Origin of the sequence: Pseudoalteromonas sp. CuT4-3, from assembly GCF_035666335.1 — a bacterium.
Taxonomy (GTDB): Bacteria; Pseudomonadota; Gammaproteobacteria; order Enterobacterales; family Alteromonadaceae; genus Pseudoalteromonas; species Pseudoalteromonas atlantica.
Genome location: NZ_CP142030.1, coordinates 1,382,672 through 1,844,044 on the forward strand (window position 1 = coordinate 1,382,672; position 461,373 = coordinate 1,844,044).

The following is a 461,373-nucleotide window of genomic DNA, read 5'->3' on the forward strand; positions in this document are numbered from 1 at the left end:
ATTGAGAATTACTACAACTCAGTGCGAATGCATGGGACGATTGGAAATGTTAGCCCCAAACAATATGAATCAATGAATTAAAACCCCGTGTCTACTTTATCGGGGTCAGATCACTAACCCGTTTCCAACTCGCTCATTAATTGGTGCCGATTTAACAAACCAAAATGAGTCAACTTGGCAGGCTCGCTTAGGTGTTGACCTAAAAGCAGTGGCACCCGGTTTAACCACAAAGTTTTATTACACCAGCGGCAGCGATGCAGAAAATTCAAGCTTAGGTAAAGCAGGTGGCACAGCCGATGAAAAATATTGGGCCATTGATACACGCTACAAAGTAGCGGCTGTAAAAGGCTTAAGCCTACGTTGGTTATTTTTAGATTACACCACAGATGAAACTGGCAGTGTTGATGGTGTAAAAGGAGATAGAGCAGATCACCGTGTATATGTAGATTACACCATCAAATTTTAAGAACTACACCTTATTAAAATTTCAAAAGTAGAGATAAAGTTACACTATTAAAAATGCGGCTAAGTTGTATTCGTTTAAGCCGCATTTAAAACTGCCCCTAAATTAATACTTTCTCTTTTTAGGAATTTTTAACTGGCTTTCAAATTCATCAGGAAAAAGCACCGTGCCGTCGTCCTCTTCGGTAGGGAACACCGCAATCAGTAGGTCGTCTTCTTCAAGGCCGGGTGTCCAGCGGCTAAACCAATCTTTTGTCGGAATGGCTTTTGGTGTACAGCCTTCCCATTCGCCCGTGGCCCAAGCTTGTGCAAAATCGCGGGTTGGCCACACAGGTACACAGTCGTCATCTTCGTTGGCAAGCATTACGCAGCCATCATCGTCGTTTAAAATCCATACTTGTTTGTACTGTTGTACGGTTTCAAACATAAAAGCGAGTCGTTTTTTTGCCCCTAGCCCTAAAATTACGGTTTGTTCTTCAGTCGCATTTGCAGTTGTCATAATTGGCTCACTCTTTATTGCTTCAAATTTGAATTTTACTGTTACAAGTATATCGAGTTATGTGACAGTGTGTTGAAAAATTATTATTTAACCTGAACTTTGGGTAATAAATCTATCTCTAGCAGCTATTTTAAGCGCTAACTGTGTTGAATTTACTGAAAATCTCTGGCTAGAGAAAATAAGCTTAACTATCATCATGATAAAATATGTTAGTAAATCTCTTAACCGAGTTCAGGTTATTTAATTTTGTAATTCAGATCTGTTTTGGTACTCCCTAAGTATATTTTGAGCGAGCATTCTAAACTGCCCTTGAATGTTGTTAAAAAGGCCGCATCTCATATGTATACTCTTACTGAAGGATTTAACAATGACCACAGATTTACTGGCCCCGTATAAATTAAACGACTCACTTGAACTTAAAAATCGCGTTTTTATGGCGCCTTTAACCCGTTGTATGGCTGATGATAATTTAGTACCTACGCAAGATATGGTCGAATATTATGCGCGCCGTGCCGATGCCGGTTTAATTATTAGCGAAGCCACTATTATTCGCCCAGATGCTCAGGGCTACCCAAATACACCGGGGTTATTTACCAGCGAGCAAATTCAAGGTTGGAAAAAAGTAACTGACGCCGTACACGCCAACGGCGGTAAAATGTTTGCACAGCTTTGGCATGTTGGCCGTGTTGCTCACCCTCACTTTTTTGACGGCGAAGTATTAGCGCCATCGGCAATTGGTGTTGAAGGCTCTGTACCACGTATGCGCGAGCTGACGTACATTACGCCAAAAGCGGCCACTAAAGAGGATATTAATTCACTGATAGCCGACTTTGCTAAAGCGGCCGAAAACGCCATTGAAGCTGGTTTTGATGGTGTAGAAATTCATGGCGCAAATGGTTATTTAATTGATCAGTTTTTACATTACGCTGCAAATGAGCGCACAGATGAATATGGCCAAACACCTGAAAATATGGCGCGTTTTGCAATAGAAGTGACCGATGCGGTTGTTAATGCAGTAGGTAATGAGCGTACGGCAATTAGGTTATCGCCAGGTGCTTATTTTAATATGGAAGAAGATAAGCGTGATAAAGCGGTATTTGATTATTTATTAGCGCAGCTAGATGACAAAAAACTGGCTTACATTCATGGCGGTATTTTTGATGACAGCACTCAATTTGACTCTTTAGAAGGTAAGACAACCTCGCAGTATTTGCGCGCTAACACTAAAACCAGCCTTGTAGGGGTAGGTAGCTATAGTTTTTATGATGCAAAACAAGCAATAAACAATGACCAGTTTGATTTAATTGCGATTGGTCGTCCATTTATTGCTAATCCAGATTACATTAGTAAAGTGGCTAATAATGAAGAGCTTGTTGCTTATAGTGACGAGGTGTTAGCTAAACTATTCTAATGAATTAGTATTCATATATAAATCAGCCTAGGTTTTTGTACTTAGGCTGACTTACAAATGACATAACAAAGCCATAAAAACCCCACATTTTTTTAACACCCCTGTAAATAAACTTCATTTTTGTTGTCATAATTCGAAATCATACTGTGCCCGCTTTCATAATTACTTTAGATAATTAAAACCAAACGGGATCACAATGTACGCTTTAACTAATAAATCGATTTTGAGCATGGCAATTGCTATGGTTGTATCAACGTCAGCTTATGCAAATGGCAACGAAATAGAAGAAATAACCGTTACTGCAAAACCAACCAGTTACGCAAATAATGTGATTGAGCCTGCAATGCTTGATCAACAAACAACGGTTTCGAGTGTGTTATCGGTTATCGACAACTTACCTGGCATTAGCATAAACGAAGGCGATGCATTTGGTGGCGATGACTGGTCTACCACAATTACTATGCGTGGTTTTAGTATTGACTCAAACCAGCAGCAATTAGGGATGACCGTTGATGGTATTCCTAACGGTGGCTCAAACTATGGTGGGGGCGCTAAAGCAAACCGTTACCTAGACACTGAAAATTTAGCCACTGTAGAAGTAGGCCAAGGCACCTCAGATATTAAATCGGCATCGCTTGAGGCACTAGGCGGTACATTTAACTTTGTAAGTAAAGCGCCAAGTCTTGATAGCAGCACCACTTTTGCTTACACCTCGGGTAGTCACGATGCGACCCGCTTTTACGTTAAGCACGAAACGGGTACTTTATTTGATAATACACAAGCGTATGTAAGTTACTCGCAAACTGATACTAGCCGCTGGATTGGCTCGGGTAGCAATGGTGGAAAAGATAACCAACACGCAGAGCTTAAATTTGTAACAACGCTTGCTGATTTAACAATTACAGGGCGTTTATCTTACGATGATGTAAGCGAGACTAACTACAACAGTGTAAGTCTTGCGCAATTTGAACAAACGCCAGAGTGGGATCAGTTAACGTGGAACTGGACAGGCGTTCCACATTACGACCAAATGTTTGCTGAGGGCTGGGGTACACTGCGTGAAAATACACTAGCGTATTTAAAGTTTGAGTATGCGCTTTCGCCAACATCGCTTATTACAGTGAGCCCTTATTATCATAAAAACTCGGGCCGTGGCGATTGGATCCCACCGTATTTAACAACTCCAGTAGATGAAAACGGCAACCCAACCACAGAGGGCGGCACTAACGCAGGCTCTTACGGTTTTGTAGATAGCGCAGGTAACGCACTGGCACCAAACGAAGGTTGTACGGCAAGTTTAAGCTGGCCGTGGGAGTCGGGTCCTGGTTTAAACCCAGCATGTTACGATGATACGGCAATACCTGTAATGTCGTATCGTCATACGCATTACAAAAAAGACCGCTTAGGGGTTACTGCCAACTACCAAGCTACGTTTGGCATGCACGATATAGAAGCCGGTTTTTGGTATGAGCAAAGCGACCGTGACGAGTCTCGCGATTGGCACAAAGTAATTAATGCCAGCATTTACCACCACTTTGATAGCACGCCATACTGGACCCAGTATAAAAACACCTTTGAGACCGATACACTTAAATGGTATGCGCAGGATTCAATGGCACTTGGCGATTTCACGCTTAACGTAGGTGTTAAAAAGTACCTTGTTGATATTGAAAAGTACGACTATTATCAAAATGCCACAACTGCTAAAGTTAATAGCGACTCTGATGTGTTATTTAGTGGTGGTATTTTGTATCAGCTAAATAACTCAACCGAGCTATTTACCAGCTATAGCGAAAACTTTGCAGCCATAAAAGACGGTGTACTTGAGCGCGACAGCTCTGATTTATCAGCCATTGAAGCTGAAACCGCTGAAAACATCGATTTAGGTGTACGTTATCAAAATGACGCGTTAAACCTGACCGCAACAGCGTATTCAATTGAATTTGATAACCGTATTACGTTCATTGCCCCAGGTAGTGACACTGGCGGTATTGATTACACCATAGGTACTAATGGCTCTTACTTAAATGTAGGGGGTATTGAATCGCAAGGTTTAGAGCTGTCGGCAAGTTACATGCTAAGCCCACAATGGAGTGTATATAGCTCGTACACGAATAATGACTCAGAGTACAAAGGCGATGCACCCGGGTTTGAAGCCGGTGAAAAAGTAATAGACTCAGTAGATGACTTATTTGTCCTATCGACCGATTACTTTAGCGGTGATTTCCGCTTTGGTTTATCGGCTAAATACACCGGTGAGCGTGGCGAAGTTGATGGCTATACCGTGGTTGATTTAAACGCAGGTTACGCAACCGATATAAACGCAGGACCATTTAAAGCTATTGATGTTGCCTTTGTTGTTTATAACGTTACCGATAAAAGCTATTTAGCGGGTGGTACGGGCAATGGCAGCACTTACTTTATTGGTGCACCACGTACAGCAGCACTGACGTTATCGGCTACGTTTTAATAGCCATAATGTACAGTAAATAATTAAAAGCCCATCTTTGATGGGCTTTTAATTAAAGGTACACAGTTATTAGGTACACAGTAATTATGAACTCAATTATAAAAGCCACGGTATTTAGTATCATTGCATTAATCAGCAATACCGCAAGCGCAGCGCAAAATGTAGTGCTAGTGACCCTTGATGGTGTGCGCTGGCAAGAGGTGTTTAGCGGGGCAGATAAAAACCTCATTAATAATGCCGATTTTGTTAAAAACCCAACGCAATTAAATAAGCAATTTTGGGCGCCTACCGCCAATAAGCGCCAGCAATTACTCATGCCATTTTTAACTCAGCATGTGGCTAAAAAGGGCGTAATTGTAGGTGATAGAGCAAAGGGCTCTAATATGTCGGTGAGCAACCCTTGGTATTTTTCATACCCTGGGTATAACGAAATTCTCACCGGCGAAGTAGATGAAAAAATTAATAGCAACAATAAAGTATTAAACGCCAATAAAACCATTTTAGAGCGCCTAGATGAGCGTGCAGACTTTAAAGGTAAAACCGCTTTGTTTGGGAGCTGGGATGTATTTCCTTACATTGTGAATACTCAGCGTAGTAACGTGTATGTGAATGCGGGTTTTATGCCCATAGAAAACGATTTATTTGCCGATGCTAAGCTTTTAAACGCATTGCAAAATGAAATTCCAAGCCCATGGGAAAAAGTACGCTTAGACAGTTTTACTTACCGATTTGCCAAAGCGTATATGCTGGCAAAAACGCCGCGCTTATTAGTCATTAGCTTAGGTGAAACCGACGACTTTGCGCACGATGGCCATTACGACCAGTATTTAAAATCTGCAAGGCAAAGCGATGCGTTTTTAAAAGACTTATGGAACACAATTCAAACTACACCGGGCTATAAAAACAATACAACGCTTATTGTTACCACCGACCACGGCCGCGGGAGCAGTGCAAGCGACTGGCAACACCATAGCTCTAAACGTGCGTTGGCTGAGCTGCATTTAGCGGGTAATAAATTTCCTGAGGGCATTGTCGGCTCTGAGCATATTTGGCTTGCTGCCATTGGCCCTGCAATAAAAGGGCACGGCTTAATTAAAACACAAAATGAGCTTAAACAAGCGCAGGTTGCAGCCACTGTTTTAAGCGCATTGGGTATAAACCCAAAACACCTAAATTCAAACATGGCACCGCCAATAAGTGAGATTTTAAAATGAAGCAGTTAGTAAAACCTATTACACACGCCGTATTAGCATTAGGGTTAGCGTTTAGCGCAAATACTATGGCAGCAGCCCCTTCAAAAATTTTATTTGGCTCGTGTGGGCATCAAGATAAAGACATGCCAATATTTGACACCATTAATAAAGAGCAGGGCGATTTATTTATATTTTTAGGTGACAATATTTACGGCGACACCAACGATATGGCGGTACTTGCCAATAAATACCAAAAGTTAGGTGCTAAACCAGGCTTTAAAACACTAAAAGCGAATACGCCAATCATTGCGATGTGGGACGATCACGACTTTGGTCAAAACGATATTGGTAAAGACTACCCACATAAAGAGCAGTCTCGCCAAATTATGCTCGATTTTTGGGGCGAGCCTAAAAGCTCTCCTAGGCGCACCCGCACGGATGGCATTTACACGTCGTATATGTATGGTGAGGATGAGCAAGCTGTACACGTAATAATGCCCGATTTACGCTGGAACCGTGATGCACTTAACCACGTAAGCGAGCTTGAATATTACACTAAGCGTAAGCTTAATAACCAAGGCCCGTATAGCCCAACAGAAGTGAAAGGCGCCTCTATGCTAGGTGAGGCGCAGTGGCAATGGCTTGAGCAAGAGCTTAAAAAGCCTGCGGCTATAAAGCTAATTGCCTCAAGCTTGCAGTTATTACCCGATTTTACAGGGTGGGAGTCGTGGGCTAATTTCCTAGAGGATCGTAACCGTTTATTTGCGTTAATTAAAAAGCATCAAGTGAATGGGGTTATTATCATCAGTGGCGATACACACTGGGGCGAAATATCAAAGTATCAACAAAACCTTGATTACCCTTTAATAGAAATGACCAGCTCAGGCCTCACTGAAAAGTGGAAAGACGTAAGCCCAAATAAACACCGTGTAGGTGATTACACTCACAATGTGAATTACGGCGATTTAAGCATAGATTGGCAACAAGCAGATCCATCCATCTCACTTAAGCTTAAAGGGATAGATGCTAAAGTGATTATGCAAAGCGCATTTAGCTTATCAAGCATTAGCCCTTATAAATAAAATGGCCTGACCAATAAAACGCACAGTGATTAAAATTAACGCTGTGCGTTTAAACTCCCTGCTAACCCGCTGATTTATTAGTGCCAATTTGCTGATTGCGCTACCCCTATAAATGAAAATATCTTAAACTGGTTTTACTTCAAGTAAGGACTCCAGTTGTATGCTCAATATTATTCAATCAAACCGTATGGAAGCGCTGCAGGCTCAGTTTAATCAGCTATTAAAAGTAAACCCGCTGCAAAGCCCATTCGATAAAGAAGTGGTATTAGTGCAGTCGCCGGGTATGTCGCAGTGGCTTAAAATTGGTTTAAGCGAAAACCTAGGATTAGCCGCGCAGGTCGATTTTCCGCTGCCATCGAGCTTTATATGGCAGTTGTATCAGCAGTTACTGCCCAATGTGCCTAAAGAGTCGGCATTTAATAAGCCTAACCTTGCTTGGAAATTATTTGCAATACTGCCCAGCTGTATTGATGAACCGCTTTATTTGCCCTTAAAAACCTATTTAGAGGGCGACCTAGACGGGCAAAAAACCTTTGCCCTGTGTGAAAAAATTGCCGATGTGTACGACCAATATTTAATGTACCGCCCGCATTGGATTGCCACTTGGGATAGCGGCAAAGACGAACTTGACGATGTTGATGTAAGCATTGCCCCGTGGCAAAGCTATTTATGGCGAAAGCTGGTGGCGCACAGTAAAGCGCTTGGGCAAAGCCAATTTCATCGTGCCAATATGCAAGGGCAGCTACTCGGTGCGCTTGAGAATATGGATAATAGCTTACTACCTAAGCGCATTAGTTTATTTGGTATATCGGCGATTGCGAGCTCGCAGCTTGAGGTGTTTGAAGCGCTGAGCAAAAAAACAGAGGTGTTTTTATTCTTTTTTAATCCTAGCGAGCATTATTGGGGCGATGTGGTTGATGAAAAAACAGCAGCCAAAATAAATGCCAAATACGCCAAAATGCCGCTTTTAGAAGCGCAGCAAAAAAAACAAACTAACCCTGATGAAGAATACTACTTTATAGGTAACCCGCTTTTATCGTCATGGGGAAAACTAGGACGCGACTACTTTGAGCAACTCGTACAACTTGATGCGCGTTGGATTGATGGCTTTATAGATGCGTTTGACGATAGCTTGCTGGGTCAAATTCAAAGCGAGATTTACCAACTGGCATTTAAAGGTGAGTCGCTTACCGATAATAAGCAATGGTTTATAAATGATGAGGGCAAATTGCCCATTAGCGACACCGATACCAGTATTACCCTAAGCGATTGCCACACACCGCTTAGAGAAGTTGAGCGCTTGCACGACTATTTACTTACTTTGTTTAATCAAAACCCGTCGCTCACTCCTAAAGACATTATTGTAATGATGCCTGATGTAGGTACGTACAGCCCGTATATTGAAGCGGTATTTGGCGGCGCGCAAAACACCAGTCGCTTTATTCCTTATGCATTGGCCGATTTAGCCATAGAGCAAGAAAAACCGGTGCTGAGCTCGTTTGCCAGCTTAGCCAATTTGCCGTTTTCGCGTTTTGGTGTTTCGGATATTCTTGATTTATTGCAAGTAACACAAATTGCCGAAAAATTTGCGCTAGAGGCGCACGAGTACGAACAAATTCAATATTGGCTTGAGCGTGTAGGGGTTAAATGGGGTATAAATGCTGAGCACAAAAGTAGCTTTGATTTACCCGCAATAGATTTAAATACCTGGCAGCATGGTTTAAACCGTTTACTGCTAGGCATAGCCCAGCGCGATGAGCAATGCCCGTTTAACGGCATTTATAGTGCCGATGAAGTAGAGGGCATGGCGCTTGATACCCTTAATAAACTGGTGCATTTTATTGATGTACTGCAGCGCTTTAAAGATGAGCTAACCCCTGATGATACCCTTAGCAATAAAGCGGATATTTTATCTGAGCTAATAAATGCTATTTATTTCAATGAAGGCGAAGACAGCTGGGATTTACTGGTACTGCAAAATGTTTTAGAGGAGCTTAAAAAGCACCACGATAATGGTGATTACGATAAACATGTATCGCAACGAATTGTAAGCTACCTGATAAAACAAGGCATTCAAGAAAAAGGCGTAGGGCAGCGCTTTTTAGTGGGGCAAGTTAACTTTTGTACACTAATGCCTATGCGCGCCGTGCCGTTTAAAGTGGTGTGTATGCTTGGCTTAAACGATGCCGATTACCCACGTACGGTGCAGCCAATAGGATTTGACTTAGTGCCGTATTCTAAAAAACAAAAAGGTGACCGTTCACGTAAATTAGATGACCGTTACTTATTTTTAGAAGCCCTCCTGAGTGCCCGCGAAAATTTATACATAAGTTACATTGGCCGCTCGTGTTTTGACAATCAACCGCGTATGCCCTCGACCTTAGTAAGTGAGCTTTTAGAGTACATAGGCCGCAGCTTTACGTTAGCAAATAACAGCGAAAAAACGCTGCCTGAGTGTTTAATTAATCAACAGCACTTACAGCCTTTTAATAGTGCGTATTACACAGCAGACACTGAAGCGGATGAACAGTTGAGTAATCACAGTTTTAATCCTATTTGGCTGCCAAGCGAGCGTATAGACGCGCAGCCGCTAACAGCCATTGATGTAACAGCGCCCGCGCAATTAGAGCTTGATGTATTTATTCGCAGTGTGTGCAACGCACAAGAGAGCTTTTACCAGCAAACATTAGGTTTACGCCTACCTGAATTTAACGAAGTCGCAAAAGATGAAGAGCCTTTTAGCCTAGATGCGCTGCGCCGCTACTTTTATTTAGACGAAATACTGCAAGCCAACATTAATGAGCAACCTTTAAGTACAGAGCAAATATTGCAACGGGGAGAGCTGCCACAAGCCAATGTGGGCAATTTAGTGTATGAGAGCATGGCACACCGAGTAGATGCACTAGCCGGGCAAGTAAAAGAGCATATTAAAAGCGGCAAAACCGACCCGCTTGAGGTGTCTTTGCGCATAGAAAACACCACCATTGAGGGCTGGCTTAATCATATTTACCTTCAAAAACAAGTGTTTTACCGAAGTGCCAGTATAAAGGCCAAAGATTTAATTAAGGGCTTTATATATCATCTTGTTGCACAAAGTATGGAGCAAAATGTAGAAACCCTATTACTGGGGCTTGATAAGCAAATTAGCTTTGCACCACTGAGTAAAAATGAGGCCGATGCCTTACTCAGTGATTGGTTTTCGCTATACCAAGCCTTGCGCAAAGAGCCTGTGGCATTTTATCCGGTAAGTGGCTATGAATACGTTAAAAGTGGTGGCGATATTGGTAAAGCCATTAGCAAGTTTAACCCACAATACATAGGGCGCGGCGAGGGCGAAAACCCGTATATTCGTTTAACGGTGCAATCGCTCAATGACTGCCAAGAAGAGTTTATTAAGTGGAGCGAAAAATTACTCTCCCCATTACATGCACATGCAAAGGAGAGTGACCATGCAAGCGCTTAATCCGCTAACAATGCCGTTAAAAGGGCAAAGTTTAATAGAAGCCAGTGCGGGTACAGGTAAAACCTACACCATTACCGGGCTTTATTTACGTTATTTATTAGGCTTGCAAATACCAGGGGAGATAAACACCCCGTTAAGCGTTGAGCAAATACTTGTGGTTACCTTTACCGATGCCGCTACGCAAGAAATTAAAGACCGCGTACGCAGCCGTATTATTGCTGCGCGCGATGCATTACTTGGCCAAAACCCAAATGATGAATTAATAGAAGGTGTAATAGCCGCAGTAGATGATAAACACCGCGCCTTTGATTTACTCGATGCCGCCGCTAAATCTATGGACGAAGCCGCTATATTTACCATTCATGGTTTTTGCCAACGCATGTTAAAGCAGCATGCGTTTGAATCGGGCGTTGCTTTTAACCTTGAATTTATTTTAGATGAGCGCGACATACTGCTCGACACAATTAAGGATTTTTGGCGCGCCTTTGTATACCCACTTAATAAAGAACGCACTGATGCTATTTTAGAGGTGTTTGCAGCCCCTGAATCGCTATTTAGCCAAGTCAGTAGTGTGCTAAATAAAGCCAATGCGAACATAGTGCCGCAAATAAACTTAGATGACGTATTTAAAGCTCGCGATGAGTACATTGCTAAAGTACCCGCTTTTAAAAAAGCAGTGCTGGAGCAAGAGTTTATAGCTGCAATAAAGGGCTCGGGTTTAAGTGGCTCTAAAACACCTGGCCGAAAAGGCAGTTTAACGGCCCTTGAAGGATTTTGTTTAGGTGATGAGTTATTTTTTGAATTTGGCACCAATAAATACTCGTTTGAGGTGTGGAGCAGCGAAAACTTAAGTGATGCCAGTAATTATAAAAAAAATCAGCCATTATTTAGCCACCCTCTGCTTAGCTTGTTTGATGAGCTCAGTGCACTTAATACTAAAATTAATCAGGGCCTTAAAATTGCCGTTGTACAAACCGCAGCTCGGTGGGTTAAACAGGCAATTGTAAAACGCAAGCAAGAGCAAAGTGTGATCACCCCTGATGATTTACTGACTAATTTACACAGTGCTTTAAATGCCGAGCAGGGCGAGGCTTTATCGCAAAAAATAGCGCAGCTATTTCCTGTTGCCATGATTGATGAGTTTCAAGATACCGATCCGATTCAGTACGGCATTTTTAGCAAAATATACGGCCAAGAAAAAACGACGCTTGCCATGATAGGCGACCCAAAACAGGCTATTTATGGCTTTAGGGGCGCTGATATTTTTACCTATATTGGCGCAAAAGAGTCGGTAGAGCCTGAGCAGCAATTTACTTTAGGTACTAATTTTCGCTCAAGCACCGATATAGTAAGCAGTGTAAACAGCTTGTTTTCTAAACATGCCAATAGCTTTATTTATAACGATGCCATACCGTTTAACGCAGTAGCAGCAAAAGGCAAAAAAGCCGATGAAACATTTACAATAGATGGCAAACCTGCCACCGCGTTTGAATTTAATGTATTTGTAGATGAAGCTGCAGATGAAAAAAACAAACCCACCAGCAAAGGCGTTGGGCAAGGGCATTTGGCCAGTTATTTTGCCAATAAAATAGTGACATTGCTTGAGCAAGCCGAGCAAGGGCGAGCGTGCATTGGTAAGCATAAGGTGACCGCTGCCGATATTTGTATATTGGTGCGCGACCGTGTAGAAGCGCAAATAATGAAAAAAGCACTGAGCAATGCCAATATTGCTAGCGTGTATTTATCGCGCGACAGTGTTTTTAGCCAAGAGCTTAGCCACCATTTACTTAATTTTTTAACGGCATTGCATGGGCAATACAACGAGTCGTTACTGCGCGGCGTATTAGCCGGGCCATTATTTTGTTTAAGCTACAACGAAATTTACGCCCTTGCTGATGATGAAAATAAATGGCAAGAGCATTTAAACTTTTTTGCTCAACTTAGCCATATTTGGAACAAGCAAGGTGCAATGGCGATGCTTGAGCGTTTGTTAAGCCATAATCAGCTGAGCGCTAAGTGGCAAGGACTTGGCTATAACGTTGAGCGCTGGTTAACCGACTTTAGACACTTAGGTGAAATACTGCAGCAAAAGCAAATAGAGCTAGAAGGCACTTTGCGCTTGCTACGTTGGTTTGCACAAAAAGTAAGCCAGCAAGATGGCGAAACCGTGCAAGTACGCCTAGAGAGTGACGCCAACTTAGTTAAAATTGTGACTATGCATGCCTCAAAAGGGCTCGAGTATCCGCTGGTATTTATGCCTTTTGCCAGTGGCTATCGCGAAACTAAAGAAGCGCTTTATCATCAAAACGGCCAGCTAGTTTACGATTTAAGTAAAAACGAAGACGCCTTAGCACAAGCTGAGCAAGAACGCCTAGCTGAAGACTTACGCTTACTTTATGTTGCCCTTACCCGTGCGGTACATTTTTGTGCACTTGGGGTGTATAACATAGGGCAGGGGCAAAGTAGCCGTTTGGCTATACAAAGTAGTGCATTAGGGCATGTGTTATTTGCAGGGCTTGAGCTTACAAGTAGCCAAACGTGGCGCACCCACTTAAGTGAATTTTGCGACGATCACACCGAAATGCATTATCAGCAATTTACGGCTGAGCAATTGGCCGAACAAGGCCAATTAACACTTAATAGCGCAGTGCAGCAAAGCCAAGCGTTAAGAGTTAATACGGTTACAGCCAACATAGAGCGAGATTGGCGAGCAACCAGCTTTAGCGCGCTGAGCTTTAAAAAGCACACCGATCATATTGAGCCTGGGCGCAGTGATGAAGATCATGAAAAAGATGAATTTGCTAACAGCCAAGATGAAATACCATCGCCTTACAGTTTTCCCAAGGGGGCGAAGCCTGGAAGCTGTTTGCATGAAATATTTGAGCAAATAGACTTTACCAGTGCGCAAGTACACCCTACAAATCCAGAGCAAAATTTAGCAGAGGTAGTAAAACATACGCTGGATAAATACCATATTAGCGAAAGCTGGCAACACGTGACCGAGCAGTGGGTGCTTGATTCGTTAACCTGCCCCTTAAACAATGAGGGATTAAGCTTAAGCCAATTAGCCCCGACAGACTGCCTAGTCGAAATGGAATTTAATTTACCTTTAGATAGTTTGAGCGCGCCTCAATTAAACGAAATACTGGTTAAGCATTTTGGTTTTACCCAAAGCAAACTCGAGTTTGCTCATGTAAAAGGCCTGTTAAAGGGATTTATAGATTTAATTTTTTGCTATCAAGGGAAGTATTATATTTTAGATTATAAGTCTAATTACTTAGGTAATACGCCCGCTGACTATGAAAGCGACCTGCTAGAGCAAGCCATGAATAGCCATCAGTATCATTTACAGTATTTAATTTATAGCGTTGCGCTGCACCGATTACTCAAACAACGCATCAGTGATTATGCAATAGAAACCCATTTAGGCGGGGTTTATTATACTTTTTTACGTGGCATGCCGGCGGGCAAAGGGGTGTATTTTAATAAGCTTAGCGCAGAGCAAATCACACTATTAGATGGCTTATTTAGCCAAGGAGCCATGTTATGAGTGACTACCCTATGCAGCAAAGCTTGTTTGATGAGCCGCCAGCACCTGCCCAACCGTTAAATGCGGTGGAGCTGCTTGACTACTTATTAGATGAAAAACGCATAAGAATGGTAGATGTAAAGCTTGCCTTAATGCTGTGCGATAACCAGCAAAACGACGTGTTTTATATAGTGTTATTGCTGTGTTTAGCACAGCAAAGCCAGCATAGCTGTTTAACATTAAAAGAAGTCGACTGGCAAAACCCGTTTAATTTACGCCAAAGCGACTTTACTAAAACCGAGGGCAATGTACCAAATATTACATCGCCTTTTAACGAAGCCTTTAACTACCTCGATGCGCTTAGCTGTTTAAGTGCCCATAACAGTGTGGGCGAAGCCAAACCCTTACAGTTATTTAACGAACGGCTTTATTTTGCGCGCCTTGCTGATTATGAGCACACCTTAGCTACACGTTTACTTGCGATGAGTGAGCGCCATTTAAATATAAATACCCAGTTACTCAGCCAATTATTAAATGACTACTTTGTTGATAATTCAGCGCTTGCGATTGATTGGCAAAAAGTAGCCTGCGCTATTGCCGCAACAAAAGGCTTTAGCGTTATTACGGGCGGGCCAGGAACTGGTAAAACCACCACCGTGACTAAGCTATTAGCTATTTTACAGTCGCTTTATAAAAGTGCACCTTTAAGCATTAAACTGGTGGCGCCTACAGGTAAAGCCGCAGCCCGTTTAAGTGAATCAATTTTAGGGGCAAAAGAGCAACTTAAAAATATTCCTGAGGATATAAAGGCCTTAATTCCCGATAGCGCGCAAACTATTCACCGGCTTTTAGGGGTTAAACCCTTTACTAATAAATTTAAGCATAACAGCACCAACCCGCTGCATTTAGATGTACTTATTATTGATGAAGCCAGCATGGTTGATTTATCGCTCATGGCTAAATTAATAGAAGCACTGCCTGCGCATGCGCGTTTAATATTGCTTGGCGATAAAGACCAACTTGCCTCGGTAGATACCGGCAGTGTAATGAGTGATTTATGCCAAGGGTTAGCATTGGGTGAAACGCCTAATTACTCGCAAGCACGATGTGATGAGCTCAATACTTTATGTTTTAAAGGAGAGGCTAAATTAGCGGCGCCTGGGCATAGCGAATTTAAACTAGCTGATTGCATTGCGTTTTTACAACACAGCTACCGGTTTGATGCACAAAGTGGCATTGGCCAGCTTGCGCTGGCGGTTAATACTAACCATAACGGTATTTTAAAATACGTAGAGCAGCAAAGCACACAAGGGAAATTTAACGATGTTATTTTAGATTATGACTTTGTTGCAAAACCCATAGAAAAATTAATAAACAGTGCTGCTAAGCATTACGCTCAATATTTAAATTTAATCGCACAGGGGGCAAGTGTTGCAGATGTTCACGCGGCGTTTTCTCAATATCAACTATTAGCGGCCGTGCGTGAGGGGGATTACGGCGTAAATAGCTTAAACAGCCGCATTGAGCGCGCACTTGTGCAACAAGGGTTAATATCGGTAAGCCCAAACCAGCGCCATTACAGTGGTATGCCCATTATGGTGAGCCAAAACGATTATCAACTTAAGTTGTTTAATGGTGATATTGGTATTTTAATGCCCGATGAAAGCGGGCAGTTAAAAGCGTTATTTATTGATGAGCAAAACACGGTTCGGGCGTTTTCACCTGCGCGCCTGCCTGCTCACGATAAAGTGTATGTAATGACCATACATAAATCGCAGGGCTCGGAGTTTAGTTATACAGCTATGGTTTTACCGCCGCTTAAACACGCCAGTATGGGCGTAAATAGGCAGCTGGTGTACACAGGCATAACACGTGCTAAAAACACCTTTGAGCTGGTGGCCGATAAAAAAGTACTGCAATTGGCCATGAGCAAAAGCGTATCAAGAGCCTCAGGATTGTATGAGCGTTTAAAATACTAATACCTGTTTATATTTAAAGGTTGAACTAATTACTAAAAACCTAACGTATTTTTATGCGTTAGGTTTTTAGCTTTAGTACTGCCGACTACTAGGTGTGTGTAAATAATACTAAATATTGCAATTATTTGAATTTAAATAATTGAATATACAGTCAATATAGATTTAGCAGAATTTAAATGATAATAAATTGTTGCATTTTTGAGCGTTGTTCCTAATGCTGGTCAATGCATGTGCGCCTGCACATGTGTAAATGAATACCTTAAGTACATAGGCATAAAAATAAAACACTGAACACATTAAGGATTTATATGAACAACTCAAAACGAACACACACACTTAAATATCTACTTTTTGCCAGCGCTGCGTTTTTAATGAGCTTTTCTGCACTGAGTAAAGATCACAAAATTATACTGATCCACGGCTTGCAGGTATCGCAAATAACCAATAAGTCGGGCAGCGATGTAATACACGACGGTGAAACCTATTGGCAAACCTATTGGAATAACCGTGCTGATGAACGTATTGATTGGCCTGCCTATGAGCGCATTGAAGGTAAAATTGCGACCGATTGGGTATGGCCTAAATTAAAGCAAATATCGCGTTCTAACTTATGTGCTGATGGCTGTGTGTTAGTGACGCATTCAACAGGCGATTTAGTTGCTCGCCATATTATTGATAACCAAGCTAATTGGCTTGAAAATGCAGGCTTTACGCCACTTAATATTGTGGCGACCTTTGATTTAGCGGGAGCAGGGGGCGGCAGCGAGCTTGCCGATATTGCCGTAAGTGCTTTAAATGGCGCAGCATGGAACTTTGCAGTGGATGCAGCACTCAAATGGTGGTTAGGCAGCGATCTAACAGAAGCGGTGGGCGTATTACACGATTTAAAAGTAAATAACGCACGCAAAATTTCGCCGTTTCCAGATGCGCGTACGCCGCGTTTACGTTTTGTAGCCGATGGTAATGAGTACCTAGGTTTAACGGGCGGGTTTTTAAAAGGGAATGATGATTCGGTGGTGGCATCGCATTCATCGTGTGGAGCAAGCGCGGCTAAATCGTTTGGTAGTTGTAGTAGCAGTATTGATACTAATGGCCAGTTAAAATCACAAGACGATGCCGTTAATAGCTTTATGCCGCACCATTATCCAATGATGATGAGCGACAGTTACAGCCACAACGAGATCCATAATGCGCAGCGCAAAGGGAATGTCACAATTGCCATGAACAACATAAATGTAGATGGTCAAAATGTCGGCTTTAACACATTTGATAAAACAACGGGTACTTGGTTTTGGAAAAAACACTACCGCTATATTAAGGATTCAAACACGCAAAGCGCCTCGGCACTTATTTATAACGTGATCCCTTAATAAGTACCTAAATTTTATAAACGCGTTAGGTATTAAACGCTAGAGCGTGTAGTTATTTGCTGCACGCTTTTAAAGGATTGATGCAACATGAAAAAGTTTTACATTGGTGCCGCTGTAGTCAGTATTGCGATGTTTTTACTGTGGTTTACAAATAAAAATGAAGTTAAAACGCTTGAGCCTCCCGCTGCACTGGCAATAAAAAACAAGACAGATCCAGCAAGCCCAGATAAAAACACAGTAATAACCATTGATGTGCCAAAACAAAAACAGGCAAAAAGCCCTCCCAAAATACATTATGATCAGCACTTGGCCAGTGCTGCAGAGCATGTGGCAATGCAATACCAAAGCGCACTAAAATACCCACCTTATTCGCAGCCCTTAAGCGCACTTGATGAAGACCGTTTAAAGCCCAATCAGTTTTACCCAGTTACAAGCCCCATTGACGATGCGGGTAATGCCCTCGTTGTTAGTTTAGATAAATATCGGTTTGTATATCCGCAAGAAATAACTATTAATATTGCTGCGCAAAACCTAGCAGAGGTAAATGTAGCGCTAAGCAATACCGATACCAAAGCGTCAATCAGTTCAAAAACCAGCACAGCTCAGCAGGGTGAAGCCACGGTGCGCTTTAAAGCCAGTGAAGACTACCCGCGAAATTTACAGCTATTTGTAGAGGCAAATGTTGCAGGTAAAAAGGTACCTGCAGTTGCGCAAATACAGTATATGCCGCCCAGTGCGACGCTTATTGATTTTGATAATGCCTATGCACAAAACGAAAACATGATAGCCACAGCCCATTTAAAGGTGCTTAAAAACGGCTTATATAGAATTAGAGCTAATTTATACAGTATACGACCCCACTTGCACATTTGGTGACTAAAAAGAAACTTTCAAAAGGCAGTTAAACGGTGGATTTAAAGGCGCATTGGTCGGTATTACCACAAGGGGTGGTTAACATGCGTTTAAGTGACTTTGTGATAGAGCGCATGTCGCCAAGCCCAGGTGAGCGTAATAGTTTTGGTAGCAGTGACATTACTGAGTTTGAAATTACAGATTTTGCCTACGATAGTTTGCAACAGTTGCCTTATCAAGCAAACGAGCAAGAACGAATGAGCTTAGAGTTTTTAAAAGGGTTAGCTGATAAAGGTGCTTAGGAGGATTAATGAGTATAAAAAAAGGGGCGAGTAGCCCCCTTAACTGTATTTTTAAAACCGTTAGCTTAGGTTAATAGTAACCACATCAGCTTGCTGCTGTTGGTTTTCATCTTCATCGCTTACAGGCGCGTTAGGTATATCTGGTTTATCGAGTGCTATATCGCCGCCATCAATAACGTCGCCGGTTTTTAGGTTTTCAAAGTCAAATAGTTCTGTATCGGCTAAATGCGAAGGCACCACATTTTGCATTGCAGTAAAAATACTCTCAATACGCCCAGGGTGGTCTTTATTCCACTGCGCTAGCATGTTTTTAGTGTGTTTACGTTGCAGGTTTTCTTGTGAGCCACATAAGTTACACGGAATAATAGGGTAGCCTTGGCTAAATGCGTATTTACTTATATCGGCTTCTTTACAATAAGTGAGGGGACGAATAACCATATGCTCGCCGTTATCGCTCATTAATTTAGCCGGCATGCTTTTAAGTTTACCGCCGTAAAACATGTTTAAAAAGAGTGTTTCGATCATGTCATCGCGGTGATGGCCAAGGGCAATTTTAGTTGCGCCCATTTCTTTGGCTGTACGGTACAAAATACCACGACGTAGGCGAGAGCAAAGCGAACACGTGGTTTTGCCCTCAGGAATGATATCGGTAACAATGCTGTAGGTGTCTTCTTCTACAATTTTGTATTCAATATCTTGTTTATCAAGGTACTCAGGTAAAACGTGTTCAGGAAACCCGGGTTGTTTTTGATCGAGATTAACAACAAATAAATCAAATTTAATAGGCGCCACACGCTTTAAATGTTTAAGCATATCAAGCATGGTGTAACTGTCTTTACCACCCGATAGGCATACCATTATACGGTCGCCTTCTTCTATCATGTTAAAGTCCATGACGGCTTGGCCAGTAAGACGGCGTAAACGCTTTTGTAGCTTATTTAAGTTGTATTGAGCTTTGGCTTGAGCTGAGTGAGACACTACGCCCCCTTATAAAACAATGCGGCAAATTATTTGCTGAAAATAAAGGGGCGTATTATATACCCAAGTACTATGGGTATTAAAGCGCTAGTTAAGGCTTTGTTTAACTTTTGGCAAGCGGGCTTACATAGCCATCAGGTTTTAATGCCAAGACATCGCAATCTAGGCTATCAATTACGTGCTCGGCAGTGTTGCCAACCAATGCGGCACTTAGCCCCGTACGCCCTACGGTGCCAATCACCACCAGTTCGCTATTTAAGCGGTTTGCTACATCGGGGATCACATCCTCCGGTAGGCCTTCTTCTATAAAGCATTGCTCATTAGTTAAACTAAAGGTTTTAGCAAGCTCGTTGGTAGATTCTATGTGGTGTTTTTTTACAGATTCGTTATAAAGGCCTGGGTTAAATTCAGGTATCTCTATGGCAATATTAATGGGTGTAGCAGGGTAGGCATTAACTAAATTAAGTTTAGCGTTGGCAAGTTCACATAAAAATTGTGCATCTTTAATAATGCGTTTATTAAGGGCTACATGCTCATCGTTTTCACTAACCGCATTGACCGCGGCTAAAATATTACCTTGCTCAGGCCAGGCCATTTCTTTTACAAATAACACAGGTGTGGGACATTTACGTACTAAGTGCCAGTCGGTAGGGGTAAAAATAACCGATTTTAGCGCACCATGCTGATGGGTACTTTTAACCACTAAATCGTATTCTTGTTCAATCACGGTATTAATAATGGCTTCAAAAGGGCGGTTATGCCAGACCACTTGGGTGGTGATATTTACATCTGGGTAGGTAGAAATTATATCCTTAAGCCATAATTCTCTATCGTTTATAACGGCTTTTCGCATTGCTTCGCGCTCTTCAAACGACAGCATAGTTGTCATTTCGTAAGAAAAGTCGTAAACAGTCATAAAGGCGGTAATACTGGCGCCTGACTTTTTGGCTAAATCAATCGAGCGAGCTAAACCGTGATGGTCATCCTTAGTGGGATCAATAACGGCTAAAATACGTTTAATAGTGTTCATATGCTACTCCCTTTTTAACTTACTTTCAGTGTAACGTAAATACACAGCAGTTAAAGGGGTAGCACACAAATTGTTGTTCTAAATCAAAGTTACAACATCTGTTAGCCTAGCAAGGCTTAATTATTGCTGCCGTTTTGGCAAGTGCGTCACTGTCTAAAATAGTAATAAATTTACCTTCTACCTTTATTAAGTCCGCTTTTTGAAAACGACTTAATAAGCGGCTGATGGTCTCAACGGTTAGGCCTAAGTAGTTACCTATTTCACCACGAGTCATGGTAAATCTAAACTCTTTACGCGAGAATCCGCGCTCGCCAAAGCGCTCCGAAAGGTTATAAATAAAGCTCGCTAGGCGCTCTTCTGCCGATTTTTTATTAAGAAGTAGCAGCATTTCTTGATCGTAGGTAATTTCGCTACTCATTAAACGCATAATTTGTTGGCGAAGTTTGGGTAATTTACCTGCTAACTCATCGAGTGTATCAAACGGGATTTCGCATACCATTGATGTTTCAAGTGCTTGCGAAAAGCTCTGATGAGCCATTTTACTAATAGCATCAAAGCCGATTAAATCGCCGGCTAAGTGAAAACCGGTAATTTGCTCATCACCTTGTTCAGACAATGTGTACGATTTAAATGAGCCTGAGCGTACTGCATAAATTGCATTAAGCGCAGCACCGGATTCAAACAAGTAGTCGCCTTTGTGCAGAGGCTTTTTGCGTTCAATGATTTCGTCAAGTTTATCCATTTCTTGGCCATTTAACGAAAACGGCAAACACAATTGGCTGATGCTGCAGTTGTTACAGCTAATTGCACAATTACTTTTAGCGCGACTTTGAGAGAAATCCATAATTTAATCCGTTTTAATTTTTATACACAGCAATGAAAATAAGCCGAGAGGCTTAATACAGCTGACGATTAATGTACTAGTTTGTCGGTGGCAATGATCAACAAGTACATACCATACCAAATTATAATACTGCCTAACACAATTCGCGTCCATGGGTGGTTAATAACACTATTAAGTTTTTGGGCGGCTAGGCCTAAGGTGATCATAGCTGGAAAGGTGCCAAGCGCAAAGCAAAGCATCACTAGGGCACCATCAAATGCGCTAGGGCTGGTCATTGCCCATGTGAGCGCTGAATAAACCAAACCACAGGGTAGCCACCCCCACAACGCGCCGTAACCCAATGCTTTAGCCGTTGAATCTACCGGCATTAAATATTTATTAAGCTTAACAATATGCTGCCAAATAAGTGTTTTGCCTATTTTTTCAAGCCATTGCAAAGTGGGGCCTAAGCGCATTATATACACGCCTACCAGCAGCATAAAAATAGCCGCAATGAATGAAAGGGTTATAGAAAAAAACGTATTTTGCTTTGCAAATTGGCTACTTATACCCGCAACGAGTGCGCCAGCCAGCATGTAACTACACGCTCGGCCAAGGTTATAAGCAAATGAATAAATAACAGATTGGCGCTTGTTACTGGCCAATTGCAATGAGCTGGCAATACCACCGCACATGGCAAGGCAATGCCCGCTACCAATTAAGCCCATTAAAAAGGCGCTGGTGTAAAGTGGGTCAATCATTACTTTTGTTGTGTTGTTCTTTATCATCTTCAAACAAAATACTATGACCTTGTTTGTTTAAGTCAGAGAATTGCTCGCTTTTAACGGCCCAAAAAAACACGCCAATGGCAATAATCACAAATAATATGGCAATCGGGATTAAAATATAAATTATGCTCATAACTTTAAAAGCCTTAGTGAATTACTAATCACAATAATTGAGCTGGCAGACATACCAATAACGGCCATCCACGGGGCAACAAGCCCAAGCGCTGCAAGCGGTAAAATAGAGGCATTATACAACAAAGACAGCGCCAGGTTTTGCTTAATGATTCGCCTAGTTTGCTTAGCAACATTGAGTAGGTGCGCAATTGAGGCTAAATCACTGTTTAACAGCACTACATCGGCACTGTTTTTAGAAATGTCGGCACCGGTTTCCATTGCAATGGATAAATGGGCACTGGCAAATACTGGGCTGTCGTTAATGCCATCGCCTACCATGGCAACCACTTCGTTTTGAGATGACCATTGCTCTACGGCGGTTTGTTTATCTTTAGGGGATAGGGCGCTTTGGCTGCTGTTGAGCTTTAATTGTTTTGCTATTTTTTGTCCGGCGTCTGATGCATCGCCTGTGAGCATATGACAGCTCAAGTTTTGTGCTTGTAAGGTACTTATAAGCTCACTGGCACCGGGTTTTACTTTATCTATAAAGTAAAAACGAGCAACTACGCGTTTATTTATAAATAGGCTTGCTTGGGCATTTGTTTTTTTACTGTCAAACCAGCCGCTTTTACCAATAGCGTAATGTTCATCCGCGCTTTGTGCACTAATGCCCATACCTGGGTGTACAGTAATGTTTGTAAGGGCAAGCTCGGTGGTGGCGTATTTATTAAATGCACTGGCTATGGGGTGCTCAGAATAACGCTCTAACTGGGCTGCAATATTAAGCGCTTGCTCTTTAGAGATTGTGTCATCGAGTATATCAATGGCATCTAAGCTAAATTTACCCTGTGTGAGGGTGCCTGTTTTATCAAAGGCAAACAGCGTTAATTGCGAGAGGGTTTCGAGCACATGTGCTTGTTTAATTAGCACCCCTTTGCGGGTGAGCGTGGCTACAGCGCACGTTAATGCGGTAGGTATAGCAAGGCTAAGCGCGCAAGGGCAAGTGGCAACCAATACAGAAATAGTGATCCAAAAAGCGTGCTCTGGGTCAATTTGGTACCAGCCAATGGCCGTTATAGAGGCAAAAACTAGCAAGCAGGCAATAAACCACTGGGCAACTTTATCGGTAATTTCTACCAGTTTAGGGCGCTTGGTAAGCGCTGTGTGTTGTAAGTGTATAATTTGGTTTAGTAGGGTGTTTTGGCCAATTTTATTTATTTTTATTTCTATTACGCCATCGTGATTAACACACCCGGCATACACATTATGGCCAATAAACTTATTAACGGGCTGATGCTCACCGGTCATCATCGACTCATCAACGCTTGTTTGCCCCTTGATAAGCTCTCCGTCAGCGGGAATAGTTTCGCCAGCTTTTATGAGTACAACATCATTAAGCTTAAGCTTTTTAGCAGCAATAATATGCTCTTGGCCGTTATCATCAAGGGTGCGGGCGGTTAAAGGCAGCAGCTTTTGTAAGTTGGCAGTAAACTCGCTGGCTTTTAATCGGGCCCTAAATTCTAGGTATTTCCCTAATAATAATAAAAAGGTAAACATACATACCGATTCAAAATACACTTCGCCTACTTGCATAAATGTGGCATAACAGCTGGCGCTATAAGCCCCAAAAATAGCCAGCGAAACGGGTAAGTCCATATTTAACTGTTTTGCTTTTAAGCCATTAATAGCGTTAGTTAAAAAGGGTAATGCGCTGTATAAAATAACGGGGGAAGCAAGCACTAGGCTTATCCACCTAAAGTATTGCTCAAAGTTATTATCCATACCCGAGAACATGCCAAAGTACATGGCAAAGGCAAACATCATCACTTGCATGGTCATCAGCCCTGCAACACCTAAGCGGCGTACATAGGCTTTTGCTGTTTGTTGCTTTTGTTGGGCTTCGTCATCGGCTTGAAACGGGTAAGCTTTATAGCCAATTTTGGCTAAGGAAGTAATAATTTCGCTCAGCGGGGTTTGGGTTTTATCCCATTGGATCATGGCACGGTTAGTTGAGGTATTAACATCAACGCGCTTTACCGTTTTTAAGCTAAGTAATTGCTTTTCGATAAGCCATGCACACGCGGCGCAGGTAATGCCTTCAACACTTAAAAGTACTTGGGATAAGTTATCGGTTGTGGCTATAAACTCATCTTGTATGTCTTCATTGTCGTAGCTTTTAATAAACGCGAGTTGCTCAGGGACTAACTGCTCTACTTTACCAGCGCGTACGGTGCGGTATTTGTAATAGTCGGTCATGCCTTGGTCAACAATGTTTTTCGCAACCGCTTGGCAGCCAATACAGCACATAGGCTGTGGCGTGTTATCTATTGTTACGGTTGCGCGAAATCCATTTGGCACACTTTCAAGGCAATGAAAGCAAGAAACGCTCATAGTGGTGGCTACTTATAATTTGGGGTAACTAACAAAGGCTGCTCTGTAGGAAGAGTAATGTTTTCTTTTAACTTCCAACTACCATCCACCGGCTCTATAAATACAGAGTAAGCACCTGGTGTGTAGTTATCTAAAAGGGCAGTAAATTCTTTATTTGCATTAGGGGTAAGCGTTGCTTCAAAGTCATGCGCTTTGATGGTGCGATGATAAAAAGACAGCTTTAAAGCGTGTACGTTACTATAATCGCCTTTAGTAAAGGCAAAACTGGCACGCTCGTTTGTAACATTAAGCTTGCCATGTAAAAACAGTGCTTTGGCTTTTTCAAACTTAGTAAGCTCTAAGTTTATTGCTTTGCCTTTTTTATAGTAATCATCAACCACCATATCTGGGCCGTTGCCCACAGCAGTAATAATTAAGGTTATGCACCCAATAATGGCCGCTAGCGGAAAAAAGATTAAAAACCAAGGCCAAAAATTTTTATACCACGGAGTAGGTTGCATAGTTGCTCTAAAATTAGTTTAGGTAGGGCTATTTTATAGCAAATATTTGTAAAAGACTAAAAAAAAGCCTCCGACTGGAGGCTTTTTTGATCTGGATTAATCTGTTGAAATAAAAAGATTAATTAATAGTTAACTCGGTGTTTATTTATCTTGCGATAAACTGTAAACATAAGCAGTTAACAGGTGAATTTTATCTTCACCTAAAATGTCTTTCCATGCTGGCATTACACCGGCGCGGCCATGGTTAAGGGTTTCTTCAACAGCGCGTTGAGAGCCACCGTATAACCAAATGTTATCTGTAAGATTTGGTGCACCAAACGGTAAGTTATGTGCAACAGAGCCTTTACCATCTGCACCGTGACACGCGGCACACATCGCAAACTTAGCGGCACCCGCAGCGGCATCTTTTTGGTTAACTGTACGACCAGACAAGCTAAGTACGTGCGCTGTCATTTCTTTAACGCCTTGCTCACCAAGTGCTGCACTCCAAGAAGGCATTGCTGCTACACGACCATAAAGAAGCGTTTCTTTAATTTTGTCTGGTGAACCACCGTATAACCAATCTTTATCAGTTAGGTTAGGGAAGCCAGTTGCACCACGTGCATCTGAACCATGACATTGCGCACAGTTTTGCGAGAATAAACGCTGACCAATTTCAAGTGCTAACTGGCCGTCTGTTTGTTCATGCTTTTCGCCATTTTCAAGGGCTACTTGCTGCGCTGCATCACCTTCAAATTTAGAGTTAACTAACTCTAATACTGGTACTTGTGCAAGCTTGTTAAAAATAGGACCAAAGCGCTCTTGTGCTGCTTCGTATTCTTTATCAAGCTTTACATAGCGGCCTTCTTCTTTTGCTTTAGCCGTGGCTTCTTTAGATTCCGCTAAAGAGGTAATACCTTGGTTAGAGCTTGTCCATTTACCTAAACCTTCCCAGTTACCTAAACCTGGATAAGCTGCTAAGTAATATACCGACCAAATAAATGTTGCGAAGAACATGTACGTCCACCATTTTGGTAGTGGATTATTTAGTTCGGTAATGCCGTCATATTCATGTCCGCAGTCTTCACCTTCTTTTACGCCAGCATAGTTTTTAAGGTTCCAAACTAATAAGCTAAAAATGATGATTAAGCAGGCTAGGGTTAATACAATAACCCAAATACTCCAAAAGCTAGTCATTTTTCAGACTCCTTTTCCTCGTTAGAGAGTGTGTTGTTATGTTTTTTTTCATCTTCGAAAATGGCATTAGCAGCGTCATCAAAACGATTTTTGCTACGCTTGCTGTATGCCCATACAACAATCACAATAAACAATACTAAAATTACCAGAGTCAAAATGCCTCTGTATGTTCCGTAATCCATAATAATTACTTCAAGTGGGTGCCAAGTTGCTGTAAATACGCGATTAGGGCTTGCATTTCTGTTGCGCCTTCGCCGTTATTCATAGCGTTAACTTTATCAACATCTGCTTGTAGCTCTTCGTCGCTGCCATAACCTAAACCCGGGTGTTTAGGGTTTTCTGGGTTAATAGCAAAAGTATCACGGAAAATTTGTAGTTTTTTCAGAGTCAGGCTGGTATCAACCTTTGTCTCTGCTAACCAAGGAAAACCTGGCATGTTCGACTCAGGAACCACGGCGCGTGGGTCAACTAAGTGTGCATAATGCCAATCGTCCGAGTAACGGTTACCTACACGTGCAAGGTCAGGACCAGTACGTTTAGAACCCCATTGGAAAGGGTGATCCCATACTGATTCGCCCGCTACAGAGTAGTGACCGTAACGCTCAACTTCATCGCGAAAAGGACGAATCATTTGTGAGTGACAGTTATAACAACCTTCACGTACATAAATGTCACGACCTTCCATTTCAAGCGCGTTAAGTGGGCGCAAACCTTCTACAGGTTTTGTTGTATCGTCTTGGAACATTAGCGGAGTAATTTCAACTAATGCACCAAAACTAATAGCAAAAACAGTCAGAATAGCCATTAGGCCAACGTTCTTTTCTACTATTTCATGTTTGTTTTGTGAATTTTTATTGCTCATCATCTCACTCCGTTATGCTAATTGTGCTTGCGCGTCTAACTTCAGTGATTCTTTCTCAGCTGAAATTGTACGCAGAACGTTGTAAGCCATAACTAACATACCTGTAACGATGAATACACCGCCTACAAAGCGCATAATATAGAAAGGATGTGATGCTTCTAAAGACTGAACAAAGCTGTACATTAATGTACCGTCAGAGTTAACTGCGCGCCACATTAGACCTTGCATAACACCTGAGATCCACATTGCAACAATGTAAAGTACAACACCTACTGTGTGTAACCAAAAGTGCGTGTTAACCAATTTAACGCTGTACATACGACCTTGTGCGAATAACGCAGGAATAAGGTGGTAAATAGCACCAATTGAAATCATCGCAACCCAACCTAGTGCACCTGAGTGTACGTGGCCGATAGTCCAATCTGTGTAGTGAGATAATGCATTTACAGATTTAATTGCCATCATTGGGCCTTCAAACGTAGACATACCGTAGAAAGACAATGAAACAACTAAGAAACGCAGTACTGGGTCGGTACGTAGCTTATGCCAAGCGCCAGAAAGCGTCATTATACCGTTAATCATACCACCCCAAGACGGTACAAATAGGATAATAGACATAACCATACCTAAACTTTGCGTCCAATCAGGAAGCGCAGTGTAGTGAAGGTGGTGAGGACCAGCCCAAATGTAAAGTGAAATAAGTGCCCAAAAGTGAACTACCGATAAACGGTAAGAGTAAACTGGGCGACCTGCTTGCTTTGGTACAAAGTAGTACATCATACCTAAGAAACCAGCCGTTAGTAGGAAACCTACAGCGTTGTGACCGTACCACCACTGAACCATGGCATCTACCGCACCTGCGTAGATTGAGTATGATTTAGTTAACGACACAGGCACTGCCATGCTGTTTACAATGTGTAGCACTGCAACAGTAATAATAAAGCCAGCGTAAAACCAGTTAGCAACGTAGATGTGCGATACTTTACGTTTGATCAGCGTACCAAAAAATACCACTGCGTAAACTATCCATACTACCGCGATTAAAATATCGATTGGCCACTCAAGCTCTGCATATTCTTTAGAGCTAGTAATACCCAGTGGTAATGTAATTACGGCTAATACAATAACAAGCTGCCAACCCCAAAAAGAGAAAGCGGCGAGTTTGTCTGAGAAAAGGCGCGTTTGACAAGTACGTTGAACGACGTAATAAGACGTCGCAAAAAGTGCACTGGTACCAAATGCGAAAATTACTGCGTTCGTGTGTAACGGACGTAGTCGAGAGTATGTTAACCATGGTGTATCAAAGTTAAGTGCTGGCCAAGCTAATTGGGCAGCAATCAGAACCCCAATACTCATGCCAACGATGCCCCAAATCACTGTCATAATAGCGAATTGGCGTACAACTTTATAGTTATACTCAGTTTGTGATGCTACTGTTTGGCTCATTTTCTGGCTTCCGCTGCAATAAATGCGTTTAGAAATGAATTACCCACCGTTTAAAGTGGGGCCTACTATTTTCCCCAAGCGTATTACCTAAAACGTTCAAAGCCTGAATGCTTCAGAAAACAAACTCGAGAAACCCTTATTTTTTGCGGGTGAAATGATAAATTTTTTGGCCTAAAAAAGATAGGTCAATTACATAAAATTATGACATCAATCAAAGTTTGTGAGTTTGTTGTTTATTTTTTGATATAGATTGTACCTATATTAACCAAACATCACACTGGCTATTGTTATTTCAAAGCATGCTAATTAAGATTTGTTTTTATTTAGCGCGGATTTGTTATGCATATATATAGATTATCTTTGTTTTTAATGCTGTTTTTTGTATTAACAGGCTGTGACAATGCCAACCTAAAAGATCAAAAAGCACTGTTAAAAACAAATTGCGACACGAATCAGCGCTGTATTTATAATACCGGTGTTAAAGTATGGTTAAGTGATAAAAACATTACCCCCGAAACCCCCTTTAGTATTTACCTTGATTTACCCGCCCACCTAAAAATAGATAACGCTAAGCTTGAAAGTATAACCATGTATATGGGTTTTATTCCGCAAAAGTTCACTAAAGAAGCAACTATTTATAAAAGTGACACTATGGTGGGCATATGCTCTGAGAAAAATATGCTATGGCAACTGATGCTTAATTTAAGCAATGTTCAAACTGGTGATCAAATCACTCACTTTTATAATTTTTACGTAACGTATTAAGAAACCTTTTCATGCCAATCATTTTTTTAGCTGGCGCATAACAAAAGTCAGCTATTAATTAGGTATTACTATAATAAGCTATTCCTATAATAAGGCATTACTATTTAGCGGTACGTCTTATATATGTAGCGCTGCAATAGCAAGTGTATAAAATTGTATTTAAAGCACTAACACATTTAAACCTCTTTGCTGCCTTGTATGCTGTAACCTTTTTGTATTCTCATCTGTTTTATGTTGGTGTGCTTACTCGTTCTTGTTATGGAGTGAATTGCCTTACGGTAATAGGGGGGCTTCGTAATGTTTATAGTAAAAGCGTATTACTTGCATTACTGGGCATGTAAAAAAGTAAATCCTGCTTACTTTAATGATAACTATTTTAATAAAGCTAAACGCCCTCAACTTAAGACCCTCTAATGATTTGCTAAATCAAATAACTCCTCCCGTTCCGAGCAAACGTTGAAGTCTCGCTGAACAAAAAATATTACCAAAAAAACTAAATAAATAGCTTAATAAGACTATTTAAGCGGTAAATCTGCATATTTATGGTTATTAATTTTATTACAGCTTTACGGTTTTACTAATGCGCTGTGATTAATATGTTAATTTTTCTAAAAAGGGTATATTTATCCATTAATTACATTTGATTACAATCTGCATAACTTTGATTTCAGGTGTGTTTTAATTGCTTTGTATTGGTTTTATATCAATGATTTTTAATTGTTTTTTTTAGTTAACACTGCAACAAGTTATAACCTTTGTACCTTTTTTGGTTATTCTTTTTTGATGTTGTATATATAACGATCTTCCATTAAGTTTTTGTTCAGTTAACTCAGCCTAAGTTGCCCCCCTGACTCACAATTCTTATAAAAAGTGAGCATTACCAATCAAGGTAAATTTCCAACAAGTAGGGTTTATTCATGAAAAAATCAACTCTTGGTTTAGCTGTAATCGCAGCAATCCCAATGTTCTCAAGTATGCAAGTAGTAGCGGCCGAAGATGGCGCAAACGCTATTGAAAAAATTCAAGTAACGGGTTCTCGCATTAAGCGTTCGGATATGGAAAACGCCAGTCCAGTTACATTAATTGGTGCAGACGATATTAAAGCAATGGGTGCAACAAGCATCGATAGCGTATTACAAAAGATGACTGCTACTGGCGGTGCAATGACCAACCCAGGTATTAACAATGGTTCGGGTGGTAATGCTTCTATCGATTTACGTGGTTTAGGTTCACAACGTACATTAGTACTTGTAAATGGCCGTCGTATGATCAACTCGGGCACAGGCGCTGCTTCTACTGTCGATTTAAATACTATCCCTGTTTCTATGATTAAATCGGTTGAAGTACTTAAAGATGGGGCATCTGCTGTTTATGGTACTGATGCGGTTGCTGGTGTTGTGAATATCATTTTAAAAGATGATTTCGAAGGCCTAGACATGAATGCTAACACAGCAATCACTGGCGAAGGCGATGCTACAGAAAATTCAGTTGACTTCACTGTAGGTACTTCATTCGATAAAGGTAATATTGTTATCGGTATGCAGTACACTGACCGTGGTAAAGCATCGCAGGCAGATCGTAGCTTTTCTAACTGCCCACTTGCTGAAGGCTCTAACGGACTTTACTGTACAGGGTCTTCATATAACGAAGGCGGTCACATTTGGAACGGTAATGGTGAAAAAGGTACCACCGTTGATGCTAGCGGTAAAGATATTAGTGTTTCATTAATTGATGACTCTGGTGTTACTGGTCGTGGTGGCGATTATCATCGTTACACTAATGAAGATGCTTACAACTATTCTCCTTCAAGCTATCTTTACACGCCAATGGAGCGCTTAAACTTAACTGGTCTTGCTACTTATGAGCTATCTGATGACACAAGTTTATTTGCTGAGTTTACTTATACTAAACGTTGGTCAGAGCAGCAAATGGCGCCTCAGCCAGTATGGTTTGATTTTGAATATACAGAAGATATGGGTGATTCACTTCTAAGTCAAAGCTATGATAATCGTGTTGACTTAGATGGCGATGGCTACTTAGATAAAGATGCAAATGGAAATTACGTCACGCAAGAAACTAACTACCAATACGGTGATAAAATTTCTTACGGACGTCGCATGTCTGATACAGGTGCACGTTATTTTGAACAGTCAGTTGATACAGTAAGAGCTGTTGTTGGTGCTCAGGGTTTCATTAGTGATTACTCTTGGGACATATCAGCTAACTTTGGTCGTAACGATTCAGTTGATAAGCTAAGTAATCTTCATAATATGGGTGCCATTCAAGATCAGATCTTAGAGGGAACTTTTAACCCACTTGATCAAAATGCATGGACATCTGAAGATTTCCGTAAAAATGTTTACACTGAAGTAAACAATGGTGGTAGTCAGTTATTTATCTTAGCAGCATCTGTTTCAGGTGAAATGTTTGAAATGCCAGCTGGTTATGCAGCGTTTGCAGCAGGTGTTGAACGTCGCCAAGAAAAGGCGTGGTATACGCCTGACTCGCTTACAGCTCAAGGCTTAGCTAATGATCCTATGGTAGAACCAACATCAGGTGGTTTTGATGTAAATGAAGCTTATGTGGAATTTGCTATCCCATTACTTGCAGATGCACCTTTTGCTCAAAATGTAGAGCTAAGTGCTGCAATTCGTGCTTTCGATTACAGTACTTTTGGTTCTGATGAAACATGGAAACTAGGTCTTACATGGAAAGTAAATGAAGAATTAATGTTGCGTAGTGTTGTTTCTACAGCTTTCCGTGCTCCAACAGTATCTGAACTTTACTCTGGTAATTCACCTTCTTTCGAGCAAATTAGTTACCCTGGCGCTCAGGAGCAGGCAGAAGTAACTGTAGGTGGTAATGACCAATTAACACCTGAAGAAGCAGATACACTAACGGCAGGTATTGTTTATGAGCCGCAGTGGCTTGATGGCTTCTCAATGACATTGGATTATTACAAAATCGAAATTGAGAATGCAATTGCGTCTGTTGATAATCAATACATTGTTGATCAATGTTTAAATAATGCTGGTAATTCAAGCTCTGCTTTATGCCAATCTTCTAATGTGTCAATGGATGCGACTGGTCGAGTTAAGTTTAATAACCAGCTACAAAATATTGGTGCAGAGGAAACATCTGGTATCGATTTAAACTTAGCGTATAGCTTCGAAGCAGCTGGCTTAAATTGGAAAGCCGGTTTAGATACAACTTATTTAGATGAATATGTAGTAACTGTACTTGATGAGACAGTAGATTATGCGGGTCTTATTACATCAGGGTCTGGTGGGTATGCAGATATTAAATCTAATTTAACACTAAATGTATCAGGCGATCGTTGGGATGCCCAGTACCAAGCGCGTTACATTGCTGGTATGGATAGCTACTCTTGTTTAGATGATGCTGACAGCTGTTATGCACCTACGACTCCTTCTGTCGTTTATCACGATATTAGCGGTAGCTTCTTAGTTAATGATAGCCTGTCTCTATCTGCGGGTATCAACAATTTATTTGATAAGCAACCTCCTTACTACACAGGTAACAACGATTCTAACACTGACCCGTACACATACGATGTACTAGGCCGTCGTTTCTTTGCTGGTGTAAACGTTAAGTTTTAATTAGCACTGTCCCGTCCTGAAATAGGTTGACGGTTTTAATGAAAGACTTGGTGCGAAAGCGCCAGGTCTTTTTTATGCACTTGATTTGGTGTTTTCATATCCAAACTTAAGTGCGGTCGCATTTCATTGTATATAAATATCGATTCTTCAACGAGCTGTTTTAACTCTGCCATATTGCGACATTTATACAGTAAAAACTCTTGCTTTAATATCCCGTTAATACGCTCTGCTAATGCGTTTTGATAACAGTCATACCCATCGGTCATCGATGGTCTAATGCCCTCTTTTAATAGCGCATTTTGATATACTTCAGAGCAATATTGTAAACCTCTATCTGAATGATGAATGGCATCACGTTTATATACGCGTTGCTTAATTGTCATTTCTAATGCTTTGGCTACATCGGTTGCTTTCATTTCATCACTCAGCTCATAACCCATTATTTTTCGACTGTAAGCATCAGTGACTAACGATAGGTAATGCACGCCTTGCGCTGACTTTACGTATGTAATGTCACTAACGAAGACTTCCTCGGCCGCAGTAGGCATGTATTCCTTTAGTAAATTGGGATGCTTGCGCATCCAATGGTTACTGTTTGTCGTTTTAGTGTAATTTTTCTTTGGTTTTACAAGAAAGTCATGCTCTCTCAAATAATCAAAAAAACAATCACGACCTAGTTTAATGCCACGCTCTTGCAGGTCTGGCTTTATCATCAGATAAAGTTTCTTCCCACCAATACGAGGCATGAATTGCCGCCAGTACATCACTAATTCTTTGACTGGCTCCAATTCTTTATTCCGAGCATCTATTCTGCGCATAGCTTGATAGTAACCTTGTCGCGTTATGCCATATGCACGGCATAACGGAGTAAGCTTTATTTGATGGTTTTCTTTTGCGCGCGTGATAGCTCGGATATGTACTTTTTTCGCAAGCCCGCTCCATATTCTTCATCCATAATATTAATCATTTCATCTTTGATTAAATCTTTTAGGCGTAACTCTTCTATCTCGCGCTCTAAACGTTTAATTTTTTGTGCTGGGGTTTCTTTCGATTTAGGCATGTTGGCTATATAAGTTGGTTTAGACCAATCTAATTTACCATGTTTTCGCAGCCATACCAGAACGGTACTGCGGCCTTGAATGCCGTAATGACTTTGCGCTTGTTTATAGGTGAAGTCGCCTTTTTCTACTTGCTCAACAATAGATAATTTAAAGCCTAATGTATAATCTCGCTGAGTACGCTTAACGTCTTTAGTTTTAGTGGTTTTCATAAAATAAGTCCTAAATGTGTAAACACATTTCAGGACAAGACACACATTAATCGTATTAAGGCTCAGTGTTTACTGGGCCTTTTTTATTGAACAAAATTAAGGAGACCAGTACACTTATACACTCAATAAAAGGAGAGTTGTTTGATAAAACAAGACGAAAATTTATCTTTTGTCATAGAACCAGAGTTATCCCCTCGCTCTGAGCAGCGTATCGACCTGTATTTTTCTATACCCAATGAAATGGGTATAAACGTGCAAACCCTCAGTGAAGAGTCTTATTTTAATAACCACTTGAAATCGCACTTAGCTTATAACGCTAAAAACATACACTTACCCTTAGTGCGTAGCCGCTTTGTTAGTAAAAACAAAGGTGAGCAACAAGATTACCGCCAAAACCTTAATTTGTACTGTTATCAGGTGCGTTTAGCGCTCGACGCTGATATTAAAGATGCATTAAAGATTCAAGAAGTGGATGCTTTTTATGCCCGTGCACAAGAGCTGTTTGAGCAAAGTGAAGGGCTGCTAAAAAAGCTACGCAGATATACCCCCGATGATGAAAAGCTGGTGCCGTTTTACACCAATGCCGATAACTATTTAAGTTGGCATGTTGAACAGTCGTTTTTAAAGCTATTAGATGAAGGCCCGCGCAGCAGTGACTTTGCGAAAGAGCGCAACGACTTACTGCAATTTTGTAAAAACGAAAATACATACCGGTTTGAGCAAAATTACAACTCAGAAACCACGTTGCAAGATGGTAACCGCATTACAAATAAAATGCGTTTACTGCAGCGCCTTATAGAGCACGGCGTTATTTTGCATCGCAATACGCGTTATTTAAATAGTTACTTAAAGCGTTTAGTAAAAGGCACGGTTACAGCTGTCATTATGGCATTTGTAATGGTGGTTATACTTAATGCGCGCTCAACCTTTACCGAAGTTACCGCTACCCTTATTTTAATATTGGGGGTTATTTACGGCTTGCGTGAGATATTTAAAGAAGACATTACACGGGTAATTTGGCGTGCTATTGTACGCGGGCGTCCTAAATGGCGGTTTGTATTTAAAAACAGCATCACTAAAGACCGCGTTGCAAGTCAGTTTGTGTGGCTTGAGTACATGCGTTTTAAAAAAATCCCTAGTGAAGTAAAAACAATATTTTCAAAAAGGCGTCAGCAAAACAAGCTAGCCGCGCAGTGGCTGCACTTTGCCAGTGAAACACGTGTTTCAGCTAAAGAGTTTTTACCAGGCTACGATACTCTACAGCAAAGTATGCGTTTTAATTTGGCGCCCTTTGCACGGTATTTAAAACGCGGCGAGGGCAAGCTGTATCATTTAGATGGTAATAAAATATCAAAGCAAGCGGTTGAAAGGCGCTACCAGTTAAATTTGGTGATGGTATTAAAAGACGAGGAAAGAACTTTATACCAGCGTTACAAAATAACCCTCAATCGCAGTAAAATAGTTAATATTGAACTTATTTACTCTAAAAAATAGAAAATAAAAAAGGGATAGCAACGGCTATCCCTTAGTGTCATGTAAATTACCTAATTTAGCGCAGTATTACTGTGTAATACCGTGCTTAGAATAAATAGTTACCTTGTCTGAAACGAGTGTTATTTCAATGTTTTTAGACTCATCACCCCATACACAATTAGTATGTAGGGTTTTTTCTACGCAGTTATCAGCAGAGCCTAAAATAGCTTCTACTTCGGCTTTATCCATGCCAACTTCAATTTTTTCGTAGTTTTCTAGGCTTACTTTTGAACAAGCTGCCAGGCTTAGCGTTGCTGCGATGATCAGGAGTTTTTTCATTGTTATGTCCTATTGATTTAGTGTTTATACTTTCGTATTTGTACAATCATGCCCATACGAGGATGATCAAAGTAATGGATTTCACCACTAATTACACGTTTAAATTGTGAAAAGCGGGCCGATTCTATATCCCCATTAGGTAGTTTTTCGTTTACGTCAAAATCAGCGGTTATGTAAAGGTAGTGGCGTAAATGTATTTTAAATAAACCATCTAGCTCCCAATAGCTTAGGGGCTGCTCTGAGGTATCAAATAGCTGTGGCTTACTTTGTACTAAGCTAATAAAGTCGGGATTTGAATAATTAGGCGTAGTGTTAACGTCGCGTTTTATATGATCACCAGAAATTAAATGTACGCTTGGCGCACGCGATTTACTTGCCCCTTCAAAGCGCCAGCCAGTATGCAGTAGCGGGGCTAAACCTTTTCTGTCTAAAGCGCGGCGCTGGGCAGTAAATTGTAATTGCTCAGGTGCGAGTAAATAGGGCTCATCCATCGTATCTTGTGCCGGTGCTAATGGCGTAACGGGCAACTCGTCGTAACTTTGCATAAAGTCGATACTGTTATCACACACACCCGATTGTGGGTTGGCATTAACTAAAGAATCGGTAAACGAGCGTTTTTGAAAGCGACTATCGCCATCTATACATGCCTGCATAGCTTGCTCTGTGTATAATGGGGTGAGTAACTCTAACGTATTTTTCGCCTTAATGGGCTCGTGCTTTAAGCTAAAGTCTTCTTGTAAATAGGGGGCAGGGCGCTGTTTAAATACCAGCACTTCTACTTCAAACCAACGTTCTGCAAATGCGGTGCTGCTAAATAAGCAACATAACACGATAAGCGATTTTTTTAGCAACATTAATGGCTAACCTTTTTTTCGAAATCTGCAATCATTGCAGTGACCATTTTTAAGCGTTCACGAGGGTTTACCTCATTAATTGCAAAGCGCAATTTATTTGCGCCATCCATTTTGTACACATGGGGTGCACTTTGTATCAAGCCTATGATGAAGCTAGGATTAACCTTCGTATTTTGGCTAAATTCAAAGTAGCCCCCTTTAGGGTTTGCCTCTATTTTTGTAATTCCTAAATCGCTAGCACGCATTTTTAGTTGCTGCATACTAAATAGGTTTTTAGTGGCATCAGGTAATAAACCAAAGCGGTCTATTAGCTCTACTTGTAATTCGTCCATATCGGCAAGGTTAGCACAACTTGCAATGCGCTTGTACATACCTAAACGCGCATTAACATCGTGTATGAAATCATCAGGTAGTAAGGCAGGGAGTTTTAAATCAACTTCAGTTTGCTGCTGAAGCAGGTTTTCAAGCGTTGGCTCTTTACCATTTTTAAGGGCATTAACCGCTTGCTCTAGCATTTCCATATACAAGCTAAAGCCAATAGTTTGCATTTGCCCTGATTGATCGTCGCCTAATAGCTCACCCGCACCACGTATTTCTAAATCATGTGTAGCAAGGGCAAAACCTGCGCCTAAATCTTCCAACGACTCGATTGCTTGTAAGCGTTTGGTGGCATCTTTAGAAAGTGCTTTAGCATCGCCGGTTAATAAATAAGCATACGCTTGGTGGTGGCTTCGCCCAACACGACCGCGTAATTGGTGTAATTGCGCAAGGCCAAGTTTATCGGCTCTGTCCATAATAATAGTATTAGCAGTAGGCACATCAATACCGGTTTCGATAATGGTGGTACATACCAGTACATTGTATTTTTGGTGATAAAAGTCTGTCATTATTTGCTCAAGCTCTTGCTCGCGCATTTGCCCATGAGCAGAGGTGACACTAGCCTCTGGTACCCATTCGCTGATCTCTTGCGAGACTCGCTCAATAGTCTCAACATTGTTATGCAAAAAGTACACTTGGCCGCCGCGTTTAATTTCACGCAGTATGGCTTCGCGTATTAAGTCGCTGTCGCGTTGGCGTACAAAGGTTTTAACTGCTAAACGCTTAGCAGGTGGGGTGGCAATAATAGATAAATCACGCATGCCGCTCATCGCCATATTTAAAGTACGCGGAATAGGCGTTGCAGTAAGGGTTAATATATCTACATCAGCACGTAATGACTTTATTTTTTCTTTTTGGCGTACACCAAAGCGGTGCTCTTCATCAACAATCAGTAAACCTAAGTCGTTAAATTTAATATCTTGCTGAATTAATTTATGCGTTCCAATAACGATATCTAGTTTACCGTCGGCCATTTTTTCAAGCGTGTCTTTTTGCTCTTTAGTTGAATTAAAGCGCGACAACACTCCCACTTCGATAGGAAAATCGGCAAAGCGGTCTTTAAAGTTTTCATAATGTTGCTGAGCCAGCAGGGTGGTTGGTACTAACACGGCTACTTGTTTGTTATCGTTAACCGCTACAAACGCGGCACGCATAGCCACTTCTGTTTTACCAAAGCCTACATCACCACACACTAAACGGTCCATAGCAAGTCTTGATTGCATATCACCAAGTACGGCTTCAATAGCATTACGCTGATCGTCGGTTTCTTCAAATGGAAAGCTGTCGCTAAATTGGCGATAGCTTTGCCCATCGAGTGCAAATTTATTACCTGGTTTTGCTTGGCGCTGTGCGTAAATATCTAACAGCTCCGCGGCTACATCACGTACTTTTTCAGCGGCACGCTTTTTGGCTTTCTCCCAGGCATCTGAGCCAAGTTTGTGAAGCGGGGCGCTTGCTTCTTCACCGCCCGAATAACGGCTTAGCATATGCAGTGCCGATACCGGCACATACAGTTTTGCTTCACCGGCATAGGTAATGGTAACAAACTCAGTGATTACGCCTGCTGCGTCAATTGTTTGCAGGCCTTGATAGCGACCAACACCGTGATCAAGGTGAACAATTGGCTGGCCCTCTTTAAGCTCGGCTAAGTTGCGAATTAACGCATCTTGGCTTGCTTCGTATTTATGTTTACGGCGCCTGCGTTGTGACACCTTAATACCTAACAGCTCTTGCTCGGTAATAATAGAAAGGCTCGGTTTTGTACCCAGTACAACACTTTGCTCAAGAGGGCTTACAATTAAGCCTACATCGCTTTGGCTTTGTGTAAATTGCTGTAAGCTTTCAAATTCTTTAAACTTTAAGCCGCTTGGCTTAAGCACGCTTAATAAAGACTCGCGGCGACCATCAGACTCAACACTTAATAAAATACGGCTTTTTTTCTTTTTTTGTTCTGCCACATAGTTAATAAATGCGCCGTAGGGTTCGTGTTGTTTATGATCGATTCGTACTGCGGGCAGCTCGCTCACATTTAAGTTTTTATTGCCTGCTTTAGTGGGTAATTTAGCTTGCGATAAACGTATTCGTGCAAATTCACCTAAATTAGAAAACAACTCATTAATAGGTTGATACAACTCGCTGGGCGCCAGTAGTGGACGCAGGGGATCTACTTTACGGTTTTCGTAGCGTACGTTTACATCGTGCCAAAAGGTATCTGCGGCGTGTTCTAAATCACCTAGTTGCATAACCGTAGTGGTGTTTGGCAAGTAATCAAAAATGGTGGCAAGCTTTTCAAAAAACAGCGGCATGTAGTATTCAATACCCGCAGGCCAAGTACCTTTGCTTACTTGCATGTAAACAGAGTCTTGCTCTGAGCTGGCCCCAAATTTGTCGCGATAATTTATTCTAAAACGCTCAACGTCTGCTTCGTTGGTTGGAAATTCATGCGCGGGCAGTAACTCAATTTTATCTACTTTTTCATCTGAGCGCTGGGTTTCTACGTCAAATAAACGAATAGAGTCGAGTTCATCATCAAAAAAGTCGAGCCTAAATGGGTGCACACTGCCCATTGGGTACAAATCAACAATAGAGCCACGTATTGCGTATTCGCCGTGCTCCATTACCTGTTGTACGTTTAAATATCCTGCTTGTTCTAAATTACTGCGCAGGTTATGGGTGTCGAGTTTATCGCCTACTTTAAAATTAAGGGTAGAGCCATAAATAAACGAAGCAGGCGCAGTACGTAGCATTAACGTAGATACAGGCACTATAAGTACGCTTTGCTGCTCGTTTTTTAAAGTGTTTAAAGTGGCTAAGCGCGCTGAAATAATATCTTGGTGCGGAGAAAAATGGTCATACGGCAAGGTTTCCCAATCAGGAAATACCATTACCGGGTTATCTGGCAATAAGTATTCGAGCTCGGTTTCAAGCCGTAATGCGCTTGGCGTATCTGGCGTAACTATAAGCACTAAATCGTTTTGCTGTTTTACACCTTCTGCAATGGCTATACTTAGTGCACTGCCAGTTAGCTGCCCCCATTGAATTTTATCTTTTTGAGATTTTACCCACGGCAAGGCTGCCCATTGCTCAAACGCCATTTAGTGCTCCATTTTTTAGTTGGCGTTTGCTTACAAACGCCTTGCAGTTATTTAGTCTCGGTAAATTTTTGTTAAGTCTTGATAATGATCAATTCTGCGGTCGCGTAAGTACGGCCATATACGTCTTACGTTTTCAGAGGCTTTTTGATCAAGTTCTACTACTAAAATTTGCTCATCAGTATTGTTCGCCTCTGAGAGCATTTCGCCTTGAGGGCCTGCAATAAACGAGTTACCCCAAAATTGTATACCTTCGCTTTGTCCGCTAGGGTCGTTTTCGTGCCCTACACGGTTACAGCTAATAACGGGTACGCCGTTCGCAACCGCATGCGCACGCTGGCTTATTACCCACGCGTCTTTTTGGCGTGTTTGCTCTGCGTTATCATCACGTGGATCCCAGCCTATTGCGGTTGGGTAAATTAGTACTTCTGCGCCAGCCATGGCCATTAAACGGGCCGCTTCAGGGAACCATTGATCCCAGCATACTAAAACACCTAATTTACCTACTGAGGTTTGAATTGGCTCAAAGCCTAAATCGCCTGGGGTAAAGTAAAATTTTTCGTAAAAGCCAGGGTCATCAGGAATGTGCATTTTACGGTATTTACCCGCAATGGTGCCGTCTTTTTCAAGTACCACCGCGGTATTGTGATAAAGCCCAGTGGCACGTTTTTCAAACAGTGAAGCCACAATAACGATGCCGAGCTCTTTAGCAAGCTCGCCCAGTGTATTTGTGCTTGGACCCGGAATTGTTTCGGCTAGGTCAAATACATCAACATCTTCTGTTTGGCAAAAATACAGACTACGATGCAGCTCTTGCAAAACCACAAGCTGTGCGCCTTGCTTAGCAGCATCACGAATGCCAGCAATCGACTTTGCCATATTTTGGCAGGCGTTATCACTGTTAGTTTGTTGCACTAAGGCAACGGTTAATTTTGCAGGGCTTGTCATTGTGCTGCTCCAGCTAAAAATCCACGAGGTAATTGCATGGTAATGCAATGTAAACTACCAAATTGTTCAATAATAGGTAGGCAATTAACGCCAATAATAGTGTGCGCTGGGTATGCTTTTTGAACTTGCGCTAGCGCCAGTGCGTCGTTGTCATCGTTATACGTCGGGACTAAAACCGTATTATTGATAATCAAGTAGTTTGCGTACGTTGCCGGTAAACGGGTGTTGTCATCATCAAACACTGGTTTTGGCCACGGCAAATCAATTAACGTATATGGGGTATTATTTTGCGTTTTAAAGCTTTGCAGCTGCTTTTCCATCGCATCTAATGCGTTAAAGTGCTCATCTTCTTTAGCATCGCACTTAACATACACAAGTGTATTATTGGGGGCAAAACGTACCAGTGTGTCGATATGGCTGTCGGTATCGTCACCGGCTAAGTAGCCATGATCCACCCATAAAAAGTCAGTTGCGCCTAAATGCGTTGTTAAAATTGACTCAATATCGCCTGCTGATAAATTGGGGTTGCGATTTTTATTCAGTAAACATTCGCTGGTTGTAAGCAACACACCGTGTTCGTTAATTTCAATGCCGCCACCTTCAAGTACCACATTCAGGGCTTGGTAATCAGTGCTTGGATTACTTAGCTGGTTTACCAGTACTGCGTTAATTTTATTATCGAGGGCACTTTCGAATTTATTACCCCAGCCATTAAAGATAAAGTCGTAAATTTTAAGTTGGCGAGCGTCGTCAATATTTGCGCAGGTAATAGGGCCGTGATCGCGTGCCCAGGTATCGTTTGTTGGTGTAACAACAAAATGCACTTGGCTTAAGTTTATATTCGCTTTTGTAAGCAAGGCAGTAATGTGGCTTTTAAGCGCCGTGTTATGGGCAACAATAACAAGCTGCTGCACGGCTGTGATATGCGTTGCAAGCTCAACATAAACAGGCTCTACGCGTTCAAGCGTATCAGCCCAGTCGGTCTGTGCATGGGGCCAGGTAAGCATAACGGCGTCTTGCTCAGCCCATTCAGGTAGAAGTCTAAAGTTCATGAAGTTTTGATACAAATTACGGTGGCGCTAGTTTAGCATTTTACATGCATATGTCAGCTATTTATCGCTGCTTGAATCATCGTCAATTTGCTCGAGTTCTTGGCGTTTTTTTAGCTGGCGTGTTTGTGCATGTAAGCTGGCTCTGACAACTAATTCTTGGTCTGTGGTTCTTATTGCAGTAAACAGTAATGTGTATTGGTAGTGTTCGCTGTCTTGTTTTTCAACGGCCACAACTTCTGTATAACAGTAAACGGCTGAGGCTTCGTGGTGCAAAAATAGCTTTGTTCTAAATGCTTGGCCTATTGCGTATACATCAGGCGAAGTAAAGCGAATACCGCCTCCGCCGTAGCTATCGCAATGTATGGCGTTATCTTGAGCTTGCTCTGATGCTAAAATGTGGCTCATTATTAAATCAATTTTACGCGATTGTGCTTGTAAAAAAGCCGCCAGCTCTTGTGCTAAATCGCCTAGGTTTCTAAGGGGTCTTAAAGAGGCCTGTTCAAGCTCACTGACTTCGTTAGCTAGCTTAAATAGAGGAGGTATGTCGTCTTCAAGCGCGAGTTGAGATTGCGGCACTAACTGATTTTCTACAGCAAATAAGTTTACTCGAATGCTTTCATTTATTTGAAAGTATTCTTCAAATTCGCTTAATCTTTGACTGTTCATAATTATCTCCACTGCGTATTCATTAAATAGTAGCGTTGTGGGGAGTAAATTGCTAGCAGATAAAAATGCTAAATGGTTTGTTTATAAGCCAGTTTTTAAGAATGTTAATTAGGGTGTGTTGAACTTTGCGGATTGAAATTTGTTCAATCTAGGGGCGGTTAAATTGCGGCGAGAGGTTTGTAACCTCGTGGGCTCGATAACTGCTCCTGCGTTTCGCCTATTTATGTGGAATAACTACACTTCATAGGCTCTGCCTTGCCTAAAAACCAAACACACTGCTGCAAATTTAACTATCAAAGATCAATACGCCCTAATAAAAAAGCGGCCATTGTCATCCTAACATCGGCCGCTTGGGTATTGATTAATTAGCGCTGGGAGTGCTTATTTAAGTAGAGCGGCTAATTCATGTAAATCTTTCACAACGTGGTCTGGTTTTTTTGCCAGTGGGTAAAGTGTTTTACCTGGGCGGGCGATAAAGGTTGTTTGTAACCCGGCTTCTTTAGCTCCTGCTACATCCCAACCGTGCGCCGCTACCATCATTGCTTCATTTGCTTTTACATTTAATTTTGTTAGCACCCACTCATAGGCACGTAAGTCTGGTTTATAAACTTTAATATCTTCAATGCTGTAACACGCATCAAAGAACGACATTAATCCAGCGCTCTCAAACTGGGCTTTAACACCTTTGTTTGAAGAATTTGTCAGACTTACTAACTTATAGCCCTGTGCTTTGAGTTTTACCAGTCCTTCTTTCACATCTTTGTGAGGAGGTAGGGTTAAAAGCGGGGTGACAATGGCTGTTTTTGCTTGTTCATTAGTAATGGCTATGTTGTTATTTTTGGCAACCATGCGCAGCGACGCAACGCCAATTTGTCCAAAATCGTGGTAATTGCCACTTACAGTATCAACGAGTGAATGATGCAACATGGTCGAAAACCAAAGTGGTAATAAATCCTCACGCCCGCCAAGCGCTTTACCAATAGAGGTGCGCATGGAGGTTAAATCTAACAAGGTTTCGTTTACATCAAAAATAAGTACTTTAGGTTTCGCTTGTGCCTGTGGCTCCTCAGCCATAGCGTAGCCAGAGGCAAGGCTAGTAACAACAAGAAGTGATAGGGTAAGGGTTTTTAACGATTTTAAAATAGACATTAGTGTTGCTCCGATTCAAGGGCGGCCAATACATCAGTAGGCTCTGCGCGTAGGGTATAGTCTTCGTTTAAAAAGGCATACGTAATTATGCCTTTTTGGTTAATTACATAGGTTGCTGGTAAAGGTAATTTATAACTTTTATTGCCGTAGTACTTTTCAAAATCAATTCCAAACTGGCTATAAAGCGCCACAATACGCTCATCTAAAGTAAACAGTAAACCAAATTGCTCGGCTACCTTGTTATTAATATCTGAAAGCACATCGAATTCAAGGGCATTTTTTTGTGCGCTAGATAACGTTTCGTCGGGTAATTGTGGTGATATCGCAACTAACTGCGCATTGTGCGTTTTAAATTCGGGTAAGTGAGCGTTAAGTGCTTTTAGCTCTAAATTACAATATGGACACCAGTTACCACGGTAAAAGCTAATTATTACCGGGCCATTATTTAATAAATCAGCGAGCTCAACTTGCTCAGCGCTATGATTGTTTAAGCTGAAATTGCTTACTTTAGCGCCTACCTGTAGCGCATTATCTTTTATATGCTGAGCAATGAGCTCTTCATTTGTCTGCGCCATAAGGGCTAATACATCGCTAGGTAGCTTCGCTTCTTTTTGCACGTTATAGGCATCAATCTGTGATTTTAAACTCATTATTAAATCTCGAATATAACTGTACGGCGATTATGGGTGTTTTAGTTATTTAAATATATATTGCAAAACTGAAAGCTTCATTCGAAAATATTAAATACTAAAAACTGCCTAGCCAAATGTATGTATAATTTAAGTGACCTAGAAACATTTATTGCCGTAGTAGAAAATAAAGGGGTGCTTGCAGCTGCGCGTGAGCAACGTTTGTCGCCGGCAACAGTAAGCCACAGGCTAAGCAAGCTCGAGCGTGAGCTGTCAACCGTGTTAGTGTTTAGAGACAGCAGACGAGTAAGGTTATCGCCCGCCGGTGAGCTATTTTATCATCGTGTAGGGGCTATTATAGAAGCTCTGCACGATGCAGAGCACAGCATTGGCGCACGAAGCTCTTCGGTGAGCGGGTTATTACGCGTGACTATGCCACCGTGGGTTTTTTCAAAGTATGTTATGCCTAAGTTGACCGAGTTTGAAACCCAATACCCGCAACTAAAGCTCGACTTTTTAATTACTGATCATTTTGTCAATGTGGTCGATGATGCACAAGATGTGGCAATTAGAGTAGGGCAATTAACCGATTCTGGCCTGCTTTCTCGTAAAATTGTCAACAACTCCCGTATCTTATGTGCAGCGCCAAGTTATATAAAAAAGCATGGTATGCCTTGTACACTAAGCGAACTGAGCACGCACTATTGGGTGTGTCTGCCCTGGCAAAGGCAGTTAAAACTGTATGATGAAAATAATAAAATACACACCTTTAATGCCAAAACGCGCTTTACTATTTCTAATTCCGATAACATGACACAAGCAGCCCTTGCCGGACATGGCATAGCCATTAAATCTAAAATTGCGATTAACGATGAGCTAAGTGCCGGAAACTTAGTAGAGGTGATGCCCAATGCAATGGCCCAAAGCGACGCGCCGGTGTGGTTTTTACGGCCTCAAAATAGCTTAACAACCCGTAAAACCGAGGTGTTTTATGAGTTTATGAAGTCTTTATTTGCCAGCTATGAATAAGCGGTAATACCCGCGCTTAATAATGAATAAGGTTACAAAGCCAATAAACTCAGCAAAAATAGCAATAATAATGGCGCTAACAAGCGCTGCTATTATGGAGTCTTTTTTTAACACTATTTGCCCTTCAAAGCGTTGCCATACTTGCTTTTTAATGGTGAGAAAGTCGCTGGTTAAAGTAAATAAATAGGGCGATTGGTTAAAGTTATTAACTGCCGCTTGTAAAGAGTGCTGGCGATTATTGAGGCTTTTAATATGGGTAGCCCCTTTACCAACAATATCATCACCAATATTTTCATAGTGGGCAATTAACTTGTTTAAATCGTTGTTAAAGTAGTTTTGAGCATCTTTTTTAAACGGGGCTAATGCGTTATTCGCTTCAATTAAATGTGCATCTAAAGCGTGCCCAAAGTCGCTTACAAAGGCCGGTATTTGTACCCCTAATAGTAAACCTGCTGCAAAAAAGCTGAGCCTTATGTAATCTAATAATTTACTCATTTGATCTCCTGTTTACTCAAAACCCACCTAAACAACGCTAAATTAACATTTGCGCTTGTTTTTATGCCAAAAACTCGTAATCTATCGGTAATAAAAATAACAATAGGCCTATGTTAAGGATGACTACCAAAGTAAATATGACATCAACGTTTGTTGATATCACTAAGCAGTTAAAACGCTTTGTGTCGCGTATTGTACAGCCCGATGACGTAGAAGACATTGTGCAAGAAACCTTTATTAAAAGCTACGAAGCTGATTTAAAACAAGATATTCAGTTTAGACGCAGTTACATGCTTAAAACTGCAAAGCACTTAGCGCTTAATCATATAGCCAAGTGGGATAACAAGTTTAATGACTCGTTAGAGCACGACGCAGAATTACCCCCGCTGCTTAAATCCTCACAACTTGAGGATGAATACACCTCAAAAGAGCGTTTTTTACTTTTTTGCAGAGCAACGGATCAACTAAATTCTTCTATCCGTAAATGCTTTATATTTAAAAAAGTGTACGGTATGAGCCAAAAAGAAATCGCCCAGCACATGCAATTAAGTGAAAGCACAGTAGAAAAACACATTGCCAAAGGTTTATTACAAACCATGTTATACATGAAAGAACATGAACAAAATCATAACCAATCTGCGGCGCATAATTCTGCTTGTAATTCGGCTCTATCAATTGAGAGGGCAGCAAAATGAGTAATGTTCATCAATTCACATCAAAAGATTTAATTTTAGAAAAAGCCTGCCAATGGATCAGCGCAATTGATAGGGGCTTAAGCGAAATTGAAAAAGAGCAATTTAAGCTTTGGATGATGCAAAGCACCGCCCATCAAGATGCCGTCTACGAACTTGCGCAGCTATGGGATGAATTGGCCGTATTAAACGAGTTAAGCAGTTTATTTCCACATAGAAGTGTAAAACAACCCCAGAAAAAAAGATGGGCGTTTTCTAGTGCTATTGCCGCGAGCTTATTTGCAGCATTAATGGTGTGTAGTTACTTATTAATTAACCTTGAAAATGGCTACAACGAAGAGCTGGCTAAAATAAATTACACCAAAATTTATACAACGAAGGTGGGCGAACAAGCCACGTATGTTTTACCCGACGGCACCATAGTGCAATTAAACACGAATAGCCTATTAGAGGTAGCTTATAGCAAAGGGCGTCGTCAGTTATTACTGAGCAAGGGTGAAGGGCGTTTTAATGTAGCAAAAGATGCATCGCGCCCATTTAGTGTGATGGCTGGCGATAAGAGCTTTACGGCACTTGGTACTGTATTTAATGTACAACGCAATACCTCTTCTGATTTAGAGCTGGTTGTAACCGAAGGTAAAGTGATGATCACCGACCCAAGTGTTGCGGTAAGTGCCAACGATTTTAAAGACTACCAACTGGCTGATAATAACGCTAAAAAAGTACGTAAAATCAATGCCAATATTGTTATCTCAGGTGAAAAAGCAATTATAGAGCAAAGCATTACTAAACCTATTACGCAGCTTTCTGTGGATGACGTCCAGCGTGATTTAGCGTGGCAAAATGGCATGTTAATTTTTAATGGCGAGCATTTAAGCGATGCATTAAATGAAGTGAGCCGCTACACCTCTACGCGTTTTGAGCTTTCAAGCGATGAGCTTGCCAATATAAAAGTGGCGGGTGTATTTAAAGCTGGCGATGTTGAGGGGCTACTTGAGAGTTTACAGACTAACTTTGCAATTGAGCATGAGCGTTTAGGTGAACATATGGTGAGCCTAACACAGCAAACTAAATCATAAGAAATGTTATGCATATCAAACAAATGTTAGGTGAAGTTGCATCTTTAAATGTTATTAGTAAAAAAAGGTTTAAAAAAAAGATAAAAAACTATAGAGGAATTTTGTTTGTCAGCTGTTTATATAAATTGCGCAGTAACCAAACGCATTTATTTAGTGGTTTAAGTGTACTTGCTCCGGCTATTTTTAGCTTGAGTGTGCAAGGGGCAACACAGACCACTGGGCAAATGGTGCAATTTGATATACAAGCGCAGCGAGCAGACAAAGCCTTAATAGAATTTGCGAAACAAACAGAGCAAACCGTGGTGTTTTCTTATGAGTTGGCAAAAAATTACCAAGCAAATTCGGTTTATGGTTTTTATACCCAATTAGATGCACTGCAAGCATTATTAAGTGGGACTGAGCTCGATGCGGTTGTTGATCAAAATGGTTTACTGAGTATAAAACTCAAACAAATCAATAGGAAAGATAACAACATGATGAAGCTTTCAGGGGTTAGTGCAGCTGTATTACCAGCATTGCTTGCAGCAAATTCACACGGTGTGAATGCAGCAGAGGATGTTGCACAAGAGAAAATAGAAAAAATTGCTATTGTAGGTAGCCGCGTAGCAGGGCGCTCAGTAGAAGATTTACCCGTACCCGTTGATATTTTAAGTGCTGAAGCACTTGAAAACACAGGCCAAACCGAAGTTGGCCGTATGTTGCAATCTATTGCACCTTCATTTAACTTTTCAAGCTCGTCAATCAGTGACGGCACTGACGCCTTACGACCTGCAACACTGCGTGGTTTAGGGCCTGACCAAACACTTGTGCTTATTAATGGTAAGCGCCGCCATCAGGCAAGTATTATTCATATCAATACCTCAGTAGGGCGTGGTACCGCAGGTACCGATATGAATGCCATTCCAGCCTCAGCTATTAAACGTATAGAAGTTTTACGAGACGGCGCAGCAGCGCAATACGGCTCAGATGCAATTGCCGGCGTAATTAATATTGTACTAAAAGATGGCAGCGAAGGCGGCAAAGCAGCGGTTAATTACGGGCAATACTCAGAGGGTGATGGCGAAACAGTAAACGTTGATTTTAATAAAGGGTTTGCCCTAGGTGATAGCGGCTACTTAAATGCAACACTTAATTACCGCGACCGCTCGCCTACTAACCGCGCAGGTTTGCACGGCTCGTGTCAGTTTTATGGGTGTACAGAGCTTAGCGACGGTACTTTACTGGCAGGCGATCCGCGTGAATTGACCGCCGACAGAGACACTTTTCGTATTGGCGATGCCGACTCACAACAATTTGGCTTAACCGTTAATACAGGGTATGAGTTAGGTGATGGTGAGCTTTATGGCTTTATTACTTATTCAACCCGCGATAACGAATCAGCCGCGTTTTTCCGTCATAATGCAAATGCGGGCGGTAACCCTGTTTTACAAGACAACGACGCAACTATTCCGTTAGGCTTTTTACCTAAAATCAATACCACAATTGATGATATTTCTTACAACTTTGGTTACAAAACCGACTTTGATAACGATGCAAGTTTAGATGTATCTTACACCTACGGTGAAAACAGCATTGATTACACAACAAGTGACACAATCAATGCCTCGTACGCTAACTTTTTACGTTACGAGCAAGGTTTAAGTGCCGCAGATATTCGCAGTACTATTCCACGTGAAGTCTATGCCTATGGCATGGAGTTATCACTGCAAACCATTAATATAGATTTTACACAAAACTTTGATGACTACTCATTGGCTATGGGTGCAGAAATTCGTACCGATGAATACCGTATTTTAGAGGGCAGCGAATATGCTTATCGTGATTACGACACCCTTGATGGGGTAAGTATTTACAGTGGTTTAAGTGGCGGTGTAGGCTCTGAAGATGCCTCTGGCGGCACGCAAGGTTTTGGTGGTTCTTCGCCGGCATCATCGGTTGATGAGTCACGCGATGTAATTTCGTTTTACCTTGATGCAGAAACCTACCTAATTGAAGATGTCATTTTATCAGGCGCACTGCGTTATGATAATTACAAAGGCTTTGGCGACACGGTAAACTTTAAGCTTGCGGGTAACTGGGCAATTACTGATGATGTGTCACTGCGTGGTGCATTAAGCTCAGGCTTTAGAGCGCCATCAATGCAGCAATTGTATTTTAACAATATCAGCACACAATTTGTTGTGGCTGAAGACGGCTCATTAGTTGCTGAAGAAGTAGGTACATTCAGAAACGATTCAACCCTTGCACAAAGTTTAGGTATTCCAAAACTTAAAGAAGAAAAATCGCAAAACCGCAGCTTAGGTATTGTCTACAACGTTACGGATAACATTAATGTTACTGTGGATTACTACTCAATTGATATTGACGACCGCATAGTAATTAGTAACCGTTTAGGTAAAGGGCTTTCTTCAAGCCTAGATGCTGCATTAATCAGCTCAGGCGCAGGTGCAGGACAGTTTTTCTTAAATGGTGCAGATACCGAAACTTCGGGTATTGATTTTGTAGCTACTTGGAATACCGAGGGATTAGGTGGCACGCTTGATTTTACTTTAGCAGCTAACTTTACTGAAACTGAGGTGGTATCGTTATTTACACCATCGGGCTCAGGGCTTGAAACCGTACCGGTTGAAGATGTTTTCTCTGATCAAGAAATTTCAATTATTGAAGAGTGGCAACCAGAAGATCGCATCAACTTAAGTGCGCTTTACCAGCGTGGTGATTGGACTGTAAACCTTTCACTTAACCGCTTTGGTGAATACACAGTAGAAGATGGCGGACGCCAAACCTACGGTGCAGAAATTTTAACTGACGTTAAAGTTAACTACTTTGTGACTGAAGATTTATCTGTAAATATTGGTGCAAATAACTTATTTGACGTGTACCCAGATAAAAACACTATTGGTAACTCACGCTCGGGCACAATTGTAGATTCAAATGGCAATACGATTGTAAGCAGTGATGGGGTATTTGAATACTCTCGCCGTTCAGCGCCATTTGGCTTTAATGGTGCTTATTACTATGTAGGCGCAGAATACCGTTTTTAATAAATAACACTCCCTTATGTTATTTAAGTTCAAAGGGCCGTAAGGCCCTTTTTTTGTATTTAGCCTTTTCAGTATTTATTTCTCAACCGCGATTTTATTGTGTTGCGCCTTACCTCAGCGTTAAATTATACCAATTCGCTTAATTAAACATTATTACGGATTGGTATACCCCCTGTATGGCTTTGATAATACTAAATGAGGCATTTTGGACTTGGCTATACATAGCAGGGTTTAAACTGGACATTGTAATAATAAAAAACCCAGCGGCTAGGCTGGGTTTTAAATATATGCAATTGAAAATTAATGCTTTTGCATACGGCTCATTTCGGTGTGGCAGCTTTGCATCGTTAGCAAGGTTTTCGCTAAGGCTGCTTCACAGTCGGCTGGCTGTGGTTTATCCATCGCTGCTTTAATTTCTTCAAGTGTTTTATCTTCTACCTCTTCAAGCTCTTTAACGTATGTTTTATCGTTATGAGAACTAAACGAAGTGAGTAGGGCTGTGTAAGCTCTGCGTGCTTCTACAGCAAAAGAAGAGCCGTCTTCACGCTCACCTTTTTCGTTAACTGCATAAGGTTGTAAGCGCTCAACACTTACTTTTCGTGCGTCAATCATGCGTTGAAATAATGCGCCAATGGCTGGGTCTTCAACTTTCTCTTGCGCTTTTTGATAAAAATCAATGCCACTGTTCATTACTTGGATGATGTCAGTAATATGAGTTGCTTCTGTTCCTTGATGGGTATTCATAATGACCTCTCTTTACATGAATTTAAGTTTCATAGTAACTGGAGCAAAGGCCATTCCACTTTTATTTTTATTTTTAACATGCTGAAATGGTTAGTTATTTTATTTATATTAAAGCTGTGAGGCTATTTAAAATAAAATAACCTCGCAAATTTTACATGGCTTTTGTAATAAGGTTATTTAAGCTCATCCGCCACTTCGGCTACTTTTTGGCGTAACCAAATGTGACTTGCATTGCGATGCAATAAAGGGCTCCAAATCATATCTAGCTCAAAAGGCGGTATAGGAAATGGAGGTTCTAAAATTTTAAGGCCTGCATCATCTAAGTAAATATTGGCAGCCTTTGAAGGTAAGGTCGCCACTAAATTTTGCTCTTTTGCCAAATGAATGGCTACATGGTAATTACGGGTAAACGTGGCAATATTTCGGTGTTTACCAAAATGGGCAAGTGCTTCATCTACCCAACCTAGCTTTTGTACATCTTTAGGGTCCATACCTACGCCGACCCCAAAGCCGGTTTTACTGACCCATATATGGCGGGCTTTTAAATAGCTGTCTAGGCTAAAGTTTTCGATAATTGGGTTGTCGGCTTTTACTAAGCAGCAAAAGCTGTCTTTCCATATGCGTTTATGATGAAAAGATTGCGGAAGGTTTTCAAAGCGGTTAATTGCCATATCCACTTTACCATTTTCAACATCATGAAACGTTACATCACTAGGCGTAAGTATATCTAGGGTTGTATCGGGCGCTTCTGCATGAAGTTTACTTAAAAGCTTTGGCGCTAATGTACTGGCTGCATAGTCACTGGCCATTATTCTAAATACACGTTTACTTTGGCTGGCTTCAAATTCGCGATTAGGTGCGAGAGTTTCTTCTAGGGTCATTAATATACCGCGAATAACCGGTTGCAGCTCTATAGCACGCTCTGTGGGGACCATACCTTCACTGGTACGTACCAAAATTGGATCGTTAAACAAGTTTCTTAAACGCTTAAGGCCGTTACTCATAGCGGGTTGAGTAATACTTAACTGGTTAGCGGCGCGGGTTACGTTACACTCACGTAATAGGGTGTCGAGGTAAACCAGCAAATTTAAATCTATTTTACTTATGTTCATTGTGTGTCCTTTAACGCTTACCAGTGATGAATAAAGCGTTGTGCTGTCGGGTATGGGTATATGTGACTAACATGACCCTTTTTTATATTTTGCTGAGCTTGCTTCCAAAAACTAACATCAACAAGCTCGGGGTGTGTACTGAGCAAAAACTGTTTGTACTTTGGGTTTGGCATAACAAAGGTACAAAGTTGCTCAGGAAAAACATCTTGCGGCGCAACTGAGTAACTTTGTTCATCAGTTAAGTAATCATCATAGCTTTTGGCCTTAGGTAAGGCCCTAAAGTTCATATCTGTTAGGTATTGAACCTCATCGTAGTCGTAAAAAATAATGCGCTTGTGTTTGCTGACCCCAAAGTTTTTAAGCAGCATATCGCCTGGGAAAATATTTACCGCAATCATTTCTTTAAGTGCTTGGCCGTACTCTTCTATTGCATCGGCAGCACTTTCTTCGCTGGCGTTTTCTAAAAATAAATTAAGCGGTGTCATGCGCCTTTCAATATATAAATGCTTGATAATAAGCCACGGGCCTTCAATTACCATAGATGAGCCAATGGTTTTATGTAGCTGTGCCAGTAAATTACTATCAAAGCGTGCCAAAGGAAATACGACGTTAGAGTATTCTATGGTATCAGCCATGCGGCCAACCCGATCATGGCTTTTTACCAGTTGATAGCGTTTAAGCACGGTCTCGCGGCCAAACGGTTTGCTTTCGCCAAACTTATCTTTAATTACTTTAAATACATAGCCAAAAGAGGGCAGCGTAAATACCATCATCACCATGCCTGGTGTGCCTGGCGCTATAATAAAGTTATCGTCTGAGTGAGACAAGTGATGTAAAAATTCACGGTAAAACTCAGTCTTACCTTGTTTATGAAACCCAATGGCATTATAAAGCTCAGCGAGTGTTTTATTAGGCATAAGTTGATTTAAAAATCGCACCATGGCTGAGGGCGCATGGGTTTCAACCATAAAATAAGCCCGTGCAAAGCCAAAAATCACCCGCATTTGCGACGATTTGGTTAATAGCGCATCGAGGTATAAGCCTTTATCTTCATGGTGCAGTACCGCAATAATAAAAGGCTGTACACCGCTTTGAGAGACCACTCGGCCGACTATGTAAGCAGCTTTATTACGATAAAAAGGCGCGTGCAAAATATCAAAGCGCATTTGCCAAGGCTGGTGGTGAGTGTCGGGTGCTTGTTTGTAAAATGCCTTTACGAGCAAACGTATATCCCGCTCTAAATTTACAAACGGGGCTTTAAAATCAAAATGCTCAATAATGCGCTTTATTGTGGGCTTTAAACCATCAACCACTGGAAAGTAGCTGCGGTACTCTGCCTCAACAGGAATGGCAGGGGCATCTTTTAATGTGGCTTGTACAAATATAAAGTCGTTATGAAAATAGCGTCTGTGGTACAAACGGCAAAATACTGAGTTATAAAATGTTTCGGCAAGTTCAGCTTGAGGATGAAAGCATAAAAAGCGTTGGTACAGTATTTTTACTTCAAGCCAAAGTTGCTCATCTAATTGCTCAGTTAACTGTGCTTGTTTTAATGCTTCAGTGGTTTCGTTTACTCTGTCATCGTAGTAACTAATACGCAGTTTACTAATTTCATTAATTTGCTGCCAATCGCGCTTTGCAAAGGCAAGCGGGGCTTGGGCGGTGGTTTTTTGAAACAGCTGATAATGCTTTTTAAAACCCGTTAAAATTAATTCAGCTATGTGGCGTGGCTGCATAAACACTCCTTAAAAAAGTGTATATAACGATTTTAGTACAGCATTTATAAATGTTAGTGGTGCTGTAGTGTTATACACGTTAGAGCTTTAACTCTATAGTTGTTAAGGTTATGTTATTTTAAGTTTAAAACCAAGATAAATATTCTCAGTTTTTATACTTTTAGCTTAAAGCATAATTGAGTGTGATGGCAAAAGCTAAGTTATTGGTAGGAAGCTATTTTTTTCTCTAACTTTTTAATGCGCTTTTCAATTTCGGTGGTTTGCTTTTTATGATCTTTATTTATTATTTTTAATTGCTTGGTAATATCTTTGCTAATTAACTTTTTGTCCTCGTCATCTAAAATACGGTTGAGGCGCTGTTGTTGGTTGTATTCTGCGCGGTCTTTTTTACGTTTTATAATCGCTAATTTATTAGTATTACTTCTCAGCTCAGCTTGCAGGTCAAGCACAATCCGTTCGCGCTCTAATGCGTTTAGCTCTTTTGTGTAATCTTGCGCCGGTGCAGTATTAATTCCCGATACAGTATTAATTGTGTAGGCGGTAGCGTTATCGTTACAAGGGAATTGCGAAAAGATAGTGCCGTTTTTTGTCACGCATTTATAGTAAGTTGTGGCATTTTGCGCTTGAAGAGAAAGTGGGCATACCATTACTGCGCATAAAAAAAGTGTGTGTTTTTGCATTAAGTTCATCCCTGAGCGTTTACTATGATTTAGTAAATATAACCTAGCTTGGTGTTATAGCAAGCTAGGTTAAGGGATAGGGCTATTGTGTGTAGGTTTTTAGCTTTTTAATACTTTGTACTAAAAACGGGATATCGAGGCTTTGCTCAATAGAAAAACCTTCAGCGGCAGATATATTTTTATAGTTACCGTCTGAATCTATTAGCGTAATTCTATCTTTTTTGTAAGCAATAACTACGCCTTGCGAGTAATTAACGCCAGTGTCCGTTTTTTTCTTATACAGGTTTTCACCTAGCATGGTTTGTTTAACCACAGACTTACAGTTTAAGTACTGGCCTACACTGGTTGCAATAATATCACTGGGTTGAATAAGTCCATCTACCTTGGCTATTCGCTTATCTGAGCTGTATAACACCGATGATGTAACTACTTCCGAGCTATTATTAGCTAAGCTAAACGCAAAAATATGGGTGTCGTCACTGCGAGGAGACGGATTATCTTCACCTTTAATGATTTTAATTGCGCTGTTTGAATGCGCTTGATCGTTTATAAAGTTTAGCTTTTCAATTCCAGCAAGCTCTATGCTTCTGCGCTGACTTTGCCACGCAGGTAAGGTTTGCTCTGATAAAATAGCCATTTTATAAAAAGAAGGTAAGCCATACACTAAACTAAACAAGCTATCGCCATGGTGTGTTGGCTGTAAAAACTGATCAGTTTTATGTAGGTTTTTATGCTTGGCAACAAAGCGTTTTAACTGCTCGTTGGTATCAAATACAAAAATATCGACTTGCTGCGCAGTGTAATCTTCACATTTTTGCATTGGCGCAGGTATTTGGTAATTAATATTTTGGTTATTAATTCTTACATTGTGAGCTTGTTTATAGCTTTCAATGTCGAGCAAATCATTTTTTGCTAATAAGCTTTTAGCGGTCGTAGGGTACGACAGCGGTAAAACGTTATCTTGCTTCGTTATATCAAACTTTAGATTTGCATCTGCCCAAATGTGAATACTGTGGCTAAGTGCAAAACACAACACTAAAAACGAGCTGGCAAAACGGGCAAACTTAAGTTGTTTTAAACGCGCTAAGTGCTGCCATGTATAGTTACTTACAACTAATTGGAAGCCTAAAATGAGTAAAACAATCCCCCCGGCTAACAACGTAGTAAGGGCAGGCGAGCTAGTTAGACGATGCCACAGTAAGGAAATGATTTCCGGTAGCGCAGAAGAGCTTAAATGGTAGCCCAAATTAACGTATACATACGCATCGAGCGTTAAAATAGACGCCCCAAGCGTAGCAATAACGGCAGCCATACCTCGAATATGTCGAGGGTAGGGAAACACTAAGCTTAAAGGAAATACCGTCAGCACAAATGCTAAAAAAGCGATAAAGCTCGTATGGCTCAACCACGTCACTAACATGTAGGTAATACCCATAAAGCTAGTTGGCGGTGAATCTGCAAATAAAAAGCTTAGGCTAATAAAAAGCGCTAAACCAATATTTGCAAAAGTGAACCAGTGGCCCCAACTTAATAACTGACTCGCTTTTGACGAAAACTGATTGTGCTGCGATAAATTCATATAATTTATTTAACCGACTGAGCAAGTGCTTTTGCAAAGTTCTCAGTTACGGCTTGTCTTTTCCCTGCAGGTACATGCTCTTTTAGGATATGCGTGATAGAATTTCCTAAACACATAAGGCTTAAATCAACCGGCGCATTGTGTTGCGTTAGCACATCAATAAGCTGATCGACGATTTGTTCTACTTCTTCATTAGAGTATTTTGATAAGATTGGCATCAGTTGGTTCAATAAAAGAGTTATATTCTCGTATTTTAACACCAGAGGCGTGAAAAACAAAGATGACAACAGACGTTAAAAAATTAGTCGTTCATTATGTAGACAAAAAAGACGACGATACGCAAATTCACCTACGAAACGATGAAATGGTGATAAACGATAAAGTCGCTGTTTTTATCGAACAACTTCATCATGCATACAACTCAAAGCCAGGTAAAGGTTACTGTGCATTTAGTGGCGATAAAAACAGTGTTGTAGCCTCGGCAATGCAAAGCTATCGTAATGACGAGTTAGGCTTTTGGCACATGACCGAACAGGCATCCACTGTTTTAAAAGAAGAGTTAGATAAATATGCCTTTAGCGAAACAGGCTACTTAGTATTTTGTCATTATCAGTATGTGGCTACTGATTACATGTTGATAGCTATGATCAATATTAAAGAGCACTACAGCATGACCTCTGAGCTTGATTTAGCAGCGTCTCGCCACTTAGATATATCGCGCATGCAACTAGCTGCACGTATCGATTTAACCGCGTGGGATACTCAAGCTGAGGACAATCGCTATATCTCTTTTATTAAAGGGCGAGCAGGGCGAAAAGTAGCAGACTTTTTCTTAGACTTTTTAGGTTGTGAAGAGGGCATAGACCCTAAACAACAAAGCCAAGTGATGCTTAATGCCGTTGAAGACTATTTATCGGAGCAATCATTCGATAAATCAGAAAAAGACGAATTACGTAAGCAAGTATTTGACTACTGTAACGATTGCGTAACCACGGGTGAAGATGCAAGCGTTACTGAGCTTTCGGCTACCCTAACGAAAGGTGACGATAGTCCGTTTGATAACTTTTGCAAAGAGCAAAGCTACGATTTAGAAGACTCTTTCCCGGTCGATAAAAAAACGGTGACCAGTATGGTTAAGTTTTCGGGTTTAGGGGGCGGTGTTAGTGTTAGTTTTGAGCGTAAACATTTAGGTGAGCGCGTAACTTACAATGAAGCGACCGATACACTGGTTATTAAAGGCATTCCACCAAACTTAAAAGATCAGTTACAGCGCTTTATGGAAAATGAAAGCGAATAAACTCATTTGATCTAGTTAAAAGCCGATTTAAGAGCGCGATATTTTTATCGCGCTTTTTTTATTACCTTTAATTTAGTTTTATTAATGCTCTAAAGCGCAGCGCCTCTAAATCTCTTCGAGGATAAATCCTTTATTACAGGCTTTGCCCGTCACACCAACAAGTTTTGCGTCCACAAGTAAAAATAGCCACGGTGCTAAACTTAGGTTGTAGATACCATCTCTCATTTTAAGCTTCAAGGTCGTACTTAACTTACTTGGAGCTTAAACGCTTCTTGGTTTTTTATTACACCAAAACATATATGGATGAGCTTTCTCATATTCGCACACACAGTTTGCATCGGTGTTTTACCGTTATTTATTAATGTTAACTTGTGTCGTTTTATTGTTTTATTCCACTGCCCAGCGACAATAGCTGCCATATAGAGTTTGCAGCGAATTCTGGCTGGCCCAAGTTTACTAATTGATGTTCGCCCTTTTAATTTACCCGATTCATTATGCCGTGGAATTAACCCACAATAAGCTGCTGCTTCTTTGGCTTTATTAAACTTTTTAGCCGCAAACAAATATTCAGCTCTCTCGATAATACATGCCCAATGCCAGGTATAGACTCTAGTAGTTTCCTGTTTCTTTTTAAACCAGGCTCATTATCTATGTGATCATCAATGTCAGATTTAAGCTGTTTAATTTCGTCATCTAAAAATGCGATAGTCACTTTTATCGATTGGCGAACACGTGCTGAAACGTTGCTGAATTCACTTGCTTCTAATCGGTTAGCTTCTCGTTGCCGGTTACTCTCAAGCGCATCTAAACGACGGATAAGGGCTTTAAGCTCTCTAACTTCTAACGCTTCAGGTTGCCAATAATCAACGACTGCGTGCTTTGCACAGCCGTAGTGGGCAAGCATCGTTGCATCAGATTTGTCTGTTTTATGAATTATGTTTAACGCGTCAGCATACTTTTTCGCTTTGCCTGTATTCGCTAAAATAATATTAAAGCCTTGCTCATGTAAAAAATACATCAGTGCTTCATGATAAACACCCGTTGGTTCGAGGGTGATAACGAGCTCACTAGCAACGCTTTTAGTTGTATTTAAAAGCCACTTTTCTATTTTCTCAAAGTCTTGATGCTTGTTTTTAAAGACTTTTGTTTTAATCTTGTTTGTAAGCTGGTCTCTCAACCACGATAAATCAATTTTCTCTTTACTAATATCAATGCCGTTAAACATCATCTCTACTTACTCCCCTTGTACATACAGCATCTACTTAAATAAAAGTGTGCTTGGATACCATTCAGTTTGTGAGAATAGAAAGTCAGGGCTTTATCTACGGAGCAGTATTAAATACTAGGCGCAAAGGCAAGCTCACTGACTTCGATGTGATAAATGATAGCTAATCATTTATCAACGAGAGATACAAGGCGCAAAGCTTGCTTGCGCGAGAAGCAGCGCAGCTGTTTATTTTGCTAATAAAGATCTATTGCACAAGGAGAAGTGAAAGAGAAGAAAATGAGAAAGCAACACCAATTCAAACAATTATTTTTTCAATTCTTCTCTAAAAGCGCAGCCTCTCATCCTCTTTGTGAATATGCGTTTATTACGGGCTTTGCCCGGCACGCCAACAAGTTTTGCGTCTACAAGTTAATATTATTCACGGTGTTAAATTTCGGCTGGAGCTATAAAGCTTCCTTAGGCGAAAAGCAACGCTGCTATTTATTTTTGCAAATAAAAATCTATTGCACAAAGAGAAGTGAATGAGAAGAAAATGAGAACACAACACCAATTCAAACAATTATTTTTTCATTTTTTTAAAAGCGCAGCGTCTCTTATCCTCTTTGTGAATATACGTTTATTACGGGCTTTGCCCGTCACGCCAACAAGTTGTGCGTCTACAAGTTAATATTATTCACGGTGTTAAAGTTCGGCTGGAGCTATAAAGCTTGCTTAGGCGAAAAGCAACGCTGCTATTTTTTTTACAAATAAAGATCTATTGCACAAAGAGAAGTGAATGAGAAAACAACACCAATTTAAACAATTATTTTTTCATTTCTTCTCTAAAAGCGGAGCGTCTCTTATCCTCTTTGTGAATATGAGTTTATTACGGGCTTTGTTTGCCACGTAACAAGTTGTGCGTCTACAAGTAAATATTATTCACGGTGTTAAAGTTCTGCTGGCTATTAAAAACACTTAAAGATCTATTGCACAAAGAGAAGCGAAAGAAGAGCAAATGAGAAAATACCTTTCAGGAGAAGACAGGTTTTAAAACAAAAAAGCCGCGCTATTTTTACATAGCGCGGCTTTTTAATGAGGCTAAGGGTTACTCAGCGCTCATTGTTTTAGTCATGTCTGAACTAGCACGACCTGCAGGTTTAATTGACCCTGCGCGTAAGCCACTATCAGGAACTAACTCACGTTTATCGTGTGCCATGGCAACTGATGTATGCTTTACGTCGCTATCAGCAACTGGTGTCGGTTGAGCCATAGGTGCGCTTGCAGCCCCTTTGCTAATAACCGTTTTTGCATTGGCATCTTTTTGCTCAGCTACTTCAGTCTCTGCTTTAACAGGCTCAGGTTTCGCTGGTTGCTCAACTACTTCAGGCTCAGCTTTAACAGGCTCAGGTTTCGCTGGTTGCTCAGCTACTTCAGGCTCAGCTTTAACAGGCTCTGGTGTTGCTGGTTGTTCAGCTACTTCAGGCTCAGCTTTAACAGGCTCTGGTGTTGCTGGTTGTTCAGCTACTTCAGGCTCTGCTTTAACAGGCTCTGGTGTTGCTGGTTGTTCAGCTACTTCAGGCTCTGCTTTAACAGGCTCTGGTGTTGCTGGTTGCTCAGCTACTTCAGGTTCTGATTTCACAGGCTCAGATGCTGTTATTGGTTGCTCAGTAACAACAACTGGCTCTTCAGCTGTTTCTGGGTCAACAGTTTGTACTGCATCGTCATTGGCTGTTGGTTGCTCTGCTTTAGGAGCAGCTTCAACTTTAGCTAAGTCTTCTACAGCTAACGCTTGCTCAACATTTTCTGATGCATCGTTTGAGGTTGGCTGTTCAGCTTTTGCTTTTAGCTCTGCCTCATACTCAGCGGCAGCTTGATCTGCTACTGGTACAAATGCCGGAGCTTCATCTGCTTTTTCTTCTGTAGCTTCACCTTGTTCAGGACGACGGCGACGCTGGCCCGAAGCGCGAAGGTGACGAGGAGAACGGCGTGAACGCGTACGTGTTTGCCCTTGCTCATCTTCAGAGTTTGCTTCGTCAGTTGACGCTGCAGCTATTGGCTTTTCTTCTTGCTCAGGTTGTGCCTTAGGCGCTTGCTCTTTCACAGGTGCAGGTTTTGTTTGCTCTGACTTTTGCTCATTTGCAGTTTGCTTTGCTGCTGGCGCTTGCTCTTTAGGCTGCTCTACTTTAGCTGTTTCAGTGCTTTGCTGCGGTTGCTCAGTCGTATCAGATGCTTTTACTTGCTCAGTATTTTCATCTTGGATACGTACTTTTTTGCGAACATTACGACGTTGACGGCGAACTTTTGGCTTCTGCTCTTTAGGCTCAGTGCTTTGCTTAGCCTCAGTTTCATTCGCTTTTGCGTCTGTTTTAACTTGCTCTTTGTCGGCGGTACGATTGTCGTTATTACGGTTATCGTTACGCTTACGCGAGTTAGGATTACGACGGCGCTTATTGCGGTTCTCGTTTTTCTCTTGGCTTTCGTTCGCGGTAGATTCAGTTTTCACTTCTTCTTCAGCAGGACGTTCACCACGAGGTTTAGAGCGAGAGTTATTACGACGACGCTGGTTGTTATTGCGGCGACGGTTGTCACTGTTACCACGGCGATTGTTATTACGTGTTTGCTGTTGCTTTTCTTGCTCAGCTTTTTCTTTTGCTTGCTTTTCTGCTTCGCTTTCACCAGCAAATAACGACTTAAACCAATTACCAATAGCAGCCAATAGGCCACCTTCAACCTTAGGTACAGCAACAGGCGCTGCTGGTTTGTCTACTTTAGCTTGTGGCGCTGGCGTTGAAGGCATAACAACACCTTTAAGCATTGGCTCTTCACGAACAGGCGCAGCTGCTGGTTTAGCCATTTCGAACGATTCTGGCTCAGGTGCAACAACTTGCTCGTAACTTACTGTTTCTAGTGTTTCGTCTTTACGTAAACGCATCACTTCGTAGTGTGGTGTTTCCATGTGTTGATTAGGAATAATAACCACATCACATTTATGATGTTTTTCAATACGATGAACGCTTCTGCGCTGCTCGTTTAATAAATAAGCGGCAACCGCTACAGGCACTTGTGCATTTACTTGTGCTGTGTTGTCTTTAATTGCTTCTTCTTCAATTAAACGCAAAATAGACAAGGCGATAGACTCGTTAGAACGAATAGTACCTTGGCCGCTACAACGCGGACATGGGCCTTGGCTTGCTTCACCTAGTGAAGGTCGCAAACGCTGGCGCGACATTTCAAGTAAACCAAAGCGCGAAATTTTACCAATTTGTACACGCGCACGATCTGGACGAGCGGCATCTTTTAAGCGGTTTTCTACTTCACGCTGATGGCGTGGCGGTGTCATATCGATAAAGTCGATAACAATTAAGCCACCTAAGTCGCGAAGACGTAATTGACGCGCAATTTCATCAGCCGCTTCTAAGTTAGTATTTAGTGCTGTTTCTTCGATATCTCCGCCTTTTGTTGCTTTAGACGAGTTGATATCAATAGAGGTAAGCGCTTCTGTTGGGTCAATTACAATTGAACCACCTGAAGGTAAGCGTACTTCACGTTGGAATGCAGACTCAATTTGGCTTTCAATTTGGTAATGCGTAAACAATGGCGTGTCGCCTTGATAAAGCTTTACGCGGCTCATAAAGTCAGGGCGAAAACGCTCAATGTGCGCTTTAGCTTCTTCAAATACACGTGGTTTATCAATTAATATTTCACCAATATCACGACGTAAATAATCGCGAATAGCGCGGAAAATTACATTGCTTTCTTGGTGAATCAAAAACGGCGCTTTAGCACTGTCGGCTGCTTGTTGAATTGCATCCCAATGGACTAAAAGTGCTTTTAAATCGTAGTTTAATTCTTCAAACGATTTGCCAACACCTGCTGTACGAACAATTAAGCCCATACCTTTAGGAAGTTCTAATCGGCTAAGTGCTTCTTTAAGGTCTGTACGCTCATCGCCTTCAATACGACGAGAAATACCGCCTGCACGAGGGTTGTTTGGCATTAGCACTAAGTAGCTACCCGCTACGCTAATAAAGGTAGTAAGGGCTGCGCCTTTTTGGCCGCGCTCTTCTTTATCAACTTGTACAATTACTTCTTGGCCTTCTTTAATCACGTCGCGAATATTTGGGCGACCATGAAAAGTGTAACCTTGTGGGAAGTAAGTACGGGCAATTTCTTTTAAAGGAAGGAAACCATGACGATCGGCGCCGTAATCTACGAAAGCCGCTTCTAAAGAGGGTTCAATGCGTGTGATTTTGCCTTTATAAATATTGGCTTTTTTCTGTTCGTGACCTGGGCTTTCTATATCTAAATCATATAGGCGCTGGCCGTCAACCAGTGCTACGCGCATTTCTTCTTGCTGCGTTGCATTGATTAGCATACGTTTCATATTGTTACTCTACTTATTTTTTGTCGCTGACATGACGAAACGTGTTCGCCTGTTCAGTTGTTCCTTTTTTTAGAATGTACAGCCTCACGACTGGGTCTGTAACGGAACGCTCTGTAATGTGTATGCAGTATTTTTTAAATGCTGGCTAACAATAACGTACGCTTACGTTATTAAATTCTTTATGGTGCTAAAACTGTCGGCTCTTATGCTCTTTACAAGTTTTACCCAGAAGTTGGCCTGTCATATCAATCTTTTTAGTACGTTTATGTTAGGCGCGTAGGGCTCGTTAAGTAACTTAAATACGATGAGTATTTTCTAAGTACTTGCGAGCAAAGTTCGCTGCCGAATGTTAATAAACGCTTATTTGCTAGATTTTTAGTTCTAAATAAGCTGCTATACGGTACTACGTGTGAGCAAATGCTGAACAACGTTTTTACGTCGTCACTATCAAACAAATTATTTGTTCATTGCTTTTATTTTTACATTAAATGTAAATTCATGTTCAAACTTAACCAGTAATATATTACGCGCATTACTGTTAGTTGATCGCACGTGTTAACTGAGTAGGCATAAAAGCTTTGGAAAACTTAACTCGGATCTGTATGATCGGCTACCCAGAATGTGCATCACGAATGTTTTAATGTGTTAAAAAGCACCGTTGTTATTTGCAAATACTAAATATTTGCGCTGCTGATTATCCCACTATTATAACCGTGTTAGCAACTAAATTATTTTACTTAAATCAGTGATTAGGCAATGTCAGAAAAAACCGGCTTACAAGTAACTTTTGTCACAATCAACGAAGACCATTTAGGTCAGCGTATTGATAACTTTCTTATTACCCATTTAAAAGGGGTGCCTAAAAGCGCTGTTTATAAAATTTTACGCAAAGGCGAGGTCCGCGTTAATAAAAAGCGTATTAAGCCAGTTTACAAATTACAGCTTGATGATGTAGTGCGTATTCCGCCAATTAAAGTAGCAGAGCGCGAAGAGTTTGTGCCTAAAAAGCTCGATAAAGTGAAGCAATTAGAAGACGCAATACTCTTTGAAGATAAATACCTTATTGTAATTAACAAGCCCTCGGGCATGGCTGTACATGGCGGCAGTGGTTTAAGCTATGGTTTAATAGAAGCACTACGTGTATTACGCCCAGATGAGCGCAGTTTAGAGCTAGTTCACAGGCTTGATAGAGACACATCGGGTTGTTTATTAATTTCAAAGCGTCGCTCGGTACTTACCGCATTGCATGAGCAGCTGCGTGAAAAAACAATGGAAAAAAATTACTGGGCGTTGGTAACAGGGCAGTGGGATTCATCGGTTAAAAATGTGACCGAAGGGCTGCGTAAAAACACCCTCAAGTCGGGCGAGCGCGTGGTGCGTGTAGACAATAACGAAGGTAAACCTTCACATACTCGCTTTAGAGTACTTGAGCGTTTTAACGAGTGCTCGTTAGTGCAAGCCTCACCTGTGACTGGACGTACTCACCAAATTCGTGTTCATACACAGTGTAAAGGCCACCCTATTGCATGCGATGATAAATACGGCGACCAAGGGTTTGATGTATCAATGCGCAAAATAGGCTTAAACCGCTTATTTTTACACGCCCACGATTTAAGCTTTTATCACCCTAAAAACGAAACTACCATGCGCGTAGAGGCGCCGCTTGATAACGCACTTAAAAGTTGTATTTTAAAATTAAGAGATGCTAAAGCGTAATGACCACCGCTGTATTAAAAAAATATAAACTGGTTATTTTTGATTGGGATGGCACTGTAATGGACTCAATTAGCAAAATTGTTAATTGTATTCGTCACAGTGCGCTGGCGCTTAATATTGAGCCGCCGAGCGACACTGCAATTAAAAATATTATTGGTATGTCGCTTGAACTTGCTATTGAGGTGCTATTTCCTAACGAGGTAGCGCAGCATCCCGCATTAGTTAACGGCTATAAACAGCAATACCGTGTTGATACGACTGCCACTCCTGTATTTGATAATGTAGAAAATGTACTAAGTGCGTTAAAAGCACAAGGGGTTATTTTAGCGATTGCCACCGGTAAAGGGCGTGATGGTTTAATGCGTTTATTAGAGCAAACTCAGTTAGGGCTTTACTTTAGTGCCACGCGCACAAGCGATGAAGCGCGCTCTAAACCTTCCCCCGATATGCTTGAACAACTATTAGCTGAATTAGCAATAAATGCCGACGAAGCACTCATGATTGGGGATACCAAAATAGATATGGCCATGGCACAGGCAGCCAACATAGATAGAATTGGCGTTACCATGGGCGTTCACAGTGCAGCGCAGTTAAGTGAGTTTAGCCCCGTTGCAACCGTTGATAATTACCAGCAGCTGCAACGCATACTACTTGGCTAAGGTTGAGCGGCGAGTATGTCGAGATTAAACTCAGCCAATAGTTGGCTGAGTTTAATAAGAGGCAAGCCTATTAAGCTATTAGGATCGTCTCCGTTTAATTTTTCAAATAAGCAAATCCCTAATCCTTCACTTTTAAAGCTCCCAGCACAGTTATATGGCTGCTCTGCGTCGCAGTAGGCTTCTATTTGCTCTTTGGTGAGTGTTCTAAATACTACTTCAAAAGGCTCTATTAACGTTTTTGCTTTATCGTTAGCAATATCGTAAACACACAGGCCAGTTAAAAACGTGACAGTTTGGCCGCTAAACAAAGAAAGCTGCTTTATGGCGTTTTCTCTATTATGAGGTTTACCAAGTATTTGCCCATCAAATACGGCCACTTGGTCGGAGCCGATTGCAAGGCCTTTAACAAAATGATCGCAAGCGGCACGCGCTTTGCGCTCGCTTAGGCGCTTTACAAGTTGCTCAGGGGTTTCGTTTGGTATGGCTGTTTCGTCAATATCAGGCGAAAAAGTACTAAATGGCAGATTAAATTTTTGCAATAAAGACTGCCTAAATGGCGAGCTTGACGCTAATATAAGCGGGTGCTTCATAAATTATTATCCTAATTAAAATTAGTTTGAGTTAGGATAAATCAGATCCGTAATGAAAACACGTGAAAAACCATGTAAAAATGCTTTTTTGCTTTGACTAACCAATTAACTATCTATATGATGCAGCCCCTATGCAAAAGGTAAAAATTCCCATCACTCTTCATCCTGGGAAAGCAGCGCAACACCGTTTAACTTACGATGGTATTGTACCGCTTGAAAAACTTGCTCGTTTACGAGGTGTTGTACAGGAAGAAGTAGGTGAAATAGCGGTAAAAATTCAGTGCAAAACCGATGAGCAAGGTTTAGTTGTGATTAGTGGCAATTTGTCTACACACGTAACTGTAACTTGTCAGCGTTGTAATGATGATTTAGGGTTGGATTTGGATCAAGACTTTATGTATTCGCCTGTTGGTTTGGATGCTGAGTCAGATGATCTTCCTGAAGTCTACGATGAAGTAGCGCTTGATGAAAACGGTGAAATTAACGTGTTTGAGTTAATCGAAGACGAGCTAATTTTAGCAGTGCCATTAGTGCCTACACACAACGAAGCTTCGTGCAATTACTCATCAAAGCCTGCTAGCTTTGGTGTACTAAAGGCGGAAGATGATAAACCAAATCCATTTGATATTTTGAAACAACTTAAGAAAGATTCTTAGGAGAAGACTAATGGCTGTACAAAAAAGCAAAAAGTCTCGTGCAAGACGCGGCATGCGCCGTTCACACGATGCGATCAACGGTCCAACTTTAACAGTTGACCAAACTTCAGGTGAGACTCATCGTCGTCACCATGTAACTGCTGACGGTTACTACAAAGGCGTTCAAGTAATTTCTAACTAAGAGATTGCTTTATGCTGACTAATCTAACCATAGCGTTAGATATGATGGGGGGCGATTATGGCCCCCGTTCATCTATCCCCGCTGCCGTTTGCGCAGTAAATGCTCATGCCAATTTAACACTCATTTTATGTGGCAACGAGCAAGTAATTACTAATCAATTAGAATCCCTCGATTCACTTTCACACCCACGTTTAATTATTCGCCATTGCAGCGAAGTTGTCACTAATGCCTGCGAACCCGCTTTAGCTGTGCGTTCAAAAAAAGACTCCTCTATGCGTGTCGCCCTTGATTTAGTTAAATCGGGTGAAGCACAAGCCTGTGTAAGCTCGGGAAACACCGGCGCTTTATTTTTTATGGCTCATTACGTATTAAAAATGCTGCCTGGCGTTAAACGCCCTGCATTGATATCGGCCGTTCCTACAGAGCGAAAAAATCCAGTTTATCTGCTTGATTTAGGCGCTAATGTACATTGTGATTCAGAAATACTTTATCAATTTGGCATTATGGGCTCGGTAGTAGCAGGCCAAGCTCTTGGCTGCGACAACCCTAAAGTGAGTTTACTTAATATTGGCTCTGAAGACATAAAAGGCCATGAAGGCATAAAGCAAGCAGCGCAGCTTATGCAGCAAAGCCCTTATATTAATTACACGGGTTACAGTGAAGGCAGTGATATTTTTTCGGGAAAAGCCGATGTCATTGTGTGTGAAGGGTTTGTCGGAAACGTTGCATTAAAAACCTGCGAAGGCATTGCTAAACTGATCATGAAAAAGTTTACAAGCGCCTTAGAAAAGCACTTAATTTACAAATGCATGGCGTTTATTTTAAGTCCTATCATAAAAAAACTCTATAATCGGGTGAACCCCGACCAGTATAACGGTGCTTCTCTGGTAGGATTGCGCGGTATTGTCGTTAAAAGCCATGGAAATGCATCAGCAAAAGCATTTCAAGCAGCAATCGATGAAGCGGTAAAAGAGGTTGAACGTCAACTTCCAGATAAAATAGCCGCTATTTTCGAAAAAACACATTCTAAAAACTCGGCGGCCGAATAACGTTTAGGTGCCGTAGTTACACTAAATTTTTGTTTAATTAAAAAGAGCAAAGTATGGCACAAAAAATTGCACTTCTATTTCCTGGTCAGGGCTCACAAAGCGTTGGCATGTTAAGCGAGCTACTAGAGAGCTCTGACATTGTAAAAGCAACCTTTAGCGAAGCGTCAAGCGCACTTGGCTACGATTTAGCAGCGCTTGTACTGAATGGCCCAGAAGAAGAGCTTAATCAAACTCACCGCACTCAACCTGCTTTATTAACAGCAAGCGTGGCAATTTACCGCCACTGGTTAGCTGCAAACCCAGATGTGGATGTGGTTATGGCTGGTCACAGCTTAGGTGAATACTCTGCATTGGTATGTAGTGACGTTATTAGCCTAGGTGAAGCGGTAAAACTTGTTGAAAACCGTGGCTTATACATGCAAGAAGCTGTGCCTGCGGGCGTAGGCTCTATGGCTGCCATTATTGGTTTAGGTGATGAGCAAATAAAAACAGCATGTGAAGAATCTGCACAAGGCGAGGTTGTTTCACCGGTAAATTATAACTCACCAGGGCAAGTGGTTATTGCAGGGCATAAAGCTGCTGTTGATAGAGCTTCACAAGCGTGTAAAGATGCCGGCGCAAAACGTGCCTTACCACTGAGTGTAAGCGTACCTTCGCATTGTGAACTAATGAAACCAGCGGCTGAAAAACTTGCCAACGATTTAGCCGCTTTAACATTTAATACACCTAAGTGTGATGTAATTAATAATGTTGATGTAAAAGCACAAAGCTCGGCTGATGCAATTAAAGATGCATTGGTACGTCAACTATACAGCCCAGTTCGTTGGACAGAAACAGTACAGGCTTTAGTTGCTCAAGGCATTACGCAAAGCTACGAATTTGGCCCAGGTAAAGTATTAACTGGCCTTGCAAAACGAATTGATAAAGCAATGGTATGTGGCTCAGTAAATGACGCTGCTGCTATCGACGCTGCAAAATAAGAGAATATAAAATGACTAATTTATTTTCATTAGAGGGCAAAGTTGTCCTAATTACTGGCGCAAGCCGTGGTATTGGTAAAGCAATTGCGAACACTTTAGTAGCGCAAGGCGCAAAAGTAGCAGGTACTGCTACGAGTGAGTCAGGCGCGGCTAAAATTAGCGATTACTTAGGTGATAACGGTAAGGGTTATGCTTTAAACGTAACCGATCCTGCATCGATTGAGGCTACATTAGCAGCAATAAAAGCCGACTTAGGCGATGTTGACGTACTTGTAAATAACGCAGGTATTACCCGTGATAATTTATTAATGCGTATGAAAGACGGTGAGTGGGACGATATTATCGACACTAACTTAAGCTCTATCTTCCGTTTATCTAAAGCGGTATTACGCCCAATGATGAAGAAAAAGAACGGCCGTATTATTAATATTGGCTCAGTTGTGGGCACTATGGGTAATGCAGGCCAAGCTAACTACGCGGCAGCTAAAGCGGGTGTTATTGGCTTTTCTAAATCGCTTGCACGCGAAGTTGCATCGCGCGGCATTACAGTAAATGTAGTAGCCCCAGGTTTTATTCAAACTGATATGACCGATGAGCTAACAGAAGATCAAAAAGCGGCCACCCTTGCTAATGTACCAGCAGGTCGATTAGGTCAGCCTGATGAAATAGCAGCGGCAGTGTGTTATTTAGCATCTGACGCGGCTGCGTATGTATCTGGCGAGACTTTGCATGTAAATGGCGCGATGTACATGGTTTAACCGCCATTGTTAAAAGTAAATGCTAAAAATAACTTAAGTAAGTGACCTCAAAAACATTGAAATTTTTATGATCTTGCTTTAAACATACTTGAAATCGCTGTGAAAATAAGCGATAAAAGACAAAACAAACACTCAGAGGTTTGACCAGACAATTATTTATGGTCAAATCATTGAATCAGAGAATTATGCGGCGTAAACTACGCCGCAATCTGAAAATAACGCATTGGCGTTTTTAATAAAGGAAAGAAGAATGAGCGATATCCAAGAACGCGTAAAAAAAATTATCATCGAACAGCTAGGTGTTAAAGAAGAAGAAGTTAAAAACGAAGCTTCTTTCGTAGACGACCTAGGTGCAGATTCTCTTGATACTGTTGAACTAGTTATGGCTCTTGAAGAAGAGTTTGATACTGAGATCCCAGATGAAGAAGCTGAAAAGATCACTACAGTACAATCTGCAATCGATTACGTATCAGCTCACGCTGAGTAATTAATCGCATATTAAAGGCAGCATTCGCTGCCTTTAATCTATATATCCAAACCACCTCAAAGTTCATGATTCAAATTCACCCGCTTTTACTCTCTACTGCATTCATTTGTAATAGCACATCTTTAGTTGAATTTGAGACTCGCACTTTGAGGTCGCTTGGGTATGAATTCCCTTTGTAATGCCAATAGATTTAAACTTAGTGAGTTAAACGGCTTACTAAAGTAATACTATTTTAATCAATTGGTTTAAATATCCCTTATTGGAGGCAAACCGTGGCTAAACGTCGAGTCGTCGTAACTGGCTTAGGAATGTTGACGCCGCTAGGTAATGATGTGCAATCTACCTGGCAAGGCTTATTAGATGGTAAAAGTGGTATACAAAATATAACCCACTTTGATACATCAAAATTTGGTACTAAATTCGCTGGACTCATAAATGACTTTGATGCAACTGCATACATGTCAGCGAAAGATACTAAAAAAATGGACTTATTTATTCAGTACGGCATTGCAGCGGGTGTTCAAGCCTTTCAAGACTCAGGTCTTGAAGTTACTGAACAAAACGCAACACGTATTGGTGTTGCTGTAGGTTCAGGCATTGGTGGATTAACCTTAATTGAAGAAAACCATATAAAGCTACTTAACAGTGGCCCACGTAAGCTTTCTCCATTTTATGTGCCATCAACCATTATTAATATGATCTCGGGCCATTTATCAATGATGCATGGTTTACGTGGTCCTAATATTTCTATTGTGACGGCATGTACTACAGGCCTGCACAATATTGGCCATGCAGCGCGTATGATTGCTTACGGCGATGCCGATGCGATGGTTGCCGGTGGCGCAGAAAAAGCCTGTACACCTATTGGTATGGGTGGCTTTAATGCTGCACGTGCGCTTTCTACCCGTAACGACGACCCACAAGCTGCCTCGCGTCCGTGGGATAAAGACCGCGATGGTTTTGTACTATCTGATGGTGCAGGTGTTGTTGTAGTAGAAGAATATGAACACGCTAAAGCCCGTGGCGCTAAAATTTATGCTGAGCTTGTTGGCTTTGGTATGAGCGGTGATGCGTATCACATGACCTCGCCACCGGAAGACGGTGCAGGTGCGGCACTTGCTATGCAAAATGCATTAAACGATGCACAAGTAAATGCAGACCAAGTTGGTTACATTAACGCACACGGTACATCAACTAATGCAGGCGACAAAGCCGAAACGCAAGCTGTTAAAACTATTTTTGGCAGTGCAGCGCAAGATGTAATGGTAGGCTCGTCTAAATCGATGATGGGACACCTATTAGGTGCAGCGGGTTCTGTAGAGTCTATTATTTCTATTTTATCGCTGGCCGATCAAAAAGTATCGCCCACCATTAACCTAGACAACCCAGATGAAGGCTGTGACTTAGATTACATAGCCCACACTGCACGTGATGCAAAACTCGACTTTGCATTGTGTAACTCATTTGGTTTTGGTGGGACTAATGGCTCGTTGCTATTTAAAAAGGTATAATCCTTTTTAACAACGAACCACATTATAAGAGCTCAGTTGTTTAACTGGGCTTTTTTTATGCAAGCCATTCAATATGCAAACAATAATAACAACCGATGATACAAGTTCGATTAATACACGGGATAGAGGCCTTAACTACGGTGATGGTTTTTTTACCACAGCCAAAGTAATTGCAGGGCAAGTAGAGCACTGGCAGTACCATAAAGCACGCTTGGTAGAATGCGCAGAACGCTTAGCGTTTCCTGCAATTAACTTTACTGAGCTTGAGCAACATATTGCAAAGGCGATTACTGGCTGCCAATTAAATGTGCTTAAAATAGTGATCACCCGCGGAGAAGGTGGGCGAGGCTATGGGTTGCCGCAACACACCCATTTAACCATTTTAATTACCGTGTTAGGGTTTCCACAAAGCTACCCAGCATTAGCAAAAACAGGGGTGAGTTTAGCCCTAAGCCCAATAAAATTAGCAGCCCAACCTTTATTAGCCGGTTTAAAAACACTTAACCGACTAGAACAAGTGCTGATTAAAAACGCCATGGCAAAACAACGATGTGACGATGTTTTAGTACTCGATCATCAAAACAATGTGATTGAAGCCTCGGCAGCTAATATTTTTGCTATTAGTGATAATAAGGTATATACGCCAAGCCTTGAGCAATGCGGTATTAAAGGGGTTTATCTGCAATCGTTATGTGATAAATTAGCGGTTGAATTTAAGCAAGTAAGCCTAAATGAATTAACCCAAGCTAGTGCTGTATTTATTTGTAATAGCTTAATGGGCGCTGTGCCCGTTAATCGTATAGAACAACATACATTTAATGTTGAGCAAAGCATGTGTTTATTAAATGAATTATTAGCCAAGGAGGCTAAGTGTTAAAAGTTATTTTATCGGTATTATTGTTAGCTTTAGTTACAACGCTAGTAGGGTATCAGCAATTACAAGCAACAATAACTAGCCCGCTAAATATAACAACGCCTACCCAGTTTGAAGTTAAAAAAGGCATGGGCTTTAACCAGCTATGTAAACAATGGCAAGCTAATAATTGGTTAAAAAGCTGCTGGCGTTACCAAGTAATTGCAAAGCTTGACCCAACACTAACCGACTTAAAAGCCGGCTTGTACGAGCTAACGAATACAAGCGTTATTAATAATATAAAAAAAATAAACAACGGTGAGCAAATCAGTTTTAGCTTTACTATTATCGAAGGGCAAAACTTACGCGAAGTGATAGCAGCCATTAGTAGTGCGCCGCATCTAACTAATAACTTAAATACAGAGCAACTGGCGCAGCAAATAGTAGGAGAAAAAGGCCATTTAGAAGGGTGGCTGTTTCCAGATACGTATCATTATCACAGCGGTGATACTGCCAGTAGTTTATTAAAACGTGCGGCCGTTAAAATGCAGCAAACACTTGAGCAAGCATGGCCACAACGTGCAGAAAACCTACCGTATAAAAACGCATACGATGCACTGATCATGGCCTCTATTATCGAAAAAGAAACGGGCCTTGCCAGTGAGCGCCCGTTAATAGCCGCTGTATTTATAAATAGATTAAACGCAAATATGCGCCTACAAACCGATCCCACCGTAATATATGGCCTAGGGGAGAGTTTTGACGGTGACATTAAACGAAAAGATTTACGCGATTACACACCCTATAATACGTATCGCATTAAAGGGCTGCCGCCAACACCCATTGCCATGCCCTCAAAAGCGGCTATTTTAGCAGCACTTAATCCGCCTAAAACACAGTATGTTTATTTTGTGGCTAAGGGCGATGGTAGTCACCAATTTTCAACCACGTTAAAGCAACACAACGCGGCAGTTAAAACGTATATATTAAATAAAACGAATTAAACTTTATATGAAACCAAAATTTATTGTTATTGAAGGCCTTGAAGGCGCAGGTAAATCAACGGCTATCTCGTTATGCCAAGACTTTTTAAATAAAAAACAAATAGACTTTATTAACGTGCGCGAGCCAGGTGGGACACCGCTTGCCGAGTCTTTACGTACTTTAGTAAAAGCCGAACATGAAGAAGACATAGCCTTTGAAACCGAACTACTTATTATGTACGCAGCTCGCTCGCAGCTTATGCATAATGTAATTAACCCGGCGCTTGATAAAGGGCAGTGGGTATTAGCAGATCGCCACGATTTATCATCTCAAGCGTATCAAGGTGGTGGGCGCGGCATTAGCGCTAATACGTTATCGTCTTTGTCGTCTATGGTATTAAAAGGGTTAAAACCTGATTTAACCATTTACCTAGATATAGACCCCGTAATAGGCCTTGAGCGTGCTAAAGGCCGTGGAGAGCTTGATAGAATTGAGCAAGAAGCTATTGAGTTTTTTCAGCGCACGCGCATGCGTTATGTTGAGCTGGCAAATGACGATAGCTCAATAAAAACCGTAGATGCCAACCAAAGTATTGATAAAGTACACCGCGATATAACCAATGTACTGCGCACCTTTTTTGAAGGGTTAAAATAACATGGCATTGCCATGGCTTCACACGGTAGAGCAACAGCTTGCGCAAAGTTATAAAGCGCAGCGTTTTCATCACGCGCAGTTGTTATGCGGGCCCAAAGGCGTTGGTAAGTTTGAGCTAAGCGAGCAATTAGCTAATAGCTTATTATGTCAAAATATTAATACCCACATGCAAAACGAAGGTAGCAAGTTAGCCCCGTGCGGCCAGTGTAAAAGTTGCTCATTAACACTTGCGGGTAACCACCCTGATAAACGGCTAACGCAAGTTGAAGGGCAAAGCATTGGTGTTGACGATATTCGTGCGATAAGCGATTTTATGAACCACTCTGCTGCACAAAATGGCAATAAAGTGGCCATTATTGAAAACTGCGAAAAAATGACCACGGCAGCAGCAAACGCGTTATTAAAAACCTTAGAAGAGCCCAGTAATAGCCGTTTTTTAATTTTAACCACAAGCCACACTGCGCAGTTACCTGCCACCATTTTAAGCCGCTGTGCTAAAACAGACATAAAAGTCGTAAACCCAGAAGCGGCTAAAACCTGGTTAGCCGATTTAAATATTAGTGACTATGTGTGGCTGCCTTTATTTTATACGCAACCACTTTTAATTAAACAGTGGCAAGCGCAAGAGCAGCTTCAACACATTGATACTTTATATAAATTTGCAACTGAGTTTAAACAAAGCCATAATTTTAGTCCGCTTGTAAATATTATAAACAAACAACCTGAGCTAATACGCATTTTTACATTATTTTTAAGCGAGCAATTAAAACAGCAGCTTATAATGGGTTTAAGCTTTGACGCGTACCAAATTGCTCAGCAAGCGTTGAATGAATTTTTACAAAATAGCACAGAGGTACTCGGGCTTAATTTACCTCTAGCAGTGTCGCGTTTAGCGCATGCCCTGCGTAACATTTAATAGGAATACATATGCAAGAGCTTTTAGTTGATGTAGATAACCTTGACGAACTTTATCGCTGCTACATGCCTTATTTAAAAAAAGGCGGCCTATTTGTACGTACCAACATGCGTTACGAAATCGGCTATTCTTTAGCGCTCAGAGTGACTTTACCTGATGCGCTAGAAGATGACGTGGTAACGGGTAAAGTTGCCTGGATCACACCACAAGGCGCACAAAGCTCTAACCCACCAGGTATAGGCATTAGTTTTTTAGATGATAAAACAAATTTAAACGCTAAAATCGAAAAGCTATTAGGCACTATGTTAAACTCTGGTAATCCTACATATACCATGTAGTTTTAAACGCATTTGCTTAATAGTGATATGCATAAAGCAGCCGGTTAGCGAGCGCTTAACCCTCGTTAACTTGCAATACTAACTTGCTTATTCCAACTCGTTTAATATCAATTCGCTTACTTAAGTGATTTACTTTAAGGCTGGAAAAACGTGTTGATAGCTAGGTAAAAAATTCGCTATTTAGTTGTGCTCGGCAATTGCTCCTGCATTGCTCTGCATCCATGCAGTCGTAAATGAAAATTTTTTAACGCAGGTAGCGACACGTTTAGCCCCGCAAACGATTAGGTATTATTGCAAATTGGTATAACTAAGTATTTTTGCAGGTTAGTATAATTTAACACCCAAAACCATACAGGCCGTATAGTGATTGTAGATTCTCATTGCCATTTAGATCGTCTTGATTTTGACAAACTAGATTTAAACCTAGATCAAGTACTCGACAACGCCCGCGCAAAGCAAGTAGAGCACTTTTTATGTGTAAGTGTAACGCTTGAACAATTCCCAAGCATGCTTGAAAAAATTAAACTTTACGACGATGTATCGGCATCGTGTGGCGTGCATCCGCTTGATCAAAAAGATGCCCTTAATAAACAGCAACTCATTGATTTAGCATCGCATGAAAAAGTAGTCGCGATTGGCGAAACAGGCCTAGATTACTATTATTCAAAAGACACGCATGCAGTACAACAAGCCAGTTTTGTTGGCCATATTGAAGTAGCAAACGAACTACAAAAGCCACTGATTATTCATACCCGTGACGCCAGAGCCGATACCATTAACTTAATGCGTGAGCACAAAGCAGAAAACTGCGGTGGCGTACTGCACTGTTTTACCGAAGATTGGGATATGGCCAAAAAAGCGATTGATATGGGGTTTTATATCTCAATTTCAGGCATTGTTACCTTTAAAAATGCCGTAGAGCTTAAAGAAGTTGTAAAACAAATCCCACTCGATAGATTACTCATCGAAACAGACTCGCCTTATTTAGCACCTGTGCCGTACCGTGGAAAAACAAATCAGCCTGCGTATGTAGAAGATGTTGCCTACTATATTAGTGAGCTTAAAGGCATAAGCTTTAACGAGCTTGCAAAAGCAACGACTGATAACTTTTATTCACTTTTTAAATTAGCAGCGAAAGGCTAACACATGACTACTCAATCGGCGCAACTCCCACTTTTATTAATGGGGCCTATGGTGCGCCGAGCTGAGCAAAGTGGTATATGTATACAGTTTGCTACTTCACGCCCTGGCAATTGCCAAATCACACTTGAAAACCAACAAAGCTACAGCGAGCAGCAAAGCATTGCATTAGGTAAATACCTTTACCTGCATTTTATAATTATAAAACCCGTTGATAGCCAGTTTCCGCTCGACACGTTATTAGCGTATACACTGCATATTAACGAGCAAAAAATTGACTTAACTCCATGGTGCTTTGAAGGGCAAACGGCGCCTTCATTTGCAATTGCCAATAAGCTTACGCATATTTTACATGGCTCGTGTCGCAACGCCCATCACCCAGCAAAAGACAGCTTAGTATCAGCAAGTGAATGGCAAAACAATCAGCGCAGTAATAAGCTGCAGGGCGCACAGCTTTTACTGCTTAGCGGAGACCAAGTTTACGCCGATGATGTAGCCGGCCCTATGCTACTGGCTATTCATCAGCTAATAGATGCATTGGGTATTTATAAAGAGCAACCGCTTGAGCTCAATTTACCAGCAGATATAAATGAGCAGCTTTTTAACCGCCATCATTACTTACCTAAAACACCATGGCAAAAACGTTCAAAACTGGGCGTTGGGTACTGGCTAAAAAAAGACGAGCCTCATTTTTCTAGCGTAAAAGCGCATAATCACTTAATTCACTTTGAAGAATTTATAGCGCTGTATTTACTCAACTTTAGTGCCGCCGCGTGGCAATGCGTTGATATTAAAAATTGCCATTACACACAAGGCAATGAAAAAAATAACACCATTTTTAACGCCGAAAAAAAGGCGTTAATTGACTACGCGAAAGGCTTAAATAGCGTAGAGCGTTTATTTGCTAATGTATCTACCTTGATGATGTTTGACGATCATGATGTTACCGATGATTGGAACCTAACAGCAGGGTGGGAGCAAGCTATAAATCAAAACCCAAGTAGTAAACGCATCATTAATAATGGGCTAATAAGTTATTGGCTATTTCAAGGGCTGGGCAACGACGCGCTACATAAAACCGGCGCGCTTATAGATGATTTTAAACAAAGCCGTAACGCCAACAATAGTTGGCAGTTTAAAGCCTTTGATAAGCCTCTGAACGAATTTAACTATTGGCATTATGAGCTTACCACCACGCCTAAAGTAGTTGTGCTTGATACCCGCACACACCGCTGGCGTAACGAAAGTAACTTTAATGAACCCTCAGGCTTACTTGATTGGGAGCGCTTAACAGAGCTTGAAGAAAGCCTGCTGAGCCACAGCAAAGTAATTATTGTATCGCCAGCGCCAGTGTTTGGCGTTAAATCAATAGAAGCAATTCAAGCAGCGTTTAATATGTGCGGCCAGCCGCTTATGGTTGATGTAGAAAACTGGATGGCACACGAAGGATCGGCCAAAAAACTGCTTGATACCTTTAGGCGTACAGACACACCTAACGAAACGCTTATTCTATCGGGTGATGTGCATTATTCTTTTTGTTTTTCGGTGCAAAAGCGTTTTGGCGATCACCCAAATAGAATATGGCAGCTCACTGCCAGCGGTATTAAAAACGAATTTCCGCGTAAGCTAATTAATGTACTCGATAAGCTCGACTCAATATTATACGGCCCCAAAAGCCCGCTTAACTTTTTCACCAAACGCTGGCACATGGAAGTAGATAAACACCAAACCAAAGGTGAAGGTCAAAAGTACCTAGTAAGCGACTCCGCAATAAGCCTAATAACGTTAGATAACGGCGACCTATCCCGCTACCAACTCATCCACGGCGACGGCCACACCACCGAGTTTGATTTAGAAGAGCAGTAAAATATCTAATTGTTTTCAGCAATTAAATTTGTTGCTATGAGGTTTGTAAATGCATATTAAAACAGCTAATTAGTAAAACCTAAAAACAAGCTCCCACAAAAAAGCTCACATACTGTGAGCTTTTTAAAACTTATTTAACGCTAATTTTAACTTACTGCTGCTTTTGCGGCGGGAAGTTGCTTAAAATATTAGCGACTGTTTCTTTAATTGATGCTTCGCGTTGCTCAGGCGATTGTTTTTTCTTTAATCGACCTTCTTTTGCGCCGCGCCATACAAGTTGGTTTGATTCGCGGTCAATAATATCAATCACCAAAGTACCCACTTCGTATTCACGGGCGCTAATATCGCGTTGAAAACCCGTACCCCAGTATCCCCAACGTGCGCCGTAACCTACGTTAAAGCTGTCTACTTCTAGCTCTTTATCTACCGATGCATGATAGTTAACTAGTACGTCAGCTTGGGCTGGGTCTACTAGGCTCATACCTAATGTTTGGCTAAGCTCTTTATTAACGGCAGTACGTACACGTTTTTCCATTAAGCCGTTAATTTGGTAGTTTGTGGTGTCTTTGGTTAGGCTCGCGTTTTCTACCCAAGCAAATGTTTTAAAATTACTAAAGTTGGCTGATTTGTCGTAATCCCAGTCAGGGGTTTGCGTACAGGCTGTAAGTAATGTCAGCGCTGCAACAATAAGTATATTTTTCATTACCTTTGCTCCAATAAAATGCGTTAATTTAAAATAACACACATCGTTTAAATGTGTATTAGTTTAACGTCCTATATTTTAGTTTAGTTGGTTTGCCTTAACGGCCAATTAATTGTGTTCAACTTCAATCCAGTCTTTTTCGTCTACCCAGTTTTGGGCGCCATCTTTTACTGAACGAATAGGTACAATGTAATCACAGCTTACCTGCGGCTTAACCGAGGCAAAAATTGGCACAAAGCCAAAGCTCAGTGCCGTTTCTATGATTGCTTTTTGGTTTTGCGGATCAATGTCGGCCGCTTCATCAATATAAATAGGTATACGGTAAAGGTTTTGTTCCTGATCGCTTAATAAGTAACGAATAAACAACATGCCACATAATAACTTAATAGTAATACGTGTGCCGTTTGAGCCAGCTGAGTCTATTTTTTCAAAGTGTTCGGTTTCACCTGCGCGGTTAACCACTTCAAAACGAATATCAAATAAGTCAGTTAATGTAAGGCCTGCTTTGTCGGAGGCAAGTTTTATTAGGTGATCTTTTGCTTCGTTTACTGCGCTTTCGCTGTAAGGTTCTTGGCTTAATAAATCAAGGGTGTCGCCTTGTTCAAACTGATGCGACGTGCTGATAATGGTATCAATACTATCAACCAGCATTTTGCGCGGTATTACGTTAATTTTAAACGCTTGAAGGTTAGAAATACGGTGCTGGCTTATGCCTTTATTAAAGCTGTTCATTTCGCGGCGAAGGCGGTCTAAGTCTTCACGCAAGCCTTTAATCGTGGCGGCTACTTCGGTCAGGGCTACGCGTCCTTGGCGCTCAACGGCATCGCGTTCGTTATCAAGGTTATGAAATGCGCTAATCAACTTTTGGTATTTAGTAAATTCGTCATTTTCGTTATCGAACTTAGTAATGCCTGCGTTATATACATGCAAATAGGTATTACGCACGTTTATGTCAAAGTTGCGCAGCTCTTGGCAGTCTTTATTAAAGTGATGTACTAAGTCGCTTAAGTTATCAAAGTCGACTGTTATATCAATCATATACGGGGTTACTTTACCGCTGTATAAATCAAGCGTGTGGTCAATTCGCTCGCTTTTAACTTGGCGTAGGCGCTCGGTTTGGCGATTAATTTGCTCATGCTTAGATTTAATTAACGAGCGCCTGTCTGCAATTGAGCCACTATTTTTTTGAATGTCTTGCAGGTAGTCGTCAACTTGTTCGCGCTCTGCTAATAACTGCTCTTTTAGCATGGATTGCGCTTCTACCGACTGCTGCATTATCTCAAATTGCTCTAAGCGTTTTAGGGCGCTCTCTGCGCTCATTAGCTCATCGTAAAGTGCATCTTTTTCTTTTTGTTTATCGGCCACGTTAGCGGCTACTTCGCGCTGTTGTTTAAACTCTTTTAACGAGCGTTCCAGCGCGTCTAGCTGAGCGCTAAGCTGGGCTTTGTTTTCGCCGCTTTGCATTTGCACTGGCGACAGTTTTTTAAGTTTAATGCTTGCCCCTGGCAGGGTTAGCACTCCGCCTTTAACGTTTTCGCTTAATAGCGATAAAAATTCCCCAAAGGCGTCTTCATCATCAATGGTTATATCGCCATTGCTGGTGGTGGCAAACGAGAGTATATCGGGGTTTAATATGCGCGATATTTCTTCTACTTCTTTAAGTGATAGGTCTTCGCGCATTCGAGTAAACAAATTAAACTCAAGGTTTTTAAGCTGCAGTTTTAAGCTTTTAATTTGCTTTTGCGTTTCGCTAATGCGGTAATCAAGCGTGTGTAGGCTTTGCCCTTGTGCGCTGGTAATAGAGTGCGAAAGCGACTCGTAGTCTTGCTTAAGTTGGCCAAGGTTGGTTTTAAGGGTGGCTTTATTTACCAGTTCAAACTCGCTTTTAAGAGCGCTGTAATCTAAAAACCATTGCTCAATTTGGGTTTGCCTGCGCTCTATATCGCGCGATTGCTGTACGTATAAGCTTTGCTTTTGCTCAAACTCGTGTTTTTCGTGCTCTATGTCTTCAAGGGCAATGGCTAGTTCGCTTAGTTGCTCTTCTTGGTAGGTATCAAAGTCTATTAATGCTTGATCAATTTTAGGCGCGTAGGCCGCTAACTTACCTTTAAGCACGGTTTGGTTTTCAAGCATTGATTCAAGCGCCGTTATTGGCTCTTGCATTGATTCAAGCGCTTTTAATTCGCGTTTAGCGCGATTTACTTTATCAAACGAGCGACGCCATACTTCGTAAAAGTCCACTTTAGAGTTAGACATATGGCGTTCAAACACGCGCAGCATAAAGCGTTTAACATCGCTTGCGCCCAATTTGTGTAAGTTAAGAATACGTCTAAAAATTTCTTTATAAATGGCTGAGTCTTGCACATTATTAAGCGGGATCATTTTTAAATTAATGTCGCCGTCAAAAGGGGTTGCGCCGCCGGTAAGCAGGGCGTTAAGCTCTTGTGCTTTAAGCTCTATAGGGTTGTAACCTTGCGTTTTTAAATGATTAAACAGCTTGGTAAACTTAATAATGGTATTACCTTGTGTGTACTGCGCTAAATCAAGTTTGCCTTGATAACAAAAGTACTGGTGCGCGTAACCGGCTATTTTACCAAGGCCTGCTACACCAATAACCACCGAGCCATGGGGGAGGTTGGCTTCAAGCAAAATGTACGACTGATCTGATGAAAAATAAAATTTACGGGTTTCATCTAAATCGTGCCCGTCCCATTCGGTTAGGCGCAAATCGTTTATTAGCGGAAATTGCAGGGCGTTAATAACCGAGCTTTTACCGGTATTGTTTGGTGCACAAATAGAGCTGCTTTTATCAAGCGGAATAACACACTTTGCATAGCCTGCGGTATTAAGTAGGGCGAGTTTACTTAGTCCGTATAAGTTTTTCATTGCTCGTCCTCTGTAATGTAGGTTTCTTCGTTTACTTCCATAAGTGCATCAATATAGCGGTGAATAGGCGCTTGTAGCATAAAGCCGCCTTCTACTTCGCGGGCAAGGCCTAAACGTACCATGCGCTGGTATACGTCTTTACGTAAATCTGAGCCCGAAAATATCTCAAGCTGATCAAACAAGTGCTTATTAATTTGCACTAAGGTTTGCATCAGTTCTAAATCGTTTACTTCATCAAATAGGGCACGCATTGGGTCTTTACCCGTATTGGCAAAATGCTCAATTAAAATGTAAATAGTCAGTGCAATAGCACGGGATATTTTACCCATGTTTGGCGTGCTTTCGTCGCTGGCAAAGTAGTAAAAGCCGCGGCTATCGTGTTTTAAATCGTGGCCAAGGGCGCTAAATAAGGCGCTATAAGATTCTATGTGCTGGTCAAGCTCTTGCCACATTACGTTGTCTTGTTCGCAAATATGGTAACCCGCACCTAATTTTTTATTAATGGCTTGTAGGTGCGTAAGCTCGTCTAAGTTTATATGTGTCATGTGTTACTCGTCTGCCTGTGTATCTGGCTGAGGCGCAGAATTAAATGGGTATAACGAAAAATGCTGGCCGGCAATTTTTACGCGTGTTTTCTCATCGCTTTGGCTAATGTGAATTTCACTGTCGCTGACTAGTTTTTGATATAAAAATAGCATTTCGTCGGCGTCTAATTCTGGGTAGCTTTCATCTAAAAATTGCAGCAATGGCTGGGGCTTTTTACGTTTTTTATTAAAGCGTTTTGCAAAGCTTGTTTTAACATCGTGGTAATCAGGAATGTTTGGCGTAACAAAGGCCGGCACGTCTTGTTGCTCTGGGAGCTGGTATTCTTCGTGTTCAAATTCTACCAAGCTTGCCATATAGGCAACTATATGACGCTGCTGGCCAAGCGAATAACGCTGCGCATCGCTTACAAAGTTTGGTTGTACCGCGCTTAGCATATTGTCTACGCCATTTTTACGCACAAGGCCAAGCACTTTTGCTGCCTGGCGGGTAATTAGGTTATTACGGCGTAGCTCTTCGCGCAGTGGCATAAGCATATCGGCACTTTTGCGTAAGCTTTCTCGGCCAACTAAATGCATTTCGAGTATCCGAGTACGCAATTGCTCAAGCATACGTTTGTCGCTGTAGGCTTTGCCTGAGCGTTCAATGTGCTCTATTTGCTTACTTATTTGTTGCTCAATAAGTGTAAAACAGGCATGAAAGTCACCGCGAATATCGACCATTTCAAGCATCGGCTCTATGTATTCGTCAAAGGCTTCTATTACCGCTTTGTAGCGCTTTTGCAAAGATTGCACCGCGTGATCAGATTTAGCTTGCTCAACAATGTTTAAAATAGCGTTTTCGTTGTGCGCGTACAGCTTCATTATTTTACGCACCCGATCATCCATAATGCGGCTATAGCGGCGTAAATCGTCAAAGTCTTCTATTTCGCCGGCATTATCTAATCGGTTTCCTAGGCGTGCTAAATCATCAACCAAAACGCTAATTTCTTGTGCTAAACCTAGGTGTTCTTCTTGTAATAAAAAGGTCGCAAAATCGGCAATGGCGCGGTTTATTTCAAGCTGGGATGATTTAGCCAATGGAATAAGTATATCTTGATTGAGCAAACGATTTGTTTCTTTGTAAATGCGCTCGTTTGTCCATGTGGGCTGTTTTTGCTTAATGGCGTTTTGCACGTCTTTGAGGCTAAAGTCGGCCATTTTAAAACGTTTAAATAATAGCTCTAAAACACCCCAGTGTTCGCTAAGGGTGTTAAGCAGCTTTTTAGCTGGGATCATAAGAGGTTACAACATCCTAGTATTATATTATTGAGTTTTTACAAAGGACTCATTATTACGTATTTTACCTGCATATAGTATTCCTTTTTAAGACCATTTAATAATAGTTTTTGCGCATCTGCGGTGCTAAAATCCGCTCCAAAATTAGGAACAATCAAATGTGAGTTGTTTGAACGTTCTGTTAAAACTATATCAAAGGTTATTTAACTACCATGGTCCCCTCGATAATTTTAACCCTAATAGCGATTGCCTTTTTACTGATCGTTATAGAAGATATAATTCACGTAAATAAAGCTAAAACAACACTCTTTTTTGGAACGCTTTGTTGGATTATACTTTTTGTTAACCCTCTTCATGGGCAAAGCCCAGCAACTATTCAGCATCTTCTTAACGAAAACATATTAGAAATAGCCTCACTGTGGCTTTTTTTAATGGCCGCTATGACCTTTGTTGCCTATTTAAACTCTAAAGGGTTTATAGAAAACATTGTGCACCGGGTAATGCCTAAAAGCATTAGCGAACGACAGCTTATGTTTTTAGTGGGCGGCTTTGCTTTTTTGTTTTCGTCTATTTCTGACAATGTCACCGCTACGCTTATATCACTTGCTGTGGTTATGTCGTTAAATCTTGAAACTAACAAGCTCATTAAATACGCCACACTTATTGTGTTTGGGGTTAACTCTGGCGGTGTATCGCTAATAACCGGTGATGTAACCACCTTAATGATATTTTTGGACGGCAAGGTTTCTATTGCAAACTTATTACTGCTCATAGCGCCTGCGTTTATAAGTGTAATGCTATTAGCGCTTTTACTCTCTATTGGTATGAAAGGGCAAATAGAGTTTGTGGGCTCGCAAAAAAAACGTATAGAAAAAACCGATATTACCATCGCCATCATATTTTTATCAACCGTGGTAAGTACGTTAACGCTTAGCGTAATTTATAGCGTACCGCCGCTATTAACGTTTTTATTTGGCTTATCGGTAATGTTTTTAGTGGCGCAATTTTTAATGCGCAAAAAAGATATAAACAAAGACATCATCGATTTTGTACGCGACATAGAATACGACACGCTACTGTTTTTTGTGGGGGTGCTGTTACTTGTTGGCGCATTAAAAGAAATTGGTATTTTAAGTAAATTTACCGATTTATATACAGTAATGGCACCTGAGTACGCTAACTATTTAATGGGAATATTATCAGCAGGGGTTGATAACGTACCGCTTACTGCTGCGCTATTAAAAGCAGATATAGTAATGAGGCAGCAACATTGGTTGTCGTTTACCTATGCAACAGGTGTAGGTGGGTCAATGCTTATAATTGGTTCGGCAGCGGGTATTATTGCGATGAGCAAACTTAAAGCACTTACTTTTACTAGCTACTTTAAATTATCGCTGCAATTATTAATTTGTTATACAGTAGGTTATACAGGCTCTTACTTTATGGGTGGTTTTGTTTAATTTTTGCTATAAATGCTTGACAGCTAGACGTCTAAACGATAACTTTCAAAGCCCCGCTACACAGTGGGGTTTTGTTTTATTAGCCACAGGTTAATACAACATTCAGAAGAGGTGCGATACTTAGGTATTTAATGGTAGGTGACGAACGCCCATAACCATTAAAGAGGGAAGTACTCGCCGAGGAAAACAAGGTTACGTCAACCGTGTTTTTCGGTTTATGGGGCTGAATCCCCAAAACTGTCACCAACTTAGGTGGAGAGCTTCTGGCAGCGGACACATCTTATTTGCATTCCTTTGCCAAGTTCTTCTTGTTTTTTAGCGGTTTGGATACCGCGAAAGGAGACGAAATGACTACCCAATCAGTGCCACAAACAGTATCAGGCGCAAAATCAGATTACATCGTTGCCAAATTTGGCGGAACCAGTGTTGCAAACTTTGAAGCGATGAGTCGCTGCAGCGAAATTATTGTTGCAGATAAAAGCGTACGTATTGTAGCTGTGAGCGCCAGTGCCGGCGTAACTAATCACTTAGTTGCACTGTGCAAACCCGACCTTAGTAAAGAGCAGCGCCAAGAACACATAGATGGCGTATTGGCTATTCAACAGGCTATTTTAGATGAGCTGTCACTTGATGCCGATTTAGCCGTAGGTTTTAACGAAACGTTAAAAGCGTTTCAAACGTTAGCCCTTGAAACACTCACCACTGATCAACAACACGATGAGCTGCTTAGCTTTGGCGAGCGTTTATCGTCTTATTTATTTGCTCAAGTGCTGCGCTTAAAAGGCTTAAATGCAGATAGGTTTGATGTGCGCAAAGTGCTTAAAACCGACAGCCAATTTGGTAAAGCAACGCCCGATGTTGCGGCCACTGCACAAGCGGCTAAAGACCTGTTAATTCCGTTATTAGATGAGCAAGTAATAGTTACACAAGGGTTTATTGGTAGTGATGAATTTGGCCAAACCACAACGCTTGGCCGTGGCGGGTCTGACTACAGCGCGGCGTTATTAGCAGAGGCTATTAACGCTAAAAGTGTACACATTTGGACCGATGTAGTGGGTATTTTTAGCACCGACCCGCGTTTATGCGCTAAGGCAACGCCAATTGCCCGCTTAAGCTTTGATGAAGCCGCAGAGATGGCCACATTTGGCGCAAAAGTATTGCACCCTGCGACTATTTTACCAGCAAGCCGTAGCCATATTAATGTATTTGTAGGCTCTAGCCGCGAGCCAGAGCGCGGAGGAACGTGGATTGAGCGTGAAAAATCGCAGCAGCCAGGTATTCGTGCCGTTACGCAGCGTAAAAACCAAATATTGCTAACCCTTAAAAGCCCAGAAATGTTATTAGCAAGTGGCTTTTTGGCCCGTGTATTTACCATTTTAAGTGAATTTAATATATCGGTAGACTTAGTTACTACCTCAGAAATTAGTGTTGCCATTACGCTCGATAACGCGCCTAATGCCTCGCGACCTGAGCTTGAGCAAGCGTGTTTAGATAAATTGGCCGAATTTTGTCATGTATCGGTTGAAAACAACTTAACCTTAGTGGCGCTTATAGGCTCTGAAATACAGCTACGCCAGCACGAAATGAACTTAATGAACGTATTAAAAGAGTTTAATATTCGATTAATTTGTCACGGTGCAAGCAAGCACAACTTATGCTTTTTAGTAGAGCAAAGCGAGTCAGATACGGTGGTACAAGCAATACACAGCCGCTTATTAGAAAGCGCTGCTTAAGCTTTTAAAGCCAAGTTATTAAGTATCCAAGTTATTAAGTATAAAGCACCGCCAGTCGGTGCTTTTTTTATGCGCCACGCTTATATCAAACTCCTCATTGGCAACCGTTATGCTGTTACTCGATGCTGTAAGGTTTAACAAAGAAAATTCATCAAATACATTTGGGCTAAGCAATTGCGCTATTGGGCGGCTAGTTGCTTTAGCGAGTGCCTCTTTTAAGGTCCAAATTCTAAAAAAGCGGTGGGCTTGCTCTTTTATAGCCAAAGGCGCGGTAATTAAGGCAATTTCAGCCTTATGATAAAAATGCTTAGCGAGCTTTTCGAATGGGCGTTTTAAGTTTATTTTTTCAATATCAAAGCCAAACTCCGCCTTAGTAACATTAAGTGCAACGCCAACTAAGCCATGCGAGTGCGAAATACAGGTATTTATAACGGTGTGGTTTATATGGAGCTGTAGTTTTGAGCATTCTTCATTAAAGTGGGTGCTCATTTTATTAAGCGGTATGTGTGCGTATTGGGGCTGAGTATGCTTTGCAAGTTGCTTTAGTAATATACGTGATGCTACATATTCTTGCTTTGCTTGCATGCGTTTGCGGCGATTTATAATGCTTAGCTCAAATGGGCTTAGGTACTGGGTTAAATCAAGGTGTTCTACATTGAGTGTGTTGGCATTAAACACTAAAATAGTATTGTTGCTAGGGGATAAATCGCTATAAAAAGAGGGAGCAATACTTAGGGTGTTTTTAAAAAAGTGGTTAGTCATACGCGCTTAAAATAAGTGAGTGCTGTAATTATGAGCGGTTAACAGCGCTTATTTATGCCAAAAGCAATTTTATTACTCAGTTGGCATTAAATATGGTTTAATTCACAATAATCAAAGAATAACAGAATTTGTAGATGTATGGCACAAGTGCGTGATGGATTTCAAAGCCGTTTTGGTTTTGTTTTAGCCGCTGCAGGCGCAGCAGTGGGTTTAGGTAATATTTGGGGTTTTCCTACGCAGGCGGCCAACCATGGTGGCGGTGCATTTTTATTGGTTTACTTTGTAGTTATATTTTTACTTGCGCTACCTGCGCTTTATACCGAACTTTATTTAGGCCACCAAGCGCAAGCAAACCCAGTAAAAGCATTGGGTAATGCGTGGCAAAATACCAACAAAAAAGTAGGGGCTGCCGCAGGATATATTGGCCTTGCGGGCGCTGTGGTTATGCTTAGCTTTTATTCTATTGTAGCTGGGTGGATGCTCTCTTACGCGATAGAGCCTATTACTACATTTTTTGGTTTTACCGCCGCAAGCGAATTTTTACACAGCGACTCTATGGTGCGTAATTTTATATTTACGCCGCTTATGCTTATTTTAACCGCCAGTATTATTTTAAAAGGGGTTAAATCTGGGATTGAAACCTGGTCACGCCGTTTAATGCCATTGTTATTGGTGCTACTAATAGGCTTAATTTTTTATATAGCCAGTTTAGAAGGCGCCAGCGAAGGGTTTGCTGCTTATTTAATTCCTAATTTTAGCCAAGTGCTTGACCCAAATTTAATTATTGCTGCAATGGGGCAGGCGTTTTTCTCGCTCTCATTAGGGGTTGGCTGCATGATGATTTATGGCTCGTACCTGCAGCCAGATGCAAATCTGCCAAAACTAACTGCAAGCGTTGCACTACTTGATACTAGCGTGGCATTTTTAGCAGGTTTACTGATAGTGCCTGCAATTTATGTAGCGCAGCATAACGGGGTAGAGGTATTTAGCGGCGGAAAACTTATAGGTGAAGGGCAGCTTATATTTGCTATTTTGCCTGAGCTTTTTAGTACCATGGGCGAAATTGGTTTACTAATTGGGTTACTGTTTTTTGTACTTATGTCGATTGCATCGGTTACATCGACTATTTCTACCACAGAAATACCGGTAGCGTTTTTAGTAGAAAACCACCGCGTAGATCGTACTAAAGCAACGTGGGCCGTTAGCCTAGTGGTGTTAATATGCGCTAGTGCAATAATATTAAACTTTGAGTGGCTATTTGGTTTAGTAATCATGCTATTTACTCAGTACCAACTACCACTTATGGGGCTATTTTATTTTATAACCGCAGGTTGGATGTGGAAACGCGGTAATAAGCTTCATAAAGCCAGCACCGGCACGCATTACTGGTTTGCTCAATACATTCGTTTTGTGTGCCCAGTATTAATGACTCTTGTTTTTGCAAACGTTGCGTTTGGCTAAAGTATTTTAAGCTTTACCCGTTATGTAAATAGCAAAACGGGTAAAGCTAAATTAATGGGCCGCGGCTTTATAAAACCTCATTGGTTAAAGGTCTTTGTTCATTAATTTCTATTGCGTTTTGTATGGTGGTATTGGCAATTTCGCTAAGGGCTTCTTGAGTAAAAAAGCCTTGGTGGCCAGTTATTAATACGTTTTTAAAACTAACTAAGCGCGAGAATATATCGTCTTGGTTTATCTCGTCGCTATGGTTTTTAAAAAATAGCTCCGACTCCTGCTCGTACACATCAAGCCCTAAATACCCTAGCTTTTTAGTTTTAAGCGCATTTATACACGCTTTGCTATTAAGTAGCGCACCACGCGAAGTGTTAATTAGCATTACCCCAGGTTTCATTTTATTAAATGCATCGTCGTTTATTAAATGGTGTGTTTGCTCATTCAGTGGGCAGTGCAGTGAAATTATATCGCTTTGAGTAAGCAGGGAATCTAAATCGGTGATGGTGTAATTGCCAGGTGTTGCATAAGGGTCGCACACTAAAACATGCGCGCCAAAGCCATTTAAAATATTACAAAGGGCAAGGCCAATTTTACCACAACCTATAATGCCAACTGTTTTGTCGTGTAAGTTAAAACCTAATAAACCGTTTAAATCAAAATTGTCTTCGCGTACGCGGTTATAGGCTTTATGTGTTTTACGGCTAAGGGTAAGCATAAGTGCAACACAGTGCTCAGCTACGGCTTCTGGGCTGTATGCGGGCACTCGTAATACCTTAATGTTGTGTGCTTTGGCGGCCACTAAATCAACATTATTAAACCCCGCGCAGCGAAGTAAAATAGTATTAATTCCATGCTCAGCAAGGTGCTCAATAGCGAGGGCGTTAACTGTGTCGTTTACAAATACACACACAGCATCAAACCCTTTAGCAAGCAGGGCTGTTTGCTCGTTCAGTGCTTGCTCAAAGTAACAAATCTCTATTTGAGGGTGTTTGTTAATACTGCGCTCAAAAAAAGGCTGCTCGTATTTTTGCGTACTAAAAAAAGCAATGTTCATGTTATTTACTCCAAAGCCTAGCTGTTATACCAATGCGCATAATCAAGTGATCTATTTTGAGGATGTAAAAACGCGTTGATAGTAAGGCAAAAAATTCGCTATTTAGTTGTTCTCGGCAATTGCTCCTGCATTGCTCTACCTTCTGCATCCATGCAGTCGTAAATGAGAGTTTTTTAACGCAGATAGCGACACGTTTAGCCCCTAAAAATGATTAAGTATTATTGCCGATTGGTATTATACGTAACCTTAAACTAGTTTAATAAAGCATGCTTGAGTAACCACCCGTTTATTGATTTAGAATAATTAAGCGCCTTTTAATGCATTAAAGTTGGGTATTATTTTTGCGTTATTTAAATTATTAGCGTTTAGTGCGCTAGGTAAATTTGCCTCAATGACCTGTTTAAGCGTTTCGGGCTTGGTGCGCGGCGCATAACGTGCAACGAGCTGACCTTGTGGGTTAATTAAAAACTTGGTGAAGTTCCACTTTACTGCGCGGTTTTGCGAAATACCACGGGTATGCGACTTTAAATAATTAAACAGCGGATGCGCCTCGGGGCCATTTACCATTACCTTACCAAACACTTTGAACGACACGTCAAATTGCCCTTGATAAAAGTCTTTAATCGCGAGGTTATCAAGCGGCTCGTTTTGGCCAAATTGATGACACGGAAACGCTAAAATAGTGAAACCGCTGTTTTTATATTCTTGATAGAGCTTTTCTAGCGAACTTAATTGCACCGAAAAATTACATTTACTTGCTGTATTAACAATAAGTACTGTTTTGCCTTTTAGCTGGCTAAGCGCAAAGCTTTCGCTGTTGTACAAAGGGGCACTAAATTGATAAATACTATCCATGGTTACCTACTTATTTCCTTACGTTGGAAATTTATAAAGACTTAATTCGCTTTTTAAGCAGCCGATTGACATAATCGGGCATAGTTTCTAAGTTAGCAGGAAAATAAGGCACTTTTATGTCAATCAATGTTGCATTTATAGGTTTAGGGGTAATGGGTTACCCAATGGCAGGGCATTTAGCAAAAGCGGGCTTTAATGTGTGTGTATATAACCGCACTCAAGCAAAGGCGCAAAGCTGGGTAGATGAGTATGCAGGAAGCTTTGCTACCACGCCACGAGACGCTGCAAATAATGCTGATATTGTATTTATGTGTGTAGGTAATGACGATGACTTACGTGCGGTTGTTTATGGTGAAAATGGTGTTTTAGCGGGGATGGCCGTTAATAGTATTTTGGTTGACCATACCACGACATCGGCCGAAGTAGCCCGTGAAGTAGCAGGAAAAGCAGCCCTGCAAAATATAGATTTTATAGATGCGCCTGTATCAGGCGGACAAGCAGGTGCTGAAAACGGCGTGCTTACAGTCATGGCTGGCGGTAACGAAGCTGTTTTCACTAAAGTGCAACCCGTAATGGCAGCATATAGCCGTTTTAGCCAGTTATTAGGCGATGTGGGCGCAGGGCAGTTATGTAAAATGGTTAATCAAATTTGTATTGCCGGCGTAGTGCAAGGCTTAGCCGAGGGCTTACATTTTGCCAAACAAGCAGGGCTTGATGGTGAAAAAGTAATTGAAACCATTTCAAAAGGGGCTGCGGGTTCGTGGCAAATGGAAAACCGTTATAAAACAATGTGGGCAGGTGAGTACGAGTTTGGTTTTGCCGTAGATTGGATGCGCAAAGATTTAGGCATCGCGCTTGATGAAGCTAAAAACAACGGCGCTACGTTACCGATGACCGCAACGGTTGATCAATATTACGCCGACGTACAAGCGCTTGGTGGCGGCCGATACGATACATCAAGCTTACTAGCACGCATTGAAGCACTGCACAAAAAATAACATTGCATGTGTTAAAAATTAAAAGCTGCGCGTTCAACTTATATGTCCGCAGCTTTCTGGTGTTGCCCGCTTATTAAACTCATTTACTGTTTTTGTTTCGTTTAGGCGCTGGTAGCTTATTACTTAAAATCGCCAAACATAAAATAACCATAAACAACATTGAGTTAGCGCCTGCTTGCAGTGAATAATCTACCGAAGAATGTAAAAGCATATCTATAATAGCGATAGCACACCCAAAAGCCACGCCTTGAAATAACGCTGTTTTTCGTTTTCTCATTGTCTGAATACATAACCATATGCAATATAAAATAAGTGCTCCTAAAGCTGATGTTACGGGAATGCCTAGCTCTACAGAAAATTGAATATAGTCGTTATGCGCATTATCGTAATAGCCAGAGTAAGGCTCAGATTGATACGCAGGGAAAGCTGTATAAAACGTACCGCCACCTGAACCCAATATAGGCTTGTCTAGTATTAACGGGATTGAATCACGAACTACTTCATCACGTGTTTCAGATTGAATACTGGTTTCGCTTATACGTTGCTTTACTTTTTCTACATCAAATATTGCACCAATAATGATCAAATCAATTATAAAAAAACTAATAATAAGTATCTTAAACGCTTTAGGTTTTTTATTGTAAACAAACAAAGCCAACAAGCTAACAGCCATCAATGCTATAAAAAAGGCTGAATTACCCATTCGACTGCGCGTTAAAATTAGCGCAATAATTATAATAATTAACGATATACGCAAAATTATTTTTGAGCTTAATAGTATTTCTGTCCAGGCGCGCAAAGTTTGTTTAAATGTAAGAGCACTTGCATGACTACCTCGCTTTAATTCACTCACTAATAGACCAATACCTAAACATAAGCATAGCGCTAAATAGTTAGCTAAAAAGTTAGAGTAAGTAAACGTACCTATGGCGCGTTGCGTGTGCCTATATCCAAAAATAGGGCTAAGCATGTCAGGCGACAGATTTAGGTAAGTCGCATACAAAGCCTGAAAAACACCCGCTGTAATAATGGTATAAATAAGCTTTTTTATACGCTTACTATTATTGCAATAAATAAATATAAGCCAACAAAAGCAAACCATAAAGCTCGTTTTTAACAGCATTTGTTTTGTTTGAAAGGGGTCTAAACTCACAGTAAAAAATTGCAAAGTACACATAGCGCATACTAATAATAAAGCAGAAATAATGGGTAAAGAATAGCGAGGAGGGTACAACGTTTGGTTATTTACAGCGCTATTAAACAGGTGAAAAACAAAGGATATACAGATTAAAATACCCATTGCCATAATGGCCCAAGGTCGGTAGCTACCTAAAGGAAGGGGCAGCAAAAAAATAATTGCACACAGCAAAAAAAATATAAAACGATTCACAGCTTTCTCAAAAAAACGAGTTAATAGTTAAGCAATAGTGTTTAAAGTAAAAACGCAGCCATTAGGCTGCGTTTGTATTATAAAACTAATTTATTATTTAGTTGCCAACCTCAGAAATACCAGCGTCACCACCGGTACCGCCAGCGCCTTGAGGAACGGTTGTTGTAGGCAAGGTTACAATTAAAGGGCTTGCTGGTGCGGTAGGCTCTGTAGGACCAGCTGCTGTTGCTTGTGACGCAATAGTTGCATCAACCCCAGCTGTTATTGCAGCCAGCGTTACAGCATCGCTATTAACGCCTGCAGTAACTAAGGCCGCTAAAAAATCAGAAATAAAAGGGCTATCTGCGCCAATGGCTGAAATAACAGCATTCATAATTATATCAAGCTGCTGAGCAGAACACGTTCCATTAGCGATAGGTGAGTCTAAATCGACTGGGCCGGTATTTTGGCAAAGTTGCTCAATGACTACTACTAGTTCTTCTTGTAACTCTTCTGAGGGGGTGTCAGCAGTCGCATTAGTTAAAATATTTATTAAAGTATCTAGGTTATCTGTTTGCACAATTACATCGTTGTGTGCTTGAGCATAAACAGGAAATGCTACAAAGCTCGAAGCGCCAACAAACAAGCTAGCAAGTATAAGTGATCTCATTTTGAGCCTCTTTTAGAGGTTACTAATTACAGAATTTTAGCGTATCAGCACAAAAAGCAAACTGTTTATTCGTGCTACTTTGTATGGTCTTTATAACATTTGAAGGTGGCATAATCAAATTACCTTGTACACCGTCACACCCTAGGTTTTCAAGCATGTCTAATGTTTCTGGTCCTTCAACTAAACAAGCTAGTACCTTTATACCAAAGCCATGACAAATATTATTAACTGTTTGGATAAAAAATTGGCTTTGGCTGTTATCTAGTAAGTCTTGTATGTAACTACCGTCTATTTTTACATATTCAATATCTAGCCCTTGTAAATACCTAAACGAGGTAAGGCTAGTACCAAAATGTTCAATACACACACTAATTCCTATGTCTTTAATAATGTCTATATGTTGCGAAGCAATATGAACATTATAAAGCAAGCTAATCTCATTTAGTTCAAATAACAAGTTAGTTTTTAAAACAGGCTTAGTATGGGCGTAAAGTGTTAACCATTCAATGAACTCAGTAGAGTATAATGACGCTTTACTTAAATTGAGCGCAAATACATCGTTTGGATATAGCTCTTTAACATTAACAAAATTACGAATTATTTTTTTGTCTAATTCTTCGGTCAAATTAAGCTTTTCGGCCATAGCAAACAAATGCCCGTTATTCACTTTCTCATTTTCATGAATAAAGTGAGCAAATACCTCAAAATAGCATTGCTTATTTTGTGAGTGAGCACGTTTTACAGGTTGCACTGAAAAACTCACCTCACCAGATGCTAAAATAGACTGAATAAGCGAGCGCCACTGATTTACACTGAATAAAGTATCTTTATCTACCTTAGTGTTAGTAACACCAATTGTGCAGCCTGTATCTAACGCTGATAGTACGTGACTTATGGGCATTCCTTTTTCTACACTTACTAACGCACAGTTAGCAAAACCATTTACGTGTAAGCTATTTTTTTGTTGACTAAATGCATCGGTAATTTCAAGCCGAGTTCTATTTAAAAAGTCACTATCATAAGGTGCAAGCGCAATAAACGTGCTGCCATTTAGTCTAAATACCTTCGCGTTTGTTAGCTCACCAAAAATAGTTTTGAGTATTTTTGCCACCTCTTTTATGTGCTCATCACCGTCTTGATAACTTACCGTTTTATTAATGTTTGTAAGCGAAGGCAGGGAAATCATCATTGCGGTAACGGGAGCCTCGTCACTTATAGAGTTAGCAACCGAATTAAAATGATTTTCAAACGACTTCCGGTTACCTAAACCAGTTAAAGGGTCAATATATACTTCTTCGGTAAGGGCTTGTGTTTGCCTAGTAAGCGAGTCAAACGTAGTTTGCAGGTTCATAACCATATTGTTAATGGCTTTAGTAACGGTTCTAAGCTCGCGCGCAACGGGTATTTCATCGGTAAGTGTAAAGCGCTTACGCGTAACAAGGTGGGCTTGGTTTTCTACAGCTTTTAATGGGTTAAAAACAGCACGTAGTATTAAAAAGGCAACAGCCAGTGAGGCTACTAATAATAAAAATGAGCTATAAAAACTACGTTTAGTATGCTCCCAAAGTGTTAGATATGAATGCCCCTCATGGCTTGTTACTTCAAGCGTACCCGCCATAATCCAACCATTGTTTAGTTCAGACTGTCTACTTGGCGCGTTTAGTTTAACTGCACTTATAAACCAATTAGGTACCGATTCAACACGCTTAGGGTTGATAAGTTCAAAAACCACCTTAGCCTGAGCATTAGTAAACTTTATTTGTTTATAATAACCCGAGTCAAAAATCGCCGTTGCCATTGTTTGAGCGATCATTATGTTTTCTTCTTCAAGGTAAGGCGAAATAGAAAGCCCTAAACTTGTGGCTGTATCTTTGGCATGGCTTGCCATTTGCGTTTGTAAATATTTTTGTGTGGTACCTATATCGGTAATTATACGGACGGAAAAAGAAATTAATGAAATGGCTATGATCAAACCATAAACTTGTGTTTTTAAGCTCAAGCCATTTTTTATAAAAGACGACATAACTAATAGTTCCTTTACGTTGTTCTATATGGGAGCAATCTCACCATGTTCAATTCGTTTTAACATAGTATTCCAAGCTGAAACGCCTTGGCTGTTTTCAATTTTGTTACCAAGTCCCTTCGATTTCGCCAACCACAAACCTTGACCATTAAAGCTGTATATTGGTATTAAATCGGTACGCTGACTGGCTGGTAATAACTTTTTATTAAAGTTTCCTAGCACGTAGGGGCTTTTGTTTGGTTGCTCAATGTAAATTAAGACCATGTGGGGTTGGTTAAGCCCCTTATGGCGCACATACATTAAGCGTATTTTATCTTCAGGAACATCTAGAGCGAGTAACGTAAAATACTTAGCAATAACATAGTCTTCGCAATCACCCATGCCAGTGCCTAGGCTTTCAAGTGGTGTTGCCCAATAATCAGTTTGTTGCCAAAGAGCTTGATCAGACTTGTATTTGATCTTTTCATTAAAAAAATTATTAACTAAATGTATTTTTTTCCACTCATTTTTATTAGCTGATTCATCTATAAAATTTAGCCAACTTTTAATTCGTGCGTGCCCTTGATTACCATATTGTTGTTTTGCAAGTAAAATTATATCGTTATTACGTAAATGCAAAAGTATATCTTGCGAATACACAATAAAAGACAGTACGAATAAAACACAAAGAATGAAGCGCACCAGTATTCCTTTGAAATAACCCCTTTAGAAATGGCTATTAGTATAGATGCATTAACCTTAAAAAGGTAGATAGTAATAAAGTATTGTTGGCACTAAATTGGTGCGTATGCGGTCAAATTTGAAACATAAAATTAACAAAAAAACAGTTGAAAAGGATGCTTTTTTGGTTGAGTAGATTATTGTGATGTGTATACTGTTACTAACACAAGGTATGTGAATTACATTTGAAGAATTTGAGATTATTAGTTCTTCAAATGTTTTCTGATAATATAAAAGGAATTAATGTGAAAGTTTTAAAAGCTGTTTTACCTGTTGCCGGCTTAGGTACTCGTATGCTACCTGCCACTAAAGCTATCCCTAAGGAAATGCTCCCCCTAGTAGATAAACCACTCATTCAATATGTGGTAGATGAAGCAGTTGCTGCCGGTATAAAAGAAATAGTTTTAGTCACCCACGCATCCAAAAATTCAATTGAAAATCACTTTGACACGAGTTTTGAGCTTGAAGCCACTCTAGAAGCACGTGTGAAGCGCAGTCTTTTAGATGAGGTCCGTTCCATAGTGCCAAAAGATGTAACGGTGATTTCTGTTCGTCAATCGGCCCCGTTAGGTTTAGGCCATGCAGTACTTGCAGCACGCCCTATCGTTGGCAATAACCCGTTTGCGGTAATGCTCCCTGATGTCATTATTGATAAATATAAATCTGATTTAAAGACTGACAACTTAAGTCAAATGATAGACCGCTTTGACAAAACAAGCCATAACCAAGTAATGGTAGAGCCAGTACCGCAAGAGCAAGTGCACCAATATGGTGTGGCTGATTTAGCAGGTAAAAAAATAAAAGCAGGCGAAAATGCCGCCATAAAAAACATGGTAGAAAAACCAAATAATGATGAAGCACCAAGTAATCTTGCGATTACTGGGCGTTATGTTGTTTCACCAACCATTTGGGATTTACTTGAATATACACCACCCGGTGCAGGTGGAGAAATACAGCTAACGGACGCACTTCTTCAACTTCGTCACTTAGAAACATTAGAGGCTTATCACCGAAAAGGAAAATCACACGATTGTGGTTCTAAGTTAGGTTATATGCTGGCAAACGTTGAATATGCGATGAAATCAAGACAATTTGGAGAAGCATTTACAAAGGAAGTTAAAGCACTCATATAAAATGTAATCAGTAGAACTACTTAGCCAGTTTATCATTTTAAGTTTTTATGTTTATAAAAAAAGATCATTTATATGCTTCATTATGGGCGGTTTTAGCGGTTGGTGCATTGTTATTTAATACGATGTTTGGTGCGTTAGCGGCTTTAACTTTTTTAATAGCTGGAACTGCTTATGCTGCATCAGGTATTAACTTTACTCTGAGCGTATGTAAAAAAAATTGGGAGTTGTTTTTAATACCAGCTTTATGCTTATTATCTGTTATTTGGTCTGATATTCCAGCAACGGCTTTGCGGGCAAATATACAGCTTTTACTCACTACAATTTTTGCAGTCGTCATAGCTAGTCGCTTAGGGCTAAACTTATTTTTAAGAGCTGGCGCGTTTATTATGTTAATTGCTATGGTGATGAGTTTAGTTTCATCTCGCACTGCTCTAAATGGTATGACAGGTGAAATAAGTTTAATTGGTATTTTTGGAAGTAAAAACTATTTAGCTGCAAATACCTCTATGTGCATTGTAGTTGCACTTACCTTATCGCTTAATAAAACGATTGATAGGTCCAGTCGTATTTTAGGGGTTGTGCTATTAATTACCTCGACTTTAGTTTTAATTAAAGCTAAGTCATTGGGTGCAATAGTGTTTGTGATCGGTAGTATTTTAATTAGTATTGTAATTATTTATTACCAAAATTTAGCTTTGAATAAGTTCACTAGAGGAAAACTGAACTGGGGTATCTTGTTTATTTTTTTAATCGGCATGTTTCTTTTGGTCTATTCACTTGTCAATGGCAGTTTTAATGACTTGATGTATAGCATTGGAAAAGATCCAACTTTAACAGGCCGCACACACTTATGGGCAAGAGGGATGGCACTTATACAGGAAAACCCATTACTTGGAGTGGGTTTCCAGAGTTTATTTTATGTTGGAAATAATATAGCAGAAGATATATGGGCACTTCACCATGTCCCCTCTGGAGCAGGGTTTAATTTCCATAATATGTATGTAGATATGGGCGTTGAACTTGGGCTAATTGGTTTGTTTCTTTACCTATATTTAATAAAGCTATTTATAAGTAGGATATTTGACTTGCGAAACATCGCTTTTGGGAGTTCACATTTTTTTGCCATTTTAGTTTTAAGCTATATGTTTTTACAAACTTTTTTAGAAGCTGTTTGGTTTGAGCAGTTCACAGTTATTCATTTTTTTATGTGTGTATCTTGGGTTTATTTAAAGGAAGATGAGCGTTATGAGTAAAGAAATACCTAAAGGTGTAATTATATTTGGTGGCTCAGGTTTTATAGGCACACACCTTATTGATAAGCTTCTTATACAAGGTTGTACAACTATTATCTCTGTGGACATAAAAGAGCCAAAATCCCCACGCAAAGGGGTGAATTATATTGTAGCTGATGTGAGGGACTTATCATCATTAGAGCTGTTCAATAACATCGATAAAATTTATAACTTTGCGGCGATCCACACGACACCAGGCCATGAACATCATGAATACTATGAAACAAACATCTGTGGCGCACTTGAAGTATGTAAGTATGCTGAAAGAGCGGGTATCAAAAATATAATTTTTACTAGCTCAATTTCAGTTTATGGTCCGGGCGAAGATCAAAAAACAGAAGAAACCGAATTACAGCCTACATCATCTTACGGATACTCGAAAATGATAGCAGAGAAAGTTCATAAAGAATGGCTTAATAAAAACTCTGCAATTAATAAGTTAGTGATAGTGCGACCTGCAGTAGTCTTTGGGCCTGGAGAAGGGGGTAACTTTACGCGCCTAGCGACTTTACTTAGTAAGGGTTTTTTTATTTATCCGGGCAGGAAGAATACAATAAAAGCATGCATTTATGTAGATGATTTAATTGAAGCCATTAGCTTTGCTGAAGATCAAAGACAGACATTAATAACATTTAATGGAGCATACCATCAAGGTTATACACTTGAAGATATAATAGATATTTTTCAGGCTAACCACTTTTCAGATGTAAAAACAGTGATGCTACCAAAATTTATTGTGCTCGGGGTGGCTAAAGCTTTGCGTTTATTTAATGCGTTTAACATTGGAATTCACCCAGAGCGGGTAATGAAGTTAGTTAAATCAACAGACGTTTACCCTGGGTGGTTAGTATCAAAAGGTAAAAAGTTCGATGGTGGTGTAGAGGTCGCTTTAAGCAAGTGGTCATCCTCTACAGATGGAAAGTTTAATTAATAGGATCTCTCGATGGATATTTGCGTGGCAATTTGTACTTATAAACGAGATAGCCTTAAAGAGACTCTATATTCTATCTCAAAGCAATGCTTGCCAAGAGAAATAACGCTAAAAGTGCTTATAGCCGATAATGATAAGACCGATAAAGCAAGAGCTAAAATAGAGGGGTGGGCAGAAGAGTTTGGCTTGCGCTTAATTTATATCCATGCCCCTTATCAAAATATCTCTATTGCAAGAAATGCGTGTTTAGACAATGCAGATAGTAATTGGTTGGCATGTATAGATGATGATGAAGTGGCTTCCATTAATTGGCTCTCAAACTTATATAAAAAAGCGCAGCAGGAAAAAGTAGCGGTAGTATGTGGACCTGTTAAAGCGATATATGACGACAGTGCGCCTAGCTGGATGAAAATATGTGATTTTCATTCTCAACAACCAGTTTTTGTTAAAGGGGTAATAAAAACAACTTCGACAGCAAATGCTCTGATTAACTTAAAGCACCAAGCTTGTAAGGGGTTGAGGTTTGATCTTGCTTTAGGTAAATCAGGCGGAGAAGATAGTAGCTTTTTTTCTTATGTTTATTCTAATGGTGGATGCTTTGCATTCGCAAAAGATGCATTGGTTACTGAAGATGTACCGCCTGAACGTGCCAACCTGATGTGGTTATTAAAAAGGAAGTTCAGGTTTGGACAAACATGCGGCGCACGTCTAATAACTAAAAATATCAGTGTACTGGATAAAATAAAATACAGCACTTTAGCTAGCTGTAAATTTTCATTTTGTATACTAATGTGCCTACTTTCAATACTAGGTAAAAGCAAAAAATATCATTGGCTCCTTAGAGGCACGCTTCATGTTGGGGTGCTTGCAAAACTGTTTGGTAAAAAAGAAATAATTCAGTATTAGATAGTGATAAAGGGAGTATGTATTCAATGGATAACTGCAATAGGTTACTAGATGAAAGCTGATTTAAAAGTATCAGTTGTTATTGCTGCTTGGAATTCAGAAAAATTTATTAGCAAAGCAATAGATTCGGCGCTTCAACAAAAGGTTTCTCTTGAGGTTATCGTTGTTGATGATTTTTCAAGCGATAACACCTGTGAGGTTGTTGAGAATTATCGCGATGAGCGGGTTAGGTTAATCAAATCGAATAGCAATGGGGGGCCAGGTTATGCACGTAATATTGGATTTGAAGCTGCAAAAGGTAAGTGGATCGCAATTTTAGACTCTGATGATTATTTCTTACCTAATAGATTGAGCGAAATGCTTAATTCTGAAGATGATGCTACAGATATTCTTATAGATAATTTTTATATGTGCCGTGAGGGAGAGCAGGCGCTATCTCCCTTTTACACTAATGATGAACTCAAAACAGGCAACTTATCCTTAGCAGAATTTATAAGCGGGAATGCAGATTTCATGGGTAAAAAAACCACAGGTTACGTAAAGCCTCTTTTTTTAAAATCGTTTTTAGTAAAAACAAAAGTGGAATACTGGCCTGAAGTTCGAATTGGTGAGGATTACTACTTTTTAGCATCGTGTTTAGCGGCTAATGCAGTAGCAAAAGTTTTAGACTTTTTCGGGTATGTATACACCATTAGAGGGGACTCCATTTCTGGCCAGTTAACGGAAGGGCATATTTCAAGGTTTCAGTGGGGCGATAGAAAATTTGTAGAGATGTATGAACTTAATAAAAGTGAAAATGCAGCTCTTAAAATAAGAAATAGAAACTTATCAAACACTAAAGCTTATATTTTGCTTGTAAAATCAATAAAGCGTAAAAAGATTTTAAAATCACTTTCTATTGCAGTTATAAACCCAACAGCTTGCAGGCTGTTATGGTTACCAATACGTAAACGCTTATTAAGTTAAGAAAACAGGGAGAGTAATTTGAGAGTATTAGTAGCCGTGTTAACAACAGGAAGTAGAAGCGCGACTTTCGAGCAATGTATTTTAAGTATCCTTGAACAAAGTTACATTAGCAGCATAGAGCTAAGTATATTGATTGTTGAAAATAATTCCGAATTGAATCAGATAGTTAATAGCAGCGTGAGTAAGTTTACTAACAATAAAAAAATTAATGTAATACACGTTTTAGAAACTAAACAAGGGATACCGTTTGCAAGGAATAATGCACTAAATTATGCACAAAATAACCAGTACGACTACTTGGCGTTTATTGATGACGATGCTTATGCAGATAAAAACTGGCTGAACTTACTGTGTGATAAAGCGAAGGGCTATGATGTAGTTGCAGGCCCCCAAAAAGCCATATTTCCCAAAGGCACTCATAAATATTTTAACTTAGCCCGTTTGTACCACGAGCGTAAATTAAGGGATGGTGTGATGGTGAAATGGGCTGCTACCAATAATATCTTGATTAATGTTAATACACTTAAAAAACTGAATCTTAGCTTCAACGAGTCGCTTATTCACGGTGGAGAAGATAAAGAGCTCTTTTTGAGGTTAACAGCATGTGGTGGCAAAATTAAGTGGGTTAATAATGCAATAGTTCAAGAACATATCGTTATTGAACGCTTAACAACTAAATGGGCTTTACGTCGCTGCTTTAGAATGGGTGCTACAGGCTTTAAAATTGAAAGCTGTAATAAGACTTTCTTAGGAGCACTTTTTACTTGCTGCTTTAAAGGGGCTGCTTATTTGGCAAAAGGTTTACTTTCATTTTTGCCGTACTTTATTAGTTCGAAGCATACATGTTTAGATAGTTTATGTGACTTATCCCACGGTGTTGGTTTTTTTTATGGGCTCTTCTCCGGTGGTAATGTTAGGAGCTACGCGTGAAAATACACTTATTTTACTTCTTATGCTTACAGGCTTTCTCTTGGCCACTCTATGCACAAGAGTACAATCAGTTAGTGTGGAGTGATGAGTTTAACAGCGATGGCCTACCTGCTAGTGAAAAGTGGGGGTACGAACAAGGCTATGTACGAAATGGTGAAAAACAGTTGTACGTAGCAAACAACCTTCATAACGCAAGAGTTAAAGATGGAATTTTAATAATTGAGGCAAGGAAGTTGGAGAGTATAGAAACTAGTCTATGGGATGAATTATTTGACTCTCCAAAACCTATGTATACATCTGCTAGTTTAACTACACGTAATTTGCATTCATGGACGAATGCAAAAATTGAAGTACGTGCTAAATTACCCCATGGCATTGGGGTGTGGCCTGCAATATGGCTACTTGGAGTCGATAAGCAAGGTAAAGGCTGGCCAGCTAAAGGCGAAATAGACATGATGGAATATGTTGGTTACCAAAAAGATAAAGTGCATATAGCTTTGCATACTAAGATGAGAAATCACCAGAATAAAAAAGCGGTAAATAAGGGGTTTAAATTAAAAAATCTCTTATCTGAATATCATATATATGCTGTTGAAAAATATTCTAATGTTATTAAGTTTTTTATAGATGATAAGCTAGTTTTTAGTTATGAAAAAGAAGATGATAATACCGAATCATGGCCTTTTGATGAGCCGATGTATTTAATAATTAACTTAGCAATTGGTGGTTCTTGGGGAGGAAAACATGGAATTGATGATTCTATATTTCCTCAGCAGTTTTTAATAGATTATGTCAGGGTTTATCAGTAGGAATGTAATTGATAAAGTTTTAACTTTGATGCTTTTATATAAAAGCAAAGCAATGGATGGTAATGAGTGATGGTGATATTTTTTATTTCGGTATTTATTTTATTATATATATATGTTTTTTTTCCTTTAATCATATACATTTTTGGTGCTGTTAAAAAAGAGTATGTAAATACCACATTTACAGCTAATGATAAGAGTATTGTTATTGTCGTACCAGCTCATAACGAAGAATCAGTGATCAGCAAAAAAATCGAAAACCACTTGGCTTTAGACTACGATAAAGCGAGCTATAAAATACTAGTAATATCAGATACGTCCACAGATCAAACTGTCTCAATAACAAAAAGTTATATAGAGAAATATCCTGGAAGAGTCGAATTATTTGAAGTAAGTGATGGCTTGGGGAAAACTAACGCAATCAATAAAGCTTTAGCTGGTGTTGAATGTGACTTTTTAGTTTTTTCCGACGCTAATGTTTATTTGAAAAAAGATGCATTATTGCAAATTTCAAAGTGCTATAAAGACGACGAAGTAGGTGGGGTTGCAGGCCAATTAATTTATACAAACGATGATCTTGAAGGAACAGCACAAAGTAATGGCTTGTATTGGAAATACGAAGAAATGATCAAAAAATCAGAGTCTTTATCTGGCTCAATGATGGGTGCAGATGGTTCTATTTTTTCTATAAGAACAAGCTTATTAAGAGAGCTTCCAGTGCATGTGCTTGATGACTTTTGCTCGTCTATGGGCGTTATCAATCAGGGTTATAAGCTAAAGTTTGATGATACTATAGTTGCTTATGAAAAAGGTGCTGAAAGTACCGCAGAAGAATTCCCGAGAAAAATCAGAATTAGTAATCGCTCTTATAATAGCTATAAGCATTTACGATCAGAATGTTTAAATACTTTGTCGCTTTTTAATTTATGGAAGCTTTACTCACATAAAGTATTACGTTGGTATAGTTTATTATTTATGGTTTTGGCATTAGTTTCTAATGTGTATTTAGCGATTTTTGAGAGTGGTTATTTATTTAAAGTAACCTTAATAGCGCAAGTCTCGTTTTATATAATGGCTGTATTATCTTGGTTTGAAAAACTTCCTAAAGTGCCTGTTGTTTCAAAAATAGCTGTCATTGCAGAATACTTTACTATGGCGAATATTGCTGCGGGTATTGGTATATTACAGTCAATTACAGGTAAAAAAACGGTTACTTGGAAAAAAGCAAATTCTACAAGGTGAATATACGTTGTAAAGGCTAACAGTTTAAAGTTAACAATAGGGATATATTTTGTCTGAGAACGATACTATAGCAGTTATTATTGCTGCTTATAATGCAGAAAGAACAATTACCAGAGCAGTAGAATCAGTAGTCAATGATAAATTTGTTAACCAAGTGATAGTTGTTGATGATTGCTCTACAGATAACACAATGCAAGTTTTAACCTGTTTAAATGCTAAGTTCTCTAAAGTTAGTATCTTTTCTACTGAAGTGAATAGTGGTCCCGGGAAGGCACGTAATATTGCCCTTTCTAGGGCGATTTCAAAATGGGTTACTGTGTTAGATTCTGATGATTACATTGAAACTGGTCGTTATGAAAAACTATTAGCTTATAGTGAAGGCGAAGACTTAATTGCTGATGATAAGTTTCGTATAAATGAAACTGATCCGCTAGCACGTAAAACAAAGATGCTTGGAGACAGGCAGGACTTTCCGGCAATAATATCTTTATCAGATTTTATTGAATCAAACATTACTAAAAAAGGTGAGTTTAGAAAAGAGCTTGGTTTTATAAAACCAATCATAAAGCGTCAGTTTTTAGAAAAATACAATTTAAGCTACCGAGAAAATATGCGTCTTGGTGAAGATTATGAGTTTTATTGCCGCTGCTTAATTTTGGGCGCAAAACTGAAGTTAATTGAAGCATCTGGCTATGTAGCTGTTGTTAGAGAAAATTCCCTCTCTGGCAACCATAGTAAAACTGATTTAATTCATTTAAGAGATTGTGACTACGCACTTGCAAAAATAAAAAGTTTATCTAGCCAAGAAAGAAAGCTACTACTACGTCACGCTAAAAGTATTAATATGAAAATTCAATGGATTTGTTTTTATTCATCTATAAAAAATAAGCGCTATAAAACAACAATTAAATCTATTACTAATTCCTTTTCAGCTTTTATTTTTATTTTAAAAAATTTAAGGACTCAGTTTTTCATTCGCGTAGTTAAAAGAAGATTAAATAAGTGAGCGTAAATAAATCTTATGGAATTCTTTGGCTATTTGTCAGTAAGTTTTTTCCGCCAATAATTAATTTTGCTGTATTTACGTATTCAGCACGTATTTTAGCTCCAGAAGATTTTGGTCTAATCGCTTTCTCACTGTCAATTATTTATATATCTAGTAGTTTTATGCCTGTTGGCTGGCGTGAATCGATAATAAAATACCAAATAGATGATACCTTAACGATTAGTAGTATTTTTTGGCTCCACTTTTTTGTTTCAATAATATTGGTGCTACTAATACTCGCTTTTTGTTTAGTGTCATTCTTCGACTTCCAGACAGAAATATTCAATATCGCTTTATCAATATTTTGCCTAAAACTAATTTTCGATGGGCTTTATGCTACATTAAATATAGTGCTTTTGAAGGAACAAAAGTATGCACATTTAGCTTTAAGAACATTTTTTTCAGGAGTTTTATCAGCCACTATAATAATAACATTACTTGTTTTAGATTATGGTATATGGGCATTAATTTGGTCACAGGTGGTGCTGTCCATTTTTAACTTTTTAGTTGTATATATTCCAGCCAGAGATAAAGTGAAATTTATATTCAAGTTTAATTGTATTATTAAGCTTAATTCATTTGCTATATATACCACTTTAACAAATGGCCTTACTTTTGCTTTAAGTCATTATGAGTCACTGATTATTGGTAGTATATTAGGGAATAGACAGCTTGGTTTTTACAGTGTGGCAAAAAGGTTATCTACTATAATGAATGAGGTTTTTATTGGTACAGTTTCAGAAGTTAGCTTCCCTATATTGGCGAAAATGCAAGCACAGAATGGCAACCTTAAAAAAGGTTTTTTAAACTCTGTTTATTTTTCAGTTTTGCTTCTATATCCTATTTTTATTTTTTTATTTGTTTACTCATCAGATATATTTATTATTTTATTTACAGAAAAGTGGCTTGAGTCAGTTCAAATATTCCAAGCTTTCTGTATTGCATATATGATAGTAATATTAGGTATTCCACAAAAAAACATTATTCTTCTGACTAATAATGCGAAATGGTGGTTTTACTTACAATTAAAGTTATCTATTATTATAGTGCCAATAACAACATTGTGCGTATATTGGGGAGTTAAAAGCTTTTTAGTTGCTCTCATACTTGCAAAACTAACCTATTGCACTGCCTCTATGATGCGCTCGTGTAAACTATTAAATATAACTATTAGTGAATATCTTTCAAGTTTCAAATCACCTGTTATCTGTGCCGTCATAAGTATATTACTAACACTAAGCTTAGGTAAGCTCTTTTATTTTGATCTAATAATTTTAAATATAGTACTTGCAGGGTTATTTTTTATAATTATCTATTTCATATTAATGTACATCTTTGATGGAGGGAGATTGACCTCAAGCGCCTTAAGTATTTTTCCAAAGAACAAAATTATTTTAAAGTTAGCACATAAACAAAATTATAAGGAAATATAAAGTGAAATTAACCTATTTTTCAGGACACGTACCTAACTTCGGTGATGAGCTAAATAAATATATGTGGGACTCTTTAGTTTCTCCTGGTTTTTTTGATGAAGACGAGTCAAAGCTATTTTTAGGTGTTGGCTCTATTTTGTGGGATGACTACCCTAAGAAATCTAAAAAAATTGTAATGGGTTCTGGTTATGGTGGATATACGGCTAAGCCAGATATTCATGATGGGAGTTGGGATGTCGCTTTTGTAAGGGGACCCAGAACAGCATTAGAGCTTAATTTAGATCCTAACTTAGCTATAACAGATTCTGCGATATTGACTCATTTTATGGGCTTACCAAAATATGAGAAAACTCATAAAATTAGTTTTATGCCTCATTACGAAAGTATACCTAGGGGAAATTGGAAAAGTGTGTGTAAAAATGCAGGAATCAATTATATTGATCCAACTGCTCCTGATGTTATAAGCTCTTTAGCTGAGTTGAATAAGTCTGATATATTAATTACTGAGGCCATGCATGGGGCTATTTTAGCTGATACATTGAGGATACCATGGGTAGCATTAGAACCAATCGTGCCAATTCATAGAAATAAATGGTATGACTGGTCAGAGTCGTTAAACATCGAGCTTCAATTTAAGAAAATGCCAAGTTCATCAGTTAAAGATACCTGGTCACAAATCACGGGGAAAAAAGGAATAGGTAATAGAAGTCAGAAAATAGCAAGCGTATTGAGTTTTACTGAAAAATATTATATTGATTCGGCAAGTGAGAAACTATTAAACCTAGCTAAAAGTAGTGGTCAATTAAGTGACGACAAGATATTTAATTTAAAAGCAAATATGGCTTTGAGTAAACTTTCTGAGCATTGTAATCTAAAAGTTTGATTAGTGCTAAAATTTAAAAATAACCCCCGATTTGATTGATTTAAAGAATATAAAACCCACTAATCTAACCGGGGTTAATTAATGTTTGGTTTGATTGTAACTTAATTAATTACTTGTTAACTTAAATTCTTTGTTTTCATAATTGATTAATAAATTGTTTGTATAAATTTACAGGTGTTTATTTAAGTTGGTAAATGTTTGTAGGAGTTTGTGGGCGTTTATACAACTTACTAAACATGTAATAGGTTTGTTTGCTTTTTTTGAAATGAATAAACTTAAATACATTTTTATTTAGTTGAATGTTATGAGAGCTTAAGATAGTGTTAATTATGGTTTGAATATGTTATTTTGAATTAAAGATATCTATAAGGATTAATAGTATGACACCTTCACGGACATTTAAACCAACAGGCTCATCTGATGCTAACTTTTATCGATTATTCGATATATTTGCATTATTTATAGCTTTTCAATGCTCCGTTTTATTTTATGGATTAGATCTTACCCCTATATATATGGTTTCTGCTCTAACAGTAGCGTTAAGCTTTTTATACTGTGCGGAAATACTGTCTGCTTATAGATCGTGGCGTGCAGGAAAATTCAGAACTATGGTGCTTTGTGCTTGGGGGGCATTATTTATAGCATTTGCATTTTTACTATTAGTTTCTTTTATATTTAAATTTTCAGATTCGCTCTCCAGAATAGGCCTAGGCCTATGGTTTTTATTAAGTGTTTCGTTTATGTATAGCTGGCGTGTTGCTACTTATTTGTTTAAAAGAAACAGAAGAAAGTTAGGCATTAATTTACGTAACGTAGCCATAGTGGGGGCTACCGAGTCAGCTGTACATTTGTATAATGAGATTAACAAAAATGACGAATTAGGATTTAACTTTTTAGGTTTTTACGATGATCGAAAACCAGAGCGTTTATTCGAAAATTCAGATAAACATGAAGTGGCTGGTAAAATTCAAGATGCTGTAGATGCAGCTCGAAACGGATCTATAGGTGTTTTATATATTGCGCTGCCAATGAAAGCTGATAAACGCATCGCAGATATTTTATTACAGTTGGGTGATACAACTGTAGATGTACACATTATTCCTGATTTTTTAGTCTCGAACTTGATACATGCACGAATTGAACATGTCGGAGAACTTGATACATTAAGTGTGTTTGAGTCACCCTTTATAGGTGCCCGTGAATTTATAAAGCGCACTGAAGATATAATTGTTTCTGCTGCAATTTTACTACTTATATCTCCCTTACTCATTGCAATTGCCTTCGCTGTTAAAGTTACCTCCAAGGGCCCGATCATTTTCAAACAGGATAGATACGGTTTGGATGGACGCAAAATTAAAGTATGGAAGTTTCGCTCAATGTCTGTCACTGAAAACAGCGATGTGGTTACACAGGCTACAAAAAACGATGTGCGCATTACTCCCCTTGGTGGTTTTTTACGTCGTACAAGTTTAGATGAGTTGCCACAATTTATTAATGTTATTAAGGGTGATATGTCTATCGTTGGACCTCGCCCCCATGCGGTTGCACATAACGAAGAGTACAGAAAGAAAGTAGAGTTTTATATGTTACGTCATAAAGCTAAACCTGGAATAACTGGCTGGGCACAAATTAATGGCTGGCGAGGGGAAACAGACACGCTTACTAAAATGGAAAAACGAGTTGAGTTTGACCTACATTACATTAAACACTGGTCACTTTGGTTTGATGTAAAAATTATTTTCATGACAATTTTTAAAGGGTTTAGAAATGCAAACGCATATTAAAGCTTTTAGCTCTATAGCAGCCTTCTTAAGCATAGCTTTATCTAGTACTGCTTCTGCTAACTTAACGGCTGGCAGTGTAATGACTGATATTGGAGCTGAAATAACGCCAACCTTGCAGACTGGGGTCAGCAGTAATAGTAATTTTTTTAGTACGCCAAATAACGAAGAATCAAGATTGATTTGGACTATAGAGCCTAATTTAAAAGCAGTAATTGAAGATGGCCCGGATAGTTATAAACTCAACTTAGGTACAAGTAGCGCGCTTCATAACAAGGAGTCGCTCGATAATTATACTCAAGTAGATATTGATGCAGCCATACATAAAGAGTTCACAAGCCAGCATCGGTTAGATTTAACAGGGGATGCTAAATGGCTCTATGAGTCTAGAGGCTTAGGGTTAACCGAAGGCTTAGGTGATGCAGTTAATGAATTAGTCAAATATCAATTGCAAAATGTATCTGCACGCTACGAGTATGGGGCTCAAAGTTCAAAAGCATTAATCGCATTTGAGGGGGGGTATTTTCGGAAAAAATATCAAAACTTCAGAGAAATTTCGCGTTATCGTGATTACGATAAATCATTATTGGGTATCACTGGCTATTACAATACCCAAGCAGCTACGCGTATCTTTGTTGAATTCAAACAAGAGAACTATGATTATGATGTGTTAGCCAATAGTGGTTTTTCTAGAGATAGTACTGACCTTAAAGTTCTTGCTGGTATGCAGTGGAAAGCAACTGCAATTACTTCGGGAACATTTAAGTTAGGCTATCAAAATAAAGACTTTGAATCCAATGTCCGTGAAAACTTTAGTGGACTTAGTTGGGAAGCTGCAGTTACTTGGAAACCGTTGAGTTACTCTATAGTGAAAGTAAGAACCAGCCGAGCAGCAAAAGATCCGCTTGTTCAAGGGGATTACATAAAGGAAAGTGTATATGGCATTGACTGGACTCATAACTGGAGCTCTGACTTGAGCTCTATTGCAAAAGTTGATTACATTAATGAGCAATATACAGGGGATATTGGCCGTGAAGATAAAACTAAAAATGCTCGTTTAGGCTTAAATTATGTTGCTAACCAATTTGGCATGATTTCTACTTATGTAGATTTTATTGATAAGAGCTCTACTCAAAGTGCAATTGAGTATGACCGAGTAACGGTGGGTATTATTTTTACATTTGCGTTAAAGGCTAACAAATGAAATTTGGTTTTTTTCTTTTACTATTTCTATTTTGTAGTGTTAGCTTAGCTCAAAGTGAAAAAAGCTATGTGCTGGGTGCAGGTGACAAGGTTGAAATAAAAGTCTTTGGCCAACCTGACTTAGAAGTGACGGCGCTACTTGGTAATAGTGGTGAGGTTAATTATCCATTTTTAGGCAAAGTGACGCTTTCAGGGCTTAATATCTCAGAGGTTGAGCAAGTAATTGCAAATGGTTTGCGCCCGGACTATTTAGTAAACCCTAATGTTTATGTTCAAGTTGTACAGTATCGACCTTTTTACATACATGGTGAAGTTAAAAGCCCTGGTGCATACCCTTATCAACCAGCTATGACGGTTAATCAAGCTATTGCACTAGCTGGCGGCTTAACTGAACGAGCATCCACGGAAAAAATATTTATTTACAAAGAGCAAACTAAACAGCAGCAACAAAAGGGAAATTTAAACAGCAAAATTGCAGCAGGCGACACAATTAAAATAGAACAACGCTTGTTTTAGAGCAGTTTACAAGGCAGTAATGAATGAACGAAATAAATGAAAAACATAATACTGAAGATATTATTGATTTAGGCGCCTATTTAAAAGTAGTTATGCGTGCAAAATGGCGCATTATGAGTTTTGCTAGTGTGGTTACTTTACTTACGATCATGATCACTTTCACTTTAGTACCAAAATATATTGCAACAGCTACTCTACTTATTGAGGCTGAACAAGCTAAGGCAGTTAGCTTTGAAGAAATATATGGACTCGACTCTAATCAAAAAGAATACTACCTCACACAATTTGAAGTAATAAAGTCAGACAGTATCGCTCGCGAAGTTATCCGTAAGCTTGATTTAAAAAGCCATACAGACTTTATAGCTAAGCCTAGCGCTTTCAATCAATTAAAGGCACTAATAAAAAAAGAGTTAAAACCATATTTACCCATTAATAAAAAAGAGGCCGCTATATACTCGTCTGAAGAGCAAGCTGAACGAGAAATGCTAAGCTTATTAGGGGCTTTTAAATCTCGCTTGTCAGTATCTCCAATTCGAAATACACAGCTGGTACGTGTCAGCTTTGAATCGAGCGACCCTAAGTTAGCAGCGCTAGTTGCCAATACTGTTGGGCAAGTATATATAGATAGTCAAATGCGAGCTAAAATGGGCATCACACAGCAGGCCTCAAGTTGGTTAAACACTCGATTATCTCAATTACGTATTCAGCTAGATGACTCTGAAGTACGTTTACAGGCTTATCGAGAGCAGCAAGAGTTAGTTGATATTGAAGGTATAGCGGGGCTTGCGACACAAGAGCTAGAACAAATATCACAGCAATTAATTGTTGCTCGTAATGAAAAAAATAACTTACAAAGTATTAATCGAGTAATTAGTGAATATGGCAACAATAATTTAGAATTATTAGGAAGTATGCCAGAAATTACTTCGCATCAAGTTATACAAAATGTCAAAAGAGATGTTGTTATTGTTGAGAGAAAGCTAAGTGAATTAGGAGAAGTGTATGGGCCAAAGCACCCTAAAATAATCTCCGCAAAAGCAGAGCTAGCCACCGTTAAGAGTAACCTTAATAAGCAAATTAAAGGTCTTGTTACTGGTATCGAAAAAGAACTAAATCGTATAACGCGCACAGTAAGCGCGCTTGAGCGTGATTTGGTAAAAATACGCGCTGAATACCAAGACATCACTCGTAAAGAAACAAAATATAATCAATTAAAACGTGAGGTAGAAACTAATCGCAATATATTCAATACGTTTTTATCTCGTTCGAAAGAAACTGAAGTTACAAGTGATTTTAGTTCCGCTGCAGCTCGTTTTACAGATAAAGCATACGCACCGAACAGTCCTTCAAAGCCGAATAAAAAATTAATTATTATTTTATCTTTTGTTGCTAGCTTTTGCTTTGCTGCTGTAATGAGTTTTGTGTTTGATGCGTTAAATGATACTGTAAAAACAAAAACTGATGTAGAAGATATAATTGCTCAGCGCATGTTAGGCTTGTTACCACATGTTAAAACACCTAGGAAAAGTACTTTACCTATTCATGCCTATCTAGATGAAAAATATAGGCGTTTCGCTGAATCAGTTCGAACTTTCCGTACAAGTTTACTGTTAACTCAGCTTGATCGTGAACTGAAAGTAATTGCTATCACATCAAGCACTCCCGGTGAAGGTAAGACTACGACCTCAGCTAATTTAGCAATGTCATTAGCGCAGATGGGTAAAGTATTATTAATTGATGCTGATTTACGTAAACCAAGTATTGCAAAGCGCTTTGATATCCCTGTATTCCACCCCGGCTTGAGTAATTTAATCGTAGGGACAGAGCATTTTAGCGAGTGCGTACATGTAGATGGGCAGTCTGGTGTGGCTATTATGCCGAGCGGACAAATTCCAGCTAATCCGCTTGAGCTTTTATCTAGCCAACGTTTTAATGAAGTGCTTGAGGTATTAAAAACAAAATATGACCACATAATAATTGATACGCCACCAACGCAAGCGGTAAGTGATGCTTTAGTAATTGCTAAAAGTTCTGACTCAGTTATTTACGTTGTCAAATCTGATGTTACACGTATTAAACCCATTAAGGCTGGGGTTGAGCGTTTATTTGAAGCAAAAGCCCATGTTGCAGGAATAGTATTAAACCAGGTTGATATTAGTAAAAGAAAAGATGAGCACAGCCATGGTTATTACGATTATTACGATTATTCGCAAAAGCCAGCTCAATCAAGTTCTTAGTAGGTGATCGCGTATGTTTGATATTCATTCACATATTTTGCCTGGTCTAGATGACGGCGCTAAAGATTTACAGGAGTCTTTAGCTCTTTTGAAAGTGGCTCAAGATGACGGCATAACGCACATGGTGGCGACACCGCATATTCATATTGGGCGTTTTGATAATTCGGTTTCTCACCTTTATACTGATATTGCAAAATTAAAGGCAGGGGCTTTGGCTGCAGGTATCAAAATGCAGCTGGCAGTTGCTGCAGAGATTAGGCTTGATATTGAGATAATGGCATTGGTTTTATCAAATAAGCTACCGTTCATTGGCTCTCTTGGTTCTGATAATTATATATTATTGGAACTACCTCACTCACATGTACCGCAAGGTTATGATAAGTTTATTAATTGGCTTGCAAAGCAAGGTATTAAAGTCATTATTCCTCACCCAGAGCGCAATAGAGAGATTCAAGCAAACCCATTTTATATTGAGCGATTAAATCAATTAGGATGCGACTTTCAATTAACCGCTTCAAGTTTAGAGGGGGCCTGGGGCGAAAGTGCAAAAGCGATTAGTATTAATATGCTCGAAAATAACTTAGTACGTTATATAGCATCCGATGCACACTCAATCAAAAGACGTCCACCCTTATTAAGCAATGCAAAAAAAATAGTGAAACACTTATTGAGTGAGGAGAAAGCGGAAGATTTATTCGTAAATAATCCAAAACACTTAACGAGCACGTTGTTTAATGGCTAAGACCAAGCAGTTAGTTAATATTTTTCTCCTTGGTATTATAATACTTGTTATTAGCATTGAGAGCGTAAATAGCATGCGTGCTAATGTGTGGTATTTTAAGGCTGTCAATACTCTAAAGCAGTCTAAAGCATTAATGACTCCTGCAGAGCTAAAGTTTGCTGATGATGCCATTAACTTAGCTTTAAAGCTTGAGCCTACTCAGGCACATTATTGGCACCTCAGCGCTTATGTAAAAATGCTTGGATTGACTTTAAAGGATATGAAAAGTGAGGATATGTCATATTCTTTCAATGATATTGAACACGCGTTTTTAACTTCACTTCAAAATAGACAAGCTTGGTCTGAAACGTGGATTGAACTTGCAAAAGTAGTCAGTAGTCAAGAAGGGCTTTCTCAGCGAGTATTAAGGTATATAGATCAAGCTAAAAAAACGGGCCCTTATAAGTTTGAAGTAAGATCAGGCATCATTCAAATAGCATTAATTAATTGGCCTCAACTTCCTCCTAATTTCAAAGCTCAATATATGAATGAGCTAAATTTAGCTGCGCAATATGATGAGAAGCTCGATAAAGTTTTTGATATTGCGAACCAAATTAATAAAGTAACATTATTGTGCATGTCACTACAGTTTGGAAGTGAATTGAAATCTGTGAGAAAAAGTTCCACATTTGAAATGTATTGTAAATGAGTACTAATAATTTCAAGATAAGTTTTTCAATTTTAACAATAGTTATTAATTTCTAAAATCATATAGAACTGTGTCTAAGATATTATTTTGCATTATAAAAATTACTTTTTATTTAAAGCTAGGCCTTTTTTTTCTATGGTATTGTAAGTTATTTTTGAAATATAAATAATTACAGTCAATGTAAGTAAAATAAATACATTGTTAATTACCGCCCCTCCAAAATCTAAGTACCGTTGTGAGCTTATAGTTGGCGCTACATTTATCCCTGTTATTTTTTGAATAATAATACCTATCGAAGTCAAAATGAATAATATTGCCGCATGGGTCATATATATTGAGTAAGATAGCTTGCCTATAGTTTGAAAAACATTAAGTTTTAAAAATTTTGATACTAAGCCTGCTTCATATGCAAAAAATAATACAGTTAATAAGAATAGTATTGGAGCAATTATGGGTTTATATTTAAAGTTAACAATCACAACTTGGACTATCAGAAATAAGAGAAATAGTTCTATTACTGTAGCTAATGCAGGGCGGAATTTAAAATATGAATGTTTTTTAAAAAGTAAATAAATTACAGTGCCACCAAAAAAGCAAGATAACCCTTTTAAAACACTCCCTACTAATATATCCGATTTAAAATATATAAGGCTGAAAGCGATAGCTGATATACAGAACCAAACAATGGACTTACTGGTTTTAAAAAAGGCTATAGTAAAAAAGAGCAAAACATAACTATAGAATTCAATACTTATACTCCATGATGGGTAGTTAAAGCTTAGAGGGTCACTAAAAGGAGTCCAAGAGTGTATCAATAGTAGGTTAGGGAGAATTTGTTCAACTGATGTGTCATTTGTAAAAGGTAAATTATTAAATGAAATTCCTCCTAATTTATAGGCAAATAACTTCCCAAGCTCTAAAAGGATAAATATAGCTAACATAAATATATGTAATGGATATATGCGGAAAAAACGGGCTTTAATGAATGCGTTAAAATTTAGATCTTTCTTTTCGCCGTAGCCATGTGCCAAAACAAAGCCACTTAAAACAAAAAAGAATTCTACAAATATTGCACTTCCTCTAAAAAAATCCAATTCAGTTATTGAGTTAACAAAGTGCATGTGAAAAATCACGACTGAGATTGCACAAATGCCCCTAAATGAATCAAGTGCTTCAAATCTTTTTTTCAAAACTTAGTCCTTTAAAGTGATCCCGCCTACGGAATAAAAGCCCTATTTGGAGTAACTATATAACTAATTTTAAAAAGCTTATATAAAACTTATCTCTAAGCATATTGAAAACATTTTAAAATTATAAGTCAATACTTAACAATGATTAATTAAGGTCGGGTTAACTTCTTAAAGGGGGTGGTTAGGTTGAATTAATCAAGAGGGCTTATGATTAATATTAAACTAAGTCAAATTAATATAAACCACTCTTGAGAAAACGCCCAGAGCCACTATCAGCTCTGGGCTACAAATGGCTCTTAGTTGAGCCTTGCGCTAACTAAATACACTTTCGAAATTCTTAGGGAGAAGAAGAAAGTACCTCTAAGTGTAGTTAACTAATTTTCAAAACTCTAAATTTTGTTTTTTTATTAACCATAAATGATAACAAAGACTTAATAATATTGTGCACAGGTTACCCTTTGTGTTGAGTGTTTTATGCCCAGCTTATTAACTGAGTATTTTGCACAAGATCGCGTGGCAAAGAGTTTTTGATCTTATTCTTTTGCCATTTACCTAGTCCTATCGGGCAGCCACATAAGGTTAGTACTACTTCGCCGCTGGCTTTTGTAACGTCTTCTAGGCGTATATCTTTACCATTAAAGTAGTCGTTTGCTTGCTCGTTTGTTAAAGCATACGTATTGCTTTTGCATTCATTACCAAACACGGTAGCAAACTCGTGAGTTAGCCTTACTCCGTTTTTATGAATAATACCTAGTTGAATACCTAAACGCGCGTATTTTATTTTGTTTTGAACGGCTTCAAACCCGTCAGGGAATAACCACAGCTCTTTATCGCGCTGCATTAACTTACCTGGCAGCGCTTTTAAGCCAAACTGTTTTTTAAGCTCGCTCATAAAAGAAGTGGTTCGTTTTTTATCAAACTCGTTAAACGGAAACGCACCTTTTTTAACGCTTTGGGTTGGGTTATTGCAGCTTGCGAGTTTTTTAAACTTAGCGATAAAAAAACCTTCGCTGTCGAATGTTTGCGGCCACACATGTAAATAGCCCTCGGCGGTTGTGGCTTTTTCTGCCCCTTCAAATAAATCACTTAGCGATTGCGGCTCAATATAGTCGCCAAATTCATTCAGTAGGTAGTTGCATACTTGTTGGTTTTCGAGCGGGGTAAGCGTACAGGTTGAATACACCAGTGTACCGCCTGGTTTTAATGCGTAAAAAGCGCTTTTAATTAAATCTTTTTGAACTTGAGCAATTTCTATATTTGATTCTATTGACCAGTTTTTAAGTGCATCGGCGTCTTTACGTACGGTACCTTCGCCAGAGCAGGGTGCATCAAGCAAAATGCTATCAAAGCATTCAAACATATAGTTACCAAATATGACGCCATCAAAGTGCGAAAGCGCACAGTTACCAACGCCCATACGTTTAAGCGTAGCGCTAAGGACCTTTAAGCGTGATGACGAAAGCTCGTTGGCAACAAGTACGCCTTGGTTATACATTATTGCGGCAAGTTGCGAAGTTTTAGAGCCAGGCGCTGATGCCATATCAAGTACATAACTATCTTGTAAATCTGAGTTTTCAATACTTTGTTTTAGTGCCATAGGCGGCAGCATTGAGCTTGCCTCTTGCACGTACATGGCGCCGCTTAAATGTAAGTCGGTATTGCCTAATGCTAAGTTTTGTTCTTCATCGCTTGGGCGTTCTAGCCAAAAACCCTCATTACACCAAGGTATGGGTGTAAGTTGCCAGTTTTTTTTCTCTGCACGGTGTTTAAATTCGGCAACGCTAATTTTTAATGTATTTACACGAATAGATTTTCTGAGAGGGCGACGGCACGCGTTTATAAAGTCGTCTAAATTGAGGTGCGCAGGTAAATAGGTTTTTACGTCGTCAATAAAATGCTCAGGAATAAAAGTGTTGGCGTTCACGCGTTGGCTCGTACATTAAAAATAAAGCGCGATATTAGCACTTTTAACGCACTATTTCAGTGTTAAATAGCGGCTTTATAATTTATTGGTGTGTCGACACATTGTATTTTTAGTTTAATTTTAAAGCAATTTTATACGACTTTAGATTAACAGTGTCGACAATAAGCGTGTTTTTTACTCATTTTTACCTTAGGTGGGGTTGACATGTTTTTTTATTAAGCACATAGTTAACCCATCAATTGTCGACAATTTATTTATAAAGCCATGACGCAACCTTTTTTAAACGATACACCTATTACTACAGCATCTGATCAAGTGTTTGTTGATATGCGCCGTGAAATAGTAGAAGGCAGCATACAGCAGGGTAGCAAAATATCGGAGCCTGAGCTTGCAAAGCGCTACGGTGTAAGCCGTGCGACGCTTAGAGAAGCGCTTAATCGCTTAGAAAGCTGTTACTTAGTGGAGCGTAAAGCCAATGTAGGTTGCCGAGTAGTGGCGCTAACCGCAGAGCGTTTAATTGAAGTATACCAAGTACGCAGCTCGCTTGAAGGCTTAGCATGTAGGCTAGCTGCCGACAATATGGCAGCTGACGAAGTTAAAGGCTTAAAGCAATTACTTAACCAACATTTGAAAACACAGCGCGTTAAAGAGGGCGAGTCGTACTATCAAGAAGCGGGCGATTTAGACTTTCATTATCGCATTATTAAAGGCAGCAAAAACGCCCATTTAATCCATTTGTTATGTAACGAGCTTTACCAATTAATACGTATGTACCGAGTACAAATGGGCATGGTAGGGCCGCGCGTATCAAAAGCGTTTGACGAGCACTTAGCCATTATTAACGCGATAGAAAACCACGATGGTGAACTTGCTGAAATGCTGATGAAACGACATATCAGTGCATCGCAAGCAAATATTCAAACCAAATTTGATGTATACCAATCAATATGAGTATTCGAACAATTTAACTGATTAAATCGCTCTATAACGTTGTTAAGAATTTTTTATTTAGAACCACTAAACATAAAAATTATTGCCTAGTTACAGAACGATTTTCTTAGCGTTAAATAGACCTCATACACATACAGATTGGTATTTGTCATAAACAAAAACTTTATAAAAGCTAATAACAGTTAAACAGTCACAATGTCAGATTAAAAATATAAGTTACTCCATGTAGCAACCGTTCAAAGTGAGGAGAAAATAATGTCAGCAGGATTAAAATTTAAACAGGCCATTGCGAATAACCGCCCATTGCAGGTAGTGGGTACTATTAATGCCTACACAGCCATGATGGCTGAAAAAATGGGCCATCAAGCTATTTATCTCTCAGGTGCAGGTGTTGCGAACGCCTCTTTTGGTATGCCCGATTTAGGCATGACCAGCCTTGATAATGTACTTGAAGATATTCGCCGTATTACCGGTGCCAGCGATTTGCCACTATTGGTAGATGCCGATACAGGCTGGGGCGGGGCGTTTAATATTGCGCGTACCGTTAAAGAAATGACCAAAGCAGGCGCAGCGGGTTTTCATATTGAAGACCAAGTAGCGCAAAAGCGTTGCGGTCATCGCCCTAATAAAGAAATTGTAAGCCAAGGTGAAATGGTTGACCGTATTAAAGCCGCAGTTGATGCAAAAACCGATAGTGATTTTTACATTATGGCGCGTACCGATGCGTTTCAAAAAGAAGGTTTAAGCGCCGCGATTGACCGTGCAGCTGCGTGTGTTGAAGCGGGCGCTGATGCTATTTTTGCAGAAGCCGTGCACGACCTTGCCGATTACCAAGCCTTTGCAAAGGCGATTAATGTACCAATTTTAGCTAATATTACAGAGTTTGGCCAAACGCCTATTTACACCAAAGAGCAGTTAAGTGAGGTAGGTGTTGAAATGGTGCTTTATCCACTTAGTGCGTTTAGAGCTATGAATAAAGCCGCGCTTAATGTGTACTCTGCCATTTTAAATGAAGGCTCGCAGCAAAGCGAAATTGAGAACATGCAAACACGCGCTGAGCTTTACGAATTTTTAGATTACCACACATACGAAAACACACTCGATAACCTTTTTTCATCAAAATCTGACAAATAATAACTATTAAAATAGATAACACACACAAATTTAGATAGGAGAAGATCATGGTAGATAAAGCATTAGGCGGAGCAGGTTTACGCGGGCAAGTAGCAGGGCAAACAGCATTATGTACAGTAGGGCAAACAGGCTCAGGTTTAACGTATTGTGGGTACGATATTAGCGAACTTGCCGAAAAAGCGCAGTTTGAGGAAGTGTCTTTTTTACTTTCTCGCGGCGAGTTACCAACAGCCAATGAACTAGCCGAGTATAAAGCTAAATTAAAAAGCTTACGCGGCCTGCCAGATGCACTAAAAACCGTGCTTGAAAATATTCCTAAAGACGCGCATCCAATGGATGTTATGCGTACCGGTTGCTCAATGCTGGGTAACCTAGAAATGGAGCTTGATTTTAGCCAAGCAAACGATGCGATTGACCGTATGGTTGCAGTGTTTCCAAGTATTATTTGTTATTGGTACCGCTTTACTCACGATGGCGTACGCATTGAAACACAAACTGATGACGACTCAGTGGGCGCGCACTTTTTAACTCTATTACACGATAAAGCACCGAGTGAGCTTTTTGCGCAAGTAATGAATGTGTCGCTAATTTTATACGCAGAGCATGAATTTAATGCCTCTACATTTACTGGGCGCGTATGTGCATCAACGCTTTCTGATATTCATTCTTGTGTAACGGGCGCTATTGGCACGTTACGTGGGCCACTGCATGGTGGTGCAAACGAAGCCGCTATGGATATGATTCAGGGTTTTACAAGTGCAGATCACGCTGAGCAAGAAATTATGGGTATGCTAGAGCGTAAAGATAAAATAATGGGCTTTGGACACGCTATTTACCGTGAGTCAGACCCACGTAACGTTATTATCAAAAAGTTCTCTGAAAAACTAGCTAAAGAGGTGGGCGATGATGTGCTTTACCCTGTGTCGGTTAGGTGTGAAGAGGTTATGTGGCGCGAGAAAAAACTGTTTTGTAATGCTGATTTTTTCCATGCATCGGCGTACCACTTTATGAGTATTCCAACTAAGTTATTTACGCCAATATTTGTGATGAGCCGTGTTACCGGCTGGACGGCACATGTTAAAGAGCAGCGCGCTAATAACCGTATTATTCGCCCAAGTGCAGATTACACAGGGCCAGAGGCACGTAGCTACACGCCAATTGAATCAAGAGGCTAATTAGTTACACATAATACCAATCCGTAATAATACTTAATTATGCGGATTGGTATAGGGTGAGCAACACGCTCACCTTTTGCCTTTTATCTCCCGTCACCTATTAGCGAACAGATATTATGACCATAATTAATAACACCCAATACCGAAAACCATTGCCCGGCTCAAATGTAGACTACTACGATACGCAAGAAGCCGTTGATGCAATAAAGCCTGGTGCTTATGCCACATTGCCTTACACATCGCGTGTACTTGCCGAAAACTTAGTGCGCCGCTGTGAGCCAGATATGTTAATCGATGCGCTTAATCAGCTTATTGAGCGTAAGCAAGATTTAGACTTTCCGTGGTATCCGGCGCGCGTAGTGTGCCACGATATTTTAGGCCAAACTGCTTTAGTTGATTTAGCTGGCCTGCGCGACGCCATTGCCGCAAAAGGTGGTGATCCAGCAAAAGTAAACCCGGTTGTGCCTACCCAGCTAATTGTTGATCACTCATTAGCGGTAGAGCACGCAGGCTTTGACCCTGAAGCGTTTGAAAAAAACCGTGCAATAGAAGATAGACGCAACGACGACCGTTTTCATTTTATAAACTGGACTAAAACCGCCTTTAAAAATATTGATGTTATTCCGCCTGGTAACGGCATTATGCATCAAATTAACCTTGAAAAAATGTCGCCTGTTATTCAAAACCGCGATGGCATTGCATTCCCCGATACCTTAGTTGGTACCGACAGCCACACCCCGCATGTGGATGCACTTGGTGTAATTGCTGTAGGTGTTGGTGGGCTTGAAGCCGAAAGCGTAATGCTTGGCCGTGCCTCGTACATGCGCCTGCCTGATATAGTAGGAGTTGAGCTTACAGGTACTCGTCAGCCTGGCATTACCGCAACCGACATAGTGCTGGCCATTACCGAATTTTTACGCGCTCAGCGTGTGGTTTCAACCTATTTAGAATTTTACGGCGAAGGCGCTGATGCACTAACCCTTGGCGACAGAGCAACGATTTCAAACATGACACCAGAATTTGGTGCAACTGCAGCCATGTTTTATATAGACGATAAAACAATCGATTATTTGCGTTTAACAGGGCGTGATGAAGAGCAAATAGCGCTTGTAGAAAACTATGCTAAAACGGCAGGCCTTTGGAGCGATAGTTTAAAAACCGCAAAATATGAGCGAGTGCTTAAATTTGATTTATCGAGTGTTGGACGCAATATTGCTGGGCCTTCAAACCCACATCGTCGTGTATCCACCAGCGATTTAGCAAAAGAAGGCATATCTGGCGTTGTTGAAAGCGAGGAAGGCTTAATGCCAGATGGCGCCTGTATTATTGCTGCTATTACCAGTTGTACTAACACCAGTAATCCGCGCAACGTAATTGCTGCCGGCCTACTTGCGCGTAATGCAAATGCAAAAGGGTTAATGCGTAAACCGTGGGTTAAAACGTCATTAGCACCGGGTTCAAAAGCGGTGCAATCATACCTAGAAGAAGCAAAATTACTTCCTGAACTTGAAAAACTTGGCTTTGGTATTGTGGGCTTTGCCTGTACTACCTGTAACGGCATGAGTGGCGCGCTTGACCCTGTAATTCAACAAGAAGTGATAGATCGCGACTTATACGCAACAGCGGTACTCTCGGGCAACCGTAACTTTGATGGGCGTATACATCCGTATGCTAAGCAAGCGTTTTTAGCGTCACCGCCATTAGTGGTGGCTTACGCTATTGCCGGTACTATTCGTTTTGATATTGAAAAAGGTGTACTAGGGAAAGATCAAAATGGTAACGACATAACGCTAAAAGATTTATGGCCAAGCGATGAAGAAATAGATGAAGTAATAAAACAAAGTGTAAAGCCAGAGCAATTTAAAAAAGTGTACGAACCTATGTTTGATTTAACCGTAGATTACGGTGAAGACAACGACCCGCTATACAACTGGCGCGAGCAAAGTACCTATATTCGCCGCCCGCCATACTGGGAAGGTGCCCTTGCAGGTGAGCGAACCATGACCGGCATGCGCGCACTTGCTGTACTTGGCGATAACATTACAACGGATCATTTATCGCCATCAAACGCAATTATGGCAAGCAGTGCTGCAGGTGAATACTTAACTAAAATGAATGTTCCTGAAGAGGATTTTAACTCGTACGCAACGCACCGAGGCGATCACTTAACAGCGCAGCGCGCTACATTTGCAAACCCTAAATTGTTAAACGAAATGGTGCGTGATGAAAACGGCGAAGTTAAACAAGGTTCATACGCACGATTAGAGCCACAAGGTACTAACACACGTATGTGGGAAGCAATCGAAGCTTATATGCAGCGTAAACAACCACTCATTATTGTAGCCGGCGCCGATTATGGTCAAGGCTCATCGCGTGATTGGGCTGCAAAAGGGGTAAGGCTTGCAGGCGTTGAGGTTATAGCTGCAGAGGGCTTTGAGCGTATTCACCGTACTAACTTAATTGGTATGGGTGTTTTACCGCTTGAATTTAAACCGGGCACTACCCGTAAAACGCTTAACATTGATGGCAGCGAAAGCTTTGATGTAAAAGGCGAGCCAACACCAGGTGCAACGCTTGATTTAGTGATTACACGTAAAAACGGTGAGGTACTAACAGTACCTATGAAATGCAGATTGGATACCCAAGAAGAACTTTCTATTTATGCCGCTGGTGGTGTATTACAGCGCTTTGCGCAAGACTTTTTAGAAGCTACGCAATCAGCATAAGGGGCGTGCATTATGTTTAAACCACAAATTAAAGTGCCAGCAACTTATATGCGCGGCGGCACCAGTAAAGGTGTATTTTTTAAGTTAACCGACTTACCCAAACCTGCCCAAGTGGCAGGTGAGGCGCGCGACAATTTACTGTTACGCATAATTGGTAGCCCTGACCCATATGGCAAACAAACCGATGGTATGGGCGGTGCAACTTCAAGTACTAGTAAAACGGTTATTTTAAATAAAAGCGAGCAACCTAACCACGATGTGGATTATTTATTTGGTCAAGTGGCAATAGATAAACCTTTTATAGACTGGAGCGGCAATTGCGGTAATTTAACCAGCGCAGTAGGTGCGTTTGCTATAACGAACGGCTTAGTTGATAAAAGCACGGTACCCGATAACGGTGTAGCCGTGGTGCGTGTATGGCAGGCTAATATTAAAAAAAGCATTTTAGTTCATGTGCCTATCACCAATGGCGAAGTGCAAGAAACTGGCGATTTTGAACTTGATGGCGTGACCTTTGCTGCTGCCGAGGTAAAGCTAGAGTTTTTAAGCCCCGCCGATGGTGAAGGGGCGTTATTCCCGACAGGCAATGTAGTAGATGACTTAGAAGTACCAGGTGTTGGTACTTTAAAAGCCACCATGATAAACGCGGGTATTCCTACTGTATTTATTAATGCCGAGGATATTGGCTATAGTGGCACTGAGCTGCAAAGCGATATTAATAACGATACTGACGCACTTAAAAAACTTGAAACTATTCGTGCCTATGGCGCAGTCAAAATGGGGTTAATAGCTAATATTAATGAAGCGCAAACACGCCAACACACACCAAAAGTAGCCTTTGTGGCAGCGCCATTAGATTATAACGCGTCAAGTGGTAAGTTTATTGAAGCTACAACAATTGATTTATTAGTACGTGCTATGTCTATGGGCAAGCTTCATCACGCTATGATGGGCACAGCCGCAGTCGCTATTGGCGCAGCCGCCGCTATTGACGGTACGCTTGTTAATGTGGCCGCAGGTGGCGGGACATTAAACGAAGTTAACTTTGGCCACCCCTCTGGCACGCTAAAAGTAGGCGCAGAAGCTAAAAAAATAGCTGGAGATTGGCAAGTAACAAAAGCAAGTATGAGCCGCAGTGCTCGTGTGCTTATGGAGGGCGTAGTTAGGGCTTTGCAGTAAGCTGATTTTAACGTTTTATATTGAGTCATTAACGCTACCCCTAGTCGTTATTGACTCTTAAAATGTTTAGTTTTAAAACTAAACAACGTAAACATTGTGTTTAAGAATTCCCCTTCCAAAAAACCTACAAAACCAATTCTTTTTCATTATATCAGCACTTAGATGGTTTTTTTTTAACGTATCTGACGCATTTACTTGAAGAATATTATTAACAAACTAAATTAAATGTAATATTCACTTAATATAGTGGATATATGGTACGCCAGAGCGATGCTTCTTAATGGCTTTAACATATGTTATTGAAAAATAGTAAAGCCTATGAAGAAGCGTCGTTTAAATTTAGGTAAAAAATTGTACTTAAAAAGTATAAAAATGTAGCAAAAACTCATTACTTAATGTTACTTTAATCAATAAGTAACAAAGGTTGTTATTGTGTGTCTGTTTATGTTTTTTTGTAAACTTTCACACGTATATTTTATAAAATATTTTCTGATACTCATTGCAGGCTATCAAGGAGAAATAAATGGCACAGCGTATGAATAAAATTACCCCAATTGCAGCATCTGTTGCACTTACCCTAGGTTTAGCGGGTTGTGGTTCAGACAACGACAGAAACACTTACGTTCCTCCAGTTGAATCTGTTACTTCATCTGATGACGCTCAATTTAACGTAGAAATAACAGGTAAAGCTGTTAAAGGTGCAATGAAAGGTGCCGTTGTTAGCGTGATGACACTTGATGAAACAGGGCAAAGTGTTCCAGTTGCATTTAGATTAGAAGCATCAGCAGAAGCTGAAACGTTTACTGGCGAAGCAACTTCTCAAGATGCGGCAGATGCAGCAGTAGAAGCTAGCAAAATAGCAGGTAACCCAGATGCGCTAGTAACCGGCGATAATGGTAGCTACAGCATTTACCTTGAAGATGACTTTTCAGGCCCTGTATATATTACAGTGACTACTGCTGAAGAAGGCGATGATAGCTTCTTGCGTTGTGATGCTTACGTTGGTTGTGGAACTTACGATGAAGCGCCAGAAGCAGATGACGTAAACGATGGCGATACTAACATTGAGTTTGGTGAATGGTACAAAGCCGACTTAGAGCTTTCTGTTGTTAAATATGTAGCTGCAGCAGAAGCCGACTCATCTGAAGCGAGCGGCGCGGCAGGCGATGCAAACGTAGCACGTTCGTTTAAAGCGAATGTAACATTTTTAACTACGCTGGTTGCTCAAGCCCTACTTGAAGCCGAAGGTGAAGTTGACGCTGATGCTATTGCATCAACAAGCTTAAATACAGTGATTCAAGTTTTAGGGCCTGATGCAGCTGTATTATTATCAGCACTTATTGGTGACTTATCAAACGGTGGCGCAGTAGATTTAAGTGATGTAGACGGTGAAGAAAGTCTTTCGCAAGGCGTGTTGATGATTGCGCAGCTGTCGTCTTCGGTTCAAGGTTTACCATCGATTTCTGATACTATAGCGAGCATTAAAGCTGGTATTGCAGCAGGTACTTTAAGTACAACTGATATTGCAGCAACCTTACAAACAGCCGTTTCTAGTACTGCAAGCGTGTTTGTAGCTATTGCAACGGGTGATGAAGATGCTATTAAAGCGGCATTAGAAGCAGCCTACTTAGCAAATAACCCTAATGCATCAGCTGCTGAGATTAATGCATTTGCAGAAAACTCTGCTGGTATTGCTGCTAAAGCAAAAGAGGCAAAAGACAACGCAGTTAAAAATGGCGCAGCAACCGATGCAGAGCTGGCAGAACTTGCAGGTACTGTGCAAGAAGCTCTAGAAGAGCTGGGTTGCACTGGCGATGAGTGTGTTGCAGGCGATGACTTTTTTGCAGATTTAGCAGTTGCGTTATCAGCGCAAATTGATGCATCTTCTACTGAACTTTCTGCTCTTCAAACATCTATAGATACTGCTGAAGAAATGCTTGCTGATGTTGAAGAAATGGGTGATGCCGTAACTGACGCAGCTACTGCAATTGAATTTGTTGCGGCTGTAGCTGCACTTGAAAATGAAGCTGAAGCAGCGGATTTATCAACGGCAACAAACAAGGTTTATGTGCAAGCACAAGGCTATGTTAGCACTGCGTCTTTACTTGTAGCTCAAAGCTCTGACTACCAAGGCATACTAGATACTGCAATTGATTTACAAGACGCTGCTTTAGAAGAAGTAGAAAACGTAAGCACATACGATTTAGCACTTGCGCAGTTAGTACTTGATGCAGAAGCCGCTATTACTGAGTATGAGATTGAAGTAGAAGCCGCTAAAGAAATTGCTTTGAATACTGCAGATGTTGCAGATGAAAAGAAAGCCGCTGCAGATACAGCTGAAGCCGCTTCAACAAGTGCACTTGCTGATGCGCAAGCTGCTGTTGACTCTGGTGACGATGCACAAGCAACTGTTGAATTAGTTGATGCTGCGGTAACTGCGGCGTCAGATTTTTCTGCTGCTGTAGATGCACTAGAGCTTGCGATTGAACAAGCACTAGAAGCAGCAACTGAATATGAAGCTGTAGCAGTAACTGAAGCTGATATGGCTGAAGCTGCAGATTTAGTTGAAAGTGCAGAAATGATGGCAGAAGCTGCTGAAACTCAGGCTGAACTTGCAAACGAGCAACTTGTAACTGCGCTTAGCCTTCAAGCAGAAGCAGAGCTGGCGGTTGCTACGGCATCTGTTAAAGAAACATCAGAATCTCTTTCTACGATGACAGTATTAACAAGTACCGGTGGTGATGCACTTTACGACACAGCTGAAGTGTTATTTGATGTATTTGAAGAGCTTGCCGATATGGGTAACTCGGGTGAAGGTACTTCAACAACGCATCCTGAGTGGGCGTACGACTACAGCTTAGACGATTTAACGCTAATGCTTACTAATGCGACGACCGGTAGCGAAATTACAGCGTCTGCAGCGTATCAAGATAACCAATTGGTTGTTGCTTGGGGCGGTATGCTAACTACTGAAAGTGATGCAACTGTTGAGCTTGTTACAGGTGATGTAGCTTCAGATGCACTTGAAGAGTGTCAAGCATTTGCTGATGGTACAATTACTGACTCTACGCAAATTGATTCGTGTTTAGTATTTACGTTTGACGGTGATGTGAGTGCAGATACCGTTGATGACGCTGAGCTTACGATGACGCAAGCGTGGAACCGTGTTGAAATTATGGACGGTGACTCAGACTTTATGGGTACACTTAACTTAAGCGGCATGGAAGAGACAGACATGGCTATGCTAGAACTAGCAGGTATGTCTGGCGACTTAGACTTTAGCGTTATGTCTGAAGTGGATAGCAGTGGTGATGAAGACATGACCATGCTTGAAATTAAAGTAAATGGCGACGCTGCAATGGGTTACACGCTGTCTATGTCGGGTACTGAATCAGCTGGTTACATGGGCGATGTTAAAGCTATGTACGATGGCATGATGATGACCTTTGGTACAGCAACTAAGGTAACAAACGGTGTTTCAATTACTTACATTGATGATGAAGTAATTGAGTACACAGATGTGACTTTAATTGACTCATCTAACTAATACTTAAACTATAAAAGGGAAAAGCTGTGTGCTTTTCCCTTTTTTTATAGAAAGCGATTAAATTATGAAAAAAAAAATTCTCTTGTTAGGATTTTCAACTGCTCTACTTTCACCTCTAGCTTCTGCAAATAATCAATTTCAAATATTTACTCACTTTGACGCCGAAATTTACACTGAGGCACAGCCAGTACAAGCATTTGTAGATGATTTTGACGAGCCTATTAAGTCTGGCGATAGTGCATTTACTTATAATATTTTTGAAATTGGCGTGGGTTACAACAATTTTAAAGTTGGTTTGCAGAGCCGTTATGACTACGTACTTAATTTTGATCCCGATACTGCACTTTATACTTATTTAGAAAAAAACGATTTACCCTTTGAAGAGCGTTTTTACACGTATCAGCTAAATGCTAAGCAAGTGACCTCTAATGGGGTGTTTGTTTCATACGATTTTAAATTTTTAGATAAAAACGCGCTAACTATTACACCAAAAGTGTCTGTTTTTGCCAGTACACATTTTCAAGATGCCTCTGTAGATGGGCGAGTGTTTAGTGACGATGTAGAAGGCAGCATTACTGCTGATTATAATTTTTCGAAAGATATTTTATTTAAAAAATTTACTCCCTCGCAAAACCCTGAAGGCCTAGGCTATAGCTTAGATATTTTTGCTGATTGGCAAGTAAATGACGATTTAAAAGTAGGGTTAAGTGTAAAAGATCTGCTTTATAAAACTGACTTTGATGATACCGGCGCGGTAAAAGGGCAAACAACAGAAATCCCTTTCAGTGAAGATGAGAGTGGTAATGTTACCTCTACACCGACTGTTTCTCTTCAAACATCTGCTTTTGGTAATACTCAGTCACACACACTTGATATGGAAATGCGTATTACCGCCTTTGCCGATTATCGAATCAACCGCCGGTATTCAACGGCGCTTACAATCAAGCAGTACGACGAAGATACATTTAGTCAGCTAAAAGGGCGTATCCATTTTTGGGATCATTGGAAGGTACAAGCTGGCTATGAAACAAAAAGTGAGGCGTTTTTAGTCGGTATTGAAAGCGAGTACTTTGGTCTTAATTTACAAACCGACAGCTTAGATTTAGATAAAGCTTATTATGCGAATGTAAATTGGTACATGAACATTAAGTTTTAAGGAATGAAGATGTTAAAAAAACTTTTACCTTTGTCAGTTGCTCTAGCGCTTAGTGGCTGCGGTGGCTCTTCAAATGACAGTAGTGACGAAGCGGTTGAAATAAGCGTAGCATCTACCTCTACCGTAAATTTTTATGTACCTCAGTGGCAATCAGCCAAAGGTACGCTTAATCAATTAGACAGCCAAGGCAATGTGGTTGAGTCTGTCGCGGTCGAAAACATAAATACCGCCAGCGTGAGTGTATCGCCTCTTAATTTTTATACATTTGAATTTATACCTGACGATAGCGCCTTGCCATGCCCACGCTTTACAGGCTGCGGCAGAACGCTTCGCGGCGATGTAAACGATATAAACGAAAACCGTTTAATTGATTTTGAAGAGATAACTGGCGTTAATTTAAACTATGCCGCCCGTGCCTATGTTGCGCCAGGCGTTAATGAGGTGTTTTTCTCGCCATTGAGCACCGCAATTACGAATGCAAATGTTGACGCGACCCTTGCAAGTTTATCTGCGAGTCCTTTTTATCAGCTTACACATAGTAGCTTGAGTAATACACTAGAGGCAGAAATTGTTGCTAACGCATTTACGTATAGCGCTATCATCGCTGGTGTGTCTGTTGAAGGCTTTGATTTAGCCACTGCATTTGATGATTTTATCACCCAGCAGGATGATACAAGTGCTTGGCAAACTTACAGCAGTTTAGCAGATCAATACATTGCAGATAACCTTTACAGTGAACAAGGTAATGGTTTAATTCAAAGTGTAGCTGGGCAGGTTAAGCAAACTATTGCGAGCGTGACTAGTTATAACAATTGGCAGCAAAAAGTTGAAACTGAGCAAGCATTAGAGTCACGCGAATTACTCGAAAATATAAGAGATGCGCTAGGTGTTATTCGCTTACAGGACACAACCTACGCTGATGATTTAGACGCGAAGCTTGAACAACTAGAAAGCGCACTTGATGATGATACGCAGCAAACTATTACTGTGCTTGCTGAGGTGATTAATGAGGTACTCATAAATTACTCTCCACTTGCAGGAGTATCTGCGAGCGAAGGGCAGTACACGTTACGTAATCTTGATATTAGCTATTCAACCTCACCCTACGAATGGCTAATTACCGGTACCTATGATGGCTTGCCAGTAAATATAGACATGTCTATCCCCACATTTAGAATAAGCGGTGTACTTGGTGATAAAATAGAAGGGGTAATGAGCGCTTCTGTTATTAATGGCGATACGCGCTTAGATGTAGATGTAAGTGAACTGCTGGTGGAATTTGATGGGGTAAGTGAGCAAAGTGAATTATTACCCGATGCACAAACAGGCATTGCTAATATTACCACTGACGTAGTTATTGCTAAGCAATCAGGCGAGCTTACTGGTGAGATATCATTAGATCTAAATCGATTTGTTACTGCGTTTGCACAGGAAGTTACGTCTTTATCTGCCTTTGATTTTGCTGGCCAATATCAAAGTGATATTCAAACTACGCCTTTCCATATTACAGCATTAGAAGCTTCGCCACTGACGGGTGAGGAAAACGATGATTTAATGTTTGGCCTAGAACTGGCTCTGCCATTAGGTGGTGCGAGTGATTTTAGCTTAGCGTATGTAGGTGATGTTATTGATTTATCGCAGCTTACTAGTAGTGATGTATTTATTAGCGTAAAGCAAAAAGCCTTAGATTTACGCATTAGAGAAGTAAATAGCAATATTAGTTTAACCGCAAAAGGTGAAAACGGTCGCTGGCTTGATGTAAAACAAGCTGGCAGCAACTACAGCGGTGGCTTGTACTTAGGCGATACAAAAATTGCGGATGTAACCGCAGTACGTGGTATTCCTGGGGTATTATTTCCTAATGGAGATTTTGAGTCGTTATTTTAATAGCGGTTTAAACCTAAACTTAAGCCCAGCAAGTTGCACATACTTGCTGGGCTTTTTTATTACTCGTGCTTATATACTACCTAACTAAGAAAATTGGCATAAGTTATAGTAGCTCTATTTCTACGGTTTCGTCTTTTGCAATATTGCCACTTTCGGCGGGCACCACAATAAGGCAGTTTGCGTGGCTAAGCGATGAGAGTACCCCCGAACCTTGCTTATTTATAGGCGTTACCAACAGGTTATTGTTTTCGTCGGTACTGGCAATACCGCGTTGAAAGTCGGTACGGCCGGGTCGCTTTTTAATCAGCGTTGTGGTGGTTGCTTTTAAACGTAACTTAGCAGTATGTTCATTTCCTGAAAGCTTTGTAAGGGCTGGCTTTACAAGTCGCTCAAGCGTAACAGCTGCCGATACGGGGTTACCTGGTAAACCAAAAAAGTAGCTGTTAGGTAATTTACCAAAAGCAAAGGGTTTGCCCGGTTTCATGGCAATTTTCCAAAAATGGATATCGCCAATTTCATTTAATACTTCTTTAGTAAAATCGGCTTCGCCAACCGATACACCACCAGAGCTTATTACGGCATCGGCTTGCTCGTTTGCTTTTAAAAACGTGTTTTTAATGAGCGTTTTATCATCGGCAATTATCCCCAAATCAATCACTTCTATATTGTTATCATTAAGCTCGCTTAATATAACAGCGCGATTACTTTCATAAATAGCACCTGCTGGAAGTGCATTGCCAGGCTCTATAAGTTCATCCCCTGTAGAAAAAACCGCGACCTTTAGTGTCTCATATACACTTACTTGGTTAATACCAATAGAGGCAAGTAAGCCTACATCGACTGCTTTTAGTTTTCTGCCTGCTTTAAAAACAACACTATTTTTTGCAATGTCTTCACCTGCAAAGCGCACATTATTATTGAGCTCAATATGACCTGTAAATGTTATTTTGTCGTTATCTACGCTGGCGTTTTCTTGCATAACTACCGCATTAGCGCCAGGGGGCAGGGCAGCGCCGGTCATAATTCTAACGCATTGCCCAGGTGTTAAGGTGTTTTTAAAGGTTTGCCCAGCAAATACACTGCCTACTTGCTGATAAGTTGTTAGCCCTTCGCTTAGGCAAAGTGCATAGCCATCCATTGCCGAATTATCGTGAGCAGGCACATTTATATTGGATTTAATATCGTTTGCTAAAACACGGCCAACACTGTGCATTATTGAAATGGTTTCTGCGGCTTTATCAAAGTTAATAGCGCTTAGCATGTTACTAATTGCGGTTTCTACTGGTAATAAACCAGGTGCATTGCATACATCGTTCATATATATTGTTTTTTATAATGTGTCTGATTTTTAAAACAATACTTATAATGTTAAAGCTTTACAATACATGGTGTGGTTATTTGTTATTACTGTTAGTGGTATTTAGCAATCCTCTTAACGCAAAAGAAACGCTGCACATAGCCGTTGCGAGCAATTTTAAACCTGTGCTGCAAACGCTGGTGACTAACCCAGCCCTAAAAAATATTAATATTAAAATATCAGCTGCTTCTAGCGGCGTATTACACTCACAAATTATGCACGGTGCACCGTACGATATTTTTTTATCAGCCGACGCTGCACGCCCACACGCACTGATCAAAGACGGCTTTGCACTTAAAAATAGCTTAACTACCTATGCGATAGGTTTATTAGCGCTGTGGCGGCCAAGCAACTCAGTTATTAATAATAAATTAGCCATTGCTAATCCGCGGTTTTCGCCATATGGGCAATCATCGGCGCATTATGCTAAAAACTATATAAAAACACCGTATGAATTTGTGTATGCAAATAATATTACCCATGCGTTTCAATTTGTAGAAACAGGCAATGCCGCTAAAGGCTTGGTCGCGCTATCTACGTTAAAGTCGGCGTATCGCAAAACTAAAAATAAAAAATATTTAAATTACACGCTTATCGAACCTGAAAAATACCCTGAAATAACGCAGCAAGGCGTTATCATAAGCGCTACTAAGCATTTAACGGCAGCTAAAAAATTTATGGCTTTTTTAAATGACTCCTCAACCGCAAAAACATTATTAGAGCTTGGCTATAAAGCAAAGGAAAGTGATGTTAGCAAGTGATGTAACAGCGCTGTGGCTTACAATTAAACTTGCCTTTATAACGGCTGCTATTTTGTTGATTATATGCATTCCGCTTGCATGGCAGCTAGCCAGTTATAAAGGTAAGTTAAAGCCTATATTAGAAGCACTTATAGCAATGCCTTTGGTGCTGCCGCCTACGCTAATGGGCTTTTATTTATTGGTATTGTTTTCACCTACTCATGCATTTGGCCAGTTTTGGTTTTGGCTAACGGGTACGCAGCTCGCGTTTAGTTTTCAAGGGGTGGTTATTGGTTCGTTATTTTACTCTCTCCCTTTTGTGATGCAGCCATTACTAGCGGGCTTTAAACAAATAAATACTACTTACAATCAAGCTGCTATTGCCTTAGGAATAAGTCCATTTAAGCGTTTTATGTATTTAACGTTACCGCTATTAAAGCCAAGCATAGGCAGTGCCTTTGCACTGGGCTTTGCCCATACATTGGGAGAATTTGGTTTAGTGCTAATGATTGGTGGCAATATACAAGGCGAAACCCAAGTGGTGTCTATTGCGTTGTACGACCATGTAGAGTCGCTTAATTATGGGGCTGCGCATCAATTGTCGTTGGTATTGCTAGCAATCTCGTTTGCGTGTTTAGTGTTGTTGTTTAAATTTAATAAAACCGTGATAAACGGAGCTGCTAATCGTGCTTAAAATACAATGTCATCAACGTTTGGACGATTTTGAATTACATGTTGATTTAGCTATAAATCAATTTGATATTTTAGGGGTGTTTGGCCCTTCGGGCTCGGGCAAATCGAGCTTATTACAGGCGATAGCAGGGCTTACGACGGCGCAAAATGTGTGTATAAATAATCATAATATTACCCATTTAAAGCCAGATAAACGCCTACTTACATTACAGCTGCAGTCGTGCCCGTTATTTCCACATTTAAATGTGATGGGTAATTTACTGTTTACTCACAAGCATTGTAAAAATAAAAGTAACAACCTAACGCCTGATCAGGTAATTGATTTATTAGCACTAAACCCATTACTAAATCGTGATGTGTCTGGGCTTTCGGGCGGGGAGCGCCAGCGTGTAATTTTTGCAAGAACACTACTAAGTGGGCAATCAGTTGTTTTACTTGATGAGCCATTTAGCGCCTTAGATTGGTCAACGCGTTTTACTATGTTGGGGGCTGTTCAACAACTTAATAAATCCCATGGTATTAAATTTATTATTGTTAGCCACTCTTTAAAAGAGCTACTTTATTGTAGTGATACATTACTTCATATAGCGAAAGGCAACGTGCTCCAGTGCGGTGCAACACAAGAAGTGGTGCAAAGTATTTATACAAATAAGAGCCAAACGCCACTCAGTATACTTAGTTATAGTAAGCCTGAATTTAATGAGGCTTTTGGTCTTTACCAGCTTACTCTTAGTAATAGCCAACAGCATTTATATGCAGTGCCTTCACTGGTAAAACAAAACAATAAGTTAATTATAGAAAGCAGCCAAATAGCCTACAGCAAAGTAAAACCAATTAACGAGAGCAGTGCAAATGTGCTAATAGGTATGCTTGAAAATACCCAGCAGCTTGATGAGCAATGGCTACTTACAGTTAACGTAGATACGCAATTACTGTATTGCACGGTGTCTAAAAGGCAATGGCAGCAAAGTGCTGTAAGCCTAGGCGAGCAGATTTACTTGACAATAAATAACCTAGAAACGCTAAATTAGGCTCTAAAGAGCAGTCATGCATTTACAATGTACTAAATTAAGCACTGCAAACAGAGCAGTGCTTATTTTTAACAATGTTAAAACGGTTAAACTCCATACTTAAACCATCTACAAGTAATAGCTGCTCGGTGAGTTTACTAGGCAGTTCTGCAATAATTTTAAGTGCTTCAGTCGCTTGAATACTACCAATAAGCCCTACAATAGGGGAGAGTACGCCTGACTCTGAACAGCTTTGAGTTTGTTCGCCAAAGAGCTGTGACACACACCCGTAGCAATGGCTATTAGGCGCCATTGTAAAGCAAGCTACTTGTCCCTCTAACCTTATGGCAGAGCCCGAAACCAAGGGCGTACGGGTGTTATAGCAGGCGCTGTTGAGCAAATTACGTGTTGCTAAGTTATCAGTGCAGTCAATAACTACATCTACTTTGCTAAGTAATTGTTCAAGCTGCGAGTTTTCATTTAAAAATTCATCAATAGTGTGGATCTCTATTTCATCATTTAACTGAGTTAACTGTTTTTTTGCACTGTGGGTTTTTAAGCACCCAACATCACTTTGTTTATAGAGCACCTGCCTTTGCAAGTTAGTTGCATCAACCACATCGTTATCTACAAGCGTTAACGTACCTACGCCCGATGCCGCTAAGTACTGCGCAACTGGGCAGCCTAATCCACCTAACCCCACAATAAGAGCATGACTTTGCCATATTTTTTCTTGTCCATCTATATCTAGCTGAGGAAGCATAATATGGCGAGAATAGCGTAATTGCTGCTGATACGTTAAAGGGGGTTTTTGCATTAATGAGTTCTCATAATTTTTTTTAACAATACCAATTGGTTAAAACCTAGAGCAAGTAAAGCTTAAAAATTCTTTGCACTGTTTACGCCCAACAAAGCTGCTTAAATAGTGCAAAGCGAAATAAATATTAATTCCCAAAAATATAAGTAACTGAAAAACCTACCTATTAATTGTTGGCTTAGTAATTGCTGAAAGCGGTTAACGTTAATTTAACAATCTTCGCAGTGTTATTACTACCAAAGTCGTACTCACTGCTTAAAATAATAATCGTTACAAGGAAAAAAACATGCAACCGAGTTCTGGGTTTAATCTCATATCGTTTAGCGGAAAAATGAAAATACTACATTTAAGCTGGATGGTGTTTTTTATCTCTTTTTTTGTATGGTTTAACCATGCTCCATTATTAGGGGCAATAGCGGGCTCGCTAGGTATAACTATGGCACAGGTAAAAACGCTTCTCATTTTAAATGTGGCCTTAACCATTCCCGCGCGTGTTGTTGTTGGCATGCTGACAGATAAGTTTGGCCCGCGTATTGTTTATGCCGCTTTACTTATTTTATGTAGCATACCGTGTTTTATGTTTGCTATGGCCACCACGTTTGAGCAAGCCGCTATCGCGCGTTTTGCACTAGGCTTTATTGGTGCAGGCTTTGTAGTGGGCATTCGTATGGTGAGCGAATGGTTCCCAGCTAATGAGCTTGGTACAGCAGAAGGTATTTATGGTGGCTGGGGTAATTTTGGCTCGGCTGCCGCTGCCATGTTACTACCTGTATTAGCGCTTATGTTTGGCGGTGACGATGGCTGGCGCTATGCCGTTGGTTTAACGGGCGTACTTAGTGTTATTTTTGGTGTTATTTGGTACATAAACGTAACCGATACACCAAAAGGGGGGACGTACTTTAAGCCTAAAAAAGTAGGCGCAATGGAAGTAACCAGTAAAGGTGACTTTGTATTATTGCTTATTATGAAATTACCTATGTATGGCGCACTGGCTTTGCTTACTTGGAAGTTGTCTCCTACAGGCGCTAATTTAATTTCTGCCAATTTTGTTTTAGCCGTTTATGCATTCTTAGTGCTGTTATACGCCTACGAGGTATATAAAACCTTTGATATAAACGGACATATTTTTAAACAACCCGTGCCAGAATCGCACCGCTACGAATTTAAGCAAGTAGCTGTACTTAATATTTTATATTTTACCACCTTTGGCTCAGAGCTGGCCGTAGTATCTATGCTGCCATTATTTTTTATGGAAGTGTTTGGCCTAGATATGGTGTACGCAGGTTTACTGGCCTCTGCTTATGCGTTTATGAATTTAGCCTCGCGCCCGGGTGGTGGTTGGATCTCAGATAGAATGGGTCGTCGTAAAACACTTATTGTTCTTACCTCAGGGTTAGCTGTTGGCTACTTTGTTATGGGCTTAGTTGACGCTAGCTGGCCACTTTGGCTTGCTGTAGCTGCCGCCATGGCGTGTTCGTTCTTTGTGCAAGCTGGTGAGGGAGCGGTTTTTGCGGCTGTGCCACTTATTAAACGCCGCTTAACAGGGCAAATTGCAGGTATGACAGGCGCTTACGGTAACGTAGGCGCGGTGGTGTATTTAACGGCGCTCTCATTAGTGGATTACCAAACTTTCTTTATGATTATTGCTGCCAGTGCATTGTTAGGTTTAGGGGCGTTATTTTTCATGAAAGAGCCAGATGGGCACATGACAGAAGTAAACGAAGATGGCTCTGTTGAACTTATTTCAGTGACTTAAGGCAGCGTTAACCATGTTTGATGAAACCCAACACGCTCAAGTTCGTAATAATACGCTAGATGTTTCTTTTGGTGGGCACAGTGCCGCGGGCATAAAAGATGAAAATCAAGATGCGTTTGCTGCTTTAAATACTGAGCACGAACAACAAGAAACAAAAGGCGCTATTGCGTGCTTAGCGGATGGGTGTTCATCGGCTAAAAATGCCAAACAAGCATCGCAGCTCAGTGTTACTCACTTTATAAATGAGTATTTAAATACACCCGACAGCTGGGCAGTCAAAAAATCGGTTTCTAAGGTTTTAGCTAGCTTAAATCAGTGGTTATATTCGCAATCAGTCAACTATAACCACTTAGGGCAACGCCAAGCTGATTGGATGACCACCTTTACGGCGCTTATATTAAAATCAGCTACGGGGTATATATTTCATTTAGGCGATACTCGCATTACGCGTTTACGCGATAATCAAATGGAAGCGATAACGCGGGATCATAAAGTAAATGATACGCTCACTCGTGCTTTAGGCGCGCAGTCACATCAAGAAATTGATGTTTACGAAGTTGACCTAAAAGCCGGCGATATTTACATACTGACTTGCGATGGTGTGCATGATGTATTGCCCTATAGTGAAATTGCCAACGAAATAAACGCCCATAACAACTTAGAGCAGGCAGCAAAGGCCATTACCTCACGCGCTATAGCACAAGGCAGTGATGATAATGTGAGTTGTTTATTAGTGAAGGTAAATAGCATTGCGCAGCAAAATCTAGATGAGCTTTATCAATCGTTAACGCAGCGCAAAATGCTACCCGCATTAGAAGTTGGCCAAATAATTGATGGTTATACGGTTATTCGTAAAATCAACGAAAGCAGCCGATCGCACATTTATTTGGTACAGCAAGCACCTGATGCCCCCCCCGTTGTATTAAAGGCACCCTCGGTTAATTTTGAAGACGATATACATTACCTTCAAGGCTTTATACGCGAAGGGTGGGTAGGGCAACGTATAAATCATCCTAATGTAATGAAGGTTTTAAATACGCAATCGCAAAGCCGATTTTTATATCATATTTGCGAGTACATGGACGGACAAACCCTCAGTGACTATAAGCACGACGTCCCTTATTTAGAAATAGCGCAAGTGCGCAGTATTGTAGAGCAAATAGTGCATGCGCTAAGGGCATTTCAGCGATTAGATATGGTACATCGTGATTTAAAGCTCGATAACGTGATGATAGATGCACACGGTAAAGTTACGTTAATTGATTACGGTACTGTAAGTGTTGCGGCTATGGATGAGTCGGTTAAGCAAATAGCCGATCACTGCCCGCAAGGTACTATAGATTATACGGCTCCTGAAACACTTATTTCGCTGCATGCCGATTTTAAAAGCGATATGTTTTCGCTTGGGGTGATTGCTTATGAGTTATTGTGCTCGAAGCTGCCTTATAAAACATTACCGGCAAGTCATACCCCTATTGATTACAGCCACTGGCAATACACAAGTATTCGCAAGTACCGAGCCGATATACCCTTTTGGTTAGATCAGGCTTTAATGAAAGCACTTGCGCCAAAACCAGCGCTCAGATACCACGCATTTTCTGAGTTTTTAACAGATATTAGTAAACCTAATCCATATTTACAGAGCTCAGCCAACAAAATTTCAATAATGAAACGCGATCCAGTATTACTCTGGAAGAGCATTTCGCTGTGTTTATTTATCATTTTATTGTGCGTGCTCATAATTAAAAACTAAGAGACCAAGATGTTAAATTATAAAAATAACTTACCTATTATTTTAATGATAGGGTGCATTGCTGCGCCTTCAATTAGTGTTGCAGCGCAAACCGACCTTAATTTTAGGTTGCGTTATGAAAGTGCAGAGCAAGATAACGCACTAAAAGATGCCAGTAGCTTAACGCTGCGTACACGCCTTACTCATAAAACGGATGAAATGAATGGCTTTTCTGCTTTATTAGAGGTCGAAGATAGCCGAAGCCTATTAGGTGTAGACGATTACAACAATACGCTGGGTAAAAATACTAATTACTCAGTAATAGCCGACCCTGAAACCACAGAGATAGATCAGGCTTTTGTTAAGTACGCAAAAGATGCTTTATCAATTAAAGTAGGTAGGCAAGTAATAGCGCTTGATGGACAGCGCTTCGCAGGCCACGTTGGCTTTAGGCAAAACAGGCAAACCTTTGATGCGGCAACAGTAAATTACACCTTTAATGATATTAACTTGCACTATAGCTACATAAGTAAGCGCAACCGTATATTTGCCGATAGCAAAGATATTGATGCATCCGATCACCTTATCAATGCAAGCTTTAAAACAAGCCTAGGTAAGGTGGTTTTATACAGCTATTTATTAAGTAACGACGCAGTAGATGATGACAGCTTAGATACTTATGGCGTTTCTTTTAATGGTAATAAAACGCTCAGCGATATTAAATTTTACTATAAAGCACAGTACGCCACGCAATCTGCATCAACGAGCATGAGTGATTTTGACGCTGATTATTATGCATTTGAAGGGGGGATAGAACTAGGCGGTTTAGGCATTGAAACCGTTACATTAAAAGCTGGTATTGAGTCACTGGGTTCTGATAACGGCGATTATGGTTTTGCCACGCCGCTTGCCACAATGCATAAATTTAATGGCTGGGCCGATACGTTTTTAGCAACCCCAGCACAAGGGCTTGATGACACTTATGTAAGTTTAAATGGTAAAGCTTACGGCGGTAAATGGCTGTTGGCGTATCACAGCTTTGATGCCAACGATAGCGCCAATGGCGTTGATGATTTAGGCACAGAGCTAAACGTACAATACGTAAAGCCTATTAATAAAACCTATGCGGTAGGCGCAAAATATGCCGATTATTCAGCAGGCGATAGCGCTGCAGGCAAAGTCGATACCCAAAAACTTTGGGTATGGGTAAGCGCTAAATTTTAAGTATTTAACCTAAACCCTCGTTATTTAATTTAAAGCGTTACAAGTTGGTGCAATAGCGCCAGCTTGTGGTGCTTTCACTTTTTTTTTACTGTGTTAACTCGGTTAAGCTGTTGAAATGTAATGATTATATATCTGGCTTGCATATTGCTATAACCAACACATAATAAATTATACATTTAAAGTACCCATTTAAAATTAAGTGTATTTTAAATCAAACAGGTGATTTTAATGCCAAGCAAGCAGCGTGTTGTAGTTGTCGGAAATGGAATGGTTGGCCATCATTTTGTACAACAGCTAGTATCACAACAAGGTGATACTCAAAATATGGAGATTACCGTACTCAGCGGTGAAGACCGACTCGCTTATGACCGCGTACAGCTTTCGTCTTTTTTTAAAGGTAAAACCGAAGACGATTTAGCACTTACCTGCAGTAAAACCTATCAAGATTGGCAAGTGTGCTTTCATACTCATTCTAAAGTGGTTGATATAAACCGCGATGCAAAAACAGTCACTACTGCAAAAGGCAAAACATTTGAATACGACAAGTTAATATTGGCTACCGGTTCATTTGCATTTGTACCACCGATTCCAGGAAAAGACCGTGAGCATTGCCTAGTTTACAGAACCATTAACGATTTACACGCCATAAAAAAATCTGCACATGCCAGCAAAGTGGGCGTAGTAATTGGCGGCGGTTTATTAGGGCTTGAAGCAGCCAACGCGTTAAAGCAGCTTGGCTTGCAAACCCATGTAATAGAATTTGCACCACAACTTATGGGCGTACAAATAGATGGTGCTGGCGGGCGGTTACTAAAAAATAAAATTACCGAGCTGGGCGTTACAGTGCATACATCAGTGGCGACAGAGCAAATTATAGAGGGTGAAAACAGCCGTTATAAAATGTGCTTTAAAGGGGGGCAAACCCTAGAAACCGACATGATTGTATTTTCGGCCGGCATTCGCCCATACGATAACCTAGCTCGTGAGTTTAATTTAGAAATAGGTGAGCGCGGCGGCATCGTAATAAACAACCATTGCCAAACGAATGATAAAAACATATACGCCATAGGCGAATGCGCCCTTTGGAATAACTTTATTTTTGGCCTTGTAGCACCGGGCTACGCGATGGCAAAAGTAGCGGCGGAGCATGTTTTACAACAGTGGTCTTCAAACAAAGCTTTACACACTACCTCTAACAATTCCTCAACTAGTGCTGATGAATTTAGCGGTGCCGATATGAGCACCAAGCTTAAATTAATGGGTGTTGAAGTAGGCTCAATTGGTGATGCTCATGCACGCAGTGAAGGCGCAATTAGCTATTACTTTGAAGATCAACTAAGCGGTATTTACAAAAAAGTAGTCACTAATGAGCAAGGCAATAAGCTCATAGGTGCTGTACTGGTTGGCGATACCAGTGATTACGATAATTTATTGCAGTATCACTTAAATGGCATTGAGCTTAGTGTGCCCGCAGAGTCATTAATAATACCGCTTGCAGGTGACGCGGGCGAGCTAAACGCTGATGATTTGCCACGTGATGCCATTATTTGTGCGTGCCACAAAGTGACAAAACACACTATTGAACAAGCGGTTATACAAGGTTGTAGCGATTTAAATAAAGTGCAGCAAGCTACTAAAGCAAGTACTGGTTGTGGAGGCTGTGAAAAACTAGTGCAAAGCGTTATTAGCAGTGCACTTAATAATAAAATAGCCACGCTAACCCCAGTAGATGAGCCTGTATCCCAGAGCGCTTAACGCAAATAATAAGAGAGCAGTATGGAAACATTAAACACATGTTCAAACACACCTTTGCTTAAACAAACCACTTGCGCTTATTGTGGTGTAGGCTGTGGGGTTGATATTTCATTATTAAATAATACCCCAACAAAACTTGAAGGCACGCGCGAGCACCCAGCTAATTTTGGCCGTTTGTGTGTTAAAGGCACCCATCTGCTTGACACCATTGGCACTGATAATCGCTTAACATCGCCCCTTATTGATAACGAACCCGCCAGCTGGGATACGGCAACTGATTACGTTGCCAACAAATTTAACGCCATTATTAAAGAGCATGGGCCGGAGTCGGTTGCGTTTTATGTATCGGGGCAGTTACTGACTGAAGATTACTACGTTGCCAATAAATTAATGAAAGGCTACATAGGCTCAGGCAATATAGATACAAACTCAAGGCTGTGTATGTCATCGGCGGTTGCCGGTTATAAACGTGCGTTTGGTGAGGACGTAGTACCATGTAACTACGACGATTTAGAGCAGACGGAGCTACTTATTTTAATTGGCTCAAATGCAGCGTGGACACATCCGGTGCTTTACCAGCGTATGGAGCGCGCAAAAAAGCTTAATCCAAACATGAAAGTAGTGGTTATCGACCCGCGAAAAACCGATACAGCCGAACTTGCCGATACCTTTTTAAATATAAAACCAGGCAGCGACGGCGCACTTTATAACGGCTTACTTAATTATTTAAGTGAACATAACTATTTAGATACCCAATTTATAAACGCGCATACAAATGGCTTTGAAACAGCGCTTGCAGAGGCTAAAAAGTGGAGTGTTAAAGCGGTCAGTGATTTTTGTGATATCGACGCGCAGCTAGTCAGTGACTTTTACGCCTTATTTGCCCAAAGCCCAACCGCTATTAGTTTTTATTCAATGGGTATTAACCAATCAAGCTCAGGGGTTGATAAGTGTAATGCCATTATAAATGCGCATTTAGCATCGGGTAAATTGCTAAAACCTGGTTGTGGCCCGTTTTCAATAACGGGGCAGCCTAATGCTATGGGTGGGCGTGAAGTAGGGGGCTTGGCAAATCAATTAGCAGCACATTTAGACATTGAAAACGACGCGCACCAACAGTTAGTGCAGCGTTTTTGGCAATCGCCAACAATAGCTAAAAAAGCAGGGTGTAATGCGATTGATATGTTTGATGAAATCGCCAAAGGGAAAATAAAAGCTATTTGGGTAATGGCAACCAACCCGATGGTGAGCCTACCTAATAACGCAGCAATACAACATGCACTTGAGCAATGTGAGCTGGTGGTTGTGTCTGACTGTATTGCTAAAAGTGATACGCTAAAATTTGCTGATGTGGCGTTCCCATCAACCGGATGGGGCGAAAAAAACGGCACAGTAACTAATTCAGAGCGCAGAATATCGAGACAGCGCCCGCTTGTTGAGCCATTTTCGGGGGCTAAAAACGATTGGCAAATAATGTGTTTAGTTGCCCAAAAAATGGGTTTTGAAGGGTTTGACTTTACAGACCCCAGTGGCATTTTTGAAGAATGGGCACAACTTACAGATTTTGAAAATAACGGTGAGAGGCTATTAAATTTATCAGCCTTAGTGGGGCTTTCACAGCAGCAATACGATAACTTAAAACCGGTTATGTGGCCGGTACTAAAAAATGAGCCATATAAAAACGGGCAGGTTTTTGTTAATAATCAATTTAGCACCGCAGATAAAAAAGCCCGCTTTATTCCTATAACGCCCAAACTTCCTGTGCAGCAAACCTCAAGCGATTACCCGTTTGTAATGAACTCAGGGCGAATACGCGATCAGTGGCATACAATGAGTCGCACCGGAAAAAGTACAGCCCTTTCTACTCATATAACGCGCCCATACATTGAAATAAACCCCATAGATGCCAGCAAATTAAACATAAAAGCAAACGATTTAATAACTGCCAATGCTAAAACAGGGCAAGTGACGGCTCATGCAAAAGTAACGGATGCTGTGCGTAAAGGCGAATGTTTTATGCCTATTCACTGGAACAAGCAATTTGCCTCATCCGCTACGGTAAGTAGGCTTTATCAATCGGTTGTTGACCCTATTTCGGGCCAGGCTGAGTGTAAGCATGGTGCTGTTGATTTAGTTAAAGCGCAGTTTGCTCAGTACATGCAAGTTTTTAGCAAAACAGAGCTTAAAATAACCAGTGATTTTTGGCTTAAAGTTAACGCAAGTAATTGTGTTAACTATCAGTTAGCGCTCAATGAGCCACAAAATGATTTGCTTTATTATTGCCAAACACTGACAGGGTTACAAGGGCAGTGGTCGGCAATGGGCAGTGCAAAAGCAATGCATGTTCAATGTATTCAAAACCAGCAGTTAGTGTTTGTTGCGGTCATTTCGTCGGCTCAAAAAGACATATCACTTGAGTGGATAAATCATTTATTTGCAAAGCCTTTAATAACCTTTAGCCAATTACAGTCATTGTTGTATGCCACGCCTGATGAAGAATTTACTCAAGGCGCACAAGTATGTAGTTGCTTTAAAGTACGTGAACAACCCATTATAAACGCCATTAAAAGTGGTGAAAATACAGTAGAACAATTGGGGTCTAAACTAAAATGCGGCACTAACTGTGGGTCGTGTAAAACCCAGTTAAGCCAATTAATAAAGCAGCATACTACGCAAAACGCTAACAGTATTGATGTTGCAGTTGAAATGTAAATAAACAAGGAAGCATATGCTTAATGATCAATTTGGTCGGCAGTTTAACTATTTGCGCCTCTCAATTACCGATGTGTGTAATTTTAGTTGCACCTATTGTTTACCAAACGGGTATCAGTGCGATACCCCGCGTAACTTTTTAAATAAAAACGAAATAAACACTTTAGTAAATGCGTTTGCGCAATTAGGCACAAAAAAAGTGCGCATTACGGGCGGTGAGCCGTGTTTACGCAGTGACGTAACCGACATTATAAAGCAATGTAAAAACATTCCAGGCATAGAAAAAGTCGCCATAACAACTAATGGTTTTAACTTATTTAATAAAATTGATGAGTTTTACAGGGCTGGCCTAGATGCCCTAAACATTAGTATAGATAGCTTAAACCCGAGCATGTTTAAATTAATTACAGGACACGACAAGCTAACTCATATTTTAAAAGGAATAGACCGGGCAATTGAGCTGGGTATAAAAGACATAAAAATAAATGCAGTGCTGGCTAAGCAATTTAATAAAAACCAATTAAATGATTTTTTAGACTGGGTAAAACATAAAAAAGTAACGGTACGCTTTATCGAATTAATGGAAACAGGTAATGGTGCCACCTTTTTTGAACAAAACCATTTAAGCGGGCAAAGTGTTAAAACGCAGCTTTTAGCACAAGGTTGGTTACAGGTAGTAAGAGGTAAATTAAACGGCCCTGCAGAGGAGTTTTGTCACCCCGATTTTGAGGGGCGCATTGGCTTAATTATGCCCTACAGTAAAGATTTTTGTAAAAGCTGTAACCGATTAAGAGTATCGCCATTAGGCAAATTACATTTGTGCTTGTTTGCCGAGCAGGGAATAGACTTACGCCCGCATTTAAATGCGCAAGATATGCCAGCCACTGTAAATGCGATTCAAGCGGCAATGGGCAATAAAACCATTAGCCATGAGCTTGATAAGCGCTTAACGGGCGCCACAACCCATTTAGCTATGTTGGGCGGCTAAAATGAGCAATAAAGCCGTGTTTACAGGGGTTGTACTCGCTGGTGGGCAATCATCCAGAATGGGCAGCGACAAAGCCAACCTCATTTTAAAAAATAAAACATTACTGCAAAATGCATGTGAGTTATTAACAGCTGCAGGGGCAAGTGATGTACTTATAAGCCGTAACGTACAAAGTGCTACTGCGCAATACATAGCTGATATATACCCAGGCTCTGGCCCGCTTGGAGGGATTTATTCAACCTTAATGGCAACAGAGCAAGATATACTTGTAACCGCTGTTGATATGCCATTGCTTACTTGCACGTTATTATCGCAAATTGCATCTGCAGCAAGCGATAACCCTTACTTTCAAACAAATCAGCCACAAATACATGCGTGGCACTTTGAAAATGAACCGTTACCCCTGTATATTCGTAACACCCAAAGCGTTAAACGTCATTTAAAACAATTACTCATAAACGCAAATAGTCATAAGTCAATTAAACAGTTTACCCGTAGTATTGGTGTGCAAACGCTAAAATGTAATAAAGCGCACGCACTTGTTAATACCAATACACCGGCGCAATTTAAAGCTGTTAACGAGCAATTTGACCAACACAAACCTAATTTATTGAGAAGAACCCTATGAGCCACACAACTGAGTCACAAATCGCATTAAACATTGCCGTAATGACAGTAAGCGATACACGCGATGAAATTACGGATACTTCAGGCCATTATTTAATTAAAGCCCTTACTGAAGCTGGCCATCACTTAGCGGATAAAGACATAGTTAAAGATGATGTTTACCAAATGCGAGCAGTTGCATCGCAGTGGATCGCCGATGACACCATTCACGCTATTTTAGTAACCGGTGGTACGGGCTTTACTGAGCGCGACTCAACACCAGAGGCATTTGCACCGTTGTTTGATAAAAGCGTAGATGGATTTGGCGAGCTATTTAGACATATTTCGTACGGCGAAATTGGTAACTCAACTATTCAATCACGTGCGTTGGCGGGCCTTGCCAATAACACCGTTATTTTTTGTATGCCTGGCTCTACAGGCGCATGTAAAACAGCCTGGACAGGTATTATAAAAGATCAGTTAGACTCAATGCACAAGCCATGTAACTTTGCACCGCATATTACTATTGGTAAAAAATGCGAATCGCGAGAGCAATAATATGCTGAGCCACGTAGACGAAAATGGCCAAGCAAATATGGTTGATGTATCGCTAAAAGAGGTCACTCTGCGCGATGCATCTGCCGAGGCCTACATTAAAATGAGCAAACAGGCTTTTGAGCAAGTGTTGCTTAATCAAAATAAAAAAGGTGACGTGCTAGGCGTAGCCCGAATTGCGGGTATTCAGGGCGCTAAAAAGTGCGCTGATTTAATTCCGCTTTGTCACCCGCTGGCACTGAGTAAAGTAGCCGTTGATTTTGAACTTGATGAAGCAAATAGCCAAATTAAAGTCACCAGCTACTGTAAATTGGCGGGTAAAACGGGCGTTGAAATGGAAGCACTCACCGCTGTATCTGTGGCGACCCTTACATTATTTGATATGTGTAAAGCCGCCGATCCGCTTATGGAAATACACGGTATGCGTGTAACGCAAAAAGCAGGAGGCAAGCATGGTAGCTGGCAGCGAGACTAATTTAAATGATACTGATGCAGCTGCAGGGCATGTAAACGTACTGTTTTTTGGCCAACTTAAAGAGCGCCTAAAGTGCGATAAGTTAACCGTTGAGATAGCGACCCCCCTTAGCATTAAAGCGTTTAAACACATGCTGGTTGAGCAAAACCCGCATTGGCAGTCATGGCTTGAAGAGCGTGATGTATTGTGTGCGCTTAATCAAACTATGTCATCAAGCGATGAGCTTGTAAAAGCAGGGGATGAACTTGCTTTTTTCCCACCAGTGACAGGTGGCTAATGAGTATAAGCATTAACGTACAAACGCATGATTTTTCAGTAGGCGAGCAACATGGCGCACTGTGCAGTAATAACAAAAGTGATGGTGCCGTAGTGACGTTTACAGGGCTGGTGCGAGAATTTAGCAGCGGCGATAACGTAATCGCCCTTGAGCTTGAACACTACCCAGGGATGACTGAGCAACTACTGCAATCTATAGCCGAACAAGCGCAAACACGCTGGCAACTTGCCCGCATAAGTATTATTCATCGAGTAGGCTATTTAGCGCTTGGTGAGCAAATTGTATTTGTTGGCGTAACCAGCCGCCACCGCCAAGCCGCGTTTGAAGGCGCACAGTTTATTATGGATTACTTAAAAAACCACGCCACGTTTTGGAAAAAAGAGCATTTTAAAGACTCCTCAAATTGGGTTGAGTTTAAACAAAGCGACAAGCAAGCACTGGATAAATGGCAAAGTATCGAACAGGATGCAATTAAGTAAATGCATATAATCTCTACCAATATCTCTAAAATAAAAACGGTTGAGCATAACGGCAAGAAGGTTAAAACGGGCATATTTAAAACGCCAACCAATGAGCCGGTTGTTATTGAAAAGCTAAATATAATAGGTGATGAACAAGCCGATTTAGTCAATCATGGCGGGGTGGATAAAGCGATTTATGCGTTTTCGCACAATCATTACGATTATTGGAAGCGCACCCTTAAAAATGATGATTTAGCAGTCGGTGCCTTTGGCGAAAATTTCACAATTTCAGACCTTGATGAGCAAAATATTCATATAGGGGATCGTATTCGTATAGGTACTGCACTGCTTGAAGTAAGCCAGCCACGTGTGCCGTGCTTTAAATTGGCTATTGCACTTAATAATAAACAAAGCCTAAAACTGTTTACTCAGTATTACCACACGGGTGTTTATTTTAGAGTGCTTGAGCAAGGTATTGCTAAAACGGGCGATGCAGTGACTATTGAACATAAAGCTGAGCATAACATTTCGGTTAAAACGTTGTTTCAGGCGTTTTTTGATAAACACTACCCAGATTATGAAAGCGTATTATTAGCAGCACTTGAACTACCGGAGCTTGCACTTGAGTGGCAAACTAAAATCAAAAAGAAATTGGGGAGTTAAAAGATCGTTATTAAAGCTGTATTACCTTTAATAAAAGCTCACTTTTAGCTGTATTATTTAGTTTGTTAAGTGAGCGACCGCTGATATGTATTTGCACACCAATTGGCTTAATGTGTCGTATTGCTGTTTGTTATTTATCGGCTTACTAAAATCACTACTTACCGCGACTGCGCATGCCCCCGCTGCAAACCAATGTGCTAGGTTGTCTAAATTAATGCCGCCTACGGGCATTAATGGCACATCAGAAAAAGGCCCCGTTAGCGCTTTAAAGTAATTAACCCCCATACTGCCTGCAGGAAAAACCTTAATAATATCGGCGTTATACTCTATTGCATTGGCAACATCGGTAGGGATGAGTGCGCCCATTAACACAGGTAAACCATGGCGGTGGGCAAGCTCTACCACGGCTTGATTAGTATTTGGTGTAACTATAAATTGCGCACCGGCATCAATCGCTTGTTGCGCAAGGGCGGTGTTAATTATTGTCCCAGCACCAATGAGAGTATTTTTATAAGCAGCGCGTGCTTTTGCTATTTCTTGCTCAAATCCAGGTGTATTTGAGGTGATTTCTAGTGCGTTAATGCCTGCATTAACTAAGCAATTAATCAAAGGGGCTACATCGCTTTGTTGCTTTAAGCGAAGTATAGCAACTAACTTATGTTGCTTAATTTGGTTGCTTAATTTGGTTGCTTATTTTTATTCTGTTGGCATTTAAAATTTGGCTCATAATATCACTTTACTTTATTTAATACAGAGTCACACGTGTAACAGCAATCGGCAATAATACTTAATCATTTTGGGGTTAAACCCGTTAAAAAGCTCTCACTTTGATCATTTTGAATAACTAAATAGCGAACTTTTGTCTAGTTATCAACACACTTTTGCACCCTCAAAATAGCAAACTTAATTAAAGGAATTGGTATAAACATTTCTTTTCTCATAAAAAAACCGCTGAATATCAGCGGTTTTTTATAAGTAATAAATTACATTACACGCATGCCAGGCTCTGAGCCATCGTCTGGGTTAAGAATGTAAATTTCTTTACCGCCAGGGCCAGCAGCTAATACCATACCCTCTGACATACCAAAGCGCATTTTACGAGGTTTAAGGTTTGCAACCATTACAGTCAGTTTACCTTCAATGTCTTCTGGTGCGTAAGCCGATTTAATACCAGCAAACACTTGGCGTGTTTCGCCGCCTAAATCCAGCGTAAGTTTAAGTAGCTTGTCGGCGCCTTCAACATGCTCAGCTTTAGCAATTTTAGCAACGCGTAAGTCTACTTTTGCAAAGTCATCAAATTCAATTTCATCCGCAATTGGCTCTTTTGCCAGTGGGCTATTAGGGTCAATTGTTACTTTTGATTCTAGGCTTTCTTTTGATTCATCAACCATTTTGTTCACTTTATCCATTTCTACACGTTGCATGAGCGGCTTAAATTTATTGATAGGGTGTGCAACAAGAGCGTTTTGAACGCCATCCCATGCTAAGTCGTCATTTAAAAAGGCTTCTACGTTTGCAGCCATACCTGGTAATACAGGTTTTAAATAGGTAATTAAAACACGGAACAAGTTAAGGCCAAGCGAGCACACTTCGTGCGCTTCTTGCTGTTTTGCTTCGTCTTTAATGAGTACCCATGGCGCTGCGGCATCAATAAATTGGTTTGCTTTATCGGCTAGGGCCATAATTTCACGAATCGCGCGGCTGTATTCACGGTTTTCATAGTGGGCAGTAATGCTCGGTGCGGCAGCTTGAAATTCTTCAAGTAGTTCTGGCTGCATAATTGTGCTACTTAATTTACCGTCAAACTTTTTAGTAATAAAGCCTGCACAGCGGCTTGCTATGTTTACTACTTTACCTACTAGGTCTGAATTTACACGTAGTGCAAAGTCTTCTAGGTTTAAATCAAGGTCAATAATACCGCTGTTTAATTTAGCTGCGTAGTAATAACGTAGGTACTCTGGGTCTAGGTTATCAAGGTAAGTACGTGCTTTTATAAACGTACCCTTTGATTTAGACATTTTCTCGCCATTGACGGTTACAAAGCCATGTGCAAACACGTTAGTTGGCTTTCTAAAATTAGCGCCCTCTAGCATGGCTGGCCAAAATAAGCTGTGGAAGTAAATAATGTCTTTACCAATAAAGTGATAAAGCTCAGCATCAGACCCTTCAGCCCAAAATGCATCAAAGTCGAGGCCTTTTTCGTTACATAGGTTTTTAAAGCTTGCCATGTAGCCAATTGGCGCATCTAGCCATACGTAAAAGTATTTGCCCGGTGCATTTGGAATTTCAAAACCAAAGTAAGGCGCATCGCGGCTAATATCCCACTGTTGCAGGCCATCGGTAAACCACTCTTCTAACTTATTCGCCATTTCTTGCTGAATAGAGCCCGAGTGTAGCCACTCTTTAAGCATGCCTTCAAATGCTGGCAGGTCAAAAAAGTAATGCTCTGAATCTTTTAAAATTGGCTCTGCACCTGACATTACCGAGCGCGGGTTTATTAATTCGGTTGGGCTGTAAGTTGCGCCACACGAGTCACAGCTATCGCCATTTTGGTTTTCAGACTTACACGTTGGGCAAGTACCTGTTACAAAGCGATCTGGTAAAAATATGCCTTTTTCAGGGTCGAATAACTGTGAAATAGTGTGCTTTTTAATATGGCCCGCATCATTAAGGCGGTTATAAATAAGCTCACTCAGCTCTTTATTTTCTGAGCTGTGGGTGCTGTGGTATTTATCAAACTTAATGTTAAAGTCGGCAAAGTCGCGCTGGCGTTCAATGCTTACATTTTTAACCATTTCTTCAGGCGTGATCCCTTGCTTTTGCGCATTAAGCATAATTGGCGTGCCGTGAGCATCGTCGGCGCAAACATAATAAGCTTCGTGGCCTTGTAGCTTTTGAAAACGTGACCAAATATCAGTTTGAATATATTCCAATAAATGGCCTAAGTGAGTAGGGCCATTTGCATAAGGTAATGCGCTGGTAATGAGGATCTTTCGCTGCGTCATAATCATTCCGAATTGAGGATAAACCACCATTTTTACTACAAAAAAGGCGGTTATCATTAATTTATCCATAAGCTTTGGACTAACGGTACGCGCAGCTTATGGATTTTTGTTAATTGACTGGTGTTAATGCCCTGAATGTTACATAATTCTGTGGCACTTTTCATCAAAGAAACGCTATTTAATTGCTATGTTTGGACTGTCGAAACTATTCTCCTCTAAATCGGTGCAAAAACAACCGATTATTACTGCCTTAGCGGCGTATCGAAGCGCGGCATTTGCCGTAGGTATTGATGAAAGTTTTATTGATACCATTTCGCAAAATGACGATAAATCAATACACATTAAAATAACGCTGCCATTTGCGGCTCAATCAGAAATGCCGTTAGTTGAGCAGCACGTAAGTGAAAGTATAAATACACCGGTTACCATAGACTCTGTGGTGACTATAAAAGAGCCTGCAAAATTTAAAGCCATTAAACACATTGTGCTGATTGCCTCAGGTAAAGGGGGGGTAGGAAAATCCACGACCGCTGTAAATTTAGCCGGGGCGCTTAAAAGCGAAGGCGCAAAAGTAGGGATTTTAGATGCTGATATTTATGGGCCATCTATTCCTATGTTATTGGGGCTTGTAGGCGCAGAGCCGCAAACCAAAGATAACAAACTACTACAGCCATTTGATGCCAACGGCATTAAAGCGCAATCAATCGGCTTTTTAGTGCCAAGTGATGACGCAACGGTATGGCGGGGCCCAATGGCATCGGGAGCGCTCAACCAATTATTAAACGAGACAGATTGGGACGAACTTGATTACTTAATCGTTGATATGCCACCGGGTACGGGCGATATACAGCTAACAATGAGCCAAAAAGTGCCTGCCAGTGGCACTGTTATTGTGACTACGCCGCAAGATTTAGCCCTTGCTGATGCGCAAAAAGGCATTGCAATGTTTAATAAAGTAAACGTACCTGTGCTTGGGCTTATAGAAAATATGAGTCACTACATTTGTAGCCACTGCGGTGAAGCCAACCATGTGTTTGGCAAAGATGGCGCAGAAAAACTTGCCCATAAACACGGCGTACCGGTGTTAAGCCATATTCCACTTGCCATAGATATTCGTGAATACTCAGAGCAAGGTAAATTAATCGCCAGCGATACCAGCGCGGCTATTAGCAACACATACAGCGCAGCGGCAAGATTGATTGCCAGCACGCTTTTTTATCAGCAGCACCAACATAGTGTTGAGATAGTGATAACGCAGGACTAAGTAAAAATGAGACTCTCAGATACCCATATTAAAGAATATTTAAGCGATGGCCGCATAGTGATTGAGCCTGCGCCGACTAATGAAATGATTTCGGGTGTGACAGCCGATTTGCGTTTAGGGAACAAATTTAGAACCTTTAACGCACATAACGCAGCGTACGTAGATTTAAGTGGCCCTAAAGATCAGTTAAATAAGGCTATGGAATCAATAATGAGTGAAGAGATTGAGCTTGCCGACGGCGAAGCTTTCTTTTTACACCCAGGTGAACTGGCATTGGCCATTACCCATGAAAAAGTAACACTTCCTGCCGACATAGTAGGCTGGTTAGATGGTCGTTCATCACTTGCCCGCTTAGGTTTAATGGTGCATGTAACAGCGCACAGAATCGACCCAGGTTGGAGTGGTAATATTGTTTTAGAATTTTACAATTCAGGTAAGTTGCCACTAGCGCTGCGCCCAATGATGAAAATTGGTGCAATGAGCTTTGAAATGCTTTCAGGACCCTGCGAAAACCCATACAACATTCGTAAAGACGCAAAATATAAAGATCAAAGTAGTGCGGTAGCAAGCCGCATTAGCGACGATAACCTATAACAATATAAAACTATTAAGCGTTTAAATGGTTTTGTTTTGCTAGCTTAAACGCTTAATAATTTATACCAATGTGTATTATTGCTTAAACTGATATTAAATGTGTTTTTTATTTCTGGCTTTATAAACGAGTAAAAACTCGACTAATATAGATAATAAAATAACTATAATTACAATGCCTTGAATAGTGTGTAGCCTTTTAACCCTGTCAACACTCTCTTTTTCGTATTGCATAACCACCGTATTAAACGCTTTTAAAAGCGGCTCTTTTGCTAAAGAAAAAAAGCTTTCTTGCACTGTATCTAAATTAAGTGTTTGTGTTTTTAACTTGAGTACTTCTTCAACTCTATCTGAAAACATATTTAATTTTTTATCGACATTAACAGGCTCTTTAAAATACATTGCTAACAATTCCTTAGATAGCGGGCTTTCATCGCCTAATACTTGCGCCCCATAATGCTCACTTAATAAGTATTTATGATTATTTTTTAAAGAGTTTAAAGCATTAATGGCCAGTAATTTAGAATCCTGCGAGCCATACATTAGGTACTCTAAAGTAAACATGCTCACTCGTTGCGAAAGCATTCTTTGTTGACCACTTACATTTACGAGTTTTCCAGTATCGGTTTGCGCTTCAATGACTTCATCAAGCATAAAGTGAATACAGATAGATAAAATTGCAATTACAGTTAAGGGAACAATATAAACAAAAGAGATAGCGCCATGCTTTTTATTTGTAAAATCAGTATTTACCATTTAATTGCTACTTAATTTAAAATTATTAATGCTTTAGGATAGGATAGATTAAATATAAGATTTTTCACGCAATTAAAGTTTACAAGGTAGTTTGTGGCTTATTGAGATTTATGAAGTGCATAACCTAGTAGTTCAAAATACTTATTAAGGGCTTTATTTGCTTTATTAATATGCTCATTATCAGGGTAAATTAAATTACTGCTTTTTAAGCCACTGACTAAAAAGCTATTTTGAATAGTGCTGTGAGTATCTATACAGGCTTCAAAGCAGCGTGCTGCAAGCTCCTCAGGCATACTCATGTAATTCATGTTGTGCGCTTTATCGAACGTAATGCAGCGTTGTACATAATTATTGGCGTTTGCGCCGCTTTCATCTAAAAACACGCTTTGGTAAAACTTATCGAGTGCACTATTTAGCGGATGGGTTAAGTTAGGCGTGTTTGCAAGCCACAGCTTTGAGGCAAAACCAAAGCGAGGTTTTGCATTAAATAAATGCTCGCTTATATGATGATCAAACGCATGAAACCATTCGTGAGCCAATGCGCCACCGCCGGCGTTTTTTGCTAAAGCAAGGGTTTGTGAAGCTGCGTTATAATGCGCTTGTACGCCTTTTTGACCGCCATGCCCAAAGGCAAAATTTAGTTTGCCGCGCAGGCCAATGGCTTTGGGTGGTAAATGTAATATTTGAGCAAGGTCGGCGAGGGCATCGTAAATTAAGTTTGCACTAATAAAATGCTCTTCTTTGGTCACCCATTTTCCTACAACCATAGATCTAAAGCCAAAGGTGTCTCTAATATCACTAAAGTCAACTTGGTCGTCAAAGCGGTAGTCTGGCCCTTTACGAGTGAATCCGCGTTTTAATCTGTTTGGGTAATTACGCATTTACATTTAATGGTGGCTAATTTAAGTAACGTGCTTTTACGTGTTCGGGCATGTGTTGGGTTTGTTTTTGTATTAATTCATCTAATAAATTATAAAGTGGAGCAGGGTTTAACTGCTCTATTAACAACAAACTATGTGCAACGGCCTCAAGCGTAGAAAGACTGTCGGCTCTAGGGGCTTTTCGAATAGCGTAACGGCTTTGCGGTAACTGCTTAAAGCTCACTGTTTGAAATTTAGTGAGTAGCGGGGTCAGCTGCAAAATTTTATAGGCTTTTTTCCAGGTGCCATCAATCACGATTAAATGCGTAATGTTACTTAAGGCTGGCTTTGGGTTTGTATCATCTAAGTAGGTGGCGTGCTCATTAGGGTAGAGCAGTACAGTGGAATCCAAAGGTAAAGAGTTGAGCATGGCAAAGTCGGTGTTATTTTCCCCTTTGATTATTTTGCAGTCAGTTAGGCTCAAATTAAGCAATTTTGCAGTGTTTTTCGCTATTTTTTCTTCACTGGGGTGTTGTAGAATAACCACGCTAACTTTATTTGTTAAACGTTTAATGGCCCCGCATATACAGGTAGAGGGCGTAAACAAACAGCGTTCACAAACTTGGCGAGTCATTAATTAAACTTTTTATTGCGAGTGTATTTTGATAATTATACATTTATAAAGTAATAAAGTTGGATTTTTTTACGCATAGATATACAGTAATACTATTAATTATAAAAATGACACGGAATGTTTAGAAGGGCTTAAAATATGACAGAAGTACAAATAGATGAGGCTGCTCTAGAAAGTATGCAGTCGTTACTTGGTGAGCAGTTTAAAGATACACTTGAATTTTGCTGCAGTGAATTTGAGCGCCTTGGTAATGAAGTAATTGCAACCATTGGTAACGATAAAGAAGCGGCGATTCGTCATGCCCATAGTTTAAAGTCGAACGCGGCACAGTTTGGTGCCACGAGTTTATCTGATGTAGCCCGTGATATTGAGCTTAATCTCAATCAAGATAACTTAGCGCAAGCTGTTACGGCATCTACAGATTTATTGGCGCAAGTAAGTGGTTCGCAGGCTCAATTAAGAGCGTGGGTAGAGTCTAATTAATATTATTTGTTAACGTGAATTTATTTCAGTATTAAGCACCTAATTACGCTGGCATTTTACGCCTTTACTAGGGTAGTCTTAGACTTTACTAGGGCGTGTTTGGCCTCTCGATAATAAATTTGATCACGCATTGCCCAAGGGCCACCCTTGGGCTAGTAACACAATTTTACCGAGCCCATTAGGTTATAACCCTCGCATTGAACAAACCCACTCCTAGTTAATTATTTTTTTCCATAAAGCCAGTTCGCCCCAAAGAGGTAAAAATGTCAGATATTAAAAAGAGTCACAAATTAGAAGGTGTATGTTATGACATTCGTGGACCGGTTTTAGCGCAAGCCAAAAAAATGGAAGACGAAGGTCAAAAGGTACTAAAGCTTAATATTGGTAACCCTGCGGCGTTTGGTTTTGATATGCCAGAGGACATGCACCGCGATATTATTCGTAATTTGTATTCGGCCCAAGGCTACTGCGACTCTAAGGGGTTATATTCAGCCCGTGTAGCGGTTTATCAGCATTACCAGCAACGAGGTTTACATAACCTAGATGTAGATAATATTTATATTGGTAATGGGGTGAGCGAGCTTATCCAAATGATCACTCAAGCGTTATTAAATAACGATGATGAAGTGCTTATTCCTGCGCCTGATTACCCACTGTGGACCGCGTCAGTTAAATTAGCAGGCGGCAACCCTGTTCATTATTTATGTGATGAAGAGCAAGATTGGTTTCCGGATATTGCTGATATAAAAAGTAAAATTACGTCTAAAACAAAAGCGCTTGTACTAATTAACCCTAATAACCCAACCGGGGCGGTTTATAGTGACGATTTACTTTTAGAGTTAATTAATGTGGCGCGCGAGCATAAGCTGTTACTGCTTAGCGATGAAATTTACGAAAAGATTTTATACGATGGCATCACTCACACCTCAATTGGTGCGCTATGCGACGATGTGCCAATTATTACCTTTAATGGCTTAGCTAAAACCTACCGTGCGGCAGGTATTCGAATGGGCTGGATGGTACTAAGCGGGCGCACCTCAGCAATGGAAGATTTACGTAAAGGGCTAGATATTTTATCGTCTATGCGTTTGTGTGCCAATGTACCCGCGCAATATGCGATACAACAAGCGCTAGGTGGCGTGCAATCAATAGATAGCTTAATCGACCCAGGCGGGCGATTATATGTTCAGCGCGATATTGCTTGGCGTGGGCTTAATGCTATTGAAGGGATAAGCTGTAAAAAGCCAAAAGGGGCGCTTTACGCCTTTGCTAAAGTAGACACGGCTCATTTTAATGTCACTGATGATGAAAAAATGATGTTTGATTTACTAAAAGCAGAAAAAATATTATTAGTGCATGGGCGTGCATTTAATTGGCCAGAGCCTGATCACTTTAGGTTAGTGTTTTTACCTAACAAAGACGATTTATCGAGTGCGATGCTTAAAATGCAGCGCTTTTTTAAAGACTATCGCCAAGTTTAGTTAATTCCAACTAATGCGCTGTAAAATAAAAAACGAGCTTAAATAGCTCGTTTTTTATTTACGCGATAATGCTGATACGGGCTGTTAGTAAGCGCGGTCAACTCTTACGGTATTATCACTTAAATAGACCAACCGTACGTTATCACCTTTACTAAAGCGCATTGACTGGTCTTGGTCTTGTACCACCATGTATTGATCGCCGTTTTCTACCTGAATCAATAACTCTACTAGGTGTGTTTGCTTATAATAGCTTTTTTGCTGATTATTATGCGCCACGCTTCCGCCAATGACTGAGCCTAAAATAGTGGCGACGGTACGACCGCTCCCACCACCAAATTGATTACCGACAACACCCCCGAGTAGGGCGCCGCCAAAGGTTTTCCAGCCATTGTTTTTGTCTTGCACAAGCTCTTGTTCGGTAATTTTACGTACAGATTTCACATCGCCAAATAAAACTTGTTGTACAGGCACGGCTTTGTTTCGCTCATAGTTAGCAAAACTTGGTGCACTGAGTGTAAGCAATGCACACATTGCTATGGTTAAGGCTTTCATAGGTGTCTCCTGATGGTGTTACGCAAAGCCAATATTTTTGCCTTTGCGTGGAAATGTATACCAATGCGCAAATACTTAATCATTTTGCGGCTAAACATGTCACTACCTGCGTTAAAAATTATCATTTAAAACAAATAAATAGCAATTTTTTCCTAGTAATCAACGCGTTTATTCCGCCTCAAAATAGATCAGTTAATTAAGCTAATTGGTACTATTACCAACCAAATGTCGATTTTTCTTTTGTTTTACGAATTTCAGTTTCGTCTGCCCACTCTACTAGGCCGCTTTGCATATCCATCAAGCGCATTGTAAATTTGTAATACACATCTGATTTATCAGCATTTGATTTAACAATGCTCGATAAGTTGCCGTACAACATGTATTGCGCACCAATTTGTTTACCAAAGGCAACAGCGGTGGCAGGGTTTACAAGGGCATCTTCGTTTTGAAAGTTAAGCTGCTCACGTACTGATTCAACACGGGTCATGTCAACAAAACGAAACTTACCGCTGCGCAATAGTTGCGTAGAGATTGAGTCGGTAATAGATTCAGTGTCTATGTGTTCACTGGTTTTATTTTTAATGCGCTCAACAAATACCACAGGGCGTTTGTTTTGGGTCATTGTGCCAATAACCGGCGAGCTAAGTAGTGAGTCGGTCATTTGGCTGGCTACTTTTTGTAAATCGGTAGAGCCAAAGTTTATATCGGTGGTTTCTACTGCTTGCGCGTCGCCATAACTAACTACGGCTTTATTGGCACAACCGCTTAAAATGAGTGCGCTGAGGCCAATAACTGCATAATTCGATAACGTTTTAAATTGTGTAGTGATCATCTTTATAACCCTTATTCTTTAAATTCTTGTGCGTCGGTAGACACTTCTCTTACAGCGAGCGAAAATGTAACCGCATCCGGTGTTGGCGCTAAGCTGGGTAATTGTGTTTTAGAAAAACCAAACAGTGTTAAGGCTTGCCAAGGTGAGTGGTTTCCTTTAATTACAAACCCGTCTTTGTCGTACCAATTAAACTGATACTGCAAATACTGAGACTTTTTATATTGGCTGCTTAGTGTTACTACCACGTCGGTTAACTGGTTTGTTTGGCGTGTTTTAACATCGGTAATGGCAAGCTTTTCACCTAGAGCAGGATTATCAACATGTAACTGCTCGTTAAATGTATTTTTGCTTTGCTCAACCGAAATGCCTGATGTATCAGGTTGGCTTGCACATGCCCCAAGCATTAATGCAGCCACTAATGGCAAAGTATATTTCATGATGACTCCTAGAGTTGAACCACATGGTAGTTAAAATAGTTATTAATAGAGGTTAGGTAAATTAAGGTTAACCCTTGCTTACTAACGGTAAAATTAATAGGCGCATGGTTGCCTATTAAAAGTGTATGCGACCCTGCATTTAAACTGCTACGAGCCATGCTTATTTGATTAGGTAAAGTAAGCCAGCTGCGTGTATCGGCCTGCTCAGACGCCAAATTATAAATATTAGCAATGATATTGCCTACATCACCTGTGCTACGTGCAAGCTCTGCGCGCACTTTTTCTTTGGCTACTAAGCGTAATACTTGCCTAGATACGCGAGCCGGTATTTGTTGCTCTAATGTTTTAGCCGCTAATGCTTCTATATGCACTAATGGGTTGAGCTCTAAATTTTGCGAACCTATATTTACGCCATTAATATTAGCTATAAACGCATTATCTTTATAAACCGGCATTGCTAAACTGTAAAAACGCGCATCGCCACCTGAGGTATAAATAGGCAAGCGTAATTTAAATTCATCTTGTTTAGGCACTAAGCCTTGTTCAACCAATATAACCACTTCACCGTGATTAGCACGAAGGGGCTTTAATGGGCTAAAGCGGCGCTCAAACTCTTCTAAATCTTGGTTAAAACCTTGCTTTTTAGCTAATCGCATTACATCTTGCTGTAAGTAGTGATTGTCAGGTTGAATCTCTAATGCTTTTTTATAATCAATGTAGGCATCATCGTATTGTTTATCACTTTGGTACAACAGCGCAGATAAATAAAACGTAAAGGCATTTTGAAAACCATTTTTAATACCGCGTGTCACATTACTCATACTTGGGTAATGCTGTTGTGCTTGCTCTATTGTGTCGTTTATCTGTGTTTTATTATCTGCAAGCGCATCGACTTGCACTTTGTTAGCACGACGTATTTCAACCAAGGCGCCTTCTAAATCACTGTTGTATACATAATTAAGTGCCTTGTAGCTATGTAGCATGCTCATTTCATATGCCGGTGGTACATAAGTAATGGCAGAGTCGTTAGTAAATAAGGCATTACTTTGTTCAAGCCCTGCACTTAATTGAATTTTTGCTGCTTCTCGTTTTGTTTGTACCTGGGCGTATACGTTTTCAAATTGTTGTTGTGAAAGACTTTGCTCGTTAGCAAGGTCTTTTAAACGGGCTTGCTCTAATTGGTTAAGTAAATAGCTACTGTGTAACTTACTATTGTTGGCAATAAGTGATTGAGCCTGTTCAATATTGTTATTTTGAATTGCGTTTCTTACAGGCGTCATTTGGCTTGCATAGTCGTTAAATAAATCATTAAAGCCTATGGTGCTGCATCCACTTAATATAAAACAAACACTTAAAATTATACTTTGGCGCACTGAGCACTCCTATATAGTTAGGTTTTAAAGATTAACATACTCTGGTTTTGGATTTGTGTGAAATAGTGTAAAAAAGCGTAGCCTACTTTAGGGCATATAGACCTGTGAGGATTTAAAAATCATTCTCCCTAAGGTCAGCGCGCGTTAGTTAAATTACGTGTATTTAAGGTAGGCAAATCATCATGAATAGCTTGTGAATACCAGAGGATAGACGCTTAATTACAGCAATTTAGCAGTATATAAAGTTATAATGCTGCGAATAAGGTTAGAGTAATTACAACAATGCCGCTTTACAGCTAAATGGCTCAGCTGTTTAAATACAGAGCTGGCTGAGCAAGCCAATTTAAAGCATCTCATTATAAGGTTTTAGTTAAGGAGCGATTTTGAAAGCCACTTTATACACCCTCGTTGCATTAGTAGCCTTTGCGGCAAATTCTTTACTTTGCCGTATGGCGTTAGCGCAAGGTTATATTGATGCGTGGAATTTTACAATTATCAGGCTCGTAAGTGGTGCCGTGTGTTTAGGCTTAATTATGGCTGTATATACGTATAACCTTAAGCGTAAGGGCGCGCTTAATAATGCTATTTTAAGTGATACCGGAAGTTGGCGAAGCAGTATTAGTTTATTGGTATATGCACTTTGTTTTTCTATTGCTTATATAGAGCTAGATACAGGCACCGGTGCGCTTATTTTATTTTCGGCGGTGCAACTTACCATGATTGGTTGGGGCATATATAAAAAAGAGCAGCTGAGTAAATTGCAGTGGGGGGCTTTTTTTGTCGCGTTAGCTGGATTTGTGTATTTAATGTTGCCCTCTGCCGCTGTGCCTTCTTTGTTAGGGGCATCGCTTATGGCGTTAAGTGGTGTTGCATGGGGCGTTTACAGTATACGTGGTAAAGCATGTGTATCGCCGCTGCGGACCACCGCCTTTAACTTTATAAGAAGCTTAGTGGCTATTCCTGTTTTATTACTTGTAGCAATAGGCTATTTAAAAACAGTAAGTATGCAAGGGGTGTTACTAGCGTGCGCCTCGGGCGCCATTGCATCAGGCATTGGTTACAGTATTTGGTATGTGGCCATGCCGCTACTAAAAAGCACGCAAGCGGCGGTTGTACAGTTATGTGTGCCTGTACTAGCTGCTATTGCAGGTATGTTGTTTTTATCTGAGCAGGTAACAGTGGAGTTTATTATTGCAAGCTCACTAATACTTGGCTCGGTATTGGTGTTTATATTAAATAAGCATACAGCGCGGTAATGCCAATAAAAGTTGCCACGATTTATCAGTACTGATGCCTTTTAAAGTGAATAAAAGCCCGCTATTAAGGCGGGCTTACATTTGTTATAAAACGTTTATATAGCGCGGGTAAATTATCTAAAATAGCTGACTTACCCTCTAAATCGCTGTTGCTTATACATTCGTAAAGCATCGGTTCACTCAATGTGTTTACTAACCGCTGAGATTGCTTAATATGGCTAATATGCCAAAGTTCAGGTGCTACGCCGCCTAAATCCTGTTTGTAGGGGCGATAAAAACCATATTTAGCTAGATTTTTATCAAGCCACTGGCTGAGTGGCGCAAATGGCCCCCCATGTTGGTATTCATCAGGGGTAAGTTGCAGCTTATAGTCATTGCTAATTGCAGCGGTATCATACACATCAAGGTCGGTTCCTAAATGATGCCGACTAGCCCCTGGCATGGCAGAGTAGAGCATAATTGCCGTGCATTTTTCCAGTTCATTTAGTTGGCTTAAATCCACTATCTGTTGCTGTTTATTAAAAACAGGGCGTAGTCCTAAAAACTTGTTATTCCAAATCATAGCTTGGCGATTAAAATCGCGAAAACTTGAGGCAATAGTCAACTCAAAACCAGCATTTTTAGCGCCATTTTGCAGGGCTATAAAGTCATCAATAATATCAGTATGTAACCGATGCGATTGAATCTCAGTGAGGTGTGTATCACTTTGCCCAGTGATACACATTGCTAATGTATTGGTATCGAGTGCCATTAGGTTAACAATTGTTCTAAAATTTGCTCGTAAATATCAGCTAAAGCGATTAAATCATCGGTGCTTACACATTCATCTACTTTATGAATAGTGGCGTTGCGGGGGCCTAGTTCAATCACTTTTGCGCCTGTTTGCGCTATAAAGCGCCCATCTGACGTACCCCCGGTGGTTTCGAGGTTAGTGGTTAAGCCCGTGACAGATTTAATCGCATTTACGGTGGCATCAACTAACGGGCCATGCTCGGTTATAAACGGCAAGCCGTTTACTATCCAGCTTAATTCGTAGTTTAAGTCATGCGTTTGTAAAATAGCATTAACCCGTTCTTGTAGTTGCTGATGAGTTACTTCGGTACTAAATCTAAAATTAAATTGCACCTCAAGCTCGCCCGGTATGACATTACCGGCTCCCGTGCCACCCTTTATATTTGATACCTGAAAGCTGGTTGCAGGGAAAAATTCATTTCCGTTGTCCCACACGGTTTGGCTAAGTTCAGTAATGGCCGGTGCAGCCAAATGAATTGGGTTTTGTGCTAAGTGGGGGTAGGCTACATGGCCTTGCACACCTTTTACTTTTAAAAAGCCAGTAAGGGAGCCACGACGGCCATTTTTTACTACATCACCGAGTACATCTCGCGATGAAGGCTCACCCACTAAGCACATATCAATTTTTTCGCCGCGTGCTTCAAGCGTGTCTATTACTTTGGTTGTACCGTTGATAAAGGGGCCTTCTTCATCAGAGGTAATTAAAAATGAGATAGAGCCTTTATGATCAGGGTTTTTAGCTACAAAGCGCTCAGTAGCAACAAGCATTGCTGCCAGGGAACCTTTCATATCAGCTGCGCCTCGGCCATGCAGCAAACCATCTTCAATTAAGCCTGAAAATGGCGGGTGCTGCCAGTTTTGTGCAGGGCCTGTAGGGACAACATCGGTATGGCCTGCAAAACAAAAGTGTGGCGACTCGTTTCCTTTTCGGGCCCATGTATTGAGTGTATCGGTAAAAAATAACGACTCAATATTAAAGCCTAGGGCTTTTAAACGCTCGTTCATCATTGATTGGCAACCCGCATCTTCAGGGGTTACCGACTCGCGCTGAATAAGCGCTTGTGCAAGTGCAATTACTTCATGTGTCATTATTTAAATATCTCATCGTATTGCGCAGCTTTAAAGCCTAAGTGGTAGCTGTTGTCATTAACAAGCACTGGGCGCTTGATCATAGCTGGTTGCTCTACAAGTAATGTTATAGCAGTGTCTTTGCTTAGGTTTTGCTTTTGCTCATCAGAGAGTGCGCGATAGGTTGTGCCACGCTTATTAACTAATTGCTCCCAGTCAATATGCTCAGCAAATTCACTTACAAGCTGCTCGTTTACACCGTCTTTTCGGTAATCGTGAAAGGTAAAATCTATGTTGTTGTCGGCGAGGTATTTTTTGGCTTTTTTGATGGTGTCGCAATTACTAATGCCGTAAAGAGTGATCATAGGTTTAGTTCTTCTTAATAATAGTTAAAAGGGGGTCTACACCCGCATTTACTTGCGTGTGTGAATAATGAAAAGTGCCTAAGTTATGGCCATTTAATAGCACCAAGCTGGCTAGTAAGGGCGATTTAAGTTCGCGTAAATCAAAGTAAGCTAAGCGCTGCCCTTTACTTATTTTGCTGCCATTTAGCTGTGCAATATGTGTGTGTGTAATAGGCTGCTGCGCCGGTAGTGACAAGTTAATGAGAACCTTTAAACCGTTATTTGCTTGGAGAATAAATTCACATCCTGCATTTTTAACCTGCACTAGAGTGCCATCAAAGGGCGCTAAAATTTTATGATTACTTAGTGCAACCAACATAGTTGGCCCAAGGGTAGAAAATTTAAAAAAGGGCTCAGGGTGCAGGTTCAAATCAATGACTTTGCCGCTAAAGGGGCTGGTAATTTTTAATGCGCTGGCGGGGAGCTTATTTTGCGCTAAAAACTCGATAGAGGCTGCTCTCATTTATTGATCTACTACTAAATTGTAGCCATCGTTTTTAAGTGCAGTGATGGCTTGCTGCGCAGTGTGTTTTTTTACCAAAATATAATCTGTGTCGTAGGTTGAGATAGAAAAAATAGAAATATTAGCCTTTGCAAGCACGCCAGATATATTGGCCATAATCCCCGTTAAAGAAAACCCCAACGGACCAACCACTTCAAGTGCTTGCCAATCAGGCTCTGTATCTAAACACTCAATAGCAAAATGACTAGGGCAAACAATAGAAAGCTCATCGTGAGTTTTAGAAATAAAAAATAGGGGTAATTTTAATAGCGCTACAGGAATGTCTGCATCCACTTCTAAACTATGTATTGACAACAGCGTGCTGTGTAATTGTAATGTTTGTTTTGACATTAATAACCTGCAAACAGCGTATAGAGTCAGTTAATAGTATAGATTATTGGCTTTAAATTAAAGGTGTAACAGCCATTAAAATAAAGGCTGTGTGGCTGTGGGTAATAAGGATTTAAAACTTACCCACAATTTCTGTGGATAAGTATGGGAATTGGTAGGTATAAATAGCCTAACTAATTAATTAATAAGTAAATATTAGCTAGGCTATAAAAAGCACTAGTTTGATTTAGGCGTTTTCGAGCGCTTCAACTTGAGCTGCTTGAATAGCCGTAAGTGCAATGGTGTACACTATGTCATCGACTAATGCGCCACGGCTTAAATCGTTAACGGGCTTTCGCATACCTTGTAGCATAGGCCCTATGCTGATTAAATCGGCACTACGCTGTACGGCTTTGTAGGTAGTGTTACCGGTATTAAGGTCTGGGAAAATAAATACCGTAGCTTTACCGGCTACTGGGCTATTTGGTGCTTTTTTAAGAGCAACATTTTCCATAATCGCAGCGTCGTATTGCAATGGCCCATCAATAATTAAATCTGGACGTTTTTGTTGAGCAATTTGCGTGGCTTCACGCACTTTTTCAACATCGGCGCCAGAGCCAGAAGTACCTGTGCTGTAGCTTATCATGGCAACACGTGGCTCTATGCCAAACGCAGCTGCAGAATCAGCTGACTGGATAGCGATATCTGCTAATTGTTCTGCATTAGGGTCGGGGTTAATTGCACAATCGCCGTATACTAGTACTTGGTCGGGCAGCAGCATAAAAAACACAGACGATACAAGTGATGACCCTGGTGCGGTTTTAATTAACTGCAGCGGTGGGCGAATTGTATTAGCTGTTGTGTTAACAGCGCCAGATACTAAGCCATCGACTTTACCTTGCTCAAGCATCATAGTGCCCAGTACAACATTATCTTGTAATTGCTCTTGTGCTACGACTTCTGTTAAGCCTTTGCTTTTACGAATTTCGACCATAGGTGCAACATAGTCGTTAATCACCGATTTTGGCTCAACAATACTTACATGTTCGTTAAGCTCAATACCTTGTTGCTCGGCAATACGCATTATTTCATCGCGATCGCCAAGTAATACTGTTTTTGCAATACCACGTTGTCCACAAATAGCCGCGGCTTTAATAGTACGCGGCTCATTTCCTTCAGGCAGCACCACTGTTTTAGCCGCTTTACGGGCTTTATCTGTAAGTAAGTAACGAAACGCAGGAGGAGAGAGCTTACGTGTTTTGCCAACATTTTTTGCAAGCGTATCGAGCCAATCAGAATCGATATATTCTGCGTTGTGATCTTTTACTTTTTCAATACGTTGGTCATCATCGCTTGGTACTTCCATATTAAAATTATGCAGTAGTAATGATGTACGCCAAGTATCGGCCTCTGTGGCTAAAATAGGCAAGCCTGTTTGCATTGCTTGTTCACATAGCGCCATTATGCGCGGCTCTGGTTCAAAACCACCGGTAAGTAAAATAGCACCAATTTTAGTGCCGTTCATGGCAGACAAACACGCAGCGACCAAAATATCTGAACGATCGCCTGGGGTGACTAATAATGCGCCCGGTGTGAAGTGGTTCAAAATGTTTGATACAGTACGCGCACAAAACGTAATACGGCGTAAGCGACGGTGTAGCATGTCGCCTTCGTTAATAATGGTGGCTTTTAAATACGCGCTTAAATCTTTAACGCGCGGCGCTACTAAATCAAAGTCCCACGGGATGGCGCCTAACAGCATAAATGGGTTTTTTCTAAAAATAGGTAAAGAAGCTAAACGGTTTAATTCGTTATCGAGCTCTTCTGCTTTGTATGAATCGACCAAATCAGCGCGGGCGCGGCCTTCTTCATCAAGCGGGGCATTCACTTTGTTAAAAATACAGCCTAAAACGCGCGGGTGATCAATGCCACCATAATACCCAGCAGCAATTTCTAAACGGTCTTCAATTTGCGTAATGGTGTAATTACCTGGGGTTAATACAAATACAATATCGGCACCCAGAGTTTGGGCTATTTCGCGGTTTACACGCCCGGCATAAGGTTGGCGGCGAGTAGGCACCATGCCTTCAATAATAGCCACTTCGTCATCGTTAATTTTACTTTCAAAGCGCTCTACTATTTCTTCCAGTAAATCATCGCCTTTACCATCGCCAATCATTTGCTCTGCATAGCTTAATGCAAAGGGAGTTGGTGGGGTAATTGATGAGCCTTGCATAATAATTTGAGTCGACTTTTCAGGGCCTGTTTCACCCGTACGTGGTTGGGCAATTGGCTTGAAAAAGTTAACTTTCACGGTTTTTTGCTCAAGCGCACGCACTAACCCGACAGAAACAGATGTTAAACCAACACCCGTAGAAACCGGAATTAACATAATACGACGTGCCATAATTAAAGCTCCTTCACTATGTTAGCGGCATCAAGGGCAATCACCCATTCTTCATTAGTTGGCATTACAACCGCTTTCGTGGTCGCGTTGTCAGAGCTAATAATGCCTTCATTACCAAATCGCGCATCTAAGTTGGCTTGTTTATCGCAATCTAAGCCTAAAAACGCCAGTTGTGTGATTACTTTTTCGCGGATAATATCTGAGTTTTCGCCTATACCACCGGTAAAAATAAGCGCATCTAATTGCTGTAATGGCACCATGTAGGCGGCAATTTGTTTAGCAAGGCGGTAGCAAAAAATATCAAGTGCAAGGGCGGCTTTTTCATGGCCAGCTACAGCGGCTTCTTCTATGGTTCTGCAGTCGTTAGACAGTTCACTAATACCTAACAAACCACTTTCTTTATTAAGTAAGTTGTCGATTTGTTTTGCATCGTAATTAAGTTGTGTTGTTAAAAAGTTAAATAAACCAGGGTCGATATCACCGCTGCGGGTGCCCATTACTAACCCAGCAAGCGGGGTTAAGCCCATGCTAGTATCTACACTTTTACCGCCTTTAATTGCACACACAGAACAACCATTACCTAAATGCGCACTAATAAAATTGCTTTGCTCAACAGGCTTATTAATTAATTTAGCGGTTTGGCCTGCTACATAATAGTGGCTTGTGCCGTGCATACCGTAACGGCGAACACCGTGCTCTTTGTATAGCTTGTAAGGGAGTGCATATAAGTAGGCTACTTTATCCATGGTTTGATGAAATGCAGTGTCAAAAACAGCAACCTGGGGCAAACCAGCAAACGAAGCCTGCGCTGATGAAATACCCAGTAAGTTTGCATGGCCATGTAAAGGGGCAAGGCTTGAAGCATCTGAAATACCCGCAATGACTTTTTCATCCACTAATGCAGATTGAGTAAAGTGCTCACCACCGTGTACAACACGATGGCCTACGGCAATTAAATGCTCATCTAAATGGTGATCTTTAATTAGGCTCACAAGCGTATTAATTGCTTCACCATGCGCTTGATTAGCAGCTAAGGTGATAACGGTTTTATCACCTTGGTATTTATATTTAATAGATGGATTTTCTGAACCTAGGCGTTCAGCTAAGCCCGAAATAATTTCATGCCCGTTATCAGCATCAATAATGGCGAATTTTAAACTCGAACTACCACAGTTTAATACTAAAACGTGTTGTGATTTAGAGGGCGTAGTTGGCATAGATACAGTTTCCATAAACAATAAATTTAGTAAGTGTACGTTAAGATATGAACAATACACTTAAGGTGCAAATTAAAGGTAAACTTAGCCACCATATAGGTGATAAAAAAGCGACTAAAGTCTAATTTATAAGATGCGTATTTTAACCCAGTTAATAAATTTAGTTTAGTGTTTAGTTGCTTATATATACAAAAACAATAACTTTTACTGCTAAAGTGTGAAGCTATTTATTTGTGTTACACTTACAGGCAGTGGCAAGCAGGCGCTACGGGTTTAAAAGTTTAGATGTGAGGAGTCATGATGCAAAAAAGTGTGATGTCACAATTACAAACGGGTAGGTTATATGCAAAAAAATGGCCTATGCGTAAAGAGTTAGCACCGTTGTTTAACGAATTTAAAGTAATTAAGGCAACCGAGCTGGCAATTACTGTAATGCCAATATTAGCCATGCTTACGTTATTTTTTCAGCTTAACTATTTAGGCCCCGATTTTTTACCGCAAGCGATTGCCAGTGCATTGTTTTTTTTGTCGTTGCCGTTGCAAGGCTTGTTTTGGTTAGGTAAGCGAGCCGAAACACCATTAGAACCGAGCATGCAAAAATGGTACAACGAGTTATATACCAAAATGGTGGCAAATGGCTATCAAGCCCAAATAAGCGAAAACAAGCCCCGTTATATGGAGCTTGCACACTTATTAAAAGACATGTTTGATAAAATGGATAAAGCGTTTACTAAAGAGCAATTTTAGAGCGCGTTTATCTGTAAGTGTATGAGCAGAGCGCACGCTTTGCTCCATTTATTTTTGACACTCCCTCTGGCATATGAGCTTACTCAATATAGCCGGGCAGTAACTTCCTCACTAACACTCGTTATTAAAACATCAATCGGCTTTACTAAACTCGGTAATGTAAAACGATAGGGTGACGCTTTGGGCGCCTTTTTCTTCAAGAGTTTGCCAATGTTCAGGTCTAAATTTCCACGCAAATGGTGTCATCATTATTAAATTTTTAATATCTGAAAAATTAAGCGTAACCTGCTCTGTAATGAGCTTTTGATCTGCTTTTATAAAGCCGCTTGGCGTGTCAATTTCAGTGTGTTTTGCTACATCTGCATAAATATATTCTTTAAGCTCTTTTAAATGCCACGGCCCTGGGCTTGCAACTACTAATGTGGCATTTGGCGCTGCTAAACGCGCCAGCTCTTGCTCAAACAAAGGCGCAAAAACACTCAGCAATACGTCAGCAGTGCCTGACTTAAAAGGCGCCTGGCTAATTGATGCAACGCTAAAATGACATTGTGGGTATCGCTTTGCTGCATATTTTACGGCTGATTTAGAAATATCGACGCCGTATACCTGCGCCTCAATTTTATCGGCAATGGCATGAGTATAAAATCCTTCGCCGCAGCCTAAATCTATTAGCACGTTTGGTTTGCGCTCACTAATTATATTACTTAATGCGCGCTGTAAAAATGCGTAAAAGCCTTGCTCTAAAAAAGCACGCCTTGCTTGTACCATTTCGAGCGAATCACCCGGTTGCTTTGAGTTTTTGTGTTGCACCGGTAGTAAATTTACATAGCCTTCTTTGGCAAAGTCGAAGGTGTGATTATTGTCACATCGAAGTGATGAATTATGTTTTAAAAGTGCGTGGTTACATAAAGGGCATTGGTATTGCAGACTCATGAGTCTAGGTAGTCCTTATCATAAAAAGTTTTGACCCAGTGTGGCCGGTAAGTGATCAAAAGCGTAATGGCCATACCGTTAAGCATAGCCTCAGGAAACCAAATGATAGCACTTAGGTATACGTAATTATCTGCCAATTCTTGCCAATTATATTGCCCTATAAGCAAATAAAACAAAGCCCCTAAGCTTATTTTTAGACATGCAATAAAGCCTGCCAATATAAAAGAGCATACAAAAATATAAACAAAAAAGTGACGCGGTAAATACTGATAACTCATTATAAAGCCAAGGTAGCTTAATAAAGTAGGAATAAATGCACCAAACAGTATTTGCATGGGCAAAAGGTTAAGATCAATGTTTGCAAAAGCCGCCAATAGGGCACTGGCCAGCAGGCTACTTAAAATAGCAAGGCGCCACCCTAAAATTAGCGTTGCGGCAGTTACACCTAAAATGTGTAAATCAAGACCGCTTAAAATACCCGCTTTAATTTGCCATAACATGGCAAATACTAACGCACACGCAAGTACCCCTATTTGCCGTGCAGGCATTTTATAAAGTGCTTTATAGGTGTTTTTTTCTACGCTTATAAAGGTAATAATTAAAACAAGGGCCCAAAGTAGCCCTTGCATTTTAAACGTTAACATAGCAATTATTTAAAGGTTGACCAAATAGGGGCATGGTCAGAGGGCTTTTCTATGCCCCGTAATTCGTAATCTATGCCGGTATCAATACAGCGCTCGGCAAGGGCATGGGTAGCAAGTACAACATCAATACGTAGGCCACGATTATCCACAAACCCTTTAGAGCGATAATCAAACCACGAATATTTGTCGCTTGTTTCAGGGTTTTGCTCTCTGAAGGTATCTTTAAAGCCCCAATTTAATAATTTAGCAAGCCATTCGCGCTCCTCTGGTTGAAACGAGCACTTACCTGTTTTAAGCCAGCGTTTAGCGTTTACTTCACCAATACCAATATCTAAGTCGGTGGGCGAAATATTGATATCGCCCATAACGATAACGTCTTCATCGGGCGTGTGGTTTGTTTCTAAATGGGTCATTAAATCTTTGTAAAACTGGCGCTTATAAGGGAATTTTATTTCGTGATTTATATTATCGCCTTGTGGGAAATAACCATTCATTACCGTTAGGTCGCGGCCATTTTCTTGCTCAACTGTCACACTTATCATGCGTTTTTGTGCTTCTTCAGTGTCGCTGGCAAAACCTTTTAAGACCGATTTAGGCTCATTTTTGCATAACATTGCCACACCGTAGTGCGCTTTCTGACCATGAAAATAAACGTGGTAACCCATTTTTTGTACGTCCTCGAGAGGGAACGCCTCATCATGAACTTTAATTTCTTGCAAACCAATAATGTCTGGCTGGTGTTTATCTATAATTGCTTGTAACTGGTGTAAGCGAGCTCGCAGACCATTGATATTGAAAGAAATAACCTTCATAAAATTTACCTTTAATTAGACTCTGTTTTTATAACTAAATTGTATCAGTAAATAAGCCTACATAACATGATCGAAATGAGAAAATAGCTGCACAAATGTTGATCAATTGGTGCGTAAAGTTTAAACATTGTAAATGCTTTATTAATTATTTAAATAAATAAAAAATTCAATTGATATCGTAATTATTGAATATATAATGCGCAAAAATTACTTGTTTAGTCGTTCAAATAGGATCTCTCTCATGAAAACACAATTACTTTTAGCTACTGCTTTATTAGCCTCTGCGTCTGTATCAGCAAAAAGCAACACTTACTTTAGCCAAGATAATAAACTTGAATCTAAATTATGTGTATTAAGTGCAAATGAAGGCTTTAGCGCAGCGCGTAAAGAAGCAGCACAACACGGTGTATACTTATCGCGTTTTTCTAAAAGTGTTTTATGTAATGGTCAAGATATTCGCGACATTGCTAAAAAAGTAACGTCTAACCAAGCTGCTGAATCAAAAGTTGAAGTGTTTGCAAAAGATGCACACCAAGAAACACAGTTATGTATCACAGCGTTAAAGCAAGGCCTTGCGCCTGTTCGCCAAAAAATTGGTAACTTAAACTCGTTAAAGTGTAACGGACAAAACGTAACTGAATTTGTAAAGCGTTACCAAAACGCAGCAATCTAATTGCGCGGTAATATGTAGATTAAAATAATGCCCAGTTTGTACTGGGTATTTTTTTGCAAAAATTACAAGGTATGCAGCAATCATTGCAAAGCTAAGTAATTGATTAATGTATATAAAATAATCTAAATTCACGTAACTTATTGATTGTTGGTGGCTTGTGCACTTTGGCATTGGACTTGTATTAATTAAAGTGACATTTACTAACTACAAGGATACGTCTTATGAAAAAGTTAACACTCGCAACAACTATTTTAGCTTCGTTAAGTTTAGCCGCATGTGCCTCAAATCAAGGCCTTGAAAAAATCGATAGCGATTTTGCAAGTTTAGATAACGACAGTGATGGTTATATTTCAAAAGTAGAAGCAGATGACGATAGCATCTGGGGCCACTTTTCAAATATTGATACCAATATGGATAACGAGATCAGTCGTAAAGAATTTAACACTTACATGCAGTTAAATACCGGTAAGGTAGCGACTGACAGCGAAGTAAGTGAGTCGGCGTTTAAAGCTAAAATAGCTAAATTTGATAAAATCGAAAATGATTTTAGAAGTTTAGATAACGACAAAAATGGTTACATCTCAGTAGAAGAAGCTGACGATGATGATATTTCAAACCATTTTGGTTACATGGATGGCAACAATGATAAGCGCATCAGTAAAGGTGAGTTTAAAGGCTACATTAGCAAATACGGTAAAGCCGTTGCTGAAGATGATGCACTAAAGCATTATAAAAACAGCTAATATTAGCTAAATACGCTACACATAAGAGCCAGCATTAATTGCTGGCTTTTTTGTGCATTTAATTTGTTTTAAAAGCAGATATATTTTCCCCCTTTTGCGATGTTCTGTCATAATAGATGGCTACGTATTTTAAAGGACAAAGCAAAATATTATGGCGGGTCGTCGAATTAGTGATGAACAATTAATTGAGATCATTGAAGCGGCTATATTTGTCGCAGACAAACCTGTTAGCAAACGCCACTTAAAAGATACTGTACTGGCTGATTTAGCTATTCCTATGTCACGAATTAACACTGCCATAGACGCTATACATATCCACTATCAAACACGTGGCATTAAGCTAGTTGAAGTAGGCAGTGGCTATCGCTTTCAAGCGTGTAGTAGTTTAAGCCCTTGGCTTAGTAATTTATGGCAAGAACGGGCACCGAAGTACTCTCGCGCACTACTAGAAACATTATCGTTAATTGCCTACAGGCAACCAATAACGCGTGGTGAAATAGAGCAAGTACGAGGCGTAACAACCGGATCAGCAATTATTAAAACCCTCCTTGAGCGAGAGTGGGTTAAAGTAGTAGGGCATAAAGAAGTACCTGGTAAACCAGCGCTTTATGCCACAACAAAATTATTTTTAGATTATTTTTCGTTAACCGGTTTAGATGAACTCCCTGCATTGCCAGCGCAACAGGAAAGTAAAATAAACCAGTTATTAAGTGATCCTTCTGTGAGAGAACCATCCGAATGAGTATTCAAGGTGAAAAGTTACAAAAAGTCCTAGCCCGTGCAGGGGTAGGCTCACGACGTGAAATGGAAAAATATATTGATGCAAACCGTGTTAGTGTTAATGGTAAAGTGGCTAAATTAGGTGACCGTGTTGAGGAAACAGACTTAATACGTGTTGATGGCCACAGCGTAAAAATTGAAGAAAAAGCCGACCGTATTTGCCGTGTAATTATGTACAACAAGCCAGAAGGGGAGTTAAGTACACGTAAAGACCCTGAAGGACGTCGTACCGTTTTTGACCGTTTACCACGCATAGACGGTGAGCGTTGGATTGCTGTTGGTCGTCTAGATATTAACACGGCAGGTTTAATGCTATTTACCAACGATGGTGAGTTAGCTAACCGCTTAATGCACCCAAGTTATGAAGTTGAGCGTGAATATTCAGCCCGTGTATTTGGTGAAGTGACCAATGAAACCATTAAAAACCTAACGCGTGGCGTAGAGCTTGAAGATGGTCCTGCTAAATTTTTAACGGTTAAATCTTTGGGTGGTGAAGGCATTAACCGTTGGTACAATGTAACGCTAAACGAAGGACGTAACCGCGAAGTTCGCCGCTTATGGCAATCGCAGGATGTAGAAGTATCGCGCCTTATTCGTATTCGTTACGGAAAATTAGAGCTAGATAAGCGCCTTCCTCAAGGTGGTTGGGCTGAACTTGATTTAGAAATCGTTAACTATTTACGCAAAACCGTTAAATTAGGCCGCGAAACACAAACTAAACTGTCGGTTATGCCTGAAAAACGCAAAGACAAGCGTGCTAAAATTAACCAAATTCGTAAAGCGGTTAAAAAGCATAACCAACGTGTTAAGCAAACTAAGCGTAAGTAATACTAACCCGCAATAATACTTAATCATTTTGCGGGGCTAAACGTGTCGCTATCTAGGTAAAAAAATGCTCATTTAGCACAGCTAAATAGCGAATTTTTGCCAAGCGAATAACACGTTTTTCTAGCCTCAAAGTAGCTCGCTTAATTAAGCGAATAGGTATAATTACAAAAAGTGTCCCGTCCTGAAATAGGTTGACGGTTTTAATGAAAGACTTGGTGCGAAAGCGCCAGGTCTTTTTTATGCACTTGATTTGGTGTTTTCATATCCAAACTTAAGTGCGGTCGCATTTCATTGTATATAAATATCGATTCTTCAACGAGCTGTTTTAACTCTGCCATATTGCGACATTTATACAGTAAAAACTCTTGCTTTAATATCCCGTTAATACGCTCTGCTAATGCGTTTTGATAACAGTCATACCCATCGGTCATCGATGGTCTAATGCCCTCTTTTAATAGCGCATTTTGATATACTTCAGAGCAATATTGTAAACCTCTATCTGAATGATGAATGGCATCACGTTTATATACGCGTTGCTTAATTGTCATTTCTAATGCTCTGACTACATCGGTTGCTTTCATTTCATCACTCAGCTCATAACCCATTATTTTTCGACTGTAAGCATCAGTGACTAACGATAGGTAATGCACGCCTTGCGCTGATTTTACGTATGTAATGTCACTAACGAAGACTTCCTCGGCCGCAGTAGGCATGTATTCCTTTAGTAAATTGGGATGCTTGCGCATCCAATGGTTACTGTTTGTTGTTTTAGTGTAATTTTTCTTTGGTTTTACAAGAAAGTCATGCTCTCTCAAATAATCAAAAAAACAATCACGACCTAGTTTAATGCCACGCTCTTGCAGGTCTGGCTTTATCATCAGATAAAGTTTCTTCCCACCAATACGAGGCATGAATTGCCGCCAGTACATCACTAATTCTTTGACTGGCTCCAATTCTTTATTCCGAGCATCTATTCTGCGCATAGCTTGATAGTAACCTTGTCGCGTTACGCCATATGCACGGCATAACGGAGTAAGCTTTATTTGATGGTTTTCTTTTGCGCGCGTGATAGCTCGGATATGTACTTTTTTCGCAAGCCCGCTCCATATTCTTCATCCATAATATTAATCATTTCATCTTTGATTAAATCCTTTAGGCGTAACTCTTCTATCTCGCGCTCTAAACGTTTAATTTTTTGTGCTGGGGTTTCTTTCGATTTAGGCATGTTGGCTATATAAGTTGGTTTAGACCAATCTAATTTACCATGTTTTCGCAGCCATACCAGAACGGTACTGCGGCCTTGAATGCCGTAATGACTTTGCGCTTGTTTATAGGTGAAGTCGCCTTTTTCTACTTGCTCAACAATAGATAATTTAAAGCCTAATGTATAATCTCGCTGAGTACGCTTAACGTCTTTAGTTTTAGTGGTTTTCATAAAATAAGTCCTAAATGTGTAAACACATTTCAGGACAAGACAAAGATTACCGACAAAAAAGCCGCAATATATGCGGCTTTTTTTATAATTAAAAATGTAGTTTACTTTTTTTGTTGCGCATCGAGAGATTCACCGTTTACATCACTCGAGTCATCACTCATTAAATATAAATACGTTGGCATTAAATCTTCTGGGGTAGCAAGCTTATCGCGATCCTCCCCTGGATACGCTGATGCACGCATAGAGGTACGCGTTGCGCCAGGGTTTATACAATTTACACGGATATTGGTTTTACCTACTTCGCAGGCCCATGTTTGCATCATGCCTTCAACTGCAAATTTAGATATTGCATAAGGCCCCCAAAATTCGCGCCCTTTACGGCCAACGCTTGATGAAGTGAAAACAATAGAGGCATTTTCTGATTTACGCAGCACAGGGAATAGCGCTTTGGTGATCATTGCTTGCGCAGTAACATTCACTTTCATGATGTTTTCAAACGTAGAAGAGCAAAAGTGCTCAAGTGGCCCGAGTGAACCTAAAATACCGGCATTATTCAATAAGCCGTCTAATCGGCCAAATTGACTTTCGATTGTAGCTGCTAAATCGCGGTAGTTTTGTTTTGTCGCGCCTTTTAAGTCCATTGGCACAATAGCAGGCTGAGGGTAACCAGCATTGACAATCTCATCGTAAACGCATTCGAGCTTATTTGTTGTTTTACCAAGTAAAATAACTGTCGCGCCATGCTTTGCGTAGGTAATTGCTGCTACGCGGCCAATACCATCGCCGGCACCTGTAATTAAAATTACTTTATTTTGAAGTGCATTTGGAGTTGCTTGATAAGTTTGCATATAAATACCAATTTATAAAATTTTTTTGATTTTAACATAGCAAATCGTCAAGTAATCGAATTTATTGAAAATTTAGGTGGCGGAATTATAAACTTTACGTTAAGTTTAACTGGTCTAATGTCTCATTAATAAACTGATTACATTGTTTTAACTTTACTACACTGATTAAACACACTTACTTTGAACGAACACACTATAAAAATAAAGATATGTGCGGAGCCAACAATATGAAAAAAATGCTACTCTCACTCTCGGTTACAGCTGCGTTAGCAGGTTGTGGCGGCGGAGAAACATTAGAAGATGTTAAAAACGATACTGCAACCATAATACCTAATGCCACGGTGACCTTTGACCCTGCAAATGGGGTTTTATCTGTCCCTAACGATTTATTAATGAGCGGCACTCAAGACGGCACAATTAATATTCCAGGTGAATTAGACGATGATAACGTCTCTGTGCCTCGCACTGCTTATGCAGATCCGCAATTAGCGCTAGGTGCGTTAGATGGCTGGTCATCGCAAGTGCCTTACAAAATTGATTTAACTTTCCCTACAGGCGTATCGCTTGATGAAACCTCTGCAGCGTCGCCTGGTACAGTAAGAATTTTTGAAGTGGTTATGGGCGCAAGCTTAACTGACGCAGAATGTGCTGTTGTTACAGCTGGTTTAGCGTGTAAATTGGTAGGTGAATTAACCTACGGCGTAGACTTCATTTCTCAAGCCTCTGGCGATGCAGTTGCTATTATCCCATTAAAACCTTTCACACCAGGAAGTTCTTACATAAATGTATTAACCACTGGATTAAAAGACTCTCAAGGGCGTTCTATTCAGCCTTCTTCTACTTACGCTTCTGTAAGTGAAGAAGCTCCATTGATTACTGATGCTCAGCTTGGTCTTCAAGCGGCAGTAAATAGCTATGAGAATGTGGTTGTAAGCTCAGGTGATATTACAAAAGATGATATTATATTTTCTGCTGCTATGACCATTCAATCAGCAGGTCCTGTGCTTGGCACAATTAAAAACTTACTGGCAGCTAGCTTACAAAATGATGCATTACCAACACCAATGGTAAGTGTACCTGAACAAGCAATGGTAAATGTGCAGCAAGTATTTGCAGCTGCTGGTGTTAGCGTATCGGATGCGTTCTCTGGTGTGCAATATTTAAAAGGTAGCGTTATGTTACCTATGTATTTAGGCACGCCAACAGGCACTGAAATAAGTGATTTAAATGATACTTATTGGCAAGGTATGTGTGACAACGCGGTAGCTGTTTTAGGTTACAAAGCTGCAGCAGGCGAAGCTTTCCCTGCAGAGCCAATTAGCGATAATGATGGGCTTTGTGCTGCGTTAAGTGACGGACAGTTGCGTGATTTAGGTTTAGACACTACGCGCCATTTAACTAAGTATAACTCTATTCCTAAAGTGCAAAGCATGGCGAATGTGCCAGTGCAAATAACCAAACCTATTTTACCGGTTATTAATTTTATTCGTGATTCACAAGGTCTTGATCCAATTGAAATGCCAGAAACTGGCTGGCCAGTTGTTATTATGCAACACGGTATAACAACAGACAAAGAAAGCATGTTGGCATTAACTGCACAACTTTCAATTCAAGGTTTTGCCACAGCGGCGATTGACCATCCTCGCCATGGTGAGCGTGGTGTAGATGTTGATGCTGATGGGACAGATGACTTTAATGCAACGACGGGTTCAGTACTAAGTTACATGAACTTAAACTCATTATTAGTGGCTCGTGATAGCTTGCGTCAATCATCAGCAGATTTATTAGGCTTACGCTTAGGTTTAAACTTTATTAATGATGAGACAATTAATGCACAAGATGTAACCTATGTAGGGCATTCTTTAGGCTCTATTGTTGCACCTGCATTTATAGCTCAGGCTAATACTCCGCTTGCAGATACAGTTGACCCATTATTTAAGGTAAACACGGTAGCACTTGCCAGTGGCGGTGGCGGTATAGCAAGCTTTTTACTTGAATCGGCTGCGTTTGGGCCATTTATTCAAGGTTCTGTATTATCGCAAGCTGGTACAGCAGAATCACAAGAGTTTAACGAGTTTCTACAAGCAGATGCTATTTCAAACTGTGGTACATTATTACCAGATATGGAAGCGTTTTTAACTTGTGGCTATCAGGCGTATGTAACCTCACTTACTACGGCAGGGGAAACTACAAAACTTGCTAACATTCAAGCGGTAATGACCGAGTTTGCTTTTGCAGCGCAAACCGCACTTGATAGCGGAGACCCAACAAATTACGCAGCAGCGGTAAATGCATTAGGTACCCCTGTATACACTAATGTAGTTGTAGGCGATGGCGCAGATAACAAACCAGACCAAGTTATTCCGCCAGCGGCAGCAAATAACCCTATATCGGGCACAATTCCGTTAGCAACATTAATGGGGCTTGAAACAGTAAGCACTTCACAAGCACTAAGTGAAACCCCGGCGAGTTATTTGGTAAAATTTACAAAAGGGCACCATGGCTCAATTTTAACGCCAGCACAAGACGATGCCCAAGCGGCAACTGTTGAGGGCAGTGCAGCAGCAAACGCTGAAATGCAGCTCCAAGTAGCTACTTATTTAGCTGCACGCGGGCGTATGTTATTAGTCAGTAATCCAGAGGTTGTGACTGATTAATCAGCAAAAACCTTATTAACCTTGAAAAGCCACTGTTTAGTGGCTTTTTTTTGTTATAAAGCATGATAAATTAGCTTAAATTTATAAATGGAGAGACCAGTTGGAATTTTTATACGAATACGGTTTGTTTTTTGCTAAAACGGTTACCTTTGTTATTGCTATTGCAATTATTTTAACCCTTATTGTGGGTTCAGCAGTAAAACCTAAAGCTAAAAAGGGAGCCATAGAAATAGACGATTTGTCTGAGCAACTAGATGACTTAAAACACAGTTTTTTAGAGAATACTTTAACTAAAAAAGAGTTAAAAGCGCATCATAAAGTGCAAAAAGTCGAGTCTAAAAAAGCGGCAAATGATGAGCCGAAGCCACGCCTATATGTTATTGATTTTATAGGTAGTATGGACGCTCATGAAGTTGAAAGCCTACGCGAAGAAGTGACCGCAATTATTGCCATTGCTAATCCTGAGAAAGATAAAGTATTAGTTCGCTTAGAAAGTGGGGGCGGCGTGGTGCATGGCTATGGTTTAGCTGCATCGCAATTACAGCGTTTTAAAACTGCAGGAATTAAGCTTTCGGTTTCTATTGATAAAGTAGCAGCGAGTGGCGGTTACATGATGGCCTGTGTGGCCGATGAAATATTAGCGGCTCCTTTTGCTATTGTTGGCTCTATTGGTGTTATTGCACAAATACCTAACTTTAATAAAATTTTAAAGAAAAACGATGTAGAGTTTGAGCAAATTACAGCAGGCGAATTTAAACGTACGTTAACCTTGTTCGGCGAAAACACAGATAAAGCCCGCGAAAAGTTTCGTGATGAAATAGAGCAAACACATGGTTTGTTTAAAGAGTTTGTAAGCAGCCAACGGCCAACACTTAATATTGATAATGTGGCAACGGGCGAGCACTGGTTTGCAACACAAGCAATTGAAAAGGGCTTAGTTGATGTAATTAAAACCAGTGATGATGCGTTATTAGAACAACAAGCTGAGCGTCAAATATATAAAGTAAAATACAAAATTAAGAAAGGATTAAGTGATAAGTTAGCAATTGGCCTAAGTAGCTCTGTAAATAAAGCAGGCGTTAATTTAATGTCGCGTTTTAAAGCAATGAACCCATAAAACGTTATTATAGGTAATAAAAAACCCTTGCATAGCAAGGGTTTTTTTATGAGCTTAAATAATTACTCAGTAGATTTGTGGTAATCTTCTAAGTCTTTAGCTGCGTTCGGGTCGTTAAATATTGTTTCATCTAATTGACCTTCTGATTTAGCAACCACACAAGTTACCATACAGTCACCCGTTATATTAACGGCTGTGCGCGTCATATCGAGTAATCTGTCAACACCAATAATAATTGCAATCCCTTCTACTGGTAAACCTACTTGGTTAAGTACCATTGCAAGCATGATTAAACCCACACCAGGCACGCCCGCAGTGCCTACCGAGGCAAGCGTTGCGGTTAGAATAACCATTAAGTAATCAGAAATCGTTAAATCAACAGCAAACACTTGTGCAATAAATACTGTTGCCACGCCTTGCATAATGGCTGTGCCATCCATGTTAATGGTAGCGCCTAGCGGAATAGTAAAAGAGGCAACCGAGTTATTAGCGCCGAGTTTTTTGGTCGCAGTTTCAAGTGTAATAGGCATAGTTGCGCTTGAGCTTGAAGTGCTAAAACCAAATAAACACGCATGTTTCATTTTAGCTAAAAAGGTAAGCGGGTTAAGGCCTGTTAATACTTTTAAAATAATACTGTAATTAATAAATGCGTGAATTAATAACGCCGCCACTACTACAAGGAAGTACTTAGCTAGGCTGAGTATTAATCCCATTTCGATAGTGGTAAAAAGTTTAGCCATTAAAAAGAACACACCGTAAGGTGCAATGTTCATTAGTAGCGTTACTAGTTTTAAAATAACCGTGTTTAAATCTTCAAATACTGCGGCTACACGTTTACCTGCTTTGCCACTTAGCGCCATTGATACACCAAATAAAAGCGCAAACACAATAACTTGCAGCATGTTCCCTTTAGCCATCGCTTCGAATGGGTTAGTAGGGAACATATCAATAATCACTCGCGCTAAGGTAGGGGCTTCTTTAGCATTGAAGCTTGCATCTGATGGCAGTGCAATGCCTTGACCTGGGTTAAATAATAACGCCAGTGAAATAGCTACGGTAATTGCCACGGCAGTTGTAACTAAATATAAGCCAATCGATTTACCACCTAAACGGCCTAATTTTTTAGGATCGCTCAAGCTACACGTACCACATACAAGCGATACAAATACCAGCGGCACAACCAACATTTTTAAGCTGGCAATAAAAATTTGTCCGCCAACATGGAAAAGGCCATCTACAAAAAAAGCTTTAATTGGCAAAGAGAATAACCCAAGAGGAATTAGATAATCGTCTTCACCAGCTAATATAGCCTGAAATAAAAAGCCTACTGCAATACCCAGTGCCATGCCAATCATGATACGGGTAGTTAAACTCATTGAACGTATTTTAGACATATTCCCTAATCTATTTTTTCAAATTTGCCATAGACTACCAGCAAGGAAATATTTACTACAGAAAAAAATAGCCTTTGCGGAATTATTTACATAAAAAAGTGACAAAAAACTGTGATATTAGACTAAGTTATAGGTTAATATTAGGTAAACAACTATTAGTAAATAATAACAACGCTAGGGAGAGGTCCATGCCTTTAACGCGACTACTCAGCATTACACTATTTAGCATTTTGCTTTGCGCTTGTGGTGGTGGTGGAACAATCGAAAAAGACGGCACCATCGGAGATGATGACGATTCTACTACAGAAACATCCACTTACACGGTAACTTTAAAAGGTTACTTACAATCTAGTGACACTGAGTCAAACACGGTCACAGCGGCTGCTCCTTTAGAGCTTAGAGCTACTTTAGAAGATGAAGATGGCGGTGCAGTATCAGGTGAGCGTATTACTTTTACCCTAGCAGATGATGTTGGAGCTTTAAATCAAGCTTCCGCACTTACAAACAGTGATGGCATAGCTATTGTTGAACTGATGGCTGGTACAGTTGAAGGAGCTGGAGAAGTTACTGCAACTTTTACTATCGATAGTACCTCATATACAGATAGCTTCAGCTACAGTTCAACAGGGGATTCAGACAGTGATGTTGAAAATCCTTTCTCAGTAAGTGTAGCAGGGTATTCTCAAACAGACGGTAGTGAATCTAATATTGTATCAAGCGATTCGCCGTTAAATATAACTGCCACACTACTAGATTCTGATGAAACCCCTATTTCTGGTGAGCGCATAACATTTACACTTGCAGATGAAGTCGGTTCATTGACTCAATCATCAGCTTTAACTCAAGCAAATGGCCAAGCGACTGTAGAGCTAAGCGCGGGTACTACAGTAGGTGCTGGTGAAGTAACAGCTATATATACACAGAACGATGTTGTCTACAGTGCAACGTTTGCATTTCAATCACAGGGCGATGAAGACAATCAATCAGATTATAGTTTAACCCTTCAAGGTTACACTCAAGGTACCGACACTCAATCAAATTCTACAACTTCTTTGGTACCTTTAGAGTTAAGAGCTACATTGCTTAACGAAGGTGTGGCTGTAATCTCGCAAAGTGTTAATTTCTCATTAGCTAGCGATATAGGTATTCTTAACCCAAGCTCTGGAAGCGTTTTAACAAATGATGAAGGGGTGGCTACTATTGAATTACTAGCTGGCGATACAGCTGGTGCATCAGAAGTTATAGTTTCATATACAATCGATGGTGAAACAATCAGCTCAGAAGCATTTGATTTTGAATCTATTATTATTGAACAAGCAGAAATTACAGTTAGTTTACTATCGAGTGATAATATAGAAACTAGAAGTGTTGATTTTCAAAATCCTGCTGTAGCACAAGCGCAACTATTACTTGATGGTGAGCCAGGGGCTTATAAATTAATAGAGTTTAACTTATCTGGTTTGGGCGTTATTAACCCTTCAAATGGTACTGCAATGACCAATGAGGAAGGTATAGCAAAAATTGATTTATTAGCCGGTACTGAAGCCGGAGCTAGTTCAATCTCCGCTACTTACAATGATGAAGATAGTAATTCTTTTACTTCTGAATTTTTTACTTTTACAACAGCTGGTGATGCTCCTGAACAAGGTGATGATGACACTTACACTCTTAATTTAAGTTTGATTTCCTCAACAACGTTAACTCAAACAAGCGAAGTTAGTGCAAATGACAACGCTTTAGTTCAAGCCACGGTTTTAGACTCAAACAATGAAGCTGTAGTAGGAGCTGTTGTGAGTTTCAGCTCAACATTAGGTAACTTATTGCCAAGTGCTGGTACCGCCTTAACAGATGAAAGTGGCTTAGCAACATTAAATCTTGCTCCTGGAACAGTGGAAGGTGCCGGTACGGTTACTGCTGTATATGAAGCTGCTCAAGCGACAATAGGGTTTTATACACGTGGTGACGCGATTGACCCAAATCAGAGCTCTGCAGATATAGACTTTAAAATTTTACAAAATTGTCCATCTGATTTTTCAACTTCACGAAACTCATCATTGTGTGATGAGGTAACTAGTATTTCGGGTGACTCAACAGGTATTTTATACATTGAGGTGACGAACGAAAACTCAACAACTCCACTTGCACAAAGATTAGTTACTGCAACTACAACGATAGGATCTGTTACTCCTTCAACAGGTACTGCTATAACAGATTCAAATGGCGTTGCGCTACTAACAATTGTTCCAGGTCAAGATGTAGGCGCCGGTGAAATTACTGTGTCAGTGCTCGATAGCGATATAACTAAGGCATTTCAAATTGCTGCTGTAGATGTTGAAATTGATATTAGCACCTCGGTTGCAGACGATGAACTATTAGCTGCAGGTGCAACAGCACTTATCTCAATTGAAATTTCAAAAGACGGTGAGCTATATACCACACCACTTACTGTTGAATTTTCATCTGGTTGTGTTGGCTCTGGCCAAGCACTTATAGATGAAACAGTAACCAGTATTGGCGGCTTTGCACGCTCTACATACCGTCCGCTTACTTGTGTGGGTGGGGATATAATTACGGCTACCGTGATCACCGGTGGCGATACGGTTTCTGCTAGTACTACTATAAATGTATCACCTGCCAATATTGGCTTTTTACAATTTGTAGAAGTGACTGAGCCAGTAATTGCATTAAAAGGTACGGGTGGTGCTGACAGAACTGAAATCTCTGAAGTAACATTTAAACTTGTGGATTCAAATGGCAATGATTTAGCTTCAAGAACGGTTAACTTTGAGCTGTCAACGGCAGTCGGTGGTATAACGTTAGGCACAGCCAGTGCAATTACTAATGCCAGCGGTGAAGTGACTACCTCAGTTCAATCGGGCTCAATTGCTACGCCTGTGCGTGTTATCGCATCTAGCGAAGAAGACGTAGATGGCGATACGGTTATTGTAACCGCCCCTTCAGATATTCTTGTAATTAGTACAGGTATTGCTGATCAAAATAGCTTTTCGCTATCGCGTTCAATATTTAACCCTCATGCGTTAAATGTTGATGGTAATACGGTATCGGTTAATGCTCGCCTAGCTGATCACTTTAACAACCCTGTGCCAGATGGAACAGCTGTTAGCTTTATCACCGAAGGGGGCGTAATAGAGCCAAGTTGTACAACAACCAATGGTACGTGTAGCGTAACGTGGACTAGCAGTAACCCACGCCCGTTTACTGACTCTATGTATGAAAATACCATTACGCAAAAGTGTGATGGTGGCTTACCATGCCCATTAGGAATTTTAAATAATGACTTAACGGTAGATTTACCGTTAGGTGGACGTGCCACTGTACATGCCTATGCAATTGGTGAAGAAACGTTCTCTGATTTAAATGGCAACGGCTACTTTGACAGTGAAGACTTTTTTGATGATTTATTTGATATTCCAGAAGCCTTTATCGATAACAATGAAGATGGCACCTATGGCGGTAAAGACTGTAATGATGGAACCGACCCATGTTCACGTGATAACTCAACCGGTGATGAGTTTGAAGAATTTGTCGATTTTGATGGCAATGGTACATGGACCACAGAAAACGGCCTATACAATGGTTTACTGTGTCGTGAAGAAGACGAAGCCGCAGGTATTTGTAGTCGTCAAATGGTTAATGTATTTCAAAACCAAGAAATCGTAATGTCGGGTGATACTGCATACTTTAGGCTAGTTACATACGCGGATGATTGTTCTGCTATCGCGGGCGCAACCGCTTCAGAGGTACGTGTAAACAGCGACCCTGCAAGTCCACTAGTTCGCCGTGTGCAAAACGATCCCACTAGCGCAATAATGTGTCAGGTTGATGCAATTGATTTAACACAAACTGCATCAGGCACGGCTAGCCTTGGGCTTACGGTATTTATAGCGGATATATATAACAACCCAATGCCTGCTGAAACAACCATCTCTATTGACACAGACAATGGTATTTTAACAGGTAGTGATAATTACACTTACCCTAATACAACAAGTATTGTGCCTGTTGGTTTATCATTTGGTATTACGCGTGAAGACTTAGATGGAGGAAATGAGCAGTTTAGTGGTATTTTAACCGTTACTGCCGAAGCGCCTTCAGGGTTAGAAAGTACGCTTTCTGTTAGCGTAACCGACGACTTATAATCGGTAGAATGTAAAAAATGCCAACCTTAAGGTTGGCTTTTTTATTTGTGTTCTATATATTCCACAGCAATTATTTTAAAAACACCGGTTTGTATAATTTAACAACAAAAATTGTTTGTTTATTCAGTAAATACTGAAAAGTTTGTATTAAAAGCTTGTAACAATAGGTGTTTGTAGATATACCTATAAATATTCGCGCCGTTTATGTCGGCAAAACACATTTAAATATTTGGTTAGAAATAGGCAACTATGGGCAAATCGCTAGTAATTGTAGAGTCACCTGCTAAGGCTAAAACAATTAATAAATACTTAGGTAAAGACTTCATCGTAAAGTCCAGTATTGGACATGTGCGTGATTTACCTACTTCAGGTTCGAACAAAGCTAAAGTACCGGCGACTAAAACGCCAGCTGAAGTTCGTAAAATGGAGCCTGAAGAAAAGGCAGCGTATAAACAGCAACGAGATTACACTAACTTAGTTGCACGTATGGGTATTGATCCTGAGAAAGGGTGGGAGCCACATTACGAAATTTTGCCAGGTAAAGAGAAAGTAGTTCAAGAGTTAAAAAAGCTGGCCGAAAATGCAGACCAAGTTTATCTCGCAACGGATTTGGATAGAGAAGGGGAAGCAATTGCTTGGCACCTTCAAGAAATTATTGGTGGTGAGCCTGAAAAATATAAACGCGTTGTATTTAACGAAATTACAAAAAATGCGATTCAACAAGCGTTTGAAACACCTGGTGAACTAAATACCGACATGGTATATGCACAACAAACACGCCGCTTCTTAGACCGTGTAGTTGGCTTTATGGTATCGCCATTATTATGGGCTAAAGTAGCGCGCGGGCTTTCTGCTGGGCGTGTGCAATCGGTTGCGGTACGTTTATTAGTAGAGCGCGAACGTGAAATCAAAGCGTTTATTCCAGAAGAGTTTTGGGATATACACGCCGATGTTAAAAATACTGAGTCACAATTACGCTTAGAAGTCACCAAACAAGCAGACAAGCCATTTAAGCCGGTAAATGAGGCTCAGGCTACAGCCGCAGTTAAAAGCCTTGAGGCAGCCGAATATAAAGTAATAAGTGTTGAAGAAAAACCCAGCAAAAGCCGCCCAAGTGCGCCTTTTATTACTTCAACCATGCAACAAGCCGCCAGTACACGTTTAGGCTATGGCGTTAAAAAAACAATGATGCTTGCACAGCGCCTCTACGAAGGCGGTTACATTACTTATATGCGTACCGATTCAACTAATCTGTCAAAAGATGCAGTTGAAATGTGTCGTGATTATGTAACCCAAGAGTTTGGCGCAAAGTACTTACCTAAAGACCCAATTAGCTACAGCTCTAAAGGCAATGCACAAGAAGCGCACGAAGCGATCCGTCCTTCAAGTGTCACTGTACTTTCTGGGCATGTTGAAGGTGTTGATGCCGATGCCAAAAAACTGTACGAATTAATTTGGCGTCAGTTTGTTGCCTGTCAAATGGTACCTGCAGAGTACGACTTAACAACGCTTACTGTGGCCGCTGATGAGTTTCAACTAAAAGCAAAAGGGCGAGTACTTCGCTTTGATGGTTGGACAAAAGTGCAACCTGCGGTACGTAAAAAGAATGAAGAAGATCAATCGCTGCCAGCAGTAAAAGAAGGCGAAGTACTTAGTTTAATTGAGCTTGACCCTAAGCAGCACTTTACTAAACCGCCAGCGCGCTTTAGTGAAGCAAGTTTAGTAAAAGAGCTTGAAAAACGTGGTATTGGTCGTCCATCTACGTACGCATCAATTATTTCAACAATTCAAGACCGTGGTTATGTACGGGTAGAAAACCGTCGTTTCTTCGCTGAAAAAATGGGCGAAATTGTTACCGACCGTTTGGTTGAAAACTTCACTGATTTAATGAACTTTGACTTTACAGCAAAAATGGAGGGTCGTTTAGATGATATCGCCGAAGGCGAGCGTGTATGGACCCAAGTGCTTGATAAGTTTTATGCTGATTTTTCTACGCAATTAAACATAGCCAAAGATGAGCCAGAGCAAGGCGGAATGCGCCTTAATCAAATGGTCGAAACCGACATTGATTGCCCTACATGTGGCAGAAAAATGGGTATTCGAACAGCATCAACGGGTGTTTTCTTAGGGTGTACAGGTTATAACTTACCACCTAAAGAGCGTTGTACAACCACTATGAACCTAGTATCAGGGGATGAAGCGGTTGCGGCAGATGTTGAGGACATTGAAACTGAAACATTAATGCAAATGAAGCGCTGTCCAATCTGTGAAACGGCTATGGACTCTTACCTAATAGACGAAACCCGTAAATTACATGTTTGTGGTAATAACCCTGCATGTGAAGGGTATATCGTTGAGCAAGGTACCTTTAAAATTAAAGGATACGATGGGCCTATTATCGAATGTGATAAATGTGGCTCAGACATGGAGCTTAAGTCGGGCCGCTTTGGTAAGTATTTTGGCTGTAACAACGAAGAGTGTAAAAATACGCGTAAGTTACTTAAAAACGGCGAAGCTGCGCCACCAAAAGAAGATCCTGTGCACATACCTGAACTTGAATGTGAAAAGTCAGAAGCTTATTTTGTTTTACGTGACGGGGCTGCAGGTATTTTCTTGGCGGCTAACACTTTCCCTAAATCACGCGAGACGCGCGCGCCTAAAGTGGCTGAGCTAAAGCGTTTTAGAGAGCGTATTTCACCTAAGTTTTATTACTTAGCTGATGCGCCAGAAAAAGATCCTGATGGTAATTTAGCCGTAGTACGTTATAGCCGTAAAAATAAAGCGCAATACGTGATGACTGAAGTTGACGGAAAAGCCACAGGCTGGACTGCTCACTACGAAGCGGGTAAATGGGTAGAAGAAGCGAAGAAAAAAGCAGCGCCTAAAAAGAAAGCGGCTGCAAAAAAATCGCCAGCTAAACCTAAAGCAAAAAAAGAAGCTGAATAAACGTTAAAATTTATTTAGCCTAAGACAAATAAAAACCGGAATGCACAGCTTGTGTCATTCCGGTTTTTTTATGATTATATGCGTCGCAATGGCTTTATTAGCCGCATATTTTTTATTGTTTAGATTTGTACAGTAGATACTTTTTTGTAGCCTTCAGACTCTAATTCATCATTAACGCATTGAAGAACATAGCCAAATAGATCGTCGTTACTTACATCATCATCTTTAGCCCAATTTACACACATATCTGTGTATTCTTTAATTGTTTGTGCAGAAGCTACTGGTGCATCGTCTGCGATTGCAACCGTTGCAGATACAGCAAAAAGTGGTGCAACTATTAATGCTAGCAATGCTTTATTCATTTGTTGATTCCTAAATAAATAGTTTTACGATTTAAATACATTTTAAAGCTGTATTTAAATAGTGCCCAATGCAGAACAACTCTGTTGGTGTAGTGATTTTTAATCGAAATTAAAATAAAAGATAACGAAAAATTTTTATCGTCAAGATGAGTAAATTACGCTTAAATAATTATATAAGTAATTGTGTTGTAATAAATTATAAGCTAAGGTCGCTTTTTTATAAAAAGATAAGTTAATGTCAGAGCACCAAGCAAAACCAGCCAGTACGCCTCGTAAAATACACAAAGTAGAGCAGGGCTTAGAGTCGTTTATATTTAAAGGGCGCTGGTTATTAGCCCCGTTTTTTGTAGGCCTACTATTTGCTGTAATATTGCTATTAATAAAGTTTTTTAAGCAACTTTATTTAATGGGTATTGCCACTTTTAGTGCAACAAACCAAGAGTTATTGGTGGGTATACTTACTCTCGTTGATACCGCTTTACTGGCTGGTTTATTACTTATTATTATTTTTAGTGGTTATGAGAACTTTGTTTCAAAGCTTAATATTGAGGGCCACGAAGATAGGCCGTCATGGATGGGGAAAGTAGGTTTCTCTGGCTTAAAAATGAAGCTTATTAGCGCAATTGTTGCCATATCTGCGGTTGAGCTTTTAAAGGTATTTATTAATTCTAATATTCATTCAAGTGATGAGCTATTTTGGAAAGTGATTATCCATGTCACCTTTGTAAGCTCTGGCGTGTTATTTGCGCTCACGGATTATTTAAATAGTAAAACACAATCACATTAGAAAGGTTAAGTTAGTGGTTTGGTGGCCGGTATTTCGTCTTAATACCGGCTATAGCAGCCCCACTATTTGAGCGCACAAAAAAGCCCGATACAATCGAGCTTTTGAGTATTATTAGTCAGGGCATTCTTATTTTACAAAAGCAAAGTAACAGCCAAAACCATTCATGTTGAGTTTATTACCATCTAAAGTAGCATTACAGTGAGATAGTGAGTCATGCGCCTCAGTCACTGTTTTAGTCAACTCAAATGTTTGACTACTATCAGCTAAGTTAAACACACATAACATCGTTTGCTCGTTTAGCGTTCTGTAAAAAGCGAGGATAGGCTCAGCAGTATCAATAAACTTAATATCGCCTGCTAATAACACAGTATGCTGTTTACGCCATGTCATAAACTCACGGTAGGCATTAAGTATAGAGTTTGCATCTTTATCTTGTACAGACACAGCCTGCTGCGTATGCGCGCTATCAACTGGTAACCAGGGTTTAGCAGCACTAAATCCTGCGTTTTGTGTGTTGTTACCTTCCCATGGCATTGGCGTTCTACAGCCGTCGCGACCTTTAAAGTTTGGCCAAAAGGTAATGCCATATGGGTCTTGTAGGTCTTCAAATGCTACAGAGGCTTCACCTAGCCCCAGCTCTTCACCTTGGTACATACATACGCTACCACGCAAAGAAGCTAATAAAGCTGTAAGCATTTTGCATTGTGCTGGGTTTATTTCACCATTTTGGCTCCAGCGGCTCGCAACACGCTCTACATCATGGTTGCTAAACGCCCAGCACGGCCAACCTTCAGTCATGCGTTGCTCTAGAGTCTGTACGGTTTCTCTTATGTATTCACTTGAATAATCATCCGTGAGTAGCTCAAAACTGTAACCCATATGCAGCTTATCACCGCCTTGGGTATATTCTGCCATTGTTGCCAATGAATCTTCCGATGAAATTTCACCAAGTGATACAGTACCCGGGTATTTATTAAGTAGTGCACGTATGTCTTGCATAAACTCAATGTTTTCTGGTTGGGTGTTATTATAATAATGGTACTGAAACGCGTATGGGTTATCTTCACTAAAGCCACGGCCTTGGCGTTTATCTTTAGGCTTTGCAGGATTGTCACGTAATTGTGCATCGTGGTAGCAAAAGTTAATAGCGTCTAATCTAAAACCATCTACACCTTTTTTAAGCCAAAACTCTACATTTTCTAAAACAGCTTTTCTTACATCTGGGTTATGAAAGTTTAAATCAGGCTGTTCGGTTAAAAAGTTATGTAAATAGTATTGACCGCGACGAGGCTCCCATTGCCAAGCACCGCCACCAAAAATAGATAACCAGTTATTAGGCGCTGTGCCATCTTCTTTAGCATCTGCCCATACGTACCAGTCAGCTTTATCATTGTTTTGATTTTCGCGGCTATCTAAAAACCATTGATGTTGGTCTGATGTATGGCTTAACACTTGGTCAATAATAATTTTAATGTCGCGTTTATGTGCTTGATCTATTAACTCATCAAAGTCGTTTAGGTCACCAAATATGGGGTCTATATCGCGATAGTCACTTATGTCGTAGCCAAAATCTTTCATTGGAGATTTGAAAAAAGGAGAAATCCAAATAGCGTCAACGCCTAAGCTTTTAATGTAATCAATGCGATTAATTATCCCTTTAAGATCACCAATACCATCGTTATTGCTGTCTTGAAAGCTTCGCGGGTAAACCTGATAAATAACCGCACCTTTATACCACTGCTGTTGGGCCATGCTTTTCTCCGTCGTTCCACATAGTATTTATATTGTTATTAGTTTGATTGAAACAATCACTAAATTTTCAAAAAGCATACGTGAAGGGTGCTGCTCTGTAAAAAGTCTGCATACGTATGCAGCTAATTTACTTACATAAAAGCGGTTTTATCTAAGCAGAAAGTTACCCATAAAAACCGCTGCAGCACTTTTACCAATCATGTTTATTTATGTGTAACTAAAACAACTGGCTATTTTGGTGCTTATTTTTAAAGGGCTGCACAGCTTTGGTGATTTCATTCTTTGGTCAGACCAATTTAATCTGATAATCTTTACAAAAGATATGGGTGTAAATTTATAAAAAACCTTTAATTAACGCTATTTACAAACGATGACACAGGGATTTCAGTTAAATAATTGATGTATTTTTATAATGATAATAAATCACTAGGTTGCACCAATATAAAACTATTTAAAACAGTGGGTTAAAGTTTTATTTGTGAACTCATTGTTAACTTTTAGCGTTTTGCATAGTACTGAATACGTATGCATAAAGTTGTTAATAAAATAATTCGAGCGTTAATATTGATGCTGACAACAAAATTAGCTCGCCTGTTTGACTATCACTCAAATAAAGAAGCGAGTATCACAATATGGGTAACGGGAAAAACATCATGTCTATGTTCAAACCAAGTATATTAACGTTGGCAATGGCTACTGCAGGATTAGCAAGCTTTGCCTCTGTAGCAGCACAAGAAGATACAGTTAAAAATGATGACGTTGAGGTTATCGAAGTAAAAGGCTTTCGTGGCAGTGTTGTAGAATCAATCAACACAAAGCGTTTTTCTACTCAAGTCGTTGAGTCAATTTCAGCTGAAGATATAGGTAAACTTCCTGATTCATCTATTGCTGAGTCTATTGCACGCTTACCAGGTTTAACGGCGCAGCGCCTAGATGGTCGCGCAAGTAGAGTATCAATTCGTGGTTTTGGTGAAAACGAAAGTGGCACCACATTTAATGGCCGCGAGCAAGTATCTATTGGCGATAACCGCGGCGTAGAGTTTGACCTTTATCCATCAGAAATTATGAGCGGCGTTACCGTATATAAAACACCTAATGCAAGTATTGAAGCAGAAGGTATTGCCGGTGTTATTAACATGCAAACCGTACGTCCTTTAAGTAAAGGCGAGCGTGTATTTCAAGTTAATGGCCAATACGAGCAAACTAGCTTTGATAAACTAAACCCAGACGGTAACGACGATGGTTACCGCGGTACTATTTCATACATTGATCAATTTGCAGATGACACCATAGGTGTTGCGTTTGCACTAAATACCATGAGCTCTCCAAATCAAGAAAAACGTTGGAACTCTTGGGGTTACCCTGAATTTACTGCTGATGATGGTCAAACGTACTCTATATTAGGGGGTGCAAAACCATTTGTACGTTCATCAACCCTTGAACGTGACTCAGCAATGCTCGTACTAGAGGCCGCTCCTACAGACAAATTAAACATGACGTTTGATGCGTTATATGTTGATTTTACAGATGAAAAAATCTTACGTGGTATCGAAATCCCATTCGCATGGGGTCAAGGTTCGATTGACCCTGCAAGCGTAGCTGTAGATGACGCAAGTGGCTTTATTACCAGTGCGGTAACAAATGGCCAACGTGTGGTTGTTCGTAACGACTACGAAGAGCGTGAAGCAGAACTAACCGCGTTTGGCTTTAACACTAAATACGATATTGATGACTCGTGGTCAGTAGAGTTTGACGCGAGTTACTCTCAAGTAGACCGTAAAATTTGGAGCCTTGAGAGTTACTCAGGCACAGGTCGAGGCGATGCTCGCGGTGTTGCAGATAACCTTGGTTACACATTTAACGGTGGTAATACAGGTGCTACGTTTACTCACGATTTAGATTACAGCGATTACAGCTTAATGCAATTAGGTGGTCCTTTATCATGGGGTGCAAGCTCTGCTTTAAATGATAAATATGGCTTAACCGGCACCGAGTATGAAAACCAAGCGCAAGATGGTTTCATTAATGCACCTACAATTGAAGATGAGTTATCTACGTTAAAACTAGCGGCATCTAAAGTATTAGAAAACGAATACTTCAGCTCAATTGAATTTGGTATGTCTTATAAAGAGCGCGAAAAAACCAAAGATTCACAGGGCTTCTTTATGACGTTATCTGGGTTTTCACTTGATAACCCGGGTTTAGTTACCGTGCCAGAGCAGTATCGAATGGGCAGCGTTGATTTAGACTTTATTGGCATGGGCGATATGATTGCCTACGATGTAAATGGTCTTGTTAATGACGGCTACTACGACTTACTAGATGAAAGCTTAACAAATACGAGCCATTTAACTAAATCGTGGACCGTAAAAGAAGAAATTACCTCTGCATTTGCACAAGCTAATATTAATGCCGAAGTAAGCGGCTTAGCGTTAACGGGTAATATCGGTGTACGTTACGTTCACACTGATCAGTCATCGCAAGGTAATGCATTTAGTACTGTAGATGGCATTGTTGTGGCATCACCTACCAATATTAGCCACGATTATTCACACGTTTTACCAAGTTTGAACTTATCACTTGCGATTGATGAGCAGCAAACAGTACGTTTTGGTGCAGCTAAAACAATCTCACGCGCCCGTTTGGACGAGATGAACTCATCGATTGATGCATCATACAACACAACGCCTGATGAAAACGGTAACTTTTGGTCTGTATCGGGTGGTAACCCTAACCTAGAGCCTAAAGAAGCAACTGGTTACGATTTAACGTACGAAAACTACTTTAGCGATGAAGGTTACTTCTCTGCTGCGTTTTTCTATAAAGACTTAACCCAGTGGATTTTTGACGGCACATACGAAATTGATATGTCGGGCGTTGCTGACCCTTCAACAGGTGAAATCCCAGCTACATCTGAAGGTACTGGCAGTGGTAAAGTAAATGGCGGTGGCGGCGACCTATACGGTTACGAGCTATCACTAGCGTTACCATTTAAAATATTCCACCCGTCACTTGAAGGTTTTGGTTTAATTGCAAGCCATACAGGTATTGAGTCTGATATTGAAGATCAAAACGGCAATGAGTACGAGCTACCGGGTCTGTCTGACAAAATTCAGAGCTTAACGGTTTACTACGAAATGAATGGTATTCAACTGCGTACCAGCATGCGTAAACGTAGTGCCTTTAAAGGTGATGTATACGGGCTAGGTTTTGATACCGAGCAAGTGGATATCCTAGGCGAAACAATTTGGGACATTCAAGCGGGTTACGACTTTAGTGAGGCCGGTGTTGAAAGCCTTGAAGGGTTATCAATTCAGTTCCAAGTTCAAAACTTAACAGAAGAGCCGTTTACATCGCTTTCTGGCGATAACGCGCTACAAGTTCGTGACTACCAAGATTACGGTCGTACTTACTTGTTAGGCTTTAGCTACAAGCTATAATAAAGGTTGTGTGTAGGAGCCCTTGTAATTTGTTTTACAAGGGCTTTTTTATAGCTACTTTATCATACTCAACAAAGCTTTAAACTGTAAACGTGGACAATAATATGAAACCAATAAAACACGTCGTAATCGCAGGCGGGGGCACGGCAGGGTGGATAACAGCCGCCTTGCTTAATAAAGTGTTAGGTAAAGTAATTAAAATAACCCTTATTGAGTCAAGTACTATTGGCACTATAAGCGTGGGTGAAGCTACAATTCCGCCTATTATTCAGCTTAATAACGCATTGGGTATAAACGAGCAAGATTTTATAAACGCTACAAATGCATCTATAAAATTAGGGATTGAGTTCGAAAATTGGAAAACCCCCTCTCATAGCTACATGCATGCTTTTGGCTCATTTGGAAAAGACCTCCCCTTTTGCGATTTTTACAATTTTTGGGTAAAAGGGCATATTAGCGGTGCAAAAGAAAGCTTATGGGACTTTTCTCTTAACTACCAAGCGGCTAAGCAGCATAAATTTGCACCCTTAAATACCCTACCTAATACACAATTGCCTGGCTTGAGTTATGCGTATCACTTTGACGCAACGTTATATGCTGAGTTTTTAAAAAACCTCGCAACATCACGCGGTGTTGAGCATATTGATGCCAAAATAGAGCAGGTTGAACAATGCCCTCTATCAGGGAATATAAAATCATTAACCCTTAGTAACACACAACAGATAAATGGTGACCTTTTTATAGACGCTACTGGGCAGCGCGCCTTACTCATAAAGCAAACCCTTAACACCGGTTTTGTCGATTGGTCTCATTATTTACCGTGTGATAGCGCCGTGGCGGTGCAGTCACAAGGTACTAGCGAGCTAAAACCTTATACGCGTTCAATTGCACACAGCGCAGGCTGGCAGTGGCAAATACCGCTGCAAAGCCGAATAGGTAATGGCTTGGTGTATTGTAGTCGTTATTTATCTGACGATGCGGCAACGCAGTTATTATTAAATAATTTACCCGCTGAGCCAATGACTGAGCCGCGGGTAATTAAATTTAAAACAGGACGGCGGTTAAAACAATGGCATAAAAATGTGGTATCGGTTGGCCTTGCCAGTGGCTTTTTAGAGCCGCTAGAGTCTACCAGCATTCATTTAATACAAAGTGCCGTAACCCGTTTAATAAAGCTGTTTCCACACAATGGCATAAGCGAAGCTTTAGTTACTGAATTTAATAAGCAAAGCGTGATAGAAATAGAGCACATTCGTGATTTTATAATATTGCATTACACACTAACAGCGCGAGAGGACTCCCCATTTTGGCGACAATGTAAGCAAATGGACATTCCTGACTCATTGGCTCACAAGCTCAAATTATTTAAGCAAACCGGCAAAGTAGTGCGCGAAAACGACGAATTATTTGCCGAAGTTGCCTGGCAACAGGTGTTTATTGGCCAAGGACTTATCCCCGAAGATTACAACAGCATTGTTGACTCACTCAGTAGTGAACAACTAAACGATTTATTCTCAACACTAAAAACGCTTATTACCTCAACGGTAGATCAATTACCCACTCATAAAAATTTTTTAGCAAAAATTAAAAAGGCCTGATGATGCAACTTTTAAAAAAACTTTTACTTGTAAGTGCCTGTACTTTACCAACTATTAGCTACGCACTTGACGTTGAGCCTGCTAATTGGTGGGTTGGCATGAACAAAAACACGATTACCATCATGGTTCATGAGCAAAACATTGCAAACGAGCAAATTAAATTAGCTAAATACAACGGCGTTAAGTTAAATAAAGTAACTCGTACCGATAATCCAAATTATGTATTTTTAAATATTACCATTACCGACGCCGCTAAAGCCGGAACGCTTGAATTTAATAGCAGCGAAACGAGCAATAACTTTGAGTTTCCACTTCTTAAACGAGATAAAAACAGCGCTCAGCGTCAAGGGTTTACATCAGCTGATACGCTTTATTTAATTAACCCTGATCGCTTTGCTAATGGTGATAAACAAAACGATACCGTCCCAAGCATGTTAGAAGCGGCAAACCCGAGTATAAAAGGTGGGCGCCACGGTGGTGATATTCAGGGCGTTATAAACGCGCTACCCTATTTAAACGACTTAGGCGTAACACAGCTTTGGCTAACGCCTGTGCTTGAAAACAACATGCCTAATTATTCTTATCATGGTTATGCAATTACAGACTTTTATAAGGTTGACCCACGAATGGGCTCAAACCAGTTATACAAAACGTTATCAGTAAAAGCAAAAGAGCAGGGTATAGGGCTGGTAATGGATATGGTCCTTAACCATTTTGGCTCTGAGCATACTTGGGTTAACGATAAGCCAACTAAAGATTGGATTAACTTTAATGGTGAGTTTAATAAAGGCAAAAATGCCACCAGCCATGCGCGCCAAACCATACAAGACCCACACGCCAGTGAATACGACAAGCGCCAGTTTAACGATGGCTGGTTTGTAGAAACCATGCCTGATTTAAATCAGCGCCAACCACTGTTAAGTGAATACTTAATTCAAAATGCGATTTGGTGGATAGAATACGCCGATTTAAGCGGCATACGTGTTGATACCTACTCTTACTCAGATAAAGCATTTTTGAGTGATTGGACAAAAGCCATAATGCAAGAGTACCCAGATTTTAATATTGTTGGAGAAGAGTGGACGTCTAACCCTGCTATTGCCTCTTACTGGCAACGTGGCAAGCATAACCAAGATGGCTATATATCAAGCTTACCAAGCGTGATGGACTTTTCGTTGCAAGAGTCGGTAATTCAAGCGCTAAATGAAGATGAAAGCTGGAACACGGGTTGGGTTAAAGTATATGAATCGTTAGCTAATGACTTTTTATACCCTGATACAAATAACATTATGGTATTTGCCGATAACCACGATATGAGCCGTGTTTACACTGAGCTTGGTCAAGATGTTGCCAAAACAAAAATGGCGATGACCTTGTTTTTAACTACACGTGGCATAGCGCAAATGTATTACGGTACGGAAGTACTATTAGATAACACCCCAAGTAAAGACCATGGTGATATTAGAATCGACTTCCCCGGCGGGTTTGAAGGCCAAACTCGTAATGCCTTTACCAAAGAGGGCTTAAAAAAACAGCAAAAAGAGATGCATAACACCATCAGTACGCTGCTTAATTTTAGAAAAAACAGCTCAGCATTAGATAAAGGGAAGCTTGTACACTTTACGCCTCAACAAGGGGTTTATAGTTATGCGCGTATTAGCGATGAGCAAACAGTGTTGGTATTTATGAATAAAAACACACAAGCGCTACAAAAAAATATTGAGTATATGCAAGAGGTAATGCCTAACAGCACAACAGCATTTAATTTATTTACTCAAAAAACACAAAAGCTTGGCAAAACCATTGAATTACCAGCGATGAGCGCAACGGTACTCGTTATAAATACGCCACAATAGTGACCTGAATACGTATGCAGCAACTGTATGGTTGCTGCAGTAATCTTTAGTATAAAGTTAATAACAATACTGACAAAAAAGACACACAATGAAAAAATCAGTTTATGTACCCGCAGTACTGTGTAGTGCACTTATTGCTACAGGGTGTTCAGAAAATAACAAACCTGAACAACAGCAAGCACCTGCCCACACGCAAAATGAGCTTACCAAGCCGGTTGTATATCAAGTATTTACCCGTTTGTTTGGTAATACCGAAACAGCCAATGTGCCATGGGGCACTAAAGAGCAAAACGGCGTAGGTAAATTTGCCGACTTTAACGATGCAGCCCTCAAAGGCATTAAAGAGCTAGGTACCACGCACGTTTGGTATACCGGTGTATTACACCACGCGTTAGTGGGCGATTATACCGACTACGGTATTTCACAAGATGACCCCGATGTAGTAAAAGGCCGCGCAGGTTCACCGTACGCAATTAAAGATTACTACGATGTTAACCCCGATTTAGCCGTTAATGTAACAAACCGCATGGGGGAGTTTAGCCAGCTTATTGAGCGTACACATAGCCACGGTATGAAAGTCATTATTGATATAGTGCCTAACCATGTTGCCCGAAATTATAAATCACTTGGAAAGCCTAAAGGCGTAGAGGATTTCGGCGCGCAAGACGACACCAGCAAAACGTACGATAAAAATAACAACTTTTATTATGTGCCTGGGCAGTCCTTTCAAGTGCCTACTTCTACAACTTATACCGTGTTAGGTGGAAAGGATCACCCACTTGCGGATGGCTTTTTTGATGAAACACCTGCTAAATGGACAGGTAACGGTGCCCGTGCACCAAAACCCGATATTAACGATTGGTACGAAACAGTAAAAGTAAATTATGGCGTAAAGCCAGATGGTAGCTACGATTTTGCTCAGCTGCCAAACGATTACAAAGACAAAGATTACCGTGCTCATTATGCGTTTTGGCAAGATAAAGAGCTACCAGATAGCTGGTACAAATTTAGAGACATTGCACTTTTTTGGTTAGACAAAGGCGTTGATGGCTTTAGATACGACATGGCCGAAATGGTCCCGGTTGAATTTTGGAGCTTTTTAAATTCGTCAATAAAAATGCAAAAAAGCGATGCGTTTTTATTGGCCGAAGTATATAACCCGTTAATGTACCGTGCCTATATTCAGCAAGGTAAAATGGATTACCTTTACGATAAAGTCGGCTTTTACGATACCTTAAAAGCGATAATGCAACTTAAACAACCTGCCAATAGTATTTTTGATGCGCATCAAAGTGTGCTCGATATAGAGCAACACATGCTGCATTTTTTAGAAAATCACGACGAGCAACGAATCGCAAGCCCAGACTTTGCGGGTAATTCCCAGTGGGGTAAACCTGCTTTAGTTGTTTCTAATTTAATTAGCCGCTCGCCAACACTTTTATATTTTGCTCAAGATGTGGGTGAAGATGGCTCTGAAAACGCGGGGTTTGGAGCGCCGACACGTACCAGTATTTTTGACTACATTGGCGTCCCAGCACACCAAGCATGGATGAATAACGGGAAATTTGATGGCGCTAACTTAACTGCAGAGCAAGTAGCACTTCGTGAATACTACAAAGCGGTTATGTCACTGAATAGTTTACCTGCTGTAGTAGGCGGAGAAATGTCGGCACTTAACCTTGTAGGAAGTGAACGTGTTGTTGGTTTTACCCGCTCTTTAGGCCAGCAAAGTGTATATGTGTTAAGTAACTTTAGCGAGCAGCCACAAACAGTTACGGTTAATTTATCAAAGGCACAATTAGGTGCAATGAGTGAGAATACGCTATTAAATGATTTACTTGAAAATCACACCACCGAGCTTAAAGCTCACCCGCAAGGCGCTACATTTAACCTCACACTTGATGCATTTAGCAGCGCAGTATTAACAAATAAGGCTAATAATGAATAATCAAAATAATAATACCGATAAGCCAAATTTAAGTTTTTGGCAAATATGGAACATGTGCTTTGGCTTTTTAGGCATACAATTTGGTTTTGCCCTGCAAAACGGCAATGTGAGCCGAATATTTCAAACATTAGGCGCACAAGTTGATGATATTCCCATTTTATGGGTTGCAGCCCCACTTACAGGCTTAATTGTTCAGCCTATTATAGGTTATTGGAGCGATAAAACCTGGGGTCGCTTTGGCCGCCGTCGTCCGTTCTTTTTTATAGGCGCAGTGTTAACAACGCTTTCACTATTTATTATGCCGCATTCACCAACGCTTTGGATTGCCGCGGGTATGTTATGGATCATGGATGCGTCAATCAACGTAACCATGGAACCGTTTAGAGCACTTGTTGGTGATAACTTGCCAGAAAAACAACGCGCGACAGGTTACGGTTTACAAAGCTTTTTTATTGGTATTGGGGCGGTGTTAGCCTCGGCGCTACCATGGATGATGACCAACTGGTTTGATGTAAGTAATACCGCAGCCCCAGGGCAAATTCCTGAATCTGTTAAATACTCATTTTATTGGGGCGGGGTGGTGTTACTTGTTGCCGTGCTTTGGACCGTTGCACGTACTAAAGAATACAGCCCTGAGCAATTAGCGGCTTTTGAAAAGCAATGTGCTCAACCTACAACAAGCAAAGTGGTTGATATTAACTTTAATAAAGGTGCCATTATTTTTGTGGTACTGGGTTTAGCAACTCTTGCATTAGTCATGGGCTTATCCCTTGAAAAAGAATTATACCTACTTGCTGGTGGTTTATTAGCGTTTGGTATTGTGCAGTGGATTGCAGCGGCGCTTAAAAGTGCGAATAAAACCCAAGGTGGTTTTTACCAAGTAGTACAAGATGTATTTACTATGCCAGAGGCCATGAAGCAGCTTGCCTGGGTGCAGTTTTTTAGCTGGTTTACTTTATTTGCTATGTGGATTTATACCACCGCTGCAGTAACAAGTTTTCATTATGGTAGTAGCGATGCAACTTCTAAAGCATTTAACGATGGTGCAGATTGGGTGGGTATTTTATTTGCCGCCTACAATGGATTTGCCGCAATTGCCGCTATGTGTATTCCGTTTTTAGTTAAAAAAATGGGATTAAAAGGCGCGCATTGCTTTAATTTATTGCTGGGCGCGTTAGGTCTTGCAAGCTTTATGTTTATTCAAGACCCTAAAATGCTACTTATACCTATGATAGGCGTAGGGTTTGCGTGGGCGTCTATTTTATCACTCCCGTATGCCATGTTAAGTAACGCACTACCGAGTAACAAAATGGGCGTTTATATGGGGATTTTTAACTTTTTTATAGTTATACCTCAGTTACTTGCTGCCAGTATTTTAGGGCTTATTTTACGCCACGTATTTTCTAATCAGCCTATTTACGCATTATTAATTGGTGCAGCTTCGTTTGTTGTTGCTGCTGTTGCAGTAATGCGCGTTAAAAATTCTCATTAAGGACACACAATGAAAAAATATAACCTTATAACCGCCTCTCTTTTAACGTTAGGTTTAACGGCTTGCGGCGCTCAAAACACAAGCACAACTAACGAAAGTACCACAGTACAGGTTACATCAGCACCAGGCGCCCCAGGCGCAGAGCCTTTTTGGGCTTATGCGGGTAAAACAGGTATTGGTACATCATACGAGCAATACCAAAACGGGCAATACACTGATGCAGCTGCAACGGGGGATGTGTCTAAAGTATGGTTTTCAATTGCTAAAGGGATGATCACCGAAACCATGTTTGGGCTGATTCACCAAGCACAAATAAAAGACATGCAATTTATAGTAACAGGTAAAGATTTTACCGTTAGTGAAGCGGATGATTTAAATGTCACCATTGATTACTTACATAAAGATGCACAAGGTCGCCCGTTATCGCTGGCTTATAAAGTAACAAGCACTGATAAACAAGGCCGCTTTAGCCTAGAAAAACACATATTTACTGACCCAGATGGGCAAACCCTGTTTGTACGCAGCGTATTTAATACTGAGCTTGAAGGGCTAAAAGCGTATGTGTCTGTTAATCCGTATATTAATAATAACGGCTTAGGTGACTTTGCTAAAACAACAGAGCAAGGCCTAGTAGCATGGGAAAGCGATAACTATCTATCACTTCAATCAGCATCACCATTTAAAGCAAAAACGGTAGGGTTTACAGAAAAAAGTGACGGTATTAACGCGCTTAAAACTACGCAATCTATAACTACCCAATACACAAATACCGGCGAAACTGCTGGTAATGTAAGCATGCTTGCAGAGCTTGGCGAGATAACTGCAAATACTACTTTTGATTTAGCCCTTAGCTTTGGCAAAACGCAGCAGCAAAGTATAAAGCAAGGCGAAAAAAGCTTAGCTAAAGGGTACCAAGCGGTGCTCGATCACTACAACGGCAAAGGAGAAGCGCTAGGCTGGGAAGATTACCTACAAAGCCTAAAACCACTTAATACCATGGTTGAACAAACAGCCGATAACGGTAAGCTTTTATACACCAGCGCCATGGTATTAAAAGCACAAGAAGATAAAACACACGCAGGGGCATTAATTGCTTCTTTATCTAACCCATGGGGCGAAACGGTTTCAGCCAAAGAAGGTTCTACGGGTTATAAAGCGGTATGGGTGCGCGATTTTTATCAAGTAGCTATGGCATTTATGGCGCTTGGCGATACTGCCACAGCAAAAACAGCGTTCGAATACCTTGAAAAAGTGCAAGTAAGCAGCAAAACACCAGGTAATAAAGGCGATACCGGCTGGTTTTTACAAAAAACACACGTCGATGGTGAATTAGAATGGGTAGGCGTACAGCTTGATCAAACTGCTATGCCTATCATGCTGGCATGGAAGTTACATAAAGCCAACGTACTTAGCGATGAAGAGCTAAAAAACTGGTACGGCAAAATGTTAAAACCAGCGGCAGATTTTTTAGTCGAGGGGGGACTTGCTAAAATTTTGTGGAACGACACACAAATTACACCACCGGCAACACAACAAGAGCGCTGGGAAGAGCAAAGCGGTTATTCGCCATCTACAACTGCGGCAATAGTGGCAGGCCTTATTACCGCAAGTGATATCGCAACGCTTAGTGGCGATGATAAAAACGCGCAGCGCTATCTTGCTACGGCTAAAAAATACAGCAACGATATTGAATCGCAAATGTTTACTACCGAAGGTAACTTAAAAGGCGAAAATAGCGATGGCGAATACTTTATTCGTATAGGCCAAGATACCGATGCAAACTCAAACACTAAAATTAACGCTAATAATGGCCGCGAAGGGTTTAATAAAAAGCAAATTTTAGATGGCGGCTTTTTAGAGCTAGTACGCTATGGCGTACGCGGTGCAAATGATGAAAGCATCGTTAAAACACTACCTGAGTATGACGATGAAACACTTGAAGATAACCTACAAGTTAAATACAGCTTTAGCTTTGATGATGGCAGCGGCACTTTTGCAGGCTACCGCCGCTATGGTAATGATGGTTACGGTGAAGATGAAGTTAAAGGCACAAACTATGCTGAGGGTGGCAGTAATACACCAGGCCAACGTGGGCGTGTATGGCCATTTTTCACCGGTGAGCGCGGACATTACGAAATCGCAGCAGCTAATGCAAACAGCGCTCTGGATGATGCTAAACAAGCGCAAATTAAAAACAGCTATGTAAAAGGCTTAGAGCAATTTGCTAATAACGGCCTTATGTTACCAGAGCAGGTATGGGATGGTGTAGGGATTAACAAAGCAGGTTATGAGCTAGGCGAGGGGACTAATTCAGCAACACCATTGGCATGGACTCATGCCGAGTATATTAAATTAGTCCGTTCACTGAGCGACAAACAAGTTTGGGATCATTATCCCGTTGTTGAGAAAGCTTTAAAATAAGGCTAGTTCAAAATGTAAAATTAAAGCCACGGTTAACAGCCGTGGCTTTTTTGTATCTAAGTGGGGTTTTAATGTTTAATAAGCACAATGAAGTTGAGTGATAAATTCTTAACTAGACTCTCTGGCAATTAATACCGGCGGTAAAAGGGTGCTTTGCACCTCTTCTTCACGTATTAATTTAAGCAGGTTCTCTACTAACATTTGCCCTGCGACGGTGGTGTCTTGCGCTATGGTTGTAAGCGGTGGGTTTATGTAGCTTGCAATGGCTATGTTATCAAAACCGACCACGGCCACTTCGTTAGGAACATTAATATTGGCTTCTTTTAAAGCGCGAATTGCACCAATGGCAATTAAATCACTAGCGGCAAATAAGGCGTTAAATTTTATGTTATTAGCAATAAGTGAGCGTGTAGCATGATAACCAGACTCTTCAGTTGAAATAGCATTGGCCATTTTTCGCTCATTAATGGTTATACCATTAGTAAGTAGCTCATCTTTAAACCCCTGAAAGCGGGCAAAAAATTCTGGGCTGTGATCAGATGCATCACCGATAAACGCGCAATCGGTGCGGTTATGGGCAATTAAATGGCCAGCGGCTAGTTTGCCCCCGCCGTAGTTGTCGCAGCATACAGTAAGATCTGGGCGGTTATCTACTGTGGCGCCCCAGCATACAAACTTAGTGTTTTGGTCAAGCAAGGTTTTAAATTTTGGTTGAAAGTCTATGTAATCACCATAGCCGAGCAAAATAATACCATCGGCTCTGTGGCTGTCTTCGTAGTCGGCTTGCCAATCGGCACTAGCTGATTGAAACGACACTAATAAGTCGTAACCTTCTTTTGCACACGCACGGGTAATACTGCCCAGCATTGATAAAAAGAATGGATTGATTTGTGATTCATCTGATGTTGGGTCTTCAAACAACAATAGCGCAAGGGTACTACTTTGCTGAGTACGCAAGTTGCTGGCATTTTTATCAACTTTATAGTTAAGTTGTTTTGCTATGTCGTGGACGCGTTTGCGTGTTTCTTCATTAACAAGGGGGCTGTTACGTAAAGCGCGAGATACAGTTGATTGTGAAACCCCTGCATAATGGGCAATGTCAAATGAGGTGGCTTTACCTTTCATTGTTACAACTTAATTAAATGCTAAATAATTGTGCCATTTTCGACTATTAGTGAATTATTTCAAGCTTTTTGCGATTTATTATTGATCTAATCCTGACACCGGTGTCATAATGCCAATGTTTTATCATTTTGTTGTCAAAACGTATTAGCTGCTATTTTATATAGCAGCCTTTTTTACTGTGATAGCTACTTTGAGGTGATAGCTCAAAGTGTATAAATAACAACGCATAGCCGTTGTAAAATAATAAGCATAAGCCGCTTACACAAAAGAGATAATACCATGAGCCAAAATTCTTCTGCCCAGTTTAACCCTATCTTAGTTGCCGATATTGGTGGCACCAATGCGCGCTTTGCATTAATTACCGACTTTAATGAGCAAACTAACCAATTTGTTATTGAGCATATTAACATATTTCCCAGTGCTAATTTTGGCTCTTTAGAAAGTGCACTTGAACAATACCTAACAACGATTCCTCATGTTACGCCAACTCAGGCATGTTTAGCTGTTGCAGGCCCTATAAAAGCAGGCCAAGTGCATTTAACTAATTTAGGTTGGCATTTTAGTGTTAGTGAATTTAAAGCACATTTTAATTTAACACAATTAGAAGTAATTAATGACTTTGCTGCTTTTGCTTATGCAGCGCCTTATTTAGATGCAACTCAAAACATTACTATTAAGCCTGGTCAAGCCGATGCAAATGCAAACATTGGTGTTATGGGCCCAGGTACTGGCTTTGGTGCTGCGTGTTTAGTGCGTACAGCGCAGTCAACTGCAGTATTAAGCTCTGAGGGCGGGCATATGTCGCTTGCTCCTGTAAACGAGCTAGACGCTTTATTAATTAACGAGCTTCGTAAAGAACACCCTCATGTATCTATAGAAACTGTTTTTTCAGGCCCAGGTATTGCTCATTTATACAAAGCAATGGCAGCCGTGAAAGGGGTTACAGCTAAAAATTTAGATGCAGCACAAATTAGTAGCCTTGCGAACAGTGGCGAGTGTGAAGTGTGCGATGCAACGCTTAATCAGTTTTGTGACTGGATTGGCAGTGTGGCAGGCGATTTAGCGGTAGTATACGGCGCATTAGGTGGCCTATTTATAGGTGGCGGTATTTTACCGCGCATGCAAACCCGATTACTTGAAAGCCGCTTTGTAGAGCGTTTTTCGCAAAAAGGTGTTATGTCGCAATATGCAGGGCAAATTCCAGTTACTTTAGTAACACAAGATAACATACCGCTAATTGGGGCGGGTGCGTGTTTATATAACAGCAAGTAAATTTGCTTAATGGTTGTATTTGGATAATGAACAAATGAAAAAAGTAACCATAAATAGCGTAGCAAGCCATGCGGGGGTTTCTAAAAAAACCGTGTCGCGGGTTTTAAATAATGAGCCTAACGTGAGTGCAGCTACGCGCGAAAAAGTACTTAAAGTATTTAAAGAGCTTGATTACACGCCTAACCCAATAGCACGCGGGCTTGCGCAAAATCGCAGCTTTATTATTGGCTGCTTATACGACAACCCCAGTAAAAGTTATATAACACGCGTACAAACGGGTGCGCTTGCTGCCTGTAAAGAAAATAACTACAACTTACTAATACACCCGTGCGAATTACGTGGAGATGATTTAATTAACGATATAGAGCAGTTATTACAAACCTCGCGTTTAGATGGCGTAGTACTGACCCCGCCATTTGGTGATTTTGAAAAACTCGCTAATTTTTTAAAAGCTAAAAAAATACCCTATGCACGGGTTGCATCGGCACTGCTAGAAGATGATTCGATTTCAGTGCGCAGCAACGACGAGCAGGGCGCTTATGAAATAACCGAGCACTTAATTTCGCTTGGTCATAAGTCGATTGCTTTTATTAAAGGCCACCCTGATCACAGTGCTACGCAACAGCGCTTTAAAGGTTACAGACGAGCGTTGGCAAACCACGGTATAGAATTTGACGAGCGCCTAGTAGAAGAGGGTAACTTTAGTTATCACTCAGGTGTAGACAGTGCGCGCAGCATTTTAGATTTATCGCCACGTCCTACCGCGGTATTTGCATCAAACGATTACATGGCGGCGGCGGTATTAAAACTTGCCACACAGCGCCAATTACGCGTACCCGATGATATTTCTATTGCAGGGTTTGATAACGCACCAATTGCTCGCCATATATGGCCGGGCTTAACGACTATTGCACAACCTGTAGAAGAAATGACTAAACAAGCTGTTACGCAGCTTATATCGCATATTTCGCAGCCACAAGAGCCGCCGTATCAGGTAACGCTAGAATCACGCTTAATTACCCGCGAGTCTACAGCAGCAATAAAATAACCTCTTTTTTTTCTTTTCACAGTAACCCGAATTTGAGTGACGCTTATTCGGGTTTTTTTGTGCGGATTTTTGCAAATAAACTAAAATTAGCATGGTCATTAATTGGTCACGTTAAAATTTTACACTATTTTTGTTACTCAGGGTTGACACCGGTGTCAATGCTATGCGTTAATACAGTGACACCGGTGTCAGGGTTGTTGTGAGAGGCTCCCTGGTAGCGTACCTTTGAACGGGTAAATCAAAGATGCTCAGTGCAGTTATTTACGTGGAGTCTGTAATTGCTACTGAGCCTTTTTCCTCTAACTAATAGAGATGAGCTAAATTATGTTGCACCCTCGCATTGAAGAAGTCACCCAACGCGTTATTGAACGCAGTAAACAAACCCGTCAAGATTATTTAGATCGTATTTCGCACGCAAAAAAACAAACAAGAGTCCGTGCCGGACTAGGCTGCGGAAACATCGCTCACGTTATGGCTGCGTGTAGCAGCGACGACAAAGCGCGCTTAAAGGCTGATGAGCAGCCAAATCTTGCTATTATCAACTCATATAACGATATGCTTTCGGCCCATGTGCCATACAAAGATTTCCCAGATTTAATCAAAGACCTTGCTACTAAGTACGACGCAACTGCCCAAGTTGCAGGCGGTGTACCAGCAATGTGTGATGGCGTTACGCAAGGGCGTGACGGCATGGAATTATCGCTTTTTTCTCGCGACGTAATTGCTATGTCTACTGCGGTATCACTATCGCATGACGTATTTGACGGCGTTTTTTGTTTAGGCGTATGTGACAAAATTGTCCCAGGTTTATTAATTGGTGCCTTATCTTTTGGTCACTTACCGGTATTCTTTTTACCTGCTGGGCCAATGCAATCTGGTATTCCTAACAAAGAAAAAGCACGTATTCGCCAAAAATTTGCACAAGGATTAGTAAGCCGTGAAGACTTACTTGAAGCTGAAAGCGCCTCGTACCACAGCGCAGGTACTTGTACGTTTTACGGTACTGCTAACTCAAACCAAATGTTAATGGAAATAATGGGCTTACACCTTCCAGGTAGCTCGTTTATTAACCCTTACACTGAGCTTCGCGATGGTTTAACAGGTAATGCTGTAGAAACCATGCTTAAGCAGCTTACAGATGATAAAGAAAGCCCGTGTTTAGCAGATGTAATCAGCGAAAAAACCATTATTAATGGTTTAGTTGGCTTGCTATCTACAGGTGGCTCAACTAACCACGCTATTCATATTGTTGCTATCGCAAAAGCGGCGGGTATTCAAGTAACGTGGAAAGACATGTCTGACTTATCAGAAGTTGTACCACTACTTACGCGTATTTACCCTAACGGCTCAGCCGATGTAAACCATTTCCAAGCCGCAGGCGGTATGGGTTTCTTAATGCGTGAATTAGCCGGCGCAGGTTACTTGCATACTGATGTTAAAACTATGCTTGGTGAAGGCTTAGCGCCTTACATGATGGAGCCGCGTTTAGATAAAGACGACAGCTTAATTATGAGCAACTCAACAGGACCTTCAAAAGTTAAATGGGTAGATTGCCCAGAAAACTCACTCGATGAAGAAGTACTGCGTCCAATTAGCAATCCATTTAGCAAGCAAGGCGGCCTACAACTACTTACGGGTAACCTAGGTAAAGCAGTCATTAAAGTGTCTGCTGTAGCCACTGAGCACCAATTAGTAACAGCCCCAGCTAAAGTATTTAGCTCACAAGGCGAACTGCAAGAGGCATACAGCCGTGGCGAGTTAAACCAAGACTTTATTGCCGTGCTTAAAGAGCAAGGCCCTAAAGCGAAAGGTATGCCAGAGCTGCATAAATTAACGCCTGTAATGGCAACACTTCAAGACGAAGGCTTTAAAGTAGCTATTGTGACTGATGGCCGTATGTCGGGCGCATCAGGTAAAGTACCTGCTGCTATTCACTTAGCGCCAGAAGCTGTTGAAGGTGGCATTATTGCAAAAATTCTTGAGGGCGATTTAGTAACACTGGATGCGCCAAACGGAATATTAAAAGTACATGTTAGCGACGAAGAGCTTGCTAAGCGTGAACTACAACTTAGCCAACCAAGCTTAACCTTTGGTACCGGCCGAGAGTTATTTACTGGATTTAGAAATATTGTAAGCAGCGCCGATTTAGGTGCGAGTGCTTTTGGACTTGAATAATAATTGCCACACACTGGGTAATGAGGAACAAGTAATGAGTATTGAAAAAATCTTAGCGTCGGCACCTGTGGTGCCAGTGGTTGTAATCGAAAAACTAGAAGATGCAGCACCACTCGCTAGAGCGTTATACAACGGTGGCTTAAAAGCCCTTGAAATTACGCTACGCACGCCTGTTGCAGTGGAAGCTGTAAAACTAATGAAAGCAGAAGTTCCAGAAGCTTACGTTGGTACAGGTACAGTGGTTGATAAAGCTAGCTTTGATGCTTCAGTAGAAGCAGGCGCTGATTTTATGGTAAGCCCAGGTGTAAGTGATGAATTATTAGCATTAGCTAAAGATTCAGACATCCCTTTTTTACCGGGTGCAGCAACTGCAAGCGAAGTAATGCAGTTAGCAAGCCATGGCTTTAAGTACTTAAAATTCTTCCCTGCAGAGGCTGCAGGTGGAACGGCAATGCTTAAGTCGATTGGCGGGCCATTGCCGCACATTACTTTTTGCCCAACCGGTGGTATTAGCCTAGCAACAGCCCCTAATTACTTAGCGCTTAATAACGTTATTTGTGTTGGTGGTACGTGGATGCTAGATAAGCAACTAATTGAAAACAAAGACTGGCAAGCCATTGAAGCGCTTGCTCGACAAGCAAGTGAAGTTAAATAGGAGTCTAAAAATGATTAATGTAGCAATTAATGGCTATGGCCGTATCGGTCGCAACGTATTACGTGCACTTTACGAGTCAGCACAAAACAGTGAAATTAAAATTGTAGCAATTAACGATTTAGCACCGGCTAACGTAAATGCGCATTTAACACAATTTGACTCAGTTCACGGTCAATTTTCTCAAAAAGTAACGTTATCAGATAACACTATGCTGATTGGTGATGACGTAATTACTTTGACTCAAGAGCGTGACCCTACAAACTTACCGTGGAAAGAGTTAAACGTAGATATCGTTTTAGAATGTACTGGTTTTTTCACTAAGCGTGAAGACGCAGCTAAGCACATTACAGCAGGTGCTAAAAAAGTAATTGTGTCTGCTCCTGGTAAAGGTTTAGATGCAACGGTAGTACACGGCGTTAACAGCGATGTAATTAACGCTGATAGCAACATTATCTCTAACGCATCATGTACTACTAACTGTTTAGCGCCAATTGCAAAAGCAATTAACGACACAGTAGGTATTGAGCAAGGTAGCATGACTACAATTCATGCTTACACAAACGATCAAAACTTATCTGACGTTTATCACCCAGATCTATACCGTGCACGTAGTGCAACACAGTCTATGATCCCAACTAAAACAGGTGCTGCTGCAGCTGTTGGCTTAGTACTTCCTGAGCTTGCGGGTAAATTAGACGGTATGTCGGTACGTGTACCTACTATCAATGTTTCTTTAGTTGATTTTACGTTTATCACTAAGCGCGAAACAACTGCTGAAGAAATCAACGAAGTAATGAAAGCCGCAGCAACAGGTTCAATGAAAGAAATTTTAGAGTACAACGAGCTTCCGCTTGTTTCTATTGATTTTAATCACAACCCTGCGTCATCAATTTTTGATGCAACGCAAACTAAAGCTGATGGCAAACTAGTTAAAGTAATGGCTTGGTACGACAACGAGTGGGGTTTCTCAAACCGCATGTTAGACCAAGTTAAAGCATTAGGTCAGTACTTATAATTGACCCTGTAAAAGTTTAGCTTTATCCAACCAAGCCTGCATTATGCAGGCTTTTTTATTTTGATTGATTTATACCCGCTCGTTTAATAAAGCGCTTAGCTCTTTAAAACTAGGCCGCGATGCAATATCCGTATTTATAGCACGCGCTGCTATATCAGACATTTTACCAAACAGTTCGTTTTGCTTATCTGCAGCGCTAACAGTGCTTAGCAAGTCCTCAATTAAACAACCAAAAGCGCGGACTTCTATTAACTGTATTTGCTGTTGCTGATATTCGCTAAGCATGGCTAAATTTGTTGCTGCACCAAAATCACCAAATAAAACGTCATATTGTTCATTTATCATGGTGTTGTGTGCGTAAATATCGCCATGACTTACGTTGTTAGCATGTAAGTGGGCAAGGGTGCTTATCATTTGCTGGGCAACTTTATAAATTGCCTCAGGCGAATAGTGACAGTGTGTATTAAAGGTATCGCGCGTACAGGTTTCTAAACTTGGCGGCAAACCTAAATTAGTAAAGCGTGTATCTATTAGCTCCATCACTAAACCAAGCTGTGTGCTTTGCTCTATGTAGCTTAATACGTTAATTAAGTTTTTATGATAGCCTGCTTGTAAACAGCAGTTTACTTCATCAAGTGGGTAGCCATCGCTTGTTATTGCCCCTTTAAATAATTTTACCGCCACATCGTGCTGTGCTGTTTTAGCTAAATGAATAACGCCCGATGCACCTTGGCCAATTACTTTTTTAAGCTCAAAATTTTCAAGTGGGTTGTTTTGCAAACGACTGTTAGTTAAGCACTGAGCTTTATTAAATGCATTACCCGCAAAGGCAAGCCAAGCAAGTTTGGGGAGTTCTAATAGCCAATTATCAAGTTTTGTTAGGTTATTAGCAGAGAGCCTAACTAGCTCTAAATTAGTACAAGAGGCCATACTCGCGGGTAGTTGTTTTAGGTTATTTCCTGCAAGGGCGAGCTTTTTAAGCTGTGTGTAATTACCAAAGTCACTTGGCAATGCGCTTAATTTGTTATCGGTAAGTATTAACCATTCAATATTTTTAGGTAAGCTGTTTAGTGCAAACTCTGTTATTTGATTGCCTTTAAATGCAACCATAATTAAAGCAGGGCACTTAGCGAGTACTTTAGGTATAAGTTTAAATTGGTTAAACGATAAAAACACCCGCTTAAGCTTTGTTAAGCACGCAAACTCATCTGGCAGTGTAGTGAGATTATTGTTTGATAAATCGAGTACTTCTAAGGTATCTGCAAGGGTTAAAATTTCTAAAGGAAACTGTGTTAAGCCTTCTACGAGTTGTAAGCGAGTAACACCATTCAACCTACCAGACTTAAGCTCTGCAAGGGTATTCATAAATTTTCACAAGCCTTTTAAAATAAAAAAGCCAACATCGCTGTTGGCTTAAAGTAAATACGTTTAGTAAAGTTTAAAATTGCGCGTTATGGTAAACGTTTTGCACGTCGTCACAATCTTCAAGCATGGCTAAAAAGCGCTCCATTACTTCTACGTCTTCACCTTCAATAGGGGCTTCAACTTGTGGTACAAACGAAATTAAATCTACGTCAAAATCTGTAATACCCATTTCTTCAAGCGCTGTACGGGTGTTGTTGTATTCTGTATGTGGTGCAAAAACCGTCACCTTACCGTTTTCTACTTCTACATCTGTTACATCAACATCGGCCATCATAAGGGCTTCTAGTACAGCTTCATCGTCATCGCCGTCAAAAACAAAAATAGCGAGGTGATCAAATAAATGTGATACCGAATTTTGTGCGCCTATTTTAGCGTTTGCTTTGGTAAAACAAATACGCACATCAGCAAACGTACGCTTATTGTTGTCGGTTAAACAGTCAACAATAATCATACAGTTACCAGGGCCGTAACCCTCATAGCGTGTGGCTGCGTAATCTTCACCGCCACCGCCTTTGGCTTTGTCTATTGCGCGCTCAATAACGTGTGCGGGTACCTGGTCTTTTTTAGCGCGCTCGATTAAACGGCGCAGCGCAAGGTTACCATCTGGATCTACGCCACCATTTTTAGCGCAAATGTATATTTCTTTACCGTACTTAGAATAAACTTTAGTTTTAGCACCCGCAGTTTTAGCCATTGAATCTTTTTTGTTTTGGTAAGCTCTTCCCATCTGCGTTTCGCCTTAATATATGTAAATTATTGAATAAAATTGCAAGGCCGTATTCTAAAGGTAAAGCCGCAGTATCGCCAGTAAATGGCGTTAATTAATCATCTTGCTGTTGTAATTGCCACATTTGAGCGTATTGACCATTTTGTAATAAAAGCGCTGAATGTGTGCCTTGCTCAACCAGTTCGCCCTTTTTAAATACTAATATGTTATCGGCATCAACTATAGTTGATAGCCGGTGCGCAATCACAATACTGGTGTGGTTTTGAGTTACATCGCGCATTGCCTTTAAAATGGCTTGCTCCGCGTGCGAGTCGAGCGCCGAGGTCGCCTCATCAAAAATTAAAATAGGAGATTGCTTTAAAATTGCACGTGCAATGGCAATACGTTGTTTTTCGCCGCCAGATACTTTTAAACCGCGCTCGCCTACCAACGTTTTATCGCCTTGCGCTAAAGTTGAAATAAAGTCTTTTAAATGGGCCATTTCTATTGCTTTATCTATTTCACTATCGCTTGCTGTGGGTCTGCCATAGGCAATGTTTTCGCGTATGCTGGTGTTAAATAGCACGGTGTCTTGTGGCACTATAGCAATGGCTTTACGCAGGCTATCTAGGGTGACGGAGTCTATAGCTTGGTTATCTATGGTTATACTGCCCGCGCTAATATTGTAAAAGCGATAAAGTAACCGCGCCAACGAGCTTTTACCTGCACCACTTGCACCTACAACGGCAACCTTACTGCCTGCTTTAACTTGAAAGCTAATATTACTAAGAATAGGGCGGTTGGCATCGTAACTAAAACTCACATTATTGAAGGCTATATTGCCTTTGCTAACACAAAGGTGTTGAGCATGGGGTCGCTGCGTTACCTGTGGTTTTTTATTAAGTAAGCCCAGCATGTTTTCTAAATCGGTTAGGGCGCGCCTTATTTCTCGATAAACAAATCCCAAAAAGTTAAGTGGTAAAAATAATTGGATCATGTAGGCGTTTATCATTACTAGTTCGCCAATTGTTAGAGCGCCCGTTACCACTTCTTTGGCACCTAACCACATTAACGCTGTAATAGCGCTGGCAATTATAAACGCTTGTCCTGAATTAAGCGCAAGCAACGACATTCTATTTTTTAAACGTGCGGTTTCCCAATTTGCTAAAAAAGAGTCATATGTTTTGGCTTCAAATTCTTCGTTGTTAAAATATTTTACAGTTTCGTAGTTAAGCAGGCTGTCTATGGCGCGCGTATTACTAAGGTTATCGGCGGCGTTTGCCTCGCGTATAAAACGGTTTCGCCACTGCGTTACTGTTACAGTAAAGGTAATATAAATAGCAACCGCTAATAAGGTTATTAATGCAAACCAAATAGAAAATAGCGAGCCAAAAATAATAGCAACGGTCAGTATTTCAAAAAGGGTGGGGACAATATTAAACATTAAAAAACGCATTAAAAAGCTCAGTCCACTAGTACCACGCTCTATATCACGGCTTATTCCACCGGTTTGCCTATCGAGATGAAAAGCAAGCTCTAGCGAGTGTAAATGTTTAAATACTTTTAACCCAATATCACGCATCGCGTGCTCTGTCACACGAGAGAACACCGCATCTCTTACTTCGCCTAAAAACACGCTGGCAAACCTAAGCCCACCATACATAAGCAATAGTAATGCAGGGATAACTAAAACTGGATTGATTGATTTATCAACCGAGTCGATAATTTCTTTTAATGCCCAAGGCATTAAAAGAGTTGCGCCTTTAGCTCCTATAAGCGCTAAAAGGGCTAAAAGTACGCGCCCTTTAAATTTAGTAATGTATGGCCACAGCGTTTTAATACTTTGTTTTAAGGTCATTGCGTCGGCGCGTTTTATAGTACTGTGTTTAGAGCGCATTACGGGTCTCAGTCAAATAAATACTTAATTAATATGCATTGTATTTTAAATACTTGCCCATATATACTACGTATCCCTTATTTTAGTTTGACGCAACCATGTTTAACGTTCGTGTGTTTATAACTGCTTTTTTGCTGTTTTGTGCGCTTTTTAGTGTTCAAAGTAGTGCGCAGTGCGCGACACATAAAATAAACACTGTAACCACCTCATTGAGTGTGTTTGCTGATAGCGTCGATTTAGCTAAAACGCTGCCTATATCAAAATCGGTAAAGGGAAATGAGCACAAAAAAACACATCAAACAGGGTTTGACGCTCATCAACCTAGGTTAACGGCTAGTAATTCTTCGTTATTTTTACATGTCGCGCAAAGTGAGCCTGAATACGACGTTGTATTTGAATTTTTTGCACACACCCTTTTTAGAGAAATATACCTAAGCCCCAACGCGTTTATTGCCCAACAGCCATGGTATACACTTGTAACACATAGCAAAAAGTCGCGACTCAGCGGCTGGAAAGACGCTAATTTACTCTATACCGCCGTAAGTACCTACCACGCTTAATTTTCTTATTTAATTTTTATTAGGTTTTAACGTTTTACGTTTAAGCCTTGAGATTAATTGTGCTTTAAAAAGTACGTTGCCAGTAATTTACTGGCAATAAGGAAAAAACATGTTAAGTGTAAAAAAAGATCACAAGCCATTTATGGCTAAATTTAAATTAAGCTATATAGCCATGCTTATTGTGCTGGTTTTATTAGCCATTAGCGCATTACCCAACTTATACCCAAATAAATCGTGGTTACATGTAAGCAATGCACATCATAGCGAAACGCAAATTGTGCCAAGTACTAATGCATTAGTTACTTTTTTAAATAACCAAGGCTTAGACGTTGAGCAAGGCCTTGATAAGCAATCAACTATAAATATTTTATTGAACGAGCCAACTAAAAGCGCCCAAGCGCAAGCGGCTATAAAGGCGCAGTATCCAAGCACGCAAGTTAAAATTGTAGAGCATGCAACCAGCCCACCATGGTTACAAAATTTTGGTTTATCACCAATCAAATTGGGACTAGATTTAAACGGCGGCGTGTTATTTGTACTCGACGTAGATTTAGATAAAGCCGTTGAGGAGCAATTAGTGAGTGCGTATCAACAAGCTAAGTCAATTATTGTTAAGCAAAAAGCGCACGGTCTTAAAGCGCAGCAAACTAAGCATGGCTTTGAAATTAATGCACTGCCTCACGCGGTGCAAAAACTTACACCTGTAATTGATGAGCTACAAAGTCGCTTTGCTAATTTAGCAGTTACAACAACCAGTAATGGTGATATTAAAAATGCAAAATTCACCTATTCAGAGCAATGGCGAAGCAACTTTGATAAAGAAGTTATGAGCCAAACGCTCACAACGCTTCGTTCACGCATAGAAGAATTAGGCATTACCGAAGCCGTCACTCAGCGCCAAGGTAAAAACCGTATACGCATAGAGCTACCTGGCGTGCAAGACCCAACCGAGGCAAAGCGCATTATAGGCGCGACTGCATCACTTGGGTTTTATCAGTTAAAAGAACTGGGTGGTAAAACATTTAATATGCAGTCGGGTGGCACCATAAATCTTGATCCTGTGCCTATTTTTACCGGCGATCATATTAATAATGCCAACATAGGCCGCGACGATTGTGGTAAGCCACTGGTTCAACTAAGTTTAGATGGGCAAGGCGGCGATGCTATGTCGGTGTTTTCAAAAGCCAATATTGGTAAGCCTATGGCCACGGTTTACTCTGAGTACTCTCAAAACGCAAGCGGTGAAACCGTTAAAAAAAGTGAAGTTATAAATGTAGCGAATATTGCGCAGCATTTAAGTTCACGTTTTAGTATTACCAATATGAAAAGCCAACAAGCAGCGGCCGATTTAGCCTTATTATTACGCGCAGGCTCGCTAACTGCACCGGTTACTATTGTGCACGAGCAAACAATTGGCCCAAGCCTAGGTCAAGAAAATATAACTAACGGCTTGGCCGCATTAATGCTGGGAATGGGTATTACACTTGCCTTTATGGCGCTGTGGTATCGCCGCTTAGGACTTATTGCAAACGTAGCGCTGTTATTAAATTTAACGTCGCTTGTGGGGCTAATGTCGTTATTACCAGGGGTTGTGTTAACACTTCCGGGTATTGCCGGGCTGGTACTCACCATTGGTATGGCGGTAGATACCAACGTTATTATATTTGAGCGAATAAAAGAAGAGCGCAGAAAAGGCCGCTCTGCTTATCAAGCTATTCAAGAAGGTTACAAGCAAGCCGCTAACACCATATTTGATGCCAATATAACCACTATGATCACCGCGCTTATTTTATATGGCATAGGTTACGGGCCAGTTAAAGGTTTTGCCATAACATTGGCACTTGGATTAATTACTTCAGTATTTACTGGCGTGTACGTATCAAAAGTATTAAGCCAAACGGTATATTTAAAAATGGCTAAAAAAGCAGGAGTAAATGCACATGCTTAACACTTTTTTAAAGGGAGAGGCGGGCACGCGCCTGCGTTTTTCAGGCATGCTTTTGAGCGCCATACTTGTACTGCTGTCGGTGTTTACGCTTAGTCAAAAAGGGCTTAATTTTGGGCTCGACTTTACCGGTGGTTACCTAACAGAATTTACCACCAGCCAAGGTGTTGAGCTAAAACAGCTTGAGCAATTTATTACTAAAAATCACAATGGCGAGTTTGAACTAACCGCACAAGGGAATAATCACTTTCAACTACGCGAAGCGCCCAGCGGTTCAACAGCAAACAGCAATGATTGGCAAAGCGGCATTACACAAAATGCAGATATTAACGCCGAGGTTTTATCATCAGCGTATATTGGCTCGCAAGTGGGTGATGAACTGTTTGAGCAAGGTTGTTTAGCGCTATTTTCAGCCATGGTTGCAGTAATGCTTTATTTAGCTGTACGGTTTGAATGGCGTTTAGCTGTTGGCTCTGTGGTTGCGCTAGTGCATGATTTATTACTGGTACTGGGGCTATTTTCGCTATTAAGTATTGAGTTTAATTTGACGGTACTTGCCAGTTTGCTTGCCATTATAGGCTACTCACTTAATGACTCTATAATAGTAGGCGATAGAGTACGCGAGCTTTTACGTGTTAAATCTAATAATGCGCTTAGCCCCGCAAGTATTATTAACAACGCCATAAAAAGCACCTTAACACGTACGCTTATTACATCGGGCACCACGCTTGCTACAGTTGCAAGTGTTTGGCTCCTCGCGGGCGCGCCATTACAAGGTTTTGCCATCGCGCTATTTACCGGCATTGTAGTAGGTACGTTCTCATCTATTTGTATTGCGGCTACTTTACCTGAGCTTTTAGGGTTAAGTGCTAAAAATTACGAAGAAAAACAAGATGCAGAAACGCAAGCGTTGCTCGATATGCCCTAGTAATAAATACTTTTAAAATCTGCATTAAAATACAGGCGCTTAAAATAATGGTTTTAAGCGCCTTATAACGGTAAAATTAATCACATAGTTTACCGTATTGGTTATTAGCGCCTTACATGAATAAATCCCACGTAATAGAACACCTTAAATTTGCACTAGAAGCCCAATTAAACAGTGCAAAACAAGCAGCAAAAGCCGCGCACGACGCCGCCACTCACGAAGAAAGCGTTGCAGAAACGCAATATGACACCCTAGGGCTCGAAGCCGCTTATTTAGCTCGAGGCCAAGCCGAGCGTGTAAACGATTGCTACAAAAGCATTAAACAATTTGAAGCCATTTTTAAAGAGCCCACTCACAAAAAAGTGATTATAAGTTCACTCGTTTGCTTAGAAGATGAAAGCGCCTTACAAAAATGGTTTTATTTAGGCCCAGCCGCAGGCGGCTTAACGGTTGAAGTAAAAAACATAACGATTCAAGTTGTTACCCCCGAAGCACCCCTGGGTAAACAACTTTTAGGCAAACAGTTTGATGATGAAGTAAGCCTAAGTATTGCAGGTAAAAACCATGAATATAATGTGGTAGAAATTTTATAAACATTGGTTTTATATGTAGGTCGGATAAGCGAAGCGCCATCCGACAAAGCCATATCAATATAATAAACGCTTATACTTAAAAATTAATTGTCGGATGGCATGGCTTCGCCATTTATCTGACCTACGTCAATGTTGTATATATCCTAAATTTGCGCTTTATTTGTCTAATGCGTAACAAATAATACAATGGATATGCAATGCAATATCGTCGTAATTATGTAAAAGGTGGGACGTACTTTTTTACAGTTAATTTGCTCGATAGGAATAAATCGTTGTTGGTTGAGCATATCGATTTATTAAGAGAGTCTATCCGCTTTGTTAAATCTCAAAGGCCATTTTATATAGATGCATGGGTTGTGCTGCCCGATCACCTTCATGCAGTTTTAACTTTACCAGATGATGATGTGGATTATTCGAGTCGCTGGCGAGAAATTAAAAAGCGATTTTCAAAATCTCTCCCAAAGACAGAGTTTTTAACTCAAACACGGAAACGTAAAAATGAACGTGGAATTTGGCAGCGCCGTTTTTGGGAACATACTATTAGGGATGATAATGATTATTGGCATCATGTTAACTATGTTCATTTTAATCCGTTAAAACATGGCCTAGTTAGTCAAGTAGCTGATTGGCCTTATTCAAGTTTTCATAGAGCCGTGAAACAAGGTATTTATGCAAATAATTGGTGCGGATAAAAAATATAAATATTTCGTAGGTCGGATAAGCGAAGCGCCATCCGACAAAGCTATAGCTTCATAATACACTTTAGTTTTGTACAAAAGTTTTTGTTAAATGAAATAATTTCGGCCTTTATTACGCGTCGGATGGCATGGCTTCGCCCTTTATCCGACCTACGAATTAGCCTTTTTCACAAACTTTGCTGTTACCATCATTTCGCCAATGCCATCTACTTTGCAATCTAGCTCGTGATCTTTTTTATCAAGCACACGCCTTACGACCGCTTTGGTGCCAATTTTAATAACTTGTGAGCTGCCTTTAATTTTTAAATCTTTGGCTACGGTTACTTTATCGCCATCATTAAGTTGGGTGCCGTTGGCATCTTTAACTAAAATTGCGTCTGCATCGTTTGTACTATTTGGATTCCATTCATAGGCGCATTCAGGGCATATAAGCAGTTGCTGGTCTTCGTAAACATATTCAGATTGGCACTGTGGGCAGGCAGGATGTGACATTTTTAACGCTCATAAAATATTAATTTTGCGTATTTTAATCTGCATTAATAGGAAAATATAGTTAATCAATATTTTTTATCTTCACGCTAAAAATATCTCGTTTGTGTGGTTTTTAAAAAGGGCATATAAAGCAGATGTCGCTTAAGCAATTTAAGCGCTAACACTTACAGTAGGTATTTGTTAAAGCACCCATCGTATTAAGTGATACGCGCAATGCCCACTTAGTACGATGGGTGTTTCTATTTATAGTGCTGAGTATTTTATTAGGCATGCTTTTTATATTTTTGACTTAACTAGGAAAAGTCGTGTTTAAAACCTTAATAGTGGTTGATAACAACGAGCAAACACTTGCTCAATCGTTCGACAATGTGATTTCGTTTAATAGTTACTTACGTGATTACCCAAAACCTAATGAACCTAAAACCCGCATTATTAATTTATGCGACTCAAGCCAATACTTGAGTAAGGGTTACTATTGCTCTTTGCTTGCAGAGGCCCGCAAACACCAGGTGTTACCCAGTGTTAAAACAATAAACGCGCTTCGAAGCGGTCAAGCTCCTATGTTAAATATTGGCTCTATTGATGGCGAAATTTACTTTGGTAATGCCTTAAACGAGCTACAAAGCAAAGCGGCTAAATCGGTATTTAAGCAATACCCAGCGCCTATTTTATATGTAGATGAACAAGGCTTGTTACAGCAAGGTTCGCTTAGCACTTTAAACGATGAGCAATACAGCAATTTTGTAGTAAAACTAAATACGTTTACCCAAACCCAATGGCGTATTGGTACTGTGCAGCGCCGTTTTAGATGGTACATGGCAATCCTTGTTGATCATAACGAAAAAGTACCACCGAGCGATAAAGACGCCATTGCCCGTTTTATAAAAGCAGCGGCTAAACATGGTATTAATGCGCAAGCACTCAGTTTTGATGAAATAGACAATATTGCCCAGTTTGATGCGTTATTTATTCGCCAAACTACAGCAATTGACCACCCAACGTATCGCCTTGCAAGTAAAGCGCAAAGCCTTGGTTTAGTGGTTATTGACGATGCTGAGTCTATTTTACGCTGTTGTAATAAAGTGTATTTACACGATGCGTTTAATTATCAAAAGGTGCCGAGCTTAAAAACGGTGGTAGTGGCTGATCAATCAGCGCAAACGCTTGAGCAATTAGAAGAGGCGTTTACCTATCCGCTGGTTTTAAAAATGCCTGAAGGGTCGTTTTCTAAAGGGGTGTTTAAAGTTGCAAACCGCAGTGAGCTTGAAGCTAAACTAACCGAGCTGTTTGAATATAGCGCATTGGTACTTGCACAAGAATACATGTACACAGAATACGATTGGCGAGTAGGTGTATTAAATGGCCGCGCTATTTATGCGTGCCGCTACTTAATGGCGCGTAATCATTGGCAAATTTATAATCATGATGCTAAACGGTTTTTCTCTGGTGGCTTTGAAACGCTACCTACCTTTGAGTTACCAAAAGCCGTGTTAGATGCCGCTTTAAAAGCATGTAAAACTGTGGGCAAAGGCTTATATGGCGTAGATGTTAAAGAGCATCAGGGCAAAGCATATGTGCTTGAAGTAAATGACAATCCAAGTATTGATCACAAAGTAGAAGATGGCTATTTGGGCGACGAGCTATACATGATCATTATGGATGAATTTAAACAACGTTTAGAAGCGCGAGGCCGTGGGTAATAACATGCGTAACCTTGTTATTCGACAGGCACTTAGCAGTGATTTAAACGCATTGATTGACGTTGAAAATACTTGCTTTAATAACGATAAATTGAGCCCGCGTAGCTTAAAGCGCTGGTTAAATGCTAAGCACGGTATTTTGCTCGTTGCCGATAATGGCGAGCAAGTATGCGGCTATGGGCTGGTGTGGTGCCATAAAGGCACGCGTTTAGCGCGTTTATATTCGCTTGCTGTAAAACCCACAATGCAAGGTAAAGGCATTGCTAAAATGTTATTAGCTGAGCTTGAAAAACAAACCAGTGAGCGTGGCCGGCTTTACTTACGTTTAGAAGTGGCGGTAAATAACGAAAGTGCGATTGGGCTATACAAAAGCTTGGGTTACAGAGTATTTGGCCAATATAGCGATTATTATGACGATCATAGTGATGCACTGCGAATGCAAAAAAATATTCGCCAAACGAGTGAGCTAAAAGTAGCGCGATTAACGCCGTGGTACCAACAAACTACCGAGTTTACCTGTGGGCCTGCTGCGCTATTAATGGCAATGGGGGCACTTAAGCCAACAACTAAGCTTAGCCAATCACATGAGCTGGCACTTTGGCGCGAAGGCACCACCATTTTTATGACATCGGGCCACGGTGGTTGCCATCCGTTTGGTTTAGCGTTGGCGGCTAATAAACGCGGCTTTAAAAGCGAGGTAATGGTAAATACCACAGAGCCTTTGTTTTTAGATGGTGTACGCAGTGAAAATAAAAAAGTGGTGCTTTCAACAGTACACCAACAATTTGTAGAGGGTATAGCGCAGGCAAATATACCGCTTAGCTATAAAGATGTTGAGCTTGAGCATATTGAACAGTGGTTAAGCCAAGGCTTTAGTGTGCTTCTATTAATTAGCACATACCGGTTTGATGGTAAAAAATCACCTCATTGGGTGTGCGTTACCCACCTTGATGAGCACTGCGTGTATGTTCATGACCCATTTTGCGAGCCAGGCAGTGACAAACAGCTCGCAATAGATTGCCAGTACGTGCCTATAGCGCGCAGTGATTTTAGTAAAATGTCAGCATTTGGTAGCCAACGTTTAAGAACCGCGGTGGCCATTGCTAATAATTAATAGGTTTTAAGTAAAGAGTGACTTTTTTAGATTTAATTGATGTAGCCCCTTATTCGTGGGCAGCCATTGGCACCGCCGCTTTTTGCGGTGCAATAATTGGCTTAGAACGGCAATTGCGCGGTAAACCTGTGGGTATTCGTACCTCAGCTTTAATAACGCTGGGCACGTATTTGTTTTTATCAACCGCGTTTAACTTACAAGGCGATGTAATTGATCATTCGCGTGTAGTGGGGCAAATAATTACAGGTATTGGCTTTTTAGGTGCAGGTGTCATGCTTGCAAAAGACGGCGCTGTAGTAGGGGTTACCTCAGCTGCAACCATTTGGGTGCTTGCCTCAATTGGCGTAATGATAGCCACCGACAATCTAGCTGCTGCCATTAAACTTTCGGTGCTGGTGGTTGGTATTTTATACGGTGTAGATGTACTGGAGGCAAAATTTAAAAGCCTAAGCAAAGGCGTACACACTAAAGTAAAAAATTATCAAAAACGTTACTACCGAAAAGACTTTAACGACCCAGAAAGCCACTGATTTAACGCCACTAATTTAGTGGCGTTTTTATATGAGTGTATTAACTAAAGCGTGACTGCTTGGTACTCGATTGCCTCGTTAATAGGTGCAGGGCGACCAATAAAGTAGCCTTGTACGTTATCTACTTTTAGCTGCCTCAATGTGAGAAGCTCTTCTTTATTTTCAATACCTTCAGCTACAATCGTACAATTAATTGCTTTTGCAAAACCACATAATGCTTTTGCGAGTAAAAACTTTCTTTGGTCGTTATTTATATTTTCAGTCAGGCTTATATCAAGTTTTATAATATCGGCTTCTAGCTCCAGTATGTGCTGAAAAGACGAAAATCCAGCGCCTACATCGTCAATAGCTAATTTTACGCCTTTATTTCTCAGTGGCTCAAGTGCCGCGCGCATAGCTTGGTAATCTAAAATAGGCGAGTGCTCTGTGACTTCTAATATAATGCGGGTGCAATCAACATTTTGTAATACATTATTAATTGAGCCCGATAATATATGTGCAGGGGATGTATTTATAGTCACGTAGGCATGTGGGGCAAGTTCATCCATACAATGTAGGGTGTTTTGTATAGCAAGAATTTCCAGTGCTTCACCTAGCCCTAAGTTGTCGGCATCTTTAAACCATACATCGGGGGTTTTGTAAGGTTGAGTAAAAAAGCGTGAAAGCGATTCATAACCCGATAGCCGATTCGTCGCTAGGTTAAAAATTGGCTGAAAATAAATAGTGATGGCATTTGTTTTTATAATATTTTCTATGAGTATTTTTGTCTCATTACTTATGATCTCTGATTGTGATCTTTGTTCAATGAGCTCGGTAGCAAGCTCTGAAATTAGTTTTAAAAAAGCCAGATCTCTATCATTTAAGTTGTCATCAAATGTGGTTTTATAACAACAAAAGGTACCGTACGTTTTGCCTGATGCTAAAACAATCGGCACACCTATGTAAGCGCCTATATTTAACTTTTTGGTGACCGGCATAGTCTTAGTAATAGGGTGTTTATGTGTGTTAGGAATTATTGGTTCAAGGTCGTTGTCTGAAATTTTTTTACAGTAAGTCTCACAAATAGGATCTGAATTACCTACTGATACGCAGTGGTTATCGGTATGATTATCGACCACCTTAAAAACCCGATCTGTTTGTGTAAATTCTGATATAAACGCCACATCCATTTTAAGATGTTTGCGAACAAGCGAAAGTAACCTTAATAACTTTTCGTCCACAGAGCCATTATTTTGTTGTTCAAAAAGATGCTGTTTTATTTCATCGCTCATACAATAACCTAGCTAGGATTTTAGCTAATAGTGTAATTTATATAAGGAAAAAAGCCACTTAATTGCAGCTTTGCATTAGCCAAATAGTTTTCTTCGTACTACTTTTCTATACTCGCTTGGCGTTTGGCTAAGCACTTTTTTAAACACGCGGGTTAAATGTCCTTGGTCATTATAGCCGACCTCAAGTGCTACTTCTTGAATCGTTAAATTAGATGAAGCTAATAACTCTTTAGCGCCTTCTACCCGTAATTGTTGCCAATACTCTATAGGGCTTTGATTAGTTGCAAGCTTAAAGCGGCGGGTAAATGTACGGTAGCTCAAACTAAATTGGGCAGCTACTTCTTGTAAGTTTAACTCGCTGGCTAAATTAGTTTTAAGCCAAAACTGGATTTGCGCTATGAGTTCATCTGGATGGCGGTCAACCGAGCCTTCAAGATAGCGCTGATCTTCGTATGGTTTACGTACTTCGTGCGAAAAGTTACGCTCTACATGTTGAGCTGCTGCTTTGCCATAGTATTGGCTAATGATATGAACGATTACATCGGCAAGGGCATTTAAACTTGCCACCGTATACATGCGCTCAGACTGGGTGATAAAAAAGTCGGGCTTTAAGCGCACTAACGGGTAGTCGTTACTAAATTGTTTTGCATAATGCCAGTGGGTTGTTGCGGGGTGCCCATCCAGTAAGCCCGCTTCTGCAACTAGGCTATTACCCGTGCCTACACCAATTATATGACTGCCGGTTTCAAAACTTTCTTGTAGCCATTCAACCACTTCTTTATTAGTACGTACTACAGGGCGAGGGTTTCGCCAAATGCCGGGTACAATAATTAGGTCGTTGTAGGGCGCGTTGTGTGTGGTGCAGTCGGGGACTATGGCAAGCCCAGTACGGTTTTGTATTGGCTCATTATTTTTAGCAATTAAATTTATACTAAGCGGTCTAAAATCCGTGTGGCTTAAATGGCCTTTTGCATAAGCCTCACCGGCTCTTAGCATTTCAATAGGCAGTGTTAAACTGGTAATAAGTAAATGCGGGTACACTGCTATGGCAATATTTAACGCTGGGTTTACTGATTTTTTATGCATGTGAATGCTCCGACCAGTACTTTTTGGCCTTTAATGCTGAATATTTGGCTATTAAAGCACAAATTGCTGTGGTTAATCCAATTAAACTGTTTGCTTCTCCTATAACACGTTTTAAAGGTTAATTATGACAGCATTACCCGTAATAGTAGGCATGGGTGGTATTAACGCCGCTGGCCGTACTTCTTTTCATCAAGGTTACCGCCGTATCGTGTTAGACGCATTAAACGCACAAGCTCGTAGTGAAACATTTTTAGGCCTCGCCACATTAATGAACTTAGTACGCGTTGTTGATGGTCAATTACAAGACACAAACGGTAATAATGTTGAGCAAAGCGACATAGAAGCACGCTTTGGTGAGCAAATTATTGCTGGCACACTTATTCGTAAAATTGAAAAAGAACATTTTGACGCAGATGCCACGCCTTGGCAGCAAAAGATGACGTTAAAGTCCTCTGATGAAAACGCAATTGTATTTGAAACGCGCGCACGCGATTTACCAACCCCAGTGCCTGTCAGTTGGAAAGTACAAGAGCTTGAAGGCAAAAAAGTAAAAGTGACTATAGCGGCAGAGCTAGATGTAAAATTAGATTCTACCCGTGATAACCCAATTAAATCGGCAGGGCAGTTTCCTACCGGGTTTGATCCATCAATAATGTATAACAGCCGTTACCAGCCACGTGGTTTGCAAGCCACTATATTTGCAGCAAACGATGCTATTAAGTCAACTGGTCTTGATTGGCAACGCATAATGAATAGCGTAGAGCCAGATAAAATTGGTACTTATTCAGCCTCGGTTATTGGCCAAATGGACGACAAAGGATTAGGCGGTTTAGTTAAAGCACGCCAGCAGGGCGATCGTGTTAGTACAAAGCAATTAGCACTTGGCCTAAACACGATGTCGACTGATTTTATAAACGCCTACGTTACAGGTAATGTAGGTACTACGTTTTCTACCTCGGGTGCATGTGCTACATTTTTATATAACTTACGCGCTGCAGTAAACGATATTCAAGCAGGGCGAACCCGTGTTGCGGTGGTAGCAAGTGTTGAATGCGCTATTACGCCTGAAGTAGTAGAAGGCTTTGGTAATATGAGCGCTCTTGCCAATGTTGAAGGCTTGCGCCGTTTAGATAACTTAAGCAGTGAACAAGAGCCAGATTACCGTAAAAGCAGCCGTCCATTTGGCGAAAACTGTGGTTTTACATTAGGTGAAGGCGCACAAGTGGCCATTTTAATGGATGATGCATTAGCACTAGAGCTTGGTGCAGATATTATGGGCTCAGTACCGGATGTATTTGTAAATGCCGATGGTATTAAAAAATCAATCACTTCACCGGGCCCAGGTAACTACATTACGATGGCTAAATCTGCAGCGCTTGCAACAAGCTTATTAGGTAAAGAGGCGTTACAAAAGCGCAGCTTTATTTTAGCGCATGGTTCTAGCACGCCGCAAAATAGAGTAACAGAGTCACTTATTTACCATAAAGTGGCACAAACGTTTGCCATTGATAGCTGGAAAGTGACGGCGCCAAAAGCTTATGTAGGGCATACAATTGCCCCCGCCAGTGGCGATCAGCTCGCTATTGCGCTGGGTGTATTTAGTCATAATATTATGCCGGGTATTACTACCATAGATAAAGTTGCCGACGATGTTTATGCTGATCACTTAGATATACGTAACAGTCATTACGACTGTGGCGACATGGACATAGCCTTTATAAACTCAAAAGGTTTTGGCGGTAATAACGCCACTGCTACTGTCCTTAGCGCTAAAGTAACACTACAAATGCTTGCTAAGCGTCATGGTAAAAAAGCGATGAGTGATTACGCTGATAAAAACACATCCGTTGTTGCTGCGCAAAATACCTATAAAGCGCAAGCTGACCTTGGAAAGTACGAATTAGTATATCGTTTTGGTGATGGCGCCATTGACGATAACGACATTGTAATTGGCGAGGACGGCATAGAGCTTCCTGGTTTTGATAAAGCAATTTCGTTTAATACAACCAACTCCTATCAAGATATGTTTTAAGCACACATACTTGAATCCAAAGGCGCTGTTTAAGGCGCCTTTTTTTCATCTTTTTAATCTGCTAAACCTACGGCGTGTTCTGTTTTGCAATTAAAATATACTGCTGTGAATTTTTACCTAGATGTTGACAATGTTTATTGTAAATAATAGCGAATCACGCTGGTTTAGTTTTTTCTACTTACTAACAGATGTGATCATTTATATGAGTTTAAGAGGTGCTTTATAGCTCATAACCGTTAAAGCAACGATTAGATTAATGAATAAATAGTAAGTATTTTCTTGCGGTAAAAACACACTTTAATAAAAATTTAATTATATTTTTAACTCTATGATATCAAGTTTAAAAAAGATAAAACTAATAACTTATGATTAGTATTAAACAATAAAAATAATTGAAAAACACTAGCGATGTTCCATACTATTTTTAATAGATAAGCCATATATAAAAACTATTCCTACAATTAAATAATTACTAATTTGGCTATGAACTTTATTTACAACCCTTTGTAAACTTAACGTACGCCTGAACAGTTAATGATTAATTTCTGCTTAGGTAAATATTCAAATTATTAATTAGTTTAGGAATAGCAATGAAATTAACCTTAAAAATTCGTCGGATAAAAGGTAGGTTTTTACTTAGCTTTTATATTTTGTTAGTTCTACCGCACATTAGTATTGCTGAAACCGTTTTATTTGATGATTCCCCCCAAAATGGCACCTCTTTGTGGTCTACTTCATCCAGTGAATCAAGCTTAACGCAGATAGGTGAACCAGTAGCTGATGGCGATAAAGCAATCGTAATGTCAGCCCATCATTGGACCCAATCGGGTTTGCGCATTGCACAAGTACCGCCATACGAAGATACTATCCTCGAAGCAAAAATATACCGAAAGTCAGGTAGTAAAGGGACCCTTATGTTTCGTAGGGGGGAAAACTCTTTAAAGATAAATCTAGATGATTCTAATAGCGAGTTTTGGACCATTAATGGCGAGCCAGGACATAATGACTACTCAGATGACACTTGGCATACAATTCAAATACACCTTAAACACTTTAACTTAAACGAAGGAGAGAATGTACTCGCAGTAGGTATTCAGGGCCCTTACGGTACAGGTATATTTTATATGGATTCAGTCTACTTTAAAGAGAATAAATCGATTGTAACTACTAACCCTCCGGCGCCAGGGAATTGGGTACTTACTTTTGAAGATGACTTTAACCAAAACACCCTCAACCCTGATAAGTGGAAAGTTGGCAAGCAATACTTAGGTATGAGTGGCATTGCTGCTAATGCAGGGAGTGAAAATATTAGTGTTGAAAACGATATGCTGATGTTCAAAGCCGAACGAGAACTCTTTAGTCAAGGAGATAAAACGCATCATTATAAAGGGGCTGAGATCAGTACTTTTGGCCAGTTTAGACAGCAATATGGATACTTCGAAGCCAAGATAAAGTATGACTCAATACATGGTACGTGGCCTGCTTTTTGGCTGTTAGCTGATAAAGGAATTTATGGGAGTGATACTTATAGACGCCAAGCTTTATTAAAATTTAGTCTTGATGATATATCAGATACGGTTGACTCAGCACTTCTAAAGCTCAAGGTCTCTAAAGCAACAAATAAAAGCAGTGTTGCAGTACATAAAACACTTTCGAGTGATTGGTCTCAGAGTACAGTAACGTGGGATACAAAGCCGAAGATTGACCCCATTTGGTTTACTCACCGTTATGGTGCTTCATCTGGTGATATTATTGAGGTTGATGTTACTGATTATATTCAAAAGCAGAAAAATGCGGGAAGTGATGCCAGCTTTGCCTTAGTCGATAACTATATGAGAAAACAGCTTTTAGAAATATTCAGTAATGAAGCAGAAAACTCAGCTGATAGGCCTGTACTTGTTGTTAATGACACAAATATAGGAATAACTGATGATGCAACAGTTCGTGGTGGTGAGTATGCTAAAGAAAACTATGGCGAGGAGCCTATTTTATTGGTTAAAGATGTGTGGGGCGATACATCAACCACTTTTGGTAGGGGTATGGAGTTCGATATTATGGAGTATTTAGGCGTGTGGGGCGGCGGTGTCAGTTGGGCTGCTCTACATTGGGATGGATACGGTAGTAAACATGCATCAGTAGAGTCAGATAAACTTTACCTTAATGAAACAGAAGATGACTTTCATCTATTTGGTATGCATTGGGCCCCTAATTACGTTGGAATGTATATCGATGGTGAAAAAGTATGGGAGCATGAAAGCGAGCGGATTGGCAGCTTACCCTCATATGTGATCTTATCATTACAAGTCGGTGGATGGAACGGTAATACTCGTAATATTGATGATGATTTTGTGGCCACAATGCTTGTTGATTATGTCAAAGTATGGAAAAACCAAGAGTAAAATTAGTATTAAAATTTAGGGTAACTGGCTACATAAGAAGGAATACTGATTTAAACTATTTACTTAGCAACGTGTAGCAAAGGCGCTGTTTAAGGCGCCTTTTTTATGCCTGTGTCTTTTATAAAACCCATAATAATACCAATCCGTAATACTCTATCATTTTGCGTGGCTAAACATGTCACTACCTGCGTTAAAATTCTCAATTAGAATAATTAAATAGCGAATTTTTTACCTAGCTACAAACACGTTTTCCAACCTTAAAAATAGATCACTTAATGAAGCGGATTGGTATAAAGTTGATTAAAAAATGACGTGTTTTTTATGGATTAACTTGCATTTATGGAGTACCTTTGTTTTTATAATAGAAACATAATCTAGGATGGATATATCGATGAAAAAACTTTTACTAGCACTTTCTCTCGCTTCAACCTTTCCTCACTTATCAGTATCAGCAGATGATTTTGTAGCTGCTGAAATTATTAATAAAAATTACGACCAGCTCACTAATACCTCGCCGCGTGCATCAAGGTTAGAAGGGATTAATTTAAGTAGCTACGTGGTTGATGAAAACGGCCAAGTGAGTGATATCGAAATTGTGGCTTCGCTTGGTCAAAAAAAATATCAGCGAGAAGTTCTCGATTATGTTTCTAAGCTTAATTATAAAAGTGCACAGATAAATGGCAGCGCCGTGCCTACGGCGAAAACTATTACGGTAAGCTCGCAAAATGTACATGCTAGTTTTTCGAACGACCAGGCATCTCCGGGGTTTTTTGACGATTATGAAAAAGCCAGCCAGCTTATTGATGATAAAAAGTACGATGAAGCTAAAACGTATATTACTGAGCTTGAAAACGAACACACTAAAAACACAGTCGAAATAGTTTTACTGGCTTGGCTTAAAAGCCAACATAGCTACTTTGTGCAAGATTGGAAAAGCTTTGATAAGTCTATTTATGAAGCCTTTTTGTTTAGAGATAACTTACCGGATCAAATAAAAAAACGTGTTATTAAAAATGCCTTACAGTGGTTTATTTCAAAACAAGACTACGTACGTGCTTACGATGCAATTGATGCATTAGGCGATATTGAATCGATAACGTTTAGCGAGGAAAATAGAGCGCAATTACTTGCACAAGTGAATGACATTTATAAAAATTCTGGCGCTATAAATCAGCAAATAACACTTGAATCTGAAAAAGCGGTTTTACCTTTACTTTCTAAAGGTACGGTTAAACTTAGTGCGAGTAAACCGTTATCTAAAGTACAACTTCGCTGTGAAAACAAAGTCGTTAATTATAATACCAACGAGATTGATAAAATATTAATTTCAAAAAATGATATTCGTTGTGGGCTATTAATTAAAAGTGCACAGGCGCAAACAGTTACTTTAAAACAAACTGGTGAAAGCTTTTTATAAAGTATTTTATTGGTAATAAACACTTAAATAAAAACCCCACAATATTATGTGGGGTTTTTGTTATATATATTTAGCAATTAGAGTGTGCTTATTATTGCGCTTCCAGCCTAAATAGCGTTTTGCAAGTAAAGTGGTTAAGCCTATAACCACAGCTATAAATAACAAAGTTGCGCCATAACTCATACCGTACCCCGGTGGAAGGCCTACTAATGTGTCACCGTATGTCATATCGCTAAAACTAAGTCCTAAAACAGGGATAAGCAACCAAGCGACAGCGTGCAATAAATACAAATGTGCAAGGTATGAGAACATACTGGTTTTACCAAGCACTTGTAAAAAGTTGCGAGAAAAGTCGGCTTTAACATGGCTTAAAAGTTTAAGCGCAATTAGCCCAAGGCCCACGGTTAGCAACATAAATTGTAATGACAGTGGGTATTTAGTCGGATTTAAAAACGACATAACAGTATTAATAGTATTGGTATGAATAGTAAATACTGAAGTGTCGCCGTATAAATTAAAACCGCGCAGCACAGTGTATAAAGCAAGGCAGCTTGCACCTAATATAGCTGCATGATTCATCACCTGAGCTTTGTACTGGTGTTTTTTATAATATACCCCCGCGCAGTAGGCTAAAGCCATTAAACCTACAATGGGCGCAACTGGGTAAGTTGTTCTCATTTTTAAGCCCAAAGGTAGTTCAAGTACATTTTTTTGATGTGCAATAGACCAAAGTGTATGTGCAAACGTATTTGGCTCAAAGCTTACGCCATCAAATAGGTTATGGCCAAACACCAACAATAAAGCACTTATTAGTACGCCGTAAATGCCTAATAAACGTAATAAGCCTAATATGACAAATCCCCAGCCTATCGCCCAAATGACCTGTGCGTATAACATTGGAAAAGCGGGGTTAAAGCTCCATGACCACGAAACAATGGTAAATTCAAAAATGATTAGCACCAACCCACGGACAATTAAATTGTAAGAAAATGCCTTAGTTGAAGCGTATTTATGCTCAGTAACAGCTGCTGAAAGGCCTGCTAAAAAAACAAATAAAGGGGCGCAAAAGTGCGAAATAAAGCGGGTGAAAAAAGTAACAGGGCTGGTACCCGGAACCGTCATAGGATCGGTTACTGAGTAATTAAGACAATAATACATACCATGGTCAATCACCATAAATATAATGATAATGCCACGCAATAAATCAATATGATGCAACCGAGGGGCTGTAGAGTGAGACGACATCATTAAGCTCAAATACGTTGTATAAATTTAGCGATATTATATGTTATATAGTATCGTCATGCGAGCTTGAGCGCTTTTAAGCGCCTTGATTTATTACATTAATTTAGGTTGCAGTAGTTACTCACAATTTATCTTCTTTTTAGTAATTACATAATGGTACACCTTAGCATTACTTAAACTTTTTAATGTACCTCAGTGTTATAAAATTAATGATAGCTAATAAAATAGCAATTTCGTAACGGCTGTAGGCAACCGCTATACCAATTAAACCCATATTCCATATGCTTGCTGCTGTTGCGGTACCTGATGTAGATTTATTATTTTTTAAAATTGCACCACCGCCAATAAAGCCTATGCCGGTAATAATCCCTTGTAGCATTTTAGATTGCGCTTCTGCACCTTCTAGCACTGACATAGCAATTACCGCATAGCCACATGAGGCAACTGCCACAAGCGGAAAAGTCCTTAACCCTGCACCATGGTGGCTTCGCTCCCTGTCGTAAGCCATAGGCAGTGCGAGTATGTAGGCAATGCCAAGGTGTACTAAATTATCGATGATTTCGTTCCACTGTAAATCAATTTCCATAATGGTCTCTATTGGTTAAGGGTGTAAACTAATAGCAACCTACAGGCCAGCTTGTTTTATTGCTTAAAATCAATGTGTTAAATTTAAATTTGAGAGGCATTCATTGATTAATTGGTAACATTTACATAGTTAATTTACGCTTTTACAGATAAACCCTGCCTATGCGTTTAATTAATTATGCAAAGTGCGTATTATTTTATTATTAAACATTAATAAACAGTATTTCACTTGCCTTTACATACAACCAAGCTTGAAAAAACAGCGTTATTACTTTGCCTTACTCTTTGTGCTATTGCATTTTTGGCGCCTCAATTACTTACTAATTATTTGCAACCACTTATAAATAACGCCTTAAGTTTTTTAGGGGCGCCGTTTTTTTTGTTAGTAAATTTTTTATAACTTGCAGTCATCGTTATTGCCATAAGCCCGCTTGGGAGGCGAAAAGTAGGCGGTGACAATGCCCGTATTGAATTTGGCTTATTTGGCTGGCTTTCTATGCTTTTTGCCGCAGGGATGGGGTCGGGTTTGATTTTTTGGGGAGTTGCGGAGCCTGCGTTGAATGTAGTTAACTCTCCTTTAAAACATACACTTTACCCTGACAAAGTAAGTAGTGCTTTAGCGCTGACGTTGGTTAACTGGGGGGCGCATGCGTGGGCTCTTTATGCAGTATTTGGGCTTGTGTTAGGTGGCTTAACAAAAAACAGTCATTGCAGTGGTGATATTAGCGCACCGGTAATCAGTGCATTAAAAGGCGCAATAAATATAAAATACCAAAACAGGCTTACCTTTATTGTTAAATTAGTGGCCGTGCTCGCCATTTTTTTTGGTGTGGTTGGGACAATTGCAAACTCTACGTTATTGCTACGCAAGGGAATTGAAATAAACCTAGGGATAGAGTCCGCGCTTGTATCTGGTTTTATCATAGTCAGCTTAATTGTATTGCTGTATACAATATCGGCCAAGCTTGGGCTTAAAAAAGGTATTCAAACGCTGAGTAAGTTTAATGTTTGGCTAGCTTTTTTACTTTTATTGTGGCTACTTTTGTTAATGCCCATACAGCCTATAATGGCTATTGCCATTGATGGCACAAGGGATTACCTACGGCTTATTTTTACAGGGGCATGGCAATTACAAAGGCAACTTAATAACCCCGAGTGGGCAAATGGCTGGACCTACAATTATTATTTTTGGTGGTTAGCGTGGGGACCTTTTGTTGGCGTGTTTTTAGCTAAAATTAGCCAAGGCCGGCCAGTGTGGCAATATATATTGGGCGTAGTTTTGCTACCTACGCTTGTGACTATTGTGTGGTTTAGTGTGTTTTCGGGCTCGGCTATCGCATGGGATAAAACCTACCATGCCGGTATTTTAGATGCCATTAAAGCCGACTATACCCAAGGGCTATTTATATTTTTTCAGCAGTTAGGCTGGCAAGGCGCCGTACTTATTTGGTCAAGCTTGTTACTGTTACTTATTTTTGTGGTTACCTCAGCCGACTCGGCCATATTAGTAATACGTGATTTAACAAATAGCAAAAAGGCAAAAGCATGGAGTATTTATGGTTGGTCACTCGCGCTTGGGCTTTGTGCCTTTATATTACTGGTACAAAATAATGAGCCACTAAACAGAACCATTGCTATTATTGGCGCTTTACCGTTTTTAGTTATTTTTATTTTGCAGCTGGTGGGCTTTATAAAAGAGTGTATAAGTGAATTTAAGTATTAGGGCTTAAACCCATTTTATTAATAAAAGGATGACGCACTGTATTAAATTGTACGCTTACGCCGCTCAAAATTAAGTATATAGAACAGGTATACATATTTTTACAATACTATTTTTAAAGATGTTTATAATTTAGGTAATATTTTTGATCAGGATGAGCCATGAGAGCGCTAACTTTATGTTTATGTGTTATTTACCTAAGTGGCTGCACAGTCGCTGGTGTTATAATTGATGGGCAGGCACAGTCAAATGCACGCGCCAATAAATATAGTAATAGCCCAGCTCGTTCAGATCCTTATAAAAATCCACTCGAACCTGTACCGAAAGACAAAAACGGGTTTAGTTTTACCGATATAGGGTTAAAAATAGATTCATTGCTGATCAATTTAGTAAAAGGTGAGGGCAATACGGTACAAGTGTGTAGGCAAGTGAGTAAAGTATTGAAAGAGTGTGTAGAAGTAGATAAATCTGATCTACACACTAATGAGATTACGCAGTTAAAAACTGACTATGAAATGATAAGTGTTGGTCAATAAAGCTGCTTATAAAAAAGTAACTATGATCGTAGCCAGCTTGCATTTCAATGCTAAGCGGATAGCCTTTATTTTTAGCAACAGCCGCTAAATTTTGTGGCTTAAGTTGCTCCTCTAAAAACCCATCGGCATCGCCCTGTGTAACAAGCATAGGGAGAAAATCAGCCTGCTGCGCTTTTTTCATCAATTCGCACGAATCGTATTGAGCCCAAAGCTCTTTGTCAGTGCCTAAGTAACCCGTAAATGCTTTCACGCCCCATGGGCAGTCAATTGGATTAACAATAGGGCTAAAGGCTGAAGCGCTAACAAACGCTTTAGGGTTTTTAAGTGCCACCATTAAAGCGCCGTGCCCGCCCATTGAGTGACCGCTAATTGCTTTAGTACTGGTTACTGGGAAGTGTTGCTCAATAAGCATAGGCAGTTCATCAACTACATAGTCATACATATTAAAATGTGTATTGAACGGTGCTTGTGTTGCGTTTACGTAAAAGCCTGCGCCTTGGCCAAAGTCGTAGTTGTCGTCATCAGGGACATTATCACCACGTGGGCTTGTATCAGGCGCTACAATTGCAATACCCAGCTCAGCCGCTTTTTTAAATGCGCCGGCTTTTTGCATAAAGTTTTCGTCTGTACAGGTTAAACCCGATAGCCAATATAGTACTGGCACTTTATTTGTTTCGCTTGCGCCAGGTGGTAAAAATACCGCAAAACGCATTGTGCAATGGGTACTTGTTGCAGTGTGGGTATATTGTTTGTGCCAACCACCTGCTACTTTTGTACTTGAGATATTTTCTAACATAAAAATCCTTAAAAGCCGCAAACAATTGAGTATTACGGCTTTTTAATACATAGGTTACCAATAGCGTATTAGTAGTGAATTACTGTACGAATACTTTTACCTTCGTGCATTAAATCAAACGCATCGTTAATTTCTTCAAGGCTCATGGTATGCGTAATAAAGTCGTTAAGCGCAAATTCGCCTGCCATGTAACGCTCAACTATTTCAGGTAATTGTGAACGGCCTTTAACGCCACCAAATGCGCTACCACGCCATACACGGCCTGTTACTAGTTGGAAAGGACGGGTTGAAATTTCTTGGCCAGCACCGGCTACACCAATAATTACCGACTCACCCCAACCTTTATGACAACACTCAAGTGCTGAGCGCATTACATCAACGTTACCAATACACTCAAACGAGTAATCAACACCGCCATCGGTCATATCAACAATCACTTCTTGAATTGGCTTGTCGAAGTCTTTAGGGTTTACTAAATCGGTTGCGCCAAGTTTTGTTGCAAGGTCAAATTTGCTGGTATTAATATCAACACCAATAATGCGACCCGCGCCTGCCATTTTTGCACCAATAATGGCCGATAAACCAATGCCACCTAAGCCAAAAATAGCCACGGTATCGCCTGGTTTTACGTTTGCAGTGTTTGTTACCGCGCCCATACCTGTGGTTACGCCACAGCCTAATAAACAAATTTCTTCAAGCGACGCTTCTTTGTTTACTTTTGCGAGTGAAATTTCTGGAAGTACTGTGTACTCAGAAAAAGTAGACGTACCCATGTAGTGATAAATTGGTTGGCCGTCTTTAAAAAAGCGTGTAGTGCCATCTGGCATTAGACCTTTACCTTGTGTTTCGCGCACTGCTGAACACAGGTTAGTTTTGCCTGAAGTACACATTTTACATACGCCACATTCAGCGGTGTAAAGTGGAATAACGTGATCGCCTACTTCAACACTGGTTACGCCTTCGCCCACTGCATACACAACGCCTGCACCTTCGTGGCCTAAAATGGCTGGGAAAATACCTTCAGGATCTTCACCTGATAAAGTAAATGCATCAGTGTGACAAACACCAGTAGCGGTAATTTTTACCATTACTTCGCCTTTTTTAGGCATCATCACATCAACTTCTTCAACGCTTAACGGTTGGTTTGGACCCCACGCAATAGCTGCTTTTGATTTTATAAATTCAGACATGTGTTTATCCTTTGTAGTGGTTTTAAATAACAATTGTAGACCCAATTTGTTTGGGTGATGGCTCTATTGTATTTGTTTCTCAAATAATGATAATCTCTGATTTATTAAAACACTTTTACAGTATGGTAATAATGGCGCGTTGGGATGGTATAGACGAATTTATAGCAGTGGGTGAAGAGGGTAGTTTTACAGCAGCGGCTAATGTACTGGGGTTGTCAGTTGCCCATATAAGTCGCCATGTAACGGCGCTGGAGCAGCGTTTAAATACCCAGTTACTCACCCGTACCACCCGCAAAGTGGTATTAACCAAAGAAGGTGAAGCCTTTTTACATCAAACTAAGCAATTACAACATGCTATGGATGATGCCACGCAAAGTTTAGCAACGCAGCAAACAACGCCTAAAGGTAAAATTAAATTAACAGCACCAGTTATGTATGGTGAAACTTTTATTATGCCCATTGTGCACAATTTTATGCACGCTCATCCTGAGGTCGAAGTAATTGCTACGCTTTCTAACGAGCAAGAAAATTTACTCGAAGGCGGGTTTGATTTAGCCATTCGGTTAGGGCATTTAAAAGATTCAAGCCACAGAGCACGGCGTTTAAGTGCTAGGCGCTTTATAATGTGTGCCTCCCCAGATTATTTATCCCGAGTAGGTGAGCCCCATACCCTAGGCGAGCTAAACCAACATCAATGTTTAATTGGTAACAGCAGTTACTGGCGAGTAAACGAAAATGGCCGCGATAAACATATTAAAATTGCGGGGCGCTTGCGCTGTAATAGTGGTTGGGCATTAGTTGATGGTGCAAAAAAAGGCTTAGGAATAGTGCAGCTGCCTAATTATTACATTGAAAATGAGCTACGAACGGGCGAGCTTGTGCCAGTATTAACTTCTTATCAGCCGGATCAAGAAGGCGTGTGGGGAATTTACCCACCGCGTCAGTTTGTTGCCACCAACGTAAGAGTATTACTTGATTATTTAGTGGCCGGGCTTGAATAAAGCGCGTTTAAAATATAGCCAAGTATAAGATTTATAAATTATTTCTTACATTTATGGTCATATTCAATTCATCTTAGTTCGTGCTACTATAGCCGCACACTTTTAGCATAAATGTTTTAAATAATATGTTTCAACCGGTTAGCTTATTTATAGGGCTCAGATATAGCCGCTCCTCCAAAGGAAATGCGTTTATATCGTTTATCTCGTTTTTTTCTATTGCCGGAATAGCCATAGGACTAATGGCCTTGTTCACTGTAAGCAGTGTAATGAATGGCTTTGAAAACAGTTTAAAAACAAATATGTTAGGGCTCATTCCTCACGTAGAAGTACAAGCCAATAAACACACCAGCGAACAAATGACAGCGTTAAAAGCCGATTTAGAGCGCTCAATTTATGTAGATCACGTAAGCCTTTACCGCCACGGCGAAGCCATCTTGCAAACCAATAAAGATTTACACGGCGTATTACTGCAAGGCTTGTATGGCAATAACGGATCGCTATATAAAATTACCGATAAAGTTGTGCAGGGCAATTGGCAAAACGTTTTAAATAATAGCTACAACATAGCTATTAGCCGTTATTTAAGCCGTAAGCTTGGTGTAGGTATGGGAGAGAAGCTGCGCGTAATTATGCCCAATGCCTCAACTTACACGCCGCTTGGGCGCGTACCTAGTCAGCGTTTATTTAAAATAGCCGCAATATACGAAACGGGCTCAGAGATAGATATGAGCCTTGCATTTACCAGCGGCGCATCTTTACAGCGGGTATTAAAGCTTAACAAAAATACCGCGCCTAACTTAAGTGTGTCGTTACATGAACCCTTTGAATTAGCGCAATTTACAACGGACAGCCAGCACATTTTACGCGACTACCAAGTAAGTGACTGGCGCAGTAGCCAAGGTACTTTATTTGCCGCGGTTGCCATGGAAAAACGTATTATGTCTATGTTGTTAGGGCTGATTGTATTAGTGGCTGTATTTAATATTGTTTCGGCACTGACTATGATGGTGAGTGAAAAACAAGGCGAAGTGGCGATATTACAAACCTTAGGTTTAACGCCTTCACAAGTACAAAAAGTGTTTATGGTGCAAGGCTTGTATAACGGGGTTATTGGCACCGCGATAGGGGCACTTTTAGGTGTATTGTTTAGCTTATATATTAATGAACTACTCGCTGCTGTGGGGCTGAACCTACTAGCAGGTGTAGAACTTCCGGTAAAATTTGATGTGTTAAGCCTCGTTATTATTGCGCTTAGCAGTATTGCAATGAGCTTTTTAGCCACTTTATATCCTGCGCGCAAAGCCGCAAAAGTAAAACCAGCAGAGGTATTGCGTTATGAATGATTTAGTTATTAGCTGTCAAAACTTAAGTAAAGTTTATCAAGATGGACAAAACCAAGTAGAAGTATTAAAAGGGGTGGACTTATCTCTTAACCAAGGGGATATGCTGGCTATAGTAGGCAGCTCAGGGTCAGGAAAAAGTACCTTATTGCATATTTTAGGAACCCTTGATACGGCTACATCGGGTAGCGCTAAAATAAAAAATCAAGACGTTGCTAAATTATCGCGAACAGAGCAAGCGGCGTTTAGAAATAAAAACTTGGGCTTTATTTATCAGTTTCACCATTTATTAATGGAATTTAGTGCGGTTGAAAACGTGGCTATGCCGCTGTTAATTAAAGGGCTCAACGCAAAAGAGGCGAAAGAGCAAGCCCTGCAAATGCTAGATAAAGTAGGCCTAGCGCATCGCTGTGAGCATAAACCTTCGGCGCTGTCTGGTGGAGAGCGCCAGCGTGTTGCTATTGCGCGAGCGCTGGTGACTAAACCCGCATTAGTATTAGCCGACGAACCTACCGGTAACCTTGATAAGCAAAACGCGATTAAAATTTACGATTTAATTAATGAGCTAAATAAAAGCTTAAATACTAGTTTTGTGGTGGTTACTCACGACTTAGAGCTTGCAGACAAGCTAGGTAAAATTGCGTATTTAGATGATGGGAAACTTGCCATTAAAGAGCCGCACCATGTTGCTTAGTTTATTTTTAAGTGAACGCTTTAGAGCGTATTCTGGCCATAAAGATGAAAAAAACGCATTTGTAAGCTTTATTGCCAAAGCCTCTACCGTTGGTATTTTATTAGGGGTGGCGGTGTTAATTGTTGCGCTTTCGGTTATTAATGGCTTTGAGCAGCAATTAGTGCATCGTTTATTAAGTGTGGTACCGCAAGTTGAATACGTAGCGCCTAGCCGACCGATTGCTGATTGGCCTAACAAAGTAGAAAAACTTAAAGTAGAGCCTCATGTTACAGGTGCTGCGCCATTTATAGCAGTAAATGGTATGGCGCAATTTAAAAGCCAGCTAAAAGCGGTAGAAATACGCGGCGTTGAACCTAGCTATGAAGGGAATGTATCGGCCATAAATCAATTTACCAAAGGCACACTGGTTAGTCAGCTGCGCACGGATGACGTTATTTTAGGCAAGCAAATTGTAAAGCAATTAGGCGCTAATATAGGCGATAACATTACTTTACTCATTCCTAAAATTAGCGAGCAAGGCAAGTCTCTATTAGCCCCTAAGCGCGTAACGTTAACACTTGCGGGCATTATAGAAATGGGTGGGCCAATTGACAGTAGCGCTGCATTTATTCACTTAAATAAAGCACAGTCAGTTTTAGGTTACGACGCCAGCCAAGTGACAGGTTTACGTTTGAGCGTAGATGATGTGTTTGCTGCACATCAAATTGCACTGCGAGTAGGGCAAACTATTAGTGATTATGTGTATGTCTCTAGCTGGTTTAGAACGCAAGGTAGCCTGTATCAAGATATTCAAATGGTGCGCACAATTGTGTACATTGTGGTGTTTTTAATTATAGCGGTAGCTAGTTTTAACATTGTATCGTCGCTTGTAATGGAAGTGCGCGAAAAACAAGGCAACATAGCTATTTTAAAAACCATGGGCGCTAAAGACAGTACTATTTTAGCTACCTTTGTCATGCAAGGTTTAACGCAAGCCTTTGTTGGCGTGTTACTTGGCACACTAGTTGGGGTTATATTAGCGCTTAACATTAGTGAGCTGTTTACATGGGTTAGCCAGTTATTTGCAGCTAATCCGCTTGAAGGTGTTTATTTTATTGAATTTTTACCCAGTAAATTAGTACTCAGTGATATTGGAATAACAGTTATTGTTACCTTTGTTTTAGCTGTACTTGCTACTATTTACCCGGCGTGGCAAGCAACTCGAGTCGACCCTGCCAAGGTACTGGGTAATTAACAACTCTTTATAGTGTAAATATCAATAGGGCAGCGTGCCTTAAGCTGCTAAACTGCGCGCTCATTTAAGGTGGGCGCTCTAATTTAGCCTCGCTCTCAACTCAGGAAATTACTTTGACAAATAACGATATTTTACGCCGTGTTCGCTATACCTTTAATTTAACCGATACTGCCATGGTCGGTATTTTTGCCGCCGCAGAGGCTACAGTTACCACTGAGCAAGTCGTTGCATGGTTAACAAAAGAGGGTGAGCAAGGGGTTGTTAAAATTTCAGACACTGAGTTTGCTATCTTTTTAAATGGCTTTATTAATACTAAGCGTGGCAAGCGCGAAGGCCCACAGCCTGTCCCAGAGACTAAATTAAATAATAATATTATTTTTATGAAGCTACGTATTGCTTTAAACATGAAAGCAGAAGATGTAATAGCAACACTTGCACAGGTTGACTTTGAATTAAGTAAACATGAGCTCAGTGCGTTTTCTCGCAAAGTAGAAAATAAACATTACCGTGTGTGTAACGATCAGGTTTTGCGTTTGTTTTTAACAGGTGTTCAGCAGCAGTATCGCCCTGCAGAGTAAGTAAATTATTTAACGCTAAAAGCTCAGCAATTGCTGAGCTTTTTTTTAGTTAATGTTTGCGGTTAAGAAAAGGCCTTATCAGTAAGAGATTGCTGCATTTGCTCTCGCATTTTAAACTTTTGCAGTTTGCCTGTTACTGTCATTGGGTAACTCTCTACAAAGCGAATATAACGGGGCATTTTAAAATAGGCGAGTTTGTCTTTTAAAAATGCACGTATTGCTTGCTCATCAAGTACTGCATCTTCTTTTGGCTGGATCCACGCACACACTTCTTCGCCGTACTTCTCATCACTAATACCAAATATAGCGGCATCTTGAATACCTGGGTAAGTGTAAAGAACCTCTTCAATTTCGCGTGGGTAAATGTTTTCGCCACCTCGAATGATCATGTCTTTAATGCGGCCAACAATACTCACAAACCCTTCGCTGTCCATTACCCCTAAATCACCAGAGTGTAACCAGCCTTCGTCATCTATAGTGGCTTTTGTTTTTTCTTCGTCATTCCAATAGCAGCGCATTATACCGGCGCCCTTACTGCAGACCTCACCAGGTACACCTATTTTTTGAATGTTACCCAGTTCGTCAATAATTTTAACTTCAGTGTGAGCAAGGGCACGGCCAACGGTTGTTACTTGGCGCTCTATTGATGAGTCGGTTTCGGTTATATTGTTGATTGGGCTGCACTCAGTTTGCCCATACGCAATTAATACTTGATGCATGTTCATTTGTGTTTGTACTTTACGCATGACTTGCTCAGGGCACGTTGAGCCCGCCATTACACCAGTGCGTAAAGTGCTGAGGTTATAATTGGTAAAATTAGGCAGCTCTAGTTGGCTAATAAACATAGTCGGCACACCATGCAGCGCGGTGCAGCCCTCTTGCTGCACAACATCAAGCGTGGTTTTTGCATCAAACGCATCGCTTGGGTATATAGCTGCGGCACCTTTACTTACAAATAGCAGGCTGCCAAGCACCATCGCAAAACAATGATACAGAGGCACAGGTATGCACAGTTTATCTTGCGCTGTAAAATGCATAGCCTCTGCAACAAATAGCGCATTATTAAGTATGTTCTTATGGGTGAGTGTAGCGCCTTTAGGGTTGCCCGTGGTGCCAGAGGTAAACTGTATGTTTATGTCTTGATCCGCGTTTAAATTTGCTGAAATCGCATTTAATTCAAGCTTGTGGGCAGGGGGGGCAAAATTCATCACATCATCAAACGTAAACATACCAGGGCTTTTTTCATTGCCAATGCGTATTACATTTTTAAGGCTAGGTAGGGCATGTGCATTTAGCTCACCGGGTTCACATTGGTTAAGTTCAGGCGCTAAGCTGTTAAGCATATCTATATAATTACTGCCTTTAAAATGTGACGCAGTAATTAGCGTGCTGCATTCTACCGAGTTCAAAGCATAGGCTAACTCGTTTGGTCTGTAGGCAGGGTTAATGCACACCATAATGGCACCTATTTTGGCGCTCGCAAATTGGGTTAAACACCACTCAATGTTATTGGGTGACCATATTCCTACTCTATCTCCTGGTTTAACGCCTATTGCTAGTAGCCCCATAGCGAGTTGATTAACTTTATTTTGAAATGCTTTATACGTTAAGCGTACATTTTGATGGCTAACAACGACAGCGAGCGAGTCAGGGTGTTTGTCGACAATAAAATCAAAGTACTCGCCAATTGTTTTATCCGTTAGCGGCGTGCTTTGCGCACCTTTAAAATAGCTTTTTGTGAGCGGTAATGTGTTTATTTGTTCTACTTCTTTTACCGAGCGCGATGGTGTGTGCATGTGCTTCTCCGTATTAATGTATGTCAGTTACTTATATCATCCGTGCTGATAAGTCAGTATTCATTTGCTTAGCCACGAATAGCTGTGTAGCAAAATAAAAAAATAGTTAAGCGAATTGTTATAGGCTGTAGTTAAAATAAACACAAATTGTCGACAAAGAAAGGGTGGTTAGACTAATGTACTAAGCATAAAGAAAAGTTAAATGAAACGTTTTACAGAGGGGCTATAAAAACTAACTTTTATAAAGGCATAAAAAAAACGCCACTAAATGGCGTTTTTATAGTTTGTTTTAATCGCTTTGTGACTTATAGCTCGTCACTGCGGTAGGTTTTTTTCATAATGTATACATAGGCATTAACAAAAGCGTTTTCTTGGTACTTTTTAAGGCCTGTGTCTTCAAACGCAATAGGTATAGGGTTACGTTTAAGCTGCTCTTTAATTTCGGTCGTTGAGAACACGCGAACGTCTAACTCTTCAATTAATTGAATCGCTGTTTCCATTTTAAAGCCCTTTGCACTGCCTACAAATTTACCTTTAGGTTGGCGCTCACGAATGGCAACAGAATCAATTTGGTAATCTTGCATTAGTTTTGCAAAATCAAATTGAAATTTACGCATTATTTCAGTGTCGTTACCGTTACCTAAGGTAAAGCGTGTTTGGCGCACATCGCGAATATCAAATACGTCGTTATCTTTACTTAAAATACAAAGTAGTACATCACTACCGGTAATTTCTACACCACATGTTCTCATTGCTGTTCTCTAATATAACTTAATTGCTTGGTATTATACCCAACATCTAATAAATTGCGAGAGCAAGGCGGCGCAGGTGCATTTTAATAATCAATAAACTCAAGTTGTCACATGCTTAATTTAAATTAGCGAGCGAAAAACAAAAAAATGACAATTTTAGGTAAAATTTCAAGTAATGAGCGCGCTTTAAACTTGTAATTGATACTCTATCACGCGACAATATCTTTTTTGTAGTTGAGCAGACTCAGCATCTACATTAGTCATTTATGGCGAAAAATAGTCAATGCTTATTCGTAAAAGCGTTGTCGAGTCATTCTCATTTAATTTATTTAAAAATACACGTGATACATTGTAGGTGTCACCACTGTATGTAAGGATTTATAATGCCAGTTATTACTCTTCCTGACGGCAGTCAGCGTAGTTTTGAAAACCCTGTAAGTACTCTTGATGTAGCTAACGACATTGGCCCAGGCCTAGCTAAAGCAACCATTGCTGGTCGCGTTAATGGCGAGCGTGTTGATGCGTGCGATATGATCAACGAAGATTCGCGTCTTGAGATCATCACCGCAAAAGATGACGACGGCCTAGAGATTATTCGTCACTCGTGTGCTCACTTAATCGGTCACGCAGTTAAGCAGCTTTTCCCAGACGCTAAAATGGCTATTGGTCCAACTATTGATAACGGTTTTTACTACGATATTGATATGGAACATTCTTTGTCTCAAGAAGACTTAGACGCTATTGAAAAGCGTATGTTGCAACTTGCAAAAACAAACTACGACGTAGTGAAAAAAAATGTAAGCTGGCAAGAAGCACGCGATACGTTTGAAGCGCGTGGCGAAACATACAAAATGGAAATTTTGGACGAAAACATCGCAAAAGATGATCGCCCAGGATTATACCACCACGAAGAATACGTAGACATGTGTCGTGGTCCGCACGTACCAAACATGAAATTCTGCCAAAACTTCAAAATAATGAAAGTAGCTGGCGCTTACTGGCGTGGCGACTCTGAAAACAAAATGCTACAGCGTATTTACGGCACAGCGTGGGGCGATAAAAAGCAACTTAAAGCGTACCTTAAACGCTTAGAAGAGGCTGAAAAACGCGATCACCGCCGTATTGGTAAAGCGCTTGATTTATGGCACTGGCAAGAAGAAGCGCCAGGTATGGTATTTTGGCACAACGATGGTTGGAGCATTTACCGCGAGCTTGAAGAATTTGTTCGTGAAAAACTGCGTGAGTACAGCTACGAAGAAGTTAAAGGTCCAATGATGATGGACCGCTCTTTGTGGGAAAAATCTGGTCACTGGGAAAAATACTCAGACGCCATGTTTACCACAGAGTCAGAAAAACGCGAATACGCTATAAAACCAATGAACTGCCCAGGTCACGTGCAAATTTTTAACCAAGGTTTAAAATCGTACCGTGATTTACCACTGCGTATGGCCGAGTTTGGTTGTTGTCACCGTAACGAACCATCAGGCGCTTTACACGGCTTAATGCGTGTACGTGGCTTTACGCAAGATGATGCTCATGTGTTCTGTACAGAAGAGCAAGTAATGGACGAAGTTTCAGCGTGTATTAAGATGGTTTATGATACATATGAGACATTCGGTTTTGACAAAATTGTAGTTAAGCTCTCTACGCGTCCTGAAAAACGCATCGGCGACGATGAAATTTGGGACAAAGCCGAGGTCGCATTAGCCGATGCACTTAAAGCAAACGACATTGAATTTGATTACCTACCAGGTGAAGGTGCCTTTTACGGACCTAAAATTGAATTTACTTTGTACGATTGTTTAGACAGAGCGTGGCAATGTGGTACAGTGCAACTCGACTTTGCATTACCGGGTCGTTTAGGCGCTACTTATGTAGCAGAAAACAACGAACGACGCACTCCAGTTATGATACACCGTGCTATTTTAGGCTCAATTGAGCGCTTTATCGGTATTTTAACTGAAGAATACGCTGGTTTATTCCCAACGTGGCTTGCTCCAAAGCAAGTGGTAATTATGAACATTACCGATAAACAAGCAGATTACGTGCACGAAATTGTACAAAAATTAAATAAACTTGGAATTAGAGCCGCTGCTGACTTGAGAAATGAGAAGATTGGCTTTAAAATCCGAGAACATACACTTAAGCGTATTCCTTACTTACTCGTTGTCGGCGATAAAGAAGTTGAACAACAGGAAGTAGCAGTACGTACCCGCACAGGTGAAGACCTAGGCAAATTTAATGTTGATGATTTTGTAGCTAAAATTAGCGAAGAAATTAAAAATCGACAGTAAAAATCGAGCGTGTAGGGCAATCACAAACAGCCAACTACGCGCTTATATTATTGATATTCTTGGAGGAACGTACCATTAGAGGCGGCAAGAAAGGGCAACAAACAGCTCAAAAAAATCGTATTAACGAAGAAATTACAGCTCAAGAAGTTCGTTTAATCGACATCGAAGGCGAACAAGCTGGAATTCAGTCATTAAAAGACGCACAAGCTATGGCTGATGCAGCGGGTGTTGATCTTGTAGAGATTAGCCCAAACGCTGAGCCGCCTGTTTGTAAGGTTATGGACTACGGTAAGTTCATCTTTGAAAAAAGCAAAGAACTAAAAGAGCAGAAGAAGAAGCAAAAGCAAATCCAGATAAAAGAAATCAAATTCCGTCCTGGCACGGATGAAGGTGACTATCAGGTTAAGCTGCGCAACTTACGTAAGTTCTTAGAAGCTGGCGATAAAGCTAAGATTACTATCCGCTTCCGTGGCCGCGAAATGGCTCACCAAGAAATTGGTATCGAATTATTAAACCGTGTTAAGGCTGATTTAGAAGAACTTGCAGTAGTTGAGTCTTTCCCAAATCGTGTTGAAGGCCGCCAAATGGTTATGATGATGGCGCCTGTTGCTAAAAAATAATTTTTAAGCGATAATACGCACCGAATTTAGCTCAGGTACCCAAGTAATATGCAAATATTCACCTGTTCTAACCGGTTTTAAAGTAAAATTGCCGCATTTTTGCTGGGTTTTCACCGGAATATGGCAGTAAGTTAGGCCTAAAAGTGGAGCTATAGAAATATATCTCACGCCTGCTTACTAATTTTTAAGCAATACATTTGGAGTTATTGCAATGGCTTATAAGCTAAAAAGTCACAGAGGCGCTGCTAAGCGTTTCAAGAAAACTGCTTCTGGCGGTTTCAAGCGTAAACAAGCGCATCTTCGTCACATTCTGACTAAGAAAACTTCTAAGCGTAAGTTACACCTACGTCCTAAGATGATGGTTCATAAAAATGACCATGGTCTAGTTTCACGTATGTTACCATTCGCTTAATAGGGGTTTTTAGAAATGGCAAGAGTTAAACGCGGCGTTGTCGCACGTGCACGTCACAAAAAAGTTTTAAAGCAAGCTAAAGGTTACTACGGAGCACGTTCACGTGTTTACCGCGTAGCTTTCCAGGCAGTTACTAAAGCGGGTCAATACGCTTACCGTGACCGTCGTGCTAAGAAACGTACTTTCCGTCAATTATGGATTGCACGTATCAATGCAGCTTCACGACAAAATGGTCTGTCTTACAGCCGTTTTATCAATGGTCTTAAAAAGACTTCTGTAGAAATCGATCGTAAGATCCTTGCAGATATCGCTGTTTACGACCAAGTTGCATTTGCAGCGCTTGTTGAAAAAGCAAAAGAAGGCCTAGCGGCAGCTTAAGCTTTTTTAAATAAGTAATAAAGAGGAGCCCTAGGCTCCTTTTTTTGTGCCTGTAATTTAAGACTCACTGAATAATATTCCCCCGCAATAATACTTTATTAATTTTAGGCTAAATATGTCGCTATATGCGTTAAAAAACTCTCGTTTAGAACAACTAATTAGCGAAGTTTTCCCTAGCTCTTAACACGTTTATTCATTCTCAAAATAGATCGCTTAATTAAGCGGATTGCTATAAACAACGAATTTTTTAGCAAGCTATCGACACTTTTCCCCAGCCTTAAAATTAACTACTTTAATAATCACTTTATTAAGTGCATGGGTATAAACGGGCTTTCTTTTTTGTTGAATCACCGCACTTTTATAATATCGCTATGTTTACTTGGTATAATTTATTTTATTAAAGCGTTTGTTAGAGAAAACTATGTTTGCAAGCCTGTTATTTTTATCTGCAATTGTGGCAGATAACAGTCATTTACCGCCTCTTATTCCTTGGCAAGGTGATAGCGTTTCGTTATTACAACAGAAAGGCCCGTTAACCACTGATTTTGAGTTATCACAGGGCAAAGCCTCGCCAAACTATGCCGATACTATGGCGTTTGTAGATAGGCTTGTAGCGGCAAATCCCACGCAGTTTCAGTCTCAAATAATAGGCTACAGTAATAGTAATCGCGCTATTAAAATGGTGGTTGCCAGTGAGCAAGGTTTTTTTGAAGCTGGGCAAATGGCCAACAGTACTAAGCCAACCGTTTTTATCCAAGCCGGTATTCATGCAGGTGAGATAGATGGTAAAGACGCCATGTTTATGTTGCTGCGCGATATTGCAACAGGTAAGCGCCGTGATATTTTAAAAAAGGTAAACATACTTTTTATTCCTATTTTAAACGTAGATGGGCATGAACGCAGCAGCGCATTTAATCGCATAAATCAGCGCGGCCCTGAAAAAATGGGCTTTAGAACCAATGCAAATAATCTAAACCTTAATCGCGATTTCACTAAGTTAGATACACCAGAGGTGAGAAGTGTTTTAAAGGTTATTAATGATTACAACCCAAACTTATACATTGATGTGCATGTTACCGATGGCGCCGATTATCAGTACGATGTGACCTATGGTTATAACCCTGTATTTGCAAGCGAATCGCCTGCTATATCTGATGCATTAGATCAGTATATAAAGCCGGTTATTGACGAAACATTACAAAAGCAAGGGCATATACCTGGGCCATTGGTGTTTGTTATGGATAAACGCGACTTTAAAAAAGGCCTTGCAGGTTGGGTGGCTACACCGCGTTTTTCAAACGGGTGGGGCGATTTAAAATCATTACCAACAATTTTAGTCGAAAACCATTCTTTAAAACCTTATCAACAACGCGTATTAGGCACCTATGTATTTTTAGATGGGGCAATAAACGCGCTTTCTCAGTACAGTCATGAGCTTGCGAACGCCGTTAAAAAAGAGCAAGAATTTGTACCTGAGAAACTAATTGTTAAACGAGCTTATGCTAAACAAGCAGACACGATTAGTGAGTTTAAAGGGGTAGAATACACATCAAGTGTAAGTGCGCTTTCGGGGCAAACTGAGGTTAAATATTTAGGTAAAGCCTATACCTACACTGACTTACCGATTTATTGGCAAAAAGAGGTTGAACGAGTTGTTGATGTGCCCCAAGCGTTTTTTGTTCCGCCTGTATATAGCGATATAATAGAAAAGCTTAAGTTACATGGGGTGTCAGTAAACAAACTTAAAGGCGCGAATACGCAACCTTTAAAGCTTGCCAAAGTACTTGATTACTCGTTTGATAAAGCCCCATTTGAAGGGCGGTTTAGAGTCTCTGCAAGTTTTGATTATGTACCAGCAATAAATGTAAATTTAGACGGATGGTATCAAGTAAATACGCAGCAAAAAGCAGGGGAGTTAGCGGTTCATTTATTACACCCAGAAGCCCCTGATTCATTTTTTGCGTGGGGTGAGTTTAATACGATTTTTCAACGAACAGAGTACATGGAAAACTACGCGTTAATCCCTTACGCAAGGAAAATGCTTAAAGACAACCCAAAACTTGCTCTCGAGTTTGATAAAAAACTTCAAGATAAAGCATTTGCGCAAGATGCCAATGCACGTTTGCACTGGTTATATTCACACACGCCATTTTATGACGAAGCGTATTTGAAATACCCAATTTTAATGTCGTATGAGCAAGTAGCCGTTATTCCCGATCAAAAAGATAAAGAAATTTAATATGCACGTTATTACGATACCCGTGACTGCTTTTTCTCAAAATTGCAGAATAATTAGCTGTATAGAAACAAAGCAAGCTGTGGTGATAGACCCAGGTGGTGATGCACAAAAAATTATAGCCACGCTTAGTGAGCACAAATTAGTACTGAGCGCTATTTGGCTTACACACGGGCATTTAGACCACGTAGGTGCGGCCGATGAATTACGCTCACACTACAATGTGCAAATTATTGGCCCGCAAAAAGATGAGTCATTTTGGTTTGATAACCTGCCTATGCAAGCACAAATGTTTGGTTTTTCAGCTATTGATGCTTTTTACCCTGACATTTGGCTTAATCATAATGATGTATTAACGCTTGGCAAACTTAGCTTTAGTGTTAAGCATTGCCCTGGGCACACACCTGGTCATATTGTGTTTTATGAGCCTGATCAGCAATTAGTTATTGTTGGCGATGTTATTTTTAAAGGTGCTGTAGGGCGTACAGATTTCCCTAAAGGCAATACAGAGCAGCTCATTGAGTCTATTAAAAGCCATATTTTAACACTTGATGACAACACGCGTATTTTAGCTGGCCATGGTGAAGATACCACTGTAGGCCACGAAAAACGCACTAATCCATTTGTAAGTGGCCAATTTGGTTAATTAAAATCCATGAAAATGCAAAATTATTGCAGACGGAATTTTAAATTGGCTGTATAATTTAACCAGTTTATTAGATAAATAAGAAATAAAATGTCTCTAAATCACGTAGATCGCCAAATTTTGGCACTTTTACAACAGGACGCAAGTCTTTCAACTGCTGAAATTGCAGACAAAGTAGGCTTATCTCAATCACCTTGTTGGCGACGCATTGCAAAGCTTGAACAAGATGGCTATATCAAAAGTAAAGTTGCGCTTTTAGATGAGAAAAAGCTTGGTTTTGACATGCTTGTATACGCACATGTGCGCTTATCAAATCATGGCAAGAAAAACTTAGCTGAATTTGAAAAGCTAATTATGAGCTATGACGAAGTGACAGAATGTTACACAATGGCCGGCACCATGGACTTTATGCTGCGTATAATCTCACAAGGTATAGAAGGCTATGAGCACTTTGTACGTGACAATTTACTCAGCTTAGAATACGTTCAAGAGGTACACTCTAACGTAACCATGACATGTGTAAAACGCAGTACATCTCTTCCTCTATAAAATAAACGACACAAAGTTAAGCTATACTAAGAAAGCTAATAACGGTGTGTGCGAATTGTTAAATGAGCGCTAATTTGGTAACATTTAGCGCTTTTTCGATCCTAACCTAATAACCCCCTGAGGAACTCAATGTTTAACTTACTCAGCAAAGCGCCTAGCTCTGCTAAAAACGATATTTTATCTGGCTTAACTGTAGCACTTGCTTTAGTTCCAGAAGCTGTTGCGTTTGCTTTTGTAGCAAATGTCGAACCTTTAGTTGGTCTCTACGCCGCGTTTATCGTTGGTTTAATTACGGCTATTTTTGGTGGCCGCCCTGGTATGATTTCGGGCGCAACCGGTGCATTAGCTGTTGTAATGGTAAGTTTGGTACTTGATCATGGTGTTGAGTATTTATTTGCCACGGTGTTGCTGATGGGAATACTGCAAATACTCGCGGGAATATTTAAGCTCGGTAAGTTTATTCGCATGGTCCCCCACCCAGTTATGCTCGGCTTTGTAAATGGATTAGCGATAGTAATATTTTTAGCGCAACTAGGGCAGTTTAAAGTACCAGATGGCGCAGGTGGCCAGCAATGGATGACGGGCAACCCGCTTTACATTATGTTAGGTTTAGTTGCATTAACCATGGCTATCATTCACTTTTTACCTAAGCTGACCACTGCAGTGCCTTCTTCTTTAGTGGCTATTGTAACGGTAACCGCGTTAGTAATAGGCCTTGATTTAGACTCGCGCACTGTACTTGATTTCCTAAAAGGGATGACAGGTAATGAAGCGGCTACCATTGCTGGCGGCTTACCTGAATTTCACATTCCTATGGTTCCATTTACCCTGGAAACTTTTTATATAATTTTTCCGTATGCATTAATTTTAGCGGCTATTGGTTTAATTGAGTCGTTATTAACGCTTAGCTTGATTGATGAAATTACCGAAACCCGTGGCCACTCAAATAAAGAGTGTATTGGCCAAGGTGCTGCTAATGTAACCTGTGGATTTTTTGGCGCAATGGGTGGCTGTGCCATGATTGGGCAATCAATGATCAACATTAATTCGGGCGGGCGCTCGCGCTTGTCGGGTATAAGTGCTGCACTAATGCTGCTTGCATTTATTATATTTGCTTCAAGTTTAATTGAAATGATCCCACTGGCTGCGCTTGTAGGTGTTATGTTTATGGTTGTACTTGGTACGTTTGAATGGGCAAGCTTTAAAATGATGAAGCGCGTACCACTGTCTGATGCCTTTGTAATTGTATTGGTATCTGGCGTAACCGTAGTAACCGATTTAGCGATTGCCGTGTGTGTTGGTGTTATTGTTTCTGCCTTGGTATTTGCTTGGAATCATGCAAAACATATCTACACAACTAATTACATTGATGAGCAAGGTGCTAAAGTTTACGAGCTTCACGGCCCGTTATTTTTTGGCTCAGTTAAAAACTTTTCTGAGTTATTCGATGTTAAAAACGACCCTAAAGATGTAATTATTGAATTTGAACACAGCCGTGTTGCGGATCACAGTGCCATAGAAGCCATCGACAGCTTAGCTGATAAGTACACTAAAGCAGGTAAGCAGCTTCACTTACGTCATTTAAGTAAAGACTGTAAACAGCTATTACACAAAGCGCGTGACTTAGTTGAGGTGAACGTAATTGAAGACCCAACTTATAAAGTAGCCTCTGATAAACTTGCCTAGTTTATAAGGTGGCTTTGCCCATACGAGCTGATTGAATCGGCATTTTAAAAGCGAAAGGTTAAAGCCTTTCGCTTTTTTATTGGCTTAACTTTGCGGTAAGGCTCTTAAAAATTAAGACAGTTGGTACTGCTAACACTTTGTAATAATCGATATAATAACCAAACCAGTGGTTAAATTAGCTAACGTAATTTTAACTTATTGGCTAACTTATACGGAGTTGTATTTTATTTTGAATTGGCAATCTTTAGTTGATAACAGGCAACGCTTTTTTTGGCTATTGCAAATTGCAGGCTGGATTGGTTATGCGCTTGTAAATTATATCGGCTCTAAAGTATTTGAAATGCGTGATATTTACGTGTTCGTTATATTATTAAATGCCTACGCAGGCTGTTTAATGACAGTCCCACTTCGTTATATTTACAGAAAAACCTGGAATGCATCGCCTTGGATATTAATGGTGGTTGTATTTGGTGCCTCGTACATTACAGGTACATTGTGGGCAATTGTACAAAAATTTAATTTATGGGAAATATACCGCCATGGTTATCGCCCAGAAGATTGGTTTTACTATTTACAGCATGGCTTAGACTCTGTTTACATAATTTTATGTTGGAGTGGCTTATACTTTGGCATAAAGTATTATCAGCTATTACAAAGTGAGCGACAAAAAGCGCTTAAAGCAACTACAATGGCCCATGAAGCGCAATTAAAAATGCTCAGATATCAACTTAACCCGCATTTTTTATTTAATACACTTAATGCTATTTCTACATTAGTTTTGGTAAAAGAAAACAAAGATGCTAACTTAATGGTGGCAAGGTTAAGCGACTTTTTGCGTTATACACTAAATACCGATCCCATTAAAAAAGTGCCTTTAGAGCAAGAGCTACACGCATTAATGCTGTATTTAGAAATAGAGCGGGTTAGATTTGATGAGCGCTTAAAAGTAAATGTAGATGTAAGCGAGCAAGCAAAAGAGGCACTTGTGCCGAGCTTAATTTTGCAACCGATAATTGAGAACGCAATTAAATACGCCATTGCGCATATGTCACAAGGCGGTGTGATAGACATAAAAGCACAGGTTTTTGCTAACGAGCTACTACTTGAAGTAGGTGATAATGGCCCCGGTACCGAGCTAATAGACGGACAACTTGTAAATGCACAAGGGGTAGGGGTGGCAAATACCAAAGACAGATTAAAAACGCTCTATGAAAATAATTATTCGTTTGTATTATCACATAATACGCCAAGTGGATTGAAAGTTAATCTGCGAGTACCGTTTGAGAAGGCTGTGAAGAAATGACTAAAATTAAAACCATCATTGTTGATGATGAACCATTAGCAAGAAAGGGCTTAGCAGTAAGACTTGAAGAATATACTGATATAGAAGTAGTTAAACTGTGTAGTTCAGGCTCTGATGCAATAGAAGCATGTAAAGAGCATCCAATAGACTTAGTTTTTTTAGATATACAAATGCCAGGAATGAATGGCTTTGAAGTTGCCCGTGCCTTAAGCGAAAGCACTAAAGCGTTACCCGCGATTGTGTTTGTTACTGCATTTGATCAATTTGCAGTAAAGGCATTTGAAATACATGCTTTGGATTACATTTTAAAACCCGTTGACGATAACAGACTAAAACAGGCGGTAGAAAAAGTGCATAGTTACTTAAAAACACAGCAAGACAACGCCCATAAGAAAAAACTAGCGAGTTTTGTTGCCGGTATTACAGGTAATAACTGTGAAGAAATACTTAAAAAATTAGCCACAGGCGATACCTTAACCGACAAACGTTACCCAGAATCACTGGCGGTAAAAGAGCAGGGTGAAATTATTCGTGTCCCGGTTGCGACAATTCAGTGGGTTGATGCCGCCGGCGATTATATGTGTTTACATTGCCAAGATGGGCAAACACATATTTTGCGCAAAACAATGAAAGAGCTTGAGCAAGAGCTCGACCCACATTTGTTTGTGCGCGTTCACCGCAGTGCAATTGTAAATACAAAACAAATAAGCAAGCTGGTTACACAAGTCAGCGGTGAGTATTTATTAGTGCTTGAAAACGGACAAGAGCTTAAAGTAAGCCGAAGCTACCGCGATAAAGTAAAAGCAGCGTTAGCCAGCTAGTTTGATATTTTACAGGCATAAAAAATGCGAGCTTAGCTCGCATTTTTTATATAAGGCAGAAATTACGCTACAGTTACAATTTTCATTGTGTTAGTTGCGCCCACAGTTTCCATAGAGTCACCGTGAGTAATAATTACTGTATCGCCAGAGTGTAATGAACCTTGTGCTACAAGGGTATCAAGTGCGGCTTTAACCATTCCGTCTTTTTCAGTTTTTGTAGAATCAAAAAACACAGGGTAAACACCACGATAAAGCGCTGTTTGGCCTAGCGTGCTTGCATGGCGTGAAAGCGAGTAAATAGGTAAACCAGAGCTGATACGCGACATAAGTTTAGCGGTGCTACCTGACTCAGTTAAGGTAACAATGGCTTTAACCGAATCTAAGTGATTAGCAGCGTACATAGCTGAAAGCGCGATAGATTCTGCATTGTTAGAAAAACGGCTGTCTAAACGGTGCTTAGATACGTGGGTTTCTTTTTGCGATTCTGCACCTAAACAAACACGTGCCATTGTAGCAACCGTTTCTTCAGGGTAATCACCGGCAGCGGTTTCTGCTGAAAGCATAACTGCATCAGTACCATCAAGTACCGCATTTGCCACATCCATAACTTCTGCGCGTGTTGGCATTGGGTTATCGATCATCGATTCCATCATTTGTGTTGCAGTTACAACAGTACGGTTTAATGAACGAGCGCGACGAATAATGAGTTTTTGTTTACCCATTAGTGCAGCATCACCAATTTCAACACCTAAATCGCCACGAGCAACCATTACAGCGTCTGATGCTAAAACAATGTCATCTACGGCTTCTTGTGTTTCTACGGCTTCTGCACGTTCAATTTTTGCAAGTAGTTGTGCTTTAGAACCTGCAGCTTCTGCTAAAGAGCGTACATAACGCATATCATCGCCACTGCGTGGGAACGATACTGCAATGTAATCAACATCTATTTCAGCGGCAGTGATTAAATCTTCTTTGTCTTTTTCTGTAAACGCAGGGGCTGTTAAACCACCGCCTAAACGGTTAATGCCTTTATTATTTGATAATACACCACCTACGGTAACCGAGCAGTGCACTAAGTGACCTTCTACTTGCTCAACGGTTAGTTGAATAAGGCCATCGTTTAATAGTAATAAATCGCCAGGGCTTACATCTTGTGGTAATTCTTTGTAATCAATACCTACCGCGTTTACGTCGCCTTCACCTTTTTCCATTTTTGCATCTAGGGTGAATTTAGCGCCTACTTCAAGGTTTACTTTACCTTCTTTAAACGTTGAAACACGAATTTTAGGACCTTGAAGGTCTGCAAGGATAGCAACATGTTTACCTAATTTTGTGGCTATCTCGCGTACAGCTTGTGCACGGTCTTTATGATCTTGTGCAACACCATGTGAGAAGTTTAAACGTACTACATTAGCGCCAGCGCGAATAATTTTTTCTAGATTGTTATCTCGATCTGTTGCAGGCCCAAGTGTAGCGACTATTTTTGTGCGTCTTAGCATCAAATTCTCCTGTGTGCTTAGATGTGTAAGCAGGTTGACGGTTATTTTGTGACTTCAAAATACTTATAACTTATGTATAAACATTTTTAGTTATAGGCAAACTAGTTAGTATTGCCACTATTTTATACAAAACGAATATGTCATCATTATGACACCGGTGTCAAAATCCGTCAATGATCTTAAATTCAAAATACGCAGAGTATTTGTAACCGCACAGCCCTTATATTTGATACAATTGCAGTGCTTTTTAATAGCGTAATAAAAAAGCATGCTGTATTAGCTCAACGTTCGCATTTTATGACGGTATGAGTATAATGCACGCGGTATTATTTAATGAATTACTTAGTTTACTAACCAAATAGTTGTTACCGAGGAGGACACTAAATGCAAGTTGCATTAGTCGGGTTAGGCGTTATGGGCAAAAATATTGCCTTAAACATGATTGAAAAAGGCATAACGTTAGTCGCATATGATAAAAATCCACATGCGGGTGAAGAGTTATTAAGTTGTGCTAAATCGCAAGGCATGGCCGATAGACTTCATATTGTTTCTGATTTAGGAGACATGGTAAGGCGTTTAGAAGCACCTCGCTCTATTTTATTATTAGTGCCTGCAGGCGAACTGGTTGATGCTGTGTGTAATGAGCTTGTTGAAGCTGGCGTACAGTGTAACGATATGATTGTAGATTGTGGTAACAGTAACTACAAAGACGGCATTAATCGTAAACTTAAGTATCAAAACAAATTTGAATTTGCCACCATGGGTATTTCTGGCGGTGCCGAAGGCGCTCGTCATGGTCCTGCAATGATGGCAAGTGGCTCAGAAGGCGGTTGGGAGCGAATCGAACCGTGGTTTGAAAAAGTAGCCGCTAGCTACAATGGCGAGTCGTGTTTTGCACGCGTTGGTCAATCGGCCAGTGGCCATTTTGTAAAAATGGTTCACAACGGCATCGAATACGCAATAATGCAGCTTATTGCTGAAGTGTATCAACTACTTCGTATTGGCACAGGTCGCTCACCAAAAGAAGTGGCTGAAATTTTTGATGACTGGTCTACCGGTCACTTAAATAGCTACTTACTTGCTATTTCTAGCCATATTTTATCTCTTGAAAACACCAAGCAAGAGCCGCTTGTTGATTTAATTGATAATAAAGTAGGCGCAAAAGGCACAGGCCTGTGGACTGCGCAAAATGCACTTGAGCTAGGTATTGCTGTTCCTTCACTGGTTGCCGCGGTGCAAGCTCGCCACTTAACCAATGTATGTGACACCACCGCTGCACAAGAAATGACGTATGCCGCTAAAGCTACAAACAAGGTTGATATTGACCTAGAAGAGCTAAAAGATGCCTTTACATTGGCGAGTTTATTAGCGTATCGCCAAGGTTTAGCGTTAATTAAAGGGGCATCTCGTACCCATCAGTGGAAAGTAGACTTGTCTAAAACACTGCAAACATGGCGTGCGGGTTGTATTATTCGTGCTGACTACCTAGATAGCGTAGCGCAAGGCGTAGAATACATTGATACGCTTGAAAATGAATCTAATGCGCTTCGCAAAGTAACTGGGCAAGCTGTAATGACTGGCTTAGCGTTCCCTGTGCTTTCATCAACACAAACGTATTTAGCCACATTAACCACACCAAGTAATGGGCATTTAGTACAAGCTCAGCGTGATTACTTTGGTGAGCATGGTATTAAAACTCACTCAGGTGAAGTGTGCCACTTAACTGATTTAGTGGGTATAGACGCGAAAGTACGATAATTACCGCGTTTATAAAATAACAAAGGCACGCTATTTAGCGTGCCTTTTGCGTTTTGGTAACTAAAATTAGCGGCTTAATTCACCGCGTAAATTGTCTTGCATTAAATGGCGAATCGTTTCAATTTCTAGATTTTGGCTAAACAAATAATGCAGCTTTGTTAAACACGCCTCTAGTGTCATATCGTAGCCACTTATTACACCAATATTCAATAACGCGTTACCAGTAGCGTAACCGCCCATATTTACATGGCCTTTTAAACACTGCGTTAAATTAACAATAACCATGCCGCGTTTACTTGCCTCACTTAGCACGTCTAAAAAGTCGGGGTCTTGTGGGGCATTACCTACGCCAAAGCTAAGCAATACCAGTGCTTTTATATTGTCATTCACCAAACTTTTAACCACGTCTTTACTAATGCCTGGGTATAAATAAAGTACACCAATTGGTTGAGGTGTAATGGTGGTTACCTGTAATTCGTTTTCTACATAAGGGCTTAGCTGGCCTTTAATCAGCTGAATATTAATACCAGATAACGCTAAAGGCTCTAGGTTAGGAGATGTAAAAGCATTAAAACCATCGGCATGTGCTTTAGTGGCTCGGTTACCTCTAAATAATTGGTTATTAAAAAATAAGCTCACTTCAGCAATAGGGTAATTAGCCGCTAAAAACATGGCGTTTAATAAGTTTACTTGGCCGTCAGAGCGTAATTGCGATAAAGGAATTTGTGAGCCAGTAACAATAACGGGTTTAGTTAAGTTTTCGAACATGAACGACAGGGCAGAGGCTGTGTAAGCCATTGTATCGGTGCCATGAAGTACCACAAAACCATCGTAATCGTGGTATTTGCTTTTAATGTCATCAGCTATTAGTTGCCAATGCGCTGGCGACATATCTGATGAATCGATTAATGGGCAGTACTCGTGAATATCAAAAAGGGGCATTTCTTCACGGTTAAATTCTGCGTTATTGACCACTGTTTCTGTTAAAAAACCTTCAGCCGGAATGTAGCCACGGCTCGATTTTTTCATACCTATGGTACCGCCAGTGTATGCGATATAAATGCGTTTACGTTTCATAAAAAAGCCCAGTAAAAAAACTGGGCTTAGTATAACGTTAAGTTGTTTTAAATACAGCTGCTTGAGTAAATACGTGCACTTTTATTGTGCAACGCTACACTCTAAACAACGTGCGTATACACCCTGCGGATCGTTATAATCTTTTAGTTCAGCTACTTCACTACTTAGGCGCTTTATCACCGTATTAATATTAGCTTGAGTGGCTAAAACAGAGGCTGTATCTGTATTTAAGCCAAGCATAGATTTAACGGATGCACTGCCAAAAATATCTTGCAGCATTTTTTCTTGTGGGCTTAGGTCTTGCTTAATTGTTTTCACTTCGTAGTGATTAAGTTTTGCTAGCGCCGCAGCGGCATCAATCGCATCTTGTTTATCACCAAGCTTATCAACTAGGCCAAGCTCTTGTGCTTGTGAAGCAATCCACACACGCCCTTGTGCAATTTTATCAACTTGCTCTGGTGTCATATTGCGCGCATCAGCAACCACATCTATAAAGCGGCTATAAGCTTCTTCAACGCTCATTTGAATAACTTGCGCCATTTTTTCATTAAGCGGGCGAGTAATAGAAAATCCAGCCATTTCTGACGTTGCAACACCATCTGAGTACACACCAATTTCAGATAAAGTATCTTCAAAAGTCATAAATGTACCAAACACACCAATAGAGCCGGTGATAGTACTTGGTGCTGCCCAAATTTCGTTAGCTGCTGAGGCAATCCAATAACCGCCAGATGCGGCAACTGAGCTCATTGATGCGATTACAGGTTTTCCTGCGGCTTTAAGTGCTAATACTTCAGCACGAATAACCTCAGAAGCAAACATACTGCCGCCACCTGAATCAATACGTAAAACAACCGCTTTTACTTTATCATCAAGGCGTGCTTTGCGAAGTAGTGCTGCGGTAGAGTCACCGCCAATTTCACCTGCTTTGCGCTCACCATCAACAATCGTACCTTTAGCAACAACTACGGCAACTTTTTCTGTAATTGGGTTATCAAATTCGATAGGGGGCTTAACTAAGCTTAAGTATTCACGAAAAGACACTTGCTTAAATGTTTTACCGTCTTCTTGTGCGCCAACTAAATCAATGAGTTGTTGGCGAATTTGCTGAGTTGTTTTAAGCGAGTCGACCCATTGATGGTCAAGCGCATATTTACCTGCATCGCCATTTGCCGCCTTCATTTTAGCAAGGTAAGCATCCATGGTTTCGTCAAAGTTAGATTCATCAAAAGGGCGAACTGCAGCAACATCTTGCTTATATTCGCTCCATAATGCACCAAGCCAAACTCGGTTTGCTTCTTTAGCAGCATCAGACATATCGTTACGAATAAACGGCTCTACCGCCGACTTAAACGTACCAACACGGAAAATATGCTGCGTTACTTTAAGTTTTTCTAGTGCTTCTTTAAAGTAAAGTGGATACATTCCATAGCCTTCAATGGCTATCGAACCATAAGGATGCATTGCAATTTCATCGGCATGCGATGCAATATAATATTGCGATTGAGTGTAATAGTAGCCCGATGCAATCACTTTTTTACCCGCTTGCTTAAAGGCATCTAGCGATTTAGTAATTCGCTTTAGCTTATTTAGGTGGGCTTTCGGCATTTCTTGCAAATCTAGTAAGATAACGCTGATGCGCTCGTCATTAGTGGCTTTATCAATCACTTTGACTACATCATCAAGTAAAATTTCACTAGGTGCTTCTGAATTAGACGTTGCATCGTTAATAGCTGCTTCGACAGGGTCTATATATGTTTTTTCTTCCACAATAGGCCCATTAAGATTAAGCCTAAGTACAGAGCCATCTTCTATTATTATTGTATCGTCATCGCTTGATAGCGACATAAAAAATACAACAACCAGTAATAAAAACAAAATGTTGAGTATTAAACGACGAGAAAAGTTTATTCCAGCCCAAATACCTCTAAATACCTTTGCTATCAAAATAGCTCCTTAATTTGGTACAGCTAATACATTAGTTCCATCTTAGCCTAGAATAAAAATAATTTTAACTGCTAAATCGTAACGAAGTGTTTATGAGGTTACATAAATATACGTTTTTAATAGTATTTTTAATTAAATGCAGGCACATATTGCTTATTACTTGCCATTAAAGCAGAATTAGCTAATGTATACAGGTTAGACCAGTTAATGGGGCACAGGATGTTAGAACAACAATTACAATTAAAACACACACAATTACGAAACCGCTTGGTAATGGGCTCAATGCATACAGGCCTTGAAGAGGGCTGGCACAACCGCAAAAGGTTAAGCGCTTTTTACGAGGCGCGCGCTAAAGGCGGCACGGCCATGATCATTACCGGGGGATACAGCCCTAACTTGCGCGGTAAATTAACGCCTATTTCTTCATCATTTAACAGTTATTATGATGTATTTAAACACCGTGCATACACAGGCGCCGTTCATAAACATGGCGGAAAAATATGTTTGCAGCTTTTACATGCTGGTCGATACGCTTATCATCCGTTTAACCAAGCCCCGAGCGCTATTCAAGCGCCTATAAATCCATACAAACCTAAACAAATGTCGTTAGGCTCGATTAAAAAAAACATTAAAGACTTTGCACACTCTGCCTATATGGCAGAAAAAGCAGGTTACGATGGTGTTGAAGTAATGGGCTCTGAAGGTTACTTAATTAATGAATTTATGGCGCCACACACCAATAAGCGCGATGACGAATTTGGTGGCAGCCTAGAAAATAGAATGCGATTGGCGCTTGAAATAGTTAAAGCCGTTAGGGCTAAAGTATCTGATACGTTTTTAATTATTTTTAGATTATCTGTTATGGACCTAATCCCGAATGGCTCAACCCCTGATGAAGTCACTATTCAGGCAAAAGCACTTGAGCAGGCCGGTGTGGATATTTTTAATACTGGCATTGGGTGGCATGAAGCACGCGTGCCGACAATTGCCAGTATGGTGCCTCCTGGAGCATTTAAAGAAGCTTCAAAACGATTAAAGTCAGTGGTGAATGTACCTGTTATAGCTGTAAACCGTATTAATACGCCGGATATAGCCAACCAAATCCTTAATGATAATGAAGCCGATTTAATTTCAATGGCGCGCCCTTTATTAGCCGATCCGGAGTTTTTTAACAAATATCAAAATCAGCAAACTAAACAAATAAATATTTGTATTGGCTGTAACCAAGGCTGTTTAGACCACGTATTTAAAAATAAACGTGCGACTTGTTTAGTTAACCCACAAGCCGCCTTTGAACTTGATTACCCGTTAGATAAAGCTTCTAACGCTAAAAATGTATTAGTTGTTGGCGCGGGCCCTGCTGGGCTCGCGGCAAGTTGTTATTTGGCTGAAAAAGGGCACACAGTAACGCTTATCGATCAAAAAACACAAATGGGTGGCCAATTTAATCTAGCTATGCAAATTCCAGGTAAAGAAGACTTTAATCATACGCTTAGCTACTTTACTAATGAACTTGAAAGGCTCAACGTAAATGTAGAGCTTGGTAAAGCCTACGATGATGCAATGTTACAAAAATACGATGACATCGTATTTGCCACAGGTGTACGCCCGCGTGAAGCTGCAATTGAATGTGCAGACTCTAAGCGTGTATTTGCTTATGATGAAGTTATACGCGGTGAGGTCGAACTGGGCAAATCAATAGCCATTTTAGGTGCCGGCGGTATTGGCTTTGATATGGTTGCTTTTTTAAGTGAGCACAAATCGCAATCTATTCCTGAGTTTAAAAAGCAGTGGGGTATTGAGTGCGAGGCAGAGCCGCACAAAGATGAGCGACAATTATACATGCTAAAACGCAGTGCAGGGCGCTTTGGTAGCGGGCTTGGAAAAACCACAGGCTGGATACATCGTCAAGTTGCTAAGCAACATGGTGTTAAACAAATTGCTGATTGCCAGTACCACAGTTTTGATAAAAACGGCCTTACAGTTACTGTTGCCGGTGAAAAACAAGTACTGCCGGTTGATACGGTTATTGCGTGTATAGGGCAGGTTTCTAATAATGAAGTGCTTGAGCAACACCGCGAAAATGCAAAGGTACATGTTATTGGTGGCGCTAAATTAGCAGCAGCAATTGATGCAAAGCGTGCAATTTTTGAAGCGCTTCAAGTGGCCAGAGCCATTTAACAGTGTTAATAAAATGAAATAATTTACAGTGCCCTCAGGTCTTGTGTGTATAGAGTCCATAACTTAATACACTGACAAAGCAGGCCACACATGAGTAAATTATTTCGTTTGTACAATAAAATCATGGGTAATCTATCGTATGCCGACGGATTTCCCGCGTTACTTTTTCGCTTAATTTTAGCCCCCGTAATGATTATTGCGGGCTTTAATAAATTAGCCCTAAGAGGAGAAACCGACGGTTTTTTTAGCTATTTTCTTGCTGATGCAAGCGTTGTGCAATGGTTTGGCAATAGTGAATGGGGTTTAGGCTTACCATTTCCAGACTTACTTGCCTTTTTAGCAGGCTGGAGTGAATTTTTAGGCGGGTGGTTTTTACTCTTTGGGCTATTTACCCGCTTAGTAAGCATTCCGCTGATGTTTACAATGGTTGTGGCAGCAACAACTGTGCATTGGCATAATGGTTGGTTTGCTATAGCGCCATCAAACCCTACAACCAGTTCAGCTCAAGTACTTGATTGGTTATCAATTCCAGGGGCTAAAGAAAGCCTTGAAAACTCACTAGAAGTACAAGAACGTATAGGTAAAATTAGGGGCATAGTTGAAGAGCACGGATTTACTGATTACTTATATGAAAAAGGTAAACCTTCCATAATAAATAACGGTATTGAATTTTCTGCTATTTATTTTACCATGTTACTTAGCTTGTTTTTTGTAGGTGGCGGTCGCTTTGTTAGTGTTGATTATTGGCTAAGGCGCGCAGTAGTAAAAGAGTAGCAAACAAATTGGTTTAAAAAGGGCGTATAAATATTTTTTATACGCCCTTTTTGTTTGTAACGTGTGTTAAACGCATAGCGCCTCTCTCGGATTTATACAGTGGTATATGAATATTGTTTACGCAGTAATGGCGCTGTAATACGAGAGAATAAGTAGGGTTTTAATAAAATTGATAATTAAGCAGAGTTTATTTTTTAAAGGCATAAATGGTACTCTAACGTTTTGAATTATGAGAGTACGCTATGGATGCTATTGAGCTTTTACTAACCCGCCAATCTGACGCTAAATTAACCGCCCCAGGGCCAAATTCAGAGCAGCTCGATATAATAAAGCAAGCTGCGTTACGGGTGCCTGATCACGGATGTATTGCCCCTTGGCAGTTTATTGTCGTTCAAGGTGATGCCCGCCATAAATTAGGTGAGATATACCATCAAAGCGCCGTTGCTGAGCAGCAAGAAGAAAAAGTGATTAAACGCGCAAAAGAGCTTGTGCTGCGTGCACCGATGATCATTATTGCTATTGCTAAGTATCAAGCCCATCCAAAAGTGCCGCGTATTGAGCAAGTACAAAGCGCCGGTTGCAGTGTACTTGCCATGCAACAAGCCGCATTTGCACAAGGTTTAGGTGGTGTATGGCGTACAGGGTATTTTGCACAAAGCACAGCAGTCAAAAATGCCCTTAATTTAGACGAACAAGATGAAATTGTTGGGTATTTATATTTAGGCACCCCAGAGATTGAGTGCAAAAAGGCAGCTAAGCACAAACCAGATGATTACTTCACTTATTTATAATAAATAATGAACTATTGTAGTTCTGTGCAGTCATATAGCATTAAGGTTGCTGCTGTTAGGCTCGTCCTTTTTTGATTTAGCTGTGAGAAGCGCACGGAAGCAATATAGGTTAACTTTTTCTTCTTCAGTTTGTTTTTTAATCGGTTGTTTTTTGTTAAAGTATGGAAAGTCTTAATAAAAATAACGATAAAGAAGACGAAAACGATGGGAAATTTATTTTTACAAGAAAAAGAGAGTTGGCTGGCATGGTCAATTTGGGGAATAGTGGGTGCTTTTATTACACTTTATGTGGCAATGAGCACGAATACTACACATTTTATAGCTGGCTCTGCTATGGGAATGCTTGTTTTATTAACCTGGTGGATGCAGCAGTCTAAAAGGTTTGATTTTGGTCGGGCCTTTAAAATTTGTTTTTATGTGTTATTGCTTAGTGTATTACCTGCATTTTTATTTGTGGTAGTACCAAGTGATGATTTAAACCGTTTTGATTTAATATTTCAAAGCGTTACATTTTTAGCACTTAGTTTATTACTGTGCTTAATTTGTTCGTGGATTGCACGTAGGCCAAAGCAATATTATTAATAGGGCAATGAGCAATGTAGGTTTTTAGCTATTTGTGGTGGTTTTTTGAACCAAACGCTGTTTTTAGCTAATTATTTACATTTAGGTCTTTACAAGTTGCTCAATACCCCCTATTATTCGCGCCGTACGGAGAGATGGCAGAGTGGTCGAATGCACCGGTCTTGAAAACCGGCATAGGTTTGTAGCCTATCTAGGGTTCAAATCCCTATCTCTCCACCATTATTTAAAAAAACCGCCTTATGGGCGGTTTTTTGCTTTGTGGAGTTTAATAAATGTCAAAAGAAGCAAACCTTACAACATCGCAACGCTTAGTAAAGCATGTACTACTGTGGATTGTATTTGGCTACTGTTATCAAAGCGCGATTAATTTATTAATAAAAATGGCAGCAGATGCACAACCAGACGCAACGCTTATCACCGCCTTTGTGTATGGTATTGGCTTTAACGTATTAACTGCGCATCTTATTACTAAATACGATACGCATTGGCCTGTCATTGGCGCAGCTTTTATTGCTTTAGTTGGTTTAGTATTAGTGCCATTAGTGCTGTTTGGCAGTGGCGGTTTACTAGAGTGGCCATTGCTTGTTGGATTTTTATTCAGTTTACCCCTTTGTAGCTACATAGTTGGCAAAATTAAGGTAAAACACAGTAAAAACTAGCCCCAAACCGGTTTTATTTTATGTTAGCATGTACGCGTCTTTTAACTAACAAAACGTGAAAAACACATTATGTCAGATAATTTTACTACAGATGCTGAAAAAGCAAGTTACGGTATTGGCTTACAAATGGGTGAGCAACTTAAGTCTAACCCTTTTGAAGGCTTAAACCTAAATTCAGTATTTGAAGGCATGAAAGATGCGTACGCTGGTAGCGCTTTTCAAGTTGAGATCCCTGAGATCCAAGCTGCATTTGAAAAAATTAACGAAGAGATCCAAGCGCGTCGTGAAGAAGAAGCAAAAGTACTTTCTGCTGAAGGTATTGCATTCTTAGAAGAAAACGCTAAGCGTCCTGAAATCACTGTTACCGAGTCTGGTTTACAATACGAAGTACTAGCAACAGGCGAAGGCGAAAAGCCAACTGCTGAGTCTACAGTACGTGTTGATTACCACGGTACATTAATTAACGGTACAGTATTTGATAGCTCTTACGAGCGCGGTCAACCAGCTGAATTCCCAGTAGGTGGCGTGATCAAAGGTTGGACTGAAGCTTTACAAATGATGCCAGTAGGCACTAAATGGCGTATTTACGTTCCTCATGAGCTTGCTTATGGTGAACGTGGCGCAGGTGCTGCAATTGCACCTTTCTCAACGCTTGTATTTGACGTTGAGCTACACGAAATCCTTTCTTAATTTAGTTATTAAGTCAGTATTTAAAAAGCCGTGGTCTTGACCGCGGCTTTTTTGTGTCTTGTGGTTTTATAGCAAGCTTTAAAAACGTTAATAATTTAGGCCAATCCGCATAATTAAGTGAGTTATTTTGGGGGAAAGATAAACTTGCTACCTGCGCTACAAACGCTATTACAACAAGTAAATAACCTAGTTAATTAAATGAGTAGGCATAAAAAAACCGCATATAAAATGCGGCTTTAAAATTAACTAAATAAATACCAAAGCGTTATTAAAAATAACCTCTAATACCAAAGCGGAAGTTTCTACCTGGTAGTGGGGCTTTATCTTTTATAAACGAGCTGTGAACAAAGCCAAGTTCGTCTGTAATGTTATCTACATTCAAGTATAACTGCGTATCTATAGCGCCTAAACTTAACTGATAATTAGCTTGAGCATCAACAATTGTGTAGCCGTCGGTTTTAGTTTCATAGGCGCTAATATTATCTTGCTCAAAGTAGTGCGTACCTGTGAGCGTTAGTTGTAAATCGCCTAAATTATATTGTAATTCAGAGCCTAATTTATTTGCTGGTATGCGCGGCAAGTTACCTTCGTCGTCTTTTAGCTTAGCGCGTGTTGAATCACCAAATACTTTAACCATGGCATTAGGGTCAATTTGATAGTGTACATCAAATTCTACACCGTAGAGTTCAGCATCTTTGCTGGCAAACTGATATACGGCAACCGCATCGTCATGAGCGCCAATTGCAGACTCTAAACCATCTTCTTCGTCGTAAACTAATCCAGTATTTTGTTGATAGTAAAAGTTTTTAATATCGTTATAGAAAAAGTTAACTGTGTAACCAAAGTCACCGCTAAAACGTCTAAAGCTAAAATCTAAATTGGTCGATTTTTCTTGTTTAATGTCTTCTGGCTCAAAGTGAACCTCGTTATCTTCAATATGATAGCCAAGGCCTAGCTCGTAAGTACCTGTAGCAATGTGTAATCCGTTTGATAAAAGCTCAGCAGAAAGGGGCGCACGTTCAGAGTGAGATAAGCTAAGTGCTATGCTTTGCCCTGGTGTGTATTGCCAAATAGCACCGGCAGAGGCGCTTACATTAGTAAAGCTTTCACTGTATGCAATGCTTTCTTCTTCGCCTTCGTCATGATCTTCTTCTTCATCGTGATCATGTGCTTGCTCGCTTTCGGTAATTGTGCTTGTTATTTCGTAATCTTCAATACGCGCACCAAGCTCTAGTGTAACATCACCAAATTCACGTTCTTCAAGTAGGTATAACGCATGTGTAGTGGTCACACTTGCAGGAGTAAATGCTTCTTCGCCAATTGCGTCGTAGTCCGATTCGCTATAATGATAGCCCATCATACCGTGCCACTGCGCTAACTTGTGCTCTACATTTAAGCGTGCTTCGGTTGTTTCGTTTTTAAAGGTAGTGCCAATTTCACCGTCTTCAATTTCACTGTGTTTGTAATCAGTGTAGCCAACACGAAGATTAATATTTTCAATCCAGTTGTTATCGAGCGCATAGCTTATAAGGCCTTGCCAACGATCTTGCTCTAGATGTGCATAAACAGACTCTTCTTCCTCTTCATCTGCGTGCTCATCGTGTTCTTCTTCGGTTTCACCTTCATGGTCATGATCATGATGCTCATGCCCAGGAATACCGTAATCGGTTTCAATGCTACCGTAAGAAAAGCCAACCGTTAAATGATCGCCCACATAACTCGTACCCACATTAAATGTGTCGCTATCAATAAAAGTGTTTTCTACAGAGTTATGAGTTTCAACATCACCATCTTCATCTGTAATGTTAAATGTAGGCGTTTCATAGTCATCGCCGCTGCGTTTAGTCCCATCAAAATGAAAGTTAAATCCGTCATTTCCTGTTTCTAGTTTTGCAGCCACGGTATTTGAGTTAGAAAACGTGTCATGGCTGTATTCAGCAGCACCGGTTAAATCATCTAAATTGCTCGTTGGAATACGGTTATCAACCACATTTACCACACCACCAATTGCACCTGAGCCATAAAGTAGGGTGCTTGGACCGCGCAATACTTCAATTTGTTCAGCTGCTAAGCTGTCGCTTGAGGTTGCATGGTCAGGGCCAATGCGTGATGCATCGCTGGCATCTAAACCGTTTTGGGTAATTTTAACGCGAGGGCCATCTAAACCACGGATAATAGGGCTTGATGACACCGGACCAAAGTAACTGGCATTAACACCTGGTAAGCCCTTTAGTGTTTCGCCAAGAGTCGCTTTTGATTTGTTTTTAAGCTCATCACCCGATAAAACGCTCACCGGCGAAATCATTTCTAAGCTATTTTTGTGCAGTGCAGAGGCATATACAACAACGGTTTCTACCGAGGTAGGGGTAAGCGACACCGTCACATTGTTTGAGTTTTCATTTACCGCAATACGCGAGTCTATAAAGTTATCTTTACTTACATGCAATTGACTTTGAGAGTCTACATCAATAGAAAATTCGCCCTGTGCATTGGTTTTTACACCCTGGTCTTTACCATGTACGTGTACAGCTGCGTTTTCAATAGGTTGGTTTTTATCGTCTGTTATTTTACCGGTAACGGTAGCAGCAAGTGCTGAATGAGAACATAAAACAGAAAAAACTGCAGAGGAAATTAATGTTAACTTTGTCATTATCTTAAAGGTTCGCGGTTACTATGTTGTGATATAATATAACACTGCGTTTTTGACTTATCAACAATGTTATACTATAGCTTAATGTTTTTCGATGAATAAACACGCAAATAAGATAAGCTGATTAAGAGCGGCTATCAAGCATAATTATATTAAGCTTATGTTGTGCTCTAGTTTGGTTTTTTACATCGATAGGTTCTATCATTTCGCATTCATCACGTATCATTTCTGACACTAGGCTTGGATAATGGCGGCAATCTTCTGGCCTATCTAGGTAAATGCTACAGGTATACATTGTTTTATGGGAGGGCTCTTTTTTGGGCGCTATTTCTAAAAAGGGGCAAGTGGAGAGTCGCATTTGCGTTTTTGGATCAAACCAAATTTCATCATCTTTAACATATTGATAAATCTCTGGGTTAAACAGTGCCCACATTTCAATTTCTTGTACGGTTGCACTTAAATCGCCCCCACCGTATTTAATACAGCATTTACCGCATTGGTTGCACTCTTTCATTTTTAGCCAGTATATTAGGTGTCCATTAGTTTCTCAGTGTATCACTGTAACTAACGTGGATTACTTTTTTATATATAATTTTAAAACCACACTTTTAATTCCAACCCGCTATCTATTAATAATGTATTATTACACCTAAATAATTAGCCCTTCTAATAAGATTAGCGCGCCTCTAAATAGTTAGTTTAGTGACCAGTTAAGGATAGTTCCTGATGATGAACACCAAAGTATATAAAGCAGTACATGATTTAGCAGAGCAACTGATGGAAGCTGCAAATAGAAACGACCGTAAAAGGTTTGAATTATTATTTTCTAGCCTCAAAGCTATTTGTGAAGAAAACGAGAATACTTCAAAAGATCACCCTGTACAGTGGGAAACCTTAGCTGATTTTACCGAAGAACTTGAAGAGGCAATTACCACATATGAAAAAGCGCTACAGAAGTCGGTTGCAATTAATAACAAAGATCATATGTCGTCGGTTGCTTATTCAATGGCAACTCTACAAATAGAGCTTGGACAAAAAAATGAAGCGATTAAAAGCCTAAAAAATGCCAAGGTCAGCGCTAATAAAATTGAAGATAAAGCGCTTAAAGCTGAAATTCATGATTTACTTGAGTCACTGACTGAAGAAGAAGGTTAATTAAGCCTAGTTAGTCGCGATTTTAATGAGGTTTGGAATATGGATATATTAACCGCAATCGAGCAATGGATTGATGAGGTAAATCATAAATATAAATACAAACGGGTGTGCTGCACTCAATTTGCAGCACAGTTTGCAGGTTTTTACCCAACTGAGTTTTTGGAAAATGCCTTTTATGTTGTAATCGATGAAATACCCAAGCCCGATTTTGCTGCTTTACGTGCCATGGGGCTGGGTGATTTTATTGATATGAAAGTCAGCGGCATAACTTATAAAAATACTTACTACTTGTTGTCGACAAGTGTTGATAACTTGCGCGTACATTTTCATGAATTAGTGCATGTATTGCAGTGGCAAAATCTTGGTGCTTTAGCCTTTATAGAGCGCTATATGAATGAAATTAAGCACTTTGGTTATCACAATGCACCGCTTGAAATTATGGCTTATGCGCTCGATACTCACTTTATAAATTCAGGCGAGAAAATAAATGTGCCTGAGTATGTACTGGATGCATTATAAATTTTTTTACAAGGAACAGAATATGGCTAATGTATGGTTATATTTTAGTGTATTAGCGCCTTTTAGTGCGTTAGCTAATTCATTTGAAGAAGACATAACTGCTGCATTAATACAGCGAACAACACACCAAGTTACGTATGATGGGAGTTATCGTTCAATAAGTTACCCAGGTGGTGACGTGCCAAGTAATATTGGTGTGTGTACCGATGTGATTATTCGTGCTTATCGCCAGTTAGGTATAGATTTACAACAGTTAGTACACGAAGACATGCGTGACAATTTTACTCTGTACCCCTCAAAGCGTATTTGGGGGCTGACCAAACCCGATAAAAATATAGACCACCGAAGAGTGCCTAACTTACAAACCTACTTTAAAAGACAGGGTCGTGCGTTAGTATTATCTGATAGCCCTGAAGAGTATAAAACAGGTGATATAGTGACTTGGATGTTACCGGGTAACCTGCCACATATAGGGATGGTAGTTAATGAGCGTTCAGTACAAACTGGCAATCCATTAATTGTACATAACATTGGCCGCGGGGCAGAAAAAACCGATATGCTTTTTGATTATAAAATCACAGGGCATTACCGGTTTGAACCACAGCATTTGAATAAAACGCAGTAAATTTATTTTAAATTAATACTTATATTACCGTTTGGCTTACAACAGCACAGCAGTATTTCTCCCTCGCGTACAAACGCTAAAGGCTCTTCGTTATAGTGAACTTGGCCTGAGACTAACGTGGCTCTGCACGCGCCACAATAACCTTCGCGGCATTGATACGCTACGTCTATTTTTTGGTTTTCTAAGCAATGTAAAACAGAAGGGCAGCCAGTGCTAAATTCTATACACTGGCTGTTATCTGCAAGCGTTATACTTGCAGTGGGTTTGTCACTCATTATAAATCAAAGTCACCAAATTCTGAGGCATCTACTTGTGAGTCAATTTGACCTACAAGGTATGAGCTAATTTCAGCTTCTTGCGGTGCAACTTGCACATTGTCAGACACAAGCCATGAGTTGATCCATGGAATTGGGTTACTGTTGTTTTCAAATTGCGCAGGCAGGCCAATGGCGGTCATACGTGCGTTGGTGATGTATTCAACATACTGACATAAAATGTGTTTGTTTAAACCAATCATAGAGCCATCTTTGAATAAGTACTCTGCCCATTCTTTTTCTTGCTCTGCGGCTTCAACAAACATTTTAATGGCTTCTTCACGGCACTGCGCGGCAACAATCGCCATTTCAGGGTCGTCTTTACCGTCTTGCATAATGTTTAAAATATGCTGCGTACCGGACAGGTGAAGCGCTTCATCACGTGCGATTAGCTTGATGATTTTAGCGTTACCTTCCATTAACTCACGCTCAGCAAAGGCAAACGAACACGCAAAGCTGACATAAAAACGAATGGCTTCAAGAATATTTACCGACATCATGGCAAGGTAAAGTTTCTTTTTAAGATCAAATAAGCTAATCACAACGGTTTGACCGTTAATTTCGTGCTTGCCTTCGCCATACAGGTTATAAAGCGACACGCCATTGATTAAATCATCGTAGTAGGTGGTTACCGCATCAGCACGTTCGCTAATTTTTTCGTTACTAACTATGTCATCAAAAATAAGTTCTGGTGACTGTGTAACGTTACGAATAATGTGGGTGTAAGAGCGACTGTGAATAGTTTCACTAAATGCCCACGTTTCTATCCATGTTTCTAGCTCAGGAATAGACACGATAGGGAGTAGGGCAACGTTTGGCGAGCGGCCTTGTACACTATCAAGCAGCGTTTGATATTTTAAGTTACTTAAAAATATGTGCTTTTCGTGCTCTGGCAATGCTTGAAAGTCTAAACGGTCTTTACTTACGTCAACTTCTTCTGGACGCCAAAAAAACGAAAGTTGCTTTTCAATCAATTTTTCAAAAATAGGGTATTTTTGTTGATCGTAACGCGAAACGTTAACGGTTTGGCCAAAAAACATTGGCTCTTGCATTTGATCATTATGGTTACGACTAAAAGTAGTATAAGACATGTCTATCACTCAAAAAACTATCACTAAAACTATCAGGACAAAGCGGGCAAAGAGCCCGCTTTAAGTTTAACTATTAAATTTTACACGCGCCGCCTGCACAATCATCATCTTCCACTTCTGGAGTGTCGTCTTGTGCATCTGATGCGCCATCGCGGGTGTTATGGTAGTAAAGTGTTTTAACACCAAGCTTGTATGCACCTAGTAAGTCTTTTAATAAGACTTTCATAGGTACTTTACCGCCTTCGTATTTGTTTGGATCATAATTAGTATTGGCCGAAATAGTTTGGTCAATAAACTTTTGCATTATGCCCACTAACTGTAAGTAACCATCGTTTGATGGAATATCCCACAGTAGCTCGTAGTTATCTTTTAAGCGTTCGTACTCAGGAACTACTTGTTTTAAAATACCGTCTTTACTTGCTTTAACGCTAATGTGACCACGTGGTGGCTCAATACCGTTAGTTGCGTTAGATATTTGCGACGAAGTTTCTGAAGGCATTAATGCGCTAAGTGTTGAGTTACGCATGCCGTGATCTTTAATGCTGGCACGTAACGAATCCCAATCTAAGTGCAGTGGCTCATCACAAATTTTATCTAAGTCACGTTTGTACGTATCAGTTGGCATAATACCTTGAGAGTACGTTGTTTCGTTAAACTTAGGACACGCTCCACGCTCTTTAGCCAGTTCGTTTGATGCCTTCATTAAGTAGTATTGAATTGCTTCAAACGTTTTGTGAGTCAGTGCATTAGCACTGCCATCTGAGTAACGCTTACCATTTTTAGCAAGGTAGTACGCGTAGTTAATTACGCCTATTCCTAACGTACGACGGCCCATAGTGGCATTACGTGCAGCCGGTACTGGGTAGTCTTGGAAATCAAGTAAGTTATCAAGTGCACGTACTGCAAGCTCTGCAAGCTCTTCAAGTTCATCAAGTGACTCAATAGCGCCTAGGTTAAATGCAGATAGCGTACAAAGTGCAATTTCGCCTTCTTCATCGTTTACGTTATTTAACGGCTTAGTTGGTAATGCAATTTCTAAACATAAGTTAGATTGGCGAATTGGCGCCACTTTAGAAATAAACGGGCTGTGCGTATTACAGTGATCCACATTTTGTAAATAAATACGACCTGTGCTGGCACGCTCTTGTGCGAACATTGAGAAAAGCTCAATCGCTTTAATACGCTTTTTACGAATAGACTCGTCTTGCTCGTATTTTACGTATAACGCATCAAACTCGTCTTGGTCTTCAAAGAATGCATCGTAAAGGCCAGGCACATCTGATGGGCTAAATAGCGTAATGTAGTCGTCTTTAATTAAACGAGAATACATTAGTTTATTAAACTGTACGCCGTAATCTAAATGACGAACACGGTTATCATCAACACCACGGTTATTTTTAAGTACCAGTAGGTTTTCTACTTCTAAATGCCAAAGCGGGTAGAATAACGTTGCAGCACCGCCACGTACGCCACCTTGCGAGCAGCTTTTAACCGCTGTTTGAAAGTGCTTATAAAAAGGAATACAACCTGTGTGGTACGCCTCGCCATTACGGATATGGCTACCTAATGCACGAATACGGCCAGCGTTAATACCAATACCTGCACGTTGTGAAACGTACTTAACAATGGCAGATGATGTGGCGTTAATTGAATCAAGGCTGTCGCCACATTCAATAAGTACACACGAGCTAAACTGACGTGTAGGTGTACGCACACCCGACATAATTGGCGTAGGTAAAGAGATTTTAAACGTTGATACTGCATCGTAAAAACGTTTGATGTAGTCAGTACGCGTTTCGCGCGGGTAGTCAGAAAATAAACTCGCAGCCACTAAGATATATAAAAACTGAGCGCTTTCGTAAATTTCACCTGTTACGCGGTTTTGTACCAGGTATTTACCTTCAAGCTGCTTTACTGCTGCGTAGCTAAAGTTAAGATCGCGCGAATGATCAAGATAAGCATCTAGCTCATCAAGCTCTTGCTCTGTGTAATCAACGAGTAAGTGAGCGTCGTAGCGTTTGTCTTCAACCATTTTTGTAACATGGTCAAATAAACGTGGAGGCTCAAACTGGCCATACGCTTTTTTACGTAAGTGGAATACAGCTAAGCGGGCAGCTAAGTACTGGTAGTCAGGCGACTCTTTTGAAATTTGATCGGCTGCTGCTTTAATGATGGTTTCGTGAATGTCTTTTGTACGAATACCGTCGTAAAATTGAATGTGTGACTTTAATTCAACCTGTGAAACCGATACGTTGTTTAAACCTTCGGCGGCCCATTCAATAACGCGATGGATCTTATCAAGATCTAAAGGCTCTTTACGCCCGTCACGCTTGCTTACAGATAACTGTTGGTTCATAGCTTTGCCTGTATTCCTTGGGAATTGTGTATTTTGACCAATGCTTTATACCTCGCTAAAGCAAGGTACGTATTCATTTATTATAAGTTTCACCGTATTGGCGAATTTAATTGAATAACATTTGGCCACAATATCTGGTGTTGTTCAATTTAGAGATCACAAGATAGTGTGGTCTGAGCTGATTTGCAAGGGACATAATTGCACCTATTTGTGGATAACTTTGGGATAACGTATTTGTGTTAGTAGTCACTCACCTTCGAACAATCATTTAAGTTGAAATAGCTAAAAATCAACTAATGATCTGCTAAATTTACTCATTTTGAAAATAAATTTCGACTGCTTTTTTTATCAACAAGCTTTGCATAAAAACTAACACAATCACAATATATAGTGTTTAAAAGTTTACATGGCACTATATATGGTTAAAAGCATCAATAGGGCTGTGCCAGTTAAAATCGGCTTCCCAGCCCTTGGCCTCATCAATACTTGGTATATAGCCCCAAAGCGCTGTTGCTGTGTGCATACCTGCGGCTTTACCTGCTTCTATATCACGTTGAGCATCACCTATGTATAAACAACGCTTAGGATCTACGTTCATCAGTTTTGTACAGTGTAGTAAGGGTAAAGGTGATGGTTTAGCCTCGGTGAGGGTATCGCCACTGATCACAACGTGTGCATTTTTTAAAGCGGGTATAGCAGCCACTAATGGATCGGTTAAAAACCCTGGCTTATTAGTCATTATTCCCCATTTTATACCTTGGTTCTCAAGGGCTATGAGTAATGATTCTATGCCTTCAAAGCAGCGGGTGTGTGTCGCTAGGTTTTGGCTGTAGTGGCTGACTAATTGTTTTATTCGTTCAGTTTGTGGTTGCGATGCCCATTGCGCTTTAAAGCCAAGTTCAAGTAGTGCGCCGGCGCCATTAGACGCTACTTTTCTATAAGCCTCAGGCGTAACTTGCGCAACACCTTCAATTTTAAGTACAGCATTTAAAGCAGCACCTAAATCGTCTGCTGTATCAAGCAAGGTGCCATCTAAATCAAATAAGAAAGCGTCGTACTCAAAAGGAGTTAAGGGGGTATGAGAGCTAGCCATTATGCTAACTTCTCAAAATGAAGAATGTAATTAACACTCACATCTGTATTTAATGAATACTGCTTAGAAAGCGGGTTGTAGCCTAGGCCAGCACTGGCACGTACTTTTAAACCGGCTTGTTCAGCCCATGCAATAAGTTGTGCAGGTTTGATAAATTTGTTGTGATCGTGTGTGCCCTCAGGCACCATTTTTAACAGCTTTTCAGCACCTACAATAGCAAACAAGTAAGCTTTAGGCGTTTTATTTAGGGTTGAGAAAAACACATCAGCCCCTGGCTTGGCAAGCTCTGCGACTGCATGAATAATAGAAGCAGGGTCAGGTACATGCTCTAGCATTTCCATACAGGTTATTACATCAAAGCGAGCAGGGTGCTGGGTTGCAAATTCTTCTGCAGGTACTTTTATATAGTCAACATTTACACCGGTTTCTAGGCTATGAAGCTTTGCTACGGTGAGTGGCTCTTGCCCCATGTCTATACCGGTTACGTGTGCGCCCATGCGTGCCATGCTTTCGCTAAGAATGCCGCCACCACAGCCTACATCGAGTGTTTCTTTATCAAATAAGCCTTGGGTTTTGTTAGCCACAAAGTCTAATCGTAATGGGTTAATTTCGTGAAGAGGTTTAAACTCTCCGTCTTGGTCCCACCATCGCTCTGCAATGGCTTCAAATTTTGCTATTTCTGCGTTATCTACATTTTGATGTTCGGTCATAAAATACTTCCTCGTCAATCTGAGGCCATTATATAGGGCTAAATTGATAAATCGCAAAGTTTTGCGCCTGTAAATTTAAATTAATTGTGATAGCATGGTCGCTTAGAAATAATAACAAATACTCTTGGCGCCTAATACCGGGTTGCTAAGAGCTGATACTGAAGGAATGTGATATCAAATGACTGATCTCGCCAATGAAATTCTGCCAGTCAATATTGAAGACGAGTTAAAAAACTCCTACCTTGATTACGCAATGAGCGTAATTGTAGGACGTGCATTACCAGACGTACGTGATGGTTTAAAACCTGTTCACCGCCGCGTTTTGTTTGCAATGAACGAGCTTAGTAATGACTGGAATAAGCCTTACAAAAAATCGGCCCGTGTGGTCGGTGACGTAATCGGTAAATACCACCCACACGGCGACAGTGCAGTTTATGACACCATCGTGCGTATGGCACAGCCATTCTCACTACGTTATATGCTTGTAGATGGCCAAGGTAACTTCGGTTCGGTTGATGGTGATTCAGCAGCGGCAATGCGTTATACAGAAGTACGTATGGCAAAAATGTCGCATGAGTTATTAGCCGATCTTGAAAAAGAAACGGTTGATTTCGTTCCTAACTACGACGGTACCGAACAAATTCCTGACGTTTTACCAACCAAAGTGCCTAACTTACTTGTTAACGGTTCTTCAGGTATTGCGGTAGGTATGGCAACAAACATTCCACCACATAACTTAACTGAAGTGGTTAATGGTTGTTTAGCGCTTATTCAAAACCCTGATTTAACGATTCATGAATTAATGGATTACATTCCGGGTCCTGATTTCCCAACGGCTGCCATTATTAATGGTAAAAAAGGCATTGAAGATGCTTATTTAACCGGCCGTGGTAAAGTGTACATGCGTGCACGCGCCGACATCGAAACCGATGAAAAAACAGGCCGCGAAACCATTATCGTGCACGAAATTCCTTATCAGGTTAACAAAGCACGCTTAATTGAAAAAATTGCTGAGCTTGTTAAAGATAAAAAAATTGAAGGCATTAGCGCACTACGTGATGAATCAGATAAAGACGGTATGCGTATCGTTATTGAGATCAAACGTGGTGATGTAGGTGAAGTTATCCTCAACAACTTATATTCACAAACTCAGTTACAAACTGTGTTTGGTATGAATATGGTTGCATTAATTAATAACCAACCTAAGTGTTTCAACTTAAAAGAAATGCTTGAAGAGTTTGTTATTCACCGCCGTGAAGTGGTTACACGCCGTACCGTATTTGATTTACGTAAAGCGCGCGACCGTGCTCATACCCTTGAAGGTTTAGCAATTGCGCTTGCCAACATTGACCCAATTATTGAGCTTATTCGTAAATCGCCAACCCCAGCTGAGGCTAAAGTAGCCTTAACAGCTCGCCCATGGGATTTAGGTAACGTACAAGTTATGCTTGAAAAAGCAGGCGAAGACAACGTAGCACGCCCAGATTGGCTGGCAAGTGAGCTGGGTATTCGCGATGGTCAGTACTATATTTCTGAGCAGCAAGCACAAGCAATTCTTGATTTACGTTTACACAAACTAACCGGTCTTGAGCATGAAAAAATCTTAGCAGAGTACCAATCGCTGTTAGATTTAATTGCTGAGCTACTACACATTTTAGGTAGCCCTGAGCGTTTAATGGAAGTTATTCGTGATGAGTTAGTAGAAATTAAAGAGCAATATGGTGATGAGCGTCGTACAGAAATTAACGCGGCAGCGCACGATATTAGCCTTGAAGATTTAATTAACGAAGAAGATGTTGTTGTGACCCTATCACACGAAGGTTACGTTAAGTATCAGGCATTGTCTGATTACGAAGCGCAGCGCCGTGGTGGTAAAGGTAAGTCAGCAACGAAGATGAAAGATGAAGATTTCATTGAGCGTCTTTTAGTGGCTAATACCCACGATACCATTTTATGTTTCTCTACTGCGGGTCGTTTGTATTGGCTTAAAGTATACCAGTTACCACTGGCTAGTCGCGCCGCTCGCGGTAAGCCAATTGTTAACTTACTGCCACTTGAAGATGATGAACGCATCACTGCTATCTTACCTGTACGCGAGTACGAAGAAGATAAATACATTTTCATGGCAACTGCATTTGGTACTGTGAAGAAAACACCACTAACGGCATACAGCCGTCAACGTGCAAGCGGTATTATTGCGGTAAACCTTAACGAAGGCGATAGCCTAATTGGGGTTGATATTACCGACGGTAGCAACGAAATTATGTTGTTTACTGATGCAGGTAAAGTGGTTCGCTTTAAAGAAGCGGAAGAGTCTGCTGTTGTTGATGAAAACGGCAACCCAGTACTTGATGAAGAAGGCAACCCTGAAATTCGTTTCAAAGGTGTTCGCCCTATGGGTCGTACTGCTACCGGTGTTCGTGGTATTAAGATGGCCGACGACCAACGCGTAGTGTCGTTAATTGTGCCTAAGTCTGACGGTGCTATTTTAACTGTGACTGAAAATGGTTACGGTAAACGTACTCAACTTGAAGATTACCCATCTAAGAGCCGTGCAACACAAGGTGTTGTATCTATTAAGGTGAGTGAGCGTAATGGCGCAGTAGTTGGCGCTGTACAAGTTGACGACAACGACGAAATAATGATTATTTCAAACCGTGGTACGCTAGTACGTACCCGCGTTAATGAAGTATCGACGGTTGGACGTAACACCCAAGGTGTTATTTTGATCAGAACTATTGACGAAGAGCAAGTAGTTGGTTTACAACGTATCGAAGAGATTGAAGTTACAGACAGTGACTTAGTTGATATTGAAGACGTTGAAACGGTTGATACAGTAAATGAAGAAGCAACGGATGATAATCCACCTTCTGAATAACTGAAATTGAAAAAGCGGCCAAGGCCGCTTTTTTTTAATCATGTTGAAAAAAATTAATAATCCTTTTTTGTTTATCAAAAGAGTTTAAATTACTGGAATGAGGCAAAGGTAATGAGTAAATATAATTTTTGTGCGGGGCCAGCTATGCTTCCACAAGCTGTTATGCAAAAAGCACAAAAAGAATTTTTAGACTGGCAAGACTTAGGCGTATCTGTGATGGAAATTAGCCATCGTAGTAAAGATTTTTTAGCGCTTACTGCAAAATGCGAAGCCAGCCTTCGTCGTTTAATGAACATTAGCGATGAATTTGAAGTGTTATTTATGCACGGTGGTGGCCGCGGTCAATTTAGTGCTGTGCCTTTAAATTTACATCAAAATGGTAAAACAGCGGTTTACTGCGAGAACGGCGTTTGGTCTAAAAGTGCCACTGACGAAGCTAATAAATTTACTCAAACCCACTCAATCAACGTTAGAAATGACGCAAACGGGCTGTTTTCTATAAAAGAAGTGGCGCAGTGGGACTTACCTGCAGATGCATCTTACATTCACTACTGCCCAAATGAAACGGTAGACGGCTTAGAGATTTTTGATGTGCCTAGTCACCCAACGGCACCTATTATTGCTGATATGTCGTCGACTATTTTGTCGCGCGAAATTGACGTAAATAAATTTGATTTAATTTATGCCGGTGCACAAAAAAATATAGGTCCATCAGGTATAGCTATTGTTATTGTGCGCAAAACATTACTTGAGCGTGAAGGTTTAGCTAAACCAGGCATTTTAGATTACGCACTTGAAGCAAAACAAGGCAGCATGTTTAATACACCGCCTACTTTTGCATGGTATTTAGCAGCCGAAGTATTTGAATGGCTAGAGAAAAACGGTGGCGTTAAGGCAATGGAAGCACAAAATATTGCTAAAGCTAAGCTGCTTTATGACTTTATTGATGAATCGCCTTTTTATACTAATAAAGTAGCGACGCATTGTCGTTCGCGTATGAATGTACCGTTTTGGCTAAACGATGAAAGCTTAAACGAAAAGTTTGTAACGCAATCTAAAGAAGCCGGCTTACTTGCCCTAGAAGGACACAGAATTGTAGGCGGTATGCGCGCAAGTATTTATAACGCAATGCCACTTGCAGGTGTGCAAGCCTTAGTTGACTTTATGGCGGCATTTGCACAGGAGCACAGCTAATGGAACAACTTCGTTTAGAGCCTATTTCTCGTGTAAATGGCAGTGTTACCTTACCAGGGTCTAAAAGCCTATCAAACCGTATTTTATTATTAGCAGCGCTGGCTCAAGGGACTACCGTTGTAGAAAACCTGTTAGATAGCGATGATATTCGCCATATGTTGGGTGCATTAAAACTACTAGGTGTTAACGTAACGCTTAATGATGATCGCACTGTAGCCACCGTAGAAGGGGTTGGCGGTGTATTTAAAACCCCAAGTGAACCTTTATTTTTAGGCAATGCAGGTACAGCGTATCGTCCTTTAACCGCGGTACTCGCTGCTGTAGCTGGGGAATATGAGCTTATAGGTGAGCCGCGCATGGAAGAGCGCCCAATAGGGCACTTGGTCGATGCGCTACAAGCACTTGGCGGCGATATTACCTACACAAAACATAAAGACTACCCACCACTAAAAATAATTGGTGGGCAAATTAAAGGCGGTACTGTTGAAATTGATGGCAGTATTTCTAGCCAATTTTTAACAGCATTGCTAATGGCTGCCCCTTTATTTAGTGGTGATACGCAAATTACCATTAAGGGTACTTTGGTATCTAAGCCTTACATTGATATTACGTTAGATGTAATGGCGCGTTTTGGGGTGACAGTTGAGCACAGCGACTATACAACATTTAAAGTTAAAGGCGGCCAACAATACCAATCACTAGAGCGTATTATGGTGGAGGGTGATGCATCATCAGCGTCTTACTTTGTTGCGGCAGCGGCTATTGCCGGTGGCGAAATTGAAATTAAAGGCGTAGGCGCTAAATCAGTTCAAGGTGATATTGGTTTTGCTAAAGTGATGGAACAAGTTGGTGCTGAAATAAAATGGTATGACGAGCGTTTAGTTGTTCGCAAAGGTGAATTAAAAGGTGTAGATATTGACGCTAACGCTATCCCTGATGCGGCAATGACACTTGCTACGGTTGCTTTATTTGCTAAAGGGCCTACAGCTATTCGCAATATTTATAACTGGCGTGTAAAAGAAACCGACCGTTTATATGCTATGGCAACTGAACTTCGTAAAGTGGGTGCCGAGGTTGTAGAGGGTGAAGATTTTATCGAAATTACACCACCGAGTGCATTCAATGATGTGGCTATAGATACGTATGACGATCACCGCATAGCGATGTGTTTTGCAATGGTTGCCGTAGGCGGAAAGCCTATTACAATCAACGATCCTAAGTGTACATATAAAACTTTTCCAACCTTTTTCAAGGTTTTAGCATCAGTGAGTGAGTAGGCTTTTTATAAATAATTATAAAAAGTTACACACTAAAGCGGATCTATTTGCAGAAGTGACGTATAATATCGCGGTTTTATTTAGGTGTGCATTGCAGGAGGTTTTAAATGCAGGCGTTATTAATGCCCGTAATCACCGTTGATGGCCCAAGTGGTTCAGGTAAAGGAACTGTTTGTCGCTTGTTAGCCGACAAATTGGGGTGGGATGTATTGGATAGCGGCGCAATTTACCGTGTATTATCCCTTGCCGCACTTCATCACCAAATAGCATTAGACAACGAAGAAGCGCTTGTCCCGCTTGCTGCAAACTTAGATGTGCAGTTTTTGGTTGATAGCCAAACTAATGCTGGAAAAGTTATTTTAGAAGGCGAAGATGTAACCTCGACAATTCGTAATGAAGAGGTTGGGGCAGCTGCTTCAAAAGTGGCTGCATTACCCCGTGTACGTGAAGCGTTACTTCGACGCCAGCGTGCGTTTAAAACCGAACGGGGCTTAATTGCTGATGGCCGAGATATGGGCACCGTGGTTTTTCAAGACGCACCATTGAAAATATATTTAACCGCTAGTGCACAAGAACGCGCGCGCAGACGTTATGTTGAGTTGAATGAGCGCGGCCTTGATGTTACACTAAGTGGTCTATTACAGGACATTCAAGCTCGTGATGAGCGCGATATGAATCGCACCGTTGCGCCGCTTGTTCCTGCTGATGATGCAATTGAAATAGACACAAGCGAGCTTAACGCTCAGCAAGTGTTTGATAAAGTTATAACTTTAGTAGATATTGCTATCTCACAAGGCAAGCTTCCTAAACGAAGCTAAACACATTTTATGCACCAGCAGGACGCCAGTGCTATTTTAACAACCCCATGCAGCATGGTTGCTTATTGGTATTAATATATGAGACGTATATTCGTATGTCAGAAAATTTTGCGCAGTTATTTGAAGAAAGCTTAAAGGGTTTTGAAGCAGAGCAAGGCTCTATTGTTAAAGGTACAGTAATCTCTATCGAGAATAACATTGTACTTGTAGATGCTGGTCTTAAATCAGAAAGTGCTATCCCTGCAGAGCAGTTCAAAAATGCTGCTGGTGAACTAGAAGTTGCTGTAGGCGACGAAGTAGATGTTGCACTAGATGCAATCGAAGACGGTTTCGGTGAAACTATCCTTTCTCGTGAGAAAGCGAAGCGTCACGAAGCGTGGATCCGTCTTGAGAAAGCATGTGAAGAGCAAGAGACTGTTACTGGTGTTATCAACGGTAAAGTTAAAGGCGGTTTCACAGTTGAAGTTGATTCAATCCGTGCTTTCCTACCTGGTTCACTTGTTGATGTTCGTCCAGTACGTGACACAACTCACCTTGAAGGTAAAGAGCTTGAATTTAAAGTAATCAAGCTTGACCAAAAACGTAACAACGTTGTTGTTTCACGTCGTGCAGTTATCGAATCTGAAAACTCACAAGAACGTGAAGAGCTTCTTGCTAACCTTGTTGAAGGTCAAGAAGTTAAAGGTATCGTTAAGAACCTTACTGACTACGGTGCATTCGTTGACCTTGGTGGTGTTGATGGTCTACTACACATCACTGATATGGCGTGGAAGCGTGTTAAGCACCCTTCAGAAATCGTTAATGTTGGCGACGAAATCGCAGTTAAAGTTCTTAAATTCGACAAAGATAAAACTCGTGTATCTCTAGGCCTTAAACAGCTTGGCGAAGATCCATGGGCAGCTATCGCTGGTCGTTACCCAGAAGGTTCTAAGCTTTCTGGTCGTGTAACTAACCTTACTGATTACGGTTGCTTCGTAGAAATCGAAGAAGGCGTTGAAGGTCTAGTTCACGTTTCTGAAATGGATTGGACTAACAAGAACATCCACCCTTCAAAAGTTGTTTCACTAGGTGACACTGTTGAAGTTATGGTTCTTGAAATCGACGAAGAACGTCGTCGTATTTCTCTTGGTCTTAAGCAATGTATTGCTAATCCTTGGCAGGAATTTGCTCGTCTACAAAACAAAGGCGACCAAGTTACTGGTAAGATCAAATCAATCACTGACTTCGGTATCTTTATCGGTCTTGACGGTGGTATTGATGGTCTTGTACACCTTTCAGACATTTCTTGGAACACGCCTGGCGAAGAAGCTGTACGTGAATTCAAGAAAGGCGACGAAATCACTGCTATCGTATTGCAAGTTGACCCAGAGCGTGAACGTATCTCTCTAGGTGTTAAGCAAATCGAAGCTGACCCGTTCAATAACTACCTTGATGCAAACAAAAAAGGTGCTATTGTTAAAGGTAAAGTGACTGAAGTTGATGCGAAAGGCGCAACTGTAGAGCTTATCGAAGGCGTTGAAGGTTACATCCGTGTAGCTGATATCGCTCAAGAGCGCGTTGAAGATGCAACGACTGTTGCTTCTGTAGGCGACGAAATCGAAGCTAAATACGTTGGCGTTGATCGTAAGAACCGCACTTTAAGCTTATCTGTTAAAGCTCTTTTCGAAGCAGAAGAGAAAGAAGTACTAGAGAAGCTTAAGAAAGAAGAGCCAGTGTTTGAAAACGCAATGGCAGCTGCTTTCGCAAATGCACAAAAAGACTAATTACTAATTAGTTTTTAATTGGAAGGGCAGTTTTGCCCTTCCACTATTCTCTTTAAGGAAACGCTATGACTAAGTCAGAACTGATAGAAACACTTGCCGAACAGCACGCACACGTCCCAGTGAAAGATGTTGAAAATGCAGTAAAAGAAATTCTTGAACAAATGGCCGGCTCATTATCTACTTCAGATCGTATTGAGATCAGAGGTTTTGGTAGTTTCTCTTTGCATTACCGCGCTCCTCGCACAGGTCGTAATCCTAAGACTGGCGATACAGTAGAGCTTGATGGTAAGCATGTACCTCATTTTAAACCAGGCAAAGAATTACGCGACCGCGTAAACGAGAGTATTGCCTAGTTAACCAGTTGGAGTAGTTACTTGTTTAAGGTATTAAAAATTATTCTGGTTGTACTATGCCTATTTTGCGCATTTTTATTGGGTTCTCAAAATCCACAATTAGTACAAATCAATTATATTATTGCCAGTAATACCTTGCCACTCGCTGTAATAATAAGTATCTGCTTTATACTGGGTGTAATAATAGGGTGTTTTATTAGCTTTAAATTGTTTTCTAAATTAAAGTGGCAAAATTACCGCTTAAAAAAACAATTAGCGCCAGAAAAAAATAATAGTAAGCTTATTGCTAATAAAGACACCTAATCATGATTGAGCTTTTGTTTTTACTACTGCCTGTTGCTGCCGGTTATGGCTGGATTATGGGCAAAAATAGTGCAAAAAACCAAGCTCATCAACTCAATCGCCAAATCACTTCAGAATACAGTAAAGGCTTAAAGTTTTTACTAGACAGAGAAGAAGATCAGGGCTTAGAGCATCTAATAAACCTATTAGAAGTGGCTGCTGACTCTGTTGACCACTATTCAACCCTTGCTACTATGTTTCGCCGAAGAGGCGAGCTTGACCGCGCAATAAAAATTCATGAACTCCTTTTAAAACACCCAAGTTTAAATGAACAACAAGCTGCCGCTAGCCGTTTAGAATTAGCTGAAGATTATATTATGGCCGGCTTATTAGACGGTGCAGAAGAGCATTTAGTGTGGCTTGTTAAAGCTGGGCATGAACAAGCACTTGACCCAATTATTACTTTATACTCGCAAACCCGAGAGTGGGAAAAGGGCATTAATATGTTCGAAGCCCATAGTGAGTTATTCGTTAAAGAGCAGCATTTTAAAGCAATTGCTAATTTTTACAGCGAAGCTGCCTTAAGCGAAAATAAACCGCAATTAATGAACAAAGCCATTAGCTTAAATTACAAAGCGGTTCGCCCTTTGTACGAATTAGGGTTATCGGCTTACACAAGTGAAGACTACGTAAAAGCAATTTACTATTGGCGTGAACTCGTTTGCCAATTTACGTTATTTGCGCCTTTGTTTATTGACCAGCTTGCACATAGTTATAAGCAGTTAAATTTAACACATCAGTTTCATGATTTATTATGTGACTTGCTCGATAAAGGTGGGGTGCTAATAAAAATAAAACATTGCCAAGCACTGTTAGAGCAAGGAAATACTAAACAGGCATTTGAGTTTTTAACCGACAGCTTAAAACGTCAGCCTACAATTCGAGGTTTTAGTTTTTTACTACAGCTAATGGGTGATAAAAATCCAAATACCAAAGAAGTACTTGATGAAATTGATAAGCTAGTTACGTCGTATATAGCTACAAAACCAGACTTTCAATGCCAACATTGTGGTTTTACAAGCCACACTATTTATTGGAACTGCCCATCTTGTAAACATTGGGAAACCATTGTGCCAAGTAGAGGCCTAGACGGATTTTAATAACCCCCAACTATTTATAACTTTACTGCCATTCATTAGGATAGTTATGTCTTTAGAAGATACAAAAAAAGTTCTTATTGCCCTAGATTACGATTCACAAGACGCGGCTCTTAATTTTGTAAAAAAACTCTCACCAGATACGTGTCGCTTAAAAGTAGGTAAAGAAATGTTTACTTATTTTGGCCCTGCATTCGTTAAACAGTTAATCGATTTAGGCTTTGACGTATTTTTAGATTTAAAATTTCATGATATCCCTAATACAGTGGCAAAAGCGGTCACCGCAGCGGCTAATATGGGCGTTTGGATGGTAAACGTTCATGCATCAGGTGGTTTTGAAATGATGAATAAGGCAAAGCAGGCACTTGAAAAGTTTGGTGATAAAGCACCTTTATTAATAGCAGTGACAGTGCTAACCAGCATGGACGAAGCTGAACTAAAGCGTTTGGGTGTTGAAAAATCAGCGCAAGAACAAGTTATTCATTTAGCTAAATTAACAAAAGAAGCAGGGCTTGATGGCGTAGTATGTTCTGCCCAAGAAGCGAAAGCGCTAAAAGCACAATTAGGTAGCGAGTTTAAGCTAGTTACTCCAGGCATTCGCCCTGCTGGTAGTGATGTGGGTGACCAAAAACGCATTATGACACCTAAGCAAGCTATTGAAGCGGGTAGCGATTACTTAGTGATTGGTAGACCAATTACACAATCGTCAGATCCGGTACAAACTTTAGCCGATGTTAATAAATCACTAGTTTAAGTTAACAAAAAGCAATTATTTAGTGCTAAACCCCTTTTATGAATACATTTTTATGCTACATTAGTACTAAGAATGCAGTAAGGGGTTTATTTTGAAGTTAATTTTTGGATCTATTTTAATTGTTGTTGCAGGTTTTTCAGTAAATAAATATGTTTTTTCTAGTAAAGCTTATGATGGAGTAGCGACGATTACTGACTTAGTCGCAAATTACCCTGTCGATTTATTTGAATTTAAGCAAACCATGCATGGCTACGCACACCACTTATGCTATAAAAATGAAGAGCGCTTAACGCGCCAAAACGTAACTACGTCAGATTGCATTTCAAATCACGACGACAAACAAAGTGAATGTGAAAATAAAGTATTTAGGTTGGCGCCACTAAGTTTAGAAACCAAAGCTGAGATACTTGATTATTCAAAGCAATATACAGAATGTACGTTACCGTATAAGCGTATTATGGGCTAATGCCTATTAGCAATTCCCTAATTATTTTTGAAGGGTAAGCCTCGTGTTAGCTTTGTTTAAAAATTTCATTTGCGCGAAGGTGAGGGCAGAAAATAGGGCAATATAAGTGCCGTTAGTGATAATAGCTAAATAACGTTTTTTTATTCATCAAAACGTTTTATCATCTTTGAACAATCATTTAATTAGACTATTTAGAAAAAATTTAACTATAAGCGCCAACATAATATTAGCGCTTATAAATAGGTTTACGACTATTTTAAGCGGATAGATTTGGCTTCTATGTCTATCAAGCCTTGCTTAAATAAACCACCAATGGCTTTTTTGTAGTTAGCTTTACTGGTTGAAAATATTTTTTTGATAAGCTCAGGATCAGATTTATCACCAATGGCTAGTATGCCGCCTTCGTTTTTAAGCTTTTCCATTATTTTATCGCCAAGTTCACTTACTTTACCCATGCCTGGCTTTTCAAGTATAACGTCGATTTTTCCGTCTTCTCGTACTTTTTGAACAAACCCTTTAAGCTTTTGCCCTACAAATAAGTTTTTAAATACCATGTTGTAAAACACAACCCCAAAGTGAGACTCTTCAATAAGCACTTTGTAGCCAATATCTGTTTTACCAGCAACAATTAAATCAACTTCTTGAAGATGAGTGTACTCAGGCTCATCTTTTGATAAAAAGCGATTAAAGTTGCTTGATGCACAAATACGTTGGCTCGCATTATCTAAATATAAGCGAACTAAGTAAGAATGACCTTCTTGCATACGTGGTTTTTGCTCGTTAAATGGAGCTAAAACATCTTTCTCAAGACCCCAATCTAAAAAAGCGCCAATGCTATTTATTTCTTTAACACGAAGCAGCGCGTATTCGCCTACTTGGGCATGAGGTTTTTTTACTGTTGCTGTAGGTAAATTGGCGTTATCTAAAAAGATAAAAACGCTTATGCTATCGCCAGCTTCAAGTTCATCTTTAATTTCGTGTTTTGGTAAAAACACTTCCCCTAAATCGTGGCCATCAAGGTAAGCACCTTCATTGCTCACTTCTTTTACAAATAAGGTTTGTGTTGTTCCTAGGTAACTCATAATTATTCCTGCTCAGGCTTTTTTTTACGGCGCATTGGTGAATTGCCATCAATGTTCATCGGGGCTTTTATAGGTGCAGCTGGTTTTTTAGGTTTTGCCTTGCGTTTAACTTGCGGCTTTTTCACCTGTGCAACTTTTTTAGTTTTTACAGCGGCTGTTGCAGGCTTTTTCTCTTTTATACCTTTAAATTTAGCTTTAAGGCCATCAACGCTTGCAAAAAACAGCTCGTCGTTCAAAAACGACTTAATTGCTAAGTAGCTTGCCCAGTCTTTAGGGCCTACTAGCGATAATGCATTACCTTTAAATCCGGCGCGGCCTGTACGACCTATACGGTGTACATACTCTTCAGCGTGTTTTGGTAAATCAAAATTGATTACGTGCGTTACACTTAATAAGTCCAATCCTCGCGAAGCAACATCAGTGGTGATCAAAATTTTAAAGTTTTCGCGGCTAAACGAGTCCATGATCTCTAGGCGTTTGCTCTGTGTTAAATCGCCAGCTAAAGCCACCGATTTAAAACCTTTTGCATTTAATGCTTCACTTAAACGGCTGGTATCGGCACGGGTTGCTGTAAATATAATACATTGGCCAACATCATCTTGTTTTAAAAAATGCTCAAGTAACACTTCTTTATGACCAAGGTGATCGGCTAAATAGAGTGTTTGTTTAATATCACTGTGTTGCTCGTTAGCGGCGCTCAGTGTAATTTGTTTTGGCTTCTTTAATAAATTACGCGATAGGGCATCGACTTGAGCGTGATCTAGTGTCGCTGAAAACAACAATGTTTGGCGCAAGCGGTGATTAGCTTGCTCGTTAATCATTTTCAGCTGTTCAGTAAAACCTAAGTCTAAAATACGGTCGGCTTCATCAAAAATTAATAGCTCTAACCCGCTTAATTGTAATGAGCGTTTTGTGATGTGATCGGCCAAACGCCCAGGGGTTGCCACAACAAAGTGCGGGTCGTTACGAAGGGCTTTAATTTGATCGTTAAAGTTCTCGCCACCGAGTATTTTTACAGCTTTAATGTTTGTGCCCGCAATTAATAAACGCAATTGCGTAAATACTTGCGTTGCAAGCTCACGGGTTGGTGCAACGATGAGGACACGTGGATCGCGTTTACTGAGCGCTTTTTGTTTCATAACTCGCTGAACAGCAGGTAATAAAAACGCTAATGTTTTGCCCGACCCAGTTTTAGACTGAGCAAAAATGTCATGCCCTGCAAGTGCGGTAGGCACTGCATGTGCTTGAATATCTGTGGGCTGGGTGATCCCTTGATGTGCTAATTGTGTTTCAAGGCGAGTATCAATCCCAAGATCAGTAAAGTGCAAAGTCGTGTTCTCCAATGTGCAACTTAAATTAATGGCCGCATTATAGCTTACACAAGGGTTATGCCGACAGTAAAAACCATTCTAACGCGCTATTTTTTGCAATTAATTATAAAAAGCGTAAAATACGCGCCCCATATGCGCCGGATTTACGATTCGGTAAACGCCACTTAAGGCTATCAAAGCAAAATAGGAAGTAAAATGACTGCTGTTCATAAAGATGATGTAACAAACGAGCACTTTGTAGTGTGTGCAATGTACAAATTTGTAGGTTTGCCAAATTTTGAAGCACTACGTAAACCCCTTTTAGAAGTGATGGAAGCAAACGAAGTACGCGGTACTTTATTGCTTGCTGCTGAAGGTATTAACGGTACTGTATCGGCTAAGCGCGAAGGAATAGATAACTTACTTGCGTGGTTAGACACACAAGAAAACCTAAAAGACATAGTGACTAAAGAATCATACGATGATGAATGCCCGTTTTACCGCACTAAAGTAAAGCTAAAAAACGAAATTGTTACTATGGGCGTTGAAGGGGTTGACCCACTAAAAGTAGTGGGAAGCTATGTTAAGCCTAAAGAGTGGAATGCATTAATATCAGACCCTAAAGTGATTTTGATTGATACACGTAACGATTACGAAATTGAAATTGGCACTTTTCAAAATGCAGTCGATCCTAATACTAAAACTTTCCGAGAGTTCCCTCAGTGGGCTAAAGAGAATTTAGACCCAGAAAAACACAAAAAAGTAGCCATGTTTTGTACCGGTGGTATTCGCTGCGAAAAATCAACGGCTTACATGAAAGAGCAAGGGTTTGATGAGGTTTACCACCTTGAAGGCGGTATTTTAAAATACCTAGAAGAAGTGCCAAAAGAAGAAACCATGTGGGAAGGTGAGTGTTTTGTTTTTGATAATCGTGTAGCAGTAAATCATGATTTACAAAAAGGCTCTTACGATCAATGTCATGCGTGTCGTATGCCGATTACAGAAGAAGAAAAGCAAAAGCCAGAATACATGGAAGGTGTTTCGTGTCATCACTGTATCGACAATGTAACCGATGAGCAACGTGCTCGTTTTGCTGAGCGTCAAAAGCAAATAGAATTAGCACAAGCACGTGGTGAAGGGCACATTGGTAATGAAGCGCAAGCGGTTTTACAACAACGTAAAGAAGCTAAAAAAGCACAAAAAGAAGCCCAGCGCGGTAAATAATCTTTAACTACCTATTATCTACATAGCCCAGTTTATACTGGGCTTTTTTATTTATATAGCCACTTTTTAGTTTAATCCTGCCTGTATTTGTATAAATGCTTAGTCTTTAGGCGCCTTTTTCAAAGATTAATTGGTATTACCAATTTAATTTCATCTTGTAGTTTTGCTAATTTATCGTTCTATCCTACCTATTGATCAATCAGCTGTTAGACTTCGTAAGGTAATGGAAATAATAATTAATTAAGGTGTTACTTTGAAATCGCAAAACTTTTTAATCGGTGTGCTTAGTTCTCTGCTGTTTTTCAGCCTTCCTGTAATGAGCGCGAACGTTGTTGTACAAAAAATTGCCCTCGAAAGTGCAAAACAACAAGTGCAAGCGGTAGGAAATACAGAGGCAATTCATTCGGTTGTAATGTACCCCGCAGTAGGCGATAGAGTAACAGGCGTTTTTTTTAAGCCAGGTGATAAAGTAAAAAAAGGCGATACTTTACTCGAACTTGATTCTCGTAGGCAAAAAGCAGCGCTTGATGAGGCTAAAATTAAACTTGCCGACACTCAGCGAATACTAAAACGATTAGAACAAAGTCAGGCCAAAGGCGCAGTGCCTAAAAGCGATGTTGATGATGCTAAAACCGTTGTAGAGCTTGCCAAAGTCACCCTCATACAGGCTCAAACTGAGCTTGAAGACAGAAAAGTAATTGCGCCGATAAATGGCATTATGGGTTTAACAGATGTTGAGGTAGGCGATAGAATAACCGAGCTAACCCCCATTGCCACAATAGATGACACAACAAGCTTGTACATAAATTTTAACGCACCGGAGTCGGCTATCAGTATGCTGCGTAATAAAAGCAGCCTAACGGTGTTTCCTTGGCAATCAGACACTGCCATTAACGCTGATATTGCCTATTTAGACTCACGCGTAGACCCACAAACTCGTACTTTACGTGTTAAAGCCAAGCTAAATAATGAAAAACAACAATTTTTACCTGGTATGAGCTTTAGAGTACATATTGAAGTGTTAGGCGAGCGTTTTGCTGCAGTTCCTGAGGCTGCATTACTGTGGGGTGCAACAGGCCCGTATGTATGGACCAGTGTTGATAAAAAAGCCACACGTGTTGATGTAAAAATAGAGCAGCGCTTGGCGGGCCGATTATTGGTTTCTGGGCCGTTAAATAAAGGCGATATTTTAGTAATTGAAGGGGTACAACGCTTACGTGCAGGCCAAGAGCTAAGCTTTAATTTACCCGTACAAGATACGCAGGAGTAGGTATGAAGCAGCAACCTATGATGCAAGACTTACCCTCAATGGCGATTCGCCGCCCAGTACTTATTGTGGTGCTTAACTTATTAATTATTATTGCAGGTATTGCCGCTATTGCGGGTGTTGAAGTAAGAGAGCTTCCTGATGTAGATAGACCACGTATCACGGTTTCGGCGCCATTTCCTGGCGGCTCGCCTGAGACCGTTGATACCGAAGTAACCAGCAAATTAGAAGGCGCAGTAGCGCGTGTAAGTGGCGTTAAATCGATACGCGCACAAAGTGAAGAGGGAAATGCACGTATTGTGGTCGAATTTAGACCAGGCATAAATTTAGATGACGCCGCGAATGAAACGCGTGAGTCTGTTGCACGTGTAGAGCGAGACCTTCCAGAGGAGGTCGAGCGTGTTTCTATTATTAAAGCCGACAACGACGCCGAGGCAGTTGTATCTCTGACTGTTTCAAGTGAAAGTTTATCGCTTGAAGCACTTACCGAGCGCGTAAATGTTGACTTAGCGCCGCAATTTTTAACTATTCCGGGTGTCGCAGATGTTCGCTTAAACGGTGATAGAGAACGCGTATTAAGAGTACGAATAGACCCGCTAAAACTAAGTAGCTTTAATTTAACAGTGCCTGATGTAGCACTAGTGCTTAGCCAAGCGCCGTTTGATGTGCCAGCAGGGAGTTTAAAGTCAAACGATCAGCAAATTATTGTACGAGCCGATGCAACCTCTATTACTCCAGAGCAAGTTGGCGATATTATAATACAAGGCGATACCCGAATTAGTGATATTGCGGCTGTGTATTTTGGCCCTGCCGATCCGCGCTCTATGGTAAGGCTAAACGGTAAGCCCGTAATTGGTATGGAAATTATTCGACAAGCACAATCAAATACAATTGAAATATCAGATGAAGTGCTCAAGCTTATTACAAGTATGCAAACACGCTTTCCAGAAATGGAATTTACACTTACCTCCGATGACGCACAATTTATAAGAAGCTCAGTAGATGAAGTAATTTACTCTTTATTGCTTACAGTATTGTTAGTGGTTGTGACTTTGTGGGTATTTATTGGCTCTTGGCGCGCCACTTTAGTGCCTGCTTTTGCTATTCCTGTTGCTTTAATAGGGTCTTTAGCACTTATTTGGGCACTGGGTTTTTCAATAAATATTTTAACCTTGTTGGCGCTTGTATTAGCCACAGGCTTAATTGTTGATGATGCCATAGTAGTAAGTGAAAATATTCAGCGCCAGCGGGGGCTAGGTTTAGGGCGTCGGGCAGCTGCTGTAATAGGCACGCGCGAGGTGTTTTTTGCTGTTGTAGCAACCACGGCTGTACTTGCCGCTGTATTTATACCTATTGCGTTTTTACCCTCTACTGCCGGTCGCTTATTTAGAGAGTTTGGTGGAGTACTTGCCGGTGCGGTAATTATATCAAGCTTTGTGGCACTTTCATTAGTGCCTGCTCTTACCTCCAAATTAAAGTTAAAGCAGGGCGGTTTTCACCCATTTGCTAAACTAGGCCATTGGTTGGGTGGTATTTATACAAAAACAATTCATAAAGTGCTTAACCATGCCTGGCTTACGTTTGCGCTCTGTTTATTGGTTGCAGCAGGCTCAGGTGCGTTGTACGCCAGTTTGGACAGCGAGCTTTTACCCACAGAAGATCGAGGGAAAATTCGTATATTTGCACGTGGCCCAGATGGAGTAGGGCTAAACTTTATGGATAGGCAAGCGATAAAAATGGAAGATATTTTACTTCCGTTTGTCGATAGCGGCGAAATTGAGTCAATTTATACTGTGGTAGGCCAATGGGACCCTAATATTGTGTTTATTACTGTGCCATTAAAGCATTGGGATGAGCGCCATTTTAGCCAACAAGAAATTATTAATAAGATACGCCAGCCACTAGGCGATATTCCAGGAGCACCGGCTTACCCAGGTGGTGCAAATAGTTTAAATCTACGTGGTCAAGGGGGAGGCGTTGAAATCGCGCTGCTTGGGCAAGATTATTTGCAAATATTTAAAGCGGCTCAGCAGTTTTCTGCGGCATTAGAAAAAGCCGTTCCTGAGGTGGCACCTGTGCGTATTTCTTATCAGCCATCGCAACCACAGCTTAGAGTAAATATAGACAGACGCCGTGCACAAGAGCTCGGTGTATCGCTAAACGACATTGCCATTACCTTGCGCGCAGCAATAAATGGCGACGATGTAGAAGATTTAAACATTGGCGATCAGTCTGTGCCAATTATGCTCCAAGCGCAAAACCAAACCATAAACAGTCCAAGTGATTTGGCTAATTTATATATCAGAGCGGGTAATAGCAGTTTAGTACCATTAAGTAGTGTGGCCTATATTTCTGAAGAAGGGGTGGCTGCAGAGCTTGAACGTCATGCCCAGCGCCGCTCAATAGAGCTCAGCATGGAGTTGCCAGAATCGTTAACCATTGCTGCTTTAGTAGAGCAAATAAAAACGGTGTCTGAGCAGTCGTTAGAGCTAGGTATTGCACTTGCGTTTAAAGGCGAAGCGTTAACGTATGAAGAAACATCCAGCGAAGTACTTGTAACTTATGTACTTGCTTTTTTAATTGTATTTTTAGTATTGGCTGCTCAATTTGAAAATGTAAATAGTGCCATTGTGGTTATGATAACCGTTCCCTTTGGTATTACTTCTGCCATATTAGCGCTTTATTTAACCGGCACGTCGTTAAATATTTACTCTCAAATTGGTTTAGTGATGCTGATAGGCTTAATCGCTAAAAACGCAATTTTGCTTGTTGAATTTGCAGACCAATTACGCGATCAAGGCTTAACGGTCCGAAAAGCCGTCGAGCAAGCTGCGCTGGTACGTTTACGCCCAATTACGATGACCCTTATATCTACTCTACTTGGCGCATTGCCGTTAATTCTCTCTACGGGCGCAGGGGCTGAGGCCCGAAATGCAATTGGCTGGGTGGTGTTTGGCGGATTAGCACTTGCGGTGTTGTTTACGCTTTATCTTACTCCGGTAATTTACTTAGGCTTAGCACGCTTTACCACGCCAAGGGGGGATGAATCTAAGCAGCTCGCACAAGAGCTTGAAAAAGTAGACTAACCTTAAAGCCTTGCCCAGCAACGTTTTTAAATTAAAAGTGTACTGGGCATGGTTATGGCTTGATTGGCACTACTTGTTTGTTAAGATAGCCACTTAAGCATATACATGCCTTTTTGTGTGGCCACAAGGAATTCCCAATGCAAGCCGAACAAGTTGAAATTGCGCAGTTTTTAGCGCAGCACCCGCCATTTGATGACTTACCGACAAACGCTTTAAACGAGCTTGCGCAACAAGTTGAAGTAGCTTACTACCGCTCGCAAACTGATATTTTAACGTTAGGCCAAGACATCGCTGATTTATTTATAATTCGCAGTGGCTCTGTGGAAATTTATCGTCGTAATAACGAGCTTTATAACCGCTTAGATGTGGGCGGTATTTTTGGCCAAATGGGCTTGTTGATGAATCGTAAAGTGCGCTTTCCTGCAAAGGCACTCGAAGACACCCTAGTGTATTGTATTAACTTTACGCTGTTTAACCGTTTTTGTGACGAGTTTGACGGCTTTGCTGATTATTTTGAAGCCGATGGCAATGTACGCCTTCGCCAAGCGTTAGTTGAGCAGGCCGACAGCAACGATTTAACAACCGCCAAAGTTAAATCGCTCATTCATCGCGATGTGGTAACGCTAAGTACGCAAACCACCATACAAGATGTTGCTAAAGTAATGACAGAAGAAGCGGTTTCCTCTGTGTTAGTTACCGATTTAGACAAACCAATAAGCGACGACCCAGAAGAAGACGATGGGCAAATTGTAGGCATTATTACCGACCGCGATATACGCACAAAAGTGGTAGCCGAAGGCCTAGGGCTTGATGTTACCGCAGATAAAATCATGTCGACTAATCTTGTACTGCTTGATTCTAATGCTTATGTATTTGAAGCCGTTCTTGCCATGCTGCGCGACAATTTGCACCACTTACCTGTGGTACAAAAGCGCCGACCCATTGGGGTTATTTCGCTATCCGATATTTTAAGGTACGAGTCGCAAAGTAGTTTACTTTTGGTACGCGGTATTTTAGCGCAGCAAACCATTGAAGATTTAGCACATTACGCGCGCCAGCTGCCCAATGTATTTGTACGTATGGTAAACGAAGATGCTAATTCACATATGATTGGTACGGCAATGGCGGTAATAGGGCGTACTTTTAAACAGCGCTTATTAGTACTGGCTGAAGAAAAATATGGCCCGCCGCCAGTACCTTACTGTTTTATAGCGTTAGGCTCTATGGCGCGAGATGAACAACTTATTGTAACAGATCAAGATAACGCGCTTATTTTGGATGACAATTACGATGATGAAAAACACAACGAGTACTTTCAAAATATTTCTGATTTTGTGTGTGATGGCTTAGCGCAATGTGGTTATACCTATTGCAGCGGCGAAATTATGGCCTCGTTTAAAAAATGGCGTAAAACACGCTCGCAATGGTTTGATCAATTCTCACAGTGGATAGCCTTACCTAAACCACAAGCACTGCTTAACAGCTCAATATTTTTTGATTTAGATGGGGTGTGGGGGAAAACAAAGTGGGCCGACGAGCTTAAAATTTTTATTGCTAAGCAAAGTAAACAAAACCGGGTGTTTTTAGCTAATATGGCCGCCAATGCCCGAAACCGCACACCGCCACTTGGTTTTTTTAAAGGCTTTGTGCTTGAGCATAACGGCCAGCACAAGCGCTCAATGAACTTAAAACGCAGAGGCACCGCGCCGCTTTCTGATGTGATAAGAGTGCATGCACTGGCGATAGGCTCTCGTAAGCAAAATTCGTTTGAACGCCTTGAAGATATTATTGAATCGCGACTGTTACCTGAAGGTAAAGCACAGGATTTACGTGACGCGTTAGAATACATTGCCATGATGCGAATTCGTCATCAAGCATGGCAAATAGAGCAAGAAGAAGAGCCCGATAACGACATAGACCCGCATTTGCTTTCGCCGTTTGAGCAACGCAATTTAAAAGAAGCGTTTGCCATACTCGAAAAAGCACAAAGCTACTTAAAGTTTAGTTACTCAGCCAATGCAGGTGTTAAGTAACGAATGGCTAAGCAATCGTATTTTGACTGGCAGGCTCATTATAAAACACTGGCTAACAATGCTAAAAATGAGCATTTAAAGGCGTTTTATCAGCACGCTTATGGTGATACGCACACGCCCATAAAAGACATTTCGTTTGTGGCTCTTGATTTTGAGACAACCGGTCTAAATAGTGAGATGGACGATATAGTCAGTATTGGCTTAGTCCCTTTTACAATGCAAAGAGTATATTGCACACATGCTAAGCATTGGGTAGTACAGCCTCGTAAAAGCTTAAGTGAGGAGTCGATTGTTATTCATGGTATTACTCATTCAGAAGTGGATGATGCTCCCGATTTAACCTCTCGACTAGGGCCGCTACTTAATGCACTTAGTGGTAAAGTCGTGGTGGTGCATTATGCAGCGATAGAGCGGCACTTTTTAAACAATGCATTACTTGCGAGAATTAACGAAGGGATCCAGTTTGCATTAGTCGATACCATGGAAATTGAGCAACGAGCGTTGCGCGCCCGCCAAGGCTTAATAGGGCGTTTGTTTAATCAAAAGGTAGGCTCACTTAGACTCACAGATTGTCGCAGTCGATACTCTTTACCTGCCTATCATAATCACAATGCGCTAACTGATGCATTAGCCACAGCAGAGCTGTTGATTGCGCAGCTGCAATACCATTACCGCGATGATACGCCACTGGCTGAATTACTAAGTTAAATTTATTTTTAAATTTTAGCGAATGCAATACAGGTTTAAACTTATTAACCAAAGTTTAGCTTAGCCAATAAAAACGCCGCATATTATGCGGCGTTTTTTAGTTTACTGGCAAGCGACTAATTATTTAACAGCGCGAGGCTCAGTACGTAATCCTAATAATAGGCTTACACACATTAGTAGTAACACTAAAGTAAACGGAAGACCTGTTGAAACAGCACCCGCTTGTAATGCTTGAATCGCCTCTGTACCGCCAATCCATAATAGAGCAGCAGCAATAGAGCCCTCAACCGTAGCCCAAAAGATGCGTTGTGGTACTGGCGCATCCACTTTACCGCCTGCTGTAATTGAGTCGATAACTAATGAACCCGAGTCAGAAGAGGTAATGAAAAACACTAATACTAAAACAACAGCAAGGAACGAAAGCACGCTCGACATAGGTAGTTCGTCTAGCATTTGGAACATCGCCATAGGTACATCGGTTAAACCGTTTACGCCTAAGCTACCTACACCTTGAACAACTTGGTCTATTGCAATGCCGCCGTAAATAGACATCCATAAAATAGTAACCGCAGTAGGAATTAATAATACAGCGATTAAAAACTCTCTAATTGTACGACCACGAGAAACACGCGCAATAAACATACCTACAAACGGTGACCACGAAATCCACCATGCCCAGTAAAATACAGTCCAACCGTGCATCCATGTTTCGTCTTCACGGCCATGTGGGTTGCTCAGTGGAATAATATTCTCAACATAACCCATAACCGTATTTGGTACGTTACCGATTGCCACAGCAAAGCCAACTAAACCAACAAACAGGAGTAAGGCAAATGCAATGAGCATGTTTATATTACTAAGGACCTTTACGCCGCCGTCAATGCCGCGTACTACTGAGATAATAGCCAGTAAGGTAACGCCTATAATAACCAATAATTGTGCGCCTACACCGCCATCAGTTCCAAATACATGATTAATACCTGCAGAAGCCTGCTGCGCGCCTAAACCTAACGAGGTTGCAAGGCCAAACAAAGTGGCAAGCACGGCAAGAATATCAATAATATGACCAGGCCAACCCCAAGCTCTGTCGCCTAATAGTGGATAAAAAATTGAACGGATTGATAAAGGAAGACCTTTATTATAAGTAAAAAACGCAAGTGAGAGCGCTACAACGGCATAAATCGCCCACGGGTGAAGACCCCAGTGAAACATGGTTGCACCCATTGCTACTTTTGCAGCCTCTGGCGTATTTGCGGTTACATTAAGTGGGGTTTCGTACCAGCCAGTAAAGTAAGCTACAGGCTCTGCAACACCCCAAAACATTAACCCAATACCCATACCTGCGGCAAATAACATGGCAAGCCATGACATACGCGAGTGCGTTGGTTTAGCACCTTCTCCGCCTAAACGAATATTACCATAGGGCGATACAATTAATGCCAAACAAAATATAACAAAGAAGTTTGCTGCCCACATAAAAAACGCATCAAAGTTATTTATTATATCGAGCTTAATACCATCAAGCGTTGCTTTGGCTGTTTGCGCATCCGAAACGAGAATGGCGACTAAAAAGATGACAATCAAACCGGCACTAATACCAAAAACAGGATTATGTATATCAAATCCCCATTTTTGCACGTTATCTTGACCTACGGTGTAGTCCGTATTATCAATACTATACTTGTCATGATTTTCGCTCATGAATACCTCTTATGTTGTCCTAACAAGCCAGAGAGTTCCGGCATAACACTAAGTTAATTAGCCACAAAGTAAGTTGCATTATTTACAATAAAACTTATTTGAGGACTAACTAAATTAATCGCTGATCATACCCTTAATAGTGTATGAGTTAAATCGTAAATGTAAAACTATTTGGTTATATATGCCTGATTACTTAGCGCTAAAAGCTATTTATCACTAAAAAGATAAGCTATTGTTAATTCAGTGAGTGTTAAAAATTAGTTTGTTATTAAACTAAAATTAAAGCAGCGCCACCAAACTCGTTTAGTAGTTAATACATTAGTCTACGTTTTAAATGAGTAGAGGGTTTGATTTAATCATTATGTAACATGCATAAAGGTAAAATCTGGGGTAGGCTTTATTTAATCGCAAAGAGTGAAAAGGACTAACTTTAATATGCTAAACACGAAAACGAATGAAGCGCACAGTACTGAAAAAATACACGCTCAATTTCAGTCAATTCGCCAACATAGTCTTACACTTATAAAAAACCTCAGCGCAGAAGATTGCCAACTACAAGCAATGGATGATGCAAGCCCAATGAAATGGCACTTAGCTCACACCACGTGGTTTTTTGAAACATTTTTACTTGCTAAGTATCTGCCTAACTACACGCTCTTTGATGAACAATTTAAGGTACTTTTTAACTCCTACTATAACGGCATAGGTGAGCAGTTTAAGCGCGCTAATAGAGGATGTTTATCTCGGCCAAGTTTAGAGGTGGTGTTGCGCTACAGAGCCTATGTTGATAATGCGCTAAACGAGCTGCTTCAATTAGGCACTAACCAAACACTGTGCAATATTATAGAACTTGGGCTGAATCATGAGCAGCAACATCAAGAGCTCATGCTAATGGATATTAAATATAATTTTTCGGTTAATCCAAGCTTTCCTGCCTACAGCCAAACCCCAAATAACTTAATAAAGGTGAGTGATTCGTTAGGCACTTTAAAATATACCGAATTTAGCCAAAGCATAACCAATATAGGGGCTGATGCTAAAAACGGCTTTTCGTACGATAACGAACAAGCTAAACATCAAGCCCTTATTCATGCGTTTAGTTTTGCTAATCGATTAGTGACTAATAGAGAGTACTTACAATTTATAGAGGCGGGCGGGTATAAAAACCCTTCATTTTGGTTAAGTGATGGCTGGACTAATATAAACACCGAGCAACTTAGTCACCCTTTATATTGGCAGTATATTGACGGGCAGTGGTTTGAATTTACCCTTTACGGACTGCAGCCTTTAAATTTAGATGCGCCAGTGAGCCATGTAAGTTATTTTGAAGCGGCAGCCTATGCTAATTTTGTGAATGCGCGCCTACCTACTGAGTTTGAATGGGAGTATGTAGCGCAGCAGCAAGCACTTAAGCAACAGCAAAACGATTTACTTACGCCATGTGTATGTAAAAACCCAGATGTTATCTCGCAGTTAAGCGATACATGCTGGCAGTGGACTAATAGCGCCTATTTACCTTACCCAGGCTTTAAACCCTTTCGCGGAGCCGCAGGGGAATACAATGGTAAATTTATGAATAATCAAATGGTTTTGCGTGGTGGGTGTGTGTTTACCCCAAAAGATCATTTAAGACAGACCTACCGTAACTTTTTTTATCCGCACCAAGCGTGGATGTGCAGCGGCATTAGACTAGCAAAGGACATACTATGAGCCAAGTAACAGCAATTAATCAGCAATCAATCACCGATCTAGACTTTTTAAATGATGTATTACATGGACTTGCTCAACAGCAAAAGTCGCTGCCGTGTAAGTATTTTTACGATGATAAAGGGGCGGCTTTATTCGAGCAAATAACCTCATTGCAAGAGTACTATGTTACCCGCACTGAACTTGCCATATTAGAAGATTACTCAAAAGCTATCGCTAATAGGCTGCCCGAGAACCTATCAATTATTGAGCCTGGCTGTGGCTCGGGTAAAAAGGTCGCGTATTTACTCGCCCATATGAGCAACGTAAAAACCTTTGTTCCTTTTGAAATATCATCAGAGATGCTTAATTACTCGTTAGCGCATTTATCACCGTTATTTCCGGAGCTGGCCATTACGCCATTGCTAGGTGATTTTACCCATAGCCAAATGGTTAAGCAGTTAACAAAAGACACCGCCTTAGACAGCCAAACAAATTTAGTTTATTTTCCAGGCTCTACACTGGGTAACTTTGCGCCAGTAAAAGCCATTGAAATAATGAATAATTTCCACCGTTTATGTGGTGTTGATGGCTATGTATTAATAGGTATTGATTTAGTAAAAGAGCGACAAGTGTTACTTGATGCTTACGATGACAAAGCCGGCATTACCGCCGCCTTTAATAAAAACTTGCTCCAGCGTATAAATAACGAATTAAATAGCACGTTTATTTTAGATAATTTTAAACACGAATCGCGATTTAACGAAGTGCACAGCCGCATTGAAATGCACTTAGTGAGCAAATGTAATCAAAGCGTGGTCATTAACGATAAGCAAATAGACTTTGTAGCGGGAGAGAGTATTCACACTGAAAACTCGCACAAATATACGCTTGAGTCGTTTAAAAATCTTGCTGCTCAGGCTAATTTATCGCTTGAACAAACATGGCAAGACGAGAAAAGCTACTTTGCACTTTGCCTACTAAGGCCAATGTAATAGCTTAACTTACAACTACCTGATTGCTGCTAAACGTATAGTTTAGCAGCGCGCCCTTTGGTGACTGCTGTAAAAGGGTTACTTTATTTAAACCATGCAGTCTAAAAATAAGTGGCGCAATAACCGACACGGCAGAGCCTGTAGCAGTATCTTCATTTACCCCAAATTGCGGCGCAAAATACCTAAAATACGCGCTTGCGCTGTTTTTATTAATACTATGTATTTGCAGTGCAATTACCGCATTGTTATGCACATTTACAAAATGTGTAAAATTAACCTCTAAATGCTTTAAATCAGCCATGTTTTTAAACAGTACAACGGTATAGCCATTTTTATAAGCTGTTGAGTAAGTTGCTTTTATAGAGTGCGAAAACACATCACTAAGGCTGTTAACCTCATCACTCTTTTTAGAATTAATAGCCGCTAGCTGAAGTTGTATCCGGCCTGTAGCTCGCTTTATTTTAAACCGTTCTTTATCGTTTGAAATAAAGTGTGAAGGGCAAAAACCAAAGTGTGCTAATAAACATTTTGCAGCAGCGAGGGTGCCATGGCCGCAGCGCTTAATTTCTGATGTTTGGTTAAACCAGCGAATGTTACATACACGGTGAGAAATTTCACTTTCATTTAAAAAAACGCTAGCAGGGTGCTGCGAATTTGATGCAATTTTTTGCATTACACGCGTACTTAACCCTTGCGTATAAATAACAATTAACGCACTTGAACCGGCTAAGTTATGCTGTGAACTAGAAAATACAGGAACTGAATAAAGGTACTTTATATATCGCAACCTAGGCTGTTGTAGCCTACGTTGCGATAAAAGGGTGCGTTTAGCCTTTGCTTGCATACGCGTCGTTGTGAACGCCAGCAGCACGGCCTGAAGGATCAGCATTATTTTGAAATGATGCATCCCATGCAAGTGCTTCAGGGGTTGAACACGCAACCGACTTACCATGTGGTACACATTTAGCTGATGCATCACCTGGGAAGTGTGATTCAAAAATAGAGCGATAGTAATACGCTTCTTTAGAATCTGGCGTGTTAATAGGGTACTTAAACTTAGCGTTAGCAAGCTCTTGGTCGCTTACTTGCTCGTTTACAAACTCTTTTAACGTGTCTATCCAGCTGTAGCCAACACCGTCTGAGAATTGCTCTTTTTGACGCCACAGTACTTCTTCAGGCAGGTAGCCATCAAAGCCTTGGCGTAAAATGTGCTTTTCAATTTTGCCATCTTTACACATTTTAGCTTCAGGGTTGATACGCATAGCCACATCAACAAACTCTTTATCAAGAAACGGTACGCGTGCTTCTACGCCCCATGCAGCCATTGACTTATTGGCACGTAAACAGTCAAACATATGCAGCTTTGACACTTTACGGTTTAGCTCTTCATGAAACTCTTGTGCGTTTGGCGCTTTATGGAAGTATAAATAGCCACCAAATAGTTCATCAGCGCCTTCGCCCGATAATACCATTTTAATACCCATAGCTTTAATTTGGCGCGCCATTAAATACATTGGCGTTGAAGCACGGATGGTGGTTACATCGTACGTTTCAATGTGGTAAATAACCTCACGAAGCGCATCAATACCTTCTTGAATGGTAAAGTGAATAGGGTGATGTACTGTGCCAATCATATCCGCTACTTTTTGCGCAGCGGCTAAATCAGGTGAACCCTCAAGCCCAACAGAAAAAGAATGCAGCTTAGGCCACCATGCGTCGCTTTCATCGTTATCTTCAATACGTTTAGCAGCAAAACGTTGCGTAATAGCCGAAATAACCGACGAGTCTAAACCGCCCGATAGCAATACGCCATACGGTACATCACACATTAGCTGGCGTTTTACAGCGCTTTCTAGCGCTTCTTTTACGTCTTGCGCTTGTGCGCTGTTATCTTTAACTGCATCAAAGGTTTCCCAATCGCGCTTATAATAAGGCGTTAGTTCACCATTTTTGCTGTATAGGTAGTGCCCTGGTGGAAACTCTTCAATGTGCTTACAAATTGGTGAAAGCGCTTTAAGCTCAGAGGCAACATAAAAATTACCATGCTCATCGTGACCAGTATAAAGCGGAATAATACCAATGTGATCGCGGCCAATTAAGTACGCATCGTTTTCTTCATCGTATAAACAAAATGCAAAAATACCATTTAAGTCATCTAAAAACTCAGGCCCTTTTTGTTTGTATAACGCTAAAATAACTTCACAGTCTGATTGAGTCTTAAATTCAAAATCAACCTCTAACTCTGCTGCAAGCTCTTTGTGGTTATAAATTTCGCCGTTAACCGCTAAAATATTTGTTTTTTCAGGGTTATATAATGGTTGTGCGCCGCTTGATACACCAACAATGGCTAAGCGTTCATGCACTAAAATCGCTTTTTCAGATGAATACACACCAGACCAATCAGGGCCACGGTGCCTTAGTAGTTTTGACATTTCAATTGCTTGGGTACGCAACTGAGTGGCGTTAGATTTAATATCTAATACACCAAAAATTGAACACATAGTAACTCCTCATTCCTATTATGTGTGCAGCAGGGCAACTTTGCTGTGCTGCGAAACCTTGTTTTATCAGAAATAATTACTCAAGTCACACTGCTTTTACAATTAATTAAGAATAATTTATGCACCAACTGAAAAGTGCGCGCACCAAAGTAGTGCGCTGTGCACAAGTGCGGTTATATTTACAGCACCTTTGGTGTTTAAAGTGTCGTTAATAGGGCATTTAGCGCAGTGTTTGCAAAAAAGCACACTGCACAAATGCACCAAGTATGTGCGAAAATTAAAGCAGAGCTTAAATTGCCTTATTATAATTTTTTGCGTTAGCGTGTTTTAATTTTATACGCTTAATTAACCAAACTTCGCTTACTTATAATTAACCAATCTACGCCTACCTATTGCAAGTTAAGTAGAGCGCCGCTTGTACTTTTATTAGCTCCTTGTAATAGGTTTATAGCTCACCTTAAAGTTAACTGTATTTAAGTGCCAAGCTGAGCTGGTGTAAGTGACCTTTAAGCTTTTGTTTTGCTAAGCTAGCTTGCTCATGGGTTACTTGCTTAAATTCAATTGAGTCACCGGGCCTAAATTGCGCAAATTGATGTAAATCAGCCTCTATTACCGTGCCAAGTAATGGGTAGCCACCGGTTGTTTGAGCGTCGTTAAGTAATACAATAGGCTCACCACTGGGAGGTAATTGAATAGAGCCAGGGCCTGTACCAAGAGAGGCAAGTGAGTGACTATGAGTTAGGGGGCTTTCGTTTGTTAGCCTAAGGCCCATTCTGTTGCTGTTATGGCTTACTTTAAACGCCGTTGAAAAAAACTGTTTAAGTAGCGTATCACCTAATAGTTGCGCATGTGGGCTTGCATGTACCCTAATCACCTTTAGTTTAGGCGGAGTAATAGCGCCGCGCTGTATAAAGCGCGTTATTGGCACGGGCGATGTTTTAATAGGAATAATGTCGCCCTCGCTAAGTGCTTTACCTGCTAAACCACCAAAGAGCGCGTTTAAATCGGTTGATTTTGAGCCCATGATATCTTTAACATCAATGCCACCTTGTACGGCTACATAGGCACGCAAACCAGCGCGGCCAGTATCAAAGCTTAAAGTTTGTTTGGCTCTTACTTGGTAACTCCAGCCAGGGTACAAGGGTGTTTCATCAAGCGCAGCGTTTAAATCAGCACCTTGTAGGGCAATAACAGTATCGGTTTCAAACTGTAACTCGCACAGGCCTAACGTAACTTCAAGCACAGCTTCATTATCTTTGTTACCCACTAATTTATTGGCAATTATTTGTGCGTAAGGGTCTAAACAACCCGCTTGGCTAATACCTAAATGACGATAACCGCAGCGCCCGCCATCTTGAATTGTAAGTTGTACGCCGGGTTTAAGAACTTTTATCACTTTATGCTCCTTGCATTGTGTTTATTGAAACAAACGATAGCGTGTCGCCGGGTTTAAATAAGCAAGGATCTGAGTGTGTGCTATCAAAAAGGGGCGTGTTTGTGTGGCCAATGATATGCCAACCGCCTGGTGTTTGTGCTGGGTAGATGGCAGTTTGCTCTGCGCCTAAAGCAACGGCACCTTTAGGTACTTTGGTTCGCGGAGTGTCTCTGCGTGGGATATGCAAGCGTGAATCTAATCCATGCAGGTAGGCAAACCCGGGCTGAAACCCTAAAAATAAAACGTGGTAAGTGGCTTGGCTATGTATTTGAATAATTTGCTGGGGTGTTAAATTAGTTTGTTTGGCAACAAAATCTAAATCTTCTCCTTCATAAGTAGTGTGTATTTTATGGTGAGTGCCTTTAAATGTTGTTGCTTGTACTTTGTCCCATAAATCAGGCAAGGCGTTTTGCCATTTTTCTAAATTACTTGCTGATTTTAAATAAAGCGTTAAAGAGTTCATGCCTGGGACTAAATCAATAAATTCGTTACTTTGCTTTAGCTGCTTAGTGAGTGCCCAAATTTTTTTTTGAGTGTCTAACACATTGTTTTGTTTATGCTGTGTGGCATCTAATAGCAAACTGTTATTTGTTAAAGTAAATACCTGTAAAAATGCAGTCATAATTTAATCTTTTTATACAACGTGCAGCAAAGCTAACATAGTTTTGTCAATTTATTCAGTACCTAGCCATAAGAAAAATAAACGAAAAAGAAATGCAGACTCAAACTGTATTCAAATTTAGCACGTATTTATTTACTGAAATTAAAACAAGGTATGTTGGGTCTTAATTAAAACACGCAGGTATTAAGAGGTATTTATGACATTTTCTCGCTCAGTTTATTTATTAGGCGCCGCTATTACATTTAGCGCCGGCTGTTTTGCTTTATCAACCGAAAAAATAGAGCACAGCAACGTAGAGGCCACAATGCATATAAAAACCATTGTGTTAGGTTCTGGCTGTTTTTGGGGAGCAGAAAAGCGCTACGAAGCACTAGAAGGGGTTATTGATGCAGAGTCAGGCTATGCAGACGGGTACGGCTTTAAAGCAAGCTATGAAAATATCACCGACCAATCTCGCCGGTTTGACGAAAACAACTACGCTGAAGTAGTGCAAGTGATGTACAACAGCAATATCATTTCTTCTAAAGCGCTATTACAAAATTACTTTGAAAGCCACGATCCTACACAATTGAATCGCCAAGGTAATGATATTGGTACGCAGTATCGATCAATTATTCTTACTACCACTAAAGAGCAAGCGCAGCTTGCAGAGCAAGTTAAAGCCGAGTATCAGCCGTTATTAAGTGAAGCCGGTTATGGGGCAATTAAAACAGTAATAAAACCGCTTGAGGGGTTTGTATCTGCTGAGGAGTACCATCAAAATTATTTACAAAAGAACCCAAATGGCTATTGCCCAGATCACGCCACGGGTGTGGTATTTAATAAAACTAAAAAAGCAGATGTAGACAATAGTGTTTTACTCACGGGCAAGCAGATTGTGGTACTTGATTCGCGCGAATACTGCCCTTACTGTGAAAAATTTAAAAAAACAGTCGCTAACAATTACAAAGGTTCAATCCCACTGACATTTCGCCATGCAGATGAGCTTAATGGCCTAACTATAAAATCGGCAACTTGGGCAACCCCCACCATTTTGTTTTTAGAAAATGGAAAAGAGGTGTACGCGCGTCAAGGCTATGCAAGCCCCGCCGAATTTTACAAAGCGCTTGGCGCCTTTAAGCTAGGCGATAGTGATGCTTACGAAGTTGCATTTAATGAGCGCACCGACAGACCTTACTGTAAAGAGTATAAAGAATTTAAAAACACTCCCGACGGCGTATTTGTTGATAAATTAAGTGGTGAGCCATTATTTGATACCCGCGATAGATTTAATTCGGGCACGGGGTGGCTGTCGTTTAAACATCCGGTTAAAAATAGTGTTACTAAGCATAAAGATACCAGCTGGGGGATGACTCGAATTGAGCTTAAATCAAAAAGCACAGGTATACATTTAGGGCATTTATTTAAAGGTGAGGGGCCAAGAGGCACAGATAGATACTGTATTAATGCTACTGTGTTAGAGTTTATACCTCGTGACAAAAGCTAATTTATAAGAGCGATTAATTCGCTCTTTTATATTTAATAAATCTAAACTTTAATTAACTGTGATTATGATATATAAATTAATAATCCAAACGATATAAACGGCATTTACTATCAAATTGATTAACACGTTAGCACTTGTATCAGGGCTTATAACTATAAGCCCTGTATTAGCACAGCCAACCGAAAAATATGTAATAGGGGTAGAGAATATAGAATACCTACCTTATTACGATGGCAGTGGCACTAGTAAGCGTGATTATTTTGGTTTTAGTAAAGAGTTACTGGAACTATTTGCAAAACAACAAAATATTAAATTTGAATTTTACACTTTGCCTATTCCGCGCCTTTATAAAGAATTTATAGAGCATCACCATGTTGACTTTAAATACCCCGACAACCCTAATTGGCAAGTAAGTTATAAAAATCAGCATCAACAAGATATTAATTATTCTGTGCCTTCATTAGTTACACATACAGGGATAGCAAGCTTAAAGGACAATATTAAACTTGAAGATTGTAAATCACTTGCAAAAGTGCGTGGCTTTACATTGCAAGGGCTTGAAAAGCTAACCTCAATGCCAGGCTTACAAGTACTCGAAAATGATAACGTTATTGAGATGATTTATTTGCTGCATAAAGAGCGAGTTGATTGTATATATATTTCACACGATGTACTTAAATACAATATAGAAGAATTTTTTGATACTCCCGTCCCTGTGTTTTTTCAGCATCAGTTGCCTGTTGATCACCAAGCATTTATGTTATCGAGCATTAAACACCCACAGCTCGTTAAAAAGTTTAATGTATTTTTAAAAGACAATGAAAATGCCATTGAAGAGCTTAAACAAAAACATAACTTTATAGTTGAATAATACTAAATTTAAGCGAATTGGTATAAAACGGTGGGGCAGGTAATTGTGTTTATAAAACAAAAACGGCCCATATAAGGTCACCACCTCACATGAACCGCTTTTCACACTGACAACATCTTACACACACAATATAAGATTTGGTTTGCTACACAGTAGCTAATTACGTTATTGCTGCGTGTTGCTGGTGGAATAAAAAACAGTCCAAACCAAGTCACCACCTAACTTGAACTGCTTTTTCACACTGACAACATCTTACACACACAATATAAGATTTGGTTTGCTACAAAGTAGCTAATTTAGTTATTGCTGCGTGCTGCTGGTGGAATAAAAAACAGTTCAAACCAAGTCACCACCTGACTTGAACTGCCTTTTCACACTGACAACATCTTACACACACAATATAAGATTCTTTTCTTACCTTGTTAGAGCTATCACATCTAAAAAGGTTGCATTTATTTGGTGCAAAACAGTAAATAATGTCTAATTAGTAAAAACGTTTAGCTGTTTGCTTGCGATGAGTTAACTTTAAAATAATCGTAAAAGTCAGACAAACGATAAAAATAAAACCAATAAGTGAAAAAAATTAAGCTATAGACTTTAGTCTAACGCGTTGTGTTATTATATTGTTTTAAAGGATAAATTTTTATAGGTTAGCTTGTAGGGAAAAAACGAATGATTAAATAAAAATATTTAATTAATAATAAATCACTAAACGGTGTTGTTAAGCTGCAAGAAAGTAAAAAAGAAGGAGCTTTACAGTTTATTGTGTGCAGCTTTAGCACTTGCTACGTGCTGCACACATTAAAATAGGCGTTATTAAACCAAAATGTAAATTGTATTTACTAAGGCAACACTAACCTTGAATGTTGCTAAATGTAGATACAACCCATTTAGCAAATAAATCTAGCGCGGGATTTGGCGAATTAGCTTCATGCTGTACTAAATAGTATTTATCTTTGGTTGTAAGGGGCTGTTGAAATAATTTGTAAAGCCATTTTTCATCAAACCAGCTTTGGCTAATAGGCAGCGGTATGAGTGAAATGCCAATACCCTGTTGCGCTGCACGAGCGACCCCAAACATACTATCGATTTGTATAATTTGCGTAGGCGAAAAGTCATCTATACCTGCTTTTTCAGCCCATTGGTGCCATGCCCACGGCCTTGCTTTGTGAAGGATTAATGGTACTTGGTTTAATGCTTGGCAGTGATCGTCTTTCCACTGTTTTAACAGTTTTTCGTTACACGCAGGTATATATTCAAGATTAAATAGCTCTGTAGTAAGGCCCTCAGTGGGTTTACTTGAGGATAAAACAATCGATAAATCACTGTGGCGGGTTAGCTCTTTACGGGTTTTGAGCGTATCCATTTGTAAATTTATATTAGGGTGCTCAGATGTCCACTCACTTAATTTAGGCATAAGTAGTTCACTGGCAAAAAATTCAGGCAGCGTAATAGTTATATTAGTATTTTGCTGCAATTGACTGAACTCGTTGATGGTGTTTTCAAGCGTATAGATAATAGGCGAAATGGCATCAAAAAAGTTTTTACCCGCAGCCGTTAAACTAATGGATCGGGTTTGGCGTTGAAAGAGTTCAATGCCCAGTTGTTCTTCAAGTTGTTTTATCTGATGGCTTACCGCAGAGGGCGTTAAGTACAGCTCTTTAGCTGCATGTTTAAAACTTAAGCTTTTTGCTGCAAAGCAAAAAGAGCGGAGGCCTCGAATAGGAGTTTGCATGTTTTCCAGAATTGTTTAATTAATTTAAGACGCCTTTAATAGGCAATAATCGAACCAATAATTTAATATAATAATATCAATAGTTTAATTTTAAATATAGCGCTAGTTCACAAAAAAGGTGCAGACAATCCACAAATTAGTGCAAATAATCTAAGCGCTTACATTAAAAGCTATTTGTATTATAGATAATATTTACTACAACTGTATTAAAACTGAAAAAAAGTTTATGGCAGGCAAAAAAAATCCCTCTTGCGAGGGATTTTGGGTAACTCAGCGCCATTGGCACTGGGAATGAGGTCGGTACATGGTAAAGCGTTAAAAAACCATTTCTGGTACTTCACCGTCAACAAGTAATTTACCTGCTGTTTTACTAATGATTTCATCAACCGATACGCCCGGAGCGCGCTCGAGTAAATGAAATGCGCCGTCTTTAACTTCAAGTACGGCCAAATCTGTTACTATTTTTTTAACGCAATTAACGCCCGTTAGCGGTAATGTGCACGACTCTAATAATTTAGAATCACCATGCTTACTGGCATGGGTCATAGTAACAATAATATTCTTTGCCCCAGCGACTAAATCCATTGCGCCCCCCATGCCTTTTATCAGCTTTTTGGGGATCATCCACGAGGCAATGTTGCCGCTTTGGTCTACTTCAAATGCACCCAGAACGGTTAAGTCTACATGACCACCCCGTATCATGGCAAAACTATCTGCACTATTAAATATGGCTGCACCTGTGGCAGCTGTCACGGTTTCTTTACCCGCGTTTATCATATCTGCGTCTAGCTCGGCTTTTGTTGGGTAGGGACCCATACCTAAAAGCCCATTTTCTGACTGTAACATAACTTCAATACCATCAGGTACATAGTTTGCGACGAGTGTCGGAATTCCTATGCCCAAATTAACGTAAAAGCCGTCTTGTAGTTCCTGTGCAACGCGCATTGCAACTTGTTCACGTGATAATGCCATAACCTATGCTCCTGCTTAATCTCGTGTTGTTACACGTTCAATGCGTTTTTCAAAGTCGCCTTTAATAACGCGATTTACAAAAATGCCTGGGGTATGAATTTGGCTTGGCTCAAGTTCACCGGGCTCTACTATTTCTTCTACTTCGGCAACGGTAATTTTACCTGCTGTTGCGGCCATTGGATTAAAGTTCATGGCAGTGTGCCTAAATACTAAATTACCGTATCGGTCGGCTTTCCACGCTTTGACAATGGCAAACTCACCGGTGATCGACTCTTCTAAAATATATGGGCGTCCGTCAAATTCTTTTACATCTTTACCCTCTGCAACGGGCGTACCGTAACCTGTAGCAGTATAAAATGCAGGAATACCTGCACCGCCCGCACGCATTTTTTCAGCCAAGGTGCCTTGCGGGGTAAGCTCTACATCTATTTCACCGCTTAGTAATTGCTGCTCAAATAGGGCGTTTTCACCCACGTATGAGGCAATTACTTTTTTAATTTGTTTATCTTTAAGTAAAATACCTAATCCAAAGTCATCTACACCACAGTTGTTAGAAACCACGGTTAGCTCTTTGGTGTTCATTGCCTTAATTTGTTTAATTAAGCCCTCAGGAATACCGCATAAGCCAAAGCCGCCAGCAATAACGGTATCGCCGTCTTTTAACCCTGCCATTGCAGCTTCGTAACTAGAAACCACTTTATCAAAACCGGCCATGAGACTCTCCTCATTGTGTTAACTGCCATTTGGCAAGTTAAGCTATTATTTTTGTGTGTTGCCTAATGCAATTGAAACTTTGCTTACAGGCGTTTTGCCAAGTGCTTGTGTAATTTTCCAACCAGCGCTACTTAACCTTTGTAAATCAATTCCATGTTCAATGCCAAGCCCATTGAGTAAGTAAACCACATCTTCGGTGGCAACATTTCCTGACGCCCCTTTGGCATAAGGGCAGCCGCCAAGGCCTGCAACAGCGGCATCAACCGTTGCTATACCTAAGCTTAACGCTGCGTAAATATTTGTGAGCGCTTGCCCGTAGGTATCATGAAAATGCACCGCCAGTTTTGATTTATCAATATGCTCAAGCAAAAGTGTTAAAAGCTGGGTAACTTTATTTGCAGTGCCAACACCTATGGTATCGCCAAGGCTTATTTCGTAGCAGCCTAAATCTAAAAGCTTTTGCGAAACGCTAAGTACTTTATGCGGGTCTATTTCTCCCTCATAAGGGCAACCGAGTACACAACTTACATAACCGCGTACACGTATGTTATTGGCTTTTGCAAATGCCATAACGTCGCTAAAACGCTCAATACTCTCATCAATACTGCAATTTATATTTTTTTGACAGAACGATTCGCTTGCCGCGGTAAATATGGCAAATTCTTTTATTCCAACGGCATGAGCTGCTTGCGCGCCTTTTAAGTTGGGTGTAAGCGCACTTAAATTTACATGGGGTAAATTAAGCGCGGTTATCACCTCTGCCGAGTCGGCCATTTGTGGCACCCATTTAGGCGATACAAAAGCACCGGCTTCAATATTTTTTAAGCCCGCGTCACTGAGTGCATTTATTAATGAAATTTTATCAGCTGCAGTGACTGATTTTTCGTTTTGTAGGCCATCACGCGCGCCTACTTCAACAATTTTAACTTCAGTTGGGAAAGCAGCCATCACGATGCCTCCTGCGCCGTGGTGTCTTCAACAATTGCTAATAAAGCGCCGTGCGAAACTAATTCGCCTTCATCAAAGCAGTAGCTTTGTAAAATACCATCGTGTGGGGCGTTGAGCGTGTATTCCATTTTCATGGCTTCAATAATCACTACGGCATCGCCTTTGGTAATGCTGCTGCCTACATCAACTAAATGCTTAACCACAGTGCCATTAAGTGGCGCCGCAAGGGGCAGGGCGTCACTTTCATGGCTGCTAATGTAATGTTTAGTGTTTAAAGCAAGCTTAATTTGCAGCGCAGCAAACATCACGCTAATACTATTATCAAAGTGGCTAACATGGGCGGTAACCTTTTCTCCATTAATAAACGCGTTACATACGTTTTGGTTTACGGAGCCTGCTATATCGAACGACTTATCATTATGCGTTACAACATAACCCGTTTTAGTTTTAACGGCGCTTATAGCTAAGTCTGTAAATGGTACATCCACTTTTTGTGGTGCGTTAAGCGTAAAACCACTGAGTTGTTGCCACGGGCTTGCGCTTTGCTGAGTTACCTTTTTAGCACCAAGCGATTCAAGGTAGGCAAAGGCTGCAATTAGTTGTGCTTTTTCAAGCACGGCGCTATCAACACTTACCAATGCATCGCCTTGCTCAGCAATAAAGTGGGTGCTTGGCGCACCTTGAGCAAATGTAGGGTGGCTTGCTAAGTTGTGTAAAAAGCCAATATTAGTGCTAAAACCCGCTAAGTGAAATTGCTCAAGTGCTTGGCGTAAACGTGATAATGCTTGCTCTCGGTTATCATCATGCACAATCAGTTTTGCAATCATAGGGTCGTAAAACGGGCTTATTTCATCGCCTTGTGCAATACCGGTATCAATACGTACAAACTCACTGTTAAGCGGTGTGCTTAACGCTTCTATTGTGCCCGAGCAGGGGATAAAGTCGTTACTTGGATCTTCTGCATAAATACGCGCTTCAAAGCTGTGGCCTTGGAGTTGTATATCTGATTGCGTTAACGGCAGTGTTTGCCCAGCGGCAACATTAATTTGCCAATTAACTAAATCTACACCAGTTACCATTTCGGTCACTGGGTGCTCTACTTGTAGGCGCGTGTTCATTTCCATGAAAAAGAACTCATCGCCACACAGTAAAAACTCAACCGTACCTGCACCTCTGTAGTTTATTGCAAGGGCACAGCGTACTGCGGCTTCACCCATTTCTTTACGTAGTTCGTCAGACAAACCTGGCGCTGGGGCTTCTTCAATGACTTTTTGATGACGGCGCTGTAATGAGCAATCACGATCCCCTAAATAAACACAGTTACCGTGGTTATCGGCAAAAACTTGTACTTCAACATGGCGAGGCTGGTTAACATAGCGCTCAAGCAGTACTAAGTCGTTACCAAAGCCCGCAATTGCTTCACGCTGTGCGCCCTCAAGTGCACTTATAAAGTCTTTGGCATGCTCAACAACGCGCATGCCTTTACCGCCACCACCAAAGGCCGCTTTAATTAGCACGGGGTAGCCAATTTTTTCAGCTTCAGATTGTAAAAAAGCAGGGTCTTGGTTATCACCGTAATAGCCTGGCACTAATGGTACATTTGCCGCGGCCATTATTTCTTTGGCGCGGGTTTTAGAGCCCATGGCTTCTATGCTGCTAGCAAGTGGGCCAATAAACGCAATGTTGTTAGCTTCACAGGCGTTAGCAAACTCACTGTTTTCAGATAAAAAACCGTACCCAGGATGTATACAATCGGCACCGCTTGTTTTTGCAACCTGTAAAATTTTATCTGTTACAAGGTATGAGTCTTTACTTGGTGCAGGGCCAATGTGGTAGGCCTCATCAGCCATTTTTACATGTTGTGCGTGTTTGTCGGCGTCAGAGTAAACAGCGACAGTTGTTAGGCCCATTTGCTTTGCACTTCGCATTATACGGCATGCAATTTCACCACGGTTGGCAATGAGTATCTTTTTTAATGTGTGTGTGTTCATAATTAGTCCTACAGTTGCCAAGCGGGAGGGCGTTTATCAAAAAAGGCGCTTAGTCCTTCTTGGCCTTCGTCCGATACCCGAATATTTGCAATACGTTCGGCCGTGAGTTCAATAAGATCATCATTAATAGGCTTATTTGCTACATCGTTAATTAATGATTTAGCGGCTTTTACAGCTACTGGGCCGTTATCGATTAATGTTTGCAGCATGTTATCAAGGGCACAGTCTAAATTACCGGTCACCTGATGAACCAAACCAAGTTGTTTTGCTGTGTGGGCATCAAACACCTCGGCAGTTAAAAAGTAGCGGCGCGCAGCACGCTCACCAACGGCTTTAATTACATACGGGCTAATTACCGCAGGAATAAGCCCTAGCTTTACTTCGCTTAAACAAAACTGCGCATCGTCTTTACTTAGGGCAATATCGCAACATGCAATTAAGCCTAACGCTCCACCAAATGCAGCGCCTTGTACAGCACATATAGTTGGGTGAGGAGAGGCGGCTAGTACCTGCATTAATTTAGCGAGCTGCATAGAGTCGGCCAGGTTATCAGCGTAGTTGTTATCAGCCATTGATTTCATCCAGGCTAAATCGGCACCGGCAGAAAAGTGCTTGCCTTCAGTTTTTAAAACCAAAGCGCGAATATCGAGCGTATTTGCATGCTCTATGCACTGAATTAGCTCGTGTATTACTTCACTATTAAATGCGTTACGTTTTTCAACTCGGCTTAAAACAAGTACAGCCACATTAGATTTTGTTATTTGTAGTGTTACTGACATTTTTGCGCTCCGGTTACATTCTAAATACGCCAAACTTAGAGTCTTGCTGTGGTGCATTTTTAGCTGCACTTAAGGCAAGGCCTAATACGTTTCGGGTATCGGCAGGGTCAATAATGCCATCATCCCACAAGCGGGCGCTTGCGTAATACGGATGACCTTGCTCTTCGTACTGATCAATAATTGGCTTTTTAAAATCGCTAACTTCTTGCTCGCTCATGCTATGGCCTTTACGGGCTAAACCATCTTGTTTAACTTGCGCCATTACACCTGCGGCTTGCTCACCGCCCATTACTGAAATTCGGGCATTGGGCCACATCCACATCATGGTGGGTTCAAATGCGCGACCACACATACCGTAGTTACCAGCGCCATAAGAGCCACCAATTAGCACCGTAAATTTAGGCACATCGGCACACGAAACCGCCATCACCATTTTAGCGCCGTGCTTTGCTATGCCTTCAGCTTCGTATTTTTTACCTACCATAAAGCCGGTAATATTTTGTAAAAACACTAAAGGAATATTGCGCTGTGCACATAGTTGAATAAAGTGCGCGCCTTTTTGCGCCGACTCACTAAATAAAATGCCGTTATTAGCCACTATGCCTACAGGGTTACCGTAAATGCTGGCAAAACCTGTGACCAGCGTTTCACCAAAGTAGCGTTTAAATTCATCAAACGATGAATCATCAACCGTACGGGCAATAACTTCACGCACATCAAACGGCTTTTTAAGGTCAGTGCCTACAATGCCGTAAAGCTCGTTTATATCGTAACGTGGCGGTTTTACATCCTCTAAAAGAGGGGCTGTAGGGCGCGTGTAATTAATACGCTCAATACATTGGCGGGCAATAGACAGCGCATGCTCGTCATTTTCTGCAAAGTGGTCAGCCACACCCGATGTTTTACAATGTACATCGGCGCCGCCTAATTCTTCGGCGCTGACTACTTCACCGGTCGCTGCTTTTACAAGTGGCGGGCCGGCTAAAAATATAGTGCCTTGTTCTTTAACTATTATGCTTTCATCGGCCATAGCGGGTACGTATGCGCCACCGGCAGTACATAACCCCATTACCACAGCAATTTGAGGAATACCTTTACCCGACATACGGGCTTGGTTATAAAAAATACGCCCAAAATGTAATTTATCAGGGAATACATCGTCTTGCTCGGGCAGGTTGGCACCGCCCGAATCAACTAAATAAATACAGGGTAAGTGGCAGCGCTCGGCTATATCTTGCGCGCGTAAATGCTTTTTAACGGTAAGCGGAAAGTAAGTACCGCCTTTTACCGTGGCATCGTTTGCAATGATCATGCATTCAATGCCTTTAACACGGCCAATACCGGCAACTACACCTGCACAGGCAATTTCTTGCTCGTACACACCAAAGGCTGCAAATTGCGAAATTTCTAAAAACGGTGAGCCTTCATCTAATAAAGTGCTAATACGGTCGCGTACAAATAACTTACCTCGGCCTTCGTGACGCTCTTTTAATGCAGCGCCGCCACCTAAGCTAATGGTGGCTACTTTACTATGTAAATCATCAACCAAAGCTGCCATGTTTTTGTGATTTTGCACAAAAGTAGGGTCGTGCGGATTAACGCTCGATTTTAATATCGTCATAATTTAATCCTTAACGGCTTTCGGTAAAGAGTTCGCGGCCAATAAGCATGCGACGTATTTCTGATGTGCCAGCACCAATTTCGTATAGTTTGGCATCACGCAATAAGCGCCCTGTGGCGTATTCGTTTATGTAGCCGTTACCCCCTAAAATTTGAATGGCATCGAGCGCCATTTTAGTGGCAAGCTCCGCAGCATATAAAATGGCGCCGGCGGCATCTTTACGGGTGGTTTCGCCGCGGTCACACGCTTTTGCAACGGTATAAACGTATGAGCGCGCGGCGTTCATTTGCGTATACATGTCGGCTACTTTGCCTTGAATTAACTGAAATTGGCCAATAGGGGTGTCGAACTGTTTACGTTCATGAATGTACGGTACAACAATATCCATACAGGCTTGCATTATGCCAAGGGGGCCTGCAGCAAGTACTACACGTTCGTAATCTAGGCCGCTCATTAGTACCTTAACGCCTTCGTTTAGGTTACCTAAAATGTTTTCTTCGGGTACTTCGCAGTTTTCAAACACCAGTTCACACGTGTTTGAGCCACGCATACCAAGCTTGTCTAGCTTTTGCGCGGTAGAAAAACCAAAGAAGTCTTTTTCAACAATAAATGCGGTAATGCCTTTAGCGCCGGCTTCTAAATCTGTTTTTGCATAAATAACAAATGTGTGTGCATCGGGGCCGTTGGTGATCCACATTTTATTGCCATTTAAAATGTACTTATCGCCTTTTTTTTCAGCTTTAAGTTTCATTGATACCACGTCAGAGCCTGCATTTGGTTCGCTCATGGCAAGGGCACCAATGTGTTCGCCGCTAATAAGCTTTGGTAAGTATTTTTCTTTTTGTGCTTGGTTACCGTTACGGTTAATTTGATTTACACACAAGTTTGAATGCGCACCATAGCTTAAGCCAATTGATGCACTCGCACGGCTAATTTCTTCCATGGCTATTACATGCTCTAAGTAACCTAAGCCTGCACCGCCAAAGTCTTCAGAAACGGTCATGCCTAGTACACCCATTTCGCCCATTTGCGGCCAAAGCTGATTAGGAAACGCGTTGTCCATATCGGTTTGTTCAGCCAGTGGCGCAATTTCTTGGCTTGCAAAGCTATTTACATGGTCGCGGATCATATCGGCGGTTTCGCCAAGGCCAAAGTTCATCTCTTTATAAAGTGAAATAGTGCTCATGATTCATTCCTGTGTGTGTTGTCAGTGTGTTTTTATTATTAAAATAGGCTACTCGTCTATTTTATTAAGTGTGTCTCTGCAGCGGCGCTCCGCTGTCACTAATTCCATAAGCACAACTTTTATGTCGTCCATTTGCTGAGAAAGGTCGGCTTTTTTCTCTGCTATTAAATCGAGCATAGTCACCAGCTGTTTAGCGCTTGATTTATCAGCGTCGTACAGTTCAAACAAACGGCCTGTTTCAGCCAATGTAAAGCCTAAGCGTTTGCCACGCAGTATTAGTTTTAAGCGAACTTTGTCGCGTTTTGAATAAATACGGGTTTGGCCATTGCGCTCTGGGCTTACTAAACCTTGGTCTTCGTAAAAACGAATAGAGCGGGTGGTAATATCAAACTCTTTAGCTAAATCGCTAATACTAAAGGTTTGATCGTTACTGCTTGGTGCTTTTGCAGAACTTGCAAAGTTTGTTTGGTTATCTGGTTTCATAGTTGTGTTTACCTCATTCGAATAACTCCAATATAAGTGAAGTTTACGTAAAGGTAAAGCTTGGTGTGGTATGAAACTATTTATAAAGGAGTGTTGATGTGAAATGTTAAATTATATTATTAATATTCAATAGTTTATTTTTATTAATTGTTAACCGCACCGTTACTGGAAAATAATGCTTACACTTTTAAAACTAAAAATTAAACGCTTTTTGGTTGACGTTAGCGTAAACGTTAGTATTGTGTAAGGGTGTTAAACAATAAATGAATACTAAATTAATAGAGCAAATATTCTAACAACTATTTGCATATAAATACAACGGAGTTAATTATGACTTTAGAATCAGTGGTAATTGTAGCAGCAAAGCGTACGCCAATGGGCGGGTTTATGGGCGCGTTGACCGATGCACAATCTACCGAGCTAGGCGCAACCGCCATTGCAAGTGCGCTTGCACAAACTGGTTTAGCAAATGATGCAATAGATGAAGTAATTATGGGCTGTGTATTGCCAGCGGGCCTTGGCCAAGCGCCAGCACGCCAAGCAATGTTAAAAGCAGGCCTTGCTCTGGGTACGGGTGCTACCACCATTAATAAAGTATGTGGCTCTGGTTTAAAAGCCGCCATGCTAGGACACGAATTAATTAAAGCGGGCTCAATTAGCAGCGCAATTGCTGGCGGCATGGAAAGCATGAGTAATGCACCGTATTTTATACCTAAAGCACGTGGCGGTATGCGTATGGGCCACGGCGAAATTAAAGATCATATGATGAGCGATGGCCTAGAAGATGCGTACGATAACAAAGCAATGGGCTGTTTTGCACAAGATACTGCCGATGAGTACGGCATTGGCCGTGAGCAAATGGATGAGTTTGCACTTAGCTCGTTAAGTAAAGCCAATGCGGCAATCGAAAACGGCAGCTTTGAAAACGAAATTGCGCCGCACACCATAAAAACCCGCAAGGGCGATGTAACCGTATCGGTTGATGAGCAACCCGGTAATGCCCGCCCAGAAAAAATACCAAGCCTGCGTGCTGCCTTTAAAAAAGACGGCACCATCACTGCGGCTAATTCATCGTCAATTTCTGATGGTGGCGCAGCGCTTATATTAATGAGCGAATCAAAAGCTAAAGAGCAAGGCTTATCACCGCTTTGTAAAATTGTAGCGCACAGCACGCACTCTCAAAAACCAAGCGAATTTACTGTAGCACCTGTGGGCGCTATGAACAGCGTGCTTGAAAAAGCAGGCTGGACAACCGCTGATGTTGACCTGTGGGAAATTAACGAAGCCTTTGCCATGGTTACCATGCTTGCTATTAACGAATTAAAACTTGATGAGAGCAAAGTAAACGTAAACGGTGGGGCGTGTGCACTTGGCCACCCAATTGGTGCCAGCGGCGCGAGAATTTTAGTCACGCTTATTCACGCACTTAAAAACCGTGGCCTTAAAAAAGGAATTGCGTCTTTATGTATTGGTGGCGGCGAAGCTGTAGCCATGGCTGTAGAGGCTTACTAAAAAAAAAGTTAATTAACTAACAGCAACTAAAATGCACCGTACTCATACTAATAACAAAACGGTGCCATTTTTTAAAAGAACACACTAACAACAGGATTTACCCATGCACCAAGTTCCACTACTTATAAATGGCGAATTTGTTCAGTCGGCTTCAAACGAGCTTATTGATGTAATTAACCCAGCAAACCAAGAAGTACTTGCGCAAGTTCCATGCACTACCGACTCAGAAATGGATGCAGCGATTGCCTCGGCCTCAGAAACATTTAAAACATGGAAAGATGTGCCCATTACCGAGCGTGCCCGCATTATGATGAAATACGCGGCGCTGTTAAAAGAGCACCACGATGAGCTTGCAACCATTATTTGCCACGAACTAGGTAAAACGTTTGAAGATGCAAAAGGCGATGTATGGCGCGGTATTGAAGTAGTGGAACAAGCAGCTAACGCACCGTCACTAATGATGGGCGAAACAATGGAAAACGTTGCCCGTAAAATCGATACCTATTCTTACATGCAGCCCCTTGGCGTTTGTGCAGGCATTACGCCGTTTAACTTTCCGGCGATGATTCCTCTTTGGATGTTTCCGCTAGCTATTGTATGTGGTAACACCTTTATTTTAAAACCCTCTGAGCAAGACCCGCTCACTCCAATGCGTTTAGCTGAGCTATTTATTGAAGCCGGCGCACCAAAAGGCGTATTACAAGTGGTTCATGGTACAAAACCGCAAGTAGACCGCTTATTAGAAGACAAAGCCGTACGTGCAATTTCGTTTGTGGGCTCGTGTGGTGTAGGTGCATACATTTATTCTAAAGGCACACAAAACCTTAAGCGCGTACAAGCGTGTGTGGGTGCTAAAAATCACATGGTTATTATGCCAGATGCGAGTAAATCGCACGTGGTAAATAACCTAGTTGGCGCATCGGTTGGTGCAGCAGGCCAGCGTTGTATGGGTATTTCGGTGGCTGTGTTTGTAGGCCAAGCAAGTGAGTGGGTAGATGAAATAAAAGCAGGCTTTAAAAACGTACGCCCAGGCGTGTGGGATGACAAAGACGCAGCCTACGGCCCACAAACATCAAAAGCCGCAAAAGAGCGTATTTTATCGCTTATAGCAAGCGGTAAAGAGCAAGGCGCCACCTGTTTAATTGATGGCTCAAACTACACAGTAGAGGGCTTTGATCAAGGTAACTGGGTTGGCCCAACTCTATTTACCGATGTGACAAAAGACATGGATTTATACAAAGAAGAAATTTTTGGTCCTGTGCTTGCCTGTATGTTTGTAGATACGCTAGAAGAGGCAATTGCCCTTATTAACGAAAGCCCATTCGGTAACGGTACCTCGTTATTTACCTCAAGTGGTGCTGCGGCTCGTAAATTTCAACATGAAATTGAAGTAGGGCAAGTGGGTATTAATGTGCCTATTCCGGTGCCGCTGCCGTTTTTCTCGTTTACGGGTTGGAAAGGCTCGTTTTACGGCGATACACACACCTATGGTAAGCAAGGTATACGTTTTTACACAGAAACTAAAACTATTACCTCACGTTGGTTTGAAGACGACATCGCTTCAGGTCCAAACATGAGCATTAATTTAAAATAAACACACTCAAAAATAATAATAAAGAAGGGCGCAAAGGCTAAATCCGCTGACAAGCAACTAGAACACACACATCAGCCTTTGCCGCTCTTCACTCATTTACCCTAATGGGACACACTAACAACACAATTAAAGAGGTCTACCATGGACTTTAACTTATCAGAAGATCAACAAGCCTTTGCAGAAACTGCACGCCAATTTGCAGAATCAGAACTTGCTCCACATGCAGCAAAGTGGGATCGCGAGCATATTTTTCCTAAAGATACGATTAAAGCGGCGGGCGAGCTTGGCTTTTGCGGTTTATATACGCCAGAGGAAGCCGGCGGCCTTGGTTTATCACGCTTAGATTCAAGCATTATATTTGAGCAGCTTGCGATGGGCTGTACAGCTACAACGGCCATGCTAACTATTCATAATATGGCTACGTGGATGGTAGCAAGTTTTGGTACAGATGCAGTTAAAGACAAATACGTAGAACAACTAGTAATGGGCGAGCTACTTGCCTCTTATTGTTTAACAGAGCCAGGGGCGGGCTCAGATGCAGCATCACTAAAAACAAAAGCTGTGCTTGAAGGTGATGAGTACGTTATTAACGGCTCAAAAATGTTTATATCGGGCGCGGGCGAAACTGAAGTTTTAGTCGTAATGGCACGCACCGGTGGCGAAGGCGCTGCGGGTATTTCGGCATTTGTAGTTCCTGCCGACGCACAAGGCGTTGAGTACGGTAAAGCAGAAGAAAAAATGGGTTGGAACGCACAACCAACACGCTTAATTAGTTTTGAAGATGTGCGTATTCCGGCGCATAACTTATTAGGTAAAGAGGGCGAAGGCTTTAAATTTGCCATGCAAGGCCTAGATGGCGGGCGTATTAATATTGCCACATGCTCAATTGGTACTGCACAAGCTGCGCTAAACACGGCAAAAGAGTACTTAAAAGAGCGTACTCAATTTGGTAAGCCCTTAGCTGCGTTTCAGGCTTTGCAGTTTAAAATTGCAGATATGAACACTGAGCTTGTAGCTGCGCGGCAAATGGTAAGGCTGGCAGCATTTAAACTTGATACCGGCGATAGTGAAAAAACCACCTATTGCGCCATGGCTAAACGTTATGCCACCGATGTTGGCTTTAACGTGTGTAACGAGGCACTGCAAGTACATGGTGGTTACGGTTACATAAAAGAATACCCGCTTGAGCGCCATGTACGTGATGTACGCGTTCATCAAATTTTAGAAGGCACTAACGAAATTATGCGCGTAATTATAGCGCGCCGTATTTTAGCCGAGTCTGCAAGCGACGTTTTATAAGGAGCAAGTTATGTCACAATCTAACCCGAGTATTGAACTGACTACCGAAGGCCATGTTGCTATTTTAACTATGTCTAACCCACCAGCTAATACCTGGACAAAAGACACCTTAATTGACTTAAAAAACAAAGTTAACGAGCTTAATAGCAACAAAAACATTTATGCCTTAGTGCTTACTGGCGAAGGCGAGAAGTTTTTTAGCGCCGGTGCCGATTTAAATGTATTTGCTAGTGGCGATAAAGGCGTTGCCGCTGATATGTCGCGTGTATTTGGTGAAGCCTTTGAAGCACTGACTAATTTTACAGGGGTGTCGGTTGCGGCCATTAACGGTTATGCCATGGGCGGCGGGCTAGAAGTTGCGCTTGCGTGTGATATTCGTATAGCAGAAGAGCAAGCACAAATGGCACTGCCAGAGGCAAAAGTGGGTTTGTTACCGTGCGCGGGTGGTACGCAAAATTTAGCATGGCTTGTAGGTGAAGGCTGGGCAAAACGCATGATTTTATGCGGCGAGCGCTTAAAAGCCGATAAAGCCTTACATATTGGCTTAGTAGAGGAAGTAGTCCCACAAGGGGAAAGCTTTGCAGCTGCGTTAAAACTTGCCAACCAAGTAAGCGAGCAAAGCCCAAGCTCGGTAGCTGCATGTAAAACGCTTATACAAAAAGGGCGCCATCAACCTATGGCAAGCGTATTGCCTCTTGAGCGTGAATTGTTTGTTGGGCTGTTTGATACACAAGATCAACAAGAGGGCGTTAATGCCTTTTTAGAAAAACGCCGCGCAAATTGGGTAAATGGCTAATGAGTAATTTAACGTTATTAAATAATGCCGACGACCCAGTGCTATTTGAAACGGCAAGTGCAGCAAACGGCAGCTTAATTGGGGTTATTACACTCAACGTACCTAAAGCATTAAACGCCCTTAATTTTGACATGATCAAATTACTCGAGCCGCAATTGCGGGCTTGGCAAAGCGATGATGCAATTGCAATGGTATTGTTAAAAGGCGAAGGGGATAAAGCATTTTGCGCCGGTGGCGATGTAGTCAGCCTGCATCATGCAATGGCGCAAGGTAAACCAACAAGCTTAGTGGAAGACTTTTTTACCCTAGAGTACCAGCTTGACTACCTTATTCATTGCTACGAAAAACCATTTTTAGTATGGGGGCACGGCATAGTAATGGGGGGCGGTTTAGGTCTAATGGCCGGTGCTAGCCACCGCGTAGTAACCGAAACATCGCGCATTGCTATGCCAGAGCAAACCATAGGCTTATACCCAGATGTAGGCGGTAGTTACTTTTTGCATAAAATGCCACAAGGTGTGGGGCTATTTTTAGGGTTAACATCGGCCTCTATTAATTGTGAAGATGCACGCTTTGTATCGCTTGCCGATCACTTTATCGACAGCACTAAATATGATGCCATGCTAGCGCAAATTTTAGCGGCTAAGTGGGGCAAAACCGCAAGCTTAAATCATGAGCGTTTGACTAAATTATTAACCGATTTAGATAACCAATCTGCGCGTATGCCCAAAGGCAATATTAAAGCTAACTTAGCAACCATTCAAAAATTAGCTGAACTTAATACGCTACAAGAGCAAGTTGATTATATTTTAGGCCTAGCTACAGACGATAAATGGCTGCAACGCGCCCAAAAGTCACTTAAGCATGGTTGCCCACTAAGTTGCGCGCTAGTAAGTGAGCAGCTAAAAGCCAGTAAAGGAAAAAGCTTACTAGCGTGTTTTAAAATGGAGCTGGGTATGTCGGTACGCGCTGGCGAAGTAGGTGAATTTCAAGAAGGCGTAAGAGCACTATTAATAGATAAAGACGGCGCGCCTAATTGGCAATACAAAACACTGAGTGATGTACCACAAGCCATAATAGAGAGCTTTTTTGCTAACCGTTTTGGCGAAAATCACCCACTCAATGGCTTAGACACCCCAACACACATAAAGGAAAGACGATGACTAAACTCAATATTGGTTTTATCGGCTTAGGTAATATGGGCGGCCCAATGGCGGCTAACTTAATTAAAGCCGGCCATAATGTTACAGCATTTGATTTAAACCAGTCGGTCTTAAATGAACTTGCAAGTAAAGGCGCACACGCAGCTGATAATGCAAATGCATGTGCAACCAATGCCGATATACTTATTAGTATGTTACCTGCGGGCAAACATGTTAAATCACTTTATTTAGGCAATAACGACGATAGCGGCTTAATTAATGTGCTTAGCAACAACACCTTAGTGATAGATTGCTCAACAATAGATGCGGAGTCGGCCCGTGTGGTTGGCAGCGCACTTGGCGAGCAGGGTATTAGCTTTGTAGATGCACCGGTATCGGGCGGTGTTGCTGGAGCAACCGCAGGCACGCTTACGTTTATTGTTGGTGGTAGTAAAGCCGCGTTTAATACCGCACAACCTGTGCTTAATGATATGGGTAAAAACATATTTCATGCAGGCGATATTGGCGCAGGACAAGTTGCAAAAATATGCAACAACATGCTGTTAAGTATTTTAATGGCAGGTACGAGCGAAGCCCTGCAAATGGGTATTAATAATGGGCTAGATGCAAAAGTACTCAGCGACATTATGACTGCAAGCTCTGGCCGTAACTGGACCCTTGAACTTTACAACCCATGCCCAGGCGTAATGGATACAGCCCCTGCAAGTAACGATTACAAACCGGGCTTTATGGTCGATTTAATGGCTAAAGATTTAGGGCTTGCCATGGAAGCCGCGCAGCAAAGTAATTCTTCAACCCCAATGGGGTCAATGGCTAAAAATTTATACACTATGCTACAGCACCAAGGTGCTGGCAGTGATGATTTTAGCGCCATTTTTAAACTGTTTTCTAAGTAGGAGTAAGGCGTGGAAATTAAAAATAACACGGTAGTAATAACCGGTGGCGCACAAGGCTTAGGCTTTGCAATGGCGAAAAAATTTGCCCTTATGGGCGCTAACATCGCACTTATAGATATGGCGCAAGAGTTATTAAACAACGCATGCGAGAAACTAACACAGCTTGAAGGTGTATCTGGCACTATTAAAGGCTACGCCGCAAACGTAACTGTTGAGAGCGAAGTAGAAAACGTATTTAATACCATTAATAGCGATTTTGGCCACATTGGTGTGCTTATAAACAACGCCGGTATTTTACGCGACGGCATGTTTATAAAAGCTAAAGACGGCAAAGTGGTTAAAAAAATGTCCCTTGAGCAATTTCAATCAGTAATTGATGTAAATCTCACTGGCGTATTTTTAGCAGGGCGTGAAGCTGCAAGCCACATGATTGAATCAGGCAAAGGCGGCGTTATAGTCAATATGTCGAGTGTAGCGCGCGCGGGTAATATTGGGCAAACAAACTACGCAGCTTCAAAAGCAGGCGTAGTGGCACTTACCACCACGTGGGCTAAAGAGCTTGGCCGCTTTGGTATACGCGTAGGCGCTATTGCACCAGGTGTAATAAGTACCGCTATGACCGACGCCATGAAACCCGAAGCCAAACAGCGCATGCTTGCAGTAACACCCGTAGGGCGCTTAGGCGAAAGCGACGAAATTGCCCATACCGCACAATACATAATCGAAAACGACTTTTTTACAGGTCGCGTGGTAGAAATAGACGGCGGGATTCGTTTGTAAATTAAGTTTTTACGCTTGAATTTAAAAAGCATGGCGCTTGTGGGCTGTGCTTTTTTGTTTTAAAAAATGCCTAATAAGAGTGGCTTTTGAATCACCTCTTTAAATAATAAGCTCAACGCATTTAAGGCTTGGTTTGAGTGTTAGGAGCCACTTCTTTTGGTTGACTAAGTGATTCAAAATAAGTTCGGCCTCATTATTTCCCATTGTTGTTGGGTGCCTCATAGAGTTAAATCGAATAAACGAAGCTATCCAGTATAAATACGCTTTAATGGTACTTTTAGCATAACGCTTTAGATACATTTGTTCGGCTATCATAGTTAAAAAAGGTGATTTCATGATATGAATCTCTAGTAAAAATTAACTGTATATATAGACAGCGCTTGTTGTTTTGTCCAATATTACTGATCTCCACCATTTCGGTGTATTTGTGCATTGATTAAAAATATTTTCCTGTGAACTAATTGTGAACTAATTGTGAACTAATTGTTTGCAGGTGTTTATTTGATGGTTAAGATAAATGCACTGTAATATATGGACATTTGTCGGTTTATAAAACGACAAATGTCGTAGACAAAATTGTTAGCTTTCAAGGATAAGCATGGAGCATTTCGTAGAAATAATTAAGGCTATTGCATGACCTATTGCAATTGTTTGGCTTGGGTATGTTTTTCGCTCGGAAGTTCGACAACTTCTAGGCAGAATGTCTAGTCTCAAGTACAAAGATATGGAGGCGAACTTTGACAAACAATTAGCGAAAGCTGAGAGTGAAGCTAAAAGTATTACGGTAAACAAAAAGCCTGATGAAAATTTATCTCAAACAGAGCAATTATTGCGTATTGCTGATGTTTCTCCAAGAGCTGCATTTGTTGAAGCTTGGACATTAATTGAAATGGCAGCATCAAAAAAGGGTCTGAAAGCAGGCGTTGCTCTTCCAAGAACAAGCCCCAAAATGATTGTCGATTATTTACAAACGTCGGGAGCGCTCCCCCAAAACAGCATTAAATTAATCGAGCAACTTCGAAAGCTCCGAAATCAAGCTGTTCATATGCCAGACTTTGCAATAAACCAAAGTGAAGCTGAACGTTATTTAGAGCTAGCAGCTAAAATTGCTGCAGTTATTAGCGCAGAAGAAAGCTAACAAGAAATTAAACAAGGACAAAAAACAGTTGGTTTTTGCTCCTGCGTCGCTTATTTTAACCAACTATTTTTTGCCTGTTAATTAGGCGTTGGTATGACTCCCACTGTCAAGTTAAACGCACTGATCCCTGCCTAACTTTTTAAGCCATAATTACTTTAGCTCGAATTAGAGCGAGTTAATACATAGGATGAAGCAAGTAATGTCGTCGGTTATCTTGCTGATATTCGTTGGTTATTACTATTTCTAGTAACAGAGCAGACCTTACTTATTTCGTCGTGGCACCTGTCTTCAGTCTATGTTCGTGGTTCAATGCAGCGTTAGCTGCACTGCCATCCTAACGCCGTCGGTGGTTGTGCCACACCCGATGCTTGATCCCATGCATTAACTCTAATACGTTTATCATGCGGGTACTCTTGCCAATCTAAGTTTTGTATTCACTGGCGTAAGCACCACTTCTTTTGCAATAGCCCATATGTACGCAATCATTTCTCGGGCAATGGCGGTAACAACCAGATTGTAGTGTTTCCCTTTGGCTATCATTTTTTTATAGCGTTTGCAGAGCCTAATCTGTGCTTTCCACGCAATATCAATAATGTCCTTTGGTAAGCCTTCTTGTCGTTTTTGCATATCTGTTGATATATTTGCCGCATACCGATAAGTGTGTGCACCTTCCACAAGAAGGCGTCTTGCTCGGCCATTTCCGCATTTTGTGATGGCGCCAATATGGCGTTTGCCACCACTCGAGTGTTCACTGGGTACAAGACCGAGATAACTCATTAATTTACGGGGATGGTCGAAACGCGATAAATCGCCAAGCTCAGCAACAACGCCAGTGGCGACCAACAAACGGACACCACGCATAGCTTGTATTGCTTTGACAACAGGATAATAACGCCACTGGTGAACGTGGTGTGTTAGTTCATTGTCTAGCCGTTCAAGTCGGCTTATTCGTTCGGTAATTGTGTGTAAAAATTCTTGTAAGACGATGTGCTGAGCGGGGTGTGGCAGCACAATCTCAGTGAGCCAACGTAAATGTTTTTGTGACCAATTCGCAGTGCCTTTATAATTAATATTATTGCGAAGCAACAGCGCCTTTAATTGATATTTGGCATCTTTTAAGTCCTTCATTGCCACTTCGCGTGCACGAGATAAATCGCGTACAGCTTCATCTTCAGGCTCGGGAACATAGATAGGTGTTAAATCTTCAGACTTAAGTAATTTAGCAAGCTTAAGAGCATCACGTTTATCGGTTTTAATCTTCTCACCAGGTTTTTTAGGAATAAGAGAGGGCGCCACCACGTAACAGCAATGGCCGAGGCTGGTAATTAACCTGTAAATCCAATAACCACATGGGCCTGCTTCATAAACAAAATGAAGTGTTGCGCCAGAGTATTTCGATTCGAACTGACGAACAAGCTTTTGAACGGCCACTTTGGAAGACGAAACTCGGCCAAGATGAACAGGTTGCGCACCTCTATGTTCTTCAATATAGGCGACTTCATTGAATTCTTTATGTGTATCAAGACCGATAAAAAGTATGCTATGTTTATTCATGTTAGCCTCTGCTGTTTAGTTAATTGACAAACTAATTATGGCTCTGGCTTTGAATTAAGCTAACCCACGAAAAGCGGAGGCTAACACCGTGTGGGAGTCATTATGTCTATGTGTAAGGGTATGACTGAAGCTGACAAGGAAATTATAGATATACTCAAGGAGTTGTTTCGTAATAAAAACAACGAATTTGTTGATCCCGACGATCTACTTTTAGAGCAAATTGTTAAGTGGTCTATTTATCTGGCTTTATTGGGGTTACTTATTCTTTTGCCTATCAAAATCTTTGGTAACGCCGACCAATCTGCTGCCAGTAGCATGTTATCTGGTATCGTTGGCGTAGCTTTTACACTTTTGTTCATTTAATTAAATATAAAATCTAAAAATCCAAGCATAATAATGTATGTGCTCACATGGTTTTCGTTAATGTTAAGCTTATGGGTTGCCGGTTAGTTGCAACTAACAATTACATTAAGCCGCTCGCAGGCTCGCTGGGACAGTACCACGTGGTCTCTGTCGCTTCGCTCGGATTTAGCCCACGTGTTACTACCCCTTATTACAAGGAAAATTTGGTGTTTGATAGGATAAAAATAGCGATGTCAAAGGGGGGTTGGCACGCTTTGGCGTTAATCTTAGTCATGCTGTTAGCTGGGCCAGAAATAGTGGTAAGTATTGAACTTATGGCCATGCTAGAAGTGCTTGGGGCTTCAACCTTTGTATTGATGTATCTCTCAGGTATCAAGCTGTTTTTCTCAAAGGTGTGGGATAAATATAAAAATTTTGAAAAGCTTTCAGTTTTCTTTTTTCCAACTTTTCCTGTTTTAAAAAAATGCCATCACTGATAGTTCATTCTATTCCTGAGCGGACTGTGGTTATTGGACTTTTTACGTTTATTACTGTTGCAATGATAATATTTTACATACAAATTTTAATTTAATTTAGTAAAGCTAATTAGCACCCTGAATCAACTTTGCTAAACATACGCTTGAGCTTGCAAGCCACTTAGTAGCTATTCGTATTAGCGCACTTAATTTAAAAAAAGTGCGCAGGTTTTAATTACATAGCTAGTTTTTAAAGCAAGCTTTACTGCGCTAATAGCTCTTTTCTTACTATTTTCGCGCCTTTACTTAGGGCATTAAGCTTAGCGTTCGCAACTTCGCGCGAAAGCGGGGCCATGCCGCAGTTTGTGCAGGGGTAGAGTTTGTCGGCATCTACAAACTGTAGGGCTATGTAAATAAACAAGGCACCCACCTTAAATTTTGTACTTTACGCAATTAGAGGCGAGTTTTTTAGTCAGTACAAAACAGTTGTCGATTTTGCCATTTCTACCCTTAACTAATAAGGGCTAGAGGTTTTTAGAAAATTGGATTGTTATTTAAAATTCTCTGTTTATTTAAAATACGGATCTAATATATTTTCAATGCGATAGGATTTATCGTTTTTTTAACAAAATTATACAATGTAAATTATTTTGATTTATAATAGGTGTGTACAATATTTGAATTTTTTAGCCCCTTTTATATCAAACCATTACACTATATGTGTTGCTTAATGAAAATATACAATATTTACAAGCCTATTTCATACGTGTAATATTTTTAATGATTTATTATTAATTAACAAAGGATATGTTTATGCATTTATATAAGGAACAGTTTTTAGAAGAGCATGATTACCCACGAGTTTCTAAACCTACCAAAGTGCTTATTATTGCATCAACTGAGCGTTGTGGTAGTCATATGCTTGGCCATGCTTTACATAATACGCATGCGTTCGGTTTTCCTCTAGAATATGCCAATCCTGCTAATTTAAAAAAATGGAAAGAAAAATTTAAAACCGATGATTTTTATGAGGTTTTAGATGAGTTACAAAAACGAAGAACATCACCCAACGGGGTATTTGGAATAAAGCTACATTATCAGCACATTGAAGAGTTTGGTGGATTTGAACAATTAGTAAATCATTTTCCTGACGCTTATTATGTTTTGTTATCACGAGAAAATGTGCTTAATCAAGCTGTGTCTTTATCAATAGCAAGCCAAACTGGGGTATGGATTGCGGGGCAAGAGCCTGTAAACGAAAACCCTGAATATGATTACTCGAGTATTGATAAAAGTCTTAAAAGTATCATTAAGAATAACTCGTCTTGGCGATATTCTCTCGCGGCGAGCGACTGTAATTACATAGAAATGAATTTTGATAATGTCAAAAATAATTTGGATAAGACTATTTCTGATATAGCTAAATTTATGGGGGTTTCAGTAAATATTGAAGATATTCCTACTGAACAAGTTACGAGTAAACAAAGTAATAAGCTAAACAAAGAATGGAAAGAACGTTTTTGCTCAGAGTTCAACTTATCAAGCAAATTAATTCCTGAGCAAAAACAAGGATTTATAAAAGACATTAAGAGAAAGGTTAAGAAAGTGTTTTCTTAACTTGTATATTTAATGGCCCATTAGTAAAAATATACTAAAGGGCCAATTTAATGATAGTCACTTTTAGATAAAGCTTTACTGCGCTAATAGCTCTTTTCTTACTATTTCCGCGCCTTTGCTCAATGCATTAAGCTTAGCGTTTGCAACTTCGCGTGAAAGCGGGGCCATGCCGCAGTTTGTGCAGGGGTAGAGTTTGTCGGCATCTACAAACTGTAGGGCTTTGCGTAAAGTAGCGGCTACTTCTTCAGGTGTTTCTATTTCATTTGTGGCAACATCAATAGCGCCTACCATTACTTTTTTACCGCGAATTAGTTCAAGTAAGTCCATAGGTACGTGTGAGTTGTGACACTCAAGTGAGATAATATCAATATTTGATTGCTGTAATTTAGGAAAAGCTTCTTCGTACTGGCGCCATTCATTGCCAAGTGTTTTTTTCCAATCGGTGTTGGCTTTAATGCCGTAGCCATAACAAATATGCACAGCAGTTTCGCATTTTAACCCTTCAATTGCGCGCTCTAAACAGGCAATGCCCCAATCGTTTACTTCATCAAAAAATACATTAAACGCGGGCTCATCAAATTGGATAATATCTACGCCTGCGGCTTCTAGTTCTTTGGCTTCTTGGTTGAGTATTTTGGCAAATTCCCAGGCTAGTTTTTCGCGGCTTTTGTAGTGGTCGTCATAAAGTGTATCTATCATGGTCATTGGGCCGGGTAGTGCCCACTTTATAGGTTGATTAGTTTGCGAGCGCAAAAACTTAGCGTCTTCTACAAACACAGGTTTTTGGCGGCTAACAGGGCCCACTACGCTTGGAACACTTGCATCGTAACGGTCGCGTATTTTTACGGTTTTTCGTTTTTCAAAATCAACACCGTTAAGGTGCTCTATAAATGTAGTTACAAAATGTTGGCGTGTTTGCTCGCCATCGCTCACTATGTCAATACCAGCGAGTTGTTGTGAGTGAAGTGCAATGCGCAGGGCGTCTTTTTTGCCTTCAATGAGTTCGTTGGTTTGAAGCTTCCACGGCGACCAAAGGGTTTCTGGCTCTGCAAGCCATAAGGGCTTTGGTAAACTGCCTGCTGTAGATGTAGGTAATAATGTTTTCATAATAAGAGTGACCCTTTATTAAAATAAGGTTAGACGTTTGCTGTTGTAAATTGTTCAAGCACTGATTTATACGGTTTTATAAAATGCTCTTCAGCAAACTTGCCTTGCTCGGCGGCTAATTTACTGCGCTCATCTCTGTCGTAAATAATTTGCGTGAGTGAGTGGTCGGCATTTTTTAAATTAGGCTTAAAGGCGTTACCCGCTTTGGCATTGGCGTTATAAATTTCTGGGCGATAAATTTTTTGAAAGGTTTCCATTGTGCTAATGGTGCTTATTAGCTCAAGGTTGGTGTAATCGTTTAGTAAGTCACCAAAGAAAAACAAGGCAAAAGGTGCGGTACTATTTGCAGGCATAAAGTAACGCACCTGTAGGCCCATTTTTTTAAAGTATTGCTCTGTTAACGAAGATTCGTTTGGTTGGTATTCAATACCTAAAATAGGGTGCTGGTTGGCAGTGCGATGATAGGTTTTGTTATCTGACACACTGAGGCATATAACCGGTGGCTTTTTAAAGTGTTGCTTATAGGTGTTTGAGCTTACAAACGATTGAAATAACTTACCATGCAGCTCACCAAAATTATCGGGAATACTAAATTGTGGTTTATTTTTATTATGTTGCTGCAGTAACACGCTAAAGTCGTAGTCGCGAACGTACGATGAAAAGTTATTACCAACAATACCTTCTATGCGCTTGTTTGTTTTGGTATCAATAATATTCGTTTTTAATATTTCTATAGAAGGAAAGCTTTGGCTGTTTTCATCTAAACCAATATCTACAGAAATAATCTCAAGCTCTACGCTGTAGCGCTCAGCAGTTGGGTTATCCCAATTAGCAAGGGTGTTAAAGCGGTTGTTGATCATATTTAGCGCTTTTCTTAAGTTTTGTTGGCGGTGTTCGCCTCGTGCTAAGTTTGCAAAATTAGTGGTAATACGGGTGTTTTCAGCGGGTTGGTAGTTTTCATCAAGGCGCTGACTTTTAATATTAAATGTAATGTTTTTACTCATGGTGACTCTATCCATATTGTATATTTAAAACCTGAGCCTTTAGCGTGCTCAAAGAGTGGTTTTGTAATAAACAGGCTTAATGCTTATAAGCGCTGGCCGATGGATAATTTATACGTTGGTTGGTGCTTTAATAAAAACGGTTTAATTTCACATAAAACATGAGTTTGATTCATTTATATAAATTAAATGTGTTACTGAGAGAACATATACCTGTATTTAGGCATGTAAAAAAATAGTGCAGCGTATAATTTATAGGTATTTAGACGTCTAGATGTGTTTGTTGTGGTAAATTCACGTTGCGCATTAATAAAATTCAGGCACAGCTGTAACCCTTATTTTAATTAACGCTTAAAGTTACAGTTTTAAAAATTACTGTAGTTTTTCGGCCAGTTATAGGCACTTATTAATTAAAAAAGCGGTTAAAAGGGAGTGGTTTTTAATGCAACAACGAAAATAATACCTGCAGGCATCTATGTGTTGTTCATCTAGGCTTAGTTACACTGATTTAACTAACATGATAATAATAAAGTACATTATGTACGGACACTAAAATAAATGAACAAACTAAAAAATCTCATTACTCAATTTATAGTGGCAATGCAAAAGCGACCAGGGCTATTGGCTGTATTGGCGTTTTGCTCAGGTGTTGCAAGCTATGTAATGGTCGATAGAAAAGAGTCGTTCTCGCAGGTTATTGCCATTGTTTTACTGGTGAGCTGGTTTTGGTTGATCGTCGACAACTGGCTACGCGATAAAGTACAAGAGCGCTTTGGGGTAGCCGTATCTCCCAATGTAATGCGCTTTGCACTGCAAATGGTGCAACAAGAAAGCCTATTTTTTGCGTTACCGTTTTTTTTAGCGGTTACTCAGTGGGATCACCCACAAGCACTCTTTACATCGCTGATTATTATATGTGCCTTCATATCGGTAATAGATCCATTTTACTATAAAAAGTTAGCTAAAAACCGCACGCTGTTTACAGTATTTCATAACTTTGCATTATTTGTGGTTTTGCTTGTTACGCTACCTATTTTATTAAACCTAACTACGAGCCAAAGCTTAGCAATTGCGCTTGTAACCTCAGTGCTTATTACTTTACCTAGCTTAACAAACTTAATGCCTGATGCGCGCTGGTGGCGTTTTCCTATTTTAGTTTTAATTTTATGCGCAATAAGCGCTGGGGTTTGGCAGCTTCGCAGTTATGTTCCGCCAGCAGCCCTGCGTTTAACCGATATTACCTTGGGACATAAAGTAGATGTTGAGCATAAAAAACCGCTAGGTAGCATCGATACTCTTGATTTATATACACTTCATCATGAAGGGTTATACACATGGACCGCAGTAAAAGCGCCAAGAGGTCTAAACGAAAAAATATTTCATGTATGGATACACAATAAAAAAGAGGTCGACAGAATTACGCTCAATATTAATGGCGGGCGAAAACAAGGCTACAGAGCATGGACTCATAAAGTAAATTTTCCGCATAATGCTAAAGGTAAGTGGCAAGTAAAAGTGATAACTGAGTCGGGGCAATTAATAGGGCTTACGAAATTTATTGTTACACCTTAACGCTATAAATACGCTGATAATCAACTATAGATTTGATACGCTGTTTTTACATTACTTAATGGATGAGTGTTATGAGCATTGCTTTAGATATTGTTATGTGGCTAATGATAGAAACCATTTTAGGGTTTATTTTGTACTCTACCGGCTGTGCAATTTTAAACGTATTCACCTTTGGTCAGTTTAAAGCTGACATTAAAGATTACATGAGCTTTAAGGCAAATAAAGCTAAAAACGTTTACCTAATATGTTTGCTTGGTTTTAGCTTTTACGCAGCGTTAATTGGTTTTATTGCTTACATAAGCCAATAACTTAGGTTTATAGGTATATGAAGTTTAATAAGCTATTGGTTATAGCGGGGGTTTTAAGTTTTATAGCGTCACTTTTACATATTGCCTGTATTTTTGGTGGCCCTGATTGGTATCGCTTTTTTGGTGCTGGCGAACACATGGCGCAGTTGGCTGAGCAGGGAAGTACGTATCCTACCTTTGTTACTTTAATTATATCAGCCATACTTGCTATATGGGGCATGTATGCGCTCTCTGGCGCGGGTGTTATTTTAAAGCTGCCTTTTTTAAAAACGGCTTTGGTATTAATAACAGGTGTTTATTTACTAAGGGGGATAGCAGGGGTAATCGCTCCTTTTGTAACAACCAGTCAGTTAATTCATCACAACTCAATTGTATTTTGGATTGTAAGCTCAATTGTATGCAGCATTTATGGGCTGTTTTATTTATTAGGTACGCTTAAACTTTTCCGAACACATACCTCATTAACCTTATAAATTAAAAACAGTGAGCGCTAAAAATAGATTTCTACAGCTCAGATTAATCAAGTTATTTACTATGTAAGGAGCAACATGAGTCACGATCACAGCCATCATATTAGTCACTATAATCGCGCGTTTGCTATAGGCGTTTTACTCAATCTTATATTTGTCGTGATAGAAGCAGGGTACGGTTTTTTTGCCAACTCCCTTGCGCTTTTAGCCGACGCAGGGCATAACCTAAGCGACGTGGTTAGTTTATTACTTGCGTGGGGGGCAAATGTTTTGGCAAGTAAAGCAGCTACCGACAAGCGCACCTTTGGCTATAAAAAATCAACGGTGTTAGCGTCTTTAATGAGCTCTGTTTTACTTATGGCTGCCCTTGCTAGCATAGCTTGGCATGCCATAGAGCGTTTTGAAAACCCTCAGCCGGTTACAGGCATGACGGTTATAGTGGTTTCGCTTATTGGTGTGGTAATTAACACCTTAACTGCGTTGTTGTTTGTGCAAGGGCAAAAGCACGATTTAAATATTAGAGGTGCTTTTTTACATATGGCGGCTGATGCAGCGGTGTCTTTAGGTGTGGTAATTGCCGGCATTGTTATTTTATTTAAAAACTGGCAATGGGTAGACCCTGTTGTAAGTTTGAGTATTGTAGTGATTGTGTTTATTGGCACATGGGGATTATTTAAAGACTCGCTTAATTACGCCACAGACGCCGTACCCAAAAATATTAGTATAGAAAAACTAAAGCAGTATTTTTTAAGTATTGAGCATGTAACAGGTGTGCATGGGCTACGTCTACGTGTGTGGCCACTAAGTACCACAGAATCTGCGCTTATTGTTCACTTAGTAACTGACAACAACGCATTAAATAACGACTTTTTAATTGAAGTACAGCACCATTTACATGACCACTTTGACATTGAACACGCCACCATTCAAGTTGAAAGCAGCCAAGGCAGCGCAGGTTGTATGTTTAACCATGGGCATGCCCATGGTTAAACGTTAATTGGTTTTAAAAAATTAACCCTGATAGCTTGTAACAACTTAACGAAAAAATGAGTAGTAGCACGGGTAATATAACCACATTTAAAAGTGTTGAGTTGGTGTATTTTCCCATGACTGATTTTTGATTCACTAACCACACCAAATACGCGGTAATGATGGGCAGTAGTAATCCATTTGCAGCTTGTGCAAATATAATTACCGCAACAGGGTCAAGCCCCAGTGAGGCCACAAATGCACCAAAAGCTAAAATAGTAATGGCGACTGTTTTAAAACGGGTGTTACTCATTTCGCTTGAGCAACCAAGCATGCCACATACCGCATACGCGCCTGCTAATGGGGCTGTAATTGCGCTGGTTAATCCTGCGGCAAATAAGCCAATAGCAAAAAAGTAATGCGCTGCTTCGCCAAGTAATGGCTCAAGTTGCACGGCCATATTTGCTGCACTAATTTTACCGGCATCGGTGCCATAAAAGGCTACAGACGCGGTTGATAAAATAGCAAGGGTGATCACCCCACCTAGCGTAATTGATAAACCTGTATCTAAGTTAGTTTGTTTAATAACAGTGTCTTTATCACTTTTAGAATGATCTTGCGCTGCTAAAACACCAGAGTGCAAAAATAAGTTATACGGTACAATGGTTGTGCCAATGAGGGCCAATACCGTTGTAATTGAGCCACTTGGCATTGTAGGTATAAACCCAGCGAGTACTTTAGCCATTGGTGGTGCAGCCATAATTAGGGTAGATATAAATACCAGGCTCATAAGGATCACCAGCAGTATTAATGCATTTTCTACCACTTTGTGCTTACCACTGTATAAAAGAATAGCGCTACATACAGCAATTAACGGCGTCCATATTTGTGCACTTACCCCTGGGAAAATACCAACTAGCCCCATACTTGCACCACTGAGGTTTCCGGCTTCATATGCAGCGCTACCTACACCAATAGCACTTATTACTAAAAAACTAGCAAGCGCTTTAAGATAAGGGGTTTTAATGTGTGCACGTAACGCTTGTGCTAAGTCTTGCCCTGTTGCTACTCCTAATCGAGCAGCCATAGACTGCAACAAAATAGTGGCAATAACCGAAAAAAGTAATGTCCAAATTAATGCAAACCCAAAGTTTGCACCGGCAACACTTGCCGTTGTGATTGTTCCGGGGCCAATAAATGCGGCTGTTACAAGTAATCCTGGGCCAAATCGCATACTGTTACCTTAATATTTGCTTTTAAATTTAGAACAACGTTTTATTACGTTGAACCTAGATTGCTGCCACTTTACGTGCCATGCAGCGAGAGCCCCACCTTGGCTAATTAACCTTACACTCTGGGTAATTATTTTAATATAACTATCAAAAAGCCGCGTAGGATACCAACTTATATATAGATTTAAAGAGCCAAACGATTACCTGCTTGTTAATTGCACAATATGCGCGAGTTATATTTATAAATCAGCCATGTGCGTTGTTGGTTTCTCATTTTTATCCTACCTTATAGATTGTAAAATGAGCAAGTTACTTAGTTTTTTAATGATGTGAGCCATTTTTTAAATAAATTGTTTAAAAAGGCATCTTTTTATTGCTGAGCTTCGTTATATAGCACTATTATGCGCAACTTTTTGGTTTTGGACCTTTTAATGAAAACTAATTTAAAAATCTGTCACTTTATCTGCATTATTTCGCTGGCTTTAGGTACGAGTAAAAGCGCTGCGAACGAATCGCTACACGAGCTTGAGGTAGGTGTAGGCGGGAATATAAAAAGCGTTGCACACACTGACCACGAAAATGAAAAATTAAATTTTCATATTCATCCTTTATGGGAAAGCCATTATGTGACAGAAGGGCGCGATAACTTGCCCGGTAGCGCTTTAGCCTCTATTGCGGGCGAAATAAATTACAATGACTTTACGTTTATCCCTTGGTTAGCAACAGGCACTGATAATGAATACGATGAGCTAAATTTAAATGCTATTTATTCAACTGAGCTTGCAGAACACCTAACTTTGTATGCAGGTTACAACCATATAAAAGCACGCGAGGAAGGAGTAAATTCCCATGATAATGAGCTTAGCTAGATATAAGCTATGCATATGATTGGGATATACATGCAATAGCTAGTATCTATCACTCGTTATCGCTCAGTGGCTCTTTTATAGAGCTGGCAATTACAAAAGAGTATGCATTTAGTGATTTAATGCGATTGGAGCTGCAAACTGCGGCGGGTTTTAATAGTGGTTATGTAAGCGATGGCCACAATGGCCTTAATAACGTAAAACTTGCTGCTAATTTATCTTATCAACTATTAAATAATGTCATGCTATCTGGCTATGCCAGTTACAGCGTTGCAATAAACAAAGATGCAGCACACTATAGAGGTGATGAACATTTACGCTCCTTATTTTGGGCAGGGTTTGGTGTTAGTTATCAATTTAATTGAGGGTAGGCTTGGCGTTAGCGTTAAAGCGTAAGTGATGGGTGCCACCCTTATTAATTTTTGTTTAGAGTTCAAAAAATTGTGCAAACAAATAAAAGCCTCGCATTTTTAATATGTTTTAGGTTTAAGGTATAGTGGGTACAACACTCAATTAAAGAGGCTTTTATGAAATTTTTAGTTTTTTTAGGCACCGTTAGAGATAGCACACCCCCTAAGCCAGCACGATTAGGAGAGCGAGTGGCTGAGTCATGCCTCAAATGTTTAAACCAGCGCTACAGCGAGCACGAGTTTGAGCTTATAGACGCGCTCGACTTTCCTTCAGAGGATGTATTTAAACCTCATTTTGCCTATGCAAAAAGCCAAGCTCCAGCACATTTAACAGCCTTAGCAGATAAAATTACCCAAGCCGATGGCTATATAATGGTAAGCCCAGAGTACAATCATAGTATGAGCCCGGCATTAGCTGATTTGCTAAACCATTTTGGCAGTTCTTTGTTCTCGTATAAGCCAAGCGCTATTGTCAGCTATTCGGCAGGGCAATGGGGAGGGTTACGTGCGGCAATTAGTTTACGTACCTTTTTATCAGAACTTGGGTGTTTGCCAGTCTCTGCAATGGTTCATGTACCAAAGGCGCAAGAGGTGCTAAATAGCGATGGTTCAATGCAAGAGGGCGAAGAAGAAAAATCGTGGTTTAATTATTATTCGCGTACTTTTAGCCAACTGATGTGGTGGGCCCAGGCGAGCAGCCAACATAGTAAAAACGTAGATCCCCACGCTATGTTAAAAAGTTTTAAAACAGCGCCATCTCAGCGAAATGCACCTTAAAAAATGTATTAAGGTGCGCTTTTATATGTGTACTGTTTTTATATACAGTGTTTTGCTCGATTAAAACAATAAGCTAATTGATAAGCGGGCTGTGCGAGGCTCAATAGGATGAAAGTGGTTATCTTCTACACCTTGTGCAGGCTCGCCCGGTAAGCGCGAAGCGTAGTAGTAATCTATATCGTGATCGGTACTATCAAATAAGTTCAGTAGTTCAAAATCGACTTTCCAGTGAGTTTGTTTATAGCTAATAGCACTATTAACTACCGTTAATGGTTCAGATCGAATATCACCAGCGTCAGAAAGCATCCGTTTACCTATGTGGCGTACTCTAAATGATGATTGCCACATTTGACTTATATGCCAATTTAAACCTGCACTTGCAACAACAGGTACTGCGCCTTCTATATAGTTTTTGTCAGAGTTTATATTTAATCTTGAATGAGTAAACGAGGCTTCCATGTCTAGGCTAAAGCGTTCATTAATCCAATAATACGCACTTAGCTCTAGACCATAACGTTTTGATGCATCACTGGGCTCTGTATTACCCGCATCACCTACAAATAAAAGCTCTGAGTCGAGTGTAAGCCACCATAAAGCGGCGGATAAATTAACGTTTTGATCATCGGCAAAACGCAGGCCTAGTTCAGCACCTTCACTTTTTACCAGTAAATCTACTTTTTCGGCATTTTGTTGGCTAACAGGGTCAATATTAATGGTAGTGCCGCGGGCATCGTTTGAATGAAAAGACTGCCCCCAGTTTGCATAAGCGACTAACAAATCAGTAAGTTTATAATTTAAACTGCCTTTAAAGCTTACTAAGTCATCGTTTGCTTTTCCCGAGTTTACCCGTGTAATACTGCTTACATCGGTATCAAAATAGTCGTACCGCACGCCTGCAGTGGCCTCTAATTTAGGTGTGAAAAGTATTTTTGTTTGCCAATAACTCGAATAGCTTGTTTGTTTTATGGCATCTTGTCTTATTGTATTGAGTCTCTCTTGCGCTTTAGTGTTATAAAGTCCTACCTTGTCTATATCGTCATGGCGAACCTCAAGCCCAGCAGTGTGCTGCATATTTAAACCATCAGTAAGTGAGTCAAATTGATAACTTAGCTCACCACCATAAATAGTACGGCTATCTTGTTGGTTAAACTGATCGCCATTTATAGGGTCGTTTAAAAAATAGCTAAAGTTAGAAAACAGCGTTAAATCGTAATTTATGGCATAAAGACTGGTTTTTATATGTTTGCCTTGCCAAACACTTGATAGGCTATAGCGACTCGAACTCCCCCCAAGGGTGGTATCAAGTGACCCTAAAGGTGACGTTATATTTTGTGACACTGCGCGCTGTGGAATTTGGTCGGCTGATTGCCATGTGTTGTCGTAAGCCATTGCTGTAATAGATAAATCTCCATTTAAAGCTTTGCCAACATAACGAAGTAGGGCATTTTTTTTATTTACGTTTTCGTTTATATCATCCCATGGGCCATCGTAGCCTTGCCACTCAGCTGCTGCTATTAACTTGGCATTAGATACATCAACCGCACTAAGCACTACTGCACGTGTATAGTTATCTTCACCAATGCTTAGCTCTATTTGCTTGTGCTTTAAGTTATTAGCTAAATTAAATTGCGCACTCCCCGCACTTGAAAAGTCCCCTTGTGTAGCGCTGTATGATCCTTTTTGGTAATTTATAGTTGAAATAGCTTCTGGAATAATAAAATTAAGATCGGTATAACCTTGCCCGTGTCCATGGCTTCGCATATTTATGGGCATACCTTCAATGCTGGTGGCAAAGTCGGTGCCATGATCTAAATTAAAGCCTCTAATAAAGTATTGATTAGCCTTACCCGAGCCACTGTGTTGTGTAACCGCCATGCCTGGAATAAGCTCTAACATTTCGGCGCTTCTGAGCATGGGGCGCTGCTGTATTTCTCCTTGACCAATAATACCGCTTGAGGCACTGATAGACTCGCCAATTAAACCATCTCTATGTCCATAAACAGTAAGGGTCTCTATATTCGCGTAGGTGCTAGTGCTATATAACGTGCTCAGTGTAAGTAAGGCTAATCTATTCATCGCTAAAATCCCTATGTATTTACTATCTAAAATAAGCAGATAGTTTAAATACGGCTTAGCTGATCGATTGGATGCAACATTTGTTATCAAGGTGTAATAATGCATGTTTAGCACTTAGCTAGTTAGCTTTTTAGGTAAGAGTAAAAACTACAAGGTGAGTATTGTAATCTGCCTATATAACACTAATAATCATGTGGCTAACTCACTATTTAACCTATAAAACAAAGAGCCTGTATTGAAAGCCAAAGAAATTCGCAATTTTTATATTAACGAAGAGCAATCTGTTTATTTGCTGTCACATAGAGATGCCAAAAAACACCGTCAATGGCTTAATATTTGTATTAAACAACTGAGTGCGCTTGGCTATAAAAATGTAGAGATGATTGGGTCAGGCGCGTTTGGTTTTGTGTTTGCTGGCAATGACGAAAATGCCTTACCTTGGGTGTTTAAGTTCTCGCGTATTACGCTTGCCCAAAGCGTGCGCGACCGCTTAGAAGACGAAGCGTATATGCTCTCGCAAATTAATAACCCGCTAGTGCCCACCTTTTATGCTTTTGAGCGTATAAAAAAGCAAGGTATTTTAATGATGGCCCGCGCCATTGGTGAAGACCTTGAAAAAGTATCGCTAAAAAAAGGGCGTTTTAGTGCCGCCCATATTATGCAATTAGCGGTGCGGCTGCGTAATGTATTAATAGACCTGCGTAATCATAAAAATGGTTTAACCCCTCAACCTATAGTGCATGGCGATATTAAACCTTCTAATTTGGTATGGGATGAGCAAAGCGATGCGCTGTCTTTAGTTGATTGGGGAAGCTCTGTTTACGCACAGGTTGATAGTAAGGGTGAGCCTATAGCCAGTAATTTTATGGATTTAATGTCGGGAGATTTAAGCACTACTAATGCCAGAATGGGCGATGTGTATTTTATAGGTGATGCGCAAATGTCGGGTGAGCAGTCATCGCCACGCTTTGATGAACAAGGTGTGGCTTCTACCTTATATGCACTTGCCTCCGCTCAGTCGTGTCGTTTTGGTGCGCAAGCCATTCCTGCAAGCTCGCTTGGCTTACCCAAAGAGCTTGCCAATGTTATTGATGGCATGCTGTCTAAAAATAAAACCATACGCGATGGCGCTGGTGATTACTTTATCCGTAACATTACTAAAATGGCTAAGGCGTATTTACCTGAGCTTAAAAAAGCGGAGCCTCGTCCTGCTATTCCGTATTGGTTTGGCAAAGGCGATAAGCCCGACACCGTAGTATATAGCTCGCGCAAACAGTTTTTACGACAAGCCGATCATAATCAGCAACTGCTTGATGTAAACGATGCTCAATTAGACCGCTACTATAAAGAGTTTTTGTTTGATACCGGCGATACCGAAAAAGCCTTTTTGGCCTCTATTAGCCGCCTAGCTAAATACCCAGTAGTGGGTGGATTGAGTTTTCATTGGAAAGATGAGTCGTTGTTTGTTGAGTCATCGCTTATTATGCATGATGAAAGTTTAAAAACAGCCTTTACCGATGCCATTAATAATACCGTAATGCTTGCTCAAGCGATAAGTCAAAAAGGTTTATTTAAGTGTTGTTTATTTGATGCGCGTAAAACTATTCAATTAGAGCGAGATGGAACCGGGGCGTTTAAGTTTGATAACCTCCCTGAGCTGGATTATGAAGTTGTCAGTATGAAGGCAAACGAAATTGCACGTCCACATTCTTACTTTGAAGATGGTGAAGATCCTGATGAGCAGCTGCAACTTCCTAAAAAAGTGATTAGATGCGTGTTTGAGCTAAATCAAATTCATCATACTGGCTGTATTATATTTGAAGCCCTGCCAGATAGAATGAAAATACACCATTACTATCGCTTACTCGATGAAAGCAAAGAAGTAGAGTTTAAACGGTTACTTAATAAATTAATGCAGTATGCAGTTAACATTACTGATGTGGGGGTAGCAGGATTTATGAAGCTTCCTTATAAAAACACTCGCGAATTTTCGCTTTGTAAAAAACAACCAGAAAATTTCTTTCCTAAAAATCCAAAATTATTAGCGCAGTAAAAATAAAAAAGGGCAGCTTAATTTTAAGTCTGCCCTTGGCTACTTAATTGTTAGTTTAAAACACTGTGCTAAAAGGAGTACGCGGTGTTAAGGCAAACTGATGAGTCATTTTTTGCTGTTTGTTAGTGGCGGTAATGTGGTACTTATTTAAATCAGAATTTTGACTAAATAACCTAACGTTTAATTTTAGTTGTGCGCTTATATCGGGCACTGTATATCGGCCCGTAATCGTTATGTACTCAATGTTATTAGTATCAGTATGCGACACTTCAGGGTTTAGTAATAAGCCTTTTAGGGGAAACTTATAATGATGATCGTTTAAATAAATCCCTCGCATTATAGTTTTGCTGATTTGCTTTTTATGGGCGTTAAATTCATCAATAGATACGTTTTTATTTAAATCATCATCAAGGTTATTAAATGCAGAAATAGGCAGCGAGAGTACTATAAAGGCATGGTTATCAATCACGTTTAATGTTCCGTGTTGAGCCACCATTAAATGTGCATAAACAACCGGTGCTATAACAATATTGGCCACTAAAATAAGTGCAACCAGTGCTTTTTTATGTATTTTCATCATATTCACTCTGCTTATAAGTAAATTTATAGCTCGCCTTTAACACAGCGTTGAAAAAACGGATAAGTGTCAGTTGCATAGTAATGGTATATGCCTTGTGGAAATTCAGGGGTCACACCAAAGCGCCCGTTACACTCATCTAAATCGCCAGAGCCAGCTACATACTCCCAATCTTGTGCGAAAGTTCCCAGTGGATAAATATCGGTAGAAGGGCGGTTATCGCTTACAGTACTAATATGTTGGTAGCTACCTGTCATCACTTTAAGTGACGAACTTGCATCATCCGCGGTGCTATAGCCATAACGCGCATAAATAGGAAACCCATCAGCCGCCCATGCAATTAGAGTCATTGCTGAGCTGTTGCCGCCTCTAAGGGAGATAAATCCCTCGGGCATGCCATGATAATGATATGTGCCATCGGGCTGTACGTGTGCGTTGTTATCGTCAGTTCCAAAACTAAAGGTATCTTGGCTTAGTGCTTCAATACTCCAGTTGCCACTGTTATCACCAAGCGAGCAATTATCGCCAGAGTCATCACAACTGCCGCCGGTACCGGCATCAATTTTAACGCCATTTAGTACTATGCCTAACACGCCTCGAGGGCCGCCCATTAAGGTTGCGGTATCGCTTTGTATAGGCGTTAACGTAAAGCTCTCACTCACTGTTTGCTCAGAAATGGTGTTTGGATTATCGGGGTTAGGAAACGTGCCCACATCATGATCTGGAATGCCATTAGCAACTACATCGCGTGTTGTACCTGTGCATGCCCAATCAGCAGAACTGGTGGTTTGAACTGATGTTGAGTCGTTGTATTCATTGTAACTGTATTCACATAGCACTTGCTCGGTTGAGCTGGAGCCACTTGTTGCTGTTGTACTTTCACTGCTTGAACTTGTACTTTCATCAGTGGCGGTTGTTAGGTTTTGCTCATCACTGCCACATGCAACCAGAGAAGAAATTGCTGCGCTTAATAACGAAATTTTTAATAGTTTAACTTTATTACATAGAGTGTGATTCATCATACACTGCCAATTAAGTACTAATTGACGCTATTTTTGATCTTAAATGTGCAAGCAATGTGCAAAAATAAATCAACATTGAGTATGTTTGTTAATCAGGTGATTTTACTTAAGCTGCATGTATTATAAAATCAGTGCATTAACAGCCTTAAGTAAAGAATGGTGTAATGGCAAAATCAAAACCTGAGGTGTCGATTCAAAGTTGTGGGATTTATTCTACCTGGGATAGCAAAAGTAAAGCATTGCCACAAATTGAGCAATTTACTACCAATGTAATTGCCAAGCTTGATGTTGAATTTGGCTTAATAATTAATATTAAAAAAGCAAAAGGCGAAAAACTTCACTTTTGTATTTATCACCCCGATATACCAGACAGTAATGGCGAAATAATGCCGCCCTTTGAAGGCGTTGAATACATTAAAGAGAACGACTGGCAATTTTATTTAGGTGATACGCTGTGGGAGCCTATTGAAAATAAATTAGGTGATTGGCGAATGACACTCACCCTAAATAATAAAATTATTGCCGATAAAACATTTAACGTTGCACTTGAAGAGCAAGGCTCTGTTAATGATTTTTGGCGTAAACGAGGTTACTAAGCCCTAAAATTGCAGAGCTAAAAAAAGCCAATATACATTGGCTTTAAAAATATAACTTAACCTGAACTTTGGTTAAGAGATAGACCAACATAATTTATCATGATGATCTTTAAGCTTAATTCTCTAGCCAGCGGTTTTCGGTGAAAACAAGGCGAATTTACGCGTCAATAGCTAGCCTATTGCAAGTAAATTCAACGCTGTTAGCGCTGAAAATAGCTGCTAGAGATAGATTTATTATCCAGAGTTGAGGTTAACTTAGTTACCCCACGGGTTAGTTGCATTTGAGCGTTGTTTTCGTGCCCTGGCGCGTTGTTTAGTGGCCTTTTTTTCCATAATTCGCTTTGCATCGCTAAAACTTAATTCGCACGGCTCCCCCGGTTTATGATCCGCAGGAATAACTCTATCTCGTGGCGGTAATTCGTATTGCACATCGTCGGGTTTAGGTAAGTTTTTAAGGCGGTATAGGTAAAAGTTATCTACCTTTTCTTGTGCCCATTGTGTTTTACGTAAAAACTTAACCGCCGATTTTACATCTGGGTTGTTTTTAAAACAGTTTAATTGCAAATAAGCGTGTAGTAGCTCCCACCCATATTGCTCAACCAGTTCTTCAACCACTTGCTCTAATTTTACGCCTTGCAGTGGGTTATTACTGTAAAGATCTTGGTTGCTCATAGGTGTTGCCTCATTAATAAAAATACAAATGCCATTATAAATTTAATAACGAGGCTTTAATAGATAAAATTGCTTAACTTTGGCAATTAACAACTACGCGGCCGCGAATTTTACCTTCCATAAGTTGCTCGGCATTTTCGATTACTTGTTCAAGTGTAATTTCGGTTGAAATTTTATCAAGGTAATCGGCTTTAACTAAGCTTGCTAGTCTGTCCCATGCTTCTACTCTGTCTTTTTTAGGGCGCATAACGCTGTCTATACCAATTAAAGATACACCACGTAAAATAAAGGGCGCTACTGATGCGGGTAAATCCATGCCTTGGGCTAAACCACACGCAGTAACAACACCACCGTATTTAAGCGATGCACAAATATTAGCAAGTGTGTAGCTGCCTACCGAATCTATAGCACCCGCAAAGCGCTCTTTTTGAAGTGGCTTACCTGGGTTTGAAAGCTCATCGCGGCTAATAATTTGTGACGCACCTAGCTCTTTTAAGTAATCGCTTTGCTCCATTCTTCCTGTGGCAGCGGTTACGTTATAGCCCAGCTGATTTAATAAATAAATGGCAAAGCTGCCAACACCGCCGTTTGCACCGGTCACTAATATTTCGCCATCACTTGGAGTGATGCCTTGTTTTTCAAGGGCAATAACACTCAGCATTGCTGTGTAGCCTGCGGTGCCAATTTGCATTGCTTGTTTTGGCGAAAGCGCTGCAGGGAGGGGGATTAACCAATCACTATTAAGCGATGCCTTTTGTGCAAGGCCACCCCAGTGTTTTTCGCCCACACCAAAGCCATTTAAAATTACATTATCGCCAACAGTAAATTCATCGGTACTTGTTTCACTTACTGTGCCCACTAAATCGATGCCTGGCACCATAGGAAAACTGCGCACAACAGGGCCTTTACCTGTAATGGCTAACCCATCTTTGTAATTGAGTGTGCTGTAAAGTACATCAAGTTGCACGTTTTGATCTGGTAGGTCACTTTGCTGCACTTCACTAAGCGCCGCAGCGTAGTTTTCGTCTTTCGTAATTACAATAGCTTTAACTGAGTTACTCATAACATATCCTTTTAGACCGATCGGTTTTTAATGGCTAAATAAAATGCGCATTAGGTAAGCAATGCGCGTAAAAACATTTCTGTATACAACGTAAGGGGTTTACTTGATTGGGTAAGTTTAGCTCGCATAACGGCGCCTTCCCAGCCAATCCAAAAATATTCACTCATAAGCTGCGTATCAACAGTTTTAGCAAGCGTGCCTTGTTGCTGTGCTTCATTTAAACACTGCTCCACTTGCTGCTGCCACGCTACGTAGCTTTGTAGTAGGCGGATTTTAAATTCATCACTTAAATGATTTAGCTCTTGATTTAAATTGCCGACCAAACAACCGCGTTTGTACTGGTATTTTTGCATGCCCATAATGGCGCTTTGCGTAAAGTGAATTAAGCGCTCCAGGGGCGGTGTATTGCTATCGGTTAAATATTTTTTGAGCTTAGTAATAAAGTAGTCATCGTAGGCATTTACTAAGGCAATACCAAACGCTTCTTTACTTTTAAAGTAATGATAAAACGAGCCTTTAGGCACGCCGGCCTTTTTTAAAATGGTATCAAGGCCAGTTGCGCTAAAACCAAATTCAGTTAAGGTTTCTAGTCCAACCCTAATAAGGTGCGCTTTGGTATCGGCGTTTTCGCGAGGTATTTTAGGGGGTCTTCCGCGCCGTGCAGGTGTTTGAGCAGTATTCATTATAAGTAACCCCTAATAGCCTTTTTTAAGTTAACCCATATTAGACCGATCGACTTTAATTAATCAAGCATAAATACCAATTGTTTAAAAATAAATCGTTAAAGCTGTTTTTTAAACAAAAGGGCAAATTGCAATAAAATCGTCATGATTACATTTTTGTTTGGAACTTAGCCAAAAAAGCTGTGTCGGATAAATAGGTCGTGTTAATTTTTGCTGGTTAAATTTGTAGTGGAGTTTGGCATTTAGACAAGGCGATAATGCACCATAAATACCAACTATATGCTGCCCATTAGCTGCTTTCATTTAGTCTTTATTTAATCGCTCTAATGGGAATATTTAAATCAGCAAAGTAGAACACGCCTTAGCACATAAGTGCATTTAAGCGGTTAGATAGCCGTATTGTAAATTAAAGAAGCAGTAAGAAATGAAGTGGTACGACCACTGTGTTTTAATTAATGTTAAATTATTTTTGCATCAGCATGTTAGTTAATGTCAAACAAATTAATTAATTTTGCTATTTGAATTTAACATTTTTATTAACTATTCATTAAATGTAGATTTCACTAATGCTACAAAATTTATAATTAAAAAAGGTGAGGATATTACCGATGAAGAGACAAAAAAGAGATCGTTTAGAAAGAGCTCATTCTCAAGGTTTTAAAGCAGGTTTAGCCGGGCGCTCAAAAGAGCTATGCCCTTATCAGCAAATCGATCCTAAGTCTGAATGGTTAGGCGGTTGGCGTGAAGCAATTGAAAACCGAAACATGTATAAAACCTAATTCATCAAATAAGTGTCCCGTCCTGAAATAGGTTGACGGTTTTAATGAAAGACTTGGTGCGAAAGCGCCAGGTCTTTTTTATGCACTTGATTTGGTGTTTTCATATCCAAACTTAAGTGCGGTCGCATTTCATTGTATATAAATATCGATTCTTCAACGAGCTGTTTTAACTCTGCCATATTGCGACATTTATACAGTAAAAACTCTTGCTTTAATATCCCGTTAATACGCTCTGCTAATGCGTTTTGATAACAGTCATACCCATCGGTCATCGATGGTCTAATGCCCTCTTTTAATAGCGCATTTTGATATACTTCAGAGCAATATTGTAAACCTCTATCTGAATGATGAATGGCATCACGTTTATATACGCGTTGCTTAATTGTCATTTCTAATGCTTTGGCTACATCGGTTGCTTTCATTTCATCACTCAGCTCATAACCCATTATTTTTCGACTGTAAGCATCAGTGACTAACGATAGGTAATGCACGCCTTGCGCTGACTTTACGTATGTAATGTCACTAACGAAGACTTCCTCGGCCGCAGTAGGCATGTATTCCTTTAGTAAATTGGGATGCTTGCGCATCCAATGGTTACTGTTTGTCGTTTTAGTGTAATTTTTCTTTGGTTTTACAAGAAAGTCATGCTCTCTCAAATAATCAAAAAAACAATCACGACCTAGTTTAATGCCACGCTCTTGCAGGTCTGGCTTTATCATCAGATAAAGTTTCTTCCCACCAATACGAGGCATGAATTGCCGCCAGTACATCACTAATTCTTTGACTGGCTCCAATTCTTTATTCCGAGCATCTATTCTGCGCATAGCTTGATAGTAACCTTGTCGCGTTATGCCATATGCACGGCATAACGGAGTAAGCTTTATTTGATGGTTTTCTTTTGCGCGCGTGATAGCTCGGATATGTACTTTTTTCGCAAGCCCGCTCCATATTCTTCATCCATAATATTAATCATTTCATCTTTGATTAAATCCTTTAGGCGTAACTCTTCTATCTCGCGCTCTAAACGTTTAATTTTTTGTGCTGGGGTTTCTTTCGATTTAGGCATGTTGGCTATATAAGTTGGTTTAGACCAATCTAATTTACCATGTTTTCGCAGCCATACCAGAACGGTACTGCGGCCTTGAATACCGTAATGACTTTGCGCTTGTTTATAGGTGAAGTCGCCTTTTTCTACTTGCTCAACAATAGATAATTTAAAGCCTAATGTATAATCTCGCTGAGTACGCTTAACGTCTTTAGTTTTAGTGGTTTTCATAAAATAAGTCCTAAATGTGTAAACACATTTCAGGACAAGACAAAGAATTAACGTAAAAAGGCCTCCAACTGGAGGCCTTTTTGCATACATTTATTACTAATTTTAGAATGCGCTTGTGTCTTGAAATAAGCCCACTTTTAAATCTTTTGCTTCGTAAATTACGCGGCCATCTACTTCAACTGTGCCATCAGCCATGCCCATAAATAATTTACGCTTAATTACACGTTTCATATCAAGGCGGTACGTTACTTTTTTAGCGGTAGGTAAAATTTGACCGGTAAATTTAACTTCACCCACACCTAAAGCACGGCCTAAACCTGGGCCACCAGACCAGCCTAAGAAAAAGCCAACGAGTTGCCACATAGCATCTAGCCCTAAACAACCTGGCATAACTGGGTCGCCTTTAAAATGGCAATCGAAAAACCATAGGCTTGGGTCAATATCAAGCTCAGCTACAATTTGGCCTTTACCGTGCTCGCCGCCATCAGCAGTGATTGAAGTAATACGGTCCATCATTAACATGTTGTCGCTTGGTAAACGGCAGTTACCTTCACCAAACATTTCACCTTGACCACATAGGATCAAATCTTCTTTTGTATAGCTATTTTTAGGTTCCATAACACTTATCTTCGCTTAGAAATTGCCAAGTACTTTAGCGTACACTTGTACGCTAAACAACTCGGAGCAGTTGAAAAAAAGACTTTTTTGCGTGATTTATCGCCAATCAGTAGTGGCGATTGCTTTTTGCACTATAAAACCGCGCAATTACAATCAGAAATCATTATAATTACCCCTGACTTATAACCAGTTTAAAGGAAGTTTATGATCCTTTTTGTTAACTCACTAACAGTGATTGATTTTTCTTACTTATGTAACAAACGCGGCGCCGTTGGCGAGAGCTGGATTGTTGACTTAACGTTGCATGGCAAGCTAAATGAAGAGTCTATGGTGTTAGACTTTGGCTTAGTTAAAAAGCAAATTAAAGGCATAATTGACGACTGTTTAGACCACAAACTAGCAATTGCTAAAGGTTTAAATGGCACAGTACAAGAATTTGATTCGCACAAAACGCTCGATTGCACATTTGGCGATAACCATCATTTAGCCATGAGTGCTCCGCATCAAGCTTATTGCATGATAGACGCGCCAGAAATTAGCGTTGAATCAGTGACTGAATTTTTAATAGACACTATTTTACCAAAACTGCCAGGAAACATTGAAAAAATTGAGTTGTCGCTTAAACCAGAGCACAGCCAAAGTTTTTATTATCATTACAGCCATGGCCTTAAAAAGCACGATGGTAACTGTCAGCGTATTATTCATGGCCATCGCTCGCAAATTGGTATTAGTTTAGATGGTATGTCTATGCCACGCTTACAAAAGCAATGGGCAGAAAAATGGCAAGATATTTATTTAGCCACGGCTGAGGATCAAATCGCTGCAAGCGAATTAAAACACATAAGCGCTAAAAACGATGATGTGTGTTTTGCTTACACCGCTGCACAAGGTTACTTTGAAATGGCGATTAGCGAGTCACGCTGTGACATTTTACCTGTTGATACAACGGTAGAATGTATTGCTCAGCACCTTGCTGAGCAAGTTAAGGCAGAATACCCAAACAAAGACGTAAAAATTACCGCATATGAAGGCGTAGGAAAGGGATCGATTAGTTATGCTTAAAACTCTTTTAGCCACAGCGCTTGTAACCACCACTAGCTTTAGTGCATTAGCGCTTGAGCTAAAAGGGCACCTTACGCAGGGCGGCTTAGTGACAGGCAAGCTTGAAAATGTAAAGTCGGTATCACTAGATGGTAAAACATTAAAGTTATCAGACTCTGGCGATTTTGTGTTTGGCTTTGGTCGCGACGCGAAAGCAAAACACGCCCTTACGTGGATAGATAATAACGGTAAAACACACACGCAAGATTTAATGATCACTAAACGTGATTATAAAATTGATAAAATTACCGGTGTGGCTAAAAAGTATGTGTCGCCTCCTAAAGAAGTAAGCGCACGTATTAGCCGTGAGGCGCAAGCAATACGTAAAGCGCGCGCGGTTAACTCTGATTTACAGTACTTTTTAGACCCCGTATTAAAGCCTGCACAAGGGCGTATATCGGGTGTTTATGGTAGCCAACGTTATTTTAACGGTGAACCGCGACGCCCACATTTTGGTCTAGATATTGCCAATAAAACTGGCTCACCTGTTTATGCTCCGATTAGTGGCACTGTGGTGTTTGCTGATCCCGATTTATACTACTCTGGCGGTACGCTTATTATTGACCACGGCCATGGCGTTACCTCTACATATATTCATTTAAGCAAATTAGATGTAAAAGTAGGCGATACAATAACCCAAGGCGACAAAGTGGCCGAAATAGGTGCGACAGGGCGTGTAACAGGCCCACACCTAGATTGGCGTTTTAACTGGGAAGGCGAGCGTCTAGACCCAGCATTATTGATGCAAGATAAGCTTGCTAATAAAAAGTAGATACTATGACAGACATTAACCGCGATGCAATTATTGCAAAGCGTATTGAAGACTCAACGACCTCGGTTACTAAAACGGTGTTTCCTGGGCGCACTAATCATCACAACACATTATTTGGTGGCGATGCGTTAGCATGGATGGACGAGGTTGCTTTTATTGCCGCCACTCGTTTTTGCCGAAAGCCGTTAGTGACTATTTCATCTGATAGAGTTGATTTTAAAGAGGCTATTCCAGCGGGTACTTTTGCTGAGCTAATTGCTAAAGTTGTGCATGTGGGCAATACATCACTTAAAGTGGATGTGGATATTTGTTTAGAAACCATGCATAAAGATGATAAGCACTCGGCTATTTCAGGCAGCTTTACCTTTGTAGCCGTAGATGATGACCACAGACCGACACCGGTTGTGTGCGATAAAATGATTTACGGTTTTGAATAAGTAAATATTAAGGCAAGCGGCCTTTAAATAAGCACTTTTATTAGGTGCTTATTTAATTACAGTAAAAGAACACATCATACTAATTAGTTGTAAAAGCAATCTTAGCAGCTATAAAAATATATAGATTAGATCAGCAAAGAGGTAGGTATAAAAAAGGCATGGAATGCATGCCTTAAAAATAACGAATTTTACACACTATAGTGCAGAGGTGTTAAAGCACCATAGCCGCAATCCATCCAAATATAAGTAATGGAATATTAAAATGTATAAAGGTGGGGATCACCGAATCTCGTATATGGTCATGTTGACTATCGGCATTTAAACCCGAGGTTGGCCCAAGTGTAGAGTCAGAGGCAGGAGAGCCCGCGTCACCTAATGCACCCGCTGTGCCCACTAAAGCCGCAGTTGCCATAACCGAGAAACCTAAATCTAAACATAAAGGCACAAATAAGGTAGCTATAATTGGTACTGTAGAAAACGAACTACCAATACCCATTGTTATCAATAATCCCACCAATAAAATAGAGGCCGCAGCGAGGGGCTTATTGCCATCAAATAATACAGCGCCACTGTGAACTAAACTTGCTACATCACCGGTTGCTTTCATTACTGAGGCAAATCCTTGAGCCGAAATCATAATAAAGCCAATCATCGCCATCATGGCGACGCCTTTACTAAATACGTCGCCGTTTTCTTCCCACTTAACAACACCAAATACACTAAATATCATTACGCCTACAAGGCCGCCTAATATCATAGAGCCACTTAGGTTTTGAGCAACCAATGATGAAAGCACAGCAAACAAACCTACTATCATTACTTTTTTTGGTTTCTCAATGTCGCTAGCTTTGCTTTGTGTTGTTAACGGTTGCGCTTTGTAGTCACGGCGCTTTGCGTAACTTATAAATACCGCAATAATTAAACCAACCAACATACCGCAGGCAGGAATAATCATTGCCATAGGCACTTGGGTGTTAACTATGTCTAGGCCGTTATCAACTAAGTTTTTATGCAAAATAGAATATAAGTAAATGCCACCAAATCCATAAGGCAATACCATGTAAGAGGTAGCTAAACCAAACGTTAATATACAGGCAATGGCGCGGCGGTCTAAACGTAGTTGATTAAACACAACCAGCAAAGGGGGGATTAAAATAGGTATAAAGGCTATGTGCACAGGCACTAAATTTTGAGAAGAAATAGCGCAGCCTAATATAATTAATAAAATAAAATAGCTTAAAAAGGTTTCGCTGCCAGCACCTTGTGCATTCACTTTGTTTAATAGCTTTTCGGCGAGGATACGGGTTAATCCCGATTTTGAAATAGCCACTGCAAAGGCACCTAACATTGCGTAACTTAATGCAATTTCAGCGCCGGCCGACAAACCAGAATTAAATGCATCAACACTTTCTTTTATCCCTAAACCCGCTGTTAAACCAGCTACAAGTGCACTAATTATCATAGCTACAATGACATTTACACGGGCTAAGGAGAGCCCAAGCATTAAAATAACGCCTATAACAACCGCATTCATAGTTTTCTCTATTTTGAAGATTTAATTAATTTTATCAGATCTTTAGCCTGATTTTTACGTTCTTTAGTAAAAGGTTTTTTAGCGTAGCGCACTTGATTAAATAAATAGCTAAATTCGCTTAAAGGTTCCGCAGTATCAGGGCTTTGCTCAGCAAAGTATATTAACTGCTGATTAGGTGAATAGTGACTAGGCGCCGCTATGTCGTCTTTATCTGCCCAGTGCTTAATTGCCTCAAATTCTGAAACTAACGGCGGCCGTTTACTTTTATTGCGTGGCCAATTTAAATAAATAAAGTAAGCAGCAAAGCTAAAAGCAAGTCCTAAAATAACCGCTAAAGGTACCAGCCAAAGATGTTTACTTCCAAAAAGTGATTTTAAAAAGTTGCTTTGCTTTTCTTCGTCAAAACCAAGTACCCAGCTAGTCCATTGGTAATCAAGGGTTTCTAGTTTGAGCCTTAACCAATTAACGGCTGCAAAGTTACTTAAACTCACTAAGCCAAAATCGAGATTACTTTTAAATTCATCATTGAGTTCTTCGTTTTGCGAAAGTGAACCATTTAACCGCTCGGGGGCGACCACCGCAGTGGCATCAAAAATTTGCCACTGATTATTAATATACACTTCAACCCAAGCGTGGGCATCGTATTGGCGAACCGATAAATAATTATTTGTTTGGTTTTTTTCGCCACCTAAATAACCGCTGGCCAAGCGCGCGGGAATACCGGCGCTTCTAAAAATATACGCTGCTGAACTGGCGTAATGGCCGCAAAAGCCGCGTTTTTTATCAAATAAAAATTGATCAATAGTGCTGTCATCGCTCATTGGCTCAGGGGTTAACGTGTAACTAAATTCTTGTTTCGCAAAGTAGCTAAGCAATGCATTATAAAAGTCGCTTTGCGAGGTTGTTGATTGTTTAAGTTTGGCTGCAAGCTTGGCTGCTTGTTGGTTTGTTTGGTTTGTTTGGTTATTTAAGCGTGTGTAATAAGCGGTTTGCCAATCTGAAAGTTGCTCAGTACTCAGTGCTGCACTTGATACCTGATACTGCAAGCTTTTAGCTTGATATTGTTTTTTTCGAAGTAACCCTAGCGCATTACTTTCTACATTTTTATTGTTACTGATTGCGTAATCAAGCCCATATAACCATTTTTGATTCGCAGGCTCGGCAATAATAGTGTAGGTATTTTGTATCGCAATTTGTTTATTGGGATCAGCGCTTTGATTATTATATTTTAATAAATCAGATGTTTTCCACGCTTTACCATCAAAGGTATCGTGCACAAGTGCTCGCCAATAATAAGGCGAGACGGGCGTGTCGTTATCAAAACGTGCTCTAAAAACCAGTTCATCAGAATTAGACAGCTTTGCAATATCAAACGGGTCTACCTGTTCAGAGAGCCCTGTTTTAGCAAGCTTTGGCCCAGGTAACTGCCAAAAAGCGGGCATTTTAGGTAAAAACAACAGCAAAAATATTGCTAAAGGCAAAGCAATAAATAACAGCTTAGCACTTTGTTTAGAGGCTAATTTTAAACTATGCGAAGATTCAATTAAGCTCAATACAGCAAAGTTGAGTAAAAATAGGGCGCTCATGGTTAAGGTGGTTATTATGCTTTGGTTAAACAAATACGCCGATGAAATAGAAAAAAACGTGAGTGTGACAATAAAATGGTAATGTTTTTTTGTTTTAGCCTGCAGTAATTTAAAAATACTAGAGAGCAATAACATAGCAACAAATAATATTACTGTATCGCCTATACCTATGGTGTAAATCATTAATATTAAAGCTAATCCAGCCAAAATATTTGCAAGCCACGCGTTAGGTTTAGGGTTGTTAGTCAGTGTTAAGTACACGTTCCAAAGACATAAAAGCGATAAAACCCCAATAAACAGTATGGGCATATGCGATAAATAAAACGCAAATAAGCAGGCATATATAAAGCTCATTGCTAAATTAATTGCCCGGTAATTTAATAGCTCAGCCATTATTTGCTCCGCCGTATTCGCTCAGAAGTGCTAAACACTGTGATTTATCGTGCGCGTTGTTAGTTGTTTTGTAACTTGCTGAGGGCAAAATCAGTGTAAACGGTGTGTTGTTTTCGCATGCATTACACACTAAAAAGCAAAGCTGACTCAAGCGTTGCTCGGTGTTACCCGTTAGCAGGTTAAAATCAAAAACAATATCGGACTTTTTATAATCTATAAATTCTTTTACGAGTAACTGCTGTGATTTAGCGTAATGTTTCCATGAAATTCGCTGCAATCCCATTTCTGGTAAATGCGTAATTAGCTCATCAAACTCTTCGCTGCCGGGCTCTTTAATACTGCCTGTTTGCGTTGTGTGTTCAAACGTACTGTTGTAAGTGTCGTTTAATACATGCTCTGGCGCAGGGTAAACGTAAACAGAGTCATTGGGTTGTATATAACTCCACACGCTTACCAGCCCAAATGGGTAATTACTGTGTATTTTAAAACGTTCAAGGGTATATTTACCGCGGGCATTATAAGGTAGGTTAATAATTAAAGCGCTGTCTTTGGGGGTAACTTGCGCTAAGTGCTTTGCATATTCTGGGTCACTCGAGTAGCTAAGCGATACTGATTGCGTAAGTGTAGGGGCCTTTAAAATAAATTTAACCGAGCCTTTATTTGGTGAGAAGCTGGCAAAGCTTTTTATATATTCAACTTTTAGCCCTTTGGCATTTGTATAACCAAGCAGTACGGCAATAATCATCACCACAAACATTAAATAAGCCATCACCAAAATTAAGTTATTTTGATAATTAATGCCCATAACAAAATTTAAAATAGCCACAATAATAAAGTAAAAGCCGAGTTGCGAGGGCACTACATAAATATTGTTATGAGCCAGCGTAATGGATTGCTTTGAATGCTTGTTTTTAAGTAGTTTATTAAGTAAACGCTTTTTTAATGCGCCTAATATACCGACCTTTTTGGCTTTTTTTTTAAATAACACGTTAAACTGGCACAGCAACGGTTTTTAAGATTTCATTTACTTGCGCTTCGCCCGACTCGTTATGCAGTCCTAAGCGGTGTTGGCACACACTTGCAAATACAGCTTGTACATCGTCAGGGGTTACAAACTCTCGCCCTTCAATAAATGCCCACGACTTAGCCGCTTTGGCAAGCGCCATACTTGCCCGAGGAGACAGCGAGCCTGCAAATGCTGCGCTTTGACGAGTATGCGCTACTAATTCAATAATGTAATCGATTACAGGGCTACTTATCACAATTTGGTTAATTAAGGTTTGAATTTGCTGTAGCTTCTTAGCGTCTATTCTTTGTGGTAATTGGCTGTAGTCTCGCGGTTTGATGTTTAAAATAAGTTGTTTTTCAGCCTCTTTAGGAGGAAAACCTAAACTTATACGCATTAAAAATCGATCTAACTGCGATTCTGGAAGTGGGTAAGTACCCGACTGATAAAGGGGGTTTTGCGTGGCAATTACAAAAAAAGGATTTGGTAACGTGTACTTAGTACCATCTACAGTAACTTGCTGCTCTTCCATTGCCTCAAGCAACGCACTTTGCGTTTTAGGGCCCGCGCGGTTTATTTCATCTGCTAATACAACTTGGCTAAAAATCGGCCCTTTATGAAATGTAAACGTGTGCTCATTAGCGTTAAATACATTGGTTCCCAAAATATCGGCAGGTAAAAGATCGCTTGTAAATTGTATACGCTGATACGACAGCCCAAGCACAGCAGCAAGAGCATGTGAGAGCGTAGTTTTGCCCATACCGGGTAAATCTTCTATCAGTAAATGTCCTTCACTGAATAAGCAGGTGAGTGCTAGTTTTATTTGTTGTTTTTTTCCAAAAATAACACTCGATAAATCGTCGATAATTGCCGTAACAGTGCTTTGCATACTGACCTTATATTATTCGCTTAGTTCGAGGCGCTTCATAACAGAATTAACTTTTTTAGCGTTAAAAGGTTTTTCTATAAAGCCTTTAGCGCCTAATTCCCATGTGTTTTGCACGTTTTCAAGAGTGTTATGACCTGAGCACATAACAACGTGAGCGTGAGGGTAGCTATCATTAATATGTTCTAGAATATCAGAGCTTTCAGAATCAGGTAAGTCCACATCCAAAAATATGACATTGGGTGATTTTTTATCAAGAAGGGGTTTTGCAGAAAGGTAATCGTTGCTTTCTAAAATATCTTCAAAGCCTAGCTCCGTTAATATTTGGTTTAGGTAGTCACGTATTTCCTTAACGTCATCAATAATAAGTATAGGCTCAAGCGGGCGCACAAATTCCATATGTTAATTACTTCTATTTTTTATACATCTAAAGTAATTTAATTTTATGCTAAGCACTGTATAAGCTCAAGAAAGTAAATCAAAAAACAACCAATTAGCGCTTTTACGCGCCTAAACCTGCCGTATTAATTAAACGCCCACACCATTTAATTGGTTAATAAATGTTAAATAACGCTCTTCAATAGCCCTCTACAGAACATTTTAAATAAGACTTTAGTCATAACTGGCAATTTTATTTTGGAATTCAAAACTATTAAACCCTTGTTTATAAATGTAAATTTTTATAAACACGATTTCATGTAAATGTTTTGTAATAAAAGATGTTGACGTTACATTATTCACTTGTGATTATGCTCATTAGCTGAGCTAATGCCCATCACGAAGTTTAAAAACACATTTAAATAAAATGCCCATTTGCTTTAGCTGCACACTGAAAATACACAACACACTAAATAGAGAGTTCATTATGTTAAATAATAAGAAAGCTAAATTTGCGCTAACTTTAGTAGCTGCAGCGTTGGCGGCGCCTGCACAAGCAGAAATGTCAGATTACTTTGACCGCCTTGACGTTAACTTTCTAGCAATGCAAAACTTTCAGTCTATTCAAGCTAAAGACGGTGCATTTCGTCCTGGAGATGAAGAACAATCATCAGGTTTTGGGCGTATTAGAGCTAACTTAATGCTTAAGTTTCATATAAATGAATACATTACTGCCGACATTGATATAGCCGAAGAGCCAAATGATTTTGGCGGCGGCGACCGTGATTTTTCGTTCCATAACGACTTTGCAGGTATTGAATTTGATTTACTTGGCTTATACGGCACACCAAACGAAAACGAAAATTTAACGCTTCGTTTAGGTAATATTGGCGCGTCTCCATTTCAGTTTAAAGGTTTTCAAGACGGCGCTGATAACCAAGGTAATGCCTTAATTGGTAACGGCATTAACGACTACGCAACCGCAGAAAACGGTGCACAATTAAGCTACACAGAAACTTTTGACAGTGGTGTGCTTCGTTCTTATAACGTAGCGGGTCACATTACTACATCAAGCTTTGGCGAAGCATTTCAGGAAGATAGAGGCTTTAACTACCGCTTACAAGGTACATTAGAGTTTGAAGGTGGCTTTAAAGTTGGCTTGAATTACTTACAAGCTAACCAAGGCGACCAACTTCGTTTTGAAAATGGCGTAGCGAGCTTAGATGGACTCACAACAACAAATTACCGTTTTGGTGATGGCGAAAACTATAACTTTTCGGCTTCTCCTTCTAGCGAACGTGATACTCACGTAGGTGTTATGCCAGGGCTTGATCAGTCTATCATTCAATTAAATTTAGCGTATCAGCCATCAGATCAAACCAGCATCATTTTAATGTTGGGTAAATCGTCTGACGATTACACCTTTGCAGACTCTGCAGGTTACGCAGTGGCAGGTATTACCTACTTTGGTACAGATGGCGTGGCAGACGAAAACGGTACCACGTTTGATTCTAACAGTGTAATTAAAGGCGAAAGCTCAGTAGAATATTACGCCGTTGAAGCACAGCAATATATCATTCCTGAAAAACTTTACGTAGCCGCGCGCTATGCAGAGTCAGAAAACACTTCAGATTTAATCAGCCAAAACGATAACACCGTTGAGCGCTTACAAGTAGCCGCAGGTTACTGGTTTACAGATTCAACACTTTTAAAAGTTGAGTATGTAAACCAAGAAGAAGGCGCAAACTCAGGCGGCCAAATTGGTCATGGTTTTGACGGTTTCACCTCAGAAATCTCAGTTAAATTTTAAATAGCTTACTAACTTACTGTTTGGTTTAAAGGTAATTTCAACGCTGTAAATACGTTGAAATTGCTCACCGCTTTATTTACTAAGGCGCTTTACAGTTATTTTTTAAGCGTCATTTAACATATTTATGAGGTTAACCCGATGAAAACTAAATTATTAATGCTCGCGTGTTCAATTATGGCTATTAACGTAGCCGCTAAAGAAACCATAACCATTGCCACTGTTAATAATGGTGACATGATCACCATGAAAGAGCTTAGCAATCATTTTGAAGAACAAAACCCAGATATTTCATTAAAATGGGTAACACTAGAAGAAAATATTTTACGTCAACGTGTAACAACCGATGTTGCCACAAAAGGCGGCCAATACGATGTAATGACAATTGGCACATATGAAGTGCCAATTTGGGGTAAACAAAACTGGCTAACTGAGCTTGATAACCTAGGTGAAAATTACGACGTTGATGACTTACTACCGGCTATTCGCAGTGGCTTAACGATAGATAACAAATTATACGCGGCCCCATTTTATGGCGAAAGCTCTATGGTTATGTACCGTCCAGACCTAATGGAAAAAGCCGGCCTAGAAATGCCAAACGCGCCTACGTGGAGCTTTATTCAAAAAGCTGCAAAAGCGATGACCAATAAAGATGAAGGTGTTTATGGCCTTTGCTTACGTGGTAAAGCAGGTTGGGGCGAAAACGTTGCTTTAATTACTTCAATGGCAAATTCGTTTGGCGCTCGCTGGTTTGATGAAAATTGGAAACCACAATTTAACCCCCCTGAGTGGAAAGCCACACTCCAGTACTATGTAGATGTTATGAAAGAGTCTGGTCCTGCGGGTTCGTCAGCGAATGGGTTTAACGAAAACCTAGCGTTATTTCAAACGGGTAAATGTGGTATTTGGATTGATGCAACGGTTGCTGGCGCATTTGTAACCAATAAAAAAGATTCTGAAGTCGCTGATAAAGTAGGCTTTGCACTTGCACCAGATAATGGCCTAGGTAAACGTGGTAATTGGCTATGGTCATGGACACTTGCAATTCCTTCTAGTAGTAAAAAATCTGATGCTGCAATGAAATTTATTAGCTGGGCTACATCAAAAGAGTACAGCCAATTAGTTGCCGATAACAAAGGCTGGGCAAAAGTACCGCCGGGTACTCGCGCATCACTTTATGAAAACGAGCAATACATGAATGCAGCACCGTTTGCACAAATAACGCTTGATTCTATTAATTCGGCCGACCCGAAAAACCCTACTGTTAAACCCGTGCCTTATGTTGGCATTCAGTTTGTAGCTATTCCAGAATTTCAAGGAATTGGTACTGCTGTTGGGCAGCAGTTTTCCGCTGCACTTACTGGGCAAATGACTGTTGAGCAAGCACTTAACACATCACAACGCCTAGTTGAGCGCACAATGCGTAAAGCGCGCTACCCAAAATAAATAAGTAGGCGGGTAAGTTTAACGCTTACCTCGTATTTTTCGTCAGCATTATCATGTTATCTAGTAGCCGTTTGTCGTTGTTGCTAAGGTTAATGCTGACTTTTTGAAGGTCACTGATATGGCAACTACACAGTCTCGTACGCTTGCACGCATAATGCTATTTCCTAGTATAATTTTATTACTAGGATGGATGATAGTGCCGCTGTGCATGACACTCTATTTCTCGTTTGTAGATTACAACTTACTTATTCCTGGTGAACGCGAATTTGTAGGCTTTTTAAACTACGAGTTTTTTTAACAGATCCCGCATTTGTAGAATCCTTTTTTAATACCCTTTATTTAGTAACGGGTGTATTAGCTATCACAATTTGTGGTGGTATCGGTTTAGCTGTTCTCCTCGACCAAGCAATATGGGGGCGAAACTATGTTCGTATTATGGTTCTCGCCCCATTTTTTGTTATGCCAACCGTATCGGCTTTGGTGTGGAAAAACATGTTTATGAACCCTGTAAACGGATTATTTGCACACTTTGCAATTTGGCTCGGCTTTGAACCTATCGACTTTTTTGCGCAAATGCCTTTGTTTTCAATCATTATTATTGTTTCTTGGCAGTGGTTACCGTTTGCTGCGTTGATATTACTCACAGCAATTCAATCCCTTTACCGCGAACAACTCGAAGCTGCAGATTTAGATGGTGCAGGACCTTTTAGTAAGTTTTTTTACATAGTGCTGCCGCATTTATCACGCGCTGTTACCGCTGTTATTTTAATTGAAACTATATTTTTACTGTCTATTTTTGCAGAAATTTTAGTGACAACCAGTGGCGGGCCTGGGTATGCATCAACTAATATTACTTACTTAATTTACACCCAATCGTTATTACAATTTGATGTAGGCGGGGGCTCAGCAGGGGGCATAGTTGCAGTAATTATTGCCAATATTGTAGCCATATTTTTAATGCGCCCTATTGGTAAAAACTTAGAGGGTTAATCATGGCTAGTGCAGCAAATAAAAAATCAAAACTAATTTATACCCTGGCAGCATGGACCATCAGTGGGATGATATTTTTCCCAATTTTATGGACATTAATCACCAGTTTTAAGACCGAAGCAGAAGCTATATCAGCCACACCAGCGTTATTTGCTTTTGATTGGACACAGGAAAACTATCAAGATGTGTTAGCCCGCTCGCCGTATTTTGATCACTTTTGGAACTCAGTGGTTATATCACTCGGCTCAAGTTTATTGGGCTTATTAATAGCCGTACCAGCCGCGTGGTCAATGGCGTTTGTGCAAACGAAAAAAACCAAAAACCTACTTATGTGGATGCTTTCTACAAAAATGCTCCCGCCGGTAGGGGTGTTAATTCCTATTTATTTACTCTTTAGAGACTTTGCTTTATTAGATACAAAACTTGGCTTAGTTATTGTTATGACCTTAATAAACTTACCGATTATGGTATGGATGTTATACACCTACTTTAGAGAAATTCCGGGTGAAATTTTAGAAGCGTCACGAATGGATGGTGCAACTATTGGCGAGGAAATATTTCATGTATTACTGCCAATCGCATTACCCGGCATAGCCTCAACATTACTGTTAAACGTAATTTTGGCATGGAACGAAGCATTTTGGACACTCATTTTAACCGCTGCGAATGCCGCACCACTAACGGCATTTATTGCCAGTTACTCAAGCCCAGAAGGGTTATTTTACGCCAAGTTGTCGGCAGCTTCTGCCATGGCCATTGTGCCAATATTAATTCTTGGTTGGTTTAGTCAAAAACAATTAGTGCGCGGCTTAAGCTTTGGCGCAGTAAAGTAGGAGAACACACATGGGCAGCATCACACTAAAAAAAGTAACTAAAAGTTTTGATGAAGTAAACGTAATTAAACCGCTTGATTTAGAGATAAAAGACGGCGAATTTATTGTATTTGTAGGGCCATCGGGCTGTGGTAAATCAACTTTACTACGTATGATTGCCGGATTGGAAGACACAACCAGCGGCACAATTGAGATTGATGGCCAAGATGCAACACAGACGCCACCGGCAAAACGTGGTTTAGCTATGGTATTTCAGTCGTACGCTTTATACCCGCACATGAGTGTACGCAATAACATTGCGTTTCCACTAAAACGTGCAAAAGTAAGCCCTGCGGAAATTGAAAGTAAAATAGCAAATGCCGCTAAAATACTTAATTTAACTGATTACTTAGACCGTAAACCAGGGCAATTATCGGGCGGGCAACGCCAACGTTTAGCAATAGGGCGTGCAATTGTTAGGCAACCGTCGGCTTTTTTGTTTGACGAACCACTTTCAAATTTAGATGCATCACTGCGTGTAAATATGCGCTTAGAAATTTCTGAACTACACAAAAGCTTAGCTACAACAATGATTTATGTAACACATGACCAAGTTGAAGCGATGACAATGGCAGACAGAATTGCAGTATTTAATGGGGGGATTATTGAGCAAGTCGGAACGCCGCTTGAGCTGTATCAACACCCAGTAAATAAATTTGTTGCAGGCTTTATTGGTTCACCAAAAATGAACTTTATTGAAGTAGATAACGATAGCCATGCACAAACGCACAGTTTGGGTGTACGTCCTGAGCACTTTGAAATTTCAACTGAGTCAGGAACTTGGCAAGGTACTGTGGGCGTTATCGAGCATTTAGGTTCTGAAAGCTTTTTACATGTAACTATTAACGATGGAAGCACGGTTACGGTGAAAGCAGATGGCGATTGCCCACTACAATATGGCGATACAATATATTTAAGTGCCCCTGAGCAAAAGGTACATAGATTTGATAAAAATGGTTTAACGATTAAAAAACCAACAGTTTAATCCGCCGTTTTCACCCAATACTTTAGGAATAGCAAATTTACCTAAAGTATTGGTTATTAAATTAATGTGACACTTCGGCATTTTATAAATGAATGATATATTTGCAAATATTATAAAATGATCTATCGCTAAAACTAAGCGGCTTATCAAAATAAGAGGTTTATGTGGCAAAGCTATCAAATACAGAAATACGTAAGCTCGATGATGCAGCTAGAGCAGGGTGGCTCTATTATGTTGCGGGTAAAACACAAGACGAAATTGCCAAAAAGCTCAATGTATCCCGTCAATCGGCTCAACGTATGGTGGCATTATCTGTAAGCCAAGGGCTTATTAAAGTAAGGCTCGATCATCCTATTGCTAAATGTATGGATTTAGCAGAAAAAATTAAAAGCCGTTTTGGCTTAGACTCTTGTGAAGTAGTGCCTAGCGATGGCTCAGATCCAAACTCAACAGTGGGTTTAGCGCAAGCCGGTGCTGCTGAAATACAACGCCATTTAAAATCAGAAACACCGAAAATTTTAGCTATGGGTACTGGGCGCGTACTACGTGCATGTGTTGATGAACTGCCAACGCTAGATTGTAGTCAACACAAAGTAGTGGCTATGCTTGGCAACATGGCACTTGATGGGTCGGCTTCACCTTATGATGTAGTTGTTAGAATGGCCGAGCATATAAATGCAAAGCATTACCCAATGCCGCTTCCTGTATTACCAAGAAGTGTTGAAGAGAAACAGCAATTGCATTCACAACATAATATTACCAGTAACTTAAAATTGGCCACTCAAGCCGACGTAACATTTGTGGGTGTAGGTAGCCTAGGCGAAAAATCGCCATTGCATATTGATGGCTTTGTTGATGAGCAAGAGCTAAAAGAGCTACAAAATTTAGGGGCTGTGGGCGAAATGATCAGCTGGGTTTACGACAAACGCGGCCAATTAATTGACTGCACTGTAAACCAACGTGTTGCCAGTACGCCATTAAAAATTGAAGGTAATAAACAAATTTACGCTATAGCCGCCGGTGAAGATAAAGTACTTGCGATACTAGGTGCAGTTAGATCAAATATGATCAGCGGTTTAATTACTAACGAATACACAGCAGAACGTATTTTAAGTATGGATTAGCTAAGGTTGTTTTAGGTAGCTTTTTAAAATCTACGGATGATAACTGACTAACTGAGCCTTTATTTTTCAAAAAGGAAAACTAACAGGCTCATTTAAAATACCAATAAAGTTTTAATAAATTTAGGCTTTTTATAAAACGTTTTAAATAGCGCTTTAATAAAAGAGCGCCGAACTGAAAGAAGGTTGATGAAAATAGCAAAGCAAAAACTGGTGTAGTTAAAATTTTAAAGTAGCCAATGAATGCTTAAAGTTCTTTGTAAGTAATATAGTTAGTAAAGTTTTAAGTGTAATAAATAATAAAACGTAATAACCAGGAATAAACTAAAAGCACTTAGCAAAGTAAGGCTTGGTATAGCTTGGTAAAAATAAGCTTAATGTCCGATACCGTCTAGTATTGGACATAGTGGGGGTGTAATACGCACTCCTTATTATAATATACATAACTACCTATAATTTATATTATGTTAAATAAGGTAAATTAATACATAATCAAAGTAACTATCCTTCTATTATTTAGGTATAAACCCCTATTTCTGGTGTTTTGTAATAGTCTTTTAAAGTTGGTCTTTCAGTTAACCGTTTAAATTGTTATGCACAGTAACTTTTAACAACAACTTACGGACTACTTTTTACACTGATATTTTCGCAACTATTTATGTAGCCTTTCAATCTTATAAAACCAAGCAATTACAAATTCCATAGAGCAGCCTCTATATTCCCTTTATAAAAATTAATTACCTTTTTTAAACAGGCTCAAATTTTCTAATCGTCGTTTCTATCACTTTGTTTAGAGCTAACTTACTGCTACAAGAATTTATTACGCCTTATATCAGGTTTAATTTAAAGCCTTAGATTTTTCTTAAAACCTAAGGCTTTACTCAAAAATAATATGACTTAGTTACAACCTAGCTCAAACCTTAAACCATACACTGATGATTCAATTGTTTGTGCACTGTTATACGATAAGTTTGGCATTACATTTATACCCGAGCGCGATTCAACTTCATCAATACTTACTTCGGTATTACAAAAGTTATCACTGCGACTTGCTGTTTGCTCCATAATAAATGCCGATGCTTTAATTGTGCTACCAGTTTGCTGCATAACAATTTTAAAATAGCCGCTTGGAATCGTATGTGCTTCGTTAGCTTGTGGTAACTCTGCAAAATAATATTCGTATAATGGACCTGTTACTACATATAAATCATTTCCATTTCCTACGTGATTTCGCACTGCAGATTCAAGCCTAACCCATGGGCCTTGATTTAATGCGGATGATTGCGGCGTAATATTAGAAAGTAAGTTTGTTAGTTTCCAATCAGCCGTATTACTAAAAGATGCTAATGGAACTTGATGGCCTCTATCGGTATTTATTGTTGCATACGCATCAGTATAATCAGCGGGTTCTAACGTATAGTGAGAATATAAATCCGGATCGGCTTTCCAACTTCTGCTTCTCGATGGTCCACTCATAGTGCTAGTCGTAACATGGTAAGCTACCCAATCTGCAAACTTTGTATAACGATTATTTTTTAAAGTATAAATACTTCGCTCAATTGTATTGCCATTATCTAAACCTGTTGGGCAACCTTGTAAACAATTGTCTGCACTTGCGCTGTGTGCAAAACATAAACCTGTAAGTACTATTGATGCCTTTATTATTGTCTTCATTGTTTTATCCTCAATTAAATGAGGGTAAAAATTAGCAGTACATTATTACAGCAATATGTATCTAACTAATTGTTTATAAATACAATAATATCGTCTTAGGCTTTTGGTATTACTAATAAAAGTCGCGAGTATACAGTTACCCTCGCCTTATATTCAACGTAGTGACGTCACTTGTAGACCTAGCGAATAAAGGGGTTTTTATATACCTACATGCATTATGTTAAATTGACTGATTTATTTTTTTCTATGCGTAATCACCCTAATATAAAGCGTATACGCACACTTTCAATGTATGAATATTGAGCAATTAATAGCGACTTTACTTAAATGGTTAAATACAAAAAAATAGATGAAAACAAAAAAGCCGTTTGAGTAACTAATTATACAAAAATTAATACAGCTCAAACGGCATGGTGTTATATACATGTTAGCCAAAGTGGCTAACTAGGCTTTTAAATTAAGATATTTTAAAACTTTTTATCAGCCAAAAATTCACCCATTAACGAAGTTACCCGTTCTGGTTTTTCATCAATAACCCAGTGCCCTGCTTTTTCTATCCAAGTTAGTGTTGCATTTGGTAAGGTTTGAGCTAACTGAGGTGCATATTTAGGTTTTTGAAAGTTATCTTCATCACCCCATAAAATGAGGGTTTCATGCTTTAAGCTTTTAAGCTCACCGGCAATTGCTTGTGTGTACTCTTTATTAAGTCGGCGCATATTATTGAATAACGCTGCTTTACCTTGCTCATTACTCCATTGCTTTAAATACTGTTTTTTCAGCTCATCGGTCATTATGCTTTTATCGTATACACCTTTTGGCATAAAATCATTTAGCGTATCAACAAACTCATCAACCGATGTTTCTTGCTCTACACCAGGTTCAAGCAAAGGTTCAAACTCGGGTATTGGCCAAGAATCAAAGCAAACACTATCAATTAATATTAAGCTGTTTACTTTTTCTGGGTAATTTACCGCCATGAGTTGCGCAATTCCGCCACCTATATCATGAGAGGCAATGTTTGCTTTAGCAATACCTAGCTCATCCATAAATTGACTGATTATTTTGCACTGGGCATTAATTGATACATCGGTATTTTCTGGCATATCCGATTCGCCGTAATTGAGTAAATCAGGTGCAATAACACGATGTTGCTCACTCAGTGTTGGCATAACATTTCGCCATAACGATTTGTTAGTCGGAATACCATGTAATAATAGTAGCGGTGTGCCCTCGCCCATTTCTTGATACGCAATTCTGTGGCCTTCAACGGTAATGGTTTGTGTTTTACTCATACTTAATATCCTCATCAATATTTTAAATTTAGTCTAAACCTGTGTATGTATAGAGATGAGCAATTATCATCCCAGCTTTTTTTTTACATAATTTTTTTGAGGTTTTAATAATTATAAAAACCTGAGAGGGCTTTAAAACGCGGTCTGTGGCTATTAATAGTAAGTAGGATTTATTTTGAGTTAAGCGAAAAGAGTAAAAATAAAGAGTTATAAAATAACCTTCATTTTTAAAATTATGAAATAAAGTAGTAGCTACATGAAATAATTACTGCCAGTTCGGGCCTATTAAAAATAATAGGCCCTGTGTATTTTACAATTTTATATTGTTTAATTTGGACTAGCTTAGCAAATGCTTAATTTTATTAATTAATACTTGCTGCTTTACTGGTTTTTCAAGCATGTCGTCAAACCCAAGCTCAATATACTTAGCATTACTATTTGTTTCAGAATCTGAAGTGTGGGCAATAATTTTGGTTTGCTTGCCTGCGTTATGTTTTTTTATTTTAAGCATCGCGTCTGTGCCCGACAGTTCTGGCATAACAATATCCATTAAAATAATATCGTAATTATTTTGCGACACCATCAACATAGCTTCTATTGCATTGCTTGCATAATCTATTGCTACGTTTTCATCTTTCAGCATGGCTTTAATAACCATTTCTACGAGCGGTTCATCATCAACTAATAACAACGATTTGGTGTTGTTAAATTCTGTATGCGTTGTAGTTTCAGTAATGGAGTCTTGCTTGTTTGAACTTACGGGTAACAATTCTACGGTGTTAACTAATAACGATAAATTAATAGATGTTGTTTTACCGCGCTCGTGCACAGTAATATTTTTACCGCCGAGCATTTTAAAAATTGAGATAAAAAAGCGCAGCTCTAATGTAGCATCAAAATTAATATCGCTTTCAAAAGAGCGTTGTTTGCATACCATTTGTAACTGACTATAAAAACTGCCCTGATTTGCTAAGTTATTTATAGAAAAGTCCAGCGACAAATAATGTTTACCTTGCTCGTTAATCAGCTCAGAATTTAACGACAATTTACCTTGATGTGTGCTTTCTATAAGCTCACTAGCAAGCTGAATAATTAATTGCATAATCAGTTTTTCATCACTGCTTATGCCTTTATCTATGGGCATGTTGTTATTAATGATTATATTTTTATCATCAGAGTCTTTATTAAGAATATCGGCCGTATTTTTAAGTAAGTCAGCTAAATTAATAGCGCTCATTTTAAGCTTTAATTTACCGGTATCGGTTTTATTTATATTAACTAACTGCTGCACAACACAACTTAACTGTGTGCATGCATTTTCTAACTCATTGCTAAAATTGGCTTTACTGTATTTATAATTAAGCTCTACTATAGATTGCAGTGAACTAAGTGGCGCTTTTAATTGCATTGCTAAGCGGGCTACAAATTTATCTTTTAGCTGGTTAGCTTGCTTAGATTTTTCTACTACTTGGGCAAGTAATAACTCTTTTTGATGCGCTTGTGTTTCATCTCTAAAGTAACAAACAAAGCCACCAAAGTCGGTATGCCTTTGCACAACGGTGATCCAGCGGCCGTCACTAAAGCCGATATCTATTAATTGGCTATGTTCATTAGCTAATTTATTATGCTCTTTATAATGCGTAATAATATTATTTTGTTGAGAAATGCTCATTATTTGGCTGTAACTTAATTGCTTATTGTTTTGAATAACATGATAAAATAATTCGTTAAATGCCTGATTAGTTATTACCGGAAATTCGTTACTATTAAAAATGGCAAAGCCATGCGGCAGCGCATCAAGCGAGCTTGAAAACAGCGATTCTCTATTAAGTATAAGGGTATTTTTTTGTTTAATTTCGTCATGTAATCGCCTTGGTAAACGTAAAAAGTAATAAACAAATGCAAATATAGCTAAGCTAATTAATGCCAGTTTAAATAAGTCGAACCTAGATACATTAGCAGGCGTTATCGGTTTGATGGGTTGCACATGCAAGCGCCACGTAGCAGGAAAGCGACTACTTGCTGCGCTTATGCTGTTAGGGATAGTTTTAACATTTAGCTCCCCCCTACTTCCTAATATAAACTGAGGGGTTGATATAAATAAATTATAATTTTGCGTATTTAGCTTACCTATTATGGCATTTAAAAACTAACTTAAATCAAAGGCTGTGAGTGTATAAATAGCGCTATTACCCATGTTTATTTCTGAAATTAAAAACGCTGTATCGGCTACAGTAAATACCTCTACTGATTGTTTATTTGCTCGCATTGAAAATGCGTTTAGCCAATTAGTAAAGCCGTAAGCTGCTAAATCAAAGTTGTTTTTAGACCATATGGCAAGTTGTTTATAGTCATTATCAAATACAACAAAACCTTTATACGTTAAACTGCTTGATACCTGCGTTTTTACTAAATCACTTAATTGTTGCTGAGTATAACTTTGTTGGCTTTTTAAAAAGCCTGCGACAATTTTATCTTTTTGAGTAATATAAAGTGCTTGGTTGTCAAAGCGCTCTAATGCATCAAACAGCGTTTGCCTTAACTGCTGAGTTTGTATGGCATAGGCACTTTTTTTATCTTTTTTATCTAACGTATATAAAAGCAAAGCCGAGAACGAGCAAATAACCAGCGCAATTAAAAAGGCCACCGGCGCTAAGCTAAATAAGTGAACAAATCGATTCAGTGATTTTGTCTCACTCGGTTTAATTGCCTTAGTTGGGGTAAAATGCTTATTAAGCTGGGTTTGCAGTAATTGCGCAAAAGATACAAATTGTTCTTTTTGAGAGCCTATAAGTGTTTTAGGTGAAACATCGGCAATGATCAGTACGCCAATTAAGCTGTTATCTAAATTATAAATGGGATATTGAGAGTAAAAGCGTACCTGTTTGAAGCGCCCTTTTGTTAGTGGGTCAAATAAGGTGTCTTCAATTATGTAGAGTTTTTCTTGTGTGCACGTTTGTGCCAAGCTATTTAATTCACTGTCGGCTTTGTATGGGACATCGCAGCTAATAATTTGTTGCGTATACAAGGCATTATAATCAACGAACTTAACAATAGAAACATCGTAAAACTGCTTCATTAGGGTTAGCGTTTCGGTTATTTCTTGTTTTATTTCATCTATTTGTGTGTTGTTAAATTCATTTATATTATTTGCATATGAACTGTTCATGGGCGCACTCCTTCACCTTTCGGCGGTGTAGAAATCCAACGCGTACTGTTAGCACTTGTATGTGATGGAAGTTTTACTCTAAATGGCGGAAGTAAGTTATTTAAAGCAGGTTCGCCTTGTGTATTTATCACCGGCTCTGCCGAGGTTAAATTGAGCGAAGCCTCGCAGTAAGTTACGCCAGGCTCTATGCCAATAAGGGCCAGCGTTTGAATAATTATGTCGTTATTTATTAAATCGATACCTAGCAACTCAAAAGTTGTTTCTAAAATAGTAAAAACCACTGTTTCTACTATATTTTCATCTTCTTCTAGTTGCGTACCTTGTGGGCAGCAAATACTGCCTAGCTCTACATCTACACTGCTTGCTACACCTATGAGCGACAGTGCATCAAGCGCGGTTCCTAATAACACTTCAACTTGTGGCAAATATAAATCAAGAATATCGCCTTGCGGCTCATACCCTGTTTGGCAACTATTGCACGACTGCGATAATTGCTGACTGTCTATGCCTAGTAACGGATTACCAAGCGCAGTTACACCAACCAAGCAACTACTATCGGCTTGTTGTTTAGCAATTGAAAAGCTTTCGCACGGGTTACCAGTAACTACCTTTTGAGACATATAGCGCGATACAATTTCGTCACCTGTTGCGGGACACGCTAATGCTGTACTTTTTAATAATTGCCCCATTACGGAGTTACTTAATTCGCCAATGGCATAATTAGGGCCTTGCTGTAGCGCATTGATATAACTTACATTGCCACTATTCGCGGTGTTACTAACTCCTAGACTATCTGAAAACTCATCACTTAAACTTTTTATACACGGGTTGCCTTGGCAATTAGGCGCATCGTAATAAATGGCTTCTCGTGAGGTGAACCTGTCATCGCGTATCCCAATTAAAGCGCGATATGTTGCATTTGCTTGGCGGTCTGTGTAAAAAATTAAAGGCGCTTGGTGCTCATCAAACCCAATGGCGATTCCCAAAGGTGTGTTATTAGCATCAACCACTGTTATTTGGTTATCTACTTTTGTGTGATAGCGCTTAATAAGTGCATCGCGCACTAAAATAACACCACCAATTGAGCCAATAATTAAAATGGTAATGATTAAAATCAGCTCAATAGTGAGTATGTAACCCTGTTGGTATTGTTTATTCATAGAGCGCTCCTATAGCACTTCAACCAGCATTTTTAGTACATTCATTACCTGCAGCGCCGCAGGAAAAAACACCAGTACTAAAAACATAGGAAAACAAATTAAGATAATGGGAAAGGTGGTATGCAATGCTTTTTTATTTACTTTTTTAGCTAATAAAATATTTTTTTTAAGCGCAAAGCTTTCTAATTGTGACTCAACCGCCTGTATTAACGGGGTGCCAAGCTTAGAGCCAATAAGCATTAAATTAGCTAATTTTTTTAAACCCGAGACCCCTGTTCTGTCATATAACGAATTAAAGGCTGTTTCGCGGTCTTTACCGGCACTGAGCTCAAACAAAAATAGTTTAAGCTCTTTATATAAAGGGTGTTTTTTACTTAACCCGTGATCAACCGCTAAAGCAAATGCGCGCTCTAGCGAAAAGCCTGCGCGCATATACACTAACAGCACACTTAAAAAAAACTCTAAGCTATTGTTTATTTGTACTTTACGCTGGCCTTTTTTAAATAAAAACCACATATCAGGCGCAAAAAAGCTAATAAAACAGATAATGGCTACAAGCGGTGTACTTAATACATAACCAGTGATCTCTATGGCAGTATAAGCACAAAATGTGGCGGCCATTTTAAAGCAGTACATGCTCAATAAAATTTTATTTAACTGATACCCTGCTTGTCTAAATTGGCTTTTTGAAATAACAATTAATGGATACCAATTTATATTGGTTTTGATAGGTTGCTGAACCTCAGCCTTTAATGACTGCTTTTGAATATGGATAAATGCACCCATACTCACCAATAAGCCAACAAATAAAAATATGTCTATCATAGCGTTACCCTCAAGCTTAGGCGAAGCCATAAAAAGCCAAATAACTGGCAAAGCACAGCAACGGTAATAAACGCCATGCCATTGGGGTTATTTAACAGCGGATCGAACCAGGTTGGATCGGTGTAATTAAATAAAGGCACTAAAGCGTAGGGTAAAACGCCACTAAACAGCGCAGCGTATTTAGTACCAGAAAGCTTAGCTTTGAGCTGCTGGCGATCTAGCGTTCTTAACGACATCATTTTGCATACACTTTTAAGCATGTCAGTTAAATCGCACTGGCTTTGTGTATGAGTAATTATGCTATGTGCAAATAACCGAACGGTTTCGCAGTTGTAGCGTTTAATCAAAGGGGCAAACGAGCTTTGTATATCACTGCCCATATTTAAGCGCTGCAGTAATAAATGACTTTGCGGTTTAATGTATTTATCGGCGTGTTCGTCGGCAAATTGCATAGCCTGAACAAGTGAAAGCCCAGTACTTAAACACGATTGTACTGTTTCTATGTACTCTAAAAATAAGTGCTCAAACCTGGCTAATTTATAGTACGCTAAATCAATAATCACTATGAAGCAGGTTATAAATACAACCAAAGAAACGATTAATGCACTCGTAGTTGCTTGAGGATAAAAGTACTGTGCAACATACCAAGTACTGGTGGCAAGCGAGCAAGCAACGCTTATAAATAAAGCATTACTGATGTTAATCCCAAGTACCCGCAGTGACACTGTGATAATGTCTTTTTCTTCGAGTACATCGACCTCGTGCTTAGTACTTGCAGCGTGTGTTTTTACTTTAAGTGTTATAAAAACACTCAGTGCTAAAGTAAATGACATAACACTTGCTATGGCCAGTAAGTAATCAAGTTTATTCATAATTACGCTCCCTGGCCGGTTGCAGTAATGCACTTATTTCGTTTGCGTTGGCACCTTGGCTTTGCATAAAGCTCACCACACTTGAGGTACTAATTGCCTTATCATTTACTTGCTCGGTATCACTTACGCTATACAGCGCAGAGTATTGCGCACGTGCGTCTACTCGCTTTATTTCGCCAATACTTTTTAGGGTTCTTACACCGTTTGTATTTCTAGAAACATGTACAATTAACTGAATGCTTGATGCGATTAATGCGCTGGTGTGGGTATCGCTTAGCTGCGCGTTATGTAATTGCACTAGCGTTGATAATCGGGTAACCGCATCGCTTGCACTATTAGCGTGTACAGTGGTCATTGAGCCTTGGTGCCCGCAGTTCATGGCTTGCAGCATGTCTATTACTTCACCTGCGCGTACTTCGCCTACAAGTATTCTATCGGCGCGCATTCTTAGTGCCGCTTTTACTAAATCACGCAGGGTAACGGCGCCTTTGCCATCGCTGTTGGTGTCGTGCGCTTCTAATTGCACCACATGATTATGATGCAAATTTAGCTCTGCACTTTCTTCTATAGTTACTACCCGCTCGTTAGTATTTATTGAATTAGCCAGTACATTTAACAAAGTGGTTTTACCCGCGCCGGCATTTCCACACACTAAAATATTAACCCCTAAGGCCACCGCGGTTTTTAAAAAGTGAGGCAGTTTTTGCTTAAAAACTTATTGTCGATTAAAAAATCATCGTTAATGTTTTTGTGGTTAAATTTTCTAATCGAAACAATAGCAGCACTGGTGCATGCCGGTGGCACTACAATATGTACCCTGCTGCCATCTTTTAGTTTGCCATCTACAATGGGAGTCAGTGCGTTAACTTGTCGAGCGCAACTATCAAGTAATCTATCAACAAAACGACGTAAGTGACGTTCATCGTCAAACTTACTGGCTGTACATAGCAATTTACCTTGCTTATCTATCCAAATATTTTGCGTATCGTTAATTAAAATATCGCTTACTTGGTCATCCAGCATAAATTGCGCTATTGGTCCTAAACCTTGTATTTCGTCGTAAACGGCTTGTACTACTTGAGCTTGTTGATGGCTGTTAAATGATGATTGTGCAAATTCGTCAATATCACTGCAAAGGGCAGATATTTTTTCAAGCAGCGCATCATTCAGTAAAGCACTTGGGTCTTGCTCGTACTCTTCAATTACTGCATCGTGGAGAATTTTTTTAAGTGATTCAAAGGTATTTAAATTGGTTTCTACAGACTCTGGTTTACTTGATAAATTAAACATAGCGCCTCACTTAGCTACATAAACAGCTTGGTTTTTAACGCCTTTAACCACTTGAATTGTTCGGCTAGTTTGTAATTGGGAGAAATTTTGTAAGCGCCCTTGTTCAATGTCATAAGCGCTATGCACAATTATCGATACCTTATCTTGGGTATCATTTCGGCTAACGAATACACATCTTTAGGAAGTACAGCCAACACTAATGACACACCCGCGCTGGTTGCTGGCTCTTTTTTTGCTAGGCTGTCCATCACGCCATTTTTTTGCGATTTACTGCCAGGACCTTTTGAAATGCCAATAAGCTGCACATCGCGCGCAACGGTTCTTACAAGCCGGTTTGTTTTAGCAACAATATCTAAGCGGTCGCCTTTGTGCACCCGCGATAATGGAATATCTAAAGTGGTTAATTTTAATGTATAAAGCACTCTGCCTGCGGGGATCGCCTCTGATAAATTTTGGCTTTTAACCTGCATAAAATCTGTTTCAAATAGTGGTTGTTCACCCATTTTATTAGTGGCTAATTGCTTACCAATAAAGGCGCGGGGATTTTGTATACTTAGCGCCATATTTGCATAGTTACTGGGGTTTACATCTTTTTGGGCAATGTCGTGCACACTCACTACTTGCCCTGCCGACATATTTTTATTTACCACCCAGGCAGTAACTAAGTCTTGTTCGTTTACTTGTCTGATGCCAAGCGCTGAGGCCAACATGCCAGAAGTGATAAGTAAGGTGAGTGCAGCGGTAGTCGCCCCTTTATTATTTTTACTTTTCATAATTTCCTCCTGACAAATTTCACTGCCACACGGTTGTGGCAGTGTGATTTAGGTAGTTATAAATTTAATTACCTTGTGAACCACCTGCTGCTGTACGTGTTGCAGCATCGCCGCTTGGCGTTGCATTAATAAGTGCAGCACTTTCACTAAAGTCAGAGGCAACAAAAGTAAACGAGCTACCATCGCCTGCGTAAACATCTACTGCATCCACATAGCCAGAGCCTGAAATTTCTGCAGTGCCTTCGGCGTTGATCATGCCATCAAATACATAGCTTTGATCTAACGAGCCAATTGCTTCTGCTACATCTTCAAGCTCGCTGGTTACAGAGTCTCGTAAGGTTGATAAACCAATTACCAGCGCCGCCACCATAGAAGTTGAAAGAATAATTAGCTCAGAAGTAAGTACAAAGCCTTGTTTTTTTTACCGTTTAAGTTGCTTTTCATAATGATCACCTTAAATGTGTTAGAGCTTATGCCCACTTTACATATAGCGAGGAACGTGCCATTAATGAAATACATATAAATCAGTTGGTTAATTTTGTTTTTTTAAAATATGCTTTGCTTATCCTTGTTATGATTCGCATTTTGCAAATCATTATTAAAGTGCGTTACAACGCAAGCAGAGATTATTTAAAAGGCAAGCTGTTAACTCATTTATGCAAAGCTTTTAAAAGTAAGAGTGACGAGCAATTAGCTGGGATTATTCATAAAGCGAGATAGGTTTAAACAACGCCGAGGATTGCTATTTTAATTGTTTAGGTAGGTACGTTGCTTTTACTTTTTATGAGCGGGTTTAACTAAGGAGTGCACAGTTTAATTAAATAAAAAAGCCTTGCGGCCTTAACTTTCACAATTACCAAGTACCGAAAGTTTCGCGTAGCGCGCTGTGGCTTGGCTGTTCTGCGCATCAAAACCTATTGCCTCATTATAATAATGGCACGCCAATGCGTTATCAGGTGTCGCCTCAGCTATTAGCCCTTTGTGATAGTAATAATGGCTTTTCTGCGTGCCAAATTTATAGGCAAGCTCTAAATAGTTAGCTGCAATAACGTAATGCCCTTGCGCATAATAAATAGACGCCATTTGTAAATACGGTGAAGCCTCAGTACCAAATTCATCAATAGCGTATTGGGCAATTTGTTTTGCTTTGGCTAAATTACCTTGCTCAATAGCCAAGTTAATACCTAAAGATAGCGCGTTTAAAGGCGGATTAGGTAAATTAAGAAGCTTGTTTATTACCGATTGCGCCTGATTAGCTCGTCCGCTTTTATAAATCGCATAAGCTGATACAGATAAAATAACCTTATTGTTTGGGTGCTCAAGCATTAACTGATTAAGCTCATGCACTAAGGCTAAACAATTAACCGCGCTTACCCCTTCACAAGTTAAAGCACTGCTGTTTAATGCATACTTAGTAACAATTTCACTTAGTGCAGTATGTGGGTTTATACTGCGCGCATAATCTATATGTGCGCAGCCCGATATACTCAGTAAAATAACGATATATATTATTTTCATAACCCTTGCTCCTGTATAAAACTGGCCATTTGGCTATCTAAATCAACTGTTTGCCACACACGTAAATTATTAACCGGCTCGCGGACTAAATTAGGGGTAACCACAATAATCAACTCGCGGTTGTTTTCGCTTTTACTGGTTGTTTCGCTTAATTTACCAAACAGGCTCTCGCCGTTTGCATCAGGTACAAAGTCGTGACTGGCGTTGTTATCTGTACTAATTAATCCACCAATAATTAAAGGTTGTCCGTCTTGTAAACGGGTAGATGTTTGCATACTGCGCGTATTAAATGCACTGCTGTTTAAACTGCTGCCAGTGCTTTGTGCTATTTCTGCTGTGAGTGTGGTGTCTGGCAATGAAATAACCGGGTTTAAATCAAGGGTTATGCGGTCTTTGTCATCCACTAAAGCACGAACATTAAGCTTAACGCCGAACGATTTAAACTCAGTACCACTAAACACTGAACCGCTGTTACCTTGTTGCCCGCTGGAAATGCCAGATGGGCTGTAGCTTGTAGGTACTGGCACTTCGCCGCCTACTTTAAATACCGCGCTTTCGCCTGCAAGTACGGTAAGTGTAGGTCGCGAAAGCGTTCTTGAAATTCCCTCTTGCTCTAGCAAAGAAAACAACATATCAATGGCAAATTGCGAGGTTGATAACTGCAAGTTATTTGTTAATTGTCCGCCAATTAATTGCAGTGCGTTTTCTATTGATGCTGAGCCAGACTCACGGGCATTCATGCCTTCTAGGCCAAATAAACCTTGCTCGTTGTTATACCCATTCGAAAGCACACTAATATCTGGACGCCATTGCTTTAAGCGGCGCTGATTAACTTCATAAAGCTGCACCGACACCCTCACTTGAGGTAAGTCTTCTACTTCAATGCTTGAGAGCACTTTACCTTTAGCCACCGAAAGCAAAGTAGCCCGCGCTACGTTTGAATTAACATTGCTTAAAGTCAGGCCAGAATCGTCATTTAATAACCCGCCAGACTCATTTGCGAGTACTTCAATAGCGCTTGTTTCGTTTTGCGTTGCACTACTGATAAGCCCGTTTGGATCTAGTGCCGAAGTGGGTGCCTGGCTTGCTTGCTCTGGTTCAAATAATTTATTGATGGTATTTAACAAACGCACCAGTTCAATTTGATTTTTAACTGTGCCGCTGAGCATAAACACATCGTTATCATCGTTTGATAACTCATCAACCGAAATACGTTTTACAGTTACTTTGTCAGCCCCCATCGATTTTAACACCTGCGCTATGCGCGCTTCCTTAGGCTTTGGCGCTTGCGTAACTTTAATAAGGTTAATAATCGCTACTTTACTTGAGCTTTGTGCTAAGCCATTGTTTAAATTACCCATGCCCTGTAAACGCTGCGCTAAAGAATTAAACATTCCTTGGTTAGGCGCAGAGGTAATAACAGGTTGCGCCGATTGCGAGCTACTTGCATATAAATAGTTTTTTGCTGCTTCGTGGGCTGCATGGCGATAATTAAGCGTAGGTACTTCGCCACGTAGTACTAACGCGTGTCTATCAGGTGCGATAGTGAGCGCTAAGTTAGGATGAATATCGTTAAGGGCATTTTCAAGTACACTGTAGTCTTCGGTCACGCCCAGTAAAAATGTTTCTGATGTGTTGTCGTCATACCACACCATCATAGAGGTGCGGCCCAACTTTTTAGCTAAAATTAACAGCTCGCGTCCGTTTACTACGTTTACATCGAGTGTGGTTTCGTGGCCTAGCGCAACACGTGCTATATCGCGGTTAAATACAAAGCGAGTATGAGTCCACTTAACTAAGTGAGATACTTTTTTTACTCTATCGCCATTGGCGTTTTCTATGTAATTTAAACTGCTTTGCTTGGCGTATACACAGCACGGTAAAAAAAGTATTACGAAAAGAATGGCTTTAAACATATGCGCGTCCTCAAGTATGCGTTGGTTTAACAGAGCAAGTTTAAGACCAGCAAATATTTAGCTTTAAATTCAATAAATTAAAATGATTGGAGATATGAGCACAGGCAGCTTTAGTATTTTGATTTGCAAAATGCAAATGAAGTTAGGAGAGAAGGCACAAAGCAGTGCTTTGTGCCAAAAGTATTAATGCAGTGCGGCAGTAAAAGGAATGTTTTTACAAATTTCGGCTTCAGCGACTAGTAGCTCTTCTAAACGAACATCAACTTCATCTTTATCAAAGTATTCGTACGCTAACTCTACAAATAAGTTTTTATGTTTTTCTTCTGATTTAGCAATCGCCACATAAAAGTCTTTTTCTTTACCCTCTGGTAATGCTTGGGCAACCAATGAAAAACGCTCGTGGCCGCGGGCTTCAATAACGCCGCCAACCAGTAATCTATCCATTAAAAATCCATCACGGCCATGTCTAAATAAAGCGCGTATTTGTTTTATGTATGGATCTTTTTTGTCATCACCTAAATTAGTATCGCGTTCAATAAGCAGTTTAAGCACTTGTTTAAAGTGGATTAACTCCTCAAGCGCTAAATCGGTCATGGCTTTTACCAGTTTATGTTTGTCTGGGTAATGAGACAGCATAGAAATAGCCATGCCCGATGCCTTTTTCTCAGCGGCAGCGTGGTCTTGTAAAAACGTATTAAAGTCGGCTAAAACCGCTTCGGTCCATTCAAAGGGGGTGTTGTATTTTAATTCAAACATTTTTTGTACTACTTAAAAAATAATGCGGGGATTTTAGCGTATTTAATAGTAAAAATCTTGCAGCGCAGAGCAAAATTAACGCATATAAGGTAAATGCTTATCTATGCGCCCTTTTGCTGTTGAGTCAATTTTTAACGGGTGTTTAATATCATTCCATGCGGTCACTTTGCCGCCTATGTTCATTTTTTCAAAGTCGGTGCGCTCGCTTTTAATGTCTAAAAACGCAGTAAGCTGGGCAAAACTTTGTGGCTTTGCTATATCAATTTCTAAGTAGTCGTTACTGCGGTGCTTAAAATACTCACGCGCGTTTGCTAAATGTGTGTTGTAGCACTTTGTTAAATAATCATCTTGGTTAATATTATCAATCGATAAGTCAGTAAAGGTCGTTAAGTAACAGCGTTTTATATGAATATTAAAACCACCGTCTGGGCGCGTTAAATTAGTATGCATTCGCAGCAGCAACTGCCTAATTGAGGCAACCCAGGGTGTTTTTTCGCGCGCTAAATATATAAATTTAGCGCCGGGGTAATGGCTATCTAATGCTCGGTAGTCATTAAAAACAGGGGTATCGGCTATGGCTGTGGCGTTTTCAAAACAATACGAGGTGTACGCAGTGTGCGCCGTGGCAATGCCAAACTCTAAAAAAGCGTGGCATACACTGGTGGTGCCTGTACGCGGAAGCCCTATTATAAATATTTTACTCATAACAGCTATTACTAACTATTGCGTGTTACAAGCAATAAAAAGGCACTAATAACCATCACTAAAAAGGTGGCAATGGTACCAATTTGGCGATATTTAAGATTGTTTTCAACAATGCCTAAATTGTGAAAAACGCGCCCTATTAATAATGCGCCCCCTAAAATATTACAATAATGGCTGGCAAGGCCTTGGTATTCGGCTAAAAAAAGCAAAATAATCGCAAAGGGGGCGTATTCCATAAAATTAGCATGGGCACGCACAGCACGTTGTAATTTAGGGTTGCCGTTATCGCCAAGCGACACTTGTTCGCTGCGGCGCACTTTGATCACATTAAAACTTAAATAAATATAATAAAACGCTAAAAGCGCAGCATACGTAGAAACTATCACGGTGTTGTCCTGTTTTATTTTTGGCAATAATAACATAGTTTTGCACAATCATAAGTTTACTTAGTAACTATGCTACAGTGTGTATTAGTTGAATTTTATAACGCAATGAAAGGAATTTATGTTTGTCCCTCGCAAAGTAGCCGACCGCTATCGTGAAATGATCAACAGCATTGGCTTTTACCCTTCTGTACTTTCGGTTGGCTTTTTACTTTTTGCTGTAATTACCATGTCGCTTGAATACATAGCGCCTGTAGAGCAGCTCAAGGCGTTTATATCTGTTGTGCTGGTAGATAGCGCCGAAAATGCCCGCACCATTTTAAGCACCCTAGCAGGCAGTATTATATCGCTTACGGTGTTTAGTTTTTCTATGGTGATGGTGGTTTTAAATTCGGCCAGCGCCAGTTTATCTCCGCGGGTTGTACCTGGGCTTATTACCCGTAAGTCGCATCAAATGGTATTGGGCTTTTATTTAGGTAGCATAATTTACTCAATTATTATGCTCATTAATATTAATAAACTTGAAGGTGGCGATACCGCTATCCCATCGCTTGGGGTGCTGCTGTCATTGGTGTTTGGCTTAGTATCGCTTGGTTTGTTTGTATTTTTTATTCATTCAATATCTAAAGCCATTCAAGTAGATAATGTACTTAACGGTTTATTTAGCCAAACTAAACGCGAAATTAAAGCCATTGTCGATAGGCAATCAGAAAAACCGTTCACTGACTTTCCTGATTTTACACAGTGGCACTCAGTTAATAGTACTACCGAGGGTTATTACAAAGGGGTGCATACAGATAAGTTATGCGCCATATTAGCCGAGGAAAATATTCGGGTGTATATCTCGGTAAACCAAGGTTACTTTACCGTTAAAGGCTATCCGTTTTTAAAATGCGATAAAGACATTTCTAACAACGAAGAACTTATCGCTAAAATTTTAGACTGCTTTATTTTTTATATAGAAGAGTACATTAGCGATCATTACCGTTATGGATTAACGCAAATTTCAGAAATTGCCGTTAAAGCAATGAGCCCAGGTATTAATGACCCAGGTACAGCGGTTAAATCGATAGATATGCTGAGTATTTTGTTAATTGAGCGCCTGTCGCTTAACGATACAAATTATTCGTTTAAACACAGCGACAACGCCCCGTTACTCTTTATACACGAAACCAGTTTTGATGAGTTACTGCACGATAACTTTACGCCACTGCGTAATTACGCAAAAGGCGATGCGTATGTAATGACAAACGTTTTAGAGGCATTTAAAAATATATTGTTTGTAGCGCATGGCAATGATGCAGCCCGAAACAGCCTATTTAATTACTTAAATGCCATTGTAGATGACATAAACGAGCATGTAAGTAACGAATACGACAGACAAGAAATTACCAACATGCTTAACGCTATTGCACGTATTAGCAAGCCACAAGGGGATAAACTAGTGGCTCGTTTTACCTGCCAACATACTAGTCAATAAAGTAAACCGCATAGCTAGACGCTGTTACTTTAATTTCTCCAGCATGATACGCATCAGGAACAAAATTACCGGGTGCGCTATCTGCTACCATCATTGTTTTTTCTGAGCGTGCATAAGGCTGAGCAGGTACGTTCATCGGGCTTAGCGATGCCGTATATAACCCTTTTAGCTCAACGCCGTAATCGGCACTTAATTCTTTGGCGGCTTTGCGGGCATCTTGAATGGCCAGTTTTTGCGCCTGTTTGTGCAGCTCTTCATAGTTACTCGCTAAAAATTGCGTTTGGTTTATTTGGTTAATGCCGTTATTTACTAGGTTTTGTAACAGCTGAGGGTATTTTTCGATTTGCGAGAGTTTAACGCTTAACGTACGCGACACTCTAAAGCCTTTAAATTCTTGCTCTCCAGAGCTTCTGTTGTATTGGCTTTCGCGATTTATAGAAATATGCCCTGCATTAATATTACCGTCTTTAATGCCAAGCTCTTTTACTAATTTGATAGCTTTAGCCATAGTTTTATCGGCTTTGTTTTTAGCATCAATTAGGTCTTTATCTATTTCTACAATACCTACGCTTAATTGTACGTAATCAGGCATAGTGGTTACGGTTGCTTCACCTTTAACATAAATATGAGGAGCATTAGGTGTTGAGTTTGCATGCGCATCAACGCTTAAAGTACTTAAGGCAATTGCGCTACTTAATAAAAGAATGTGTGTTTTCATTGCATTATCCATTGTATTTTTGTTGTCACCATTAAAGAGCCTACGTGGTTAACAATAAATGAACAAGCACAAAAAAACAGGCAATTGCCTGTTTTTTGTAACTAGCTGTAACGCAATGTACAGCCTTATTTACTTTACGTTACTCAGCGTAATTAAATGCTACAACGTTTGTAGTTACGGTATTTAGGTAACCAGTAATTTCTATCAATAGCAGCCCACAGTGCATCGTCGCTAATCTCAAGAGCTACGCCCTCTTCAATTGCCTTTTTAGCCACTGCAAATGCAATACGCTTACTTAATGTTTCAATTTCAGTCAGTGCAGGTAATAAGCTGCCTTTACCGGTGTTTGCACGTGGTGATGACTCAGCAAGCATTTCGCTCGACATGCTCAGCATTGCATCGGTAATGCGTGTTGCTTTTGCTGCAATTACACCTAGGCCAATACCTGGGAAAATATAACTGTTGTTACACTGTGGAATTGGGAACACTTCACCATTAAATTCTACTGGCTCAAATGGGCTACCCGTTGCTACAAGTGCTTTACCTTCAGTCCATTTAATAACATCAGCTGGGTGTGCTTCAACCTGCTTAGATGGATTACTTAATGGGAAAATTATCGGCTGCTCACAGCCTGAGTGCATAGCGCGGATAACTTGCTCGGTAAATAAACCCGGTTGACCCGATACACCAATTAAAATATCAGGTGCTGCACAGTGCATTACATCTAATAATGAAGCGTATTCGCCGCTGTAAGTCCACTCGCTTAATGCAGCTTGTGGTTGCGCTAGTGCTTGTTGGAAATCGCGTAAGCCTTCCATACCTTCAGTGAGTAGGCCAAAACGGTCAACCATAAATACTTGGCTGCGCGCTTGTGCTTCGCTAATACCTTCAAACACCATTTGGCTAATAATTTGCTCAGCTATACCACAACCGGCTGAGCCTGCGCCAACAAATACCACTTTTTGCTCACTAAGGGTTGAGCCTTTAACACGACACGCAGCTAATAAAGAGCCTACAGTTACCGCTGCTGTACCTTGAATGTCATCATTAAAGCTACAAATTTCGTTACGGTAGCGCTTAAGTAAAGGCATAGCGTTTGGCTGAGCAAAATCTTCAAACTGCAGTAATACATTTGGCCAGCGACGTTTAACCGCTTTAATGAATAAGTCTAAAAACTCATCGTATTCATCTTGCGCAATACGCTTATGACGCGCACCCATGTACATAGGGTCATTAAGCAGTTTTTCGTTGTTAGTACCAACATCAAGCATTACAGGTAATGTGTACGCTGGGCTAATACCACCACACGCTGTGTAAAGTGATAATTTACCAATAGGAATACCCATACCACCAATACCCTGATCGCCTAGGCCTAAAATACGTTCGCCATCGGTAACCACAATTACTTTTACTTTGCCTTTGGTGGCGTTACGTAGAATGTCGTCAATTTGATAGCGATCTTCGTACGAAATAAATAAGCCACGCGCACTGCGGTAAATATCTGAGAATTTTTCACAGGCATCACCAACCGTTGGCGTGTAAATAATTGGCATCATTTCTTCAAGATGATCACGCACTAAACGGTAGTAAAGTGTTTCGTTGTTATCTTGAATGGCACGCAAGTAAATATGCTTGTTTAAGTTATCGTTAAAGCTTGAATACTGCTGATAACAACGCTCAACCTGCTCTTCAATTGTTTCAAAACGTGGAGGAAGCAAACCCGCAAGGTTAAAGTTTTCGCGTTCTTTTTTACTAAACGCGCTGCCTTTGTTTAAAAGCGGAGTTTCAATTAGGCCAGGGCCAGAGTAAGGAATATAAAGGTAGTTAGGATCAGTATTAGTTGTCATATTTCCAGGCTTTAACGGAGTCTTAAGTTATGATCTGCCATTATCATTGTAAAAGGTTAAATTGCAATGACAATTAAGCTTGTCAGACCATTGAGAGAAAACACATGCAGGCTTCACTGCCTGCATGGCTATTATACATAAATTAAAATTTGATAGTGGCGTTTTTGTCAGTTAAATCCGACAAAGCAACCCCTTCACGGCGCGGATCGGCACCGCCATACAATTTATTGTTTTTAACTTCTACGGCATGTAAGCCAGAGTTTAAATCAAGTACGCGTACCGCATGGCCGCGTTTAGTTAATTGTGGGGCTATGGCTTCAAGCGCGGTGCCTTTTTCAAGGCTCGTGTAATCGTTACGATTGGTGGTTCTTGGCAGGTTAATCGCCTCTTGTGCCGATAAATTCCAATCCAGTACACCAATAACCACTTGCGCTACGTAATCAATGATACGGCTGCCACCTGGCGAGCCAACCACTAAGCGTAAGCTGCCGTCGTTGTTAAACACCATTACTGGCGACATAGAGCTGCGTGGGCGTTTGCCCGCCTCAACGCGGTTAGCTACTAATTTGCCGTCAATGCGTGGCGAAAGCGCAAAATCGGTTAATTGGTTATTTAAAATAAAGCCATTAACCATCACAGTTGAGCCAAACGCCATTTCAATTGAACTGGTCATTGATACGGCATTACCAAAGCTATCTACAATGGATACATGCGATGTTGATGGCAACTCAAAAGAATCATCTTTTGCGTAGCTTAAATAGCCTACTGGGTTACCAGCTACTGCTTTTGTGTCTTGCTCAGTAATAAGCTTGGCGCGCGATGCAATGTACTTTTTATTTAACAGCTCTTTGGTAGGCACTTGTGTAAAATCTGGGTCGCCCATGTACATATTGCGATCGGCAAATGCTATGCGTGAGGCTTGGCTAAAGTAATGAATTGCCTCTTCGCTATTAGGTTTAAGCGCGCTCATGTCTTTGTGTTCAAGCAAGCCTAAAATTTGTAATACCGCTACACCACCACTGCTCGGTGGTGCCATAGAGCACACATTATAAGCACGGTATTTAATACATACCGCGTCGCGTTGCTTGCTTTTGTAATTAGCCAGGTCTGATTCGCTTAATGTACCCGGTGCAATTTTTGAATTTTGCACTGCGTTTACCATTTGCTTAGCGTTATCGCCTTTATAAAATGCATCAATGCCTTGTTTAGCAATGTCTTTGTATAAATTAGCTAAGGGCTGATTTTTTTTAATCGTACCGGCTTTAATTAATTCGCCATTAGGGTAAAAGTACTCGTTAATCACCGGCATACTCATTACACCTGGGTTTAATTGGCGTGCCAATAAACCGTGTAAACGTGGCGATACCTCAAAGCCCTGCTCGGCAAGTTTAATAGCGGGTTTAAATAACTCGCTCCACGCAAGTTTACCGTATTGTTGATGCGCACTTGCAAAGGCGTGCAAAATACCTGGCACACCCACAGAGCGACCGCCAACAACTGCTTCAATCCACTTAACGGCTTTACCGTGTTTATCTAAAAACAGATTTTCGTCAGCATTTTGTGGCGCGGTTTCACGGCCATCAAAGCTTGTAAGTAGGTTATCGGCTTTGTTGTAGTACATCATAAATGTACCACCACCAATGCCCGATGATTGTGGTTCAACTAAGGTAAGCACTAATTGCGTTGCAATTGCCGCATCTACCGCGCTTCCGCCTTTAGCTAAAATCTGTTGTCCAGCTTGTGAGGCATACGGGTTGGCCGCGGCCACCATGTATTGATCACCAGTTACTAATTGTTTTTGTACAATTGAGGTGGTGGCTTCTGGCTCGCGAATTTCTAATTTTGCAGGTTCTTTTGCTATTGTTGGCAGCGTTACTGCAAACAAACCAATAGTAAATAATGACTTAAGTTTAAAATGCATAAAAATACTAAAAACACTTAATTACGTAGTTGTATTTGGCATCTTAAAGTTAAACGGGCACAATATGCAAAAATTTTGACTAAAAAAACATAATAAAATGCTTAATTTACCGCTACAACCTCGTTATTTACTTCCGCCATTATTTTTGATGCTTTTTAGTATTGTTTTTGCTGCATTTGATTTAAATAATTTACTTGAATTTAACCGAGCGCTCATTGAAAACGGCGAAGTTTGGCGAGTGTTTACCAGTCAATTTGTACATGCTAACTGGGCGCATTTAGGATTAAACGCATTAGGCATATTTTTAATTTGGTTACTGCATGGCGAATACACATCACCTGCGCGTTATGCCTTTAATGTGTGTTTTTTAGCACTGTGGTGTGGGCTCGGCGTATTATGGTTTTGCCCTGCTATATCTATATACACGGGGTTAAGCGCCCTATTGCATGGTGTCATTATTTGGGGAGCGGTGAAAGACATTACCCTGTCACTTAAATCGGGTTATTTATTATTTATAGGTGTGTGGATAAAAATAATAATGGAGCAAGTAAACGGCCCCGATGCCAGTATTGGCCAATTAATTGATTCAACCGTTGCCATTGATGCGCACTTAATTGGCGCGGTGGGCGGCACATTGCTTGGCATACCTTTAGCAATTAAATACTTAAAAAAATAGCGATTAGGCTTTTCAATATTAATAAAACGCCGCGTTAGTTAACGCGGCGTTTTTGTTTTTATACTTTAATTTAAAAATTTAAGATTAAAGTGTTTCTTTAAATAATTTATGAATACGGCGGTATTCATCTAACCAGCTTGACGGCTGTACAAAGCCATGCGGCTCTACCGGGAAGATAGCTGTTTCAAAGTTTTGTTTTTCAAGTTCAATTAATCGCTGTACTAAACGTACTGAGTCTTGAAAAAACACGTTATCGTCAACCATAGGTGCGTTAATTAATAAGCGCTTGTTTAAGCCCTCAGCGTAATAAATTGGCGAGCTGCGCTCATACGCTATGGGATCTACATCTGGGTGATTTAAAATATTAGCCGTGTAAGCGGTGTTGTAATGCGCCCAATCGGTTACTGGACGAAGTGCTGCCCCAGATTGAAATAGCTCAGGGGCAGTAAATAGCGCCATAAAGGTCATAAACCCGCCGTATGAGCCACCGTATGTGCCTACTGCGTTGGTATCAACATTTGCGTTTTGCGCCATCCATTTAACGCCATCTGCTAAATCTTGCGTTTCAGGTGTACCCATTTGACGATAAATCGCAGTACGCCAATCGCGGCCATAACCTTTAGAAGCGCGGTAATCCATATCCATCACTATGTAACCTTCATCGGCAAGTAATGAATGAAACATAAACTCACGAAAATACACAGACCACCCCATGTGTGAGTTTTGTAAATACCCTGCTCCGTGGTTAAAAATAACCGCTTTACGGGTTTTGCCTGTTTCACCTTCTACATAGTCACTTGGGTAATACACCTTGGCATAAATAGGTTGCTCTGTGTGGCTAGATGGCACGGCAACAATTTTAGGTGCGGTGAGCTTTTTAGCTAAAAATTCATCCGACACCGTATGGGTGAGCTGTGTAGCAGTGGTGTTTGCTTTAGCATCGGCAACAAAAAGCTCTGTTGGCATTGTTATTTTAGAGTGCTTAAGCAGTAATTTACTTTCGTCTGGGCTTAACGTGTAGTCGGTCATACCGTTAAGGTCTGTCACTTGCTCATTTTTACCTGTTTGTGGATTAACACGGTAAATTTCGTAAAGACCTGGGTGCTCTACGTTTGCCTTGTAATAAATAGCGCTATTATCATGAGTTAACGTAATGTCCGATACTTCAAACTGGCCACTAGTTAAAGCGGTTGCTTTGCCGTTAAGCGGTTTTTTGTAAAGCTGACTATAGCCCGACTCTTCTGATAAGTAATACAGGGTGTTTGAATTATGTAACCAGCCAAAATTGTTAAACGCGTAAGCTATCCAAGCATCATCATGTAGGCGGTGCTGCGACACAAGCTCGTTTTTATCAAAGTCGATTGTGGCTATCCAGCGGTCTTTGTTATCCCACGCCTCTAGCATAATGGCAACTTGCGTGCCGTCATCGTTCCACACTATGGGGGCTTGGTTTAAACCCCAATTAGTAATTAAGTTAATACCGCGTGGCGCTTTTTTAGATTTATACGTTTTACCATCACGCGCGAAGTTTTCTTTTTTAACCTCGGCTAAAACATCTTCATCAAAGCCCGGTAGCGTATCAAAGCTCAGTGGCGTTTGTGTTTTATCTACAAGGTTAATGTGTATCACCGATGATGTTTGCTCTTTTGCATCAGCCACACGACGGCGCACTTTTTTAGGCTCAATAGTGGCATCATCGGTGATGTAGTTAGGCATAATATCGCCTTTATCACGCCACGATTGCTGCTTTTGCAGCACAACAATTAAAGCATCACCGTTTGGCGATAGTTGCGCCTCTTTAATTACATTGCCATCACCTAAATAAAAAGCGGTGTTAGCAATGGAGCTATTTTGCGCGTTTATTTGCTCATTGCGTGTTTGTGTATCCTGTTTGTTTTTATGTTGCAGCGCCACAAACTCAATCAGTTTATGCTGCTCTTTTGCTATGTAACTAGTTGGCTCTTGTAAGCCTTTTGGCTCATCGGCCAATTTTAAGTTAGCAAGCTCTGTACTTAGCCCTGTTTTTAAATCAACTTTAAAAAACACATTACCTTGGCGGTAAACTAAATCGCCATTGTTTAAAAACTGTGGTTTAGACTCATTAGCTGAGGTGGCTGTTATTTGTTTAAGTTCACCCGTTGTAAGGTTTTTAACAAATACATTGCCTTTAAAGGTATAAGCTTGAAGTGTTCTATCTGATGAATAAACCGCTTTAGAAGCACCTACAGTATGCAGTTTATCAAGTGAAACTTGCATCGCTTTTTTGCTGTTAATTGGCTGGCTATAAATATCGTTTAGGTTACTGCCTTGCTGCTTTTGAGCAAAAATAATGGTGGCTGAATCACTTGCCCAGTACGCATTTTTAGGCTGGTTGCCTATCCAATCAGGATTTGCCATGGCTTGTTCTAGCGTAATATTTTGCGAGCCAGCATCAGCAGGTGTGTTTACAACCGCAGCAACGGGAGTTGCTGGTAAAGCGCTTTGCTGTGATGAAGAGGTATTAGCGGTAGCACTACAACCTGCAAGCATAATGCTAGAGGTTACAGCAAGCGCTACTAATGTTTTTGATGACGATAGGTTAAAAATCATAGTGCTTCTATACGGTTATTATAATTGAGCCGTATTTAAGCAGAAGCACTTGAGTTATTGCAATTTTTTAAGATAAATAACGCATTTTCACGGTAAAGCTGAGTTTACTCTATTAGCAAATCGAGCCACACCAATCGGTGATCGCTCGATGCGTTTCTATCTTTTATTAATCTATATTGCTCGCTGTTTTTAGTGGGCCAAAACACCCCACCATCGTGTATTTTAAACCCATAGGTAGAGGGTAAAACATAATCTACACGCGCCTGCCAGTTAGCGGTAAAGTACTTTGCATATGGCTGCGGGTATTGCTCTTTAGCACCGGCGCTTTGCGGTATAAATTGCGAATTTATAAGTGGGTTATTTAAAATTTGATTAGTGGTTTCAACCCGTGCTTTATCCCCTTCAGGCGCGGCGTTTAAGTCACCTAAAATAACAAACCGAGAGCTTGCTTTTAATCCGCCTTTTTGGCCGTTATCGTCGTAAATATAGGCTTTATTAGCAACATAATCGGCAATTAACCTAACTTCGTCATGATTACGTTTGCCGTTTCTGTCTTCGTCGCCATCAAACACCGGCGGTGTTGGGTGCGAGGCAAGTACATGCACTGTTTTATTGTTAACTACAACAGGTACATCCCAAAACGATTTAGAGCTAAGCCTAAGCGCTTGCCATTCTTGCGTGTTATACCAATTCTCTTTTGTTTTTGGGTCTATTGGCATTTGCGCATTAGGCATATCTTTATATTTAAACGTTTGAAGCGTGCGCAGTTTCTCAAGGTTAATGGGGTATTTAGATAAAATAGCCATTGCGTAATGCCCTTCAAAAAAACCAAAACCTTGCGCATCGCCCATTACAGCGGTTTTTTTACCGTTGTTATCAAGGTCAAACTCAGTAGCAAGGCCTGTATTTACAGGGGCAATAAAACTGTATGGGTAATCAATGGGGTCTTGTTTATTTTGGCTTACATTTAAAAACTGGCGTTTAAAATAATCTATACCTTGCGCTTTTGGTACGTAGTCAAACTCGTTTAATAAAATAATGTCAGGGCGAACACGCTGAATTATTTCGGCTATATTTTTTATTTGCTGGTGGTTTGATTTTAGAGCATTAACTAGCGCATCGGGGTTTACTTGCTCGCCTTTTGGCGTGTGATTAGTTGCATCCATACTCACATTAAAGGTGGCAATACGAAGGCTCTCGCTGGCTGTAGCATTTAAACTAAATGAAGCGGCAATGGCTAATGCGCCATAAAGTATGTTTAGTTTCATTTTTTTACTTCAAAAAATTAAAAAATAGACTTTACCAGTATTACACAATTAATACCTATTTTTATGACAAAAAAATACCGGCTTAAGCCGGTATTTAATTAGTTAATTGCAGCCTTTACTCACTTAGCATAAGTGCAGTAGCAGCTTTTAAAATGCCGGGGTACGCTTGCTCAGGTAAATAATCGGTAAGTTGCCCAAGCTTATCGGCAAGATTATTAATGTTATCTGCAGATACATTAATATGCCCCATTTTACGTCCAGGTTTTGCCGTTTTTCCGTACCAGTGGCTGGTTACATCACTGACTGTTAAAACCTCGGTAGGAATACATCCTTGGCCCAGCACATTAATCATGGCGGTAATATGCTTAAGCTCTGTATTACCTAGCGGTAAACCCGCTACAGCTCGCATGTGGTTTTCGAACTGCGAACAATGGCAGCCTTGCTGTGTCCAGTGCCCTGAGTTATGAACTCGCGGCGCAATTTCGTTAACCAGTAAAGTACCGTTTACATCAAAAAACTCAATGGCAAGTACGCCAACATAATTAAGCTCGTTGGCAATTTTTGTAAATGCACTATGGGCCTGCTGCTCAACCAGCGTGTTATTTTTACCCGCAATCGACAAAGTAAGCACGCCGTTGGTGTGCTCGTTTTCAGTAATTGGGTAAATAGCCACATTACCTTGCTTATCGCGTGCACCAATAATAGAGACTTCACGGTCAAACGGGATCATTTTTTCAGCAATAATGCTGTGGGGCGCATCCTGTGTGCCAGAGGCAATAAAATCAGCCATTTCTGACCAAATTTGCTCTATTTGGTCATCTGATTTTAAACGCCACTGCCCTTTACCATCGTACCCTGCTTGGCACGTTTTAATAACCAGCGGTTTACCTAGGGTTTTAACCGCTAATTCTAAATGCGCTTTTTCTGTGATCAGTTGATACGGTGCACACGCTACGTTTGTTTTATCTAGTAGCGCTTTTTCTAATGCGCGGTCGCCACCGGTTTTAATGGCAGCTTTTCCTGGGTAAAATTTATTACTGTTGCAGCACAGTGTAAGTACATCATCGGGGATATGCTCAAACTCTGCGGTAATCGCATCAGCGTCACTAATTGCCTGCTCAAGTGTGGTTGTGTAAATTTCACCGGTTAGCGGATGCATAATTTTTTGGCTGCCTACATCGTACGCAACCACATTTAAATTAAGGGGGGCGCCTGCTAGGCTCATCATTCGCGCAAGTTGGCCGGCACCTAAAATTAAAATTTTCATTTTTACTCTGCAGGACTAGGGTTAGCTAAGATAGTCTCGGTTTGCTCTTTACGAAATGCTTCAATTTTTGCAAAAATTTCTGGGTTTTGGCACCCTAAAATTTGTGCAGCAAGTAAACCTGCGTTAGCAGCGCCTGGCTCACCAATTGCTAGTGTACCCACGGCTACGCCTTTTGGCATTTGGCAAATAGATAACAATGAATCTACACCGTTTAAGGCTTTAGATTTAACCGGTACACCAAGCACAGGAAGCGATGTAAATGCCGCTGCCATACCCGGTAAATGCGCAGCACCACCGGCGCCAGCAATAATCACTTTTATGCCACGATCTGCTGCTGAATTTGCATAATCTGCAAGGAGTTGAGGAGTGCGGTGCGCAGAGACCACTTTTGTTTCGTACTCAATACCAAATTTTTCGAGCATGAGCGCTGCGTGTTCCATGGTTGGCCAATCTGATTTAGAACCCATAATAATGCCAACAGTCATAAATACTCCTCAGTAATGTATTTTAAAAATAGCGGACTTATGTCCGGTTTTAGGCGGGTATTATACCCAAACCAAGTTTAATTGCGACTCACAAAAACAAAAAAAGCCACGTTTAAACATGGCTTTTAAAGGGTTGCAGTTACAAAGTGCTTATACTTCTTTGCTTGCTAGGTATTCGCTGTAGTTGCCTCTAAAGTCAATCACCTGGCCGTCTTTTATCTCCCAAATGCGGGTGGCAACCGATGATACAAACTGGCGATCGTGCGATACAAACAATAATGTGCCTTCGTACGCTTCTAATGCAAGGTTTAACGCCTCGATAGACTCCATATCCATGTGGTTTGTTGGCTCATCCATTAACAGTATGTTTGGTTTATGCATCATAATTTTACCAAATAACATACGGCCTTGTTCACCACCTGAAATAACCTTTACAGACTTTTTAATATCGTTTTGCGAAAACAACATGCGTCCTAAAAAGCCACGAACCACTTGCTCGTCGTCGCCTTCTTGTTGCCATTGCTCCATCCACTCAAACAAGTTCATGTCTTTTTCAAACTCGTCAGCATGATCTTGCGCGTAGTAACCAATATTGGCATTTTCAGACCACTTAAACTCGCCCGACTTAGGTGCTAAACGCCCAGCAAGAGTATTAAGTAAGGTTGTTTTACCTACACCGTTTTCACCGATAATAGCAATGCGCTCGCCTACTTCTACTAAGCCTTCTAAATTTGAAAATAGCGTATTGTCTTCAAAACCTTGGCTTAGGTTAGTCATTTCTAATGCATTACGGAATAGCTGTTTTTCTTGCTCAAAGCGAATAAACGGAGATTGGCGAGAAGAGGCTTTTACTTCTTCTAGCTGAATTTTATCAATACGTTTTGCACGCGACGTTGCTTGTTTTGCCTTTGACGCGTTTGCAGAAAAGCGCGATACAAACTGTTGTAGTTCGGCAATTTGGCTTTTCTTTTTCGCGTTTTCACTTAATAGGCGCTCACGTGCTTGTGTTGCTGCAAACATGTACTCATCGTAGTTACCTGGGTAAATACGAAGTTCGCCGTAATCAATATCAGCCATGTGCGTACATACTGAGTTTAAAAAGTGACGGTCATGCGAGATGATGATCATGGTGCAGTCGCGTTGATTAAGCACATCTTCTAACCATTTAATGGTGTAAATGTCCAAGTTATTGGTTGGCTCATCTAGTAGCATAATATCAGGGTCAGAAAACAGTACTTGCGCAAGTAACACTCGTAGTTTAAAACCGGGTGCTATTTCAGACATAGGGCCGTAATGCTGCTCTGTCGAAATACCTACCCCTAATAAAAGCTCACCCGCTTTAGACTCAGCTGAATAGCCGTCCATTTCGGCAAACTCAGTTTCTAAATCGGCTACTTTCATGCCGTCTTCTTCACTCATCTCTGGTAATGAGTAAATGCGATCGCGCTCTTGTTTAATATCCCATAATTCTTTATGGCCCATGATTACAGTATCAATTACAGAGTATTCTTCGTAAGCAAACTGGTCTTGGTTTAGTTTAGCTACACGTTCATTTGGATCTGTACTTACGTTACCTGCAGAGGGCTCTAGTTCGCCACTTAGGATTTTCATAAATGTAGATTTACCACATCCATTTGCACCAATTAAACCGTAACGGTTTCCTTCGCCAAACTTTGCAGATATGTTTTCAAATAACGGTTTAGCACCAAATTGCATGGTGATGTTAGCTGTACTAATAATAGCGCTACCCTCCAAGGGGACATGATGTATTTAAATTGCGCGCAGTTTAAACTAAATACTGCTTTTTTTCTATGAAAGTTTAAGGTTGAAAGCGTATGAACTATGCCCTATTCCACTCATTAAAGGCGTAAATTAATGCCTAACAAATAGTGCCTAAAAACGTGATTAAGCCAGTGAATGCTTATTCAACTAAAAAAATGTGCTTAGCTAAAAATAATAGCGCGATTTGTGTGCCATATCAGGGTTTAAATTTTAATTAAAAAACCCGTTTAACTTAATAAGTCGATTGTTTATCGCAAAGCATTTTAAAAAACAGATAACTGGGTATATATTTATGATATAAAATGCTTTTTAGAGTTTTTGCACTAGCGTTTTATTTTTATCCAACATGAAAAAAACTCAATTTAAAACCCACTTGGCTTATAACATTTTAGATGCCGGTGACGATTACGTTATTCAACCTAACTTTAATACCGTTCCTAATGATGTATTCAAACGTCAATTTGCTGTGATTGGTGTTCATTACTTAATTGACGAAAACACCATTGCCTACGTTGAAGCCCGTAAAGATGTTAGCGACTTTGAAAGTGAAGACAAAGACCAGCAATCGCAAATGGAAGCCTCAGAAGACGACGGGATTGCATTTGGTTTTAGATACAAGTTTTAATTTCCCACCATAACAACACACAAAGCCCAGCTATATGCTGGGCTTTTTTAATTTAAACGTTAAATGATGAAAAAAATTAAATGTTTGAATGCGTTAACAATCGCTATTATTTGTTATAACACTTTATAAAAGCTGTGTGCGCTGCGTATTAATAATGCCTGTAAACATGCTTACAAATTCACCCGAAAATTAATGGAGAGAAAATGAGTTCACTCAAAACCGCCGGTAATTTTACTCTACTATGTATTGCCAGCTTAACCATAATGGTTGGCACCCTATTAGCGCCGGGTTTAGTTACCATTGCTGATGGCCTAGGCATACAAAGCAACAGCGTATTATTAATTACTTTACCTTCTTTAGGTGCGGTGGTATTTGCCCCCCTAGCCGGAAGGTTAATAGACAAGTACGGCGCATACCCTTTACTTATAATAGGTTTATTTTTATACGGATTAGTGGGTGCATGTGCTTACGTTTTACATGGCCCAACCTTAGTATTTATTAATCGTTTTGCATTAGGTGGTATTACAGCAATAGTGATGGCAAGTTGCACCGTATTAATTTCAACGTGGTACAGCGGCGAAGCCCGACTGAATATGATTGCCAAACAAGGCATGGCGATAGAGCTAGGTGGCGTTATATTTTTATTTTTAGGCGGTGTTTTAGCGTCAATGTATTGGGGATTACCCCTTGCTTTGTATTTAATTGCTTGGGTATTTTTAGCTATGTTGCTCATGTTTGTACCCCGGAAGCAGCAATTGAACGCCCAAAACACAGAGCAAACTCAACAAATAAAAAAGAGCAATTCAAACGCATTAACGCTTAAAGGGGTGTATATAGTATCAACCCTAGCTATGACCATATTTTTTACCTCAACCGTGCTTTTACCTATTACCTTGCACGCACTAAATTTTAATGAATCAGAAATAGGCCAACTATTGGCTTTTATATCGTTAATTGCGGTATTTACAGCGGGATTTATGCCTAAAGCAACTAAACGCCTTAGTGAAAAAAGTGTATTAGCAATCGCATTTTTTGCCTTTGGTTTATCATACCTTTGCTTTATGCAATCAAGTACATTGATATTAGTATTAGGCGCGCTATTAATTGGTATTGGCTTTGGTTTTAGCATTCCTCTTTTAAACCACATGACCGTAGAGCTAAGCCCAGAAAATGTTCGCGGACGTAACTTATCGTATTTTACAATGGCTGTGTTCTCCGGTCAGTTTTTTACCTCGTTTATGGAGTACATACCTGGGGGTGAACATAACGTATTTATAATATGCAGTATTTTAAGCGCCGTTGTAGCTATCGCCCTTCTTGTTAAACCTAAAGCGCACTAAGTAGCAATCAATAACCGGTAAAATTATTAAATTAAGTAGCCAATTATCCCCTATTTATTGGCTACTTTTATTCTCCTTCACTCTTTGGCTAAGTTAGGCATTTAATAACAACTTAGTATGATGTGTTCTTTTACTATAAACCCACCAGCAATGGTTGTTGCTTTAGTTAATTGCGTTGTAAAGTCAGTTTTTTAGCCTTAGCAAACAAGTATTAATTAAAGCGATTATAAGCAAAAAGGCATGCACTGTATATAAATACAGTGCATGCCTTTTTTATAACAAACCTTAAGATTCATCAGGGCCCTAGCGTTACCCACTGCTTAACTTCAAGTGCAGTCATTATCAGCTCTACAGAAAAAGCGGCCAGTATCATCCCCATCACGCGGGTTAAAATAGACGCACCGCCAATACCAATTAGCTTTATAATTTTGCCCGACAGCAACAACAAAATTAGGGTTACACCCAACACAGCCAGTGTAATTAACGCTGTGCCTATTTGGGTTGTAATTGGGTGAATGTGATTATCGGTAAGTAATATAACGGCTAAAATAGCCCCTGGTGTGGCGGTAGCCGGTATAGCAAGCGGAAACACTGCAATATCGTGCCCTGGGTCTTGTTTAGCTTTATTTGAATCATTGCCAAATATCATTTGTAGGCCAAACAAAAATAAAATTATCCCGCCCCCTAACTGAAACGATACCAGCCGTATACCCATCGCATTTAAAATAAGCTGCCCTATTAAAATAGAGCCAAGTAATACAGCGCCTGCATATAGCACAGTTTTAAACGCAGTTTTACGACGTTGTTGATCAGTTAAATGAGAAGTCAGCGCAGCAAAAAGCGCCATAGTCCCTATTGGGTCAATAGTGGCCCAAATAACGAGGGCATCTTGAGATAGCTTTTCTAGCATATAAAATCCTTGTTAAGCGAACACGTTTTAAAAACTCGGGTAACAAATTCATTTGCTTACGCTTAACTATAAGCCAAATTGGCTATTTTTTATATTGCATTTGTTCCTCTTATGATGAAATTTACTAACGTGGATAATGCAAATGCAGCACTAATACATGACTAATGCAGCACTAATACATGACTAATGCAGTACTAAACATGTTTATACCAAATAGAATGCTCACCCAAGCTAAAGCCTAATTTAACTAATAAGTTATGCGAACGCGCATTATGTGCACTTACCTGCGCCGCTAAGTAGTTTAGCGGTATAGCCTCTTTAAGTGTTTTAACAAAGCCGGTAATTACCTCAAACATAATGCCCTTATCCCAATACATAGGATCAAGCTCAAATCCAATAAACGCCCTACTTTTACAAGGCGATAAATTATAAAGCCCGCAGGTGCCCATAAGTTTGCCATTTATATTATGTTCAATAGCCACTCTTATCACTTCGCCTTCGTAATAGGCGGTAATATCGTCTTGTATTAATTGCTTAATTTGGCATTTACTTAATGGGGTTTTATAGTCGTTAAATTCGCTCACTTGCGGGTGATTCAAAATAGAAAATAACTGCGGGGCATGCTTATGGGTAATTAAACGCAATGTAACGCGTTCAAGCTGAGTTGTTTTAAACATTTTATACAGGAGTTAAAATAGCGCTTTATGGTTAAGCATTATTAACTTACCATAGCGTATTCACAAGCATTATCTTTATAGCCAATATTGAGAGCAATAATGAGCGACGATTTTAAAGTAATTCAACCTACCACAACCGTATACTGCCCTAAACGTGGTGAGGGCTGGACCCTAACAGGCATTACTAATATAAACGAGTTTACCTCGGTAATGTTTGACGGCACACGTTATACACTCCCCGCACGCGAAATAGTAGAAGAGCTGTTACCAAACCAACTAGCCCGAGAGCAAAATAATAGCTAGCGCCCGTGTATAAACCGTAGTGGCTGCCACTGTGCAGCCAACTATATATAGAGTAACGAAGGATTAAAATGTATCGTCTTCACTGTATACATTTACTTTTAACTCGTCTTCATCTTCAAAAACAACAAACGAAATAGGCTTACAACATACTTGGCAGTCTTCTATGTATTGCTCACCAATATCTGCCGCGTCTAATAATACTTCTATGCTTTCGCCGCAATACGGGCAACTTATCGATTTTTCGGTTAACTGGTTCATTTAACACCTGCTACTTTTATCTCAATGCTTTCACTTTAATAAACACACTCTAATAATACAACATTGTGCTATTGAGGTTAGCTAATGTACGTATGCCTTTAATTAAAAACCATTACGTATATTACTTTTTCACTATTCACGTTAGCCTACTAAAAACAATGAAATAGTAATAACACTTAGCAGGTCTAGCTATTAAGAATATGTATTTAAACTCATACTAGAGGTAGATTATTATATGAAAAAATCACTTACGCTTGCATTAACATCTGCCGCAATTTTGTTTAGCACCTTTTCACATGCAGCCAAAACCGAAAAAGCAGTTTTAGCCGGTGGATGTTTTTGGTGTATGGAAAGCGACTTTGAAAAGCTCAAAGGCGTAAAAGATGTTATATCGGGTTTTACCGGCGGTAAAATTAAAAACCCGACGTACAATGGTAACCATCAAGGTCATTACGAAGCAGTACAAATTACTTACGACACTGATGTAGTAAGCTACAAAGGCATACTTGATCATTTTTGGGTAAATATTGATCCCTTTGATGCCAAAGGCCAATTTTGCGATAAAGGCCCAAGTTATTTAAGCGCCATATTTGTCGCTAACGAGCAAGAGCGCAAAATAGCAGAGCAAACCAAACAAGCCGTAATAGCAGAATTCCCAAATCAAACAGTGGTCACGCCAATACTTAATGCCAGCACTTTTTACCCAATTAAAGGTAAAGAAAGCTACCATCAGGATTATTATAAAAATAACCCCATACGCTACAATACCTACCGCTGGCGCTGCGGACGCGATAACCGCCTAGAAGAAATTTGGGGCGATAGAGTCACACATTAAAAATCTATAGTTAAACGCTTGATGGGTTTACACAAACCCATCCCCATTACAGCTAACTGCTAATTCTATTCATTCCGCCCCTAATTATAAACATTATTTTGATACTGTTTCCTAAAACAGCTTATTTATCTAACTTTATAAATATAATAAATTGCACTCCTAGATTGATAAAACCTAATTCAACAACTGGAGTTACAAATTATGTCTGCCACACAATTACAACTTGCTCGTGCTCTAGCGTTACCTTCAAGAGAGGCCATGTTAAATCGTGAGCACTCTGTACAATATTTTTGGTACAATAACGACCAACTACTTACACAAGCCTGGAAAGAGTGGGAAGAAACCGAAGTAGATACAACCACCTTTACCCTTGACGATTCATTACTAGATAAAAACTTACGTGAAGCGGTTAATGCTGCATGGCAAGATCCATCAAAAGAGCATTTAGTAAAATCATTACTAGAAGAAGTAGCGACTGATGTGTATCAATTTCAATTTTTTGATCCTGAGCGCCTAGCAGTTTTACGTGGTTACCTAGAAAAAGTATGGAATGCTAACATTCCTATGCGTCCACCGTACGGTATTGTATTAAACCGCCGCGGCGCCATGCTCGACAAACGCTCAGAGGGCTATTTAGCTGCTCCTAGTTTTCAGGAATTTTATAACCAAGTATTAAATACATACATGCGCCCTATTTCACGTTTATTGTTTCCTGAAATCATAGGTTACGATACGCAAACATTTGGGTTTTCTATTTATTACGACCCAAGTACAGATGCGTCTATTCGTCCGCATACTGATGCATCATCAGTAACATTAAATATTAATTTAAACTTACCTGGGGAAGAATTTAGCGGATCAGAACTTGATTTTTACGACCAAGTAAACGCAAAAGTTACACAACTTAGCTTTAAACCAGACACCGCCATGATCCACAAAGGCAATGTACCACACGCGGCAAAACCTATAACCAGTGGCGACAGAACAAACCTAGTGTTATGGCTTTTTGGCGATAATGGCCGTATTCCAGCACCGGGTTCAAAACGTACAGATATTGATGCAAAAGAGCGTTGGACTACGCCAAAAACAACGCCAGACGGCTACGCACCTTTTTAAACGGTGCCTAGTTTACCCTTTTGTGCCTAGAACTTGCCCATTAAAGACATTTAATAATACTTTAATGGGCTATTTACTTGTTGCATAACCACTTAGTTACTATCTTTTTAATATGCCAAGTTAATTTAAACAGCCTAATGAAGTTAAACTTTTTTATAATAACTACAATAACTACACTGCTTGTATCCTCTTTTGCCTGTGCATCGCCTACTAAACAAAAATTAGTAGTTGGTTTTGGTGAAACACTACCGCCTTACGTCATGTCACATACCAACAGCGGGCTAACCCTCGATATTATTAAAGCCGCAGGCTATGAAATAGAGCCACGCTATTATCCTTATACTCGCCGCGCTAAAGGGTATATAGATGGAAAGCTCGACATACTAGCCGACATTAACTTAAGCACAGAAAACGGCAATCTCCTAAGCGGTTATATATCAAATGAAGCCTATGTATACGAAAACGTAGAGATAACCCTAAAAAGCAAACAGTTTAACTTTACTAAAATTGCAGATTTAACACATTACAGCTTAATTTCGTGGCCCAGCGCCGCCATACACTTAGGTGAAGAATATGCAAAAATGGCAAAAGCCAATACACAATATTACGAAGTGCACGACCAATCTCTTCAAGTTAAAATGCTTTTTTCAAACAAGGTAGATGTAATTCAAATGGATAAACAAAGTTTTGATTACTATCGCTCAACCCTTAAAGATATTGATACAACACAATCTGTAGATCGCTTTGCGCTGTTTGGCAAAAGCCCAAATGGCTATTTATTTAAATCAAAAAGACTACGTGATGACTTTAATATTCAACTACAAAAACTTAAAAATTCAGGTCAGTACCACAAAATTTTTGAAAAATACAAACACGCCAAATAAAAAAGGTCGCTTTAACTAAGCGACCTTTTTACGTTTACAGCGCAAAATACCAATTAAAACTTATAAGAGGCAGAAAATTTAACGTTACGCGGGGTACCAGGTTGTACCCATGCATCGGCAAACGAGTTTGTGTAATACGTTTCATCAAACAGGTTATTTACCTCAGCCGTAACAGCAATAGCGTCTGTTACATCGTAATTTACAAATACACGCGCGGTTGTATAACTGGGTAGTTTAAAGTCGGTACCAAAATAGCCATTGCGTTCATCTACAAATAATAGCCCGCCACCAAATTTAATTGCATTGCCATATAACTCGCCCGATTAACAAGCTGCAAGCTAAATTGATGCTCTGGTACATTTAAAAGTGACTCGCCGGCCTCTACTGTGTAGCCAATAGCATCAAAAAATGAGCTTTCTATTTGGGCATCTACATACGCATATGACGCCCAAATTTCTATACTATCGCTAAGCTCACCCGTTAGGTCTATTTCTATTCCCTTACTTTGCGCTTCACCAATGGCTGCGTAGGTAAACGCTGTTGGGTCATCTACTACTAGCATATTATCTTGATCTACTTTAAATACGGCAACGGTACCAAATAACGCGCCATCGTTAAGGGTAAATTTTACACCTAGCTCAGCAGAGGTAGATTGGTTTGGCTCAAAACCATCGCCATTGGTATCAGTGCCTGAAAGCGGGCGAAAGTTTTCGCCGTAGGCTGCATAAACAGATACATAATCACCGGCTTCATACACCACACCAAACTGCGGGCTCACGCGCGACTGCGTTTGTTTAGTATTAGTACCTGCTAAAAGGTTATTTAAGCGCTGCTCGTAATCATCAAAACGGGCACCAATACGAATATCTAACTTATCGGTTACGCTTATTTGGTCTTGAATAAATACCCCTAGTGACTCTTGAATCTCTACGCGGTCGGTATTAGATGTAGGCGTTGGTAATTCGTACGCGCCGTATACAGGGTTAAATACATTAATGTATTGATCGCCCCGTACACGTAAAATAAATTGATCGTTTTCAAATTTATCAGCGTCAACACCCATAATTAAACGGTGCTCAAAACCGCCAAGCTCAAGGCTGCCGCTTAGCTCTGCACGCAATACATGGTATTGAGCATCAAAATCGCGGTAGCGCCTAAAGCGGTTTACTTCGCTATTAACTACGCCGCCAAACCCGGTTTCGGTTGCAAAGCCTTCCATAGAGGTATCACGGTAGTTTGCACCAAATAAAATGCTCCAGTTATCATCAAAGTCATGAATGTACTCTAACTGATGCCCTAGTACATCCGCTTCAATTGGGCCATCGCCCGGCTCACCTAAAAAACGGCTTTGTGGAATAAGCCCAAGCTCGCCATCTATGGCTAATACGCCTCTATCAAACGGCACTTCTTGGTCGCTGTATTCAAGCTCGTAAACAAGTTGGCTGCTGTCGTTAATATTCCACACTATTGACGGGCTAAACCCGTGTTTAGTGGTTTCTATGGTGTCTCTAAAGCTCTCGGCGTCTTCGTAAAAACCAACCAGTCTAATTGCAACGTCGTCGTTAAGCGCTGTGGTGTAATCAACATCGGCGCGGTAAGTATCAAAACTCCCTACCGAGAGCTTAATTTCACCTTGCGTATCAAACGTTGGGCGTTTAGTAACTAAGTTTACTGTACCACCTGGCTCACCACGGCCAAATAAAGCCGCGCGTGGGCCTTTTAAAACCTCAACCGACTCTATACCCGACAAATCACGCGAGCCACCAAAACCGCGCCCAGCATTAAAACCATTTACTAAGTAGTTACTCGGTAGATTTTCATCGCCTACAAAGCCACGTAACGAAAAACTATTCCAAAGCCCACCAAAGTTATTTTGCCGTGCAACAGAGGCCGATAAATCAAGCGCTTGGTCAAGACTTACTGCACCAGCATTTTCAAGGGCTTCTAAATCAATTTTAAGCTCTGATTGTGGAGTTTCTAGTTGGCTAAAGTTACCTTGGTAAGCTTGGCGCGTAGCAACCACAGACAGCCTTTCAATATTTGTGTTAGCACTGTGTGTTTGCTGGTTTTGCTCAGCAGCCAAAGCGTGGCTACTAAATAAGCTTACTAGGCACGCACTTAAATAGGTGAGCTTAAGCCCTGTTGTGTTGGTTTTCATTGTGAACCTTGTTAGTAATGTAAGTATTTTATAATTATGGTGTTGTTACTAGGTGCGCTAAACAGCGGCTTTTATCGCACCTAGTAAGGATTACTTTGCTATAGCCTCAAAGCGTGGCATGTTATTGAGAACTGATTTAGGCGGGTTACCCTTATAAAATAACCAAGGGTAATAAAACTCACGTAATTGCTGATGATAATCACGAATTTGCTGCTCGTATGCATACGCCGCTACTGAGTCGGTTTGGGCGGCTCGTGTTAAGCTGCGCTGCAATAATAGCGGTGGCGAAAACCACGACACAACGCCTGCTAAGTCATATTTTTTAGCGGCTGCGTCTCGGTATGATTTTGAAAGCGACGCTGCTTTTAAATCGCCCATTTGCTGAAATGCGTAATACCATTTCCACTCAAACTCACTGCTCATAGCAATGTATGGCGCAAGTGCTGGGTACTCTTTAATAAAAGGCTGCATAGTGGCAGATTTAGGTAAATCCCAGGCATCATTTACCGCCTCACGCTGAGTAAGCATAATGTCGCCACCCTTAGGCGAATGCACCGACTTGTTTATAGCAAGGTCGCCTAAAATAGGAATAATAAAAGCAAATAATACCCATAAACCAATTAGGCCAGAGGCAACACGCGGGGCACTAGTCGCGTTTTTGCCCCACCACACACTCAGCGCAGTCCAAAATGCAAGGTATGCAATACAAAGTAACGATACATACGCAATTTCAAACGCGCTTGCAACAGCTATAAATGCACCTATAAAAAATGGCAGCATTAAACACACTATTACTGCTAAAAACCTTACCGTTATACGTGCGCCCCACAAAGCAAAGTACGATTTAGCCGTAGTAACCAGTAAGTCGTGCCTGCCGCTGGTGCGCTCGTTTGCAAATAAGTCATGAAACAGCAAAATAATAACCAGTGGTGCTAAGGCGCTAATTACAAATACAAAATCAATTTTACCGGCTTGTGCAAGCTCGGCATTTTGCGCATCGCTTTCGTAAATTTGCCCCTCTATGGCCAATAAATTAATACGGTGTTTCCACGGGAATATATCGCGTTCCCCTAATGCTGCAAAAGCAAGGTTAGATGGCTGAGAATACGTTAAATGAAAACTGTAATAAGCCAACATGCCCGGATCGTCTTGCTTTTGCTGCACTTTAGCGCGATCGCTTTGATCTGCCTCTTTTAAACGCTCTATTGTTTGCTGCTGCGCGCTTACTTCGCTAAGCCCGCTGTATATTGCAAAGCCCGATAAAACAAAGCTACATAACAGCAATACCACAAGGTACTTTTGACGCAGTAAAAAGCCCCATTCTCGTGTAAGTTGTGTAATTAAATAACTCATATCAAACGTTTTCCTACCAATTTAATACCGCCTACAAGTACTACAATCCACAGTATTAACTGTAAAAAAGCAGGTACACTTCTTTGCGCGCGAACATCAGCGCTATCTACATCAAAGGTAAAGTTTTGCAGTATTTGCCAGTTCTCTGATCCTACGCGCGCTTTTTTAGTAGCCTCGGTATTGGTGTTGCGGTTCATATCAACTTGGTAATCAAGCTTTTCAATGTGTACTTTGTTAAGCCCTTGCACAAAATCAAAGCGCAGCTGTTCGGTTTCGCGTAAAAAGCGATGATGGGTTTCTATGCTTGTGCCCACTACAATCATCGACAGCGAGCGAATAGCCACCATAGGCGATACCCAACCAAAGTAACGCGATACCTGCGTTTGTTTAAGCTCACTTTGCATGCGCTGCTCGGCAAACTGGTTTAATACCTTAGTTTGTTTGTCCTCTGATTCACTGGCCACTAACCCTCTAAAGTTTACTGGCAGCTCATCAATGCTGTTTACGTTGTATTTTTTAAGCAGAGATTGTTTAAATTGCTTAAAGGCGGGGTCGTTGGTGTTATGGCCATCACCTAGTTTTCTAAGCTCAGCTTTTACTGCAAAGTCGGTTTCTATTTTACCGGCCGATGGCACAGCCGTAGAGGCACTGGTACTTGCTACGCGCGGCATAACAATGCACAGTAAAATCCACACAAACGCAAGCGCTGTAAAGCTACCACTATTTTTACTAAACACGCTCGATGCTAATAAAACAACTAACACCCACACGCTTAAATACAATGCATAGCCCACAATAAAACTAACAACTGCTAAAAGGCTCTCACCCGCGCTAAGCGTAAATAACGCCGACACCGCTAATGGCGCAATGATTAACCCAACAACACACAAAAGCGCCAGCCCTTTACCCGCAATAAGCGTGCTGCCCTTGGTGCCTTGCGCCAATAAATACAACAGCGTTTGCGATTCGCGCTCACGGCTAATAGAGCTGTAACCAATTAAAATAAGCAGTAACGGCGCTAATGTTTGCACTATAAAAGCTGGCGTTAAGCTGCCAAGTTTTGTTAAAGCTGTGCCTTGGCGCTGCTCGGCAAACATTGCACTATTTTGCCTATGCCCTTCTAAAAATATTGAGTTACCGGTGTAAGCATCTATACCTGGGTCGAGTGTGCTAAGTGGTGTTGGTGTTCTAAAAGCGTAATGCCCGTAATGCACCATTCTGTGTGGGTGGCGATCGGGCTGCTCAGCAAAGCTTTGCTCTGCATTGCTTTGTAATTCATTACGAGTGTGGCTAAGTTCGTGCATTGTAATGGCAGTAACCACCACAGATGAAAGCGTAAGTAATAAACCTATGGCTAAAACGGTCATCGCCAGTTTAGAGCGAAGCCAATAGCGCCACTCATCTTTGGCAACTATCACCACCTTTGAAAAATTATTTTTGCTCATTACGCGCCTCTTTGTGCAAACGCGGCATGAACTTGCTTGGTATCAATTCGGCCGTTTTCTGGCGCGTCAAATTCGCCCACCAGCTCGCCCGCTCTTAATAAACCAATTCGGTTTGCAACTTGGCATGCGCCGTATACATCGTGCGTTACCATTAAAATAGTAGCGCCGGTTAATGCAAGCTCACGTACTAACTGGTTAAACTCATCAATGGCAACAGGGTCAAGGCCCGATGTAGGTTCATCAAGTAAAAATATGGGGGCTTGGCGTAAAATAGCCAGTGCAATCGCAGTTTTTTGCCTCATGCCTTTAGAATACGTTTGCATAGGACGCTCCCATGCAGCTTGCTGTAGCGCTACACGGTTAAACGCAGCATTAATTTGCTCATCGGTTTTTTTAATATCAGCAAGCGATAAAAAATACGCCACGTTTTCGCGGGCAGTTAAATGCGGATATAACGTGGCCGACTCTGGCAAATATGCTGTTTTGCCGCGTACAAAATCAAGTGCGTGTGTTACCTCTTTGCCCGCTACTTTTACAGAGCCTTGCGTTGGTTTATTAAACCCAAGCAAAGTTTTTAACGTGGTTGATTTACCCGCTCCGTTACCGCCAAGTAACGCGTAAATTTCGCCTGAGCCTACGCTAAAGTTTAAGTTTTTTAAAATAGCGTTGTTTTTAATGCTAAAACTTAACGAGTCCACTTCAATAATGGCTTCGCTTTTAACTGTTTGAGTAGCGGCTTGAGTTGTATTTAGGGCTTCATTACGTGTTTGTTCCACACGTGGAGATTCTTTCGGTGATGTTTGATTAACAGCTGTAGGTGTACTCACATTCAAACTCTATTAAGGGAAATTAGAATGTGATGAATGTTATACTATATCAAATACATATTGCAACACTATAACATATTAATAATTAACAAATGATGCAGAGGTTTTAATAGTGTTACCCATGTTGATTTATTCAACGGGTTTTGCCTATTACAAAATCCATAGCCATTTAGGTTAAAATCATTCATAACGCAGCGTTTAATATTAAGTACTTAAGTTATTTACGCCTTACCTTTAAAGTAAATTGAACAATGAACTTTTCAATTGCTAAAATGCCCACCTATTTTTCTATCAAGAGATACAATGGCAAATTTCAATACTCATCTTAATACTGCAGTCATCATCACAGGTTTAGGCTCGGCCACTTTATTAACTGCAGGCCATATTGATTTAAACGGCGCACTTTGGTTATGGTTTTTAGGCTCAATTGGCGGCTTATTACCCGACATAGACTCAGATAACTCAACCTCGCTCAATACTATTTTTAACTTATTCGCACTGAGCGCTGTATTACTGGTGCTGCATTACATAACCACCGAGCTAATAATCGAAATTAGTTTTATAGAGCTAATCGTAGTGCCGTTATTGGTGTACGGGTTTATGAAATATGTTATTAGGCCTATTTTTGAATGGATCACCGTGCACAGAGGCAGCTGCCACTCATTATTATTTTTAGTGCTATGCGCGCTGTTAACAACGCAAGTAACGTGGCAACTAAACGAGCAAACAACCACACAAGCAGCCACCTTTGCCTGGTTAACAGGTGGGTTTATTTTAATCGGCGGGTTAATTCATTTATTACTCGATGAAATTTACAGTGTAGATTTAAGCAATGTCACCATTAAACGCTCCTTTGGCACCGCGTTAAAAATAGCCGACTTCGACAATAAATTAATTACGTTAGCATCAATAATTGCCATTGCAGCTTTAATCTATGTAGCCCCGCCTACAGAGCAAACTATTACCGCATTAAGTGATTGGTCTCATTTTAGGCTTTTATCTTAATAAAAAACATTTATAAAAATACCCATAAACATTGTTTGTGGGTATATATGCTTTATTAAGCGATTGTTTTAATGCTTTTTCTTAAAAACAGCCACCTTAGTTAGTCGAAATCACCCCAACATTTAATACGAAGGTTAAATCAGAAAAAGATAAGATGCGCTGCGCTTTTAGAGGCTCAACTCAATGTGGCTTTGCCAATTTAAGTTCATTAAAAGCGCAAGTTTTAGCCAATTTGATATTAATTATTATTTTTATTGGTTTTAGTGAAATAATTACTCCGCTTTACCTGTCTTATAGCAGCAATACTTTCATCTGTTTGATGTATGCAAAGCAACTGCAACTTTTAAAGCGTCAAATATAAAATTATAAGAGGTACATAATGGAATTTACACATAAACGCACCACCCTAATTACAGCATCGTTATTGTTAGCGTTGGCGATAACCCAAGCTATTTTTACTGCCCTTTACAGTGCTGAAATTAGCTTTTCAAGACAGTATGCATGGGGACTAGAAGCCGTGCTGTTTACTGTGCTTGTGGCCTTTGCAAGTACCACTATGGTGCAAGCTAAAAACGCTCAACTAGGTTGGTCGGCTATTACATTTAGCGCAATATTAAACATAGTACAGGTAAGCATTGGCCTAACGTTGTTTTCAACATTTGGCAAAGTAGCGGGCGCAGTAGAAGGCGCACAACCTTTAATTGGTGGCGTGGTGTCTTTATCATTCATGATTTACTACGCAGCTAAATTATTATTAGGCTTAGCAGCCCTTGTATTTGGCCTATCTTTTATTGCTAAAGGTGGCAAAGCCATTGGCGGCCTTACAGCCCTAGCAGGTGGAGTTGCAATGCTTGCCAATGCTATTTTAATTATTGCTGGGCGTGATGGGTTCTTACCATCAGGCGTTGCTGGTGCATCAGGCATGATTGCAACGTTACTTCTAGCAATCTGCTTATTTAGCCTTAACCGTAAGCAAGACTAAGGCTTAATACCTTATAAGTAATTTGCTTATTTAGATAAGTTATAAACATCGGCGTGAATTAGAGTGCTAATTCGCCGATGTTTTACGCTTGAAGTATACGCCTTGCGCATTCCAATTTTCCTCCTTCTTAGTAATCTAGATACTAACTCACAAAGAGATTATGAGACGCTGCGCTTTTAGATGGTATTGATAGCTTATATCAAAAGCTTTTAACTAATTTAGGTTTGATGTATGAAGTCAAAATCTGACCCTATTACCTTTTCTGTTAAAAAGATCAAATACATAGCCTGATATAATAATTAAAAAATGTTGAAGACTGCCCCATCTAAATAGACAGGTTTTCATTCAATACCTCGTGAAGTAATGTGATATAAAGCCATTTATATTTAGGTTATTGATAAAATACTAGTCACTAAATAAAAGAACAGACTCGGTTTACTTCTTATCTTAACCTAGATTGTCGCCTTAATGATTCAACGGCAAAGGTTATAGAGTCTCCTTTAGATTCTTTGCTAGACCAATCACGCCAGAAGTCTTTAGTAGCACTTGCTGGTTTTAAATTTGGTTCGTTCAATTTTATTCTTGAAGGTAGTAATACTGCATCTCCTAAAACAACAGCTTCCCCTGTATCAAGTATTGGCAGAACCGATGTCAGAGAGCTTAATGAATCAGGCATCATTTTGTGAACGACTTGCTGATCTTGAGGGTTACTTAACCTTAATGCTATAAGGTTGTTACATTGGCTCAAAATAGTGCGGCTAACATCTGAAGGTCGTTGACTAACAACAAGTAGGGATACTCCATACTTTCTGCCTTCTTTTGCTACTTTTTCAAAAGTGTCTAATGCAATTCTTGAATCAGCATCACTAGCATCTTTTGTTGGTAAGTATATATGTGCCTCGTCGCACACAAAGGCGATAGGGGTTCGGTTTTCTTCTGCTCTCCAAAACTGTACGTTATACAAAAATCGAGTTAATACACCAATTACTATTGGTAATATGTCAGAAGGAACTTCTGAGAAATCAATAACTTTTATACCTAGTGAGTCTGCTTTTGTTTCCAAAAATTGGTTAGCATACGTAGCTAACCATTCGTATTTATTTGCTCCTTCAGGAGATTCAAACAAAAACGAATTTCTCTTATCGTCTATTTTTGTCTCAAGTCGTCCGATAAATCTTGTTAGCTTACCGTTCCAATCCCCTTTAACATCACCTCTTGCTCCTTGCTTCATTCCATTGTCATCATTAGAAAGGCGGTCTAAAAGGTGACGAATTGAATACGGAATCGGTGAATCAATCGTTAATCCATCAGTAAGTTCTGTGAGATTATTTTCAACTAGGTATTGTTGCTTTAACTCTCTCACATGGTGAGTGAATCGAGATGACTGATTAGGCGCGTTATTATCAGAGCGATCTAAGAGTAAAGCTAGCATTTCATCTTTATTAAGCAACCAATGCGGAACAAATACTGAGCTAGAATTTTTATTTTCAATATCAGCAGGCCCAGCTATTTTATAATATTCAGCTATTGGATTTTTTCCTGCTTCTACACCTTCTCTAGTTAGAGTTTTATACTCACCATGAAGATCAAAAAGAATGATATTTGTATGCTCTAATTTTGCGGCTTGCTCAAGTAGAGATGCTACTGTCCAGCTTTTACCTGAGCCAGTACTACCAAGTAAAGCTGCATGACGTTGAAAAAGTTTGTCGCCATTTGCAACTGCTTTAGATTGTGTATTCCCATATGTACCAAGTACTAATTGAATATCCTCTGGTGTATCGCTTGCAACAACTGACATCAAGTTTTCAAGGCTTTCTTCTTTTATTAAAAAAACCTTCTTATCAACTCTGGGGAAATATTTTGCGCCACGCTTAAATATTTGACGTTTATCCCCAAGAACCTCCCAATCAGTGCAACTTGGACAACATCATGATCAATGACTACATCAAAATCTTCTTCATCATTATCTTCAGCTTCAGAGTCCATTAACATAGGGCTACCAATACTTCTTTTCACTTTCTCGATAATGCCAACTAAAAACTCTTGAGGTGTAGCTCCTTGAATAGCAACTAAATCTGAAACGGTTAGGGTTTGAATAACTTCTGGTGACTCAGCTAATATTAAGGCTCGATTTGTGTCTACACTAGCCACCCTACCTATAAAACAGTCCTCTTCTGTTGATACCACATACTCTTCTGTTGTCATATTAAAACTCCATTTATAAATTCTTTAAGTGACCACCAATTGACAATAAGAAGAGTTTCAACCCCATTAATTCTTATTTTGGTCTCATTATCACTTGTACCAGCTGAAACCAAAGTAACATTTTTTAGTTTGTCACAGATTCTTATTGCATTTGGTGTTAACACTTTGGTAATAACTAAAGTAGGAACGCCTTCACGGAGTTTATTTAACAAATGAACTTCGAGCTGTTCATCATTAAAACCGTATCCCACAATTAATATTGCTTTGGCTTCTTGGATATGTGTATTTGCACATTCACGGTGGTAGTCAAATGGGTGCTGATAGCCTTCTCTAAACTTGCTTGTACCTGGAGTAATAATTAATCTTCTTGCACTACTCTCGTAAGATGACCTTATGATGTTTCCATTAACTTCATACCAATCTAAACTTCCATGCGGCTTAAAGATTTTTGCATGTTTTTTTACTGAAACGTTAAACCCTGACCCACCTTTTAAATGCCTTCTTCTTTCTATAACTGAAATTTTGTCTTTTTCCCCCTTCGGATCATGTTTCCCGAAGTAATAACCATTGAAACCAGTAATTATGTTAAGGCAACATGATTCACAAGCTAACTCTACGAGGCGATCATAATTAGGCGTTACAATTATGAGTTCATTATGATTATGTAACAGATGGTTTAACAAAAGAGAAAGCGCTAATTGCTTTTCTTGTAATACAACAGCCTCGATTATTAATTTTTCATCTTTGCTTATAAGTTTGGTCGTTTCAGACACAATAAAGGGAACTAAATCACTACCTTGTTTTAAAGATGCCATCGCATCTTCAAACCTACACCCTTATCAATTAATTCTTCAATTTGTTGCCATTCTTCTAACAACGTTCCATCAACAAACTTTGGAATTTCCTCTTTCAAATGTTGAGATAGTTGCCACATACCAGATATCCCTTCCCCTAAAGACAATCCAGAGCCAATAAGTACTAAAGGGGTATGTTTAAAAAACTCTTGTAAATGTTTTTTTACTGAATCAACGTCCAAAATGTCCTCTCAACTAACAAATAGGTATAAAACAATATTGAACACCAATTTGGGGTTGTAACCCCCCAAAACAGCGAATATTACGTTGTTTGGCAATAACACCAAACAACTCGTTTATAAACAGACAATAACAATTCCTACTCAGTAGCCTTTGTTATTTAACCCCATAACGCCTTTTAATAATGTTATGAGATAAATTGCGCACCACTGTATTTTTATACAGTGCACGGTAAAACCCATCTTAAATTTAACTTTTAACTAATCGGTTTCTAAAATTACCACTCATCTTGGAACCGTGAATCCCTCTCACAAGGGTCGCCATCTCTATCGCCATCCATTTTTGTATTCGGGCAGTTGTTTATAAAAAATATAGCCTCTGCACGTGAAGTCATTTGGCTACAGTGCTGCCTGCCGTCGCAGGTAAAATTTTGTGTGTTTTGAGGAATTACAATTTTTGGATATTTTTCATCAAAAGTGGCTAAATCGGCGTTGGTAATAACAGGTGTGTTGTTATTAAATTGCTCGTTACTTTTATAATGGCTGTATTTATTTACTGCGATAAAGCCAAGTACAGCGATAATACTAATTGAGGCGACTTTGCCTAAAAAGCTATCGGTAAAATTAGATTTAGCAACACGATGATGGTTTGATTTTTTAGGTGTTACTTTAAGTGCAGCTACGCCTTCTATTCGGCAATTAACGGCTTTGGTTTTACCATCGGGCTGTGTAGCGACTTCAAAATAAATAGTGTCGCCTACTTTAGGTTTGCGGCTCATGTGTTTGAGCGCTGAAATGTGTATAAAGGTGTCGTGCGCTAAGGAGTCTGCTTTAATAAAACCAAAGCCCTTTTCGTTATTCCACGCTTTTAACAATCCTTTGTTCATGTATTTACCTGTGCTGATTAAGCTGCGATTACGCAAATTCCATTTAAGTTAAGAATGGTTAGTATACGTTCCTAAATTGCTACCACGCAACCAAATATTCATATTAGGTTAATTTAAACACACCAATTAGTTGGCAAAACACTTAACCGTATAGGGAAAATACCGAGCTTTGGGCTTTAAAATGCAGCAATAAAATAGCCTGTTTTATTTTATAAATTACGGCCATTTGTCCTTTATTCTACTACTGCTAACTTTTGCGAAGCTATTAGCTTAACAGCTTGTTTACACACGGTTTTGTTATTAGTTATTTCTATCTGAATTAAGCGTTTTTAGTGTGATTTTTCATTCGTTATTTACTTAATTTATCTATACAATCCACACCTTATTTTTACGTGCAATTTTCAAGTGATTATCTCATGCTACTAACCGTTGTTTATATTATTGGTATTACCGCAGAAGCCATGACCGGCGCACTTAGCGCTGGGCGAATGAAAATGGATTGGTTTGGCGTTGTACTGGTTGCCAGTGCAACAGCAATTGGTGGTGGCAGCGTGCGAGATATTTTACTTGGCAATTACCCACTTACCTGGGTACAACACCCAGAGTATTTATTAATTACTTGTATAGCGGGCATTGTTACTACGTGGCTTGCTAAGTGGGTGGTTAAATTTAAAGGCATATTTATGCGCTTAGATGCGCTGGGGCTTGCAGCATTTAGCATTATTGGCTGCCAAGTTGGGCTAAATATGGGCTTGCACTATGGTATTTGTGTAGTGGCTGCGGTTGTAACCGGTGTATTTGGTGGGTTACTGCGCGACTTAATATGTCGCCAAGCGCCTTTAGTACTACATAACGAGCTATACGCGAGTGTATCGTTACTGGTTGCCTGCTTATTCTTGGCACTGCACCATTACAATATTGATGACAACATCAGCATTATTGTAAGCCTTGTTGCAGGCTACTTAATACGTATGGCGTCAATTCGCTTTAAGTGGCGTTTACCTACCTTTAGTTTGTTAGAGCATCACGCTAAATAAATTAGGCTTTAATACAATTTAAGGCAGGTATTAAACCTGCCTTAATTAATATAAGTATAAGTAATAGCGCCTTACTTTATTGCTCGCTTACATCACTTAACGCGGTTTTTAACCCACTGTTATTTTGCTTTAGTACGCTAAAACTGCCGTCGGTTTCTAGCACTACAGCGGCTACATCTTCTATGGCTAATATACCCGCACCACGAATAGCAGCACGAATTTCGGATTTAGTTACCCGCTGCGATTTAAGTGCCGCCGTGCAGTATTCACCATTACTCAGCAATAGCGTGGGCTCTGCTTTTATAAGCGAAGCAAATTTAGATGAGCGCACACTTAGCCACGTAATAAAATATTGCAGCCCTATTAACACAATAAACGCGAGCATGCCCTCTAGCAGCGCAACGCTTTTTGTAATAATCACCGAGGCTAAAATAGAGCCCAGCGCAATAGTGACAATAAAATCAAACACGTTCCATTTAGAAAGCGTACGCTTACCCGATATACGCAGCCAAAACACCAGCGCTACATAACCCAGCACGCCAATAATAAGTACGCGTATTAAGCCCTGCATATCATCAAAAAACATAGTCACTCCTTTATGTGCGTTATTTACTTACTGTAAGTAGTTCCTGCAATAGTTAATTAAACCCTACATGGCACATAGTTAAATAACGATGAATAAAGCGCCCTATTTTATTTTGCTAGTTGTTTTACAAACTTAATTTTACTTTGCATCGTACTTTGTTTATCGACATAGCCACTTATGTGATAGCCGTTTGTGATTAACATAGTGAGCATTTGAGGAAACCGGTTCATCGATTTTACATGTATATGCTTGTAGCCTTGCTCAGCGGCCCATTGCTCCTGCTTAATAAGTAGCTTTTTAGCTATACCAAGCCTACGGTATTTAAAATGTACGCCGCCAAGCCAGCTGTAAAATTGTGTAGTTGATTGCTCATAGCCAATTTTAAAACCGACTAATGTATCTTCAAGGTAGGCCACTAATATAAGTGCTTTTTTATTATTTAAGCGTTTTTGTACTGTTTGATTATCAATAGTGGTTAATAATTCAGGGATATGTTTACTCACTGCGGTTACATCGTCAATTGTGCCTGTTTTGATAGTAATAGCCATAAAAGTTCCTTGTTTTAAAACATGAGTTCTAGCCGAACGCATGCTGCCCTTTACTTAGGGTATAAATTTTGGCTACTTAGCTCTTATATTTAATTTATAATGTCTGCGTTTAAATATATAAATACTGAGCGTTATTGCCCTTTTATTTTTGCAGTGTCATATTTACTAGGTAGTTAAATTTAATAAATATTTTGGCTAATGGTTAAGTATTTCAATGTATAATAAATCTAAAGGGAGAAATACATGCACATTGGAATAATTGAAGATCATCAATTAGTACGCGACAGTTTTAAAAAACTATTAGAACTACATGCAGACTGGGAAGTAATAATAGAAGCCTGCAATGTTGACCAAGCAATACTAGCCGTTACACTTGAGCAACCCGATATATTTATTGTAGATATATCACTTAATGAATCTCAAACTGGCCTTACGTTTTTAACCTACCTTAACGAAAATTTCCCTGAAATAAAAACAATTGTTGCCTCCATGCACGATTACGAACCTTATGTGAGTAATGCACTTCGCCTAGGTGCCCTTGGTTATGTGTCTAAGCGCTCTGCATCGGAAGAGCTAATTGATGCAGTTAAATCGGTTGCGCTGGGTAAACGCTATATAAGTGAAGACGTAAATTTTGCACTAAATACACAAAGCTCAGTTTTAACTATGTTAACTAACCGAGAGCTTGAAGCTTTGCCACTGTTAGCAAAAGGATTAAATGCTAAACAGATAGCGCAACAATTAGAAATAATGCCTAAAACAGCGCACGTGCATAAGGCAAATATTTACAGCAAGCTTAATGTAACCACTTCGTTTGAACTGTTAAAAATAGCCATTGATGCTGGAGTAATAAAGCTAGATGAACTTACCTAGTACACTACCCGCTTTTAACTTTTCTGCTATTGCATGTATTAAAGAAATTACAAAGCACCTTTTACTAGGTGGAATATATTTTGTTGCCTGCATTGCTGCTTTTTGGGTTGGCACTAATTTAGAAACTGTGCCAGAGAGTAGTGCTATATTTATTCCTGCGGGAATAAAAATTGCTTTTTATTTGCTTTCGCCAACACGCTATTGGGTCACTTTGTGGTTATCGTCTCGTGCTTTGGCAGCGCACTTTGGGTATTTAGGTTCTGGTGTTTGGGAGTTTAATTTACTGCATGGCTTTTGGCAGGAGCTTTGTTTTTATGCGCTTGTGTATGTGTTTAAACACAGTCGTTGGCCGCCAAGCATTAATAATAGCTTAGGTATACTTTCGTTAATTTTGTTATGTGTAGCAAGCACTTCAATAAAGTGGTTTTTGTTCTCAAGCGCATTCGAATTTACAAACTTTCAGGTTGCTAAAGAGCTATTGCAGTATCAATTAAATATGTGCCTAGGCGATATAACAGGCTCGTTGCTCATTGCGCCGTTTATTATGTTAGTTCACTCTTTAAAGCTACCATTAAAGCGCCCTGCATTACTTAAAGTGACTAATTTAACCTTAACATTAGCCATAGTAATATTTGTGCTGATATTTGCATACTTACTACGCCCCGATACCTACCCGTTACTTCGCCTTGCATCTTTGTTGCCTATTATTTGGTTTTCGTATCGGTTTGGTATTGTAGGCGCAATTACTAGCGCAACGCTTATTAACGCTTTAATAATTGTTGAAGCAATCATTACTGACGAACCGAGTAATACATATATAAGCCAACTATTTATTTTAGCCAATGCCATTACCAGCATGGTTCTAGGCGCGGCTATTACTGAGCTTAAACGTAAAAATGTAGAGTTAAAAAAAATTAACCGAGCACTGACTAAGCAGCTTGATCAAAATTCACGCCTTGCAGCTAAAATGGTTACCGTTCAAGAAAATGAACGTAAACACCTTTCACAAGAGTTACACGATGAACTTGGCCAAAACTTAACAGCTTTAAAAACAGATTTAGCTATTTTGTCTCATATTAGTAATGAAAAAACACAAACCTTTGTTACAACATTAAAAAATAATGCAAATGCCATGTACGACTCTGTTTATCAGTTAATGCATTATCTACGCCCACGAGAACTTGATGAGCTAGGGCTTAAAAAAGCAGTGGTTCAGGGACGCTTAAAAAGCTTACTTAATCAGGCTAATATAAGTTACGAAGTAAGTTTTACACTAGAACAAGCTCTTTCTAAAGAGCATGAAATTGCTGTTTATAGAATTTGCCAAGAGGCAGTAACCAATTGTATTAAACATAGTAATGCAAACTCACTAACTATAAACATTAAATCGAGCGAGCATTTTAGTGAGTTGGAAATTAGAGATAACGGCGATAGTGTAAAGTTAACCGACAACACCGGACACTATGGCTTAGCTTTTATGCAAGAGCGCTCTATGGCATTAGGGGGAAGTTTTGAAATTATTAATGATGGCGGTTTTACTATTAAAGTAAAACTGCCAATAAAAACAGTTGGTTAATTTAGCAAATAGATACTTGCTTGGTGTAAAATTTTTGCCTTGGTTGGTCACAGTATGCATCGTCGGTGTTGACTTGTATTTCAACTTGGTTGCCCACCAGCTGAAGTAATAATCCGGTTGCTATGTTGTTATTGCCTAATGTTGATTTTATCAACACCTTTTTGCCAATCGCTTCTTGTAGCCTAGGTTTTGGTAAATTAAGGTTGGTTATTGGCCTTAACCCTTCAGCTTCTGCAAATAAATTTATGCAGTGATATTTTGCTGCAATAATTCTTTGTTCGTTAATTTTTGCTATATCAACATTATTTAAAAAGTGAATAATTGCCTGGTTAGCATGGGTAAACTCACTCAATACATCGTCAAGCTCGCGCCCTGAAGCCCACTTTCTGGTAACTTGGTACTGCCGTGATGCTTTGCGGGTAAGTATAACTGTTGCGCCGGTCATTTTGCTAAACCACTGTATACAGTAACTTGTTTCACTTTGAATATTAAGCAATACACTCATGTTGCCAAATTCAGTTATATTTTCATCCATACAAATCATACTTGATACCCTAAATCCTTGTTTAGGTATAGTTTATGAGTATTTAGATAATTAAAAATCATCCATATTCCTAACTCATCTAGGAAAATGGCTTAGAAAATAATGTGGTATATTTATTAACTTCTGCTTTATGGACTTAATCCATTATAAATAGTGATGTATGCGGATGAGTTTTTATTTAGCTGAGAGTTGATTATGTTGGTTTAAGCATTATATCTAAGTTTACGCTTCTTAATTTATACAAAGGATTACCATGTCTAGCTATAACGAATCTACAGAGCAAATTGAACAGGCCACTAAAGGCTATGTGATGCAGCAAACTATGTTGCGTATTAAAGATCCCAAACCGTCGCTCGAATTTTATCAAAATGTATTAGGTATGAAGCTGTTAGGTAAGTATGACTTTCCTGAAATGAAGTTTACATTGTACTTTTTAGGCTACGAGCCAGAGCAGCCGCAAGGTGATGATAAAACCAAAGCTAAATGGGTATTTGGTCGCCCTGCACTAATCGAGCTTACCCATAACTGGGGTACAGAAGACGACGATAGCTTTGAGGGCTACCACAGCGGTAACCTAGAGCCTAAAGGCTTTGGCCATATTGGTATTAGCGTACCCGATGTATACGCTGCCAGTGAGCGCTTTGCAAAATACAATGTAGAATTTGTTAAAAAGCCAGATGATGGTTCAATGAAGGGCTTAGCATTTATAAAAGACCCTGACGGCTACTGGATAGAAATACTTTCACCTGAGGGCATTACCGATATTATTTTTGGTAAATAACTTTAACGCTTGATAAACCAGTTACCACATACTAAAAAGCCAGCTAATTAGCTGGCTTTTGTGTTTTTAAATAAGGGTTAGCTTATTTACGCAGGGCGTCTATTCGCGCATCAAGCGGTGGGTGAGATGAAAAGAGTTCAGCCATCCCTTTACCACTTGCAATACCAAAGGCCATCATTGAGCCTTGTAATTGCGATGGGTGGTTTTGCTTTAATCGCTCAAGCGCTGAACGCATTTTGTCTGCACCTACCAATTTTGCTGCGCCGCTGTCGGCTGCAAATTCACGCTTACGGCTGTAACTTGCAACCACTATGCTTGCAAGCACACCAAATACAACTTGGAATAACATGTCGAATAAAAAGTAAGACCAGCTACTACCGCCCTCTTCTTCATCGCCATTTAAAAAGTTATCAACTATGCCTGCCAGTACTTTGGCAGCAAATATTACAAAGGTATTTACCACGCCTTGTATTAGCGTAAGCGTTACCATGTCGCCGTTAGCTACGTGCGATACTTCGTGGGCAAGTACGGCTTCGGCTTGGTCTTGATTCATGTTATGTAATAAACCTGTGCTTACCGCCACCAGCGAGTTGTTTGTGCTTGGGCCGGTTGCAAAGGCGTTCATTTCTGGGCTGTCGTAAATTGCTACTTCAGGCATTTTTATACCTGCTTTTTGAGCTTGTGCTGATAAAGTTTGTACAAGCCAGTGCTCGGTTTCGTTGCGCGGTTGAGTAATTACCTGTGCGCCCGTTGATTTTTTAGCAATCCACTTAGACATAAATAATGAAATAAACGAGCCACCAAAGCCAAATACAGAGGCTATAAGTAATATTCCGCCAAGGCTACGATGGCTCAAACCCAGCGCGCTCATTATTATTGAAAGCACTACACCTAATACCAACATAACCGCTAGGTTAGTTAATAAAAACAAAAATATACGTTTCATATTGTCCTCACAAAAATAGGTTTGATCACCGAACATAAAATTAAATTAGGTTAAAGCAATCATTACGCTATGACACACTATGTCATCACGTTGAGGCTATTCTGTGACAAACTATGTCATAACGCAAGGGTTATTTGCAGGTTTATTAATAAATTTTTGAGGAGTTTAAAAAGGGAGTTAAGTGTGGCGTAACGCAGTTATTAAACCTCGTTACGCCAATAAAAACAATTAGTTGCTGGTTATGCCGCTACTTGTAATGCAATTATTAATTGTTGCCATATCTGTAGGAAAGCCGCGCTCTTTTGCGAGTAATTGTGCCACCTTGGTTATATCTGCATGGTTGTGTTGTTGAAGATACGTCCACTGGTGATGTGTACGATGCTCATTTATGCGCGCATCGTCGCTTATTAGGCCAAGTTTAGTAAATTCAGCCACTATTTCATCGGCAGCGATTAAGGTAGATGACGCTTTTACGTTTTCCGCTCGTGCGTAGCTAATATGCGAATATAAGCTAACATCGGCGACGCGCAAGGTGTCGTCTTCTCCTGGGATTTGCTGGCCACCAAACAAGGCATTGTTTTGCGTGTTGGCGTTTTTAAATGCCGGAACAAACTCGGCTACATAATCAATGGCTTTTTGGCTACGCGCTTTTAGTACTTGCTGATCCCACCCATTGTTTATGTAATTTAAGTATTTAGCTGGCAATTGCGGCTGTGCACTTTGCTCGTTGGTATCGGCTAGGCCATCGTTAAACAAGGTAATTGAGTTGGTCATACCATGAATTTGATAATAGCCATTAGGATAAGGCGTTAGCTGTGCCATGCCCTCTGGCGTGCCACGGTTACCATAAATAATAATTTCTGGAATTTGCCCGCCAGCACCTTGCCAATGCGTAATGTAAGAGGCTTTAAATTCGACCATACGTTTGGCCTCTACGCCTACCATGTCATCTACAATACCGGTTTGAAAGCCGCAGGCATTAATAAGGTAGTCTACCTCTACTGTTTGCGTAGTATCGCTTTGGTTATTTTGGTATTCAATTTTCCAAGTTGGCGATTGGTTATTGGCACTGGTTTGCTCAGCTTGGCTAACTTGCTTTACCTCTGTGCTGGTAAGTACATTAGCGTGTTCGTACTGGGCAAGCGCAAGTTGGGCGCTGGCCGATAACCTAAAAATATTCCACCCGTATTCTTGAGCAACAATTAGCGGGTATTTTACTTTGTTTAAGTTTAGGTGCTTAGCAACGGGGATCATCCACTCATCTAGAGTTTTAGGCTCACTAACCTGCTCTTTTTTACTCAGCGCTATCATTTGTTCATGGCTATACAGCTGGTAGTAATTGTTGGGCTCACCAAGTACTTTGTTGTTAGGATCTTGCTCAACTAACTCTTTATACGCGTTGGTGATTTTATTTAATCTTGGTAGTAAATCATCGGGTGAGTCGTCATCACGCGTTGGCACTGCAAACACGGTTGGGCGTACATCTATGGTGTAGGGGTATAGGCGTAAAATATCGATACATTGTTTGAGTAAATCTATGCAGTCTTCGTCTGGTATTTCACGGTATAAATTACCTCCGGCGTGTAAATGGCACATAGGTGGGCCATCTATAAGTGACTTTTTTTTCTCAAAAATAGTGGTATGAATCCCTAGCGCTGCCAATCGAATAGCTATTGTTGCCCCTGCTGTGCCGCCACCTAAAATGCCCACACGGGTTTTAGGCTGAGCACTTGGCTTTACCTCGGGTTCACCCGTTACCTGTGTGTTATGAGCGAAGCGTTTAATATATGGGTGCGTCATGTAGCGGTTTATTTCCTTAGTAACAATAGCTTTAACTTGTAATATGTGTACTAAAGGGGGTAATTTCAAGGCGTAAATACAATTAATAAGTTCATGTATTTAATATAAAAACTGCTTTGCATTTAAAAACGCAAAGCAGCCACAATTAGCTCTGTATATTGAGGGTATTAAGCAAGGTTTTGTATATTTGCAGTTTAGGGGTTTGCTCGCTGTATGGGCTTATAGCCAAAATAGGAAATGGCAAGCGTGCCTTTAACGAATCAAGGTTAGCTTGGTATTCGTCCATATTTGGGTCAACTTGGTTGGCAATCCAGCCTACACAATTAATGCCTAAACTTTGCATATGGGCAGCGGTAAGTAAAGCATGGTTTAAACAGCCTAGTTTCATGCCTACTACTAAAATTACGGGGAGTTGCTCGGCCTTAACCCAGTCATATAAATAATCGGTGTTATTAATTGGCAGTGCCCAGCCACCAGCGCCTTCGGTTAGGTGGTAATCGGCACCTTGTTGTTTAAGCGTTGAGTACGCTGTGCTTAGTTTATCGAGCGTAATGGTTACCCCTACTTGCTCTGCGGCTATGTGCGGCGCAATGGGCGGCGCAAAGGCAAAGGGGTTTATTACATCGTATTTAGCACTGACCGTGGCGCTTTCCATTAGCATGAGTGCATCGGCATTAACTAGCTGATCAAACGCCATTTCGCAGCCTGCGGCAAGTGGCTTAAAGCCAATTGCGTTTTTTTTATGTTGGGCAAGTAGCTTTAATAGCAAACTAGTCACGTGGGTTTTTCCGGCGTCGGTGTCGGTACCGGTAATAAAAAATTCTTTCATTTTACTGCCTTGATTAATTTTAATATTAGCTACTCATGGCTTTTATGTAATGATAACAATACCACATGGTAAGATACACACGCTTGATTGTTTAAAAGCGGATACGCATTGCACACCCGTTGTAGCGCCGACTTAGTTAATAACCCTTGGCGTGAATTAGCATGATTTTGCGTTGTAGCTCCAATGGCTTTAATAGATTTAATGGCTTTTAACGGGCTTGAATAACAATCGGTATAAATTACTTTTTGTGAGCTATTAATACTAAACCCCGCCTTTTGGACCGACTGGTTTATATAAGCGTGTGTATTAAAGGTATTTATATGGCTACGGTTATCAAGCGCTGCAAACGCTGTTTTAATTTCGTTAAGCGAGCCCGCCACTACGGTGCTTATATAAGCCTGCCCGCCAGGCTTTAAGCTTTTATAAAGCGCATACATTAATTTTTCAAAATTAGCCGACCACTGCACTGCAAAATTACTAAATATGGCGTCAATACTGCTTGCTTGTAGCGGCAGGTTATCCATATCAGCGCAAACTTTTGGGTTAGTTAATGCAGCGCTTTTAAGCATGTTTAAGCTTAAATCTATCGCAATTACTTGGCCGTATAGTTTGCTTAGCTGCGAAGTATTAACCAGTGGGCCAGCTCCTAAATCTACACAGCGCTTATTTTGGTTGTGCGACTGGGAGTTTATTAATTTAAATAAATCGCTTGCTGCCTGTTTTTGTACATTGGCATGGCTGTTGTACTGCTCAGCTGCTTTAGAAAACTTATCACTCGCCCCCTTTTTAAGCGCAGTATGAGGGCCTACTTGCTCAGCACTTTGTATAAGCGCACTATTTTGTGGAGCCCCATTTATAGGTAAAAGCGCGGGCTTTTTATTTAAAGCTTGCTTACTGTGGGTATGAGCTAAAGCCTGCGCAATCATGCTATGCCGCCTTTTAATTGCTCAACAAGGGCTGTTATATCTGTATGGGTATGCGCCGCTGTTAAGGTTACACGTAACCGCGCGGTATTGTGCGCAACCGTAGGTGGGCGAATAGCGGTTAGCCAAATACCCTGCTGTTTAAGCCTTTGTGCTGCGTGTAACGTTTGTTCGGCGCAGCCAAGTACAATGGGCTGAATAGCGGTGTTTGAAACCATTACCGCAATGGCGTGTTGTTTACAAAGCTGCTTAAAAAAAGCAATGTTACTAATAAGCTGCTGGCGTTTAACATCTGCACATTTTATGGCTTGCAAGCGCGTAAGCGTAAGTGCTGCCATAAGCGGCGACATAGCGGTTGAATACGTGTAGTCGCGGTTAAACTGCAGCATGTAATTAATAAATTCATTATTTGCTAATACACAGGCTCCGCTGCTTGCTACTGCTTTTCCAAAAGTAATAACCAGTATATCGGGAAGTGCTAAGCCTTCATCTAATAATGCCTCACAGCTACCTAAACCGGTTTTACCTAGTGCGCCAAAACCATGTGCATCGTCAATCATAAGCCAGGCATTGTGCTCTTTAGCTAAAGCAAGCAGCTCTTTTATGGGGGCGGTGTCGCCATCCATCGAAAACACCCCTTCGCTAATAATTAGCTTATTGTGTGCTTTTGATTTTTCGAGCCGCGAACGTAAATGCTTTAAATCGTTATGGTTAAAGCGGATCAATGCGGCATTTGAGTGCATTGCGCCGTCAATCAAGCTAGCGTGGTTTAGCTTATCTTGAAAAATAGCACTGTTTTGCGCAGCGTTTTTATCGTTAAACAGCGCTTTAATTACACTGCTATTTGCACTAAAGCCCGAGTTAAACAACATGCCAGCTTCGTAGCCAAGCGCGCTACATAAGTATTGCTCTAGCTGTTGTTGCTGCGCCTGATACCCAGTCACTAAAGGTGAGCTGTGGCTACCGAGTACGTTGTTTTGCTCAAAGTTAATACTGCAATCACCAAAGCCTAGGTAGTCATTACTGGCAAAATTAAGGTACGTTGCGTTATTTACCGTAATGGTACGTGCTGTGGCGCGCTGCACCACATAGCGTTTACGCAATAACGCATGTTGCTGTTGTTGCTGCAAATGCGTATTTAAAAATTCAAATGGCATAAAAGGTAAGCTTAGGCTTCGTAAAATAAGGCTGACGTTGCTTTATCGGCCACTTGCGATGACAGCGATGCGGCAACGGCTTCGTCTGAATAGTCTTGGTGTTTTTCTGGGTTCATGCCTAATTTTTTAATTAGCTTCATGTCGGCATCGGCCTCTGGGTTTTCGGTGGTGAGTAGCTTATCACCATAAAATATTGAGTTAGCGCCTGCAAAAAAGCACATTGATTGCATTTGCTCGTTCATGGCGCTGCGACCTGCCGATAAACGCACATAGCTGTGTGGCATCATAATACGGGCGGTAGCTATGGTACGTATAAATTCAAAATGATCTAAATCGTCTACGTTTTCAAGCGGTGTGCCTTTTACTTTTACCAACATATTAATAGGTACGCTTTCAGGTTGTTGTGGTAAATTTGCCAGCTGCATTAATAAACCGTAACGGTCGCTTGCTTGCTCGCCCATACCGACAATACCGCCTGAGCATACTTTCATGCCGGCGTCACGTACGTGATCTATGGTGTTTAATCTGTCTTCAAAGGTGCGCGTAGATATAATTTGCTCGTAATATTCAGGCGAAGTGTCGAGGTTATGATTGTAGTAATCTAGCCCTGCGCTACTCAGCTCATGTGCTTTTTCGTTAGTAAGTTTACCAAGCGTCATACAGGTTTCTAGGCCAAGTTCTTTTACTTCTTTAACCATTTTAGAAATATACGGCATGTCTCTGTCTTTTGGATCTGACCATGCTGCGCCCATACAAAAACGGGTTGCGCCTTTTTGTTTAGCTAGGCGTGCTTGCTCTACCACTTTTTCTACTTCTAGTAGGCGCTCGCGCTCTAAATCGGTTTTATAATGCCCCGATTGTGGACAGTATTTACAATCCTCAGGGCAAGCCCCTGTTTTAATAGATAATAAAGTAGATATTTGTACTTCGTTAGGATTAAAATTAGCGCGATGAACCGATGCCGCTTTAAATAATAAATCGTTAAATGGCATTTCAAATAATGCCTTTACTTGGGCGTGGGTCCAATCGTGGCGAACAGGTGCAAGTTCCATAGTAGTCTCTTATTTTTCTCAGTGGTGATGTTGGATTAGTCTACGTCTTGAAGTACCATTGTCAACGAAACCCACCACGTTAAAGTTTACATATGAATAAAAAACAAACGATTGACCTTGATTTTGATCGTGACCATATTTGGCACCCTTACACATCAATGACACAGCCTATTCCGGTTTACCCTGTTACTCATGCAAATCATAATTTAATTTACCTAGAAACCGGCGAGCAACTCATTGATGGCATGGCCTCATGGTGGAGCGCAATTCATGGCTATAATCATCCGGTATTAAATAACGCCATGGTTGAACAAATTAATAGCATGAGCCATGTAATGTTTGGCGGCATTACCCATAACAGCGCGGTAGAGCTGTGTAAAAGGCTTATTACAATTACCCCAAAAAGTTTAACTAAGGTGTTTTTAGCCGATAGCGGATCGGTAAGTGTAGAAGTAGCGATTAAAATGGCGCTGCAATATTGGTTAAGCCAAGGGTTTACACACAAGCAAAAATTAATGACGCCGTATAAGGGTTATCATGGTGATACATTTGCCGCTATGAGCGTGTGCGATCCGGTTAATTCTATGCACAGTTTATATAAAGGTTTTTTACCAGAGCATGTGTTTGTACCCGCCCCTGTAAGTAAATTTAATGGCGAGTTTAACCAAGCAGAAGCCCAAACACTTGAACAATACTTTAAAACGCACCACCACGAGGTAGCCGCCTTTATTATTGAGCCCATAGTACAAAACGCCGGCGGCATGAACTTTTATCACCCCGCGTATTTAGCTTGCGTTCGTAAATTATGCACACAATATAATGTATTACTGATTTGTGATGAAATAGCCACAGGGTTTGGCCGCACAGGTAAATTATTTGCTGTAGAGCACGCTAATATAGAGCCTGATATTTTATGTATTGGCAAAGCCCTTACCGGTGGCTCAATGACCCTTTCGGCTACATTAACCAGTGATAAAATAGCCATAGGCATTAGTGAAGGCGAAGCCGGCGTTTTGATGCACGGACCTACATTTATGGGCAACCCGCTTGCCTGTGCGGTTGCGTGCGCCAGTATAGATTTACTTTTAGCGCAGGATTGGCAACAACGCATTAGCGATATAAACACTCAACTACAACAGCTTAAAAAGTGCAATGAATTAGATGCTGTTGCCAATGTGCGTACCTTAGGCGCAATAGGTGTTGTAGAGCTAACTGATGCTGCTGGCAATGTAGATGTTGCTAAAATTCAAGCCTTTTTTGTAGAACAAGGCGTATGGATTAGACCCTTTGGTAAACTTATTTACCTAATGCCCCCGTATATAAGTGACTCAGCCAGTATAAACACCTTATGTGATGCCATTTACACTGCAATTACAGGTAAGCATTACTGCTAAGCGTTAAATTATACCTAAAAGGCATAGTCATTATTTGCCTGTTAGGTATTAATTTTGCTCAGGTTTTGAGCTTTGCATTGACGTATTTGTTATATTGATTTTAGTAAATATTACGGATATGATAATGTCTATCATTTACAATTACCTTTTCGGACTCTTTACTATGAAACACCTTTCTAAATCTGTAAAAACATTAGGTGCAAGCTTATTGTTAGCTTCTGCTTTTGTAACGCAACCGGCGCTAGCTAACGGCCCAATTGGTGAGCACGTAAACCATTTACAAGAAAACATTAAAGACTATTCAGAAGAAGTTGAATGGATGGTTGGTAAAGTAGACACCATGGTAACTGACTACAGCAAAAGCGGTGCAAAGGCTGTAAACAGCGACGATTTAATTGAATATTGGGAGTCGGTTAAGTTTCACAGCGCTATTGAAACTAACTTTGTGCCTGTATATGCCTCAATTTGGCAAGGCATTTATGGTGTAAAAATGGCCATTGATAACAACAAGCCTGCCCAAGAAGTGCGCAATCAGCAAAAAGCCATGAACATAGCCTTGTGGCAAGGTCTTGGTGCTGTTAAGCTTGCGGCAAAATTCCAGCAAAAAGGCTTACTTGATACAGTTAAAGCCACTGCTACAGAAGGCATGACCCAAAGTGCCACCATTGACGAAATCAAGCACAAGCTTGACCGTGTTGTTGCTAAATTTGCAGAGCGCTTAAACGAAGAAGCCACTGAAATTGTTCACGATACGTATTTACACCTTTTTGAAGGCGTAGAAGGTACGCTTATCGAACAAGATGCAAAACTAGTAGAAGTGCTGGAAAAAGATTTTAACGTAACACTACCGCAAACAATTAAAAGCGCTAAAAGCGTTGATGAAGTACGTGACGTGGTAAGTGATATGCACACTAAATTAGACCGCGCTAAAACGCTAATAGAAAAAGCGGAGAAGTCGCGTAAGGATGTTTTTTAAGTGAAGCGTAGGACCTTTATACAAGGCCTAGCTGCGTTAGGGGTTGTTGGCGCTTTGCCACTGCCCCTTTCTCGCGCACTAGCTGCCGATATAGCAAATCCAGTTTCTGTTGATAATTTACCAAAGCTTAAAGGTGATTTAACCTTATACCTAGGCCGTGGTGAAGGTGGTTTGTATGAAAATGTATTACAAGCGATTCAGAAAAAAAATCCTGACTTTAACTTAGCTATTCGCCGCGGCCCGACTGCTGCACTTGCCAATACTATTGTGGCAGAGGCAAAGGCGGGTGTACGCCGTGCCGATTTATTTTGGGCGGTTGACTCAGGCGCTATTGGCCTAGTTACCGATGCAGGCCTTGCAAAGCCCTTGCCGAGTGATTTATCTGCACAGTTACAACCGCAATTTAGATACGATCAATGGGCGCCGGTTACCGGTCGGATCAGAACCTTGCCGTATAACACATCGCGTTTAACTAAAGATCAAATTCCAACAAGCATAATGGACATTGCAGATAGCGATTTATCAATTGGTTGGGCGCCTGCTTATGCATCGTTTCAATCGTTTGTTACCGCTATGCGTATTTTAGAAGGCGATGATAAAACTGCTAAATGGCTTAAAAAAGTTAAAAAGCGCGCTAAAACATACGCCGGTGAACTCGGTGTTGTAATGGCAGTAGAACGTGGTGAAGTAGATATTGGTTTTGCTAATCACTACTACACGCTGCGTCTTAAATCGGGTAAACCAGATGCTAAATTAGACTTAGCCTTTACCGAGCAAGATGCAGGTTGTTTAGTCAATGCCTCGGGTATTTTAACGCTAAACGATGACCCGCTTGCTACTAATTTTATGCGTTACTTATTAAGCGAAGAAGTACAAGGTTATTTAGCCCGAGAAGCGTATGAAATACCGCTTGTTAATGGCATTACTCAACCGGCAGGCTTACCGTCGCTGAGTGACATATCTCCACCAAAGGTTGATTTAACTCAACTTGCGGATTTACGCCCCACCATCAACTTGATGCGCAACAACGGCGTTTTATAAATGCGAATACCTGCTTCTTACCCAATGGCGCTGCTTGCAGCGCTCATTACGATTACCCCTGTTTATATTTTAATTACCCTTGCTAGCGACTCCAGTACCCTTTTTGACAGTCATAATTTAAAAATACTGGGCAATACGTTATCGCTAATGGGCTTAACCGTATTAGGCTCTATTCTGATTGGGGTACCACTGGCTTTTATAAGTGCTTATGTGCATTTGCCTTTTAAAAAAATATGGCTGGTGATTTTTGCCGCGCCCTTGGCTATTCCAAGTTATATTGGCGCATTTACTTTGTACGCTGCGTTTGGCCCAGGTGGTGAAATAAATAACCTACTTGGCTTTGAAACCCCACCCATGTATGGGTTAAGCGGTGCAGCCATTGTAATGACCTTGTATACCTTCCCTTTTGTAATGATGACCACACGCTCGTCACTGCTCAGTTTAGATGCCAGCATGGTAAATGCAGCGCGTACCTTGGGTATGTCGATGACACAAAGTGTGTTTAAAGTAATTTTACCCCGTGTAGTTAACGGTATAGCAGCGGGCTCATTATTAGTGGCGCTGTATACGCTTTCAGACTTTGGTACACCCGCAATGATGCGCCTAGATACCTTTACCCGGGTAATTTACGTAGAATACAATGCGTTTGCATTAGGGCGCGCGGCGATGTTGTCGCTGCAATTAATGGTTATTGTTGGCTTTTTACTTTTAATAGAATCACAAATAAAAACCGCCTCTGAACGACACGGTCGCCCACTGGTTTTATTTCCCACTAAATGGCAAATAACCGCAATGATTGCTGCGTTTGGCCCTATTTTATTGTTAGCTATTGGTTTACCGCTGGCGATATTTTTTGTTTGGCTAGCACGCGATGGTTACAGCAATTTTGACTTTAGCATAGCGTGGAACTCAGCGTATGCCTCAGCCATTGCTGCCATAGTGGCGGTTATTGTGGCTATTCCTGTTGCTCATGCCGCATTAACCGGAAAAGCCGGCAGAATAATGGAGCGCGTTACTTATTTTGGTTTTGGTATTCCTGGCATTGTCATGGGCACCGCGCTGGTATATGGCGGCTTGCAACTCCCGTTTTTATATCAAACATTAGCGCTTCTGATTATTGCTTACATGCTACGATTTTTACCGCTTGCCGTTGGCTCTATTCGCACCAGTACAGAGCATTTAGATCAAAGCTTAATAAAGTCGGCGCGCGTATTAGGCGCAAGCCCGCGTGAAGCCTTTACACGCATTACCCTGCCGCTAACAATGCGTGGTATTATTGCCGGTGCTGCATTGGTATTTTTAGAATCAATGCGCGAGCTTGAAGCAACGCTATTGCTAGGCCCAACCGGGTTTGAAACCCTTTCAACCTATTTATGGCGTGTGTACGAAGCCGGTTATTTTGGCCGTGCTGCCATTCCCGGTTTATTGTTAGTGGTGATTTCTGCCTGTGGCTTAGCTATTATGATGTCTGGCGAAAAACGTAACCAACTCGAACATTGAGGATTTAAAAACAAATGCTATCTGTAAGCCAGTTGTCTATAGATTACGGCAGTAACCGTGTAGTAAGCGATTTAAATATATCGTTAGGTGAAAATGAAATTCTCATGCTAGTAGGCCCTACGGGCTGCGGTAAAAGTACAATATTGCAAGCACTTGCAGGGCTTATCCCCATTAGCGAGGGTGAAATAAACGTAGGCAAATGGCGCGCAACGCCAAAACGTAATGTGCCCCCTGAAAAACGCAGTGTTGGTATGGTGTTTCAAGATTTTGCATTGTTTCCTCATTTAACGGTTGAGCAAAACATTTGTTTTAGATTAAAAGACACCGCCATTGCCGATCATTGGATTAAACTACTTGGTCTAAATGATTTTAGAGCAAAAAAGCCAGCCACCCTCTCTGGTGGTCAAAAACAACGTGTAGCACTTGCTCGTACACTTGCTCACCAGCCAGATTTTGTGTTACTTGATGAACCCCTTTCTAACCTTGATGCCGCATTAAAAGATATGCTGCGCTGGGATATAAGAAACGCCCTAAAAGAAGCGGGAGTGCCTGCCGTGTGGGTTACTCACGACCAAGAAGAAGCGCTTTCGGTAGGTGACCGTGTAGGTGTATTACAAAACGGTAAAATACAGCAACTCGACAGCCCTGAACAATGCTTTAGCATGCCAAACAATCGCTTTGTAGCACGCTTTTTAGGTGAGGCAAGCTTTATTGCTGGGCAGTTTGAAAATGGCCAAGCAACCACTAGCATTGGCGTAGCACCAGGGCAAGGTATAGACTGCGACAGTGGCGATGTAGATGTGTTGCTTCGCCCTGACGATGTACAACTTATTCAAAACTTAAATCAACCTAACGGTGAAGTTGTTTGGGTACGTTTTGAAGGTGGCAGCCGTTTATGTGCGGTTAAATTAAGCTGTAATACGCTCGTTACTAGCCGTGTAAGCCACGAGGTTGTGGTTAATCCGGGTGACAGCGTTCATGTATCTATTGTTACTACTCACCCGCTGGCTGTGTATAAAAAACAATAATTAAACTATGAGGTAGCTATGCCTAAACAGGGCCCTAATCCAAATAACCCTGCCCCTGTTGAGGGCTTTCCTCTGGTTTGCTTTTTAAAAAACTTTACTACCTCGCCTAATATAGTGGTGGGTGATTATACCTATTACGACGATCCTGACGATCCTGACGATCCTGACGGCCCTGAAAACTTCGAAAAAAATGTCCTTTACCATTTCGATTTTATTGGGGATCGAGAGGGTCTGTTTATCTTTCTAGATTAAATTTGCAGTAGTGTGTTTGGTTTTTAGACAAGGCAGAGCCTATGTAGTGTGGTTATTTCACATAAATAGGCGATAACGCAGCATAAAGACCAAACACGCACTGCCCGAAGGGTTCTGCCTAGGGGCAATTAACTCTTTGTTGCCTACATGGATGTAGGTAAGGGGCGTGAGCAGGATGCGGAAGCTTTGCTCCGTTTTCACTTAGCCCACTAGGTCACAAACCTCGCGCCGCGATTAAATTGCCACTAGTTTGAACAAATTTTAATCCTGAAAGGTAAACAGACCCTTATTGGGAAGTTTTGCGCCATAGCTAAAAATGTGACCTTTATAATGAACGGCGCTAATCATCAAACCGCGGGGCTTTCTACCTATCCATTTTTTATATTTGGCAACGGCTGGGAAAATTCGGCCCCGCAGGCTGGCGAGTTACCCTTTAAAGGCAATACGGTTATCGGTCACGATGTATGGATTGGTTATGATGCAACCATAATGCCAGGGGTAAATATTGGCAGTGGCTCTATCATTGCAAGTAAATCGGTGGTTACCTGCGATGTAGCCCCTTATAGCGTGGTAGGTGGTAATCCGGCAAAAGTAATTAAGCCCAGGTTTGATAGCAACACAATAAGTACGTTATTAGATATAGCTTGGTGGGATTGGAGCAATGAAAAAATCACTGCTCATCTAGATGCCATTACTCAATGTGATTTAAGCGCTTTAATAAAGCTTAAATAACCCATAAGTAACACTCACCTACCACTCAAACATGTACGCCATTTTACTAATGGTTTTTAAAGGCACGTTATGCGTGTTGCGCTTAGCGTATAAATGCTGCATAGACTTGTCTTTTACTTCACCAACAATAACTTCTTTAACTTGATAACCAAGTGCATGTGCTGCTTGAGAGTACGCAATAAACTCCCATTTTTTTATATTGGTGTTATCAACAATTACAAGCGGAATATTTTGCGCTAAAGCATTTATAAAGCGCGCTAAATTTAAATTATGATATTGCGGTAGTTTAAATTTATCAAAGTGATACTCGCCCTGTTCATTGACAAAGTAGTCATCGGTTGAACATATTAAATACTGGCTTGTATCTACTCCACCAAGCTCATCGGCTAGGGTTTGTGCATAGTAAGACTTACCACTTCCTGGTAGCCCTCTTAAAATAAAAACTTGTTTCATAGCATCCATTTTTGGGTAATGGTAAATATTAAATAGTTAAAATTATGATGTGCTGATTTACCGGCTTAATTGTTACTTATTATTTCATCATTGTAAGCCATTAGAATAACGCTGAAGCAGTTAGCGCGCCCACTAGCTTACAAATTTTGCTCGGTGATTGAATAGCCTTAAGGTTGGCTAATTTCAATCCGTAGAGTCAACACGCAGTAATAATGCCACAAAATCACTAAATTTCAGAGCACCAAATAACAATAGTGGTAATTTAAAGCAAAAAACGCTTTAAAAGTAACCCACTTGCATAAAAACTTTTAAAGAGTTGCTCACAATAGTTTTTTTATTTTATTTAACTAGGTAAGATACACGGTTCAAGTTCAACGCACTAAATTTAACCGCTGCGTTGAGTAGTTAATATTATACAGTTAGGCAACTTATATCATTGGAGTGAAGATGAGCCATTTAGCGATTTCAGAGCTATTAAAAGGCAATGTTGCGGTAGACAGCCAAGTAACAGTAAAAGGCTGGATCCGTACACGCCGCGATTCAAAAGCAGGAATATCATTTTTAGCCGTTCATGACGGTTCGTGTTTTGATCCTATTCAAGCGGTAGTTCCTAATTCACTAAATAATTATGATGAAGTTACTAGCTTAACAGCCGGTTGTTCTGTGTCGGTTACTGGTGTGTTAGTGCAATCTGCAGGTAAAGGTCAGTCATTTGAAATTCAAGCTAATTCTGTCACAGTTTTAGGTTGGGTAGAAAACCCAGATTCATACCCTATGGCCGCTAAGCGCCACAGCATTGAGTATTTACGTGAGCACGCTCACCTTCGCCCACGTACAAACATGATAGGTGCAGTAACACGTGTGCGTAACTGTTTAGCACAAGCAATTCACCGTTTTTACCACGAGCAAGGCTTTTACTGGATCAGCACCCCAATCATCACAGCCAGTGACTGTGAAGGCGCAGGTGAAATGTTCCGCGTATCAACACTTGATATGCAAAACTTGCCACGCACTGATAAAGGCGACGTTGATTACAGCGAAGACTTTTTTGGTAAAGAAGCCTTTTTAACGGTATCTGGCCAGTTAAATGGTGAAACATACGCATCGGCTATGTCAAAAATTTACACCTTTGGCCCAACATTCCGTGCAGAAAACTCAAACACGTCTCGTCACTTGGCTGAGTTTTGGATGGTTGAACCTGAAGTAGCATTTGCTGATTTAGAAGATATTGCAAAACTTGCTGAAAACATGCTTAAGTACGTATTTAAAGCGGTACTTGAAGAGCGCCGTGACGATATGGAATTTTTTGCACAACGTATCGAAAAAACAGCGATTAGCCGTTTAGAAGAGTTTGTAGAAAAAGACTTCGCCCAAGTTGATTACACTGACGCCGTAGAAATACTTAAATCATGTGGTAAAAAGTTTGAGTACGCCGTTGAATGGGGTGTAGATTTACAATCTGAGCACGAGCGCTACTTAGCTGAAGAGCACTTTAAAGCACCGGTTGTTATTAAAAACTACCCGCGCGATATTAAAGCGTTTTACATGCGCCAAAACGAAGACGGTAAAACCGTTGCCGCTATGGACGTTGTAGCACCAGGCATTGGTGAAATTATTGGAGGTTCACAACGTGAAGAGCGCCTTGATGTGCTTGATGCGCGTTTAGGTGAAATGGGCTTAAACAAAGAAGATTACAGCTGGTACCGCGATTTACGTAAATACGGTAGCGTGCCACACTCTGGCTTTGGTTTAGGTTTTGAACGCCTAGTTGCTTATGTTACAGGTATGGGCAACGTACGTGATGTAATTGCCTTCCCTCGTACTAAAGGCAGCGCAACGTACTAATCAAATTAATTGATTTTAAAAGCCAGCTTTTTTGCTGGCTTTTTAATGCCTATTGTTTTTAATTATGGCTTTGTTAAATACTGTTTATAAATTAGAGATTTATAAATTTTGAACTATAGTTTTATAACGTATTCGTTATTTGGCTAATAGCATGATAAAAAACCTTATTTTAGCAGCCACCGTTCTGCTTTCATCCTCTAACATTGCAACATCAGTTTCTGATATCGCCCCCGATCACAAGCCTTTACTTATTGGCGGCTCTTCTTCGGTCTCGCACCTTTTGCATTTATTAAAGCCCAACTATGAAGAGCAAACTAATACGGCCATGCAAGTCCGCTCTATGGGCAGTACTAAAGGCATTAAAGCCATAGCACAAAACATTATTGATATTGGTACAGCATCACGCTATTTAACCAATGCAGAGCAAGAGCAATACCCTCATGTACGTCAAATTGTTATTGCGCAAGATGCGCTGGTATTTTTTACTAACAAAAAAAATAACATTGATTCGCTAAGCGTAGAGCAGCTCAGCGACATTTATGCGGGCAAATATAAAACGTGGCAAGAAGTTAACCCAAATTACAAACCAGAGACACAAAGAGATAATAAAATTCTCCTGTTTAGTAAGGCCTATAACCATGGCACCTTTGATATTTTATTAGAGTTTTTAAACCTATCTTTTATGCGGGTTCCAAATGGTAATACAATTAAACTAAAGCAGGCAGGTAACCACGGTTTATTTCCTAAAATGGAAGTACAAATGTATGACGAATTTAACCAAGCCCTTGGTATAGTACAACGCATGCCTAACGCCATTGCTTTTGACTCTTACGGTGCAGTCTCGCAGCTGCTTGGCTCTAAAAAAATAAATAAAAATAAATTTACTCGGTATCAATGGCGTTAACGTTTCAGATGAAACTATTAAAAATGGTGAATATACGTTTGTTCGCCCCCTAATTTTATTGGTAAATAGCCAATCGAGCCGCTCTGTAGAACAAATAGAGGTGTTGCTCAATTTATTAAAAGATAAGCGTGTTTTAGATACTTTGTCAGCGCATCATTATTCTATGCTTGAGGTGGAATAAAAAAAGCCGCAGGAACCTAAGTTCACCGCGGCTTTACAACCAGAATATGTTTATAGCGCGTTTTCAAGTTGCGGTAATACCTCAAATAAATCAGCAACCAGGCCGTAATCTGCCACCTGAAATATAGGTGCGTCTGGGTCTTTATTAATCGCTACAATAACTTTTGAGTCTTTCATACCTGCTAAATGTTGAATAGCACCACTTATGCCCACGGCAATATACAGATTAGGCGCCACGATTTTACCCGTTTGCCCTACTTGCATATCGTTAGGTACAAAGCCTGCATCAACGGCAGCACGCGAAGCACCAATCGCAGCGCCTAACTTGTCAGCAATACCGTTTAATAAAGTAAAGTTTTCACCATTTTGCATGCCACGACCACCTGATATAACTACCTCTGCTGCAGTTAGCTCAGGACGCTCTGACTCAGTTTGTTCAACACTTACAAAGTCACTTAATTGAGTATCACTTAGCGTATCTAATGCATTTATGCTTGCAGGTGATTGTTGGCTTTGTAAGTCAAAACTACTCGCTCGTACGGTGATCACTTTTTTACTATCAAGCGATTTAACCGTGGCAATTGCATTACCGGCGTAAATGGGGCGTTTAAATGTATCGCTATCTATTACTTCTATTATTTCTGACACTTGCGCGACATCTAAAAGCGCTGCAACTCGAGGCATAAAGTTTTTACCTGTGGTGGTTGCACTGGCAACAATATGCGTATAATTATCGGCAATAGCTAAAACAAGCTCGGCCATATTTTCAGCTAACTGATGCTGATAAAGTGCATTATCGGCAGTGAGTACAGTTGTTACACCTTCAATACCGGCAACCTGTTCGCTCATTGCACCTATATTTAAGCCCGCAATAAGTACATCTATATCAAAGCCTAATTTACTTGCCGCATTGATTGTTTTTGAGGTTTCTGGTTTTAGTGCACCGTTATCGTGCTCTGCAATTACAAGTGTTTTCATTTAAATCACCTTTGCCTCTGTTTTAAGTTTCTCTACCAGTTGGGCTACATCTTCAACAATAATACCGCCACTGCGCTTAGCCGGCTCTTCTACTTTTATTAACTGTACGCGGGGTGTTAAATCAACACCTAACGAATCTGCTGCTATAACATCGAGTGGTTTACGCTTTGCTTTCATTATATTTGGCAGCGATGCATAGCGAGGCTCGTTTAAGCGTAAATCGGTAGTTACAATAGCGGGCAGTTTAAGTGCAACAGTTTGTAAGCCACCATCTACCTCACGAGTTACATTCACTGTGTTACCGTTTATATCCACCTTAGAGGCAAACGTACCTTGGCCGCGCTTAGTTAAAGCCGCAAGCATTTGGCCTGTTTGGTTGTTGTCTGAGTCAATAGATTGCTTGCCTAAAATAACTAGTTCTGGGGCTTCTTGCTCAACTAATTTTGCTAATAATTTAGCAATGTGCAGCGATTCTAGTTTTTCATCGGTTTCGATGTGAATGGCTTTATCTGCACCTAATGCAAGTGCGGTGCGTAGCTGCTCTTGCGCTGCTTTTGCACCAATTGTTACCGCTATAACCTCTGTTGCTGTGCCCGCTTCTTTTAATCGAATGGCCTCTTCTATCGCAATTTCACAAAATGGGTTCATTGCCATTTTTACATTTGCTAAGTCAACGTCGCTGTTATCAGCCTTTACGCGTGCTTTAACGTTGTAATCGATCACTCTTTTTATTGGAACGAGAACTTTCATAGGAACTCCATCTATATTTAAACCTACAAGCTAACGTGTACGTCAACCTATTTATTTTATGAATTCAGACTACTTCCTGTTGACGTAAACGTCAACCTAAAATAACCTTAAAGTATTCACAGCCTGTAACATTTAATGTGCAAGTATTAAAAAGGCTGCATTGCTTATCTAATTTAGCTAAGCCCGTCATTGATTAAGAGGTTATTATGGTCGAACGTGAAACCATGGAATTTGATGTAGTTATTGTAGGTGCCGGCCCAGCGGGCCTTGCCAGTGCAATTAAACTCGCACAGCTAGCGCAAGAAAAACAACAAGAACAAACTATCTGTGTAGTAGAAAAAGGCTCCGAGGTAGGCGCGCATATTCTTTCAGGTGCGGTATTTGAAACCAAAGCCTTAGATGAGCTTTTGCCTAACTGGCAAGAGCTTGGCGCTCCTGTCACTACACAAGTGACACAGGATGAAATTTATTGGTTTAATAACAGCGAAAAAGCCACTGCTCTCCCTCGCTTTGCTACCCCTAAAACATTTCATAATGAAGGTAATTACATTGTTTCTATGGGCAATGTGTGCCGATGGCTTGCCGAGCAAGCTGAAAATTTAGGCGTTGAAATATTCCCAGGCTTTAGCGCTCACTCTTTAATTATTGAGCAAGACACCGTTAAAGGCATTATTACAGGCGATATGGGCGTTGATAAAGACGGCAATGAAAAAGATGGTTATATGCCAGGTATGGAACTTCGCGCTAAATACACTGTATTTGCTGAGGGGTGTCGCGGCCATTTAGGTAAGCAACTTATCAACGAGTTTGCGCTTGATAAAGATGTGTCACCACAGCACTATGGCTTGGGCTTTAAAGAGATTTGGCAAATAGATGCCAGTAAACACCAGCAAGGTAAAGTAGTGCATGGTACAGGCTGGCCGCTAAATGGCGATACCAATGGCGGCTCTTTTATGTATCACTGCGATAACAATCAAGTGGTTGTAGGGTTAATTGTTGATTTAAATTATTCTAACCCGCATTTAAGCCCGTTTGATGAGTTTCAGCGAATGAAACACCACCCTGTTTTTAAGCAAACCCTTGAAGGGGGTGAACGCATTGCCTATGGCGCCCGTGCAATTGCAAAAGGCGGCCTTCACTCACTGCCTAAAATGCATTTTGCTGGTGGCTTATTAATAGGTTGCGATGCCGGTACACTCAATTTTGCCAAAATTAAAGGTAACCATACCGCAATGAAATCAGGCATGGTGGCGGCAGACGTTATTTTTAAAGCGCTTCAAAATGGCCAAGCTAATACTGATTTAGCTGATTATAACAACGCGTTTGAAAATTCTTGGGCTTATAAAGAGCTTTACCAATCGCGTAATTTTGGCCCCGCTATGCATGCATTAGGTAAGTTTGCTGGGGGTGCGTATAATACCCTTGATCAAAACATCTTCAATGGTGCACTGCCTTTTACCTTTAAAGACAACACGCCCGATTACGATACGCTAAAAGATGCAGCTAACAGCCCTCACATTGACTACCCTAAGCCTGATGGCCTACTTAGCTTTGATAAACTCTCTAGCGTGTTTTTATCTAATACTAACCATGAAGAGTCGCAGCCTTGCCATTTAAAGCTTAAAGATCCCGCCATTCCTATTGCGGTTAATTTAGTAAAGTTTGACGAACCCGCACAGCGCTATTGCCCTGCAGGGGTATACGAAGTGCAACAAATTGAAGGTGAAGATCAGTTTGTGATTAATGCTCAAAACTGTGTGCATTGTAAAACTTGCGACATAAAAGACCCAAGCCAAAACATTACGTGGGTAACACCCGAAGGTGCTGGCGGGCCAAACTACCCTAATATGTAACTATTTTATGCACAAAGGTGCATTAAAAACCTATCTTTTACATATAAATTATAAACCTATCCTAAATTGCAGGGGCTTCGGCCCCTTTTTTACGGTATGCTCATAGATAAGTTTCATAAAGTGAGTATTTAATATGCCGTCGTCAAATGTTGTATTTCGTTTTTTAGCAGAGCCTACCGATGTAAATTTTGGTGGGAAGGTTCATGGTGGTGTGGTCATGAAATGGATTGACCAAGCGGGTTATGCCTGCGCTGCAGGTTGGAGCGGCCATTATTGTGTTACTGTTTCTGTTGCTGGGGTTAAATTTAGACGCCCTATTTTGGTTGGCCAAATTGTCGAAGTTGAAGCAAAAATTGCGCATACAGGGTCAACAAGTATGCAGATATTTATTCAGGTACGGTGTGGCGATCCTAAAACTCAAAACATGGTAGAAACAAACCACTGTGTTATTAGCTTTGTAGCAATGGACGAAACAGGTTACCCGGTAGAGGTTCCTGCTTTTAAAGCACAAACAGAAGAAGATATTAAATTGGAAAACTACGCTATTAAAATGAAACAAATTGCAATTGAGACAGAAAATTTGCTTCATAAAGTATAAAAGTACAATGTAAAATTCACATAGACCGTGTAAAAGGTACAATTTTTACTTAGAAAACAAAAAACTAAAAAAGTTCGCCCTGCTTATAAAAAATACAAAATAGCCGTAAAAATGCCGTATAAGTCGTTTTTACGGCTATTTTGTAACCACAGGCTATTGTTGGCATGCTCACTGCAAATAACTAATTGTCGTTTGATAAGTTAAATCAAACATTTATTATTTTTTTAAAGGAGCTATACAATGATTAAAACACTTTCTCTTTCTGCAATTGCTTTAGCAACACTGGGTTTTAACTCTGCAGCACACGCTGACATTACGGATTTTGATTCTCCTCGCATTTATACAGGTGTTGGTTATGGCCAATACTCATTTGAATTTGAAGACAGCGAAAACGACACTGAATTTGATGACGATGCACAAATGCTAAAAGGTTACATTGGTACACAATTTAACGAGCACTTTAGCGTTGAGTTAGCTTATCAAAACTTTGATGAAGTGAGCGACATCGACAGCAAAGCAGAAGTTGATGGTGTGTCATTAGCAGCTATTTTAGCGGCTCCGCTTTCTGAAAGCTTTTCAGTATATGCTAAAGGTGGTTGGTTTGAATGGGATGCAGATGTAGAGCAAGAGCTTCCTGTTGGTAGCATTTCAGCATCACAAGACGGCGGCGATGTGTTTTACGGCGCAGGTATTCAATACGCATTTTCTAACAATGTTCAAATGCGCTTAGAGTACGAACGCTACGAACTAGATGATGAAATTGACCCTGAAATGGATGTTGCATCAGTATCAATACAATATATGTTTTAATTAGCATTTAAAACACTTAAGGGTGAGCCATGTGCTCACCTTTTTGTTGCTTATACATAATACCCATCCGCAATAATAGTTAATTATTTTGCGGCGCTAAACGTGTCGCTCCAGCCTCAAAATAGCTCCACTTAATTTAGCAAATTGGAATAAACACTAATCGCTATATTTTAAACCGCTTAGTCCAATACCCAATTAAACCAGCTAGTCTAAAATATATCGCATTAACTGTACTGCTATAAATACTAAATAGAGGTAGAATAGCGCCCTATTTTTTAGTTAACTGAGCATTATGAGCGATTATAGCATTTCGGCTGTTGGCCACATTCAATCCCCTTATAAACAAAAGTTTGCAATACCTAGGCAGCCACGTTTAGTGCCTCAAGCTAAAGCCAAACTTATTTTTACTGCTGAGTTTAATCGTGAAGAATTTGTCCGTGGTATTGAAGAGTTTAGCCATATTTGGCTGTTGTTTAGGTTTCATGAAACCGCCGATAAAGGCTATTCAGCTATGGTGCGCCCACCACGTTTAGGCGGTAATGAGCGCAAAGGCGTTTTTGCAACGCGCGCCACATTTAGACCCAATGCCATTGGGATGAGCGCTGTAAAACTTGAAGGTGTTGAGTATAAAAACGGCCAACTTAGTTTACTGCTTGCTGGTATAGATTTACTCGATGGCACGCCTATTGTGGATATAAAGCCTTACTTACCGTATTCAGATGCAATGCATGACGCCAGTGCCGGTTTTGCCGATACCCGACCAGAAACACAAATGAGCGTCGCGTTTTCACCCGAGGCTATTGATTTTATTGCCAAGCAAACACACTATCCTGAGCTTGAAGATTTTATTACTAATGTATTAAAACAAGACCCACGCCCTGCCTATAAAAAACAAAAACAAGGCGAGCAAAGTTATGGTATGACTCTGTATAATTATAATATACGCTGGCAGGTTAACGGCGAGCATAACTTAGTAACAAGTATAGAAAATAACTAAAAAGTGCAGTTAGCGCTTTAGTGTAAAAGCAAGCGCTGGTAAACTTAGCGCCCTATTAAAAAGAACATATTACTTAATTTCGGAAAAATCATGCGTACCAGTCAATATATACTCGCAACACTTAAAGAAACGCCATCAGATGCTGAAATTGTTTCGCATCAATTAATGCTTAGAGCCGGTATGATCCGTCGCGTCGCTTCGGGTTTATATACATGGTTACCCTCTGGTTTACGCGTGCTTCGTAAAGTAGAAAATATTGTTCGTGAAGAAATGGATAAAGCAGGCGCAATAGAAATGTTGATGCCGGTTATTCAACCTGCTGATTTATGGCAAGAGTCTGGCCGTTGGGAGCAATTTGGTCCTGAACTTGTTCGCTTTAATGACCGCCATAACCGTGAGTTTGCGCTAGGTCCTACGCATGAAGAAGTAATTACAGATTTTGTTCGTAAAGAGATTAGCAGCTATAAACAACTGCCTGTTACTTTGTACCAAGTACAAACTAAAGTGCGCGATGAAAGACGCCCACGCTTTGGTGTAATGCGTGCACGTGAATTTACGATGAAAGATGCGTATTCATTTCATTTAAGTGAAGCGTGTTTAGATGCCACATATAAAGTAATGCACAAAGCGTACTGTAATATTTTTGAACGCTTAAACCTAGAATACCGCCCTGTGCTTGCTGATACAGGCTCTATTGGTGGTAGCTTATCGCATGAATTTCATGTACTTGCTGAATCAGGTGAAGACGCAATTGCCTTTAGTGATGCAAGCGATTATGCAGCTAACATCGAAAAAGCAGAAGCGTTAGCTCCAACTCAAAGTCGTCCTGAGCCATCTAAAGAGCTTAAAGCGTTTCCTACACCAGATGCTAAAACAATTAGCGAGCTTAAAAAGCACTACGGCGTTAAACCACACCGCGGCGTTAAAACATTAATTGTGTACGGTACGCCTGATGAAAATGAACAACGTGGTTTAGTTGCGCTTGTACTACGTGGCGATCACGAGTTAAACGAATTAAAGGCTGAAAAGCACCCACTTGTAGACTCTCCACTTGAAATGGCCACTGAGGCTGACATTGTTGCGGCTATTGGTGCAAAGCCAGGTTCACTTGGCCCAGTGGGTTTATCAATGCCAATTATGGTAGACAGAACCGCTAATGTAATGGCAGATTTTGTTGCCGGTGCTAATAAAGATGACGAGCACTTTAGCGGAATTAACTGGGATCGCGATGTTAAAGAATATCAAGTTGCTGATATTCGTAACATTGTTGAAGGCGATCCGAGCCCGTGTGGACAAGGTACTTTACAAATTAAACGCGGTATTGAAGTTGGTCATATTTTCCAACTTGGTACTAAGTACTCAGAAGCCATGAAAGCAGGCGTACTGAGCGAGTCGGGTAAAAACCAAGTAATGACTATGGGTTGTTACGGTATTGGTGTTTCGCGCATTGTGGCAGCGGCTATTGAGCAAAATAATGATGATTACGGTATTATTTGGCCACAATCTATTGCCCCATTTGATTTAGCTATTGTGCCAATGAACATGCATAAGTCGCATCGTATTCCTGATATTGCTAATAATCTATACCAAGGTTTAAAAGATGCAGGCCTAGATGTTTTATTTGATGACCGTAAAGAGCGCCCTGGCGTTATGTTTAACGACATGGAATTAATGGGTGTACCTTATACTTTAGTGATTGGTGAGCGTAATCTTGATGAAAATAAGGTTGAGCTTAAAAATCGCCGCACCGGTGAAAAGTTAATGGTTGATTTAGACACCGCAATTGAGACTATTAAAGCGGCTGTTAAAGGTTAATAACACCTACGCTTAAAACAAACTTATAAGGCCGCATTTAAACATGCGGCCTTTTTTATGCGCGTTTAATGGTAATGTATAAAACTGCTCACCTAATCTCCTTCCCAGCCAATAAACTTTAATTAGCTGGCTTGATATAAATTGTCATGCAGGCTTCGCTAAAGTGTCTCATAAGTGTCATTAGATTTATCTACAGTGTTTAATTATTACACTATGGATGACGGGCATGACAAACAATCAACAGCGTAAAAAACAACATTATCCAGCCGTTTGGATATCGGATGTACATTTAGGGTATAAAGACTGTAGAGCCGACTATTTATTAGATTTTTTAAATTCAATTGAATGCGATACGCTTTATTTAGTGGGTGATATTGTTGATCTGTGGTCGATGAAGCGCAGTTTTTATTGGCACCCATCTCATTACCAAGTACTTAGTTGTATACAACAAAAAGCCCTTGATGGCACCCGTGTAATATACATACCTGGTAACCACGACGAAACCTTTCGCCACTACATAAATCAAACTTTATTTGGTGTAGAGGTCCACCAGCAGTTTATTCATACCACAAAAGCCAATAAACGCTTTTTACTGATCCACGGTGATGACTTTGACTCGGCAACCCGCTACAACAAGCTCATAAGTATTGCAGGCGATGCAGGTTACGACTTACTGCTGTTTTTAAATCGATGGACTAACCGAGTTCGTAAAGTGTTTGGCGGTAACTACTATTCACTTGCTGCATGGATAAAAGCACGCGTACATAAAGCCCGTGAAGCTATTGCGGCTTTTGAAGATGCCGCTATACATGAGGCAAAAAAACAAAAGGTCGATGGCATTATTTGCGGACACATCCATCACCCTAAAATTAAAGTAGTAGATGGCATAGTGTATTGTAATGATGGTGATTGGATTGAAAGCTGTACCGCATTAGTTGAGCAACCAAACGGTAAAATAGAGCTGTTGCATTGGTCTGATACGCAAAAAGTACTTGATACAGCCGATGTAACCAGCTTAGTTAAACCTATTCAAACTGATACCAAACCGAGTAAGTCAGCAGCTTAACTGCTGACTTAGCTCATTTAGTTTAACCAGGTTAGCAGCCTATTTTTAAGCGTTTTAGGCTTTATTGGCTTGGTAATATAATCATTCATGCCGGCGGTAATGCAACGCTCTCTATCGCCTTCCATTGCACTTGCGGTCATGGCAATAATTGGAATGCTAATATACTCAACCCCAGCTTTAGCATTTCTTATCTCGCTGGTGGTATCGTAGCCATCTAGGTTAGGCATTTGGCAATCCATTAAAATTAAGTCAAACGGTTGCTCTTGATTAAATTTAAGGGCAGAGAGTGCTTCTATACCATCACTTGCACAGGTAATTTTTATCCCTGTGCGTTTTAAAATAGCTTTCGCTACCTCAATGTTAATCATGTTGTCGTCAACCAATAATACATGATACTTAGACAACTCAGGCTCTGGCTCTATGTCGTTTGCTTGTTTAGGCGCGGTTAAAACAAACTCATTATTAGCGCCAAAAATACTGCCTAGCTTATAGGTAAATTGATCTTGCGTGAGTGGTTTGTGCAAAATGTGGCTATGCTCAGGAAACACCTTTTTAGATTGCTTATTAACCACCATGTCTCGCAATATAAGCACATATTTTTTATCTGCCTTTTCGCAGTAGCTTATTAGCGCATTAACTTGCGGGTGTTCGTCATCAATAATCAGTAAATCGGCATCAAATTCGCTGTGTTCACTAAAGTAGTCGAGCCTTGTAATATGGCTTGGCTGAATTTTACAGGTTTGAGTTAATAATTCGCATACATTTTTAAATACGTTATCGCGCGCAATAAGCGCCGCTACACTGATTTCTTTAGAAAGCTCAATGCCGGTATTAAGTTTTTGCTGTTGCGCCACATGTAACTCTACCGTGGCAATAAAGGTGCTGCCTACGCCCTTTTCACTGCTAACGGTGATATTACCGCCCATTAATTGCGCCAATTTTTTACATATAGACAACCCTAAACCGGTGCCACCAAAATGGCGCGTAGTGCTTGAATCTTCTTGGGTAAACACATCGAACAGTTTATCGATGTTTTCAGGGGCAATACCAATACCGGTGTCTTTAATTATAAAGCTCATTAAAATTTTACTGTCGGTAATGTATTTAGAGTTTAAGGCTAAACTTACTTCGCCTTTATGCGTAAACTTAAACGCATTATTTATTAAATTAATTAAAATTTGCTTAAGGCGATGGCTATCACCAATAACCATTCTATCAACCACGTTTTGGGTATTTAAAAAGACCTCTAACCCTTTACGTTGCCCCTGCAGCGCAATTGAATTAATCATATCGCTACAGACAGAGATAACATCAAACGAGTGATTATCAATATCTAGTTTACCCGCTTCAATTTTAGAAAAATCTAAAATATCGTTAATTAAACTCATTAACGAATGTGCACTGCTATTGGCTAATTTTAAATAGTGTTGCTGTTGCTCATTGAGGCTGTCTTCTTTTAGCATTTCAAGCATGCCTAAAACACCGTTCATTGGTGTGCGTATTTCGTGGGAAATATTGGCTACAAAGTCACTTTTTGCTTGGCTTGCGGCAAGGGCTTGGTCAATCGCTCGCTCAAGTTCAACAGTACGCTGAGATACCTTTAACTCTAACGTGCTATTTAAACCCTGTAACTGTGATTGAGTTTGCTTTAACGAGCTGATATTACGCAAAATAGCAGCAACCTGATAACGATTGCTAAATACATCAAATACGCTGGTCAGCGTGATTGAATAATATTCTTTATTGCCATCATCACCAGTATAAACCGCTTCAAATGGCATTTTAGAGCCATGCTCTATGGTTTCACTAATGCAGTTTTTATCTTCATCTGCAAGGGTAAATAAGTTACTAAAGCGGGTGTTGTCATTACCTAGCCTACTTGCAAAAACTTTTTTAGCCGTTTGATTACAGTGAATAATGGTTTCATCACTGTCTATAGTAAAAATAGCGTCGAGTGAATTTTCAATAACTTTATTATTTTGCTCTGTTAAAGAGTGTATAAGCAGCTTGCGATTAATATAACGCTGATATAACAGCGTAATAATTATAAATATGGTAAAAAATGTGGCGGTGATGGCAATAAAACTTTCGCGCCTTTTTGCAATGCGTTCCAACAAGGTTTCAGAATCAATAGAAACGGCCATCTCTAACGGCAGCATGGCAATATCGCCTTCAAAACTTACCCGTTTATTTAAAAAGTACTGTTTTGGCGCATCACCTATTAACAAGGTTTCGTGAGAGTTCATGTTTTGTGTGGGGCTAAATTCATCGCTCCAAGTTTTGGCTTGGTTAAATTCAAAGCCAAACCGTAAATCTGGGTTTGGGTGGTATAAAAATTCGCTTTCATTATTAAGCAAATAAATATTAATCCCAGGTGGAAGTTCAAACGTTAAACTTTCAAATAACTTATCTGCTGAGTAGTTTGTCACTAAAATTGCAAACACTTGCTTTAAATGATCGAAAACAGGCTTAGCTACGCGGTATGTACTCACAAAGGGTTTTTGTATTTCGCCGCTTTCGCGGTTGTAGTTAATAGGCGATATATACACGCTTTTTTCATCAAGCATGCTGGCTTTAAGTACGTAGTCTCGCCCGCCTTTTTTTTGCAGTTGTGCGCCCTCTAGCCTAATTATGTCACCTAAAAAGCGGTCTACACGTACTATCTCTTGGCCATTTTCAGCAAGCATAATGTAACGTGCTTGCAAAATAGAATCGTCGGTTTGCATAAACCCGCTAAAAATATCAGCAAGACGGTCTTGCCATACAGCAATTGGGGTTTGTAATAGTGGGTCGATTAATTGATTGTCGGTCGCTCTAGATATACCTTGAATAGGTGGAGTGGCGTTTAAAAAGCGAATAGCGGTAATACTGTCGTTTAAATGATTTTTTAAAGACGCGGCTTTTGTTTCAAGCTCACGATTGAGTTCACTACGAGCATCGTTATATATCTCTGCGCGTACTTTTTTTTCAAACACATATACCGAAGGCAATGCAATAACTAAAAAAACAATAATGGCAACCAGTAATAATTTATTACCTTTTGCTGCTGTTATAAATACATTCCTTTTTAGCATTGAACCCTCACTCCTCACTATTTTCTAGGTTAGATTATAGAGGATTATTTGATAAAAAATAGAAGTAAAAATAATTAGTTACTTAAAAAAGTGTAATTAAAGTTTGAACAAATACTCTAAAACAATCACTTAGTATTACTATTAAAAAGCAGTGTTAATTTAAGATGAATACCATTCTAAAAAACATACAAATTAATATAGACGGCAAATAAAAAAATTATAAGCGATAACAGTTAATGGGTAGTAAAAGTAAACGAGCAAGGCAATACCCTGCCCGTTTATAAAACCTTAAACTATCTAAATAATACGTCTTCGCGGTTAAACCACTTAACACAAAAGGCAAGTAACGCCCCAGCTATAATAGCTGTTGCTAAAAATATTAAGCCTACAAGGGTGTAATCTACCGTGCCTTTAACAATTTCTTTAATTGCGAGCGCTACATTAGTAACAGGAATAAAAGCAGTTTTAGCTGTTAGCTCTACATTAGGCATAATGGATACTATGATGGGAAAAAACACCCCCATACTCAATGGTGCCATGTAGTTTTGGGCTTCTTTAAATGTACGAGCATAAATAGATATTGCTAACGCCAATGCTGAGAATATCGCGGCAATAGGTAGTAACAATACAAAAATCATTAATAAATCGCTTATCGCTAATGAGCTAAATGCTGTTTTAATTACTTCTAGGTCTGCAAATGCAAGGGCTACGGCTATCCACCCGCCCATGCTGAGTACAGTTATAGTTGTTGATGCAATTGAGGTTGTCAGTAAGGTTATAAATTTGCCTAGTACCAGCTCGGTACGCGTAATAGGTGTAAGCAATAAGGTTTCTAATGTACCGCGCTCTTTTTCACCTGCACCTAAATCTATTGCTGGGTACGTAGCGCCCATAAGAACTATAGGAATAAGTAGGTAGGGCAAAAAGCCACCTAGTTTTTCACCTAAGTTTTCACGTTTATCGGCGGTATCAACCTTTACTACTTCAATAGGGGTTAAAAGTGCTAAATGGGCTTCTTTTTCAATACCAAAACTGATTAATTTTTCTGTTTGTAATGCATCGCTATATTCTTTGGCGAGCTCTTTTACACGCTGAAATAAAAAGTTGATAGATTTAGCATCATTAAATACCACTTCCCACTTACTTTGCTGGGCATCATTTAAGGCTTGTTTAGCGTTAGTGGGTAAATATATACCCATGTCTATATCACCTGCGATTACCCCTTCTTTTAGCTCTTCAATGCTATTAAAGGTTTTAGCACCTTTATAAAGTTCAAAGCTTTTATGATAAAACACTTTTTCGGTAAACTCTGGTGCGTAGTCGCCATTAATAATGGCGTAGGTATGTACCTTTTGTTCAGCATCGAGTGCCGCTTGAGAGCTAATAAACGCCATAACGGCAAATAATAAGGGAAACACCGCAACGGGTAGAGCGACTACAAACAACAAGGTTTTTTTATCGCGTAGGAGTTCTGTTAATTCCTTTTTAAAAACTTCAAACATCGTGTTTCTCCGTTAATATGTTCATAAACGCTTGGTTTAGCTCTTCACTATTACCTGCCTGTTTGAATTGAGCAAGTGTGCCATCAAAGCAGCTTACGCCTTCATTAATTACCGCAACACGGTCACATAAAAGGGCGACTTCATCTAAATGGTGCGTTGAAAAAATAACAGGCGTGCCTTGCGCCTTTAAGCCTTTAATAAAGTTTATAACCGTTTGTGTGGTCATGATATCAAGGCCTGTTGTTGGCTCATCGAGTACCACCACTTCTGGGTGATGTACCACAGCGCGGGCAATATTAGCTTTTTGCTTCATGCCGGTAGATAGGTTTTCTGCACGTTTATCAATAAATTTATGCATGTCGAGCAAAGTAAAAAGTTCTTCACAACGAGCCGCTATTTGCTCTTTGTTCATTCCATGAAGCTTTGCAAAGTATTCAATATTTTCTTTAACGGTCAGGCGACCATACAAACCAGTTGAACCGGATAAAAAACCAATAGACTTGCGCCCTACTAACGGCTTTTTAATTATGTCGTTGCCGGCAATAGTTATTGTGCCTTCATCGGGCTTAAGTGCAGTTGAGAGCATACGCAATGTGGTAGTTTTACCCGCGCCATTAGGGCCAAGTAACCCTAACACTTCGCCTTTTGCACATTGAAAGCTTACATCTCTTACAGAATGAAAAAAATCTTTATCTTCACGCGGGTCTATATCATCAACTTTATTTTTTTTATGATCCTTGGTTAACTTAAACTTTTTTTTAAGCCCTGCGACTTCTATCATTTTCGTATCCTTCGTTTAGCTCTAAAGTAATCGGTATTATCATAGAACGATTCATTCTCATTTGCGTCATGCCATCCTGGTACACCTAATAATGGCAATGGAGAAAGCTGT

At 40.3% G+C, this 461,373-nt stretch carries 395 protein-coding genes, 1 tRNA gene, 7 pseudogenes and 1 riboswitch (2 of these 404 only partly in view); of the genes and pseudogenes, 222 read left to right on the top strand and 181 right to left on the bottom strand.

The features are described from left to right. Positions 1–81, top strand: a protein-coding gene (locus VOI46_RS06335; protein ID WP_324738187.1) for an IS3 family transposase (it extends 1,088 nt beyond the left edge of the window). Within the gene, positions 1–81 belong to an annotated coding region that runs on past the window's edge; the region does not span the whole gene. 58 nt (positions 82–139) lie between these two features. Then, entirely contained in the window at positions 140–466 is a 327-nt protein-coding gene (locus tag VOI46_RS06340; RefSeq protein ID WP_232424009.1) for an OprD family outer membrane porin, read from the top strand. A 102-nt stretch (positions 467–568) separates the two neighbouring features. Here VOI46_RS06340 and VOI46_RS06345 read toward each other — a convergent pair whose 3' ends face one another. Further along, a complete protein-coding gene (locus VOI46_RS06345) occupies positions 569–961 on the bottom strand; it encodes a DUF2750 domain-containing protein (RefSeq protein ID WP_004588808.1) in 393 nt (130 codons plus the stop codon). 367 nt (positions 962–1,328) lie between these two features. Between VOI46_RS06345 and VOI46_RS06350 the strand changes: the two genes are divergently transcribed. From VOI46_RS06350 to VOI46_RS06390, 9 genes and pseudogenes are all read left to right on the top strand, one after another. Next, on the top strand, positions 1,329–2,372 hold the full coding sequence (locus tag VOI46_RS06350) for an alkene reductase (protein WP_004588809.1): 1,044 nt from the start codon (positions 1,329–1,331) through the stop codon (positions 2,370–2,372). Positions 2,373–2,568: 196 nt separating this feature from the next. Then, positions 2,569–4,842 carry a TonB-dependent receptor gene (locus tag VOI46_RS06355; RefSeq protein WP_282338282.1) on the top strand — a complete coding sequence of 758 codons (2,274 nt, stop codon included), beginning with the start codon at positions 2,569–2,571 and terminating at the stop codon, positions 4,840–4,842. Positions 4,843–4,928: 86 nt separating this feature from the next. Continuing rightward, entirely contained in the window at positions 4,929–6,056 is a 1,128-nt protein-coding gene (locus VOI46_RS06360) for an alkaline phosphatase family protein (protein WP_004588811.1), read from the top strand. After that, positions 6,053–7,117 carry an alkaline phosphatase D family protein gene (locus VOI46_RS06365; protein ID WP_282338285.1) on the top strand — a complete coding sequence of 355 codons (1,065 nt, stop codon included), beginning with the start codon at positions 6,053–6,055 and terminating at the stop codon, positions 7,115–7,117. The genes VOI46_RS06360 and VOI46_RS06365 overlap by 4 nt, the downstream gene beginning before the upstream one ends. Positions 7,118–7,277: 160 nt before the next feature. Continuing rightward, on the top strand, positions 7,278–10,580 hold the full coding sequence (recC, locus tag VOI46_RS06370; protein WP_282338287.1) for an exodeoxyribonuclease V subunit gamma: 3,303 nt from the start codon (positions 7,278–7,280) through the stop codon (positions 10,578–10,580). Beyond that, positions 10,567–14,130 (top strand): exodeoxyribonuclease V subunit beta, encoded by a 3,564-nt coding sequence (recB, locus tag VOI46_RS06375; protein WP_004588814.1) that lies wholly within the window; start codon positions 10,567–10,569, stop codon positions 14,128–14,130. The genes recC and recB overlap by 14 nt, the downstream gene beginning before the upstream one ends. Then, positions 14,127–16,088, top strand: a complete 1,962-nt coding sequence (gene recD, locus VOI46_RS06380) for an exodeoxyribonuclease V subunit alpha (RefSeq protein WP_004588815.1) — start codon at positions 14,127–14,129, stop codon at positions 16,086–16,088. The genes recB and recD overlap by 4 nt, the downstream gene beginning before the upstream one ends. 308 nt (positions 16,089–16,396) lie before the next feature. Beyond that, positions 16,397–17,458 carry a hypothetical protein gene (locus VOI46_RS06385; protein WP_004588816.1) on the top strand — a complete coding sequence of 354 codons (1,062 nt, stop codon included), beginning with the start codon at positions 16,397–16,399 and terminating at the stop codon, positions 17,456–17,458. Positions 17,459–17,545: 87 nt separating this feature from the next. Next, a pseudogene (locus VOI46_RS06390) lies at positions 17,546–18,612 on the top strand (hypothetical protein). Positions 18,613–18,672: 60 nt separating this feature from the next. On the opposite strand, the gene ttcA reads toward VOI46_RS06390, so the two are convergent. The 11 genes from ttcA to ccoN all read right to left on the bottom strand — a co-directional run bounded on the left by ttcA (position 18,673) and on the right by ccoN (position 28,720). After that, on the bottom strand, positions 18,673–19,590 hold the full coding sequence (ttcA, locus tag VOI46_RS06395) for a tRNA 2-thiocytidine(32) synthetase TtcA (protein WP_004588817.1): 918 nt from the start codon (positions 19,588–19,590) through the stop codon (positions 18,673–18,675). 103 nt (positions 19,591–19,693) lie between these two features. Then, positions 19,694–20,620: a universal stress protein UspE gene (uspE, locus tag VOI46_RS06400; RefSeq protein WP_024032584.1), complete on the bottom strand. Its 927-nt coding sequence runs from the start codon at positions 20,618–20,620 to the stop codon at positions 19,694–19,696. Between the two features lie 106 nt (positions 20,621–20,726). Beyond that, entirely contained in the window at positions 20,727–21,464 is a 738-nt protein-coding gene (locus tag VOI46_RS06405) for an FNR family transcription factor (RefSeq protein ID WP_004588819.1), read from the bottom strand. A 68-nt stretch (positions 21,465–21,532) separates the two neighbouring features. Next, entirely contained in the window at positions 21,533–22,204 is a 672-nt protein-coding gene (locus VOI46_RS06410; RefSeq protein WP_004588820.1) for a sulfite exporter TauE/SafE family protein, read from the bottom strand. Then, positions 22,197–22,364 (bottom strand): cbb3-type cytochrome oxidase assembly protein CcoS, encoded by a 168-nt coding sequence (gene ccoS / locus VOI46_RS06415; RefSeq protein WP_002963071.1) that lies wholly within the window; start codon positions 22,362–22,364, stop codon positions 22,197–22,199. Before ccoS ends, VOI46_RS06410 begins: the two co-directional genes overlap by 8 nt. Continuing rightward, positions 22,361–24,736 (bottom strand): heavy metal translocating P-type ATPase, encoded by a 2,376-nt coding sequence (locus VOI46_RS06420; RefSeq protein ID WP_004588821.1) that lies wholly within the window; start codon positions 24,734–24,736, stop codon positions 22,361–22,363. The genes ccoS and VOI46_RS06420 overlap by 4 nt, the downstream gene beginning before the upstream one ends. 8 nt (positions 24,737–24,744) lie before the next feature. Continuing rightward, on the bottom strand, positions 24,745–25,236 hold the full coding sequence (locus VOI46_RS06425) for a FixH family protein (RefSeq protein WP_004588822.1): 492 nt from the start codon (positions 25,234–25,236) through the stop codon (positions 24,745–24,747). Between the two features lie 141 nt (positions 25,237–25,377). Continuing rightward, complete coding sequence (gene ccoP, locus VOI46_RS06430) at positions 25,378–26,412, bottom strand: cytochrome-c oxidase, cbb3-type subunit III (RefSeq protein WP_004588823.1); 1,035 nt, start codon at positions 26,410–26,412, stop codon at positions 25,378–25,380. Continuing rightward, positions 26,409–26,594, bottom strand: a complete 186-nt coding sequence (locus VOI46_RS06435; protein WP_004588824.1) for a CcoQ/FixQ family Cbb3-type cytochrome c oxidase assembly chaperone — start codon at positions 26,592–26,594, stop codon at positions 26,409–26,411. Before VOI46_RS06435 ends, ccoP begins: the two co-directional genes overlap by 4 nt. Positions 26,595–26,599: 5 nt before the next feature. Continuing rightward, positions 26,600–27,274, bottom strand: coding sequence for a cytochrome-c oxidase, cbb3-type subunit II (gene ccoO, locus VOI46_RS06440; protein ID WP_004588825.1), 675 nt, complete (start codon positions 27,272–27,274; stop codon positions 26,600–26,602). Between the two features lie 12 nt (positions 27,275–27,286). Then, on the bottom strand, positions 27,287–28,720 hold the full coding sequence (gene ccoN, locus VOI46_RS06445; RefSeq protein ID WP_004588826.1) for a cytochrome-c oxidase, cbb3-type subunit I: 1,434 nt from the start codon (positions 28,718–28,720) through the stop codon (positions 27,287–27,289). A 339-nt stretch (positions 28,721–29,059) separates the two neighbouring features. Between ccoN and VOI46_RS06450 the strand changes: the two genes are divergently transcribed. Both VOI46_RS06450 and VOI46_RS06455 read left to right on the top strand, forming a co-directional pair. Beyond that, a complete protein-coding gene (locus tag VOI46_RS06450) occupies positions 29,060–29,485 on the top strand; it encodes a hypothetical protein (RefSeq protein ID WP_004588827.1) in 426 nt (141 codons plus the stop codon). Between the two features lie 917 nt (positions 29,486–30,402). Continuing rightward, a complete protein-coding gene (locus tag VOI46_RS06455; RefSeq protein WP_004588828.1) occupies positions 30,403–33,105 on the top strand; it encodes a TonB-dependent receptor in 2,703 nt (900 codons plus the stop codon). Positions 33,106–33,140: 35 nt separating this feature from the next. Here VOI46_RS06455 and VOI46_RS06460 read toward each other — a convergent pair. Further along, positions 33,141–34,375 (bottom strand): IS3 family transposase gene (locus VOI46_RS06460; protein WP_086004322.1). Its coding sequence is split into 2 segments (ribosomal slippage): positions 33,141–34,024 and positions 34,024–34,375, totalling 1,236 coding nucleotides; the frame shifts between segments, so codons are not numbered across the junction. 141 nt (positions 34,376–34,516) lie between these two features. On the opposite strand from VOI46_RS06460, the gene VOI46_RS06465 reads away from it, so the two are divergent. Continuing rightward, positions 34,517–35,869 carry a hypothetical protein gene (locus tag VOI46_RS06465; protein WP_004588904.1) on the top strand — a complete coding sequence of 451 codons (1,353 nt, stop codon included), beginning with the start codon at positions 34,517–34,519 and terminating at the stop codon, positions 35,867–35,869. Positions 35,870–35,935: 66 nt separating this feature from the next. Here VOI46_RS06465 and VOI46_RS06470 read toward each other — a convergent pair whose 3' ends face one another. The 8 genes from VOI46_RS06470 to VOI46_RS06505 all read right to left on the bottom strand — a co-directional run bounded on the left by VOI46_RS06470 (position 35,936) and on the right by VOI46_RS06505 (position 44,976). Beyond that, complete coding sequence (locus VOI46_RS06470; RefSeq protein ID WP_004588905.1) at positions 35,936–36,187, bottom strand: hypothetical protein; 252 nt, start codon at positions 36,185–36,187, stop codon at positions 35,936–35,938. Between the two features lie 17 nt (positions 36,188–36,204). Further along, positions 36,205–37,041 carry a peptidoglycan binding protein CsiV gene (locus VOI46_RS06475; RefSeq protein WP_004588906.1) on the bottom strand — a complete coding sequence of 279 codons (837 nt, stop codon included), beginning with the start codon at positions 37,039–37,041 and terminating at the stop codon, positions 36,205–36,207. After that, the gene (gene mfd / locus VOI46_RS06480) at positions 37,041–40,514 is read right to left on the bottom strand and encodes a transcription-repair coupling factor (RefSeq protein WP_282338513.1); all 3,474 of its coding nucleotides are present in this window, start codon (positions 40,512–40,514) and stop codon (positions 37,041–37,043) included. The genes VOI46_RS06475 and mfd overlap by 1 nt, the downstream gene beginning before the upstream one ends. Positions 40,515–40,565: 51 nt before the next feature. Further along, positions 40,566–41,459, bottom strand: a complete 894-nt coding sequence (locus VOI46_RS06485; RefSeq protein WP_004588908.1) for a carbon-nitrogen hydrolase — start codon at positions 41,457–41,459, stop codon at positions 40,566–40,568. Continuing rightward, a complete protein-coding gene (locus VOI46_RS06490; protein WP_004588909.1) occupies positions 41,456–42,511 on the bottom strand; it encodes an agmatine deiminase family protein in 1,056 nt (351 codons plus the stop codon). The genes VOI46_RS06485 and VOI46_RS06490 overlap by 4 nt, the downstream gene beginning before the upstream one ends. A gap of 57 nt (positions 42,512–42,568) precedes the next feature. Continuing rightward, positions 42,569–43,177: a PilZ domain-containing protein gene (locus VOI46_RS06495; RefSeq protein WP_004588910.1), complete on the bottom strand. Its 609-nt coding sequence runs from the start codon at positions 43,175–43,177 to the stop codon at positions 42,569–42,571. Between the two features lie 381 nt (positions 43,178–43,558). Continuing rightward, a complete protein-coding gene (locus tag VOI46_RS06500; RefSeq protein ID WP_004588911.1) occupies positions 43,559–44,326 on the bottom strand; it encodes a haloacid dehalogenase type II in 768 nt (255 codons plus the stop codon). Next, on the bottom strand, positions 44,326–44,976 hold the full coding sequence (locus VOI46_RS06505; protein ID WP_004588912.1) for a peroxiredoxin-like family protein: 651 nt from the start codon (positions 44,974–44,976) through the stop codon (positions 44,326–44,328). The genes VOI46_RS06500 and VOI46_RS06505 overlap by 1 nt, the downstream gene beginning before the upstream one ends. Positions 44,977–45,096: 120 nt before the next feature. Between VOI46_RS06505 and VOI46_RS06510 the strand changes: the two genes are divergently transcribed. Then, positions 45,097–45,984, top strand: coding sequence for a LysR family transcriptional regulator (locus VOI46_RS06510; RefSeq protein WP_004588913.1), 888 nt, complete (start codon positions 45,097–45,099; stop codon positions 45,982–45,984). On the opposite strand, the gene VOI46_RS06515 is transcribed toward VOI46_RS06510, so the two are convergent. Then, the gene (locus tag VOI46_RS06515; RefSeq protein ID WP_004588914.1) at positions 45,964–46,479 is read right to left on the bottom strand and encodes a DUF2937 family protein; all 516 of its coding nucleotides are present in this window, start codon (positions 46,477–46,479) and stop codon (positions 45,964–45,966) included. The two genes, VOI46_RS06510 and VOI46_RS06515, sit on opposite strands and share 21 nt — an antisense overlap. A 119-nt stretch (positions 46,480–46,598) precedes the next feature. Between VOI46_RS06515 and VOI46_RS06520 the strand changes: the two genes are divergently transcribed. The 3 genes from VOI46_RS06520 to VOI46_RS06530 are packed head-to-tail and all read left to right on the top strand — an operon-like array spanning position 46,599 to position 51,294. Beyond that, positions 46,599–47,174, top strand: a complete 576-nt coding sequence (locus VOI46_RS06520; RefSeq protein ID WP_004588915.1) for an RNA polymerase sigma factor — start codon at positions 46,599–46,601, stop codon at positions 47,172–47,174. Continuing rightward, entirely contained in the window at positions 47,171–48,250 is a 1,080-nt protein-coding gene (locus tag VOI46_RS06525) for a FecR domain-containing protein (protein WP_004588916.1), read from the top strand. Before VOI46_RS06520 ends, VOI46_RS06525 begins: the two co-directional genes overlap by 4 nt. Positions 48,251–48,258: 8 nt before the next feature. Then, positions 48,259–51,294, top strand: coding sequence for a TonB-dependent receptor (locus VOI46_RS06530; protein WP_004588917.1), 3,036 nt, complete (start codon positions 48,259–48,261; stop codon positions 51,292–51,294). A gap of 300 nt (positions 51,295–51,594) precedes the next feature. Here VOI46_RS06530 and VOI46_RS06535 read toward each other — a convergent pair whose 3' ends face one another. The 6 genes from VOI46_RS06535 to VOI46_RS06560 all read right to left on the bottom strand — a co-directional run bounded on the left by VOI46_RS06535 (position 51,595) and on the right by VOI46_RS06560 (position 57,363). Beyond that, entirely contained in the window at positions 51,595–52,038 is a 444-nt protein-coding gene (locus tag VOI46_RS06535; protein ID WP_004588918.1) for a PA2169 family four-helix-bundle protein, read from the bottom strand. 173 nt (positions 52,039–52,211) lie between these two features. Next, the gene (locus VOI46_RS06540) at positions 52,212–53,150 is read right to left on the bottom strand and encodes a LysR family transcriptional regulator (protein WP_004588919.1); all 939 of its coding nucleotides are present in this window, start codon (positions 53,148–53,150) and stop codon (positions 52,212–52,214) included. Between the two features lie 17 nt (positions 53,151–53,167). Then, positions 53,168–54,886, bottom strand: a complete 1,719-nt coding sequence (gene aceK, locus VOI46_RS06545) for a bifunctional isocitrate dehydrogenase kinase/phosphatase (protein ID WP_004588920.1) — start codon at positions 54,884–54,886, stop codon at positions 53,168–53,170. 200 nt (positions 54,887–55,086) lie between these two features. After that, entirely contained in the window at positions 55,087–55,566 is a 480-nt protein-coding gene (locus VOI46_RS06550) for a hypothetical protein (protein WP_004588921.1), read from the bottom strand. Positions 55,567–55,648: 82 nt separating this feature from the next. Next, the gene (locus VOI46_RS06555; RefSeq protein WP_004588922.1) at positions 55,649–57,145 is read right to left on the bottom strand and encodes a DUF3413 domain-containing protein; all 1,497 of its coding nucleotides are present in this window, start codon (positions 57,143–57,145) and stop codon (positions 55,649–55,651) included. Between the two features lie 5 nt (positions 57,146–57,150). After that, positions 57,151–57,363, bottom strand: coding sequence for a DUF1414 domain-containing protein (locus VOI46_RS06560; RefSeq protein ID WP_004588923.1), 213 nt, complete (start codon positions 57,361–57,363; stop codon positions 57,151–57,153). A gap of 62 nt (positions 57,364–57,425) precedes the next feature. Here VOI46_RS06560 and yejK point away from each other — a divergent pair, with 62 nt between their 5' ends. Next, positions 57,426–58,442 (top strand): nucleoid-associated protein YejK, encoded by a 1,017-nt coding sequence (yejK, locus tag VOI46_RS06565; protein ID WP_004588924.1) that lies wholly within the window; start codon positions 57,426–57,428, stop codon positions 58,440–58,442. A gap of 245 nt (positions 58,443–58,687) precedes the next feature. On the opposite strand, the gene VOI46_RS06570 is transcribed toward yejK, so the two are convergent. The 3 genes from VOI46_RS06570 to rne form a co-directional block, all read right to left on the bottom strand. Next, a complete protein-coding gene (locus tag VOI46_RS06570; protein ID WP_324738188.1) occupies positions 58,688–59,005 on the bottom strand; it encodes a transposase in 318 nt (105 codons plus the stop codon). Beyond that, positions 58,948–59,670, bottom strand: a complete 723-nt coding sequence (locus VOI46_RS06575) for a transposase (RefSeq protein ID WP_324738189.1) — start codon at positions 59,668–59,670, stop codon at positions 58,948–58,950. Before VOI46_RS06575 ends, VOI46_RS06570 begins: the two co-directional genes overlap by 58 nt. A gap of 1,084 nt (positions 59,671–60,754) precedes the next feature. After that, complete coding sequence (gene rne / locus VOI46_RS06580; protein ID WP_324738190.1) at positions 60,755–64,033, bottom strand: ribonuclease E; 3,279 nt, start codon at positions 64,031–64,033, stop codon at positions 60,755–60,757. 756 nt (positions 64,034–64,789) lie between these two features. Between rne and rluC the strand changes: the two genes are divergently transcribed. Both rluC and VOI46_RS06590 read left to right on the top strand, forming a co-directional pair. Continuing rightward, a complete protein-coding gene (gene rluC, locus VOI46_RS06585) occupies positions 64,790–65,749 on the top strand; it encodes a 23S rRNA pseudouridine(955/2504/2580) synthase RluC (RefSeq protein ID WP_004587682.1) in 960 nt (319 codons plus the stop codon). Beyond that, positions 65,749–66,408 (top strand): HAD-IA family hydrolase, encoded by a 660-nt coding sequence (locus VOI46_RS06590; RefSeq protein WP_004587683.1) that lies wholly within the window; start codon positions 65,749–65,751, stop codon positions 66,406–66,408. The genes rluC and VOI46_RS06590 overlap by 1 nt, the downstream gene beginning before the upstream one ends. On the opposite strand, the gene VOI46_RS06595 is transcribed toward VOI46_RS06590, so the two are convergent. Continuing rightward, positions 66,405–66,998, bottom strand: coding sequence for a Maf family protein (locus VOI46_RS06595; RefSeq protein WP_004587684.1), 594 nt, complete (start codon positions 66,996–66,998; stop codon positions 66,405–66,407). The two genes, VOI46_RS06590 and VOI46_RS06595, sit on opposite strands and share 4 nt — an antisense overlap. Positions 66,999–67,129: 131 nt before the next feature. Between VOI46_RS06595 and yceD the strand changes: the two genes are divergently transcribed. The 14 genes from yceD to VOI46_RS06665 all read left to right on the top strand — a co-directional run bounded on the left by yceD (position 67,130) and on the right by VOI46_RS06665 (position 79,371). After that, entirely contained in the window at positions 67,130–67,654 is a 525-nt protein-coding gene (yceD, locus tag VOI46_RS06600) for a 23S rRNA accumulation protein YceD (RefSeq protein ID WP_004587685.1), read from the top strand. Between the two features lie 10 nt (positions 67,655–67,664). Next, entirely contained in the window at positions 67,665–67,835 is a 171-nt protein-coding gene (gene rpmF, locus VOI46_RS06605) for a 50S ribosomal protein L32 (protein ID WP_004587686.1), read from the top strand. An 11-nt stretch (positions 67,836–67,846) separates the two neighbouring features. Continuing rightward, on the top strand, positions 67,847–68,884 hold the full coding sequence (plsX, locus tag VOI46_RS06610; protein ID WP_004587687.1) for a phosphate acyltransferase PlsX: 1,038 nt from the start codon (positions 67,847–67,849) through the stop codon (positions 68,882–68,884). A 53-nt stretch (positions 68,885–68,937) separates the two neighbouring features. Beyond that, on the top strand, positions 68,938–69,864 hold the full coding sequence (gene fabD, locus VOI46_RS06615) for an ACP S-malonyltransferase (protein ID WP_004587688.1): 927 nt from the start codon (positions 68,938–68,940) through the stop codon (positions 69,862–69,864). A gap of 11 nt (positions 69,865–69,875) precedes the next feature. Then, entirely contained in the window at positions 69,876–70,622 is a 747-nt protein-coding gene (gene fabG / locus VOI46_RS06620; RefSeq protein WP_004587689.1) for a 3-oxoacyl-ACP reductase FabG, read from the top strand. Between the two features lie 250 nt (positions 70,623–70,872). Further along, positions 70,873–71,109: an acyl carrier protein gene (gene acpP / locus VOI46_RS06625; protein ID WP_004587690.1), complete on the top strand. Its 237-nt coding sequence runs from the start codon at positions 70,873–70,875 to the stop codon at positions 71,107–71,109. Positions 71,110–71,381: 272 nt separating this feature from the next. Continuing rightward, positions 71,382–72,620, top strand: coding sequence for a beta-ketoacyl-ACP synthase II (fabF, locus tag VOI46_RS06630; RefSeq protein WP_004587691.1), 1,239 nt, complete (start codon positions 71,382–71,384; stop codon positions 72,618–72,620). Between the two features lie 73 nt (positions 72,621–72,693). Further along, positions 72,694–73,497, top strand: a complete 804-nt coding sequence (pabC, locus tag VOI46_RS06635) for an aminodeoxychorismate lyase (protein ID WP_004587692.1) — start codon at positions 72,694–72,696, stop codon at positions 73,495–73,497. Then, entirely contained in the window at positions 73,491–74,477 is a 987-nt protein-coding gene (gene mltG, locus VOI46_RS06640; protein WP_004587693.1) for an endolytic transglycosylase MltG, read from the top strand. Before pabC ends, mltG begins: the two co-directional genes overlap by 7 nt. A gap of 7 nt (positions 74,478–74,484) precedes the next feature. Further along, positions 74,485–75,111, top strand: a complete 627-nt coding sequence (gene tmk, locus VOI46_RS06645) for a dTMP kinase (protein WP_004587694.1) — start codon at positions 74,485–74,487, stop codon at positions 75,109–75,111. A 1-nt stretch (position 75,112) separates the two neighbouring features. Next, positions 75,113–76,027, top strand: a complete 915-nt coding sequence (locus VOI46_RS06650; protein WP_004587695.1) for a DNA polymerase III subunit — start codon at positions 75,113–75,115, stop codon at positions 76,025–76,027. Between the two features lie 11 nt (positions 76,028–76,038). Then, positions 76,039–76,365 (top strand): PilZ domain-containing protein, encoded by a 327-nt coding sequence (locus tag VOI46_RS06655; protein ID WP_004587696.1) that lies wholly within the window; start codon positions 76,039–76,041, stop codon positions 76,363–76,365. Positions 76,366–76,728: 363 nt separating this feature from the next. Further along, the gene (locus VOI46_RS06660; RefSeq protein ID WP_004587697.1) at positions 76,729–77,508 is read left to right on the top strand and encodes a YchF/TatD family DNA exonuclease; all 780 of its coding nucleotides are present in this window, start codon (positions 76,729–76,731) and stop codon (positions 77,506–77,508) included. Between the two features lie 3 nt (positions 77,509–77,511). Further along, the gene (locus VOI46_RS06665; RefSeq protein WP_004587698.1) at positions 77,512–79,371 is read left to right on the top strand and encodes an alkaline phosphatase D family protein; all 1,860 of its coding nucleotides are present in this window, start codon (positions 77,512–77,514) and stop codon (positions 79,369–79,371) included. 151 nt (positions 79,372–79,522) lie between these two features. Here VOI46_RS06665 and VOI46_RS06670 read toward each other — a convergent pair whose 3' ends face one another. From VOI46_RS06670 to VOI46_RS06685, 4 genes are all read right to left on the bottom strand, one after another. After that, complete coding sequence (locus VOI46_RS06670) at positions 79,523–80,074, bottom strand: DUF4136 domain-containing protein (RefSeq protein ID WP_004587699.1); 552 nt, start codon at positions 80,072–80,074, stop codon at positions 79,523–79,525. A 108-nt stretch (positions 80,075–80,182) separates the two neighbouring features. Continuing rightward, positions 80,183–82,960, bottom strand: a complete 2,778-nt coding sequence (locus VOI46_RS06675; RefSeq protein WP_282337779.1) for an ATPase — start codon at positions 82,958–82,960, stop codon at positions 80,183–80,185. After that, positions 82,957–83,505, bottom strand: coding sequence for a hypothetical protein (locus tag VOI46_RS06680; RefSeq protein WP_004587701.1), 549 nt, complete (start codon positions 83,503–83,505; stop codon positions 82,957–82,959). Before VOI46_RS06680 ends, VOI46_RS06675 begins: the two co-directional genes overlap by 4 nt. Before the next feature lie 3 nt (positions 83,506–83,508). Beyond that, complete coding sequence (locus tag VOI46_RS06685) at positions 83,509–84,780, bottom strand: hypothetical protein (RefSeq protein WP_004587702.1); 1,272 nt, start codon at positions 84,778–84,780, stop codon at positions 83,509–83,511. Between the two features lie 212 nt (positions 84,781–84,992). On the opposite strand from VOI46_RS06685, the gene nhaD reads away from it, so the two are divergent. Both nhaD and lysC read left to right on the top strand, forming a co-directional pair. Then, positions 84,993–86,240: a sodium:proton antiporter NhaD gene (nhaD, locus tag VOI46_RS06690; protein WP_004587703.1), complete on the top strand. Its 1,248-nt coding sequence runs from the start codon at positions 84,993–84,995 to the stop codon at positions 86,238–86,240. A gap of 98 nt (positions 86,241–86,338) precedes the next feature. Beyond that, a riboswitch (Lysine riboswitch) is annotated at positions 86,339–86,511 on the top strand. Positions 86,512–86,587: 76 nt separating this feature from the next. Further along, positions 86,588–87,973: a lysine-sensitive aspartokinase 3 gene (lysC, locus tag VOI46_RS06695; RefSeq protein ID WP_004587704.1), complete on the top strand. Its 1,386-nt coding sequence runs from the start codon at positions 86,588–86,590 to the stop codon at positions 87,971–87,973. A gap of 18 nt (positions 87,974–87,991) precedes the next feature. Here lysC and VOI46_RS06700 read toward each other — a convergent pair whose 3' ends face one another. Further along, entirely contained in the window at positions 87,992–88,735 is a 744-nt protein-coding gene (locus VOI46_RS06700) for a 4'-phosphopantetheinyl transferase superfamily protein (protein WP_004587705.1), read from the bottom strand. Between the two features lie 138 nt (positions 88,736–88,873). Between VOI46_RS06700 and VOI46_RS06705 the strand changes: the two genes are divergently transcribed. Next, positions 88,874–90,196: a sodium-dependent transporter gene (locus tag VOI46_RS06705; RefSeq protein ID WP_004587706.1), complete on the top strand. Its 1,323-nt coding sequence runs from the start codon at positions 88,874–88,876 to the stop codon at positions 90,194–90,196. Between the two features lie 67 nt (positions 90,197–90,263). On the opposite strand, the gene VOI46_RS06710 is transcribed toward VOI46_RS06705, so the two are convergent. Both VOI46_RS06710 and VOI46_RS06715 read right to left on the bottom strand, forming a co-directional pair. Then, positions 90,264–91,244, bottom strand: a complete 981-nt coding sequence (locus VOI46_RS06710) for a 2-hydroxyacid dehydrogenase (protein ID WP_004587707.1) — start codon at positions 91,242–91,244, stop codon at positions 90,264–90,266. Positions 91,245–91,547: 303 nt separating this feature from the next. Beyond that, on the bottom strand, positions 91,548–92,099 hold the full coding sequence (locus VOI46_RS06715) for a glutathione peroxidase (protein ID WP_004587708.1): 552 nt from the start codon (positions 92,097–92,099) through the stop codon (positions 91,548–91,550). Positions 92,100–92,215: 116 nt separating this feature from the next. Here VOI46_RS06715 and VOI46_RS06720 point away from each other — a divergent pair, with 116 nt between their 5' ends. Then, positions 92,216–93,097: an NAD(P)-dependent oxidoreductase gene (locus tag VOI46_RS06720; RefSeq protein ID WP_004587709.1), complete on the top strand. Its 882-nt coding sequence runs from the start codon at positions 92,216–92,218 to the stop codon at positions 93,095–93,097. A 79-nt stretch (positions 93,098–93,176) separates the two neighbouring features. On the opposite strand, the gene VOI46_RS06725 is transcribed toward VOI46_RS06720, so the two are convergent. The 4 genes from VOI46_RS06725 to VOI46_RS06740 all read right to left on the bottom strand — a co-directional run bounded on the left by VOI46_RS06725 (position 93,177) and on the right by VOI46_RS06740 (position 97,840). Continuing rightward, a complete protein-coding gene (locus tag VOI46_RS06725; protein ID WP_004587710.1) occupies positions 93,177–94,487 on the bottom strand; it encodes an O-antigen ligase family protein in 1,311 nt (436 codons plus the stop codon). A gap of 97 nt (positions 94,488–94,584) precedes the next feature. Then, positions 94,585–95,136 carry a hypothetical protein gene (locus VOI46_RS06730; protein ID WP_004587711.1) on the bottom strand — a complete coding sequence of 184 codons (552 nt, stop codon included), beginning with the start codon at positions 95,134–95,136 and terminating at the stop codon, positions 94,585–94,587. 22 nt (positions 95,137–95,158) lie between these two features. Further along, positions 95,159–97,159, bottom strand: a complete 2,001-nt coding sequence (locus tag VOI46_RS06735) for an EAL domain-containing protein (protein ID WP_256845880.1) — start codon at positions 97,157–97,159, stop codon at positions 95,159–95,161. 24 nt (positions 97,160–97,183) lie between these two features. Then, positions 97,184–97,840 (bottom strand): transglutaminase-like cysteine peptidase, encoded by a 657-nt coding sequence (locus tag VOI46_RS06740; protein WP_004587713.1) that lies wholly within the window; start codon positions 97,838–97,840, stop codon positions 97,184–97,186. Between the two features lie 284 nt (positions 97,841–98,124). On the opposite strand from VOI46_RS06740, the gene galU reads away from it, so the two are divergent. The 17 genes from galU to VOI46_RS06825 all read left to right on the top strand — a co-directional run bounded on the left by galU (position 98,125) and on the right by VOI46_RS06825 (position 116,613). Next, positions 98,125–99,012, top strand: coding sequence for a UTP--glucose-1-phosphate uridylyltransferase GalU (gene galU, locus VOI46_RS06745; RefSeq protein WP_004587714.1), 888 nt, complete (start codon positions 98,125–98,127; stop codon positions 99,010–99,012). Between the two features lie 47 nt (positions 99,013–99,059). Continuing rightward, positions 99,060–100,265 (top strand): O-antigen ligase family protein, encoded by a 1,206-nt coding sequence (locus tag VOI46_RS06750; RefSeq protein WP_004587715.1) that lies wholly within the window; start codon positions 99,060–99,062, stop codon positions 100,263–100,265. Further along, on the top strand, positions 100,258–101,235 hold the full coding sequence (locus VOI46_RS06755; protein ID WP_004587716.1) for an NAD(P)-dependent oxidoreductase: 978 nt from the start codon (positions 100,258–100,260) through the stop codon (positions 101,233–101,235). The genes VOI46_RS06750 and VOI46_RS06755 overlap by 8 nt, the downstream gene beginning before the upstream one ends. A 12-nt stretch (positions 101,236–101,247) precedes the next feature. Further along, the gene (locus VOI46_RS06760) at positions 101,248–102,141 is read left to right on the top strand and encodes a glycosyltransferase family 2 protein (protein ID WP_004587717.1); all 894 of its coding nucleotides are present in this window, start codon (positions 101,248–101,250) and stop codon (positions 102,139–102,141) included. 51 nt (positions 102,142–102,192) lie between these two features. Next, complete coding sequence (locus VOI46_RS06765; RefSeq protein WP_004587718.1) at positions 102,193–103,107, top strand: glycosyltransferase; 915 nt, start codon at positions 102,193–102,195, stop codon at positions 103,105–103,107. 18 nt (positions 103,108–103,125) lie between these two features. Further along, entirely contained in the window at positions 103,126–104,037 is a 912-nt protein-coding gene (locus tag VOI46_RS06770; RefSeq protein WP_004587719.1) for a glycosyltransferase family A protein, read from the top strand. Then, the gene (locus VOI46_RS06775) at positions 104,034–104,846 is read left to right on the top strand and encodes a glycoside hydrolase family 16 protein (RefSeq protein WP_004587720.1); all 813 of its coding nucleotides are present in this window, start codon (positions 104,034–104,036) and stop codon (positions 104,844–104,846) included. The genes VOI46_RS06770 and VOI46_RS06775 overlap by 4 nt, the downstream gene beginning before the upstream one ends. Before the next feature lie 69 nt (positions 104,847–104,915). Then, the gene (locus tag VOI46_RS06780; RefSeq protein ID WP_004587721.1) at positions 104,916–106,085 is read left to right on the top strand and encodes a glycosyltransferase; all 1,170 of its coding nucleotides are present in this window, start codon (positions 104,916–104,918) and stop codon (positions 106,083–106,085) included. Between the two features lie 49 nt (positions 106,086–106,134). Next, positions 106,135–107,091: a glycosyltransferase family 2 protein gene (locus tag VOI46_RS06785; protein ID WP_004587722.1), complete on the top strand. Its 957-nt coding sequence runs from the start codon at positions 106,135–106,137 to the stop codon at positions 107,089–107,091. Then, positions 107,088–108,563 carry an oligosaccharide flippase family protein gene (locus VOI46_RS06790; protein ID WP_004587723.1) on the top strand — a complete coding sequence of 492 codons (1,476 nt, stop codon included), beginning with the start codon at positions 107,088–107,090 and terminating at the stop codon, positions 108,561–108,563. The genes VOI46_RS06785 and VOI46_RS06790 overlap by 4 nt, the downstream gene beginning before the upstream one ends. Position 108,564: 1 nt before the next feature. After that, a complete protein-coding gene (locus VOI46_RS06795; protein ID WP_004587724.1) occupies positions 108,565–109,446 on the top strand; it encodes a polysaccharide pyruvyl transferase family protein in 882 nt (293 codons plus the stop codon). Positions 109,447–109,826: 380 nt separating this feature from the next. After that, entirely contained in the window at positions 109,827–111,230 is a 1,404-nt protein-coding gene (locus VOI46_RS06800) for an undecaprenyl-phosphate glucose phosphotransferase (RefSeq protein ID WP_039972245.1), read from the top strand. Next, positions 111,214–112,431 (top strand): outer membrane beta-barrel protein, encoded by a 1,218-nt coding sequence (locus VOI46_RS06805; protein WP_004587726.1) that lies wholly within the window; start codon positions 111,214–111,216, stop codon positions 112,429–112,431. Before VOI46_RS06800 ends, VOI46_RS06805 begins: the two co-directional genes overlap by 17 nt. Further along, positions 112,428–112,946, top strand: coding sequence for a polysaccharide biosynthesis/export family protein (locus tag VOI46_RS06810; protein WP_004587727.1), 519 nt, complete (start codon positions 112,428–112,430; stop codon positions 112,944–112,946). The genes VOI46_RS06805 and VOI46_RS06810 overlap by 4 nt, the downstream gene beginning before the upstream one ends. 23 nt (positions 112,947–112,969) lie before the next feature. Next, positions 112,970–115,183: a polysaccharide biosynthesis tyrosine autokinase gene (locus VOI46_RS06815; RefSeq protein ID WP_004587728.1), complete on the top strand. Its 2,214-nt coding sequence runs from the start codon at positions 112,970–112,972 to the stop codon at positions 115,181–115,183. A 13-nt stretch (positions 115,184–115,196) separates the two neighbouring features. Next, positions 115,197–115,925, top strand: coding sequence for a CpsB/CapC family capsule biosynthesis tyrosine phosphatase (locus tag VOI46_RS06820; RefSeq protein ID WP_004587729.1), 729 nt, complete (start codon positions 115,197–115,199; stop codon positions 115,923–115,925). Continuing rightward, positions 115,918–116,613, top strand: a complete 696-nt coding sequence (locus VOI46_RS06825; RefSeq protein ID WP_004587730.1) for a VpsP family polysaccharide biosynthesis protein — start codon at positions 115,918–115,920, stop codon at positions 116,611–116,613. Before VOI46_RS06820 ends, VOI46_RS06825 begins: the two co-directional genes overlap by 8 nt. Before the next feature lie 101 nt (positions 116,614–116,714). Here the strand turns inward: VOI46_RS06825 and VOI46_RS06830 are convergent, their stop codons facing one another. After that, entirely contained in the window at positions 116,715–117,803 is a 1,089-nt protein-coding gene (locus VOI46_RS06830) for an acyltransferase (protein WP_004587731.1), read from the bottom strand. Positions 117,804–118,275: 472 nt separating this feature from the next. Next, positions 118,276–119,727: a 16S rRNA (cytosine(1407)-C(5))-methyltransferase RsmF gene (gene rsmF, locus VOI46_RS06835; RefSeq protein ID WP_004587732.1), complete on the bottom strand. Its 1,452-nt coding sequence runs from the start codon at positions 119,725–119,727 to the stop codon at positions 118,276–118,278. A 264-nt stretch (positions 119,728–119,991) separates the two neighbouring features. Here rsmF and VOI46_RS06840 point away from each other — a divergent pair, with 264 nt between their 5' ends. The 8 genes from VOI46_RS06840 to VOI46_RS06875 all read left to right on the top strand — a co-directional run bounded on the left by VOI46_RS06840 (position 119,992) and on the right by VOI46_RS06875 (position 133,482). Continuing rightward, positions 119,992–120,678, top strand: a complete 687-nt coding sequence (locus VOI46_RS06840; protein ID WP_004587733.1) for a GntR family transcriptional regulator — start codon at positions 119,992–119,994, stop codon at positions 120,676–120,678. A 255-nt stretch (positions 120,679–120,933) separates the two neighbouring features. Next, a complete protein-coding gene (gene prpB, locus VOI46_RS06845; protein ID WP_004587734.1) occupies positions 120,934–121,812 on the top strand; it encodes a methylisocitrate lyase in 879 nt (292 codons plus the stop codon). Between the two features lie 47 nt (positions 121,813–121,859). Next, a complete protein-coding gene (prpC, locus tag VOI46_RS06850) occupies positions 121,860–122,987 on the top strand; it encodes a 2-methylcitrate synthase (protein ID WP_004587735.1) in 1,128 nt (375 codons plus the stop codon). Positions 122,988–123,103: 116 nt separating this feature from the next. After that, positions 123,104–125,713 (top strand): Fe/S-dependent 2-methylisocitrate dehydratase AcnD, encoded by a 2,610-nt coding sequence (gene acnD, locus VOI46_RS06855; RefSeq protein ID WP_004587736.1) that lies wholly within the window; start codon positions 123,104–123,106, stop codon positions 125,711–125,713. Between the two features lie 12 nt (positions 125,714–125,725). Then, complete coding sequence (gene prpF, locus VOI46_RS06860; RefSeq protein ID WP_004587737.1) at positions 125,726–126,892, top strand: 2-methylaconitate cis-trans isomerase PrpF; 1,167 nt, start codon at positions 125,726–125,728, stop codon at positions 126,890–126,892. A 523-nt stretch (positions 126,893–127,415) separates the two neighbouring features. Next, a complete protein-coding gene (locus VOI46_RS06865) occupies positions 127,416–130,439 on the top strand; it encodes a hypothetical protein (RefSeq protein WP_004587738.1) in 3,024 nt (1,007 codons plus the stop codon). 64 nt (positions 130,440–130,503) lie between these two features. Further along, positions 130,504–131,595 (top strand): hypothetical protein, encoded by a 1,092-nt coding sequence (locus VOI46_RS06870; RefSeq protein WP_004587739.1) that lies wholly within the window; start codon positions 130,504–130,506, stop codon positions 131,593–131,595. Between the two features lie 9 nt (positions 131,596–131,604). Beyond that, positions 131,605–133,482, top strand: a complete 1,878-nt coding sequence (locus VOI46_RS06875) for a hypothetical protein (RefSeq protein ID WP_282337777.1) — start codon at positions 131,605–131,607, stop codon at positions 133,480–133,482. 103 nt (positions 133,483–133,585) lie between these two features. Here VOI46_RS06875 and glp read toward each other — a convergent pair whose 3' ends face one another. Beyond that, entirely contained in the window at positions 133,586–134,800 is a 1,215-nt protein-coding gene (glp, locus tag VOI46_RS06880; RefSeq protein WP_004587741.1) for a gephyrin-like molybdotransferase Glp, read from the bottom strand. Between the two features lie 47 nt (positions 134,801–134,847). Between glp and modA the strand changes: the two genes are divergently transcribed. Genes modA through VOI46_RS06895 form a run of 3 tightly spaced genes read left to right on the top strand, consistent with a single transcriptional unit; the run spans position 134,848 to position 137,303 of the window. Continuing rightward, on the top strand, positions 134,848–135,600 hold the full coding sequence (gene modA, locus VOI46_RS06885; RefSeq protein WP_004587742.1) for a molybdate ABC transporter substrate-binding protein: 753 nt from the start codon (positions 134,848–134,850) through the stop codon (positions 135,598–135,600). Then, on the top strand, positions 135,587–136,273 hold the full coding sequence (modB, locus tag VOI46_RS06890) for a molybdate ABC transporter permease subunit (protein ID WP_004587743.1): 687 nt from the start codon (positions 135,587–135,589) through the stop codon (positions 136,271–136,273). Before modA ends, modB begins: the two co-directional genes overlap by 14 nt. After that, positions 136,266–137,303 carry an ATP-binding cassette domain-containing protein gene (locus VOI46_RS06895; RefSeq protein ID WP_004587744.1) on the top strand — a complete coding sequence of 346 codons (1,038 nt, stop codon included), beginning with the start codon at positions 136,266–136,268 and terminating at the stop codon, positions 137,301–137,303. The genes modB and VOI46_RS06895 overlap by 8 nt, the downstream gene beginning before the upstream one ends. 37 nt (positions 137,304–137,340) lie before the next feature. Here the strand turns inward: VOI46_RS06895 and moeB are convergent, their stop codons facing one another. Beyond that, entirely contained in the window at positions 137,341–138,099 is a 759-nt protein-coding gene (gene moeB, locus VOI46_RS06900) for a molybdopterin-synthase adenylyltransferase MoeB (protein ID WP_273603347.1), read from the bottom strand. Between the two features lie 286 nt (positions 138,100–138,385). Between moeB and VOI46_RS06905 the strand changes: the two genes are divergently transcribed. From VOI46_RS06905 to VOI46_RS06960, 12 genes are all read left to right on the top strand, one after another. Next, positions 138,386–139,855, top strand: coding sequence for a NarK family nitrate/nitrite MFS transporter (locus VOI46_RS06905; protein WP_004587746.1), 1,470 nt, complete (start codon positions 138,386–138,388; stop codon positions 139,853–139,855). Between the two features lie 13 nt (positions 139,856–139,868). Further along, positions 139,869–141,608: a bifunctional protein-serine/threonine kinase/phosphatase gene (locus VOI46_RS06910; RefSeq protein ID WP_004587747.1), complete on the top strand. Its 1,740-nt coding sequence runs from the start codon at positions 139,869–139,871 to the stop codon at positions 141,606–141,608. Between the two features lie 9 nt (positions 141,609–141,617). Then, a complete protein-coding gene (locus VOI46_RS06915; RefSeq protein WP_004587748.1) occupies positions 141,618–142,811 on the top strand; it encodes an alginate export family protein in 1,194 nt (397 codons plus the stop codon). Positions 142,812–143,039: 228 nt separating this feature from the next. Then, the gene (locus VOI46_RS06920; protein WP_004587749.1) at positions 143,040–144,566 is read left to right on the top strand and encodes an FAD-dependent oxidoreductase; all 1,527 of its coding nucleotides are present in this window, start codon (positions 143,040–143,042) and stop codon (positions 144,564–144,566) included. Positions 144,567–144,587: 21 nt separating this feature from the next. Then, complete coding sequence (locus tag VOI46_RS06925) at positions 144,588–147,278, top strand: nitrate reductase (RefSeq protein WP_004587750.1); 2,691 nt, start codon at positions 144,588–144,590, stop codon at positions 147,276–147,278. A 16-nt stretch (positions 147,279–147,294) separates the two neighbouring features. Next, the gene (gene moaA / locus VOI46_RS06930) at positions 147,295–148,266 is read left to right on the top strand and encodes a GTP 3',8-cyclase MoaA (RefSeq protein WP_004587751.1); all 972 of its coding nucleotides are present in this window, start codon (positions 147,295–147,297) and stop codon (positions 148,264–148,266) included. Position 148,267: 1 nt separating this feature from the next. Then, the gene (locus VOI46_RS06935) at positions 148,268–148,894 is read left to right on the top strand and encodes a molybdenum cofactor guanylyltransferase (protein ID WP_004587752.1); all 627 of its coding nucleotides are present in this window, start codon (positions 148,268–148,270) and stop codon (positions 148,892–148,894) included. Then, complete coding sequence (moaB, locus tag VOI46_RS06940) at positions 148,891–149,430, top strand: molybdenum cofactor biosynthesis protein B (RefSeq protein ID WP_004587753.1); 540 nt, start codon at positions 148,891–148,893, stop codon at positions 149,428–149,430. The genes VOI46_RS06935 and moaB overlap by 4 nt, the downstream gene beginning before the upstream one ends. A 1-nt stretch (position 149,431) precedes the next feature. Then, positions 149,432–149,902: a cyclic pyranopterin monophosphate synthase MoaC gene (moaC, locus tag VOI46_RS06945; RefSeq protein WP_004587754.1), complete on the top strand. Its 471-nt coding sequence runs from the start codon at positions 149,432–149,434 to the stop codon at positions 149,900–149,902. Beyond that, positions 149,880–150,179 carry a MoaD/ThiS family protein gene (locus VOI46_RS06950; RefSeq protein ID WP_004587755.1) on the top strand — a complete coding sequence of 100 codons (300 nt, stop codon included), beginning with the start codon at positions 149,880–149,882 and terminating at the stop codon, positions 150,177–150,179. The genes moaC and VOI46_RS06950 overlap by 23 nt, the downstream gene beginning before the upstream one ends. Then, the gene (gene moaE / locus VOI46_RS06955; RefSeq protein ID WP_004587756.1) at positions 150,179–150,658 is read left to right on the top strand and encodes a molybdopterin synthase catalytic subunit MoaE; all 480 of its coding nucleotides are present in this window, start codon (positions 150,179–150,181) and stop codon (positions 150,656–150,658) included. Before VOI46_RS06950 ends, moaE begins: the two co-directional genes overlap by 1 nt. Continuing rightward, entirely contained in the window at positions 150,659–151,303 is a 645-nt protein-coding gene (locus VOI46_RS06960; RefSeq protein WP_004587757.1) for an MOSC domain-containing protein, read from the top strand. 57 nt (positions 151,304–151,360) lie between these two features. Here VOI46_RS06960 and VOI46_RS06965 read toward each other — a convergent pair whose 3' ends face one another. After that, positions 151,361–151,972 carry a bifunctional 4-hydroxy-2-oxoglutarate aldolase/2-dehydro-3-deoxy-phosphogluconate aldolase gene (locus VOI46_RS06965; protein WP_039972246.1) on the bottom strand — a complete coding sequence of 204 codons (612 nt, stop codon included), beginning with the start codon at positions 151,970–151,972 and terminating at the stop codon, positions 151,361–151,363. A gap of 314 nt (positions 151,973–152,286) precedes the next feature. Then, positions 152,287–154,308: a methionine--tRNA ligase gene (gene metG, locus VOI46_RS06970; RefSeq protein WP_039972256.1), complete on the bottom strand. Its 2,022-nt coding sequence runs from the start codon at positions 154,306–154,308 to the stop codon at positions 152,287–152,289. Between the two features lie 187 nt (positions 154,309–154,495). On the opposite strand from metG, the gene apbC reads away from it, so the two are divergent. Together apbC and dcd are read left to right on the top strand one after the other, a co-directional pair. Next, on the top strand, positions 154,496–155,572 hold the full coding sequence (gene apbC, locus VOI46_RS06975; RefSeq protein ID WP_039972247.1) for an iron-sulfur cluster carrier protein ApbC: 1,077 nt from the start codon (positions 154,496–154,498) through the stop codon (positions 155,570–155,572). A gap of 6 nt (positions 155,573–155,578) precedes the next feature. Next, positions 155,579–156,166, top strand: a complete 588-nt coding sequence (dcd, locus tag VOI46_RS06980; protein ID WP_004587761.1) for a dCTP deaminase — start codon at positions 155,579–155,581, stop codon at positions 156,164–156,166. 93 nt (positions 156,167–156,259) lie between these two features. Here dcd and VOI46_RS06985 read toward each other — a convergent pair whose 3' ends face one another. The 3 genes from VOI46_RS06985 to VOI46_RS06995 all read right to left on the bottom strand — a co-directional run bounded on the left by VOI46_RS06985 (position 156,260) and on the right by VOI46_RS06995 (position 158,413). Next, positions 156,260–156,919 carry a type IV pili methyl-accepting chemotaxis transducer N-terminal domain-containing protein gene (locus VOI46_RS06985; RefSeq protein ID WP_004587762.1) on the bottom strand — a complete coding sequence of 220 codons (660 nt, stop codon included), beginning with the start codon at positions 156,917–156,919 and terminating at the stop codon, positions 156,260–156,262. Between the two features lie 98 nt (positions 156,920–157,017). Continuing rightward, positions 157,018–157,800, bottom strand: coding sequence for a CLCA_X family protein (locus VOI46_RS06990; RefSeq protein WP_004587763.1), 783 nt, complete (start codon positions 157,798–157,800; stop codon positions 157,018–157,020). 16 nt (positions 157,801–157,816) lie between these two features. Then, positions 157,817–158,413, bottom strand: a complete 597-nt coding sequence (locus VOI46_RS06995; protein ID WP_004587764.1) for a tRNA-uridine aminocarboxypropyltransferase — start codon at positions 158,411–158,413, stop codon at positions 157,817–157,819. A gap of 138 nt (positions 158,414–158,551) precedes the next feature. Here VOI46_RS06995 and VOI46_RS07000 point away from each other — a divergent pair, with 138 nt between their 5' ends. Both VOI46_RS07000 and VOI46_RS07005 read left to right on the top strand, forming a co-directional pair. Continuing rightward, positions 158,552–158,896 carry an Hpt domain-containing protein gene (locus VOI46_RS07000; protein ID WP_004587765.1) on the top strand — a complete coding sequence of 115 codons (345 nt, stop codon included), beginning with the start codon at positions 158,552–158,554 and terminating at the stop codon, positions 158,894–158,896. A gap of 263 nt (positions 158,897–159,159) precedes the next feature. Next, entirely contained in the window at positions 159,160–160,377 is a 1,218-nt protein-coding gene (locus VOI46_RS07005; protein ID WP_004587766.1) for a pyridoxal phosphate-dependent aminotransferase, read from the top strand. Positions 160,378–160,461: 84 nt separating this feature from the next. Here the strand turns inward: VOI46_RS07005 and VOI46_RS07010 are convergent, their stop codons facing one another. From VOI46_RS07010 to VOI46_RS07025, 4 genes are all read right to left on the bottom strand, one after another. Further along, a complete protein-coding gene (locus tag VOI46_RS07010; RefSeq protein ID WP_004587767.1) occupies positions 160,462–160,929 on the bottom strand; it encodes a glycine zipper 2TM domain-containing protein in 468 nt (155 codons plus the stop codon). A 214-nt stretch (positions 160,930–161,143) separates the two neighbouring features. Then, positions 161,144–161,761, bottom strand: a complete 618-nt coding sequence (lpoB, locus tag VOI46_RS07015) for a penicillin-binding protein activator LpoB (RefSeq protein ID WP_282337775.1) — start codon at positions 161,759–161,761, stop codon at positions 161,144–161,146. A gap of 11 nt (positions 161,762–161,772) precedes the next feature. Beyond that, on the bottom strand, positions 161,773–162,198 hold the full coding sequence (locus VOI46_RS07020; protein ID WP_004587769.1) for a YcfL family protein: 426 nt from the start codon (positions 162,196–162,198) through the stop codon (positions 161,773–161,775). A gap of 8 nt (positions 162,199–162,206) precedes the next feature. Beyond that, positions 162,207–163,571, bottom strand: a complete 1,365-nt coding sequence (locus VOI46_RS07025; protein WP_004587770.1) for a hypothetical protein — start codon at positions 163,569–163,571, stop codon at positions 162,207–162,209. Positions 163,572–163,954: 383 nt separating this feature from the next. On the opposite strand from VOI46_RS07025, the gene VOI46_RS07030 reads away from it, so the two are divergent. Continuing rightward, positions 163,955–164,827 (top strand): DMT family transporter, encoded by an 873-nt coding sequence (locus VOI46_RS07030; RefSeq protein ID WP_004587771.1) that lies wholly within the window; start codon positions 163,955–163,957, stop codon positions 164,825–164,827. 64 nt (positions 164,828–164,891) lie between these two features. Here the strand turns inward: VOI46_RS07030 and VOI46_RS07035 are convergent, their stop codons facing one another. From VOI46_RS07035 to VOI46_RS07065, 7 genes are all read right to left on the bottom strand, one after another. Continuing rightward, positions 164,892–165,578 carry a M15 family metallopeptidase gene (locus VOI46_RS07035; RefSeq protein WP_004587772.1) on the bottom strand — a complete coding sequence of 229 codons (687 nt, stop codon included), beginning with the start codon at positions 165,576–165,578 and terminating at the stop codon, positions 164,892–164,894. Then, positions 165,578–166,708, bottom strand: a complete 1,131-nt coding sequence (gene dapE / locus VOI46_RS07040; protein ID WP_004587773.1) for a succinyl-diaminopimelate desuccinylase — start codon at positions 166,706–166,708, stop codon at positions 165,578–165,580. The genes VOI46_RS07035 and dapE overlap by 1 nt, the downstream gene beginning before the upstream one ends. After that, positions 166,708–167,052 carry an ArsC family reductase gene (locus VOI46_RS07045; RefSeq protein WP_004587774.1) on the bottom strand — a complete coding sequence of 115 codons (345 nt, stop codon included), beginning with the start codon at positions 167,050–167,052 and terminating at the stop codon, positions 166,708–166,710. Before VOI46_RS07045 ends, dapE begins: the two co-directional genes overlap by 1 nt. A gap of 4 nt (positions 167,053–167,056) precedes the next feature. Further along, on the bottom strand, positions 167,057–167,554 hold the full coding sequence (locus VOI46_RS07050; RefSeq protein ID WP_004587775.1) for a PTS glucose transporter subunit IIA: 498 nt from the start codon (positions 167,552–167,554) through the stop codon (positions 167,057–167,059). Next, a complete protein-coding gene (locus tag VOI46_RS07055) occupies positions 167,555–167,944 on the bottom strand; it encodes an ACT domain-containing protein (protein ID WP_004587776.1) in 390 nt (129 codons plus the stop codon). It abuts the gene before it with no gap. 226 nt (positions 167,945–168,170) lie between these two features. Continuing rightward, a complete protein-coding gene (pta, locus tag VOI46_RS07060; RefSeq protein WP_004587777.1) occupies positions 168,171–170,330 on the bottom strand; it encodes a phosphate acetyltransferase in 2,160 nt (719 codons plus the stop codon). A gap of 2 nt (positions 170,331–170,332) precedes the next feature. Beyond that, complete coding sequence (locus tag VOI46_RS07065) at positions 170,333–171,547, bottom strand: acetate kinase (protein ID WP_282337782.1); 1,215 nt, start codon at positions 171,545–171,547, stop codon at positions 170,333–170,335. A gap of 300 nt (positions 171,548–171,847) precedes the next feature. On the opposite strand from VOI46_RS07065, the gene yfbV reads away from it, so the two are divergent. Next, on the top strand, positions 171,848–172,294 hold the full coding sequence (yfbV, locus tag VOI46_RS07070; protein WP_054982400.1) for a terminus macrodomain insulation protein YfbV: 447 nt from the start codon (positions 171,848–171,850) through the stop codon (positions 172,292–172,294). A 132-nt stretch (positions 172,295–172,426) separates the two neighbouring features. Here the strand turns inward: yfbV and VOI46_RS07075 are convergent, their stop codons facing one another. Genes VOI46_RS07075 through xthA form a run of 3 tightly spaced genes read right to left on the bottom strand, consistent with a single transcriptional unit; the run spans position 172,427 to position 174,683 of the window. Further along, entirely contained in the window at positions 172,427–173,227 is an 801-nt protein-coding gene (locus VOI46_RS07075) for a putative RNA methyltransferase (protein WP_029772082.1), read from the bottom strand. Beyond that, positions 173,224–173,871, bottom strand: a complete 648-nt coding sequence (locus tag VOI46_RS07080; RefSeq protein WP_004587781.1) for an energy-coupling factor ABC transporter permease — start codon at positions 173,869–173,871, stop codon at positions 173,224–173,226. The genes VOI46_RS07075 and VOI46_RS07080 overlap by 4 nt, the downstream gene beginning before the upstream one ends. A 5-nt stretch (positions 173,872–173,876) precedes the next feature. Further along, positions 173,877–174,683: an exodeoxyribonuclease III gene (gene xthA / locus VOI46_RS07085; protein ID WP_004587782.1), complete on the bottom strand. Its 807-nt coding sequence runs from the start codon at positions 174,681–174,683 to the stop codon at positions 173,877–173,879. A 241-nt stretch (positions 174,684–174,924) separates the two neighbouring features. Here xthA and VOI46_RS07090 point away from each other — a divergent pair, with 241 nt between their 5' ends. The 4 genes from VOI46_RS07090 (at position 174,925) to rluB (ending at position 177,707) form a co-directional block, all read left to right on the top strand. Continuing rightward, the gene (locus VOI46_RS07090) at positions 174,925–175,356 is read left to right on the top strand and encodes a hypothetical protein (RefSeq protein WP_004587783.1); all 432 of its coding nucleotides are present in this window, start codon (positions 174,925–174,927) and stop codon (positions 175,354–175,356) included. A gap of 221 nt (positions 175,357–175,577) precedes the next feature. Next, on the top strand, positions 175,578–176,099 hold the full coding sequence (locus VOI46_RS07095; RefSeq protein WP_004587784.1) for an EF-hand domain-containing protein: 522 nt from the start codon (positions 175,578–175,580) through the stop codon (positions 176,097–176,099). A 151-nt stretch (positions 176,100–176,250) separates the two neighbouring features. Next, entirely contained in the window at positions 176,251–176,841 is a 591-nt protein-coding gene (gene scpB, locus VOI46_RS07100) for an SMC-Scp complex subunit ScpB (RefSeq protein ID WP_004587785.1), read from the top strand. Further along, positions 176,838–177,707 (top strand): 23S rRNA pseudouridine(2605) synthase RluB, encoded by an 870-nt coding sequence (gene rluB, locus VOI46_RS07105; protein WP_282337774.1) that lies wholly within the window; start codon positions 176,838–176,840, stop codon positions 177,705–177,707. Before scpB ends, rluB begins: the two co-directional genes overlap by 4 nt. Before the next feature lie 200 nt (positions 177,708–177,907). On the opposite strand, the gene VOI46_RS07110 is transcribed toward rluB, so the two are convergent. Then, positions 177,908–179,142, bottom strand: a protein-coding gene (locus tag VOI46_RS07110) for an IS3 family transposase (RefSeq protein WP_096041988.1) whose coding sequence is annotated in 2 segments (ribosomal slippage) — positions 177,908–178,791 and positions 178,791–179,142 — 1,236 coding nt in all. Because the reading frame shifts where the segments join, the coding sequence is not laid out codon by codon here. A gap of 101 nt (positions 179,143–179,243) precedes the next feature. Further along, positions 179,244–179,990 carry a YciK family oxidoreductase gene (locus VOI46_RS07115; protein WP_004587787.1) on the bottom strand — a complete coding sequence of 249 codons (747 nt, stop codon included), beginning with the start codon at positions 179,988–179,990 and terminating at the stop codon, positions 179,244–179,246. A gap of 227 nt (positions 179,991–180,217) precedes the next feature. Here VOI46_RS07115 and VOI46_RS07120 point away from each other — a divergent pair, with 227 nt between their 5' ends. Continuing rightward, positions 180,218–182,647 (top strand): VolA/Pla-1 family phospholipase, encoded by a 2,430-nt coding sequence (locus VOI46_RS07120; protein WP_004587788.1) that lies wholly within the window; start codon positions 180,218–180,220, stop codon positions 182,645–182,647. Positions 182,648–182,747: 100 nt separating this feature from the next. Next, a complete protein-coding gene (gene sohB / locus VOI46_RS07125) occupies positions 182,748–183,764 on the top strand; it encodes a protease SohB (protein ID WP_004587789.1) in 1,017 nt (338 codons plus the stop codon). 62 nt (positions 183,765–183,826) lie between these two features. On the opposite strand, the gene VOI46_RS07130 is transcribed toward sohB, so the two are convergent. Further along, positions 183,827–185,158, bottom strand: a complete 1,332-nt coding sequence (locus VOI46_RS07130) for a dicarboxylate/amino acid:cation symporter (protein ID WP_004587790.1) — start codon at positions 185,156–185,158, stop codon at positions 183,827–183,829. Positions 185,159–185,346: 188 nt separating this feature from the next. Here VOI46_RS07130 and VOI46_RS07135 point away from each other — a divergent pair, with 188 nt between their 5' ends. Together VOI46_RS07135 and topA are read left to right on the top strand one after the other, a co-directional pair. Beyond that, complete coding sequence (locus VOI46_RS07135; RefSeq protein WP_004587791.1) at positions 185,347–189,318, top strand: Ig-like domain-containing protein; 3,972 nt, start codon at positions 185,347–185,349, stop codon at positions 189,316–189,318. A gap of 249 nt (positions 189,319–189,567) precedes the next feature. Beyond that, complete coding sequence (gene topA / locus VOI46_RS07140; protein ID WP_004587792.1) at positions 189,568–192,264, top strand: type I DNA topoisomerase; 2,697 nt, start codon at positions 189,568–189,570, stop codon at positions 192,262–192,264. Positions 192,265–192,383: 119 nt separating this feature from the next. Here topA and VOI46_RS07145 read toward each other — a convergent pair whose 3' ends face one another. Next, on the bottom strand, positions 192,384–192,626 hold the full coding sequence (locus VOI46_RS07145; protein ID WP_004587793.1) for a hypothetical protein: 243 nt from the start codon (positions 192,624–192,626) through the stop codon (positions 192,384–192,386). 235 nt (positions 192,627–192,861) lie between these two features. Between VOI46_RS07145 and VOI46_RS07150 the strand changes: the two genes are divergently transcribed. Continuing rightward, positions 192,862–193,413, top strand: coding sequence for a TIGR00645 family protein (locus VOI46_RS07150; protein ID WP_004587794.1), 552 nt, complete (start codon positions 192,862–192,864; stop codon positions 193,411–193,413). 126 nt (positions 193,414–193,539) lie between these two features. On the opposite strand, the gene VOI46_RS07155 is transcribed toward VOI46_RS07150, so the two are convergent. Beyond that, positions 193,540–195,165, bottom strand: a complete 1,626-nt coding sequence (locus VOI46_RS07155) for an alpha-glucosidase family protein (protein ID WP_004587795.1) — start codon at positions 195,163–195,165, stop codon at positions 193,540–193,542. Positions 195,166–195,818: 653 nt separating this feature from the next. Between VOI46_RS07155 and VOI46_RS07160 the strand changes: the two genes are divergently transcribed. The 6 genes from VOI46_RS07160 to VOI46_RS07185 all read left to right on the top strand — a co-directional run bounded on the left by VOI46_RS07160 (position 195,819) and on the right by VOI46_RS07185 (position 207,920). After that, positions 195,819–198,605, top strand: coding sequence for a TonB-dependent receptor (locus VOI46_RS07160; RefSeq protein ID WP_004587796.1), 2,787 nt, complete (start codon positions 195,819–195,821; stop codon positions 198,603–198,605). A 104-nt stretch (positions 198,606–198,709) separates the two neighbouring features. Beyond that, the gene (locus tag VOI46_RS07165; RefSeq protein ID WP_282337450.1) at positions 198,710–200,203 is read left to right on the top strand and encodes a tryptophan halogenase family protein; all 1,494 of its coding nucleotides are present in this window, start codon (positions 198,710–198,712) and stop codon (positions 200,201–200,203) included. Beyond that, on the top strand, positions 200,203–202,059 hold the full coding sequence (locus VOI46_RS07170; RefSeq protein WP_004587798.1) for a glycoside hydrolase family 13 protein: 1,857 nt from the start codon (positions 200,203–200,205) through the stop codon (positions 202,057–202,059). The genes VOI46_RS07165 and VOI46_RS07170 overlap by 1 nt, the downstream gene beginning before the upstream one ends. An 88-nt stretch (positions 202,060–202,147) precedes the next feature. Continuing rightward, on the top strand, positions 202,148–204,007 hold the full coding sequence (locus VOI46_RS07175) for an alpha-amylase family glycosyl hydrolase (RefSeq protein WP_004587799.1): 1,860 nt from the start codon (positions 202,148–202,150) through the stop codon (positions 204,005–204,007). Continuing rightward, positions 204,000–205,499, top strand: a complete 1,500-nt coding sequence (locus VOI46_RS07180) for an MFS transporter (protein ID WP_004587800.1) — start codon at positions 204,000–204,002, stop codon at positions 205,497–205,499. Before VOI46_RS07175 ends, VOI46_RS07180 begins: the two co-directional genes overlap by 8 nt. 9 nt (positions 205,500–205,508) lie before the next feature. Further along, positions 205,509–207,920, top strand: coding sequence for a glycoside hydrolase family 15 protein (locus VOI46_RS07185; RefSeq protein WP_004587801.1), 2,412 nt, complete (start codon positions 205,509–205,511; stop codon positions 207,918–207,920). Positions 207,921–208,028: 108 nt separating this feature from the next. Here the strand turns inward: VOI46_RS07185 and VOI46_RS07190 are convergent, their stop codons facing one another. Beyond that, the gene (locus VOI46_RS07190; protein ID WP_004587802.1) at positions 208,029–209,045 is read right to left on the bottom strand and encodes a LacI family DNA-binding transcriptional regulator; all 1,017 of its coding nucleotides are present in this window, start codon (positions 209,043–209,045) and stop codon (positions 208,029–208,031) included. Positions 209,046–209,324: 279 nt separating this feature from the next. Between VOI46_RS07190 and glk the strand changes: the two genes are divergently transcribed. From glk to gap, 5 genes are all read left to right on the top strand, one after another. Beyond that, on the top strand, positions 209,325–210,317 hold the full coding sequence (gene glk / locus VOI46_RS07195; protein WP_004587803.1) for a glucokinase: 993 nt from the start codon (positions 209,325–209,327) through the stop codon (positions 210,315–210,317). Positions 210,318–210,351: 34 nt separating this feature from the next. Next, a complete protein-coding gene (locus VOI46_RS07200) occupies positions 210,352–211,365 on the top strand; it encodes a LacI family DNA-binding transcriptional regulator (RefSeq protein WP_004587804.1) in 1,014 nt (337 codons plus the stop codon). A 324-nt stretch (positions 211,366–211,689) separates the two neighbouring features. Continuing rightward, the gene (gene edd, locus VOI46_RS07205; RefSeq protein WP_004587805.1) at positions 211,690–213,540 is read left to right on the top strand and encodes a phosphogluconate dehydratase; all 1,851 of its coding nucleotides are present in this window, start codon (positions 211,690–211,692) and stop codon (positions 213,538–213,540) included. 34 nt (positions 213,541–213,574) lie between these two features. Beyond that, positions 213,575–214,195, top strand: a complete 621-nt coding sequence (gene eda, locus VOI46_RS07210) for a bifunctional 4-hydroxy-2-oxoglutarate aldolase/2-dehydro-3-deoxy-phosphogluconate aldolase (protein WP_004587806.1) — start codon at positions 213,575–213,577, stop codon at positions 214,193–214,195. Between the two features lie 10 nt (positions 214,196–214,205). Next, the gene (gene gap, locus VOI46_RS07215) at positions 214,206–215,210 is read left to right on the top strand and encodes a type I glyceraldehyde-3-phosphate dehydrogenase (RefSeq protein ID WP_004587807.1); all 1,005 of its coding nucleotides are present in this window, start codon (positions 214,206–214,208) and stop codon (positions 215,208–215,210) included. A gap of 69 nt (positions 215,211–215,279) precedes the next feature. Here the strand turns inward: gap and VOI46_RS07220 are convergent, their stop codons facing one another. From VOI46_RS07220 to VOI46_RS07230, 3 genes are all read right to left on the bottom strand, one after another. Then, positions 215,280–216,575 (bottom strand): leucine-rich repeat-containing protein kinase family protein, encoded by a 1,296-nt coding sequence (locus tag VOI46_RS07220; RefSeq protein ID WP_004587808.1) that lies wholly within the window; start codon positions 216,573–216,575, stop codon positions 215,280–215,282. A 73-nt stretch (positions 216,576–216,648) separates the two neighbouring features. Continuing rightward, the gene (locus VOI46_RS07225; protein ID WP_004587809.1) at positions 216,649–217,362 is read right to left on the bottom strand and encodes a YebC/PmpR family DNA-binding transcriptional regulator; all 714 of its coding nucleotides are present in this window, start codon (positions 217,360–217,362) and stop codon (positions 216,649–216,651) included. 94 nt (positions 217,363–217,456) lie between these two features. Then, positions 217,457–219,238: an ABC transporter ATP-binding protein/permease gene (locus VOI46_RS07230; RefSeq protein ID WP_004587810.1), complete on the bottom strand. Its 1,782-nt coding sequence runs from the start codon at positions 219,236–219,238 to the stop codon at positions 217,457–217,459. Positions 219,239–219,336: 98 nt separating this feature from the next. On the opposite strand from VOI46_RS07230, the gene VOI46_RS07235 reads away from it, so the two are divergent. From VOI46_RS07235 to VOI46_RS07255, 5 genes are all read left to right on the top strand, one after another. Next, positions 219,337–219,798, top strand: coding sequence for a hypothetical protein (locus tag VOI46_RS07235; RefSeq protein ID WP_004587811.1), 462 nt, complete (start codon positions 219,337–219,339; stop codon positions 219,796–219,798). 109 nt (positions 219,799–219,907) lie between these two features. Next, positions 219,908–221,746 (top strand): protein translocase subunit SecD, encoded by a 1,839-nt coding sequence (secD, locus tag VOI46_RS07240; protein ID WP_324738191.1) that lies wholly within the window; start codon positions 219,908–219,910, stop codon positions 221,744–221,746. Beyond that, positions 221,739–222,671 (top strand): protein translocase subunit SecF, encoded by a 933-nt coding sequence (gene secF, locus VOI46_RS07245; protein ID WP_004587813.1) that lies wholly within the window; start codon positions 221,739–221,741, stop codon positions 222,669–222,671. The genes secD and secF overlap by 8 nt, the downstream gene beginning before the upstream one ends. Before the next feature lie 116 nt (positions 222,672–222,787). After that, on the top strand, positions 222,788–223,264 hold the full coding sequence (locus tag VOI46_RS07250; RefSeq protein ID WP_004587814.1) for a GreA/GreB family elongation factor: 477 nt from the start codon (positions 222,788–222,790) through the stop codon (positions 223,262–223,264). A gap of 197 nt (positions 223,265–223,461) precedes the next feature. After that, positions 223,462–223,956, top strand: coding sequence for a transposase (locus tag VOI46_RS07255; protein ID WP_004587815.1), 495 nt, complete (start codon positions 223,462–223,464; stop codon positions 223,954–223,956). 156 nt (positions 223,957–224,112) lie between these two features. On the opposite strand, the gene VOI46_RS07260 is transcribed toward VOI46_RS07255, so the two are convergent. Continuing rightward, positions 224,113–224,454: a zinc ribbon domain-containing protein YjdM gene (locus VOI46_RS07260; RefSeq protein WP_004587816.1), complete on the bottom strand. Its 342-nt coding sequence runs from the start codon at positions 224,452–224,454 to the stop codon at positions 224,113–224,115. A gap of 305 nt (positions 224,455–224,759) precedes the next feature. Between VOI46_RS07260 and VOI46_RS07265 the strand changes: the two genes are divergently transcribed. From VOI46_RS07265 to VOI46_RS07275, 3 genes are read left to right on the top strand one after another with little or no spacing between them, the layout of a single operon-like run. After that, complete coding sequence (locus VOI46_RS07265) at positions 224,760–226,154, top strand: RimK family protein (protein ID WP_004587817.1); 1,395 nt, start codon at positions 224,760–224,762, stop codon at positions 226,152–226,154. 4 nt (positions 226,155–226,158) lie between these two features. After that, entirely contained in the window at positions 226,159–227,268 is a 1,110-nt protein-coding gene (locus VOI46_RS07270) for a GNAT family N-acetyltransferase/peptidase C39 family protein (protein ID WP_039972259.1), read from the top strand. Positions 227,269–227,285: 17 nt separating this feature from the next. Beyond that, complete coding sequence (locus tag VOI46_RS07275; RefSeq protein WP_004587819.1) at positions 227,286–227,798, top strand: MgtC/SapB family protein; 513 nt, start codon at positions 227,286–227,288, stop codon at positions 227,796–227,798. Between the two features lie 44 nt (positions 227,799–227,842). Here VOI46_RS07275 and VOI46_RS07280 read toward each other — a convergent pair whose 3' ends face one another. Both VOI46_RS07280 and VOI46_RS07285 read right to left on the bottom strand, forming a co-directional pair. Continuing rightward, positions 227,843–229,069 carry an EAL domain-containing protein gene (locus VOI46_RS07280; protein ID WP_004587820.1) on the bottom strand — a complete coding sequence of 409 codons (1,227 nt, stop codon included), beginning with the start codon at positions 229,067–229,069 and terminating at the stop codon, positions 227,843–227,845. 75 nt (positions 229,070–229,144) lie between these two features. Beyond that, positions 229,145–230,155 (bottom strand): helix-turn-helix domain-containing protein, encoded by a 1,011-nt coding sequence (locus tag VOI46_RS07285; protein WP_004587821.1) that lies wholly within the window; start codon positions 230,153–230,155, stop codon positions 229,145–229,147. A gap of 124 nt (positions 230,156–230,279) precedes the next feature. On the opposite strand from VOI46_RS07285, the gene VOI46_RS07290 reads away from it, so the two are divergent. The 3 genes from VOI46_RS07290 (at position 230,280) to VOI46_RS07300 (ending at position 236,003) form a co-directional block, all read left to right on the top strand. After that, positions 230,280–232,187: a beta-ketoacyl synthase gene (locus tag VOI46_RS07290; RefSeq protein ID WP_004587822.1), complete on the top strand. Its 1,908-nt coding sequence runs from the start codon at positions 230,280–230,282 to the stop codon at positions 232,185–232,187. Positions 232,188–232,777: 590 nt separating this feature from the next. Then, positions 232,778–234,586 (top strand): DNRLRE domain-containing protein, encoded by a 1,809-nt coding sequence (locus tag VOI46_RS07295; RefSeq protein ID WP_004587823.1) that lies wholly within the window; start codon positions 232,778–232,780, stop codon positions 234,584–234,586. A gap of 391 nt (positions 234,587–234,977) precedes the next feature. Next, on the top strand, positions 234,978–236,003 hold the full coding sequence (locus tag VOI46_RS07300; protein ID WP_004587824.1) for an energy transducer TonB: 1,026 nt from the start codon (positions 234,978–234,980) through the stop codon (positions 236,001–236,003). Positions 236,004–236,063: 60 nt separating this feature from the next. Here VOI46_RS07300 and VOI46_RS07305 read toward each other — a convergent pair whose 3' ends face one another. Together VOI46_RS07305 and VOI46_RS07310 are read right to left on the bottom strand one after the other, a co-directional pair. Beyond that, positions 236,064–237,248 (bottom strand): acyltransferase family protein, encoded by a 1,185-nt coding sequence (locus VOI46_RS07305; protein ID WP_004587825.1) that lies wholly within the window; start codon positions 237,246–237,248, stop codon positions 236,064–236,066. Positions 237,249–237,417: 169 nt separating this feature from the next. Then, a complete protein-coding gene (locus VOI46_RS07310; protein WP_004587826.1) occupies positions 237,418–237,834 on the bottom strand; it encodes an MgtC/SapB family protein in 417 nt (138 codons plus the stop codon). A gap of 414 nt (positions 237,835–238,248) precedes the next feature. Between VOI46_RS07310 and VOI46_RS07315 the strand changes: the two genes are divergently transcribed. Then, a complete protein-coding gene (locus VOI46_RS07315) occupies positions 238,249–239,556 on the top strand; it encodes a BCCT family transporter (protein ID WP_269745357.1) in 1,308 nt (435 codons plus the stop codon). Between the two features lie 158 nt (positions 239,557–239,714). Next, entirely contained in the window at positions 239,715–240,089 is a 375-nt protein-coding gene (locus tag VOI46_RS07320; protein ID WP_004587828.1) for a hypothetical protein, read from the top strand. Here the strand turns inward: VOI46_RS07320 and fghA are convergent. Then, entirely contained in the window at positions 240,043–240,885 is an 843-nt protein-coding gene (gene fghA, locus VOI46_RS07325; protein WP_004587829.1) for an S-formylglutathione hydrolase, read from the bottom strand. The two genes, VOI46_RS07320 and fghA, sit on opposite strands and share 47 nt — an antisense overlap. Before the next feature lie 68 nt (positions 240,886–240,953). After that, positions 240,954–242,075 carry an S-(hydroxymethyl)glutathione dehydrogenase/class III alcohol dehydrogenase gene (locus VOI46_RS07330; protein ID WP_004587830.1) on the bottom strand — a complete coding sequence of 374 codons (1,122 nt, stop codon included), beginning with the start codon at positions 242,073–242,075 and terminating at the stop codon, positions 240,954–240,956. A gap of 131 nt (positions 242,076–242,206) precedes the next feature. Between VOI46_RS07330 and VOI46_RS07335 the strand changes: the two genes are divergently transcribed. From VOI46_RS07335 to VOI46_RS07355, 5 genes are all read left to right on the top strand, one after another. Continuing rightward, on the top strand, positions 242,207–243,076 hold the full coding sequence (locus VOI46_RS07335) for a LysR family transcriptional regulator (protein WP_029774426.1): 870 nt from the start codon (positions 242,207–242,209) through the stop codon (positions 243,074–243,076). A gap of 125 nt (positions 243,077–243,201) precedes the next feature. After that, positions 243,202–244,419: a lipoprotein-releasing ABC transporter permease subunit gene (locus VOI46_RS07340; protein ID WP_039972248.1), complete on the top strand. Its 1,218-nt coding sequence runs from the start codon at positions 243,202–243,204 to the stop codon at positions 244,417–244,419. Further along, positions 244,412–245,110, top strand: a complete 699-nt coding sequence (lolD, locus tag VOI46_RS07345) for a lipoprotein-releasing ABC transporter ATP-binding protein LolD (protein WP_004587833.1) — start codon at positions 244,412–244,414, stop codon at positions 245,108–245,110. The genes VOI46_RS07340 and lolD overlap by 8 nt, the downstream gene beginning before the upstream one ends. Next, positions 245,100–246,344, top strand: coding sequence for a lipoprotein-releasing ABC transporter permease subunit (locus VOI46_RS07350; protein ID WP_004587834.1), 1,245 nt, complete (start codon positions 245,100–245,102; stop codon positions 246,342–246,344). Before lolD ends, VOI46_RS07350 begins: the two co-directional genes overlap by 11 nt. Before the next feature lie 113 nt (positions 246,345–246,457). Further along, positions 246,458–246,922, top strand: a complete 465-nt coding sequence (locus VOI46_RS07355; protein WP_004587835.1) for a DUF1456 family protein — start codon at positions 246,458–246,460, stop codon at positions 246,920–246,922. Between the two features lie 62 nt (positions 246,923–246,984). On the opposite strand, the gene VOI46_RS07360 is transcribed toward VOI46_RS07355, so the two are convergent. Next, positions 246,985–248,718, bottom strand: a complete 1,734-nt coding sequence (locus tag VOI46_RS07360; RefSeq protein WP_004587836.1) for an AMP-binding protein — start codon at positions 248,716–248,718, stop codon at positions 246,985–246,987. Between the two features lie 305 nt (positions 248,719–249,023). After that, positions 249,024–249,470, bottom strand: a complete 447-nt coding sequence (locus tag VOI46_RS07365; protein ID WP_324738192.1) for a DUF3010 family protein — start codon at positions 249,468–249,470, stop codon at positions 249,024–249,026. Positions 249,471–249,853: 383 nt separating this feature from the next. Between VOI46_RS07365 and thrS the strand changes: the two genes are divergently transcribed. The 10 genes from thrS to VOI46_RS07415 all read left to right on the top strand — a co-directional run bounded on the left by thrS (position 249,854) and on the right by VOI46_RS07415 (position 260,415). Beyond that, positions 249,854–251,764, top strand: coding sequence for a threonine--tRNA ligase (thrS, locus tag VOI46_RS07370; RefSeq protein WP_004587838.1), 1,911 nt, complete (start codon positions 249,854–249,856; stop codon positions 251,762–251,764). 59 nt (positions 251,765–251,823) lie between these two features. Continuing rightward, positions 251,824–252,384, top strand: a complete 561-nt coding sequence (infC, locus tag VOI46_RS07375; protein ID WP_024034072.1) for a translation initiation factor IF-3 — start codon at positions 251,824–251,826, stop codon at positions 252,382–252,384. 211 nt (positions 252,385–252,595) lie between these two features. Beyond that, complete coding sequence (gene rpmI, locus VOI46_RS07380) at positions 252,596–252,796, top strand: 50S ribosomal protein L35 (RefSeq protein WP_004587840.1); 201 nt, start codon at positions 252,596–252,598, stop codon at positions 252,794–252,796. Between the two features lie 15 nt (positions 252,797–252,811). Continuing rightward, entirely contained in the window at positions 252,812–253,174 is a 363-nt protein-coding gene (gene rplT, locus VOI46_RS07385) for a 50S ribosomal protein L20 (RefSeq protein WP_004587841.1), read from the top strand. 421 nt (positions 253,175–253,595) lie between these two features. Beyond that, complete coding sequence (locus tag VOI46_RS07390; protein WP_004587842.1) at positions 253,596–255,413, top strand: M14 family metallopeptidase; 1,818 nt, start codon at positions 253,596–253,598, stop codon at positions 255,411–255,413. 1 nt (position 255,414) lies between these two features. Beyond that, positions 255,415–256,056 carry an MBL fold metallo-hydrolase gene (locus tag VOI46_RS07395; protein ID WP_004587843.1) on the top strand — a complete coding sequence of 214 codons (642 nt, stop codon included), beginning with the start codon at positions 255,415–255,417 and terminating at the stop codon, positions 256,054–256,056. A gap of 90 nt (positions 256,057–256,146) precedes the next feature. Further along, positions 256,147–256,605 (top strand): Lrp/AsnC family transcriptional regulator, encoded by a 459-nt coding sequence (locus tag VOI46_RS07400; protein ID WP_002960703.1) that lies wholly within the window; start codon positions 256,147–256,149, stop codon positions 256,603–256,605. Positions 256,606–256,734: 129 nt separating this feature from the next. Then, positions 256,735–258,291, top strand: a complete 1,557-nt coding sequence (locus tag VOI46_RS07405) for a SulP family inorganic anion transporter (RefSeq protein ID WP_004587844.1) — start codon at positions 256,735–256,737, stop codon at positions 258,289–258,291. Between the two features lie 229 nt (positions 258,292–258,520). After that, positions 258,521–259,594, top strand: a complete 1,074-nt coding sequence (locus tag VOI46_RS07410; RefSeq protein WP_024034075.1) for a histidine kinase — start codon at positions 258,521–258,523, stop codon at positions 259,592–259,594. Next, positions 259,591–260,415 (top strand): LytTR family DNA-binding domain-containing protein, encoded by an 825-nt coding sequence (locus VOI46_RS07415; RefSeq protein WP_004587846.1) that lies wholly within the window; start codon positions 259,591–259,593, stop codon positions 260,413–260,415. The genes VOI46_RS07410 and VOI46_RS07415 overlap by 4 nt, the downstream gene beginning before the upstream one ends. A gap of 62 nt (positions 260,416–260,477) precedes the next feature. On the opposite strand, the gene pyk is transcribed toward VOI46_RS07415, so the two are convergent. After that, positions 260,478–261,914: a pyruvate kinase gene (gene pyk, locus VOI46_RS07420; protein ID WP_004587847.1), complete on the bottom strand. Its 1,437-nt coding sequence runs from the start codon at positions 261,912–261,914 to the stop codon at positions 260,478–260,480. Between the two features lie 384 nt (positions 261,915–262,298). Between pyk and gndA the strand changes: the two genes are divergently transcribed. Beyond that, the gene (gndA, locus tag VOI46_RS07425; protein ID WP_004587848.1) at positions 262,299–263,672 is read left to right on the top strand and encodes an NADP-dependent phosphogluconate dehydrogenase; all 1,374 of its coding nucleotides are present in this window, start codon (positions 262,299–262,301) and stop codon (positions 263,670–263,672) included. Between the two features lie 66 nt (positions 263,673–263,738). Here gndA and ansA read toward each other — a convergent pair whose 3' ends face one another. Both ansA and sppA read right to left on the bottom strand, forming a co-directional pair. After that, positions 263,739–264,749: an asparaginase gene (gene ansA, locus VOI46_RS07430; protein ID WP_004587849.1), complete on the bottom strand. Its 1,011-nt coding sequence runs from the start codon at positions 264,747–264,749 to the stop codon at positions 263,739–263,741. Between the two features lie 81 nt (positions 264,750–264,830). After that, positions 264,831–266,696: a signal peptide peptidase SppA gene (sppA, locus tag VOI46_RS07435; protein ID WP_324738193.1), complete on the bottom strand. Its 1,866-nt coding sequence runs from the start codon at positions 266,694–266,696 to the stop codon at positions 264,831–264,833. 219 nt (positions 266,697–266,915) lie between these two features. On the opposite strand from sppA, the gene VOI46_RS07440 reads away from it, so the two are divergent. From VOI46_RS07440 to VOI46_RS07470, 7 genes are all read left to right on the top strand, one after another. Next, positions 266,916–268,877, top strand: coding sequence for an NADPH-dependent 2,4-dienoyl-CoA reductase (locus VOI46_RS07440; RefSeq protein ID WP_004587851.1), 1,962 nt, complete (start codon positions 266,916–266,918; stop codon positions 268,875–268,877). A 90-nt stretch (positions 268,878–268,967) separates the two neighbouring features. Next, the gene (locus VOI46_RS07445) at positions 268,968–269,651 is read left to right on the top strand and encodes a DoxX family protein (protein WP_004587852.1); all 684 of its coding nucleotides are present in this window, start codon (positions 268,968–268,970) and stop codon (positions 269,649–269,651) included. Positions 269,652–269,893: 242 nt separating this feature from the next. Next, positions 269,894–270,442, top strand: a complete 549-nt coding sequence (locus VOI46_RS07450; protein WP_004587853.1) for an NAD(P)H nitroreductase — start codon at positions 269,894–269,896, stop codon at positions 270,440–270,442. Between the two features lie 204 nt (positions 270,443–270,646). Beyond that, a complete protein-coding gene (locus tag VOI46_RS07455; protein ID WP_004587854.1) occupies positions 270,647–271,024 on the top strand; it encodes a hypothetical protein in 378 nt (125 codons plus the stop codon). Positions 271,025–271,152: 128 nt separating this feature from the next. Continuing rightward, positions 271,153–271,243 (top strand) — tRNA-Ser (locus VOI46_RS07460). Between the two features lie 53 nt (positions 271,244–271,296). Next, entirely contained in the window at positions 271,297–271,683 is a 387-nt protein-coding gene (locus VOI46_RS07465) for a hypothetical protein (protein ID WP_004587855.1), read from the top strand. A 69-nt stretch (positions 271,684–271,752) separates the two neighbouring features. Beyond that, complete coding sequence (locus VOI46_RS07470) at positions 271,753–272,373, top strand: FKBP-type peptidyl-prolyl cis-trans isomerase (protein ID WP_004587856.1); 621 nt, start codon at positions 271,753–271,755, stop codon at positions 272,371–272,373. 268 nt (positions 272,374–272,641) lie between these two features. Here the strand turns inward: VOI46_RS07470 and VOI46_RS07475 are convergent, their stop codons facing one another. Both VOI46_RS07475 and VOI46_RS07480 read right to left on the bottom strand, forming a co-directional pair. Continuing rightward, the gene (locus tag VOI46_RS07475) at positions 272,642–275,023 is read right to left on the bottom strand and encodes a TonB-dependent receptor (protein ID WP_004587857.1); all 2,382 of its coding nucleotides are present in this window, start codon (positions 275,021–275,023) and stop codon (positions 272,642–272,644) included. A gap of 124 nt (positions 275,024–275,147) precedes the next feature. Then, the gene (locus VOI46_RS07480; RefSeq protein ID WP_004587858.1) at positions 275,148–275,537 is read right to left on the bottom strand and encodes a YkgJ family cysteine cluster protein; all 390 of its coding nucleotides are present in this window, start codon (positions 275,535–275,537) and stop codon (positions 275,148–275,150) included. Between the two features lie 212 nt (positions 275,538–275,749). On the opposite strand from VOI46_RS07480, the gene VOI46_RS07485 reads away from it, so the two are divergent. From VOI46_RS07485 to VOI46_RS07495, 3 genes are read left to right on the top strand one after another with little or no spacing between them, the layout of a single operon-like run. After that, positions 275,750–276,178, top strand: a complete 429-nt coding sequence (locus VOI46_RS07485) for a hypothetical protein (protein WP_004587859.1) — start codon at positions 275,750–275,752, stop codon at positions 276,176–276,178. Positions 276,179–276,217: 39 nt separating this feature from the next. Further along, positions 276,218–276,697 carry a hypothetical protein gene (locus tag VOI46_RS07490; protein ID WP_004587860.1) on the top strand — a complete coding sequence of 160 codons (480 nt, stop codon included), beginning with the start codon at positions 276,218–276,220 and terminating at the stop codon, positions 276,695–276,697. A gap of 22 nt (positions 276,698–276,719) precedes the next feature. Beyond that, positions 276,720–277,322, top strand: coding sequence for a DUF1287 domain-containing protein (locus VOI46_RS07495; RefSeq protein ID WP_004587861.1), 603 nt, complete (start codon positions 276,720–276,722; stop codon positions 277,320–277,322). Positions 277,323–277,324: 2 nt separating this feature from the next. Here the strand turns inward: VOI46_RS07495 and yfaE are convergent, their stop codons facing one another. The 5 genes from yfaE to ubiG all read right to left on the bottom strand — a co-directional run bounded on the left by yfaE (position 277,325) and on the right by ubiG (position 282,886). Beyond that, positions 277,325–277,597 carry a class I ribonucleotide reductase maintenance protein YfaE gene (gene yfaE / locus VOI46_RS07500; protein ID WP_004587862.1) on the bottom strand — a complete coding sequence of 91 codons (273 nt, stop codon included), beginning with the start codon at positions 277,595–277,597 and terminating at the stop codon, positions 277,325–277,327. Next, positions 277,597–278,727, bottom strand: a complete 1,131-nt coding sequence (gene nrdB / locus VOI46_RS07505) for a class Ia ribonucleoside-diphosphate reductase subunit beta (protein ID WP_004587863.1) — start codon at positions 278,725–278,727, stop codon at positions 277,597–277,599. The genes yfaE and nrdB overlap by 1 nt, the downstream gene beginning before the upstream one ends. 73 nt (positions 278,728–278,800) lie before the next feature. Beyond that, positions 278,801–281,083: a class 1a ribonucleoside-diphosphate reductase subunit alpha gene (gene nrdA / locus VOI46_RS07510; RefSeq protein ID WP_004587864.1), complete on the bottom strand. Its 2,283-nt coding sequence runs from the start codon at positions 281,081–281,083 to the stop codon at positions 278,801–278,803. Between the two features lie 412 nt (positions 281,084–281,495). Next, entirely contained in the window at positions 281,496–282,176 is a 681-nt protein-coding gene (locus VOI46_RS07515; protein ID WP_004587865.1) for an HAD-IA family hydrolase, read from the bottom strand. Beyond that, entirely contained in the window at positions 282,176–282,886 is a 711-nt protein-coding gene (gene ubiG / locus VOI46_RS07520) for a bifunctional 2-polyprenyl-6-hydroxyphenol methylase/3-demethylubiquinol 3-O-methyltransferase UbiG (protein ID WP_004587866.1), read from the bottom strand. Before ubiG ends, VOI46_RS07515 begins: the two co-directional genes overlap by 1 nt. 178 nt (positions 282,887–283,064) lie before the next feature. Between ubiG and gyrA the strand changes: the two genes are divergently transcribed. From gyrA to VOI46_RS07570, 10 genes are all read left to right on the top strand, one after another. Next, positions 283,065–285,764 carry a DNA topoisomerase (ATP-hydrolyzing) subunit A gene (gene gyrA / locus VOI46_RS07525; RefSeq protein WP_282337539.1) on the top strand — a complete coding sequence of 900 codons (2,700 nt, stop codon included), beginning with the start codon at positions 283,065–283,067 and terminating at the stop codon, positions 285,762–285,764. A gap of 111 nt (positions 285,765–285,875) precedes the next feature. Further along, entirely contained in the window at positions 285,876–286,958 is a 1,083-nt protein-coding gene (gene serC / locus VOI46_RS07530) for a 3-phosphoserine/phosphohydroxythreonine transaminase (RefSeq protein ID WP_004587868.1), read from the top strand. After that, positions 286,958–288,235: a 3-phosphoshikimate 1-carboxyvinyltransferase gene (gene aroA / locus VOI46_RS07535; RefSeq protein WP_004587869.1), complete on the top strand. Its 1,278-nt coding sequence runs from the start codon at positions 286,958–286,960 to the stop codon at positions 288,233–288,235. The genes serC and aroA overlap by 1 nt, the downstream gene beginning before the upstream one ends. Positions 288,236–288,342: 107 nt before the next feature. After that, the gene (gene cmk, locus VOI46_RS07540; protein ID WP_004587870.1) at positions 288,343–289,053 is read left to right on the top strand and encodes a (d)CMP kinase; all 711 of its coding nucleotides are present in this window, start codon (positions 288,343–288,345) and stop codon (positions 289,051–289,053) included. Between the two features lie 95 nt (positions 289,054–289,148). Beyond that, a complete protein-coding gene (gene rpsA / locus VOI46_RS07545) occupies positions 289,149–290,816 on the top strand; it encodes a 30S ribosomal protein S1 (RefSeq protein WP_004587871.1) in 1,668 nt (555 codons plus the stop codon). A gap of 65 nt (positions 290,817–290,881) precedes the next feature. Beyond that, complete coding sequence (ihfB, locus tag VOI46_RS07550; protein ID WP_004587872.1) at positions 290,882–291,169, top strand: integration host factor subunit beta; 288 nt, start codon at positions 290,882–290,884, stop codon at positions 291,167–291,169. Positions 291,170–291,190: 21 nt separating this feature from the next. Beyond that, on the top strand, positions 291,191–291,472 hold the full coding sequence (locus tag VOI46_RS07555; protein WP_004587873.1) for a LapA family protein: 282 nt from the start codon (positions 291,191–291,193) through the stop codon (positions 291,470–291,472). Positions 291,473–291,474: 2 nt separating this feature from the next. Further along, the gene (gene lapB, locus VOI46_RS07560; RefSeq protein WP_004587874.1) at positions 291,475–292,611 is read left to right on the top strand and encodes a lipopolysaccharide assembly protein LapB; all 1,137 of its coding nucleotides are present in this window, start codon (positions 291,475–291,477) and stop codon (positions 292,609–292,611) included. A gap of 46 nt (positions 292,612–292,657) precedes the next feature. Further along, on the top strand, positions 292,658–293,362 hold the full coding sequence (gene pyrF / locus VOI46_RS07565; protein ID WP_004587875.1) for an orotidine-5'-phosphate decarboxylase: 705 nt from the start codon (positions 292,658–292,660) through the stop codon (positions 293,360–293,362). A gap of 91 nt (positions 293,363–293,453) precedes the next feature. Next, positions 293,454–293,828, top strand: coding sequence for a hypothetical protein (locus VOI46_RS07570; protein WP_004587876.1), 375 nt, complete (start codon positions 293,454–293,456; stop codon positions 293,826–293,828). Positions 293,829–294,079: 251 nt separating this feature from the next. Here the strand turns inward: VOI46_RS07570 and VOI46_RS07575 are convergent, their stop codons facing one another. After that, positions 294,080–294,910: a S1-like domain-containing RNA-binding protein gene (locus tag VOI46_RS07575; RefSeq protein WP_004587877.1), complete on the bottom strand. Its 831-nt coding sequence runs from the start codon at positions 294,908–294,910 to the stop codon at positions 294,080–294,082. Between the two features lie 2 nt (positions 294,911–294,912). Next, complete coding sequence (locus VOI46_RS07580; protein WP_004587878.1) at positions 294,913–296,238, bottom strand: DEAD/DEAH box helicase; 1,326 nt, start codon at positions 296,236–296,238, stop codon at positions 294,913–294,915. A gap of 198 nt (positions 296,239–296,436) precedes the next feature. Here VOI46_RS07580 and VOI46_RS07585 point away from each other — a divergent pair, with 198 nt between their 5' ends. The 5 genes from VOI46_RS07585 (at position 296,437) to VOI46_RS07605 (ending at position 304,538) form a co-directional block, all read left to right on the top strand. After that, complete coding sequence (locus VOI46_RS07585) at positions 296,437–297,444, top strand: rhodanese-related sulfurtransferase (protein WP_004587879.1); 1,008 nt, start codon at positions 296,437–296,439, stop codon at positions 297,442–297,444. 274 nt (positions 297,445–297,718) lie between these two features. Continuing rightward, on the top strand, positions 297,719–298,714 hold the full coding sequence (locus VOI46_RS07590) for an efflux RND transporter periplasmic adaptor subunit (RefSeq protein ID WP_324738245.1): 996 nt from the start codon (positions 297,719–297,721) through the stop codon (positions 298,712–298,714). Between the two features lie 2 nt (positions 298,715–298,716). Further along, positions 298,717–301,797 carry an efflux RND transporter permease subunit gene (locus VOI46_RS07595; protein ID WP_004587881.1) on the top strand — a complete coding sequence of 1,027 codons (3,081 nt, stop codon included), beginning with the start codon at positions 298,717–298,719 and terminating at the stop codon, positions 301,795–301,797. A 137-nt stretch (positions 301,798–301,934) separates the two neighbouring features. After that, positions 301,935–303,830, top strand: a complete 1,896-nt coding sequence (locus VOI46_RS07600; RefSeq protein WP_004587882.1) for a DUF294 nucleotidyltransferase-like domain-containing protein — start codon at positions 301,935–301,937, stop codon at positions 303,828–303,830. A 3-nt stretch (positions 303,831–303,833) separates the two neighbouring features. Then, on the top strand, positions 303,834–304,538 hold the full coding sequence (locus VOI46_RS07605; RefSeq protein ID WP_004587883.1) for a 3'-5' exonuclease: 705 nt from the start codon (positions 303,834–303,836) through the stop codon (positions 304,536–304,538). A 120-nt stretch (positions 304,539–304,658) separates the two neighbouring features. Here the strand turns inward: VOI46_RS07605 and VOI46_RS07610 are convergent, their stop codons facing one another. Next, a complete protein-coding gene (locus tag VOI46_RS07610) occupies positions 304,659–306,239 on the bottom strand; it encodes a BCCT family transporter (RefSeq protein ID WP_004587884.1) in 1,581 nt (526 codons plus the stop codon). A 435-nt stretch (positions 306,240–306,674) separates the two neighbouring features. Between VOI46_RS07610 and egtB the strand changes: the two genes are divergently transcribed. Further along, the gene (egtB, locus tag VOI46_RS07615) at positions 306,675–307,949 is read left to right on the top strand and encodes an ergothioneine biosynthesis protein EgtB (RefSeq protein ID WP_004587885.1); all 1,275 of its coding nucleotides are present in this window, start codon (positions 306,675–306,677) and stop codon (positions 307,947–307,949) included. Then, positions 307,946–308,920 carry an L-histidine N(alpha)-methyltransferase gene (gene egtD, locus VOI46_RS07620; protein WP_004587886.1) on the top strand — a complete coding sequence of 325 codons (975 nt, stop codon included), beginning with the start codon at positions 307,946–307,948 and terminating at the stop codon, positions 308,918–308,920. Before egtB ends, egtD begins: the two co-directional genes overlap by 4 nt. 4 nt (positions 308,921–308,924) lie before the next feature. Here the strand turns inward: egtD and VOI46_RS07625 are convergent, their stop codons facing one another. The 4 genes from VOI46_RS07625 to pxpB form a co-directional block, all read right to left on the bottom strand. Next, positions 308,925–309,764 (bottom strand): PhzF family phenazine biosynthesis protein, encoded by an 840-nt coding sequence (locus VOI46_RS07625; protein ID WP_004587887.1) that lies wholly within the window; start codon positions 309,762–309,764, stop codon positions 308,925–308,927. Further along, positions 309,748–311,421, bottom strand: coding sequence for an asparagine synthase B (gene asnB / locus VOI46_RS07630; RefSeq protein WP_004587888.1), 1,674 nt, complete (start codon positions 311,419–311,421; stop codon positions 309,748–309,750). Before asnB ends, VOI46_RS07625 begins: the two co-directional genes overlap by 17 nt. 463 nt (positions 311,422–311,884) lie before the next feature. Beyond that, positions 311,885–312,817: a biotin-dependent carboxyltransferase family protein gene (locus VOI46_RS07635; protein WP_004587889.1), complete on the bottom strand. Its 933-nt coding sequence runs from the start codon at positions 312,815–312,817 to the stop codon at positions 311,885–311,887. Between the two features lies 1 nt (position 312,818). After that, complete coding sequence (pxpB, locus tag VOI46_RS07640) at positions 312,819–313,478, bottom strand: 5-oxoprolinase subunit PxpB (RefSeq protein WP_004587890.1); 660 nt, start codon at positions 313,476–313,478, stop codon at positions 312,819–312,821. A gap of 196 nt (positions 313,479–313,674) precedes the next feature. On the opposite strand from pxpB, the gene msrA (VOI46_RS07645) reads away from it, so the two are divergent. Both msrA (VOI46_RS07645) and VOI46_RS07650 read left to right on the top strand, forming a co-directional pair. Beyond that, on the top strand, positions 313,675–314,964 hold the full coding sequence (gene msrA, locus VOI46_RS07645; RefSeq protein ID WP_004587891.1) for a peptide-methionine (S)-S-oxide reductase MsrA: 1,290 nt from the start codon (positions 313,675–313,677) through the stop codon (positions 314,962–314,964). A gap of 115 nt (positions 314,965–315,079) precedes the next feature. Then, positions 315,080–315,835, top strand: coding sequence for a transporter substrate-binding domain-containing protein (locus VOI46_RS07650; RefSeq protein ID WP_004587892.1), 756 nt, complete (start codon positions 315,080–315,082; stop codon positions 315,833–315,835). Between the two features lie 853 nt (positions 315,836–316,688). On the opposite strand, the gene VOI46_RS07655 is transcribed toward VOI46_RS07650, so the two are convergent. The 9 genes from VOI46_RS07655 to VOI46_RS07695 form a co-directional block, all read right to left on the bottom strand. Continuing rightward, positions 316,689–317,570 carry a LysR family transcriptional regulator gene (locus VOI46_RS07655; RefSeq protein WP_004587893.1) on the bottom strand — a complete coding sequence of 294 codons (882 nt, stop codon included), beginning with the start codon at positions 317,568–317,570 and terminating at the stop codon, positions 316,689–316,691. Positions 317,571–317,885: 315 nt separating this feature from the next. Next, positions 317,886–318,542, bottom strand: a complete 657-nt coding sequence (locus VOI46_RS07660; RefSeq protein WP_004587894.1) for a 3-oxoacid CoA-transferase subunit B — start codon at positions 318,540–318,542, stop codon at positions 317,886–317,888. 15 nt (positions 318,543–318,557) lie between these two features. Further along, positions 318,558–319,256: a CoA transferase subunit A gene (locus tag VOI46_RS07665; RefSeq protein ID WP_004587895.1), complete on the bottom strand. Its 699-nt coding sequence runs from the start codon at positions 319,254–319,256 to the stop codon at positions 318,558–318,560. Positions 319,257–319,301: 45 nt separating this feature from the next. After that, the gene (locus VOI46_RS07670; protein ID WP_289076449.1) at positions 319,302–320,204 is read right to left on the bottom strand and encodes a hydroxymethylglutaryl-CoA lyase; all 903 of its coding nucleotides are present in this window, start codon (positions 320,202–320,204) and stop codon (positions 319,302–319,304) included. After that, positions 320,204–322,195 (bottom strand): acetyl/propionyl/methylcrotonyl-CoA carboxylase subunit alpha, encoded by a 1,992-nt coding sequence (locus VOI46_RS07675; RefSeq protein WP_324738194.1) that lies wholly within the window; start codon positions 322,193–322,195, stop codon positions 320,204–320,206. Before VOI46_RS07675 ends, VOI46_RS07670 begins: the two co-directional genes overlap by 1 nt. 8 nt (positions 322,196–322,203) lie before the next feature. Further along, on the bottom strand, positions 322,204–322,974 hold the full coding sequence (locus tag VOI46_RS07680) for an enoyl-CoA hydratase/isomerase family protein (protein WP_324738195.1): 771 nt from the start codon (positions 322,972–322,974) through the stop codon (positions 322,204–322,206). 13 nt (positions 322,975–322,987) lie between these two features. Next, positions 322,988–324,595 carry a carboxyl transferase domain-containing protein gene (locus VOI46_RS07685; protein WP_024034118.1) on the bottom strand — a complete coding sequence of 536 codons (1,608 nt, stop codon included), beginning with the start codon at positions 324,593–324,595 and terminating at the stop codon, positions 322,988–322,990. A gap of 10 nt (positions 324,596–324,605) precedes the next feature. Next, positions 324,606–325,781, bottom strand: coding sequence for an isovaleryl-CoA dehydrogenase (locus tag VOI46_RS07690; protein ID WP_273603235.1), 1,176 nt, complete (start codon positions 325,779–325,781; stop codon positions 324,606–324,608). A gap of 48 nt (positions 325,782–325,829) precedes the next feature. After that, positions 325,830–326,264 carry a MerR family DNA-binding transcriptional regulator gene (locus tag VOI46_RS07695; RefSeq protein WP_004587901.1) on the bottom strand — a complete coding sequence of 145 codons (435 nt, stop codon included), beginning with the start codon at positions 326,262–326,264 and terminating at the stop codon, positions 325,830–325,832. Positions 326,265–326,594: 330 nt separating this feature from the next. Here VOI46_RS07695 and VOI46_RS07700 point away from each other — a divergent pair, with 330 nt between their 5' ends. The 7 genes from VOI46_RS07700 (at position 326,595) to VOI46_RS07730 (ending at position 334,304) form a co-directional block, all read left to right on the top strand. After that, complete coding sequence (locus VOI46_RS07700; RefSeq protein ID WP_004587902.1) at positions 326,595–327,776, top strand: acetyl-CoA C-acyltransferase; 1,182 nt, start codon at positions 326,595–326,597, stop codon at positions 327,774–327,776. A gap of 103 nt (positions 327,777–327,879) precedes the next feature. Further along, on the top strand, positions 327,880–329,370 hold the full coding sequence (locus tag VOI46_RS07705) for a CoA-acylating methylmalonate-semialdehyde dehydrogenase (RefSeq protein ID WP_004587903.1): 1,491 nt from the start codon (positions 327,880–327,882) through the stop codon (positions 329,368–329,370). A 141-nt stretch (positions 329,371–329,511) separates the two neighbouring features. Beyond that, positions 329,512–330,669 (top strand): acyl-CoA dehydrogenase family protein, encoded by a 1,158-nt coding sequence (locus VOI46_RS07710; protein WP_004587904.1) that lies wholly within the window; start codon positions 329,512–329,514, stop codon positions 330,667–330,669. 10 nt (positions 330,670–330,679) lie between these two features. Continuing rightward, the gene (locus VOI46_RS07715; RefSeq protein WP_004587905.1) at positions 330,680–331,465 is read left to right on the top strand and encodes an enoyl-CoA hydratase; all 786 of its coding nucleotides are present in this window, start codon (positions 330,680–330,682) and stop codon (positions 331,463–331,465) included. Next, positions 331,465–332,628: an enoyl-CoA hydratase/isomerase family protein gene (locus tag VOI46_RS07720; protein WP_004587906.1), complete on the top strand. Its 1,164-nt coding sequence runs from the start codon at positions 331,465–331,467 to the stop codon at positions 332,626–332,628. Before VOI46_RS07715 ends, VOI46_RS07720 begins: the two co-directional genes overlap by 1 nt. After that, the gene (mmsB, locus tag VOI46_RS07725) at positions 332,625–333,524 is read left to right on the top strand and encodes a 3-hydroxyisobutyrate dehydrogenase (RefSeq protein WP_004587907.1); all 900 of its coding nucleotides are present in this window, start codon (positions 332,625–332,627) and stop codon (positions 333,522–333,524) included. Before VOI46_RS07720 ends, mmsB begins: the two co-directional genes overlap by 4 nt. A gap of 9 nt (positions 333,525–333,533) precedes the next feature. Next, positions 333,534–334,304 (top strand): SDR family oxidoreductase, encoded by a 771-nt coding sequence (locus tag VOI46_RS07730; RefSeq protein ID WP_004587908.1) that lies wholly within the window; start codon positions 333,534–333,536, stop codon positions 334,302–334,304. A 99-nt stretch (positions 334,305–334,403) separates the two neighbouring features. On the opposite strand, the gene VOI46_RS07735 is transcribed toward VOI46_RS07730, so the two are convergent. Beyond that, entirely contained in the window at positions 334,404–334,640 is a 237-nt protein-coding gene (locus tag VOI46_RS07735) for a phage integrase N-terminal SAM-like domain-containing protein (protein WP_004587909.1), read from the bottom strand. Positions 334,641–335,004: 364 nt separating this feature from the next. On the opposite strand from VOI46_RS07735, the gene VOI46_RS07740 reads away from it, so the two are divergent. Next, positions 335,005–335,442 (top strand): DUF4145 domain-containing protein, encoded by a 438-nt coding sequence (locus VOI46_RS07740; RefSeq protein WP_198288828.1) that lies wholly within the window; start codon positions 335,005–335,007, stop codon positions 335,440–335,442. A gap of 399 nt (positions 335,443–335,841) precedes the next feature. Here the strand turns inward: VOI46_RS07740 and VOI46_RS07745 are convergent, their stop codons facing one another. Continuing rightward, complete coding sequence (locus VOI46_RS07745) at positions 335,842–336,996, bottom strand: IS110 family transposase (protein ID WP_029772239.1); 1,155 nt, start codon at positions 336,994–336,996, stop codon at positions 335,842–335,844. 120 nt (positions 336,997–337,116) lie between these two features. On the opposite strand from VOI46_RS07745, the gene VOI46_RS07750 reads away from it, so the two are divergent. Continuing rightward, a complete protein-coding gene (locus VOI46_RS07750; RefSeq protein WP_138725002.1) occupies positions 337,117–337,359 on the top strand; it encodes a hypothetical protein in 243 nt (80 codons plus the stop codon). 206 nt (positions 337,360–337,565) lie between these two features. Continuing rightward, positions 337,566–337,835 (top strand): hypothetical protein, encoded by a 270-nt coding sequence (locus VOI46_RS07755; RefSeq protein WP_324738196.1) that lies wholly within the window; start codon positions 337,566–337,568, stop codon positions 337,833–337,835. Between the two features lie 241 nt (positions 337,836–338,076). On the opposite strand, the pseudogene VOI46_RS07760 reads toward VOI46_RS07755, so the two are convergent. After that, positions 338,077–338,220: pseudogene (locus VOI46_RS07760) on the bottom strand (methionine synthase); the annotation flags it as partial. A 407-nt stretch (positions 338,221–338,627) separates the two neighbouring features. Between VOI46_RS07760 and VOI46_RS07765 the strand changes: the two are divergent. Beyond that, a complete protein-coding gene (locus VOI46_RS07765; RefSeq protein WP_282337565.1) occupies positions 338,628–339,431 on the top strand; it encodes a Stf0 family sulfotransferase in 804 nt (267 codons plus the stop codon). A gap of 75 nt (positions 339,432–339,506) precedes the next feature. Here the strand turns inward: VOI46_RS07765 and VOI46_RS07770 are convergent, their stop codons facing one another. Continuing rightward, on the bottom strand, positions 339,507–340,538 hold the full coding sequence (locus VOI46_RS07770) for a methionine synthase (RefSeq protein WP_282337566.1): 1,032 nt from the start codon (positions 340,536–340,538) through the stop codon (positions 339,507–339,509). Positions 340,539–340,567: 29 nt separating this feature from the next. Beyond that, positions 340,568–341,542: a DUF1852 domain-containing protein gene (locus VOI46_RS07775; RefSeq protein ID WP_282337567.1), complete on the bottom strand. Its 975-nt coding sequence runs from the start codon at positions 341,540–341,542 to the stop codon at positions 340,568–340,570. Between the two features lie 555 nt (positions 341,543–342,097). Between VOI46_RS07775 and VOI46_RS07780 the strand changes: the two genes are divergently transcribed. From VOI46_RS07780 to VOI46_RS07795, 4 genes are all read left to right on the top strand, one after another. After that, entirely contained in the window at positions 342,098–343,111 is a 1,014-nt protein-coding gene (locus tag VOI46_RS07780; protein ID WP_282337568.1) for a DUF5924 family protein, read from the top strand. Between the two features lie 71 nt (positions 343,112–343,182). After that, positions 343,183–343,419 carry a hypothetical protein gene (locus tag VOI46_RS07785; protein WP_282337569.1) on the top strand — a complete coding sequence of 79 codons (237 nt, stop codon included), beginning with the start codon at positions 343,183–343,185 and terminating at the stop codon, positions 343,417–343,419. A 17-nt stretch (positions 343,420–343,436) separates the two neighbouring features. Beyond that, positions 343,437–343,892, top strand: a complete 456-nt coding sequence (locus tag VOI46_RS07790; protein WP_282337570.1) for a hypothetical protein — start codon at positions 343,437–343,439, stop codon at positions 343,890–343,892. Positions 343,893–343,967: 75 nt separating this feature from the next. Beyond that, on the top strand, positions 343,968–344,879 hold the full coding sequence (locus tag VOI46_RS07795; protein ID WP_282337571.1) for a cation diffusion facilitator family transporter: 912 nt from the start codon (positions 343,968–343,970) through the stop codon (positions 344,877–344,879). 13 nt (positions 344,880–344,892) lie between these two features. Here the strand turns inward: VOI46_RS07795 and VOI46_RS07800 are convergent, their stop codons facing one another. Beyond that, on the bottom strand, positions 344,893–346,092 hold the full coding sequence (locus VOI46_RS07800; protein ID WP_282337572.1) for an Nramp family divalent metal transporter: 1,200 nt from the start codon (positions 346,090–346,092) through the stop codon (positions 344,893–344,895). 429 nt (positions 346,093–346,521) lie between these two features. On the opposite strand from VOI46_RS07800, the gene VOI46_RS07805 reads away from it, so the two are divergent. The 3 genes from VOI46_RS07805 (at position 346,522) to VOI46_RS07815 (ending at position 348,143) form a co-directional block, all read left to right on the top strand. Beyond that, positions 346,522–346,959 carry a hypothetical protein gene (locus VOI46_RS07805; protein WP_282337573.1) on the top strand — a complete coding sequence of 146 codons (438 nt, stop codon included), beginning with the start codon at positions 346,522–346,524 and terminating at the stop codon, positions 346,957–346,959. Between the two features lie 119 nt (positions 346,960–347,078). Next, positions 347,079–347,321: a hypothetical protein gene (locus VOI46_RS07810; protein WP_324738197.1), complete on the top strand. Its 243-nt coding sequence runs from the start codon at positions 347,079–347,081 to the stop codon at positions 347,319–347,321. A gap of 162 nt (positions 347,322–347,483) precedes the next feature. After that, complete coding sequence (locus tag VOI46_RS07815) at positions 347,484–348,143, top strand: NAD(P)H-dependent oxidoreductase (RefSeq protein ID WP_282337576.1); 660 nt, start codon at positions 347,484–347,486, stop codon at positions 348,141–348,143. A gap of 60 nt (positions 348,144–348,203) precedes the next feature. Here VOI46_RS07815 and VOI46_RS07820 read toward each other — a convergent pair whose 3' ends face one another. Beyond that, positions 348,204–350,219, bottom strand: coding sequence for a TonB-dependent receptor (locus VOI46_RS07820; RefSeq protein ID WP_004586513.1), 2,016 nt, complete (start codon positions 350,217–350,219; stop codon positions 348,204–348,206). A 235-nt stretch (positions 350,220–350,454) separates the two neighbouring features. Here VOI46_RS07820 and VOI46_RS07825 point away from each other — a divergent pair, with 235 nt between their 5' ends. Further along, entirely contained in the window at positions 350,455–352,272 is a 1,818-nt protein-coding gene (locus VOI46_RS07825; protein ID WP_282337577.1) for a serine/threonine protein kinase, read from the top strand. A 55-nt stretch (positions 352,273–352,327) separates the two neighbouring features. Here the strand turns inward: VOI46_RS07825 and VOI46_RS07830 are convergent, their stop codons facing one another. After that, complete coding sequence (locus VOI46_RS07830; protein ID WP_004586515.1) at positions 352,328–352,852, bottom strand: hypothetical protein; 525 nt, start codon at positions 352,850–352,852, stop codon at positions 352,328–352,330. 23 nt (positions 352,853–352,875) lie between these two features. After that, positions 352,876–353,871: a YHYH protein gene (locus VOI46_RS07835; RefSeq protein WP_039972162.1), complete on the bottom strand. Its 996-nt coding sequence runs from the start codon at positions 353,869–353,871 to the stop codon at positions 352,876–352,878. A 164-nt stretch (positions 353,872–354,035) separates the two neighbouring features. Between VOI46_RS07835 and VOI46_RS07840 the strand changes: the two genes are divergently transcribed. Continuing rightward, on the top strand, positions 354,036–354,467 hold the full coding sequence (locus VOI46_RS07840; protein WP_004586517.1) for a DUF3859 domain-containing protein: 432 nt from the start codon (positions 354,036–354,038) through the stop codon (positions 354,465–354,467). Positions 354,468–354,722: 255 nt separating this feature from the next. Here VOI46_RS07840 and VOI46_RS07845 read toward each other — a convergent pair whose 3' ends face one another. The 3 genes from VOI46_RS07845 to VOI46_RS07855 all read right to left on the bottom strand — a co-directional run bounded on the left by VOI46_RS07845 (position 354,723) and on the right by VOI46_RS07855 (position 356,885). Further along, complete coding sequence (locus VOI46_RS07845) at positions 354,723–355,139, bottom strand: VF530 family protein (protein WP_004586518.1); 417 nt, start codon at positions 355,137–355,139, stop codon at positions 354,723–354,725. A 73-nt stretch (positions 355,140–355,212) separates the two neighbouring features. Continuing rightward, positions 355,213–356,202 (bottom strand): MDR family oxidoreductase, encoded by a 990-nt coding sequence (locus tag VOI46_RS07850; RefSeq protein ID WP_004586519.1) that lies wholly within the window; start codon positions 356,200–356,202, stop codon positions 355,213–355,215. Positions 356,203–356,252: 50 nt separating this feature from the next. Further along, positions 356,253–356,885, bottom strand: a complete 633-nt coding sequence (locus tag VOI46_RS07855; RefSeq protein WP_004586520.1) for a TetR/AcrR family transcriptional regulator — start codon at positions 356,883–356,885, stop codon at positions 356,253–356,255. A gap of 608 nt (positions 356,886–357,493) precedes the next feature. Between VOI46_RS07855 and rmf the strand changes: the two genes are divergently transcribed. After that, the gene (gene rmf / locus VOI46_RS07860; protein WP_004586522.1) at positions 357,494–357,664 is read left to right on the top strand and encodes a ribosome modulation factor; all 171 of its coding nucleotides are present in this window, start codon (positions 357,494–357,496) and stop codon (positions 357,662–357,664) included. Positions 357,665–357,705: 41 nt separating this feature from the next. Here the strand turns inward: rmf and VOI46_RS07865 are convergent. Both VOI46_RS07865 and fabA read right to left on the bottom strand, forming a co-directional pair. Beyond that, positions 357,706–358,940, bottom strand: a protein-coding gene (locus tag VOI46_RS07865) for an IS3 family transposase (protein ID WP_086004322.1) whose coding sequence is annotated in 2 segments (ribosomal slippage) — positions 357,706–358,589 and positions 358,589–358,940 — 1,236 coding nt in all. Because the reading frame shifts where the segments join, the coding sequence is not laid out codon by codon here. Between the two features lie 102 nt (positions 358,941–359,042). Continuing rightward, positions 359,043–359,558, bottom strand: coding sequence for a bifunctional 3-hydroxydecanoyl-ACP dehydratase/trans-2-decenoyl-ACP isomerase (fabA, locus tag VOI46_RS07870; RefSeq protein ID WP_004586523.1), 516 nt, complete (start codon positions 359,556–359,558; stop codon positions 359,043–359,045). A gap of 204 nt (positions 359,559–359,762) precedes the next feature. Here fabA and VOI46_RS07875 point away from each other — a divergent pair, with 204 nt between their 5' ends. The 3 genes from VOI46_RS07875 to VOI46_RS07885 are packed head-to-tail and all read left to right on the top strand — an operon-like array spanning position 359,763 to position 361,868. Further along, positions 359,763–360,620, top strand: a complete 858-nt coding sequence (locus VOI46_RS07875) for a 6-carboxytetrahydropterin synthase (RefSeq protein WP_282337580.1) — start codon at positions 359,763–359,765, stop codon at positions 360,618–360,620. After that, positions 360,613–361,431: a M23 family metallopeptidase gene (locus VOI46_RS07880; RefSeq protein ID WP_004586525.1), complete on the top strand. Its 819-nt coding sequence runs from the start codon at positions 360,613–360,615 to the stop codon at positions 361,429–361,431. The genes VOI46_RS07875 and VOI46_RS07880 overlap by 8 nt, the downstream gene beginning before the upstream one ends. Before the next feature lie 5 nt (positions 361,432–361,436). Next, complete coding sequence (locus VOI46_RS07885; RefSeq protein ID WP_029772286.1) at positions 361,437–361,868, top strand: acyl-CoA thioesterase; 432 nt, start codon at positions 361,437–361,439, stop codon at positions 361,866–361,868. Between the two features lie 211 nt (positions 361,869–362,079). Here the strand turns inward: VOI46_RS07885 and VOI46_RS07890 are convergent, their stop codons facing one another. The 5 genes from VOI46_RS07890 to VOI46_RS07910 are packed head-to-tail and all read right to left on the bottom strand — an operon-like array spanning position 362,080 to position 367,672. Further along, entirely contained in the window at positions 362,080–363,402 is a 1,323-nt protein-coding gene (locus VOI46_RS07890; RefSeq protein ID WP_004586527.1) for a Na+/H+ antiporter family protein, read from the bottom strand. Between the two features lie 8 nt (positions 363,403–363,410). Continuing rightward, positions 363,411–365,381, bottom strand: a complete 1,971-nt coding sequence (locus VOI46_RS07895) for a DUF3488 and transglutaminase-like domain-containing protein (protein ID WP_324738199.1) — start codon at positions 365,379–365,381, stop codon at positions 363,411–363,413. Beyond that, positions 365,374–366,369: a DUF58 domain-containing protein gene (locus VOI46_RS07900; protein ID WP_324738201.1), complete on the bottom strand. Its 996-nt coding sequence runs from the start codon at positions 366,367–366,369 to the stop codon at positions 365,374–365,376. The genes VOI46_RS07895 and VOI46_RS07900 overlap by 8 nt, the downstream gene beginning before the upstream one ends. A gap of 1 nt (position 366,370) precedes the next feature. Continuing rightward, on the bottom strand, positions 366,371–367,276 hold the full coding sequence (locus VOI46_RS07905; RefSeq protein ID WP_324738202.1) for a MoxR family ATPase: 906 nt from the start codon (positions 367,274–367,276) through the stop codon (positions 366,371–366,373). A gap of 12 nt (positions 367,277–367,288) precedes the next feature. Then, complete coding sequence (locus VOI46_RS07910) at positions 367,289–367,672, bottom strand: response regulator (protein WP_029772290.1); 384 nt, start codon at positions 367,670–367,672, stop codon at positions 367,289–367,291. A gap of 466 nt (positions 367,673–368,138) precedes the next feature. Here VOI46_RS07910 and VOI46_RS07915 point away from each other — a divergent pair, with 466 nt between their 5' ends. From VOI46_RS07915 to VOI46_RS07940, 6 genes and pseudogenes are all read left to right on the top strand, one after another. Continuing rightward, the gene (locus VOI46_RS07915; protein ID WP_324738203.1) at positions 368,139–369,461 is read left to right on the top strand and encodes a hypothetical protein; all 1,323 of its coding nucleotides are present in this window, start codon (positions 368,139–368,141) and stop codon (positions 369,459–369,461) included. Between the two features lie 138 nt (positions 369,462–369,599). Continuing rightward, entirely contained in the window at positions 369,600–370,904 is a 1,305-nt protein-coding gene (locus VOI46_RS07920; protein ID WP_324738204.1) for a sugar ABC transporter substrate-binding protein, read from the top strand. 118 nt (positions 370,905–371,022) lie between these two features. Continuing rightward, positions 371,023–371,894: pseudogene (locus VOI46_RS07925) on the top strand (sugar ABC transporter permease). Between the two features lie 2 nt (positions 371,895–371,896). Next, on the top strand, positions 371,897–372,727 hold the full coding sequence (locus VOI46_RS07930; protein ID WP_324738205.1) for a carbohydrate ABC transporter permease: 831 nt from the start codon (positions 371,897–371,899) through the stop codon (positions 372,725–372,727). A gap of 10 nt (positions 372,728–372,737) precedes the next feature. Continuing rightward, the gene (gene ugpC, locus VOI46_RS07935) at positions 372,738–373,751 is read left to right on the top strand and encodes a sn-glycerol-3-phosphate ABC transporter ATP-binding protein UgpC (protein WP_324738206.1); all 1,014 of its coding nucleotides are present in this window, start codon (positions 372,738–372,740) and stop codon (positions 373,749–373,751) included. Between the two features lie 164 nt (positions 373,752–373,915). Beyond that, the gene (locus VOI46_RS07940) at positions 373,916–374,875 is read left to right on the top strand and encodes a sugar-binding transcriptional regulator (RefSeq protein ID WP_004586535.1); all 960 of its coding nucleotides are present in this window, start codon (positions 373,916–373,918) and stop codon (positions 374,873–374,875) included. 894 nt (positions 374,876–375,769) lie between these two features. Here the strand turns inward: VOI46_RS07940 and VOI46_RS07945 are convergent. The 16 genes from VOI46_RS07945 to VOI46_RS08020 form a co-directional block, all read right to left on the bottom strand. Further along, the gene (locus VOI46_RS07945) at positions 375,770–376,546 is read right to left on the bottom strand and encodes a DNA/RNA non-specific endonuclease (RefSeq protein ID WP_004586582.1); all 777 of its coding nucleotides are present in this window, start codon (positions 376,544–376,546) and stop codon (positions 375,770–375,772) included. Positions 376,547–377,013: 467 nt separating this feature from the next. Continuing rightward, positions 377,014–377,838, bottom strand: a complete 825-nt coding sequence (locus tag VOI46_RS07950) for an alpha/beta hydrolase (RefSeq protein WP_004586583.1) — start codon at positions 377,836–377,838, stop codon at positions 377,014–377,016. A 337-nt stretch (positions 377,839–378,175) separates the two neighbouring features. Beyond that, complete coding sequence (locus VOI46_RS07955; protein WP_282337581.1) at positions 378,176–379,825, bottom strand: response regulator; 1,650 nt, start codon at positions 379,823–379,825, stop codon at positions 378,176–378,178. Between the two features lie 162 nt (positions 379,826–379,987). Next, positions 379,988–381,007 carry a hypothetical protein gene (locus VOI46_RS07960; protein ID WP_004586586.1) on the bottom strand — a complete coding sequence of 340 codons (1,020 nt, stop codon included), beginning with the start codon at positions 381,005–381,007 and terminating at the stop codon, positions 379,988–379,990. Beyond that, the gene (locus VOI46_RS07965) at positions 381,004–382,167 is read right to left on the bottom strand and encodes a hypothetical protein (RefSeq protein ID WP_324738207.1); all 1,164 of its coding nucleotides are present in this window, start codon (positions 382,165–382,167) and stop codon (positions 381,004–381,006) included. Before VOI46_RS07965 ends, VOI46_RS07960 begins: the two co-directional genes overlap by 4 nt. Positions 382,168–382,176: 9 nt before the next feature. Continuing rightward, on the bottom strand, positions 382,177–382,992 hold the full coding sequence (locus VOI46_RS07970) for a type II secretion system F family protein (RefSeq protein ID WP_004586588.1): 816 nt from the start codon (positions 382,990–382,992) through the stop codon (positions 382,177–382,179). Further along, on the bottom strand, positions 382,989–383,864 hold the full coding sequence (locus tag VOI46_RS07975) for a type II secretion system F family protein (RefSeq protein WP_282337583.1): 876 nt from the start codon (positions 383,862–383,864) through the stop codon (positions 382,989–382,991). The genes VOI46_RS07970 and VOI46_RS07975 overlap by 4 nt, the downstream gene beginning before the upstream one ends. Further along, on the bottom strand, positions 383,857–384,540 hold the full coding sequence (locus tag VOI46_RS07980) for a CpaF/VirB11 family protein (RefSeq protein ID WP_004586590.1): 684 nt from the start codon (positions 384,538–384,540) through the stop codon (positions 383,857–383,859). The genes VOI46_RS07975 and VOI46_RS07980 overlap by 8 nt, the downstream gene beginning before the upstream one ends. Before the next feature lie 8 nt (positions 384,541–384,548). Next, the gene (locus VOI46_RS07985) at positions 384,549–385,154 is read right to left on the bottom strand and encodes an ATPase, T2SS/T4P/T4SS family (RefSeq protein WP_004586591.1); all 606 of its coding nucleotides are present in this window, start codon (positions 385,152–385,154) and stop codon (positions 384,549–384,551) included. A 128-nt stretch (positions 385,155–385,282) separates the two neighbouring features. Further along, on the bottom strand, positions 385,283–385,927 hold the full coding sequence (locus tag VOI46_RS07990; protein WP_004586592.1) for a hypothetical protein: 645 nt from the start codon (positions 385,925–385,927) through the stop codon (positions 385,283–385,285). A gap of 64 nt (positions 385,928–385,991) precedes the next feature. Continuing rightward, positions 385,992–386,297, bottom strand: a complete 306-nt coding sequence (locus VOI46_RS07995; protein ID WP_004586593.1) for a hypothetical protein — start codon at positions 386,295–386,297, stop codon at positions 385,992–385,994. Between the two features lie 470 nt (positions 386,298–386,767). Continuing rightward, complete coding sequence (locus VOI46_RS08000; RefSeq protein WP_004586595.1) at positions 386,768–387,445, bottom strand: hypothetical protein; 678 nt, start codon at positions 387,443–387,445, stop codon at positions 386,768–386,770. Beyond that, on the bottom strand, positions 387,442–389,361 hold the full coding sequence (locus tag VOI46_RS08005) for a pilus assembly protein N-terminal domain-containing protein (RefSeq protein WP_282337584.1): 1,920 nt from the start codon (positions 389,359–389,361) through the stop codon (positions 387,442–387,444). The genes VOI46_RS08000 and VOI46_RS08005 overlap by 4 nt, the downstream gene beginning before the upstream one ends. A 183-nt stretch (positions 389,362–389,544) precedes the next feature. Continuing rightward, the gene (locus VOI46_RS08010; protein ID WP_004586597.1) at positions 389,545–390,117 is read right to left on the bottom strand and encodes a tRNA-(ms[2]io[6]A)-hydroxylase; all 573 of its coding nucleotides are present in this window, start codon (positions 390,115–390,117) and stop codon (positions 389,545–389,547) included. Between the two features lie 75 nt (positions 390,118–390,192). Next, the gene (locus tag VOI46_RS08015; RefSeq protein ID WP_004586598.1) at positions 390,193–390,822 is read right to left on the bottom strand and encodes a sulfotransferase; all 630 of its coding nucleotides are present in this window, start codon (positions 390,820–390,822) and stop codon (positions 390,193–390,195) included. 11 nt (positions 390,823–390,833) lie between these two features. After that, entirely contained in the window at positions 390,834–391,208 is a 375-nt protein-coding gene (locus VOI46_RS08020; RefSeq protein ID WP_004586599.1) for an MAPEG family protein, read from the bottom strand. 118 nt (positions 391,209–391,326) lie between these two features. Here VOI46_RS08020 and VOI46_RS08025 point away from each other — a divergent pair, with 118 nt between their 5' ends. Continuing rightward, positions 391,327–392,685: a DUF2254 domain-containing protein gene (locus VOI46_RS08025; protein WP_004586600.1), complete on the top strand. Its 1,359-nt coding sequence runs from the start codon at positions 391,327–391,329 to the stop codon at positions 392,683–392,685. On the opposite strand, the gene VOI46_RS08030 is transcribed toward VOI46_RS08025, so the two are convergent. The 3 genes from VOI46_RS08030 to ggt all read right to left on the bottom strand — a co-directional run bounded on the left by VOI46_RS08030 (position 392,675) and on the right by ggt (position 397,171). Further along, the gene (locus VOI46_RS08030; protein ID WP_004586601.1) at positions 392,675–393,403 is read right to left on the bottom strand and encodes an SIMPL domain-containing protein; all 729 of its coding nucleotides are present in this window, start codon (positions 393,401–393,403) and stop codon (positions 392,675–392,677) included. The two genes, VOI46_RS08025 and VOI46_RS08030, sit on opposite strands and share 11 nt — an antisense overlap. 152 nt (positions 393,404–393,555) lie before the next feature. Continuing rightward, positions 393,556–395,250, bottom strand: coding sequence for an NAD-dependent malic enzyme (locus VOI46_RS08035; RefSeq protein WP_004586602.1), 1,695 nt, complete (start codon positions 395,248–395,250; stop codon positions 393,556–393,558). 142 nt (positions 395,251–395,392) lie between these two features. Further along, the gene (gene ggt / locus VOI46_RS08040; RefSeq protein ID WP_004586603.1) at positions 395,393–397,171 is read right to left on the bottom strand and encodes a gamma-glutamyltransferase; all 1,779 of its coding nucleotides are present in this window, start codon (positions 397,169–397,171) and stop codon (positions 395,393–395,395) included. Positions 397,172–397,268: 97 nt separating this feature from the next. Here ggt and rrtA point away from each other — a divergent pair, with 97 nt between their 5' ends. Beyond that, positions 397,269–397,847 carry a rhombosortase gene (rrtA, locus tag VOI46_RS08045; protein ID WP_004586604.1) on the top strand — a complete coding sequence of 193 codons (579 nt, stop codon included), beginning with the start codon at positions 397,269–397,271 and terminating at the stop codon, positions 397,845–397,847. Positions 397,848–397,931: 84 nt separating this feature from the next. On the opposite strand, the gene VOI46_RS08050 is transcribed toward rrtA, so the two are convergent. The 5 genes from VOI46_RS08050 to VOI46_RS08070 all read right to left on the bottom strand — a co-directional run bounded on the left by VOI46_RS08050 (position 397,932) and on the right by VOI46_RS08070 (position 405,196). Then, positions 397,932–400,436 carry a prolyl oligopeptidase family serine peptidase gene (locus VOI46_RS08050; RefSeq protein WP_004586605.1) on the bottom strand — a complete coding sequence of 835 codons (2,505 nt, stop codon included), beginning with the start codon at positions 400,434–400,436 and terminating at the stop codon, positions 397,932–397,934. 104 nt (positions 400,437–400,540) lie between these two features. Further along, on the bottom strand, positions 400,541–401,704 hold the full coding sequence (locus tag VOI46_RS08055; RefSeq protein WP_004586606.1) for an endonuclease/exonuclease/phosphatase family protein: 1,164 nt from the start codon (positions 401,702–401,704) through the stop codon (positions 400,541–400,543). A gap of 115 nt (positions 401,705–401,819) precedes the next feature. Further along, positions 401,820–402,971, bottom strand: a complete 1,152-nt coding sequence (locus VOI46_RS08060; protein WP_004586607.1) for a 5-(carboxyamino)imidazole ribonucleotide synthase — start codon at positions 402,969–402,971, stop codon at positions 401,820–401,822. A gap of 2 nt (positions 402,972–402,973) precedes the next feature. Further along, positions 402,974–403,456 (bottom strand): 5-(carboxyamino)imidazole ribonucleotide mutase, encoded by a 483-nt coding sequence (gene purE / locus VOI46_RS08065; protein WP_004586608.1) that lies wholly within the window; start codon positions 403,454–403,456, stop codon positions 402,974–402,976. 150 nt (positions 403,457–403,606) lie between these two features. Next, on the bottom strand, positions 403,607–405,196 hold the full coding sequence (locus VOI46_RS08070) for an ABC-F family ATPase (protein ID WP_083901794.1): 1,590 nt from the start codon (positions 405,194–405,196) through the stop codon (positions 403,607–403,609). A gap of 415 nt (positions 405,197–405,611) precedes the next feature. Between VOI46_RS08070 and VOI46_RS08075 the strand changes: the two are divergent. Together VOI46_RS08075 and VOI46_RS08080 are read left to right on the top strand one after the other, a co-directional pair. Continuing rightward, a pseudogene (locus VOI46_RS08075) lies at positions 405,612–405,863 on the top strand (porin); the annotation flags it as partial. 203 nt (positions 405,864–406,066) lie between these two features. Beyond that, positions 406,067–407,203: an MFS transporter gene (locus tag VOI46_RS08080; protein WP_004586611.1), complete on the top strand. Its 1,137-nt coding sequence runs from the start codon at positions 406,067–406,069 to the stop codon at positions 407,201–407,203. A 295-nt stretch (positions 407,204–407,498) separates the two neighbouring features. Here the strand turns inward: VOI46_RS08080 and VOI46_RS08085 are convergent, their stop codons facing one another. Beyond that, a complete protein-coding gene (locus VOI46_RS08085; protein WP_004586612.1) occupies positions 407,499–408,113 on the bottom strand; it encodes a MarC family protein in 615 nt (204 codons plus the stop codon). Between the two features lie 194 nt (positions 408,114–408,307). Then, complete coding sequence (locus VOI46_RS08090; protein ID WP_004586613.1) at positions 408,308–408,790, bottom strand: GNAT family N-acetyltransferase; 483 nt, start codon at positions 408,788–408,790, stop codon at positions 408,308–408,310. A gap of 99 nt (positions 408,791–408,889) precedes the next feature. On the opposite strand from VOI46_RS08090, the gene VOI46_RS08095 reads away from it, so the two are divergent. Next, positions 408,890–409,093: a hypothetical protein gene (locus VOI46_RS08095; protein ID WP_004586614.1), complete on the top strand. Its 204-nt coding sequence runs from the start codon at positions 408,890–408,892 to the stop codon at positions 409,091–409,093. A gap of 63 nt (positions 409,094–409,156) precedes the next feature. Here the strand turns inward: VOI46_RS08095 and VOI46_RS08100 are convergent, their stop codons facing one another. Further along, positions 409,157–409,351: a CPXCG motif-containing cysteine-rich protein gene (locus VOI46_RS08100; protein WP_004586615.1), complete on the bottom strand. Its 195-nt coding sequence runs from the start codon at positions 409,349–409,351 to the stop codon at positions 409,157–409,159. A 235-nt stretch (positions 409,352–409,586) separates the two neighbouring features. Between VOI46_RS08100 and msrA (VOI46_RS08105) the strand changes: the two genes are divergently transcribed. The 3 genes from msrA (VOI46_RS08105) to VOI46_RS08115 all read left to right on the top strand — a co-directional run bounded on the left by msrA (VOI46_RS08105) (position 409,587) and on the right by VOI46_RS08115 (position 412,186). After that, a complete protein-coding gene (gene msrA, locus VOI46_RS08105; protein ID WP_004586616.1) occupies positions 409,587–410,186 on the top strand; it encodes a peptide-methionine (S)-S-oxide reductase MsrA in 600 nt (199 codons plus the stop codon). Between the two features lie 201 nt (positions 410,187–410,387). Further along, on the top strand, positions 410,388–411,302 hold the full coding sequence (locus tag VOI46_RS08110) for a 2OG-Fe(II) oxygenase family protein (protein ID WP_004586617.1): 915 nt from the start codon (positions 410,388–410,390) through the stop codon (positions 411,300–411,302). A gap of 137 nt (positions 411,303–411,439) precedes the next feature. Further along, positions 411,440–412,186 carry a transporter substrate-binding domain-containing protein gene (locus tag VOI46_RS08115; RefSeq protein WP_051063398.1) on the top strand — a complete coding sequence of 249 codons (747 nt, stop codon included), beginning with the start codon at positions 411,440–411,442 and terminating at the stop codon, positions 412,184–412,186. A gap of 53 nt (positions 412,187–412,239) precedes the next feature. On the opposite strand, the pseudogene VOI46_RS08120 reads toward VOI46_RS08115, so the two are convergent. The 4 genes and pseudogenes from VOI46_RS08120 to VOI46_RS08135 all read right to left on the bottom strand — a co-directional run bounded on the left by VOI46_RS08120 (position 412,240) and on the right by VOI46_RS08135 (position 417,969). Beyond that, positions 412,240–414,344, bottom strand: a pseudogene (locus VOI46_RS08120) (TonB-dependent siderophore receptor). Between the two features lie 90 nt (positions 414,345–414,434). Beyond that, positions 414,435–415,697, bottom strand: a complete 1,263-nt coding sequence (locus VOI46_RS08125; RefSeq protein ID WP_004586620.1) for a DUF3526 domain-containing protein — start codon at positions 415,695–415,697, stop codon at positions 414,435–414,437. Further along, complete coding sequence (locus VOI46_RS08130; RefSeq protein ID WP_324738210.1) at positions 415,694–417,142, bottom strand: DUF3526 domain-containing protein; 1,449 nt, start codon at positions 417,140–417,142, stop codon at positions 415,694–415,696. Before VOI46_RS08130 ends, VOI46_RS08125 begins: the two co-directional genes overlap by 4 nt. After that, positions 417,142–417,969, bottom strand: a complete 828-nt coding sequence (locus VOI46_RS08135) for an ATP-binding cassette domain-containing protein (RefSeq protein ID WP_282337586.1) — start codon at positions 417,967–417,969, stop codon at positions 417,142–417,144. Before VOI46_RS08135 ends, VOI46_RS08130 begins: the two co-directional genes overlap by 1 nt. 303 nt (positions 417,970–418,272) lie before the next feature. Here VOI46_RS08135 and VOI46_RS08140 point away from each other — a divergent pair, with 303 nt between their 5' ends. After that, entirely contained in the window at positions 418,273–418,974 is a 702-nt protein-coding gene (locus tag VOI46_RS08140) for a metal-dependent hydrolase (RefSeq protein WP_282337587.1), read from the top strand. A 379-nt stretch (positions 418,975–419,353) separates the two neighbouring features. After that, positions 419,354–419,956, top strand: a complete 603-nt coding sequence (locus VOI46_RS08145; RefSeq protein WP_004586625.1) for a hypothetical protein — start codon at positions 419,354–419,356, stop codon at positions 419,954–419,956. A gap of 442 nt (positions 419,957–420,398) precedes the next feature. Here VOI46_RS08145 and VOI46_RS08150 read toward each other — a convergent pair whose 3' ends face one another. The 5 genes from VOI46_RS08150 to VOI46_RS08170 all read right to left on the bottom strand — a co-directional run bounded on the left by VOI46_RS08150 (position 420,399) and on the right by VOI46_RS08170 (position 424,081). After that, a complete protein-coding gene (locus VOI46_RS08150; protein ID WP_198288821.1) occupies positions 420,399–421,754 on the bottom strand; it encodes an ATP-binding protein in 1,356 nt (451 codons plus the stop codon). Between the two features lie 26 nt (positions 421,755–421,780). Continuing rightward, positions 421,781–422,161 (bottom strand): hypothetical protein, encoded by a 381-nt coding sequence (locus tag VOI46_RS08155; protein ID WP_198288822.1) that lies wholly within the window; start codon positions 422,159–422,161, stop codon positions 421,781–421,783. Further along, positions 422,158–422,976, bottom strand: a complete 819-nt coding sequence (locus tag VOI46_RS08160; RefSeq protein WP_198288823.1) for an SIR2 family protein — start codon at positions 422,974–422,976, stop codon at positions 422,158–422,160. Before VOI46_RS08160 ends, VOI46_RS08155 begins: the two co-directional genes overlap by 4 nt. After that, positions 422,964–423,197 (bottom strand): hypothetical protein, encoded by a 234-nt coding sequence (locus VOI46_RS08165; RefSeq protein ID WP_198288824.1) that lies wholly within the window; start codon positions 423,195–423,197, stop codon positions 422,964–422,966. The genes VOI46_RS08160 and VOI46_RS08165 overlap by 13 nt, the downstream gene beginning before the upstream one ends. Before the next feature lie 275 nt (positions 423,198–423,472). Next, on the bottom strand, positions 423,473–424,081 hold the full coding sequence (locus VOI46_RS08170) for a cold shock domain-containing protein (protein ID WP_004586626.1): 609 nt from the start codon (positions 424,079–424,081) through the stop codon (positions 423,473–423,475). Between the two features lie 416 nt (positions 424,082–424,497). Here VOI46_RS08170 and VOI46_RS08175 point away from each other — a divergent pair, with 416 nt between their 5' ends. Beyond that, complete coding sequence (locus tag VOI46_RS08175) at positions 424,498–425,118, top strand: trimeric intracellular cation channel family protein (RefSeq protein ID WP_004586627.1); 621 nt, start codon at positions 424,498–424,500, stop codon at positions 425,116–425,118. Between the two features lie 76 nt (positions 425,119–425,194). On the opposite strand, the gene VOI46_RS08180 is transcribed toward VOI46_RS08175, so the two are convergent. Both VOI46_RS08180 and VOI46_RS08185 read right to left on the bottom strand, forming a co-directional pair. Then, entirely contained in the window at positions 425,195–425,704 is a 510-nt protein-coding gene (locus VOI46_RS08180; protein WP_004586628.1) for a YetF domain-containing protein, read from the bottom strand. 107 nt (positions 425,705–425,811) lie between these two features. Next, positions 425,812–426,252 (bottom strand): GNAT family N-acetyltransferase, encoded by a 441-nt coding sequence (locus VOI46_RS08185; RefSeq protein WP_004586629.1) that lies wholly within the window; start codon positions 426,250–426,252, stop codon positions 425,812–425,814. A 243-nt stretch (positions 426,253–426,495) separates the two neighbouring features. On the opposite strand from VOI46_RS08185, the gene VOI46_RS08190 reads away from it, so the two are divergent. Both VOI46_RS08190 and VOI46_RS08195 read left to right on the top strand, forming a co-directional pair. Then, complete coding sequence (locus VOI46_RS08190) at positions 426,496–427,125, top strand: response regulator transcription factor (protein ID WP_282337589.1); 630 nt, start codon at positions 426,496–426,498, stop codon at positions 427,123–427,125. After that, entirely contained in the window at positions 427,112–428,701 is a 1,590-nt protein-coding gene (locus VOI46_RS08195; protein WP_004586631.1) for an MASE1 domain-containing protein, read from the top strand. The genes VOI46_RS08190 and VOI46_RS08195 overlap by 14 nt, the downstream gene beginning before the upstream one ends. Position 428,702: 1 nt before the next feature. On the opposite strand, the gene VOI46_RS08200 is transcribed toward VOI46_RS08195, so the two are convergent. Then, positions 428,703–429,236, bottom strand: a complete 534-nt coding sequence (locus VOI46_RS08200; protein ID WP_232423975.1) for a hypothetical protein — start codon at positions 429,234–429,236, stop codon at positions 428,703–428,705. Positions 429,237–429,498: 262 nt separating this feature from the next. Here VOI46_RS08200 and gloA point away from each other — a divergent pair, with 262 nt between their 5' ends. Further along, positions 429,499–430,026, top strand: coding sequence for a lactoylglutathione lyase (gene gloA, locus VOI46_RS08205; protein WP_004586633.1), 528 nt, complete (start codon positions 429,499–429,501; stop codon positions 430,024–430,026). An 82-nt stretch (positions 430,027–430,108) separates the two neighbouring features. Here gloA and htpX read toward each other — a convergent pair whose 3' ends face one another. The 6 genes from htpX to bioB form a co-directional block, all read right to left on the bottom strand. After that, positions 430,109–430,972, bottom strand: a complete 864-nt coding sequence (htpX, locus tag VOI46_RS08210; protein WP_004586634.1) for a protease HtpX — start codon at positions 430,970–430,972, stop codon at positions 430,109–430,111. Between the two features lie 228 nt (positions 430,973–431,200). Further along, positions 431,201–432,772, bottom strand: coding sequence for an FAD-dependent oxidoreductase (locus tag VOI46_RS08215; protein ID WP_004586635.1), 1,572 nt, complete (start codon positions 432,770–432,772; stop codon positions 431,201–431,203). Between the two features lie 145 nt (positions 432,773–432,917). Next, on the bottom strand, positions 432,918–433,601 hold the full coding sequence (bioD, locus tag VOI46_RS08220) for a dethiobiotin synthase (RefSeq protein WP_004586636.1): 684 nt from the start codon (positions 433,599–433,601) through the stop codon (positions 432,918–432,920). A 29-nt stretch (positions 433,602–433,630) separates the two neighbouring features. Next, positions 433,631–434,527 (bottom strand): methyltransferase domain-containing protein, encoded by an 897-nt coding sequence (locus VOI46_RS08225; RefSeq protein WP_004586637.1) that lies wholly within the window; start codon positions 434,525–434,527, stop codon positions 433,631–433,633. Beyond that, entirely contained in the window at positions 434,524–435,681 is a 1,158-nt protein-coding gene (locus VOI46_RS08230; protein WP_004586638.1) for an 8-amino-7-oxononanoate synthase, read from the bottom strand. Before VOI46_RS08230 ends, VOI46_RS08225 begins: the two co-directional genes overlap by 4 nt. Before the next feature lie 11 nt (positions 435,682–435,692). Further along, on the bottom strand, positions 435,693–436,733 hold the full coding sequence (bioB, locus tag VOI46_RS08235) for a biotin synthase BioB (protein ID WP_004586639.1): 1,041 nt from the start codon (positions 436,731–436,733) through the stop codon (positions 435,693–435,695). Between the two features lie 92 nt (positions 436,734–436,825). Here bioB and bioA point away from each other — a divergent pair, with 92 nt between their 5' ends. From bioA to VOI46_RS08270, 7 genes and pseudogenes are all read left to right on the top strand, one after another. Next, entirely contained in the window at positions 436,826–438,127 is a 1,302-nt protein-coding gene (gene bioA, locus VOI46_RS08240; RefSeq protein WP_004586640.1) for an adenosylmethionine--8-amino-7-oxononanoate transaminase, read from the top strand. 163 nt (positions 438,128–438,290) lie between these two features. After that, the gene (locus tag VOI46_RS08245; protein WP_004586641.1) at positions 438,291–439,103 is read left to right on the top strand and encodes a hypothetical protein; all 813 of its coding nucleotides are present in this window, start codon (positions 438,291–438,293) and stop codon (positions 439,101–439,103) included. Continuing rightward, on the top strand, positions 439,104–440,144 hold the full coding sequence (locus VOI46_RS08250) for an extracellular solute-binding protein (RefSeq protein WP_004586642.1): 1,041 nt from the start codon (positions 439,104–439,106) through the stop codon (positions 440,142–440,144). It begins immediately after the preceding gene. Then, positions 440,145–441,644: an iron ABC transporter permease gene (locus VOI46_RS08255; RefSeq protein ID WP_004586643.1), complete on the top strand. Its 1,500-nt coding sequence runs from the start codon at positions 440,145–440,147 to the stop codon at positions 441,642–441,644. A 14-nt stretch (positions 441,645–441,658) separates the two neighbouring features. Next, the gene (locus VOI46_RS08260) at positions 441,659–442,672 is read left to right on the top strand and encodes an ABC transporter ATP-binding protein (RefSeq protein WP_004586644.1); all 1,014 of its coding nucleotides are present in this window, start codon (positions 441,659–441,661) and stop codon (positions 442,670–442,672) included. 18 nt (positions 442,673–442,690) lie between these two features. After that, a pseudogene (locus VOI46_RS08265) lies at positions 442,691–442,897 on the top strand (chloramphenicol acetyltransferase); the annotation flags it as partial. Positions 442,898–443,209: 312 nt separating this feature from the next. After that, positions 443,210–443,656, top strand: a pseudogene (locus tag VOI46_RS08270) (CatB-related O-acetyltransferase); the annotation flags it as partial. 18 nt (positions 443,657–443,674) lie between these two features. Here the strand turns inward: VOI46_RS08270 and VOI46_RS08275 are convergent. Beyond that, positions 443,675–444,109, bottom strand: a complete 435-nt coding sequence (locus tag VOI46_RS08275) for an ATP-binding protein (RefSeq protein ID WP_004586647.1) — start codon at positions 444,107–444,109, stop codon at positions 443,675–443,677. 447 nt (positions 444,110–444,556) lie between these two features. Between VOI46_RS08275 and asnS the strand changes: the two genes are divergently transcribed. Beyond that, positions 444,557–445,954, top strand: coding sequence for an asparagine--tRNA ligase (asnS, locus tag VOI46_RS08280; RefSeq protein ID WP_004586648.1), 1,398 nt, complete (start codon positions 444,557–444,559; stop codon positions 445,952–445,954). Between the two features lie 151 nt (positions 445,955–446,105). Then, positions 446,106–446,858 carry a substrate-binding domain-containing protein gene (locus tag VOI46_RS08285; RefSeq protein WP_004586649.1) on the top strand — a complete coding sequence of 251 codons (753 nt, stop codon included), beginning with the start codon at positions 446,106–446,108 and terminating at the stop codon, positions 446,856–446,858. Between the two features lie 231 nt (positions 446,859–447,089). Here VOI46_RS08285 and VOI46_RS08290 read toward each other — a convergent pair whose 3' ends face one another. Further along, positions 447,090–448,016: an FAD-binding protein gene (locus VOI46_RS08290; protein ID WP_004586650.1), complete on the bottom strand. Its 927-nt coding sequence runs from the start codon at positions 448,014–448,016 to the stop codon at positions 447,090–447,092. After that, positions 448,017–448,766, bottom strand: coding sequence for an electron transfer flavoprotein subunit beta/FixA family protein (locus VOI46_RS08295; protein WP_004586651.1), 750 nt, complete (start codon positions 448,764–448,766; stop codon positions 448,017–448,019). A gap of 206 nt (positions 448,767–448,972) precedes the next feature. Between VOI46_RS08295 and VOI46_RS08300 the strand changes: the two genes are divergently transcribed. From VOI46_RS08300 to VOI46_RS08325, 6 genes are all read left to right on the top strand, one after another. Further along, positions 448,973–450,619 (top strand): electron transfer flavoprotein-ubiquinone oxidoreductase, encoded by a 1,647-nt coding sequence (locus VOI46_RS08300; RefSeq protein WP_004586652.1) that lies wholly within the window; start codon positions 448,973–448,975, stop codon positions 450,617–450,619. Positions 450,620–450,752: 133 nt separating this feature from the next. Next, positions 450,753–451,217, top strand: coding sequence for an acyl-CoA thioesterase (locus VOI46_RS08305; RefSeq protein WP_004586653.1), 465 nt, complete (start codon positions 450,753–450,755; stop codon positions 451,215–451,217). Between the two features lie 240 nt (positions 451,218–451,457). Continuing rightward, entirely contained in the window at positions 451,458–452,027 is a 570-nt protein-coding gene (locus VOI46_RS08310) for an outer membrane beta-barrel protein (RefSeq protein WP_004586654.1), read from the top strand. 292 nt (positions 452,028–452,319) lie between these two features. Further along, on the top strand, positions 452,320–453,024 hold the full coding sequence (gene tsaA / locus VOI46_RS08315) for a tRNA (N6-threonylcarbamoyladenosine(37)-N6)-methyltransferase TrmO (RefSeq protein WP_004586655.1): 705 nt from the start codon (positions 452,320–452,322) through the stop codon (positions 453,022–453,024). 90 nt (positions 453,025–453,114) lie between these two features. After that, positions 453,115–454,839, top strand: a complete 1,725-nt coding sequence (locus VOI46_RS08320; RefSeq protein ID WP_282337591.1) for a proline--tRNA ligase — start codon at positions 453,115–453,117, stop codon at positions 454,837–454,839. 226 nt (positions 454,840–455,065) lie between these two features. Further along, complete coding sequence (locus VOI46_RS08325; protein ID WP_029773612.1) at positions 455,066–455,905, top strand: UDP-2,3-diacylglucosamine diphosphatase; 840 nt, start codon at positions 455,066–455,068, stop codon at positions 455,903–455,905. Positions 455,906–455,922: 17 nt separating this feature from the next. Here VOI46_RS08325 and VOI46_RS08330 read toward each other — a convergent pair whose 3' ends face one another. From VOI46_RS08330 to VOI46_RS08345, 4 genes are all read right to left on the bottom strand, one after another. Then, positions 455,923–458,979: an ATP-binding protein gene (locus VOI46_RS08330; RefSeq protein WP_004586658.1), complete on the bottom strand. Its 3,057-nt coding sequence runs from the start codon at positions 458,977–458,979 to the stop codon at positions 455,923–455,925. A gap of 293 nt (positions 458,980–459,272) precedes the next feature. Next, positions 459,273–460,481, bottom strand: coding sequence for an ABC transporter permease (locus VOI46_RS08335; protein WP_004586659.1), 1,209 nt, complete (start codon positions 460,479–460,481; stop codon positions 459,273–459,275). Next, entirely contained in the window at positions 460,474–461,262 is a 789-nt protein-coding gene (locus tag VOI46_RS08340; RefSeq protein WP_004586660.1) for an ATP-binding cassette domain-containing protein, read from the bottom strand. The genes VOI46_RS08335 and VOI46_RS08340 overlap by 8 nt, the downstream gene beginning before the upstream one ends. Then, positions 461,259–461,373 carry the 3' end of a DUF3025 domain-containing protein gene (locus VOI46_RS08345; protein ID WP_004586661.1) on the bottom strand. The gene runs 698 nt beyond the window's last position, so the window shows 115 of its 813 coding nt (coding positions 699–813); its start codon lies beyond the right edge, outside the window; it ends in the stop codon at positions 461,259–461,261. The genes VOI46_RS08340 and VOI46_RS08345 overlap by 4 nt, the downstream gene beginning before the upstream one ends.

Coding starts and splice junctions, on each gene's coding strand:
- VOI46_RS08080 (WP_004586611.1), top strand. CDS start 406,067: ATGAGTTCACTCAAAACCGCCGGTAATTTTACTCTACTATGTATTGCC.
- VOI46_RS07930 (WP_324738205.1), top strand. CDS start 371,897: ATGGCTAGTGCAGCAAATAAAAAATCAAAACTAATTTATACCCTGGCA.
- VOI46_RS08085 (WP_004586612.1), bottom strand. CDS start 408,113: ATGCTAGAAAAGCTATCTCAAGATGCCCTCGTTATTTGGGCCACTATT.
- VOI46_RS07050 (WP_004587775.1), bottom strand. CDS start 167,554: ATGAGAGCAGCCTCTATCGAGTTTTTAGCGCAAAATAAGCTCCCCGCC.
- VOI46_RS08055 (WP_004586606.1), bottom strand. CDS start 401,704: ATGAAACTAAACATACTTTATGGCGCATTAGCCATTGCCGCTTCATTT.
- VOI46_RS07260 (WP_004587816.1), bottom strand. CDS start 224,454: ATGTCACATCCTGCCTGCCCACAGTGCCAATCTGAATATGTTTACGAA.
- VOI46_RS08155 (WP_198288822.1), bottom strand. CDS start 422,161: ATGACAACAGAAGAGTATGTGGTATCAACAGAAGAGGACTGTTTTATA.
- VOI46_RS08110 (WP_004586617.1), top strand. CDS start 410,388: ATGTCTGCCACACAATTACAACTTGCTCGTGCTCTAGCGTTACCTTCA.
- VOI46_RS07455 (WP_004587854.1), top strand. CDS start 270,647: ATGGGAAATTTATTTTTACAAGAAAAAGAGAGTTGGCTGGCATGGTCA.
- recC (WP_282338287.1), top strand. CDS start 7,278: ATGCTCAATATTATTCAATCAAACCGTATGGAAGCGCTGCAGGCTCAG.
- xthA (WP_004587782.1), bottom strand. CDS start 174,683: ATGAAGGTTATTTCTTTCAATATCAATGGTCTGCGAGCTCGCTTACAC.
- VOI46_RS06935 (WP_004587752.1), top strand. CDS start 148,268: ATGAGCAATAAAGCCGTGTTTACAGGGGTTGTACTCGCTGGTGGGCAA.
- VOI46_RS07785 (WP_282337569.1), top strand. CDS start 343,183: ATGAGCATTGCTTTAGATATTGTTATGTGGCTAATGATAGAAACCATT.
- VOI46_RS06960 (WP_004587757.1), top strand. CDS start 150,659: ATGCATATAATCTCTACCAATATCTCTAAAATAAAAACGGTTGAGCAT.
- VOI46_RS07820 (WP_004586513.1), bottom strand. CDS start 350,219: ATGAATAGATTAGCCTTACTTACACTGAGCACGTTATATAGCACTAGC.
- gyrA (WP_282337539.1), top strand. CDS start 283,065: ATGACTGATCTCGCCAATGAAATTCTGCCAGTCAATATTGAAGACGAG.
- VOI46_RS06995 (WP_004587764.1), bottom strand. CDS start 158,413: ATGACTCGCCAAGTTTGTGAACGCTGTTTGTTTACGCCCTCTACCTGT.
- VOI46_RS07365 (WP_324738192.1), bottom strand. CDS start 249,470: ATGAGAACATGTGGTGTAGAAATTACCGGTAGTGATGTACTACTTTGT.
- nhaD (WP_004587703.1), top strand. CDS start 84,993: ATGGTCCCCTCGATAATTTTAACCCTAATAGCGATTGCCTTTTTACTG.
- VOI46_RS07155 (WP_004587795.1), bottom strand. CDS start 195,165: ATGGCCCAACAGCAGTGGTATAAAGGTGCGGTTATTTATCAGGTTTAC.
- VOI46_RS08260 (WP_004586644.1), top strand. CDS start 441,659: ATGCTATCTGTAAGCCAGTTGTCTATAGATTACGGCAGTAACCGTGTA.
- VOI46_RS06425 (WP_004588822.1), bottom strand. CDS start 25,236: ATGCAACCTACTCCGTGGTATAAAAATTTTTGGCCTTGGTTTTTAATC.
- recB (WP_004588814.1), top strand. CDS start 10,567: ATGCAAGCGCTTAATCCGCTAACAATGCCGTTAAAAGGGCAAAGTTTA.
- VOI46_RS06870 (WP_004587739.1), top strand. CDS start 130,504: ATGAAAAAAAAAATTCTCTTGTTAGGATTTTCAACTGCTCTACTTTCA.
- VOI46_RS06525 (WP_004588916.1), top strand. CDS start 47,171: ATGAGTAATGTTCATCAATTCACATCAAAAGATTTAATTTTAGAAAAA.
- VOI46_RS07965 (WP_324738207.1), bottom strand. CDS start 382,167: ATGAATAAACAATACCAACAGGGTTACATACTCACTATTGAGCTGATT.
- VOI46_RS07230 (WP_004587810.1), bottom strand. CDS start 219,238: ATGCGCTCTAAACACAGTACTATAAAACGCGCCGACGCAATGACCTTA.
- ubiG (WP_004587866.1), bottom strand. CDS start 282,886: ATGACCGAACATCAAAATGTAGATAACGCAGAAATAGCAAAATTTGAA.
- ccoP (WP_004588823.1), bottom strand. CDS start 26,412: ATGACTAGCTTTTGGAGTATTTGGGTTATTGTATTAACCCTAGCCTGC.
- msrA (WP_004586616.1), top strand. CDS start 409,587: ATGAAAAAATCACTTACGCTTGCATTAACATCTGCCGCAATTTTGTTT.
- asnB (WP_004587888.1), bottom strand. CDS start 311,421: ATGTGTTCAATTTTTGGTGTATTAGATATTAAATCTAACGCCACTCAG.
- thrS (WP_004587838.1), top strand. CDS start 249,854: ATGCCAGTTATTACTCTTCCTGACGGCAGTCAGCGTAGTTTTGAAAAC.
- VOI46_RS07165 (WP_282337450.1), top strand. CDS start 198,710: ATGAAACCAATAAAACACGTCGTAATCGCAGGCGGGGGCACGGCAGGG.
- VOI46_RS06755 (WP_004587716.1), top strand. CDS start 100,258: ATGAGTAAAGAAATACCTAAAGGTGTAATTATATTTGGTGGCTCAGGT.
- rmf (WP_004586522.1), top strand. CDS start 357,494: ATGAAGAGACAAAAAAGAGATCGTTTAGAAAGAGCTCATTCTCAAGGT.
- VOI46_RS08095 (WP_004586614.1), top strand. CDS start 408,890: ATGAGCGACGATTTTAAAGTAATTCAACCTACCACAACCGTATACTGC.
- VOI46_RS07005 (WP_004587766.1), top strand. CDS start 159,160: ATGTCAGATATTAAAAAGAGTCACAAATTAGAAGGTGTATGTTATGAC.
- VOI46_RS07695 (WP_004587901.1), bottom strand. CDS start 326,264: ATGAAACCAGATAACCAAACAAACTTTGCAAGTTCTGCAAAAGCACCA.
- moaC (WP_004587754.1), top strand. CDS start 149,432: ATGCTGAGCCACGTAGACGAAAATGGCCAAGCAAATATGGTTGATGTA.
- VOI46_RS08330 (WP_004586658.1), bottom strand. CDS start 458,979: ATGCTAAAAAGGAATGTATTTATAACAGCAGCAAAAGGTAATAAATTA.
- yfaE (WP_004587862.1), bottom strand. CDS start 277,597: ATGAGTGACAAACCCACTGCAAGTATAACGCTTGCAGATAACAGCCAG.
- VOI46_RS07600 (WP_004587882.1), top strand. CDS start 301,935: ATGCAAGCCGAACAAGTTGAAATTGCGCAGTTTTTAGCGCAGCACCCG.
- VOI46_RS08160 (WP_198288823.1), bottom strand. CDS start 422,976: ATGGCATCTTTAAAACAAGGTAGTGATTTAGTTCCCTTTATTGTGTCT.
- VOI46_RS08225 (WP_004586637.1), bottom strand. CDS start 434,527: ATGATTGCGCAGGCTTTAGCTCATACCCACAGTAAGCAAGCTTTAAAT.
- VOI46_RS06595 (WP_004587684.1), bottom strand. CDS start 66,998: ATGAAGCACCCGCTTATATTAGCGTCAAGCTCGCCATTTAGGCAGTCT.
- VOI46_RS07950 (WP_004586583.1), bottom strand. CDS start 377,838: ATGAGTAAAACACAAACCATTACCGTTGAAGGCCACAGAATTGCGTAT.
- VOI46_RS06805 (WP_004587726.1), top strand. CDS start 111,214: ATGCAAACGCATATTAAAGCTTTTAGCTCTATAGCAGCCTTCTTAAGC.
- VOI46_RS07010 (WP_004587767.1), bottom strand. CDS start 160,929: ATGAAAGCCTTAACCATAGCAATGTGTGCATTGCTTACACTCAGTGCA.
- VOI46_RS07885 (WP_029772286.1), top strand. CDS start 361,437: ATGACAGACATTAACCGCGATGCAATTATTGCAAAGCGTATTGAAGAC.
- VOI46_RS07445 (WP_004587852.1), top strand. CDS start 268,968: ATGAGTAAATTATTTCGTTTGTACAATAAAATCATGGGTAATCTATCG.
- VOI46_RS07685 (WP_024034118.1), bottom strand. CDS start 324,595: ATGACGATATTAAAATCGAGCGTTAATCCGCACGACCCTACTTTTGTG.
- VOI46_RS07175 (WP_004587799.1), top strand. CDS start 202,148: ATGAAAAAATCAGTTTATGTACCCGCAGTACTGTGTAGTGCACTTATT.
- VOI46_RS08170 (WP_004586626.1), bottom strand. CDS start 424,081: ATGAACAAAGGATTGTTAAAAGCGTGGAATAACGAAAAGGGCTTTGGT.
- VOI46_RS08115 (WP_051063398.1), top strand. CDS start 411,440: ATGAAGTTAAACTTTTTTATAATAACTACAATAACTACACTGCTTGTA.
- VOI46_RS06710 (WP_004587707.1), bottom strand. CDS start 91,244: ATGAACATTGCTTTTTTTAGTACGCAAAAATACGAGCAGCCTTTTTTT.
- lolD (WP_004587833.1), top strand. CDS start 244,412: ATGAATGATTTAGTTATTAGCTGTCAAAACTTAAGTAAAGTTTATCAA.
- rluB (WP_282337774.1), top strand. CDS start 176,838: ATGAGTATTCAAGGTGAAAAGTTACAAAAAGTCCTAGCCCGTGCAGGG.
- VOI46_RS07750 (WP_138725002.1), top strand. CDS start 337,117: ATGACTGAAGCTGACAAGGAAATTATAGATATACTCAAGGAGTTGTTT.
- VOI46_RS08215 (WP_004586635.1), bottom strand. CDS start 432,772: ATGACGCACCCATATATTAAACGCTTCGCTCATAACACACAGGTAACG.
- VOI46_RS07130 (WP_004587790.1), bottom strand. CDS start 185,158: ATGTCTAAAATACGTTCAATGAGTTTAACTACCCGTATCATGATTGGC.
- VOI46_RS07290 (WP_004587822.1), top strand. CDS start 230,280: ATGACAGCATTACCCGTAATAGTAGGCATGGGTGGTATTAACGCCGCT.
- VOI46_RS06840 (WP_004587733.1), top strand. CDS start 119,992: ATGACGCAACCTTTTTTAAACGATACACCTATTACTACAGCATCTGAT.
- VOI46_RS06700 (WP_004587705.1), bottom strand. CDS start 88,735: ATGACTAACCACTTTTTTAAAAACACCCTAAGTATTGCTCCCTCTTTT.
- VOI46_RS06410 (WP_004588820.1), bottom strand. CDS start 22,204: ATGATTGACCCACTTTACACCAGCGCCTTTTTAATGGGCTTAATTGGT.
- mfd (WP_282338513.1), bottom strand. CDS start 40,514: ATGGCGTTTGAGCAATGGGCAGCCTTGCCGTGGGTAAAATCTCAAAAA.
- VOI46_RS08180 (WP_004586628.1), bottom strand. CDS start 425,704: ATGTTTTTTGATGATATGCAGGGCTTAATACGCGTACTTATTATTGGC.
- VOI46_RS07180 (WP_004587800.1), top strand. CDS start 204,000: ATGAATAATCAAAATAATAATACCGATAAGCCAAATTTAAGTTTTTGG.
- VOI46_RS08230 (WP_004586638.1), bottom strand. CDS start 435,681: ATGCCATTTGAATTTTTAAATACGCATTTGCAGCAACAACAGCAACAT.
- VOI46_RS06665 (WP_004587698.1), top strand. CDS start 77,512: ATGACTACTCAATCGGCGCAACTCCCACTTTTATTAATGGGGCCTATG.
- VOI46_RS07220 (WP_004587808.1), bottom strand. CDS start 216,575: ATGAATACCCTTGCAGAGCTTAAGTCTGGTAGGTTGAATGGTGTTACT.
- VOI46_RS07575 (WP_004587877.1), bottom strand. CDS start 294,910: ATGAGTTACCTAGGAACAACACAAACCTTATTTGTAAAAGAAGTGAGC.
- VOI46_RS06920 (WP_004587749.1), top strand. CDS start 143,040: ATGCCAAGCAAGCAGCGTGTTGTAGTTGTCGGAAATGGAATGGTTGGC.
- VOI46_RS08305 (WP_004586653.1), top strand. CDS start 450,753: ATGCCGTCGTCAAATGTTGTATTTCGTTTTTTAGCAGAGCCTACCGAT.
- VOI46_RS07800 (WP_282337572.1), bottom strand. CDS start 346,092: ATGCGATTTGGCCCAGGATTACTTGTAACAGCCGCATTTATTGGCCCC.
- VOI46_RS07890 (WP_004586527.1), bottom strand. CDS start 363,402: ATGAATGCGGTTGTTATAGGCGTTATTTTAATGCTTGGGCTCTCCTTA.
- VOI46_RS06385 (WP_004588816.1), top strand. CDS start 16,397: ATGAACAACTCAAAACGAACACACACACTTAAATATCTACTTTTTGCC.
- VOI46_RS08060 (WP_004586607.1), bottom strand. CDS start 402,971: ATGAAAATTTTAATTTTAGGTGCCGGCCAACTTGCGCGAATGATGAGC.
- VOI46_RS06750 (WP_004587715.1), top strand. CDS start 99,060: ATGTTTATAAAAAAAGATCATTTATATGCTTCATTATGGGCGGTTTTA.
- VOI46_RS07485 (WP_004587859.1), top strand. CDS start 275,750: ATGATGAACACCAAAGTATATAAAGCAGTACATGATTTAGCAGAGCAA.
- VOI46_RS06800 (WP_039972245.1), top strand. CDS start 109,827: ATGACACCTTCACGGACATTTAAACCAACAGGCTCATCTGATGCTAAC.
- VOI46_RS08140 (WP_282337587.1), top strand. CDS start 418,273: ATGGCAAATTTCAATACTCATCTTAATACTGCAGTCATCATCACAGGT.
- VOI46_RS06535 (WP_004588918.1), bottom strand. CDS start 52,038: ATGAATACCCATCAAGGAACAGAAGCAACTCATATTACTGACATCATC.
- VOI46_RS07145 (WP_004587793.1), bottom strand. CDS start 192,626: ATGAATAAAGCATTGCTAGCATTAATAGTTGCACCACTTTTTGCTGTA.
- purE (WP_004586608.1), bottom strand. CDS start 403,456: ATGACTGTTGGCATTATTATGGGTTCTAAATCAGATTGGCCAACCATG.
- VOI46_RS07690 (WP_273603235.1), bottom strand. CDS start 325,781: ATGAGCACTATTTCACTTTATAAAGAGATGAACTTTGGCCTTGGCGAA.
- VOI46_RS07960 (WP_004586586.1), bottom strand. CDS start 381,007: ATGAACAGTTCATATGCAAATAATATAAATGAATTTAACAACACACAA.
- nrdA (WP_004587864.1), bottom strand. CDS start 281,083: ATGAACCAACAGTTATCTGTAAGCAAGCGTGACGGGCGTAAAGAGCCT.
- VOI46_RS08050 (WP_004586605.1), bottom strand. CDS start 400,436: ATGATTTTTAACCTATCGTCATCAAAAACATTAGTAGCGCTTGCTGTA.
- VOI46_RS06670 (WP_004587699.1), bottom strand. CDS start 80,074: ATGAAAAATATACTTATTGTTGCAGCGCTGACATTACTTACAGCCTGT.
- modA (WP_004587742.1), top strand. CDS start 134,848: ATGTTAAAGCTTTACAATACATGGTGTGGTTATTTGTTATTACTGTTA.
- rplT (WP_004587841.1), top strand. CDS start 252,812: ATGGCAAGAGTTAAACGCGGCGTTGTCGCACGTGCACGTCACAAAAAA.
- acpP (WP_004587690.1), top strand. CDS start 70,873: ATGAGCGATATCCAAGAACGCGTAAAAAAAATTATCATCGAACAGCTA.
- VOI46_RS07055 (WP_004587776.1), bottom strand. CDS start 167,944: ATGTCAAAACAAACATTACAATTACACAGCACGCTGTTGTCAATACAT.
- VOI46_RS07910 (WP_029772290.1), bottom strand. CDS start 367,672: ATGGAATTTGTGCGCCCGCTTGAGCCTATACTTATTATTGATGACGTT.
- rne (WP_324738190.1), bottom strand. CDS start 64,033: ATGAAACGTATGCTAATCAATGCAACGCAGCAAGAAGAAATGCGCGTA.
- htpX (WP_004586634.1), bottom strand. CDS start 430,972: ATGAAACGTATATTTTTGTTTTTATTAACTAACCTAGCGGTTATGTTG.
- fabA (WP_004586523.1), bottom strand. CDS start 359,558: ATGGAACCTAAAAATAGCTATACAAAAGAAGATTTGATCCTATGTGGT.
- ccoN (WP_004588826.1), bottom strand. CDS start 28,720: ATGAGCCAAACAGTAGCATCACAAACTGAGTATAACTATAAAGTTGTA.
- VOI46_RS07295 (WP_004587823.1), top strand. CDS start 232,778: ATGAAATTAACCTTAAAAATTCGTCGGATAAAAGGTAGGTTTTTACTT.
- mmsB (WP_004587907.1), top strand. CDS start 332,625: ATGACTAAACTCAATATTGGTTTTATCGGCTTAGGTAATATGGGCGGC.
- VOI46_RS06810 (WP_004587727.1), top strand. CDS start 112,428: ATGAAATTTGGTTTTTTTCTTTTACTATTTCTATTTTGTAGTGTTAGC.
- VOI46_RS07475 (WP_004587857.1), bottom strand. CDS start 275,023: ATGACAAAGTTAACATTAATTTCCTCTGCAGTTTTTTCTGTTTTATGT.
- egtB (WP_004587885.1), top strand. CDS start 306,675: ATGCTAAACACGAAAACGAATGAAGCGCACAGTACTGAAAAAATACAC.
- VOI46_RS07835 (WP_039972162.1), bottom strand. CDS start 353,871: ATGATGAATCACACTCTATGTAATAAAGTTAAACTATTAAAAATTTCG.
- yejK (WP_004588924.1), top strand. CDS start 57,426: ATGACAACAGACGTTAAAAAATTAGTCGTTCATTATGTAGACAAAAAA.
- pabC (WP_004587692.1), top strand. CDS start 72,694: ATGCAAACAATAATAACAACCGATGATACAAGTTCGATTAATACACGG.
- yfbV (WP_054982400.1), top strand. CDS start 171,848: ATGCAAAAAAGTGTGATGTCACAATTACAAACGGGTAGGTTATATGCA.
- VOI46_RS07705 (WP_004587903.1), top strand. CDS start 327,880: ATGCACCAAGTTCCACTACTTATAAATGGCGAATTTGTTCAGTCGGCT.
- VOI46_RS08320 (WP_282337591.1), top strand. CDS start 453,115: ATGCGTACCAGTCAATATATACTCGCAACACTTAAAGAAACGCCATCA.
- VOI46_RS06910 (WP_004587747.1), top strand. CDS start 139,869: ATGTTTGATGAAACCCAACACGCTCAAGTTCGTAATAATACGCTAGAT.
- VOI46_RS07415 (WP_004587846.1), top strand. CDS start 259,591: ATGACTAAAATTAAAACCATCATTGTTGATGATGAACCATTAGCAAGA.
- VOI46_RS07735 (WP_004587909.1), bottom strand. CDS start 334,640: ATGAAATCACCTTTTTTAACTATGATAGCCGAACAAATGTATCTAAAG.
- fabD (WP_004587688.1), top strand. CDS start 68,938: ATGGCACAAAAAATTGCACTTCTATTTCCTGGTCAGGGCTCACAAAGC.
- VOI46_RS07655 (WP_004587893.1), bottom strand. CDS start 317,570: ATGCAAACTCCTATTCGAGGCCTCCGCTCTTTTTGCTTTGCAGCAAAA.
- VOI46_RS07405 (WP_004587844.1), top strand. CDS start 256,735: ATGTTTAACTTACTCAGCAAAGCGCCTAGCTCTGCTAAAAACGATATT.
- VOI46_RS07990 (WP_004586592.1), bottom strand. CDS start 385,927: ATGAAAAGTAAAAATAATAAAGGGGCGACTACCGCTGCACTCACCTTA.
- VOI46_RS07095 (WP_004587784.1), top strand. CDS start 175,578: ATGAAAAAGTTAACACTCGCAACAACTATTTTAGCTTCGTTAAGTTTA.
- VOI46_RS06555 (WP_004588922.1), bottom strand. CDS start 57,145: ATGAATTTATCGCAGCACAATCAGTTTTCGTCAAAAGCGAGTCAGTTA.
- ggt (WP_004586603.1), bottom strand. CDS start 397,171: ATGCATTTTAAACTTAAGTCATTATTTACTATTGGTTTGTTTGCAGTA.
- VOI46_RS07480 (WP_004587858.1), bottom strand. CDS start 275,537: ATGAAAGAGTGCAACCAATGCGGTAAATGCTGTATTAAATACGGTGGG.
- VOI46_RS07185 (WP_004587801.1), top strand. CDS start 205,509: ATGAAAAAATATAACCTTATAACCGCCTCTCTTTTAACGTTAGGTTTA.
- VOI46_RS08100 (WP_004586615.1), bottom strand. CDS start 409,351: ATGAACCAGTTAACCGAAAAATCGATAAGTTGCCCGTATTGCGGCGAA.
- VOI46_RS08010 (WP_004586597.1), bottom strand. CDS start 390,117: ATGTTTGAATTAAAATACAACACCCCCTTTGAATGGACCGAAGCGGTT.
- edd (WP_004587805.1), top strand. CDS start 211,690: ATGTTGCACCCTCGCATTGAAGAAGTCACCCAACGCGTTATTGAACGC.
- apbC (WP_039972247.1), top strand. CDS start 154,496: ATGTTTGGACTGTCGAAACTATTCTCCTCTAAATCGGTGCAAAAACAA.
- VOI46_RS08130 (WP_324738210.1), bottom strand. CDS start 417,142: ATGAGCAAAAATAATTTTTCAAAGGTGGTGATAGTTGCCAAAGATGAG.
- VOI46_RS07770 (WP_282337566.1), bottom strand. CDS start 340,538: ATGAAAACATTATTACCTACATCTACAGCAGGCAGTTTACCAAAGCCC.
- VOI46_RS07610 (WP_004587884.1), bottom strand. CDS start 306,239: ATGAGCGAAAATCATGACAAGTATAGTATTGATAATACGGACTACACC.
- VOI46_RS08300 (WP_004586652.1), top strand. CDS start 448,973: ATGGTCGAACGTGAAACCATGGAATTTGATGTAGTTATTGTAGGTGCC.
- VOI46_RS07670 (WP_289076449.1), bottom strand. CDS start 320,204: ATGGCTGCTTTCCCAACTGAAGTTAAAATTGTTGAAGTAGGCGCGCGT.
- VOI46_RS07625 (WP_004587887.1), bottom strand. CDS start 309,764: ATGCAAGCAAAGGCTAAACGCACCCTTTTATCGCAACGTAGGCTACAA.
- gloA (WP_004586633.1), top strand. CDS start 429,499: ATGTCTAGCTATAACGAATCTACAGAGCAAATTGAACAGGCCACTAAA.
- VOI46_RS08185 (WP_004586629.1), bottom strand. CDS start 426,252: ATGGCTATTACTATCAAAACAGGCACAATTGACGATGTAACCGCAGTG.
- ugpC (WP_324738206.1), top strand. CDS start 372,738: ATGGGCAGCATCACACTAAAAAAAGTAACTAAAAGTTTTGATGAAGTA.
- VOI46_RS08295 (WP_004586651.1), bottom strand. CDS start 448,766: ATGAAAGTTCTCGTTCCAATAAAAAGAGTGATCGATTACAACGTTAAA.
- VOI46_RS06455 (WP_004588828.1), top strand. CDS start 30,403: ATGAAAAAATCAACTCTTGGTTTAGCTGTAATCGCAGCAATCCCAATG.
- VOI46_RS06650 (WP_004587695.1), top strand. CDS start 75,113: ATGGCATTGCCATGGCTTCACACGGTAGAGCAACAGCTTGCGCAAAGT.
- VOI46_RS06495 (WP_004588910.1), bottom strand. CDS start 43,177: ATGAACAGTCAAAGATTAAGCGAATTTGAAGAATACTTTCAAATAAAT.
- VOI46_RS07905 (WP_324738202.1), bottom strand. CDS start 367,276: ATGCAAAGCACTGTTACGGCAATTATCGACGATTTATCGAGTGTTATT.
- prpC (WP_004587735.1), top strand. CDS start 121,860: ATGGTAGATAAAGCATTAGGCGGAGCAGGTTTACGCGGGCAAGTAGCA.
- VOI46_RS08025 (WP_004586600.1), top strand. CDS start 391,327: ATGTTTGTCCCTCGCAAAGTAGCCGACCGCTATCGTGAAATGATCAAC.
- pta (WP_004587777.1), bottom strand. CDS start 170,330: ATGGCACGTCGTATTATGTTAATTCCGGTTTCTACGGGTGTTGGTTTA.
- prpF (WP_004587737.1), top strand. CDS start 125,726: ATGTTTAAACCACAAATTAAAGTGCCAGCAACTTATATGCGCGGCGGC.
- VOI46_RS07450 (WP_004587853.1), top strand. CDS start 269,894: ATGGATGCTATTGAGCTTTTACTAACCCGCCAATCTGACGCTAAATTA.
- VOI46_RS07585 (WP_004587879.1), top strand. CDS start 296,437: ATGACTGCTGTTCATAAAGATGATGTAACAAACGAGCACTTTGTAGTG.
- VOI46_RS07235 (WP_004587811.1), top strand. CDS start 219,337: ATGTTTAACGTTCGTGTGTTTATAACTGCTTTTTTGCTGTTTTGTGCG.
- VOI46_RS07775 (WP_282337567.1), bottom strand. CDS start 341,542: ATGAGTAAAAACATTACATTTAATATTAAAAGTCAGCGCCTTGATGAA.
- acnD (WP_004587736.1), top strand. CDS start 123,104: ATGACCATAATTAATAACACCCAATACCGAAAACCATTGCCCGGCTCA.
- VOI46_RS08005 (WP_282337584.1), bottom strand. CDS start 389,361: ATGTTTAAAGCCATTCTTTTCGTAATACTTTTTTTACCGTGCTGTGTA.
- VOI46_RS06950 (WP_004587755.1), top strand. CDS start 149,880: ATGGTAGCTGGCAGCGAGACTAATTTAAATGATACTGATGCAGCTGCA.
- VOI46_RS06575 (WP_324738189.1), bottom strand. CDS start 59,670: ATGATGTTTAACGGCATTGATATTAGTAAAGAGAAAATTGATTTATCG.
- VOI46_RS06435 (WP_004588824.1), bottom strand. CDS start 26,594: ATGGATTACGGAACATACAGAGGCATTTTGACTCTGGTAATTTTAGTA.
- pyrF (WP_004587875.1), top strand. CDS start 292,658: ATGTCTTTAGAAGATACAAAAAAAGTTCTTATTGCCCTAGATTACGAT.
- nrdB (WP_004587863.1), bottom strand. CDS start 278,727: ATGTCTTATACTACTTTTAGTCGTAACCATAATGATCAAATGCAAGAG.
- VOI46_RS06550 (WP_004588921.1), bottom strand. CDS start 55,566: ATGCAAAAACACACACTTTTTTTATGCGCAGTAATGGTATGCCCACTT.
- VOI46_RS07790 (WP_282337570.1), top strand. CDS start 343,437: ATGAAGTTTAATAAGCTATTGGTTATAGCGGGGGTTTTAAGTTTTATA.
- topA (WP_004587792.1), top strand. CDS start 189,568: ATGGGCAAATCGCTAGTAATTGTAGAGTCACCTGCTAAGGCTAAAACA.
- VOI46_RS07830 (WP_004586515.1), bottom strand. CDS start 352,852: ATGATGAAAATACATAAAAAAGCACTGGTTGCACTTATTTTAGTGGCC.
- VOI46_RS07200 (WP_004587804.1), top strand. CDS start 210,352: ATGAAAAAAGTAACCATAAATAGCGTAGCAAGCCATGCGGGGGTTTCT.
- VOI46_RS06515 (WP_004588914.1), bottom strand. CDS start 46,479: ATGAGTAAATTATTAGATTACATAAGGCTCAGCTTTTTTGCAGCAGGT.
- VOI46_RS06475 (WP_004588906.1), bottom strand. CDS start 37,041: ATGTTGCTAAAAAAATCGCTTATCGTGTTATGTTGCTTATTTAGCAGC.
- ansA (WP_004587849.1), bottom strand. CDS start 264,749: ATGAAACGTAAACGCATTTATATCGCATACACTGGCGGTACCATAGGT.
- rpmF (WP_004587686.1), top strand. CDS start 67,665: ATGGCTGTACAAAAAAGCAAAAAGTCTCGTGCAAGACGCGGCATGCGC.
- VOI46_RS06990 (WP_004587763.1), bottom strand. CDS start 157,800: ATGCGTAATTACCCAAACAGATTAAAACGCGGATTCACTCGTAAAGGG.
- VOI46_RS07945 (WP_004586582.1), bottom strand. CDS start 376,546: ATGAAGACAATAATAAAGGCATCAATAGTACTTACAGGTTTATGTTTT.
- VOI46_RS07225 (WP_004587809.1), bottom strand. CDS start 217,362: ATGGGAAGAGCTTACCAAAACAAAAAAGATTCAATGGCTAAAACTGCG.
- VOI46_RS07740 (WP_198288828.1), top strand. CDS start 335,005: ATGTCTAGTCTCAAGTACAAAGATATGGAGGCGAACTTTGACAAACAA.
- VOI46_RS06985 (WP_004587762.1), bottom strand. CDS start 156,919: ATGGTAAATACTGATTTTACAAATAAAAAGCATGGCGCTATCTCTTTT.
- dcd (WP_004587761.1), top strand. CDS start 155,579: ATGAGACTCTCAGATACCCATATTAAAGAATATTTAAGCGATGGCCGC.
- VOI46_RS07985 (WP_004586591.1), bottom strand. CDS start 385,154: ATGTTTAATTTATCAAGTAAACCAGAGTCTGTAGAAACCAATTTAAAT.
- VOI46_RS07045 (WP_004587774.1), bottom strand. CDS start 167,052: ATGATCACTCTTTACGGCATTAGTAATTGCGACACCATCAAAAAAGCC.
- VOI46_RS08275 (WP_004586647.1), bottom strand. CDS start 444,109: ATGAAACAAGTTTTTATTTTAAGAGGGCTACCAGGAAGTGGTAAGTCT.
- rpsA (WP_004587871.1), top strand. CDS start 289,149: ATGTCAGAAAATTTTGCGCAGTTATTTGAAGAAAGCTTAAAGGGTTTT.
- VOI46_RS06705 (WP_004587706.1), top strand. CDS start 88,874: ATGGCACAAGTGCGTGATGGATTTCAAAGCCGTTTTGGTTTTGTTTTA.
- VOI46_RS06510 (WP_004588913.1), top strand. CDS start 45,097: ATGTATAATTTAAGTGACCTAGAAACATTTATTGCCGTAGTAGAAAAT.
- VOI46_RS07810 (WP_324738197.1), top strand. CDS start 347,079: ATGCGATTGGAGCTGCAAACTGCGGCGGGTTTTAATAGTGGTTATGTA.
- VOI46_RS08035 (WP_004586602.1), bottom strand. CDS start 395,250: ATGACAACTAATACTGATCCTAACTACCTTTATATTCCTTACTCTGGC.
- VOI46_RS07815 (WP_282337576.1), top strand. CDS start 347,484: ATGAAATTTTTAGTTTTTTTAGGCACCGTTAGAGATAGCACACCCCCT.
- VOI46_RS06730 (WP_004587711.1), bottom strand. CDS start 95,136: ATGAGATCACTTATACTTGCTAGCTTGTTTGTTGGCGCTTCGAGCTTT.
- VOI46_RS07700 (WP_004587902.1), top strand. CDS start 326,595: ATGACTTTAGAATCAGTGGTAATTGTAGCAGCAAAGCGTACGCCAATG.
- VOI46_RS07465 (WP_004587855.1), top strand. CDS start 271,297: ATGTCAAAAGAAGCAAACCTTACAACATCGCAACGCTTAGTAAAGCAT.
- VOI46_RS07000 (WP_004587765.1), top strand. CDS start 158,552: ATGACAGAAGTACAAATAGATGAGGCTGCTCTAGAAAGTATGCAGTCG.
- VOI46_RS08285 (WP_004586649.1), top strand. CDS start 446,106: ATGATAAAAAACCTTATTTTAGCAGCCACCGTTCTGCTTTCATCCTCT.
- rpmI (WP_004587840.1), top strand. CDS start 252,596: ATGGCTTATAAGCTAAAAAGTCACAGAGGCGCTGCTAAGCGTTTCAAG.
- ccoO (WP_004588825.1), bottom strand. CDS start 27,274: ATGAGCAATAAAAATTCACAAAACAAACATGAAATAGTAGAAAAGAAC.
- VOI46_RS06350 (WP_004588809.1), top strand. CDS start 1,329: ATGACCACAGATTTACTGGCCCCGTATAAATTAAACGACTCACTTGAA.
- VOI46_RS07160 (WP_004587796.1), top strand. CDS start 195,819: ATGTCTATGTTCAAACCAAGTATATTAACGTTGGCAATGGCTACTGCA.
- VOI46_RS07080 (WP_004587781.1), bottom strand. CDS start 173,871: ATGTTAACGTTTAAAATGCAAGGGCTACTTTGGGCCCTTGTTTTAATT.
- VOI46_RS07120 (WP_004587788.1), top strand. CDS start 180,218: ATGAAAAAAATGCTACTCTCACTCTCGGTTACAGCTGCGTTAGCAGGT.
- VOI46_RS06735 (WP_256845880.1), bottom strand. CDS start 97,159: ATGTCGTCTTTTATAAAAAATGGCTTGAGCTTAAAAACACAAGTTTAT.
- dapE (WP_004587773.1), bottom strand. CDS start 166,708: ATGACACATGAAGTAATTGCACTTGCACAAGCGCTTATTCAGCGCGAG.
- lpoB (WP_282337775.1), bottom strand. CDS start 161,761: ATGATCACTACACAATTTAAAACGTTATCGAATTATGCAGTTATTGGC.
- moaA (WP_004587751.1), top strand. CDS start 147,295: ATGCTTAATGATCAATTTGGTCGGCAGTTTAACTATTTGCGCCTCTCA.
- VOI46_RS08325 (WP_029773612.1), top strand. CDS start 455,066: ATGACAAACAATCAACAGCGTAAAAAACAACATTATCCAGCCGTTTGG.
- VOI46_RS06560 (WP_004588923.1), bottom strand. CDS start 57,363: ATGCCAATCTTATCAAAATACTCTAATGAAGAAGTAGAACAAATCGTC.
- VOI46_RS07895 (WP_324738199.1), bottom strand. CDS start 365,381: ATGGCTGAGCTATTAAATTACCGGGCAATTAATTTAGCAATGAGCTTT.
- VOI46_RS08245 (WP_004586641.1), top strand. CDS start 438,291: ATGAAACACCTTTCTAAATCTGTAAAAACATTAGGTGCAAGCTTATTG.
- VOI46_RS07675 (WP_324738194.1), bottom strand. CDS start 322,195: ATGAACACACACACATTAAAAAAGATACTCATTGCCAACCGTGGTGAA.
- VOI46_RS06760 (WP_004587717.1), top strand. CDS start 101,248: ATGGATATTTGCGTGGCAATTTGTACTTATAAACGAGATAGCCTTAAA.
- yceD (WP_004587685.1), top strand. CDS start 67,130: ATGCAAAAGGTAAAAATTCCCATCACTCTTCATCCTGGGAAAGCAGCG.
- VOI46_RS07400 (WP_002960703.1), top strand. CDS start 256,147: ATGTCTCTAAATCACGTAGATCGCCAAATTTTGGCACTTTTACAACAG.
- VOI46_RS07795 (WP_282337571.1), top strand. CDS start 343,968: ATGAGTCACGATCACAGCCATCATATTAGTCACTATAATCGCGCGTTT.
- VOI46_RS06505 (WP_004588912.1), bottom strand. CDS start 44,976: ATGAGTTTAAAATCACAGATTGATGCCTATAACGTGCAAAAAGAAGCG.
- VOI46_RS06865 (WP_004587738.1), top strand. CDS start 127,416: ATGGCACAGCGTATGAATAAAATTACCCCAATTGCAGCATCTGTTGCA.
- VOI46_RS07680 (WP_324738195.1), bottom strand. CDS start 322,974: ATGTCAGTAACACTACAAATAACAAAATCTAATGTGGCTGTACTTGTT.
- VOI46_RS07975 (WP_282337583.1), bottom strand. CDS start 383,864: ATGAATAAACTTGATTACTTACTGGCCATAGCAAGTGTTATGTCATTT.
- VOI46_RS07135 (WP_004587791.1), top strand. CDS start 185,347: ATGCCTTTAACGCGACTACTCAGCATTACACTATTTAGCATTTTGCTT.
- tmk (WP_004587694.1), top strand. CDS start 74,485: ATGAAACCAAAATTTATTGTTATTGAAGGCCTTGAAGGCGCAGGTAAA.
- glp (WP_004587741.1), bottom strand. CDS start 134,800: ATGAACGATGTATGCAATGCACCTGGTTTATTACCAGTAGAAACCGCA.
- VOI46_RS08200 (WP_232423975.1), bottom strand. CDS start 429,236: ATGGATGAAAATATAACTGAATTTGGCAACATGAGTGTATTGCTTAAT.
- VOI46_RS06355 (WP_282338282.1), top strand. CDS start 2,569: ATGTACGCTTTAACTAATAAATCGATTTTGAGCATGGCAATTGCTATG.
- serC (WP_004587868.1), top strand. CDS start 285,876: ATGAGTAAATATAATTTTTGTGCGGGGCCAGCTATGCTTCCACAAGCT.
- eda (WP_004587806.1), top strand. CDS start 213,575: ATGAGTATTGAAAAAATCTTAGCGTCGGCACCTGTGGTGCCAGTGGTT.
- VOI46_RS06765 (WP_004587718.1), top strand. CDS start 102,193: ATGAAAGCTGATTTAAAAGTATCAGTTGTTATTGCTGCTTGGAATTCA.
- VOI46_RS07765 (WP_282337565.1), top strand. CDS start 338,628: ATGCATTTATATAAGGAACAGTTTTTAGAAGAGCATGATTACCCACGA.
- VOI46_RS06680 (WP_004587701.1), bottom strand. CDS start 83,505: ATGACACATATAAACTTAGACGAGCTTACGCACCTACAAGCCATTAAT.
- plsX (WP_004587687.1), top strand. CDS start 67,847: ATGCTGACTAATCTAACCATAGCGTTAGATATGATGGGGGGCGATTAT.
- VOI46_RS06915 (WP_004587748.1), top strand. CDS start 141,618: ATGTTAAATTATAAAAATAACTTACCTATTATTTTAATGATAGGGTGC.
- cmk (WP_004587870.1), top strand. CDS start 288,343: ATGCAGGCGTTATTAATGCCCGTAATCACCGTTGATGGCCCAAGTGGT.
- fghA (WP_004587829.1), bottom strand. CDS start 240,885: ATGTTAGAAAATATCTCAAGTACAAAAGTAGCAGGTGGTTGGCACAAA.
- bioB (WP_004586639.1), bottom strand. CDS start 436,733: ATGGAACTTGCACCTGTTCGCCACGATTGGACCCACGCCCAAGTAAAG.
- VOI46_RS08255 (WP_004586643.1), top strand. CDS start 440,145: ATGCGAATACCTGCTTCTTACCCAATGGCGCTGCTTGCAGCGCTCATT.
- VOI46_RS08090 (WP_004586613.1), bottom strand. CDS start 408,790: ATGTTTAAAACAACTCAGCTTGAACGCGTTACATTGCGTTTAATTACC.
- gndA (WP_004587848.1), top strand. CDS start 262,299: ATGCAAGTTGCATTAGTCGGGTTAGGCGTTATGGGCAAAAATATTGCC.
- VOI46_RS07335 (WP_029774426.1), top strand. CDS start 242,207: ATGGCGCGTTGGGATGGTATAGACGAATTTATAGCAGTGGGTGAAGAG.
- VOI46_RS07390 (WP_004587842.1), top strand. CDS start 253,596: ATGTTTGCAAGCCTGTTATTTTTATCTGCAATTGTGGCAGATAACAGT.
- tsaA (WP_004586655.1), top strand. CDS start 452,320: ATGAGCGATTATAGCATTTCGGCTGTTGGCCACATTCAATCCCCTTAT.
- VOI46_RS06485 (WP_004588908.1), bottom strand. CDS start 41,459: ATGACAAGCCCTGCAAAATTAACCGTTGCCTTAGTGCAACAAACTAAC.
- bioD (WP_004586636.1), bottom strand. CDS start 433,601: ATGAAAGAATTTTTTATTACCGGTACCGACACCGACGCCGGAAAAACC.
- scpB (WP_004587785.1), top strand. CDS start 176,251: ATGGCGGGTCGTCGAATTAGTGATGAACAATTAATTGAGATCATTGAA.
- secD (WP_324738191.1), top strand. CDS start 219,908: ATGTTAAGTGTAAAAAAAGATCACAAGCCATTTATGGCTAAATTTAAA.
- VOI46_RS07350 (WP_004587834.1), top strand. CDS start 245,100: ATGTTGCTTAGTTTATTTTTAAGTGAACGCTTTAGAGCGTATTCTGGC.
- aroA (WP_004587869.1), top strand. CDS start 286,958: ATGGAACAACTTCGTTTAGAGCCTATTTCTCGTGTAAATGGCAGTGTT.
- VOI46_RS06450 (WP_004588827.1), top strand. CDS start 29,060: ATGCATATATATAGATTATCTTTGTTTTTAATGCTGTTTTTTGTATTA.
- VOI46_RS08015 (WP_004586598.1), bottom strand. CDS start 390,822: ATGAGTAAAATATTTATAATAGGGCTTCCGCGTACAGGCACCACCAGT.
- VOI46_RS06825 (WP_004587730.1), top strand. CDS start 115,918: ATGGCTAAGACCAAGCAGTTAGTTAATATTTTTCTCCTTGGTATTATA.
- recD (WP_004588815.1), top strand. CDS start 14,127: ATGAGTGACTACCCTATGCAGCAAAGCTTGTTTGATGAGCCGCCAGCA.
- egtD (WP_004587886.1), top strand. CDS start 307,946: ATGAGCCAAGTAACAGCAATTAATCAGCAATCAATCACCGATCTAGAC.
- VOI46_RS07285 (WP_004587821.1), bottom strand. CDS start 230,155: ATGCATAAAAAATCAGTAAACCCAGCGTTAAATATTGCCATAGCAGTG.
- VOI46_RS07280 (WP_004587820.1), bottom strand. CDS start 229,069: ATGAGCGATGAAATAAAACAGCATCTTTTTGAACAACAAAATAATGGC.
- VOI46_RS07115 (WP_004587787.1), bottom strand. CDS start 179,990: ATGCAAACTTATCAAGCAACTCCAAATGCACTTCAAAATAAAGTAATT.
- VOI46_RS08195 (WP_004586631.1), top strand. CDS start 427,112: ATGAACTTACCTAGTACACTACCCGCTTTTAACTTTTCTGCTATTGCA.
- VOI46_RS08310 (WP_004586654.1), top strand. CDS start 451,458: ATGATTAAAACACTTTCTCTTTCTGCAATTGCTTTAGCAACACTGGGT.
- VOI46_RS07805 (WP_282337573.1), top strand. CDS start 346,522: ATGAAAACTAATTTAAAAATCTGTCACTTTATCTGCATTATTTCGCTG.
- VOI46_RS07715 (WP_004587905.1), top strand. CDS start 330,680: ATGTCACAATCTAACCCGAGTATTGAACTGACTACCGAAGGCCATGTT.
- VOI46_RS07880 (WP_004586525.1), top strand. CDS start 360,613: ATGCTTAAAACTCTTTTAGCCACAGCGCTTGTAACCACCACTAGCTTT.
- prpB (WP_004587734.1), top strand. CDS start 120,934: ATGTCAGCAGGATTAAAATTTAAACAGGCCATTGCGAATAACCGCCCA.
- VOI46_RS08125 (WP_004586620.1), bottom strand. CDS start 415,697: ATGAGTTATTTAATTACACAACTTACACGAGAATGGGGCTTTTTACTG.
- VOI46_RS07340 (WP_039972248.1), top strand. CDS start 243,202: ATGTTTCAACCGGTTAGCTTATTTATAGGGCTCAGATATAGCCGCTCC.
- VOI46_RS06655 (WP_004587696.1), top strand. CDS start 76,039: ATGCAAGAGCTTTTAGTTGATGTAGATAACCTTGACGAACTTTATCGC.
- VOI46_RS06420 (WP_004588821.1), bottom strand. CDS start 24,736: ATGAGCGTTTCTTGCTTTCATTGCCTTGAAAGTGTGCCAAATGGATTT.
- VOI46_RS07840 (WP_004586517.1), top strand. CDS start 354,036: ATGGCAAAATCAAAACCTGAGGTGTCGATTCAAAGTTGTGGGATTTAT.
- VOI46_RS07395 (WP_004587843.1), top strand. CDS start 255,415: ATGCACGTTATTACGATACCCGTGACTGCTTTTTCTCAAAATTGCAGA.
- ccoS (WP_002963071.1), bottom strand. CDS start 22,364: ATGAGCATAATTTATATTTTAATCCCGATTGCCATATTATTTGTGATT.
- VOI46_RS07305 (WP_004587825.1), bottom strand. CDS start 237,248: ATGTCGTCTCACTCTACAGCCCCTCGGTTGCATCATATTGATTTATTG.
- VOI46_RS07320 (WP_004587828.1), top strand. CDS start 239,715: ATGAGAGCGCTAACTTTATGTTTATGTGTTATTTACCTAAGTGGCTGC.
- VOI46_RS07970 (WP_004586588.1), bottom strand. CDS start 382,992: ATGATAGACATATTTTTATTTGTTGGCTTATTGGTGAGTATGGGTGCA.
- VOI46_RS07595 (WP_004587881.1), top strand. CDS start 298,717: ATGAAGCAGCAACCTATGATGCAAGACTTACCCTCAATGGCGATTCGC.
- moeB (WP_273603347.1), bottom strand. CDS start 138,099: ATGCAAAAACCCCCTTTAACGTATCAGCAGCAATTACGCTATTCTCGC.
- VOI46_RS06715 (WP_004587708.1), bottom strand. CDS start 92,099: ATGGATAGTATTTATCAATTTAGTGCCCCTTTGTACAACAGCGAAAGC.
- VOI46_RS07495 (WP_004587861.1), top strand. CDS start 276,720: ATGGCTAATGTATGGTTATATTTTAGTGTATTAGCGCCTTTTAGTGCG.
- VOI46_RS06685 (WP_004587702.1), bottom strand. CDS start 84,780: ATGATCCCAGCTAAAAAGCTGCTTAACACCCTTAGCGAACACTGGGGT.
- VOI46_RS06820 (WP_004587729.1), top strand. CDS start 115,197: ATGTTTGATATTCATTCACATATTTTGCCTGGTCTAGATGACGGCGCT.
- VOI46_RS07855 (WP_004586520.1), bottom strand. CDS start 356,885: ATGAATACTGCTCAAACACCTGCACGGCGCGGAAGACCCCCTAAAATA.
- VOI46_RS07780 (WP_282337568.1), top strand. CDS start 342,098: ATGAACAAACTAAAAAATCTCATTACTCAATTTATAGTGGCAATGCAA.
- VOI46_RS06540 (WP_004588919.1), bottom strand. CDS start 53,150: ATGAACATAAGTAAAATAGATTTAAATTTGCTGGTTTACCTCGACACC.
- VOI46_RS06925 (WP_004587750.1), top strand. CDS start 144,588: ATGGAAACATTAAACACATGTTCAAACACACCTTTGCTTAAACAAACC.
- VOI46_RS07075 (WP_029772082.1), bottom strand. CDS start 173,227: ATGAGTCTGCAATACCAATGCCCTTTATGTAACCACGCACTTTTAAAA.
- VOI46_RS06490 (WP_004588909.1), bottom strand. CDS start 42,511: ATGAACTTTAGACTTCTACCTGAATGGGCTGAGCAAGACGCCGTTATG.
- pxpB (WP_004587890.1), bottom strand. CDS start 313,478: ATGACTGCATTTTTACAGGTATTTACTTTAACAAATAACAGTTTGCTA.
- modB (WP_004587743.1), top strand. CDS start 135,587: ATGTTAGCAAGTGATGTAACAGCGCTGTGGCTTACAATTAAACTTGCC.
- gap (WP_004587807.1), top strand. CDS start 214,206: ATGATTAATGTAGCAATTAATGGCTATGGCCGTATCGGTCGCAACGTA.
- aceK (WP_004588920.1), bottom strand. CDS start 54,886: ATGCAGCCACGCCACATAGCTGAATTAATTTTAACGGGTTTTAAAAAG.
- fabG (WP_004587689.1), top strand. CDS start 69,876: ATGACTAATTTATTTTCATTAGAGGGCAAAGTTGTCCTAATTACTGGC.
- VOI46_RS07300 (WP_004587824.1), top strand. CDS start 234,978: ATGAAAAAACTTTTACTAGCACTTTCTCTCGCTTCAACCTTTCCTCAC.
- VOI46_RS07995 (WP_004586593.1), bottom strand. CDS start 386,297: ATGGTGGCGGCGCTGGTAATTGGTTTATCAACCTTACGAGACTCTGTA.
- VOI46_RS06345 (WP_004588808.1), bottom strand. CDS start 961: ATGACAACTGCAAATGCGACTGAAGAACAAACCGTAATTTTAGGGCTA.
- VOI46_RS07665 (WP_004587895.1), bottom strand. CDS start 319,256: ATGGCCGGTTTTGATAAAGTGGTTTCTAGTTACGAAGCTGCAATGGCA.
- VOI46_RS07920 (WP_324738204.1), top strand. CDS start 369,600: ATGAAAACTAAATTATTAATGCTCGCGTGTTCAATTATGGCTATTAAC.
- VOI46_RS06360 (WP_004588811.1), top strand. CDS start 4,929: ATGAACTCAATTATAAAAGCCACGGTATTTAGTATCATTGCATTAATC.
- msrA (WP_004587891.1), top strand. CDS start 313,675: ATGACATTTTCTCGCTCAGTTTATTTATTAGGCGCCGCTATTACATTT.
- VOI46_RS07850 (WP_004586519.1), bottom strand. CDS start 356,202: ATGAGTAACTCAGTTAAAGCTATTGTAATTACGAAAGACGAAAACTAC.
- VOI46_RS08335 (WP_004586659.1), bottom strand. CDS start 460,481: ATGTTTGAAGTTTTTAAAAAGGAATTAACAGAACTCCTACGCGATAAA.
- VOI46_RS07440 (WP_004587851.1), top strand. CDS start 266,916: ATGTTAGAACAACAATTACAATTAAAACACACACAATTACGAAACCGC.
- lapB (WP_004587874.1), top strand. CDS start 291,475: ATGATTGAGCTTTTGTTTTTACTACTGCCTGTTGCTGCCGGTTATGGC.
- VOI46_RS07660 (WP_004587894.1), bottom strand. CDS start 318,542: ATGGCATTATCACGTGAACAAGTTGCAATGCGCGTTGCACAGGAACTA.
- VOI46_RS06590 (WP_004587683.1), top strand. CDS start 65,749: ATGACCACCGCTGTATTAAAAAAATATAAACTGGTTATTTTTGATTGG.
- VOI46_RS07170 (WP_004587798.1), top strand. CDS start 200,203: ATGATGCAACTTTTAAAAAAACTTTTACTTGTAAGTGCCTGTACTTTA.
- uspE (WP_024032584.1), bottom strand. CDS start 20,620: ATGAACACTATTAAACGTATTTTAGCCGTTATTGATCCCACTAAGGAT.
- ihfB (WP_004587872.1), top strand. CDS start 290,882: ATGACTAAGTCAGAACTGATAGAAACACTTGCCGAACAGCACGCACAC.
- VOI46_RS08175 (WP_004586627.1), top strand. CDS start 424,498: ATGCTACTAACCGTTGTTTATATTATTGGTATTACCGCAGAAGCCATG.
- VOI46_RS06780 (WP_004587721.1), top strand. CDS start 104,916: ATGGTGATATTTTTTATTTCGGTATTTATTTTATTATATATATATGTT.
- VOI46_RS06905 (WP_004587746.1), top strand. CDS start 138,386: ATGCAACCGAGTTCTGGGTTTAATCTCATATCGTTTAGCGGAAAAATG.
- VOI46_RS07270 (WP_039972259.1), top strand. CDS start 226,159: ATGCGTAACCTTGTTATTCGACAGGCACTTAGCAGTGATTTAAACGCA.
- VOI46_RS08030 (WP_004586601.1), bottom strand. CDS start 393,403: ATGAAAACACACATTCTTTTATTAAGTAGCGCAATTGCCTTAAGTACT.
- pyk (WP_004587847.1), bottom strand. CDS start 261,914: ATGCTAAGACGCACAAAAATAGTCGCTACACTTGGGCCTGCAACAGAT.
- VOI46_RS07035 (WP_004587772.1), bottom strand. CDS start 165,578: ATGGCACTCGATACCAATACATTAGCAATGTGTATCACTGGGCAAAGT.
- VOI46_RS08290 (WP_004586650.1), bottom strand. CDS start 448,016: ATGAAAACACTTGTAATTGCAGAGCACGATAACGGTGCACTAAAACCA.
- VOI46_RS07360 (WP_004587836.1), bottom strand. CDS start 248,718: ATGCACACACCATCGCGCTCGGTAAAAGAAGTAGAACAAATAAACACA.
- VOI46_RS07065 (WP_282337782.1), bottom strand. CDS start 171,547: ATGCCAACTACGCCCTCTAAATCACAACACGTTTTAGTATTAAACTGT.
- VOI46_RS07255 (WP_004587815.1), top strand. CDS start 223,462: ATGCAATATCGTCGTAATTATGTAAAAGGTGGGACGTACTTTTTTACA.
- VOI46_RS07710 (WP_004587904.1), top strand. CDS start 329,512: ATGGACTTTAACTTATCAGAAGATCAACAAGCCTTTGCAGAAACTGCA.
- VOI46_RS06470 (WP_004588905.1), bottom strand. CDS start 36,187: ATGAAAAAACTCCTGATCATCGCAGCAACGCTAAGCCTGGCAGCTTGT.
- rluC (WP_004587682.1), top strand. CDS start 64,790: ATGTCAGAAAAAACCGGCTTACAAGTAACTTTTGTCACAATCAACGAA.
- VOI46_RS07470 (WP_004587856.1), top strand. CDS start 271,753: ATGTCAGATAATTTTACTACAGATGCTGAAAAAGCAAGTTACGGTATT.
- asnS (WP_004586648.1), top strand. CDS start 444,557: ATGAGCCATTTAGCGATTTCAGAGCTATTAAAAGGCAATGTTGCGGTA.
- glk (WP_004587803.1), top strand. CDS start 209,325: ATGAGCCAAAATTCTTCTGCCCAGTTTAACCCTATCTTAGTTGCCGAT.
- metG (WP_039972256.1), bottom strand. CDS start 154,308: ATGACGCAGCGAAAGATCCTCATTACCAGCGCATTACCTTATGCAAAT.
- VOI46_RS06365 (WP_282338285.1), top strand. CDS start 6,053: ATGAAGCAGTTAGTAAAACCTATTACACACGCCGTATTAGCATTAGGG.
- moaE (WP_004587756.1), top strand. CDS start 150,179: ATGAGTATAAGCATTAACGTACAAACGCATGATTTTTCAGTAGGCGAG.
- VOI46_RS08000 (WP_004586595.1), bottom strand. CDS start 387,445: ATGAAAATAATATATATCGTTATTTTACTGAGTATATCGGGCTGCGCA.
- VOI46_RS08190 (WP_282337589.1), top strand. CDS start 426,496: ATGCACATTGGAATAATTGAAGATCATCAATTAGTACGCGACAGTTTT.
- VOI46_RS07020 (WP_004587769.1), bottom strand. CDS start 162,198: ATGAAATATACTTTGCCATTAGTGGCTGCATTAATGCTTGGGGCATGT.
- VOI46_RS07915 (WP_324738203.1), top strand. CDS start 368,139: ATGTTAAATAATAAGAAAGCTAAATTTGCGCTAACTTTAGTAGCTGCA.
- VOI46_RS07745 (WP_029772239.1), bottom strand. CDS start 336,996: ATGAATAAACATAGCATACTTTTTATCGGTCTTGATACACATAAAGAA.
- VOI46_RS06405 (WP_004588819.1), bottom strand. CDS start 21,464: ATGGATTTCTCTCAAAGTCGCGCTAAAAGTAATTGTGCAATTAGCTGT.
- VOI46_RS07605 (WP_004587883.1), top strand. CDS start 303,834: ATGGCTAAGCAATCGTATTTTGACTGGCAGGCTCATTATAAAACACTG.
- VOI46_RS07310 (WP_004587826.1), bottom strand. CDS start 237,834: ATGGAAATTGATTTACAGTGGAACGAAATCATCGATAATTTAGTACAC.
- VOI46_RS07845 (WP_004586518.1), bottom strand. CDS start 355,139: ATGAGCAACCAAGATCTTTACAGTAATAACCCACTGCAAGGCGTAAAA.
- VOI46_RS07150 (WP_004587794.1), top strand. CDS start 192,862: ATGTCAGAGCACCAAGCAAAACCAGCCAGTACGCCTCGTAAAATACAC.
- lysC (WP_004587704.1), top strand. CDS start 86,588: ATGACTACCCAATCAGTGCCACAAACAGTATCAGGCGCAAAATCAGAT.
- VOI46_RS07875 (WP_282337580.1), top strand. CDS start 359,763: ATGATCCTTTTTGTTAACTCACTAACAGTGATTGATTTTTCTTACTTA.
- VOI46_RS07490 (WP_004587860.1), top strand. CDS start 276,218: ATGGATATATTAACCGCAATCGAGCAATGGATTGATGAGGTAAATCAT.
- VOI46_RS06720 (WP_004587709.1), top strand. CDS start 92,216: ATGTCAATCAATGTTGCATTTATAGGTTTAGGGGTAATGGGTTACCCA.
- VOI46_RS06815 (WP_004587728.1), top strand. CDS start 112,970: ATGAACGAAATAAATGAAAAACATAATACTGAAGATATTATTGATTTA.
- VOI46_RS07250 (WP_004587814.1), top strand. CDS start 222,788: ATGAATAAATCCCACGTAATAGAACACCTTAAATTTGCACTAGAAGCC.
- moaB (WP_004587753.1), top strand. CDS start 148,891: ATGAGCCACACAACTGAGTCACAAATCGCATTAAACATTGCCGTAATG.
- VOI46_RS07090 (WP_004587783.1), top strand. CDS start 174,925: ATGAAAACACAATTACTTTTAGCTACTGCTTTATTAGCCTCTGCGTCT.
- VOI46_RS07330 (WP_004587830.1), bottom strand. CDS start 242,075: ATGTCTGAATTTATAAAATCAAAAGCAGCTATTGCGTGGGGTCCAAAC.
- VOI46_RS08145 (WP_004586625.1), top strand. CDS start 419,354: ATGGAATTTACACATAAACGCACCACCCTAATTACAGCATCGTTATTG.
- VOI46_RS08150 (WP_198288821.1), bottom strand. CDS start 421,754: ATGTCAGTTGTTGCAAGCGATACACCAGAGGATATTCAATTAGTACTT.
- VOI46_RS08340 (WP_004586660.1), bottom strand. CDS start 461,262: ATGATAGAAGTCGCAGGGCTTAAAAAAAAGTTTAAGTTAACCAAGGAT.
- VOI46_RS06875 (WP_282337777.1), top strand. CDS start 131,605: ATGTTAAAAAAACTTTTACCTTTGTCAGTTGCTCTAGCGCTTAGTGGC.
- VOI46_RS07190 (WP_004587802.1), bottom strand. CDS start 209,045: ATGAAAGGTAAAGCCACCTCATTTGACATTGCCCATTATGCAGGGGTT.
- VOI46_RS07515 (WP_004587865.1), bottom strand. CDS start 282,176: ATGGCTAGCTCTCATACCCCCTTAACTCCTTTTGAGTACGACGCTTTC.
- VOI46_RS07720 (WP_004587906.1), top strand. CDS start 331,465: ATGAGTAATTTAACGTTATTAAATAATGCCGACGACCCAGTGCTATTT.
- bioA (WP_004586640.1), top strand. CDS start 436,826: ATGAATAAAAAACAAACGATTGACCTTGATTTTGATCGTGACCATATT.
- VOI46_RS06520 (WP_004588915.1), top strand. CDS start 46,599: ATGACTACCAAAGTAAATATGACATCAACGTTTGTTGATATCACTAAG.
- VOI46_RS06530 (WP_004588917.1), top strand. CDS start 48,259: ATGCATATCAAACAAATGTTAGGTGAAGTTGCATCTTTAAATGTTATT.
- VOI46_RS06500 (WP_004588911.1), bottom strand. CDS start 44,326: ATGTCTATTTTAAAATCGTTAAAAACCCTTACCCTATCACTTCTTGTT.
- secF (WP_004587813.1), top strand. CDS start 221,739: ATGCTTAACACTTTTTTAAAGGGAGAGGCGGGCACGCGCCTGCGTTTT.
- rrtA (WP_004586604.1), top strand. CDS start 397,269: ATGCTTAATTTACCGCTACAACCTCGTTATTTACTTCCGCCATTATTT.
- VOI46_RS06675 (WP_282337779.1), bottom strand. CDS start 82,960: ATGAAAAACTTATACGGACTAAGTAAACTCGCCCTACTTAATACCGCA.